Source organism: Blastopirellula sp. SH421 (assembly GCF_057808535.1).
The window spans coordinates 1-461373 of record NZ_CM173712.1 but is presented as its reverse complement, the minus strand read 5'-3'; the positions used below and the strand labels follow the sequence as shown (position 1 = coordinate 461373).

At 55.9% G+C, this 461373-nt stretch carries 368 protein-coding genes and 2 tRNA genes (1 of these 370 only partly in view); 182 read left to right on the top strand and 188 right to left on the bottom strand.

The features are described 5' to 3' along the window. On the top strand, positions 1-96 hold the 3' end of the coding sequence (locus tag SH421x_RS01850) for an outer membrane protein assembly factor BamB family protein (RefSeq protein ID WP_488853607.1). Its footprint begins 1188 nt before the window's first position; only the last 96 of its 1284 coding nucleotides appear in the window; its start codon lies beyond the left edge, outside the window; it ends in the stop codon at positions 94-96. A 15-nt stretch (positions 97-111) separates the two neighbouring features. Here SH421x_RS01850 and SH421x_RS01845 read toward each other — a convergent pair whose 3' ends face one another. Continuing rightward, positions 112-1023, bottom strand: a complete 912-nt coding sequence (locus SH421x_RS01845) for a DUF1559 family PulG-like putative transporter (RefSeq protein ID WP_488853606.1) — start codon at positions 1021-1023, stop codon at positions 112-114. 71 nt (positions 1024-1094) lie between these two features. Continuing rightward, positions 1095-1541 (bottom strand): hypothetical protein, encoded by a 447-nt coding sequence (locus tag SH421x_RS01840; protein WP_488853605.1) that lies wholly within the window; start codon positions 1539-1541, stop codon positions 1095-1097. Positions 1542-1878: 337 nt separating this feature from the next. On the opposite strand from SH421x_RS01840, the gene SH421x_RS01835 reads away from it, so the two are divergent. The 3 genes from SH421x_RS01835 (at position 1879) to SH421x_RS01825 (ending at position 6867) form a co-directional block, all read left to right on the top strand. Further along, positions 1879-2379: a DinB family protein gene (locus tag SH421x_RS01835; RefSeq protein ID WP_488853604.1), complete on the top strand. Its 501-nt coding sequence runs from the start codon at positions 1879-1881 to the stop codon at positions 2377-2379. Positions 2380-3198: 819 nt separating this feature from the next. Continuing rightward, entirely contained in the window at positions 3199-4029 is an 831-nt protein-coding gene (locus tag SH421x_RS01830) for a DUF2071 domain-containing protein (RefSeq protein ID WP_488853603.1), read from the top strand. Positions 4030-4338: 309 nt separating this feature from the next. Further along, on the top strand, positions 4339-6867 hold the full coding sequence (locus tag SH421x_RS01825) for an ATP-binding protein (protein WP_488853602.1): 2529 nt from the start codon (positions 4339-4341) through the stop codon (positions 6865-6867). Positions 6868-6887: 20 nt separating this feature from the next. Here SH421x_RS01825 and SH421x_RS01820 read toward each other — a convergent pair whose 3' ends face one another. The 3 genes from SH421x_RS01820 to SH421x_RS01810 all read right to left on the bottom strand — a co-directional run bounded on the left by SH421x_RS01820 (position 6888) and on the right by SH421x_RS01810 (position 10930). Then, the gene (locus SH421x_RS01820; RefSeq protein WP_488853601.1) at positions 6888-7463 is read right to left on the bottom strand and encodes a hypothetical protein; all 576 of its coding nucleotides are present in this window, start codon (positions 7461-7463) and stop codon (positions 6888-6890) included. Between the two features lie 79 nt (positions 7464-7542). After that, positions 7543-8715: a nickel pincer cofactor biosynthesis protein LarC gene (larC, locus tag SH421x_RS01815; protein WP_488853600.1), complete on the bottom strand. Its 1173-nt coding sequence runs from the start codon at positions 8713-8715 to the stop codon at positions 7543-7545. 97 nt (positions 8716-8812) lie between these two features. Continuing rightward, positions 8813-10930, bottom strand: coding sequence for a methyl-accepting chemotaxis protein (locus SH421x_RS01810; protein ID WP_488853599.1), 2118 nt, complete (start codon positions 10928-10930; stop codon positions 8813-8815). Positions 10931-11185: 255 nt separating this feature from the next. Here SH421x_RS01810 and SH421x_RS01805 point away from each other — a divergent pair, with 255 nt between their 5' ends. After that, positions 11186-12496, top strand: coding sequence for a carbohydrate porin (locus tag SH421x_RS01805; RefSeq protein ID WP_488853598.1), 1311 nt, complete (start codon positions 11186-11188; stop codon positions 12494-12496). 22 nt (positions 12497-12518) lie between these two features. Here the strand turns inward: SH421x_RS01805 and SH421x_RS01800 are convergent, their stop codons facing one another. Both SH421x_RS01800 and SH421x_RS01795 read right to left on the bottom strand, forming a co-directional pair. Further along, entirely contained in the window at positions 12519-12683 is a 165-nt protein-coding gene (locus SH421x_RS01800; protein ID WP_488853597.1) for a hypothetical protein, read from the bottom strand. A 122-nt stretch (positions 12684-12805) separates the two neighbouring features. After that, positions 12806-15079, bottom strand: coding sequence for an efflux RND transporter permease subunit (locus SH421x_RS01795; RefSeq protein ID WP_488853596.1), 2274 nt, complete (start codon positions 15077-15079; stop codon positions 12806-12808). An 86-nt stretch (positions 15080-15165) separates the two neighbouring features. Between SH421x_RS01795 and SH421x_RS01790 the strand changes: the two genes are divergently transcribed. From SH421x_RS01790 to SH421x_RS01780, 3 genes are all read left to right on the top strand, one after another. After that, on the top strand, positions 15166-16482 hold the full coding sequence (locus tag SH421x_RS01790) for a hypothetical protein (protein ID WP_488853595.1): 1317 nt from the start codon (positions 15166-15168) through the stop codon (positions 16480-16482). Positions 16483-16823: 341 nt separating this feature from the next. After that, the gene (locus SH421x_RS01785) at positions 16824-19739 is read left to right on the top strand and encodes an LPS-assembly protein LptD (RefSeq protein ID WP_488853594.1); all 2916 of its coding nucleotides are present in this window, start codon (positions 16824-16826) and stop codon (positions 19737-19739) included. Between the two features lie 39 nt (positions 19740-19778). Continuing rightward, positions 19779-20159, top strand: a complete 381-nt coding sequence (locus SH421x_RS01780) for a diacylglycerol kinase (RefSeq protein ID WP_488853593.1) — start codon at positions 19779-19781, stop codon at positions 20157-20159. Positions 20160-20183: 24 nt separating this feature from the next. Here SH421x_RS01780 and SH421x_RS01775 read toward each other — a convergent pair whose 3' ends face one another. The 5 genes from SH421x_RS01775 to SH421x_RS01755 all read right to left on the bottom strand — a co-directional run bounded on the left by SH421x_RS01775 (position 20184) and on the right by SH421x_RS01755 (position 25865). Further along, positions 20184-21149: a nitrilase family protein gene (locus SH421x_RS01775; protein WP_488853592.1), complete on the bottom strand. Its 966-nt coding sequence runs from the start codon at positions 21147-21149 to the stop codon at positions 20184-20186. A gap of 6 nt (positions 21150-21155) precedes the next feature. Beyond that, a complete protein-coding gene (locus SH421x_RS01770) occupies positions 21156-23030 on the bottom strand; it encodes a TrkH family potassium uptake protein (RefSeq protein ID WP_488853591.1) in 1875 nt (624 codons plus the stop codon). A gap of 33 nt (positions 23031-23063) precedes the next feature. Further along, positions 23064-24410 carry a Trk system potassium transporter TrkA gene (gene trkA / locus SH421x_RS01765; protein ID WP_488853590.1) on the bottom strand — a complete coding sequence of 449 codons (1347 nt, stop codon included), beginning with the start codon at positions 24408-24410 and terminating at the stop codon, positions 23064-23066. A gap of 3 nt (positions 24411-24413) precedes the next feature. Then, positions 24414-24809: a (2Fe-2S) ferredoxin domain-containing protein gene (locus SH421x_RS01760; RefSeq protein WP_488853589.1), complete on the bottom strand. Its 396-nt coding sequence runs from the start codon at positions 24807-24809 to the stop codon at positions 24414-24416. Between the two features lie 156 nt (positions 24810-24965). Next, positions 24966-25865 (bottom strand): alpha/beta hydrolase, encoded by a 900-nt coding sequence (locus SH421x_RS01755; protein WP_488853588.1) that lies wholly within the window; start codon positions 25863-25865, stop codon positions 24966-24968. A gap of 177 nt (positions 25866-26042) precedes the next feature. On the opposite strand from SH421x_RS01755, the gene SH421x_RS01750 reads away from it, so the two are divergent. Next, positions 26043-26459, top strand: a complete 417-nt coding sequence (locus SH421x_RS01750; RefSeq protein ID WP_488853587.1) for a hypothetical protein — start codon at positions 26043-26045, stop codon at positions 26457-26459. On the opposite strand, the gene SH421x_RS01745 is transcribed toward SH421x_RS01750, so the two are convergent. From SH421x_RS01745 to SH421x_RS01720, 6 genes are all read right to left on the bottom strand, one after another. After that, positions 26442-27761 carry a glycosyltransferase family 4 protein gene (locus tag SH421x_RS01745; protein ID WP_488853586.1) on the bottom strand — a complete coding sequence of 440 codons (1320 nt, stop codon included), beginning with the start codon at positions 27759-27761 and terminating at the stop codon, positions 26442-26444. The genes SH421x_RS01750 and SH421x_RS01745 overlap by 18 nt on opposite strands. A gap of 191 nt (positions 27762-27952) precedes the next feature. Then, on the bottom strand, positions 27953-29287 hold the full coding sequence (locus SH421x_RS01740) for an ABC transporter permease (RefSeq protein ID WP_488853585.1): 1335 nt from the start codon (positions 29285-29287) through the stop codon (positions 27953-27955). A 16-nt stretch (positions 29288-29303) separates the two neighbouring features. After that, positions 29304-30023, bottom strand: coding sequence for an ABC transporter ATP-binding protein (locus SH421x_RS01735; RefSeq protein ID WP_488853584.1), 720 nt, complete (start codon positions 30021-30023; stop codon positions 29304-29306). Further along, positions 30020-31711 carry an efflux RND transporter periplasmic adaptor subunit gene (locus SH421x_RS01730; RefSeq protein WP_488853583.1) on the bottom strand — a complete coding sequence of 564 codons (1692 nt, stop codon included), beginning with the start codon at positions 31709-31711 and terminating at the stop codon, positions 30020-30022. The genes SH421x_RS01735 and SH421x_RS01730 overlap by 4 nt, the downstream gene beginning before the upstream one ends. A 342-nt stretch (positions 31712-32053) precedes the next feature. Then, positions 32054-34846 carry a TolC family protein gene (locus tag SH421x_RS01725; protein ID WP_488853582.1) on the bottom strand — a complete coding sequence of 931 codons (2793 nt, stop codon included), beginning with the start codon at positions 34844-34846 and terminating at the stop codon, positions 32054-32056. A 16-nt stretch (positions 34847-34862) separates the two neighbouring features. Continuing rightward, complete coding sequence (locus tag SH421x_RS01720; RefSeq protein WP_488853581.1) at positions 34863-35393, bottom strand: MarR family winged helix-turn-helix transcriptional regulator; 531 nt, start codon at positions 35391-35393, stop codon at positions 34863-34865. Positions 35394-35857: 464 nt separating this feature from the next. Between SH421x_RS01720 and SH421x_RS01715 the strand changes: the two genes are divergently transcribed. Together SH421x_RS01715 and SH421x_RS01710 are read left to right on the top strand one after the other, a co-directional pair. Then, positions 35858-37309 carry a hypothetical protein gene (locus SH421x_RS01715; protein WP_488853580.1) on the top strand — a complete coding sequence of 484 codons (1452 nt, stop codon included), beginning with the start codon at positions 35858-35860 and terminating at the stop codon, positions 37307-37309. 263 nt (positions 37310-37572) lie between these two features. Beyond that, positions 37573-38652 (top strand): TIGR03009 domain-containing protein, encoded by a 1080-nt coding sequence (locus tag SH421x_RS01710; protein ID WP_488853579.1) that lies wholly within the window; start codon positions 37573-37575, stop codon positions 38650-38652. Between the two features lie 91 nt (positions 38653-38743). On the opposite strand, the gene SH421x_RS01705 is transcribed toward SH421x_RS01710, so the two are convergent. Both SH421x_RS01705 and SH421x_RS01700 read right to left on the bottom strand, forming a co-directional pair. Further along, complete coding sequence (locus SH421x_RS01705; RefSeq protein WP_488853578.1) at positions 38744-39049, bottom strand: hypothetical protein; 306 nt, start codon at positions 39047-39049, stop codon at positions 38744-38746. Positions 39050-39237: 188 nt separating this feature from the next. Continuing rightward, entirely contained in the window at positions 39238-40230 is a 993-nt protein-coding gene (locus tag SH421x_RS01700; RefSeq protein ID WP_488853577.1) for a DUF1559 domain-containing protein, read from the bottom strand. Between the two features lie 942 nt (positions 40231-41172). Here SH421x_RS01700 and SH421x_RS01695 point away from each other — a divergent pair. Then, on the top strand, positions 41173-41937 hold the full coding sequence (locus SH421x_RS01695; protein WP_488853576.1) for a cupredoxin domain-containing protein: 765 nt from the start codon (positions 41173-41175) through the stop codon (positions 41935-41937). Between the two features lie 6 nt (positions 41938-41943). Here the strand turns inward: SH421x_RS01695 and SH421x_RS01690 are convergent, their stop codons facing one another. Continuing rightward, positions 41944-42456, bottom strand: a complete 513-nt coding sequence (locus SH421x_RS01690) for a hypothetical protein (RefSeq protein ID WP_488853575.1) — start codon at positions 42454-42456, stop codon at positions 41944-41946. Between the two features lie 40 nt (positions 42457-42496). Further along, positions 42497-44050 carry a HEAT repeat domain-containing protein gene (locus tag SH421x_RS01685; protein WP_488853574.1) on the bottom strand — a complete coding sequence of 518 codons (1554 nt, stop codon included), beginning with the start codon at positions 44048-44050 and terminating at the stop codon, positions 42497-42499. A gap of 477 nt (positions 44051-44527) precedes the next feature. Here SH421x_RS01685 and SH421x_RS01680 point away from each other — a divergent pair, with 477 nt between their 5' ends. From SH421x_RS01680 to SH421x_RS01670, 3 genes are all read left to right on the top strand, one after another. Then, the gene (locus SH421x_RS01680; protein WP_488853573.1) at positions 44528-44779 is read left to right on the top strand and encodes a hypothetical protein; all 252 of its coding nucleotides are present in this window, start codon (positions 44528-44530) and stop codon (positions 44777-44779) included. A gap of 280 nt (positions 44780-45059) precedes the next feature. Then, complete coding sequence (locus SH421x_RS01675; protein WP_488856504.1) at positions 45060-46346, top strand: DEAD/DEAH box helicase; 1287 nt, start codon at positions 45060-45062, stop codon at positions 46344-46346. Positions 46347-46484: 138 nt separating this feature from the next. Continuing rightward, positions 46485-47708 (top strand): DUF1444 family protein, encoded by a 1224-nt coding sequence (locus SH421x_RS01670; protein WP_488853572.1) that lies wholly within the window; start codon positions 46485-46487, stop codon positions 47706-47708. Positions 47709-47795: 87 nt separating this feature from the next. Here the strand turns inward: SH421x_RS01670 and SH421x_RS01665 are convergent, their stop codons facing one another. From SH421x_RS01665 to SH421x_RS01630, 8 genes are all read right to left on the bottom strand, one after another. Continuing rightward, a complete protein-coding gene (locus tag SH421x_RS01665) occupies positions 47796-48254 on the bottom strand; it encodes a hypothetical protein (protein WP_488853571.1) in 459 nt (152 codons plus the stop codon). A gap of 111 nt (positions 48255-48365) precedes the next feature. Then, complete coding sequence (locus SH421x_RS01660; protein WP_488853570.1) at positions 48366-49412, bottom strand: DUF1559 family PulG-like putative transporter; 1047 nt, start codon at positions 49410-49412, stop codon at positions 48366-48368. Between the two features lie 524 nt (positions 49413-49936). Then, positions 49937-51445 carry an FAD-dependent oxidoreductase gene (locus tag SH421x_RS01655; RefSeq protein WP_488853569.1) on the bottom strand — a complete coding sequence of 503 codons (1509 nt, stop codon included), beginning with the start codon at positions 51443-51445 and terminating at the stop codon, positions 49937-49939. 77 nt (positions 51446-51522) lie between these two features. Beyond that, positions 51523-51945 (bottom strand): transthyretin-like family protein, encoded by a 423-nt coding sequence (locus SH421x_RS01650; protein WP_488853568.1) that lies wholly within the window; start codon positions 51943-51945, stop codon positions 51523-51525. Positions 51946-52123: 178 nt separating this feature from the next. Beyond that, a complete protein-coding gene (locus SH421x_RS01645; RefSeq protein WP_488853567.1) occupies positions 52124-53095 on the bottom strand; it encodes a DUF1559 family PulG-like putative transporter in 972 nt (323 codons plus the stop codon). Between the two features lie 47 nt (positions 53096-53142). Beyond that, complete coding sequence (locus tag SH421x_RS01640; protein WP_488853566.1) at positions 53143-54555, bottom strand: FecR family protein; 1413 nt, start codon at positions 54553-54555, stop codon at positions 53143-53145. Beyond that, positions 54552-55097: a sigma-70 family RNA polymerase sigma factor gene (locus SH421x_RS01635; protein WP_488853565.1), complete on the bottom strand. Its 546-nt coding sequence runs from the start codon at positions 55095-55097 to the stop codon at positions 54552-54554. Before SH421x_RS01635 ends, SH421x_RS01640 begins: the two co-directional genes overlap by 4 nt. A gap of 326 nt (positions 55098-55423) precedes the next feature. Continuing rightward, positions 55424-56839: a bifunctional folylpolyglutamate synthase/dihydrofolate synthase gene (locus tag SH421x_RS01630; RefSeq protein WP_488853564.1), complete on the bottom strand. Its 1416-nt coding sequence runs from the start codon at positions 56837-56839 to the stop codon at positions 55424-55426. A 702-nt stretch (positions 56840-57541) separates the two neighbouring features. Here SH421x_RS01630 and SH421x_RS01625 point away from each other — a divergent pair. From SH421x_RS01625 to SH421x_RS01610, 4 genes are all read left to right on the top strand, one after another. Further along, positions 57542-58486: an ABC transporter ATP-binding protein gene (locus SH421x_RS01625; RefSeq protein ID WP_488853563.1), complete on the top strand. Its 945-nt coding sequence runs from the start codon at positions 57542-57544 to the stop codon at positions 58484-58486. A gap of 104 nt (positions 58487-58590) precedes the next feature. After that, positions 58591-60396, top strand: coding sequence for a hypothetical protein (locus SH421x_RS01620; protein ID WP_488853562.1), 1806 nt, complete (start codon positions 58591-58593; stop codon positions 60394-60396). Next, positions 60393-62132 (top strand): hypothetical protein, encoded by a 1740-nt coding sequence (locus SH421x_RS01615; RefSeq protein ID WP_488853561.1) that lies wholly within the window; start codon positions 60393-60395, stop codon positions 62130-62132. Before SH421x_RS01620 ends, SH421x_RS01615 begins: the two co-directional genes overlap by 4 nt. A 113-nt stretch (positions 62133-62245) precedes the next feature. Then, positions 62246-64099: a serine/threonine-protein kinase gene (locus SH421x_RS01610; RefSeq protein WP_488853560.1), complete on the top strand. Its 1854-nt coding sequence runs from the start codon at positions 62246-62248 to the stop codon at positions 64097-64099. Positions 64100-64152: 53 nt separating this feature from the next. Here SH421x_RS01610 and SH421x_RS01605 read toward each other — a convergent pair whose 3' ends face one another. Beyond that, positions 64153-66921: a secretin N-terminal domain-containing protein gene (locus tag SH421x_RS01605; protein ID WP_488853559.1), complete on the bottom strand. Its 2769-nt coding sequence runs from the start codon at positions 66919-66921 to the stop codon at positions 64153-64155. A 536-nt stretch (positions 66922-67457) separates the two neighbouring features. On the opposite strand from SH421x_RS01605, the gene SH421x_RS01600 reads away from it, so the two are divergent. After that, complete coding sequence (locus SH421x_RS01600) at positions 67458-68945, top strand: zf-HC2 domain-containing protein (protein WP_488853558.1); 1488 nt, start codon at positions 67458-67460, stop codon at positions 68943-68945. 98 nt (positions 68946-69043) lie between these two features. After that, positions 69044-70594 carry an RNA polymerase sigma factor RpoD/SigA gene (locus SH421x_RS01595; protein ID WP_488853557.1) on the top strand — a complete coding sequence of 517 codons (1551 nt, stop codon included), beginning with the start codon at positions 69044-69046 and terminating at the stop codon, positions 70592-70594. Positions 70595-70681: 87 nt separating this feature from the next. On the opposite strand, the gene miaB is transcribed toward SH421x_RS01595, so the two are convergent. Together miaB and SH421x_RS01585 are read right to left on the bottom strand one after the other, a co-directional pair. Then, positions 70682-72109, bottom strand: a complete 1428-nt coding sequence (gene miaB / locus SH421x_RS01590; protein ID WP_488853556.1) for a tRNA (N6-isopentenyl adenosine(37)-C2)-methylthiotransferase MiaB — start codon at positions 72107-72109, stop codon at positions 70682-70684. Between the two features lie 75 nt (positions 72110-72184). Then, positions 72185-72418 carry a hypothetical protein gene (locus SH421x_RS01585; protein ID WP_488853555.1) on the bottom strand — a complete coding sequence of 78 codons (234 nt, stop codon included), beginning with the start codon at positions 72416-72418 and terminating at the stop codon, positions 72185-72187. Between the two features lie 273 nt (positions 72419-72691). Here SH421x_RS01585 and SH421x_RS01580 point away from each other — a divergent pair, with 273 nt between their 5' ends. Continuing rightward, a complete protein-coding gene (locus SH421x_RS01580) occupies positions 72692-73525 on the top strand; it encodes a hypothetical protein (protein ID WP_488853554.1) in 834 nt (277 codons plus the stop codon). Between the two features lie 333 nt (positions 73526-73858). On the opposite strand, the gene SH421x_RS01575 is transcribed toward SH421x_RS01580, so the two are convergent. After that, positions 73859-75019, bottom strand: a complete 1161-nt coding sequence (locus tag SH421x_RS01575) for a HEAT repeat domain-containing protein (protein WP_488853553.1) — start codon at positions 75017-75019, stop codon at positions 73859-73861. A gap of 177 nt (positions 75020-75196) precedes the next feature. On the opposite strand from SH421x_RS01575, the gene SH421x_RS01570 reads away from it, so the two are divergent. Further along, positions 75197-76459 (top strand): transporter, encoded by a 1263-nt coding sequence (locus tag SH421x_RS01570; protein ID WP_488853552.1) that lies wholly within the window; start codon positions 75197-75199, stop codon positions 76457-76459. A gap of 48 nt (positions 76460-76507) precedes the next feature. On the opposite strand, the gene SH421x_RS01565 is transcribed toward SH421x_RS01570, so the two are convergent. Next, positions 76508-77491 (bottom strand): DUF368 domain-containing protein, encoded by a 984-nt coding sequence (locus SH421x_RS01565; RefSeq protein ID WP_488853551.1) that lies wholly within the window; start codon positions 77489-77491, stop codon positions 76508-76510. 281 nt (positions 77492-77772) lie between these two features. Between SH421x_RS01565 and ispE the strand changes: the two genes are divergently transcribed. Together ispE and SH421x_RS01555 are read left to right on the top strand one after the other, a co-directional pair. Beyond that, complete coding sequence (ispE, locus tag SH421x_RS01560; RefSeq protein ID WP_488853550.1) at positions 77773-78723, top strand: 4-(cytidine 5'-diphospho)-2-C-methyl-D-erythritol kinase; 951 nt, start codon at positions 77773-77775, stop codon at positions 78721-78723. Between the two features lie 173 nt (positions 78724-78896). After that, positions 78897-79502, top strand: a complete 606-nt coding sequence (locus SH421x_RS01555; RefSeq protein ID WP_488853549.1) for a septation protein SpoVG family protein — start codon at positions 78897-78899, stop codon at positions 79500-79502. 18 nt (positions 79503-79520) lie between these two features. On the opposite strand, the gene SH421x_RS01550 is transcribed toward SH421x_RS01555, so the two are convergent. Further along, the gene (locus tag SH421x_RS01550) at positions 79521-80579 is read right to left on the bottom strand and encodes an HD domain-containing protein (RefSeq protein WP_488853548.1); all 1059 of its coding nucleotides are present in this window, start codon (positions 80577-80579) and stop codon (positions 79521-79523) included. A 657-nt stretch (positions 80580-81236) separates the two neighbouring features. On the opposite strand from SH421x_RS01550, the gene SH421x_RS01545 reads away from it, so the two are divergent. Both SH421x_RS01545 and SH421x_RS01540 read left to right on the top strand, forming a co-directional pair. Then, entirely contained in the window at positions 81237-82091 is an 855-nt protein-coding gene (locus tag SH421x_RS01545; RefSeq protein ID WP_488853547.1) for a fumarylacetoacetate hydrolase family protein, read from the top strand. 205 nt (positions 82092-82296) lie between these two features. Further along, positions 82297-83883, top strand: a complete 1587-nt coding sequence (locus tag SH421x_RS01540) for an aldehyde dehydrogenase (NADP(+)) (protein WP_488853545.1) — start codon at positions 82297-82299, stop codon at positions 83881-83883. A 99-nt stretch (positions 83884-83982) separates the two neighbouring features. Here SH421x_RS01540 and SH421x_RS01535 read toward each other — a convergent pair whose 3' ends face one another. Both SH421x_RS01535 and SH421x_RS01530 read right to left on the bottom strand, forming a co-directional pair. Beyond that, positions 83983-84402: a hypothetical protein gene (locus tag SH421x_RS01535; RefSeq protein ID WP_488853544.1), complete on the bottom strand. Its 420-nt coding sequence runs from the start codon at positions 84400-84402 to the stop codon at positions 83983-83985. A 45-nt stretch (positions 84403-84447) separates the two neighbouring features. Continuing rightward, complete coding sequence (locus tag SH421x_RS01530) at positions 84448-85353, bottom strand: DUF1559 family PulG-like putative transporter (RefSeq protein ID WP_488853543.1); 906 nt, start codon at positions 85351-85353, stop codon at positions 84448-84450. 371 nt (positions 85354-85724) lie between these two features. Here SH421x_RS01530 and SH421x_RS01525 point away from each other — a divergent pair, with 371 nt between their 5' ends. The 3 genes from SH421x_RS01525 to SH421x_RS01515 all read left to right on the top strand — a co-directional run bounded on the left by SH421x_RS01525 (position 85725) and on the right by SH421x_RS01515 (position 90438). Continuing rightward, the gene (locus SH421x_RS01525; RefSeq protein WP_488853542.1) at positions 85725-86159 is read left to right on the top strand and encodes a secondary thiamine-phosphate synthase enzyme YjbQ; all 435 of its coding nucleotides are present in this window, start codon (positions 85725-85727) and stop codon (positions 86157-86159) included. 283 nt (positions 86160-86442) lie between these two features. Beyond that, on the top strand, positions 86443-86898 hold the full coding sequence (locus SH421x_RS01520) for a hypothetical protein (protein ID WP_488853541.1): 456 nt from the start codon (positions 86443-86445) through the stop codon (positions 86896-86898). A 237-nt stretch (positions 86899-87135) separates the two neighbouring features. Then, a complete protein-coding gene (locus SH421x_RS01515) occupies positions 87136-90438 on the top strand; it encodes an aminotransferase class I/II-fold pyridoxal phosphate-dependent enzyme (RefSeq protein ID WP_488853540.1) in 3303 nt (1100 codons plus the stop codon). A gap of 60 nt (positions 90439-90498) precedes the next feature. On the opposite strand, the gene SH421x_RS01510 is transcribed toward SH421x_RS01515, so the two are convergent. The 5 genes from SH421x_RS01510 to SH421x_RS01490 all read right to left on the bottom strand — a co-directional run bounded on the left by SH421x_RS01510 (position 90499) and on the right by SH421x_RS01490 (position 100817). Beyond that, entirely contained in the window at positions 90499-90810 is a 312-nt protein-coding gene (locus tag SH421x_RS01510; RefSeq protein WP_488853539.1) for a hypothetical protein, read from the bottom strand. A 130-nt stretch (positions 90811-90940) separates the two neighbouring features. After that, complete coding sequence (locus SH421x_RS01505) at positions 90941-92392, bottom strand: sulfatase family protein (RefSeq protein WP_488853538.1); 1452 nt, start codon at positions 92390-92392, stop codon at positions 90941-90943. A gap of 187 nt (positions 92393-92579) precedes the next feature. Then, positions 92580-95918 (bottom strand): PVC-type heme-binding CxxCH protein, encoded by a 3339-nt coding sequence (locus SH421x_RS01500; RefSeq protein WP_488853537.1) that lies wholly within the window; start codon positions 95916-95918, stop codon positions 92580-92582. 148 nt (positions 95919-96066) lie between these two features. Further along, positions 96067-96492 (bottom strand): nucleotide pyrophosphohydrolase, encoded by a 426-nt coding sequence (locus SH421x_RS01495; protein ID WP_488853536.1) that lies wholly within the window; start codon positions 96490-96492, stop codon positions 96067-96069. Between the two features lie 80 nt (positions 96493-96572). Continuing rightward, positions 96573-100817 carry a DUF7133 domain-containing protein gene (locus SH421x_RS01490; RefSeq protein WP_488853534.1) on the bottom strand — a complete coding sequence of 1415 codons (4245 nt, stop codon included), beginning with the start codon at positions 100815-100817 and terminating at the stop codon, positions 96573-96575. A 318-nt stretch (positions 100818-101135) separates the two neighbouring features. Between SH421x_RS01490 and SH421x_RS01485 the strand changes: the two genes are divergently transcribed. Next, positions 101136-103406: a methyl-accepting chemotaxis protein gene (locus tag SH421x_RS01485; protein ID WP_488853533.1), complete on the top strand. Its 2271-nt coding sequence runs from the start codon at positions 101136-101138 to the stop codon at positions 103404-103406. 10 nt (positions 103407-103416) lie between these two features. Here SH421x_RS01485 and SH421x_RS01480 read toward each other — a convergent pair whose 3' ends face one another. The 4 genes from SH421x_RS01480 to SH421x_RS01465 all read right to left on the bottom strand — a co-directional run bounded on the left by SH421x_RS01480 (position 103417) and on the right by SH421x_RS01465 (position 106405). Further along, positions 103417-104703, bottom strand: a complete 1287-nt coding sequence (locus tag SH421x_RS01480) for a beta-ketoacyl-[acyl-carrier-protein] synthase family protein (protein ID WP_488853532.1) — start codon at positions 104701-104703, stop codon at positions 103417-103419. Positions 104704-104833: 130 nt separating this feature from the next. After that, positions 104834-105370, bottom strand: coding sequence for a hotdog family protein (locus SH421x_RS01475; RefSeq protein WP_488853531.1), 537 nt, complete (start codon positions 105368-105370; stop codon positions 104834-104836). A 71-nt stretch (positions 105371-105441) separates the two neighbouring features. After that, entirely contained in the window at positions 105442-105828 is a 387-nt protein-coding gene (locus tag SH421x_RS01470; RefSeq protein WP_488853530.1) for an acyl carrier protein, read from the bottom strand. 100 nt (positions 105829-105928) lie between these two features. Further along, positions 105929-106405: a 3-hydroxyacyl-ACP dehydratase FabZ family protein gene (locus tag SH421x_RS01465; RefSeq protein ID WP_488853529.1), complete on the bottom strand. Its 477-nt coding sequence runs from the start codon at positions 106403-106405 to the stop codon at positions 105929-105931. Between the two features lie 265 nt (positions 106406-106670). Between SH421x_RS01465 and ptsP the strand changes: the two genes are divergently transcribed. Continuing rightward, the gene (gene ptsP / locus SH421x_RS01460) at positions 106671-108449 is read left to right on the top strand and encodes a phosphoenolpyruvate--protein phosphotransferase (RefSeq protein ID WP_488853528.1); all 1779 of its coding nucleotides are present in this window, start codon (positions 106671-106673) and stop codon (positions 108447-108449) included. Between the two features lie 43 nt (positions 108450-108492). Here ptsP and SH421x_RS01455 read toward each other — a convergent pair whose 3' ends face one another. The 5 genes from SH421x_RS01455 to SH421x_RS01435 form a co-directional block, all read right to left on the bottom strand. Further along, positions 108493-109296 (bottom strand): alpha/beta fold hydrolase, encoded by an 804-nt coding sequence (locus tag SH421x_RS01455; RefSeq protein WP_488853527.1) that lies wholly within the window; start codon positions 109294-109296, stop codon positions 108493-108495. Positions 109297-109390: 94 nt separating this feature from the next. Then, complete coding sequence (locus SH421x_RS01450; RefSeq protein ID WP_488853526.1) at positions 109391-109987, bottom strand: hypothetical protein; 597 nt, start codon at positions 109985-109987, stop codon at positions 109391-109393. Further along, complete coding sequence (locus tag SH421x_RS01445; protein WP_488853525.1) at positions 109984-110529, bottom strand: hypothetical protein; 546 nt, start codon at positions 110527-110529, stop codon at positions 109984-109986. Before SH421x_RS01445 ends, SH421x_RS01450 begins: the two co-directional genes overlap by 4 nt. Beyond that, positions 110526-111080 (bottom strand): hypothetical protein, encoded by a 555-nt coding sequence (locus SH421x_RS01440; RefSeq protein ID WP_488853524.1) that lies wholly within the window; start codon positions 111078-111080, stop codon positions 110526-110528. Before SH421x_RS01440 ends, SH421x_RS01445 begins: the two co-directional genes overlap by 4 nt. 265 nt (positions 111081-111345) lie before the next feature. Then, positions 111346-112344: a 3-keto-disaccharide hydrolase gene (locus SH421x_RS01435; protein ID WP_488853523.1), complete on the bottom strand. Its 999-nt coding sequence runs from the start codon at positions 112342-112344 to the stop codon at positions 111346-111348. Positions 112345-112526: 182 nt separating this feature from the next. On the opposite strand from SH421x_RS01435, the gene SH421x_RS01430 reads away from it, so the two are divergent. The 4 genes from SH421x_RS01430 to SH421x_RS01415 all read left to right on the top strand — a co-directional run bounded on the left by SH421x_RS01430 (position 112527) and on the right by SH421x_RS01415 (position 118648). Further along, the gene (locus SH421x_RS01430; RefSeq protein ID WP_488853522.1) at positions 112527-114149 is read left to right on the top strand and encodes a vWA domain-containing protein; all 1623 of its coding nucleotides are present in this window, start codon (positions 112527-112529) and stop codon (positions 114147-114149) included. A gap of 51 nt (positions 114150-114200) precedes the next feature. Further along, positions 114201-115472 (top strand): glycosyltransferase, encoded by a 1272-nt coding sequence (locus SH421x_RS01425; protein WP_488853521.1) that lies wholly within the window; start codon positions 114201-114203, stop codon positions 115470-115472. Between the two features lie 163 nt (positions 115473-115635). Then, entirely contained in the window at positions 115636-117624 is a 1989-nt protein-coding gene (locus tag SH421x_RS01420; protein WP_488853520.1) for a DUF2207 domain-containing protein, read from the top strand. A gap of 58 nt (positions 117625-117682) precedes the next feature. Beyond that, a complete protein-coding gene (locus tag SH421x_RS01415; RefSeq protein WP_488853519.1) occupies positions 117683-118648 on the top strand; it encodes an isoaspartyl peptidase/L-asparaginase in 966 nt (321 codons plus the stop codon). A 10-nt stretch (positions 118649-118658) separates the two neighbouring features. Here SH421x_RS01415 and SH421x_RS01410 read toward each other — a convergent pair whose 3' ends face one another. Further along, positions 118659-120518 carry a hypothetical protein gene (locus tag SH421x_RS01410; RefSeq protein ID WP_488853518.1) on the bottom strand — a complete coding sequence of 620 codons (1860 nt, stop codon included), beginning with the start codon at positions 120516-120518 and terminating at the stop codon, positions 118659-118661. A gap of 158 nt (positions 120519-120676) precedes the next feature. Beyond that, positions 120677-121531: a fumarylacetoacetate hydrolase family protein gene (locus tag SH421x_RS01405; RefSeq protein ID WP_488853517.1), complete on the bottom strand. Its 855-nt coding sequence runs from the start codon at positions 121529-121531 to the stop codon at positions 120677-120679. A gap of 216 nt (positions 121532-121747) precedes the next feature. Between SH421x_RS01405 and SH421x_RS01400 the strand changes: the two genes are divergently transcribed. Together SH421x_RS01400 and SH421x_RS01395 are read left to right on the top strand one after the other, a co-directional pair. Beyond that, entirely contained in the window at positions 121748-123988 is a 2241-nt protein-coding gene (locus SH421x_RS01400) for a bifunctional diguanylate cyclase/phosphohydrolase (protein WP_488853516.1), read from the top strand. Between the two features lie 24 nt (positions 123989-124012). After that, complete coding sequence (locus SH421x_RS01395; RefSeq protein ID WP_488853515.1) at positions 124013-125431, top strand: hypothetical protein; 1419 nt, start codon at positions 124013-124015, stop codon at positions 125429-125431. A gap of 89 nt (positions 125432-125520) precedes the next feature. Here SH421x_RS01395 and SH421x_RS01390 read toward each other — a convergent pair whose 3' ends face one another. Next, a complete protein-coding gene (locus tag SH421x_RS01390; protein ID WP_488853514.1) occupies positions 125521-125694 on the bottom strand; it encodes a hypothetical protein in 174 nt (57 codons plus the stop codon). 58 nt (positions 125695-125752) lie between these two features. Beyond that, positions 125753-127555 (bottom strand): ABC-F family ATP-binding cassette domain-containing protein, encoded by a 1803-nt coding sequence (locus tag SH421x_RS01385; RefSeq protein ID WP_488853513.1) that lies wholly within the window; start codon positions 127553-127555, stop codon positions 125753-125755. A gap of 572 nt (positions 127556-128127) precedes the next feature. On the opposite strand from SH421x_RS01385, the gene SH421x_RS01380 reads away from it, so the two are divergent. The 10 genes from SH421x_RS01380 to SH421x_RS01335 all read left to right on the top strand — a co-directional run bounded on the left by SH421x_RS01380 (position 128128) and on the right by SH421x_RS01335 (position 138613). After that, positions 128128-128760 (top strand): 2'-5' RNA ligase family protein, encoded by a 633-nt coding sequence (locus tag SH421x_RS01380; protein WP_488853511.1) that lies wholly within the window; start codon positions 128128-128130, stop codon positions 128758-128760. A gap of 162 nt (positions 128761-128922) precedes the next feature. Next, positions 128923-129981, top strand: coding sequence for a cytochrome c oxidase subunit II (coxB, locus tag SH421x_RS01375; protein ID WP_488853510.1), 1059 nt, complete (start codon positions 128923-128925; stop codon positions 129979-129981). A gap of 2 nt (positions 129982-129983) precedes the next feature. After that, complete coding sequence (ctaD, locus tag SH421x_RS01370) at positions 129984-131648, top strand: cytochrome c oxidase subunit I (protein ID WP_488853509.1); 1665 nt, start codon at positions 129984-129986, stop codon at positions 131646-131648. Beyond that, on the top strand, positions 131641-132252 hold the full coding sequence (locus SH421x_RS01365; RefSeq protein ID WP_488853508.1) for a cytochrome c oxidase subunit 3: 612 nt from the start codon (positions 131641-131643) through the stop codon (positions 132250-132252). The genes ctaD and SH421x_RS01365 overlap by 8 nt, the downstream gene beginning before the upstream one ends. A 9-nt stretch (positions 132253-132261) precedes the next feature. Further along, a complete protein-coding gene (locus SH421x_RS01360; RefSeq protein WP_488853507.1) occupies positions 132262-133089 on the top strand; it encodes a hypothetical protein in 828 nt (275 codons plus the stop codon). Continuing rightward, entirely contained in the window at positions 133076-133810 is a 735-nt protein-coding gene (locus SH421x_RS01355) for a c-type cytochrome (RefSeq protein ID WP_488853506.1), read from the top strand. Before SH421x_RS01360 ends, SH421x_RS01355 begins: the two co-directional genes overlap by 14 nt. Before the next feature lie 18 nt (positions 133811-133828). Then, a complete protein-coding gene (locus SH421x_RS01350) occupies positions 133829-134347 on the top strand; it encodes a QcrA and Rieske domain-containing protein (protein WP_488853505.1) in 519 nt (172 codons plus the stop codon). A 12-nt stretch (positions 134348-134359) separates the two neighbouring features. Beyond that, entirely contained in the window at positions 134360-135844 is a 1485-nt protein-coding gene (locus SH421x_RS01345) for a cytochrome b N-terminal domain-containing protein (RefSeq protein ID WP_488853504.1), read from the top strand. Continuing rightward, positions 135841-138126 carry a cytochrome c oxidase assembly protein gene (locus tag SH421x_RS01340; RefSeq protein ID WP_488853503.1) on the top strand — a complete coding sequence of 762 codons (2286 nt, stop codon included), beginning with the start codon at positions 135841-135843 and terminating at the stop codon, positions 138124-138126. The genes SH421x_RS01345 and SH421x_RS01340 overlap by 4 nt, the downstream gene beginning before the upstream one ends. Beyond that, positions 138110-138613, top strand: coding sequence for a hypothetical protein (locus tag SH421x_RS01335; RefSeq protein WP_488853502.1), 504 nt, complete (start codon positions 138110-138112; stop codon positions 138611-138613). The genes SH421x_RS01340 and SH421x_RS01335 overlap by 17 nt, the downstream gene beginning before the upstream one ends. 52 nt (positions 138614-138665) lie before the next feature. Here SH421x_RS01335 and SH421x_RS01330 read toward each other — a convergent pair whose 3' ends face one another. Beyond that, positions 138666-138821, bottom strand: coding sequence for a hypothetical protein (locus SH421x_RS01330; RefSeq protein WP_488853501.1), 156 nt, complete (start codon positions 138819-138821; stop codon positions 138666-138668). Positions 138822-138931: 110 nt separating this feature from the next. On the opposite strand from SH421x_RS01330, the gene SH421x_RS01325 reads away from it, so the two are divergent. Beyond that, on the top strand, positions 138932-139282 hold the full coding sequence (locus SH421x_RS01325) for a VOC family protein (protein ID WP_488853500.1): 351 nt from the start codon (positions 138932-138934) through the stop codon (positions 139280-139282). Between the two features lie 88 nt (positions 139283-139370). On the opposite strand, the gene SH421x_RS01320 is transcribed toward SH421x_RS01325, so the two are convergent. The 5 genes from SH421x_RS01320 to SH421x_RS01300 all read right to left on the bottom strand — a co-directional run bounded on the left by SH421x_RS01320 (position 139371) and on the right by SH421x_RS01300 (position 143061). Further along, on the bottom strand, positions 139371-140090 hold the full coding sequence (locus SH421x_RS01320) for a hypothetical protein (protein ID WP_488853499.1): 720 nt from the start codon (positions 140088-140090) through the stop codon (positions 139371-139373). A 240-nt stretch (positions 140091-140330) separates the two neighbouring features. Beyond that, positions 140331-140624 carry a DUF5076 domain-containing protein gene (locus SH421x_RS01315; protein WP_488853498.1) on the bottom strand — a complete coding sequence of 98 codons (294 nt, stop codon included), beginning with the start codon at positions 140622-140624 and terminating at the stop codon, positions 140331-140333. 46 nt (positions 140625-140670) lie between these two features. Then, positions 140671-140988 (bottom strand): hypothetical protein, encoded by a 318-nt coding sequence (locus SH421x_RS01310; protein ID WP_488853497.1) that lies wholly within the window; start codon positions 140986-140988, stop codon positions 140671-140673. Positions 140989-141065: 77 nt separating this feature from the next. Further along, positions 141066-141359: an ankyrin repeat domain-containing protein gene (locus tag SH421x_RS01305; protein WP_488853496.1), complete on the bottom strand. Its 294-nt coding sequence runs from the start codon at positions 141357-141359 to the stop codon at positions 141066-141068. Between the two features lie 1628 nt (positions 141360-142987). After that, positions 142988-143061: transfer RNA gene (locus SH421x_RS01300), tRNA-Val, on the bottom strand. A 343-nt stretch (positions 143062-143404) separates the two neighbouring features. Between SH421x_RS01300 and SH421x_RS01295 the strand changes: the two genes are divergently transcribed. Next, complete coding sequence (locus SH421x_RS01295) at positions 143405-143764, top strand: co-chaperone GroES (RefSeq protein ID WP_488853495.1); 360 nt, start codon at positions 143405-143407, stop codon at positions 143762-143764. A gap of 72 nt (positions 143765-143836) precedes the next feature. On the opposite strand, the gene SH421x_RS01290 is transcribed toward SH421x_RS01295, so the two are convergent. Then, on the bottom strand, positions 143837-144238 hold the full coding sequence (locus tag SH421x_RS01290; protein ID WP_488853494.1) for a DUF2721 domain-containing protein: 402 nt from the start codon (positions 144236-144238) through the stop codon (positions 143837-143839). Positions 144239-144289: 51 nt separating this feature from the next. Then, on the bottom strand, positions 144290-145603 hold the full coding sequence (locus tag SH421x_RS01285) for a DNA ligase (RefSeq protein WP_488853493.1): 1314 nt from the start codon (positions 145601-145603) through the stop codon (positions 144290-144292). Positions 145604-145799: 196 nt separating this feature from the next. Between SH421x_RS01285 and SH421x_RS01280 the strand changes: the two genes are divergently transcribed. Together SH421x_RS01280 and SH421x_RS01275 are read left to right on the top strand one after the other, a co-directional pair. Beyond that, on the top strand, positions 145800-146849 hold the full coding sequence (locus SH421x_RS01280) for a glycoside hydrolase family 99-like domain-containing protein (protein ID WP_488853492.1): 1050 nt from the start codon (positions 145800-145802) through the stop codon (positions 146847-146849). A 116-nt stretch (positions 146850-146965) separates the two neighbouring features. After that, on the top strand, positions 146966-147919 hold the full coding sequence (locus SH421x_RS01275) for a hypothetical protein (RefSeq protein WP_488853491.1): 954 nt from the start codon (positions 146966-146968) through the stop codon (positions 147917-147919). Between the two features lie 101 nt (positions 147920-148020). Here the strand turns inward: SH421x_RS01275 and SH421x_RS01270 are convergent, their stop codons facing one another. Continuing rightward, positions 148021-150036, bottom strand: coding sequence for a methyl-accepting chemotaxis protein (locus SH421x_RS01270; RefSeq protein ID WP_488853490.1), 2016 nt, complete (start codon positions 150034-150036; stop codon positions 148021-148023). A gap of 276 nt (positions 150037-150312) precedes the next feature. Beyond that, positions 150313-151722 (bottom strand): type I glutamate--ammonia ligase, encoded by a 1410-nt coding sequence (gene glnA, locus SH421x_RS01265; RefSeq protein ID WP_488853489.1) that lies wholly within the window; start codon positions 151720-151722, stop codon positions 150313-150315. Between the two features lie 611 nt (positions 151723-152333). On the opposite strand from glnA, the gene SH421x_RS01260 reads away from it, so the two are divergent. Beyond that, the gene (locus SH421x_RS01260) at positions 152334-152942 is read left to right on the top strand and encodes a hypothetical protein (protein ID WP_488853488.1); all 609 of its coding nucleotides are present in this window, start codon (positions 152334-152336) and stop codon (positions 152940-152942) included. A 133-nt stretch (positions 152943-153075) separates the two neighbouring features. After that, positions 153076-154089 carry a YHYH protein gene (locus SH421x_RS01255; RefSeq protein ID WP_488853487.1) on the top strand — a complete coding sequence of 338 codons (1014 nt, stop codon included), beginning with the start codon at positions 153076-153078 and terminating at the stop codon, positions 154087-154089. 7 nt (positions 154090-154096) lie between these two features. Here the strand turns inward: SH421x_RS01255 and SH421x_RS01250 are convergent, their stop codons facing one another. Then, complete coding sequence (locus SH421x_RS01250) at positions 154097-156667, bottom strand: MMPL family transporter (protein ID WP_488853486.1); 2571 nt, start codon at positions 156665-156667, stop codon at positions 154097-154099. A 518-nt stretch (positions 156668-157185) separates the two neighbouring features. Here SH421x_RS01250 and SH421x_RS01245 point away from each other — a divergent pair. Together SH421x_RS01245 and SH421x_RS01240 are read left to right on the top strand one after the other, a co-directional pair. Continuing rightward, entirely contained in the window at positions 157186-158208 is a 1023-nt protein-coding gene (locus tag SH421x_RS01245) for a DUF1559 family PulG-like putative transporter (RefSeq protein ID WP_488853485.1), read from the top strand. Between the two features lie 142 nt (positions 158209-158350). After that, a complete protein-coding gene (locus tag SH421x_RS01240; RefSeq protein ID WP_488853484.1) occupies positions 158351-158794 on the top strand; it encodes a carboxypeptidase-like regulatory domain-containing protein in 444 nt (147 codons plus the stop codon). A gap of 130 nt (positions 158795-158924) precedes the next feature. Here SH421x_RS01240 and SH421x_RS01235 read toward each other — a convergent pair whose 3' ends face one another. Next, a complete protein-coding gene (locus tag SH421x_RS01235) occupies positions 158925-160610 on the bottom strand; it encodes a S41 family peptidase (protein WP_488853483.1) in 1686 nt (561 codons plus the stop codon). Between the two features lie 495 nt (positions 160611-161105). Between SH421x_RS01235 and SH421x_RS01230 the strand changes: the two genes are divergently transcribed. The 8 genes from SH421x_RS01230 to SH421x_RS01195 all read left to right on the top strand — a co-directional run bounded on the left by SH421x_RS01230 (position 161106) and on the right by SH421x_RS01195 (position 169892). After that, complete coding sequence (locus SH421x_RS01230) at positions 161106-161819, top strand: carboxypeptidase-like regulatory domain-containing protein (protein ID WP_488853482.1); 714 nt, start codon at positions 161106-161108, stop codon at positions 161817-161819. Positions 161820-161925: 106 nt separating this feature from the next. After that, positions 161926-163728, top strand: a complete 1803-nt coding sequence (locus tag SH421x_RS01225) for an MJ0042-type zinc finger domain-containing protein (protein WP_488853481.1) — start codon at positions 161926-161928, stop codon at positions 163726-163728. 143 nt (positions 163729-163871) lie between these two features. Then, positions 163872-164264, top strand: coding sequence for a zinc ribbon domain-containing protein (locus SH421x_RS01220; RefSeq protein WP_488853480.1), 393 nt, complete (start codon positions 163872-163874; stop codon positions 164262-164264). Between the two features lie 122 nt (positions 164265-164386). Next, on the top strand, positions 164387-165091 hold the full coding sequence (locus SH421x_RS01215) for a metallophosphoesterase (protein WP_488853479.1): 705 nt from the start codon (positions 164387-164389) through the stop codon (positions 165089-165091). 253 nt (positions 165092-165344) lie between these two features. Next, positions 165345-167489: a hypothetical protein gene (locus tag SH421x_RS01210; protein ID WP_488853478.1), complete on the top strand. Its 2145-nt coding sequence runs from the start codon at positions 165345-165347 to the stop codon at positions 167487-167489. A gap of 40 nt (positions 167490-167529) precedes the next feature. Continuing rightward, positions 167530-168120: an NfeD family protein gene (locus SH421x_RS01205; protein WP_488853477.1), complete on the top strand. Its 591-nt coding sequence runs from the start codon at positions 167530-167532 to the stop codon at positions 168118-168120. Between the two features lie 74 nt (positions 168121-168194). After that, positions 168195-169226, top strand: coding sequence for a flotillin-like protein FloA (gene floA / locus SH421x_RS01200; RefSeq protein ID WP_488853476.1), 1032 nt, complete (start codon positions 168195-168197; stop codon positions 169224-169226). Between the two features lie 21 nt (positions 169227-169247). After that, positions 169248-169892 (top strand): hypothetical protein, encoded by a 645-nt coding sequence (locus tag SH421x_RS01195; RefSeq protein WP_488853475.1) that lies wholly within the window; start codon positions 169248-169250, stop codon positions 169890-169892. Here the strand turns inward: SH421x_RS01195 and SH421x_RS01190 are convergent. From SH421x_RS01190 to SH421x_RS01155, 8 genes are all read right to left on the bottom strand, one after another. Continuing rightward, positions 169867-170574 carry a hypothetical protein gene (locus SH421x_RS01190; protein WP_488853474.1) on the bottom strand — a complete coding sequence of 236 codons (708 nt, stop codon included), beginning with the start codon at positions 170572-170574 and terminating at the stop codon, positions 169867-169869. The two genes, SH421x_RS01195 and SH421x_RS01190, sit on opposite strands and share 26 nt — an antisense overlap. A gap of 54 nt (positions 170575-170628) precedes the next feature. Further along, positions 170629-171696: a DUF1559 family PulG-like putative transporter gene (locus tag SH421x_RS01185; RefSeq protein ID WP_488853473.1), complete on the bottom strand. Its 1068-nt coding sequence runs from the start codon at positions 171694-171696 to the stop codon at positions 170629-170631. Beyond that, the gene (locus tag SH421x_RS01180) at positions 171683-172792 is read right to left on the bottom strand and encodes a DUF1559 family PulG-like putative transporter (RefSeq protein ID WP_488853472.1); all 1110 of its coding nucleotides are present in this window, start codon (positions 172790-172792) and stop codon (positions 171683-171685) included. Before SH421x_RS01180 ends, SH421x_RS01185 begins: the two co-directional genes overlap by 14 nt. A 12-nt stretch (positions 172793-172804) precedes the next feature. Further along, positions 172805-173548 (bottom strand): DUF1559 family PulG-like putative transporter, encoded by a 744-nt coding sequence (locus SH421x_RS01175; protein WP_488853471.1) that lies wholly within the window; start codon positions 173546-173548, stop codon positions 172805-172807. A 39-nt stretch (positions 173549-173587) separates the two neighbouring features. Then, on the bottom strand, positions 173588-173905 hold the full coding sequence (locus tag SH421x_RS01170; RefSeq protein ID WP_488853470.1) for a hypothetical protein: 318 nt from the start codon (positions 173903-173905) through the stop codon (positions 173588-173590). 66 nt (positions 173906-173971) lie between these two features. Next, on the bottom strand, positions 173972-174610 hold the full coding sequence (locus SH421x_RS01165) for a hypothetical protein (protein WP_488853469.1): 639 nt from the start codon (positions 174608-174610) through the stop codon (positions 173972-173974). 156 nt (positions 174611-174766) lie between these two features. Continuing rightward, positions 174767-176830: an FAD-dependent oxidoreductase gene (locus SH421x_RS01160; RefSeq protein WP_488853468.1), complete on the bottom strand. Its 2064-nt coding sequence runs from the start codon at positions 176828-176830 to the stop codon at positions 174767-174769. Positions 176831-176982: 152 nt separating this feature from the next. Next, on the bottom strand, positions 176983-177615 hold the full coding sequence (locus tag SH421x_RS01155; protein WP_488853467.1) for a 3-keto-disaccharide hydrolase: 633 nt from the start codon (positions 177613-177615) through the stop codon (positions 176983-176985). A gap of 228 nt (positions 177616-177843) precedes the next feature. Here SH421x_RS01155 and SH421x_RS01150 point away from each other — a divergent pair, with 228 nt between their 5' ends. Continuing rightward, positions 177844-178641 (top strand): hypothetical protein, encoded by a 798-nt coding sequence (locus SH421x_RS01150; protein ID WP_488853466.1) that lies wholly within the window; start codon positions 177844-177846, stop codon positions 178639-178641. A gap of 36 nt (positions 178642-178677) precedes the next feature. On the opposite strand, the gene SH421x_RS01145 is transcribed toward SH421x_RS01150, so the two are convergent. The 9 genes from SH421x_RS01145 to SH421x_RS01105 form a co-directional block, all read right to left on the bottom strand. Next, positions 178678-179325 carry a chemotaxis protein CheD gene (locus SH421x_RS01145; protein ID WP_488853465.1) on the bottom strand — a complete coding sequence of 216 codons (648 nt, stop codon included), beginning with the start codon at positions 179323-179325 and terminating at the stop codon, positions 178678-178680. Between the two features lie 654 nt (positions 179326-179979). Beyond that, positions 179980-180126 carry an H-X9-DG-CTERM domain-containing protein gene (locus SH421x_RS01140; RefSeq protein ID WP_488853464.1) on the bottom strand — a complete coding sequence of 49 codons (147 nt, stop codon included), beginning with the start codon at positions 180124-180126 and terminating at the stop codon, positions 179980-179982. Positions 180127-180285: 159 nt separating this feature from the next. Further along, entirely contained in the window at positions 180286-180705 is a 420-nt protein-coding gene (locus SH421x_RS01135) for a carboxypeptidase regulatory-like domain-containing protein (protein ID WP_488853463.1), read from the bottom strand. A 139-nt stretch (positions 180706-180844) separates the two neighbouring features. Beyond that, on the bottom strand, positions 180845-181807 hold the full coding sequence (locus SH421x_RS01130) for a DUF1559 family PulG-like putative transporter (protein ID WP_488853462.1): 963 nt from the start codon (positions 181805-181807) through the stop codon (positions 180845-180847). 119 nt (positions 181808-181926) lie between these two features. Further along, positions 181927-182064, bottom strand: a complete 138-nt coding sequence (locus SH421x_RS01125) for a hypothetical protein (protein ID WP_488853461.1) — start codon at positions 182062-182064, stop codon at positions 181927-181929. A gap of 107 nt (positions 182065-182171) precedes the next feature. Next, positions 182172-183134 (bottom strand): DUF1559 family PulG-like putative transporter, encoded by a 963-nt coding sequence (locus SH421x_RS01120; RefSeq protein ID WP_488853460.1) that lies wholly within the window; start codon positions 183132-183134, stop codon positions 182172-182174. Positions 183135-183867: 733 nt separating this feature from the next. Further along, positions 183868-184275 carry a hypothetical protein gene (locus SH421x_RS01115; RefSeq protein ID WP_488853459.1) on the bottom strand — a complete coding sequence of 136 codons (408 nt, stop codon included), beginning with the start codon at positions 184273-184275 and terminating at the stop codon, positions 183868-183870. Between the two features lie 125 nt (positions 184276-184400). After that, on the bottom strand, positions 184401-185363 hold the full coding sequence (locus SH421x_RS01110; protein ID WP_488853458.1) for a DUF1559 family PulG-like putative transporter: 963 nt from the start codon (positions 185361-185363) through the stop codon (positions 184401-184403). Between the two features lie 477 nt (positions 185364-185840). Beyond that, on the bottom strand, positions 185841-186356 hold the full coding sequence (locus SH421x_RS01105; RefSeq protein ID WP_488853457.1) for a hypothetical protein: 516 nt from the start codon (positions 186354-186356) through the stop codon (positions 185841-185843). A 186-nt stretch (positions 186357-186542) separates the two neighbouring features. Here SH421x_RS01105 and SH421x_RS01100 point away from each other — a divergent pair, with 186 nt between their 5' ends. Continuing rightward, on the top strand, positions 186543-187433 hold the full coding sequence (locus SH421x_RS01100) for a carbon-nitrogen hydrolase (RefSeq protein ID WP_488853456.1): 891 nt from the start codon (positions 186543-186545) through the stop codon (positions 187431-187433). Then, positions 187433-188467, top strand: a complete 1035-nt coding sequence (locus SH421x_RS01095; protein WP_488853455.1) for an agmatine deiminase family protein — start codon at positions 187433-187435, stop codon at positions 188465-188467. Before SH421x_RS01100 ends, SH421x_RS01095 begins: the two co-directional genes overlap by 1 nt. A 55-nt stretch (positions 188468-188522) precedes the next feature. On the opposite strand, the gene SH421x_RS01090 is transcribed toward SH421x_RS01095, so the two are convergent. From SH421x_RS01090 to sucC, 5 genes are all read right to left on the bottom strand, one after another. Beyond that, positions 188523-190016 carry a sulfatase family protein gene (locus SH421x_RS01090; RefSeq protein ID WP_488853454.1) on the bottom strand — a complete coding sequence of 498 codons (1494 nt, stop codon included), beginning with the start codon at positions 190014-190016 and terminating at the stop codon, positions 188523-188525. Positions 190017-190175: 159 nt separating this feature from the next. Further along, a complete protein-coding gene (locus SH421x_RS01085; RefSeq protein ID WP_488853453.1) occupies positions 190176-190589 on the bottom strand; it encodes a hypothetical protein in 414 nt (137 codons plus the stop codon). A gap of 49 nt (positions 190590-190638) precedes the next feature. Continuing rightward, a complete protein-coding gene (locus SH421x_RS01080; protein ID WP_488853452.1) occupies positions 190639-191577 on the bottom strand; it encodes a DUF1559 family PulG-like putative transporter in 939 nt (312 codons plus the stop codon). A 316-nt stretch (positions 191578-191893) separates the two neighbouring features. After that, a complete protein-coding gene (sucD, locus tag SH421x_RS01075) occupies positions 191894-192769 on the bottom strand; it encodes a succinate--CoA ligase subunit alpha (protein ID WP_488853451.1) in 876 nt (291 codons plus the stop codon). A 170-nt stretch (positions 192770-192939) separates the two neighbouring features. Then, positions 192940-194124: an ADP-forming succinate--CoA ligase subunit beta gene (gene sucC, locus SH421x_RS01070; protein WP_488853450.1), complete on the bottom strand. Its 1185-nt coding sequence runs from the start codon at positions 194122-194124 to the stop codon at positions 192940-192942. A 594-nt stretch (positions 194125-194718) separates the two neighbouring features. Between sucC and SH421x_RS01065 the strand changes: the two genes are divergently transcribed. The 3 genes from SH421x_RS01065 (at position 194719) to SH421x_RS01055 (ending at position 197814) form a co-directional block, all read left to right on the top strand. Continuing rightward, complete coding sequence (locus SH421x_RS01065; protein WP_488853449.1) at positions 194719-195549, top strand: hypothetical protein; 831 nt, start codon at positions 194719-194721, stop codon at positions 195547-195549. Positions 195550-195622: 73 nt separating this feature from the next. After that, a complete protein-coding gene (locus SH421x_RS01060; protein ID WP_488853448.1) occupies positions 195623-196225 on the top strand; it encodes an ankyrin repeat domain-containing protein in 603 nt (200 codons plus the stop codon). A 92-nt stretch (positions 196226-196317) separates the two neighbouring features. Further along, the gene (locus SH421x_RS01055; RefSeq protein WP_488853447.1) at positions 196318-197814 is read left to right on the top strand and encodes an ankyrin repeat domain-containing protein; all 1497 of its coding nucleotides are present in this window, start codon (positions 196318-196320) and stop codon (positions 197812-197814) included. A 176-nt stretch (positions 197815-197990) separates the two neighbouring features. Here the strand turns inward: SH421x_RS01055 and SH421x_RS01050 are convergent, their stop codons facing one another. The 6 genes from SH421x_RS01050 to SH421x_RS01025 form a co-directional block, all read right to left on the bottom strand. Continuing rightward, positions 197991-199199 carry a hypothetical protein gene (locus SH421x_RS01050; RefSeq protein WP_488853446.1) on the bottom strand — a complete coding sequence of 403 codons (1209 nt, stop codon included), beginning with the start codon at positions 199197-199199 and terminating at the stop codon, positions 197991-197993. A 27-nt stretch (positions 199200-199226) separates the two neighbouring features. Next, positions 199227-200405: a hypothetical protein gene (locus tag SH421x_RS01045; RefSeq protein ID WP_488853445.1), complete on the bottom strand. Its 1179-nt coding sequence runs from the start codon at positions 200403-200405 to the stop codon at positions 199227-199229. Between the two features lie 184 nt (positions 200406-200589). Continuing rightward, entirely contained in the window at positions 200590-201474 is an 885-nt protein-coding gene (locus tag SH421x_RS01040) for a methyltransferase domain-containing protein (protein ID WP_488853444.1), read from the bottom strand. Positions 201475-201495: 21 nt separating this feature from the next. Beyond that, positions 201496-201909, bottom strand: coding sequence for an arsenate reductase ArsC (locus SH421x_RS01035; RefSeq protein ID WP_488853443.1), 414 nt, complete (start codon positions 201907-201909; stop codon positions 201496-201498). A gap of 135 nt (positions 201910-202044) precedes the next feature. After that, complete coding sequence (locus SH421x_RS01030; RefSeq protein ID WP_488853442.1) at positions 202045-202401, bottom strand: ArsR/SmtB family transcription factor; 357 nt, start codon at positions 202399-202401, stop codon at positions 202045-202047. Between the two features lie 72 nt (positions 202402-202473). After that, the gene (locus SH421x_RS01025; RefSeq protein ID WP_488853440.1) at positions 202474-203631 is read right to left on the bottom strand and encodes a XylR family transcriptional regulator; all 1158 of its coding nucleotides are present in this window, start codon (positions 203629-203631) and stop codon (positions 202474-202476) included. A 220-nt stretch (positions 203632-203851) separates the two neighbouring features. Here SH421x_RS01025 and SH421x_RS01020 point away from each other — a divergent pair, with 220 nt between their 5' ends. Together SH421x_RS01020 and SH421x_RS01015 are read left to right on the top strand one after the other, a co-directional pair. Next, complete coding sequence (locus SH421x_RS01020) at positions 203852-204967, top strand: Gfo/Idh/MocA family protein (RefSeq protein WP_488853439.1); 1116 nt, start codon at positions 203852-203854, stop codon at positions 204965-204967. Positions 204968-205063: 96 nt separating this feature from the next. Beyond that, positions 205064-209479, top strand: a complete 4416-nt coding sequence (locus tag SH421x_RS01015) for a PVC-type heme-binding CxxCH protein (RefSeq protein WP_488853438.1) — start codon at positions 205064-205066, stop codon at positions 209477-209479. Positions 209480-209522: 43 nt separating this feature from the next. On the opposite strand, the gene SH421x_RS01010 is transcribed toward SH421x_RS01015, so the two are convergent. The 5 genes from SH421x_RS01010 to SH421x_RS00990 form a co-directional block, all read right to left on the bottom strand. Continuing rightward, a complete protein-coding gene (locus SH421x_RS01010) occupies positions 209523-210902 on the bottom strand; it encodes a hypothetical protein (RefSeq protein WP_488853437.1) in 1380 nt (459 codons plus the stop codon). A 45-nt stretch (positions 210903-210947) separates the two neighbouring features. Further along, positions 210948-211412 carry a hypothetical protein gene (locus tag SH421x_RS01005; RefSeq protein WP_488853436.1) on the bottom strand — a complete coding sequence of 155 codons (465 nt, stop codon included), beginning with the start codon at positions 211410-211412 and terminating at the stop codon, positions 210948-210950. Next, on the bottom strand, positions 211391-211879 hold the full coding sequence (locus SH421x_RS01000) for an RNA polymerase sigma factor (protein ID WP_488853435.1): 489 nt from the start codon (positions 211877-211879) through the stop codon (positions 211391-211393). Before SH421x_RS01000 ends, SH421x_RS01005 begins: the two co-directional genes overlap by 22 nt. Before the next feature lie 134 nt (positions 211880-212013). Then, entirely contained in the window at positions 212014-213681 is a 1668-nt protein-coding gene (locus tag SH421x_RS00995) for a serine/threonine-protein kinase (protein WP_488853434.1), read from the bottom strand. Between the two features lie 6 nt (positions 213682-213687). Further along, positions 213688-214314 carry a sigma-70 family RNA polymerase sigma factor gene (locus SH421x_RS00990; protein ID WP_488853433.1) on the bottom strand — a complete coding sequence of 209 codons (627 nt, stop codon included), beginning with the start codon at positions 214312-214314 and terminating at the stop codon, positions 213688-213690. Between the two features lie 184 nt (positions 214315-214498). On the opposite strand from SH421x_RS00990, the gene SH421x_RS00985 reads away from it, so the two are divergent. Together SH421x_RS00985 and SH421x_RS00980 are read left to right on the top strand one after the other, a co-directional pair. Beyond that, complete coding sequence (locus SH421x_RS00985; RefSeq protein ID WP_488853431.1) at positions 214499-215059, top strand: RNA polymerase sigma factor; 561 nt, start codon at positions 214499-214501, stop codon at positions 215057-215059. Between the two features lie 73 nt (positions 215060-215132). Further along, entirely contained in the window at positions 215133-219017 is a 3885-nt protein-coding gene (locus SH421x_RS00980) for a hypothetical protein (protein WP_488853430.1), read from the top strand. Between the two features lie 20 nt (positions 219018-219037). On the opposite strand, the gene SH421x_RS00975 is transcribed toward SH421x_RS00980, so the two are convergent. Both SH421x_RS00975 and SH421x_RS00970 read right to left on the bottom strand, forming a co-directional pair. Then, positions 219038-220069: an NAD-dependent epimerase/dehydratase family protein gene (locus SH421x_RS00975; RefSeq protein WP_488853429.1), complete on the bottom strand. Its 1032-nt coding sequence runs from the start codon at positions 220067-220069 to the stop codon at positions 219038-219040. An 89-nt stretch (positions 220070-220158) separates the two neighbouring features. Then, a complete protein-coding gene (locus SH421x_RS00970) occupies positions 220159-221067 on the bottom strand; it encodes a hypothetical protein (RefSeq protein ID WP_488853428.1) in 909 nt (302 codons plus the stop codon). A gap of 155 nt (positions 221068-221222) precedes the next feature. Between SH421x_RS00970 and SH421x_RS00965 the strand changes: the two genes are divergently transcribed. From SH421x_RS00965 to SH421x_RS00930, 8 genes are all read left to right on the top strand, one after another. Next, positions 221223-222980 carry a hypothetical protein gene (locus SH421x_RS00965; protein WP_488853427.1) on the top strand — a complete coding sequence of 586 codons (1758 nt, stop codon included), beginning with the start codon at positions 221223-221225 and terminating at the stop codon, positions 222978-222980. Positions 222981-223083: 103 nt separating this feature from the next. Further along, the gene (locus tag SH421x_RS00960) at positions 223084-224070 is read left to right on the top strand and encodes an aldo/keto reductase (RefSeq protein WP_488853426.1); all 987 of its coding nucleotides are present in this window, start codon (positions 223084-223086) and stop codon (positions 224068-224070) included. A gap of 263 nt (positions 224071-224333) precedes the next feature. Beyond that, positions 224334-225290, top strand: a complete 957-nt coding sequence (locus SH421x_RS00955) for a DUF1559 family PulG-like putative transporter (protein ID WP_488853425.1) — start codon at positions 224334-224336, stop codon at positions 225288-225290. Positions 225291-225487: 197 nt separating this feature from the next. Then, on the top strand, positions 225488-225769 hold the full coding sequence (locus SH421x_RS00950) for a hypothetical protein (RefSeq protein ID WP_488853424.1): 282 nt from the start codon (positions 225488-225490) through the stop codon (positions 225767-225769). Positions 225770-225785: 16 nt separating this feature from the next. Beyond that, positions 225786-227984: a G8 domain-containing protein gene (locus SH421x_RS00945; RefSeq protein ID WP_488853423.1), complete on the top strand. Its 2199-nt coding sequence runs from the start codon at positions 225786-225788 to the stop codon at positions 227982-227984. Positions 227985-228058: 74 nt separating this feature from the next. Then, entirely contained in the window at positions 228059-228922 is an 864-nt protein-coding gene (locus SH421x_RS00940; protein ID WP_488853422.1) for a 3'-5' exonuclease, read from the top strand. A 2-nt stretch (positions 228923-228924) separates the two neighbouring features. Continuing rightward, positions 228925-229461: a DUF1697 domain-containing protein gene (locus tag SH421x_RS00935; RefSeq protein ID WP_488853421.1), complete on the top strand. Its 537-nt coding sequence runs from the start codon at positions 228925-228927 to the stop codon at positions 229459-229461. A 44-nt stretch (positions 229462-229505) separates the two neighbouring features. Beyond that, complete coding sequence (locus tag SH421x_RS00930) at positions 229506-230015, top strand: hypothetical protein (RefSeq protein WP_488853420.1); 510 nt, start codon at positions 229506-229508, stop codon at positions 230013-230015. A gap of 3 nt (positions 230016-230018) precedes the next feature. Here the strand turns inward: SH421x_RS00930 and SH421x_RS00925 are convergent, their stop codons facing one another. The 3 genes from SH421x_RS00925 to SH421x_RS00915 form a co-directional block, all read right to left on the bottom strand. Then, complete coding sequence (locus SH421x_RS00925; protein WP_488853419.1) at positions 230019-230267, bottom strand: hypothetical protein; 249 nt, start codon at positions 230265-230267, stop codon at positions 230019-230021. A gap of 132 nt (positions 230268-230399) precedes the next feature. After that, the gene (locus SH421x_RS00920; RefSeq protein WP_488853418.1) at positions 230400-231437 is read right to left on the bottom strand and encodes a DUF1559 family PulG-like putative transporter; all 1038 of its coding nucleotides are present in this window, start codon (positions 231435-231437) and stop codon (positions 230400-230402) included. Then, the gene (locus tag SH421x_RS00915) at positions 231427-232080 is read right to left on the bottom strand and encodes an RNA polymerase sigma factor (protein ID WP_488853417.1); all 654 of its coding nucleotides are present in this window, start codon (positions 232078-232080) and stop codon (positions 231427-231429) included. Before SH421x_RS00915 ends, SH421x_RS00920 begins: the two co-directional genes overlap by 11 nt. A 249-nt stretch (positions 232081-232329) precedes the next feature. On the opposite strand from SH421x_RS00915, the gene SH421x_RS00910 reads away from it, so the two are divergent. After that, positions 232330-234063, top strand: coding sequence for a permease (locus SH421x_RS00910; protein ID WP_488853416.1), 1734 nt, complete (start codon positions 232330-232332; stop codon positions 234061-234063). Further along, entirely contained in the window at positions 234060-234740 is a 681-nt protein-coding gene (locus SH421x_RS00905; protein WP_488853415.1) for a class I SAM-dependent methyltransferase, read from the top strand. Before SH421x_RS00910 ends, SH421x_RS00905 begins: the two co-directional genes overlap by 4 nt. Before the next feature lie 39 nt (positions 234741-234779). Here SH421x_RS00905 and SH421x_RS00900 read toward each other — a convergent pair whose 3' ends face one another. Then, on the bottom strand, positions 234780-235238 hold the full coding sequence (locus SH421x_RS00900) for a transposase (RefSeq protein ID WP_488853414.1): 459 nt from the start codon (positions 235236-235238) through the stop codon (positions 234780-234782). 355 nt (positions 235239-235593) lie between these two features. Here SH421x_RS00900 and SH421x_RS00895 point away from each other — a divergent pair, with 355 nt between their 5' ends. Continuing rightward, positions 235594-235932, top strand: a complete 339-nt coding sequence (locus tag SH421x_RS00895; RefSeq protein WP_488853413.1) for a four-helix bundle copper-binding protein — start codon at positions 235594-235596, stop codon at positions 235930-235932. 68 nt (positions 235933-236000) lie between these two features. Here SH421x_RS00895 and SH421x_RS00890 read toward each other — a convergent pair whose 3' ends face one another. Continuing rightward, positions 236001-236882, bottom strand: a complete 882-nt coding sequence (locus tag SH421x_RS00890; RefSeq protein ID WP_488853412.1) for a sialate O-acetylesterase — start codon at positions 236880-236882, stop codon at positions 236001-236003. A gap of 235 nt (positions 236883-237117) precedes the next feature. Beyond that, on the bottom strand, positions 237118-237681 hold the full coding sequence (locus SH421x_RS00885; protein WP_488853411.1) for an SMI1/KNR4 family protein: 564 nt from the start codon (positions 237679-237681) through the stop codon (positions 237118-237120). Between SH421x_RS00885 and SH421x_RS00880 the strand changes: the two genes are divergently transcribed. From SH421x_RS00880 to SH421x_RS00870, 3 genes are all read left to right on the top strand, one after another. Further along, on the top strand, positions 237680-237850 hold the full coding sequence (locus tag SH421x_RS00880; protein ID WP_488853410.1) for a hypothetical protein: 171 nt from the start codon (positions 237680-237682) through the stop codon (positions 237848-237850). The genes SH421x_RS00885 and SH421x_RS00880 overlap by 2 nt on opposite strands. A gap of 65 nt (positions 237851-237915) precedes the next feature. Continuing rightward, positions 237916-238974 (top strand): sialate O-acetylesterase, encoded by a 1059-nt coding sequence (locus SH421x_RS00875; protein WP_488853409.1) that lies wholly within the window; start codon positions 237916-237918, stop codon positions 238972-238974. Positions 238975-239098: 124 nt separating this feature from the next. Further along, positions 239099-240067, top strand: coding sequence for an acyltransferase family protein (locus SH421x_RS00870; protein ID WP_488853408.1), 969 nt, complete (start codon positions 239099-239101; stop codon positions 240065-240067). A 67-nt stretch (positions 240068-240134) separates the two neighbouring features. Here SH421x_RS00870 and SH421x_RS00865 read toward each other — a convergent pair whose 3' ends face one another. After that, complete coding sequence (locus SH421x_RS00865) at positions 240135-240461, bottom strand: hypothetical protein (RefSeq protein ID WP_488853407.1); 327 nt, start codon at positions 240459-240461, stop codon at positions 240135-240137. Positions 240462-240658: 197 nt separating this feature from the next. Here SH421x_RS00865 and SH421x_RS00860 point away from each other — a divergent pair, with 197 nt between their 5' ends. The 3 genes from SH421x_RS00860 (at position 240659) to SH421x_RS00850 (ending at position 243093) form a co-directional block, all read left to right on the top strand. Continuing rightward, positions 240659-241033, top strand: a complete 375-nt coding sequence (locus SH421x_RS00860) for a zinc ribbon domain-containing protein (protein WP_488853406.1) — start codon at positions 240659-240661, stop codon at positions 241031-241033. Further along, positions 241030-242292 carry an SMI1/KNR4 family protein gene (locus tag SH421x_RS00855; protein WP_488853405.1) on the top strand — a complete coding sequence of 421 codons (1263 nt, stop codon included), beginning with the start codon at positions 241030-241032 and terminating at the stop codon, positions 242290-242292. Before SH421x_RS00860 ends, SH421x_RS00855 begins: the two co-directional genes overlap by 4 nt. Positions 242293-242370: 78 nt before the next feature. Further along, complete coding sequence (locus tag SH421x_RS00850; RefSeq protein ID WP_488853404.1) at positions 242371-243093, top strand: hypothetical protein; 723 nt, start codon at positions 242371-242373, stop codon at positions 243091-243093. A gap of 105 nt (positions 243094-243198) precedes the next feature. Here SH421x_RS00850 and rbp read toward each other — a convergent pair whose 3' ends face one another. After that, complete coding sequence (gene rbp, locus SH421x_RS00845; protein ID WP_488853403.1) at positions 243199-243681, bottom strand: RNA-binding regulator; 483 nt, start codon at positions 243679-243681, stop codon at positions 243199-243201. 588 nt (positions 243682-244269) lie between these two features. Between rbp and SH421x_RS00840 the strand changes: the two genes are divergently transcribed. The 3 genes from SH421x_RS00840 to SH421x_RS00830 all read left to right on the top strand — a co-directional run bounded on the left by SH421x_RS00840 (position 244270) and on the right by SH421x_RS00830 (position 246873). Beyond that, a complete protein-coding gene (locus SH421x_RS00840; RefSeq protein ID WP_488853402.1) occupies positions 244270-244575 on the top strand; it encodes a hypothetical protein in 306 nt (101 codons plus the stop codon). A gap of 227 nt (positions 244576-244802) precedes the next feature. Further along, positions 244803-245777, top strand: coding sequence for a DUF1559 family PulG-like putative transporter (locus SH421x_RS00835; RefSeq protein ID WP_488853401.1), 975 nt, complete (start codon positions 244803-244805; stop codon positions 245775-245777). A 1-nt stretch (position 245778) separates the two neighbouring features. Beyond that, positions 245779-246873 (top strand): PepSY-associated TM helix domain-containing protein, encoded by a 1095-nt coding sequence (locus tag SH421x_RS00830; RefSeq protein ID WP_488853400.1) that lies wholly within the window; start codon positions 245779-245781, stop codon positions 246871-246873. A 209-nt stretch (positions 246874-247082) separates the two neighbouring features. Here the strand turns inward: SH421x_RS00830 and SH421x_RS00825 are convergent, their stop codons facing one another. Next, on the bottom strand, positions 247083-247496 hold the full coding sequence (locus tag SH421x_RS00825) for a hypothetical protein (protein ID WP_488853399.1): 414 nt from the start codon (positions 247494-247496) through the stop codon (positions 247083-247085). A 954-nt stretch (positions 247497-248450) separates the two neighbouring features. Here SH421x_RS00825 and argH point away from each other — a divergent pair. The 4 genes from argH to SH421x_RS00805 all read left to right on the top strand — a co-directional run bounded on the left by argH (position 248451) and on the right by SH421x_RS00805 (position 254206). After that, positions 248451-249839: an argininosuccinate lyase gene (argH, locus tag SH421x_RS00820; RefSeq protein ID WP_488853398.1), complete on the top strand. Its 1389-nt coding sequence runs from the start codon at positions 248451-248453 to the stop codon at positions 249837-249839. Positions 249840-249923: 84 nt separating this feature from the next. Continuing rightward, positions 249924-252149, top strand: a complete 2226-nt coding sequence (locus SH421x_RS00815; RefSeq protein WP_488853397.1) for a HEAT repeat domain-containing protein — start codon at positions 249924-249926, stop codon at positions 252147-252149. 93 nt (positions 252150-252242) lie between these two features. After that, positions 252243-253229 (top strand): sigma-54 interaction domain-containing protein, encoded by a 987-nt coding sequence (locus tag SH421x_RS00810; RefSeq protein ID WP_488856503.1) that lies wholly within the window; start codon positions 252243-252245, stop codon positions 253227-253229. 86 nt (positions 253230-253315) lie between these two features. After that, on the top strand, positions 253316-254206 hold the full coding sequence (locus tag SH421x_RS00805; RefSeq protein ID WP_488853396.1) for a GGDEF domain-containing protein: 891 nt from the start codon (positions 253316-253318) through the stop codon (positions 254204-254206). A gap of 8 nt (positions 254207-254214) precedes the next feature. Here SH421x_RS00805 and SH421x_RS00800 read toward each other — a convergent pair whose 3' ends face one another. The 5 genes from SH421x_RS00800 to SH421x_RS00780 form a co-directional block, all read right to left on the bottom strand. Further along, entirely contained in the window at positions 254215-254631 is a 417-nt protein-coding gene (locus SH421x_RS00800; protein WP_488853395.1) for a hypothetical protein, read from the bottom strand. Between the two features lie 53 nt (positions 254632-254684). Beyond that, positions 254685-255710: a DUF1559 family PulG-like putative transporter gene (locus SH421x_RS00795; RefSeq protein ID WP_488853394.1), complete on the bottom strand. Its 1026-nt coding sequence runs from the start codon at positions 255708-255710 to the stop codon at positions 254685-254687. A gap of 121 nt (positions 255711-255831) precedes the next feature. Next, positions 255832-258915, bottom strand: a complete 3084-nt coding sequence (locus SH421x_RS00790) for a PVC-type heme-binding CxxCH protein (RefSeq protein ID WP_488853393.1) — start codon at positions 258913-258915, stop codon at positions 255832-255834. A gap of 139 nt (positions 258916-259054) precedes the next feature. Next, positions 259055-259459: a hypothetical protein gene (locus tag SH421x_RS00785; RefSeq protein WP_488853392.1), complete on the bottom strand. Its 405-nt coding sequence runs from the start codon at positions 259457-259459 to the stop codon at positions 259055-259057. 118 nt (positions 259460-259577) lie between these two features. Further along, positions 259578-260501 carry a hypothetical protein gene (locus SH421x_RS00780; protein WP_488853391.1) on the bottom strand — a complete coding sequence of 308 codons (924 nt, stop codon included), beginning with the start codon at positions 260499-260501 and terminating at the stop codon, positions 259578-259580. Between the two features lie 148 nt (positions 260502-260649). Between SH421x_RS00780 and SH421x_RS00775 the strand changes: the two genes are divergently transcribed. The 5 genes from SH421x_RS00775 (at position 260650) to SH421x_RS00755 (ending at position 265565) form a co-directional block, all read left to right on the top strand. Next, positions 260650-260982: a hypothetical protein gene (locus SH421x_RS00775; protein ID WP_488853390.1), complete on the top strand. Its 333-nt coding sequence runs from the start codon at positions 260650-260652 to the stop codon at positions 260980-260982. Further along, positions 260979-261296, top strand: a complete 318-nt coding sequence (locus tag SH421x_RS00770; RefSeq protein WP_488853389.1) for a hypothetical protein — start codon at positions 260979-260981, stop codon at positions 261294-261296. Before SH421x_RS00775 ends, SH421x_RS00770 begins: the two co-directional genes overlap by 4 nt. A gap of 9 nt (positions 261297-261305) precedes the next feature. Continuing rightward, a complete protein-coding gene (locus tag SH421x_RS00765) occupies positions 261306-261671 on the top strand; it encodes a hypothetical protein (protein WP_488853388.1) in 366 nt (121 codons plus the stop codon). Between the two features lie 186 nt (positions 261672-261857). After that, positions 261858-264557, top strand: coding sequence for a site-2 protease family protein (locus tag SH421x_RS00760; protein ID WP_488853387.1), 2700 nt, complete (start codon positions 261858-261860; stop codon positions 264555-264557). Positions 264558-264986: 429 nt separating this feature from the next. Further along, a complete protein-coding gene (locus SH421x_RS00755; protein ID WP_488853386.1) occupies positions 264987-265565 on the top strand; it encodes a pyridoxamine 5'-phosphate oxidase family protein in 579 nt (192 codons plus the stop codon). A 69-nt stretch (positions 265566-265634) separates the two neighbouring features. Here the strand turns inward: SH421x_RS00755 and SH421x_RS00750 are convergent, their stop codons facing one another. From SH421x_RS00750 to SH421x_RS00740, 3 genes are read right to left on the bottom strand one after another with little or no spacing between them, the layout of a single operon-like run. After that, positions 265635-267023, bottom strand: coding sequence for a DUF2254 domain-containing protein (locus SH421x_RS00750; RefSeq protein ID WP_488853385.1), 1389 nt, complete (start codon positions 267021-267023; stop codon positions 265635-265637). 18 nt (positions 267024-267041) lie between these two features. Next, positions 267042-268142 carry an extracellular solute-binding protein gene (locus tag SH421x_RS00745; RefSeq protein WP_488853384.1) on the bottom strand — a complete coding sequence of 367 codons (1101 nt, stop codon included), beginning with the start codon at positions 268140-268142 and terminating at the stop codon, positions 267042-267044. Further along, positions 268139-268621, bottom strand: coding sequence for a hypothetical protein (locus SH421x_RS00740; protein ID WP_488853383.1), 483 nt, complete (start codon positions 268619-268621; stop codon positions 268139-268141). Before SH421x_RS00740 ends, SH421x_RS00745 begins: the two co-directional genes overlap by 4 nt. Before the next feature lie 95 nt (positions 268622-268716). Between SH421x_RS00740 and SH421x_RS00735 the strand changes: the two genes are divergently transcribed. Beyond that, positions 268717-270219 carry a hypothetical protein gene (locus tag SH421x_RS00735; RefSeq protein ID WP_488853382.1) on the top strand — a complete coding sequence of 501 codons (1503 nt, stop codon included), beginning with the start codon at positions 268717-268719 and terminating at the stop codon, positions 270217-270219. A 54-nt stretch (positions 270220-270273) separates the two neighbouring features. Next, on the top strand, positions 270274-270747 hold the full coding sequence (locus tag SH421x_RS00730; RefSeq protein WP_488853381.1) for a hypothetical protein: 474 nt from the start codon (positions 270274-270276) through the stop codon (positions 270745-270747). A 73-nt stretch (positions 270748-270820) separates the two neighbouring features. Here the strand turns inward: SH421x_RS00730 and SH421x_RS00725 are convergent, their stop codons facing one another. Next, entirely contained in the window at positions 270821-272155 is a 1335-nt protein-coding gene (locus SH421x_RS00725; RefSeq protein ID WP_488853380.1) for a dihydroorotase, read from the bottom strand. A gap of 452 nt (positions 272156-272607) precedes the next feature. On the opposite strand from SH421x_RS00725, the gene SH421x_RS00720 reads away from it, so the two are divergent. The 3 genes from SH421x_RS00720 to SH421x_RS00710 all read left to right on the top strand — a co-directional run bounded on the left by SH421x_RS00720 (position 272608) and on the right by SH421x_RS00710 (position 288877). Next, positions 272608-276747 (top strand): dockerin type I domain-containing protein, encoded by a 4140-nt coding sequence (locus SH421x_RS00720; protein ID WP_488853379.1) that lies wholly within the window; start codon positions 272608-272610, stop codon positions 276745-276747. Between the two features lie 291 nt (positions 276748-277038). Further along, positions 277039-281481: a hypothetical protein gene (locus SH421x_RS00715; RefSeq protein WP_488853378.1), complete on the top strand. Its 4443-nt coding sequence runs from the start codon at positions 277039-277041 to the stop codon at positions 281479-281481. A gap of 274 nt (positions 281482-281755) precedes the next feature. Beyond that, positions 281756-288877 (top strand): Ig-like domain-containing protein, encoded by a 7122-nt coding sequence (locus SH421x_RS00710; RefSeq protein ID WP_488853377.1) that lies wholly within the window; start codon positions 281756-281758, stop codon positions 288875-288877. On the opposite strand, the gene SH421x_RS00705 is transcribed toward SH421x_RS00710, so the two are convergent. The 4 genes from SH421x_RS00705 to SH421x_RS00690 form a co-directional block, all read right to left on the bottom strand. Continuing rightward, the gene (locus tag SH421x_RS00705; RefSeq protein ID WP_488853376.1) at positions 288851-290035 is read right to left on the bottom strand and encodes an iron-containing alcohol dehydrogenase; all 1185 of its coding nucleotides are present in this window, start codon (positions 290033-290035) and stop codon (positions 288851-288853) included. The two genes, SH421x_RS00710 and SH421x_RS00705, sit on opposite strands and share 27 nt — an antisense overlap. An 8-nt stretch (positions 290036-290043) precedes the next feature. Continuing rightward, entirely contained in the window at positions 290044-290310 is a 267-nt protein-coding gene (locus tag SH421x_RS00700) for a hypothetical protein (RefSeq protein WP_488853375.1), read from the bottom strand. A gap of 93 nt (positions 290311-290403) precedes the next feature. Then, complete coding sequence (locus SH421x_RS00695; protein WP_488853374.1) at positions 290404-291294, bottom strand: hypothetical protein; 891 nt, start codon at positions 291292-291294, stop codon at positions 290404-290406. Positions 291295-291347: 53 nt separating this feature from the next. Beyond that, on the bottom strand, positions 291348-292247 hold the full coding sequence (locus tag SH421x_RS00690) for a hypothetical protein (protein ID WP_488853373.1): 900 nt from the start codon (positions 292245-292247) through the stop codon (positions 291348-291350). 127 nt (positions 292248-292374) lie between these two features. On the opposite strand from SH421x_RS00690, the gene SH421x_RS00685 reads away from it, so the two are divergent. The 3 genes from SH421x_RS00685 (at position 292375) to SH421x_RS00675 (ending at position 294530) form a co-directional block, all read left to right on the top strand. Next, positions 292375-293139 carry a hypothetical protein gene (locus SH421x_RS00685; protein ID WP_488853372.1) on the top strand — a complete coding sequence of 255 codons (765 nt, stop codon included), beginning with the start codon at positions 292375-292377 and terminating at the stop codon, positions 293137-293139. 103 nt (positions 293140-293242) lie between these two features. Further along, positions 293243-293842 (top strand): hypothetical protein, encoded by a 600-nt coding sequence (locus SH421x_RS00680; RefSeq protein ID WP_488853371.1) that lies wholly within the window; start codon positions 293243-293245, stop codon positions 293840-293842. 268 nt (positions 293843-294110) lie between these two features. Further along, positions 294111-294530, top strand: coding sequence for a response regulator (locus tag SH421x_RS00675; RefSeq protein ID WP_488853370.1), 420 nt, complete (start codon positions 294111-294113; stop codon positions 294528-294530). Between the two features lie 82 nt (positions 294531-294612). Here the strand turns inward: SH421x_RS00675 and SH421x_RS00670 are convergent, their stop codons facing one another. The 4 genes from SH421x_RS00670 to tkt form a co-directional block, all read right to left on the bottom strand. Then, positions 294613-296181, bottom strand: coding sequence for a S26 family signal peptidase (locus SH421x_RS00670; RefSeq protein ID WP_488853369.1), 1569 nt, complete (start codon positions 296179-296181; stop codon positions 294613-294615). 114 nt (positions 296182-296295) lie between these two features. Beyond that, a complete protein-coding gene (locus SH421x_RS00665; protein ID WP_488853368.1) occupies positions 296296-298665 on the bottom strand; it encodes a coiled-coil domain-containing protein in 2370 nt (789 codons plus the stop codon). 239 nt (positions 298666-298904) lie between these two features. Beyond that, the gene (locus SH421x_RS00660; RefSeq protein ID WP_488853367.1) at positions 298905-299486 is read right to left on the bottom strand and encodes an HdeD family acid-resistance protein; all 582 of its coding nucleotides are present in this window, start codon (positions 299484-299486) and stop codon (positions 298905-298907) included. A gap of 179 nt (positions 299487-299665) precedes the next feature. Further along, the gene (tkt, locus tag SH421x_RS00655) at positions 299666-301708 is read right to left on the bottom strand and encodes a transketolase (RefSeq protein WP_488853366.1); all 2043 of its coding nucleotides are present in this window, start codon (positions 301706-301708) and stop codon (positions 299666-299668) included. 306 nt (positions 301709-302014) lie between these two features. Between tkt and SH421x_RS00650 the strand changes: the two genes are divergently transcribed. After that, the gene (locus SH421x_RS00650) at positions 302015-302221 is read left to right on the top strand and encodes a SlyX family protein (RefSeq protein ID WP_488853365.1); all 207 of its coding nucleotides are present in this window, start codon (positions 302015-302017) and stop codon (positions 302219-302221) included. 26 nt (positions 302222-302247) lie between these two features. Here the strand turns inward: SH421x_RS00650 and SH421x_RS00645 are convergent, their stop codons facing one another. The 4 genes from SH421x_RS00645 to SH421x_RS00630 form a co-directional block, all read right to left on the bottom strand. Then, the gene (locus SH421x_RS00645) at positions 302248-303891 is read right to left on the bottom strand and encodes a GAF domain-containing sensor histidine kinase (protein WP_488853364.1); all 1644 of its coding nucleotides are present in this window, start codon (positions 303889-303891) and stop codon (positions 302248-302250) included. 180 nt (positions 303892-304071) lie between these two features. Beyond that, positions 304072-305469, bottom strand: coding sequence for a dockerin type I domain-containing protein (locus SH421x_RS00640; RefSeq protein WP_488853363.1), 1398 nt, complete (start codon positions 305467-305469; stop codon positions 304072-304074). 330 nt (positions 305470-305799) lie between these two features. Continuing rightward, on the bottom strand, positions 305800-306357 hold the full coding sequence (locus SH421x_RS00635) for a cysteine hydrolase family protein (protein WP_488853362.1): 558 nt from the start codon (positions 306355-306357) through the stop codon (positions 305800-305802). A 152-nt stretch (positions 306358-306509) separates the two neighbouring features. Next, a complete protein-coding gene (locus tag SH421x_RS00630; RefSeq protein WP_488853361.1) occupies positions 306510-307067 on the bottom strand; it encodes a DNA-3-methyladenine glycosylase I in 558 nt (185 codons plus the stop codon). Positions 307068-307389: 322 nt separating this feature from the next. On the opposite strand from SH421x_RS00630, the gene carB reads away from it, so the two are divergent. The 4 genes from carB to SH421x_RS00610 all read left to right on the top strand — a co-directional run bounded on the left by carB (position 307390) and on the right by SH421x_RS00610 (position 316887). Next, positions 307390-310656, top strand: a complete 3267-nt coding sequence (gene carB / locus SH421x_RS00625) for a carbamoyl-phosphate synthase large subunit (RefSeq protein WP_488853360.1) — start codon at positions 307390-307392, stop codon at positions 310654-310656. Positions 310657-311308: 652 nt separating this feature from the next. Next, on the top strand, positions 311309-312886 hold the full coding sequence (locus tag SH421x_RS00620) for an ABC-F family ATP-binding cassette domain-containing protein (RefSeq protein WP_488853359.1): 1578 nt from the start codon (positions 311309-311311) through the stop codon (positions 312884-312886). A gap of 349 nt (positions 312887-313235) precedes the next feature. Further along, complete coding sequence (locus SH421x_RS00615; RefSeq protein ID WP_488853358.1) at positions 313236-314966, top strand: hypothetical protein; 1731 nt, start codon at positions 313236-313238, stop codon at positions 314964-314966. Positions 314967-315105: 139 nt separating this feature from the next. Next, entirely contained in the window at positions 315106-316887 is a 1782-nt protein-coding gene (locus SH421x_RS00610; protein ID WP_488853357.1) for a type IV pilin protein, read from the top strand. 79 nt (positions 316888-316966) lie between these two features. On the opposite strand, the gene SH421x_RS00605 is transcribed toward SH421x_RS00610, so the two are convergent. The 3 genes from SH421x_RS00605 to SH421x_RS00595 form a co-directional block, all read right to left on the bottom strand. Continuing rightward, positions 316967-317839, bottom strand: a complete 873-nt coding sequence (locus tag SH421x_RS00605; protein WP_488853356.1) for a prolipoprotein diacylglyceryl transferase — start codon at positions 317837-317839, stop codon at positions 316967-316969. A gap of 289 nt (positions 317840-318128) precedes the next feature. Further along, a complete protein-coding gene (locus SH421x_RS00600; protein WP_488853355.1) occupies positions 318129-318494 on the bottom strand; it encodes a hypothetical protein in 366 nt (121 codons plus the stop codon). 217 nt (positions 318495-318711) lie between these two features. Continuing rightward, positions 318712-320310, bottom strand: a complete 1599-nt coding sequence (locus tag SH421x_RS00595) for an outer membrane protein assembly factor BamB family protein (RefSeq protein ID WP_488853354.1) — start codon at positions 320308-320310, stop codon at positions 318712-318714. A 379-nt stretch (positions 320311-320689) separates the two neighbouring features. Here SH421x_RS00595 and SH421x_RS00590 point away from each other — a divergent pair, with 379 nt between their 5' ends. Beyond that, positions 320690-324706 carry a hypothetical protein gene (locus SH421x_RS00590; protein WP_488853353.1) on the top strand — a complete coding sequence of 1339 codons (4017 nt, stop codon included), beginning with the start codon at positions 320690-320692 and terminating at the stop codon, positions 324704-324706. A 108-nt stretch (positions 324707-324814) separates the two neighbouring features. On the opposite strand, the gene SH421x_RS00585 is transcribed toward SH421x_RS00590, so the two are convergent. After that, complete coding sequence (locus tag SH421x_RS00585) at positions 324815-325957, bottom strand: hypothetical protein (protein WP_488853352.1); 1143 nt, start codon at positions 325955-325957, stop codon at positions 324815-324817. A 169-nt stretch (positions 325958-326126) separates the two neighbouring features. Here SH421x_RS00585 and SH421x_RS00580 point away from each other — a divergent pair, with 169 nt between their 5' ends. Then, positions 326127-326255: a hypothetical protein gene (locus SH421x_RS00580; RefSeq protein WP_488853351.1), complete on the top strand. Its 129-nt coding sequence runs from the start codon at positions 326127-326129 to the stop codon at positions 326253-326255. A 92-nt stretch (positions 326256-326347) separates the two neighbouring features. Here SH421x_RS00580 and SH421x_RS00575 read toward each other — a convergent pair whose 3' ends face one another. Both SH421x_RS00575 and SH421x_RS00570 read right to left on the bottom strand, forming a co-directional pair. Further along, a complete protein-coding gene (locus tag SH421x_RS00575; RefSeq protein WP_488853350.1) occupies positions 326348-328144 on the bottom strand; it encodes a M56 family metallopeptidase in 1797 nt (598 codons plus the stop codon). Beyond that, positions 328141-328548 carry a BlaI/MecI/CopY family transcriptional regulator gene (locus tag SH421x_RS00570; RefSeq protein WP_488853349.1) on the bottom strand — a complete coding sequence of 136 codons (408 nt, stop codon included), beginning with the start codon at positions 328546-328548 and terminating at the stop codon, positions 328141-328143. The genes SH421x_RS00575 and SH421x_RS00570 overlap by 4 nt, the downstream gene beginning before the upstream one ends. A gap of 194 nt (positions 328549-328742) precedes the next feature. Here SH421x_RS00570 and SH421x_RS00565 point away from each other — a divergent pair, with 194 nt between their 5' ends. Continuing rightward, entirely contained in the window at positions 328743-330035 is a 1293-nt protein-coding gene (locus SH421x_RS00565) for a lamin tail domain-containing protein (RefSeq protein WP_488853348.1), read from the top strand. A 26-nt stretch (positions 330036-330061) separates the two neighbouring features. Here the strand turns inward: SH421x_RS00565 and SH421x_RS00560 are convergent, their stop codons facing one another. Continuing rightward, the gene (locus tag SH421x_RS00560) at positions 330062-332071 is read right to left on the bottom strand and encodes an ATP-dependent DNA helicase (protein ID WP_488853347.1); all 2010 of its coding nucleotides are present in this window, start codon (positions 332069-332071) and stop codon (positions 330062-330064) included. 485 nt (positions 332072-332556) lie between these two features. Here SH421x_RS00560 and SH421x_RS00555 point away from each other — a divergent pair, with 485 nt between their 5' ends. The 3 genes from SH421x_RS00555 (at position 332557) to SH421x_RS00545 (ending at position 334878) form a co-directional block, all read left to right on the top strand. Then, positions 332557-333207, top strand: a complete 651-nt coding sequence (locus tag SH421x_RS00555) for a zinc ribbon domain-containing protein (RefSeq protein WP_488853346.1) — start codon at positions 332557-332559, stop codon at positions 333205-333207. A 113-nt stretch (positions 333208-333320) separates the two neighbouring features. After that, positions 333321-334088, top strand: a complete 768-nt coding sequence (locus tag SH421x_RS00550; protein WP_488853345.1) for a hypothetical protein — start codon at positions 333321-333323, stop codon at positions 334086-334088. A 121-nt stretch (positions 334089-334209) separates the two neighbouring features. Further along, entirely contained in the window at positions 334210-334878 is a 669-nt protein-coding gene (locus SH421x_RS00545) for a hypothetical protein (RefSeq protein WP_488853344.1), read from the top strand. 99 nt (positions 334879-334977) lie between these two features. Here the strand turns inward: SH421x_RS00545 and SH421x_RS00540 are convergent, their stop codons facing one another. After that, on the bottom strand, positions 334978-335103 hold the full coding sequence (locus SH421x_RS00540; RefSeq protein WP_488853343.1) for a hypothetical protein: 126 nt from the start codon (positions 335101-335103) through the stop codon (positions 334978-334980). Here SH421x_RS00540 and SH421x_RS00535 point away from each other — a divergent pair. The 14 genes from SH421x_RS00535 (at position 335102) to SH421x_RS00470 (ending at position 350471) form a co-directional block, all read left to right on the top strand. Next, positions 335102-335347: a hypothetical protein gene (locus SH421x_RS00535; RefSeq protein WP_488853342.1), complete on the top strand. Its 246-nt coding sequence runs from the start codon at positions 335102-335104 to the stop codon at positions 335345-335347. The genes SH421x_RS00540 and SH421x_RS00535 overlap by 2 nt on opposite strands. A gap of 111 nt (positions 335348-335458) precedes the next feature. Beyond that, a complete protein-coding gene (locus SH421x_RS00530) occupies positions 335459-335779 on the top strand; it encodes a hypothetical protein (protein ID WP_488853341.1) in 321 nt (106 codons plus the stop codon). 725 nt (positions 335780-336504) lie between these two features. Continuing rightward, on the top strand, positions 336505-336870 hold the full coding sequence (locus tag SH421x_RS00525; RefSeq protein ID WP_488853340.1) for a cupin domain-containing protein: 366 nt from the start codon (positions 336505-336507) through the stop codon (positions 336868-336870). A 256-nt stretch (positions 336871-337126) separates the two neighbouring features. Further along, the gene (locus tag SH421x_RS00520; RefSeq protein WP_488853339.1) at positions 337127-339742 is read left to right on the top strand and encodes an outer membrane protein assembly factor BamB family protein; all 2616 of its coding nucleotides are present in this window, start codon (positions 337127-337129) and stop codon (positions 339740-339742) included. 69 nt (positions 339743-339811) lie between these two features. Beyond that, a complete protein-coding gene (locus SH421x_RS00515; RefSeq protein WP_488853338.1) occupies positions 339812-341542 on the top strand; it encodes an outer membrane protein assembly factor BamB family protein in 1731 nt (576 codons plus the stop codon). Positions 341543-341661: 119 nt separating this feature from the next. Continuing rightward, positions 341662-342033 carry a response regulator gene (locus SH421x_RS00510; protein ID WP_488853337.1) on the top strand — a complete coding sequence of 124 codons (372 nt, stop codon included), beginning with the start codon at positions 341662-341664 and terminating at the stop codon, positions 342031-342033. A gap of 188 nt (positions 342034-342221) precedes the next feature. Further along, a complete protein-coding gene (locus tag SH421x_RS00505; RefSeq protein ID WP_488853336.1) occupies positions 342222-343052 on the top strand; it encodes a YceI family protein in 831 nt (276 codons plus the stop codon). A 19-nt stretch (positions 343053-343071) separates the two neighbouring features. Next, positions 343072-343932, top strand: coding sequence for a hypothetical protein (locus tag SH421x_RS00500; RefSeq protein ID WP_488853335.1), 861 nt, complete (start codon positions 343072-343074; stop codon positions 343930-343932). Positions 343933-344021: 89 nt separating this feature from the next. Further along, the gene (locus SH421x_RS00495; RefSeq protein ID WP_488853334.1) at positions 344022-345059 is read left to right on the top strand and encodes a hypothetical protein; all 1038 of its coding nucleotides are present in this window, start codon (positions 344022-344024) and stop codon (positions 345057-345059) included. 65 nt (positions 345060-345124) lie between these two features. After that, entirely contained in the window at positions 345125-345937 is an 813-nt protein-coding gene (locus SH421x_RS00490; RefSeq protein WP_488853333.1) for a Nif3-like dinuclear metal center hexameric protein, read from the top strand. A gap of 62 nt (positions 345938-345999) precedes the next feature. After that, positions 346000-346242, top strand: a complete 243-nt coding sequence (locus tag SH421x_RS00485) for a hypothetical protein (RefSeq protein ID WP_488853332.1) — start codon at positions 346000-346002, stop codon at positions 346240-346242. A gap of 446 nt (positions 346243-346688) precedes the next feature. Further along, positions 346689-347426 (top strand): glycosyltransferase family 2 protein, encoded by a 738-nt coding sequence (locus SH421x_RS00480; protein ID WP_488853331.1) that lies wholly within the window; start codon positions 346689-346691, stop codon positions 347424-347426. 33 nt (positions 347427-347459) lie between these two features. After that, a complete protein-coding gene (locus tag SH421x_RS00475; RefSeq protein WP_488853330.1) occupies positions 347460-349052 on the top strand; it encodes a hypothetical protein in 1593 nt (530 codons plus the stop codon). Positions 349053-349112: 60 nt separating this feature from the next. After that, positions 349113-350471 carry a GNAT family N-acetyltransferase gene (locus SH421x_RS00470; protein ID WP_488853329.1) on the top strand — a complete coding sequence of 453 codons (1359 nt, stop codon included), beginning with the start codon at positions 349113-349115 and terminating at the stop codon, positions 350469-350471. A gap of 58 nt (positions 350472-350529) precedes the next feature. On the opposite strand, the gene SH421x_RS00465 is transcribed toward SH421x_RS00470, so the two are convergent. After that, on the bottom strand, positions 350530-351099 hold the full coding sequence (locus tag SH421x_RS00465; protein ID WP_488853328.1) for an SRPBCC family protein: 570 nt from the start codon (positions 351097-351099) through the stop codon (positions 350530-350532). Between the two features lie 188 nt (positions 351100-351287). Here SH421x_RS00465 and SH421x_RS00460 point away from each other — a divergent pair, with 188 nt between their 5' ends. Together SH421x_RS00460 and SH421x_RS00455 are read left to right on the top strand one after the other, a co-directional pair. Beyond that, positions 351288-351785 carry a DinB family protein gene (locus SH421x_RS00460; RefSeq protein WP_488853327.1) on the top strand — a complete coding sequence of 166 codons (498 nt, stop codon included), beginning with the start codon at positions 351288-351290 and terminating at the stop codon, positions 351783-351785. A 260-nt stretch (positions 351786-352045) separates the two neighbouring features. Further along, complete coding sequence (locus SH421x_RS00455; protein ID WP_488853326.1) at positions 352046-352375, top strand: TfoX/Sxy family protein; 330 nt, start codon at positions 352046-352048, stop codon at positions 352373-352375. Positions 352376-352378: 3 nt separating this feature from the next. On the opposite strand, the gene SH421x_RS00450 is transcribed toward SH421x_RS00455, so the two are convergent. From SH421x_RS00450 to SH421x_RS00440, 3 genes are all read right to left on the bottom strand, one after another. Next, entirely contained in the window at positions 352379-353626 is a 1248-nt protein-coding gene (locus tag SH421x_RS00450) for an aminotransferase class V-fold PLP-dependent enzyme (protein ID WP_488853325.1), read from the bottom strand. Between the two features lie 327 nt (positions 353627-353953). After that, positions 353954-354307 carry an STAS domain-containing protein gene (locus SH421x_RS00445; protein WP_488853324.1) on the bottom strand — a complete coding sequence of 118 codons (354 nt, stop codon included), beginning with the start codon at positions 354305-354307 and terminating at the stop codon, positions 353954-353956. A 29-nt stretch (positions 354308-354336) separates the two neighbouring features. After that, positions 354337-355644 carry an outer membrane protein assembly factor BamB family protein gene (locus SH421x_RS00440; RefSeq protein WP_488853323.1) on the bottom strand — a complete coding sequence of 436 codons (1308 nt, stop codon included), beginning with the start codon at positions 355642-355644 and terminating at the stop codon, positions 354337-354339. Positions 355645-355871: 227 nt separating this feature from the next. On the opposite strand from SH421x_RS00440, the gene SH421x_RS00435 reads away from it, so the two are divergent. Together SH421x_RS00435 and SH421x_RS00430 are read left to right on the top strand one after the other, a co-directional pair. Continuing rightward, positions 355872-356069, top strand: coding sequence for a hypothetical protein (locus SH421x_RS00435; RefSeq protein WP_488853322.1), 198 nt, complete (start codon positions 355872-355874; stop codon positions 356067-356069). A 275-nt stretch (positions 356070-356344) separates the two neighbouring features. Continuing rightward, positions 356345-357655: a sulfatase family protein gene (locus SH421x_RS00430; protein ID WP_488853321.1), complete on the top strand. Its 1311-nt coding sequence runs from the start codon at positions 356345-356347 to the stop codon at positions 357653-357655. A 50-nt stretch (positions 357656-357705) separates the two neighbouring features. Here the strand turns inward: SH421x_RS00430 and SH421x_RS00425 are convergent, their stop codons facing one another. The 6 genes from SH421x_RS00425 to SH421x_RS00400 form a co-directional block, all read right to left on the bottom strand. Continuing rightward, a complete protein-coding gene (locus SH421x_RS00425) occupies positions 357706-359199 on the bottom strand; it encodes an AAA family ATPase (protein WP_488853320.1) in 1494 nt (497 codons plus the stop codon). Positions 359200-359747: 548 nt separating this feature from the next. Further along, positions 359748-362174 carry a serine/threonine protein kinase gene (locus SH421x_RS00420; protein WP_488853319.1) on the bottom strand — a complete coding sequence of 809 codons (2427 nt, stop codon included), beginning with the start codon at positions 362172-362174 and terminating at the stop codon, positions 359748-359750. Positions 362175-362496: 322 nt separating this feature from the next. Next, positions 362497-362847, bottom strand: a complete 351-nt coding sequence (locus SH421x_RS00415) for a P-II family nitrogen regulator (RefSeq protein ID WP_488853318.1) — start codon at positions 362845-362847, stop codon at positions 362497-362499. Positions 362848-362864: 17 nt separating this feature from the next. Beyond that, positions 362865-363272 (bottom strand): ferredoxin, encoded by a 408-nt coding sequence (locus tag SH421x_RS00410; protein ID WP_488853317.1) that lies wholly within the window; start codon positions 363270-363272, stop codon positions 362865-362867. Between the two features lie 227 nt (positions 363273-363499). Next, complete coding sequence (locus SH421x_RS00405; RefSeq protein WP_488853316.1) at positions 363500-364282, bottom strand: MerR family transcriptional regulator; 783 nt, start codon at positions 364280-364282, stop codon at positions 363500-363502. 55 nt (positions 364283-364337) lie between these two features. Then, positions 364338-366737: a hypothetical protein gene (locus SH421x_RS00400; RefSeq protein WP_488853315.1), complete on the bottom strand. Its 2400-nt coding sequence runs from the start codon at positions 366735-366737 to the stop codon at positions 364338-364340. A 321-nt stretch (positions 366738-367058) separates the two neighbouring features. Here SH421x_RS00400 and SH421x_RS00395 point away from each other — a divergent pair, with 321 nt between their 5' ends. Next, positions 367059-367697, top strand: a complete 639-nt coding sequence (locus tag SH421x_RS00395) for a hypothetical protein (RefSeq protein ID WP_488853314.1) — start codon at positions 367059-367061, stop codon at positions 367695-367697. A 22-nt stretch (positions 367698-367719) separates the two neighbouring features. On the opposite strand, the gene SH421x_RS00390 is transcribed toward SH421x_RS00395, so the two are convergent. Both SH421x_RS00390 and SH421x_RS00385 read right to left on the bottom strand, forming a co-directional pair. Then, positions 367720-368811: a PIN/TRAM domain-containing protein gene (locus SH421x_RS00390; RefSeq protein WP_488853313.1), complete on the bottom strand. Its 1092-nt coding sequence runs from the start codon at positions 368809-368811 to the stop codon at positions 367720-367722. A gap of 132 nt (positions 368812-368943) precedes the next feature. Further along, positions 368944-370122 carry an HD domain-containing protein gene (locus tag SH421x_RS00385; RefSeq protein WP_488853312.1) on the bottom strand — a complete coding sequence of 393 codons (1179 nt, stop codon included), beginning with the start codon at positions 370120-370122 and terminating at the stop codon, positions 368944-368946. A 332-nt stretch (positions 370123-370454) separates the two neighbouring features. Between SH421x_RS00385 and SH421x_RS00380 the strand changes: the two genes are divergently transcribed. From SH421x_RS00380 to SH421x_RS00370, 3 genes are all read left to right on the top strand, one after another. Continuing rightward, positions 370455-371411: a DUF1559 family PulG-like putative transporter gene (locus SH421x_RS00380; RefSeq protein ID WP_488853311.1), complete on the top strand. Its 957-nt coding sequence runs from the start codon at positions 370455-370457 to the stop codon at positions 371409-371411. Positions 371412-371651: 240 nt separating this feature from the next. Continuing rightward, positions 371652-372605 carry a DUF1559 family PulG-like putative transporter gene (locus SH421x_RS00375; protein ID WP_488853310.1) on the top strand — a complete coding sequence of 318 codons (954 nt, stop codon included), beginning with the start codon at positions 371652-371654 and terminating at the stop codon, positions 372603-372605. A 42-nt stretch (positions 372606-372647) separates the two neighbouring features. Continuing rightward, on the top strand, positions 372648-373043 hold the full coding sequence (locus tag SH421x_RS00370) for a hypothetical protein (protein ID WP_488853309.1): 396 nt from the start codon (positions 372648-372650) through the stop codon (positions 373041-373043). A gap of 197 nt (positions 373044-373240) precedes the next feature. Here SH421x_RS00370 and SH421x_RS00365 read toward each other — a convergent pair whose 3' ends face one another. Beyond that, positions 373241-373747: a hypothetical protein gene (locus SH421x_RS00365; RefSeq protein ID WP_488853308.1), complete on the bottom strand. Its 507-nt coding sequence runs from the start codon at positions 373745-373747 to the stop codon at positions 373241-373243. Between the two features lie 1294 nt (positions 373748-375041). Between SH421x_RS00365 and SH421x_RS00360 the strand changes: the two genes are divergently transcribed. Continuing rightward, positions 375042-375245 (top strand): hypothetical protein, encoded by a 204-nt coding sequence (locus tag SH421x_RS00360; RefSeq protein WP_488853307.1) that lies wholly within the window; start codon positions 375042-375044, stop codon positions 375243-375245. Between the two features lie 7 nt (positions 375246-375252). Here SH421x_RS00360 and SH421x_RS00355 read toward each other — a convergent pair whose 3' ends face one another. The 4 genes from SH421x_RS00355 to SH421x_RS00340 form a co-directional block, all read right to left on the bottom strand. After that, positions 375253-375468, bottom strand: a complete 216-nt coding sequence (locus SH421x_RS00355; protein ID WP_488853306.1) for a hypothetical protein — start codon at positions 375466-375468, stop codon at positions 375253-375255. A 105-nt stretch (positions 375469-375573) separates the two neighbouring features. Beyond that, entirely contained in the window at positions 375574-376335 is a 762-nt protein-coding gene (locus SH421x_RS00350) for a trypsin-like peptidase domain-containing protein (protein ID WP_488853305.1), read from the bottom strand. A 608-nt stretch (positions 376336-376943) separates the two neighbouring features. Beyond that, a complete protein-coding gene (locus SH421x_RS00345) occupies positions 376944-377291 on the bottom strand; it encodes a hypothetical protein (protein WP_488853304.1) in 348 nt (115 codons plus the stop codon). Positions 377292-377561: 270 nt separating this feature from the next. Next, positions 377562-379499, bottom strand: a complete 1938-nt coding sequence (locus tag SH421x_RS00340; protein WP_488853302.1) for a hypothetical protein — start codon at positions 379497-379499, stop codon at positions 377562-377564. A 243-nt stretch (positions 379500-379742) separates the two neighbouring features. Here SH421x_RS00340 and SH421x_RS00335 point away from each other — a divergent pair. From SH421x_RS00335 to SH421x_RS00320, 4 genes are all read left to right on the top strand, one after another. Continuing rightward, positions 379743-379816 (top strand) — tRNA-His (locus SH421x_RS00335). Between the two features lie 160 nt (positions 379817-379976). Then, complete coding sequence (locus SH421x_RS00330; RefSeq protein WP_488853301.1) at positions 379977-380498, top strand: DUF1572 family protein; 522 nt, start codon at positions 379977-379979, stop codon at positions 380496-380498. A gap of 124 nt (positions 380499-380622) precedes the next feature. Continuing rightward, positions 380623-381822, top strand: coding sequence for a hypothetical protein (locus SH421x_RS00325; RefSeq protein ID WP_488853300.1), 1200 nt, complete (start codon positions 380623-380625; stop codon positions 381820-381822). Positions 381823-381847: 25 nt separating this feature from the next. After that, the gene (locus SH421x_RS00320) at positions 381848-382966 is read left to right on the top strand and encodes a DUF6268 family outer membrane beta-barrel protein (RefSeq protein ID WP_488853299.1); all 1119 of its coding nucleotides are present in this window, start codon (positions 381848-381850) and stop codon (positions 382964-382966) included. Between the two features lie 115 nt (positions 382967-383081). On the opposite strand, the gene SH421x_RS00315 is transcribed toward SH421x_RS00320, so the two are convergent. Then, positions 383082-384206 carry a hypothetical protein gene (locus SH421x_RS00315; protein ID WP_488853298.1) on the bottom strand — a complete coding sequence of 375 codons (1125 nt, stop codon included), beginning with the start codon at positions 384204-384206 and terminating at the stop codon, positions 383082-383084. A gap of 414 nt (positions 384207-384620) precedes the next feature. Here SH421x_RS00315 and SH421x_RS00310 point away from each other — a divergent pair, with 414 nt between their 5' ends. Both SH421x_RS00310 and SH421x_RS00305 read left to right on the top strand, forming a co-directional pair. Continuing rightward, positions 384621-385196 carry an NADPH-dependent FMN reductase gene (locus tag SH421x_RS00310; protein ID WP_488853297.1) on the top strand — a complete coding sequence of 192 codons (576 nt, stop codon included), beginning with the start codon at positions 384621-384623 and terminating at the stop codon, positions 385194-385196. A gap of 68 nt (positions 385197-385264) precedes the next feature. Then, positions 385265-386782, top strand: coding sequence for a carboxypeptidase M32 (locus SH421x_RS00305; RefSeq protein ID WP_488853296.1), 1518 nt, complete (start codon positions 385265-385267; stop codon positions 386780-386782). A 276-nt stretch (positions 386783-387058) separates the two neighbouring features. Here the strand turns inward: SH421x_RS00305 and mtnA are convergent, their stop codons facing one another. Genes mtnA through ald form a run of 3 tightly spaced genes read right to left on the bottom strand, consistent with a single transcriptional unit; the run spans position 387059 to position 389801 of the window. Next, the gene (mtnA, locus tag SH421x_RS00300; protein WP_488853295.1) at positions 387059-388135 is read right to left on the bottom strand and encodes an S-methyl-5-thioribose-1-phosphate isomerase; all 1077 of its coding nucleotides are present in this window, start codon (positions 388133-388135) and stop codon (positions 387059-387061) included. A gap of 15 nt (positions 388136-388150) precedes the next feature. Next, positions 388151-388663 (bottom strand): 5-(carboxyamino)imidazole ribonucleotide mutase, encoded by a 513-nt coding sequence (purE, locus tag SH421x_RS00295; protein WP_488853294.1) that lies wholly within the window; start codon positions 388661-388663, stop codon positions 388151-388153. Positions 388664-388682: 19 nt separating this feature from the next. After that, positions 388683-389801: an alanine dehydrogenase gene (gene ald / locus SH421x_RS00290; RefSeq protein WP_488853293.1), complete on the bottom strand. Its 1119-nt coding sequence runs from the start codon at positions 389799-389801 to the stop codon at positions 388683-388685. A gap of 608 nt (positions 389802-390409) precedes the next feature. Here ald and SH421x_RS00285 point away from each other — a divergent pair. The 4 genes from SH421x_RS00285 (at position 390410) to SH421x_RS00270 (ending at position 393241) form a co-directional block, all read left to right on the top strand. Then, the gene (locus SH421x_RS00285) at positions 390410-391309 is read left to right on the top strand and encodes a DUF1559 family PulG-like putative transporter (protein WP_488853292.1); all 900 of its coding nucleotides are present in this window, start codon (positions 390410-390412) and stop codon (positions 391307-391309) included. A gap of 31 nt (positions 391310-391340) precedes the next feature. Further along, positions 391341-391541, top strand: a complete 201-nt coding sequence (locus tag SH421x_RS00280) for a hypothetical protein (protein WP_488853291.1) — start codon at positions 391341-391343, stop codon at positions 391539-391541. A gap of 90 nt (positions 391542-391631) precedes the next feature. Further along, complete coding sequence (locus tag SH421x_RS00275) at positions 391632-392375, top strand: formylglycine-generating enzyme family protein (protein ID WP_488853290.1); 744 nt, start codon at positions 391632-391634, stop codon at positions 392373-392375. Positions 392376-392416: 41 nt separating this feature from the next. Further along, a complete protein-coding gene (locus SH421x_RS00270) occupies positions 392417-393241 on the top strand; it encodes a hypothetical protein (protein WP_488853289.1) in 825 nt (274 codons plus the stop codon). 15 nt (positions 393242-393256) lie between these two features. Here SH421x_RS00270 and SH421x_RS00265 read toward each other — a convergent pair whose 3' ends face one another. The 3 genes from SH421x_RS00265 to SH421x_RS00255 all read right to left on the bottom strand — a co-directional run bounded on the left by SH421x_RS00265 (position 393257) and on the right by SH421x_RS00255 (position 395056). Further along, positions 393257-393787 carry a hypothetical protein gene (locus SH421x_RS00265; protein ID WP_488853288.1) on the bottom strand — a complete coding sequence of 177 codons (531 nt, stop codon included), beginning with the start codon at positions 393785-393787 and terminating at the stop codon, positions 393257-393259. Between the two features lie 224 nt (positions 393788-394011). Beyond that, on the bottom strand, positions 394012-394539 hold the full coding sequence (locus tag SH421x_RS00260) for a hypothetical protein (protein ID WP_488853287.1): 528 nt from the start codon (positions 394537-394539) through the stop codon (positions 394012-394014). 43 nt (positions 394540-394582) lie between these two features. Then, a complete protein-coding gene (locus SH421x_RS00255) occupies positions 394583-395056 on the bottom strand; it encodes a hypothetical protein (protein ID WP_488853286.1) in 474 nt (157 codons plus the stop codon). A gap of 315 nt (positions 395057-395371) precedes the next feature. Here SH421x_RS00255 and gyrA point away from each other — a divergent pair, with 315 nt between their 5' ends. The 4 genes from gyrA to SH421x_RS00235 all read left to right on the top strand — a co-directional run bounded on the left by gyrA (position 395372) and on the right by SH421x_RS00235 (position 401614). After that, positions 395372-398131 carry a DNA gyrase subunit A gene (gene gyrA / locus SH421x_RS00250; protein WP_488856501.1) on the top strand — a complete coding sequence of 920 codons (2760 nt, stop codon included), beginning with the start codon at positions 395372-395374 and terminating at the stop codon, positions 398129-398131. Then, the gene (gene gmd / locus SH421x_RS00245) at positions 398132-399121 is read left to right on the top strand and encodes a GDP-mannose 4,6-dehydratase (RefSeq protein ID WP_488853285.1); all 990 of its coding nucleotides are present in this window, start codon (positions 398132-398134) and stop codon (positions 399119-399121) included. Next, positions 399118-400017, top strand: a complete 900-nt coding sequence (locus SH421x_RS00240; protein ID WP_488853284.1) for an NAD-dependent epimerase/dehydratase family protein — start codon at positions 399118-399120, stop codon at positions 400015-400017. Before gmd ends, SH421x_RS00240 begins: the two co-directional genes overlap by 4 nt. Before the next feature lie 283 nt (positions 400018-400300). After that, the gene (locus SH421x_RS00235; RefSeq protein ID WP_488853283.1) at positions 400301-401614 is read left to right on the top strand and encodes a UDP-glucose dehydrogenase family protein; all 1314 of its coding nucleotides are present in this window, start codon (positions 400301-400303) and stop codon (positions 401612-401614) included. Here the strand turns inward: SH421x_RS00235 and SH421x_RS00230 are convergent. After that, positions 401574-402245, bottom strand: coding sequence for a TVP38/TMEM64 family protein (locus SH421x_RS00230; RefSeq protein WP_488853282.1), 672 nt, complete (start codon positions 402243-402245; stop codon positions 401574-401576). The two genes, SH421x_RS00235 and SH421x_RS00230, sit on opposite strands and share 41 nt — an antisense overlap. Positions 402246-402325: 80 nt before the next feature. After that, positions 402326-403153 carry a ParA family protein gene (locus SH421x_RS00225; protein ID WP_488853281.1) on the bottom strand — a complete coding sequence of 276 codons (828 nt, stop codon included), beginning with the start codon at positions 403151-403153 and terminating at the stop codon, positions 402326-402328. Positions 403154-403396: 243 nt separating this feature from the next. Between SH421x_RS00225 and nagB the strand changes: the two genes are divergently transcribed. Further along, entirely contained in the window at positions 403397-404203 is an 807-nt protein-coding gene (nagB, locus tag SH421x_RS00220) for a glucosamine-6-phosphate deaminase (protein WP_488853280.1), read from the top strand. Between the two features lie 3 nt (positions 404204-404206). Here the strand turns inward: nagB and SH421x_RS00215 are convergent, their stop codons facing one another. Next, the gene (locus tag SH421x_RS00215) at positions 404207-406015 is read right to left on the bottom strand and encodes a cytochrome c3 family protein (protein WP_488853279.1); all 1809 of its coding nucleotides are present in this window, start codon (positions 406013-406015) and stop codon (positions 404207-404209) included. Between the two features lie 166 nt (positions 406016-406181). Between SH421x_RS00215 and SH421x_RS00210 the strand changes: the two genes are divergently transcribed. The 5 genes from SH421x_RS00210 (at position 406182) to SH421x_RS00190 (ending at position 412143) form a co-directional block, all read left to right on the top strand. Then, positions 406182-407630 carry a hypothetical protein gene (locus SH421x_RS00210; RefSeq protein ID WP_488853278.1) on the top strand — a complete coding sequence of 483 codons (1449 nt, stop codon included), beginning with the start codon at positions 406182-406184 and terminating at the stop codon, positions 407628-407630. 143 nt (positions 407631-407773) lie between these two features. Further along, on the top strand, positions 407774-408097 hold the full coding sequence (cutA, locus tag SH421x_RS00205; RefSeq protein WP_488853277.1) for a divalent-cation tolerance protein CutA: 324 nt from the start codon (positions 407774-407776) through the stop codon (positions 408095-408097). Next, the gene (locus SH421x_RS00200; protein WP_488853276.1) at positions 408094-408441 is read left to right on the top strand and encodes a hypothetical protein; all 348 of its coding nucleotides are present in this window, start codon (positions 408094-408096) and stop codon (positions 408439-408441) included. The genes cutA and SH421x_RS00200 overlap by 4 nt, the downstream gene beginning before the upstream one ends. 113 nt (positions 408442-408554) lie before the next feature. After that, positions 408555-409421, top strand: a complete 867-nt coding sequence (locus tag SH421x_RS00195; protein WP_488853275.1) for a flagellin — start codon at positions 408555-408557, stop codon at positions 409419-409421. Between the two features lie 205 nt (positions 409422-409626). Continuing rightward, a complete protein-coding gene (locus SH421x_RS00190; protein ID WP_488853273.1) occupies positions 409627-412143 on the top strand; it encodes a hypothetical protein in 2517 nt (838 codons plus the stop codon). Positions 412144-412211: 68 nt separating this feature from the next. On the opposite strand, the gene SH421x_RS00185 is transcribed toward SH421x_RS00190, so the two are convergent. Then, positions 412212-414266 carry a C-type lectin-like domain-containing protein gene (locus tag SH421x_RS00185; RefSeq protein WP_488853272.1) on the bottom strand — a complete coding sequence of 685 codons (2055 nt, stop codon included), beginning with the start codon at positions 414264-414266 and terminating at the stop codon, positions 412212-412214. Between the two features lie 43 nt (positions 414267-414309). Continuing rightward, positions 414310-416385: a C-type lectin-like domain-containing protein gene (locus SH421x_RS00180; RefSeq protein ID WP_488853271.1), complete on the bottom strand. Its 2076-nt coding sequence runs from the start codon at positions 416383-416385 to the stop codon at positions 414310-414312. Between the two features lie 752 nt (positions 416386-417137). On the opposite strand from SH421x_RS00180, the gene SH421x_RS00175 reads away from it, so the two are divergent. After that, complete coding sequence (locus SH421x_RS00175; protein WP_488853270.1) at positions 417138-417587, top strand: GNAT family N-acetyltransferase; 450 nt, start codon at positions 417138-417140, stop codon at positions 417585-417587. Between the two features lie 59 nt (positions 417588-417646). On the opposite strand, the gene SH421x_RS00170 is transcribed toward SH421x_RS00175, so the two are convergent. The 5 genes from SH421x_RS00170 to SH421x_RS00150 all read right to left on the bottom strand — a co-directional run bounded on the left by SH421x_RS00170 (position 417647) and on the right by SH421x_RS00150 (position 426164). After that, positions 417647-419014: a Gfo/Idh/MocA family protein gene (locus tag SH421x_RS00170; protein ID WP_488853269.1), complete on the bottom strand. Its 1368-nt coding sequence runs from the start codon at positions 419012-419014 to the stop codon at positions 417647-417649. A 174-nt stretch (positions 419015-419188) separates the two neighbouring features. Then, complete coding sequence (locus SH421x_RS00165) at positions 419189-422521, bottom strand: beta strand repeat-containing protein (RefSeq protein WP_488853267.1); 3333 nt, start codon at positions 422519-422521, stop codon at positions 419189-419191. A 218-nt stretch (positions 422522-422739) separates the two neighbouring features. Continuing rightward, positions 422740-423609, bottom strand: coding sequence for a hypothetical protein (locus SH421x_RS00160; RefSeq protein ID WP_488853266.1), 870 nt, complete (start codon positions 423607-423609; stop codon positions 422740-422742). Between the two features lie 27 nt (positions 423610-423636). Next, a complete protein-coding gene (gene gad, locus SH421x_RS00155) occupies positions 423637-425064 on the bottom strand; it encodes a glutamate decarboxylase (protein ID WP_488853265.1) in 1428 nt (475 codons plus the stop codon). A 215-nt stretch (positions 425065-425279) separates the two neighbouring features. Further along, complete coding sequence (locus SH421x_RS00150; RefSeq protein WP_488853264.1) at positions 425280-426164, bottom strand: alpha/beta hydrolase; 885 nt, start codon at positions 426162-426164, stop codon at positions 425280-425282. Between the two features lie 681 nt (positions 426165-426845). Here SH421x_RS00150 and SH421x_RS00145 point away from each other — a divergent pair. Next, a complete protein-coding gene (locus SH421x_RS00145) occupies positions 426846-427466 on the top strand; it encodes a hypothetical protein (RefSeq protein ID WP_488853263.1) in 621 nt (206 codons plus the stop codon). Positions 427467-427536: 70 nt separating this feature from the next. Here the strand turns inward: SH421x_RS00145 and rlmN are convergent, their stop codons facing one another. After that, positions 427537-428592 (bottom strand): dual-specificity RNA methyltransferase RlmN, encoded by a 1056-nt coding sequence (gene rlmN / locus SH421x_RS00140; protein ID WP_488853262.1) that lies wholly within the window; start codon positions 428590-428592, stop codon positions 427537-427539. Positions 428593-428781: 189 nt separating this feature from the next. Here rlmN and SH421x_RS00135 point away from each other — a divergent pair, with 189 nt between their 5' ends. The 3 genes from SH421x_RS00135 to SH421x_RS00125 all read left to right on the top strand — a co-directional run bounded on the left by SH421x_RS00135 (position 428782) and on the right by SH421x_RS00125 (position 431032). After that, positions 428782-429087, top strand: a complete 306-nt coding sequence (locus tag SH421x_RS00135) for a hypothetical protein (protein ID WP_488853261.1) — start codon at positions 428782-428784, stop codon at positions 429085-429087. 64 nt (positions 429088-429151) lie between these two features. After that, a complete protein-coding gene (locus SH421x_RS00130; RefSeq protein WP_488853260.1) occupies positions 429152-429844 on the top strand; it encodes a hypothetical protein in 693 nt (230 codons plus the stop codon). Positions 429845-429886: 42 nt separating this feature from the next. Continuing rightward, a complete protein-coding gene (locus SH421x_RS00125) occupies positions 429887-431032 on the top strand; it encodes a hypothetical protein (protein WP_488853259.1) in 1146 nt (381 codons plus the stop codon). Between the two features lie 105 nt (positions 431033-431137). Here SH421x_RS00125 and SH421x_RS00120 read toward each other — a convergent pair whose 3' ends face one another. After that, entirely contained in the window at positions 431138-432604 is a 1467-nt protein-coding gene (locus SH421x_RS00120; RefSeq protein ID WP_488853258.1) for a DUF1501 domain-containing protein, read from the bottom strand. Positions 432605-432987: 383 nt separating this feature from the next. Between SH421x_RS00120 and SH421x_RS00115 the strand changes: the two genes are divergently transcribed. The 4 genes from SH421x_RS00115 to SH421x_RS00100 all read left to right on the top strand — a co-directional run bounded on the left by SH421x_RS00115 (position 432988) and on the right by SH421x_RS00100 (position 435152). Next, complete coding sequence (locus tag SH421x_RS00115; RefSeq protein WP_488853257.1) at positions 432988-433302, top strand: hypothetical protein; 315 nt, start codon at positions 432988-432990, stop codon at positions 433300-433302. Between the two features lie 194 nt (positions 433303-433496). Next, the gene (locus tag SH421x_RS00110) at positions 433497-433631 is read left to right on the top strand and encodes a hypothetical protein (protein ID WP_488853256.1); all 135 of its coding nucleotides are present in this window, start codon (positions 433497-433499) and stop codon (positions 433629-433631) included. A 274-nt stretch (positions 433632-433905) separates the two neighbouring features. Beyond that, complete coding sequence (locus tag SH421x_RS00105; RefSeq protein WP_488853255.1) at positions 433906-434385, top strand: hypothetical protein; 480 nt, start codon at positions 433906-433908, stop codon at positions 434383-434385. Continuing rightward, the gene (locus SH421x_RS00100; RefSeq protein WP_488853254.1) at positions 434382-435152 is read left to right on the top strand and encodes a DUF1828 domain-containing protein; all 771 of its coding nucleotides are present in this window, start codon (positions 434382-434384) and stop codon (positions 435150-435152) included. Before SH421x_RS00105 ends, SH421x_RS00100 begins: the two co-directional genes overlap by 4 nt. Before the next feature lie 144 nt (positions 435153-435296). Here the strand turns inward: SH421x_RS00100 and SH421x_RS00095 are convergent, their stop codons facing one another. From SH421x_RS00095 to SH421x_RS00085, 3 genes are all read right to left on the bottom strand, one after another. Then, on the bottom strand, positions 435297-438716 hold the full coding sequence (locus SH421x_RS00095; RefSeq protein ID WP_488853253.1) for an efflux RND transporter permease subunit: 3420 nt from the start codon (positions 438714-438716) through the stop codon (positions 435297-435299). A 64-nt stretch (positions 438717-438780) separates the two neighbouring features. Then, entirely contained in the window at positions 438781-440010 is a 1230-nt protein-coding gene (locus SH421x_RS00090; RefSeq protein WP_488853252.1) for an efflux RND transporter periplasmic adaptor subunit, read from the bottom strand. 322 nt (positions 440011-440332) lie between these two features. Continuing rightward, positions 440333-440932, bottom strand: coding sequence for a YfbM family protein (locus SH421x_RS00085; protein WP_488853251.1), 600 nt, complete (start codon positions 440930-440932; stop codon positions 440333-440335). Between the two features lie 282 nt (positions 440933-441214). Here SH421x_RS00085 and SH421x_RS00080 point away from each other — a divergent pair, with 282 nt between their 5' ends. The 3 genes from SH421x_RS00080 to SH421x_RS00070 all read left to right on the top strand — a co-directional run bounded on the left by SH421x_RS00080 (position 441215) and on the right by SH421x_RS00070 (position 443973). Continuing rightward, complete coding sequence (locus tag SH421x_RS00080) at positions 441215-442039, top strand: endonuclease/exonuclease/phosphatase family protein (RefSeq protein WP_488853249.1); 825 nt, start codon at positions 441215-441217, stop codon at positions 442037-442039. A 319-nt stretch (positions 442040-442358) separates the two neighbouring features. Continuing rightward, positions 442359-443438 (top strand): DUF1559 family PulG-like putative transporter, encoded by a 1080-nt coding sequence (locus SH421x_RS00075; protein ID WP_488853248.1) that lies wholly within the window; start codon positions 442359-442361, stop codon positions 443436-443438. After that, positions 443416-443973, top strand: a complete 558-nt coding sequence (locus SH421x_RS00070; protein WP_488856514.1) for a hypothetical protein — start codon at positions 443416-443418, stop codon at positions 443971-443973. The genes SH421x_RS00075 and SH421x_RS00070 overlap by 23 nt, the downstream gene beginning before the upstream one ends. Before the next feature lie 60 nt (positions 443974-444033). On the opposite strand, the gene SH421x_RS00065 is transcribed toward SH421x_RS00070, so the two are convergent. From SH421x_RS00065 to SH421x_RS00055, 3 genes are all read right to left on the bottom strand, one after another. Beyond that, positions 444034-444735: a thioredoxin family protein gene (locus tag SH421x_RS00065; RefSeq protein WP_488853247.1), complete on the bottom strand. Its 702-nt coding sequence runs from the start codon at positions 444733-444735 to the stop codon at positions 444034-444036. 150 nt (positions 444736-444885) lie between these two features. Continuing rightward, entirely contained in the window at positions 444886-446148 is a 1263-nt protein-coding gene (locus SH421x_RS00060; RefSeq protein WP_488853246.1) for a hypothetical protein, read from the bottom strand. Then, the gene (locus SH421x_RS00055; RefSeq protein ID WP_488853245.1) at positions 446145-446486 is read right to left on the bottom strand and encodes a hypothetical protein; all 342 of its coding nucleotides are present in this window, start codon (positions 446484-446486) and stop codon (positions 446145-446147) included. The genes SH421x_RS00060 and SH421x_RS00055 overlap by 4 nt, the downstream gene beginning before the upstream one ends. Here SH421x_RS00055 and SH421x_RS00050 point away from each other — a divergent pair. The 5 genes from SH421x_RS00050 (at position 446472) to rph (ending at position 451952) form a co-directional block, all read left to right on the top strand. Further along, positions 446472-447194, top strand: a complete 723-nt coding sequence (locus SH421x_RS00050; RefSeq protein WP_488856500.1) for an RluA family pseudouridine synthase — start codon at positions 446472-446474, stop codon at positions 447192-447194. The genes SH421x_RS00055 and SH421x_RS00050 overlap by 15 nt on opposite strands. A gap of 638 nt (positions 447195-447832) precedes the next feature. Further along, positions 447833-448711, top strand: coding sequence for an acetylglutamate kinase (argB, locus tag SH421x_RS00045; RefSeq protein ID WP_488853244.1), 879 nt, complete (start codon positions 447833-447835; stop codon positions 448709-448711). 80 nt (positions 448712-448791) lie between these two features. Continuing rightward, positions 448792-450006 (top strand): aspartate aminotransferase family protein, encoded by a 1215-nt coding sequence (locus SH421x_RS00040; protein ID WP_488853243.1) that lies wholly within the window; start codon positions 448792-448794, stop codon positions 450004-450006. A gap of 115 nt (positions 450007-450121) precedes the next feature. Next, positions 450122-451039 (top strand): ornithine carbamoyltransferase, encoded by a 918-nt coding sequence (gene argF / locus SH421x_RS00035; RefSeq protein WP_488853241.1) that lies wholly within the window; start codon positions 450122-450124, stop codon positions 451037-451039. 199 nt (positions 451040-451238) lie between these two features. Beyond that, the gene (gene rph, locus SH421x_RS00030) at positions 451239-451952 is read left to right on the top strand and encodes a ribonuclease PH (protein ID WP_488853239.1); all 714 of its coding nucleotides are present in this window, start codon (positions 451239-451241) and stop codon (positions 451950-451952) included. Between the two features lie 231 nt (positions 451953-452183). Here rph and SH421x_RS00025 read toward each other — a convergent pair whose 3' ends face one another. The 5 genes from SH421x_RS00025 to SH421x_RS00005 form a co-directional block, all read right to left on the bottom strand. Then, positions 452184-455408 carry an HD domain-containing protein gene (locus SH421x_RS00025; RefSeq protein WP_488853237.1) on the bottom strand — a complete coding sequence of 1075 codons (3225 nt, stop codon included), beginning with the start codon at positions 455406-455408 and terminating at the stop codon, positions 452184-452186. A gap of 412 nt (positions 455409-455820) precedes the next feature. Continuing rightward, on the bottom strand, positions 455821-458388 hold the full coding sequence (locus SH421x_RS00020; RefSeq protein WP_488853235.1) for a DNA gyrase subunit B: 2568 nt from the start codon (positions 458386-458388) through the stop codon (positions 455821-455823). Between the two features lie 96 nt (positions 458389-458484). Beyond that, the gene (locus SH421x_RS00015) at positions 458485-458814 is read right to left on the bottom strand and encodes a DciA family protein (RefSeq protein ID WP_488853233.1); all 330 of its coding nucleotides are present in this window, start codon (positions 458812-458814) and stop codon (positions 458485-458487) included. Between the two features lie 42 nt (positions 458815-458856). Next, the gene (gene dnaN, locus SH421x_RS00010; protein WP_488853232.1) at positions 458857-459975 is read right to left on the bottom strand and encodes a DNA polymerase III subunit beta; all 1119 of its coding nucleotides are present in this window, start codon (positions 459973-459975) and stop codon (positions 458857-458859) included. Positions 459976-460275: 300 nt separating this feature from the next. After that, the gene (locus SH421x_RS00005) at positions 460276-461373 is read right to left on the bottom strand and encodes a helix-turn-helix domain-containing protein (protein ID WP_488853231.1); all 1098 of its coding nucleotides are present in this window, start codon (positions 461371-461373) and stop codon (positions 460276-460278) included.

The following is a 461373-nucleotide window of genomic DNA, read 5'->3' as shown; positions in this document are numbered from 1 at the left end:
AAACTTTCCGGTGCAGGATTCGCCAGTCCGGTAATTGTCGGCGGCCGGATCTATTGGCGCACCTCGACCCATATTTACTGTCTTGCCAGGCAATAGGCTCGTGCAAGCGATCTAAAATTCATTTAACACTTCGCCGCCTTGGGTGGTGGAAAGTCCTCGCCAAGTGGCGAGATCTACCGTGTCAGCGACGAAACGGACCGAGCCATCACACAAGACCCCTTGGACTCCGCCGGGATGGCGACTACGCGAAGCGAGTCGATAAGGATTGGATGAAGTCGCACCGGTACAAGGGAGATTTAGCGACGGAGAGTTCTTGCAAACGCTCGCGCTTTCCATGACATCTGGGTCGTTAGCATTCGGCGGCAGATATCCGCTGAAGCCAGATCCGGCTCCCCACCAAGTAAAACCACGCAAGTCGCCGTCGATGCCTTGCAGAACTTCGGCGACGAGCAAAGTGTTCGAGGTCCCATCAGCGACATCCTTCATTCCAAAAGCGCGTTCGAATGCAAACGGGGCTCCCCCAAACTTGACTCCATTGAAATCTGGCGGCATTTGACCGGGAGCTGATCGATAATGGCCGACATTCCCATAATTGGCGGCGTAATTATGTGCGGTATATTCGATGCCGCCGCTGATGTAGGGAGAGTTGGGAATATCGCTAGGACAGGTCAATGTCGCGATTCGCATTGTCGTGACATCCTGGTTGGTTGCATGTGAATAGCGCTCTAGCATGTCATAATTCTGCGCCATCGCGCCCTGTTCAATTTGGGCCAATATGGCGACCTGCCAAGTCCCGTTGCAGCACGAATAAGTGCCGCGGGGAAACTTCTGGAAAGTGTCGTGATAGTTGTGCAGCGCCAATCCAACCTGCTTCAGGTTATTGGAACATTGCATTCGGCGAGCCGCTTCACGAGCTTGCTGAACGGCTGGCAACAACAGGGCAATCAAGACGCCGATGATCGCGATGACGACCAGAAGTTCGACGAGCGTAAATCCACGGAATACATTTCGAGGGGAGCGCATGATCAGGAATTCTCTGTAAATATTTGGATAGGAAAACAAACGGAAGCAAGAGATCCCCGCCACGTGAAGTGCTAAGGGATTACCAATTCAAACTTGTTGTCTCCATCCTCCGCTACCGTGATGGTTTCTTTGCTGTTGGAGTTCCACTTGGGCGGGATTCTCTCCGGCGGGTAAAGCACCCCATCCTGTTCGGCAACATTCACTGCAACCGGGGCCACAGCCAAGTCAGCACTGTAAATACGCACAATGTATTGGCCAGGGGGCAAGCCGCGCGAGGCCGGCATGACAAAACTCCCCTCCTTGATCTCGGCGCCGCCGCTGGTTCCCGTCGAGAGATCGCGGGGTTCAAAGTTGATCGAACCAGAATCGAGCGGCTTGTTTCGCAGAGTCACCGTACCGGAAATGGCTTGACGATTCCAACCATCATCAACGCCGCCGCAACCTGACATGCCCAGCAATCCGCACATGAGTGCAATGACAGGCCATAATCGGGAATCACTGATCAATCGCTTTAGCATGAATCTCACCTTGCGGCACTTGAGGGGAAGCGACATTTTTGCCTGTTTAGCTCGCAATCGGCCTGCTCGCTTCTTGAGCAATGTGCACTGCCTGAGACCTTTTGGGACGCGACAGATACCACGTGGAATCAGATTGCAAGTATTATGCCAAACCCAACCTGCTATCCTGGGCCAGCGTGCGGCTCCGCCTGGGGGGCGGCTCATCAAAATCGATTCTTTGCCATCCTATGCAACTCGAGTTGAGGGGGTTCGCGGGTCGATTCACTTGGCGAACCTAGCGTCCTCTATACTGTCTACCGAAATCTATCGTTAAATCCTCTACAGAAACGAACGTCTCATGTCGCGCATCTTGATCGATCAAGCGATTCGCTGGCTCCAGTACGAACAAGACGCTCATGCCAAAACTCTGGAGTCGCTGGCTGCGATTCCAGCCGAAAAGCACGACGAGCCAGAATTTAAAAAAGCGATCCGCATCATGGCTCACCTGGCGGTGGCCCGTCACAAGTGGATGGTCCGCTTCGGCCGTGCGTTGGAGCTGCACACCACCTTCTTTCCCGACGACTGGACGCTAGAAACTTTGGCCGGCGAACTGGCCGCTTCGCATCAGCTGTGGGAAGGCTATCTCGGTAGTCTCGCGGATGACGCTGAACTCGGCGAATATTTTGAATATGAAAGCAGCGACGCCGGCCCCTGCCGCAGCCGGATTGACGACGTTATCACCCAACTCTTCAGCCATTCTTGCTATCACCGCGGTCAAGTCGCCATGTTGATCAAAATCTTGGGGGGCGAACCGGCAGCGACCGACTTTATCTATTGGAACCGAGAGATCATTGCGTAGCCCTCAGAGCGCTACGCGACGATCGGCCGCTCTGGGCCTTGGTCAGGCAGAGTGCGTTGGCGAAGATTGCACCTTGACGAAGTCTCAGTCTTTTGTTATTATCTATTCACACATTTCAGCGTGACCTGCTGGCTTCAGTATTGTGGTGCTTTATCGTTGTAGGTTGGCAACTTCGGCAGAGGTTGCAGTGGTTGACTGCTGCGCTGGCTGGATTTTGAGCTGGATGGACGGCAAATTGGCCTGGCGCTTAAGGTGCGCGCATGGGGAGTTAACGTCATTGGACCGGGAAAATAAAATTTCGACCCCTGTCCTGTCCCAGCGGGGAGGCCAATGTCGGATGCCAACGCCTAACCCAAAGAGAATCACCAGCGACGATATTTGGTATTCGTGCTTGGTCATTCCTTCGACTTTCGGATTTCGACAATTGTCATTTACTTGCCAACGCATCTCTCTCGCTCCCAAGTTTTGAAGTTGCGATATTTGGCAGGACCGTAAGAAATCGAACACGGGGGACACGGATAAATCAAGGCAAGAAAGCAGATCCACTAGGCGTTAAGCTTCCCATGCTGAATTGCTTCGGCAGTTGACCGAATGGAAGTCATTTTTCAATCTCAGCGCTGCTTTCTTACCGTGTTTTCTCTCTCTGCTTTCCATGGCATCCGCGTTCCATTCTTCACGAATGCCAAATTGGGCATTTTCAAAACTCGCGACTTCGGGCTACGAAGAATCCATCCACGCAAAAAACGCCGCAGTCCAGTCCGCAGTCTAAAGTTATGTCCACGCTCAACTCAGCGGTTATCAGAGAAAGGAATGCGACTCATGTCTATTACCGAAAATCATTCGCCCCACTCCCCAATGACGCAGCAACCGCAACTGGCGATGGTCGACTTTTTGCATGCTCGCCCTCGACCGCATGGGATCGATGCACTTTGTACGCTTGAACATTTTTCGATCATTACCTACGCCGTCCCACTCGATCGTTTCACGGGGCTGATTCATCCGCGATTTGCATTGGATGCGATCGAGGTCAATGGTCAGCCGTGCGGGCTACTCTCGGTCGTTCCATTTGCGGACAAAGTATTTACCTCGGCCGTTTATCCTTTTCCTCGCTTCACCATGGGGCAAACCAACTATCGTATCTATGTGATTGATACCGAGAGCGGCGAAAAGTGCGTCTGGTTTTTGGGAACTAGCCTCGATTCGTGGTCGATCTTTGTGCCGCGTATCTTATGGAATATGCCGTGGCAACGCGGCAAAATTCGCTTTGATTGCGACTATCAAGCAGCGACGCAGCGATATGCGCGCTATCAAATGACAACTCAATCAGATTGGGCGCCGGCCAGCGTCGAACTAATCAGTGACAACAGCGCGGTGCTGGAACTGCCGGGGTTTCCTGACCTTGAAACGGCTCTGGTTACACTGACTCACCCGTTGATTGGATTTTATTATCGCCGGGATGGCCGGCTAGGACGCTACCAGGTTTGGCACAAGCAGTTGGAAGTCCATCCCGGCCGCGTGGTCCATGCATCGTTTGGTCTGTTGTCGCGTATGAAGTTGGTTAGCGACTTGGAGCAGCAGTCTCCCCATAGCGTGCTGCTCCAGCGGCTGAACGAATTTACGGTTTACTTACCGCCGCGAACGATCGCGTGAATCCGCCATTTAAGGACAACACGCCGCTAATTTCTCCGGCGGTTTGCCGTACCTGCTGACAGACCAACAGCGCCGGGCCGTTTCTCTCCCCACTCTGCAGAGAGGAGAGTCATCACGATTGCATGGATTATTCAGCCGCGGCAATCGCTCTCTCAGCACAACGCTTTGCTCTCGAAACCCGCTCTCCCATCGCCGCTTCGTTTTCCCATGAAATTGGTCGCCTGCCTTGCGAACAGCGACGTAGATTTATGAGTTTCGTAGTCGTATCCGAAGTTCCGCCAGCCGCTACATGCACTTGGTATGCTATTTTTGACCCGTGCCATCTTACTGACGATTCTCGCGATCCTCGGATCGACGACTGTCGGGACTTCACTATCGGCAGAGCCGAAGTCGCCAACATGTTGCATCGGGCAAGACTGCGAAACGCACGGCGGAGAAACCGCCGCAGAGGTGCGTGAATTTAAGGCCGATTCGTTCACCGGCTTCTTTAGCAAGCTGTTTGACACCCATGACTATCCAGCCCGTTGGTATTGCGGCGGTTGGACGCTCGAGACCGGTTGGCTGCACGTAATTTCCGATGTCGCTATCTTCGGCGCCTATTTCGCCATTCCGCTGGTGCTGCTGTTCTGCTTGCGCAGCCGTCCAGATCTTCCCTTCCCTAAAATCATCTGGCTGTTCGCCGCGTTTATTCTCGCGTGCGGTTTTGGGCACCTGATTGAAGCGGGCATATTTTGGTGGCCGGTCTATCGGTTTTCGGGCTTGATCAAAGCGGTGACAGCGACCATTTCGTGCGTGACGGTGCTAGTGCTGATTCGCTTGCTGCCTGAGTTGTTGAAGCTGCCGTCGATGGCGCTATTAGGACAGAAATTGAAAACGGCCAACGATCGTCTCGACTGCGCGCTGGCAGCTGGCAATATCGGCGTGTGGGAATGGCAGATCGAAGACGATCTGTTTGAAGCGGATGAACGGGCCAAGCAGATGCACGAAATTCAGACGGTCCCTGACGTCGTCACGCTCGACTCGTTTCTCAATTTATTACACGAAGATGATCGAGACCAGTTGCGAGCGGCGATCACTGACTGCGCGCTTCGAAACTCAAACTACTCCGTCAACTATCGAATTCTGTTGGCGAATGGAACGATTCGCTCCATCCAGTCGCACGGCAAAGTGCTGTCTAGTGATGATGGCAAATCGAGAAAGCTGGTCGGCGTTTGCATAGACCAAACCGAACTGACCGAATACCATGCCGCCGTTAAAAAGCTCTCGCTGGTCGCCAGCAGTACGCGTCACTCAGTTGTGATCACCAATCCAGCCGGAGAGACCGAATGGGTCAACAATGCGTTCACCCAACTTACCGGCTACAGCGCTGCGGAAGCGATCGGGCGTAAACCGGGAGATCTACTGCAGGGTCCAAAGACCAATCAGGAGGTGGTCGAAAAAGTTCGTCGTGCGCTGCAGAAACAAGAGCAAGTTTCAGCCGATCTGTTGAACTACAAAAAATCGGGGGAGCCCTATTGGATCGCCCTGGAGATCGAACCGGTCTTCGATCAGGAAGCGCGTCTCAGCAACTTTATCGCAACCCAAATCGACATTACCGAACAAGTTCGTCGCACCGAAGACTTGATCGCCGCGATGGAGTCCGCCGAGTCGGCCAATCACGCGAAGAGTCAGTTTTTGGCGAATATGAGCCACGAGATCCGGACTCCCCTGAACGGTATCATCGGCTTTACCGAACTGCTGATATGCGACGAACTGTCGACCAAACAGGAACGCCAGGAATACCTAGAAACCGTTCGTAGCAGCGGCCAGCACTTGCTCCGACTGGTCAACGAAATCCTCGATCTGTCAAAGATCGAATCAGGACAGATGTCGGTCGAGCGGTTCCCTTGCTCTCCCGCGAAAATCTTGGACGAAGTTGTCGCCCTCTTACTGCCGAAAGCACAGGAGAATAACCTTCGACTAACTGCTCGCTGGGATTCTCAGGTTCCCTCGCAACTGTTGACCAATGGTCCGCAGTTGAAGCAATTGCTGTTTAACATCGTCGGCAACGCGATCAAATTCACCAAAGTCGGCCAGATCCAGGTCGTCGCTCGGCTGGAGGAAAATGCAGGCGGCGCTCAGCTGATTTTTGAAGTTTCCGACACGGGGATCGGGATTCCTCCTGACAAACTAGAAATTATCTTCCAGCCGTTTTCGCAAGCGGATTCCTCCGTAACGCGTCACTTTGGAGGCACCGGCTTGGGCTTAACGATCAGCAAGAACCTCGCGGAATTGCTCGGCGGCTCACTGAAAGTCGAAAGCACGCAGGGACAAGGGAGCACGTTTACCATTGCGGTCGACGCTGGCGGTTCGCTCGACAAGACGACCCCAGCGACCAGCCTGGTGGAAGAGTCGCCGGCATGCTTGGTGAAAGAACTCAAGCTCCCCTCCTTGCAGGGAGTGCGAGTGTTGGTTGTCGATGACGCGGAGGCGAACCGACGCTTCATCTCGGTTGTGCTGGATCGCGCTGGCTCTGAGATCTGCTCTGCCGAGGATGGCAAAGCGGCGGTGCGATTTGCCGCCACGGAAAGGCCCGATGTGATCTTGCTAGATATGCAGATGCCGATCATGGACGGATATACCGCCGCCAATCTCATGCGGCTCCAGGGCTTTACCGGTCCGATCATTGCAGTGACGGCCAATGCGATGGAAGGAGACCGAGAAAAGTGCTTGGAAGCGGGTTGTTCTGAGTTTCTCACGAAACCGCTCAACCGCGAAGAACTGTTGCACACCGTCGCGTATGCATTGCATGAGCAACGTCTCCGCGAAACGGAGTTGCCGCACGACGCTGCGTGGTAGCAGAATCAAGAAAGCGATCGCTAACCGCGCAAGCTTAACACCATTTCGACCGCGAGTGGATCCATCTCCATCGCGGCGGCGATCTCTGCGACCGACTTGCCATTGTCAGAGAGCTGATACAACTCGTGCTTTTTGCTGGCGTCGCACAAGGTTTCGGTCACCACGCCAAAGTTAGGCGCCGCATCCGCGTTAAACCTTGCGGCGTCCCCCAACGCTTGCAGCAACGGATCGAGCGCCGGACTGCTGACCGCGGTTCCTTGTCGTCGGCCAGCGTCAAGCAACGCTTGCAAGCGCTCGGCATCTTGCTGAGCCAGCGCCATGGCTTGCTGCAGGTAGTGGATCTTTGTATTGAGTTCAGCTTGAAACTGTCGCGTGATGGTCAACATTTCGGCTTGCCATCGTTGCAAGTCATTGGGGCCACCGCTCATCGAGAAAGGGCGATCATTCGTAAAAGGGACACGCACCAACGGCTCGTTGGACGTATCTTTCTTGCTCTTGCGCTGTCGCATCCAGACGCGACGGAGCATCACCCAGGTCAATAAAGTCAGACCGCCAAAGAACGCAAGATACGGCAGTTGATCGCGAATCCAATCCATTGGAAGGTCGCCTATGCGCAAAAGAAACGGCGAGTCGGGGAAAAGTCTCGCTGTATCTTACGTTGATTCGCCGTTTGGCTCAAAGTGAATTTGGGTCGAATGCAGCTTGGGCGGCGTCATAAATCTCCCGCAGCGGCTTGTCGTGCTGTTTCGCCAGCACGCGACAGGCCTCAAATTCAGGCGAAAAGCTGGCGGGCCCCCCTTCAATCCAAGCCAATTTGCCGGCCACCAATCCAAACGGAGTCTCGACCGCATGTTCGCGACGCACCAGCTTGTGACGGCTGACCGGAAACCGCCGCACCCCCAAAGTGCCCGTCTCGCGAAAGAGAATCCGCTCCATCTTTGTCAGGTCGGACGCGTCGCAAAGCACCGTCAATTGCACTCCGGGGCGATTCTTCTTCATCTGGATCGACGTGCTATAAACGTCGAGCGCCCCTTTCTCTAACAGCAGATTCGACGCGTGGCCAATGACTTCACCTGAGACATCATCCAGATTCGTTTCAACCACCCACACCTGATCACTATCAAGCGGATCGGCCGTTTCCCCTAAGATCAAACGGACAATATTGGCCTGCGACTTCAGCTCGCGGGTACCGGCGCCATAGCCGATCCGATCGATCTGCATCGCCGGCAACGGACCAAACTGATCGACTACGGTTGCGACAATCGCGGCGCCGGTTGGCGTGGTCAGCTCAAAGGGAACATCCGAGTGGGCTAGTGGAATCCCTTTCAAGATCTCGGCTGTCGCCGGCGCCGGCACGCTGCAGCGCCCATGAGCGATTTCGATGTAGCCGGTTCCGGTCGGCACTGGGGAACAAACAATTCGATCGACTCCCAAATAATCCCAACCGATCGCGGCGCCCACGATATCGGCGATCGAGTCAATCGCGCCAACTTCATGAAAGTGGACCTTTTGCAAGGTCGAACCGTGAACCTTCGCTTCGGCCTCACCCACCTTCAAAAAGATCCGCTTGGCCAATTCCTTTTGGGCGGCCGACAACTGGCCTGCTTCGATCATCGCATCGATATGGTGCAAGTGCCGATGCGCATGCTCTGGCTCATGCTCGACCGTCAGATGCAACGCCCGAAATCCATGACGCTTGACTTCTTCCACCGCCAGGCGAACCCCTGGCAAACCCATCGAGGCGATCCCCTCTTGCAGCAGTTGCAGGGGAACGCCGGCATCGATCATAGCGGCCAAGGTCATGTCGCCAGCAATACCGCTGGGACAGTCGAGATAGGCGATTTTCATAGGAGAGTGCAAAGCTTCTAGCGGAGAGAATCAGGTATCCCTCCAGAATAGAAGCAGCGCCGGGCGACGGCAACGGGATGATCGCCCGCCGAACGGTTTACACCCGGAATTGTCTGACCAGCGACTGCAATTCTTTGGACAACTGAGCCATGGCGGTTCCGGTAGCGCGGTTTTGCTCTGCCCCGGCGACGGTGCTTTGTGCGATCGAATCGACCTCGTGGATACCGCTGGTGATCTTCTCACTTTGGAGGCACGAGCTTTCGATCGTTCTCGCGACAGAATCGGTCGTGTTGGACGCCGTGGTGACGTTCTCGGCGATACTTCGTGTCGCGATGTTCTGCTCTTCGACCGCCGAGGCGATTGTCGAGGTGACGCTGTTCGCTTCGCCAATCATGGTGTTCATCTCCGAAATCGCCTCGAGCGCTTCGCTGGACGATTCCTGAATGTTCACTATGCGACCGCGAATACTTTCGATAGCTCCAGTAGTCTGGCGAGCAAGTTCTTTGACTTCGGTCGCGACGACGGCGAAGCCTTTCCCGGCGTCTCCGGCCCGAGCGGCTTCGATGGTCGCGTTCAAGGCCAGCAAGTTGGTTTGTTCGGCGATCTCTTCAATCTCTTGAATGACTCCGCCAATATCGTTAGCCGCAGCGCCCAAAGCGTTAATCTTCTCGTTGCTGGACGATGCGAGTTTGGAGGTGCGATTCATGTTCGCGGCGGCTCGTTCCGAGTTGCGAGCAATCTCGTTGATCGTCGCGGTCATCTCTTGAATCGATGAGGCGATGGTTCGCATATTACTTGAAACTTGCGAAGTCGAGTCTGACACGTTTCGCATGTTCGTCAACATTTCTGTAGAAGAACTGCTTACCGAATTTGATTCGATCTTCGTCTTTTCGGCGCCCTGTATCAGCGAGTTCGACGCGGCGTCAAGCTCTCCTGCGGCGTTGCCAATCGACACCGCGTTATTGGCGATCCGCTGAATCATCTGTTGCAATTTGTCGACAAACTGATTGAACCAATAGGCCAACTGGGCAATCTCGTCTGACCCCGATACGGTCAGACGTTTCGTGAGATCACCTTCTCCCTGGGCGATATCTTGAATCATCTCGACCGTGCGGCGCAGCGGCCGGGCGATTGCTCGGGTACAAACAACACCAAAGAAGATGGCGATCGCGAGCGAGACCAAAGTGACGCCTAGGATCAAGGACGAAGCGAAATTCCGATCGGCTGCAACGCGCACAATGGTTTGCTCGACTGCAGAATCCGCTTCCGTTTCAAGCAAGTCGATTTCGGCAAGCAGTTTTCCGGCACAACTCTGGTAAACTTCGCCAGCAGCCAAGTACTGAATAAATTGATCCAGGTAGATGTCTGTAATACGTACTTGTTCGGCGTATAACGCACGATAGACCTGGGCGTAGGACTTGCCGTCAAACTGTGGGTATTCCTGGGAAGTAAACGGAGCGTCAAACCGTCCGGTCGCCAACATGCCGTTCATCGCCTCTTCATGGAAAAGGCGTGCATCGGCCAATTCGCCGCGCGTCTGGAGAATATCGCGTCCTGCGGCCATCTGTTCGAGATAGTACAGTTGCGTCAAAAAGCCAATGGATGACTCCATACCGCCGTCGGCCGCTTCCCATTTCTGACGGATCTCGCCGTTCCAAGTAAACGCTTTATCGGGATTTGCTTCCATTTCTTCAACCGAAGCGTCACCCAGCGCTTCCACCAGTTCGCTCACGTTGACGAACAATTCTGAGTGACCGCGATATGCGGCGCGAGCCTTATCCATCTCGTCATAGACAGAGATCAACTTTTTCAGCGACTGATCGTACTCACCCAGTCGATCTCGCAACATCACAAACTGATCCGCGGGAATCAACTTGGTGTCAAAGACTTCCTCAAAGGATGCGTCGGCCATTTGACGTGCCGATTCTAGGTTCGCCAGGTTCTCTTCAACCTGCACCCCTTGGCGAATATTCTCGACCGCCAACATCTGGGATCGCACGCCGATCACTCCCTCCATTGCACCATCGGCGGCGCGCCATGCACGCTGAGTAAGAAAATCAATCGACTGGTCGAATCGATAGATGATGTATCCAGTCGAGGCCGCAGAGACGACCACCATAAAACCCATGACGAAGAAGCCTGCACCAAGTTTGGCGGCGACTCGAGAATTGAACCAGCTCAGCAGACCAACTCGGTCTCGAGTATTGAACGTCATGTCGTTTGCCCCGAACACTTCAAAGTGAAATCGTTATTCTGCTCAGTAGTAAATTTGCTGGGAAACACTACCACCGAATCAGCGGGAAAGGACGATCTTCAACCCTCTTAATCGTTGCTATTTACCGCAGAAAATTTAACTTTCTGCTCTACAATCGGTTTAATCGCGCTTGCGGGATCCCGTTTATCCAAATCAAAAAGTGACTGCCGATGTAACGGAACAGATTGGTAGGAAACCTGGGGGCAGGACGAACGGATGAATTGCTTAGGTAAACGAAATTTTTGTGCGCTAATCTTAATCTGGTTCCTACATGCCGAGTTAGAAGCGGCGCGCTTTCAAGGCTATCCTGACCCCAATTCCGATCCTGCACCTTCATCGCCTGCTGTCCATCCTCCTCCGCATCAAGAGTATGTCGGACGTGAAGAAGAATCTTGGGGCGCAACAATCTTTGACGAATCATGGCACGTCTACGGCCCCCAAGGCGGAATCAGCGCAGAGTATGTCTACACCGGCGAAGTCTTTAACAACGCACGCGGCGGCATCTCAACGCGAGGCGCGACCAAATACCGTGGCAACATGGACATGGTCTTCAGTTTTGATATGGATACCATCGCCGGTATTGAAGGAGGAACCTTCTTCTTATATGGCCAGACCAACCATGGCAAAAGCCTGACAAACGACTACATCGGCGATTTTCAGGTGCTCAGTAATATCGACCCGACCCCCTATGAGCAGTTTACGCAGGTCAGCGAATACTGGTGGCTGCAAGAGTTTGGCGATGATGGCCAGCTTTGGATGAAGATCGGCAAGCAAGACGCGAACGCCGACTTTTGCTGTCTGGATTTGGCAGGCGACTTTATTGGTTCATCATTCGGCTTTATCCCTACAATCCCACTCCCCTCATTTCCAGCGCCCGGCATGGGGATCTCGGTTTTCTACAACTGGGAAGACGATGTTGTGCTTAAAGCAGGCGTCTTTGATGGAGCGCCGCGGGTCGGGACATGGGGATTCAACGAACTCGGAACCTATGGCCTCTTCTCAATTTTTGAAGCCGCCATCCAACCCCGTTTTGGCGCAGACGAACAATTGACCGGCGTCTATCGCTTTGGCGTCTGGCATCATTCCGGAGATTTTGAAGTGTTTAACGGCAGCGGCGAAACGCATGCCGGCAACCACGGCTTCTACATGGCGTTTGACCAGTTGATCTACCGCGAAGGAGATGATCCAGACAATGACCAAGGGTTGGGCGCTTTCTTCCAGTTTGGCTGGGCGCCAGAACAGCACACCGAAGTCAATCGCTACTACGGCTGCGGCTTGAACTACAAAGGACTGCTCCCCGGTCGAGACGACGACTACATCGCACTCGGCTACGCTCGAGCACAGTGGGGTGAAACTCTGCACGTTACCGAAGGATACACGCAAGAGACCGTCATCGAACTTTACTATCTCTATCAGATGACAGACGCGATTTTGCTGCAGCCCGATCTCCAGTACATCGCCAATCCAGGCGGTCTCGACGGCCGCGACTCCTTGGCGATTGGGTTGCGATTTGAAGTGGCCCTATAAACAATAGCAGCCAGGGCATCGCCTAGCGGCGAAAGATGCTGCCGCGGCGAGCGCGATAATAATAGCGAGCGGCGACTTGGGTCGAAGCGTCGTTTACCTGCGGGTCATGCTGCGATGCGACCGAGGCCGGTACGAAACTCAGCATCGTCAACAAGCAAGCGGCGGATAGAAGTACGAGAGTACGCATCAGGGGAGCTCTTTCTAGCGGAAGTGAAACAGCGAGCGATCGTTCGCTCGCCAACTTTCACGCTAATCACACGACCAAATGTGTCAAGCGATGCGGTTAACCACTTCGCCAGGTTACAGCGGTTATCCTGGCTGCACCGGCTGATCCCAAGTCGTCCACCGCAACAACAACGGCAACAAGATCAAATTTCCAAACAGTCCCCCCAGCATTGTCAGACTGACCAGCACGCCAAAGTAGACGGTGGGGATGAAGTTGCTAAAGCAAAGGACGCTAAAGCCCAGGATCAGGGCGATGGTGGCGAAAATCAGCGCGCGGCCGACGCTTTGCTGCACTTCTTTTAGCGCTGCCGAAACGCTCTCCCCTTTGGCCAGCGCCCGCTGAAAGCCGATGATGTAGTGCAGCGACGAGTCAACCGACAAGCCCAGCGAGACGGCGGCGATCATTGCGGCGCCCATGTTGATCTTTACGCCAAACAATCCAATGCAGCCGGTCACGACCAACACCGGCAAGACGTTGGGAACCAAGGCCAACAGCGCGTAACGCAAGTCGCGCAGCGCTACCAGCATCATGATCGTGATGCCGCCGATCGCCAGCAGGAAGGCGCGCCATTGATCGGCGATCAAGCTATCAATCAAAAAGGTAAGCAATACAAAGAAGCCGGTCACTTGCGACGTTTGCGCTGGCGACTCGACGATGATTTCTGCATCTGAATCGTTCACGGCCGCTTCTGGATATTGAAACTCGCTGGCGATCTGATGCACTTTGGCGATCAGTTCTTTTTTGTCACTCGCGTCGCGACGTTCATGCGATAGCAGCATGATGCGAAACCAGTATTGTCCCGGATGATCGGGATCTTCTGCATGCAGCGCCGCCAAAATCCCAGGCATTTCTTCTTGAAACATCCCCATTCCCATCTTGATCGCGCGGTTGCGGAGAAAGTCAAATCGCATCGATTGCAGATCCAATGGTGAGCCAGCCATGATCGCATCAGCCAGACTCAGCGTCTGGGTCAACTCCGGCGCCTCTTCGCGCAACTTAGTTTCAAGCTCATGCACTTTGCTGACATACGTCCAGTCGAGCGTCTCCGGGGCCGGCAGCATGATGTCCCACACGCCTGCACCTCCTAGATTGTCTTCGACATAGTCATAGGCGACGACGATCGGCGCTCCTTCACGAAAATTCTTGGTGAAGTCGCTCTCGACTTTCAGTCGAAGCGAACCAACGATCGCCGCAGCTAACATCAGGACTGAAAACAGAGTGATCAACGTCGGATGCCGTTCAACCCAGTGCATTGTCAGGTCGAGACCCCAGTCCAGTTTTCCTTCCCCCCAGATCCGGCCAGCATCGCCCCCAAAGTTGCCGATCAAAATAATGCCCGGCACCAGCAGGCAAACGCTAACAATCACCATCATTGCGCCGACCGCCATCATGACGCCAAAGTCATGCACCGGGCCAACCTGAGTGATCATCAAGGCGCTAAAGCCGACAGCGTCAGTCGCGCAAGCCCAAAAGATCGGAGCAGCCAGCAGCTTGCCGGTTTCGATCAGCGATGGCTCGGCTTCAAGTCCGGCCGCGCGGAACTCGCGAAATCGAATCAGTACATGCGTCACCGTCGCGACACCGATCACCGTGACAATCGCCGTCAGCATCGAACTGACCATACTCAGCTGAAAACCAGAGATCGCCAGCGCCGACTGCGTCAGCCAAAGCGTCAGTTGCACGACCGCGATCGCCGCGATCACCCAGCGAATACTGCGGAATGCAATCAGGATCACTAGCCCCAGTAACAACGACGTCGCCCAACCAAGCCGCGCCCCATCTTCTTCGACATAGCGAAATCCATCGACCACCATCACTGGTTCGCCTGTAATCATGCCGCCGGGCTGCGTAGCGACAATCTCACGAATTTGATCAATCACGTCGGTGCGTGCGGCGTCGGTTTCTGATTCTGGAATCAAAATACAGACCAGCGCCGCAATGTCACCTGCTGCATTGTGCGTCAGCCCCGCAAAGGTGTCGCGGAGCTTCAGCGCGCGATTGTTGTCAGGATTGACGATCTCGCGGCCGATCGGTCGGTCGATCGAGAGGACGTCGCGGACTCCTTCCAGCGCTGTGATCTTTGTGCGCATCGTAATCAGTCGATCGATGCCAACTCCATCTTCGTCAAACAGTTGCGAATCAGGATAGACAGCCAGAATCACTTCGTTGCCGCCAAAAATTTCTTTTAGCTTTAGATAGGGGGCCAGCAGCGGATCGCCGGGGGCGAACATATTATCAATCGAGCGGTCAAAATGGAGCGATTGCCCAATGACCAGCGAAACCCCCAGGAGGCAAACGCCCAGGATCAACGTGGAAACACGAAACCGAACCAGCAATTCAATCAATCGAGCGAGCACAGGCATTTCCTGGGGGTAGAAGGAACCTGCTGATATTGTAAGCGTCTAGCCGCGTCTGGTGCGAGCCTCGATGCTACAATGGCCGAATGGAACCAAACTCCCCCCCAGATTATCGCCTGTTCGCCGACCGACGCTTTCTTTGGGTCTTGCTGGCCGCATTGCTTGTGCGCGGAGCGGTCGGCTATGTCTCTCTGGGGCGTTTGGCTGACGATCCCGACAGTTATCGCCTGTTGGCGATTCATCTGATCGAAAAGCACTCGTTTACGCTAGAAGATCCGGCCGAACCGACCGCATATCGACCGGCGCTTTACCCGCTGCTGCTGGCGATTAGCTCGCCTTCAGGTCAGATCACCCCAGCCGAGGTCGCGGCTCTTCACCTATTAATGGGACTTCTGACCGTGGCCTTGGTCTACGCCTGGGCGGTCGAAATGGGATATCGCCGCTGGGCCTGGCTCGCGGCGATGCTGACTGCGATCGATCCCGTGTTGCTGAATCAAGCGATGGTCGTGATGACCGAAACGCTGGGAACCCTGTTGGCGGCGGCGGCTCTGTTGGCGCTGACGCTACTGAGCAAGACGCTGCTGGCCGACGCAGAGCAGTACAAGCGGAACATGAGCGTCCAAGCCATCAACGTCGCCGGAGCGATCATGCTGGCGGTCTACTCGCGGCCAACCTTTTTGGTCTGGCTAGCGATGTGCACCGTGACGCTGCCGATCGCCTATTACCGCCAATATCGGGGAATCGCAGCCGCCGTGACCGTCGCCATGATCAGCGCCTTTTTGCTGGCGCCGTGGGTCGCGCGCAACTATTTGGTCTTTGATCACAACATCGTGCTAGGAACGACGCACGGCGGATATACGCTGCTATGGGGGAACAACCGCGAATTCTATGATTTTCTCCGCGGGAGCGATCAGCCGGTCTGGGATAGCGAACAGTTGCATGTCCGTTTCAATCAAGCACATCCCAAACGGCCTACTTCAATCAATGAGCTAGAACGCGACCAAGCTGCGTATGCCGAAGCCAAGCAGACCATCCGTGAGCAGCCTGGAATGTTTGCCTGGTCAACGCTGGTCCGAATCGGTCGTTTTTGGCGGTTGGCGCCGCATGCCTTGTCTGCCAACGAATCGACATCGCGGCAATTGGCCCGGTATGCCGTCGGCGCGTTTTACTTGGTGGAATTTACACTGGCGATCGTCGGCATGGCGGTGATCGGCCGAAAATTGTGGACTCCACCCTGGGTTTGGGGAGTCATGCTAGCAATCAGTTTTACGCTGGTGCATGCTTTCTTTTGGAGCAATATTCGGATGCGAGCGCCGGTTGTACCGGTGATCTGCTTGCTGGCGACAGTGGGGCTGCAACGGCTGGTTTCTCGGCAAAAAGCAGCCGAAACAGACCCCAGCTAGCTGGGCTTTTAGCGACTCGTCGCAAATCTCTATCGCATCGCGGCTTAGCCAAAATAGTTCGCCGCGAAACTGCCTTGCTCCCAATCCGATCGCTTCCTATAATCCGCCCCGCAAAACCCTCGGCCTGACCGCGCGCAACGTGCGGTTAGCGTCACTCCCTGTAAGGCAAGGAAGCCGGAACGCTGTCCCCCCCGACGCGTCACTATCTGGTCAATCCGCTGGTACGTTATGTACTAACGGCTATCGTCGTTTGGTGTTTCAGCATCAGCGTCGCTGACGTTGCGCGCATCGCACGCGCCGAAATTGCGTTTCCCGAACCGAGTCAGGCCTATCCGATCATCGTGTCGTCTGACTCGGCCCAGGTGACGCAACAAGGGAATCTGGAAGTCTGGATCCTCTCGGGCAATTGTCAGATCCAACAAGGTGAGTCGATCACCCGCTCGCAAGACGCGGTGCTGTGGATCGACTACTCCCAGCCCTTCCGCATGGCGCCTCACAAGATGAAGGTCTATCTCGAAGGCAAGGTGACCGTTACGTACGGCAATCGCCTGACCGGTAGCGAGTTTAACGGCCCAACTTGGCTCGGCGAATTAGCCACCAATCAAGGGATCACGCTGCCGCAGCCCCAATCCGCAGCGCAAGGAGCCGTGACCCCGGCTGTTTATCAGCGCGGCATGGCGATCCAGCGTGAAGGAGGCGATATGACCAAGATCGGTCAGCCGCAGCCGATCATGCAGATTCAATATCAAGCGCCCGGCGTCGCGGCGATGCCGGCCAATGCGGTCCCAACTCCCCGAGCCAAACGGATCACCATCAACAATCGTTACGCGACCGGATTTCAATCGCGGGGGCAAGAGACCGACCCGATCACCGGCGAATCGATTTTGATGTTCGACTCCGGCGTCAATGTTTTGATTGATGGAATCGATCAAGTCGGTTCGGTCAGCATTCTCGCCGACCGTGTGGTCGTCTGGTCGAAGAAAGGGATTGGCGGACTGGCCTCGACCGGCGAATCCAAAGAAAATCCCGACGTCGAACTTTATGTCGAAGGAAACATCGTCTTCCGTCAGGGGGAACAAGTCGTCTTCGCCGATCGGATGTACTACAACGCAGGCCTCGAAAGCGGCGTCGTCCTCAGCGCCGAACTGCTGACCCCAGCGCCAGGCTATGAGGGTCTCGTGCGACTCAAAGCCGACGTTCTGCAGCGCATCGACAAAAGTCGTTATCAAGCGTACGGCGCATCCATCACAACCAGTCGGCTGGGCGTCCCTAGCTATTGGTTGCAGTCAAACGAAATCGAATTTGTCGATGAGCAGCGCGAAGTGATCAACCCGATTACCGGTGAGATGCAGTTTGATCCAATTACCGCAGAGCCGCTAATCAGCCATGAGAAGCGAGTCACCGCGCGAAATAACTTTGTCTACATGGGAGGCTACCCCGTCTTCTACTGGCCGACCCTAGCAGCCAATGGAGAAAGCCCCACCACCTATTTGAACAATATCAGGGTGCGCAACGACAGCGTCTTTGGTACGCAGATTTTCACGGAGTGGGACAACTACGAAATCTTCGGGATCAAAGACCCCTGGGAAGGTACCGATTGGAATACTTCGCTCGACTATCTCAGCGAGCGCGGGTTTGGCGTCGGCACCCGGTTTGATTTCAACGGCACCTACTTTCCCTTTATGCAAACGCCGGCGACCGGTTACTTGGACGCATGGGGAATTCGAGACGGAGGGACCGACAACTTAGGCGCCGATCGCCGTGTGGTTCCGCTTGAAACCGATAACCGCGGTAAGATCATCGGCCGTCACCGCCAAACCTTCCGCGGCGACTTCCGCTTTTTTGGCGAACTGGGCTACATCAGCGATCGCAACTTCCTGGAGTCGTACTACGAACGCGAGTGGGACACCGACAAGGACGCTTCGACCGGTTTCCGCATTGAAAAGCTGTACGAGAATCAAAGCTTTACGTTGTCGGGCGCTTCGCGCGTCAATGACTTCTTCATGCAGACCGAGTCGATTCCGCAATTGGATCATACGATCATCGGCGAGTCGTTGTTGTTTGACAAATTGACTTGGAACGCGCATTCGTCGATCGGCTATTTGCATCTGCTGCCGGCCGCCGCGCCGACCAATCCTGTCGACTTGGCGAAGTTCTCGCTGTTCCCCTATGAAACCGATTCGGAAGGTATTCGCGCCTTCACAACGCAATCGCTCGAACTGCCGCTCGATGTGGGGCCGACCAAGATCACCCCGTATGTGCTGGGACAAGTCGGCTATTGGCATCAAGACATCAACGATCAAGACGTCCTGCGCGGCTATGGCCAATTGGGCGTTCGCGGCTCATTGATGATGTGGTCGGCCGATCGCGCCGTGCAAAGTCAGTTGTGGAACCTTAATGGGCTGGCGCACAAAGTTACGTTATATGGAGACGCATTCTATGCCGACTCAAGCCAAAACATTGAGCGTTTCCCCCTTTATGACAATCTTGATGATGACGCTCAGGAGCAATTCGCTCGCCGCTTCAAAGTCAACACCTTTGGCTTGCCAAACAATGTACCGCTGCCTGTGACGGTGGACGAGCGTTACTATGCGATTCGTTACGGCTTACAAAACTCGGTGACGTCCCCCTCGGCCGAAGTCGCCGAAGACCTGCAAGTGGCGCGGGTAGAACTGCGTCAAACCTGGCAAACCAAACGCGGCGCCCCTGGCGGCGAACGCATCATCGACTGGATCCGATTTGATGTTGGCGCGTCAGTCTTTCCGGACGCTAGCCGTGATAACTTTGGCCAGTCGGTCGGGCTGGTCAACTACGACTTCAATTGGCAAATCGGAGATCGGTTCTCCATCGTTTCCGATGGCGACTGGGACTTCTTTGACAACGGGTTACAGATGGCCAGCGTGGGCGCTCAAATGAGCCGCCCCCAGGTCGGCAGTTTATACATCGGCTACACAATGATGCGTTCGCCGGTACTGGCCAACATTTTGAATGCGTCCTTCCAATATCGGATGACAGACAAGTGGATCGCCGCAGTCGGCACGTCGTACGACTTTGAAAGCGCCGGCAACCTGGGACAAAATGTCTCGCTGACGCGGATCGGCGAATCGAGTCTCTTCACGTTCAACGTCAACGTCGATCCGAGTCGCGCCGTTACCGGTATCGGCATCAGCTTCGAGCCGCGATTCTTTGCGAGGGGACGCTTTAGCAAGATCGCCGGAGAGCCCATCCCGCCGGTCGGCGCGTTCGGACTAGAATAGCGTAGTTAGCCTAAAACCTACGCTTGGAGAACGCCGCCGATGACCCCTCCCCCGTTTCAGCCGGCGCCACGCAGTTGGATCGCCAAGTTTCGTGATGCGTTTCGCGGCATTTATATCGGCGTGCAGGCCCAGTCCAGCTTTGTTGTGCACTTGATCGTCGCGGGACTGGTGATCGCACTGGCCGCCTACCTAGCGGTCGACATCCTGCGCTGGTCGCTGCTGCTGCTTTGCATCGCGCTAGTACTATCGGCCGAACTGTTTAACACGGCGATTGAGTGGCTCGCCAAAGCGATCGACCACCGCGAAAACGAGAATCTCCGTAACGCGTTGGACATCGCCAGCGGCGCAGTGCTGGTCACTTCGATCGGCGCGGCGGTAGTGGGCGGTTTGATCTTTGCAGAACGGTTGGTGGCGCTGTAGCGGTTTTCGTTGCAGCGGTTTTGGCTACTCGCGCGTTGAGCGCGTCGAGAATCTTGCGGCTCGCGGATCAAGCTCTTTGCCTGATGCGGCAGTCAGCGGCTGATACAATGCTGGCCTTCTGCCCCGAATCCAGCGTCGTCCCGTACAGTTCTCTAGGAGGTCAAGATCGACGTCGGCCATCACCATCGCGTCGATGGGGTCAAATTGCTCAGCCAAGATTCGTCCATAACAATCCAGGATCATTGCGTTGCCGGTGCGGACTTCGTCATCGTCCAGACCAACGCCGTTGCTAAACAAGATGAACATGCCGTTATCATGGGCGCGTGACGGTAGCCAACGCAACAACCATTCACGACCTTTGGGACCGTTGGTCTCGGCTTGGAGGGCCGCTGGATTTTGCTGACGGTCATGCCAAAGCTGCGGATCAATCTTTCCCATCGCATGCGGACTACGCGAGGCCGTGCCGCCGGTTTGATGTGGCGCCAACAAGATGTCGGCGCCTTGCAGCGCCGTGATTCTGGCGTTCTCGGTCAGGTTGTTATCCCAACAAATCAAGATCCCCAGCTTGACGCCAAGTTGCGTCTCAAACACGGTGAACTGATCTCCGCTGCTCATGTGCGGACTGATAAAACAGTGCAACTTGCGATGGCGCTGCACCGCTCCATCCGGCTGAGCAACGACATACGTGTTGTAAAGCTGGCGATCGTCGGCCTGCTCTATCAGACCGCCGCCGACGATCAACTGATAGCGACTCGCCAGCGCTACCAGCGTTTGCGTGGATGGTCCCGCCGGAACAGGTTCGGCAAGCGCTGCAATCGCATCTCGATCGAGATGGCGGACGTGCCAATACCCTGTAATGCACATCTCTGGAAAGACGATCAATTGCACGCCGGCTTCGGCCGCGCGGCGACACCAATGCTCAAGCTGGGCCAGATTCGCCGCTTTGTCACCGGCGAGATGCTGAAACTGAACCGCAGCGCAGCGAATCATCGTGACCTACCGAGAGCGCCAGAAGCTAGGAATGAACAGAACCACCACCGCAAAGATCTCCAGACGACCCAACATCATCAGCCAGACGAACAGCAGCTTTGTCCACCAGGTGAAGTTCGAGTAATTCTGCGTTGCGCCGATCACACCTAAGCCGGGACCAATGTTGTTTAGCGTCGCGGCCACGCTGGTCGCGCTGTCGATCAGCTTATGTTCGATATGAACCTGCGACGTTCCCCAGGTCGAGTCAGGCTCCAACGTGATGATCGCCATCCAGCTAAAGACAAACAGCACCAAGATCAGCCCGAAATAGACCAAAATGTTTTGTTGCAGATCATTGTCGTCGACTGGCTTGCCGCCGAGTCGTAGCGGCCGGATGACGCTTGGATGATACGCTTTTTCAATTTGCAGATACAAAATCTTGTGAAACAAAATGTGACGAATCACTTTCAATCCGCCGCCGGTGCTGCCGGCGCAACCGCCAACAAACATCAGCAAAAAGAGAACGCCGCGGCCAAAGCTGTTCCAACCGTCAAAGTCATGCGTGGCGAACCCAGTCGTCGTCATGATCGAAACGACCTGAAACGAACCGCAACGCAGGGCATCGGACGCTTCGCCCCAAACCGATTGGTCAGGCTGACTTTTAAAATCGCCGTAGCTCATCCCAAAGGCGATCACCAACACCGTAGCGATCGCCAGAACCGCCATATAGGTGCGCCACTCCACATCCCTCCACAAAGCGATTACCTTCCGTCGCACGACCAGAAAGTAAAGCAGCATAAAGTTCATGCCGGCCAATATCATGAACACCAACACGACGTATTCGATCCAAAATCCGGTGGTCGGATCGGCCTTGTAGAAATGTCCCAAGCTGTCATTGAACGTACTAAATCCGCCGGTCGCCATCGTCCCAAACGCATGACATAACGCGTCGAAAAAAGTCATCCCCAGCAACCACAAGATGGCGGTCAGCACGGCATTTAGCGCAAGATAAATCGCCGTAAAATACCAGGCCGTCTGCTGCATGCGCGAGTGGGCGCCTTCTTTGGATGGGCCTGGCATTTCGTTGTGCATTAGCGCCTTGCCGGCCGACCCTTGCCCCAGCACCACCACAAACAACACAATGATTCCCAGCCCGCCTAGTAAGTGCGTGCTGCTGCGCCAAAACAAGATGCAATGCGGCACGAGCACAGGATCTTCCAAGTTGGCGATCACCGTTGCGCCGGTCGTGCTAAATCCAGATTGCGATTCAAACAAGGCGTCGGCCACGTTCATCTTGATCGGGCGGATTCGGTAGTGATCAAACCGATCGCGCGGCGCCGGCTCTGCTTCGGGCGCGATCAACGCGTCGGTCCACGCAGGCAGCGCCTTCAGTTGGTCAAACGCGGTGATTAACTCTTCCCCCTCGTCGGCCAAGATTAATTCTTCTCGCGAGACTCCCACTGCATGCGCATCGATCAAGATCGTCGCTAGTCGATATTGCAGCGGGGTAATGCGAGCGACATTTTCGTTGAAAACCTGCGGCGGATGCGCTGGATCATCAAACAAGCGAACTGACAAACCGCGTGCAGCGCCGCTCAAGACAAACGGCAAACCTCCCAAGGCGGTCGCAAGGATCCAACTAAGACCGACGATAGCCATCGCTTCTTTACGAAAAAGCTCTCCCTTGGCGGTTCGACCATAGTACGAGAGACTCGCCCACGAAACGAAGCATGCGCCAATCGAGACGACCAACGCTTGAAAACCGGCCGTTTCAAAACCGGTCGCCGCTTCGGACGTACGATGTCCTAGCGCAGGAAAAGCCCACGGCAGGCTAAATACCATCGTGATGCCGATCAGCAACGCGACGATCGACAAAAATTTACAAACCAGGCGAAAGTTCATCGGCGCTTATCGTCTTGCGGCGCTCTGTGGAGGCTAGCGACCATGGGTGTGAAACAATTCGAGCATCGTATCGACCGCGCCGTCTTCCACCAGCGCGATAACCGTGTCGCCTGGGCTCAACCGATCGTCGGCGGTCGGCACGCGGACATAATCCGAGGACATCACCGCGGCGATCAAACATTGCGGCGGCAACTTCAGATTCGCCAATACATGCTCAGTCGCTTTGGCTCCGGCCAGCACTTCAATTTCGACAATTGCAATGCTACCGCCGGGGATCTGCTTGCGAGTCACGATCGGCCCGCTGTTTAAGAATCCCAGCACCTGCCGCGCCATCACGTTACGCGGACTGACGGCCAAATTGATTCCAAGCTTGTTGACAACGTTGGCGTAGTCGGGACGCTGGACGATCGCCATCAACTGGGGAGCGCCAAGCTCGCCCGCTTCGACGCAGGCCATGATGTTGTTTTCGTCATCGCCGGTGCAGGCGACAAAAACGTCGCACGCATTGATTCGCTCTTCTTCCAGCACCACGCGTCGCGTCGCATCGGCCAAAATCACCGTCGTATGCTCCAGCAACCGCGAGAGATACTCGCAGCGTTCTTTGTTCGTCTCCATCAGCGAAACGTTGAAGCGATGCCCTTCCAGCATGCGAGCCAAGTGCAAGCCGGTTTCGCCGCCGCCGGCAATCACGACTGAACGCCGCACGTCTGGCTTCGCCTGAAACTTCCCTTTCGCTTCGTCGATGTTATCTCGACTGCCGATCACCGTGATACGGTCTCCAGCGGCGATTGCATCGTTGGCCCCCGCGATCCACATCTTGCCGTCACGCTGGATCGTGCCGATCCGCGAACCGCGCGGCAGTTCTAATGTCTTCAGCGGTTGCCCCATGGCGCGCGTCGCTTCGCCGCACACGATCTCCTGGACTTCCAATTCGCCGCGCGCGAAGTTTTCCATTACCGCACTGCCAGGCGTACGAATGCCGCGGATGAACTCAATCGCCGATAGATGCTCGAGACTGAGCAGGCGATCAATTTTGAAATGTTCCTGATAGTCAAATGTGCTCAAGTCACGAAAGACCCGACCGTACACCCGCGCGACGGTGCGGCGTGCTCCCATCGCTTTGGCCATACTCGCCGCGACGATGTTCACCTCGTCGTCGCCGGTGACCGAAAGACAAAGATCGCAACCCAAGATGTCCGCCTGAAATAAGATGGCCGACTCCGAAGCCGAACCACACAAGGCGCGCACGTCCAACTCATTATTTAAACGGCGGACCTTGTCTGGATCACGATCGACCACCGTCACGCTGTGGCGATTGCGGCACATCAAGTCGGCGATCCATGATCCGATCGTTCCGGCGCCCAATACTACGATTCTCATCGATTACTCACTTGTTCCTGCGGCGCCGTCGCAACCTTGGCAGTTAGAACGCTGGAAAGAAACTTTTCCTTTCGTATTCAGCGCGGCTGCCGGTATTTGCAAATCCTCAAGCACGCGACCTTTCACGATCGTCTCGGCGACGATCCGCGGCACATCCTGAAGCGTCACCGCTCCGTACCAGATCGCTTGCGGGTAAATCACCAACACCGGCCCACATTCGCATTGATCCAGGCAACCCGCACTGTTGGCGCGGACTTCCCCCTTCAAGCCGTGACGCTTCAGCTCTTTTTTCAAAGCGTCTTTGAGGTCGCCATGACCTTGGGGATCACACGAGCCGCGGGGATGGTCCGCATCGCGACGATTTTCGCAAATGAAAATGTGGTGCGTAAATGCTGGCACGCAGAATCTCGCGCTAAAGGTAAATCGTCAAGCCGTAATCGTTCAATCGTAAGCGGTTTGCGGATCGATTCTAGCCGGCAACCACCCAGCCGCGGCAAATAGTAGCCTCGCGGAGGCTCAATCGGCGACATCTCCCAGCTTCGATGGGGGGCATGACTACAGAAACCCGTTCTCCCGCAAAAACTGCGTCATTTGCTTGGTTGTTTCCCGATAGGCGGTTTTGTCCCCTCGCCCGTAATTAAAGTAGCCGTGCCCCGCTTTTTCATAGCCGCTCAATTTGCACATACAGCCCAGGCTGTGCATTTTTTCAGAGTATTTTTCGACGGTCACATACGGAACGGTTTCGTCCGCTTTCCCATGAAAAATAATCGTCGGCGGCATCTTCGCGTGAAGATGGTGATACGGGGAAAGATTTTCCGGCTCGGTCCCCATTCGCTTGGAAAGGCCCGTGAGGCGCTTTTGCACGCTCGGCGGCAACGATTTCTCCGGCGCCAAAATCACCGCCGGGTTAAACAGCACCAGCGCATTGGGGCGACTGCTTACGTGTGTTGCTTCGCTTGGCTCGTCAAAGTTGCTGATCGCCGCCGTACAGGCCGCCAAATGACCGCCAGCCGATCCGCCGCCGGCGACGATCCGCTCGGGATCCACTCCCAGACGTAGGCAGTTTGCACGGACCCAACGAATGGCGCTCTTTGCGTCGGCGACACAAGCGTCGGCAGTCACCTGATGACGCGATGCGACTCGATAGTCGGCCGCCATAGCGACCATCCCTTGCTTCGCCAAATGCTCGCACTGTGGGAAAAACTGAGTTGGCGAGCCGCTGTTCCAGCCCCCTCCAAAAAAGAAGACAATCGCCGGGCGTTTGGCATCGGCAGCATGCCCGGTCGGCTCAAAGATGTGCATCGTCAGTTCGACCTTGTCGACCGTCTTGTAAATCTCGGTCCGCGGCTTCGCCTCGCCGCTGATTGCTTCAGCGGCATGCGCCGCCGTCCCCAGCATGAGCAATAAACCACCTACCAGCGCCGGCAACCAATAGCTTGCATTCCAACTTCGCATAACGTTTCCTGAGCTGAACCAAGGATGGGGAATGGGGACCGACGTTATTCTAGCTGAGGCCAGCCAACCATTTCCACTTTTGACCACAGCAGTTGCTCACCGAACTGCCGCAACGCTTGATTTTCGCGTAAAATAGTCGGTTTCGCCTCGCTCTGTTGCTCGCAGGTAATCATTCACGTGTTTCATTGGGGAATGTGGATCGTCTTTGGCATCCCAGCGGTCGCCGCGGGATTGCTTCTGCTGCGCGGGGTCTATCTCGCTAGTTTTCCGCCGGATCGTCGCCTAATCGCCGCCGCGATTGAGTTCGCCAAACGCACGACGGGGCGCCCGGTCAAAGACATGCATAGCGGCGAAATCCGCGGGTTTGATGGCCGACGCACTTTTGTGCGCGTCCATTTTAACGACAACGCTCAGTTTGGCTCGCCGTCAGGAGCGCCACGTAAATACTATGCGGTCGATCTCGAAAGCGGCGAAGTGACTAACTCTTCGGTGCAAGAGTCGCGACCGTTTCGCTGGGGACCGCCGGAAGAAAATTCGGCGGCTGTTTCTGCAGAACAGAATCTCGCCAACTCTGAACTACCGACGCAAGAGTAGCCGATACTCGTTGATCGTCGCCTGCGCCGCCGCGTCTGCATGAAAGCGCTGATGGACTGCCAAACAGCCTTCCATACCTAGTTGACGTCCTGCTTCGCGATTCGCCAACACTTCGGTCAGCTTAGCGGCCAGCGCCGCTGCATCGTTGGGCGGAACGAGATGCCCCCCGCCGGTCGCGAGCAATAGTTCAGGAAAGGCGCCATGCGATGGCTGCACGACCGGAACTCCGGCGGCAAGAGCTTCGAGCACAAACAGACCTTTGGGTTCGTGATAGATCGTCGGGGTCGACAGGACGTCGATCGAATGCAAAAACTCCACTTTGCCATGCCGATCGACTTCTCCTACATACCGATAGGCGTCCCCCAGCCCGGCAGCCTCCAGCTTGGTGAATTGCTGGTCGGCATACTTTTTGTGCTGTGCCCCCAAGTAGCCGGCGATCTTGAGCTGGGCGTTCTCCATGCCGGGCGCTTGACGCAATTGCACAAACGCGTCGACCAACAAGTGCAACCCTTTTTCTGGCGCCAGCCGAGCCAAGTATCCGAGGGTGGGCGGACGATCCAAAATCAGCGGACGATTTTGCGCAAGCTCAAGCGGAAAGTCCGCCACGTCGATCCCCAGCGGCACAATCCGAAACTTCTCGGGCGGAACCTGGAAATACTTCCCCATATAGTCCGCATAATAGCGACTAAAGACGACGAACGCGTCAACCTGCGCGGCCAGCTTGCGGATCTCGGTCAGCGACTGCGACTTAAACGGCTCCGGCAGATCATCCAGAAAGATGTCATCGCCTTGCAGGGTGACAACAAGCGGCGCATCGACTTTGCGACGAATCGCGCCAATGCACCCGCCGATCAGGATGTTGGACAAGTTGATCACTTGCGGCTTGACCGAATCGGCCAGCCAATCGGCTAATCGCTCCGCTTCTTTGCGTTGATTACCATGCTCGCCGCGCAACATCGACAGCGTGAGCGCTCCTAGATTTTTGGCGCTGGTCTCAATTCCACGGGAAGTCGCCCAGTTAATAATCGCCGGGCGATCCAGCCAGCGAGTCACAAAACTGGGCAAAAAGCGATAGCCGGGAATCGCCTGTTCGAGATAGACATTGATACCGCCGTAAAAGAGATTCGGATCGCTGAAATTCTCTTCGTCGGTGCGGATCGGCGTATAAGTCGGAATCAAATGCACGTCATGACCAGCTCGATGCATCGCCCTGGCGATCGTATTGTCGCGCATGCAACTGCCGCAAAACATTCCGGCGCTGCCGGCGGTTATCGAGGCGATCGTCAGCGGAGCTTCAGGCATAATGGGGGTCGTCGAAATAACGCGATCCAAGGTGGGTAGAAATGACGAATGCCTAAAGCCTAATGTCTAATGAAGAACCAAGCGATTACTTTCTGTATTAGACATTAGGCTTTAGACATTCGTCATTCGAAGTCAATTCGCTCTATTGTAGACGCACCGGGAGCAACGAACAGTTGCGCCACCGGCTGACTCTACTGACGCAGCGCTTCGATCGGATCGAGATTGGCGGCGCGGTGAGCCGGGTAAATGCCGAAGACAATGCCGACAATGACCGAAATCACAAACGCGATCGGAATCGAGATCAGCACGATCTGCGGACGAACGTCACGGATGGAATCGGGCAATCTCGCAATCATCTCGGGGTCATAGTTTTGCACGCCCCAGCGGATCAGATCGACCGCCGGCACGCAAAACAGTCCTCCCAAAATCCCGGTTAAGCCCCCGACCACCGACAAGACGATGGTCTCGACCAGAAACTGGCGAACAATATCGCGCCGCTTGGCGCCGATGGCGCGTCGAATGCCGATCTCACGGGTACGCTCGGTCACGGTAGCAAGCATGATATTCATAATCCCGATACCGCCGACCAACAGCGAGATCGCCGCAATCAGCCCCATAAAGACCATAAACATCAACCGCGTTTGACGCGACTGTTCGAGCAACTCCAATGGAACGACGACCGAAATGTCCTTCGCCCGTTCATGATGGGCCAGGCTGCTGCGGATCACGTCGGCAGTCGCTAAGACGGCCGGAACGTCCAACAGGCCGCTCTCTTTTTTGATCCGTAGCGTGATCTGATTTAGCTCGATAATCTCTCCCTCAAAGCTACCGCTGCGGCGGGTCATCACCTGATCGCCGATGCGCTGCCAAAGGGTCGAGATCGGTATATAGACATCCTTGCTAAATTCTTGCCCCGACATGCTGCCGCCGATCGCCGCCGTCGCCGCACGTGATTTGAGTACGCCGACAACCGTGTAGTAGTCCGCATCGATGTGGATCTTCTTCCCCAGCGGATTGGCGAAACCAAACAGTCGTTCCGCAACTTCCGCCGCCAAGACGCAGACGTTGTCGAGTCCGCTGACCTCGGCATCCGAGATAAAATGTCCTGACTGAATCTTCAGACGAGTCACATCCGCGTATTCCGGCGTACAACCGACCAACCGCCCAAACATACTTGTCGGGCCATAGCTGAACTCACGGCGAATTTCGCGAATCGGAATCGCAATGTCCACCGTCGGAATCGTCTCTTCCAACAGTTGCAGGTCATCACGCGTCAGACCATAAGGGGTGATCCCCCGCGCACTGGTGTTTGCTTCGGCCGGCGGTTTCACGCTGCGAATCAAGACATTCTCGGCGCCGAGCCCTTCGATCTGCTCTTGCGCTTTGAGACTGATTCCTTCACCAATCGCGACCAGCCAAATCACGCTGGCGACCCCGATAAAGATTCCCAAGATCGTCAACAGCGACCGCATTGGATGCAGCAGCAAACTTTTGACGCCAAGTTTCCAGACTCGCAGGCTGAGCATATTGTCCCGCTCCGCGTTAAGAGGCTGAAGGCGCCATCGCCGAACGACGATTTTCGATCAAACGATCTTCGGCAAGTTCGCCGTCCGAGAGCCGCATCACGCGGCGCGCATGTTCAGAAACGTCATCTTCGTGCGTCACCAAGATGATCGTGCGTCCTTCGTTATTCAAACGCTCAAACAACGCCAGAATCTCTTCGGTCGTGCGCGAGTCCAAGTTGCCGGTCGGTTCGTCAGCCAAGATATATTCTGGATTGTTGATCAGGCTACGCGCGACGGCGACGCGTTGCTGCTGACCGCCAGAAAGTTGCATCGGACGATGATCGAGACGCCCTTGCAGCCCGACCATCAAAGCCAGCTCTTTGCAGCGACGACGATCCGCCTGCGAAACCTTGCCGCGATAGTACAGCGGCACTTCGATATTCTCCAGCACCGTCAACTGCTGGATCAGATTGTAAGCCTGAAAGATGATCCCAACGCGGGACGCTCGCAAAAAGGAAAGCTCATCATCGCTCAACTTGCTGGTGTCGCTCCCTCCCAGCTGAATACTGCCGTGCGAAGGACGATCAAGACAGCCCAGCAGATTAAGGAGCGTACTTTTACCGGACCCAGACGTTCCCATGATCGCGACGTAGTCCCCTTCCGGGACATCAAACGAAACGCCGCGCAGCGCGTGAACCGTCTCCCCCTTCAGATGATAGATCTTCCGAAGGTCGTCGACCTGAACGGCAAATTTCACTGGCCGCCTCCAGCGGCGCGTTGGCGTTCTCGCGGAACCGATTGCTCTTCGGCGACGGTCGCGGTTGTCGTCGCCGCATCGGCGACTTGAGCGTCGGTCGGCTTCTGGGCTTGTTCGCTGGTCGAAGCTTGCGTCGTTTCTACGTCGGCGCTAGTCTCTACAGCCGCCGCAGCCGTGGTTGCGATCGCGGCGGTCGACTTTTCACGCCGATTGACTTCATCAAACCGTGCCGCAATTTTTTCGGCAGGGGTCGCGACCGCCGGCAGTTCGATACTATCCAAAAATCCACGCGGGTTCATTGCGACCTGATCGCCTGGCTGCAATCCCTTGGTCACGACGACAAACCGGCTATTGTTCGAGCCAATTTCAACACGTCGAGCTTTCACCATCCCCGAGGCGTCTCGCAAAAAGCAAAAGTGCGAACCGTCATGCTCGTATACCGACTGTACCGGCGCTTGCAGCTCGTCGGCTGACGATTCGACATGAATCGAAACCTGTGAGGTCATCCCCGGCTTAATCTGCATCGTCGGGTTCAATACTTTGACGGTGACCGCGTACTTCTTGACCGAAGAGCTCATCCAGTGACCCGGCGTCGGATATTCGTTGACGTGGATGACTTCGCCCATCAGTTCCATATTGTCGTAGGCGTCCAGCTTGATTGAAGCCGGCATCCCTTTGTCGATCAGTGCGATGCGTGATTCGTTGACGTCGCAGACAATCTGCATCGCTTCGTAGTCGGGCAGACGAATCAACGTCTGGCGTTCACGAACCTTGGAGCCTGGCTCCAACACAAAGTCGCTCGAATCACGCCCACTCGAAACATTGGCGTAGACCACCTGACCGTTTTGCGGAGCTCGGATTTCACAAGCGGCGATCTGCTCATCAAAGAATTGGAGCATCTTGTTTTCTAAGACCAGCTTTTCTTTGGCCGCTTCTAGATCGGCTTCGGCAACTTTGATAGCGCTGTCCAGCTCTTTGATCTTTTTTTCTTTGGAGTATTCCTGCAGCACCTTCTTTTTGGTCTGCGACTTTTTGAGCTCGATATTCGCCTTTTTCAGCGCGAATTGATCTCCCTGCAATTGCAGCGAAGTCACATATCCCTTGGCGGCCAAGCGACCGCTATACAGCAGGTATTCTTCAGCGCGGCGGACGTTTTCTTCGGCCAGCGTGATTTCGCTTTCGATCTCGTTCAGTTCTTCGACAAACGTTCCGAGCACGTATTCGTTCATGCCGATTTCTGCGGCGGCCAATTCGTTCTCGGCCTTAGCCAGCGATGCGATCGACTGCGTCACATCCAACCGTTGCAGCGTGTGCTCTTCTTCCAAAGCAGAAGAATCAAGCCGAACCAGCAGGTCTCCCTTTTTGACGGCGGCGCCCTCTTCAATCGCCCACAAGATCTCGAAAGCGTTCATCGTGCGATAGCTACGCACTTCAGACTTCACTTCGACATTGACCGCGCTTTCGACCTCGCCACGTTCGACGACATCATGCAGATAAGCGCTGCGTTCAATCGTATGAAACAACTCGTTCGAAGCGACGACGCCTTTGTCAGAAGGTCGATTCCAATAGAACGCCGCGCCGACAACGACGCTAACGATAGCCAGTGAAACAACCACCAAACGCGTCGTCAATCCTCGACGGCTGTTGGCCGAGACCACTAGCGAATGAACAGTGTTTGATGCTGTCATCGTGTGCTCGTAGGGAGGGTCGCACGCGTGCTTGCATGCGAGTGGGTGGGATGGAGGCAGGGCGTGATGCCCTCGCATTGTAGCCGAGATGTGATAGTAAGTCACCCGCAAAAATCGGCCATCAATCCCTCCGATGCGCAGTACGCTGATTCGCGACAACCGTGCCGCAAACTACTTTAACCCCTTGATAGGCCAAGGGTTTCGTTAGAAATCATTTTTCTTCAGTGAGCTATCCTACCAAACACGCCGGCTCGGTCCCTTCTAAAGAAGTACCACAAAGATCCTGCGAAAAATGGCATTATTGGCCCAATAATCACGCGATATCGCCGCAAACCAAGTCGACTACCGCGCTTCGGGCGGAGGGATCACGTCCTCTAAGATGCCATCTTCGGCAGCGGGCAGCGGCGGTCGCAACTCTGGCGGCAACACTTCCAACCCACCGTCATGCGCACGATTTTCTTGCGGATTAATCGGCATCACCGCATCGGCAGGATTGGGGGTTTCGATCAATTCGCCTCCGCTTCCATTTCCGCTAAGTCGTTGCGAGCGTTGATTCCAAGACTTTGCATCCAGCGGACCGGGATCAATCCAGATGCCGCGATCATCCAGTTGCATCGTCCCCATATCGAGATCCAAACTGCGCCGCAAAACTTCGTAGTTGACCGCTACCCCCAAAAAGTCATTCTGGGCGCTCAGCAAGCTATCAAGCGCGTTGATCAAGTCGCGCGCGGTCGACGAGTCAAACCGTTGTTGATCTTGATTCGGCTTCGATGGTTCTTGCAGACGCAATTGCGTACGCTCCACCTGCGAAATCGCCACTTGCACCGCAGCACGACGCAGCTCAAAGTTGATTTTATTGACGTCAATCGTACGAATCGTGTCGCGCAACCCGCGTGAGACAAGATCCCGAAACTCATAGTACTGCCGGCGCGTCCGCTCATAGGCGATCTGCGCTTCGCGATAGTTGTTCCGCTCCTGCAGTCGCGTGACCGGCGCGTCCCATTGCAGACCAACTCGCAGTCGTCCATTGTCTGAGTTAAATTTGACCGGGTTATTCCCCAGATTGCCGATATCGCCTGAGAAGACGACATCGAGATCGGCTTCTAGATCATTGGCGAAAAAGCCGATCTGGCGCCACGAATCGACCAGCGCCGCTTGCGCATTCATCCAGTCGCGGCGATTTTGCCGAGCAATGTCCAGCGCGTCTTCTGAGCTGATCTCGACGTTGGTCAATGTGATGGATTCGGTCCGAGCGCGTGCCTGCACCAGCGACAAGCCCAGTACATCGCTGATCAATGACGAAATCTCGCTGGGCGCCTGCCCAAAGACTTCCTCTTGCGCCCGCTTAAACAAGGCCTCTGGCGTCAGATTGGGCGCATCTGCCTGCAGCTTTCGGATGTCTTCAATCAGATTGTCAAGCGTTTCCTCATGCAACTCAAAGTCGGCTCCCAAGTCGTTCTGAATTGCGTCCAACTGATCCGGCAAGCGGGTCAGCCGCCCCGTGCTCAGCACGCCGTTGGTAACTGTCTCTTGTGTGGTCGGCTGGCCATTTTGCGATCCATACTCGGCCAATTGCCGTTGAATATCGGTCAGTTCGTTCACTCGCTGCGGCAGCATCTCACGCAGCGCATCAACATCGTTGGCGACCAGCGGCGCAAACTCGGTCGTGACTTGGCCGCGCAGCTCTTGAATCATCTCCAGCTTCGTTACGATCCCGGCGAAGGTTGCTTGATTTTGTTCGTTCCAAATCAGCTCTGGCGTCAATTGTTGGTTGGGATCAAGCTCAAGTCCTCTCGGATCAGGCAACATCCCGATCACCGATTCGCCCAGCTCGACCTGCAAATCAGTCAACTGGTTTTGCACCCGCGTAAACGCAGGCTCAATCAAATTGAACTGATTGAAAAACGGATCCACCTCTAAAGTAACCGGCAGATCAGGCGGCAAGCCGAGATTGATCTTGTATAGGTCCAAGCGATTGGCGAACGAAGCCCGATTTGACAACAGCGAGCTTTGCTCTCGAAACAGCGCCTGACGCGTTAGCTCGACCTGAAACGAGTCAATCCGTCCTGATTCAAAGTACGATTCCAACTGCGTCAAACTACTGCGCAGTCCGGCGATGTTTGACTCTTGGTTGCGAATGTTCTGCTCCGTTTGCAGCAGTCCCATATAGCCGCCGGCCGAGAACGCACCGCTCGAGCCGATGCTAGGCAAGCCGACTCCCCCAGGGCCGGGTCCCGGTCCCGCCGAACGTCCAGCGACAATTTCTAGATAAAAACCGCGCTGATAGCGTTCCATCTGGCGAACGTTGGCCAACAGATCGCGTTCGGACTGCGTTAATTGCTCTAAAACCACTCGGCGTCCGCCGCCGCGCAACAGCGGTTGAACCAACGAAAAGTCAAACAGCGAATTGGTCGTGTTGGTATTGGGTCCCGAAAATTCCCAGACCAACTGATTCGCAAAACCAACGACTAGCTCACCCCCGGTGGCGAACAACTTTTCCATCTGGATGTTACGCGTGTTGGCTTGCAACTGACTATGCGAACCTCCTCCGCTCCGCTGCGGTCCGTCGGCCGTAAAAATCGTTTCGTAGCCGCCAAAGAACTGCGCATCAAATCGAAACCGCTGGAAACTGACATCCAGCGCCGAGAGATACAGATCTTCGACTTCGGTCTGATAGTCGCGTGAGTTAAGCCGTGCCAATTCGACGACCCGATCATCATTCAGCGACAACGATCCATCGCTGCTCATCGGCAGATAAGCCAACCAAGCCGGATTCTCGACCGAAGCAATCACCCCATTTTTGGTCCACTTTTGATAGTTCTTTTTCCCATCGACATAGTACATCAGCTCGTTCGCTGTTGGATCGTCCAGCGGTTGCGGCGGAAAATCTTCCGAATAAGCGTCGTACATCCGCGACTCGGGATTGGGATACACCGAGTAGCCCGGCAGTTCCCACCGTGGATCGCTCGCTTTTTGATCAATCAGGTAATAGGCGTCGGCATCGGCTTGTTCATGATAAAAACCGCGTGTTCGAAAACAGCCGGCGACCAAAATGAACGACGCCAATAATGCAGCAGCCAGCGCCACAGCGCCGCCGCGCGATCCAGGTCGTATCAGGTCGTATTGTCGTTTCATGAACTCGTTTCCGATCTTAAGCCGCGCGCTCGGCTGCTGAGGAAGATGGCGTGACAGGAGCAGACTGGAAGGAGCCGGAAGAGGCGGCGGGAGCAATCGTCGCGCGATTTAACAACGCAGCATAGTGAACCGCTTCGGCCGCCAACGGAGAGCATTGGTGAACTTCGTCCAGTTCGGTCCAGCGCGCAGCGATCGCTTCACCGGCGGTATGCACGATCTGCATGCCGGCCTCCGTCAATCTCCACTGCTGGCGGCGACGGTCGTGCGGATCGCGCTGCGAGTCGATCCATTCGCGCTGCCGCAACCGTTCGACAATCGCGCTGATTTGTGCCGGCGAAACCGCCAAGCGATCGGCTAGTTCACGCTGCGAAGGCGGATTCGCCTGCGCTTCGTAAGCGGCCAACACCAAAAATTCGTTCTCACTTAACTGAGCCTGAGAAAGTGCATCGGCCAAAGCGCGTCGCACCAATTGGTCGAGCCGGCCTGTTGATTCGGCCAAACGAGCGAAGATTCGCCAGCGACTCGCGGTCGATTGATCGGCCTGCATGCCGTTTCCTTTGCGCTTTCGGTGATCATCAGGCAAGCAGCCCAACGAAGTCGGATCGTATGAATCATTTCGGATAAAACGATTCCCCGAGGGGATGATTCGTCTCGCCAAGCGTTCACACTTGAATCATTCAGGCAGATTCGCCGCCGTCCGTAGAAAGCCGATCGCCGGCCCAGCGCACATCCGCAAATAGCCGCCGGAGGGGGGTCCTGCCCTGAATCTTGGACGAAATCTGCGTCGTTCAGCGACGGAAGTGCTAAGCTAGAAATAGGTTAGGGATTTAACCCGGACCAGACAAACTTGACTGCCCATTTTTCCCAGTCTATTATCGTCGCATCCTATGCGCCCTCGATTTCGGCAGAATTTCCGCTTGAGAGCCGACATAGGAATTACACTAGAAGGACCCGTTATCTTTGACGGCGTCACTTCCGGCTACTTATCCGTTCCGAGCCAATAGATCTGACATGACAATTTTCTACATCGTGATCGCGGTGCTGGTGCTGGTCTTTGGGATCTTGTCGTATCTCAATTTCCAGACTTGGCATATCGTCACTGTGCTAGCAACGTTCTGCTGTTTCTTTGCAGCGTTCGCGTTTCTCGTGCTCAGTTCCTTGGTCTTAAAAACCCAAGCCGCGTGGCGCACCGACTTTGAAAACAAAGCCGAGATCCATGCGCGTCTTGCCGCTGAAGTCGAAGTGCTGCAAACCGGCGCCGCGATTAACCAATTGACCGGCAAGTTGGTCTCGACCGACGATCCGCTCGGTTCGATATTGACTGCTAATGCCGAACTCAAACGAGTCATGCATGCGCGTGGGCGCGTCTGGCGCGGATGTCGGGCAGGTCAATTGGCGCAAAACCGAGTCGAAGTTGTCATGCCCACGTTGCAGCCTGATCCGACCAATCCGATGGCTCCGGCGCCAACGCAAGATCGTTCGCTGGCCATCGATACCGTGCTGTATGCGTTTGGCGAAGTCCCCGGCCCCAACGGGATTGTGCTCCCCGGCGTTTACCTGGGCGAGTTCATCGTGACGATGACCAACTTCCCCAACGTCACGCTCGAGCCGGCGCTGCCGCTCAGCCCGCAGCAGGCCCAATTGATCAACGTGGGCGGCCGCTGGTCGTTGTATGACCAGATGCCGACCGACAATCGCGAGATCTTCGCCGAATTAACGCAGCCTGAGGTTGATCAAATCATCACTCAGACCTTCGAGATTGTGAACGCCGACCCCGCAGTTGCCGACGCGCTGAAGCAACAGTTCGCCCGCAGCGGCAAAACGGCCGATCCTAACGATCCGCCGGCGACCGTTTGGAAACGAGTCACCTTTCTAAAAGATCACTCGGTCGAAGTCGACTCGGACTCCGATGTCGCCGGACCGCGTGAAAACTTTGAGTCGGCTACAGGTTTGGCCGTTGCTCCCGATTTGAAACAGGGAGCTCCGACCGAATTCAAACAAGGGGACACGACCTTGCTCGATACGACCACCGCCGCCGAGTTGGCCGCCGATGGCACCGTGAAAATCGAAGAAGACATTTATCTTCGTCCGCTGCACGACTTCAGCAGCGAGTTCCGCTTCGCATACTCAATGCTCAACAGCATTCGTGATCAGACCGCCGCCTATCAGGCCGAAATCGCCCTGACAGACGCCCAGATCACCCGCACGCAAGATGTGTCACAGCGTCGCGAGATGCTCGGCACTTCGCTCGACAATGACCTGAATCATGTCACGAAAGAACTAGAAGAGATCTCCGCTTTCAACGATCGCCTACAAACGCATCTCAAGACCGTCTTGGCCGAAGTGAGCCGCACCTATCGCTCTGTCCAAACGTTGCGAGAAAAGTTCGTTGAGACGCAAGAGCAGCAAAAAGCCGAGATCGACCAGCGTCTGACCGTCGGCGAGCAGCAAACGGCCCTCTAACGGCGATCCGCCTAGCTAGCGTTTTTCCACTCTCCTGTGGCCTTGCTAGCGGATTGTGGGGCTTCGCTCCGCTGCACCCAACCTACGAAATCTACAGGCATTTCATCCCAGCTGCTCGCGCGTGATACCCTGCTCCTCCAGCTCCCTCGCGGGAGGGCGAAATCTGCTCTAGGTCGTCGCTCGGCTGCCTGTTAAACTTGCCGGCTGCGGTAGGCCTCTCCCCCGATGCGCCCTGCCGCGTCACAGCGACAGGGATGTTCGCCGTGACCGCTAGAAATCACCTGCACGTTGGTACGCCTCGAATGAAGAACGGAATCTTCGCCGCCGCGACCTTGGTCTTGGTCACCTTTTCGGTTGCCGCTCAGGCCCAAGCTCCCGTCATCCCTGCTGGACAAGCTCAGCCTGGCCAAGCTCCTCAGCGGCGCCCTGCTCCGCCGCAGATGCCGCAGCCGCAATGGGTCGCCGAATTGACGCCGCAGCACCTGCAGTACTTGGACCAGATCCTTTCGTTCTGGGAATTTCGCAGCGGCAAAGTGCAGCAGTACGAATGCCAGTTCAATCGCTGGGAGTACGACTCGGTCTTCGGCCCCGCTCAAGATCACAAGACATTCGCCACCGGCGCGCTAAAATACGAGAACCCCGACAAGGGAAGCTTCCAACTAACCAAGCTCGACGAATTTCGAGCCGCTCCGCAGCCAGGCGCACCCCCAACCTACGAACCGGTCCCCGGCGACTTTCTGGAACATTGGGTTTGCGACGGCAAATCGATCTTTGAGTACAACGCGCCAAAAAAACAACTGATCGAGCGTCAGTTGCCTCCTGAGCAGCAAGGCCAAGCGATCAAACATGGTCCGCTGCCGTTTATGTTTGGCGCCAACAAAGCCGAGATCAACGCGCGGTATTGGCTGCGCGTCACCACGCCGCCTGGCAACGAAACCGAATACTGGCTCGAAGCCTGGCCCAAGTATCTGGAAGACTCCCAAAACTTTCATCACGTCGAAATCGTGATCGATCAGGCCGAGTTTTTACCGGTCGCGATCCAGGTCTTCGACCGCAACTGGAACCCCTACGCCCAGCCGCCGGTGCAAACTCGCACCGCCTACGAATTCCAGAACCGCAAAACCTTCGCCCAAGGCGACATCGCGCTGAACGTGCAGCAATTGAACCTTTTCCGTCGCGCGTTCTACGAACCTACCCTGCCCTCAGGCTGGCAGAAGGTGGTCGAAAAACCAGAAGTCGCCGCCGCACCCGGCCAACAACAGTTCGGCCAACGCCAAGGGGTTCAAAACGTCCCACTCGGCTTGGCCCCTCGCAACAAACAGTCCAACACGATCCCGCGTTAAGCGAGAAATAAGCGATCTGCGAATCGAACAAACGCCGCTTAATCCCAGCGGCGTTTTTTTATTGCGCTGGGTAGTCACCGCCCAACGAACACTACTTATTTGCGTTCTCTTCCCCCGACGTAACGCCCTGGACGCCTGGCAGAACCACCTTGTTGTAAAACGCCTTCCAGGCTTTTGCATCACGTAGCGTCGGCTCTTCTCGGCGTAGTCGCATCAGCAGCGGTGGATCAAATTTCTCGGGGCCTTCCTCGAGCGTATTCCACACTTCCAGCGTCAGCGGAACTTGCGACAAATCCGGTTGCTCTGTCGAAGAGACAGGTGCCCCCTCTCCACCACAGCCTGACCAGGCAAACAAAGCAACCATCGCGAGCGCGATTCGCAGCGAATTAGTCATCATATTAACTCTCCCTTCCCAATCTCCAGAGCGCCCAGGCTGCGATGGAAACCACCGCCTGGGCGATCATGTCGTCGATAGAAGCGGGTTTCCATCAGTCCAGGCAGGACGCCCCACGACTTGATGCAAATCCCGGTTGAATGCCGATAGTAAATGACAAAGCAAAGTGACTCGCCGAGAACCGCTTTCGGCTATTGCAGCGTCACCACTTCGCCGCCATCACGAGTCGAGAGATCCTGATAGAGGTCAAAATCGATCGTCTCACTCAGGAAATGCACCGAACCATCGGTCATCAGAAATTGACCGCCCCCGACATGCTCGCTCCGAAAAGCGCCATAGCTGGGAGAGCTTCCGTCTTGCTTGTTGGCATTCAGTTTTGAGAAGGTGCTGCCGTTGGTGTAGATGTAACCGTAAGACCAAGTGGCTCCCAACGTCATCGAGGGAGTTCCATTCGGAGCGAAGTCGGTTTCTCCCAGAGCAAAAGTATTGCTGGTTCCATCCGTGATATCCCGCATTCGTGAGTACGACTGATTCAGGCTATCATTCTGGGTTCCCTGTTTGACAAGCCGGACCGGCGGTATTGCTCCATCAAAGCGCGACTCAGTATAGGGAGGGAAATAGCTATAATAGGTAAAGTACATCGAATCGACGGTCCCCGAGCTGAAGATATAGCTGCAAGGCGCTCGATTCTCTGCACCGTACAACGGCCCCGAAGGCAACTGCATTGTCGGACACAGTAGCGTTGGCACAATGATCTGCTGGAGCGAGGCATTCGAGAAGCCATCTCCATCATCGTCGTCGGCGTTATTGCGGGTCTTGGTCGGATCCCATCTCTGAGCCACCGCATCTTGCTCCATGAAAGGGAACAGCGAGATAAAACCGGTGGGATAAGTCGGCGTCGGATCACGACCTTCGTCGGCGGCCAGACGAATCTCGATCTCTTCATAGTTTTTGACTGCCGCCGGAAAGTGCTTGTAAGTGTCATGGAACATATGCAAGGACAGTCCAACCTGGCGAATGTTGTTCGTACAGCTCGAACGCCGAGCCGCCTCGCGAGCTTGCTGCACCGCCGGCAGCAACAACGCGATCAAAACGGCGATAATCCCAATGACCACCAGCAACTCGACCAGCGTAAAGCCGGAGTGCTGAAATCGGCGTGACGAAAACTGGCTTGAGCGATACATGCGTTAACTCCTTGTTGGTTCTTCGCGAAACAGAAAAACGGCAGCAACATCGAAACGGATGAAGTCAGCGGACACCCACAGCTCACGACGTAAGAGCAATCCATTGCTCGAAACCTCGCCGCTGGGGATGTCATGTTTCACCGATGGACCACCATTAGCTTTCGCGACCAAACTCTCCACGGAGAATCGCAACGCCCTTGAATAAACTCACCCGCGGAAAAAGCGGACAAGCCTGACTCCCCCTGCCTAGGGCACGCCTAGCCCAGAAGAAGCTTGCTGCTTGAGCATGCTCTCCGCAGAAAAGTCGCGTAAAACGTAAGGTGGTTCGAGTACGAACAGAATGTTCGCGGTTAGCTGGCTGCTCGATCCACAAGGCGGGCTGGCTATGATACTGAGTCTCAGTTGCATTGATTGTACCGCTAGAAATCTACCGCACAACCCTCTCTCGCTGTTTTTTAAGGGGTGAAATCGCCTGCCTGCTCTATTCGCCCGAGCTTGCCAGCCCCCATTTTCCGTCGGCTGGCAAAGCTGAACCATTGACAAAGATTTAGCATTTTGTTATTCTTGACTAACACTTTTAACGCGACATGCAGTCCGTTCGCCTCTTTTGGCAGGCGATATGTCGTAAAGATCGGCAACTTCGAGAGAAGTTGGCGGGTTAGTTTGCTGCGCGTGACGAGTCCTTAGCCATTAATCGCTGCAACGAGAAAAACGACACCTTCCCGTCCACGGTCCTGCCGCTCAGAAAAAAAATACGTGGAGTCCAGTCCGGTCCGGTGGATCACCTATTCACGCTTTATTAGACATTAGGATTTCGACATTAGTCATTCCCTTGCAACCACATTTCCCTCGCTCGCGCGTTCGGGCTACAAAGAAAACTCGCAACGCAAAAAAAACGCCGCAGTCCGGTCCGATTTCCGCTTTCTGGAGCAATCAATCCTCATGCGTACAAAACTACTCGCACTATTGCTTGTCGCGCTGGCGATCCAATCAGCTCAGGCTCAGACTTCCCAGTGGGGAACGCTGACCGGCAAATTCGTGGTGGAAGGCAAAGCGCCTCCACAGGCAGTGCTGCTTCGTCCTGCCGTTTGCGGCGGTGCGATTCGGGACGAAACGTTGATCGTAGGGGCCAACGGGGAGTTGAAAAACGTCGCCGTGTGGATCGCACCCAATCGCGACGAGACGGCGCCCGACCCGCATCCCGACTATCTTGAACTGGCCGAGAAGCCGATCAACCTGGACAACCTGGCCTGTGTCTATACGCCGCATGTACAAGTAATTTGGACCCAGCGCCCGGTTCATTTGCGCAACCGCGATCCAATCGCGCACAACGTCAAAATCGACGGTTTTCATAAGTCATTCAACAGGCTGGTCTCGGCCGGCGAGACCCAAATCCAAAGGTTTGAACAGCAAGAGCCAATCCCGGCTCCTGTGTCGTGTTCGATCCATCCCTGGATGCGATCTTGGCTGTTGATCCGTGACTCTCCCTATGCCGCGGCAACCGCCCAAGATGGCACGTTCACCATCGAAAAGCTGCCAGCGGGGACTTGGACCTTCGCCTTCTGGCACGAATCGAAAGGCTACCTGCCGGGATTGAAAATTAACGGAGAAACGACCGACCGCCGCGGCCATTGCCAGATCAAGATCGAACCGGGCCAAGTGACCGATTTGGGTGAAATTGTGATCCCGGTGAATGACCTGAAGTAGCGTGCCCTACGCTTCGGCTGGCGTTGGGTGTGGCCCATCGGGATCGTCGGACGAATTGGCTGGCTCGGATTGGCCGCAGTTGCAATTCCCGGACTCGGCCTCTGATTCGCTATACGGCGCCAGATTGAACGCGCGCTCGATATCGTCGCCGCTGCCGTGGTCGTCGATGCCGTTGGCGCCGCGGCTGCGAAGGACCCATTTGGATTCACTCTGCTTTTCCAAGATCAGCGGTTTGCCCCAACCGTCAACGCCTTTGTGCAGCAGGTCGACCTGCTCCGCTTCAAACTTGGCGCCAAAGGTCTCCAAGTTGGCGACGATCTCTTCGATCGTCTCGCCGGGGACACGATCCTCGCCGTCACGATAGCTATAGACGTTCCGCTCTACCTCCATCAGTGCTCGAGAGGTCGAAAAATGGGCATCGAGATCAGGCGGAACTTCACTCCTGGTTCCAGACGTGCCGTACAGCAGGATGGCTACAGCAACGACCAAAACCAGACCAAGTCGCAAAACGATCGCCATGAGTCATGTTTCCGATTGAAGACTTGGAATTCGCCGCCGCTTACATCCCAAACGTATTGGGGTTAAACGAGGCCAGCAGTTCGCGTCCCTTGTGCATCATGTAGGCTTCGTGGGGGCCGATAGGGCGATCGGTCCCTGCGCTGGTATAGAACGTCGTGGTTCGCAGATCAGCGACGGCAACGCCCGGCAGACCCCCTTGCTGACGCACTACGGCGATCAGCCGGACGTCGCTGAAGAAGTAGCCGAGTTTGATGATCTGGATCACCTCGTAACCTTCGGACAGCAACCGCGCAGCCAGGGAATCGGCCAGTTGCTGTTGCGCAGCTTGCCATTCGCCGGGCTCCGACTCAAAGATATCTTGATGCTCGGCCTGCCAACCAGCGAAGGCCGCATAGGCATCTTCCGGCTTCCAGGGAGTCAGATCGGCGGCAAAACTGTGCGTCAGCGGGCCGACCATCCCTAGCGAATGGAAGCTGCCAGCCGGCATGTGAAACGCATAACTGAACAGATAGCAGGTCTGTGGATCGTCAAAACCGGGCCAAGCCAACTCGCGCTCGTCCACCAACTCAAGCTCGTGCGGGGGGAGACCAAATTGAGTTTCTTGCGACAACCAGAGAGCCAATTCACCTTCGGCGCGAGCGAGCGGCGACTTCCACTCTTGTTCAATCAATCCAAGTTGGTCGATCTCTTCGGCAAATTTCAAAGCTCGCAGCCGAACGACGGGGTGCTTGGCCATCTCGGCCAGATGCTTGCTCCCGTCTTCGACTCCCATGCGCGCCAGCGCAGCGGCCGCTTCGCACTGCAACTGGCGATGACTCAGATCCAGCACCTGATTGAGCTTGCCGATCGCGTTTTTGTCACCGATCAGGGCCAACGCATCACACAAAGCGACCGCCATTGCGACCCCTTCCGAGACTTGGGCCCGCATCACTTGCAGCTTTTCGGGGGTCAGCTCACTGGTTTCTTCCAGGCGACCCAGTCGTGTAGTGATGCCGCCCAGCAGATCAATCAACTGACTGCTGACGCCGGCGGCGGGATGCGAGGTCAAGCGACCGGTGCGAAACAAAAAGTTGGAGAGATCCAAAACGAGAGCAGCGACACTAAGGTGTTGCAGCGCATCGAGCAGGCGCGGATAGAGGGCCTCGGCGTTGAAATCGGCGTGGCGCATCAGCGGCGCAAAGCCAACCGCGGCGGCGGCGGTGCGATTGGGCGGATCAACGGCGATCAGATCGGCAAATTCGCTGAGCGCTTCAATCGTTCCATTGGCGGTAAGCCAGGGGAGGAGCAAATGCCGTAGCGGGTGTTCGGCGCCCCAACGACGATACAGCGCGGCGATCCGCGGAATCAGTTGCAGCGGCAAATCCGGGTCATCGCGCAGCCGCATTGCGACCAAGTTAAGCGCGGTGTCGAGCGAGGTGCGACTCTGTTTTGGCAGGTCAGCGGGAAGATGCTCGATCGCCATCAGGATGGCGCTGATTTCGAGTTCGTCAGCAACGGCGATCCAATGAAAGCGATGTGGATCCCCGCTGTTTGAACCGTTGTCAGGCAGCGCGCCAGAAAGTTGTAAGAGGAATTCGTTGAGCCGGTCCGACATGAATGCTGCGAGGGAAAAACAACGCGAGTGGAAAGAAACGATTTATTTAGTGTAGTTCGATCTCGACTGGGCTACGACCACCGCAAGCGCGTCCTGCAAAGCATGTTCTTTGTTGAAAGTTGGCTGTTCGGAGTCGCTTGCGGAGAATTTTCTGAACAATTCGTAAGCCAAGTACGATAATTCACCTTGACGAAAAAGAGTTGAAATTGCTTCAATGCGCGGACACGCTAACGTGACACATTTTTAACGCTCGCAAACTGCATCCGCGATCGACCAAAAAAGAGTCGCCAAAAACGTCCGCGTGTAAGTCGTCCTCAAGACTATTGATCGAATCGCAGCGCCGTAGAACGGACGGCCAAATCCAACTGCCGGTCGCTTCGATTCGTTACTTTGATCCTTCGAATTGCTCCCCCTACCTAGCGCCCAAGGAGCAGTTCACTACAGAAGATGGGCGCTACCACTTGAGGAGCCACGGAGATGGCAACCAAGAAGAAAGCTGCACCGAAGAAGGCCGCCCCTAAAAAGGTCGCCAAGAAGTCACCGAAGAAGGCCGCCACCAAAAAGGTCGCCAAGAAAGCGGTAAAGAAATCGCCGAAGAAGGCGCCTGCCAAAAAGGTCGCCAAGAAATCGCCGAAAAAGGCCGCCACTAAAAAGGTAGCCAAGAAGTCGCCGAAGAAGACCACCAAGAAGGCGAAAGCCGCGGCCGCTCCGGCGACTCCGACCACCTAAGGGTCTAGCGAACGCTACAACGTTTAGCTAACGCTGCGGCCTCAAACCGCATGGCATAAAGCTGATTCCCTCCCGGGAATGCCCGTTACGACGAGACAGGCCGGGCCGCTATCCCGCAATGTGCGAGATAGCGGCTCGGCCTATTTTTTTGCAATTCAACCACAGAAGCCCCCATTGGGCCGAATTTTGCCGATTGTCGCTAGCGGCTGACTCGATTATCCTAGAAGGCTTATATTTCTAGAACGCAGCCCTTGACTGAATAGAGCTTCCCTTGTCCCAGATGGCTGATATCAACTACGCCGACATGGCTCTGTCGGTGGAAATGAAGGCCGCACTCGCCGCCGCTCGTTACATTCAACCCTCGCCGATTCAGGCCGCAATCATTCCCTTGGCTCTCGAGGGAAAAGATGTGCTCGGCCAGGCTCGCACCGGCACCGGAAAAACGGCCGCCTTCGGCATTCCGATCATCGAACGTCTTGAGCATGGCCCCAATTCGCGCAATCCTCAGGCATTGATCCTGACGCCAACCCGCGAGTTGGCCGTGCAAGTACGCGACGAAATCGCCAAGCTAACCCACGGGCAACGGATCAACGTGGTCGCCGTCTACGGCGGCAAACCGCTGCGATCGCAAATGGAAAAGCTGAAACGGGCGCCCCACATTGTGGTCGGCACGCCGGGTCGCGTCATCGACCTGATGACCCGCAAGGCGCTTCAACTAGAAATGCTGCGAACTGTCGTCCTGGACGAAGCGGACCGCATGCTCGACATCGGTTTCCGTCCAGACATCGAAAAAATCTTGCGACGGTGCCCTGAAGATCGTCAAACCATGCTGCTGAGCGCCACCGTGCCGCCGCCGATCGAAAAACTGGCCCAGCGGTACATGCGCGATCCCGAGAAAGTCGACTTCTCGCCAACCAACATCTCGGCCGAGACGATCGAGCAGCGCTACTTTACCGTCGACCACTCGAAGAAGTTCGATCTACTGGTCGAGCTACTCAAACGCGAACAGCCGCAAAAGGCGATCGTCTTTTGCCGGACCAAGCGCGGGACCGAACGGATTACCCAGCGGCTCGCCAAAAAGACCAAGTTGGTCCATTGCATCCACGGCGATATGCAGCAGGGAGCGCGTAACCGAGCGCTGTCGGATTTCAAAGCGAGTCGATTTCGCGTGTTGGTCGCAACGGATGTCGTTGGCCGCGGCATCGATATTTCGGACGTGTCGCACATCATTAACTACGACATTCCCGAATTCTCGGACGATTACGTCCACCGCGTCGGCCGCACCGGACGCATGGGCAAAGAAGGGATCGCCTACACCTTTGTCACGCCGGAAGAGGGGAACGAGCTGACCCGAATCGAAGTCCGAATTGACAAGCTGTTAATCCGGGACGAGATGGCTGGCTTCGCTCCTTATGAACGGACCGACGTCGACACAGGACCTGGCCCGGCGGCGATGGCGATTGGCCCCGATGGCGAAAAAGAAGTCGGCATGGTGGTCGAAGAGCCGAAAGCAGAGCCTCCCAAGAGCCTCAAGAGCCGCGCCAAACGCTACCGTCGCGCCTTGTAGCGGTCAGGTTTCTTGCCAACAACCCCGCAAGAGCCCACACTACGATGACATAGGGATCGGCGACATTGGGGGCAGCGACATCAAGACCCGCGGTCCAGCGCACGATCGCGACTTGACCTGAGTGCAGGAGCTTTTGGCATGGGTATGTTTGACTTTTTGTTTGGCCCCTCCAAGCAGGAACGCTTCGCCCAATTGCTGATCAACCGGATTCGCGCGGCCGGCGAAACCAAGGAAATCGTCTTTCACAAAGCAGAATTCCAACTCCGTTTTTATGAAAACGGTGAAGAATCGGGCGTCGCCAACCTCAACAACTTGTACGCCGAATTCTGCTCCGTCGCCAAAGCGGATCGAGACGAGTTCCTATCGCAAGCAACTCGGGCCCTGCTCTCCTACCGCAAAGAAGTCCCTGAAGACTTTGAAGACGCGCGGCCTGACATCCGCCCGGTGGTCCGCAGCCGAGCCTATTTCGAGATGCTCCGGCTCGAACAGCACTTTCGCGGCGGTCCCCCGCTGCGACTTCCCTACGTCGATGTAGGCTGGCACCTGCTTGCGGCCCCGGTCTTTGATCTGCCGGAGTCGATCCGGGCAATTGACCAGGAACTGCTCGACAGTTGGGGGGTCTCGCTCTACGAGGTGATGGAGATCGCCAAGCACAACCTAGAAGACGCCGAGTTTGTCGTCGGCGTGGTCGGCGAAAAGCTGTACGCATTGACCAGCGGCGACAGTTACGACGCCGCCAGAATGCTGCTGATCGACCACATCCGCGAGTTCAAGCTGACTGGCGACCCGGTCGCGGTCGCGCCCAATCGCGATTCTCTGCTCGTCGTCGGCAGCGACGATGACGAAGGACTAGCGATGATGCTCGATCTAATCGAACAATCCATCAGCGATCCGCGCCCCATCAGCGCGATTCCCGTTCGATTGGTCGACGGCGAGTGGGAAACATGGCTCCCCGCTCGCACGCACGCTCTCTATCCACGCTTCCGCGAGTACGAGGTCCAATCGCTGCTGGGTGAGTACGAAGAGCAGAAATCGATGCTGGAAGCAGTCTTGGAGGAGGAAAGAATCGACCTCTTCGTCGCTTCATACACGGCGATCAAACCCAACGAGTCGAACGACATCCTCACCTACAGCGTCTGGACACGCGATGTCGCATCGCTACTCCCCAAGACCGACTACGTACTGTTCGGCGATCCAGGACGCCTAGGAACAGTCGCGTCGGCCTCCTGGAGCAAGATGGAGTCAATCGTCGGCGACCTGTTAGAAGATCTAGAAACCTATCCGCCGCGATACCGCGTGACCGAGTTTCCGACGGATGAGCAGTTAGAACAGCTGGGGCATGATCAGCGGATTAGTGCGTGAGGGGAGAAACGCAAACGGCCGGAAGCCGAAACTAACGACCGTAGCAACTTCCATCTCAGCATGATGCTTTCTGCCGACTCATACGCATTATTTGCTATCCAGATCCAACACCACTTCATTGACCTGATCGGCCACCACAACGGTCGATAGCCGTGATGTCTTGTGATCGATGTACTTCTTCGGCACCAAGTACAGCTGGGGCGCTGATGCGTAGCGACCGCGAGCAGCATCTTCATCCGTTGCGGCGGGTTTCGCCTTGGGATCGTCGATCGACTTGAAGACGGTGATCTTGTAGCTGCCGGGGAAAACGCCATCGCCCGGCATGATGGTTCCCATCTCGGTCCTTCCAGCGGCATCGGTCAATCCAGTCGCTGAACGGCCTTCGTGGTCAGGAGAAAAAACGACCGCCGCGCCATCGACCGCAGCGCCGTCGACGGTGACGGTGACAATCGTTTGGGCGGCGCCCTCTAAATAGGGACTGCGTGAACAACCGGCTAGTGAAGCGACCAGCAATGCCACGGCCCAATAAGATCGATAACTTTTCATAGTACAAAGACCGTTGTATGACCGTCGAAGGAAGAAACTAGTTCGCCGCATGTTCCAGTCGGGAATGACCCAGCCTGGCCCAAACCGCTCTTCTGCACCCAGTAATCGCTGTTAAGGACGGGTCGCAGTTTCTTGGCCCGACTTCGAGCCTAATGCGCCCCAGACGCCGTACGGAGAAGACCCTCCGTTGACAGCGACTGACTTGGAGAGGTCGCCGCAATCGACCGTGTCAGAGATAAATGATACCGATCCATCGGCGAAAACCGCTTCCACGCCGCCGGGATGATAGCTCGAAACGGAAATGATGCTTTCTTTCCAGTCTTGGCCACTACGCGAACAGCTCGGGCCGTTCGGTGGAAGAATCGTCGCAAACCCCAGGAAGTTGACGCACCCATCGGTCCAACGCCGACCACCCACCGTGTAGAGACTGCTGACCGAACTAGCGTAGTCTCCGTTGCCTCCGCGAAGTGCGTAACAAACGCTGGGATTAATATCGTCCCAGGTACTGCCGATCCAAGGGGTGCCGGTGACCGCAACCGACGACTTCAACATTCGCGAGCCGCTGACGCCTAACCCTCGCTCACTCAGCAAAACGGTATTTGACAACCCATCTGTGATCGACTTAAAGCCGCAGTAATTGTACTGCGAGAAGATCCCACGCGACGGAGATGGCGGAACCGTATCGGTCGCTCCTCGCATGTGTCGCGAGCAATCACCGATCGAAAATGCGTAGTTCGAACCGGCGATACCACCAGCAACCGGATCGGCCGATTCGGAAGGGCACAGCAACGCAGAAAGCGGTGCAGTCCGAAAGGGGGCGAAGTTATCCCAGGGATTCGGACCAAACGGCGTATGGGTTCCGTTACCGCTGGCGATTTGATCGTATAAAGCCGACTGTTCGATAAACGGCAACAAACCTACCCAGCCGCTCAGACGAGCACTGTTCGAGATCGTGCCGCCAGACATCGCAGGCAACTTACCGTGGGTATCGTGGTAGTTGTGCATCGCCAATCCAAGTTGCTTCAGATTGTTGCTGCAATGCATCCGGCGGGCTGCTTCGCGGGCTTGTTGCACTGCCGGCAGCAATAAGGCGATCAAAACGCCGATGATGGCAATAACAACCAGTAATTCGACCAACGTGAATCCGCTACGTTTCATCTGTAGAGCTCTCAGTTTAAGATCGTCGGCGCAGGAGACGATGTCTTGGAGATATAAAAACTCACGGGCATGCCCGAGACTCCTCCTTAGTCTTCCCAGGAAATTTTTCGCCGAAAACCCCCTCCATTAGTCTGGAAACGTTGCCAAACTGGAACCGGAATCACAAAGGGTGATTATTAGAAAAGTGCTATATCTTTTTCTAGCATTCTTCGTCCTTAACTGCTCCTTTATCTCGATTCTTAACGCACATAATGGCACACAGCCAATGGTAAAGAGATGATCGGTCGATCTCAGCTGTCGCGTAGTGTTAAGATGCTTTCTGTAATGCTCAAAAAGCCAGCACCCTTTATTCGCAAAAACTTAACTCTTTTTGACTCGCGAAAGAACTGCCGAAATGCGCCCGCAGGGAAGAACGCCCCCGGCACGCACCGTGGATCGTTCTCATCCGATGCAGAAATTTTCGCCGCGTTGGCCGACCTGCATCCCTAACCCGAGCAAAGCAGCAAGCCGCTCGCAAACGAACCTCAGCTTTTACTCGCGGCGGCTTCGGTTTTGGCGAACTGTTGAACCTCTTTCCAGGCCAGTTCGTGGGGCATGACTCCTTTTTGAAGTGAGACGGCCGAGGTCAATCCTGCCGCTTCACCCATCGGCACCGCATTCCCGGTCACGCGATAGCTGGAATGAGCGAAGAAGTCGCCGCTGATGCAGCGTCCGGCCATCATCAATCCATCGACATCTGCGGCGACCAACGCTGGCAAGGGAATGTCATACTCTTTGACGCCAGCCGCTTGATACCGCTTCACCTCAGGCGGATTCGATCCATCGTCAAAGACATTGTGCACGTCGAATCCAAACCGAGTGCTGCAAACCGCTTGCTCATGCCGCATTCCCGAAATTAGATCGTCCGCAGTGATATAGTAGCGCCCTCGAATTCGACGGCCCTCGCGCACGCCAATCTGCTCGGCCGTAGCGACCACAGCAAGATCTTGCCACGGCTTGCCAAGTTTCCGCAAACCTTGCACGATCGCATGCACTTCAGCTCTCGCCCGGATCGTCGCAGCGGTGATCGCTCCGGCGTCGGTCGCTGGTACGCCATACTCGTGATTGGTCATCAGCGAGTAAATTCCGCTATGCAAGTGGCGTAAGGTCGGCGCACGATAGGAAGGATCGATGCCAGACTCTTTCATTAATTTGTAAAATCGCCATTTCGCATCGGAGCCATTCTCGCGAATAAATGCGGCCACCTCCGCAGTGTTCAATCCTGTCAGCAAGGCCATCATCGACATCGGCTGACATTCGCAATTGCGGTCGTATCCGACATCAAATTGACAGCCGGCTTGAGCTGCGAGATCACCATCGCCGCTGCAATCCACATAACGCTTAGCGACCCACGCTTGCCGTCCTGACTTTGACTCGGTAATGATCGCGACAATTCGCTTTTGCTCGTCAGTGACCGTACCAACTAAGTTCGTATGCAGCTGAATGCGAATGCCGGCATCGACGCACATTTCTTCTAACACCAGCTTCATTAACTCTGGATCGTAGACCTCGCCGTTGGTCGATTTGGCGACGTCGCCGCCGCGCTGCTGCATGGCGATCAATACTTCTTGCATGATGCCTTGCTTGTTGCCGCCGCCGATGATCTTGGTCAGCAAACCAGCGGTCCAAACGCCCCCCAAGCAGCCGGCGAGTTCAATCAATTGAACGCTGGCGCCGGCCCGCGCGGCGGCCAGCGCGGCGCCAATCCCGGCGGGCCCGCCGCCGCAAACCAACACGTCACTTTGACCGGCGATCGGGATGGCTCGTTCGCGTTCGACCACGGCGGCTCGACTTTCGACCAGTTCGCCCTGGGTGCGCAGCACTTCTCCTTGCCGCAAGTCAGGCTTTTTCAGAACACCGTCGAGCCCGGTTTGACTTTCGGCCCCTAGCGTTTCGCCGAGCAACAACGTCTGCGCTCCGAACATCGCTCCGACGGCCGATGTTTGAAAAAACGCACGTCGTCCTTGGTTGATCGAATATTTTTTCTGATTCATCGGTTTCTCTTAGATACTTGTTTGGTGAGAGTTCGCCGCAGCAGAACCTCGCGATTAATTCCACTGCGGTCGTTTTGTTATTTCGATTCAAGCTCGAAATCGATGACGTTCGCCTTGTCTTCGACGACGGACTTCAGCGTCGACTGATCGTGATATTTCCGGGGGAGCAGTTCTTTACGGACTACTTGGCCATGGTCGTCTTCCATTCGCGTGCGAATACGAATAACGTGCGGACCTAACGTCACCCCGCTGCGCTCAAGGCTATACCCCATCGAATACTCTCCCTGCGCATTTGTGATCCCATACGAAGGGCGCCCTGATTCTGGCTGAAAATGCACCGTCGCACCTTCCAACGGCTTCGCGTCCAGCGTGACCGTTCCGGAGACTGTCGCGAGAGCCGGGGCTGACTGCTGCTGGCAGCCGAGACATAGCAAGCTCAACAGCAACGCAGAAAACGCCTTATCGAACCTGCCAAGCTTGGTGATAAAATTATTCGCCATTCGATATCCTTCGATTTCATCGCTGAACGTTCGTAAACTGGAGACCATGAAGCGCAAGATCTGTTCTCCGCCTGAGAGCGGAGAAGTGACCCAACTTGCAGATCATGCGTCTCTCTCTACCTGGTGGTGGACACCGACTGCCGTGGTGAATCGCAGCAGAAGATTCCCGCCGCGCCGGTTAATAGCTGTCGATGACCTGGCCGTCATTGCGAGCTAGCAATCTTTCATAGGTGCTATCCACGCCGCTTGTATTGCTGGAGCCGTTGGTGACGTATTCAATGTTTTCAGAAAGAAATCGGACCGATCCATCCATAAAAACAAACTGAGCGCCGCCTGGATGCATGCTACTGAAGCTCTCGCAGAGCTCATTGGAGACAGGATTGGCATGATTAATTGCGGCCCTACCACCGGCGTAGAGATCTTCCGCAGCGTTGCCTCCTTTGCCTTTGGTCGCCCCAGCCCACGCAGCCGCTTCGTAGAATAGGTTGCCCCGCTTCCAAGCGGCTTCCCCGATGCCGATCGTATTGGATGTTCCATCGGTGATGTCGCGTAGTCGAAGCGAACCGATCGAACCGCTTCCTGGTCCGCCTAGCGCCTGAAAGACGCCGGTTTGCGTCACGGGATTTGCCGCAGCAATCGACAATGCGCCAGCGCAATGTCCATAACTTGCTTTGTAGTTGGACACCGCCCACTTCGAGTACTTTCGCCCTTCACCGATAACCGGCGCCGTGTCCGAAGGACAACGGTAAGCGGTCAGCGGCGTCATGGCGACCGTGTCGATGACGTCTTCCAAGCGTACCCCTTGAGCGATACCAGCCTGATCATACAGTGCGCCCTGCTCGATGTAGGGGAGTAGAAAAGCGCTCCAGCCCCAACACTCGACGTTCGTGTCAGCAGAAGCGCTGCCCCAATCGGGATCATTTTCTTGTACGACATGCCCCGGCGGCAGCGCGAGAAGCACATCATGATAGTTGTGCGTCGCCAAGCCGATCTGTTTGAGATTGTTCGAACAATGCATCCGCCGCGCCGCCTCGCGCGCTTGTTGCACCGCTGGCAACAGCAATGCAATCAGCACGCCGATGATTGCGATGACAACCAATAGCTCGACAAGAGTGAAGCCTGTGCGGTTCTGATAACTGGTCGTGGTCATTGGGCAAGTTCCTTGGACAGGAATGGAGGATGAAAGGCAAGCGATTGTCAGTCGCCAGGATGAGACTGAGGGACGACGAGGATGCCGTACATGGAACCGGCGCCATCGTTCGCGCCGATGAATTGATCTGATTTTGCCCCGTTGGGGCCCAACCGGATGATCTGATCGGTGTTGCTCCTTCGTTTCCATACGTTCACCGGCACGTCCACAGAGCGACCAGGTCCTTTGCCAAGCCAACGTTTGTCGTCGGTTCCCAAGGGAGGCGCGACCTGCTCTCCATGCCGATACTCGATTCCCAGGTCGATCCCGACTTGCCAACCAGTATCGATAAAGTCACTAGCGAGCCATTCCGGAACCAAATATCGATCATCGACCAAGACATAGACGTCAGCGGGGCGCAACAAGGACAGAGTGATCTCTAAATCATCACGATGCTTGTCGTCGTTAAACGTGCGGACATAGTCGGCGCCGATCAGCGCCGCAGGGATCCCGGCTTGATCGAGACCGTTCCATTCGTAGTTGCGATCGGCGTAGACTTTCGCCTCTTCTCCAAATCCTCCAGAGACGACCAGATAAAACTTCGCGTCAAAATCACTGGAAACGTTGTCTGTAACCGACGCAATCGCCGAGTTGCCGCCGCGAGAGACAGTTGACCACTCAGGAGCCGCCGCCGAGCTCCAGATCGTCGAGATTCGCTCATCTCCGCCAGAGGAATGGTAACGCTGCGCTTGCCCAGAGACGAGAAATTCTCGCGAAATCTGGGGACGCTTGTTGTTTGCGATATCGACGACGCCGTCAAACACCAAAACGTCCGTTTCACCGGTTGAATTGGCGCCGACACCAAAGACGGTCCCCAAATCAATCACGTCGACCGCTTCGGTCAAAACGGTGAAGCCTTTTCCCGACTCGCCGACATCGACATAAGCCTGACCGGCATGTAGTCGAACCAGTTTTTCGGTAAGCAGTTCTAACTCGGCTCCTTTCGATAAAGAGATCCGTACGCCGTTACAGAAGAGGACGGCATGTTCGTCAGAACTTGCAACCAAGCGTTCACCTGGCCGCAGCTCGCGTCCAGCATCGGCATTGCCCCCAGTCCACGCAATCGGCTTCGCATTCGACACCGGATAGTTTAGCCAGCAAATCATGACAATGCATATCGTGCAGCAAACGATCACCAGCGTTGTCGCAGACCAGCGTTGGGAGACTAGAAATGGTTGAGATACTCGCTCTGCCGGTCGCACAGCGCCGGCTAACTCCTCATGCAACGTGACATGTAATTCAACCAGCTGCATATAGGCATTGCGTGACGCTTCGTTCTGCTGGAGATGCGATTGCAGAAGTACGAAATCTTGCTCTGATATTTCGTCATCGAGCAATTGACCGACCAAGCGCTGAAATTCGCGATCGGATATACCTCCCTCCCCAGCGTCGTCGTAGCTGATGTTTCGACTACGGATCATCGTTTCGCTCCCGACTTTATACACTGCAATAAAGCAGCTCTAGCGCGACTCAAAAGCATTCCGACGGCAGACGGCTTGCAGGCAGATTTTTCTGCAATTCCTTCGATCGAGCAGGCCTGCTGATAACGAAGCTCAATCGCTTCTCGTTGTCGCGGCGTTAGACGTTGCAAACAGAATTGAAGCCGACTCGACATCTCTTCGGTCAGAATCGTTTCTGGAGAGCCGGCCTGCTCCGAAAATTGATCGACTAACTCTTGGCTAAATACAAGTCGACTGCCGCGTGACGCTTTGAGCGCGGCCAGTGACTGGTAATAAGCAATGCGCAGCGCCCACGAGCGAAAATTGGTCCCCATCAGAAATTCGTCCTGCTTCTTCCAAATCACCAAATTGGTTTCTTGCACCACATCTCGCACCAAATGGGGATCTCTTACCAAAGAAGCGACGAAGCTAAACAGGACTCGCTGGACCGAATCTAATTCCCCGCGAAACCATTCGTCGCTCTCGACGATTGGATCGGTCTTGCCGGGGGGGCGAATTGTCATTCTCACCTCTGCGGTCCTACCATCCGTTTTTCGATTCATTGTGCACTTGGGATATTTGATTTTTACGCGGAAACGTAGCCGATCTTCCCAACCTGATTTTGCCAATTCCAGGAGCGCGCCATTCAGCAATTGACCGAACAGCAAACAGCTAACGCGAAAAAATGAAAATCACTCAATTTTTCCCAAGCTACTGCCCTAGCAACGCCGCCTTACAGCTCTATTAGGGGGCACTGTATCGGGTTTCGCAATTCGGTTATCTCGAAAAACGAGCTAGCATCGCGCAACTAGCGAAAGCTGCATCGACGTCGTTTCGATGATGACAAGAGCTACTTATCCAACTCTCGAAAGAACCGCCGAAACTCCCCCGCAATAAAGAAGGACCCTGTCACGCACAGCAGGTCGTTTTCATCCGACGCGGCAATCGCGGCGGCGAAGGCTTGTTGGGGGTCTTCAACCACGTGCCGCATCACGCTGCGGCGGCCGGTTGGCAGCTTGACCGCCATCGCTTCCAGCTCCTGCGGTTCAATTGCGCGCGGGTTGGTCGCGTAGCGGGTAAACCAGATTTCGTCGAAGTGCGGGAGCAGAAGTTTCAGAATCGCGTGATGCTCTTTGTCGCTGGATAAGGCCAGCACCAGACGGCGATGGTTGACCGGCAGCTCGTTCAGCACATCCAGCAATGCGGTGATCGAAGCGTCATTGTGGGCCGCATCAACATAAATAACCGGCGAATCAGCCAGGCGTTCAATCCGTCCTGGCAGTTCGGCGTTTGAGATACCGCGGCGAATCGCCGCTTCGCTGATTGAAAAGCCGCGGGTTTCCAGCATCTTCGCAGCCATCACCGCCAGCGCGGCGTTGCGCATCTGATGCTTGCCAGCCATGCGGCACATCAAACCGGCCAGCGATTTGCTTTTCGCTCCCTCTCTCCAGATCAGGTCAAATGTTCGCTCCCCAACAGGCTCCACCACAAAGTCACGCCCTACTTGGACCAGTTGGGCCGCCTGTTGAGCGGCGATCTGCTCGATCACGGCAGATGGTTCGGGTTGATCGACTCCAGAGATGATCGGAGTTTCGGTCTTGATGATGCCGGCCTTCTCGGCGGCAATTTCAGCTAGCGTATCCCCCAGCAGCGCCATATGATCTCGACTGATCGTCGTGATGACCGAGACCAAGGGTCGACAGATATTGGTCGAATCAAGTCGTCCGCCCAAACCTACTTCCAGGATCGCCGCATCCACGCCGCTGCGCACGAAGTGCAGCAGCGCCATCGCCGTGGTGATCTCGAAGTAGGTGGGGCCATCTCCAGCGCGTTCGGCGTCGATCTGCAGCACGAGCGGAGCGATGTCGCGAATGAGTTGCGTCACTTGCTCGGGCGAGCAGGCCGTTCGATTTATCGCGAACCGCTCTTCCAATCGCTCTAAATGGGGAGAGCTAAAGAGCCCGACTTGATACCCTTCGGCCTCGAGAATAGCGCTCAGCGTCGTCGCGGTCGAGCCTTTGCCTTTGGTTCCGGCGATATGGACAATCTTTAACTGGTCGACCAGATTCCCCAACAGTTCGTCCAGCCGTCGCATCCGAGCCAGATGAAACTGAGGAGAACGATACGGAATGACGGCCGACCGTTCGTAATTGATCCGGCCCAGCAAAAAGTCGATCGCCTCGTCGTAGGAGCGAATCTCGGGCGAGCGGATTTCGGGAGTCGCCAGGTCGACGCTTGGCGGCGATGCTTCAGGTTTTCCGTCCATTTGCTTGAGTTTACTTCCCCGGCCGCTCGATGTCGTTGGGATAAGACCGCAGAAGCAAGGGGCAAGAAATAAAAAAGCCGGTTCGGCTGCGGGAGGCCTAAACCGGCGAGGATCTCAACACGGAGTTCTGTCGGAGAGTGCGGAGAGACGCTACTTCGGGAAGGGTTCGCGTCTGGGATTCTGAAAGATTGGTAATGCACAACCTGTGCCAAATCGCCAAAAAAATCAGCCCACATCACCCTATCCTATTAATAAATAACGAGTTAGGCCGATTTCATATCCAGTTTGACCACTAGTCGGTTTGTAATAGTTGCAGATCTACAGGGGCCCCCTTTGTAATCGTTGCACCTGGTGTAAACGGCAAATGCAGTCATTTGACGAGAAATGCCAGCCTGCAAAGCCCCCGGTAGTTCGGGACATGCGGGTCAACGGGACAATTCAAAGAAGATCGGGCGAAACATCGCCGCTACCGAAGCTCGTTTCCTTGCGATAGGAGTCGCTGGCATCTATAGTCAACTTTCTACGCCTTCGTCCTTTATCGCCTCCTGACAGGGGGCAAAAAAAGGGTACAACTCCGCGAACGATCCCCCAAGGACGTGCGTAGAGGATGGTTAGAGCTAGCTCTTCTATCGCTTGCACTCGGCTTTATTCATTTCCTTACCTATTCCTTATCGCTTCTAACTTGGCAGGTTTAGCTCCTCTATGGCGACGACCGAGACCATGGATTCTGCGGCAAATTCGCCGTCTGCATCCAGTGAAATCGTTATCGAAACTCGTAATCTCACCAAGGTTTACCGCGATTTCTGGGGACGCCAAAAGGTCCGCGCTTTGAAGGCGCTGGACTTAGAGGTGCGCCGTGGAGAAATCTTTGGCCTGTTGGGACCCAACGGTTCGGGCAAATCGACCACGATGAAGCTGTTGTTGGGACTTCTCTTCCCGACCAGTGGTCAGGCCCTTGTCTTTGGCGAAGATCCCTCGAAGGTCAGCATCAAAGAGCGAATCGGCTACTTGCCGGAGGAATCGTATCTGTATCGCTTCCTCAGCGCTCGTGAAACGCTGGAGTTTTACGGCCGCCTGTTTGACATGCCGGCTTCGGTTCGCCGTGAGCGGATTGATAAGCTGATCGAGATGGTCGGTCTGAAATGGGCCGAGAATCGCCAGCTGAAAGAATACTCGAAGGGGATGACGCGCCGCATTGGCCTAGCCCAGGCACTGATTAACGACCCTGAATTGATCTTTCTGGACGAACCAACCACGGGTCTCGATCCACTCGGTATCCGCGAGATGAAAGACTTGATCTTGCGTCTGCGGGCCGAAGGCAAAACGGTGCTGGTCACCAGTCACCAACTGGCTGACCTGCAAGACGTCGCTGACCGCATCGCGATCTTGCACCAAGGCGAACTGAAAGAAATGGGGCGCGTCGACGCGCTCTTGAAAGTGCGCGACGAAACGCAAATTCGCGCTCGTGGACTGTCGGACGCCGCCAAAGAAGAGATTCGCCAGGTGATTTCACGTCACGAAGGCGAATTGATCGATATTGAGAATCCGACGACCACGCTGGAAGAATTGTTCCTTAGCATCGTGCGCGATAGCGAGGCCCGCCCGGGTCGTCGTGCTCGTGTTGATCGAGACGATTCGGCCAACTAGTTCTGGATTTGCCTCGGACGCCGCGACTCGCAGGCGCCGCTTTCTTCCTCTTCTGATTTCGTAGGTAAAGCGATTCAATGGGAATCGAAAACAATATTTTTACGATGAACGACTGGCTGCTGCCCGGCCCCGATCACCTGGGCGGTCTGGTAGTGTTCTTCTCGGCGCTCGCCATCATGGCGGTGGTCGGAGCACTGGCTGGATTTGTCGTCTCGTCCATTCGCAATGGTCCGTTTGAAGCGTTCTACGCGGTCGGTCGGACCGCCGTCGAAGCGGTTCCAGAACTGCTGGCGATCTCGCCGCGTCGCGTTGGAGCGATGACTTGGCTCGCGTTTCAAGAAGCGATTCGCAAGCGGGCGCTGGTGGCCTTTGCGTTGTTTATGGTGGTGCTCCTCTTCTCGGGTTGGTACATCACTCCTAATTCAGAATCGCCGGTGCGGCTCTACCTGAGCTTCGTCCTGACGTTCCAAAATTGGCTACTGCTGTTGATGTGCATTTTGCTCAGCGTCTTTAGCCTGCCGGCTGATATCCAAAACAAGACGATCTACACGATCTACACCAAACCGGTGCTGCACTGGGAAATCTTCCTAGGGCGGTTGTTCGGCTATATTGGCGTCGGCACGATGATGCTGGTCGCGATGGGCATTTGCTCGTACGTCTTCCTGTTTCGCGGCCTGGATCACACGCATCAGGTCGACCCACAATCAGTGACCGAACTAACAGCGACCGACGAAGCGACGGGCGAGACCAAAGTGATCGGTTGGCAAGGAGAAACGACTGTCAACGTGGGTCATCGTCATGCTTTTACACTGGATACCGATGGAGATGGCCTAGCTGTTCGTGAGCGGCAGCACACGCACCAAATTACGCGCAACGAGGATGGCACGTTTAACGTCTCTGGCCCCAAAGAGATGTTGCAAGCCCGCGTCCGCCATCTCGGCAAGATGCGTTTCCTAGATCGCGGGGGTGAGCAGACTGACAAAGGTATCAACGTCGGGAACGAATGGGATTATTACGGGCATATCGAAGGGGGCACCCTGTCGGCCGCCGTCTTTACGTTTGACATGTCTGAAGCATTGCTGAACGAAGAAAATCAGCTTCCGGTTGAGTTTAACCTGCGTGTCTTCCGTACCTACAAAGGGGACATTGTCAGCGGCATTCGCGGTTCGTATTACTTCAAGCACCCAGACCTGGATGTCCGCTCGCGTTCGATTCCTTTCACAGCCAAAGAAGAAGCGGACAACCTGCTGATCTCGCGTTCACAAGAGAACTCTGACATTGATCCGACCGCGCCAAATCTTGACCTGGTCAAAGACCTGACCAACGCCGACGGCAAGATTGAGCTCTGGATCCAATGCTCGGAACGAGGTCAATACTACGGGGTCGCCCAAAACTCGGTCTTCATCCTGAAGAGCAACGGTTCGTTCTTCTGGAACTTCATCAAATGCTACATCAGCATGTGGTTCCAAGTGGTGATGGTCGTGACGTTTGGTCTCGTCTTCAGCACCTTCCTCAATGGCCCTGTCGCCGCTTTGGCGTCGCTGATCGCACTTGGCTACGGCTTTTTTGCCGAAAGCGTGCGTGAACTGGCCAATGGCAAGTGGTACGGCGGCGGTCCGATCGAGGCCTCGATTCGCTTGTTCAATCAGACCAACGTGATGGTCGACTTGGACGAAGGCGCCTACGTGCCGGTGGTCCAGTTTATTGACAATCGTTTCTTCGACGGGCTGCGCGTGTTTGTGAACATGCTGCCTGACTACAACCAGCTTGATACCCACAGTTTTGTCGTGGACGGCTATAACATTCCGAGCGTGGTGATGCTTCAACAATTGTTGGTCGTCGGCGCGTTCTTCGTCTGCCTGGTCACGACCGGTTACTTCTTCCTGAAAACGCGGGAGATCGCGGGATGAACAGCGGATCTTTTCGACGCAAAATCATCTATGGCGCTTGCATTGTCGTTCTCTTGATCTTGAACTCGCTTTTGAGTCAACCGAGAACGTCCGACAGCGCCGGCGGACTACTTGCGCAAAAACGGACCGAATACCACATCGCCAAAGCCGAATTGGGCGAAATCGATCCCACCAGCGAAGCGATGCGGCTTAGCATGTTGGGTATGGATGGGATCGCGACACTGATCCTCTGGAATCAGCTGAACGAATACCAGAAGACCGAGCAGTGGGATCACGTCAACGCAATCTGCGAACAGATCACCCATCTAAATCCTCACTTCCTCAGCGTGTGGGAATATCAGGCCTGGAATCTGTCGTACAACATCTCCCGCGAGTTCGACAACTATCGCCATCGCTATCTGTGGGTCAAAAAGGGCCTGGAATATCAGATGGCCGGTACCCGTTACAACTATGACGAACCGAAGTTGATGAATTCGGTCGCTCACTTCTTCGGCATTAAATTTGGGTATGCCGACGAAAAGGCGCAGTACCGTCAGATCTTCCCCGATGACACCGAATTTCATGCCGAAATTGACGACTACCTCAGCAAATCAGGCTCGAATGTCGAGCAAGACGCCGCTGGGGTTGGCAACAAGCCTGACAACTGGCTGGTCGCTCGTCTCTGGAATCAATGGGCCGACCGCGTGGTCGACACCGGCGCTGGGAAGATTGGCAACGCCTCGCCAGCGATCTTCTTTTCCAACTCGACCAAGCGGAAGATGAGCTTCGCCGAGTTCATTGAAAAAGAAGGCGCTATCGGTGAAGTCGCTCGACGCGCTTGGGAAGACAGCAACAAAGAATGGACCGACGATTACGGAAATCGCGACTTGCCGACCAGTTGGGGCATCCCTGTCAAATTGAGCGACTACAAGCGTTACACAGAAGAACTCAAAACGCTTTCTGCACAAGCGGAAGAGCTAGTCGGACCGCTCGAAGCGGAGATTCGCGCTGAGAAAAAAGCGAAGCTGCCGGAAGATCAACTTGCGGCGCTCGCAGTGCCCGAAGCCGAACGAACCGGCGAACAAATGCTGGCGGCTCGCAAGGCCGAAGAAGCGATGACGCCTGACGCATCCGATATCGTCAAGCGGATCAACGATCCGAAAAAAGCGATTGAAATTCGGCGGTTGTATCGTGATATCGCCGATATCGAGTTCCTGCAGGGAATCATCGACAAACAGAAGAGCGTCGTGCACTACGACTACTGGGATACGCGTTCGGCCAACGAAATGACCCCCAAAGCGATCGAAGCTCGCAGCCTTGTCTATCAAGCGAATCAAGCGTTCGAGAACGCCAACTTGGTCGAATCGCGTGATCTCTACAATCAAGCTTGGAAATTGTGGGCGGAGATCTTCACCCAATACCCTGAACTGAAAGATGACGCAGCCAGCGGCGACTTGTCGGATGAACTAAAAACGTACATGCAGTTGCTTGAACAACTGGGCGAAACGTTGCCAGCCGACTTTGCGCTGATGGACCTTATGGAAACCCATGTCGAAGGCTTCCAGCGACCGGCGCCTGCGGCGAGCACCCCGCAGGCAGATGAAGGCGCAGACGAAGAAGCGCTCGGAGAGCCGAAAGCAGAAACTCCGGCCGCTGAGCCCGAAATGAAAAAGCCAGAACCGGCGATCGAGGAACCAACGGCGGAGAAACCGGCCGCAGCCGAAAAGCCAGCATCGGAGACTCCGGCAGCGGAATAGCCCACGGCTGCCAAAACGCGTATCCTAAAGAGCGGCGGAAGATTTAAATCCGCCGCTTTTCTTTGCGCAGCCAGCAACTGCTCGTCTCGTTTCTCTCGATTGCGTACGCGCTTATGACCAACGATAAATTCGGCCCCTACGTCATTCATGAAACGCTCGGCCGCGGCGGCATGGGAACCGTCTACGTGGGCGTCGACGAGCGTACCGGCGATCGTGCGGCGATCAAGGTTTTGCACGGCGGAGCAGGTCGCGGAGGTGCACGCGAGCGATTTGAACGTGAGATCGAAACGCTCAAAACGTTGAAGCACCCGCACATCGTTCGCTTGTACGGCTATGGCGAAGAACCAGCCGGAATGTTCTATGCGATGGAATTGGTGGATGGAAACAGTCTGTCCGAATTGATCCAACGCAAGCGTGACTATACGTGGCGCGAAGCGTTTGAAATCGGCTTGGCGATCGCCCAGGGGCTGAAACATGCACATGACTTTGGCGTGATTCATCGCGATGTAAAGCCGGCCAACATTCTGATTGACAAAGAGGGTAACGTCAAAATCTCGGACTTCGGGATCGCTCGCCTGTTTGGTGCTACCGGGGTCACGGCCGACGGCGGAATCATCGGCACCGCCGACTTCATGGCGCCCGAACAAGCCTTCGGAGAGCCAGTCAGTCCGCGCAGCGATCTCTACAGTCTAGGCGCCGTCATCTATGCAATGCTGGCCAAGCAGCCGCCGTTTCGTGCGCGGACAGTGACCGAGGCGCTTGACAAACTACGACATTCAGAACCGCCGCCGATTGATCGCCTGTGCGACGGAGTTCCAGATGAAGCGGCTGAAATCATTCATCGTCTCTTAGAGAAGCAACCCCGTGATCGCTTTCCGACCGCGACCACGGTGATCCGCCGGATCGAAGCGCTGCTGGAATCGGAGATCCCTGACGAAGCGGCCTTTCGTATCGAATCGGCCTCGATCGAGACGCAGACTCCTGACTTGATCGAAGACTACCGGCTGAAAGGAGATGCCAGCGAATCGGCGCAAATCATCGCCGATGACGAGACTCGCATCGCCCCAGAATCTTCGCAGCCGGCGACTCCCCCGCCGGTCAACTTGACCAAGCATTTCACCACGGTCGCCCAAGATCAAAAGTCAGGCCGATACTTCACGCATCACACCGAGCCGACGCCTTCGTGGCGAAATCATATTCAAACCGCATTGATCGGGCTGGCGCTAATTGTGATTGTGGTCCTGATCTTCTGGCTGCCGCGAGCGCCTTCTGCGGACGCACTGTACCAGCAGATCGCCGCTTCGGTCGATAATGACCAGTTGGACGAAGCTGGTGACAAGCTCGATTTATTTTTGGCGACCTACCCCGAAGATCCGCGAGCCGAGGAAGTCGCCTCGTGGAAAGAAGAGCTGAGCCTGGATCGACGCGAACGCCGCTATCGACTGACGACGCAACTGCGTCAAAAGACCGACACGTTTAATGCGATTGAGATCGCCTATATCGACGCGCTGCGTCTCATCGATTCGGCCCCGGAAGTAGCGGCCGCCAAGATGCGGGCGCTATTGGCCGTCTATGGTCCGCCCGACCGCGTTACCGGCGATGCAAGTCGTTGCCTGACGCTGGCCGAGCGTCGGCTCGTACAGCTTGATAAGCAATTGGCCGAGACCAGCAGCAAGCAACTGGCCGAGATCGGCGCTCGCATGGCTGCCGCCGACAAACTGTCTGCCGACAAACCCGACGAAGCGCGACAAATCTATCAAGGCTTGATCGATCTTTACGGAGACAAGCCGTGGGCGTGGGAACAAATCGAAAAGGCGCGACAAGCCCTAGTAGAAACGCCGATCCCTCCGCCGGTCGAAGCGCCGCCGCTGCCCGAAGCCGCCAAGGAGGAGCCGCCGGCAGAATCAACTGCTCCTGGAAGCGACTCCGCAAAAGCGTCGGCAATCGAGTCTCCAGCGCCACAGTAGCGTCCGTCAAAAAACGGTTGCGCTGCGGGCTACGAAGAAAGGGAGGCGACGACTTATTGCACTACTTCGACGCCAGCATTCATCCCTGGTTGCCCTGGCTGCTGACCATTTTGTGGTCCACGAGGATTCGGCTGTTTGTTGTTTTCTTTTTGCTCGCGTAGCAATTTGTCGAGTGCGTCGCGAATCTTTTGGGGGTTGCCGCTGCCGTTGAGCGTGATCACTCGCATGGTCGATACCGGCTTGGCCAGTTCGTCGACTTGCTTGATCATGTCGGTTACCAGCGTCATCAAGCTCTCTCCTTCGGTCGAAATTAACAGCGTGTTTGAGACGTTGTCGATACCGATCGAGAGTTTGCCTTGAAAGGTGATACGGGTAGGCGCGGCCGAGTTGCTGTCGTCGCCGAATATCGAGGAGCGTCCGCGACTCGATCCTTGTCGCTGTTCGCCCCCCTGTTGGTTCTGCTGCAGCGCTTTATCGTTCGAGGAAAGCAAGTCGCGAAAGACCTCTTTGACCGCCTCGGCTACCGCATCTGCTTTGGAATAACGGACCTGGTAGATCGCATTGATTCGCGCTGTCTGCGACGTGACCGGCTCTTGCTTGTCGTATAGATCGATTAGGTCGGCGATCGTTTTCAGTTGATCGTTATCAGCGCCTTGTACGACAATCGTGTTGGTGTCGACATCATAGATAAACTTCAGCGGGCGACGATTGGAGAGCCTGAGCGGATCCTCCTCTTTCGATTCTTCTGGCATCCCGTACCAAAACCGCCGAAACGAATCCCCAGAGTCTTCCTCCTCTTTCTCTTCGAAGAATTCTTCGAGATTCAATGAGACCCACGATGCAGAAGCGTATTTCAGGGTAAATACATGCCAATCTTTGGGAGGAGGAGCCAACTCGCGAATCAGATCTTCCAGGCGATTTAACGCTTCAGGATCCTCCGAACTAATCATCAACTTCCCTTGCGAGTCGAGCCCAATCTGAATCGGCGGCGCAGTCGTTGGTTTTGTCTCGGCAACCGTGACAGGCTCGTCGGTCGAGACGATTGTGCGCTCTTGAGCAAATTGAAACTTACCAGGCGGCAAGCTAGTCGCTTTGTCGTCAGTCTTGGTTGGCGCGGGGCTCTCTGAGCGGTTGTCTGTCGGCGCCTCGGAGGCGGGCAAATCAATTTGCAGCGGATTGGTTCCGGCGCCGGGCCACAACTTTTTCACACGTTCCATCAACTGGCGCGCTGACTCGGCGTCTCCCACATCCACACGACGAACCAAGTCGCCAGGCGTTCCTTCCAAAGGAATCTCACCCAGTTGCACCAACAGCTTGTTGATCTCTTGCAACTCGATTTCGTTGGCCCACAACAGCAACCGATTGCTGATCACGTCCGCATCGACGCGAAATTCATCCTCGTCCTTCTCTTCTTCCTCGTTGCGGCCGCCGCCATAGCCGTAGTATGAATAGCTGTTGCGGCGCGGCTCTTCTTTCTTTTCTTCGGCGCCCATCATAAAGCGAATTGTTCCGGCGACGTAATCCGCTTTCAAACGCCGCAACGGGACAACCTTGAACTGGCGCCCTGATCCATCCAGCTTTTCGATCAACTTTTTGATTTGGTGATGATCTTGAGCGCCGGCGATGGCGACGACTGCTTTGTTTTTATCGTCCGAGTACAACACGGTCGCCGGATCAAGTCCGCCGGTCTCTTCCAAGACTTTGATCACCGTCTTGGGATCGAGCTGATCCAAGCGATAGATCTGCATATCCTCAAAACCATCCGACGTCGCAAACTGCCCCGCTTTGGGGACGTCCAGCATGCGCACTGCCTGAGACACCAGCGCGATGCGATTGGGAGGACCATACGCGACCAGACTGTTGTTGCGCGGATTGACGATCAACTGCAATTCTTCGTCGTCCCCACTGCGTGCAGGCTTGCCCCCTTTTTGTCCTTGCTGCATTTGTTGCATCTGCTGCTGCATTTGTTGCTGCATCTGCTGCATTTGCTGCATCTGGTTTCGATCCATCGGCATCGACGGACCGGCAGGCTTGGACATTCCCAGCAACACTTCGATCTGGGCTTTCAGATCCGCTGCTCGCGTGTAACGCAGCGGGAATTGCAGCATGTTGGTCGATTGGGCAGTGCCAGACTGCTCTTCCTCCAGCATGTGATAGATATCAATCAAGTTTGCGACGGCGTCCAGTGTCTCAAGTCGGTTAGAAGTCGATAGCGCCGTCATCTTGCCGTGCGGGCTCAGCATCGGCTTTAATTCTTCGACCGCCGTTTCGGCCATTAGCCAACTGAGCGGAAATGAAACTTTGACAAACTCGTGCGGATCACGAAAACGCAGATCCTCGGGATGAACCCGCGGCACCGAAGCGGGATCCAACTTCTCCAGCTTGGTCACGACCAACCCATCTTGCTGACGCAGGATCGTGTAGCCGCGCATCATCAACCGCTCGTTCAACAGATCGCGCACTTCGTCAATTTTGTAGGGACGCTGCGTCGTCAGATTCAGATAGTCGCCGGGCAACTCTTGCCAATCGAGGCTCGTTCCAGATACTTCGGCCAGCCAATCTAGCACCGCTTTCCAAGATTGCCCACGAAAGCTGAATTCCACTTTTCCTTGCAGATCAGGGCGAACTTCTAGCTCTTTGGGGTTGGCGGCATCCGGCGGAGTATCCGGCCGTTTGACTGGTTCGCCCGGTTTCGGCCCGCTATCCGCCGGCTTCTCTCCCATTGGCGACTTGCCGTCCCCCGGCTTGGATTCGCCGGGCTTGGATTCTCCAGGTTTCGCTTCGCCCGGCTTGGCGGCGTCGGCTGGCTGTGCGGCTCCCATTGGCGCAGCAGAGCCAGGAGCCGATCGAGACGAACGTATTTCGACTGCCCCACCACTGGGAACAGCTTGAACCGCTTCGACTTTTGCTTCCTGAGCAAACGCGGATGCAGCGCAAAGTGTTACCCAAAAGGGAGTTAGATACCTAGACATAAAGCGATGCACAAGCTGTTGCATGATAAGTAAAGATGAGCAAGGGTCCAACGAAGCTCAAGGAATTACCCCACTTTACCACGATGGAGGGCCCTAATCACCTACTTTGTTGGATTTAGAGGCAGACTATTTCACTTATCTTGACGATTGGCGCCAGCACTTGGTTTCAGAAAAAAGAGGAAACCAGCCGAATGACTTAAACCACTACACAAACTAAACTTAGGCTTCGTCGATCCTTAATACGGAATGTTCAGTGCGCCGGCAAGGAACTTTTCCGTAATAGGCTCCGTCTTAAGTTCTGAACCGCCGGGCCTGATCCGCCTGGGGCCGGCGGGTTGTGCGCGGTAACATGCTTGGCGGAAAGACTTTGTACTCGAATTAGTATCATGAACGCCGGGTTTCCAGAAGAACTGCTATCCGCTTATCTCGACGGCCAGCTTGGTCCGGACGAGCTACAGCGCGTTGAAGCTGCCCTGGCCGATACTCCGGCGATTCGCAAACAGCTTCAAAGCCTGACCAATGCTCGAAACGCCGTTCAAAGCTTGCCAACCGCAACTGTGGGGCGTGATCTGACCGGCGATATCTTTGCCGAGATCACCCGTCGCAGTGTGACGCCAGCCGTTGCTACGAAGGCTGCTCCAGAGATTGCCGTCGAGCTTCGTCCGACTCCTGCCGCTCGCTTGGGCGAGCGACAGCGCCGCAGCTCGAATCGTTCGTGGCAATGGATCGGCGCCGGCGCAGCAGCCGCAGCCCTCGTCGCCGGACTGCTAGCAGTACCTGCCTGGCTGGGTAACAAAGGTGACGCCGAGAACAACGTCGCCCAAAATAAGAACGTGGCCCCGGTTGATTCCAACAACGATGCCGCTGGCCCCGTTGCTGTCTCTCCGAGCCCGCTGGAAAACAAGCCGAGCGTTAATCAACCAGAAGCGACCGTTCCGCCGCCAGAAGAGACAAAGCCCAGCTTTACCGAGTTGATGGGAACCGGCGCAAAAAACGGAATCGACGAAAACTCTTCCAATTCACAAACTTTGCCTGACCGCAAATCGCCTGGGATGCGTATCAAGATTACGTCGAACCCGCCTGCTGACTCTCCATCGCTAGATGCGATGGAGAAAAAGCCGATGGGTACCGGCGCGATTGCTCGCACCACGATCAATCTAGCGGGGAAGAGCAATGCGTCCTTTGATCGTTTTGTAAAACCGAAAGAATTATCGCAAGAAAATCGCAGACAACTGCTCTCTCTTCTCGCTAATGAGAATGCCGGAACGTTGGATAACCTTTCGGATGGAGAGTTGCTGGCGGGTTTACGCAAGTTGCCCGAGGTTTTACAGTCGACTGACGAAGCACTGGTTGAACTGATTTCCAAGCTTGATTTGGATGACAACCATCAGATCGACAACAATGAACTGGCCAGCTGTTTGGCCGATGCTCGCTTTCGAGAAACGGAAACAGGGCGTCAGGTTGGTCGCTTGTTTTTCCGAATCGATGACAATCATGATGGCGTATGGACCACCGAAGAGGTAACGAAGAACGTTCGCCTTGCCGGGGGTTTGGACCAAGAATTCACGCGAAAGATTCGCTTATGGGATCAGAACCACGACGGCGTGGTGAATTTCGTGGAGGCGGAGTTTGGCGCTTCGGCGCTTGAGCGTGAGTTCCAATTGATTGAAGGCAAGCTTTACGATTCGCAAATTTTGGCCCAGGCCCAACGCCTGTTCGCTTCGTTTGATCGAAGCGGCGACGGCGCCCTCTCTGGTCGAGAACTGACCCGAGCCCTGGAGACGCCTGAAATTGCCGCCGCAGCCGCTGGTCGCAAGACCTTGTCGCTGCCCGAGCTTTACCTCCATCTGGAATCTGTCGCGCTCGGACTCTAAGCCGCGATTTCATCGAGCCGCCCCCTCAAAATTAATCGCAGCGCAAGTCCGCCAGCCAGTTCGGACGGCGCTGCGACGCATGAAGGAGCGAACGCGAAATGTTGCAGGCAGCCAAAGACGTTGTAACGCATGATTCGAGCGACCTGGGATGGCTTGCTGGTCACGCAATGGATAGCTCGACAGAAACCGCAGCACGTCCCGCGACCGCTTGGACGGAAGAACCCGAGCAGGAAGAGTCTGAATCTGCTCCTCGCGTTTCGACCAACAATGATACGTGGGACGAAGACGCACTGCGCCGCTATCTCAACGAGATGTCACGTTCGCCGCTGCTTTCGGCCGAAGCAGAGCGCCTGATCGCCGATCGCGTCGTCGCTTCGCGCAAGCGATTCCAACGTCGCTTGTTTGGCTGCGGGGTCGCCGTCAAGCAAGTCGAAAAACTGCTGGTTGAAACGCTCGACGGGTCGCGCCGCTTGGACCGCACGTTTGAGATCACCGTCACCTCCGCTGCTCGCAAACAAGCAGAGCTGATGAAGCTAGAGCAGGCCCTCGCGAATCTCCGCGACGCCAATCAGCGGAATGCGCAAGACTTAAAAATCCTACTATCAACCGCAACAATCGTGCGCCGCAAGCAAGCGGTTGAGCGACTGCTTCGCCGACGTTACCAGACCGCCATTTTGATCGAAGGACTCAACCTGCGAATCAAGTTCATTCCTGAAATCTTGTCGCGTCTCGGCAAGTTGGTGAATGAGTTATGTAACCAGCGCAGCGAACTCCGGGATCTAACCAACTTTCAACTCCCCCGCCGCGGTGCAGGCGCCGAAGTCTGGGTCGAAAAATACCAAGAGTTTCCTGAAACCCTCGTCTGGCAATATCCGCGAATCATGCAAGCGCATGCAGGACTTTGCCGCGTCCAGCGCGAGATCACCTCCGCCAATTTGCGTCTGGTCGTTTCGATCGCCAAGTCGTTTCGCGGTCGTGGGCTCAGCTACCTGGACCTGATCCAGGAAGGCAATCTAGGACTGATGCGAGCGGTCGAGAAGTTTGATCCTTCGCTTGGATTTAAGTTTGCGACCTATGCGACCTGGTGGATTCGCCAAGCCGTTATGAAAGGAATTGCCGATCAGGGAAGAACTATTCGTCTGCCGGCTCGGATGCAAGATCGCATTCAAAAAATCAACGTCGCCAAAGCAAGCTTATCGCAAGAACAGCGGAGCGAACCGCCGGTTGAAATGACCGCCCAGCGTGCGAAGTTGACCGAACGAGAAGTGATCGCCGCTGATCGCTTGGGCCGCACGATCATGTCACTGGACGTATCCAACGGCGATGATGATTCGTTTGGAGAAATTCTCGCCTCAAATGACGCTGAACAATCAGCCGCCGACGAACAACTTTTGCCGCAAGCGATTCGTCTACTGCTGGAACAATTGACCGAGCGCGAACAAGATATCGTCCGCCGCCGCTTTGGCATGTACGACGGACGCGTCCAAACGCTCGAAGAGGTCAGCCAGGCATTTTCGGTTACGCGAGAACGGATTCGCCAGATCGAAGCCGCCGCTCTCCGCAAACTGCGGCAACCACACATGATCTGCATGCTGGATGATTTTTTAGAAACTTGCGTTCAACGCCCTCAGACGACAAAGCCGCGTTAACACTTTTTGGGCGGCGCGCTTCAGAGCGTACCACCCAAACGAGAGCGTTTGGCGTTTCCAATGGCCCTCACCGCGGCCACGACGGCTTTAACCCAGCATGAAGATTTCTGATCCGCACTCTTCGGTGATCACTTCGCCGAAGAGCGTGTGGGCCGCAGAATCATAGATCGCGACCGGCAGGATCTGGCCGATTTGTCGTCGATTGCCGTCAAACACGACGATCCGATCGCATGGCGTCCGTCCGGTCAATTGCACCACCGGCGAATCGTCTGCGTCCTCTTGCTTGGCGGCCGTTTTGCTGATCCCTTCGACCAGTACTTTGAGCGTATTACCAATCTGCTGCTGGTTATCTTCGAGACTGATTCGATTTTGGATTTCTAGCAGCGTATTGTTTCGCTCTTGCTTGACCGTGAACGGCACGTCGTCCAGAAACAGCTCGGCGCCGCGCGTCCCTTCTCGCTCGCTGTACTTGAAGATAAAGCTATTCTTGAAACGGAACTCTTCGACCATGTCGACTGTCAATTGAAATTCGGCTTCGGTCTCACCGCAGAACCCTACGATAAAGTCGCTGCTGACCGCAGAACCGGGGACCCCTGCGCGAATGCGGTGCATCATGTCGCGATACTGCTCGACGGTGTAACCCCGTTTCATCCGCTTCAACACGTCGTTCGAACCGCTTTGCGCCGGCACATGCAAGTAAGGCGAGACCTTGTCCAATTCACGCACTGCGGTCAACAATTCGTCAGTCATATCCTTGGGATAGTTGGTGACAAACTTGATGCGGCGTATGCCGTCGATCTCATGAATCGCAGCCAACAAATCGGCCAGGTTCCAAGTCTTGCCAGCGGCGTCAACTCCGCGATAGCTGTTGACCGTTTGACCGACCAATGTGATTTCGACGGTACCTTGATCGGCCAGATGGCGCGTCTCGGCCAAGATCGCCTCAGGCGGACGTCCTTGCTCGGGACCGCGGACGCTAGGGACGATGCAATAGGTGCAAAATTTGTCGCAACCAATCTGAATCCGGACGTAAGCCTGAAACGGCGTCGGCCTCATCTCGGGATCTCGCAACGGATCAAAGCTCTCGTGACTACGCGCGATCTCTACCCTTGAACCATCTTTACGACCAAGACTGACTTCGATTTGACGCCCCTCACCGGCGGCGATCTTTTCGATCAGCGCGGGGATTTGATGCAACTGTCCGGGACCAACCACCAGATCGACGTACGGAGCTCGCTGAAAGATCTTCTTTTGATGGTTTTGCGCCATGCAGCCCATCACGCCGATGATCTTCTCAGGATGGTTCGCTTTTAAGTCGCGTAAGACGCCCAAATGGCTATAGGTTTTGTTTTCAGCCTGTTCGCGCACGCTGCAGGTATTAAACAACAGCGTGTCGGCTTCTTCCGGCTTGGTTGTCAGCTCATAACCTTGCTGACGCAAGCTGGCGACCACCAACTCACTGTCGAGCATGTTCATTTGACAGCCGACGGTATCGATATAAAGACGTTTGGGCATGGATCAAGTCGTAAGGAGGCGGATCGCACGTCCGTTGGAAGCGGCGACCCCGGCGAAATTTGGATCGGTAAATCGTTAAGCGGCGTCGCGCGATTTTTCGAGCATCTGCTCAAATACCGTCTGACGCTTCTCTTCTTCATCGCGGCGTTTCTGCTTTTTCATCGCTTCCATCGCGCGCTCATGTTCTTCGTCAAAGGCTTTACGCAACTGGGTGGTCAATACATTGCGACGCTGCCGCATAAAACGGACAAGCGTCATCACGGCCAAGTAGGCCGCTACCGCGTACAAAATCCAATCCAACTTTGACATACCGGGCTCCCATCCTTGGTCCCAAACCTAACTATAGTAACGGAAAACGGGGGGGCTTAGCGAGAGGGAAACCCGTTTCTAGCCACGGGAAGCCGACGCTATCACCCGGCTCTAGCTGCTGGCGACGCTAGCCAGACATTCAACAAAGTGCCCCTGTTGCTTAAAAACCGCACAATCATTCAACTCACCCCATCCCCTGCCCCGATCAAGAAGTAGAGTCTGATTCGCTGCGCGGCTCAGTAAAGCCGCACATCTGTTAGGGGGGTATCTGCCATGATAAAGACGCAAGCGAGCCACCAATCGCGGCGATATATTGCTTCGGTTTGCGCCTACGGATTTTCGCTCATCCTACCGTTGGCTCTGCCGCTTAACTGCGCCAATGCTTCGCGCTGGTCCGATGCAGCTTCGCAAGAGACTGCCGCCGCGGCGACTACCGCTGAGCCTGCGATGACTACTCCGGCGGTCACTGCGACCATCACCGATACTGCGAGCGACTTGCCGCCCACGCCTGGGCTGCGCCGACTTCCCCCGGTGACCGCTGAAGCTGCACCGCGAAGCGTCGCTCAAGCGAACATGCCGGTTCGCACACCGCCTGCCGCACCGATCGATTGGCGTCGTCCGTCAATGGTGATGGGCCCGCTTCCAGAAGAACCAGCCCCGCATCACTCACAAGTTCGACTCATCAGCGATATTACTGCGACCACACCGGCTCCTGCTGCGCAACCCACCAGAACTCCGCCGCTGACATCGTCCAGCGAACTTGCCGCCGAAATCATGCCGGCGCACACGACCCCCGAAAATGGCGCAATGACGTCTGATCCGAGCTCAGAAGATTCCAGCGTTCCCGAGCCATCCACGACTGTCCCCCAGTCGCGTTACGCCCAGGCGACAAAGCCGATCGTAGAAACAACGCCGACGACGATAACTCCGCGTTACGCTGCCACCACCGCGTTGGCGAATCCCGCCGAAACAACGTTGGATTCACCGATCGAGAAACCCCACTTTGCCCGCGTGACGGACGAATCGATGTCATCACCGGCACCCAAAGACGGACTCTCACCGATCTACGTCTGCCGTTTACTAGGCTTACGAGCCGCCCCAAAATAGGTCAGGAATTGGCCCAATGATCTGCGGCCGATCTCTGGCATCCGTGAACGAAGAAGTGAGTTCGTAGGTTGGGCGAAGCGAAACCTAACACTGCGCTCGCAAGTCCTATGCTGGTGTGCGTAGCGAATGACGCCTAAACAACTGAGCGCCATCGCTAGGCCTTCGGAGTAATCGAGGTGTGAGGATTCACGGCATCTAACAAGAATCTCGCACATCCGCCGCAAGCGGCGAACAAGCCCACGATATCTTTCTCTGTACTGCCTCCGAGTCCGATGCTTGGCTGCTACGAAACTCGAAGGTCGTCAGGCTGAAGCCTGATCTACCGTTGTTGACTTAACGTTGCAGGACAGATTGTCCCGGTGGGGCGTAGCGGACCGGATTGGCAGTGGCCGGTTCGAGCAGCCATTCATTCGACGCCGGCTCCATTTGCGGTGGCTGGAACTGCGGAGCTTGCATTTGCGGCGGCTGCTCGGCAACGTAGGTCGGTGGGTCGAACGGCGGCGCAGTCACCATCGCATCGGCTGGGGTCGGGACAGGCGGTTGACCAGCCGCAATCGGTTCGACAGCCGATTGTTTCCAGAGATCAAAGATCGTGCGCGGCTTACTTTCGGCCAAGGTCGGAGTCGGCTGCTGAGCCACCGCTCGGAACGAAGCTACTGTTCTGCGAGCCGCTGCCAGTAGTTCGTCCGACGAACGTTGAGTCGCTTGCTGATAGTAGGCAGTCAGGGCCACTTTGTTGACCGGCAATGTGCCCTCAGGAAATTCTGGGCGATCGTAGTTTTGCTCAGGACGTTCAAACAGCTGGCCACAGTCAATACAGTGGGTCAGCGCTTCGATCGCCATGATGCGAACGCGGGGGGAATTTTCAGAAGGGTTTCCATCTTTATTGCTTCCTTCGGCGCAGATCCGCAGCGCTTCACAGGCAGCCTTCGTCATGGTTCGCGCATCGGCGAATGCGATCGCCGCTTGAAAGCGGACGCATTCGCTGCGATCCGAGCGAAGGCTTGAGATCAGCGCTGCTTCCGCTTCGGGATACCAATGCCAGTCGACGCACGCCAAAGCTTTGACCGCTGCGACGCGGGCCGGCACTTGCGCCTGATCGGCGGCGATTTTGGCGGCAGCGGCTTGCGCGGGAGAGACCGGCTGACCATTGGGGCCGACCCCATTGGCGATTGCATTTTGCACCTGGTTGTAGACGCTGTTGCACGGCGGAGAGATAATTCCGCCGGTCATCATACTGACCGGAGCGAAAGAGTCATGCAGGAAGTGTCCAAAGGTCGAGTTACAACAATTGGCATGCGTTGCGTGTAAGCAGCTGCAGACCTCGCTAAAGAATCCACCGGATGCAGCCGAGGGAATCGGCGCGAGCGGCGCGGCAGGGTATGCGGCAGCTGCGCTAGCAGCGGAGGTTCCTATTCCAGGAATGTCTTGTGCATAACAAACGCTGGCCGCAAGCAATGCAGCCGGCGATACGGCAGCTAGCAACAATCGCATAATTTCCTACCTTCAAACGAGCCATAATGCGATACAGCATGTACTCGCCGCCGCGCGTGCAAGTCAAGATCAAGTCACGGTAAGAGTTTTGAGATCTGCCTTGTCGCTGCTCTCATAATTCCCTACAAACCCCACCGCGGCATCACCCGATTCACTTCAAACAAAAATTCGCAACGCGTGGGCAAGCCTTCTCGCAATTCGATTTTGACCAGTGCTGCGATCCTCATCTGGATCGCGGTCGTTGCTTGCGCAGAACTTCAAGCCCAAGATCTCCGTCGCTTACCGCCGGTTGATTCGAAAACACCTGACCAGCAGGCGATCTACAACTCACCCGATGATGGCGCGTTTCATTTCAATACGGCGCCGATCAGTTTCAACGACCAACCGACGCTCCCAGCTCCAACCCCGCCCGAATCTCCCGAAGTTGTTCCGCTTGGTCCTCAGGTTGAGGTCGCTCCGCTGCAAGCTCAACAGCAATGGGAGGATTGGGGCGAATATCAAATACCCTTAAATGGATGTAGCACTTGCGGCGAATGTCGCTGCGAACCTTGCACGGCGACGACACGCACCGGACGCTTTCTATGGCTGATCCAAAACGCCGTCTGTTGCACCGATCCCTGCTACGAACCAAGTTGGAAGCCGCTAGAAGATTCTGCGTTCTTCGTCTCTTCGGCTCGCCCGCAAGGAACCATGCGTTTTCGCTGGGACGCCGGCTGGGGAGTCTCGACGCCGGATCGCGCCGCATACTTTTGGGCCCAACCCGGCACAGGGCCCACTCCGACCGGGACTTACGTTCCCGATGTGGACTACATGACTCTTTATCAATACACCGAGACCGGCGGCAAAAAATTTGCCGCGACTTTTGAGTATCGATATATGGAAATGGATCCGGAGGGAGCGCCGCATGGCGCCGGCTTCGGCGACCTCACCATCGGAACCAAGACTTTGCTGTTTGATAACGGACTCTTCCAAGTCTCGTTTCTCATGAAAACGCACACTCCAACGGGTAGAGCCAGTCGCGGTTTAGGCACGGGGCACCTTTCTCTAGAACCGTCCGTGGTTGTCGGCGTCCACTTGGCGCCAGAGACCTACCTGCAAATGGAAGTCGGCGAGTGGATCCCAATTGCGGCGAACTCAACCTACGGCGGCTCGCTGCTGCACATGGCGAGCAGCATCAATCACACGCTCGCCTATCCGGCGCCCAGTTCACCACTAATCGGTACGCTTGAGATGGAAGCTTGGGCATTTCAAGCCGGCGCCTATACCAACTCGTTAGGAGTCGCCACCAGCGCAAGCGGTGCGATCTACGTCCAAAGCGCAGTCGGCGTGCGGTGGTTCATCTGCAAGGACTACGATATTGGCGCTTCGTGTGCGACCGGCATCACCGAACAACATTGGGCCGACTATCTCTTCCGCACCGACTTTCGCCTGCGGTTCTAAAATACGCAGAAGCGCTGCTCAACGCAGCACTGGTCCGCTTGTCTGCGACTACTCTACCGGCTCATGCACGACTTTGTCGATCTTGCGATTCGCGCCGGTGAAATAATCGGCGCCGCAGACAACCAAAGCGGCGCTGATCGACAGCACCACGCAGCCAAGCAACTGGCCCGTTGACGAAGGTCCAATGAACGCGTCTCCATCGCGCCAAGGCCACAAAGCGCGGATCGCGCCGATCATAAAGCCGCACATCAGCGCCATCGTCTGGGGTTCGTAGCGGTGCAGCAGCCAACGCAAGAACTTGCTAAACGCGATGAGCCCGACGGCGCAACCGATCGCAAACACCACAAACTGCAGCAGATCGCTACCGACCGCGGTGCCTTTGAGCAGCGATTTGGGAATTCCACTCAGATAGTGATACATCCCGAAAATCAACAGCAAGTACGAGCCGCTAATCCCCGGCAAGATCATGGCGCTAATCGCCACCATGCCGCAGCAAAAGGTGAATAACAGGTTGGGAGCCTGCTCGACATCCGGAAAGACCTGCGGCCCGGTTAATAAAAATGCGATTACCGCGCCGCTGATTCCTAATACCCAGCAGATCGCTAGCTTGGACTTGGATGGCTGGATCAATTTCAGCACCAACCAGCTGGACGCCACGATAGCGCCCAAGAAGACGGCGTAAGTGTAAGGTCGCGCCAGGCTATCAGGATCAATCAACTCGTGAATCAGCAGGATAAACGTCCCCAATCCCAGCGCAATGCCGCCACCAAGCGCAACCAGAAAGAACAGATCAATCCGCTGCGCCAACGCGCGCCACTCACGTTTCAACAACAGATTGATCGAAACCACGTCAAAATGACTGATCGCGGCGACCAACCGACGATAGATGCCCAGCACCAGCGCGACTGTTCCGCCGGAGACGCCGGGGATCGCATCGGCGGCGCCCATCAGCAGTCCGCAGCCAACATGTCGAGCCGCCGCGCGCAGCGATCCAGGGGAAGTCTTCGTCGAATCGGGCGCCTGGTCGTTCATGTCCGAACTTATGATCGCTAGAAAGTGCGTGCTTCGCAGAAACAAGGTAAGTAAGCGAGGATTGTAGAAAACAAACCGAATCCCCCATAGGCGACTCCGTGTCACAACCCAGCGAATTCGCTTGACCGGCGCATTTTAGAGCCTTACATTGCTGGAGTCTGATCCCAAGCCAACGGCTTACGGCTGAAAATATAGCTTCGATTTATTTCTCTTGTCTTCAACCCAAGATCTATTCACCAGATAAAGGCCTTGCCGGTGATTCGCTGGCAAGAACAACAGGGATGTTTCTCGAGCGAACAGCAGACTCGGTTACCGTCCACGCGCCAGCCAAATTGAACTTGTTTCTCGAATTGCTGGCCAAACGAAGCGATGGTTTTCATGAATTGGAAACTGTCATGACTGCGATCAACGTCTTTGATACGCTTCGCTTTACGGCAACTGAGGATGCACAACTGACGCTGCGCTGTCGATTCGCCGACGGAACCGTCGCCGCGACCGCCCCGCAAGACGCCGACGCGCTCTTGGGAGATTTGCCCTCTGGTCCTAGCAATTTGGTCTATCGCGCGGTAGATCTGGTGCGTCAAACCGCCGGAATCGAGCGGGGCGCCAAGATCGAACTGGTAAAACGGATTCCCGCCGCGTCGGGTCTAGGAGGCGCATCGAGCGACGCCGCGGCGGCGCTGATTGCGGCCGATATAGTCTGGAAACTCGGTTGGTCACGCGACAAGCTTTCTGCTTTGGCTGCTCAACTCGGAAGCGATATTCCCTTCTTTTTGCACACCGGACTATTTGGCAGCGGGCTGGCCGTTTGCCGCGGTCGAGGAGAAATCATCACTCCGCTGGCCATTGCGCGGCGGATGCACTTTGTCGTCGTGCGCCCCCCTGGCGGGTTATCGACGGCCGCGGTGTTTCGTCACTGCACCATTCCGGATCAGCCGCACTTGGCCGGTGAGTTATGCGATTCGTTGCAATCCCGGTCGACCAGCGAAATTGGTCGCCGTATGCACAACCGGCTCACCGAACCTTCGCGCCAACTATCAACCGAGATTGATCGGTTGACCCGGTGCATGATCCGTGCTGGAGCGATTTCTAGCCAAATGTCGGGAAGCGGCAGCGCTTGTTTCGCCCTCTGCAAAGATGCGCGACATGCCCGGACTCTGGCGGCAAAACTGAAGAACCAGCGGCTTGGCGTTGTATTTACCGCCAGCAACTGCGGCGTACATTGGAACTAGACGTACAACTTGAAAAATACAGACAACCCCCATCACGCAAGGCAGCATTACGAAGAGACACAACCGGAACTAACGGCATTTAGAGGCAACGCGACTTTCGTATCGAAGAATCCGTAATCTCCTTCGGGTGCGAATCAGCGACCAGCGAAACTGCCAACAGGGAGAGATACGCTGTGAACATCACCGAAGTTCGTATCAAACTCATGGAAGACGCCAGCGACCGTCTACGTGGATTTTGTTCGATTACGTTTGACGACGCGTTTGTGGTTCGCGATCTGAAGATCATCGAAGGCGCCAGTGGTCCGTTTGTCGCCATGCCTAGCCGCAAGTTGACCGGCCATTGTCCGCAATGCGGCGGCAAAAACCATCTCCGCGCCGGCTATTGCAATAACTGCGGCTTTCGCCTGCGCATGCCCCCGACCGAGCGAACGCCGGATGGTCGAGCCAAACTGTATGCCGACATCGCTCATCCGATCAACTCGGAATGTCGCGAGATGATTCAGACCCGCGTGATTGAAGAGTACGAAAAAGAAGTCGAACACGCTAAGCAGCCCGACTATCGCTCGCGTTATGATGACTTCTACGGTGACGCCGGCGAAGAGTTCTTTGAAGAAGATTCGTTCGACGACGACAAGCGTTCGCAGGCCAAACCGGCCGACGAACCGTCAGGCCAAACGCATCCCGCGCAGCCCAATCCCGCCGGTCCGCATCAATCTCACACCTCGGCATCGCAGCCGCAGCGTAAACGCAAGTTTGGCCAAGGGGTCTTCGAAGATTAACCGAGCACGCTGGTCGGCTCACCAGTCGCCGCATTCGCGGTCGAGTGCACGCAAGTAGTCGATCGCCTCGTTTACTTCGGCGACCTGCATGCCGATCTGCCGACCACCCTGGTCGCATTGGCCCAGCAGCAGCAAGTCTTCAAAGTTCTCGGACTGCTGCAATCGCCGCTTGGCGCGAGCGCCTATCGATCCATCCAGCAGCGCATGCGCTTCCATGTGATGCTCGATCAACCATTGCGTTCGCTCGGTGATTGTTTCGCCCAGCGATTCAAGACCTGCCGCCACATGATCCCGCGGGTCGATCCCCTTCCCCACGTCGTGCAGCAGCGCCGCCAACAACAACTCTTCGTCATAGGGAGACGCGCGGCGCGCTAGTTCAAACACCTGCAAGCTGTGATACAGCACGTCCCCTTCGGGATGGTAGTACGGATTTTGCTTCACATATTCCAGTGGCAACAACAGCATTTCGTAGTGCAAAAATCGATCGACGCGATTCTCGGCGGCGGCTAACTCCTCATCCAGGTCGCTGTCTGGATACTCCGCTTCCAAGTATTGCTCCAACTCGCGGATGCTCATCCGCTCGATCGCTTTGCCGGTGATCGAACTTTTGAAAACGTAATGCGCCTTATCACTTGGATAGACAGTTAGCTCAATCGGATAGACGTCCTGAATATGGACGTGAATGTAGACCTGGTTCTCACCCTGTTTGCGCACCTCTTTACGCTCAATGTCAAAGAACATTCCTTCTCTCTCCAACGTCGCCGCGATCGGCTCGACGCTGTCAGAAAAGAGGTGAATATCAATATCCGAGCCATGCCGGACGTGACCAGTCAGGACGCTGCCGATCAAGCGAGGGCGAAAGTTAGCCAACAGCTGCATCGCGTGAAGTGCGGCGAAACGCATCTCGCGCAGATTGTCGAGGCGAGCCTCTCCTTCAAACATCCGTGCGAGCGATTGGACTTCGTCCCGGATCTCGGCATTACTAGGCAGATCGGCCGGTTTGACCCAGCCTCGGCAAAGACGTCGAGCCGCTTTCATCTTGGCTCGGTAGTATTCCGATTCTTGACGTTCATACATCAACCGCGCAGCTTGACTCGCGATCTGACGCCGCAGCTTCGAAGCATCCGTCACAGCAGGGCCGACGAATTTTTAGCCTAAGCGTCGGCAGCGAGGCATTCGTAGAAAACAACCAGGAAGCGACGGTTTGAAAACCGCACTTACTCTCTATCTAAATCGTAGGCAGTCGGATCACTCCCGAAAAGCCCTGGCCTTAATTCGGGATCGATCCTATCGAACGTTCCACTGTTTAAAAAACGGGCGGCGGCGCACCGCGCCGTACCGGCAATCCAGCGCCCTCTCCCGACAACCGAACTACCGGACGGCAACGGTGCGCACGTCAGCCACGATTGGTTGCCACACCTTTGAATTTGTCATTAAGAGACCATAAGCGGTCCAAAACCTAATAGCAGCAAAACTTATGCCTAGACCCCGGCGCAAAGGTGGTCATTTTATGACCGCTCGCCTAACCTGCGCAACAGGCGGGGGTTACCGCCGATTCGTTTGAGTAAGGTTGGACGTTACGCGATTGTCGATGGTCGCCTATGCCTGCAATGCGACACGGTTTGCACAAATCGCTCGCAAAGCGCTGTAGAAGGTTTTTGCAAGCATCGCGGTACGTTAAGATGTGGATTCCCCCTCATCAACACACTCCCCTTAGCGTGATCTCATTCTTTTATGAAAATCGTCAAATATCTCGACGCCGGACAATCGCCCCGAACCGGCTGGTGGGATGGAGAACTGATCCGTCCCCTCACGATCTCCTTATTTCCCTTGCTGGAAATGATGGACCCCGCCGAAGTCGCCAGGTCCCATGTCTCACCCCACTGTGAGCCAATCCCCTTCGAGACGGCCTCGCTTCTGCCCCCCATCGAGCACCACGAAGTCTGGGCCGCAGGCGTGACTTATACCCGCAGCAAAGCGGCCCGCATGGAAGAGTCCGAAGCTGCCGCCGACTGCTACGATCGGGTTTATGCGTCTCCCCGGCCCGAACTATTTATGAAAGCGACCCCACATCGCGTCAGCGGCCCCGGTCAACCGCTGCGGATCCGTCACGATTCTAAGTGGAACGTCCCCGAACCAGAGCTCGGTCTGGTGCTGAACTCACGGATGCAGTTGGTCGGCTATGTTATCGGTAACGACATGAGCAGTCGCGACATCGAAGGAGAGAACCCGCTCTACTTACCGCAAGCCAAGGTCTACGATCAATGCTGCGGGCTCGGCCCCTGCATCGCATTGCGTGAAGATTTTGACGCCGAACTGCCGCAGCGGACCGACATCAAGATTGATCTTACCGTTCATCGCGGCGGTCAGGCGGCGTTCAGCGGATCGACCGACATCGGCGAGATGGCCCGTTCGTTTGATGACCTGATTGGGTACCTGCGTCGCGACAATAGCTTTCCGGCGGGAGCCATCCTGCTGACTGGTACCGGCGTGATACCAGACAATGATTTTACGTTACTTCCCGGTGACGTCGTCGAAATCAGCATTGCCGGCATCGGTACGCTCCGCAATCCGATCGTGCAGAGGTGATCCTCGGAAGTCAACTGTTCAGCGATAAAGCAGCGACCTATTCATAGAACGTCGATTTTTCGTCGGTTTATACTTTCGCCGAAATCAATGCCGTTTTCCCCAAGCGCCGCAGTCGTGTTGGCTTCAAAGGATTAAGCTGAAAGCTTTCGCCTGCACGCGTTCTCCCTTTTGCTTACGTTCCGTCCAACCTGTCGAGCTTCTATTTATGTCTGATACCCAGCCTGTTTTGATCGCCGGCCAATGGCGAGCCGCCGATGCTTCTGGCACGTTCCAAGCGGATAATCCTGCGACCAAACAACCGCTCCCGGCGCAATACCCCATTAGCACCTGGCAAGATTGCGAAGCCGCGCTGGGCGCTGCCGACGACGCGTTTCGTACACTTTCAAAATTGCCGCCAGAACGAATCGCTGCGTTTCTGACCCGCTTCGCCGAATTGATTGAAGCAAGCGCCGATGAGCTGTGCACCATCGCCAACGCCGAAAGCGGGCTCCCCGTTTCGCCCCGGCTGAAAGATGTCGAGCTGCCGCGCACTTCCAACCAATTGCGTACCGCTGCCGCCGCGGCCATCGAGCGCAGTTGGAAGCAAGCGACCATCGACACCAAGGCCAACATCCGCGCCTATCTGGCGCCGCTTGGACCGGTCTGCGTATTTGGCCCCAACAACTTTCCGTTTGCGTTTGGCGGCGCCTCAGGCGGTGACTTTGCCGCTGCGATCGCGGCCGGCAATCCGGTAATCGCCAAAGCTAATCCTTCTTGCCCTGGCACAACCTTGGCGCTGGCCAAGCTCGCGTTCCAAGCGGTGCAAGATACCGACCTGCCGCCGGCAACGCTGCAACTCTTTTATCACTGCAACTACGACGATGGAGCGAAGTTGGTATCGGACCCTCGCATCGGAGCCACCGCCTACACCGGCAGCCGCCGCGCCGGCTTGGTGCTAAAGGAAGCTGCCGACAAGCATGGCAAGCCGATCTATCTCGAACTGTCGAGCGTTAATCCCGTCGTTATCCTGCCGGGCGCACTGCAAGAACGCGGCGACAAACTGGTCGACGAGTTCACCGGCAGTTGCCTGATGGGCGCCGGCCAGTTCTGCACCAATCCCGGCCTGGTGCTGTTGATCGACAGTGCTGAAACTCAGCAGTTCGTCTCTGGCGCCGCCGCCAAGTTTGCCGCAGCACCCGTCGGAACACTGCTGACCAAGAATGTCGAAACCGGCCTGACCGTCGCGCTTCAAACTTTGATAGAAGCTGGAGCCGAAGAACTCGCAGGCGGCGCAGCCGGCGCAGGGACCGGTTATAGCCACGCGAATACTCTGTTAAAGGTTGACGCGGCGAAGTTTTTGACCGATCCCGAAGTCTTCCAAACCGAAGCTTTCGGCAACGGCTCGCTGCTGGTTGTCGCTAAAGATTTGACCGAAGCAATCGCCGTCATCGATACGCTAGAAGGGAATCTGACAGGCTGCGTTTACAGTGACACGCAAGGTTCCGACGACGACGCCTATACTCAGCTCGAACCCCATCTCCGTGTTAAGGTGGGTCGACTACTGAACGACAAAATGCCAACCGGCGTTGCGGTCAGCCCGGCGATGAACCACGGCGGCCCCTTCCCAGCGACAGGGCATCCGCTCTTCACCGCAGTCGGAATCCCGGCGTCGCTAATTCGGTTTGGCACGCTGCAATGTTATGACAATGTTCGCCCTGCACGATTGCCAGTCGAGTTGCAAGACAAGAACCCGACCGGGAAGACATGGCGATTGATCGATGGGACCTGGACAACTGGGGATGTCACGGCGTAAGCCTTGACTAGCTGCATCAAGAAACTAAGGAAGGGACCACAATCGCTGCGGTCCCTTTTTTTTGCGTACTGCGTTTTTTGTCTTCTGCTGGTTACGGGGCTATTTCTTTTCCAACTGCACCACAATCTCATTGGGTCCCGGCTGAACGGTAAACTTCAGTTCGGAGGATCCGTAATCACGATAGCGATCAGGGTACTCGGCCCGCATTATCGGACCGCCGTCGGTGGTGGCCGGGTTGAGGACGATCGCCTGATGTTCGCCTGGTACGGCTCCGTCATGTTCTTCAAAGGTGGTTAGGCGAAACGACCCGTCTGGTTCGATCTTGCCGTGCGCGTTCACCACGGCGCCCTCTGCGGTCGTTGTGCGAAACTCGATTAGCCCCCGCTTGGCAGGCGAACCGTCAGGCAAGATCACCTTGCCAAGCACTGGATGCGTTTTCGCCTCGGGAGCACAGCCGACCGCAATTACGCTTGCCGACAGCAAACAGAGGCAACCACTGAACTTCGAAATCCATTGCATGATCGACGTTTCACTCCTCAGTTAAACGCAGTCGAAAACGATCCCTTAGAAGTCGACGCTGATAACCTGACTATCTTTGCGGTTGGCAAGGTAACCCAGATTGGTCGTGTCGATCGTAACGGCAATTGAACGCACGCTGGCGTCACCCAGCACAAAATTTACGACGCCTGGGTGATAACTGCCGAAGACCAGTTTTTCGACTCCGGAGACCGTATCGTTCGGACCTTTGGCCAATGGATAGCCTGGGCCCGCGGCCCGCATCGTGGTGTAAGCCCAACCGCTGAGGACTGGTCCATCGCTGCCGGCCGTTTCACTCAACAGATTAGGCAAACGAATATGCTTCTCTCCAATTGCGATCGTATTGGTCAAGCCGTCGGTGACTGACGCCATGCGGGTTATCGTCTTGTATGCGTTGTGATTTCCGTCGGCGATGATCAACATCCCCGTCGAATTCTTATTCCGCAGTTTCGAGTCATCCCCCGAATCGCCGTCGCACGATGCATAGTCCCAAACAGGACCTTTGTCGTTGGCGATCGTTCCGTTGATCGCTTCTAGCGTCGTCGCAAAATCTCCCACGCCGTGTCGGCTGGGACAGACATACCCCGAGATCGGCGCCTGCTGCGCGGCGGCCGTTTGATCGGCGTATTTCGCTTTCATATCCAGCGAATCGTACAACGCGTTCTGCTCCATGAACGGCAGCAAGAATGCCGCCCAGCCCATGTACCCATACTCAATCCGGCTCGGCGGGAACTCGTTGTAGGTGTCATGAAAGTTGTGTAGCGACAAGCCGACTTGCTTCAAATTGTTCAAGCATTGCGTCCGCCGCGCCGCTTCGCGGGCCTGTTGCACCGCCGGCAACAACAACGCGATCAATACGCCGATGATTGCAATCACTACCAATAATTCGACCAGCGTGAACCCAACCGGTGCACGACGAGAGATTTTGGACATGGTCGTTTACCAAAAAATGGAATAGATGAGGAAACCTTCTAACCCCTGAAGATGACGGGGCGGAATCTCTAATTTATCGACCCATTGTCAGATCGCAAGAGAATTTAGTTTTTTTGCACTACTTTTCACTCACCATTTACCCCTAAAGAACCGGCCGATATCCCATTCAAGGCGAAAGTATCCTCTCCAATTATCAATTTAGTGGTCATCAAGATCAAAAAGACAACCGCTACCAATGCGCATTTAGCGCAAACCCTGACCCGTCCCGCAAAACTGGCCACAAACTGCACCTCTGTAACGAATGACCAACCTCAGCAGGTCGTTTAAACTGGCGTCTCCTGCGAACCCCATAACTCCAGGACGAACCACCCATGAAATCACTGACCAAAGAACTGTGGGTCGACGTGCCGCAGCGGCGCAAGATAGTCTCGATCCACCGTGACGTCGAACAGACTGTCAGCGACAGCGGTGTGCAAGAAGGCTTGGTCCTGGTGAACGCGATGCACATCACCGCGTCGGTCTTTATCAACGACGACGAGTCAGGCCTCCACGCTGACTACGATCGCTGGTTGGAAGAACTAGTTCCGTTCAATCCAGGCAGCGATCCAAGCAAGGGTGGATACCTGCACAATCGCACCGGCGAAGATAACGCGGATGCTCACCACAAACGGCAGATCATGGGACGGGAAGTAGTGGTCGCGATCACCCAAGGAAAATTGCACCTGGGGCCGTGGGAACATATTTTTTATTACGAGTTTGATGGGAAGCGACGGAAGCGGATTTTGATCAAGGTGATTGGGGAGTAAGCAAGCATAGAACTTCACGAGCTGCTTAAAAAAGTCGATATCACAGAGTCGTTCCTTGAGTTCGTTTGAAAGCTGTACTATGGCAGGCTCGGGCGGAGTCGGCAAGCGAACGGACGCTTGCGGGCGCGGAGTAAACGGCTGGGAGAATCGCATGATTGAAGACTTCTTGGAAGCAGGCATCGCGTGGGGTGAAGCCAGCGACATGAGGGCAAAATATTGCGAGTGCGTTGGCCGATAAATCGGAATTTGTTTTTGAGTAAGTTGCGGGAAAAGAAAAGATTCGATGGGCGTTTCATACCTTGTATTCACGTTGAACGACGACTCCGCAGCTTGGATACAAGAGACCGGTTCGGGAGTGAAAAACTTGCAAACTTCGAGTCGTTCTCCACGACTAAAGGATTTAAGGGACGAACTGAGTCGACTGGATGGCTATGCCGTCGATGAACACATCGGCGGCTACTCTGTCGACTTTGAAGTGGTTGACGTACGTGGATACGCCGCAGGTTGGTCAACATCGATTTGGACAAGGCGTGAAGACCTTGATGATATCGTCCCTACCGATGAAGACGTCGTGCGGATCACTTTTCATAAAGGGACGCCGGAACTTGCCGTCTTGATTTGCCAAAAGCTAACGCACTACTGTGGACCGCTTGTTCTGATTCGCGGAGATGATGCACTTCCCCTATTAATTCAGGAGGAGATTGACGCTGCGATTGTCCAAAAATGGCTCTGTGGCTAGTCCTCGTCCTCTCGGACTATATAGCTCGTCACTGGAACCTTGCTTCGCGAACCGCAACATTCGCCCACCACTCAACTCAACACCTGATTCAGACCAAGCTCAACGTCCGCAAGGATTGCATTTACAATTACATTGGGTATTGTGGACACATTAGGAAATTTGGTCCGCTTTTTGCTCGGCCGAAGTCCCATGAACGTACTAGTAATGTTCAAGCGTTGATACCAGTGAGGGTAAGCGATGACAGCAGACGAGACCCTCCTAGATACATTGCGCCGCCATCGGGAAACGCTCGGCGACAAAACCGCGTTTACCTTTCTTAAATCCGCGAACGAGCGGCTCTCGATCAGCTACCGGGATCTCGACGCTCGCGCGCAGGAAATCGCCCACGGCTTGCTGCAGGTCGCCGAGCCTGGCGATCGGGCGTTGATGATGTATCCCGCCGGTCTTGATTTTATTGAAGCATTTCTCGGTTGTTTGTACGCCGGGATAGTAGCTGTTCCTGCTTATGCGCCCAAAAAGAACCGCAACGCCGAGCGGATCTTGATGATCGCCGAGGACTGCCATCCGCGACTGCTGATGTGCACCTCCGAGACGCAATCGACCGTCGAAGCTGCTATCGCCCGCGCTGTACCAGGATCGTCGGTCGTGGGCACTGATCGGTTGAGCGCTGCTTGCGGCGGATCGCTGCCGACCGTGCGTGCTGATGAGCTGGCGTTTTTGCAATATACCTCTGGTTCGACGGCGGTCCCCAAAGGCGTCATGGTCTCGCATGGCAACATCATCGCGAACGAGCAGTTGATCCAAAAGAACTTTCAGTTCACCCAACAAATGGTCGGCGTCTCGTGGTTGCCGATGTTTCATGACATGGGCCTGATCGGCGGTATCTTGGCGCCGCTGTTTGTAGGAGCTCCCTCGGTCTTGATGGCGCCCAGCATGTTCCTGCGCGATCCGATCCAGTGGCTCAAGACCATGATGGCGTACCAAGGCGCCGTTTCTGGCGCTCCGAATTTCGCCTACGACCTGTGTGCGAAAAAGATCACCGCCGAGCAAATTAAGCAACTCGATCTCTCGCATTGGAAGGTCGCATTTAACGGTTCCGAGCCGGTGCGTGCCGAGACGCTGGAGCGGTTCAGCCACGCTTTCGCTGCTTGTGGATTTCGCCCTGAAGCCTGCTTCCCGTGCTACGGCATGGCCGAAACAACGCTGCTTGTCTCGGGCGGACCGCCGCTGCTGCCAACCAATGTTGTCACGGTCGATGCTGCTCAACTCGAACAGCATCAAGTCATCGAAACCCCCACAGGCCGCTCGCTGGTCAGCTGCGGTCAGATTGGCCCCGATCTGGAAGTTCGCATTGTCGATCCCGAGACGTTCGTCGAAAGTGCAGCCGGCTCCGTCGGCGAAATCTGGTTGTACGGGGCCAGCGTCACGCAAGGTTATTGGCAGCGCGAAGCGGCGACCGCTGAAGCGTTTCATGCCAAGCTGCCCGGCGACGATCGCAACTGGCTTCGCACCGGCGACTTTGGGTTTCTCCGCGACGGCGAACTTTTCGTGACAGGCAGGCTGAAAGACCTGATCATCATCCGTGGACGAAACATCTATCCGCAAGACATCGAAGAGCTGGTCGAGCAACACTTTGACGTGATCGAACCGAACTGCTGCGCCGCTTTCTCGGTCGAGTATCGGGGCGAAGAGAAACTGCTGGTGATCGCCGCCGGTAGCCGCGAGATGGTTCGCTGGTCGCAAAGCGGCGATGACAACGGCGAACTGGTCGAGCTGCATGACAAGATCGACGCGCTCCGCTCTGACATTTTGAATCGATTTGAAGTCGCGCTGACCGATCTGATCTTCGTTCGCCCGACCGCCTTTCCGACCACTTCTAGCGGCAAAGTGCAGCGGCAACTTGCGAAACAGCGGTTTGAAAACGGCGATCTGGAGATCCTTTTTGAATCGGCAGTCCGTACGCCGGAAACGGTCGACACATCTCTCTCTGGGTCCGAGGAACTGACCGCGTTGATTTGCGACATCTTGCAGCAATGGGCGCACGACGAAGAGCAACAACTACCGCCGCTGGATGGGCACACCACTTTTACTTCACTCGGCGTCGATTCGCTGGCCGCTGCCGACATTGGCGCTCGCCTGGAGAAAGAGCTGGGAGTCAGCGTCGAAGCCGACACGCTCTACCAACAGCATACCATCGATGAGTTGAGCCAATACCTTCGTCGTAGAGCACCGAACCAGTCGCTGGCAAACGGCCGCGCACCGCTCACGCAAGACGACTACCTGGGCTTCTACAAAGAAGGGCTGCAGCGCTTTCATCAATTTCGAGCCGCCGGTCACGACTATTTCGGCACCGAGATCCAGCGTCAACACGGCAGCTACGTCTGGGTGGGCGATCGCAAAATGCTGATGCTGTCCTCTTATAGTTATTTGGGGCTGATCAATCGATCGGAGGTTAATGAGGCCGCTGCCGCTGCGATCGCCGACTACGGAACCGGCGCCCATGGCGTTCGCTTGCTGGCCGGCACCTTTGATGCGCATCGACAATTAGAACGCGAGATCGCCGAGTTCTTTCATGCGGAAGACGCGATCGTCTACAGCAGCGGCTTTATGACCAATCTGGCGACGGTCGCCGCTTTGGTCGGCAAAGGAGATGTCGTCATCGGCGACGAGCTCAACCATGCGAGCATCGTCGACGGCTGCCAATTTTCGGCGGCGACCTTTCTGATGTTCTCCCACAACAACCTGGAACAGCTAGAAACGCTGCTTCAAGAGCATACAGGTCGACGCATTCTAGTGATTGTTGACGCCGTCTATTCGATGGAAGGCGACATCGCTCCGCTCCCTGCGATCATCCAGCTTTGTCGCAAATACGGCGCGATGTTGATGGTCGACGAAGCGCACAGCTTGGGCGTGATCGGCAAAACGGGACGCGGGATTCAAGAGCATTTTGACCTTCCCAGTGACGCAATCGATATCAAGATGGGGACGCTCTCCAAATCCATCGCCAGTTGCGGCGGCTTCATCGCCGCTCGGCAAGAGATTGTTGACTATCTCAAATACAATGCTCGCGGGTTCATCTTCTCGGCTTCGCTGCCGGCAGCCCAAGTTGGCGCCGCGCGCAAATGCTTCGAGATCATCCGCCGCGAGCCGCACCTGGCCGACCATTTGCGCAAGCTGCGAGATCAATTTGTAACCGGGCTCCGTGAACTTGGTTTTGAAGTCCCGCCCACCGAATCAGCGGTCGTTCCCATCATCTTCTCGTCCGAGAAAGAAACGCTGGAAGCGGTCGGTTTCTGTCGCGATCACGGTCTGTTCGTCGTGCCGGTCTTCTACCCGGCCGTGCCGATGGACAAGCCTAGAATCCGCGCCACGGTGACCGCTTCGTTGACCACCGAAGAGATCGAAAGCGCCCTCAGCATCTTCCAAGCTCTCTCTCGCTGGCAAGCACAAAGTCCCTTGGAGCGTATCCTAGAGGCCAAAGGCGCTGAAAAACGTACGATCACCTTCGCACGCCCCGCATCCTCGATCTCTTCGCCGTGATTCCAACTTTTGGTGCTTGCCATCCAACGAATCGATCGACGAGAAATTTCAAGGGTTCTTCTAAATACTGGTCGGTGACCAATTGGGCGGATCGCTGGCCGGGAACGACTCGACGCCTGACTCTTCGACCCGATCCTTCGGCACATCGGCCGACTTTTCGTCTCGGACCCAGGAAGCGGTCAGATCATTCGCGGCCAAAATTCGGTCAAGCAATTCTTCGGTTTCGGCCGGCGCAGCTTGGCTGCAAAAGTGTGCTGTCTGCCGCCGAACTGCGTCTTCCATATCGGGATAAGAGGCGATGTGCCGATCAGCGGCTGCTTCAATCCGCTCACAAACATGGCGCCACTCTTGATTCATTTGCACGTCGCTCATCGAACTTCTCCTTGAATGGTGGCGACGCGGCTGGTCGCCGCGTCGCAATCAGTTCGCCCACTAAACCAATTGTAGGCGCATCAAGGATCACTTCGCCAAAAAGCAGCATCTGGCCGCAGTCTGGGCCAAATTACGGCTGGACAGTTGGCTCGATCGGTGATGAATAGTCAGCCCCGTTCAAGCTGTTAACCACTGATAGCTGCCAAGCTTGCTGCAAATCTTTCAGCTGCTTGACGACATCCGGGTGCTGCTTCAACACGTTCTCTTTTTCATAAGGATCGGCGGCCAGATCATACAACTCAAAGCGAACCGCTCCCTGTTTGTTCTCGATACGATGCAGTTTCCAATCGCCATTGGTCAGCGACGCATGCCCGGCTAAGGATTCAATCGAAGCCGGCGGTTGCGGCAAGTCGGCCGCGTGCATACTCACTTTGTCTGCCGGCAAATCGCCGCCAGACTTTTGCTTGTTCAACAGGTCGGTCATCCAGGCATCCGATGGTGTCGAGACGCCGCCGTTGGTCGTCTGCCAAAACCCAATCGGTTGTGGGCGCAGCGGGGTCTTCTCTGTCAGCAGCGGCAACAGATTCATCCCATCCAGCGGACGTTTTTCATTCGGCGACAGGCCTGCTGCGGCCAGTACCGTCGGAAAGATATCACAGGTGGTTGCGCGTAACATCGTGGCCTGCGACGTCGGAAAACGTGTCGGCCAATTCAAAATGCCCGGCACCAGCAAACCCCCTTCGTAGATCGAACCTTTCTTCTCGCGGAACGGACCGGCCGAGCCTTTTGCTTTGTCGGCCCCGTTGTCGCTGCAATACCACAGGAGAGTATTGTCCGCGACGCCCAATTCATTCAGCGTGCTGCGAAGCTTACCGTAAGCACGATCGATTCCTGTCACTTCGCCATAGTAATCGCGAAACTTGGCTGGCTCATCTTTGTAAAGTTCGCGATCGGCGTCCGCCGCAACGTGCGGGACATGCGGCGAACCAAACCAGACCACGGCAAAAAACGGCTCTTTTGCTTTTGCTGTCCGCTTGATCCAATCAATCGCCAGGTCAGCGGTCACATCCGAGCTTTCACCGTGATACTGCACCGCACGCCCGTTGTCGCATAAGATCGGATCGTTATCGTAAAAGTTGGGCGCGCTGATCCAATGGTCGAACCCACACTTGCCAGGATTGACCGGACTATCATTGCGGACCGAACCCAGATGCCATTTGCCAAAGTGGGCCGTTGCATAACCGGCAGCTTGCAACTGCTCGGCCAAGGTGATCTCTTGCGGGCGAATCGGCCAGCCCCAAGCATACACGGCTGAACGATTCGGATTACGACCGGTTAACACACTACAACGCGTCGGCGAACAAACCGGCGCCGCGGCGTAAAACCGATCGAAGCGAATTCCTTCGGCGGCCGCTTTGTCCAGGTTTGGTGTTTGGATTGGCGCTGCGTGGTTATAGCCAACATCCCCCCAGCCTTGATCGTCGGCCATTACCAGCACCACATTCGGACGATCCGCCGCCATCAGAGAAGCGGCACAGCACGAAACAACGGCCAGACAGGCCAACAGCAGACGAGGCGGCATAACGGCAGGCTTTCGATCGGCGGAAAGAGAGGAAGGTTGCTCTATCCAGACTACACCAATCCAACGCGCCCTTCCACACTTCCTGGCCAAATGCTGAGTCCGCTATGTGGAACTAGAGAAGCAGGTTTTTCGTGTGCCGCTGTCTGGCTTGTCCAGCAATGGCACACAGATTTTGCCGGTCACCAAATTATTCGTGCCCGGCTTCGCTGGCTCCACTCTTGAGGCTCGACAAAAATGCGACGAGATCACGGACTTCCTGGCGTGAAAGTTGTTTGTAGATATCTTCGGGCATCGGAGAGTTAGCCGCTTTGCGGACGTCGATGTCGTCTTGCGGGATCGTCAGCAGATTGCCTTCGGCGCTGACCAGGCTGAGCGTATCGTCGGTTTCTTCCTTAAGTACGCCGGAGAGGGTTTGTCCGTCGACAGTCAGGACCATGACTGACTCAAAGCCTTTCGCGATTTTGGCGTTGGGGCGGACGATCGCTTCCAACAGATACTCTGAGTCCTTTTCGCTGCCGATCTTGTCTAGCTCGGGACCGACGCGGCCGCCGATTCCTTGAGCACGGTGACAGCGGACGCAGGAGACCTCGGTCTTCTCAAAGAAGATCTTGCGTCCTTTTTCTAGATCACCGCCGGCCAGAGCGGTGCGATAGACCGACAGCGGGTCGGCCGGATCGAGCGTCGCTTCGTACTTGGCCAGCAGTTCACCTACCGCTTTGTCGTCTCGGTTCGCTTCAGCCGCTTGCAACACATCCAGTTGCGAGTCCTGGGGGACTTCACCTGCCAACAGTGCGGTGACTTGAGCGGCAATCGCGTCGGTTGAGCCCTCCAATTTGGTCTCGGCCAATGCAGCGAGAGCCTGTTGGCGTTCGACCATCGTATCGGCTTTGGCGCCTTGCGATAGCTGAGCGATCGCTGCGCTCGGATCGACCTTCATTAGCAGCGACCGGGCAGCGGCGCGAACTTCGGGAACGTCGGACGAAAGTGCATCAGTGACAACTTTCTTGTTTTCCGAATCGAGGGCGACGACGGCAGTTAACGCATCGGCCCGCGTTTGCGGCGACTGTTCTTGATCGTTCATTAGCGTGATCAAGACGGGGGCAACTTCTTGGATACCCAACTTGGCCGCGAGTTGTGCGGCGGCGTTGCGGACTTTCTCGGGACCAGCCAACAAACCTGGCAACTGCGTTACTAGCGCGATTTTTGCGACTTTGGCGTCTCGCTTTTCTAACGGGCGATGAAAGTTGAGGACGCGATCTAGCGGCGACGGTTCGGCCCAGTCTTGCAACATAGCCAGCGCCTCGAGTCGCATTGCCTCGGGAGAGTTGGATTGGGCGGCGTAGTTGGCCAGCGCCGCGGCTGTCTCGGCGTCGCCGATGCGGAAGTTCGCGTTCAGCACACGACGCAGCAACGCGTCATCTTGAAAGCCTCGATTAATCGCGGCGGCCAATTGCGGCAGTGCAGTTTCGATCGGCAAGTCATGAATCGCGCGAGCCGCTTCCAGTACGACTGACTCGTTGCCATCTCCTACAAATCGAACAATCGTAGGGCTTTGCAACCGGCGCAACGCCACGACCGCAGCGCGACGCACAGCGACCGAGGGATGCTTGGCAAGATCACCGATCTGCTGCACATTGCGGGTTGCGGCTAAGGCCATCACGGCCCCATGTCGCAAGACCGGATCTTGATCGTTATTTTCGGCCAGAATCTCGACGATTCGTGCAAACATGGGTCGCGTGTCGCCAAAATGATTTCCTTTGGAAACGCCGAGCAACGCGAAAAATTTGACACGCGGGTTCTCGTCGTTAAGCAGTGCGACCAGCGACTCTGGCTGTTCGAGATCGCCCAGCACCTTGGCTGCTTGAGCGCGGACTTCGGGATCGGCGTCTTTGATCAGCGTTTCGCTAAGCACTTTGGCAGGCTCAGCCCGCTCGCGCACGTCGCGCAGTTTGTCGGCGATTTGGCCGATGCCCCAGATCGCGTGCAGGCGAGCAAGTTGGTTGTCGCTGCTGGTCGCGACTTGATTGAAGATATCAAGCGCGTCACGGTTGGCCAGCTCGAACTGGGCGCCTTGGCGAACGCGACGATCGGGATGGGCCAGCAGTTTGGCGAGTTCTTCCAGCGACTTCTCGGCAAATCCCTCGGCCAACAACTTTTGCATCTCTTTGACGATCGGCTGATCGATTTCTTGGGGATCAAAGAAGCGATAGAGTCGCCCTTTGTTCAGCCCGTTCCAACCATCGACCCAGTCGCTGACATAGATCGCGCCATCCGGACCAAAATCAACGTCGGTCGCCAGGATCCGCCATAGCGGTTGTTGATCATCGATCATCTCATAGGTCGCGCCATTGGGCTTTAGCTTAAACGAGCGAACGCCGCTATTAGCCGGACCGCCGCGGAAATCGCAGAGGAAGAACGTGCCGCGATATTTTTCACCCAGCCCAACGCCGGGATAATAGGCCAAACCGCTGGGACCATCGGCAAAGTTGCGAATCGGCGGGTTCAAATAGGCGGCCTGACCTTCGTGAAAGGGATGCCACAGTTTTTCACGATTCCAGGGTCCGCGATCACTGAGATATTGGTAGGCCATGTTCCAGCCGCTGTTGCCCCCTTCGACCAGATAAATCCAACGCGCCTGATCGCCGCTGTCAGAGTTGTTGTCGCCGGTAAACAAGTTGCCATAGTCGTCAAAGGCCAGCTCTTGCGGATTGCGCAGGCCGGTATAAAAGACTTCGAGCTCGGTTCCATCAGGGTTACAGCGAAATACGGCGCCGCTACCAGGATCTTTGAGCACGCCGGCATTGGTTTGCACGTTGTAGCCGCGATCGCCGATGCTGAAGTAGATCTTGCCATCGTTGCCGATCACCAGACCGTGCATGTCGTGACCACGAAACGCGAAACGCACGCCGAAGCCGGTGAACATTGATTTACGCACGTCGGCAATGCCATCGTTATCGGTGTCGCGCAGCTTCCACAGATTGGGAATGTTGGTGTAGAAGAGATCGCCATTGAGCCAGAGGACGCCGGCGCCGGTACCTTCGACGATATCGTTGAAGTGATCGGCGAAGACCGAATCGTGATCGGCCTTGTGGTCGCCATCGCGATCTTCGAGCAGCCGAATACGATCATCGTACTTGGTGTAATCGACCTTCGCTTCGGGATGGTGTTTGAGAATGTAGGCGCGACGATCTTCGACCGACTGCGCCGCTAGATCGTCATTCAGCCAATAGTTGTGTCCGCGATTGTCTTCGACCCCTTTGCCTTGGCGGAAGGTCTCGGCGACGAAGACACGGCCCGTCGGATCAAAGCAAAACGCGACCGGATTGGCAAGCTGCGGTTCGGCGGCGAACAGCTCGACCTGGAAGCCTTCAGGAATTTGGAAGCCCGACATCGCGTTCTTCCCTTCGTCCGAAGCTGGCGCTACTTGCGGCGTCTCGGGTTCAGGGACGTCGTTTTCGGCATGGACGAACGAGACGAGCGTCAGCGCGGAGAACGCCAGCGCGACAATCGGGGCAAATAACTTCACGACGATCGACCTTGGTAATGTATGAATCGAGAACGGCCTGGGGAGATCGACGACGCCGCAGCGGGTGGGGGGTAGGAAATGGCGTCGAATCTTTTAGCCTAATCGGCCTCAAAACATCGAGCAACTCCCTGGCTGGGCGGCAAGTCGCTTACGTTGGGGCGCGTTGACCAGGATCCTCTTTGCCATACCGCCCTTGATACTCGTCTTTGGGGTATTTGCGGATGTTTTTCCGCATTTTATCGCTCATCGCGGCGGCGACATCGATGTTTAGCTCGTTGGCCAACGCCAGCCCGTAGCACAAGATATCGGCCAATTCTTCGCCGATGGCGGTCATTTTGGCGGGGTCGGACTCAACCGCGCGAGAGGCCTCGACCGTCAGCCATTGGAAGTGCTCCATCAGCTCGGCTGCTTCGACGGCGAGCGCCATGCTGATGTTTTTGGGCGCATGAAACTGCCGCCAATCTCGCTCGGCGACAAACTGCGAAATCATCGCTTTGATTGCGGCGACCGAGGTTTGGTCGTCGGTCGTCAGCTGATCAATCAGCGTATTTAAGGAAGGCGCAGGGTCAGTCATCAGGCGGTTCTCGCAAACAAAGGAAGCGAAAACCGCCAGCTTAAACCGCTGACCACGCAGTGAACAGGACTAGGCCCCAGCTACTTAACATCCGGCGCTTTGGCCGCCAGCGATTGCAGATAGTCGATCAGAGACGTGAACTCGTCGAGCGTGATCTCGTCGGTCAACCCTTTGGGCATTACCGAGACCTCGCTCTTCTTGCGGGCGTCAATCGAATCAGGGTCGAGCTTGTGCTCGTTGCCTTGCTCGTCACGAATAATAATTTCGTCGGCCGCTTCGCTGGTGATAAACGCCGTCATGACGCGTCCATCTTCCAACAAAAAGATGTTGGTGACAAAGCCTTGGGCGAACGTCTTGCTGGGCAGCAGCACCGACTCGGCCAATTGCTCACGTTTGTAAGTCTTGGCGACCTGCGGCAAATAGGGGCCGATCGGCTTTTCGTTGGCGTCCACTGTATGGCAACGATTGCAGGTGAGCTTGGCGAAGAGTTGCTCGCCCCGCTTCCGATCTCCTTTGTGCTTCAGCACGTAGGCGAGGATTTCTGCGGGCTGCATCGTCTTCAATTTTGGTCCGCTTGGCGTTTCGGTTTTGATTTGCCAGGCATTGGCGATTCGCTGGGCGGCGGCGCTGACCTGCGGATCTTGAGAAGCGAGCAGCCCCAGGATCTTTTCTTCGGCCTGACGATCATTCGCCAGATAGACTGCTTCAAGTCGCAGCCGCGGGCGATCACTCCAGCCAGAGTCGATCGACTGGGTGACAATTGCCTGTACTTCGGGCGACAGTTTTTTCTGCTGCGACAGCAAAACCAGACCAGCATCGGCCCACGCGGCCGCAGGTCTATCGCCCGAGTCGGCCAGATCCACTAGCTGATGCACGCACCCGCCCAAGCGGGCTGCATCTTTGAACGCGTCAAAGGCGGACGAGTATTCGGCTTTCGATTTGCCGTCCGCATGCAGCGAGTTCAAGCCGGCATGCGCCAACGCCAACACGGCTTTGTCTTGAGAACGTAACAACGCGATGACTGCGTCCGACTTGACCGACGCCGCCGCATTTTTATCGGCAACGACTTTTTCGAGCAGCGGAATCGCTTCGCTGGGCAGCGAATCGCTGGCTGCGACCTTGGTCACGGCGGCTGGGACAAAACTAGCGTCTTCGGCGGCGCGAGCCAACACCAACTGCAAACTACCGTCGAGATCGACGCGATGGCGAGCGAGCTGCTTCAGCAGAAACTCGGCCTCGGTCGGCGAGAGGGTCTCTAACTGGCTCTTGAGCGCGGCGCCGATGCGGGGCGATTCGGTCCAAGGCTCTGGCTGGTAGTACGGTCCCCGCGTATCTGGACGCGTTCCCCAACTTTGCCCTGCCCAGGTCCCTTCGTGATTATAAAGTCGGCACAAAGCGATCATCAGATCACGGTGACGCTCGACGTTCTGCTCCTGCTTTAAACGCTGGATGAGTGCGGTGACCACCTGCGCGTTGTGCAGCGATTGCACCACTCGCAGGGCTCCGGTGCGTTCGGCAGGCGAAGCAGCGGTATTGTCGAGAACCGCGAGCGCGGCGTCAGCAGCTTTTAGCTGAATCAGCGATTGCACCGCGGTATGAGCGATAATCGGATCGCTGGAGCCCAAGGAAGCGGTGATCGCCGCTGCATTTTTGACGTCGCCTAATCGAGTCAACGCGACGATCGCTTCAAGCTGAGTCCGAGCATCGCTCGACTTTAGGCTGGTCAGCAACAGATCCGCAGGAATTTCGGACTGTTGGTCCCAACGATCGGCCAAGGCGCGAACAGCGAAGGCCTGGATGCTGGCGTCGGCGGCCGCGCTGGCCAAGATCGCATGGCTCTTTTCGCCGAGCCATTGCTTGAGCGCAAAGATCGCCGCGACGCGGTTATCGAGCGGCGCCGATTTGTTTTCGACCAACTGCGTCAATGCGGCGACTGACGCGTCATCGACGTTGCGCGCGAGCAGTTCTCGCTGCGCCGCCAAGCGAATGCGATGGCTTTGCGAATCGGCGAGCAATTTCACCAGTTCTGCGGAGGTCGCCGTCGGAAAGTCAGGAACCGGTTGCGGTTGATAACCCTTCGGAGTGACGCGGATCAGCGAACCGACATGCTCACCGTTGTAGGTAAACGTCGCGCCATCCCAACTGGTCGCGTAGATGTTGCCTTGAGCGTCAACATCAAGATCGGTGACGCGCGGCAGCTTGATAAATTCTTCTTGATCCGCGGTAAACGTGGCGCCGCTTGGTTTCGGCAGATGACGATAGATCATGCTGCGTCCCCAATCAGCCGTGTAGATCGCGTCTCCATATTCGCCGGGGAAACCTGGTTCGCTAAGGTACAACACGCCGCAGCCAGAGCCGCCGCCGTAATCGGCCAACGGCTGGACGATCTCGTCGCCAAAGTTCATGTACAGTCGCGGATAACCGTGGGTCTCGAGCCCGCTGAAGTGATGCAGGCGAATATCCCAACCGCCGCCATCGTTGGTGTTGTCGCGGGTAAAGCCGCTCAGCTGCGGATCAAGCGCCACTTCCAAAATGTTACGCGTGCCGCGCGCGTAAACCTGCAAGCCGCTGCCGTCGGGTCGGACGCGAATCACGCCACCGTAGCGAAACTGCAGCTTGGTTCCATCGGCGCCTTCGGCTTCCATAAAACCAAAGTCGCCGATCGCTAGATAAAGCCAACCATCGACCCCTAAGGTTACGCCGTTTGACGTATGATCGGCCGGGCGATCTTTGAAATCAAACGCGATGTTTTTGACCAGCACTTTTTGCTCGTCCGAAACGCCGTCGCCGTCATGATCAATAAAAGCGCTCAAGTGCGGGGGATGCATCACGTACAAACGATCACGATCCCATACCAGTCCGCGTGGCGAGTCGACATCGGACACAAAGAGCTTCGATTCGTCTGCGCGGCCATCGCCATCGATATCACGAAGACGATAGATGGCGCCACGGTTCAGCTTGCGATCCAGTGAGCCGTTTTTATCAACCGAAACGTAGACGACGCCATCTGGAGCAGCAGCGACATAGACCGGATAAGTGACTGCCGGCGGAGCGGCGAACAGTGTGACGTCAAACTCTTCGGGCACCTTCACTTTTGCCAATAACTCAGCATCGGCGCGCTGGGCGTCTGCGACCGGATCAACTTTAACCATTTGATCGCCAATCACCGACAGCTCGCGAATACTTCCCCAGCCGCCGGTGTTGCTGCCGAGATATTGGACGCGCACGTAGCGCACGTCGGAGGCCGACAAATCAAATTTGTGGTTGCGATCACCTTCGTTCTGGGATCGATCGACGATTGTCTTCCAGTTCTCTTGATCGGGCGAAACGTCGACCGTGTATCTATAGATCGTCTGGTCGGACTCCCAATCAATTTTGCAACCGTGGATGGTTTGTGGTTCTGCGAGATCGACAATCAACCACTGCGGCGCGCCGCCGTTGCCCGCACACCAGCGAGTCGCCGGGTCTCCGTCGACGGCGAGTTGCTTGAAGTTGTTTTTGCCAGTTTCTTCACTGGAAGCGGTGACCGGCTTTCCTTTGGCCAGGTTGACCGGAACCAATTTAGATTCTTTCGGCTTCAAGTAGTCTGCGTTCAATTTGTCACAGGCCCAAAGCGTACCGCGGGTCAACAGATCCAAAAACTTGTCGGCGCTGACCGTTTCGTTGTGATGCCCTAGCGTGGTGCCAAAGACACGCGTATCGCCGTATTGATTGACCCACACGCAGGTTTCGGCTTGGCCGTTCTCTTGATTTTTGGCGACGCCCAGCGAATGCGCGTCGGGCCATAGCTTGGCGATGTGATAGAGCTCGCCTTGTGGATTGGCCCAGGCGGCGCCAAAACCGTCCATGATCGGATGCTCGGCGTCTACGTTCAAAACCTCGTGCGGATAATGCGCCCCATGTCCGTGCGAAGTGACGCCGCAAAACTTGAACCACTGATCGGTCTTGTCGCGATAGCAGTGCATCGCGCAGTGAATCACCACGCCTGGCACACCCTCTTGATGCGGCTTCAGCACCCGGGCTGTCCATGCCGGATCGGTCACACCGGCAAAGCACTCGTCGTGCAGAATGATGTCGTAGCCTTTGGCCCAATCTGGATTTTGATAGAGCGGGATCTTGGTATCGGTGGTCGAGCCCCCTTCATGCACGACGGTGACCTCGATTAACGCGCGCTCTTCGAGACCGTGCTTGATCAGATTCTTCTGACTGTCGTAGTCATGACAGCAACCGCCGGTGACCAAAAGAGCCTTGATCGGTTTGGGAGCCGCTACGGCGGAGGAAGCGAACAAGCAGAGGATCGCAAAAGCGAGAGCAGTGCGTTTCATGGGTGATATCGAGAGCTAGATGAGGGGCAGACTGGAGGGTTTGTGCCGGGCTGTTTTCGTTTTAGTATAACTTGCCGCCCCCCAGATCTCTCGCTTTCTGCCCAAAACCGACGACCGAAAAGGCCGGAAAATCCGATTCTTGCGATTAGGCAAACCATCCCGCCGTTGATCTACGGAGGACCGCACGTTGATTTTTCGCCACATCGATCAATCGCGGTCTATTTTTGATTGCCAATCTTATTCCCTCCGAAGGGGAGACCGCGTTGGCCGGCTCTCTCTGTGATTTCCAGCCAGCACTCTTTGCCCGGGGCATGTACCGTGACCAGCAGCGATCTCAACCAGCCAGCAGCATTGCGTCTGAACCCATTCGGTCGCGTCAGTATTCGTTACCAATTAGGGGGAGCATTCGCGATCGTCTTGCTTGTCATGGGGATCGGGATGTCGATCTATCACCTGGCGATTGTTCGAAGCGTGAACAATTACGCTGCTTTGCTGAGCGGTCAAATCATGCTGCAAACGTTGGCCGAAAAAGCAAACGTTACGATGCTCCAGTGTCGTCGCAATGAGAAAGACTTCCTCCTGCGTCGCGATCCGAAATATATCGAGAGTCATGCCGCTTGTTGTCAAAGTTTGCTAGCCGATACGGCCAATATCGAAGCGCTCGCTCACTCATTGTCTGATGAAGTCGCCGCCTCCAACGCCAAAGCGATCTCAGCTGCCGCAGTGAACTACCAAAACGCGTTCGTCGCGCTAACCGAAAGCTGGACTCGTCGCGGCCTGGACCACAATTCTGGATTGCAAGGCAACTTTCGTAACGTCGTCCATGACCTGGAAGACCTAGTCAAAACTTACGAAATCGATGAGCTGTATCTGCAAGTAGCGACGTTGCAACGATTAGCCAACGATGATCCCAACCAACAAACTGCGAACCGCAAGTCGCTCGTCAAAGCGATCGAAGGCATTCAAACCTCGTTGCAAAGCAACCAGTACAGTGACGATTTGAAAAAAACGGAAATGGCGCTGCTGAACAGCGTCGTTACGGCACTTGAGCAAAATGTCGCCGGCCAAGACAGCACCCCAAGCTTGAAAGCGGCGAGCTCGCAGATGGAAGCCGAGTTGCGGAAATATTATGTTGCAGGCGCTGCGGCGAAACTCCTGATGATTCGTCGTCATGAAAAAGATTATCTGCAGCGAAATGACCCCAAGTACGTCACGCAAACTCATGCTGCGGCCGGCGACTTTGTTGCGGCGTTTACCAACTCGCAAGTCGATCCCCCAGCGGTCGCCAAAATTCAAGATTCAATCGGCGTCTACCTCACTGCGTTTGATGCGCTCGTGAAGGAAGACGTCCAACTCGCTGATCTAGAAGAACAACTTCGCGCCGCGGTGCATAAGATCGAACCGTTGGTCGATCAGATTGCCCACAATGCCGAAACTTCGGCTGCCCAAATCGCCGCGGCAACGGCCCAACAAGCGGCGACTTCGACGCAACGTGCGACGCTTGCCGGTGGAATCGCAATTTTGCTTGGCGGTTTGATCGCTTGGATGCTAACCCGCTCGATTACCAAACCGCTATCGCAGATGACGGCGCTGGCCGCTCGCGTGGCCCAGGGTAACCTGAGAGAAACGCTCGACATTCGTCGCGAAGACGAAATCGGTCAACTCGCAACCGCCTTCAATCAACTAATTTTTAGCCTCCGCGAAATCATCTCGGGGCTTACGCGCGAGGCGGAAAGCTTAAGCGGCGCCTCCGGCAACATGGCCACGACCGCCCACTTTTTGTCAGAGCAAGCCGGCAATACGCGAGCCCGTTCGGCCAGCGCGACTTCGGCGACCGAAGAAATTTCGGCGCAGATCGATTCGATGAATCACCTGACCGAAGGGATCTCGGGGAATTTCTCGCTGATCTCCACCAACATGAGTGAGATGTCGTCTTGCATCACCGAGATTGCCAGAAATGCCGAGCGAACCTCGGGCTCGGCTCGAACTGCGAGTCAATTGACCGGCGAAAGTCGTACGACGATTGATGAACTGGGGCACGCTGCAAACGAGATCGGCACGTTTATCAATACGATTCAAGACATCGCCGAGCAAACCAACTTGCTGGCCTTGAATGCGACGATCGAAGCGGCCCGCGCCGGCGATTCAGGCAAAGGCTTCGCCGTCGTCGCGAGCGAAGTGAAAGTGCTATCGAAGCAAACGGCCTCTGCGACGGAAGATATCAGTCGCCGCATTGCCGGCATCCAAAAGTCGAGCAACGCCGCCATCGAATCGATTGCACGTGTCGCCGATGTCATCGCCGAACTCGACGCGATGTCGCAATCCATCGCTTCTGCAGTCGAACAGCAGAACGTGACGACGCGGCATGTCGTCACCAGCGTCAACTCGGCGACTTCCTCGCTGCAAACGGTCGCCGACGGCATTTCGGAAACAAACATCGCAGGCGAACAAATTGTTAGTGAGATTGTCGCCGTCAGCAATGCGGCTGAAATGACTGCATCGCACGCAACCGCGGCCAACAACACCAGCGTCGAACTGTCGACTATTGCCGATAAACTTCGCGCCGCAGTGGCGAGATTTGAAGTTTAGCGACTCGCGACTACGCTTTAAATCTTCCTAGGCAGAGCGTGATGTTCTGCCCGCCGAAACCGAAACTGTTGTTTAGTGCGATGTCGACTTTCGCGTCGCGGGCAAAGTTTGGTACGTAGTCCAGATCGCAGTTCGGATCAGGGTTATCGTAGTTGATTGTGGGCGGCAGCACATTGTCGCGAATCGCCAACAAGCAGACGATCGCCTCGGTGACGCCGGCCGCGGCGATCAAGTGGCCCATCATGCTCTTGGTGCTGGAAACCGGAATCTTATCGGCCATATCGCCAAATACCTTGCGGCACGCGAGCGACTCGACCTTGTCGTTGACTTCGGTGCTCGTGCCGTGGGCGTTGACGTAGCCAATGTCTTCTGCGTTCGCCTTGGCGTCAGCCATCGCCATCTTCATGCAGCTAATCGCTCCGCGGCCTTCGGGATGCGTATCGGTAATTCGGAACGCATCCGCCGTCGTGCCGTAGCCGAGCACTTCGCCATAGATATGGGCGCCGCGCGCCTTGGCGTGCTCTAATTCTTCCAGCACCACCATCGACGAACCTTCGCCCAGAACAAACCCATCCCGCAAGCGATCAAACGGACGAGATGCTTTGGTCGGTTCGTCATTGCTGGTCGACAGCGCCGTCAACAGATTGAAACCGGTGACTCCAAAGGGATGAATCATGCTGTGCGCTCCACCAGACAGCATGACGTCTACCGTCCCGCGGCGGATCAGTTCGGTCGCTTCGCCGATTGCTTGGCTGCTAGCAGCGCACGCGGTCAAGCAGTTAGCGTTCGGACCTTGGGCGTTAAACAACGCCGCTAGATGCGCGCTGGGCATGCTTGGCTCTTGCTCTAGTTCGCGACGAGGATCGAGCGTTTCTAAGCCTTTGTGAATGAACGCAGCCTTATCGAAATCGCCGGCGCCTGACATCGCGGCAGTCACCATGGTGGTGAACGCGAAAAAATCTTGATCCCCTTCTCCGCAGCCGAGATAGACGCCCATTCGGGTTGGATCGAGTGAACCATCCAGCACGCCAGAGTTGGAAACTGCTTGCTTGGCTGCGCCGATCGCAAATTGCGTATGTCGTCCGATGTTTTGCCAACGGCTGAGATCTTCACCGCACTTCTCAATGCTCCAGCCGCGCACTTCGGCCGAGATTTTGGTCGGAAAGTTGGAAGCGTCAAAGACGGTGGTCCGCGCTACGCCCGACTTGGATTCTTTCAGACCAGACCAGACGGTCTCGACGTCGTGTCCCATCGGATTGATCATGCCGATTCCAGTGATGACGACTCGTCGACTCATGACGACCGGAGCTCCAAACAAGAGAAATTAAGCAAAGTCTGCCGGTTATCAGGCGCCGACAAGCGGTCCCACGTTACACGCAAGTTTGCTCCGCTTAGATATTATCGGCCCGATTCAATACCGAGAACCGTTAATTTAAACCCAAAGTCGCCGCTTCCGCGTCCAACATGTACTGCGGCGGCTGGATGGGGGTACCGTCCGGCATTTTGCCGATATCAAAGATCTTATAAATACGCAGCAACTGCAGAAAATCGGCGGTATCAAATAACTGTCGGTCATTGTCTTGCTCGTCCAGATGAGCAAAAAACAGTTCAACCTCAGCGTGCAATCGATCCCCACAATGACTGGTCGCCGAGATATAGGCGCCATCTTCACGGATATCGTGCGCTTCGACAGAGTAAATCAGTTGCGTGCCGGGGACCGCAGCAAAGTGGAAGGTGGCCTTCGAAACTTTGGCCAGAATCACGCGTTCCCGAAAATCATAATACTGGGCTACCAGCAGCCCGCCGGTTTGAGCAATTCCCTCAATCACCAGCGAGTGGGGCATAATCGGAATGCCCTTAAAATGGTCGTGCAGATGACTTTCGGCAAGCGAAATCGATTTGATCGACTTGGCCGATTTTCCACTCTCGAATTCGATGAATTGATCAACCCAATACCAACGCATTCCGCTGATCCCTTCCAGCTAGACCTTTGTGCTGATCGCCGCTTGCAATCAGCACAAAGCCCAGCAATTCATTAAGCGGCCAGTTTGCTTTCGACATATTTGCACATGTCTTTGACAGTCAACAAGTTGCCGAACTCCGAAACTTTCGGATTTTGTTCAAACTTCGACAGGTCGGCGAACGCCATCCGCTTTTTCAACTCGGACAGTCCTTCAGGAGTGACCTTTCCGTCGCTGACGTATTCGGCGTTCGTCAAGATATCTTCGGGAAACAGTTCCGCCCGAGGAATCTCGATGTTGAAGGCCTTCTCGAGTCGGAAGACGATATCGAGGAAGTCGATGGATTCCGCGCCGAGGTCACCGACCATCGTCGCTTGCGGAGTTACTTCGTCTTCGTCAACTCCTAGAGCGTCGACTAAGGCCTCGCGAACCTTCTCGAAGACTTCTTGTTCCGTCGGCATCTGAATGCGTTCTCCAAAGCTGAACCAGGAAATGTATGCATCTCACCCAAGGTGGGTAAAATCATCGCTTGCCGCACTGCGGCTTACTTGGAGCCGCCGATTAGGCTCGGCGGCTTTCAGGATACAGTAAGTTGAAATCTTCTTTTAACTTGGCGATCGCATAGTGATCTGTGGGGCTCATTTCATCCCCACCCAGGTTGTAACGATCTAGCACCAATCGGGCGCTAACCGCCATATTACCGGCGACGGTTCCTTTTACTTTCAGCGAGGTTAAGCGTCCTTCTTGCTTCACCCAGTCGGCGGTAACCGTCAACACTTCCCCCGGTTCGACAAAGTCGGCGTATTTGACATTCTTGGCTTCCTGCAGAATCACCACGCTATGTGCGAAATTCTCGGTTGCACGAATTAGCCACGCGCTGGTTTGCGTCATCGCCTCCAGCATCATCACGCCCGGCATAACCGGAAACTTCGGAAAGTGATCTTCTAAATATTCTTCGGCGAGCGATAGGCATTTGGTCGCTATAATTTGCTCGCCCGGAACCAGATCGGTAACTCGATCAATCAGGGTGAATCGCATGCCGGCGTCCCAAAATCCTATCGAATCCCTAGCGATAGCCAGGGGCGGAAGTCAAAGTTTACTAGTATAGCCACGCTGAAAAAACGTCACAAGCTGGTTAAATAACGCCATTTAGCAGTCGCGGCAATGCCAACTTTACCCCAATTCGATGCGAATCAACAGACGGGAATTTGTGGACCGAGGGTATGTCTCGGTCGAATCCCCACTATAATCGCGAGCGGATGTATCACTTGCAAACCCAATGCTAAGGGCGGGTTTTTCGACCGTGTCAGACCTACATAAGGGGATCGCAGTCTCCCCCGGAGTCGCCGTCGGCACCGCCTACTGCATTCTCGAAATTTTCGTGAATCCTGAAAAGACGGAATTAGAGCCTCACGAGATTACTCAAGAGCTGGCCCGCTATGAGACTGCGCGCGACCAAACCTCGTCCGATCTCAGTGCGCTGCAGCAGAAAGTAGAGACCCAGGTCGGCAAAGACGAAGCGGCGATCTTCTCGGCCCATCGCACTATTTTGCGTGATCCGGCCTTCACCAATAAGATCCGCCACTGGATTGTTGACGAGCGGATGACAGCCCAAGGTGCGCTGCATCGACTGCTGGATGAGTACACCCAGCTCTTTTCTCGGATGCGCGATCCTTATTTGCAGGAGCGTCTAAACGACATCCGCGATGTGATCGTCCGGCTCAGCGCCTACCTGACCGATGTCCTCAATGATCCCGATGGCGGCGATGGCTGCTTGAAAGGGCCGCTGATCGTCGTCGCCGAAGAATTGCTCCCGTCGCAAGCGGTCGCGTTGGGAGACGCCGACGTCCACGGAATCGTCACCCAACGCGGCAGTCAAACCAGCCACGCCGCGATCATTGCCCGCAGTCGCGGCATCCCGGCAGTCTCCGGAGTCCCCGGGATTGCGGCCCGCGTGAAAACCGGCGACACGGTAGTGGTCAACGGCGGCGAGGGGATTGTCGTCATCAATCCCGAAGCAGAAGAGCTGTCGGCCTATCGAAAGCTCGAGCGCGAATTCTTCGACCTGAAGGATCAACTGGCCTCGAATCGCGATCTGCCAGCGCGCACCGCTTGCGGTCTAGATATTGACTTGATGGCCAACATCAACAACGTCCAAGATGCCGAAGCCGCGTCAGCGATGGGCGCCGGCGGAGTGGGACTCTATCGCACCGAATACCTTTATCTAACGCACGAAAACGTGCCGGACGAGGCCGAGCAGATCGGCATCTATCGCCAGGTGATCAACGCCAGTCCAAACCGTAGCGTCACGATTCGCACACTCGACATCGGCGGCGACAAGACAGTCGCTTATCTGGGGCACAACCACAACGAAGCGAACCCGTTCATGGGTTGGCGCAGCATTCGACTATCGTTTGAGCATCCAGAGTTCTTCATGTCTCAGATTCGCGCGATCCTGCAGGCAGGCGTCGGCATCGAGGGAAACGAAGTGCGCATGATGTTTCCGATGATCACAACGGTCGAAGAACTTCGCAAAGTTCGCAGCTTCGTGCGTCGCGCTCAGCGTCGCCTAACCGAAGAGCAAAAGCCGTTCACTGCTGTTAAAGTTGGCATGATGCTAGAAGTTCCTGCGGCGGCGGTCGTGATCCGTTCGATGCTCGACCTGGTCGACTTTGTTTCGATCGGCTCTAACGATTTAGTCCAATACCTGATGGCGGCCGATCGCGATAATCCCAAGGTCAGCAGTCTGTGCCAACCGCTTGCGCCGGCAGTAGTGCACACGCTGAACGACGTCATCCGCGCCTGCAACATGGCCCGCGTGCCGGTCACCCTGTGCGGTGAAATGGCAGGCCAACCTCGCGCGTTTATCTTGCTATTGGGAATGGGACTGCGCAGCTTCAGCATGAGCCCTGCATTTGTGCCGACAATCAAACAACTCGCGTCGCAGATCACCATCGAACGAGCCGAATCGCTATTGGCTCGCGCGCTGCAAATGAAGACGACCAATCAAGTGAAGCGATTCTTGCGGATGGAGTTGGAAGAGATCTCGCCCGACATCGCGAAACTCGATACCGACGGGTAATCAAACACGCAATTGCCTGGCACGCTCAGAGCACTGCGGACTCTTACTTTTGCTTTAAAAAGTCTAAGATCGCAGTCGTCACTTCTACCGCACGTTCCATCGGCGCCATGTGACCGGCGCCGGCGATTTCAGAATATTTCGCTTCGGGGATTGCGGCGGCGATCGCTTGCATCACCTCTGGCGGCGTGATCGAGTCCGCTTCTCCACAGATCACCAGCGTTGGTACGTCGATCGTCGGCAGGATATCGACTACATTTTCACGCTCAGCCATGCCCCGTTGTGCGGCGGCGACGCTGGGCGAGACTTGCCGCAAGATCATCGCGCGCAACGACTCGACGACGGCAGTATTCTTCTCTAGCGAGATCGGCGAAATCAGTTTGGGGATCATCGTGTCTGGCACTTTGTCCATCCCAAAGCGCTCTACTTCGGCCGCCATCACCAATCGACCTCGCGCCACTTTTTCGTCATCGTCGTTGGCCCGCGTGTCGCACAAGATCAAGCGCGCCAACCGCGTCCGATGTCGCTGAAAGAATTGCCACGCGATATAGCCACCCATCGAGAGTCCGCAGAAGGTGACCGGGCGAGTCACATTCAACTTGGCCAACAGACGCGAGAGATCGTCGGCAAACTGGGTCATCGTCGTTTTGTCGGTCGCAGGATCGCTGTCGCCAAACCCGCGCAGGTCGGGCGCGATCACCTGATACCCTTCGGCCGCCAACACGTTGATCTGCGCTTCCCACATCGAGTGATCAAGCGGAAACCCGTGCGCTAGCAAGATCGGCTCGCCCTCGCCGCGGATGACGACGTTCAGGGTAACTTCGCCGATTGGGATTCGTTCGCCTTGCATAATTGCTTGCTCTTTGTCGTTGCGCCGCCCACTTATTCCTGCTCTGCCTTAATTGTAACGCGCAATGCGTCGATTGCGCATCGGCACCCGATACTCAGCGAAAACGCTGGATGAATTTCCAACCGGCGCCCGAGAGGGTCATCGTGTTGCTGGCAAAGTTTTTCAGCACAAGTCGCTTGGGTAACTTTGATTCGCAATAGGCGACGCGGAAGAATCCGCCAACGCCAGCGATGGCGCAAAGAGAGAAGAGATTCAACATCATCCCATCCGAAACTCCATTGGATGCAGTGGCGATGAGCATCCCCGCAAATAAAAGAGCTCCGCCCAATGCAGAGGCCATAATGAAATAGAGAGCGCTGCTACGTCGGTCACGCCAAGATTTTGCCACTTCAATACAGGTCGAACAAACCGAGTAGGCAACCTTCAAGCAAACGGGTTTCTCTGCTTCCAAGAGTCGGAGTCGATGAAATTGATCACATTCTCGTACCCCCAGATCGTCGCTAATATCGGCTGCACAGTGCAAGCAGACCGCCGGCAAAGCCAGGGGAGAATCACCCACAATCATCCCGAAATGCATCACAAACTTGTCGTTCCAGACTTCTTCTGCGGTGGGGATGGCCTCCTTGGTCTGGCGAACGAAGGTCTCTTCCACCCCAGGCGAAGCAAACGGATTTTCCGGCGGCTCGTTCATTCTGCCTCCGCCGATTGCTGGAAGAAATTTGCGGCGAAGTTTCGGTCGAGTGCGATCAGTCGATAAATACCGTGGCGCAGCTTGATCGGGTACCAGTGAAAGACGGCGAATATTCGCAGGGTAACATTCGAGAAAACTAGCAGCGCCGCGAAGAATAGACAGCCAAACACGCTGAGTCCCAGCACAATCGATATCACCAGGGTGGGCTTTACCTTGAAAAGGGAAAAAACGAATGCCGTCACGCTCAATCCTAGTAACACTACCCCCATCAACACGATGGCTGGCAACAAAGCGGCATTCACGATCAAAGACCAGCGTTGCCAGCGCCGGCGCCAGAAACAATTTTGGCACAACGAGTAATCGACTAGCAGCCGCCCTGCATAGAAGTCTTGTTGAAAATCTTTTTCTCCCTTCGCGCCACAACTATAGCAATACCCACGCACGTCGATCGGCGACGTCGCTTCGATTTCGGTAGGCAAATCACGACGCGGCGCCTGAGCGGAATGCGGCGAGGCAAACGGGTTTTCTTCGGCCGCAGTCATGCCGAGGCCTCACGATATTCGTGCAAACTTTGCTCGAAGGTGGAGGAGCGAGGATGCACGCGGTACTTCCCTTGCGATACCTTCTCTGGCGAACGGGGGAAAACGCTTGGGATTCGCAGTAACAAGGAGACCGCAATGACGACCAACCACGCTGCGAGATGCGAAATGGGGATCGACGTGATCCAAGCTTCCTCTGGTGGAGTCAAAGGCCAGCGAGCGGGAGTGAAACTTTTGATCAACGAGATAGCGATCGTGACCGGAATCCAAATCAGCAACAAGCCGATTCCATAGATCAGCCATTTCTCCACCCAGCAGTGCCGGAGCTGCCACTTCTGTCGCCAGTCGCAATCGTCGCACAACGAAAAATGGACGATCAATTTTGAGAACGGATATTGCTGGTCATAATCGTGCACCGCAGGGCGCTCGCAGATAGCACAAATACCAGAGATATCGATTGGCGAACTGCCGACCGTCAACAAGGGAAGCGTTGAACCTTCGCGAGTTTCGGCCAACGGCGAAGCGAACGGGTTTTCTTCGGCATTGGTATCCATCCTTCGATTCTAACCCAAGCGACGCCGTCGATTAGAAGTTATGAATTCCGAACCGATAGTACACGGATTAGATGGGAAGAAAAAAGTTGGACACACCAAGTGAATTCGAATCGGTGATTCGTCGACGGCAATTTGAAATAGAGGGAGTGTGATGCTTACGGGTCTTCTGTCTTACCGTGTAAATCCGTGATTTATCCGTGGCATCCGTGTTCTATCTCGTTCGACTCTGGTGCAATATGCCCACCCCCAGCTCGCCGCTGGCCTGTTATTTGGTCTTCACCCAAATATTGCGATAGCGGACCGGGTTGCCGTGGTTTTGTAGATAGACCGGGCCTGGCTCAGCGCCGGGTTGAACCGGAGCGGCGCGGGTGTTTTTGTCGGCCGGCAGTTCGACATTTTGATGAATGAGCACGTCGTTATGTTTAACCGTGATCTTCGGAACGCTGGTTACTTTACCGTCGGCGTCATACTTGGCCGCGGTAAAATCAATGTCATAGGTTTGCCACCGGAGCGGCGGGAAGCACATGTTAATGTCAGGCTTCTTTAGCGTGTAAAGGCCGCCACACTCGTTGTCTTCGCCGCCTAGGCCAAACGAATCGAGCATTTGCACTTCGTAACGGCCTTGCAGATAGAGTCCGCTGTTGCCGCGGGCCTGACCGCTCTCTTCTGGCATAAACGGCAACAGAAACTCGATATGGATCGAATGATCGTCAAACAATTGCTTGCTGGTCGCGCCTTGCTCCAGCAGACCATCTTCGGTCATCTTGGCGTTCATCCAGGCATCAAGATTTGCACCGTCAAACAACACGACTGCGCCTTTCGGCGGCTTGGCGCCCATCGTGGCGCTTTCGCGAAATACCTTTGACAGCTCCATCACCTTTTGATTGTCGCCGCCGTAGACGACCATCATGCCATCTTTTACTTCTGCGCGAACCTCTGCACCCTCGGCTGTCGTGTGGCGGAAGACGACCATCTCGCCTTCCCGCTCGCCATCGGCTTCTAGCTTGTCCGCTTCTGGCTTTAATCCATCTCCCGGCAAGCCGCCGACCATTCCAACGGCGTGAAATTTACCCTTCCCCTTGGCGATCACCTGGGCAGCGATCTTCACTTTGTCGGGGCCAAGAACACCTTGATATTCGCCTTGGACGTTGTAATCTTCGCCGGCGTCGTCGGGATCCGTGAACGTGGGCCCGGCCAGTAAGAGAGAGCCGCAACCGAGAAGAATCAGGGGTAATACGAGCCGAAACGAGAAAAAACGAGACATGGCGCCGAGGCTCCGAGCGGTGGGGATGATGGCGATGAGCTCTCTTATTCTCGTATACCAACGAGGGGGATGCAAGCTTCCTGCGCCGTTGGCTCGACCTCACCGCAAGGAAAGGTAGAATACGTGAAGGTCCAAGGGGCGCCGATGCTCCGTTGTCTGCCGATTTATCGAGGATGCGATTCATGCCGATTGTTCGTTGCTACTGTTCTCTCTGGCTGCTCGGTCTGGCTCTGCTGACCGGCTGTGACAACGTCGGAATTCGTAATCCATTCGCCAAGCCGGCGCCGGTCGCCAAAAAGACAGCCGCTCCCCCGGCGCCGCAGAAGGCGACTCCGCAGCAATCGCCCAGCGTGACGGCTCGGCAGTCGCGAGAGGCCGAAGCACGCGGCACGATGATCCGCAGCGCATCGATGCGCGGCGGCAAAACCTCCGGCGGAGGCGCGATGGAAGAACGCCTCGACGTGCGTGACGCCGTCTCCCGTATCGGTGATGACCTAAAGAACACCATCGAATTTTCGCCGGCGCTAGTTGTCTGGATGGTTGATACGACCAATTCGGCGGCGTCGCTCAAACGAGGCTTCCAAGACGCGGCCTCCAAACTGTATGACGATCTGGGAGGCGCCTTAGCGGGCAAACCGGCTGATCAGCTGACCTCGGCTGTGGTCGCGATCGGCGGACCGAATCCGCAATTTCTGATCGACCAGCCAACCAGCGATACCGCGGCGGTCCGCGATCAAATCAGCAAGCTGCCGAGCGATGACAGCGGCGCCGAGCCGATCTTCGCAGCGGTTGAACAGGCGTTGGATAAATATGGCAAGTTTCAGATGCAAAATCGCGCTGTTGCGCTGGTAATTGTCACCGACGAGGCAGGCGACGATCAAGAGTTGGTCGATGCCGTGATCGCTAAGGCGCGACCGCTGGGGGTCAAGATTCATGCGATCGGCGTTCCGGCGCCATTTGGACGCTTGGCCGGACTACAGCAGACGGCCGAAAGTCGCAATGATGGCAAGCCGGCGATCGTGCAAGGCCCAGAGACGCGACGTCTGCAACGGATCAATCTCGATTTCACTTCGTCTGGCTTTGGTTCGCAGGAAATCGATAGCGGGTTCGGACCATTTGCGTTGAACTATCTGTGTCGCTCGACCGGCGGCGCTTACTTAGTCGTCCGCTCCAGTGCGCTCGGTTCGTGGCCTGGCAACGCCAATGTTTACGGCGGCGAGTATCGGCGCAAGTATCCGCCGCAATTCATCTCGGCCGACGAGTACCAGCAACTGCTCGCGGGCAACAAGGCGTTGGCTGCTCTGGATGCGGTCTCTTACTTGCCGCAAGGAGGCGCGATCACCGCGCCGTCGACCAACTTTCGCACCGGCGACGAAGCGGCGCTGAAGCGAAGTTTGGATTCAGCGCAGCGACTGCCGGCTCGACTGGCTCCTCCGCTCGAAGCGATCTATAACCGCTTGAACGACGCCGCAGGGGATCGCGACAAAATCTCCGATCCGCGCTGGCAAGCCAGCTATGACTTGGCGCTGGGCCGCGCCGCCGCCGCGATCGCACGCACCGATGGCTACAATCAAATGTTGGCGCTGCTGAAATCGGGTCGAAAGTTTGAGGTGGAGACGCATGACACCTGGATTTTGCAACCCGGTGATTCGCTGAGCGAAGCCGGCAGCAAGCTGGAGAAGATTCGGAAGCAAGCGGTCGAATCGTTGCAACGCGTGATCAACGAACATCCAGACACCCCCTGGGCCGAGCTGGCGAAACGCGAACTCGAAACGCCGATCGGTTGGCAATGGACCGAAGCGTAGGATCGCTGGATTTACGACTCGCCCTCTTCCTCTTCATAAAATGACATCACCGTGCGCGTGCTCCTCTTTCCAGTCGGCAGCTACGGTGATGTGCATCCGTTTATTGGACTTGCCTGCGAACTCCTACGTCGCGGACACCAAGTTCAACTGCATACCAGCGAACACTTCCGGCAGCTAACCGAAAAAGCTGGCGTGCCGTTCACGCCGGTCGATACCACCGAAGAATTTGAACGGACGATCCAAGATCCCAATCTCTTTCATCCGCTGCGTGGCTTCAGTACGATTGCGCGCAGCATCATCTTGCCTTGGCAGCGCCGCCATTACGATCTGGTCGCCAGCGCCGTCAGCACCGGAAACCAAGAAGTGGTGCTGGTTGGCTCAGCGCTGTCGCAGGGCTTGCAGATGGCCCGCGAAAAACTGGGCGTGCCGCTGGTCACGATTCATTTGCAACCAGCGGTTTTTTGGAGCAACATTCGGCCCCCGCGATTAACACGCTATATGCCAGCCGGTGCAGCCATGCCGCGTTGGTGGAACGCCGGTCTCTATCGCTTGGCCCAACAAGTCATGGTTGACCCGGTTCTGAAAGGTCCGACCAATCAGTTCCGACGTGAGCTCGGCCTGCCGCCGGTCACGCGCTCAACTCAGCTCTGGCACTCTCCCCAAAAAGTGATCGGACTCTTTCCCTCGTGGTACGCGCCGCCGCAGTCAGACTGGCCCGTGAATAGCGTGTTGACCAATTTTCCGCTCTGGGACGAGTCAACGCTGGGCGAGCCAGATGCCGAGGTATTGTCTTTTTTAAACGCCGGTGATCGTCCGATCGTGTTTACGCCAGGCTCAGCGATGCTCAACGGGCAATCGTTCTTTGCTGCGGCGACCGCCGCTTGTCAGCTGCTGGGACGACGGGGGATCTTGCTAACACGCTTTCCCGAGCAACTTCCGCCGCAATTGCCCAGCAGCGTGCGTCACATTGCGTACGCTCCCCTTTCGCAGCTTCTACCCCACTGTGCGGCGCTGGTCTATCACGGCGGAATTGGAACCCTCTCGCAAGCTTGCGCCGCAGGCATCCCGCATTTGATCATGCCGATGAGCCATGATCAGCCTGACAATGCCCAGCGAATTGAGCGGCTGGGAGTGGGGGCGACCCTCTATCCGAATCAATTTCGGCCTGGCAAAATTGCCCAAAAACTGCAACATCTGTTGCAATCCGAAAAAATTGCCGACGCTTGCCGCGAGATTTCGGCTCGTATTGCGAAACACCAGGGGCTAGTCCAGGCTGCCGACGAAATCGAAAGCATGCGAACCAGCTACGCAATGACCGACTAATAATTACAACCGAAAGCGAGCAGCAGCGGCTTGTCGTGGATTCGAAACAGAACAGTACGCTATCCGCTTAGCCTTCATGAGAGGCTTCCTTGATTGAGATCCAACAGATTGTTAGGGGGCAACCAACCCCATAGATTGATTCAACTTCGGGAAACGAATGTTCATGCAGATCTGGAAATTCATCTCGGCACTGCTGCTGACAGCTATGGTCGGGTTGCCGCTGCACGCCGCCGATGCAGAGGATACGGACGACAAGAATTTACCGCTCGCCGAAATCATTCATCGTTACGATGTCGATATACACATCCAACCCGATTCTACGCTGCGCATTGTTGAAACGATCGAAGTCACCGCGTTGGGTGACGATATCAAACGCGGCATCTATCGCGATTTCCCCGTCCTTTCGCATCCTGTTTTGGGTCTACGACTGCGACACAAGCTAGAGGTTGTTCGTGCGACGCGCGACGGAGAACCAGAAAAGTTCCGCGTGGAAGAACCTGACGAAAATCGTCCCAATGCGGCCCGCATCTATCTTGGCAACGCCAACCAGTCGCTGACTAAAGGGAAGTATCTCTACACGATTGAATATGTTACCCACGATTGGCTGCACCACGGCGAAACAGAAGATGAACTTTACTGGAATGTCACCGGCAACTTCTGGAATTTTCCGATTGAGAAGTCGAGCGTCACTGTCCATCTACCAGGCCAATTTCAACCTGATCAGATCACGGTCGATGCCTGGACCGGCGCCGCCGGCGAAAAGAAAAAAGAGTGGCGCCAAGTGGACGCGCCAGCCGGTCAGATAAAGCTAGAGACAACCGCGGTGCTGAGCGCCGAAGAAGGCTGGACGGTGTCGATGAAATTTCCGAGCGGCGCCGTCATGTTTCCGGCGAGCAGCGAGCGATATCAGCAGCTGATAGCAGACAACCCAGACCTGTTATTGACGCTTTTGACCCTTTGCTGTGCGCTGGGCGCCTATACCATCGGCTGGATCATGGTTGGCAAAGATCCGGCGCCGGGAGCGATCTTGGTGCAAGATGATCCTCCGGCAAATATCTCGCCTGCGGCCGCACGTTACGTTTCGCGAATGGGATTCGACAACAAATGCTTGGCCGCGGCGATGGTTTACGCCGCATCCCAAGGAGCCGTCTCCCTCTCTAGTGACAAATCAGGCAACTACACGATTCACAAAGTCAATGAAGCGCGATTCTCGGAGTTGCCGCCTGATGTCGAGGCGCTGTTGCGAGGTCTGCTAGAAGATCGCAAACAGCTGACGTTCACCAAATCGGTCCATCAGATTGTGAACGCCGCGATCCATGATTTCCAATCCGTGCTGAAAAAAAACTACAAAGGGACTTACTTTTTGGCCAACGGGTGGTGGACATTCTGGGGAATTTCAATTTCGCTGGCCGGGATGATCATGGCAATTTTGTCATCTCCCAACTATCCGCTGGGACTATTTTTCACCGCCTGGTTGTCGATCTGGACGGTCGGCGTCTTCGCATTAGTCGGGATGGTGCTCACAACCTGGAATCTGGTTTTGTTTGGCCCAGGCGGCCCAGTACAACGCGGTTTGGCGTTTGGAGGTGCGATCTTCATCACGGCGTTTGCCACCCCCTTTATTATCGCCGAGTTTGTCGTGCTTGGTCTCTTCGCCTACAAGGTGAGCTTTTTCATCCCCTTTGGCGTGATCTTGCTTGTCTTGATGGCTTGGCGATTCTATCACTGGATGAAGCGTCCCACGCATGAAGGGCGTCAACTGCTGGATCAATTGGCCGGTTATCGCCTCTGGCTGGAAGGAGAATTTCTGCGGAAGATCGAATATGCCGAGTCACCCGAATTAGGAGCGATGATGTATGACGATCGGCTTCCGTGGGCGATCGCACTTGACATGCAGGAAGGTTGGTACGAACAGCTTGGCTCCAAGGTATTGGAATCGAGCCAGTTTAACTCGAGCTTGAATCGTCATTCGCACCACTCCACCAGGTCGCTTGGCAATCCTATTGCAGGCTCTATGCTGACCGGCGCCGCTTTGGCCGGCGCACTCGGCAGCGCGGTCTCCACTGCGTCGATCAGTCCCAGCAGCCGAGGAAGCGGTGGCGGTGGATCTTCTGGCGGCGGCGGGGGTGGCGGAGGAGGCGGCGGCTGGTAATTTTGGTACGCTAAACGCCGCTAAGCTTTTCGTCTTCTCTGCTTCGGGAACCCGCTCTGTGTCCGCGACCTTGCAAAAAACAATCGCTTCGGCCAACGGCTTAGAAGCGACTCGCCTGGCTTACGAACAACTGACATCGGGCAAGTCGCCGCTCGACGCCGCCGTCGCCGGCGTCACGCTGCTCGAAGATGATCCCGATGAATTGACGGTCGGCTACGGCGGATTGCCGGACAGCAACGGCGAAGTCACGTTGGATGCGGCGGTCATGGATGGCCCCAGCCATCGCGGCGGGTCAGTGGTGGGGTTAAAAAAAGTGCGCCACGCCGCTCAGGTCGCGCGCTTACTGATGCAGCAAACGCGTCGTGCCATGCTGTGCGGTGATGGAGCGTTAGAGTTTGCCAAAGCCAACGGCTTTGTCGAAGAAAATCTGCTGACCGAGAAAGCTCGTCAGATCTGGCTCTATTGGAAACGACTCGAGTGCCGAGGCAAAGATTGGCTTCCGCCGCAGCCGGGCGAATTTGACGCCGACACCATCGCCGAGTTCGAGCGTTATTATTCCATCACCGGCGATAAGACCTCTGGCGGCACCGTGCATTTAGCGGCTCGCGATGCCCGCGCTGATCTGGCCTGTGCGACTACGACCAGCGGACATTGCTTTAAGATGCCTGGCCGTGTCGGGGACTCTCCTGTGTTTGGCGCCGGACTGTATGTCGACAACGAAATGGGAACCTGCGGCAGCGTTGGTCATGGTGAAGCAAACCTCCTGAATTGCTCAAGCTTTCAAGCAGTCTACCAGATGGGACGCGGAGCCAGCCCGGTGGATGCCGGCCTCGAAACGTTGGCGATGGTCGCCAAGCATGCAGCCACCTTTGAACGGGACGACGCTGGCCAGATCGCATTCAATCTGCAACTGTTTTTGCTGCACAAAGATGGTCGTCATGCAGGCGTCGCGATCCGCGGAGCCAAACAAATTGCTGTGACTGACGGTGACGGCACGCGTTTGGAAGCGTGCGTTAATCTCTGAGCGGTGCGTTTTACGCCGCTTCACCTCGTCGCTTTAACTTCTTCAAGCGACGTCGCTCGGCTTTCGAGAGCAAGTGATCGGGCTTCGCTTCCAGCATCGCGATCTCGTCATCGCTCTCGTTGTCACTGTGATCATCGCCGCCCAGCGTTAAGGGGTTCATCTTCAAGGTTTCGGGCGGAGCAGCCGTTTCGGCCTGCTGCTGTTTAACCATTGCGCGACGTGCACTCGACGCTAACGGAGAAGCGGCAGGTTTCGCATCTGCGGCTGGCTCAGCTTCCGACTTCGCTTTCCCGCCAAAGCCAAACCAACCACTCTTCTTCTCTTCGACCGCTTGCTCTTTCACGGCGGGTTTCTCAACCGGCTTGGCTACGGGCTTGGCCGCCGGTTTAGCGGGTTTATGCTGTTCGACAGCGTCGTCGGTCTCGGCTCCTTTTTTTGCTCCAAAGCCAAACCAACCTCGCTTGGGAGTTGCGTCTACGTCCAGATCGGTTTCTTTCTTGACGACAGCTGGTTTAGCCGGCGCGGACTTTGCGGCAGGCTTCGCGACTTCTTTGTCTGCATCTGCCGATGCCTCGGCGTCTGCTTGTTGCTTACCGCCAAAGCCAAACCACCCTCGCTTGGGAGTTGCGTCTACGTCTGGATCAGTTTCTTTCTTGACGACAGCCGGTTTAGCCGGCGCGGACTTCGCGGCAGGCTTCGCGACTTCTTTGACTGCATCTACCGATTCCTCACCGTCTGCTTGCTGCTTTCCTCCAAAGCCAAACCAACCACGTTTCTTTTCGACCGGCGCTGCTTCGTCACTCGGCTTCACGACAGTCTGAGAGTCTGATTTCGATTTCTGCTTGGGCGCAGCTGGTTTCTCTGCTTCGTCGGCCGGGACTGACTTGGCCTTCTTTCCGCCCCACGAGAACCAACCAGCATTGGAATCTTCTGCGGTTTCCTGCTCGGCTGTTGCTTCGGCTTCCTGCTTCACGATCGTCGGTCGACGGCGGGCCGGTTTGGCCGGCGTCTTCTCGGCAGTTTCGTCGGCTTGTTCTACCGCAGGCCGAGCCGCGATCAGGCCGATCGCATCCATCCAGACGAAGCGAGCGTACTGCATCAGCATCATCGATAACAGCCACATGCCGCTGAGATAGAGGACGCAAGTCGAGAGCGTCGCATCGAGTTGCAGGGGCCACAATATCAAATTGGCTTTGGCCGCGACAAAAGTACCCAGCGTTCCGATCGCCAACAGCGCGACCACCAAGGTGCCGCGACTAGCGCGTACTTCCCACCCGATTCGGAGAAAAGCGATTCCATAAAAAATTGTCGCGATCAGTAAGCCCCACCCATGTTCGAGTTCGGCAAATTGACGCCCGCTCGCTTGTTCGATCATCGCACCGAGCGGAGTTCGAAAGTCGACCAGCAGATCGATTCCGGCAAATCCCAGCAGAGCGACGGCCCAAAGCCAAACGTGATAGCGTCCCCGATAGTCGTCCAAACGGTGACGGCGAATCCGATAGATCACCAGCGCCGTTTGCGCAGCGGTCCAAAACGCGATCACGGCCAACCAACCGCCCAAACTATTGACGGTGGCTAGATTGGCGAAAGCGAACTTTTCACTCGCATAATAATGCAAAGTCGCCAACAAGCTGATCAACACAACGCCCAAAAGATAGTAGGCGCTGACGGAAGTCCAAGGGAGTGGAATCAGATCGACAACGCGCACACGACGTTCTAGCAAAGCTTGCGACGAGTAACGTCGAGCCCGCTTGCCGTTGGTTGCATCATCACCGCTGGCGGCATCGGTATCGCGGCCAGCCGCGTTACGATCATCAAGAATAGCGCGTCGACGTCGATCGTCGCGCGTTGCGTTCCGCCTGAATTCCATCTTCCCTGACGCAGTTGCTAGCAATTGTGAAACGACGAATCCTTTCGCCGCTGCGACATTTCTGTCCTTAATAGGAGTTCGGCAGTCAGACCGAGCCTACTAAAGTCAGGCTCGGCTTGAATTATTTCTTGCGCAACCGCGCAACTCTTCCAGGCACGCTAGCGGAGCGCGACGCGGTTCGACAACATGCCGAGCCCCTCGATCTCTACTTCCAACTGATCGCCTGGCTGTAGATAGACTTGCGGATCGCGCGCATCGCCGACTCCGCTGGGCGTCCCCGTAAAGATCAGGTCGCCAGGCTGCAGCATCACGACGTTGGAGAGGTACGAAATCAAAAAGTCGATCTTGAAAATCAACTGGCTCGTCGACGAATCTTGCATCGTCTTGCCGTTTAACCGACAGCGAATCGCCAAATTGTGCGGATCGCCGATTTCGTCCGGCGTGTATAACACCGGCCCGAGCGGACCGAAGGTATCAAACGTCTTGCCCAACAGCCATTGCTTGCCGGGCTTCCCTTTTTGCCAATCGCGAGCCGAGATGTCGTTGCCGCAGCAATAACCGCCGACATGGCTCATCGCTTCGCTTTGCGGGATATGCTTGCCAGCGGTCCCGATCACCACGACTAGTTCCGCTTCGTAATCAACTCGACTACTTTCGGGGGGGAGCTGAATTTCGTCATGATCGGCGATCAGGGTCGAGGGAAATTTGTTGAAAATAACCGGCTCATCCCCCACGGTTGCGCCCGTCTCTTTGGCGTGGTCAGCATAGTTCAGACCAACGCAGATCACTTTTTGTGGGTTGATAATCGGGGTCAAAATCCGTGATCCCACCGGGATCGGCTGTCCATGTTCTATCACGGCCAGAACCTTATCACGCGCCACGTTACCCAGCGCTAGCAGCGACTTCATGTCGGTCGGCAACGTGTGATCGGTATGGTGAAGATCGATGAAATCGTCGCCGCGGGCAACCGCAGCACGGGGACCAGCTTCGCTTTGATAAGTGACCAAACGCATGATTATCGCCTCCCGGGGAATCCAGATGATCGTTACAGCCGGCGCCGCTTACGTTATCGCATCGAACTGCCGCTGGCAACGAGTCGCCTAGTTTCTATTTACTGGTTTGACCTTAGGCAATCCACGACCTAGATTTTCTGCAAAGTCCCAATAATCCGCCGAGAGCCGCCTGCTGCGGGTCGGCATCCTGTTTCGCCAGCTAGACGCTTGTGCCATATGGACATCGATTCATCCGCCGATTTTGGCGTCGACCCTGGAGAGTCGGCCGATCATCGCTTCGGAGCGCTGCAACAACTGATGCTGCGTACCGAGGAGATTGATGATGAAGCGCTGATCGCTGCTGCGCTGGAACAACAAAATCAATTGGTTCAGGTACGTCTGGGCGTGGCCAGCAGTCTGTTTACAGCACTCAAAGCCAAACACCCGCCGACCGCCGCACATTCGCTCCGCGTCGCAACCAGCATTTCGACCTGGGCGGCAGTCCGCGGAAACTCTCACTCTGAACGTGACGAATTAGAAGTCGCCGCGCTGCTGCACGATGTCGGCAAGTTAGCTGTGCCTGACTATCTGCTGGCCAAACCGGGGAAACTGAACGAAGAAGAACTGGCCCTGATGGATGAGCATCATGCCGCTGGCGTCGAGATCATCGAACATTGCTGCTCAGACGCCGGGATCATGGCCGTGATTCGGCATGCAGGCGCCTGGTTTGACGGCAGCAAACGCGTCTTCCCCCTGTGCGGCGATGATATTCCCCGCGGCGCGCGGATGCTGGCGATCGTCGATGCGTATGACTCGATGATTAGCGATCAGGTTTATCGCCGCGCACGCAGCAAGGATCGCGCCCTTGCCGAGTTGTTCGCCTACGCCGGATCGCAATTTGATCCAGAACTGGTGAGCGATTTCTGCACGTTCCAGATGCGATTCTCGAACAAGCTGCAGCATGACGTCGCACAACAATGGCTACGCGATTTGTCCCCCCGTCAAACTAATTCGCATTGGGATCACATGATTCCCCAACGCGGCGATCGTCCCAATCAATTGCTGGGGCTATTTCACGAGAATCTGTTTCGCAACGTCCATGACGGACTGATCTACGTCGGCGCCGATCTGAAAATCTTGCGTTGGAACCACGCCGCCGAGACGCTGACGGGGCTTTCGGCAGAATCTGTCGCGAATCGCAACTGGTCCCCCAAGTTGGTCGGCATGGGAGACGCGTCGGGACGCTTCTTGCCTGAACGCGAAGATCCGCTGGCGGCGGCGATTCAAAGCGGTCTGCAATCCGTGTTGCGTTTGACCATTCGTGACGCTCAAGGAGAGTACTCGGCGATTACAGCCCACATTTCGCCGGTCATCACCGAAGACGGCGTGGGCCGCGGCGCCACGCTGCAACTTTGCGATGCGACCGGTATTCAACGCCTGGAAGAACAATTGCGTTCGTTGCACGTCAAAGCGACACGCGATCCACTGACCAGTCTGGCGAATCGCGCTGAACTAGACCGGGCCCTCAATGAGATGGTCCGAAAGCACAGCGGCGGGAACCGTGCATGCAGTCTGATTATCTGCGATCTCGATTTCTTCAAGCGAATCAACGACAACTACGGGCACCAGGCCGGCGACGACGCACTGGTTAGCTTTGCGGCCCATATGAAACGACATGCGTTGCCCGGCGATGTGGCGGCTCGTTATGGCGGCGAAGAATTTGTGATGGTCTGCGGACATTGCGATATGAAAACGGCGGCGCAACGCGCCGAAGCCATTCGCCAAGAGGTTGCAGCGACCGCGCAACCTTCGTTGGGTGGCAAAAATTTGACCGCCAGCTTTGGTGTTACCGAACTGCAAGCTGGCGATACGCCTGAATCCATGCTAAATCGCGCCGATCGGGCATTGATGCAAGCCAAAGAATTGGGTCGCAACATGGTGATCCAGCTTGGCTCGGGACGCGACGATCCTGAAAAAAGAGAGCGACGCAATTGGTGGACCGCCCTGTTCGCCCATCGTTCGCCGGGCGCACTGATCGAGCGCACCATGACCACACGCGCTCCGCTGAAAATGGTCTGGGAAAAGCTGCGCGGCTTTTTAACCGACCATGTCGCCGAAGTAATCGACACCAGCGAACAGCAGTTGATCCTCGCTTTTGATGGCGACACTTTTGGCATCACTCGCCGAAATTCGGATCGCGGGGCTGCGCTCGTTATGACAATTCGTCCTCGCGAACAGCAGGACGAACGCGGAATGACCAGCACGGTGATCGAAGTCTCCGTAGCCCCGCGCCGCAGTCGAGATCGCCGCCGCAGTGACGCACTGCAACGTGGTCGTCAATTGATGGCCAGTTTGCAATCCTACCTCATGGTGCATGACTTCAGCGAAGGAGTCGTCGGCGAAGAGAAGGAAGCGCCGAACCTGTGGGATCGCCTAACCGCTAAGTTCAATAAACCGCCAGCCGACGACCGACGCTAAATTGCGGAAGGGATAGGATAGACGATGATCCGAATCGGAACACAATTAAGCGGATTCGAGCTTACTCTCGGCAACCAAATCCAACTTGCAGATGCTAGGGTGGCGCAAGCCGAGCTTCGCCACGAGATAGATTCTTCTCTCCCGGATTCTTGCGGTGACACCAGCGATGCCGTCGCCCAAGCCGATTTCCAAGAGCGCGTACGCGTGATCACCGGCGCGATATCGCAAGTCGATTTCGCGACTTCCGTAATCGCCCAAGCCCAATTAACGATCGATCTGATTCGGACGCAAGTCAACAAAATTTGGGACGCATTCCACACGAACCGCCAAGTCAACATCGACCAGACGTTGTGCGAGATCGATCGACTAGCACGCGAAGAATTTCAGGGGCAAGCTTTACTCGATGGATCGTGCGATTTTGGAGTGAGCGGCCAAAACAAATCGCAGGTACGCGAGGTATCGGTCGACCGGATCGCTGGGCCAACTCGACTCTCCGCCGCCAAACCGGCGACCTTAATCCACCAAGGACGCAACGGTCTGCTAACGACCGACGCCGACTTTACCTTGAGCGGCCCTTTTGGCGAAGCGATTATTTCTGTGGAACGCAATCAATCGTTCACAACGGTCGCTGAACAAATCAACGCAGTGACTGCGTTGACCGGCGTTCAATGCTTTGTCGCAGGAGAGCAACTCTCGCTGGTCAGCATCTTCGCTGGCGCTGAAGCGACGATCTCGGTCGATGTTCATTTTGGCCAATTTGATGTAGAGAGCAGCACCGGAGAGCCGGTCTCGCGCGGCGACGATGGCCTGTTTGCGGCGCGACCTTCGATCGTTGGTCGCGTGCTAAAGGGCGCCTCGAGCGCAGACTCCAATGTTACCGCCGAAATCAACGGCCAAATCTTCACTGGGCAGCGGATTGTCGTCAGTGAAGAAGGGACGCAGTTTTCGCTGGAATTCGCAACCGGGTTCACCGGTGACTTGGATTCGATCACGCTCAGCGACGAAGGTGTCTGGAAGTTTCAGTTGTCGACGGTCATCGGCGATCTAACCACCCTGGCCTTGCCCAATCTGACAACGCCAGCGCTGGGAGACGAAAGCGGACGACTGTCACAGTTGCATTCAACTGGCAAGTTCTCAACGGGACCGGACGCCCACACAATCCAGATTGTGGATGCAGCGCTGGGGCAACTCGATCGCGCAGAACAGCGACTGGATGCCTTTGCCGACGACACCCTTGCGACGAGTGCAGCTTTGCTGGCCGGTTTGCAAGCTTCGCTCGAAGACTCATACGAAACGCCGCTGATGGAAACAGCGCCGCTCAACCCAGAGACGCTGCCGATTCAACGGCAACTCTCGACAAAGATTCTCAACTCGCTCACAACCCTGGGGCAGCAGCGCACCCGCGTCTGGCGATTTCTGCAGACGGTGGACGACGTCGAGTAGATGACTCACCCCAGAACTCCGCCGCGCTGTTCCCAGCGCTGACGTGTTTGACGTTTGAATTCTTCCCTATCTAGCTCTTGGTATTCACCCTAAACAAGTCGGCCCAAGCAAGGCTGAATTTCTTCGCGAAAGCGCACCACTTCCACTTGCAACTTGTGGAACTCCGCGATCGCATCTGGGACGCTCATTTTCGAGCCGCTCGCCAGTTGCTGACCGATGAAATCGTGGAATTGTTGCCGTTCGCAGGTGACGTCAGTCGCCATTCGATTCTCGGCAATGTGATCCCTTGATTCTATTCTATCCGAAGGGACGAAACCTTTTCTATTGATCGTCCGCTTCCATCAGTTGTTCGTTCAGCGCCAACCACTCTTCTTCAAGCTGCTCTAAATCTTTGGTCACAACCAGTAGCTGTTCGTGGGTCTTCTGTGCTTCTTTGGCGTCGGTCAACTTCATTAACTGGGCGTTGAGCGCTTTCTTCTCGTCGTCCATCTTCGCGATCTTGACCTCGATCTTTTGCAGGTCTTTTCGCATCGTGCGCAACTGCTTGTTGCGGTCGCGGCGATCATTGCGATCTCCGCCCACAGAATGATGATCGCTGCTGGCCGGCAATTTGCCTCCTTTCGACGAATCTCCCTCGGCGTCGATCTCTTGATTCAAGCGATAGACGTAGTGGTCATAGTCGTCGGGGAAGTGAATCACCTGGCCATCGCGGACCTCCACAATGTTGGTCGCGACGCTTTTCATGAAGTAGCGATCATGGCTCGTAAAAATGATCGTGCCGTTGTAGGTCTCCAGCGCTCGGACCAGCGACTCAACCGTTTCCACATCCAAATGGTTTCCCGGTTCGTCAAGGATCAGCACATTGTGCTTGCCCAGCAACAAGCCTGCGAGACAGAGCCGAGCACGCTCTCCACCACTGAGGACTTTGACCTTCTTTTTGACATCATCGCCGCGAAACAAAAAGCTGCCGGCGACGTTCAGCACTTGCTGCGTGCTGACATCGGGGTCGGCGGCAGTGCGCAGATAATCTTCGACCGTATCATTGGGCGGAAGCGTCGTATAAACGTGTTGTGCGTAGACGCCGACATCGGCGTGATGCCCCCATTTCACATCCCCTTTCAGCGGCTCGATCGAGCCGACCAACGTTCGCAGCAGGGTTGTTTTGCCTTGGCCGTTGTCGCCGACGACGCCGATCCGTGAGCCATGCTCGATATCCAGAGTCACTTCATCGGCGATCTTTTTGTTTGGGTAACCAATCACCACATTGTCACAGCGGACGACGGTCCCTTTGCGGCGATCAACCACCGGCACTCGGACATAGGCCAACGCATCCGATTCTTCAATTTCGACCAGTTGCAGCCGATCCAATTGCTTGGCCTTGCTGCGAGCCTGGCTGGCGGTGCTGGCGGCGGCGCGGTTTTTGTCAATAAATTTTTGCAGCTGCTTTTGCTTCGCTTTGACCCCTGCGTTTACCTTCTGGTCATGCTCTTTGCGTTCTTCCTGCACAACCAGATAGGCGTCGACGTCGCCAGGGAACATCTGCAGTTTGCCGCGAGCCAGTTCCAGCGTGTGGGTACAGGTCTGCTTCAAAAAGGCCCGATCGTGTGAAACAACCATCACGCCGCCGCGAAAATCGAGCAAAAACCGCTCGAGCAACATTTGCGTCCGCAAGTCCAAAAAGTTGGTCGGTTCGTCCAGCAGCAGATAGTTGGGATCGTGCAGCAGCAGCGCCGTTAGCTTGACGCGAGTCTGCCAACCCCCTGAGAGTTGCCGGACCGGCGACTCCAGCATCGCCCCCTTGATCTCGAACTGCCCCGCGACTTCGCCGCATTTCCAGTCCGGCTGACCGCTGTCGCGCATCAGAAAGCCGACGACGGTTTCCCCTTCTTCAAACGGATCGTGCTGGCGCAAATAGCCCAGCCTAAGCTTCGGGTGGAGAATCACTTCTCCTTTTTCCAGTTCTTCGTCCCCCAAGATCGCGCGGCACAAGGTCGACTTGCCGGCGCCGTTGCGACCGATCATGCCAACCTTTTGTCCTTCGATCAGCGAAACGCTCGCCCCATCAAGCAAAACTTTATGACCAAATCGTTTGACGACGTTTTGTATCTGGATCAGGGGAGTCACGGAGCTTCGATCTCAAAAGAAAAAAATGAAAGAAGACGAACCAATGCTTCATCGAGTTGAACCTGCCCCTTGGTGCAGCATCGCCAGTCTCCCAGCTTTGCCACCGCTTTGGCGGCGACAACCTCTAGAGAGAATCTAGGGCGAGGGGCAATCGGCTCACTCGTCGGGCGGCACGCAGCAAAGCGAACATGAATCCATAGGCCCGGAGGCGCTATTTTCACCGAAACTCGCCGATCGTCCAGAGCACCCTGCATTGAACCGGTGCTGGAGCCAGCGAGTTTGGCCAAATTGCTCCGTCGACCACCTACTTTTTCGGCAAGTCGCCCCTCTCCTGCGGTTCGAAGCCGGCTTCGCAGGCTTTGTTTTTCCGGTAGTTCGTCGCCAGCAGACCAAACTTTCAGGGGGGACAGTTTGGCTTAGTCGGGCTTGAAAAGGGGCTCCCGTCTGCTTTTCAGGGTGAAAATCCGATCTCGGTCTCTTTTCGCACCCCAATCGCGGTTGTCACTGATAGCTGGATTTGTTCCACTCTGTTTCCTACCTTGATACCGCTCGGCCTGCGTGATTCGCCTGCTATGGCTCGCACTTTTGTTACTGACTTTGTCTCGATTGACCCCAGTCCCGAATGGGCGGTAAAGCTGCGCGCCTACAAAGATGATGTGCGGCAACTGGTCGGCGATCAGGCCTATCTTGACGATCCGCCGCATATGACCGCATTTTTGGCGCGATTTGCAGAGGGGACTGAGTTTGACGAAACGATTGCTGAAGTCGCGGCAGAATTCGCTCCGCTCAAGACTGAGCTAGCCGGCTGGCACGTGCTCGACGCCGATCCTTGGACCGGGCAGCGAACTTTGACGATCCGCGTCAATGCCGAATCACAACCGGCGCTGCGAAACCTCCAAGCCAAAATTGTCGAGGCGATCTGCGAGCATCGTGATCGAGAAGCAACTCAGCAGCATTACAACACCGCGCTGGCGAATTTCACTCCTTTGCAGCGCCAGTCGATTGAGCAAATCGGCTTTCCTTTTGCCGGCCTCGATTGGCAGCCACAGTTCACGATCGCATCGATTCGCCATTCGGACTGGAAACAGGTAGCCGCGACGATACTGCAAAAACCTCCCGCAGGACAATCGGTCTGCAGCAGCGTCACGCACTATCGCATCATCGACGGCGAGACCTATCCGCTGCAACGATACGAACTTCGTTAACTTTTCTTGACGCCGCTGCGTCACATTAGGCAGACCTGGCAAGCTTAGATGACGTGCTCTGCAAGCATTTTGCGGAGAACAGTTGACAGCACCCCGTCTGACAAGCGAATGTATTGCGAACGATGCTCACCATGGACGAGTGCACCCAATTGGAAAACGCGAATGCGAAGCTTGCGCAAAGGAAGATTTCGCCAAGCCTGCTGCGGCCCTCAGCCCTGGCCGCTGGCCCTGGTGCTGGTCGTGTTGTTCCCTCTTGTCTCTTCGGCCCAAACCCCCGAAGTTTTTGATCCCGCCAGTCCAGATGCTTTTGCGATCCGAGAGCTCTTCTATCTAGTGCTAGCGATCACCGCGATCATTTTTTTGTTGGTCGGCGGAGCGCTCGCCTATTTTGTCTACCGCTTTCGCGATCCCCCCAACGCGCCGCGCGACGATAGCGAACCGCCGCAGATCTACGGCAGCGAACCGATCGAAATCGCTTGGACCTTGGCTCCGACATTGATCGTGCTGGTCCTTAGCTTGGTGGTGATTCGCTCGGTCATTGCGATGCGATCTGACCCGCCGACCGAGGGAACTTTGCGAGTTCGCGCGGTAGGGCATCAATGGTGGTGGGAGTTTGAATATCCCGAGTTCGGCTTTACAACCGCCAACGAATTGGTGATTCCGACTTCCGATCCAGAGGTCTCAACGCCGGTTTATCTCCAGTTAGAATCGGCCGACGTCATCCATAGCTTTTGGGTTCCCCGCTTGGCCGGCAAAACGGACCTGGTGCCGGCCCAGTCCAACTTCATGCGGCTGGCGGCAAATACCGCCGGCGTTTATGAAGGTCGCTGCGCCGAATACTGCGGCACCCAACATGCCAAGATGCTGATTCGCGTGACCGCCGTTTCGCCGGCCGACTTTGAAAAATGGGTCACCCAGCAACAGCGCAGCGCCGCCGTCGCTCAATCGGTCGAAGCGGGCCGAAAGATCTTTATGGATCAGGCCTGCGCCAACTGCCATACGATCCGCGGCGAGCCGGCGGTCGGCAAGTTTGGCCCTGACCTGACGCACCTGATGAGCCGCCAGACGATCGCCGCAGGCATTTTAGAAAACAATCGAGAAAGCCTGACGGACTGGCTCGCCGATCCCGATCGGGTGAAGCCCGGCAGCCGCATGCCCAACATGCAACTTAGCCCGACAGAAGTGAAACAGTTGGTCGATTACTTGATGACGTTGGAATAACTATGGCGATCGCCGAAACAGGACAATCAAGCGCGGCGACGCCGCTGGTGACGCAACTACATGGTTGGGTGACGACGGTCGATCACAAGCGGATCGGCCTGCTGTACATCTTGATGAGCCTCTTCTTTTTGGTGGTCGGCGGCGTCGAAGCCCTCCTGATTCGCTTGCAACTGTGGGTTCCCAACAATACGCTGCTTGGCCCCGATACTTTCAACCAACTCTTCACGATGCACGGGACGACGATGATCTTTTTCGTCGTCATGCCGATGCTCTCCGGCTTCGCCAACTATCTGGTGCCGCTGATGATCGGCTGCCGCGACGTTGCGTTTCCCCGCTTGAACGCGCTCGGCTTTTGGTTGGCTCTCTTCGGCGGGTGCATCCTTTACACCAGCTACTTTACCGGCGACGCATTGTATGGACTGGGTTCGGCGCCGGACGTCGGCTGGTTCGCTTATGCTCCGCTTACTTCACCGGCTTACGCGCGCGGCGGCAGCGTTGACTATTGGATCTTGGGAACCTTTGTCAGCGGCGTCGGCACGTTAACCTTCGCCGTCAATTTGATCGCAACGATCCTCACAATGCGGGCTCCGGGGATGAAGCTGAATCAGGTTCCGCTCTTCGTCTGGATGATGCTGATCGACGCCGGGCTGATCATTGTCGCTTTTCCGCCGCTGACCGCCGCTCAGATCATGTTGCTCTTGGATCGTTACGCAGGCGCCCACTTTTTTGACACGCAGGCCGGCGGATCGGCACTGTTATGGCAGCACTTGTTTTGGTTCTTCGGGCACCCCGAGGTCTACATCATGGCGCTGCCGGCGTTTGGAATCATCTCTGAAATTGTGCCGGTCTTTTCGCGAAAAGTGATCTTTGGCTACGCATCGATGGCGGCAGCCACCGCCGCGATCGGCTTTATCAGTCTGGGCGTTTGGGCGCATCACATGTTTACGGTCGGGCTCGACGATCGCTTGGATGCGTTCTTTTCGGCCGCCAGCTTTTTGATCGCGGTTCCAACCGGCATTAAGATCTTCAACTGGGTCGCGACCCTCTACGGCGGTCGACTGCAACTACGCACGCCGATGCTGTTTGCGCTCGGTTTTCTCGGCATGTTTTTGATCGGCGGGCTGACCGGCATCATGCTGGCGACGGTTCCGGTCGATTGGCAAGTCTCGGACAGCTACTTTCTGGTCGCCCACTTTCACTATGTGCTGTTTGGCGGCAGTTTGTTTGCCCTGATGGGCGGCTGCTATTACTGGTTTCCGAAAGCGACCGGCAAGCTGCTGAGCGAAAAGCTGGGCGCCTGGCATTTTTGGTTACTGTTTGTCGGCTTCAATCTACTGTTTGGCCCAATGCATATCGCTGGGATCATGGGGATGCCGCGCCGTGTTTATACCTACGAAGCGGGTCAAGGTTGGGATTTTTGGAATCAACTTTCGACGATCGGCGCCTTCATCATGGGGATCGGTTTTTTGATCTTCTTTATCAACGTGGTGCTTTCGCTGCGTGCAGGAAAAGAAGCAGGCGATGATCCGTGGGATGCGTGGACCCTAGAATGGGCGACCAGCAGCCCGCCGGCGTCCTACAACTTTGAACAAATCCCCACGGTGCGCAGCCGGCGACCGCTGTGGGATCTGAAACATCCGGAAGACCCGGACTGGAAATATGAATAAGCCCTCCGCCGAAGAAGCGATCCCGATTCCACCGCCGGTCAACACCGAATTCCCGCTGACGCCAGCTCAGGTCGGCATGGCGGCGTTTCTCTGTTCCGAAGCGGCGTTCTTTAGCACGCTGGTCGTCGCCTATTTGATTTACTTGGGCGCCGATCAGTCTGGCCCCACGCCAGCCGAATCGCTCAGTCTGACGCGCGCCGTCATCAACAGCGCCTTCTTGCTGGGAAGCAGCGGAACGATCCTCTTGGCGATGAACGCCCGCAAAGCGTCCAGCCTGGGCGGTTTTACTGCTTGGATGATTGTGACAATCACGCTGGGCGTGCTGTTTTTGGTCGGCACCGCCTACGAGTGGGAAGAGTTAATTTATCAAGATGGTTTGACGATCGGCCGCAACCTGTTTGGTACGACGTTCTATACGCTGATCGGATTTCACGCGTTTCACGTCACCTTGGGGCTGTCGCTACTAACCATCATCACTTGGCTGGAGCGTTCAGGGCGACTCAGCGCCCACAGCGAAGCGCCCGAGTTGGTTTCGTGGTATTGGCATTTCGTCGACGCCGTCTGGATTGTCATTTTTGGCGTCGTTTATTGGATGGGAACCTAACGAGCAACCATGTCTGACTTGCCTGCCAATCCTGAATCACCGCCGCCGATCGAAGCGATTGCGATGCCGCGCCCGACTGCCTGGCCGATGGTGCTGGCGGCCGGAGTTGGTCTGATGGCGCTGGGGATTCCAACCAACTTCATCTTCTCGCTCGTAGGGCTGGGAATCGTCTTCACCGCGTTGTTCGGCTGGTTCGGACAGCTGCTGACCGAAGAAGCCGAAGTCGAAGAACCGTTGGTCGCGCCCCAGTTGCGAGCCAAACCAATTCTGCCGTCGCACAAACGAGTCCTCTCACCGACACCCGGACAGCGTCTTGAGCTGCCCGAAAAAGTTCACCCCTACTCGGCCGGCGTCAAAGGGGGCTTGGCCGGCGGCGCAGTCATGGCGATTGTCGCATCGATCTACGGCTTGGTCAGCGGACGCGGCTTGTGGTATCCAATCAACTTGCTGGCGGCGATGATCTTGCCCCACTTTGCTGATGACACGGCATTGGAGCTCAGCCAGTTTAATCTGACCGCGTTGTTGGTGGGCGTGGTGCTGCACTTGATTACCTCACTAATGGTCGGGCTCTTCTTTGGCGTCCTGTTGCCGACGATGCCTAGCTCCCCGGTCTTCTGGGGCGGAATTGTCGGTCCGCTGCTATGGTCCGCCGGTATTTACAGCTTCATGGGCGTCCTCAACCCGGTCATGAGCGAGTACGTCAGCTGGCCTTGGTTTATCGCATCGCAGTTTGCGTTTGGAATCGTGATGGGAATGGTCGTGGTGCGGTCCGAAAAGATCGCGGTCCAAAAGCTAACGCCGACCGGCGAACAGGAGTCGCACGATGCCCACGACTAACGCCCTCTCGCTGATCGCCGTGCTGCTTGCAGCATTATCGATCGGCTGTGGCAAGCCCGACCCGGCCGATCGCTTTGTGCGACCAGCGGACATCACCGACTTCAGCGTGCTGTTTCAGCAAAACTGCTCAGGCTGTCACGGCGCTACCGGTAGTCTGGGCCCTGCTCCGCCGCTGGCCGATCCCTTATTTCAAGCGATCGTCAGCGATGATCAGTTGCACCAAACAATCGCTGACGGTCGCCCTGGGACGCTGATGCCGGCGTTCGGCAAACAGCAAGGAGGCGCGCTCACCGCAGATCAGGTGCAGATCATGGTCACCGGCATTCGCAAAGCCTGGGGCGACCATTCGACGCCGACCGGCGCGCTGCCGCCGTATCAAGTATCAGCCGACGATCCGGCCGGCCTTGCTGAAGCCAATGTCGACAGCGGTAAAGAATTATTTGAAACCTCCTGCGCCAAATGCCATGGAGACGCCGGCGTAGGAGATGGCGCTGGCCCTCTGAACGAACCGGCGCTGGCCCGCCTGATGAGCGACATCGTCTTGCGGCGTTTAATCATCACCGGGCGCCCAGACCTAAAAATGCCTGATTTCGCAACGCTCGGCAAACAGTCGCACACCGGCGCGCCGTTCACTTCGCAACAGATCTCAGACATCGCCGCCTACGTCCGCTCGCTGCAACAACCGACCAAGCTCGCCGCTCAACCGGCCAACCAACCATAAACAACCGCTCGATTGATTATGACGCATTCATCATCCCACACCGATTCGCCCGACGCAGAACGCCGTGGTCTGCTGCAATGGAGCGCCATCGCTTTGGGCGCTTTGGCGACCGCCGCCGCAGGCGTACCCATCGTTGGTTTTTTGCTGGGCCCGCTGCGCAAGCGCGAAGACCAATGGACGACCGCCGGGCAAGTTGATGAGTTTCCGATTGGTCAAACTCGTCTGGTTGATCTAGAGAATCCGCTGCATAGTCTGGGAGATGGCGACGCCGGCAAAATTGCTATCTATGTGCGCCGCGCAGATGAAGAGAAGTTTCAGATCTTCGCGGTCAACTGCACCCATCTTGGCTGTCCCGTCAATTGGCTGGCCGACGCCGGGCTGTTTATGTGCCCCTGTCACGGCGGGGTTTATTACGAAGATGGAGCGCACGCGTCGGGTCCGCCGCCGCGGGGACTGTTTCAGTATGAACATCGCCTAGAAAAAGGCGCCCTGCTGGTCAAGCTGGGCCACTTGCCGACGCTTCAACAACCGGGTTAACGCAGCATCCGTATGAACACAATCAAGCAAGTCTGGGACTGGCTCGAACATCGGCTTGAGCTGCGCGATACGCTCTGGGTCGTGATGCGTCACCCTGTGCCGGCCGCGCTGGCCAAACCGGTCGGCTGGTGGTACGTCTTTGGCAGCATGACGCTTACGTTGCTGATGCTGCAGATCGTCACCGGCGTCTGCTTGGCGATGGTCTACCAACCGACGGCGGCCGACGCTTACGCTAGTCTCGAATATCTGAACTATGAAGCGCCGTTCGGCTGGTTGCTGCGCGCGATCCACTACTGGTCGGCTTCTGGCATGGTCGTGATGCTGATGGTCCACATGGCGCAAGTCTTTTTGATGGGCGCCTTCAAGTATCCGCGTGAACTGACTTGGCTGGTCGGCGTTGGCCTGTTGGCGATGACCCTCGGCTTGGCGTTTACTGGTCAAGTGCTGCGTTACGACGGCGACTCGTACTGGGGCGTCAGCGTAGCAGTCTCCGCGGCGGGGCGCGTTCCGATCGCCGGCCCGTCGATCGTCCATTTGATCCTCGGCGGCGAATATATCGGCAGCGAAACCCTCAGCCGCTTCTTTACGCTGCACGTTTTCATCTTGCCGGGCATCTTGATCGGCTTGCTGGTCGTCCACTTGTACCTGGTGGTGAAGCGCGGCATCTCTGAACCCCCAGTCGCCGGTGAACCGGTCAACAAAGCAACCTATCCGGCTCAATACGAAAAGCTGCTCGAGAAAGGGATTCCCTTCTTCCCGCACGCACTTTACCGTGACGGCATCGCCTGCGCGATGGCGGTCCTGGTGGTGGTAGCGCTCTCGATAACATTTGGTCCCAAAGGGCCCGGCGAGATCCCTGATCCCACGTTAATTCATGCCGAGCCCCGCCCTGACTGGCCCTTCTTGCCGGTCTTTGCGTTGGCCGCGCTATCGCCGCCGGCGATGGAAACCTTTCTGATGCTCGGGCTTCCCGTGATCGGCTTTTTAGCGCTAGCGGCGGTGCCGTTTGTCGCCGGCAGCGGCGAGCGCAGCGCGCGTCGTCGGCCCGTCGCGGTGCTGGTAGTGCTGGTCAGTTTTGTGACATTCATGATTTTGGGTTGGTATGGAGCGACCTCTCCCTGGTCGCCCGATATGGAAGCTTGGAGCAACACGCCGGTTCCAGACAGAATCGTCCAGCAGCTATCGCCGCTCGAGCTGCAAGGCGCAATCGTCTTTCAAAACAAATGCTGTCGCAACTGTCACGCACTGGATGGCGCCGGCGGTCATCGCGGTCCCGATCTCACCAACGTCGGCATCCAAATGAATCCCGATGCGATGGTTCGCCAGGTCGTACAAGGGGGCGGCAACATGCCGGCCTACGCTCAACAGATGAACAGCGCCGAGGTCACCGCACTGGTCGCATTTCTGGTTAGGTTGCGTCCCGAAGGAATGCCGCCTGCCGCGGTTCCCTCCAACGCGGCCCAACCGCTGGCCGCCGCTCCCCCTGCAGCGCCGTGAACGCCGATTTCTACAGGGCGATCAGCAGCTCATGGCAATTTTCGCCTAGCATTCTGCTCGCACTATTGGTCAGCGGCTGGATCTACTTTCGCGGTTGGCGCAACTTGCGGCGGCGCGGATCAAGCCGCTTCCCTAGTTGGCGTTTGACCTCGTTCTTTGCGGCGCTGCTGACCATCTTTGTCGCGCTGCAATCACCGCTTGACGCACTGGCCCCCTTCTCGCTGCAAATCCACATGGTGCAACATCTGCTACTGATGATTGTTGCGCCGCCGTTGGTTTGGCTCTCGGCGCCAGAGCTCCCGCTGTTGATCGGTTTGCCCAAGTGGTTGCGTGACGAATGGATTCGCCCTTTCGCGCGCTGGCGGCCGCTGCGAACGGCGCTCGCCTGGCTCTTTCGGCCGCAAGTCACTTGGCTCGTATTTACGGCGACGCTTTGGATTTGGCATGCCCCCGGCTGCTATCAACTGGCGCTGGAAAGCAATTTTTGGCACCGCATCGAGCATGCAATGTTCCTCGCCGCTTCGCTGTTGTTTTGGCATCCCGTGATGCAACCCTATCCGCTGCGTACTACCTATTCGCGCTGGCTGTTGGTTCCTTATCTGTTTCTCGCAGGCGTGCAAGGAACCATTCTCTCCGGCATCCTGACCTTCTCGCCGCGCGTGTTGTATCCGCACTACGCCGCCGCGCCCAACTTGTGGAACATGACGCCACTCGACGATCAGTCCTTGGCCGGCGCCGTGATGTGGATCCCTACTTCGCTCGCCTACGTGATCGCGCTCTTTTGGATCGTGGCCGAGCAAATGTCGAGCGGCAAAGCAGCCGTGCGACGTCGCAAAACACACTCGCCCACTGCGGCTCCTCCTCGTTCGCCGCGACCGCTGGGCCCGCGTCCGTCGCTGTGGGCGCCGCTGCTGCAGCGCCGCGATGTTCGCATGACGCTACGCTGGGTGATGTTCGCACTCGCGGGCCTCATCATCCTAGACGGACTCACCGGTCCGCAAATCTCGGCCCTAAATCTAGCCGGCGTCGCTCCCTGGATTCATTGGCGTGCGATCCTGGTCATCTCGCTGGTCGTCGGCGGCAATTTCTTTTGCGCCATCTGTCCGTTCACGGCGATGCGCGGACTAGCGAAGCGATTCAACCTGCGGTACAGCTTTCCGAAATCGCTGCAAAACAAATGGCCTGCTGTCGCGGTCTTGGCAATCTTCTTTTGGGCGTACGAAGCCTTCTTGCTGTGGGACCGCCCGGCTTGGACGGCGCTGATTGTGATCGGCTTTTTTGCGATAGCGTTGTTGTTTGATCTGCTCTTCGCCCAGGCGCCGTTTTGCAAGTATGTTTGCCCGATCGGACAGTTCAATTTTGTGCAGTCGTTGGTTTCTCCCAGCGAAGTCGCCGCGCGGTCGACCGACATTTGCGCTAGCTGCCGCACCCGCGATTGCTTGGCCGGCAATCAACAAACGCCAGGCTGCCAACTCTCGCTGTTCGTCCCCAAAAAACAGGGGAACATGGACTGCACGTTTTGTCTCGACTGCGCCGATGCTTGCCCCCATCAAAACATCACGCTGGTGCAGCTGCGTCCCGGAGTCGATCTGGTCAGTGACGCAACGCGCTCTGGGGTCGGAAAGTATTCGCAGCGTGCCGATCTAGCGGCGCTGATTGTGGTGCTGCTGTTTGCGGCGTTATTGAACGCGGCCTGGATGACGGCGCCGCTGGTGAGTTTAGAAGAAACGGTGACGGCGGCGATTGGCTGGGGACGGTTGCCGATCGTGACCGGCGGAATGTTGATCGGTTTGTTCGCGGCGCCTTTCTTGATCATGCAGCTGCTAGGGAAAGCAAGTTTGGCGCCCACCGAGACGACAAAAGATTGGCGTGCCCCGGTGCTGCGTTTCGCACCGGCGCTGATTCCGCTCGGCTTGGGAATGTGGCTGGCCCACTACTCGTTTCACTTTTTCACCAGCGCCGATGCGTTGATTTGGGCCGCGCAGCGCATGGCCAACGATCATCTGGCGACCAACTTTCTCATCGGCGGCGGAGTCTGTAGTTGTTGCACCGCCAGCTCAATCGCTTGGCTGTTGCCGTTGGAGCTGTTGTTTCTCGACGTCGGCCTTTGCATGTCGCTGTGGGCCGCGTATCGGATCGCCCAACGTGAAACCCCCAACCAGCAAGCCGACATTCGCACGCTGACGCCATGGGCGATCTTTCTGGTGATCTTCTTTGTCGCCTGCATTTGGGTGCTGCTGCAACCGATGGAAATGCGAGGCGCCTATGTCGCCGGTCTCTAAAACCTGGTTATCGCTCACGCTTTGCCTTGCCACGAGCACCTGTGCATTGGCTGACGGCGGCAAAGTTCAACTTCGTCGCACCGTGGGTCCGTATCAGGTCACGATCTTCACCGCTCCCACACCGCTAACAGCAGGCCCGGTCGATCTGAGTGTGATGCTGCAAAACGCGGACGGAAAAATCATCCACAACGTCCCGATTTCCTTCCAGCTCACCAGCGAGTCCGGCACAATCGTTGGGCAAGACGCAACCCAGTCCGCCGCCACCAACAAACTGCTGCAATCGGCCAAGCTGGTCCTGCCCGAGAGCGGCGTGTGGCAAGTTCGCACCACGCTGCTCGGCCAAGATTCAGCCGCGCTCGATTTTGAAATCACCGCGTTAGATGCCAGCAGTGATTGGACAACCGCAGGCTGGATGCTGCTGTTGCCGGTTGCTTTTGTGGCGCTGTTCTTGCTGCGGGAGAGATTGATTCGATCGAGCAAGAACTGATCCAGACGAGTTCATTCAGGCCGGCCAATGCTGCTCCACCAGCGGGTGGAACCTAGCGACGGATCAAACTCTCCGCTTCCTCGGCCGGAACGGTCATGACTTGACCTGAAGTGATGTCCACTAGCCTATTGAAAATTTCCTCATTCCACACTGCTAGTGACTTAACACAGGCGATAATCTCATCGGCCGATTGTAGGTGGTTAGACATGATGTTCCTCTCTCTGAGAGAATATCTCCCCTTTATCACGGATATCGGCGAAAAGTAAAAACGATTGGCCGTGTAATATTTATTCGCCACAAAACAGAGAGCCACTATTCATGCAAGTCCAACGCATCGTCGCCAACATCCAAACCGCCAATCCCGCGTTGGCGAAAATGTTCTATCAAGACATTCTCGGTCTCGACCTACTGATGGACTTTGGCTGGATCGCAACCTATGGATCACAACAATCGATGTCGGTGCAGATCAGTTTTGCAGCGCAAGGTGGCAACAATACGGCGGCGCCTGACCTGTCGATCGAAGTAGATGATGTCGACGCAGCGGCGGCCGCGATGCAAGCGGCCGGATTCGCACTCGAGTATGGACCGGTCGATGAACCCTGGGGCGTGCGGCGTTTTTATGTCCGCGATCCGTTTGGAAAACTGGTGAACATCTTGGCCCATGCGTAGTGATTCAAAGGAATCGTAGACACCCGTCTGCCGAAACGAATATATCCATCCGCTCGCGAACCCGGCACTCCCGCAGTGGAACCGCTGTTCACGCCAGACAAAGCATGTGAAAGCCGAGCGATCCAACTGCCGAAACGTGAAGGACGAGCAGCAAGTAGGCGATCGTACGCTTGGGACCAAGTCGAATTATCAAAATCCCAAGCACGAGCTCTAGTGCGGTTAAAAGAAACGCCAGCCAGGTTGCATCTCGCATATTTTGGCTGAACAACTGGCCAATCAATGCCGCCGGAACGAAGGCCGGCATGCCGGCAACCATCATGGCGAAAGTTGGCAGGATCCGATCCAGTTCGTGGTAGCCGACGACCCAGGCGTACGGAAAAATCATGCAGGCCAATAGTGCCGCCGACGCCAGACGATGCTGCGGGCTCCGCACGCTAAACGCAATCAAGGAGACATAAGCGCCGGCACAAAGGATCCCGCTGATGACCAGCGGAAACTTGGTAAGCAGCGCCGTCGCAATCGCAATGGCGGCCGTGATCGCCAGCAACATGCGCAGCGAGAAACGCAGCTTGGGCGGCGAGGCGTCGATCGACGATTGAGTCGTGATCGGCAGCCACGGCAGAACCAGGCAAAAACCCGCCGAGGCAATCGCTGACCACATCGGCGCCTGCCAAAGCAGCGGCGAAGGGCGACTTTGGTCAGAGTCTGTCCACGTATAGAAGCTCGGTATGAACCAGCCCACGAGCAAACTCACCGCGATGAACAGCGGGAAGATCGGGATTCGCGGCGCTAGTTTAGAAATGTCCATACTTATCCAACAGCCAGCTTCGGCTGATCAACCACCACGCTTATTTTTACAGGTCGTTTTCGGGACGCAGCCGCCATCACCACGGCTTTGCGTGGCCATGATGGAGGCGGGCAATTCAACCAGCGTCCTCAATTCTCGAAATCGTCATCATTTCTGCATCCCAACTCTTTACAGTGGTCGTGATCAAACTTGGTCTGCATTCCCATTCATCGCCAGCCAAGGCCGTGGCGCCCGTTGCACTTACTTCCCCTCTGCTGAAGCCTGAATATTTTTAGTCACTGCATCTGCAATCATGAATGCCGCTTGGTGCTTAGAAATTCCTTGGGCAACGGATGTTGTATCCGCAATATTACAGATAAGTCCAGCAACGATCTCGGCCCAAATATCAGCGCGAAAATCGAGTGGTGTCTGATCACGAGTGAGAATCTTGACTTTGTTGTCTAAGGACCAAACTGAAATCAACTCGAGTGAAATTGGCGATTCCACAACGTCCGCAGGAAGCTGGAGACGTCGATCGTTTACGGTATTACTCATTCGGATACCTTTTAATTTGCCTCTGGTCCGAGCCGTCCTCTGCCAGTTATTCTAACTCATTCAACTGCGATGGACGGACGAAGAATCGCGTCTCGCCCGTAGTCGCTTCCACTCCCCAAGGCTGTTCCGTGTCGATGAGAACTACTTCGCGCTGCTCAGCACCGATCCGCCGCTCTACGATTTGACAAGCAATCAGGCCAGGCCGGGGGTAGTCAGTTTCGGCGGAGAGCAGCTCGGACGAAACAACGGGGACTTTCTCTACGAAGGACCACTCCAGTCCATTCGCGTCGGTCAACCAGCACTCGACCCAACCAGGCTGGTCTGTGCCCACAAACCGCCGCACCTCTACGCTGACGCCGATCATGCTGCTTGGTTCTCCATAAATCCTGAAATGCCGGGGGCCATTCGCCGCCGCCCCCTCTTCTCCAAGTGCACAAGCGGTTAGTTGCGGCAACCATGCTCTCGCAAAACTCGCACCACCTCCAATCTGCCTGCGGTAATCGCATATTGCAACGGAGTTGTTCCTGTCTCCAGATCGGGGCGCTCTGGGTCAGCACCAAATGCGATCAATAAGCGTATTAAATCGCAGTCATTTTTTTCCGCGGCCGTCTGGACTAAAGAAGCTCCGCCAAAAATGTCTCCAGCACCATTCGGGTCAACGCCAAGTTCAAGCAGGCGGCGAACATCCTCGACAGTCCCTTCTCGAATGGCGTCATAGATGTCATCAAATCTCATGTCGATACGATTGACCTGCCCAAATGCCTAAAAGCTCTTTCGAAACCGAGGTAAACCAATCAGCCCGCACGCAACGTGCATGAAGTCCCGATAAATCTACGAATGATGCTGATGTCTGACGACTCGCCGACGGAAGTTGCCAGAGGAAATCAATCAAAGAGGACGCGGGACATAGTTTTCATGCTTGATGCTTTCGAAGACGGCAGCAGGGCGAGCCCCATCCTCCAAGTCTGTTCGCTTCCAGCCGTGAATGGGGCTGCTCCACTACTTTATCTTCTTGCTGAGCGGCGTGCATGAAAGCTGGACAACGGCGATTTCAATGTCGCACGAATAGGCATGATTTTGGAGAGTTTTGCGCGATTGCTTGATTGCCGGCCGCATTCATTGCCACGCAAGGCCGTGGCCATGGCGCCTAGTTCCCTAACTTTCCCAGGATCGCTACATCCTCTCGCGTTTCCTCCGTGCCTCCATGGTGAATCCTCTAATTTTGAATCTCACCACGCAGCCGCGGCTGTTTGCAGCATCGTCCGTGCCGCATCGTCGCTTTGGTTGGGGTCCGCTGGCGAAGGCCGCACCTTGACAAAGTCTCAGTGTTTTGTTATTATGTATTCACATGTTTTAGTGCGCCGAGCGACCTGCTGATTTCAGTTTGGCGGTACCTTGTCGTTGAAGACCGGCAACTTCGAGAGAGGTTGGCGGGTTTGTTTGCTGCGCGGGATGGGGAATTGGTGGCTTGGCAATTCAGCGCGAAAAAAAAACGCGCCAGTCCGGTCCACTCTGGCCGCGCAAAAAAAACAGGCGATCCAGTCCGGTCGGTCAGAGCGATCTCGAATGCAGAGTGATCCACTAGCGGTGACGGCACCATTGGAAGTGGAGACCATATTCCCCCGCTTGCGCATTTTGAAGTTGCGATATTGGAGGACAAACAATGAATGGAACACGGATACCACGGATAAATCACGGCGTTTCACGGTCAGAAATCGTCGTTTGTGCAGCAAGCTGGCATTTTCAAATTGACTTGGTTTCTAATCAAATTTGATGTGATGGGAAATTCCTCTTGCCGTGTAATTCCGTGATTCATCCGTGTCCTCCGCGTTCTATTTCTTACGAACCTGCTGAAGAGCGCAACTTCAAAACGGGTGCATTCGGGCAACGAAGATTGGAGCTTAGAAAAAAACGCGCCAGTCCGGTCCACTCTGGGGGCTCAAAAAAAACACGCGGTCCAGTCCGGTCGATCAGAGCGATGCAGAAGACTGAAACATCAAGCCCCGCAAGAAGTTAAGAGATTCGACATTCGGATTTCGGCTTTCCGACGAAGAGCGTGACCTTATAACTGGCGCTTCGGGTTATGAGGAGCAATTGTCCGTTCCGAAAAAAAAAGAAGCGGTTCAGTCCGGTCTGGTAGTTCGGAAAAAAAATGACGCAGTCCGGTCCGGAAGCTACCCACTCTTCCTGGATAGGCCGGATTTCCTCGAAAGCACGCCTCAGGCGACCATTTTTCCGCTGTCCGCTTTCTTTATTTATTTTTATGTCGAGCGACGAAGAGCCAGAGCCTTGAACTGGCGCTGGCAAGAAACGAAAAAAGTCTTGTGTCGTAATGATTTACGACACAAGACTTTCAACCAAAGTGGGCGGTACAGGGCTCGAACCTGTGACCTCTACGATGTCAACGTAACGCTCTAGCCAACTGAGCTAACCGCCCGATTCCCAAAGGAGAGTAGATACCTAACGGGACCAGGCTCTGCTTTGGAAGTTTCCAAGTTTAGGACTTTGCTTGTGGCCTCGTCAAGGGCCCGGCAAGCGTGATTTTTTGCTTTTTGGTTCGCAACCCAATGGGATAAGTCGTTTTATCGTCAATAGATGCGATATCGGCCCGCCTGCCCGCATGATCGCAGATTGGGAGCTGATTTTCTCCTTTTTCAGACGCCTTGCCGCGGGCGAAGGTTCGAATTTGCGGCAACTTACGCGAGGCCGTTGTCTTGTTGCAAAATCGGAAAAGAATTACCGTAGATCGTTTGGCGACTTTGATCCTCTGAAATGTGACTATGGCCGCAAAAACCCGCAGCAAAGTAATCGAATACGTCGAACCGATCGGCGCCCGAGTCCTCGTGCGCAAAGATGAGCCGAAACGAGAGACAAAGGGGGGGATCGCTCTGCCGGATCAGGCCGAAATCCCGACGATTACCGGCCGCATCGTCGCGATCTCGACTCAGATTGAGAACAACTCCGATTTCCCGCTGCGACAGTACGACAAGATCCTGTTCCATCCCAAGGATGCGATTCCGGTCGATTTTGAAGCCGACAATCAGCTCTTTGTGATCCCGATCGAAGATGTGGTCGCCGTCTTTCGCCGCGATTCGGTCGACAAGAAGAAGAGCAAAGCCGCCGAAGACGACGAAGATTAAGCGGCCCGCTGCAGTTGCGCCGGTTGGCAATTTATGAAGCATCGAACAGGGATGCCGTGTTCTATCTTCTCTCTATGGATTGCTCGGATCGCGATTTTCCAAGTTGCGCAGTTGCAAGTTGAGCGCGTCGACCGAGATTTGGATCTCATAGATCGAGATCGCCAGCGAGAGGACCATCAGCAATAGGCTCACCCCAAACATTAGCTTGGCGATCAGCAACTGATCAAAGAACAAGACCAGCATGCAGATCGTGCAAAGCAGCAAACTAAGCGTGCCGCAGGCCTGCATGTTGCGAATCAAGATTACCCGCAGCCGCAGGTTGCTGATCTGAGCGACGATCAACTGATCGGGGTTGGCCTGATAGCGATCGTGCAAATTACGAATCAACGAGGCCAACGCCAAAAAGCGATTGGTATAGGCCAATAGCAACAACGAGATCGCGGGGAACAAAACGGCCGGCGCGGTGAGATCCATCGAGACTGACTTTGCAATGAGTGAACAGCGGCAGCAGGGCGCAACGTGCGACTACTGCTCTTCATACCCTTTCGCTGTCTTATCCGCGACCAGTTTAGCAGCATGCTTGTGTGCGGCGGACGCGTCGGCGAACTCTTTGACGTTGGTCGTGCCGGCGGCGCCGATGCGACCATAGCGGACAGTCACTTTCACGCCGGCGCCTGTCAACGCGGCGGTTTCAATTTCCCAAAACTTACTCGATTTGCCGTCGACCAATTCAAAGTATCGTTTTTCATGGGTAGCGGAGCTAGGCGCCGGAGGAGCAGCCGACTTGGTTGCGGCAGCGGCCTTTTTGGGCGGGTCAATTTTCACAGCGCCAGATTGATTCTCGCTAAAGCGTACGAAAGAGGGAAACCGCGGAACGCCGCCATCCGAAAGCTCTTGATAGCGATAAGTAATGACGCTGCCGAGCTCTGGCGGAGCGCCGCGCTGCGCGTCAGAGAACCCGGTGCCGACCGAGAACTCGGTCCCATCCGGCATTTGCACGGTGAGCGCGCCGAGTCGACCTTTGTGCTTCCCTTTGCCCGGCTGATGCGCGATGACGACGGCTTCGGCGTCGTGAAAGGTTTTGACTTTGAGCAATGAACAGGAGCGACCGATTTCGTACTTGGAGCCTGGCTCGCGGAGCATGAGCCCTTCGCCGCCCAGCGCATTGATGCGGACCAGTTCGGCCTGCAGATGCGCGGCGCCGGTACAGCGCTGGTGCGCATGCACGCTAGCGAACTCAAACTTCTCGGGGCGAAGCATTTTATGCAAAAACTGTAACCGCTGTTCAAACGGAGCATCGATCGCCGGCGCGTCGAACGCCAAAAATCGGACCTCGCGCCAATGCTCGCTTTTGTCTTGTCGACGGACGACGCTGATGGTTCGTTGAAACTTGCCGCGGTCGATCCAAAGCTCACCATCCAGCGGCGCGTCTGGAAAACCCGCGACAAACCAATCGGGTGCATGATACTCATTGCCCTGCCGGGAGAGAAACTTTTGGCCATCCCAATAAGCGCGAACGCCATCCAGCTTTTCGCTCATCCACCAATCCGACAGATCGGCCGAGTTGTCCCAAGACTGCGCCAACAGCAGCGGTGGGCCCTCTTTGGCGCTCGGCGATTTGATCGGCTTGGCCGGCAATGCGCCGCCGATCCGCGCCAGCTCGGCAGCGTCGCCGCGCAGCTTGCGCAGATGCTTGCAAGTGCGCGTTTCGATCGCGACCGACTGGTTTCGCCACGCGGGACATGTACATGAGTAGACTCCGCCCACGTTCTTCAAAACGTACGGTTTGGCGCCGGAGCCTTTCATTTCTACCGACTGGCCATCTTCCAGATCCGACATGCAGACTTCCCCTGGTTGGCAACTTATTGGACAGGATAGAAGGAATGAGTTGCTTGCTATTGTAGCGCACGCGGCAGCTGCTCGCCATCATTTGCGAGCGACGTTAGTCTCGATATTTCTCGTAACTTTTCACCTTGATCGGCTATTACCTTAGCAGCACGCCCTCTGCTCTACTCGCCCCCTTTTGGTTCGCCTTATGAAACGTTTCACCACCTCTCTGCTGTTGCTCTTGATCTGCTGGGGAAGCTTTCCCGTAACGCTGTCGGCCGCCGAACCTGCAAGAGATCTGGTGCTGGCCTACTACTATCCGTGGTACCAACAGGGAGATTGGACGCGGCATGGTTACTTTGGAGAGCCGACGCTCGGCAACTATGGAACCGACGATGCAAAAATCGCGGCCCAACATATCGACTGGGCGAAAGCGGCGGGGCTCGACGGATTCGTTGTCTCTTGGGGTGGTCCGCAGGATATGACCGACCAGCATTTTCGCTCCGGTTATCTTCAGGCCGAGAATGCCAACCAGCTGAAGCATGCGTTCATCTACGAGTCGCTAGGACGACTGGATGCGGCGGATGGTAATACCGATGAACGCATCGACTTCTCGCAGCGGCGCGTCGTGCAGAAATTTCAAGAGGATTTGGCTTATTTGAACAAGCAGTTCTGCGGCGACGATCGCTATTTGAAAATCGATGGGCGCCCCGTCATCGTCTTGTATGTAACCCGCACGTTTCGCAACTTCAATGCAAAGCTACTAGCGCAAATTCAAACCGCCGTCGGACAGCAGTTTTATTTCATCGCCGATGAGGCGTTTATCTTGGGCGCTCAAAAAGATCCGGCGACTGCCGAGAATGGACTGCGCGATGGTCAGCCGCTGTTCGATGCTTACACCGCTTACAACATGTTTGAAAGCGACCTGGTGAAAGATAGAGAGCCAGCGATTGACTACATGCGCCGCGAAGCACTGCCGGTCTTCGCGACTTGGGCGCAGGAGACCATCTTTTGCCCCACGTTGATGCCCAAGTATCACGACTTCCGCGGCAAACGCACATTGACAGGCACACCGCAAGATTACCAAGCGATGATCCAGCTGATGCGTGACCTGCCGAAGAAACCGGTGGGAAACGGCATCGGCTCGATCTACCTAATCACAAGCTGGAACGAATGGTGGGAAGGAACAACGATCGAACCCGATACAACCGACGGCAAGGCGTTTTTGCAAGCGAATCGGGAAGCGTTTGGCCGGTAGCTCCGATCTATCATTAAAATTTGCATCGCAGCAGACAAAGCTCTAGGATAAAGGGGCGCCGCTCACCCCAAGCAGCGTTTCTCTTCCTTGCTCCTTTCGCATCAGGAGACCCCGACATGCTCGTCTCATTTGCGCTGCTATGTAGTTGCATTTCTGCGGCGCCTGACGTTCAACAGATTTCCAGCGCCAACCAAAGCCAAATTGCATCGTATCGCAATCTTCGCTTTGACCTAGAAGTTGACGCCACGTTTTACCCAGGTCCAATTGCCGAGTTCGACAATCAGGGCAACGTCAACGGCCAACACCCTGCGACCGATCCACCACAGGTGATCGACAGTCGCGAGGTCTTCGAGATCCTAGAGCCCAAGCAGGCCGGCGAGATCCCTTGGCGCCGCTGGCGACGCTATGTTCAGCAGCCAGAACTGTTGGTCAAATTTCACGCAGCCAAAGGGGCCCAGAGCGCCAACTATGCGTATGCGCCGCCTATCAATGGGCGCCAGCAATATGGGACAGGAAGTCTCTTGCCGCATGCAGACTGGACGCAACTCAGCGAGAACATCTTTGACCGTTTTGTCAGTACAAACCTGATCGGAGTCGCAGAGTACCAAGATCCCGACTGGAAACTAAGTCCGCAGATTCCTTGGAAATGGAGCGATCCTCTCCCGACTCAATATTTAGGCCGAGACGCCTATTTGCTGGTCGCGACCAATCAAAATCAAGTCAGTATTGTCACGATAGAGATCACGGTTCTAGCCCCGCCGCAAGCATTGGTCGTCAAACGGGTCGCGCGCCAGGCCGGGATGAAAGAACCGGTCGAAACCTGGGAAGTAACCGAGATCGGCGAACATGGCGATTTGATCTATCCGGCACAAGGAGAAATGCATCAGGCAAAGCTAAATTTTCAACCCCGCATCGACTATCAGTTTGTCGTAACAAAGGTTGAAAATCTAAAGCCGGCGGATGCTCGCAAGGATTGGTTCCTGTTCTGGCCTGCCGGCACCCATGTCTCGGACCGGATCAACAATGTCAACACAACCATTCCGCTGCCTGTCGCGGCGAATCGTCTTTAAGGAAATGCTTCCCAACTAGCTTTCCAAGATACGACTCCATAAAAAAAGGGGCGTCGACTTGCATCGACGCCCTCTTTGCCGCTTGTCTGATTTGCGTTGCGTTAGGTGGTGAACTCGACGACGAGCGATTCCAATCCGGTCGCCAGGTTCTTCAGCGAAGAGCTTGAACTGTCAGTTTGCTGGGCGGCTGCCGATGTTTCTGCAATCACCGAATCAACGCTGGTCAATCCACGCGAGATTTCGCCGCTCGCTGCTGCCGACTCAGTGATGCCAATCGTCAGCGCCGTCACCGCACTAACTGTCTCTTGCACCGAGGAAGAGATCTGCCGTGTCGCGGTACTTTGCTCCTCGACAGCGGCCGCGATCGTACGAGCTGCGGAACTGACCGAGCCGATGGCGCCGGTGATTTCGGTAATCGAAGTGACCGATTCCGCAGCCGCCGCTTGGATCGCTTCGACCTGACGGCGGATCTCTTCGGTCGCGGTGGCCGTTTGCTGGGCGAGCAATTTCACTTCGGTCGCGACCACGGCAAAACCTTTGCCCGACTCGCCGGCTCGAGCTGCTTCGATTGTTGCGTTTAACGCGAGCAGATTTGTTTGCTCGGCGATGTCACGGATGACGACCACCACCTTGCCGATGCCGTCCGCTTCGCGGCTAAGTTGGGCGATCTTCTCGTTACTACGACCCACGATGCGCGATACTCCATCGGTCGTCGCGGCGGTTTGCTCGGCGTTGGATGCGATCTCACGCACCGAGTCAGCCATGTCGCCGATGTTGCCGGCGACCCCGTTGATGTTGGTGCTGATGCTTTTGCAAGTCGCGTCTAATTGTGCCAAGCTGGCGCTCATTTCCTCAGCAGCGGCTGCCATGGTGGATGTAGAGGTCCTAGCATTTCGCACTCCGCTCGACAGCATGTTAGCAGTCGCGGTCAACTCGCTCGCCGAGTGGTTGAGCGTTGTCGAATTTGTACGGACGTTGCCGACCAACGCTTGTAAGCGCGTAGCGAACACATTAAACCAGTTTGCGACTTCGCCAAACTCATCACTGGACCCAGGCAAACGCTTGCGGAGATCAGAATCCCCTTCTGCGATGTCTCGCATCCCGCCTACCAGCCTGGCGAAGCGACTGCGTAGCGTACGCAAAATCCAGACCGATCCGCCGCAGCAAATGCCAATCGTTAGCAGCGCGGCCGTTAAGGTTCGCCACGCGACAAAGCTGGAGCTTGCTCGTAATTGCTCGGACGCTTGCAGGATGTCGGCGGAGGTCGCCTCTTCAATCGATTTATAGAGATCAATCTGAGCGGTCTTCGCAGCAAACCATTGCGGTGCGGCCACGGCAAATTGGCCTGCTTCGGCGTTCTTTAGCGCAATCTCACGGAAACTATTGACTGCTTGCGAAACGTCTGCATCTTGTGCATTGGCCAAAGAGGTAACCAGCGCAGTCGAAGCGCTCACTCTAAAGTCATTGAGGTAAGCCGCTTGGATCGTAATCAGTTCGACCAGACGGACAAATTCGTCACGATTCATCGCATCACTGCCAAATGCTTTCGCCAGCACGGCACGCTCGATGCCTGCCTGCTCTTTCGCCATCAGCAAGTGAAGATAGGAATTCAATCGGCGCTGCAGCGGACCGTTAGCGACCCCAAAGACGTTGGAGGCAACGGCATCCATCAGCAATTTGTTGGCCTCGGTGTAGTAGGCGATTGCTTGGGGCGCTGGAATGTTTTGCGAGGTGATCTTCTGTCGATAATCCCGCAGTTGATTCAATTTCGTGATCGCAGCTTTGCTACGTTCGACAACCTGGGGATCAAGATCCGCGCTCACAGCGTGGAGCGTCTCTTGCAATTCGATCAAACTTCGATCGGTCTCTTTCTGCTGAATCGGCAACTCGTCTGCGAATTGAGCGCCGGCGCTGCCGAGATAGCCTGCCGACATGCCGCGTTCGCGTTGCGTCTGGTGCAACAGGTTACCGATTGCAATCGATACCTCGGCCATGCGTCGTACATCGGCGGCATCGGCAGATATTACCACGCTGCTGCGATACGCTTGCCAGGCGAATGCGACAACGCCGAGCATTAACAGCGAAAGGATCGCTAACAACTTCGTTTGAATCTTCATCGGGGCTAGGTCCTGAAATCACGGAAGTGGGAGAGTGTGACAACAAAGAGATATACCTCCGGAAACAATGAGCAAGAAAAATCCAGGCAGAATCGAAATAACTCAAAGCTGGCTAATCGGTGATCACCTCTCGTAACTTTGATCCGACTTAGCGCCGATCATAACGCCTATGCCGATTGCGACAGGACAATTTGCCGCAATCGGATTACGGAAGAGCGCAAAAAAAACGCCGACCCAATTGGCCGGCGTTTTCGTTACATTCTTCCGCATTCCGTATTAAATGTCGTAGTACATGCAAAACTCATACGGATGCGGACGTAACCGGATCGCGTCTGATTCGTACTTCAGTTTGTAGTGAATCCACGTGTCGATCACATCTTGCGTGAACACGTCTCCCTTCAGCAGGAAGTCGTGATCCTCTTGCAGCGCGACTAGTGCGTCTTCGAGACTGCCCGGCGTCTTGGGGACGGCGGCCATTTCCTCAGGCGGCAAATCGTAGATATCTTTGTCGAGCGGTTCGCCGGGATCGATCTTGTTTTGAATCCCGTCGATCGCGGCCATCGTCAACGCGGCGAACGCCAGATACGGATTGCAACTTGGATCGGGACAGCGGAACTCGATTCGTTTGGCCTTGGGACTGGGGCTGTACATCGGAATTCGGCACGATGCCGAGCGATTCCGCTGCGAGTAAGCCAGGTTGACCGGCGCTTCGTAGCCCGGCACCAATCGCTTGTAGCTGTTGGTTGTGGGGTTGGTGAACGCCAACAAAGCGGGAGCATGCTTCAAGATGCCGCCGATCATGTAGAGAGCTGTTTCGCTGAGCCCGGCGTAACCGCTGCCGGCCATCAACGTGTCTTCTTTCCAGAAGGATAAGTGCGTATGCATGCCGCTGCCGTTATCGCCAAACATCGGTTTGGGCATGAAGGTCGCCGTTTTGCCATACTTCTTGGCGACGTTCTTAACGATGTACTTGTAGATCAACATCTGGTCCGCCATTTTGACCATCTCTTGAAACTTCAAGTCAATCTCGCACTGGCCGCCGGTGGCGACTTCGTGATGCTGACACTCAACGTCGAGCCCGCACTCGATCATTGTCTGCATCATCTCGTTGCGAATGTCCATCATCTGATCGGACGGCGGCACCGGAAAGTAACCTTCCTTGTGACGCAGCTTGTAGCCCAGGTTCGGACCTTCGTCGCGGCCGCGGTTCCACTCTCCTTCGCAACTGTCAAGGAAGTAAAAACCTTGGTGTGCGTTCTGGTCAAACCGCACGTCGTCAAAGACAAAGAACTCGGCCTCGGGACCAAAATAAGCTTTATCGGCGATGCCGGTCGAGCGGAGATAGTTAACCGCTTTCCGGGCAACATTGCGCGGGTCGCGCGAGTAATCTTCGCGAGTGATCGGATCTTGGATGTTACAGATCAAAACCAAAGTCGGCAGCGTGCAGAACGGATCGAGGAACGCGGTATCGGCCTGGGGAACGATCAGCATGTCGCTTTCGTTGATCGCTTGCCAACCGCGAATGCTAGAGCCGTCAAAGCCAAGCCCATCTTCAAAAATATCTTCGACCAGCTTGCCGACCGGAATGGTGGTGTGCTGCCAAAGGCCGGGGAAATCCATAAAGCGGAAGTCGACCGCTTTGACATCTTTTTCACGACACAGTGCTAGTACTTCTTTGGGTGTCACTCAAATTCCCCTTTGCCTGAAAAAGAAACACGTTCCGCGCGACGCAGGCCTGGGGCTGCATGACAGGCTCGCAAGTGCGGCAACTCTTAGAATCAACGTACTTTGTACCACTTGGCGAAGCGGCGGTCAGCTAGCCGAGTCGCCAAATTGTGGCTCCTTGGAACAGAAATCCCTATAGTGGCGACTGCGGCCCGCTCGGCAGCGAACTGTTATTCCCCCAATCGGAAATTAACCGATGCCTATGCGACGTCGGCCACTTTTCATCACTGCGGCGATTCTCCTTCTGTTCGTGCTGCCGGTTCTTTGGTTTTCGGCGGTCGACTGGTGCTGGTACATTGATCGCTGCGAAGATTGTCACAAAACGATGTCAGTCACTCAAATGCGTGTGTTTGGTCACCCAATATCTGAGCAATCAGATGAGCCTGGAAAACGGTTCGATCGCCGTGACGACATCGCTGCAAATGACTGCGTCCATTCTCGCAAGAGTCGCTGGCTGAAAGTACGCCTAATCGGCTTATTGTTTTGTGCACCGTGTCACAATGGAATTGTTAACTTGGGCACGACTGAGACTCCACCGGACGAATGCCTCGCGTTTATGGTGGATTAGTTTGATGGACAATAGCGTCGCTCTGTTTCGCGTCCGGTGGGCGATTAGGATCGTTGTCTTCATCTCGCTACTGGGCGTACTGCTGGCATTATTCTTCGGGTTGCAAAACGCTCGGCGGCAGGCGATCATCTCCACCAACATCGGCCGACTTAATCAGCTTCAACTGACAATTGAGATCACGAACGATTCCAGCGGCTGCCCCTTTACCACGACGACGGCAGGAGAAACCTGGAAGATGATTGTTACCCGGGAAGGATTCGCCGACTCGCAGCCGATCTCGTCCGTTTTCATGTCGCTACCGACGGAAAGAGAACCCAGGTCCGATATCATCGCGATTCGATTGCCAGGCGTGTCGCAGCAAGATTGCCTGGCGGAATTCGAAATCATCTGTGTCGAGCGGTCCGAAATGTTCGTCACGGAATCAGCGTCAGCGCTGCTAACAGCCGACCAGTTTTGCCTTCAAGCCGAGGCGCTTCTTCGTCAGCATCCGGACGCCGCCCGGTCGTACGTCATCGTGTTGCAGCTGGAACATCCGCCCGAAGTTCAAACGCTTCACGACTATATCGCCCGGCTGCGATCGACGCAGACGACCGAATCGAAAGAAGCCTCCTAGCCTCTCCCGCAATCACTAGCGATGAGAAAAAATCGCCCTCCTTCAGGTAGCTTTTCTGTCGACTCCACCCAACTTGAACGCTATACTGCAAAAACAGTAGCAATTCCCTCCCCTACCTCTGCCAGAGAATCCGATGTCACGGAAACGCCTCCTGTTTGCCCTGTCGTTGGTTTGCCTGACTCTGATCACCGGGCTGGCGATTGCCCAGTTTGGCCCGCCGCTGCGTCATCATTTGGCGAAGCAGATGCGTCCGCTGCAGTTGGTTCCGGCAACCGAAGCGCCGATTGGGCCCACTCGTGTGCAGATCGAGATGGTTGGCCCCGATCGCGTGATCTCGGCCAATGGGATCCCGGATCACAAGACAGGTCAATTTCCTAACCGAGGCAATCCGCACCAAATCGAAGTCCAACGATACATCTATCGCGTCCCTGCTCAGCCAAAAGCGGCTGACCAGATCACGCCGCTGATCCGACAAAGCTTTGGCATTTGCATCAACGGCGTTCCCTTGGATCCCGGCGCCGCCGAATGGTATCAGGGCAACCCCGACGGCGGTTGGCAATACGAAGCGCTCTCTGGCGCCGTACCGCTGGGGATCGACGCGAATCACGCGCACGTACAGCCCAACGGCGCCTATCATTATCACGGACTGCCGAGCGACTTTCTGAAAGAGCTGAAAGTCAGTCGCAAAGCTCATTCGCCGATCATTGGCTGGGCCGCGGATGGTTTTCCGATTTATGCGTTGTATGGCTACCAAGACCCGCAAGACGCTGGCAGCGCGATCATCGAGCTTGATTCCAGCTACCAAACCAAAAAGGGATCACGTCCCGGCGGCGATCGCGGCCCCGGAGGAAAGTACGACGGCACATTCCTTGCCGACTACGAGTATGTCGCCGGCAAAGGTGGGTTGGATGAGTGCAATGGCCGCTTTGGCATCACGCCCGAGTACCCCGCAGGTACCTACGCTTACTTTTTGACGCAGCATTGGCCCGTCATCCCGCGTGCCTATCGCGGAACGCCGTCCGAGGACTTTCAGCGGGGACCAGGCCGCAGAGTCAACGGCCCTAACGGTAACAATCGCCGTCCAGAATCAAGAGGCCCCGCAGAGCGTGCTCCCGGCGGATCTGGATCTCCCCCTCCGCGCAGGTAACAGCAGACTAGGATGTCGGTTCATCTCGCCGCGTCCACAGCGTCAAGAAGCATGGCATCATCACCGTCCGCACGATAAACGTGTCGACCAAAATGCCGACGGTCAGTGAGAACCCAATTTCGCCGATCGCCAGCAGTTCGCCAAAGCACATCGCGACAAAGGTGCCGGCCATAATCACGCCGCAGCTAGAGATGATGCCGCCGGTATGCCGGATCGCCGATCGCAAGCCGGCGGCGGGACCCAGCCGGCGCTGCTCTTCAAAGACGCGCGTCGCCAAGTAGATGTTGTAGTCTTGGCCGACGGCGATCAGGATGACAAACAAAAACAACGGCGCCTTCCAGTCCAACCCCTGAAAGGTGTTCGGAAACATCGCGGCGAAGAACCACTCGGTCAGCCCTAGTGTCGCATAATAGCTAAGCAACACGGATGCGATCATGTACGCGCAGACGACCGGACGCCGCAGGATCAGCAGCAACACGGCGGCGACTCCCAGCACGACCAGCACTTCGATCCGCTGTGAATCGCTTTTGGTGACGCTGCGCAGGTCACGCACGCCGGCAGTTGTGCCGGAGATAAAAAACTGCGTCTCCTGCCAACCGCTGGATGCGTTAATGCGAAACTGGGCGAGCGTTTTTTCTACTTTTTCGACCGACGAAATCGCAGCGAGCGAAAACGGGTTTTCATCGACTACCACGCGAAACAAAGCTGCTTTGCCACGGAACTGCGGCGTTTGCGGCAGAAACTGTTCGCGGGTGCGGATATGGTTTTTCAGAAACAATTCTGAAGTCAGCACCGAGATGCGGCCTGGCTTGTTTCCCAGCGGATTTTCGCTGCTGTAGACTTTGACCACGCGCGGATCGGCGGCGAATAGTTGCGCGGTCAATTGCTCGATCACTTGGCCCCCGGCCTTCGACTCAAAGTCGCCGGAGTTGGTTTTCGCCATCACGACGATGGGGTTCGCCTGACCGATCGGAAAGAACCGCGCCAATTGCTTGGCGCCTTGTTTGGCGAGTCGATCATCAGGCAAGTCATTTAGCAGATCGTAGGAGACTTCGACCGCTTGTCCCGTAGTAATCCGCATCCAGATCGGCTTCCAAGCCGGGATCAGTAGTACGCTGACAGTCAGGATTAACAGCAAGCCGGGTCGCTGGCTGACGGCGGCGGCGACGAACTCCCAAAAGTTGGTGCGAGCGTCGTGCTGTCGAGCCTGAAGCGCATCGACCGACATCGGCCAGAACGTTTTGCGTCCCAGCGCTTTTAACAGCGCTGGGGCAAAGGTCAAACAAACGCCCAGCGTCACCAGCAAGCAGAGCGCGATCGCTGGGCCGCTATTCCGAAACTTGCCGAAGTCGGCGAAGAACATCATCCCTAGCCCCACGATCGTCGTCAGCGCGCTGCCGCAAATCGCATCGGCCGTACCGTGCAGCGCTTTGACGACCGCTTCACCAGGATCGCCGCAGGCGGTTAATTCTTCCTTGTAACGCGAAATCAAAAATAGACAAAAGTCGGTGCCCGCGCCAAACAAGATCACCACGATAAAAATCTTGGAAGTTTTAAAGACCTCAAAATCCCACCAGCCGAAGCCCGGCAATTGATCGACCAGCGTCAACGCCGCAACCAACCAGGTGGCGACGCAAAGCGAGATGGCGATCGACAGCAGCGGCGCCATCGCCAATAGAGGCGCGCGATAGACGATCAGCAGAATGAGGATCACCAGGGCAATCGTGTAAAACTCGGTGCTGGCGATACTCTCTTTGGCGGCCAGCAGCATATCCCCGCCGATCGCAGCGCTGCCGGTGACGCCGATTTCAAGTTGCGTATCGCCGGCAGCGCGAATCTCGGCGCGCAGGCGATTGATTAGCTTTTCTATCTGCTCGACGATCCGGATGTTGTCGGTGGCCGCCAACTCGTTGGTCAGTTGCAACACGATCAGCCCCGCTTTTTGCTCAGGGTCGACCAGCATGTTGCCCACCACTTCGGTATGCCGCGTCCAAACGTCGAACAATTTCCAATCCGGTGCATCCACCGGCAACATCGCCGCCGTTTCGGTTTGCAATTGGGGATCGAGCGCGATCGCCTGCGCTTTCTGCTGTTGGTCGTCCGCGTCATTGCCTTGCAGCTTGGCGAGCGTCGCCAGATTCCACAGCGGCGCCGCCGCGTTGTAATCGAGCAGTTCAGCTTCGGTCAGCGCGGCCTCGGCTCGAGCCAGCAACTTGGTTCGCTGGTCGCCGGTCGCCGCTTCGGCCTGGGTAAGCCACTCGATTCCTTGGGCGTTTTGAAACGGAGAAGCGAGTCGATCGATCGCTCGCCATTGGTCGTCGCTGAGTGGTTGCTCGTCACGCCGCGAAGCGATTATCACAATCTGGCTCTTCGCTTTCCGGTCAGGAAACGCGGCAGCCAGTTGAGATTCGGCGATTACCGAGGGCGAAGAAGCAGGCAAGTAGGCGAAATCGCCGTCCAGCGTCACATCGTCCCAGTGAGGAGGTGCGATCACTGCGCACACCGCCAGCGCGATCCAAACCGCGATGATCAGGATCCAGCGGCGGGCAATTAGCTGGCCAAGTCGCTCGAATATCAAAGCAAAGCTGGGGAAAAAGGGGGAGCTGGCGTAGTTTGCGATTTTAACTCTTGCGCAATTTAGCCTGAATAGCGAGGAAATGCCAACCCGTACCCGACCGACGCATTGACTGACAACACGAACGACGGGCGCGGGATTGCTAGGAGATAGCTCCCAGCGCTGCTATCGGCTTCCGCCATCAATCGCAAATCAGTTGCGCGTAAAACCTGCGAAAACCAGGAGCTTGCTGCATCGATAGATCGCGATCATGAAGAAGCCGAGAAGAAATCACCAATCTTTCTATCGCGCCGGCAGGCTTTGTTGACGCTCGATTCTGTACACGATATACCGACATTACTGGCACGAAGAGCGGCCACGCCCCTGCCTTTCGAAGGGGTGCAACAAATGCGTATTTGCTGCTTTTACAGCAACCCTTGCTCCCAGAACTGGCGTTTGCAGAGCGGGTGGTATTTTCACAACCAAGGCGTTTTCTTGGTGGCGTTTTCTTGGTCCGATTCACTTGATCGAAGAGACTTTTCATGCACGCTTGCAGCAAGATACGTTCGCGCCAAAAGCAAGACGGTTTTACGCTGGTCGAATTGTTGGTCGTCATCGCCATTATCGGCGTGTTGATCGCTTTGCTGCTGCCGGCAGTCCAGCAAGCGCGTGAAGCGGCGCGACGCATGACCTGTCAAAACAATCTGAAGCAGTTGGGGCTGTCGCTGCATAACTATCACGACACCCTCAAGACGCTACCGACCAACGGTTACAACGATACCCACGCCAAAGGCCGCAACATCACGGTATTGACCGGACTGCTCCCGTATATTGAACAAAACGCGCTCTTCGATCAGCTGGATATGACAACCTCGAATCTGACGACCTATGTCGTCGATGATGGTTTAGAATTAGGGAAGCATCTCATTCCGGCGTACCTGTGTCCCAGCGATCCGGATGTCATAGTCCCCGATCCCACTCATGGATATGCCCGGACGAGTTACGCGCCCAGCATTGGCGCCCATCAGTTGGGTTCAGGCGCAGGTTGCAACCTGTTAACGACGACCGGCGCGTATCCGACAGGGATGGGACTCGATACCAACAACGATGGCGAAGATCCTTTTAATCGTGGGAACCTTCGGTCAGATTATGGAAATTTGTCGGTTTCTGGACCGTTTGGCCGCGGCAAGAGATCGATGTATACGTCCCGCTTGCGTGACCAGACCGACGGAACTTCGAATACGATCATGATGGGCGAAATTCGGCTGTCTTGTAACAAGTTCACCCCTTGGGGATGGGCGTGGCCCGAATCGCTTTGGTACGCGACGACGGCGCCGATCAATCTGCCGACTTGTCCGGGCCATCCTAAGTATGGCACCAATTCGTGCTACTCAAACGCCTCAAATAATTACAACGCGATCTTCGGCTTCAAATCGCTGCATCCCGGCGGTTGCCAATTTGTCTTTGGAGATGGGTCGGTTCATTTTATCACGGAAACGCTCGATCGGCTCACGTACGCCCAACTTGGCGACAAATCGGACGGCTATGTGACTCAAGGCTACTGACCGGCTAATCATTTCGCTGGTCCGTGGAACTCCTCAAACTGCGTCAATCGCAACGCAGCGATTCGCACTGACTTTGCAATCCTAACGGGCTTCCCTCTTGAAGTACTGGAGCTGTTTCGCAATGCGTAGGATAAGCGTTCTCGTGGTTCAGATGATCCTCTGCACTACGCTCACCGGCTGCGGAAATGACAACTTGCCAGTGACCTTCGCCGTCACTGGCGCTGTTCAATATAAAGGTCGACCGGTCGAAGGTGCTGCGGTCACTCTCGTACCTCACGAAGCGAGTGGTCGCTCCGCCAGCGGCACGACCGACTTGGAAGGCAAATTCCAAGTTTCCACCTATCTCTCGTCTAACCAGCAGCCCCCAGGAGCACTGCCAGGCGAGTATGTAGTGATCGTTAGCAAGCAGGAAGTTCATCAGCTTCCAGCAGGGCTTTCGCCCCATGAAGAGCAAGCAGCATTCGACAAGTTGGGGCCCCCGACGAACCTGCTGCCCAAGAAGTACGCCAGTCCAAGCACTTCGCCGTTCAAAGTCGAGATTACCGATTCGGCGCCGGAACCGCTCGAACTGAAGCTCGAGGGTTAGTTTCGCGATCGCATCGATCAAATCCTGAATCGGCGCTATTGTTCGCAGCGATTCCATGAAAAACGCCAGGATAGTATTCACTATCCTGGCGTTGAGTATTCGCAGTCAGGGGGAGAAACGTCGGCAGCAACTATCGTTGCCCAATCGCTCGGTTCGAGATCTGGGCCGGTTGCAGTTGAACCAGGGCTGCTTCGAGCCCAGCGTCTAGTGCCGCATCGGTCTTTGATTCTAGGATGGTCGTGCCGCCGATCGGCTTGGCGACTTTGCGAACAATTACGTCCGGCGTCACGCCGCGATCAGCAATTGCTTGGCCGCTGGGGGAGAAAAACTTGGCCGTGGTCAGACGCAAGCCAGCGTTAGCGACCCCCAGCGGAAAGATCCCCTGGACCGAGCCTTTGCCGTAGCTGCGTTGGCCGACGATGGTTCCACGCTGATTGTCATGGATCGCTCCGGCCAGAATCTCGCTGGCGCTGGCCGAGTTAGCGTCGATCAGCACGACCAGCGGCATCCGCCAGGTGCCGGCTTGATGCGCGGTATAGTCAAAATCTTCGCCGGCGCTGCGACCGCGCGTCGACACGATCGTGCCGTGATCGAGAAATAGATCGGCGATTTCGACCGACGAGGTGAGCAAGCCGCCGGGATTGCCTCGCAAATCAATCACCAACGCCTGCATCCCCTGGCGATGCAAATTCCATAATGCGGCAGTCAGATCACGCGTGGTCGTTTTCTGGAAACTGGCGATTCGTAGGTAGGCGACGCCAGCTGCGGGTTCGATCATTTTTACGATGTCGACACTCGGAACTTCAATCCGATCGCGCGTCACCACCACGTCGCGCGTTTGGTTGTTCGCATCGGCAATCGTCATGATGATTGAACTGCCGATCAAACCTTTTAGCATGTCGGCCGCTTTTTCGCTTCCCAAATCGCCGATCGTGCTTCCTTCGACCGCAACGATCCGCTCACCATCCAATATGCCGGCTTTGGCGGCGGGGCTACCCGGAATCGAACGGACGATTAACAGCGCGTCATCTTGCGTTTTCAGTTCGATCCCAACGCCGACAAAGTTGCCTTCGATCTGCGAATATACTTCGTTCAGTTGATCCGGCGTCAAAAAGCAAGAGTAGGTGTCAAGCGAACCAGCAGCGCCGCAAATAAATTCCAACACGACGGCAGTCGCCGGCATACCGCTGGCGTTCTGTGCGGCTTGTCCCGCTTGCAGCGCCAACGCACGCAGATCGAAGCGATTTTGGACACGATCGATTTGCGCCGTCTGCCACAGTTGACGACGAAGTTCCGCAATCTGCTCTTCGCTCAACCCTTGCAGGTTGACCTGACGAAACGTGCGATCAAACAGCGCGGCGTCCAACTGCAACATACCGCGGTAGGCCAAATCTGACCAACGCGGCGAATCGACATAGTTAGACTGAATCTTGGTCAGCAGGTCGTCATACAATGACAATGCTTGATCGGCCGGCAGATTTCGCATCCCGCCGACAAAGCTGCGATCGGCGTAACGACGCGAGACGTCATACCGACGACGAACGGTGTCGACCTTCTCTTTGAGTGGAGCCACTCCAGGGAAGGCTCGTACCGCATCTTCAAAATGCGTGAGCGCCTCGGCCCAACGACCATCTTTTTCTAGCAGTTCGCCAGCGGCGATTAGTTGCGCAATTTCGCTCTGATCCAAGACGGCTTCGTCTGGGATCTTGACTTGAGCCAAAGCAACGTGGGGCGCAGCGAGCGAAACAAGTATTAGCGTCAGCAAGAAGGCGCCGGGTAAGCGGAAGGCCGATCTTGGCGTAGTCCATCGCAACATTCGAGAATCCATCGTGTTTTGGGGCCAATCGCCCGGCGAGGCGATCTGGGGAAATCGCCGCTTGCGCGACGTTAACCGACCTAAGATTTGGGCCCTGAGTCTCGACCCGCGAAAGCTTAGGTCACGATTTCGCCCTGGTCAAAAAAACCGACAAGAATCCGAGCGGATTTATTCGGCATAATCAGCACCAGCTGAACTCAGCGTTCAGGTGGTGACGCTTGCCGCCGTTCTCGGCGATAGTCACGAATGGTCGGTTGCGCATCCTGGCGCAGCGGTACGTCTTGAACCGATCCTAGAAAGGGCTTTGCTCCCAGCTTTGTCATCATACGCGAAACATGAGGAAATCGTTCGGATCTTCGCGAAAAATCGGCGAATAGCACCGCTGACAGCAGCGCCAGCAGGATACGCGGCAGATTGCCCCCGGCAGACCGGTGCGCTACTGTTAATATCAGGTAAGTCCGCTGTTTCCCCCGCCAACGCACTCTCACCACCAATATGGCCTTTCAAGTCCTCCTTATTTTGCTGCTCGGAGCAGCGGCCGGCGCCGCGACGCTCTATCTCCCCCGGCTTAGCCTCAGCCCGCGGATCTCGCTGCGCGCATTGCTGCTGTTGATTGCAGTCCTCAGCTTGCCGCTGGCCTACCTCACGCATTGGCGCTACTACGACCGCGCCCAACTCGGCTGGCTCCAGGTCGATTCGACCCAAGCTCAACGATTGCTGGGAGATGTCGAGATCGCCGCCGACGCCGAGACTCCAACCGCCGCCTATACCGCGAACTATGTCGATGTCCGGCGTCTTTATCAGCAAGCCGAATCCGAGGTTGCTCCCAATGCCCCGCTTCAAGTCGATTTTGACAACGACCGGGTAATGATCCAGTGCGAAGATCCCCTTCAATTGCAAGCGCTCGTCTCTGCAATGAAACAGGCCGATCGTCGCAGTCCTGACCAATTTGTGATTCGCGGAATCGTTGTCGATCGTGACGGATCACCGATCGCGGGGGCCGCCATCGACTTAATCGGCCCTTGGTCGGTTGAAAATTTCTTTCGGACTCGCGCGGACGGCAGCTTCTCGATGCCCGTCAATGCACCCGAAGGAGACGGTTATGCGCTGCAAATCCGCGCAGACCAGAATCATCCGATTTTATCGACTCCGTTTTCACTGGACGAAATGGAGCGCGAACGGATTGCACGCGTGCTTCTTCCGCGGTAGAGAGGATTAGTGCTTGCAGGGGAGGCTCTGTCGAACGAAAATCGAGGTATCCATCCATGTCGATGATTCCTCGTCACATCCGACTCCCTGCCAGCATGAGCCGTCTGTGAGTTTTATTGCCGCTTGTCCGCACTGCCAGGCGAAGTTCGCCGCGCAAGATCATCTTGTCGGCAAAAACGTGCGCTGTCCGAAATGTAAAGTCCCGTTTCGCATCGGCGATGTCGTCGTCCAGGCAAAAAAGAAAGCGCAAGCCGAGCGGGATAAAACTCGGAAAATTAAACAAGAGCTGGACGAAGATTTGCCGGTCGCACGACCTGCCAAACCAGCTGCGCAATCCCCGGCAAAACCCGCCGCGCAGCCCCCCGCAAAACAGGCCGCCAAGCCCGACTCTTTAAAGTCGAGCTCTTCTCCCCCCGCGTCTACTCCTCTTTCCCCAACGCCGGCGCGCTCGTGGAAGGAGATTGCCGCCCCCGAGAAACCACTCGATTCGCCACCAGCCGCCGCTGCCTCCCCTTCAACTTCAGCTGCGCCCGCTTCACCACCCAAGCCAGAGTCTAAACCTCCCGCGCCTGCTTTGCCGGCCGCCCAAGCGGCTCCAGTATCTACGTCCCAACCGGTACCGGCCCAACCAACTCAACCTTCGCCCCCTGCACCAACCGCGCCGCCGCACTCGACTCCTCCACCGGAGCAGCCGATCGTCTTGCATCCAACGATCACCGCAGCCTGGGAAATTTTACCGCCGATCATTTTGACCACGGCCAAACATCAAGCCGCAGCACTCCCCCCCAGGACTGTGACTGCGGCTGCGGCTGCTCCGACGCCATCGCCGCAAGTGGCCGGCAATGTGGTAATGCCGGTTTGGGACGATGACTTGGATGACTCGCTGCTGGATCAACCACCCAGCGATGCAGACCTGTCGGCGCGCGTTTATACGCCGCCAACCCGCGAGAGCGCAGCGCCGTCACCGCTTCAGCCGCCGACCAAACCGGTCGAAGAGGTGATCGAACTCGGCTTCGAAGATTTGGTGATCGAGCGGATGGACGAGGAAGTCGTCGAACTCTCGGATGATGATTTTATTGACGAAGCGCCGGTGCTAGCGCCGGTTAAGTCGTCCGCTTCCTCGAAATCGCTCGCCGATGATCTTCCACCTGAGATCATTTCAGATGTTGAAGTCATTGAGGAAGCGCCGCGTGGTTCGTCCTCTGGTCGGTCGCTCAACCTGGGGCCGACCGCTTCAGCCCAACCGGCGGCAGCGCCGGTCCGACCGCTGGGCGGCATCTCTGCTTTTGACTCGAATCCGCAATGGAAGCTGCTCGTGTTCGGCGGCGGCGGAGGCTTGGCGCTCGTCTTACTGTTTGTCGCAGTCTTCATCGCACTCAGCGGCTCTCGCGAATTTGAACCAAGCAATTCGTTTACTCCTACGTCGGGCCCGATTCGTAAATTCGTCGATCCCAGCGGTCGCATCAGCGCTCGCTTTCCACTCCCTTATGCCGATGTACCGGCTACCAATCGCGCTGGCGTCGTCGTCCGTGGCGCACAGTTGGTCGGCAAATCCGAAATTTTCAGTCTCTACTACTCGGATTCGATTCCGGTCGCCAAACCTCCGGCAGGCGCCAAACCGCTTGCGGAACATTGGCAAGCTTTTGAACAGCCGGAACTAGCCGATCCGAGCCCCGCGATTACGTCGATTCGTCGGCATATGCTGGGAAACCATTATGCCGTCGAATACCATCTGGCGACCGATATCCAGCGCGATCAGCCAGGCGAAACCCGCGTACTGCTCCTCTTCATTCAACAACGGATGTTTTTGCTGATCTGGTCAGGAGAAGTTTATCGCGACGGGGTAGACGACTTTTTTGATTCTTTTACTGTCGACGATTTGAAATTTGGCGAACCCCGCAAACCATAAACGACGGCATCCCTCTGCAAGCCGATATTGCGGTCGATCCAACTCGACGGAAGAATAAGAGAGTTGACCTAGCGGGCCCTTAAATTTGTCATCCCGCGTTTTCCGCTTCTCCCCCTTATTCCTCTTTCGAAAGGATCGCTGCGATGCCGCTCGTTGCGACCTGTTCGAACTGCCACACCTCTTTTGAGACCAAGGATCGCTTGGTCGACAAAATGGTGCGATGTCCGAAATGTGGTGAAGTCACGCAGATCTCGTCTGGCGCAGCGACGCCGGGCGCAAAAACGTTTCGCGGCGCTCCTCCCCTGTCACGCAATCTGGGGGACGATGTAGAAATTCCGGTCAAAGACCCCTTGGCCGATCGCGCCGCACAAGGCATTGCGCGACGTAAAACTCGGCGACGAGCGATCTTCTGGTCGTCTCTGGCAGTGTTCCTGGTGATGATCTGTATCGGAATTGCGATTGCCTACAAAGAATTGCGGACGATCGAATTGCCGACTCCACGCACCGGGGACAAAGCCATTCCCGCGGCAGAGTAAAATTTTTTCGCCCTCTGCCGGCTACCAGCGTATAAAAGAAACAGGGCGAGATCCGCCTATTGAAATTCGGCTAACCTCCCACCCTTCGGCCCCCGTCGAGCTTCGCCAGGAACTACGCAGCCGTGCATTATTTCGTTTCTGACCTGCATCTCTTTTCCGCACGCTCCAATGCGTCGCAATACGAGGAGGCGTTCAACAAGCGTGCCTCCACCGGCTCGACGTTCGTCTTGGGGGGAGACATCTTCGACTTCGACTGGTCGACGCTCCCCTCGGTCGAAGCGACGGTTGACGCGGCGATCGGCTGGCTGCACCGTTTTGTCACGGCGCATCCCGATTGCCAATTTCACTATCTGCTAGGAAATCATGATTGTCTCCCGTTGTTCGTCAATCGACTCGACGAGCTCTCCGCTTCTCTCTCGAACCTGGCGTGGGAACCCTTTTATTTGCGAATCGGCGACGTGCTAATGCTGCACGGCGATGTCGCCAATCGTCACATGGACGCCGCCGGCCTGATTGCCGCTCGGGCAACCAAAAAAGAGCCGCGCTGCCGGCCCGCCTATCATCACCAGCTTTACAGCCTGGCGGTCAAAGCTCGTTTGCACAAAGCGATTAGCGTCGCGATCAATCCCAAACGTCTCGTGGCGCGGCGGATCCTCTCGTATCTAGAATCAGTCGGTCACGGCGTCGAAAGTGGACTGACTGACGTCTATTTTGGCCACACCCATGTCCTGATGCAGCGTTACGTCTATCAAGGGGTCCAGTTCCACAATGGGGGTGCGACGATGCCTGGCCTTAAATTTCAGATTCTGGATGTGAATCTGGTCTGAGCGGAGCTGGCTGGCCCCGATCTTTCGCAGCCAAAATCCCCGGGATCTGCTTGAACTTCGCCGCCGCCCCGGTTCTCCTATTTTCGCAGCTTGCAACGATTGCGACAGGTTTGTTGGCCAGCGAATTGCAACGTTCTATAATTCGGTAGCTGAATTATCGGCAAGCTGAAGAGTCTGGCGACGAACTCTTTTTGGCGAGTTCAATTTTTGAGCTCGGCAACTGCGGAGCGAAACCACCTTCCGGAAACTCTCGATGCACCTACGAGCCCCCAGTCAGCGACCTCTGCTTTCGATCTTGCTTGTCTTGGTCGCTGGCCTGTGGTGCAGTCCGGTGCGTGCTCAGGAAGAGACGCCGCGGCAAGCGGCGCGCGTTCGCGTTTCGTTGCCGATCGCCGGTTCGTCCGACGTCGCGATTCAACAAAGCATCGAGCGCGCCTTGCAAGCGCTGCCGATGGTCGAGCCGCGCCCGGTGCTGATCTTAGAAATTCGACCTGGCCGCGGCGGTTCGGCCGACGCGAGCCAATTTGAGCGCTGTCTCGCACTGGCCCGTTTTTTGACTTCGACTGAAATGAGTCGCGTGCGCACTGTCGCCTACCTTCCTGAGTCGGTCACCGGACATGCGGTCCTGCTGCCGCTGGCCTGCGAACAAATCATCATGGCTCCAGAGGCGCAGCTCGGTGACGCCGGCATCCAAGAGAAGTCGATCTCGGAGACGATGAAAAAAGCTTACGAAGAGATCGCCGGCTTTCGGAACTCGCTTCCCCCAGCGATGGCGCTTAGCATGCTTGATCGTGCGACGCAGCTCTTTCGCGTCAACGATCGGCAGTTTGTCACGGGTGAGAAATATGAGGCGATGAAAAAAGCGGGTGAAGTCGCCAAGAGCGAAAAGATTGTCTCCGCCGGCGAACTAGCCATCTTCACCGGACGCGATCTCCGTCTGAAGTACCAACTGATCAGCCATCTGGCCGATTCGCGACAGCAATTGGCGCAGCAGTTGGAAGTGCCTGACGTCGATCTGCAGCTTGACTATTCGCTAGAACGTGATTGGAAAGCGACGCAAGTCAAACTAAGCGGCGGGGTCACCAACAATCAAGTTCAACAGCTGATGCGGATGATTCAAAGTGAAGTCAGCGACAAGGTGAATCTGGTGCTGGTCGAGATCGATTCGCCCGGCGGCGATCCGGTGGCGATCGAATCGCTGATGAACTTTTTGCTGAAGCAACCAGCCGCAGTCCGGACGGTGGCGTTGATCAAGCAACGCGCCGCCGGCAATGCGGCGATTGTCGCGTTTGCATGTGATGAAATTGTGGTTGCAACCGACGCGATTATCGGCGGCGCCGGCGCCTATCAATACAGCGAACAAGGAACAATCGACGTTCGCAACTTTCTGATTCAAGTTGGCGAAAAGAAGCAACGGCGCTGGTCGGCCTGGGCCGCGATGTGCGATCCGCAGTTGGAAGTCGCCAACTATCGTCACAAGCAATCAGGGCTCACCGCTCTCTTCTGCGCTGAAGAATTGCAACAGCAAATTGCTCCTGATCAATGGGAGCAGACCGATGTGCTGACGATTCCGGGACAACCGCTCGAGCTGACCGGCGGTCAGGCTTTTGACTTGCGCCTGGCCGACGCGATCGCCGCTGATGCGACTGACGTCGCGCGACGCTATGGCGTGACCGGCGAGATCTCGACTCCGATCCGGACCTGGGCGCATCAATTGATTGACGCGCTGGCCCATCCTGGCTTGGCTTGGTTCTTTATGTTCATCGGCATCTCGGCACTAATCATGGAGATGCAGGCGCCCGGCATCGGTATCTTCGGCTTTATGTCGGCGATCTGTTTTGGGTTTTACTTTTGGAGCCAGTTTCTGAGCGGAACGGCCGGGTGGTTGGAAGTGCTGCTGTTTGTCGGCGGTCTCGGCTTTGTCGCGATCGAGATTTTTGTGCTGCCAGGCTTTGGCATTTTTGGCCTCGGTGGTGGCGCGATGATCTTGGGGTCGATCGTCTTGGCCAGTCAAACCTTTATTTGGCCCCAGACCGACTATCAACTTGCTCAGGTTCCTTACTCGCTAGCCAACATCTTTATCGTGATTGCAGGGATGGTCGCGGCATTAATGTTCGCTAAACATATTGTGCCGCATATCCCCTACTTACGTGATACGATGTTGCAACCGCCGGACGAAGAATCAGCGGAAGAACAAAATCGTCGTGAAATGATCGTCGACCTGTCCCACTTGGTGGGACAAACCGGCGTGGCGCAATCGCAACTGGTTCCCGGCGGCAAGGCGAAATTTGGCCGTGAACTGGTCAATGTCACCTGCGAATCTGGTTTTGCACCGCGCGGCGCCGAATTGGTCGCACTGTCGGCACGCGGAAACTATCTCCTGGTACGGCTGAAATAACCGCAAAGCGGATCGCGCTAAAATTTGCAGGAAAACAACGATGCCGCCGATTTATTTTGCGCTGATCCTGATGGCGATCGCTTTGGCGCTGATTTTTTTTGAGTTCCTGCTTCCCTCGGCAGGCATTTTGGGGATTCTTGCCTTTTTAACCATGCTCGGCTCGATCGGTTGGGCCTATTACTACTGCGGCCTGGCGACCGGAACCCTGTTCCTGGGAGCCGCGGTGATCGCGATGCCGGTGATCTTTGGATTAGCAGTCAAGTTTTGGCCGCATACCCCGATTGGTAAGCTCGTGCTGCTGAATACGCCTGCCAATACAGAAGAAGAAGAGGCCGAAAAACAGCATTTCGCCCAACTGATCGGCAAACTGGGGATTGCAACTTGCCCGCTACTGCCAGGCGGATACGCCGATATTGAGGGAGAAAGCTGGAACGTGGTCAGCGAATCGGGCGCCATCGAGTCCGGCGAACAGGTCGAAGTGGTCGAAGTCGACGGGACCCGGATTGTGGTGGTGCGAGCCGAAGATCAATCGGTTAGCCCCCCCGCGACCGCCGACGATTCGGCCGAAAATGCCTTCACACAGTCGCTCGAGTCGCTCGGAATTGACTCGCTAGAGGACCCATTCGCTTGACTTGCGCTATCCCACCAGATTAAACAAGAGATCGGATAGATGCCCCGACGTTCGCGCCTGAGAAGGAAAACCCAATGCTATTCGCCGATTTAATGACCAATCTACTCATCTTTGGGATGCTTGTCGGCGTCGTTCTGTTTCTGATCTTTTTCGGCGTGGTGGCCTTTTATTTTCGGCTTTGGATTCAGTCGATCTGGACCGGCGCCGGCGTCGGAATGTGGGACTTGATCGGCATGTCGTTTCGCAAAGTCAATTGCAAAACGATCGTTCGCAGCAAAATCATGGCCGTGCAAGCCGGCCTGGGTGAAAACACCGGCATCACCAGCAAAGCGCTGGAAGCTCACTTCTTAGCAGGCGGCAACGTGCCGCTGGTGATTCGCGCGTTGATCGCCGCTAACAAAGCTAAAACGATTCAACTCACCTTCCGCGAAGCAACCGCGATTGACCTCGCCGGACGCGACGTTCTGGAAGCGGTGCAAACCAGCGTTTATCCTAAAGTGATCGACTGTCCGCCGCGCGGCTCGGCTCGGCCGTCGCTAGACGCCGTCGCCAAAGACGGTATTCAGCTGAAGGTAAAAGCCCGCGTCACCGTTCGCGCCAACCTGCAAAAACTGATCGGCGGCGCCACCGAAGAAACGATCATCGGCCGCGTCGGCGAAGGCATCGTCAGCGCGATCGGTTCGGCCGAAACCCACTCGATCGTGCTCGAAAATCCCGACATGATTTCTAAGACCGTGCTCGCACGGCGCTTGGACCATAACACGGCGTTCGAGATTGTCTCGATCGATATCGCCGATATCGACGTCGGTGAAAACATCGGAGCCCGGCTAAGCGCCGACCAGGCCGAAGCCGACACCCGCGTCGCACGTGCTCGCGCCGAAGGCAAACGCGCCATGGCGGTCGCCGCCGAACGCGAGAACATGGCCGAAATCGAAAACGCCAAAGCAGTGCTGGTCGAAGCCGAAGCCGAAGTGCCGCTGGCGATGGCCGAAGCGTTTCAGTCAGGCCGACTGGGCATCATGGATTATTACTCACTACGCAACGTCCAAGCAGATACCGACATGCGTAAATCGATTGCGATCTCCGGTTCCAATCCAACCAAGTAATATCGGACAAGGTGGATGGACATGTTTCAGCTTCCGCTGCTGTTGGGCGTCGATCTCGACGTGATCGTAAAGATTGCAGTCGTGCTGTTGTTTCTGGTGGGGCCTGCCATCCTCAAGATGTTTGGCGGCAACACCACGCAACGCGATAGCGGTCAGACTCCAGAGGCTCCTCCTCCGCCGAAGCCGCCGCGCAAACCCCGCACACAACAAGGGGGCAACGATCTCGAATCGGAAATCGCCGACTTCTTGCAGCGCGCCAATCGAGACAAACAGGGCGAAGCGGCGCCGCGTGATTATTCACAGCGCGAAACACAGCCGGCTTACGCTTCCGAGCGAGAGATGGTCCAGGCCGAAATCGTCCGACCGCTTCCCCCGATCTCGGCACATGACCAACTTCCCAGTCATCAGGTCGAGACCCCCAAAGAGGCTCTCCCTTCGCACGGCGACGCCTATACCGACGAAGTCGAAACCTATCTGCAAGCGGCCCGCGAACCAGCCCGCGAGCCCGAGGCGTTCAACTACGATCTCGGCGACATGGAAGAAGAGGAAGGCAAACGCCAATCGGCCACCGCCGCCGCCGAACTGGCCGCGATGTTCCGCAACCCCAGCGACATGCGCAAGGTGATCATCTTAAACGAGATTATGAATCGTCCGGTTCGCTGGTAGACGGCCGCTCTGGCGTAGCAGTTTTATCACTCTCCGCAGAGAACGAATCGTCGAGCGCGACGACGCTTCCGTCGGCGGTCACGCCCCATGATGTTTGATTGTTGGGAGCAATCTGTCGTAGGCGAATCGGCGACGTTTTGTTTTCCGTCGGATCGTACCAATAGTTCTCATCGAGACCGGCGGCCAGGTCAGCCATTCCTAGATCAGCGGCTGCCGTCGCGAGTCCTGCTCGGCTAGCCGGTGGCTTTCCGTTGTGCTGCGATTGGTAGTACTTCAGCACGATGCTCCACAACTTGATCTCTTCTTCGCGCCGGAGGGCGAGCACCTCGGGACTCTCGACTTTGGCGGCTGCCTCGTCGCTCAATTGATAGGTTAGGCCATCGGGCTTCCAAGCCCCCGGCGTCATTAACTCGCGAGCGCCGCTGATCATCGTCAGCACGATCACAAACAACAGCCCCCACAGCATCGTGATTCCGGCAGCGCCGCGAAACGAGAGCTTGGGCAGAAAAGTAAAGTCACGCCGCAGCCAATTCCAAGCGCCCCAAATCACCAGCGACGAGAGGACGATCAACAGCAGAAAAAACGAGATCGCCTGAAACCGCAGCGACGTCGGATCTGACAACACTACCATCGGCATGCCGCCGAACAACGCGAACGCCAAGTCGAGAGAAAGGCTGTGCATGAGATTGATCGAATATTGGAGTGATAAGAAGAATTGAAATACGCACTCGTTCATTCACCAGGCGTCAGACGGAACTTGCTCGCCGCCGGCTGGCGTCGCTAATTGCCGCAGGACTTTGGGATCGACGCTGGTTGAGATTTTTCGCACTGAACCATCCAACAAACCAAACATAACATCGTCTCTCCACTGCGATCCAAATCCGCCAGGTACGTTCAAACCCAGCCCCGGATCACGATCACGCAGCGGCTGCCCCCAAGCAGGAAACTGGTCGTTGATCTCGCCGAAGAATATCGTATTGGACGCGCCGTCTTTGATATCTTTAAACTGTGTTGTGCGCTGCGATCCGATTAGATGCTGATTGGCGGCGTAGTGCGTCACAGGTTTTCCGTGAGCGTCTTCTTCGATGGCGACCCCGGGACGCATCAAGACCATCAAGTTCTCGTGGAAGACTTGACCTTGGGCGGAATCATCCCATGGCTTACTGAAATCAATTTGATCGTAAAGACTCATCTGCTCCAGCTGCGGCAACATGATCGTAATCCAATTGTGCAGCGGGCGACCGACGGGCGAGAACGTACTTTGTGGCAGTTTTTGCTTTGTCAACTCAAAGCTGATCGCCGCCAAGCCGATTTGCTTTATATTGTTTTGAGATTGCGATCGCAGCGCCTCGGCGTGACCGAATTGAGGCATCGCAAGCGAAATCCCCGGCTTATGCGCCAGCCAAGTCACCTGATGCGTTACGCCGATCAGGCCAATCCCGGCGGTCACCAGCGCCAACAAGCCGAACATGATTTTTAATGTCGCTGGAAACGGCCAAGTCACCGGCGCCGCAACTTCCTCAGTCTCTGGGCGATTTAGGTGCTGCGCCAGCCAGACGCATAACATGTGAAGTCCGATCATCAAGATGAAGACTCCCAGCACCCAAAAAGAGACCGTCTCTCGATCAAGCGACACCCGCAAGACGTGGTTCCATATGTACGGCGCCCAACCGAAGGCGAGCAGCACCATAAACTGCCAACTGCCGGTGCAGGTCAACAGCAGAAAAAGGGCGATACAACCGAGGTTGATCAACCAGCGCTGGGCCTCTCTTCGCTTCATGCTCTGCGCACTAATATCGCTCATGATCGGGCTCCCTACCGGCCGGGGTGCTGAGTGCTTTTAGCACGGCGGGATCGATGTCATTACGAAGAAATTGGACTGAACCATCGGCAAAGGTGAACTGGGCGCCTCCTTCAAACGGAGAGCCAAACCCATCCGAAGTTTGATTGATGCCGTCGGCCGGATCGCGCCAATTAGTTGGTTCGCCCCACGCGGGGATCTGGGTCACTACTTCTCCGTAGAGAATCGTATTTGAGGTTCCGTCCGTCATATCGACAAACTTGGTCGTTAACTGCGGACCGATCAGATGCTGGTTCGCCGCATAGTGGGCCGGCGCTGGCTGATCTGCTGGCGGCTGTTGACGAATGCCGCGATTCTCGACGACGCCCAATCGCGTCTCAAACGCCTGACCTTGCGCGGGATGATCCCAGGGCTTATCGAGATCGATCGAGTCATAGAGTTTCTCTAGCTCCATATACGGCAACAGCATCGTGATCCAGCTATGCAAAGGCCGACCATGGGTCGAGAACGTGCTTTGGGGGAATTGAGCAAACGTATCGTGATAGTTGTGGCTCGCAAAACCGAGTTGCTTCAGGTTGTAGCTGGAAGAAGAGCGAAGATGCGCCGTCCAATTGCTTTTCAGCAGCGGCTCTGGCGATGTCGCCACCCAGTAGGTCTGTTGCAAGACGCCGGTCAGCGCGAGCCCGCTGATAAACATCGCGTGAACCACCAGCACCAATAGCACAGTCCAGCCAAATCGCCACTTCGCAATGGCGCCACCGGCTTCCCCTGCTTGTTCCGACGACTGACGCTGGCGAGCTTGCACTAGCCGCGTACCAACCCACTGACCGCCGATCAGCAGCAACACGACGCCGACCAACCAGATCGCAAATTGCTCTCCGCCGGGCCGCATCTGCGGGACGTTGTGAACCAAAAACATGATCCAGCCCAACGCCAGCGTGAACGGCCCTTCGATCAGCCAAGCCAAACCGCCAGTTGCTGGAAACAGACAAAAGCCCAGCATGCCGAGGATGGCGGCAAAGATCCAGCAGCCCCATGAGCGCTTCTCCGTGAACTCAGGCGCCGGCTGATAGTTTGACTTAGGTGCGTCGCTGGTCATGCTGTGCCTTTGTTACCAGTCTGCGCTATTAAGCTCTTCACCGCCTGCCGGCGTACTGAGCGCTTTTAACACTGTGGGGTCAATGTCGTTGGTGAGAAACCGGACCGAACCATCGACAAATGTAAATTGAGCGCCGCCGCGAAACGGCGAGCCAAATCCGTCCGGCCGCCGATTGATGCCGACGCCTAGATCGCGCCAATTGACCGGATCGCCCCACGCCGGAATCTGCTGGTTCACTTCACCAAAAAACAGCGTATTGGAAGTGCCGTCCGTGATGCTAGAAAACTTCGTCTCTAACTGCGGAGCAATCACATGCTGATTCGCGGCGTAATGCGCCGGCGCCGGTTGATCGTCAGGCGGCTCATCCCGAATGCCAGGATTCTCTAGCTCTCGGATTCGCGTAGCGAACGTCGCTTGCTGGGATGGATCGTTCCAGGGCTTTTGTAGGTCGATCTGATCATACAAATAGCTCTGCTCCAATTGCGGTAGCAAATGCGTGATCCAGCTTTGCTGGGGTTGGCCCAGTGACGAGAAGGTGCTTTGCGAAAATTGTCGATTGATATCCAAATAATTGTGGGCGGCTAGGCCCAGGTTCCTTAAATTATTGCTGGACTGCACACGACGCGACGCTTCCGCATGGCCGTACATACTGGGAATCGTCCATGGCTCCTGAGTGATACAGTACGCCTGATTGAAAGCGCCAGCCATTCCCATGGGACCCCCAATCATGGCGTGCAGCGTGAGCACCGCGGCCATGGTCCAGCGAAACCGCCAGACGCGAAAATTCCCTTCTACCTAAAGTCTTCCCGTTTGGTCGCCGGAATACCATCGACTCATTCCGATCTGCAAGCCGACCAGCAACATCACAACGCATGCCAGCCAAAGCAGCAGCGGCGCGGTGCTGGTCTCCATCTGCAGCATGTTCTGCGACAGAAAAGGAATCCAGCCCAATAGCAGCATCATTGGTAAGTAGAACGCATCCACTGAGGGACAGATCAAGATAATTGAAACAACGATCGCGATGCCTAGCAGCAACCAACCGCGCAGCGTCATGCCGGTGTCAGACGGTTGCGGCTCAGGGCCGGGATTATAGTCGCGAATCCAGATCGACAATGTAGGGCTCTCCTCCGCAGTTGGCTGCCGCTGTTGTGGTATGCGGCGCCCCTGCTTCGTAGCGTACTACGACTTGAACAAACTGGGAAGCGATTGGCGCAGGTTGGGATCCTCGAGATAGACTTGAATCTGCTTGGCAACCTTCGCAGGACTCGAAGAGAAGTGAATCGGCGAGATCGACAACATTTGGCTAACCGGGGCGGCGTCGGTCGGTAAACCGTTTTTCGAGATGCGCCAGACGGTTCCCTTTAGCACCAAACCGCCCCACAAGCCATGTTGGTAGTCGTATTCCGTAATTCTATCGATTGCCTCAACGCTACGCATTTGATCCCACGGAATGAGCCCGAATCGAAATCGACTTAGCGGCATCAGCCTGAACAACCATCGTGATCGTACATTCGCGGCCCGCAAATCCACTTTCATTCCTTCCTGCCCTAGAAAGATCGCGGGCGTTTGCCGCAGAAAACAAATCCGCCAACTGATCGCTGTTAAACCAAAAACAAACAGTAGCAATGGCCAGACGCCGGGCAGTTGCAACAACTGCTCCGCTACCAACGCTTCAGTCTGCAATTCCACCACTAGTAGCACCATACCAGCAACCACTAGCAGCATCGTAAGCATGCATGCCGGCAACGCGAATAGCGACGCGTCCGAGCCAAATGAGACCAGTCGTAATTTAGTCGTAGATTCAGACTGATTTGACATCGCGACGCTTCCTCTGTCCTCTGAACAACTCAGTTCACGATAAGGTTCTTCGTCGCCCAAGTTTGATCATTGGTGCAAAACGAGATCACAAAACTAAAGCCGCGCGAGATCACTCGACGCGGCTTTGTTGATTGTTTGCTTTTGAAGTTTCAGCGTTTACTTTACCGGCACAAACGAGACTGCATCCGCGATCACATAGCCATCGGCGCCGTCGTTGGTGATCGTCACCGTCGTTTCGCCGTCGAGATCAAACTGGCCGATCGACGTGAAGGCCTTGTCAAGTTTCGGCTCTTTACGTTGGTTCAGCTTGGCTGGGTGCGACTTGTCGCCTGACTCGATCAACACCGCGACGTTGCTGGCCCGATTGGGATTGGGCGAATAGGCGACGCGGACGTCATAGCGGCCCGGCTTCAACTTGGTGGTAAACGCGATCGACGCTTTGGATTTTGCGGCGACATCGTTAAAGCGATAACCGCTGCCAACGTACGGCTGCACCACGCTGCTTTCGCCCCACGTGCCGATGGTCTGCGCGTCGACGTCGTCGACCACGGTGCCGGGCAAGTCTTTGGCTTGTAGCACTACGGTCGAACGTTTCGGTTGGCGAGCCATCTCCAGCACCTGACCGTCCGCCAAGAGTCGCTCGCTCAACTCGTCATACTTCACGTCTTGCACAGCCATGTCGCCTTCGATCGCTTGCACGGCGGCCGTTGCGGCCGATTGCCCCAGGATCATGAAAACCGGCTCCATGCGGATCGAACCGTAGGCGATATGCGAAGACGAAACGCAAACCGGCACCAGCAAATTTTCGCACTCGTCCCGCTTGGGTACGATCGAGAGATAGCTGATTGGGTAGGCGCCGCCGGGGCTGACTTGAATATCCCCTTCGTTGCGGACGTTCCCTTTGTCGTCGACGTAACGCTGCGTGTTGTGTGAGTCCATATTGTAGGAGCCAAGCCCGATCGACTCAGGAGTCGGTTTCTGCGCTGTCAGATACTGTTCGGACATGACAAAGTCCCCAACCATCCGGCGTGCTTCACGAATGTAAAGCTGATGCGGCCAGTTGTGGTTGTCCACAAACTCGTCTTTCGACAGGCCCCACTTCTGCATCTTGGTTTGAATGTCGGCCGGTACGCTCGGGTCGTTCGACAGAAAGTAGAGCAGACCAATCTGATAGTCTTCGTGCTCTTGAATGATTTCTTTGCGGCGCTCGTACGATGCTTCGGGATAGTCGTAGTTCATCCCGATGTTATCGAACGAAAAACCACCGTGATTGTTGACGTCGGTTTTCCAGTTGGGCGCCGGGTCAAACTTGTTGAAGACCCCTTTCCAACCGCCGGCCAAATAGCGGGCCAGCAGCGCGTAGTCGTGCGGGTCGTAGCCTTCTGGCTTCGGAAAGGGAACCATGTTCTCCTTGGCGGTGGTCAAGCAAGTGCGAAAGCAATAGGCTTGCAACTTCTTGTCTCCCTCACCGTCGACGCCAGGCGGATCGGCCGAGATCTTGGGCAACAAACCGCTGCTGGGATCTCCCTTCACCACATACGGATCGACCGGGTATTCAAACTGATGCGATCTAGCACGAGCCGTTTGCACTCCGTCCATGGTTTCGTCATAGACCGAATTCGCTTCACGGCCGACGAAGTACGAGACGCCTGCGGCCGCCATCAAGTCGCCTTCGTAGGTCGTGTCCATAAAGACCTTGCCGCTGTAGGTCTTGCCATCCAGAGTTTTGATCGAGACGATCTTACCATCTTTCATGACGACGCCGTTTTCACGATCGAGCCACGCGTCGCGGACGACCGGGATCTTGTACTCGGCGACCAGGTCTTCAAAGATTTGTTCGGCGACATGCGGTTCAAAGACCCACATCGCGTCTTCATTTTTGTTGTAGCGGCTGTATTGTTCTGGCTTCTGCTGACGCCAAGCAGACGGATCGTCGTAATGCTTCCGAACGCGTTGATAGAACTCACGCGAGATCCCGCCGATCGCCGCTTTGTTGCCGCTGTCGGTCCAACCTAGCCCACCGCTGGTCAGTCCGCCCAGGTGCTTGTCTGGCGAAACGACAACTACCGACTTGCCCATTCGCTTAACTTGCACAGCTGCAGCAATCGCCGCTGAAGTGCCGCCGTAGATGACAACGTCATAACTGGCTTCGGCTGCCGATAGCCGAGCCGAATAGCAGGTCGCCAACAGCATGGCGAAAACCGAAAACGAACGAATCACGCGAAAGACTCCAGAAAGACCGGCTTGGGGGCGGATTATTTAGACTTCTACCATTGTAAGTCGAACGCAACCGCAAAGAAACCGCTTAGTTTTGACAAAAAAAGCCGCCAGCATGGTGCTGACGGCTTCTAGAAAGTGGGGATCGCCGCACCTTAGGGCAGGCGTTTTACACGAATGTCTTTGTAATAGACCGTGCTACCGGGGTCATGCGCTTGCAGCGCAAAGGTACCTTCGCCAAAGACGCGGGTAAAATCGTCGCCCGCTTTGGCGTCGGCCGGTTCGGCGTACTCATTGACCAGCTTGCCATCGATGTACAACTTGACCGTCTTGTCTTTGACTTCGATCGTGTAGTCAAAGTACTTGTCATCTCCAGCGGGAGCTTCCAGCACGTCTTTGACGGCGTACAGACTCGCGGTTTTTCGCGGGTCCGAGTTGTAGCTGTTGTTCACTTGGCATTCAAAACCATGCTTGGGCCAGTTTTCGTCCTGGTACTTGGTATGAATGTAAACGCCGCCGTTGCTGTTGTTCTTGGTCATCACTTTGAGATTCAAAACGAAGTTCTTGAACGGCTTTTCTTTGCCGACATAGAACAAATGGCTACGGCTGCCGTTGGCGACAAACGCGCCATCTTTGACGCTCCAAGCTTTCTCGTTCTCATTGATCTTCCAACCATCAATGCTCTTGCCGTCGGTCAGCGAGATCCAGCCCTTGTCGTCATCTGCAGCGTGGGCCGAAACAGCCGTCAGGGCCAAAAACAAAAAGCTAAATAGAGTCAATCGCTTCATTCGCTACTCCAATATCCAGTGAAGGTCCCGGGGGGGATATCTGGTAAAAAGGGTCAGAGATGCCTGTCGAGAGAGCCAACAAGCGGACAATTTGAGGATAACAGCTGCAAAGTTGGCTGTCTATTCGCTAGATTCACTCCATCGCAACGCCTGAAGTGACTAAGATTCAACCATCCGCAGCGAAACTCCATTGAGCCGCGAATTTTTATCACCTGCGCGAGCCCGCTGATGAACACCAAGTCAATTTTGCCCGCCATTTGGGACATTCCCGGGGTTTTTCGCCTCCGTTTGGGGGATCAAGTAGGCCGTCAGCGCGTGATGGCGTCGGATGGGCATTTACTGATTGTTTTGCATCAACCTCCTAAACCGGGCGAAAAAAATCGAACCGGCCGCTACTTTTGGCGAGACGCCAACGGAGAATGGAACTCCAGCGATGTCGGTTCAGGCGAAGGCGCCCTGGAGCGGCATCTAGCGCAATACGCGGCGGCGATCAATCACCTGGAAAAAAAAGAAGAAGAGGCCGAAGGATCAGCCGCTTACTTTCAGGTGATTTCTGATCTTAGCCCGCTGCTGCGAGCGACGCGCAACCTACACGCGGTGATGCAAGAGGCTCGGGAACTGGGCGACAATCACAAAGTGCTGATCAACGCCCGCGATCGCGCGTATGAACTCGAGCGGAAAGCAGAGCTGTTGTACAACGAAGCGAAGAACGAACTTGACTTCGCGATCGCCCAACAGACCGAGCGTCAGGCCGACGCCAGCCATCGCATGGCGATCTCGGCGCATCGGCTGAACGTGCTGGCCGCCTTCTTTTTTCCGATCGTCACGCTGGCGACCATCTTTGGCGCCGGGCTTCATCACGGCTTTGAAAACTGGAACGCACCGTTGCCCTTCTTCAGCATGACCGGCATCGGACTACTGCTCGGTAGTATCCTGTGGGCGTTCGTCAGTGCGCCTCCAGAGTTGGCGAAACGCGTCAAACGAAGTGACAGCGAAGCTCGACCTTCGCGCCATCCGCAGCGTTAATAACCGGCGCCAGATGCTGCTGGGGGCGACCTCCGTTCAAGTGAACAGGGTGACTTGCCCTGGCGATTGAAACTGCTTGGACCTCGACTCATGGACGTATTGAACTTCTCGCTGCAACGTATTTTTCAGCACACGATTTTCTAGCGGCTTTACGGCGGCTTTGCCTAGCGCGGTATGAAAATATACCTTTACGCCGTGACTACCACCGACTCGTTCCGCTGCGAGCTCAATCTGTTCATCGCGCAAAAATCGATGAATGAATTCAATGTTCCTGTCTCCGACCTGCAGACCGTCCGCCTGTAGATTCAAGACATTCGCACCGCCAAAGATTTTTGCCCGTAGGCGGTTTCGTTTTCCGCCGCGTCGCATGATTCCGTTGATCAACAGTTCCATAGCGTGCACGCCAAACGAAGCATTGGTAGTCTGATTGTGCGACTGGGGAAGCATAAAGTGATTCATCCCCCCGATCCGCGAAAACGGATCATACAGACAAGCGGCGATGCAAGATCCCAATAACGTGGTGATGATCGCCGGCTCCTTGCTGACGAAAACTTCGCCGACGATGATCGTTCTCTCAATCTGGCGATTTGGCGCCGAGAAAGCCTCTGGCGGGACATGAGAAGCAACTACGGACCGCTGCGACAGGAACGCCTGCCTACGACCATTCGTGGATACATTGCTCAAGACTCGCCCCTTTCAAACATGGAAAATCGCCGGCCAGCAAAGATGCCATTGTCTGGTGAAAAGCACGAATGGCGATAAACGATCGAGCGCTGCCTGCTAATAAACGGCTCGAATGGAGCGGAATGCTGTTAGAAACATATCTCGCGATTGATTCGCAAGTGAATCAAAAGCAGTTTAATTTTCGGCCCGCTACCTCTAAGAAATTTCGACGTTGCCACAGTGCATCCTTGCTGCGCGTTTGACGAAGCGGAAAGAATACCTCTCGACAGACCCAGCATGATCATCCCGCAAAGTCTGCACATTCCACCTCCCATTCGAGAGGAATCTGAAGCCAGCTTCACGTAACTCGTCGAGATCGCCACAAGCCACCGCATGTCGAGCTCAGCCCATCGCCTGAACCTGCGCTGAACGTGCTTTGCAGCAAGGTTAACCCAGCGCGGCACGAAACAAATCAGGCTCTCCGACCAAGGTGGAGAGCCTGATGAACAGTCGCAGGGCGATGCTTAGCAGCCTGTTGATTTGCTCAATAGGCTGCTGCGTCTGATGGAGGAGACGCCAACGTAGCGGCGTAAGTGGTTATTAAGTGAGCCGTGAAAGCTGCGATCTGAACCTGGCGAGATTGAAAAAATCCACCCTGGCCTTTTCAACCGACTGTTAGTAGTCCCCCAAGACCTTGCCGTCGGACATGCCCGACAGACTACGCCAGGTAAGGATATCGATCGTGTCGGCGATAAACGGAACCGAACCATCGCCAAGCGTCGCTTGCACGCCTCCTGGATGTCGGCTTCGAGGTCCAAGCAACTTCGACCTCGTTAAAAACCTCTGCTACTTTTGGCGGTGAGAGTTAACCGCCTGTTACTGCGCTGCAGAATTGTTTCTGGGGGCCTGCTTGCCGACGGATCCGAGCGGTGACGCCATCCAAGGTGGCGTCAATCAATTACCAGTGCAGACAGGGCAAAATTATTTCGAGTCCAAATCAAAGTCGACCACATTCGGCCCCGGCTTCACTTCGGCCGTTAGCTTCGTTTTTGAGTTGTACTTTGCCGGTATCTTTTCAGGCTTCGATTCGACTTCTCGTTCAACGCCGTCTTGCGAGACGGGCGCTTGTTCAGGCTCGGTTGTAATGCTTACTTTGTGCTCTCCTTGTTCGGCGCCTTCGGTATCACGGATGTAGTACAGCTTGTAAGTCCCGTCGGCGGCGGTGACTCCCTGGGAAGGTCGCCCCTTGGCCGGCATAAAACTGACCCGAGCGTTCGCCAACGGCTGGTCATCCATGGTTACTTTTCCAGAAACCTGATTGACGTCGGAGTTACTTTTGCTGCAGCCTGCCGCAGCGAACGCAATGCTCAACAGCAGGCAAAAGAGAGTCGTACGAGGCATTTTTACACATCAGGAAGAAAGGAGAATGAACGCGTCAATCGATGGATTCAAGAGAGCAGGCGAGCAGTCATCGCTGCATCGCCTGCTTTGGCTTCATTTTGGTCTTTACGTCGCCGTTGATCGCCGGCGCGAACGGCGATTAGTACTCGCCCACCACCGCTCCGTCTTGGCGATCACATAACGCCGTTAACGTGGCGAAGTTAATCGTTTCTGGAATAAAGTGAACGGAACCATCCACAAACCCCGCCATCACGCCGCCTGGATGCGCAGAGATGAACGGGATGTTCACGTTGTAGTTGGCGGCGTTTCCGGTTCCGCCGTACGTCCCAATCGGGAAACGCAGTGTGGTGACATTTTGGGTCCAGTCCGCAGCGCCGGAGCCGCAGGACCAAGTCGATCCTGCATGCCCGCTCGAGTAACGGTCTACTTTGTCCGTTCCGTTGTACTGATAATCCCCTTGCTCGCTGACGTACATCGTATTGCTGGTCCCGTCGATCATGTTCCGCATTCCCAACACGGGGCTTTTGCTGAACATCGGAACGATCGAACCGTTATAGACGGCGTCCCCATAGACGGAATCTTGGGCGAAGGTGGAAACGGTCGCCGTGGTTCCCCCTTTATAATAGGACCCGGTTATTCCAACGTAATTTGCGCGCTGCAGCGTGACCGTGCCGTTGCTGTTTGTCGCTTGCGTTTTCGTTAAATCGAGTGGGCTAGAGGGACAGTACAAGCCTTTGACAATCAAGCCATCCAAGACCGTCGAATTAGGACTAGGACCATCCTGCATCGACCAATCGCCGGTAAATGTCATTTGATTGTAGGCGGAGGTCTGCTCCATAAACGGCAAGAGGCGGACAAACCAGGAAGGTCCGCGTTGACGAGCTCCGGTCGTCGATTGCGGCACCCCGTTATACGCAAAGGCTTGATAAGTATCGTGATAGTTGTGCATCGCGATGCCCAACTGCTTCAAATTGTTCGAGCAGCTCATCCGCCGCGCCGCTTCGCGTGCTTGTTGCACCGCCGGCAGCAGCAACGCGATCAGCACTCCAATGATCGCGATCACGACCAACAGTTCGACGAGCGTAAACGCTCGTAAACGCATCCCATGTTTCTTCATTAGACAAACCCTTGTTGAAATTAATAAATCTATAAATGCAATCAGAGGCAATAAGAACTTGAAGTTGATATAAAAGCGTAGACATGCTCGATTTATCTGCAATCTTATTTATTGCTTCGTTCTCGTTTTTGCATATCAACGTGCTGCGCACGAACTTCTTCCTGCGCCTGTGGACTAAGCGTTTCTTTTTGAGGTTTGCCGCATCCTACGCTCACAAGAAGCAACGCCAGCGGAATCAACATTCCGTTTAACGTTGCGATACGCTGTATCTTGCGCCGGTATAGTTGGGAAAGAATCACGGTAGGACCTATGGAGCTAGTCTCAGAAATTGAGGCCGATTCGGGAAAGCTTATTGAGTGATCAGATCTTTCGCATCGCGCGATCCGTACGCCATCCAAACTTCGCCATCCATGGTCTCGGGATAGAATTGCACGCTGCCGTCGCACAGCACCGCGTTGGCGCCGCCAGGATGGTAGCTGCCTGCAGGTGCAACGATCTTCCACCAATCATCGGGACGCCAGCAGGTGCTGTTGGGCGGCAGCAGATGGTTGTACCAATTTCGCCAAACTGAACCTTCAGAAAATGGATAGCCGCGATAACGCCAATCGCCTTCCCACGGAATGGTCTCCGTCATCCAGTTTTTCGCTTTAAACGCGGCGGCCGCCGCGTTTAAGTCTCCCGTTGGAGGAGCGCCAAACTCGTAACAATCGAAGCGAGATGGTTCTGATCCAGACTCGCCTGCTCCCAATGGGCACTCGGCAAAAGCGGACGTATTGCTAAGCCCGTCCGTCACCGATGCGAACCGCAAATCGCGTTGACGCTTTCCACCGCCTACATCTCCCCAAGGCCCAAAAACACCGTCCCATCCTTTGATATGAACCCATCGTCCAGCGTTGGCGAAATAGCTGGTCCAACCCATGGGATCTCCCGAGCCTGGAAACGGATCGGAAGGGCAAATGAAGGTCTTGGGTTGCGTTTGGGCGGCACTAAAGTTGGGTTCGACGAATGGCCCCACGTTGATGTCAATCAAGTCGCGTTGATTGTCCATCTCCAGGTAGTTCATCAACTGCATGTGGGCCGAGAGTTGATGCTCGGTTTCACCCTGCGGCAGCTTGTCATAGGTGCTGTGAAAATTGTGCAGCGCCAATCCCATCTGCTTGAGATTGTTGGTGCAAGAGGATCGCCGGGCTGACTCTCGCGCTTGCTGCACAGCAGGCAACAACAGCGCGATTAAGACGCCGATAATCGCAATGACAACCAGTAGCTCGACCAGCGTAAATGCTGATCGCCAAGAACGCGAAAGAAATCTCATTTGCGCACCCTCCGATAAAGATATGGAAGAAAATGACTTCACTCGGGATTTTGCCTCTTCCGAGTTGCGCAGCGTCAGCGACACGACGAAGCAACGTCGTTCTACCAACGGGATTTACATGCAATCCTCGATTACGTCGGTTTACAATCGAGAAAGCGAAACTTGCACCGCATCGAGCTAATGAAGCGACAATGCGATGACCAGGATAAGTGAGTGGACGAGTTCCGAATTATGAAATGATTCACTGGACTAATCGTTCCGAATCGACACTACTCATACTAGGTCTTTCAGCAACAACATACTCCCGATGTAATTGCAATCATTAAGCTTTTGTGTGCAAAAACAAACTGAAGACCAACTACCCACTCTAGAGCAAAGAAAAGCCTCTCAATCGAACTGCAATCCATGCATGAATCAGACGACAACGCCTAAATTAGCAACGATGATCACGCTAAACACGAATCAGATAGCAGTGCGAGAACGAAACGGTCACGAACCGATAATTAAGAATTGCATCGTTTCAGCAACGCGATAGTTGCCGTTGCTACTCGCAGATCTGCCGCAGGGCCGTCTGATTGCAGCTGCCCTGCCTGCAAGAGATCCAAGAGGTTGCCTCTGATGAATGTCGCAACCCCGGTGATGCTTCTGGATTCTTGCCGAATCAAAACCTGACGCAGCAGACAAACGACAACGGGTCAACTGTCGTCGTTTGGGTCAAGAGAGAGGAGATCGCTCACTTCATATCGAACTGAAAATCGTTTTCCCCTTCCTGCACGCTAGCCTGCAGGTCACTGTCCGAGTCGTTCGAGTATTTTTTGGGGATCTCCGAGTTGACGCGAACCGGTTTGGGCGGCGCCGACATGTCCAAGTTCAGATCGACGGCCGGTTGCACATAGGCGACGTACTCGCCAACGCGTACCGGCTCTTCTACATGGAAGGTTCCATCTGTGACGACTGCTTTGTAGGCGGCGCCGGTCTGCTGGCTCAGGAAAAAGATTTCTAGGTCGGATGGCGCTGGTTTCCCGCGCAACGTCAATTTTCCGCTCACCTCGCCAACGGGATAGGGATGAGAATTTCCGCAGCCCACGCCAGCCGCAAGGATAGCTGTACTACAGAACAGGAGAAGGATTGAACGATGCATGATGGCTCATTTCATTGAATAAATACTTGAACAAGAAACAATCGCATTGCAGCGGCAATGGCTATTCTCGTCACGCACCAACAACAGCGTGACAAGTTTCGATGGACAAACGCGGCTCGCTGCGGTTAGAGATTGACGGTCAATCCATCTGCACGAACGGCCAGCCGTTTCAGCATGTCGAAATCGATCGTTTCTGGAATGAAATGAACGCTGCCATCGGCAAACAACATATTGACCCCGCCGGGGTGAAACGAATTCAAGATGGTATTATTGCGATAGGTCGTATCGGTCGCTCCCACTTGAATGATGTCGGAATTGATCGCGAAGCGAACGCAGGACGTTCCTGATTGCCAGAGATCGGAACAGGCCGGAGTGGTCGAATTGACGTGGCTATAATTTCGCGCGCCATGCCAACCGCCGTAGTAGTTGGCGGTCCGATTCAGATTGTTGGTCAGCCCTGACTGCTCCGACAACAAGACGGTGTTGGAAGTCCCGTCTATGCAGTTGCGAAAGCCGCGGTACTCGTTGGGCGACATCATCCCGTTGTTGCATGAATAACCATGCCCGCAATCCGCAGTGCCCCCGACGTTGCCGGGAACTGTCGGCGCAGCCCCCTGCAAGCCGACATAGTGATGGCACATCCCTTCCAAGTCATTGTTTCCGACGGCGGTGTCAAAAACCGGCAAGGCGCTAGAAGGACAAAGATAAGCGTCGACTTTCAGCTTGATCAAGACTTCGTTGCCAGCATAGCTGTTGCCGGCAAAGCTGCCGCTGAAATCCAATTGGTCAAAAATCACGCTTTGTTCTAGCCCCGGCAAGATCGAAGTGCGCCAGTTGCTGCCGTTCTTCAGCGCCCAATCATCCATGCCGCGTGCACCACACGGAAACGTCTGGTAAGTGTCGTGGTAGTTGTGTAGCCCCAGCCCCATTTGCTTTAGATTATTCGTACATTGCATCCGTCGCGCCGCCTCGCGCGCTTGCTGCACCGCCGGTAACAAAAGTGCGATTAGCACGCCGATAATGGCGATCACCACCAATAATTCGACCAGCGTAAACGCCGATCGCTGATTTGGATTCGAATAAGACATCGCGTAAGCACTCCAATGAAAAGATGATAAGAAAGATCAGACTCGGGTTTCAGGGCTCTGCCGAGTTACGCAGCACAACAGCGATTAACAAGAATGTCGCCAAGCATTTTGAATCAATGGAATGAATGGAAACGCAACATTCCTACGTCGATCGTTTCGGCTGCAGAATCGCAATCAAGTTGCGGCGGAAATAGGCGAACTTGAGAACGGTCCAATTTCACTACCTATGATGTTAAAGCCCCAAACCGCTGAATGCTCCCGATCTTGTTGCTCACACTTATCCTTTGTGTGCAAGCGCAAAATGCGCATTTTTGCTCATTTTGAGGAAAACCTACCCGCCCGCATGAGGCATATTCTGCACACAATGGCACACTGCGGATAACTAGATGTAATCGCTGTATTGATTGAGTAGCTATCGAGTCCCCCACAGGGATCACGCCTCATTGCAGCGCGTCTTGCACTCAGAAACAGCGACACCTACTTTTTGCAGTCGGTCGTTCGGCAAATGCGCCTAGTCAGCGCAGCGACAATCACCACGGTTCCTACAATCCCGGCCGCGCGTAACCAACCGGTCTTAAAGACAACTGTGCCGTTGAACGCAATAAACAGAAAGAAACCCACCACCGCCGCTTCGATTCCTGGGGCACGCCGGCGATAACTTTGCGGTGCAGCTACCAGCCACACCGCATCCAGCGTCCAAACCGCCGCCATCAGATAATTAATGTACAGCCCTGCCCCCACTGCGGCGCCCAGCGTCGCTTTGGTTTGCCGAGCGATGTCGTCGTACGCTTCGACCTGGCTGCCGTGGTGAAAGAAATAGATCGCCGCCGCGATGTGCGTCAGAAACAAGCCGCACGCCAACGGCCACAGCACGCGATCCATCGACTGCCAACGGCGGCTATCAGCGGCCAACTGTCGACCTACGCAGCAAACCACCAGCAGCGTCAAAGCGCCGCGGATCGTCCACCGGGTCAGTGCGTCTCCTAGATCCATCGTCGTGTTTAAAGTCCTCGGTTGATCGTGTCGATCGCAGCCAGCGCCGCAATCCGCGCCAAGCCGTAGTTTTCTCGCTGGCGCCGCTGTTGTAATATCACACAAGATGCGCGTGTTTGCGCGGCCCGCTCTCTGTGCAAAATCATAACCGCCGACACTTCCTCTTCTGGCCCCCTTAGAGCCGCTATGCCTGAAAAAACTCCAGAAAAAGTCAACGTCGCCGTCGTGCAAATGACCTGCTCGACCGTCAAGCAAGATAACGTCGACAAAGCGGTCGCGCAGATCGCCGCAGCGGCCAAACTGGGCGCCAATATCGTCTGCCTGCAAGAGTTGTTCGCCGGGCAATATCCTTGCCAGGAAGAAGACCACTTGAAGTTCCAAGAGGCCGAGCCGATCCCCGGCCCCACCAGCCAAGCGATTCAAGCCGCCGCCGCTCAGCACGGCGTCGTAGTGATCGCGTCCCTGTTCGAGAAGCGGGCCGAAGGCCTCTACCACAACACCGCCGCTGTCTTTGATGCGGATGGAACGCAGTTGGGCATCTATCGCAAGATGCACATCCCAGACGATCCCCATTACTACGAAAAATTTTACTTCACGCCGGGCGATCTAGGCTTCCGCTCGTTCCAGACCAAGTTTGGCCGTGTCGGCGTCTGCATCTGTTGGGATCAATGGTTCCCCGAAGCGGCTCGTCTGACTGCGCTCAGCGGAGCCCAGATCCTCTTCTATCCCACCGCGATCGGCTGGCTGGTTGACGAGAAGGACGAGTATGGTCCGGCCCAAGTCTCGGCTTGGGAAACAATGATGCGCAGCCATTCGATCGCCAACGGCGTCTTCGTCTGTGCCCCCAATCGGGTCGGTCTGGAAGGAACGATCGAATTTTGGGGACACTCGTTCGTCAGCGATCCCAACGGCAATCTGCTGAAGGTTGGTTCGCATGACCGGGAAGAAATCTTGATCGTCGAATGCAATCTGGCGCAGATCGACTTTGCCCGCACGCACTGGCCCTTCCTGCGCGATCGCCGGATCGACGCTTACAGCGGCATCACCAAACGCTATCTCGACGAAGGCGCCCTCTAATGGCGAAGCTCTCAGGCACACCGCGACAGCTCGGTTATCGCTGGCCCGCCGAGTGGGAACCGCATGCCGGCACCCTTCTCTCGTGGGCCCACAATCGCGAAAGTTGGCCCGACAAGTTTGAACCAATCCCGTTTGTCTACCAGCGACTAGTCGAGACCCTCTCGCAGTTCGAACCTGTCCACATCCAAGCTGCTGGCGCAGCGCTGGCCGAAGCACAGCGGATGGTTGGCCATCTCCCCAATGTCACGCTGCACGAGATCGGCACCAATGACGCGTGGGCTCGCGATCATGGCCCCATCTTCTTGCAATCAACTAGCAGCGCTCAACCGCGCGCGGCGATAGATTGGCGATACAACGCGTGGGGCGGCAAGTACCCGCCGTGGGACGCCGATGACGCGTCGGCCCAACTATTACTCGCCGATCTTGGCGTTCCCTATTTTGAGCCCGGCATCATCCTGGAAGGAGGCGCTGTTGAAGGGAACGGCGCCGGCGTCATCCTGACCACTGAAGAGTGCTTGCTCAATCCCAACCGCAACCCGACCCTCTCGCGCGATGACATGGAGCGTTATTTACGCGACTATCTTTGCGCCGAGAAAGTCCTGTGGCTTGGCCGTGGCATTGTTGGCGATGACACCGACGGGCACATTGACGAACTAGCTCGCTTTGTCGCTCCCAACCGCATCGTCGCCGCCTACGAAGCCAACACCGGCGACGAAAACCATCAGCCGCTCGCCGAGAACTTCGTGCGTCTACAAGAGATGACCGACCAACACGGCCAGCCCTTTGAAGTGATCAAACTGCCGATGCCGCAACCCAAGTTTGTCGGCGAGCAGCGGATCCCTGCTTGCTACTGCAACTTCTATATCGGCAACGGCGTGGTGATCGTTCCCCAGTTTGAAGATCCCGCCGACGCCGCCGCGGTCGAAGTCTTGCGCCGCTGTTTCCCTGAACGCGAAATCGTTCCCCTTCCGGCGCTCGACCTGGTTTGGGGACTCGGCGCCTATCACTGCATCACGCAACAAATTATGCCGTGATAGCCGCAATCCACCTAGTGTGACATCACATGGCAATTTTCGGCGCCGAAGGTGTCTACTGCTTTGGTGCACCAGACCCAAGAACTAGCGGCTGCGGATTTTTCACTTTGCCGGCAGCGCGTTGCCTGGTTCCTGCTTGCTTAACGCCCCCGATCTCTCGGCGGATTTGCTCGGCCATTTTGGTGAGCTGCGCGACGACGTCGGGATGCTGGGCCGAGACTTCTTGATCTTCGTGAACGTCGTTGCGAACGTCATACAGCGCTGCACTCCCCTCTTTACTCGCGGCCGGAGGCAAACGAAGTCCGGTCTTGGGATCGAGCGGAAGATAGAGTTTCCACCGACCTGCGCGAATCGCCTGCAGCTGATCCATGTAGTAAAAGGCGAATCCATCCTCGTCCCAAGGAGAAGTCGTATCTGCGTGTCCAGTTAAAATGCGTCTAATTTCATGTCCATCGATATCCGCTTTTGGCATGGTTGCGCCAGCTAGTATGGCAATCGTCGGCAACAGGTCCATGGTCGAGCAAACCGCATCACTGCTCTGTCCGGCAGCGATCTGGCTGGGCCAGCGCAGTACGCACGGCATTCGCATCGCTCCTTCACTGGTGTTGTAACCATCCCCTTGATATGGCAGATTGCTCCCTTGCGGCGGATTACGTCGTGGGGCGCCGTTGTCGCTGGTCCAGATGACTAGCGTGTTCTCATCCAGTTGCAGTCGGCGGAGGGTCGCCATGATCTGACCGGTGCTCCAATCGAGCTCTTCGACACTGTCTCCGTAAGGACCATTGTTGGATCTCCCCTGAAAATCGGGGCTAGAAAATGGACGATTCGTCGAGCCCGGCATCGCATGGGGAATATACGCAAAGAACGAGCGGTCCTTGTTGAGCTCGATGAACTTGATCGCTTCTTCGGTGCAGCGTTTCACCAACAAATCGCGATCAACCGGCGCTTCGATCACGGTTTCATCGCGCATCAATGGTAGCTCGGGCCAAGACTCTGGCCGCAGATCCTTGACCATGTCGTCGCTATACGGAATACCAAAGAAGGTGTCAAAGCCTTGCCGAGTTGGCAGAAACCGTGGCTGGTCCCCTAAATGCCATTTGCCAAAGATGCCGGTCGCATAGCCCGCCGTCTGTAAAACTTCGGCGATGGTGATTTCATGCGGATTCAAGCCCTTGGTATCAAGCGGCCGCAATACCGCGGCGCCTTCGCCGCCGACGTGCATGTTGACACGTAGCGGATAACAACCAGTCATCAGCGCCGCCCGACTCGGCGTGCAAACGCCGCTGGCGACATAAAAGCTGGTCAGCTTCATCCCTCCTGCCGCCAGGCGATCAATGTGCGGCGTACGGTGCAGCTGAGAACCATAGCAACCGATGTCGCCGGTCCCTAGGTTGTCGACAAAGAAGAGGACAACATTCGGCGGCTTAGGCTCGGCGCTCTCAGCCCTAGCTGCGCCCGTGACTGCAAAACCGGCCAAGAGAGCGACGACCAGAAGCGCCGGGCAGAGGATGCCACCGGGAAAAGCACGGAGTAAAGAAAGCTGGTTCATGGATCAGCGCCAGGCAAGAGGTACGCAGATTGGCGGAGCGAGTGATGTCTCATGATATCACTGCGGGATCCGCCAATGCAAAGCATTTCCTCAAAGACTGGGATCGAGCCGTAAGCCCCTTACTGCTCGCTATGTTTTGACGTTAGTTTCATTCAGCCGCTATGGAAGCTCCCAGACAATTCCTTCATTGGGTCCTGACTGCACAACAAATTCATACTTGCTTTGTACATTGCAGGATGGCGGTAAAGTATCTTCGTCCGGGCGCTGCGAGCCATCTTCGAGCGTGATCATTTTGCCATTCGGCCAGCTCGCGTAAAATTCGATTCGCTTCGGACCAGGCGTCGCCAGATCCTGAAACGCTCCCTGATGAATCATTACCACTTGGGTTGCTCCTGCGTTGGTCTCCCCTGAGGCCGGCATCAAGATCAGCTTTCCTTGCTCGAGAGGCGCGCCTTGAAAGGTGACCGTTCCGGAGATCGGAAACCGCTCGCGCCCATCTCCTATTTTTCCGCATCCGACCAGCATCAGAGCGGCGATGGACAGGCAAGCCGCAGTTGTCATATTGAACTTCATGATTGGTTTCCACGCAATTCGCTGAGAGATTAAAAGCCCGCCAACACGCTTACCACTGAGGAGTGACTTCGCCGCCGCTGCGCGTTGCAGCTCCCTTCCAAATGTTGGTATCGACAGTCTCGCCGACAAAGCGTACTGACGCATCGACCAGTACAACCTGCACGCCGCCCGGGTGATGGCTACGCGAGTAGGTTGCATAGACACCGCCTGACCCGGCGCTGACCGCGGGGGAGAATTTCTCAACATTTACAAAGCGTCCCGCTTCTTGCACGTCCGGCGTTAGCGAGTTGGGAGTGACGTTGGCCGAGATTGTCGCATTGCCGGTATAGCACATGTTGTACATGCCGCGACGATCGGTCACCGAAGCATCGACGCCTCCTTCAGGCACAAGATTAATCTCGCCCATCATCATCGTATTGCTGGTTCCGTCGCTGACGTCGGCCATGCGCACCTTAGAGCGAGCAAAGAACATTCCAGCCATTCGTTCGTCGGCACTGCCGCCGCTATCGTAATAACGCGACTCGCCATGAAAGCCGAGATAATTACCGCCAAACCCTTCTTTACTAACCTTGGGGCCGGCGCCATCGGATGGACACATATATCCAGTCACAACTTGAGTGATGCCTGGAATCTGCCAGGAGGGGACGTTCTGTTTTTGCCCGGCGTCCAATAGGTCCCACAGAGCTTGCTGTTCGATAAACGGCAAAATGCAGCGGGCATAGCAGTAACGCTGCTGATGGCCGGAAGTGCCTGCCGGCTTGTCGTCATAGCCCAGCGTTTGAAAATAGCCCGGGGGAAACTTGCCATAGGTATCGTGATAGTTGTGCATCGCGATTCCGAGCTGTTTCAGATTGTTGCCGCACGACATCCGGCGCGCCGCTTCGCGCGCTTGCTGGACTGCAGGCAAAAGAAGAGCAATCAGGACGCCGATGATCGCGATGACCACCAGCAACTCGACCAGCGTAAAGGCCGTTCGCGACTTCGTCATTGTTTTTCAATCCGAAAGATGAGAATGATTTATTGTGGACAAAGACCGATCGTAGGTAGCTGCCGATTACATCGGAAGGAGATATTTGCCAGCGACTTACGCTTTTTGACACAGATGATTACGGCGCCGCATTTAAGACCACAAAGTCGTTTATTCTCAATTTCTGGGTGTATTATTGCACTCAAGTTTTTTTCCGGCAGAGAATTACTTATTAGGTATTTCCCGCACCTCGAATCGATACCCCTCATGCGCACTAAAAAAACGCGTCCCGAATGGAACGCGTTCTTACCTTGGATCGTAAATGCTGGTGCGAGCTTTACTTCTTTTCGATCGCCCGCTTCAGGGCGGTCCCCATGTCGGCTGGGCTTTCGGCAATTTCGACGCCGGCGGCTCGCAGTGCGGCAAATTTCTCGTCCGCTGTTCCTTTGCCGCCCGAGATAATCGCGCCGGCATGGCCCATCCGCTTTCCAGGAGGAGCCGTGCGTCCGGCGATGAACGCGGCGACCGGCTTGTCGACGTTGGCTTTGATGTATTCGGCCGCTTCCTCTTCGGCGGTACCGCCGATTTCGCCCATCATCATGATCGCTTCGGTCGCGCCGTCGGCCTGGAACATCTTCAGCAGGTCGATAAACGAGGAGCCAACGATCGGATCGCCGCCGAGACCGACACAGGTTGACTGGCCCAACCCCAAGCTGGTCAGCTGCCAAACTGCTTCATAGGTGAGCGTACCGCTGCGGCTCATCACGCCGACCGGGCCCTTCTTGTGAATGTAGCCCGGCATAATGCCGATCTTGCATTCTTCAGGGGTGATCACGCCGGGGCAGTTGGGTCCGATCAAGACCGAGTCGGAGGCTCGCACCTTTTCGTAAACCGGAACCATGTCGAGAACCGGCACACCTTCGGTGATCGCAATGATCACTTTGATTTTGGCGTCGAGCGCTTCGAGGATCGCGTCGGCCGTGCCAGCCGGCGGTACAAAGATCATGGTCGCTTCGCAACCGGTCGCGGCTACCGCTTCTTCGACGGTATCCCAAACCGGCAAACCTTCGACCTCTTGGCCACCTTTGCCTGGCGTGACGCCGCCGACCATCTTGGTGCCGTACTCAAGGCAACCCTTGGTATGGAAGCCGCCGACGCGGCCGGTGATCCCTTGGCAAATGACCTTCGTATCTTTGTTGATCAGGATGCTCATTGGAACAGCTTCTTCTGGTGGTGATTAGCCTAAGGGATTTTTTTAAACTTCGTAGGGTGCGTCTAGACGCACCTTGTCATGTTTTGAATGTTATCAGGAGAAGAAAACTGCTCCCAACCGCATTCCCTCGCTTGCGCTGCGGGCTAGTGTCCGAGTCGCTCGCAGGACAACTACGCGACAGACGCGACAACCTTTTTCGCGGCGTCGGTCAAACCGTCGCCGATGATGATCGGGATTCCCGACTCAGACAAGATCTTGCGACCTTGCTCGACTTCGGTCCCTTCCAAACGGACGACCAACGGCACGTTAAAGCCGACGCTCTTGTATGCTTCGACCACCGCCGTGGCGATCGTCGTGCAACGCATGATCCCGCCAAAGATGTTGACCAAGACCGCTTTCACATTCTTGTCGGCCAGCAAAATGCGGAATGCTTCGGTCACTTGATCGACATTGGCTCCGCCGCCGACATCCAGAAAGTTCGACGGCTCGCCGCCGTGCAGTTTGATGATGTCCATGGTCGCCATCGCAAGGCCGGCGCCGTTGACCAGACAACCAATGTTGCCTTCGAGCTTGACGTAGCTCAGCCCGGTGTCGGCCGCTTTGACTTCGGCCGGTTCTTCTTCGGACAGGTCACGTAGCGCGACGATTTCGGGATGCCGGAACAAGCCGTTCGAGTCGAAGCTCATCTTGCAGTCGAGCGCGATCATGTCGCCCGAACCGGTGATGACCAATGGGTTAATCTCGAGCAAGCTGCAGTCGGTCTCCACATAAGCCTTGCAAAGGTTTTGGATAAACTTGTATGCGCTTTTGGCCGCAGCGCCTTCAATACCCAGTTTTTTGCAAAGCTTGCGAACCTGAAATGCATCCGGCCCACGGGAAGGATCAAAATGTTCCTTCAAAATCTTTTCGGGGCTGTGGGCGGCGACCTCTTCGATTTCGGTCCCACCTTCGCTCGACATCATCAACACCGGCTTGGCGGCGGCGCGATCTAGCACGATCCCCATATAGAGTTCGCGGGCAATATCGCAGCCTTCTTCGACCAAAACCTGATTGACCTGTTTCCCCTCGGGGCCGGTCTGGATGGTAACGAGCTCTTTGCCCAGCAATGCGGCGGCAACGGCTTTCGCTTCGGCAGCCGATTTAACGAGCACGACGCCGCGTTGGTCGGCATTGTCTTTTACCGTCCCTTTGCCGCGTCCACCCGCGTGGATTTGAGCTTTGACGACGGCGATTTTGCCACCGAGCTCGTCGTAGGCCTTGGCCGCCTCTTCTGGCGTTTTGGCGACGATGTTACGCGGGACGGCGACGCCTGCGTCGCGGAGAAGCTGCTTCGCCTGGTATTCGTGAATTTTCATCGACTAAATCCGACTGAGTCGAGGCGTCATGGTGCAGTAAAAGCCGGATTATCGATGCATAACCAAACAGGGTCAACCATAGCGCTTTTATGGCGGATGAGCCTGTCACTATTTTCATCTGTCCGAAAGTAAGCCGATGGGAGGTTGCCGTGCGCAGGAGATTCGCTCGGCATACGTAAGGTTTAGCAGCCAAACGGAGTGGTGCGTTTGACCGGACGCAGAGCAGCGGCCAAAGCAATCATCGAAAAAGCAAAACCGGCGAAAATCAGGAAGGATTGGATGGCGAGCATTGGAAAGTCTCCGAACTTGGGGGGAAGTTGAGAGACTTATTAGGCGATATCCGTGCCAAATCGTTCGGATACGAAAAAAACCGGAATCTCGCCCCTAAATTTTACCCAAACCTCCATCTGGGGCCGATAATTAACCAGTCGCGTCAGCTAGCAGATATCGATTTGACTACGAACTTCGCGTTGTGAGACAAAACTGCGACACGTCTGACGATAAATGCCTAGACCAAACAGAGCTGCAGACGAATAATGACCTTACTAGCTTTGACGCCATGCCGAACCGCGTACCTCTCGCTGAACGGAGCTCATGATGCGTAACCTGCTAATGCTGCTAGCCCTCGCGGCCGCCCAAGCCGGGCTCTACTTCTGGCGACTGCGGCCTGATCAGTTCCGGTGGGACAGCCTGACCGGCATCGCTTTGATGACATTGACCGTCGTCTTTTGGTCCGCGATGCTGCAAATCGCTTGGCGGGACCAGGGCGACCAGCCGGACTTACCTGCTGACGAACCTGAGTTGCCGGGGGTTCCCTTTCCCCAGAAGCGGGCGGCAATCGCTTGCTTCTTTGTTGTGTTGGCGATTCCAGCAACATTATCGACTTGGATTTGGGCCCAGACAAAGGCTGGCCAGGAAATCGCCCAATTTTACCGGGGGGCTAAGCTTCCTGCTCCGACATTCGATCCTTACTCCTATGGCAGCGCGAATTCCGCAACTTACGCGTCTCTTGCCCCCTACTTATTCGAAGCAAATCTGCCAGCGCCCAATCCTCAACCGGCGACTTTGTTATCCGGCCCTAAGTTCCAATTCACGCCGCCGGTACTTCACCTGAAGCATTCGTCGCAAATTTTCCCTCCTCATCCGCTGATTGCGAAACGCCAAGCAAAAAACCAAGGCTACGACTACATTGAGGAGACCTATTACACGGCGTCTGTCGGGAAACTGAATGATCTTCAACATCCACGGGCACTGACTTTGGCGATCCAACGCGGAGACGTAGAACGCGTCCAAGCATTGATCGACGCAGGCGCCAACGTCAATGCCGTGAACCCCGACGCGATCCGAACGCCGCTAGAAGAAGCGGAGATGTGCGGGAAGCAAAAGATCCTCGACCTGCTGAAGAAAGCCGGGGCGAAATCGTAGCCGGACGTATAGCGTCGTTCTTTGGCCCCCTTTAAACTAGAGAGCAATCTCTATCAATTTCCCCGGCGCAACAATGCCGATCGCGCTCCACCTAACGCTCCCAATACTCGCCATCTTGATCTGGTCAGCACTGCTGCAGATCGGTGTGGGACGGATTGCAGGTAGGTTTCGCGGCCAGTTCCGCCAACGTTCGGTCGTGGTCATTATCTTGATGGCCGCAACTCTGGCAAGCGTCGTACTGATCGGCATTTTCTTGTCGCGCATTGATGAGTATCGCACCCGTTTCAATCGAAATATCATGTTTACATTCATGCGCGGCGACAAAATGGACGTTGTTGGTCTGGTTGCCCATGGTTGTGACGTCGACAATGTCGGCTGGTGCGGTAGTTCCGCTTTGTGCAATAGCCAGCCAGATGTGATGAACTATCTCGCGCTGCGGCGATTGCATCTCGATCCTGACGATCCCGAAGTCGCCGAGTTGCTGTTTGTATTCGCTCAAGTCGGCTCGAGTAACTATGTGGAAGCACTGATCGACGCCGGCGCCAACGTTAATTGCCAGAACCAGGCGACCGGCCAGACGCCGCTCGACATTGCTATTCAGGCGAAGCGCCCTTATGTCGCTCTCCTCCTAAAGCGAGCAGGCGCCGTCTCGGCCGCTGATCTCGCGAAACCGTAGCATTCCTGCTTCCCACGGATTACATTGACACCAACAGAGCCGAGCAGCGATGCCCGCTGCCTCCCTTCCCTCTTTGCTGAGTCACCCGACCGATGATGCGCGGATGCGTGTTGGCCTTGCTGCTGCTGGCAGGCCTGGTGTGCGGTTATTTCTATTGGCTCGACCAAATCTTTGAGTGGCCCGGCAACTTGATCGGCGCCGGGGTGATCGGGCTGGTCGTCTTCTTTTGTCTGGGAGCTTTGCAAGGCGCTTGGACTGCTTGGCGCGATGCGGCGCGACTGGGCGACATCGATCGACACGAGCCGCTGGAGGATGGCAAAGTGGTCGCTGTCAGCGGGACCATTCATCCGCTCGACCAGCCGCTGCTTGCGCCGTTTAGCGGTGAACAATGCGTTGTCTGTGAGTATGACTTGATCCGACGCTCTCCTCCCGACGTTCCCGAACAAGAAAACCCCGGATCTGAATTCGCCGGCTTTTTGATGGTTCCCTGTGTCATCCGCGGCTCGCGGGGTGACATCCGAATGTTTGGTTTTCCACAGGTGGAAGGCTTTGATGAGCAACTGGTGCATGGCTATGACGCCGCTCAGAACGCCGCCAACTATCTGCGCAGCACCGAGTTTGAAGATCGCTCTGGCGTCAAAATGATGAGCCTGCTCAGCGTATTTGGTGAAGTCTGGTCCGACGAAGATGGCCTAGTCGAAAAGAACATGCGCATCGGCAAGCTGTCGGCCGACGATCTCTTTCCCCGCGACAAAGACGCGAGTCTGCAAAAGCTGGCCCAATGGGATGCCGAGCACCGGTTAGCAGGCGATGACGAGGATGACGACGACGAGGAAGAGGAAGAAGATTTGCCGGAAGATTTCGACATGGAACTTCTCGTGCCGCAGATGAAAGAAAAACGCGTGCCGGTCGGCGCCGAGGTCTGCGTGATCGGCATCTATGACGAGATGCGTCGCGGCCTGTTGCCGCCACCGGGGACTTTGACCCCAAATCGCTTGATTCGCGGCAGCGCCGCCGAGATCGCAGCTGGCTCACTTTTGAAAATCGTCACCAATCTGCTAGGCGCCTTCTTAACGATCACGATCGCGCATGCGATTCTCTTCGGCGTCATTTGGGCCCACCAGAACAACACCGATGAGCGCGAGTCGCGGGAGCGCCGCGCTGTCAACGCGGTCTCAACCGACAAACTGCCAGAGCTCGAAGCATTGGTCTATCGCGGCTTTGACGTTAACTACACCGACAAAGAGGGGCATTCGCTGTTGATGATGGCCAGCACGCCGGAGATCGCCGCCTATCTGATTGAGCATGGCGCCAATGTCGACAAGATCGATCCATCTGGGCAAACCGCAATTTGGTTCGCCGCGCGTCAAGGTCGTGGTGAAATAGTCAAACTGCTCCTAGCCGCTGGCGTCAAAAACCCCAACCCGCGCAGCCGAATCACCGAACGCACCGCGATCGAAGAAGCAACGATTCGCGGCGATCAAGTGATCGTCGAAATGATTGAAGCCGCGTTACTTCGGGATGGCCAAGCGGCGGTTCATCAACAAGAACCAGATCGCCATCCCGCCGAAGGTGAGCCCGGCAGTTAGCATGACGCTCCAGTCCATGTAACAGCCAAACCCAATCAAGGCGCAAAAGAGAATGAGATACGACATAATTCATCCGTGTGCTGAAAAGTGACAGTTGTCCAATGGGAAGCCTGTCATACGGATGGAGCAAGTCAAATCGCTACAAGCGGAATTTTCAGAAAAACAGAAACAGCTGACTATCGCCGTGCGGCCTTAGCCCAAGCTTTCATCCGCGCACTCGCCTCTTCGCTTGGCTCAAAGTCTTTCAGTTCAACCATTTGAAGGTCGCGATCGAAGACAAGAGTCTGCTTGTCAATCTCGTCCTTGTAGATATCCCCTTCCAAAACGCCAAGCGCTGACAGACTGAAATCGCTGTCGGTCAGCGGCGGATTGATCTTGCATCTTGTCAAGCAAAACGTCTCTTGCCGGCCAATTCCAACGGAGATCAGACCTTTATCTTCCCAGACTTTCGGCAGCCAAATCCCATCGTACTGCTGGTAAGCAATTGTGCTCACTCTGCAAAACTCCGTTGCCGGCTGAGCGGATGTTCCGGTCTGCTGAGTGAGCTCCTCAAAAACCTCCTCCACCATTTGGTATCCAACTGCTTTTGCAAACGTTAACTTGATTTGGAGGTCCGGTTGCAAGCTTGCGACAGGATCGATCTCACCCTGGGGATAGAAACGTTGATGGAGGATAAAGAGCTCGGCATCGCCAGCGCCTTCAACAAAGCATTCGATTGTGTGATTTTGGTAGCGAAGATAATCAGCGATCGCAGCCAAGTTTTGTCCGTAAATGCTGGCCCCGAACTCACGCGGATCAGGATAGAAGTACGAGTTGCTATCTCGCGCTGCCGAGCGCACGACCTCTCTGCTGCGAAAATTCTGTTCGAAGGGATGATCCCATTTCGCCCGATGCATCGGAAACGTCTGTAGCGGATGGAAAGTCACGAATTCGCAGGGCAGTTGCAGCACGTGCATCTTATCTTTGGCGCGACCTTCGTCACTTTGTCTCGAACGAAAACTCGTTTGCTTGATCAGCTCCTGCGGCAAAGTCTCTCCCGCCAATGTTTCAAAATAGATCGGATCAAACGTCATCTCGGTCCGGACGCGATCGTGCTGCAAGTCGATCGCAAAATCGAACGACTGATTGTGAAATCGAACCCAATAATCTGGTGAGCCCAGTTCTCGCTCGGTATTGGGCGATCGGTAGGGAACCTTATCTCTTTGCTGGCGCGTAACCGTGTAAGTCCCGCTCCATGATTTCAGCGGCTCTAGATTCGCGTGCTGGGCCGCCGCGATCCGCCCTAGGTACTCAAGAGTTTCCGCCTGACTCAACTTTCGCGGCTCATCGGCGCGCACAACTGCGACGATCAGAAGTAACAACACGATCGCAGTCAAAGCTTTCATCGGTTTTGCTTTCTCAGGCTCAACTCTTCAACGGGGTTTGGCCCCTGCTTCAAGGCGCTGCTTCGCCGCTTCCGTTGGTTCAAAGGCATCTGGCTTGACCAACTGAAGATTGCGATCGATCACGAAGCTTTTCTTCTGTTCATGATCTTGGTACAGGTCTCCCTCCATGGCTCCGATCGCCGCCATTGTGTAATCGCTTTCCATTACAGGCTGATTGACCTGACTTTCTATCAGCTTGCGCGTCGAATGAAGGACAATGCCCATGCGATCAACGGTACGTTCGTCATACAGTTTTGGCAGCCAGATCCCATCGCGCTGCACGTATTGCACCTGAATGACATTTCGCTGGTCGACCCGCGCGGGATCAGCGTTATTCTTATTCCCAGCCAGGTCGATCACCTCGGTTTCCACCAATTGATAGTCGTTCGCTTTGTCAAATTTGAGCGTGTTGATGGTTTGGGGATTTTGTCGGATCTGCTCCTCCGTATCGCCTGTACCGGAAGTGAATTTCAGCGTAAATATGCCTGCGTCTTCTGTCCCTTCGATCACCACGGGCAACTCCATTTCCTCTTTTCGAGTCCATTCCGCAAAACCCTCCAGGAACTGATGTAACCGCGCCCCATAGTGAGCGCCGCTAAACTCGCGGGGATCAGGCGATACAAACGAATCGGAATGGTCAGGACCAAATCGCTCAATACGTCGGCCGCGGACGAACATCGCCGGCAACGTCGATTGTTGGGTACGCAAGCCCAGGATCGCATTCGGCTGAAATGTCAAGAAATCGGTCGGCGTCCGTAAGCAACAATAAAAATTCTCTCGCAACTGCGCTGGTTCCAGCCGACTCCTGGCCGTTAGAAATTCGCCACCCAGCGATTCGTACTGATCCAGCTCAGGCTGTAGTTTCGTTCGCTGCCGATTCTTCGTCAGATCGGTCACAAAACTCAGGCGAAATTTTTGCGTGACGTACCAATACTTGTCTGTTAACTGCAATTTCTTCAGTATGCGAATCGGCGTTTCCTCGCGCATCCGCAGCGTTATTTCATAGACGCCGGTCCAAGCTTTCAGTTTCTCTCGATTCGCCCGCTGCGCAGCGCTGATTCGCTGTAGATATTCCAAGATTTCCGGCTGATTCAACTTCCGCGGCTCGTCGGCACGCAAAGCGGCGACAATGAGAAATGAGAGCAGGATCGAAGACAACGTTTTCATCGGTTTTGCTTTCCAGCCGCAAGACGCCGCGCATCAGGCGATAGAACCGCCGATCATTACCTTACTTATAGCGGGCCGCCCACGGCCGCCGCAATCTTCTTTTCATGAGGATCCTAAACGAAAACAGGCGCCAAGGTTTTCCCCGGCGCCTGACTCTCTTTCACCAAAATGGACGAGTTTTCGCTTACGGCTTCACTGCGTAAACTTTCACACTCGCAGCGTACTCATTCACGTCATACTTTTTAAGCAGTTCCGTCAATCGTTCATGGATGCCTGGCTCCAGCGGTGCTTCACCGCCGCCGCAACAACCGGCGTCAATGACGGCGAAGGGGTCATTGCTCATCGTCGGCGAGCAACAGCCCGACTGATTTTCGACCTTGGCGTAGGCGTTCAGATCAGCCCCGTCGTCGATTACGTCGACTGCGGCGAATCCGGCGTCGAGCAAACCTTGGCGGTAGTCGGCGATCGGAATGGCTCCGGCAATACAACCGACCAGCGCCGAGATATCGTTGGCCAACTCTTCCGGCAACGACTTCTTCAGCGCGATGTCGCTGACCGCGACGCGTCCGCCGGGTTTCAGCACGCGGGCAATCTCCTGGAAGACTGCCGCTTTGTCATCGGCAAGATTGATCACGCAATTGCTAATCACGCAATCGACGCTGCTGTCGGCCAGCGGCATCGCGTCGATCGTCGCCAAGTGGAATTCGACATTAGTCGGCGGCGGATCAATGCTGGCGGCGTTCTTTTTCGCCAGGTCGATCATCGGCTGCGTCATGTCGATGCCGATCGATTTGCCGGTCGACCCTACCTTGGCAGCCGCTAGAAATACATCGAGTCCTCCGCCGCAGCCAAGATCGACAACAACTTCCCCTTCGCGCAGATTCGCGGTCGCCGTCGGATTGCCGCACGATAGCCCCATGTTGGCGCCGGCTGGAATCGAGCTGAGCTCGGCGGCGGAATAGCCAAACGCCTCGGCGACTGCTTTGACGCCTGCATGGTCGCTGGATAGACCGCTATTGGCGACGGCGCCGTAATTGGATTTGATAGCGGCACTGGTTTCGTTAGTCATCTTAGTCTTCCTTGGCTTGAATTAGACGGACAACAAGTAGTCCAGGATCTGGGCTTTGATCTCGTCGCGCACGCGGCGGAACATCAACATCTTTTCTTCGTCGTCGCCGGTCGCGTCGGCCGGGTCATCAAAAGGCCAGTGCAACGTTTGCTCGGCGCCAGGAAAAACCGGACATGCCTCTTTGGCGTTGTCGCAAACCGTCACGACAAGATCAAACGGCTGGTCGGTGAACTGATCGACGTGCTTGCTTTCGTGGTCCGAGATATCAATGCCCAGCTCGCTCATCGCGCGAATCGCCAATGGATGAACATAGCCAGAAGGCTTCGACCCGGCCGATTCCGCTTGCCATGCATCCTCACTCAATACCTCAAACAAAGCTTCGGCCATCTGCGAACGGCACGAGTTGCCGGTGCACAGTACTAAAACGCGTTTCATCGATTCTCCCTCGGTAAGTCAGCCCTTACTGCATCCGCTTAAGCGAATATATGAATTAAAAAAAGATCGCAGGTTGTAGGGCCCGCTGTGCGGACCAATACCCTGCGATGATTGCCATAGTCCGCACAGCAGACCCTACCCGCAACAGTCGCTTTCGCCGCACGACTTCAAATAATCGCGATCGGTCGTCAGTTGCGGCAACAACTCGGCACTATCGGTAACGCACTTCAACAGCGATTGATGAAACTTGCTGACGGCCGGAATTAAACGATAATACTGCCACAGTCCTTCCTTGCGAGCCGTGACTAGGCCTGATTTTTTCAAATAGGCCAAATGTCGCGAAGCGGTCGGCTGCGGCACGTCCAGCACGTTGACCAAATCGCACACGCATAGCTCTCCCTTACGGAGCAAATATAAAATCCGCAACCTAGTCGGATCAGACAAGGCGCGAAATGCTAGCTCGGGATTTAAGGTGGAGGTGATCGTTTTCATGCTTGAACCATTACATTCGCCTAAGCAAATATAGAATTAACCGGACGCCAAGTCAAGAGCCAGGATCATCTGCTACTTCGGCTGCACCTGTCGCCGATATTCGGACGGCGACATCCCGGTCTTCTTCCGAAACGCCGAGCTCATGTACTCGACATGCTCAAACCCGGTTCGATCGGCGATGTCGGCCATCGAGAGTTGGGTGTCGCGCAGCAGTTGGCGGACGCGATCGAGCCGCACCTGAACCAGCGCTTCGTGCGGGGTTTTGCCGGCCGCTTCTTTAAAGCGATATTCAAGCACGCGCCGCGACAGCGGTACGACCGCGAGGACGTCTTGCACGTTGACGCCGTCACATGCATGTTCGCGAATGAACTGCATCGCTTTGGCGATGATTGGATCTTCGGTCGCCATCACGTCCGTTGATTGCCGCGTGTTGATTCCTAGCGGCGGTACAAACATTCCCTCGTCCCCGACCGCCTCGCCGTTCATCTGACGGTCGAGCAGCCGCGCCGCTTCGTAACCGGTGGTGCGAGTGTCGGGGATCACGCTCGACAGCGGCGGCGAGCAAAGATCACACAGCAAGCGATCATTATCAACGCCGATCACCGCGACTTGCTCAGGCACGGCAATCTCCAACTCTCGACAAATGTCCAACACCTGCTGCCCTTTGATGTCGTAGCAGGCCATCAACCCGACCGGCTTGGGAAGTTTGTGCAACCAGGCGGCCATCCGACTTTTTTCCCGCGTCCACGAATACGAGTCGCTATCACGCGGCGTCGACTCAAAGATGTGACAACGTCGCTTCGCTTGCTTAAGACGCTCGACAAAATTTTCTTCACGCCATTTCGACCAGTTGAAATGAGGCTCGCCGCAGAAGGCGAATTCGCGAAACCCTCGCTCCAACAGATGATCCGCCGCGGTCCTCGCAATTTCGGCGTCATCCGTTTCGACCCACGGCACGCCAGGCACTAATTGGGCGGCGCTGACATCCACGACCGGCATTTTGAGCTTTTTTACGACGTCCGCGATTTGGGGAGTCTCGATTCGGACGATCGCCCCGTCTCCTTTCCAGCTTTTCAACCATGCCGGCGGCGACGCGCCGCGCTCTTGTTCCGGCACATAAATCGACCAGGGCTGATGCTCGTGGACGTAGGCAATAATCCCTTCCAAGATCCCTCGCGCGTACGCGTTGGACGTTTCGACCAGCAGCGCGACTGTCTTACGGCGTTTCATATGCAGGCGTCTAAATTTGAAGGGAGCGGCGTGGTTGCCCTCATTGTAGACCAAAATTGCCGCTGCTCTCCTCCTTATGTGAAATACCTCCGATCGAATTCGCGTTTTCTCATGGCTTTCGCGGCTGGGACCGATCAGGTTATAAGCACGTACTGGATGCCGTCGCTATTTCGCCAGTACGCTGCGCCCTGCATGCATTTTCTCGCCCGAAGGATTATTGATGAATACGAAGCAGTTCAACGTGGTGATTGTGGGGCTCGGTTTCGGGGCCGAGTTTATCCAGATCTATAAAGCTCACCCGCAAATCAATATGTATGGGGTCTGCCGGCGGAACGAGGCCGAAATGCACAAGATGGCCGACATGCTGGAGATCGAGAAGCGCTATACCAGCTATGACGATGTCCTGGCCGATCCCACAGTCGACTTTGTCCATATCAACTCACCGATTCCGGATCACGGCTGGATGTCGCTCAAGGCGCTTGACGCCGGCAAGCATGTGATGTGCACCGTGCCGATGGCGACCACCATCGAAGAGTGCCGTCAAATCGTCGAAAAGGTCGCCGAGACCGGCTTGAAGTACATGATGGCCGAAACAGTCGTCTATAGCCGCGAGTTCCTCTACATCAAAGAACTGTACGACAAGGGAGAGCTTGGCGACATCCAATACATGGCCGCATCCCACCCGCAAGACATGCAGGGATGGCCTGAATATTGGGAACGGATGATCCCGATGCACTACGCGACGCATGTCGTTAGTCCGGTGCTGGGGCTGATGAACAGCCGCGCTGAATACGTCAGTTGCTTCGGCTCGGGAGTCATCTCACCGGAACTGGCCGAGAAGTCGGGCAATCGCTATGCGGTAGAAACGTGTCACATCAAGCTCAAAGATAGCCCGGTCGCCGCTCATATTTGGCGGTTCTTGTTTGACACCGCGCGTCAGTATCGCGAAAGCTTTGATGTCTACGGCACCAAGAAAAGCTTTGAGTGGGCGCTGATCGAAGGGGAAGAGCATGTGCTGCACACGGCGAAGAAGCCCGAGCACGAAATCGCCTCACGAATCACGGTGCCCGACTTCGCCCATCGCTTGCCGGCCGAGATTCAAAAGTTCACCCGCGCGATTCAAGATGTCGAACATTTGTCGTTTATCCAAGGTGCAGGACACGGCGGATCGCATCCGCACTTGGCGAATGAGTTCGCCTGCGCCTTGGCCGAAGATCGCGATCCTTGGCCCAACGCCGTAATCAGCGCCAATTGGACCTGCGTCGGGTTGTGCGCCCATCAATCGACGAACAAGGGGGGCGAAATCGTTCGCTTGCCCGAGTTCACGCTCGCCTAAACTTTTTGCTTGCCCAACTGAGATCGTAGCTTCTATTCGCTTTTCCAAACGCTCGTCGCCTCGGTTGGCGTCAAGCGTGATGGCCGGAGTATCGCCGTGATTCGTTTGCTTATCGCAGCTCTGCTGCTTGTTGCTTGTTGCTGCTCGCTTGCTCAAGCAAGTGACGACGCACCGATTCGGATTCTCTTTTTGGGTGACCAAGGGCATCATCGCCCTGCCGATCTCGCCACCCAGATGATTCCGGTGATGAAAGAGCGCGGCATCGACATCGAGTACACCGAAGATCTCACCGCACTCAATAAAGAGCGGCTTAAACAATACGACGGCTTGCTGATCTACGCGAACGCCGAGAACATCTCGCCCGAGCAGGAAGGGGCATTGCTGGACTACGTCGCCAAAGGCGGAGCGCTGATTCCGCTACACTGCGCCTCTTACTGCTTTCTCAACTCACCGGCCTATGTCGACTTGGTGGGGGGGCAGTTCTCCAAGCATGGCGGCGAAGTCTTCAGCACCGTCATTGCCGAGCCAGACCATCCCATTATGAAAGGCTTTCACGGCTTTCAAAGCTGGGACGAAACCTACATTCACCATCGCCACAATGATCGTGATCGTATCGTGTTGGAATATCGAGTCCAGGGTGGACAAGCCAACGGCCAAACGCAGGAACCTTGGACATGGATACGCAACCAGGGCGCCGGCCGCGTCTTTTATACGGCCTGGGGACATGACGCACGCACCTGGAAGAACCCTGGCTTCATGAATCTGGTCGAACGCGGGGTTCGCTGGGCGACTAAGCATGACCCGAGCGTTGTGCCTGACTTTAATGACAACACGCGCTTCAATCCGCCGGCGATGTCCAGTATTCCTGCCGATGCCGCCAAGTTTGACTACATCGATGTTGGCGCCAAAATCCCCAACTATATGCCCAGCGACAAGTGGGGCGTGCAAGCCGATCCATTGACGGTGATGCAATTGCCGCTGCCGCCCCAACAGTCGCTCACCCATATGGTGCATCCGGTCGATTTCTCGATTGACGTCTTCGCTGCTGATCCAGAGCTAGGCGGCAAGCCAATCGCAATGAATTGGGACGAACAAGGAAGACTCTGGATTTGCGAGACGCTCGACTACCCCAACGAACTGCAACCCAACAATCGTGGCCGCGATCGAATTCGGATTTGTGAAGACACTACCGGCGATGGCAAGGCCGACAAGTTCACTATCTTTGCTGAAGAGCTCAGTATTCCGACCACCATTCTTCCGTATCGCGGCGGCGCGATCGTGCAGAACGGCACCGAGACCCTCTTCCTGAAAGATACCAACGGAGACGGCAAAGCCGATGTGCGTAAACCGCTGATCACCAACTGGACGCTGGGGGACACGCATGGCGGCGTCAGCAATTTCCATTATGGTCTGGATAACTGGATCTGGGGGATGCAGGGCTACAACGACTCAGCCCCACTGATCAACGGCAAGCAGCAGCCGAATTTTCGGATGGGCTTTTTCCGCTTTCGCCTAGACGATCAAGACCCGCCGAATGTGACCGATCTAGAGTTCGTCCGTTCGACCGACAACAATACGTGGGGCCTCGGCATCAGCGAAGAAGGAATCATCTTCGGGTCGACCGCTAATCGCAATCCCAGCGTCTACATGCCGATCGCCAATCGGTACTACGAGCAAGTTCGTGGCTGGGGCCCCAGTCGCTTGGGAACCATCGCTGACACCTACCTATTCAAACCAATCTCCGACAAGGTTCGCCAGGTCGATCAGCACGGCGGCTACACTGCAGCCGCTGGACATGATCTTTACACCGCGCGCGTCTATCCGCAGCAGTGGTGGAACAAGACGGCCTTCGTCTGCGGGCCCACCGGCAAGCTGATCGGCACGTTTGTCTTGACACCGGATGGCTCTGATTACCATTCGACTAGCCCGATCAATCTGGTCGCTAGCGATGACGAATGGACGGCGCCTATCGCCGCGCAGGTCGGGCCGGATGGCAACGTCTGGTTCCTCGATTGGTACAACTATGTGGTGCAGCACAACCCCACGCCGCACGGCTTCAAAACCGGCAAAGGCGCCGCGTATGAGTCGGACCTCCGCGACAAAAAACATGGCCGCATCTATCGAGTCGCCTACAACAAAGCGGATAAAGACGGAAACCCGGCGATCAACTTGAAAACTGCCGACGCGGCCACGTTGATTGCTGCTCTAAAGCACCCCAACATGCAATGGCGTCTGCATGCCCAGAGGCTGCTGATCGACCGCGGGGAGCGAGATATCGTGCCGCAGTTAATTCAAATGACGCTTGATCCGGCGACCGATGCGATTGGCCTGAACGTGGGAGCGATTCATGCTCTCTGGACATTGCAAGGTCTCGGCGTCTTGGCCGACCCGCAACAAACGGCCGCTCACAATGCCGCCGCGAAAGCACTGGAGCATCGTTCGGCGGGAGTACGCCGCAATGCGTTGACAGTCTTACCTTCGACCGACGCTTCGACGGCGGCAATTCTCGCGAGCAACACGCTGCATGACTCGGACGCGCAAGTTCGTCTAGCGGCGCTGTTGGCCTTGGCAGACATGCCGACCAACTCGGCGGCTGGCGCCGCAATCGCCCAGTTGGCGACCGACGCCAAGTTGCTGAACGATCGCTGGTTGCCCGATGCTTTGACCGCAGCAGCGGCTAAACATGCGGATAACTTTTTGCCGCAGATCGCCAAGGTTGCAAAATCGCCTGATCAGCGTTTGGTCGCAATCACGGCGATCGTCGCCGAGCATCTCTCACGCGGCAAGCTAAACGCCGCTCAGATTGACGCACTGCTAACCGGAATCCAAACCGCCGATCCGGCGATCCTGAGCGCGGTGATCGACGGGCTAAACCAAGGCTGGCCCCGTGACTACAAAATCAATGCGAGCCCCAGCACAACCACGGTTGCCGGCGCCGTAGTCGAACAGGCCCCGATCGCCACCAAAGCGGCGCTGATTCAACTGGCCAGCAATTGGAGCGGAGTCAATTTGCAAGCATACGCCGACAAAGTCGCCGACCAACTGCTGAACGTGGTCGAAGATGAGAGCGCCGACGAAGATGCCCGAATCTTGGCCGCACGTCAGGCTGTCGAGTTTCTCGCCGATAGCATGCAGCCGGTCGATCTGATCTTGGAAATCGTCGGGCCGCAGGCAACCCCCAAACTAAACGAAGGGCTGCTTTTGGCACTCTCGGCCAGCACCGCCGATGCAACCGGCGAAACGCTCGCCGATCGTGCTGGCGAAATGACACCCGCGACGCGTGACGCGGCGATTCGTGTCCTTCTGTCGCGAGCCAAGACCACCGGCGACCTGGTCAACGCGTTAGAAGCTGGCTCGCTGGCCTTCAACGACTTAAAACTGGATCAACGTCAGGCCCTTGCCGATCATCCCGACACCAAGATCCGCGAGCGCGCTCGCAAATTACTGGCCATGGGCGGAGGTCTTCCTAACGCAGACCGCGATGCCGTGCTGCATGAACTGCTGGCGATCGCCGACATCAAGGGGAACCCAAAGAACGGCCTAGAGCTTTACAAAAAGCATTGCGCCAAATGCCACAAGCATAGCGGCGAAGGTGGAGATGTCGGTCCCGATCTGACCGGTATGGCCGTTCATCCCAAAGCCGAACTGCTGACCAATATCATCGATCCAAGCCGGAGCGTCGAAGGCAACTTCCGCACTTACAAAGTGATGACGCTCGACGGCAAACTGTTGACCGGCATGTTGGCCGGTGAATCGCGAACCGCGATCGAAATCATCGACGCCGAAGCGAAAAAGCATCAACTCTCGCGGGAAGACATCGACGAGTTGGTCGCATCGCGCAAATCGCTGATGCCCGACGGGTTCGAGAAACAGATGACCCGTGAAGAACTGACCGACCTGCTGGAGTTTTTAACCAACAAAGGCAAGTTCGTCCCGCTGCCGTTGGATCGCGTTGCAACCATCACCAGTAACAAGGGAATGTTTTACAACACCGCTAACGACGGCGAGACGCTTCGTCTGGCTGACTGGTCACCGAAGACGATCGAAGGCATCCCGTTCGTACTGGTCGATCCCACCGGCGACAAACCTAACGTCGTCATGCTGAAGAGTAAAAACAGTCCTATCGCGGCCGCGATGCCGCAGTCCGTCACGTTGCCTCTGCACGCACCGGCGAAAGCGATCCACCTGCTCAGCGGAATCAGCGGCTGGGGCGCTCCGTACGACAATAACCAAACGACGGCAATGATTATCCGCCTGCACTACGCCGATGGTCAAAAAGAAGAGATCCCGCTGAAAAACGGGCTCCACTTCGCCGACTATATCCGCCGCGTTGACGTGCCAGAGTCAAAGTTCGCCTTCTCCTTCACCGGCGGACAACAAATGCGCTATCTCAAAATCGAACCGAAGCGGACCGAGGAGATTGCCGAGGTAGAGTTGGTGAAAGGACTGCATCCTAGTGCGCCGATTGTGATGGCGATCACTGCGGAGCAGCCGGATGGGAAGATGGAGTAGACAAGCCTCACTTCCCCACGGCGCTCCGCAACCGCTACTGATCCTAGCGCACTACTAATTCCAGTTCGACAAGCCCATCGCGCCGGTCAATTTTGTCGTTCAACGGGGCCATCCGCAGCAAGGCTTTTCCTTCCTTACTCTCATACTCAAATGGCCTTTCAGTCAGCGGATCGTTTGGCGCCGGAAGTCGCAGTTCGGCCAGTGTCGCTGGCAACTGGCCTTGATGATCGCCAGCATAGTCACGAATCGCTTCCACGGTCTGTAGCATGCGCCGACGACGATCGAACTGCCGCAATTTGTAGAACATTAGTACAGGGGAAGTTAATATTGATGCTTCCTGCTCTCCATCCTTTCCAATGCCCCGACTTGGCCCCATATTCTTTTCGAGCTCTTCCAGTTGCGCCAATGCTTGGGTCGCTGAAAGACCAAACGCAGCCTCGACCTGGGCGTTGAGCGACTCATGTTCCCAAATCAGTCGGCGTGTCACTAATTCCTCCTCTCGCATGCTGGCGATCTCTGGCACGGTATAACCTTGCTCATGCAGATCGTTTTTTATCCGTTCCCGCATCTCTGGATTGACTTCGGTAAAGTAATCACGACGCATTTTATTTTCCGTCAATATCATCTTCATCATTGGAGCCTCCTTCGCTGCGTCTCGCCAACGGCGATCGCCGATCGGCGGCAAAGGTCGGCCAAGGGATGGAATGGAGCCGATGAGCATTTCGGATTCCCATTGCCAGCAGATCGCGTCATCCCCGATTGTGCTCGGCAGTAGCGCCAGCGGCCAGTAAAGATTGGGCGCGTCCTCTTGTTGCATCAACAATTCGATACGATTGAGTGACTCCTGCGCTATCGCTTCCGCAACCAAACGATTGATCAAAAATGGCGCTTTAGCGATATGTCGCGCACACGCTAGTTGAACTGCGATCCCTTCGCGGGCCTCATCCAACTCACCAGTCGCAATCTTGGTATTGATCCATAACGACATTCCGTAGCCGACAAATTGCCGCAACCCCTGCATATCTGGCAGCAGCACCTCAGCCAACGCTCCCTCTTGCGTGTTGTAGTCCCAATTGGCGTCACGCGTGTAAGCAGCGCGGCGCAAACGTTCGGCAAAGCCATCAAACTGAATGTCAGCGGCGAGGTTCGGATCATCAAAGGGACGCTGCGCCAGCATTTCGCCCAGTTTGGGCTCCGTTTTCAACATATAATTTTGTTGCTCCCACGGCAGACGGAGCAGTTCGATCACTGCATTTCCGTCACGCAGCTGCGGCGCTGTGGGAAGCAATCGATTCGCCGAGGCGGCTTTCGTCATCGACTGAGAGTAGATCGTCAGCGTTGTCCGTTTCACTGGATCGGCGGCCACCGCATACAGCCCAAGACAGGGCAAGATCACCAACGCGTAAGCAATAGTTCGGATCATGACGGGCCTCATTTTAAGAAATATGCTTGTTCATTGCGTAGTACATCAATCGAGAAACGTCGCGATATCGCCGGCGCGAGTCTGCCGATCGCGCGGTAAATCCAAGCCGTCCGCCACAAGTATCGGACGATCAGCCGTAATACCGTTCAATCGCAGCGCCGCATAAGTGTTGCGATTGTCACGCAGTTTTAATCTGCGATGATCGATTGACGTGACTGCCGGAATTTTAGGCGTGGCGCCGGCTAGCTGCGGCGCTGGGGTTTGCTGGGGCGGAGCCGATATTCGGCCTAGCAGCCCTCCCGCCAACAACATCACCAAAGCGGCCGCCAATAGAGGCACGCGCGGCAAAGGAGTACGCACACTCGATGCTTGCCCAGCGGCATAGCCGCAGTCATACAGCAGACGGCGATGATCGGCCGGCGAGTTCGCTAACGATTTCTGTATCAGGTGATCGGCGAATTGCTGGTCGAACGCGTCAAGTTTTGGCTCTACTTCTCGTTGCTCGGACATGGCACATCGTAATGTTGGCGTAGTTGATATAGAGCTGCACGGTAAAGTCGCCAAACGGTTGTCCGCGATTTCCCCGTCAGCTGAGTGATTTCCTGCCAGCTCAATTGTCCCCAAATTCTGGCGACCAGCACCTGACGAACATCCTCTTCTAGATGCTGCAGTTGATCGAGCAGCTCTCGCGATTCGGCCTGCTGCGCCGCTACATCGTGGGCTTGCTCCGATTGAGCGGCAGCTTGATCCCGCAGTTGCCGGCGTTTTCCTTGCTTCCACTGATTGATCGATTCGCGTCGAGCCACACGGTAAAGCCATGCAACCGGATTTTCAGGCGGCGGTTCCTCAGTCGCCAGCCGAACAAACGCTTGCTGAACGACATCCTCGGCCCAGGCTCGATCGCGCCCCACCATCGCCAACAGCGGCCCCCAATGACAATCGATCAAGGCAATCAGATTGTCTGGGGAAATCGGCATGCACTCGTACCAGCGTTGCGGCGGCCCTCAAAAGAGCGTTGGAAATCCATTCTCATAGTAGCCGACAACGCCGGGACCAACTTTGTTTCAAATCAGGGCGAAATTATTTTCTGCTGCCGATTTCGCCACCGCTCTCACTTCCCCATCGCCCCCCGCAACCGCTGCCGATAATACTGCACACCCGGCACAAAAAAGCAGAGCGATGCGACTACGCCGTAGATCAGATGGGCGTAAAGCGGGAAGATCGCCATCGGCAGTGCGGTCAAAAATAGCACGCCGGCTTGGATGTAGAACCAGCCGGTTAAGATTCCGCCTTTGATCAAAAATAGCATCCCCAAGATCACCGCCAGGATCGGCGAGAGTTCAACCGGTTGCATTCCCATCAGCGCTTCGATGGGGAAGAGGGAGACGACGCCGATCATCCCCGCGCCCCAGACGTGCGCGATCTGTCGTTCGACAAACGTCACCGGGCCCATACGTCGGCGCAGTCCCCAAAAGATAATCGCCCATGCGCCGGCGATCACCGTCCAAATGAAGATGTAATGCCAGCGTGTTTCGTCGCCGATCAATTGCAAGCCAAACGTCGCCAGCGACATCGCCAACAGCACCAAACTATGCCAAATCCAAAGCAGACCCCAGTTCTCTAGCACTTGCGCATGATGCGTTTCGCGAAACAGCCGCGACACGATTTGGCCAAAGCGTCCACTGCGAGCCGAGATCGACTCGTCATGCAGATAGGCGTTCAAGTCGCGCGAGAGCGCATCGGCGCTGCCATACCGCAGATCGATTGGCTTTTGCAAACAACGCAGCGCGATCATCTCCAAGTCGCGATCCACCTTGGGATAGATCTCACGTGGTAGCGGCGGGTCTTGCTCCAGCACTTTCAAGACGACATCTACCGGCGAATCCCCTTGAAACGGCGGGCGCCCCGTCAGCATTGCGTATAGGATCGATCCCAAGCTATAAACATCGCTTACTGGTCCGATGCGTCCTCGATTGCCGGCCGCTTGCTCTGGAGCCATGTAGGTCGGCGTACCCAGAATCGCGCCAGTACGAGTCAAATCGATGCCGTCGGTTGTCCGCTTGGCCAAGCCAAAGTCAGTCACCAAAGGGCGGCCAGTTTCGTCCAGTAAAATGTTTGACGGTTTTAAGTCGCGATGCAGCACTCCTTGCTGATGGGCGCAGTGGACCGCATCGGCGACTTGCTTCAGCAATTGGGCCACTTCTCGCGGCGGCATCGGCCCTCGAGCGATCCGATCCGAAAGCGTCTCTCCCTGGACGTACTTCATGGTGAAGTAGCAGCGACGATCGAACTCTCCGACTTCGTAGATCGGCACAATGGACGAATGCTCGATCCGCGCAGCCGCTTCCGCTTCGCTGCGAAACCGGGCCTGATCTTCGAGCGACGCCAAGCGATCTCGCAGCACCATCTTCACGGCAACAATACGATCGAGACTTTTTTGACGAGCTCGATAGACAATGCCCATGCCACCGCGACCGATTTCTTCGATCAGGTGATAATCGCCAAAATCGGCAGGCAGACTAAGCGGCGACAAATTGCCGCTAGCCGAACCGCTAGAGCCAGAAATGGTATGAGCCAGCGAATGGTCGCTGCGAACTTGCGTCGCAACCGCATCGGCCAACATCACGGCGCCCCACAGTTCTCGCAGATCGCTGGCTAAATCAGGATGAGACACGACGACGCGTTCGAGATCGACATGTTGCCCGGCCTGCACTTGGCTGGTGAGCTGATCGATCAAAGCAGCGAGTCGCTCGTCCCGCTGGTCATGGTCTTCCGTCATGGGCGGTTACTCGTCGGTCGGTTCGCCCAACAGGACACGTAGTCGGCGTAAGGCGCGCAAGTAACGCATGCTGGCGGCGGCGGCCGACAGTTCTAGAGCCGCGGCAACCTCTTGATTCGAGAGTTGTTCAAAGTGACGCATCACCACCACTTCCCGATCTTGATCGTCCAGTTGGGCGATCGCTTGTTCAAAGCGAGCCTGCAGCTCGTGCATGGTCGCTGCGGCGGCCGGAGTTAGCTCGCTGTCGCAGATCTGGGCAATGATATTGAGCGACGACTGGTCGACATTTAGCGGAGCCGCAATGTTTTGTTCAAGATCGACGCTTCGCTTTTGCGACCCCCGATGGCGACGATGTGCGTCAATGATGCGATCGTGAGCCAAATGCCGCAGCCACAGATGGAACGGCATCTTGGGATTGGCCATGTAGTCGGCCAAGCGGCGATTCGCTTCGACCAGGACGTCCTGAACCACATCGCTGGCGTCGACGCGGCGGCGGATCTTCCGGTCCAGTCGCATTTCGACCATCCGGCGCAGGGAGTCGCGATGCCGCTCGAGCAGCTTGTCTCGGGCATCACTATCGCCCCTTTGGGCGTCTAGTATCAGTTGTTCGGTCTTTTCGGCTTCAGGCCACATAGCTTTGATTATCGTCTGATTTGGGGGTAAACCGCAAGAATGGCGGCGTTTCTGGTGAAACAAGGGGGAATTCTCGGCCAAAATCGCTCACTGGCTGGCGATTTCGGTCAAAATCGTTGAAAATCGTCTCCGCGGCGAAATCTTGCCGCACGCAGTAGTCGTCTAACAGGGTGAAGGGCGAAACGTGGCGAAGCTCGGTCAAGGCAACAAAACTCGGACCTGCTCAAAACAGCAGGAATCGTTGGAGGACGTCTTCGCGCGCCTTCACGGCGAGTTATTGGGCGCCTTGTACCATCTGCTAGGCAATATGGAGGATGCTCGCGACGCGCTGCAAGACTGCTTCATCAAATGCTGGCGAAACCAAGACAAACTACCCGAAATTGAAAATGTGCGAGCCTGGATTTTCCGAATTGCGATCAATACCGGTCGTGATCATCGTGAAAGCGCCTGGCGTCGCAAACGCCAGCACCTAGTGTCCGAAGAAGAAACAATCATCAGCCCGCATGCTTCTCCCGAGAAGAAAGCGGAACACGCCGAGCAAATCGACCGAATGCGGCTTGCCGTGCTAGAGCTGCGTGACGAAGAACGCGAAGTGTTCCTGCTTCGTCAGAATGGTGACATGACATATGACGAAATCGCCGTGGCGTTGGAAATCCCTTCCGGCACGGTAAAAACACGGATGCGAATGGCGCTCGAAAAACTGCGTACGATCCTCGCTCCCAGCAAAGCGGACGCTTCCCCGTAGCCCATAACTCCGCTCCCCCCTGGAAACCTGCTCAAGGAAACTCGCCCACCCGCGTTTACCACCTAAAAGTTCGATGACCGATCACGACGAAATCCGACAACAAATGCTCGAGCTGATTTACGGCTTGCTCCCCGCTGACGAAGCGTCGCGGATAGCTGGTCGGATCGGCAGCGATCCGGAACTTGCCCGAACCTACGCCGAGGTGAAAGAGCAGACCGATTTGTTGGCGTCCGCGATTCGCGTGACCGAAGTGCCGATACCAGACTTCGCCGCTTGGAAAAAAGAGGCGCAAGCTCAAGATCAGGTCGAGCGATCTCGCGCGATGCAGGGTTTTGTCCGCAGCTTACAAGTTTTGACCGCGCTGGCGGCGTCGGTTTTGATCTTGGCCAGCGGAGCAGCGGTCTTTTTCACCCCAATGACCGAACTAGCACAGGCTACCGTTTCTCCCTCTGCGTCTCTCGAAGTGCAAACTGGCGTCGCCGATTCTGCGCTCGCGAAACCGACGATCGAACTGGAGGTCTCGGGCCCCCGTGTTCTGAGCAGCGAAGTCGCCAATCGCTATGCGGTCTCGGTACGCAATGCAGCGGCATCGCGAGCAGAGACCGAGATTTCGTACAACTTTAAATCGTCGCAAGGCGAAACCATCGCCGCCGGCAAGCAACAAGCGGTCAATGGCTTGGCCAAGATTGCGTTGCCGGCCGACAAGGCGCGCGCCGATCTGACGCTGCAAGTATTCGCACATCAAGGACGTGAGTTGGTCGAAGTCGAGTCGCCCCAATTGGCGAACGCCCCACCACAAACGGTCACTTCTCTATCACTTGATCGGTCGTTGGTTCGCGCCGGCGAAACGATTCGTTGGCGCAGTAACACGCTGACCAGCCAAACGCAACACTCGGTTGATGGAGAGGTTGCGTTTGAGATTCTCGATCCTCAGCAGCAACCGATTGCTGGATACGTCGACCAGGGCGCGACGCAGCAAGGAGTCGCCGCCAGCGCGTGGTCGTTACCTGGCGACAGCGTTGCCGGCAATTATTCGCTAATCACGAGAAATGCCGATGGCATCGCCGACGTGACTCGGTTCCAGGTTGATCCTCTAGCGCCGCCAATCTGGAACGCGCAGCTTAATTTTTCGCGAGACTGGTTCCGTCTCGGCGAAGAAGTTTCGGCGTCGCTGCAATTGACAACCCAATCGGGTCAACCACTAGCCAATCAAAAGCTGCAGATGCGGCAGATTGTCCAAGGAAGCTTCGTCGCTGAACCGCAAGAGATTGAAACGTCGGCTGCGGGTCAAGCCAACGTCACGTTGCAACTTGCGGCCGCCGATCCACGCGTTTCTCAGCATCTATATTTCTCCAATGCGGATCAAAGCTGGGCCTACGCTTCGCCGATTCCGCTGCAGCCGCAAGCGGTTGACGTTCTGTTTTGTCCCGAAGGAGGAACGCTGGTCGCTGGACTCAGCAATCGGGTCTACTTTCATGCAACGGACACCAACGGCAAGCCAGTTGAGCTGCAAGGCTCGATCGTCAACAGCCGCGATGAAGTCGTCGCAACCGCCAAGACCGAGTATCGAGGTCGCGGCCGGTTTGATTTCATCCCCCTGCCGCAACAAAACTATCGCTTGACCGCCGCCCTGGGCGAAAGCCAGATTGACGCCGACTTGCCGCCGGTCAGTGAGACCGCCCTGGCCACGCTCAAAGTGCCCGATCCGATTGTCGACGCCGATCAACCGCTCGAAATCGAAGTTGTCAGTCGTGACGACGATCAGCGTTATGGCCTGGCCTATTACAACAACGGCGTCCTGGTCACGCAGCAATTCTTCGCGGTACCGCAAACATTGAAATCGACGCGTGTTCGCTTGGATGTGCCGCCAGAAATTGCCGGCGCCGGCGAAGTGACGCTTTACGCCGCCCACGAGTCAGGCCAAGTCACGCCGCTGGCCGAGCGGATGGTCTTCCGCCGCCCGGCGCAGCGGCTAGCGATAGAAACGCCCGATTTACAGGCCGACTATGCGGCGAATGATCAGGTGAACCTTCAAATCATCACCAAAACGGAAGCCGGCCAGCCAACCTCAGCGGCGCTGGGCGTCGCCGTCGTTCACGAATCTGCTTTCGCGCATACCATCCAAGAGTCTCCCACTTTGGTCGCGTCGCAGCTGCTAACCAAGCGTCTACAACGTCCTGAAGAGCTGAAGGATCCGCAAGCTCTCTTGAGCGACGACGACGAGTCCGAAAGCCAACTTGATTTCATCCTAGCGACCGACGGTTGGCGCCAATTTATCGAAGCCGACACCAACCGCGGATTTGGCCGTGAGCTTGCCGCCGAACTCGCCTATAATCACCACCAGGCAGTGCCGACTGCCGAGTTGGAGCGAATCACGGAACTATCCTCCAGCAATTACAGCGGCATACCTGCCGAGTCCGAAATCGACGCGCAGCCGCCGATCTTGATCCTCAAAAATCATCTTTACAATCCGGTCGCAAAGTCGCCGGTCGCAAAATCGTTAGTCGCCGCCGGTCCAGCCAGCTTCAATTCGCGCGCGGCAAGTTCAAGCTTTGACCTGACGCCGTGGTTATTAGGCGTTGCGATCGCGACCATGCTGGGTTTGTTGGTGTTGGTGCTGCTGCATGCGGCTGGCTCACCCTGGTTCTGGGGACCGGCCATGGTAGTTTCGACTCTTGCTGCAGTAGCTCTCGGAATCATGCTGCTGCCAGCTTCCTTGGATTCCAATCCCGTCAGCAGTCAAGTCGCGCGGACCGAAATGTCTCCGGCCTCGTCTTCGTCGGCGATGTCCAGCCCAGCGATAGGGGACAACATGATAGGCGGCAGCATCGAGTCAGACGATCTTGCCAGCGAAGAATCGATCGGCGAAATGAACCTGCTAAATATGGATCTCCCGGAAGGCCAGTTGGCAGGAAAAGGAGAATCTGCTGCGCCCCCCAACGCCAAAATATCACCCATGTCCGAGTCGATCGGACCACCGCTGGCGGCTGACACGAGACCGCCCGAGCAGCGTAAGCTAACCACCGAAAAAGCATCCGGACGCGCCGACATCGCGCGGCCGATGGCAGCGCCCGCTGAACCGACACCCGCCCCCGGGCCGATGCTAAAAGGAATGTCAACAGAAATCGCCAACGACGCGGCGGTAGCCAAAAAAGAAGCGAGCCATGCCCCCGCCGCCAGCAGCACGCCGCTTTCGTCCCTGCCAAGAGCAATGCCAGAAACGCCTGCGGCGAATCGCGTTGGATCGAACTCGGTAAGCTCTGGGCCGCAAGCCCGATACTCCCTCTCAGACGTGAAACAAAAATCGTCACTCGGCGCGTTGCCAGCGCGCCCTGATAGTCTGTCTCCGCCGCAACGCGACGAAGTGCTGTTGCAGCGCAATCAATCGTTGGGAATCACCGAATATGGTTTACGCCAAGCCGAGTCGCAGCAAGCGTCCCAACAGTCCGACATGGCCCAACAAGCTCAGACGCTGCAAGCTGCCGGCGCCGGACTTGGAGGAGCTCCTGGATTCGCTCCTCGGCAGCCAGCCGTAGAAGCCTCACCCGGTCAGCAACCAGCGCAGCGGATGATGGCCCGCGGTGCTGGGCAACGAGATCGAGCTGCGCAAAATGCCGCTAAACCAGATGCCGATGACCGCAACAAAGGGGGCTACGCGGCGTCGCAAGGTTTCTACTATCGCGCCTACGCCTATGGTGAGCAGGAGTCGAAAGCGGCCAACGGTCTCTCCACCAATCAGCCGCCGCCGGAAACAATTTACTGGGCCCCACTCGTCCAGACCGACACCAACGGTCAGGCGAAGCTCCGCTTTCAATTGCCCCCCAATCCCGGCAAGTATCGCATCACGATCGATGCTTTCGCGGCAGGCCGGCTCGGATCGGTTCGCCAGAGCTTCGTAGCCCTGCCACCGGTCTCTAGCAGCGCCGCGCCACCGGCGACCAAAAAGGCCAATAACTAGTTGCTATATTGGGCGAAGAGTTAGATCTTCGACATGACGGTCGGCGCATTCATCCTTTCGGATGTCGTGGGAGGTTTCTTGGTATAGCCGTGCGCTTGAAACCACTGCCAGGCGTCGACCACCGATTCTCTCGCCGGTCGGCATTGATAACCGAGTTCGGTTTCGGCGCGACGACTTGAATAGTAGTGGTAGACCCCAGAGATCTTCAGCGCCGCCGAATTCACCGATCCTTCGACGCCGGTGACTTTGGCCCAGATATCTCCGACCAAACCGGCGCCAACCGCAATCAGCGGTCCCATCCGGCAAATTGGCTTGGGGATTCTCGCGACTTCGGAGAACAGCTTCCACAGTTCCAAGTAGGTCAAGTTCTCGCCGCCCAAAATGTAATTGGCGCCGCGACGTCCCTTTTGACTGGCCAGTAAGATTCCGTCAGCAACGTCACGCACGTCGCTGACCGTACTGCCGCCGCGCGGCGCCATCGGGGGCTTGCCCTGGGCTACTTCTAACAGCATCCGCCCGCTTGATGGCTTCCAATCCCAAGGCCCTAGCATAAAGCCGGGATTGACGATCGTCGCGTCGAGCCCCAGTTCCACTTGCTTGCGAACTTCAACTTCTCCGGCGATCTTCGTCACGACATAGGGAATAGGAGGATTGAACACCGGCGTTGATTCTTCATCGGCAAGTTTATTTCGCAGCCCGGCGCCCAACGTGTCGGCTGTCGAAACGTGCACCAGTTTGGCGCCCACCTCGCGCGCGGCGACCGCGATGTTTCGCGATCCCCCCACGTTGATCGCTTCGGCCAGGTGCTTGCCGGTCCAGCCGATATGAACATGCCCGGCGCAGTGGATGACCAAGTCGATATCGCGGACGGCGGCTCGCAAACTTTCGAGATCGCAAATATCGCCGGCGACAATCTCTACCCCAAGATCTTCAATCGGCGCCGTCTCCCGACCCGGACGAACAACGACGCGAACCTTCCGCCCTGCTCCCAACAAGCGGCGCACCACATTATTGCCAACTAATCCGGTCGAACCGGTTACGAGAACGGACAAGGGAATATCTCCATCAAAGTCAATCGAGCCAACGAACAGTAAAACTCCGCAACTCGCTGCTAGATAATAATTGCCGCGTCCCCAAAAGGCTACCTTTTCTCCGCCTGTTGCGCGATTGCGCCAGTCGTGACAGGCGGCGAAATCGCCGCGGCCGCGGCTCCAATCTGGGCGGCTGCCAGAGGATCAGCGCCGGCGATCCCTGCCGCTGCAATCGTCGCTACGATTGCGTACGGATCATAATCAACCGCCAACCGCGCCGGCACCAACTGCGCCGCTTGGTCCACCACAGCGACGATCAGTCCTGCCGGGGTGCGCAAAAAGTAACTCTCTCGATGTTCGGCGGCCGCCGCAGCGATTTTTTCTAAATCCTGCTCGGCAAACGCAGCCGAAGTATCTTCTGGCTCGAGGTAGCGCCAACAACCGGCAAACTCTCCCAGCGCAGCATTACTCCAGACGATCACTCGTTTGCGTGACTCTTGCTGGGCGATATGTCGCGTCACGCGGCGGATCTCGTCATCGATGATGCTCGCTTCGCCGGGTAACCCTCGATCCACGATCACCAGACCATCATGCTGTCGACACGCCGCTCGCAGTTGCATTTGTAACGGCAACGAGAGAGCCTCATCGAGCACTCCAACATGCCGCAGACGACGCTGATGCAGAACGGCACCTTCGGTGACTTGATAATCGACAGGCGTCGACCAGCGGCAATCGCTCTGCAGATAGTCGGTCGAAAAGGTCAGCTCGTCAAAGCGTCCCTTTAGCTCATACCAAACGCCGTCATCACCCACCACGGTCACGGCGGCGCGAATTTGAACCGTCAGCTCTCGCAGCGCCGCCAACACCAGGCCGATCCCACCGACCGTCTCCCCGCTTTTGGTGATCAGCCCTTGCTCAGACACGTCCAGCGTCTGGCACAGTGTCAAATCGCCTGCAACGGCGATACGGAGCCGCCAAAATTGGCTAAGTATTTCTCGGCCTGCCACGATGTCGCTCAACGCTGAATCTCTTAAAAATAGGGAAGATGTCACGATATTGCCGCTTTGCCGCCAGTCGCAGGGCTCAATGCCCCCAATAACTTCTCTTGTGACCGGCAGCAGCGTGTGAGAAACTGAGGGCTCCTGCCTTCACTCCTTCCGGAAGTATATGCCGAATGTCTGGCCTTGCCATGATTTCGTTGCTGATCGTCTCCGCTGTTATCGGCGCCGAACCGCTCGATCTTCAGCGAGCCGACCTTCGCCAGCCGATGCGTCTAGCCCTCTCGCAGTCGCAAGATCGACTCCTGACAGCCAACCAAAAGAGCGGCAGCGTCTCGCTGATCGACCTGACCACCGATCAGCCCATCGGCGAATTCCGCGTTGGGCAAAGCGTTACCTCACTAACCGCTTTGCCGGGCGATCACTATTTGCTAACCGATCCCATCGCTCATGAAGTGATCGAGATCGCCTTGGTCGATGACCTGATCTCGGTGGTCGAGCGCGTCTCGGTCGCCCCTTATCCGCAGCGCATTGCCGCAATGACCGAAGTGGGAGTAACGGAAGGGAGTGAAATTAAGGGCGCTGTGATCTATGTCAGTTCGCTCTGGTCCAAGCAAATCACCCGGCTCGAGAAACAACAGTCCCACTGGCGCGAGACCAAGCGGATCACGCTTCCGTTTGCGCCACGAGAGTTGCTGCTATTGCCGCAGCACGATTTGCTGATCGTCGCAGATGCTTTCGGCGGTAATCTGGCCGCGATCCAAACAGCCGATCTCAACGTCCAAGCAATCAATCAATTTCCGGCTCATAACATTCAGCGATTGCATCTGGCCGACGATGGATCGAGCGTGGCGCTTGCCCATCAAATGCTAAGCGAGTTGGCTTACACCAACGATAATGACATCCATTGGGGCATGGTGATTTCCAACGATATTCGTTGGCTAAAGGTCGACGCCCTATCGAGACAAGACTCGAACCTCTACCAAGGAAACCGAATGTTCTCGATCGGTGAGCCTGGGGTAGGCAGCGGGGATCCAACCGGCGTCGCAATCGCATCCAATGGCGACTACGCCGTCTCGATGGGCGCAACCAATCAAATTGCCATCGGCAAGGATCAAGCCTACGGCCTGTGGCGCGTGAAAGTTGGCCAGCGACCAACCGACGTTCTCTTCTCGCAGAACCAACAACTGATTTATGTCGCAGACTCGCTTGACGACACAATCTCGATTGTCAACGTCAAACAGCGTAAGCGGATCGGTGTGATTGAGTTGGGCCCCGTGCGTGAGCGAACATCGGCCGAAAAAGGCGAGCGGCTCTTCTATCACGGGCTCTCGCTGGAGGGTTGGATGTCTTGTCATAGCTGCCACACCGACGGCCACACCATCGGCTTGGCCAATGACAACCTCAGCGACAATTCGTACGGAGCCCCGAAAAGAATCCTCTCGCTGCTCAGCTCGCATGATACGGCCCCCTATGGCTGGCTTGGCAAAAGCGACACCTTACAAGCTCAGATTCATAAGTCGGTCACGCTGACCATGCGCGGCGAAGATATCAGCGCAGAAGAAGCGGATCACCTTGCCGCGTTTCTCGCCACGCTCACGCTTCCGCAGCCGATCGATCAGTTACAACAAACGCGGGACAAAGCTCAAGTCGCCGCTGGCCAAGCCCTATTCACAGAACTCAATTGCATTCAATGTCATGCACCACCCAGCTACACGACGCCTGACGTGTATGACGTGGGACTGCATGACAAAAAGGGAAACGAAAGGTTCAATCCCCCTTCCCTCCGCGGCGTCGGCCATCGCGGGCCCTACTTTCATGATCGTAGCTGCGAGAGCTTAGAAGCATTGATCACTCAGCAAAAACATCAACAACCTCGCGAGCTGAGCACCGCAGAACAAACCGCTCTGCTTGCTTTTCTCCGTAGCTTGTAATGGGTTGGTCAGGCCTTGCGCTGACGGCTTCGTAACTTTCTCCCGGTCGTCGCATCTAACGGTTACGCCTAGACTGCATTGCGATTACGTTTGGAGCCACCCAATGAACTACATCAATCTCGGCAATACCGGTCTGCAGGTTTCCCCGCTCTGTTTGGGTTGCATGACCTACGGGATTCCCGACCAAGGCGCCCATCCCTGGTCGCTTGACGAGCAACAAAGTCGCCCTTTTCTGCAAGCCGCTTGGGATGCCGGCATCAACTTTTTTGATACGGCCAATTCTTATTCGGCCGGAACCAGTGAAGAGATCATTGGCCAAGCGCTCAAGGATTTTGCACCTCGCGACGAGGTGGTGATCGCCACCAAGGTTTTCTTTGCTTGGAAAAAACGTCCCAACGCCGGGGGCCTCTCTCGCAAAGCGATCTTCACCGCGGTAGACGATAGTTTGCGGCGGTTAGGGACTGACTATATCGATCTCTATCAGATCCATCGCTGGGACTACCACACGCCGATCGAAGAGACGCTCGAAGCGTTGCATGACGTGGTGAAGTCGGGCAAGGTTCGTTATCTCGGTGCATCGTCGATGTTCGCTTGGCAATTCGCCAAGTCGCTTTATATGGCCGACGCCGGCGGCTGGACGCGCTTTACTACGATGCAGCCGCAGTACAGCTTGCTTTATCGCGAAGAAGAACGCGAGATGTTGCCGCTGTGCGCAGAAGAAGGAATCGGCGTGATCCCCTGGAGCCCACTTGCGCGCGGCAAGTTGGCTCGCCCTTGGAGCGACCAACAAGCGACCACACGGTCGAATAATGACGAATATGGCAATAAGTTGTTCGGCAAAACCGCCGACATCGATCAACCAATCATCGATACGGTCGAAACGATCGCCGCCAGCCGCGAAGTTTCGATGGCGCAAATCGCGCTGGCCTGGGTGCTAAGCAACCCCGTCGTCACCGCGCCAATTATTGGCGCATCAAAGCCGCATCATCTCGAAGACGCACTGGCCGCGCTCGAAATTGAGCTCACCGACGAAGAGATTGAGACGCTAGAAAGCTGTTATACGCCGCGAGAAGTGATGCCGATGCGGTGAGAAACTTTGCACCGCATGCAGCTTACATGGCGCTCGCCTGTCGATTTCGCCAACATGCGTGTCGCTTCAATCAACATGCCTACGGCTGTAAACAATCCTCAGCGGCGCATGACGTCCCTCTAACGGCCCCATGCCGGCCGTTTTTCATCTATTTTAAGACATTGGCCCTTTCGGGAATTTCATTTGCTATTCAGACTGAGTTCTTTTGTGAGGATCTGCCGGCGTCTTCCGGCGCCAGAAACTACTAGAAATCGGTGGAGGCAATGAAACGAGTCAGACTAGATCGCGACCTACGTCATGGATTTACGTTGGTCGAATTGTTGGTGGTAATCGCGATCATCGGCGTCTTGATTGCGCTGCTATTGCCGGCAGTTCAACAGGCTCGCGAGGCGGCGCGCCGAATGTCATGTACGAACCATCTCAAACAAATCGGCTTGGCGATTCATAATTACCACGACACACATCGTGGCTTGCCGCCGGCGCGTTCCGTCTTTACTACCGCTGGAGGCGTTTCAGCGATGAATGGACAAATCCCTTTGCTCTTGCCGTTTGTAGAACAGTCCAACGTGGAAGATCTTTACGACTACGACGTCGGTTGGGATCATTCGAGCAATCAGGCCGCCATCAATACGACACTCGATTTTCTTCAGTGTCCTTCTTCGCCCAATAGCGGTGCGAAAGTGAATATGTCCGATGTGAGCTCGACGACGCAATCGCCAGGCGGAACAGCAGCGATCACTTGCTACTTGCCGGTGCGTAATGTTCGCGATTCAGCAAACGCATCGCTGGAGGGCGCCTTTACTGAGATCAGAAACGGCAGTCCCAATGGAGTCGCCGGCGGCGGCACGTTATGCACCGCGTTGAAGTCCTATTTGGATGGACTGTCAAATACGTTTTGGTATGTCGAGATCGGGGGGCGACCTGACTACTATGTAAAAGGAAAAACCGTAACTCCACCAACAGCAGGCGTTTATATCTTTTCAGCCTGGGGCGGGAATACCGCGATGGCCCTTAATTCGTATTCCGTCGACGGCCTTACGCGCCCTGGCCCATGCATGATGAACTGTAGCAATGAGTTTCAACCCTATAGCTTCCACTCCGGTGGTTGCCAATTTGGCTTTGCTGATGGATCGGTTCGTTTTATTGCAGAAACAATTGACGGAGATACATTCCGCTCACTCGGCTCTCCCAACGGAAGTGAGGTAGCGTCTGCACCATGAGTTTTTTAAACCTACCCTCCGATCCAAAAAAATTCGGTTCGCTCATGACCATATCCGGGTTCTTGATACTGTTGGTCGGTTGTCAGCAAACTACCGCGGATCGAATATTAACACACCCCGTCACGGGTCGCGTTCTCCTTGGAGAAAAGCCGGCCGCTGGCGTACAAGTGTTGCTGCATCCAAGCGAAAGTTCTGCCGTGAAGTCCGCCGCGATTTATCCTAACGGAACGACAGACTCCTCAGGCGTGTTTCATTTGACAACCTATGTCGCAGGCGATGGAGCGCCAAATGGCACATGGGACGTCACGCTAAACTGGCCTGACGATCGATTGCCGGAAGCGACCAAAACCCAGTTGCTTACCAATGGCGACTCGCTCCCGGATCGCCTAAAAGGAAAGTATGCGAATCCTGGAAATTCAAAATGGCAAGTGACGATTGAGGATGAAACGAGTGAACTTGAACCCTTCCATTTGAAGTAACCGAAAGATGCGTCTTATGCGCGGACTCTTGTACATCGCTTCTATTTTCAGCGCCGTCACTTGCATCCTATTGGCTGCTCAAGCAGCAAACGCAGCCCAGCCACCGATCATTACATCGGTTGGAAACGGACTATGGTCCCTAGCGGCGACCTGGGACGCCAACCGAATTCCGCGCCAGGGTGACATCGTGCTAATCCACTCAGGACACGATGTCACTTATGACGTCGAATCGCCTGAAGTGATTCGTTCGGTCCATGTCTCAGGACGACTTACATTTGCGACAGAACTCGATACGCGATTGGAAGTAGGTCTGCTGCGCGTACAAGCGGGAGACGATGTCGTCGAAGATGGGTTTGACTGCGATTTGGAGCATGTTGAAACGCATTCGATGGGTCCTCGTGCCGAATTATTGATCGGCACACCGAATAAGCCAATTTCTGCGGAAAATCGCTGCATCATTCGATTGCACGCGATCCAGGGGACCGATCTGAAATCATGGCCGGCGATCGTCTGCTGCGGCGGGAGAATGGAAATCCATGGAGCTCCGCTTAGTCGGACCTGGGTAAAACTTACGCGAACCGCTGATGCTGGCGCAACGCGATTATTTCTTGCCGAGGAAGTACAAGGCTGGAACGCCGGCGATCAATTGCTAATCACTGGAACGTTTCGGCAAGAGCCGATCGCCGGCACCCAGACCGAACATGTTAGCGATCAACCTGCTTCTGAAATTCGACGCTTGGGGGGTCTGCTGCAACAACGCGGCGGCAATAGCATGGCGGCCGGATCGCTACAAACATTGACGCTGGACGAACCTCTGAAATTATCGCATCGTGGCGGAGAATACAGTGCCGAAGTGGCCAATCTTTCGCGAAATGTAATTATCGAGTCCGCCGATCCATCTGGCGCTCGCGGGCACACGATGTATCACCATGGCTCTTTGGGATCGATTGGATATGCCGAATTTCGACATCTAGGTAAAGAAGGCGTTCTGGGCCGTTATCCAATCCACTTTCACTTGGCGGCGGATTCAATGCGCGGGAGCTCGGTCATCGGCGCTTCCATCTGGGACAGCGGTAATCGCTGGATCACTGTCCATGGGACGCAGTACTTGGTTATCCGCGACAACGTCGGCTATCAAAGCATTGGCCATGGCTACTTTCTGGAAGATGGCAGCGAAACTTACAACATCTTTGATCATAATCTGGCGGTGCAGGCGCTTGTCGGAAAACCGCTGCCCGAGCAAGTCTTGCCCTTTGATTTAAATGATGGCGCCGGATTTTGGTGGGCCAACAGCCTTAATGCGTTTACACGGAATGTCGCTGTAGAATGCGACCAACATGGCTTTCGTTTTGAAGCAGAAAAAACCAAGGATTTTGATCCGCGCCTTGCCGTAATGCAACCGGACGGCACGATGAAATCGGTCGATGTCCGGACATTGCCGTTCATTTGTTTTGACGATAACGAAGTCCACTGTCATCGCAGGTTTGGCTTCAACCTGGGAGGTATTCGCGGTTTGACTTATCAGCAGTTCGGCGACGATCGAACCAGCGCCGACTTCGCTAGTTCGATCGGCGGAACGACCCAAGGAGTCGGGCCTGACGCTGCCCATCCATTTGTCATTCGCAACTTTCGAGCCTGGGACACTCACTGGGCGTTTCATACCTTTTGTCCTGTCGTAAAAATTGACGGACTCGATGTTTTCGATTGCAATTACGGCATTTGGCGCTCCATCATTGACCTGCATCAGTACGACAATATCTCCTTCAAGCAAATGCATGCCCATTCGATCTTCTTTCCGATGGGTGGCCATGGCCCGGCGATTGAAATGGGGGATACGCAGCCGAGCTTTCCTAACTATCGCGAAAAAGACGACCTACCACCTGTTACTGTGATCACGAATATTCGAGAACAATCCAACGGCGGATGGATCGTGCAAGGAGTAGCGATCGACAACAATCTGGTCACGAGAGTAGACGTTTCCGGTACATCAGCACGTTCACTCCGCGATGATTTCGCTCAGTGGGAAGTCGAGCTGCCGGCCGATTCTGTAGCCCCAATCGTCGCCTACGCCGTTGACAATGCCGGCAATGTAGAACCTGTCTCTCATCACTGGAACAATGAGTTATCGATGAAATCAGAGCCCCATATTGGTCATGGTGCTCATGAACATTCTCGCGACGAAGCTTCCACCAGGCCAAGAATGCACTCTCACTAGCCCCGGACAAGTCGTCTTCAGCATGCGAATCTGGTAATCTGCACATCGGATACTTTGCAGGAAGGACTCGCACGATGAACGCCAAACCGATTCGCTATTTCGTTTTCGATATCGAGAGCGTCGCCGATGGGGCGCTAGTCTCGAAGATCAAGTATCCCGGCGAAGGACTTTCGGCTGCCGAAGCGATCGCTCGGTTTCGCGGCGAGCTGATGGCCGAGAAGGGTTCGGACTTCATCCCGTACACTTTCCAGATGCCGGTGTCGGTCGCGATCGCCAAGGTCGACGCCGAGTTCAACCTGGTTGACCAGGTCCTGCTCGACGAGCCCCATTATCGCCCACCGGTCATTGCCGAGAATTTTTGGCGCGGCTGGAAAGCATATCGCAAACCGACCTTCGTCACCTTCAACGGTCGCTCGTTCGATGTCCCGCTGCTAGAGCTGGCCGCGTTCCGCTTTGGGATTAGCGTGCCAGAGTGGTTTCAGATGCACGGGAAAAGCTTTGAGTTGCCGCGGAATCGCTATAACGTCGACGCACATTTCGACCTGCATGACGTGCTAACCAATTATGGCGCCACCCGCTTTACCGGCGGCTTGAATCTGGCGGCCAACTTGCTCGGTAAGCCCGGCAAGATGGGAATCGAAGGAAACATGGTCCAAGATCTCTACGACGAAGGCCGCCTGACCGAGATCAACGACTACTGCCGCTGCGACGTGCTAGACACCTATTTTGTGTTCCTGCGAACGGCGGTCTTACTGGGGATGATCACCCTAGAACGCGAACAAGGGTTGATCGAGCAAACAAAATCTTGGCTTGAACAACGAGCCGGCGAAATCGCGGTCTTCCAAGAGTATCTGGCTGGTTGGGGACGTTGGGAGAATCCATGGGAAGAACATCCGTCAGAGCAAGCCGCTGAAGCGACTGGCGAAGCGGAAGCGTAATCATGCCCAGCTACCTGGCCTTCTTTCGCGGAATCAACGTCGGCGGCAAGCACAAGCTGCCGATGAAAGAGTTAGTCGCCATTCTCGAATCGCTCGACTGCTCCCAGGTCATAACCTACATCCAAAGCGGAAACGCAGCGTTCAAAGCGAAGCAGCGGAGTCGCGTTAAACTGGCGACCGAGATCACCGCCGCGATTGAAGCCGCCAAAGGATTCGCCCCGCTGGTCGTTTTGCTAGAGCAACATCAGTTGGAAGCGATCGTCGCCGCGAATCCATTTCCTGCTGCAGAAGACGATCACAAGTCGCTTCACTTCTTCATTCTTACTGCGCCGGCGAAGAAGCCCGATCTTGCGGCGCTCGAAGCGCTGAAAGCGCCGGACGAATCATTTCTGCTCGCCGGAGAGGTTTTCTATCTGCATGCACCCAGCGGAATTGGTCGCTCGAAATTGGCGGCGAAGGTGGATCGCTATCTGGGCGTGGCCACGACCGCACGAAACTGGAGGACGGTTAGCAAGATGCTGGAATTGGCGGGAGAGTAGATTAGATAAAGCAATCTCACTAAGCTCTAACAAGATCAATGACGATGGCGATGGCGACCATATTCAGGCGTTTATGCCAATTCCTGCTGTGCGTCACGTGTGCTCTTGCCGCGCTCGCGTTTCTCTTTTTCTTTATGGCGCGGCAGTGGGCGTCAGTCGATCAATCCGGTCCGCTGGTCGAGCCAGCGACCTGGCCGGTGCCGATCCAAGAGCTGTCTGCGGCGATGGAGCGTGAAGGGCTAGATGTCTCGAAGTGGGAAGTCTATCGCATCGAAGTGCACCCCGACGAAACGGCGATCGTGCGGATGCCTGACTCCGCCGAGACGCTCGAGTTATTGACCCGTCGCTTGGATCTTATGCCGCTAGAATCGCTACGAAATGACGTTCGCGACGATTTGGCTCGGCTGCCGGACGATTGGTGGACCGACAAAGATCGCGAAGTCCCGCTATGGGGCAGCCTGCGCTATCGAATCGGCGAGGAAGCCGATCAATACATCGTGGTTCGAGATGAGGTAAGCAAGCAGATCATTGTCTACTACTACTTCAACTTCTAGCGATTACCCGACCGAAACTTGTTGAGCAGCCAAGCGAGCTCGACGCAGGCCGTTTCTCCAGCCGTAGAGCGCACCCAAGCTTCCGCCCACACCCAAGCCGATCGCCTGGCAGAGCAGATTTTCATGCAGATAAACGCCGACTGCTGCGCCGGCCAAAATGCCGAGCCCAGCGCCGATAAAGAAACCAAGTTGCAATGAATCTTGGATCAACGTACGCGTATATATCGTGGTCGAATCGCCGGTGCGGCGCATAATAATCAGTCGAAAAATCGAAGGTGTTCCGGGGGAGAAAAGCGGCTTCGCTGGGCGAAGCTCCCCTAATCTATCGAGAATCTACGTTTATGTAACGCTCTATCCCGCTATTTTTCACAAATCGTTGAGAAGTTAGTGGCTGGAAAGCGCCTTGGTGAAGCCGCTGCCTAGGACAGGATCGTTCTCGTTGATACCGGCTTCGACCTTACCCAGGTCGTTAAAGTAGTAGGGCCGGGCCATCTCGGGCAACTCCTCTAACTGTTTGAAATCGACGTGCCCGTCATCGTAAAGAACATTGACCCCGGTTACACCATGCCCATTGGGGGCCAATTCCCCCTTGTCAACAACTCGCACAATATCCGACGCGACAGGATAGTCGGCGCGCCCCTGCATTTGCGGCGGGCTGACCTGGCCGTTTTGCTGCGATCCAAGGTTGTAGTTGTAGACCAGTTCAAAATTCTTATGGAGTCCCGGAATTTTGGCAGGCGCGGCCTGGGCGACTTCGTGCAGCGTGGGCAAATGGAACTTACAGTCCTGAGGGCGGTTAGCCGCACAGCTTAAATACTCGGGCGACTTCAAAAAGCCTTGCTCGACCAGCGGCAGACCAAAGGATCCCGCAAAGTCAGCGGGGCCATCGGTTTCGATCGCGGGATAGGCATGCTGTTTGTTTTGATAGGCGAACTCGTGCAGGGCCATGCCAACTTGGTGCAAATTGTTTTCGCACTGCAAGCGAGCAGCCAACATTCGGCTGCTGGCCAAAGCGGGGAAGAAGATCACAGCGGCAGCCAAACAAGCGCCAGCCGCGACCAACATGTCGGCCATAGTGAACCGAGAAGAATCAGAGGCCAAGGCGCTGAATGCGCGGCTCCCTTTGGCGATGGGACGATCTTCGAGCGGCAAGTCATGGGTATCGTGGTCTGGCGCGCCAGCCAGCGCAGCGGCTGATGCGGCCCGAACCACAGGAGCATCAAGAAACGCACAAGCCCGCGCGGCTAATCCGGCGGGCGGAGCAACATCGACCCAGCTGTTTTCGAGCAGGTCAAGGTGCGATTGAAGACTTTGCAGCTCTTGTTGGGTTTCTGGTGAGCGCTCGGCCAGAAGTTCGACGTCGCGCGTTTCGTCCTCTTCGAGGGCGTTTAGCAGATAACCTAATAGATTGTCACGCATCATAGTCGTCGTTGGCGTAAGTGCGGTTCCAAGCTTCGGTCAGCTTCAGAACGGCGGAGTGCAGTCGGCTTTTAACAGTTCCGACCGGAATGCCCAGGATGTCGGCCGCTTCGCGGTATTTCAGACCTTGGTAATAAACCAAGATCACGACTTCCTGCAACGTTTCCGGCAGTTGCTTGACTGCCTCTTGCATGTACGTCTGGCGCTCGGCATCGTCAATCTGCGTGGCAGGAGCCGGTTCACCGCTGACCAACAAGTCGATCAGACCTCCGATTTCGTCAGAGTCTTCTCGACCGGTTCGGTTCAGGCTGACCATGCGATGCCGTTTTGAACGACGTTGGGCGTCGATCGCTTGGTTGGTAGCGATCGTGTAGAGCCAAGGACGGAATCTTCGTCCTTCCTCAAAAGATTCGCATTTCAGGTGCACTTGTAAAAAAGTGGCCTGAAAAGCGTCTTCCGCCATTTCTGCGTCATTCAGATAGCGTCGCAGGTAGTTGAACAACTCCCGCTCGTAGCGATTGACGAGGCTTTCAAATAGCTCACGATCTCCCGTTTCCCGGTATCCGAGAATTAACTCTTCGTCGGACATCGGTTCGAGATAGGTAAACTCCGAAGCGCTCTGCGTCATTTCAAGTGTGGCTGTCATGATTACTTACGCGGCAAGTGGGCGACGGTTCGACATCCATTCCAAAAAGGCCCAGATTTCTCCCGGGCTGCCGGGAGTCCTCTTGGATCGTCGCTCGCTTGTCGTCGGATCAGTTTGCCGACCATCCTACCATGAATGATCGCAACAAACGCTCTGGGGGGAGCAAAATCCGCCGATTTGACAGCGTGCAACTAGCCTCCTAAACTCACGATCGAACTAATTGCAAACACCGTGCCAGGACAGCCAGAAATGACCAAGAAGCATCCTCAATGGGCGGCTGCTGGCGACGTTAACGCCTTCTTTGGCTTGATGTTAGATAACATCGCCGATCTGCTTTTAACGATTGGTCTGCTAGCAACGGTTTTTGACTTTCCTACAAACTTCGCGATCTCGCACATGGCTCCGGGAACCGCGATTGGAGTGTTTGTAGGCGACCTGGCCTTCTTCTTTATGGCCCTGGCCCTAGCTCGCCGAACAGGACGTAACGACGTTACTGCTATGCCGTTAGGGCTTGATACCCCCAGCACGTTTGGCATGGTCTTCTTTGTTTTGGGGCCGGCCTTTAACCACGCTCAGTACAATTTACAACTCAGTGAAACAGAGGCCGCTGTTTATACGTGGCACATCGGGATTTGCTCGATTGTCATCAGCGGCTTGTTTAAAGTTGTGTGCGCCTTCGGGTCAGGCTGGATACGCAGGTTCCTCCCGCGGGCAGGTTTGCTCGGCTCGCTAGCGGCAGTAGCTCTGGTGCTGATCAGCTTTCTGCCGTTTGTCGAAGCGATGCATTACCCGGTCGTCGGCATGACCGCATTTGCGATCATCTTGACCACGCTGGTTGCCCGGATTGGGTTGCCCAAGCAGATCCCTGGCGCGTTTGCAGCACTGCTGATCGCTGGGTCCATCTATTACCTGATGTCGGCTATGGGAATCTTGGGAGCGTCGCAAGAGGAGCTGCCGTTTAACCCTCGAGAAGGACTGTTGCCTACCGATTGGCTGGCGGTCTTCCGGTTTGGTTGGATCGACCAGTTGGGAGATGCGCTCCATTACTTGCCGGTGGTGATTCCGTTTGCACTGGGAACGGTCATCGGCGGCATTGATTGCGTGGAAAGCGCCGCCGCGGTGGGTGACGAATACGACACCAACCGGATCATCCTGGTCGAAGCGATCGCTACCTTGATCGCGGGACTCTGCGGCGGCGTGATTCAAACCACGCCGTACATCGGTCACCCCGCCTACAAAGCAATGGGAGGACGGTCGGCATATGTATTAGCGACAGCGATCTTTGTCGGCGGCGCCGGCACGCTGGGCTACTTTGGCTATCTCTATTGGCTTGTCCCTAAGTCGACGGTCTTTCCGATCTTGGTCTTCATCGGGCTAGAGATCACCGCGCAAAGCTTTCTTGCGACTTCCAAAAGGCATTATGCCGCGGTATCGCTGGCCTGCATTCCGGCGCTCGCGGCTTTAGTGCTGGTCTTTGTTGACGATGCTCAGGGACAATACATGGAGCGATCGGCGCAGTTGATGTCGGCTATTGATCAGTTGCCGCCCGACACGGCGGGACTCGACAAAGTGAAAACTACAGCCGAAACCATGCAGTCGTTCTCGCAGGGGAACTTCTTTGGTCCCCTAGGAGTTAAACTGCAAACGCTGCGGATGCTATCGGGCGGGTTCATTCTCACAAGCTTGATGTGGGCGTCGGCGCTGGCGATGATTATTGACCGCCGCTTGCTGACGGCGGCCGGCTTCTTTGGGATGTGTGGCCTGTTTGCGCTGTTCGGCGTGATCCATTCCCCGTTGCCTGGCAGTCCAGTAGTATGGCCTTGGGCGGTCGAACAATTTCCGGCGACCGCAGCAGGCCAAACGCCGGTCTATCTGCTGGCCGCCTATTTATCGGCGGCGGCGGTGCTGGTCGCGATCCACTATTGCCGCCCGGCAGAATCGCCTGATTCAGAATCAACCGACGATTGGAAGGAGACGACATGATCATTCGCATCTTAGAAGAAGAGGTGATGGACGATCCGCAAGCAGCGGCCGCCTATGACGCGATGGATCACTCGGCGGTCAACGCCCAGTTTGTCGCAGACCTAGATGATGCATTCTCGCTCGATCCCGCGACCAACTATGACACGTTTCTTGATGTGCTGGATGTCGGCACCGGCACCGCATTGATTCCAATCGCGCTTTGCAAAAAATTGCCGATGGCGCGCGTCATGGCGATCGATATGTCGACCGCAATGCTCAATCTTGCCAAGGCGAACGTCGACATGGACGGCATGCTCGAGCGGATTCAACTGGCGCAGGTCGACGCCGCAGACACCGGCTATGAAAGCGAAATGTTTGACTTGGTAATCTCCAACAGCATTGTGCATCACCTAGAAGATCCGCTGCCAACGCTGCAAGAGATTGTTCGTGTAACGCGTGCAGGCGGGATGATCTTCGTCCGCGATTTGCTACGCCCCAACACTGAAGAGAAACTAACGCGGCTGGTCACAACCTACGGCGGATCGAACGAGATTGAGCGCCGACTCTTTGGCGATTCACTGCGTGCGGCGCTGACAATTGACGAGATCCGCGAGCTCGCTACTCCGCTAGGCTTCGCCCCCGAAACAATTCAAACCACCAGCGATCGACACTGGACCTGGACAGCGCGCAAATCGTAGGGCATCCCGTGTCTGCCGCCCTGCCAAACGACGTTTTCATTACATCCGTGACAATATCACACGGATATAAAAGATCGCCGCATCCAGGCCATTCGGATTCGTCAACGCGCGGGCGTTGCCGCCTACTTCCCACCAAGCTTCGCGTTGCGGTCCAGTAAGATTCAACTGCTGCGAAGAAGCCGCTTGCAACTGTTGCAAGATCTCCTCAGGCTCGGCCACGGCGTTGATCAGCGCATGCGCGTGATTGGACCGGCAAGTCGCGGCGACCAGATTCCAACCTTGGCTTTCGCAGCAGTCGCGAATCGCATCTTCGACCACTTCTCGCTGCGCGACCGAAAACGAAACAGGTCGCCCCGCTCTCCCATTACGCTTTGCAGCAGTGGCTGTTCCCCCACTAGGCGCCGCTTTCCCTTGCATTCTCGTTCCTTGCGATGTCCAAGTCAGCAAGTAGGCCAACGTGGGCGGCGATGTCGTGGAAATAATTGGATCCGTCGTCATGCGATGAACTGCAAAAAGGGCCAAGCCGGGGGAGAGCTGTTGCTTCCACTATAATTGGCCGCCGCAAGGAAGGAACCGGTTCAACAAAACACAAGCGTCGTGTCGATACTTCGTTCAAGTGGAACCGGAGGCGACCGCTCGGCGTTCAGCGCGATCGCTGAATGCCCAGCATTAGGCGAACGATAGCGACAGCGTTTACTCGGCTTTCCACTCCTATCTTTTTAATTGGCGGCGACTTCCGCTTATCTTACTGTCGCCCCGCAGAATGGCGCGATGTTTGCGGGCTCAATCTTTTATGCGCTCCATGCGCTCGTAGAGGCGCCCTACCTCCATCGATTACCAAAGGAGTAGAAAAATGTCGACTGATAAGATTCGCGAATGTATTGAAGCCTGTATCCGCTGTGCCCATGCGTGCGAGCACTGCGCTCAATCTTGCTTAAGTGAGCAAGACGTCACGCCGATGGCGGCCTGCATCCGTACAGATCGTGACTGCGCGGAAATGTGCTGGATGGCGGCTGCTTTTATGAGCCGTGGTTCGCTCTATCTTGAGGACGTATGTGATCTCTGCGCCAAAATCTGCGACGCGTGTGCGGCGGAGTGCGGGAAGCATGACATGGAGCATTGTCAGAAGTGCGCCGAAGCTTGTCAGCACTGCGCTCACGAATGTCGCTTGATGGCCGGCGTGCACGCGTAGTTAGCCGCATGCCAGACGCCCATGCTCTTTCCGCGACGTTGCAGGAAGAGCGGCAGGCAAGGCTTGTCCTAATTGGGGGCTACCAGCTTTTGCATTGCGGTGGCCATTGCAGCGCCTAGTTGTAGTTGTCCTGTTGCGCTATAGTGGACCGTATCTGGTAGGACTTCGAACCCGTCAGTCGAAACCATTTTGGCGGCGGGGATTGCTGCTGGCTTGCCGGAGTCCGCGTCGGCGTCGGCCATTTGCTGGCGCGTCTCGATGCGATGGGTAAACCGCGGCGAGGCAGGTTCATGCGGTAGTACCTGACCATACACCATCAGCAAGTCTCCGTTCTGATTGAGGTCGGCGGCCAGCCGATCTCGCAATCGTTTTAGATTGGCGGCATAGGTGACGGCTGACTCTCCTCCTTTGGCGTCCATCTCTCCCTGCATCCACAGGAAACCTTTCACCTGCGGCTGGTCTTCTTGCCTAGCGAGTTGCGTTAACGCTTTGCGATACATGGCGAGCATCTGTTGATAGAGCGTGCCGACATTCGGGTCAGCGGCGGTTGTGCCGGGATAAAAATTTCGGCGTTTTGGGCCCGGTTCGGTACCCTCCCATTTCCCCCCGTTCCAACCATGATAGAGCGGCATCCCGCTGGCGTGATACTTGATCAGATAGACCGGGTGCTCGGCGCTAGCCATCTGCAGCGCGAAGCCAACCTCCGGACCAAATTCGCCTGCTCGCGTCGAGAGCTTGGTTTCTCCCAGCACCAGCGGTTCAAACGTTTTGCCGTTCCAGAAGAACGCGTGCGGAACCTTAGCGGGTACGCTCTGCGGCAAATCAACGAGCTTGCCGATTCCCTGCATGTTCGACTGGCCCGAGAGCAGATAAACGTGCGGCTGGGCGGCTAAGGAGATCGCTGCGCTGCTCAGCAGCAAACCGGCGACGAACAAACGAAGAGCGTACATAGAAAGAGCTCCGGTGGGAAGTTTTAACGGAAGTGTCGTCGGCAGGCCCAAGCCTGCCCTTCTCTATCGCACTTGTCCTTTGGATTGAATTTGCTTCATCAGCGCGGTGTTCTCTTAGACCTCCTCTGGCTGGTCGTCAGCTCGATTCTGCTGCTGGGCTTCACGATGAGAATTCATATTTTGTTCCGATGACCAAACTCTGACGTCTGCTTGGGCAATTTGTCTGGTTAACTGCTCATGCCGTTTCGTCGACATAGGAGACCTGCCAAGGGGTCTCCGTTTCGTATTTGTAGCGTCCATTGGTCAAGTCGGAAGAGAATTGCGACAGCCATTGTCGGAATCCGCAGGCAACAACCCGGACCGGCCCGATCTCGTGGTGAAACCAAATAATCTGTCCCATCGTCCCCTCTGCATCAGGATCGAAATCAGCACAATAGTGATTACCGCCGCCATCTTCGGTTAACGGGAGCCAGCGAGAGTTCCAATGCACCGGTTTGATGGGGCCAACCGGATTCGAAGGCGTGTCGGACAGAACACCATCATGAAGCAACTCGTTCCACCGAGACCATTCTTCTTCGATGGCTTGAATAGTCATCAACGGTCCTTCTGGGAACAGAGACAACGCCCAAGTTCCATCATGGATTTTATACGACTCTTCGATATCGGCTGGCAGCGAGATGCCAGTCAAGTCTTCCATGTGATTGATGTGCCGATTGGATGCCGGGCCTGGCAATTGGTCGTATGCTTCCTTATTAGCCTCCTGAAGCCATAGCTCGATTTGATTCCAGATCATCAACATGAAGAAAACCTTTCTGGTCAACAACCCCGCAGGGTATCGAACGAAATTTACCATGGGTGAAGGCAAAATGCCTGCAAAGATAACAGTATTTAGTTTACCTGCTGCGCCGCATTGCAGCGAGCAAACGAACCGCCACTTTTCTCGTGCTTACCGCCAGCAGATCCGCTAGGATGATCCTACTTGTCCCATCCAATTGGCCGTTCGGCCTCTCGCCGTCTCTCTACGAGTTTAAGCATGTCACGATTAATCACAATCTTATTTGCACCTGTGTTCACTGCCGTCTGTTGCGTGTCTCTGCTTGCCGCCGACACCTATCCCGTCTTCATCCTGGCCGGCCAATCCAACATGGAAGGCAAAGCTGCCAACACGCTGCTGGAACATCAAGCGACCGATCCGCAGACCGCGCCGCTGTTCGCGAAATTTCGGCGCGATGGCCAATGGATCGAACGGGATGACGTCTTCATCAAGTTCCTCAATCGCCAAGGTCCGCTGACGATTGGCTATGGCTCGCCCAACAAAACCGGCCTGGAGCTTGAGTTCGGTTCGGTCATCGGCGATCACTATGATCAGCCGGTCTTGCTGATCAAAACGGCCTGGGGCGGGCACTCGCTCTATCAAAAATTTCGTCCCCCCAGCGCCGGCCTGCCAAACGAAGAGACGCTGCAAAAGGAACTCGCGAAAGCCCAACAGCAAGTTCTTAACAACAACGAAAAACGAAACCGCAACGATCCGTTGCCGACCATGGATCAAATTCAAGCCGAGTACGGAGTTTCGTATCGCGCGATGCTGCAAGAGGTCGAGTCGACGCTCCAAAACGCAGACACCTTGTTTCCAGCGTTAAAAGGCAAGACGCCGCAGATTGCTGGCTTCGTCTGGTTCCAAGGGTTCAACGACATGTTCGGCGATGATGCGCCCGGCGAGTACAAGCAGAACCTGCAACTGCTGATTCAAGATGTTCGTCAAGCTTGGAATTCGCCTAACCTGCCAGTGGTGATCGGCGCGCTGGGTCAAAATGGCTCCGGCCCGGCCAGCGAGCGGATGCAGCAAATCCAAACTGCGCAGCTTGCAATGAACGCCGTGCCAGAGTTTGCTGGCAACGTCGTCACCATTCGCACTGACCTGCTGGTAGACAAGAATGCAGAAGCACTGATCAAGGATTGGAAAGAGCATGAGGAAGCCTGGAAGAAAGTGGGCTCAGATCAGGCATATCACTACTTCGGCAGCCCCATCTGGTATGGCCGCATCGGCAATGCGCTGGCCTTAGAAATGCTGAAACTGCAGCAGGAGAAGTAGCCCCGAGCGGCAAGCAGCACAATCGCTACATTCAGCAAGACAAGCCGGTGAGAGCGCTCCGTTTTTGGAACCTATGTTTTCAATAACGTGGCGCTCTCTTTTTTTCTCTTGCCTTGCTTGCCTTATGAACGTCGCTCCCACTTTAACCAGGGCCGATAAGCCGCCGGCCAAGCCGATCGACCGCTTGGTTTGGCTCGATGCTGCGCGCCTGGGAGCGATGGGCTTGGTGGCGCTGCAGCATATCCTCACCATCTGTAACCGTGAACCGCCGCAACTGCTGCTGGGGCTCGATCCTGGCCAGATCGGCGTCGCGATCTTTTTCGCGATCAGCGGGCTACTTGCGGCGCAAGGAAAACAAGGCCATCCCGTCAGCTGGCTGACAAAACGACTCTCGCGGATTTACTTGCCCTACTGGATTGCCGTGACCGGCGTCCTGTCGGCCAACTATATCGTGCAGTACAAGCCAGCGCCGTTGTCGCTGGTGATCGCCGAACTGGCCGGCGTGGTCGGCTGGACGCACAGGGGCGATATCGTCGGCATTTACTTTTGGTTTGTTTCGCTGCTGTTGTTCTGCTATCTGCTAGCCGCCCTCGTCAAATGGGATCGCCGCGTGTTGCCGCTGCTGGTGATCGCGTCGATCGTCTGGCTCTGGTGGGACGCAGGCTTCGCCGCCAATACGTTGGCGTTTTTGACAGGGCTCTCGCTAGGGCAACTGGGCAAGCGTCCTTCGCCGCGGCTGACGTTGGCGGTGGTGATTGGCGCAGCAATGCTGACCTTCCTGGTGCACCCCGGCTTTGCCTGTGTGTCGATCGCCGGACTAGCGATTCTGACAACCGCGATTCCCTTCACGCTGCATCCCCAAGCCGAGGCGCAGATCGCCAAGCTCTCTGAACTTTCGTACCACTTTTACCTGGTGCATGTGCCATTCTATCTAGCGGCCGACAAGCTATTTCCCAACAAGCTGCTGCCGGTCTTTTTGCTCGGCACGGTGGGCGCCGTGACCGGCGCGATCGTGTTGTATGTGATAGAAGCGTATCTGCGCAAAGGGATCGCATCCCTCTGCCCCAGTCGCCGGCCGGTTGAGTCGGTCTAGAGCTTGGCCCACTAAAATTCAGAGTTCAAGGATGGATCGCGTTCGTCGGCAGGCACGGCCAGCCCGACTACCATTCTTCGAACGTCAGCCCTTCGATCTGCGTCGGATCGGCGCCAGCGTAGAAGTCGGTGATGATCTGTTTGCACTGGGCGACATCACCGCTTTTGGTCCAAGAACCACTGCGTTCGGGAACCGGAATATCGATCACCATCGATTCGTCCTCTTCCCACATGAACTGGACGGTCATTTCGGCGTCGTTGGAGACGCCCAGAAAAGAGAGCGCCTGGCCCGACATCGCGTCCCACGCTTCCAGAACTTCAGACAACGTCGCCGTCTTGGAAGACCCGCCGTCGATCCCTTTTTGTTTCGCTTCGTCAAAATAGAAGTACTTCATGAGCGCCGTTGAGACTGGGGGTGCATGGGGGTAAATAGGCCGCTGCGTGGCAACCTGAATTGAGGATACTCCGAGATCGCACACGGGGCGAGACCCCAGTATCCGCGGGAGTCGTTCTCCTACCCCAAGAGCTGGTTTGAGCGCCATCTGGCCGTTAGAATGCGACTTGAAGCCACGCCTATCACCGGCCTTTTCTCATGACTGAAAAACCAAGTTCCGCAATTCCAACGGCTTCTCAAATCGCTAGATACATCGTCGCAAAACTCTTCTCAACACTCGTCATGATCTGCGCGATCCTGGTCGGCTTGAAGATTGCAATCGAACTTGGCGGCCCGTGGGGGCTTGGAGTATTCGTGCTGCTCGTTCTGACCTGGCTGGGCTATAGAATTTACTGGAGCACCGAAACCGTTCTTCAACGATCCCGTGTCGACGAGGTGATCCGAGCACGCGGCACAACAGAGGGTCATACGTGCTCAAAATGTGGCGCGGCGCTGCCGGGTGAGTTTCGTTTTTGTCCGCATTGCGGATCATCGCTCGTTGATTCCTCTCTGAATTATGAGTCAAAAAAATGACCTTGGCTGCCCTGAAAAAGCTGGTTCCTCCACCGGAGCAAGTTACCGAAAATGGTTCAGAAGCAGAGTTCAAAGAAGTTGAAACCAAGTTGGGAATCCGCTTGCCGCGCGACTACCGCGACTTTGTGCTTACTTACGGGGGCGGTCTCTTCGCAGGCTTCTATCTTGTCTACAGCCCGTTCGCACAATCCGAGTGGACGGAGTTGAGTCGGCAGCAAAAGTTTCACTCCGACGACCTGATCAACTATCGCAACCATGATCCCGAGCGCTGCCCCTACCCCATTTTCTCCCTAGCTAGAATAAAGAACCGTCTTACGCCGCCCCGGTTCCATGCCTTCGAAAGCAGCTTCATGATCTCTCGAATACTCGCTGCCTCCCTTTCGTTGGTTTTTATTGCAGCCGCTTTATCCGCCGAGGAGATTCGCCACGCCTACTTTATCGCCGGCCCTAACTTCACCGGCGTGCTGGACGAAGCGGGGCAGCCCAGTTGGGACTCTGGCCAACCGGGCGCACGCGATGGCTTTGTCCTGCCCAACGGCAATTATCTAATCGCATGGGCCGGGGAAGCAAAAGAGCTGACGCCTGGCAAAGAGGTTGTGTTTCACTATGTCAAATCGAGCGCGAACCAAGAGCTTGGCACGGTCGAGCGGCTGGAGAACGGTAACACGTTGATCTCGGAGCTAGGCGCCAAGCCGCGACTATTAGAAGTTGATCCGAGCGGCAAGATCGTGGTCGAAGTTCCTCTGAAGCCAGAAACCGACAACGCCCATATGCAGACGCGGATGGCGCGCAAGCTGCCTAGCGGTAATTACTTGGCGCCGCACCTGCTGGCGTTCAAGGTCAAGGAATATACGCCAGAAGGAAAAGTGGTGCGCGAACTAGCGACCGACTTGCCGGAACTCGGTGGCCGTGCGGCCGAGAACTGGCCCTTCACGGCGATTCGTCTGGAGAACGGCAACACGCTGGTCAGCTTGACGCACGGCAACAAAGTGGTCGAGCTGGACGCCGCCGGCAAAATGGTCTGGCAAGTTTCCAATGAGGATCTCGACGGCCAGCCGCTGGTCGATCCATGCGGTTGTCAGCGACTGCCCAACGGCAACACGGTCATCGCCAGCTATGGCGCGACCCAGGGGATCAAGATCTTGGAAGTTACCCCCGACAAGCAGATCGTCTGGAGCAACAGCGGTCCCTACCGCGTGCATGACTTTCAGATCTTGACTACCAATGGCAAGCCGCTTAATGGTAAGCCGCTGAAGTAGACAGACAAAAACGTTGTCTTGACGCACACCGAGGGAGTAAATTGCAGGCAGACTTCAACGTCATGCAACGAGCGATCCATGGCCTGGCTTCTGTACATCGCGACGATCGCCGCTACGCTGCACTGGTTTATCACCGATCCCTGGGCGATGCAATTCGCTTGGTATGTGCGCCACCTGCTTCGTCCCAGCACTTGGCAAGATCGAGATCACATCCGGGGAACGCTGCGATGGGATGTGTACGGTGGACGCATCGCCAAGCTGTTGACGCTGCTTATCGTGCATGGCGCCGCGATCCTTTGGCTATCGCTCACTTACAACTGGGCATTTACCGTCGCCGCGTTGTGCGGATCCATTGGTGTGATCGCGACGTTGCCCCGGTCGCATGCCAGAACAGCTCCTTGCCGTGCGGGCAGCGATCGCAAGCACTTTCAAGCAGTGCTGCTGGCGGTGCGTGACCTGCCGCGATTGCAGAAGTCGCAGGTGTTGATCGACGATCGTACGTATCTATTTCAGCATGACGCAGGCTCCCCCCAGGCATTTCTCCTGTGGCGAGAGAATGACGAGTCAGGCGATGAGTCGCTGAGCGGCGCTGGCTTCTTCCTAGAAGCCAATCGTATTGCAATGATGTTACGCCACGAAGAAGGCCTGATCGAAGTGCTCGACCCCGGCCAGCGCCCCAGCTCCTTTGTCGTCCAGTTCGAGGTCTGGGAGGAGAAGCGATACGACCTGCTGTGGACCGCTGAGTACGAACCAGGTCTGTTTTACAGCCTGTATGACGATCACTACTTGGATGGCGCCTAAGCCGGCGCAATCGGGCGGTCAAGAAACAAACAACGGCTGCATGGTGACAGCCGTTATTCGAGGTTGATTTAGTTTCGGCAAACAATTGCCGAGGGGAAGCGTCGCTTACCAGCGATCGCCGCCGCGGTCTCCACCACGGTCGCCGCCGCGTCCGCCGCGATCGCCGCCACGGCCACCGCCGCCGCCGCCACCACCGCCGTATCCGCCGCGACCACCACCACCGCCACCGCCGCCGCCGTAGCCGCCGCCGCCACCATAGCCGCCACCACCGCCGCCGCTGCGACCACCGCCGCCGCCGCCACCGTAGCCGCCGCCACCACCACCGCCGCCGCCAGAACGTTCGCGTTCGCGAGCTTCGTTCACAACTAGCTTACGGCCATCGACGTCAAAACCATTCAAGGCTTCCGTCGCAGCGACTGCGTCGCCATCGGAGGCCATTTCCACAAAACCGAAACCGCGCGAACGGCCAGTTTCGCGATCATTGATCACGCTCGCCGAGGCGACCTGACCATATTGACCAAACAGGTTCTCCAGCTCACTGGAACCATAACCGTAGGGGAGATTCCCTACATACAACTTCTTACCCACGGGCGCAGACCTACTCAAACATTCTGACTAGAAACGATCGATCACGGATGGATCGAAGAAACACGAAAAAAGCAGCGTAACCACCGGCGTGTGATTCGCGAGCGGCTACCTTAGCCGGCTCTACAGTCAGAAGGGGAGAAGAAGATTCGGTCGTGCGCCGTTCGAAAATTCGGACCGGAAACCTGATCGTCGCTCGCGTCTTCGGGACTTTCGTCAGCCGACAAGTAATTCTTGCAGTCTGATCCTATCGCCGCGAATTGACCTTCGTCAATAGAATTCGGCTGCTTTTGCCAGTTCATTACCCAAAATTGACGTAATCGTCGCTCGCCTGCTCGCCGCTCCTCCCCGGACGGTGGCCGATCGCAACCGTTTGTTGATTCCTTTCATAATTCTCCCCGGCTAGACTCGGCTCGGCAGACCATTGAAAAGCTCATCTCTCACTACCGATCGCCGCTGGTTTTCGGGGCAAGTAGGCGAAGTTCTCTCTCCAACCTTCCCCGGCCTTTGCTGGGAATCGCGTCAAAACGGCCTGGCAACTACAATTGGCCCGTATCGACACAACTCGCCGTCCAACGCAAAGCGTCCTGAATGCAATCCAAAGTAAAGATCATTGACCTTTTTGATTGCGGCTCAATCCCGGCCGCCGAAGCGGCGCATCGCCTGTTGCTGCTGGTCAGCGAAGAGAACGTCGCCGAGCTGTTGGCCGATTTGCCCCCGGCGGTTCGTGAAAAAATCATGACGATGCCAGCCGAGTACCGCCGCGTGCTGCTGGGCGCTCATACCACAATCATCGGCCCCGAAGAGTTCGACCTGCTCGGACATCTCCCCTCTGAAAAAACACCGACAGCCGAGCAGATTGCCCTCGCCAAACTACGGCTCGCCGACGAAAGCTAAGCAAGCCGCACTGTGCAGCCCCCCTCTCCGCCGGGTTGCGATCCTAAAAAATCTGTTCGCTACTGCTTCCCACTTGATACCCACCGTAATCCAACTACAATCGATGACACAAGTGAGACTGAGTCTCTAACTCAGCAGCATTCTGTCGCCAGCCGCCGCCAGCGAAATCCGTGTTCCGATAGCTCGGGCCAATCCCCCAAGTCTCTACGGCGAGAGAAACAATTCACATGAGATTCCGCTCATTTCGGAAACCCTACTCCCAAGATGGTTTTACCCTGGTCGAACTATTGGTGGTGATCGGCATCATCGGCGTCCTGATTGCCCTGCTGCTCCCCGCCGTTCAGGCAGCCCGTGAAGCCGCGCGACGCATGCAATGCAGCAACAATTTCAAACAACTCGCACTCTCGACCCATCTCTTCCATGACACCAATCGCAACTTTCCGCCGGCCGCCTACGGCACCAAGGGGCTGACCGAAGGGCAGCAATCCGCTGACCCCAACTTCTATATCAATTACAGTCCATTTTTGGCGGTCTTGCCGTACATCGAACAAGGCAATATTAGCGATCGCTACCAAAAGAATCTTCCTCCGGATGACACGACCGATCCCGACGGTGATGGAGTCACCAATGCCTCGCTGACGTCGCAGCCGTTGGACCTGTTTTCTTGCCCGACGATGCCGATCCCCGAGCTTCCCCCGCGGCCGGCATGGTCTAGCTATGGCTTCTCACGCGGCAACTACACCTATGTTTCTGGATCTGGCTATAACGCCATCTGGACTCCAGACGATGGCCCCATCGCGTCTCGCTACTTTGGCAAAGTGCGTTTTGCAGACATTACCGACGGAACCACCAATACCCTTTTGGCCGGCGAGATGCACTACACGCTAACCAACTTCACCTTTACCAACGGCGCAAACTCGGGCAGCCCTCGCAAAGGGAATACCTCTTGGAGCTTTGGTCATCCTTATGGATATGTCACGGCCAGCACCAACGTCCCGTTTAATACGCACGAAGTGGTCGATCGCACCGTCACTGATTATTGGAAGACGAGCGGCCTCTACGCATTCCGCAGCACCCATCCTGGCGGCGGACAGTTTGCGCTCTGCGATGGCAGCGTTCGATTTATTAGTGAAACGATCCAGCACGACACATACCAGGCTTTAGGTTCGCGCAGCGGCGGCGAGGTCATTGGAGAATATTAAAATGAGCATTGCTTCACCTCTCAAGAGCATCCAAGAATCAGACTCCGCTCAACCCACAGCGGCCAAGCCAAAGCTACGGAAACGCTCGCTGCTTAAGCAGACCACGCAGCTAATCCGCCGCTCGCATCTTTATCTGGGGCTATTTCTTTTGCCCTGGGCGATCATGTATGGCTTCACCGGCTTCTTGTTCAATCACCCCTACTCTTTCCGCGATACGCCCAACAAGACGTTTGGCGCTGCTGCATTGGTCGGCACGCCGCTAGAAATTTTGCCGTCGCCAACTGACCAAGCCCAACTTGTGATCGCCCAACTCAACCAACAGCAAACGCCGGAGAAGGCTTACCAACTTGTTGGAGAAGCCGAATACGCCGCACGCCAAACCGCTTTCGCCACCGTCAAATACAACAACCTTAAAGACAAGGTCATAAGCGTCGCGTTTAATCTAACCCACTCCGCAGGCGGAGTTCACTACGAAGGAAATCGCGAGCGCAAACCGCTCCCCCAAGCCCCTTTTACGGCCGGCCCGCCGGTCGTGACCCGATCTTTTGGAGGCGGCGGAAATGAAAGCGCTCGAGCATCCGGCGATCGACGCGGCCGCGAAGCCCCTGCTGAGGATGGCCCTCAAGCGGCGATTCAACTAGAAGATCGGCTCGAAGATCGCGTGCTCGCGACGGTCCCCACGATCCTTGAACGTACTGGTTTTCCCCCGGCGGATGAAATCATTGTGACCACGATTCCGACGATCGCGTTTACGGTCGACTGCGGCGGGGAGCAATGGAATGCGCTCTACGATCCTCGCTCTGGCGGCATCAGCGGCACGCCGGTTGGCTCCGAACCGAAAACCCAAATGGGCTGGCGTCGGTTTCTGACACAGTTGCACATTGCCCATGTCTATCCCTACGAAAAAGGCCCCAAGTGGTACTGGGCGATCATCGTCGACGCGATGGCGTTTGTCATGGTTTTCTGGGGGATCTCGGGACTAATCATGTGGTGGCAAATTAAATCAACCCGCAAATGGGGATTGATTACATTGGCGTTCAGCGCCGTCGTCACGGTCGTACTGGGCTACGCTATGCATGGAGCTCTAACTATCTAACGATGGTTTTGGCCCAAAGAGGCCGTCTTAAAAAAAGCCAGGGGATCGTCGTACAGCGACGGCGCCCTGGCTTTTTTAGGTCGGCCCGTGGGGCTTCAGCCACGAGGCGACTCTCATGATTTTCCGACCCTATTCCGCCGCGATTTATCCGTGGCCCGGCAGTGGGCTATACCTTCGGGAATTGCTCACCAACCGCCGTAGGCCTACCACTACCAATCGCAGAGCGTGAAGTAGCTGTTGGGCAGCGCGAGGAGCCACTCGCGGGCAGCCGCTTCTTCCAACCAAATCTGACCGCGCAGCCCTCGGTTTTGGGCTACGGCGGCGACAAAATCCAGCTGTTGTTGTAATTGTGGACTGATAGGAAACAGCGGTACATAAGCGACCGCTAATCCGCGCAACGCCTCGGCTGCCGCTTCGCCAGCCACATGCGACTCTAGCACCGAAAGCGGTCGTCCTGCGGTATGGTCCAACCACAATACTCGCTCTCTTTGATGCCGATTCGCTACCTTGCCGATCGAATCCCCCATTGCGATGCTCTCCTGAGGAGATCGCCAGGGTCCGGTAGTCGTCGCCACCAAGAGCCGCAGTTCCAGTTCAAATTGATAGTGAATATCCATTTTCATGCCTGATCCAACACCCATGGCGAGTCGAGCACGATAACGCGCAGAGAGACTTCCAGCCTAGCCTCACGCTGCTCGCCAATGAAACCATATCATGCGTTCTTCGGTCTGGTTGGATTTTGCGGTGAAGCCGCAGAGCCTGAGAAATCCAAAACAAGACCAGACGAGTTCTCCACCCTGACACACTTACTGCAGCGGCGAGTGCCTGGCGGAAAAGCGATCGACAAAGCGCCGAAAGGATGGATGGAGCCTTCCTGGGACTCCAAGGAGCGCCCCAACTGCCCAGGCTGGATTCGCTGTGCGACACAGTCCTTGGCAGGCAGCCGGCAAAAAAACCTCGACAAATAGCTAGTGTTTTGCTATTATTTATTCACACATCTATCGCAACATGCGACTGCGGGTTTCACTTTGGCGGTGTGTTTTCGTTGAAGATCGGCAACTTCAAGCGAGATCGACGTGGTGGTTTACTGCGCTGGATGCGCTGCCTTTTAAATACATGACCCGAGGTAGTGTGCGCCGAGATGCAAACCACCTAAATCGGGGATGCCGTCCCTGTCACTGAGAATGTCTAACTCAAAGGGAATTGCCATCGACGATATTCGGGTTTCGACCTTCGTCATCGACTTGCGAGCGAAATTCTCTCGCTCTCACAGCGGATATTAAAAGATACGCCAGTCCGGTTCGCTTCCCCTTGATATCACCTGCCTCTGAATTAGGCGAGAATGGAGATTAAATACGCAGCAATCCCGATCTAGGGCCCTGATGCGGGGGCAAACGGGGGTGAATCCTGGGCTAATTTTAAGGAAGAGGCAGGCCCCTCCGAGAATGGGGGCCGCTTCTGCCCAAATAATATGCAACCAGGGCGCCCGACTCGTTGACACCTCCTCCTAAGCTGTTTAATATTCGAATGTTGTCGATTTTTCTAGCTTTTCTTTGCTGCGCATTTCCGAGGCACATTTGGCACGCGTCAGTCCTTCACAGAGCGGGGTCTTTCAAACCGAGGCGGACCAGCGCGTTGAGCGTTTCACCGAGAGCGTCAGCTTCGACCGCCGGCTCTACGCCGTCGACATTGCTGGCTCGATCGCCCATGCTCAAATGCTAGCAGACGTCGGCGTTCTTACCTTGGACGAAGCAAATCAGATCGAGCAGACATTGCTAGCAATTCGTGCCGAAATCGACGCCGGCACGTTTGAGTTCCAGCAGGCGCTCGAAGATGTCCACATGAACATCGAGAAGGAGCTGGTCGAGCGCCTCGGTGATGTGGGACGAAAATTACACACCGGCCGAAGCCGAAATGACCAGATCGCGACCGATACGCGGTTGTGGGTTCGCGAAGCGATTGACGCGATCGACGCTCGCCTGAAAAACTTGCAGACCGCTTTTGTCGGCCGCTGCGATGCCGATGCCGAGATCGTCTTGCCTGCGTATACGCATTTGCAACGCGCCCAACCGGTCCTCGCGCCCCATTACTGGTTGGCCTATGCCGAGAAGCTGGCGCGTGATCGGGCACGCTTGGCCGACTGTCGCCGCCGGGTCAACATCTGCAGCCTGGGAACCGCCGCTTTGGCCGGGACAACGCTGCCGATTGATCGACACAACGTGGCCGAACGACTTGGTTTTGAGGATGTGGCGCGAAACAGTCTCGACGTTTCAAGCGATCGCGACTATCTGCTGGAATTTGCGTTTTGCTTGACGTTGATTGCCGAGCATCTCAGCACATGGGCCGACGAATGGGTCTTGTGGTCGACGGTCGAATTTAACTTTATCAAGCTGCCGCAGCAGTTCTGCACTGGCTCTTCGATTATGCCGCAGAAGATTAATCCCGACGTCTGCGAACTGGTTCGCGGCAAGACTGCCCGCGTGATCGGCAATCTGCAGACGCTGCTGGTGCTGATGAAGGGTTTGCCGCTGGCTTACAACCGTGACTTGCAAGAAGACAAAGAGCCGCTGTTTGACTCGTTTGACACTGTCTCGGCCTGCTTAGAACTAGCGGCGCCGATTGTGGCTGGGGCCGAGCTAAAGGTCGAATCAATCCGTTCGCGTCTTGATCGCGGCTTTCTGGACGCCACGACGCTGATGGAGCACCTGATCAAGCTGGGAACTCCCCAGCGAACCGCGCATCATCAGATCGGCGCTTTGGTCAAACAGGCGATGGAGCAAGATTGCCGCTTGGCCGACCTGCCGCTAGAAACGTTTCAAGCATTAAATTCGTCACTCGATCAGAGCGTATATGACGTGCTGGGTGTCGATAAAGCGGTCGCCGCTTTTCAAAGTTATGGCTCAACTGCTCCGAGTGAAGTAAAGAAACAGGTCCATTATTGGAAAGAGCAATTAAACTTGGACTAGTTCTCCCCCGCTGCACGGAAGCGCGACGTCGGTACTCCAAATGCTGGAAAGCGGTTCTCCCTTTAGCCCCGCCGCGTACTCACCATGCGATCAACACTTGTAACTTGCTGGATCTTGCTGACTGCCGTCGGCAGCGTCGCCGCTCAAGCACCCGACGAAGCTGCGGCTCCTGCGGTGGTCGATTCTCCGGCCGTCGCCGCGATTCGCGAATCGCTGCCGACAACGCCTTTGCAACTCGCCGAAGCCGCCGGTTTAATGGTCGACCTGGGCCGTGACGATCTGGCGCTAGATTATCTGAAGCAGCTGCTGAGCGATAAACCGAGTGATGAGGACCTGGTCAAGATGCAGGCCAAGCTGGGTAGCGGACCGCTGATCCGTTTCCAAACGCTCCCGCAGCTGCAACCGACCGGAACCGAAGTTTCGCAGTTGGTCTTCGCTGCGGTTGAAAAGCTAACCCGCAATCCGGATTTCCTGAAGGAGCAAGTAGACGCGCTCTCTTCGACAGACGAGACGGCGATTCGCCGCGCCAACATCGCCCTGCGCGGCGCTGGAGCCGCAGCGATCGAGCCGCTGCTGTTGGCCTACGCCAAAAGCGACCAACTGGCGACACGCAACGCGGCTCTCACGATCATCCTGCAACTGGGGCAAGATGCCGAACCGCCGCTGTGGGGCGCGCTGGACAGCAACGATCCGCAAATCAAAGCCGCCGCATTAAAAGCGCTGGGTGCGTTGCGATCAACGCGTTCGCTTGAAGTCCTGGTTGGTCCGGCGTTCGCCGCCGCTGCGCCGTCCGAAGTTCAGCAAGCCGCCAGCCAAGCGGTGATCGATATCGTGGGCGAGCCTGCGACGGCCGACGATGTCGAGCAGTTATTGACCCAACGGATCGAAGGCTATTTGGCAGGCGAACCGGTCTTTGCCGGCGGTCCCACTGCCGAGATCGACGTCTGGACCTGGAACGACGCCGCGCCCCATCTGACCAAAAAGACGTTGAGCATGGCCGACGCATCGACCGTTTGGACAGCTCGATTGGCGCGTGACTTGGCGGCCCTGAATCCGCAAAACTCGTTAAACGCCCGCCTGCGCATGCTGACGGCGTTGCAAAGCGTGATCGCATTGGATGGCCCCAACGCCGAAATCAAGGGAACGCCGGCAGACGCCGCCGCCCAAAAACTAGGAAGCGCCGCCGTCGAAGATGCGCTCGATTACGCGTTAACCCATCCTAACATGACCATGGCCGCGATCGCCGCCGCTCGCTGGTTGGGAGAACAAGGAGACTTGGCCGCGCTGGCTCCGCGCAAAGGGCGCCCTAGCCCGCTAGCCGCCGCTTTGTCGCATGGCAACTTTCGCGTCAAAGCCGCCGCCGTCGATGCGGTGCTGGCCCTGAATCCCACCGCGCCTTACGCGGGCTCCAGCGCCTTGATCGAAGCGCTGCTCTCCTTTGCAAAAACTTCTGGCGAGCGAATCGCGGTGATCGCCGATCCCGATCCGATTCGCGCTCAGGAACTAGCAAGCCGCCTGACGGAACTGGGCTATAGCGCCGTCACACGTCGCGGCCGCCGAGAGTTTTTTGACGCCGCCTATGCGACTCCTGATGTTGAATTAATCTTTATCAGCGATGCCGTCGATCGGCCAGGCGCGTATGAAATGGTGCAAATCTTGCATCATGATCGACGCACGGCCAACACGCCGATCGGGGTCTTACCGTGGCTCGAAGATTATAGCCGTTGGCAAGTTCGCCTGGCCGACGATCCCTATTCGCTGGCGCTGATCCGGGCCCACGATGCTCAAGGTCTGACCGGACAGATTCAGCAGATGTACGCCTGCCAAGGGCGATTGCTGGTCGCCGCTGACGAACGAGAAGCCCGCGGCGACAAAGCCCTCGCTTCGCTCGCCGCCCTAGCGGCGGATCCGACGTACAAGTTTTATGATCTCATTTTGTACGATGCGGCGATCTCGGCCTTGGTTCGCGATCCGACCTCCATGGAAGACGCGTCGGCGCTGTTGGGCAACTTGGCGACGCCGCTGGCGCAGCATGCCTTGGTCGAGACGGCCAGTGAGATTGTCCGTCCGCTAGGCGAGCGTCAGCTTTGTGCGCAAGCGTTTGCTGACGCGGTCAAGCGTGCGGGACTACGACTAACACGCGAGCAAATCTTGCTGCAATACGAACGTTACAACGACAGCGAAAAACAGGATCGCGAGTCGCAAGATGTTTTGGCGAGCTTGCTCGATACCATCGAAGCTTCCGCCAAGGGGGTTCGCCTGGATCAACCCGGCCTCGTGCAGCCTGAAATGGAAGAGGTCGAAAAGTAGGATATGTACAGCGATTGGTCAGACGCACCGCGCTCGCTGGCGACGATCGGCTACGAGTCACCGATCCCCGGTTTGATTGGCTCTAGCCAAGCGATGATGGAGGTTTACAAACTCACTCGTCGCGTCGCAGGCAGTAACGCATCGGTGCTATTGCTGGGCGAAACCGGCGTTGGCAAAGAGATGATCGCTTCGGCGGTTCATCGGCTGAGCCAACGCGCGGCAGGCCCGTTTGTGAAGGTCAACTGCGGCGCTTTGAGCGAAAGCCTGCTCGAGAGCGAACTATTTGGACACATGCGCGGAGCATTTACCGGCGCGGTCACCAACCGCACCGGACGCTTTGAAGCGGCTCACTGCGGCTCGATCTTCCTCGACGAAATCAACTCGACGTCGCTGCATTTGCAGGTCAAATTGCTGCGTGTGCTGCAAGAACGCGAGTTTGAACGGGTCGGCGACACGCAAACCATCCGCGTCGACACGCGCGTGGTCGCCGCGTCCAACCGCGACTTGATGGACGAGGTCGAAGCCGAACGTTTTCGCGAAGACTTGTACTGGCGGCTCAACGTGGTGCCGATTCGTATTCCCCCGCTGCGCGAACGGCGCGAAGATATCCCTGAATTGGTCGCCCACTTTTTGAATGTCTATAGTGACGCCAACGAGCGGCATGTGGTGCATATCCAGCGCGATGCGATGGACGCGATGCAAGACCATGATTGGCCCGGCAATGTCCGCGAACTGCAAAACTATGTCGAGCGCGCCGTCGTGCTGGCCGAATCCGATGAGTTGACCATCGATCTGCTGCCGCAAGAGATGCGTAGCGGCTCAAAACGGCCGAGTCTTGGCATGTCAGCGCAGTCGTTTGACCTAGAAACATTGACCCAAGAAGTCGTGCAGCAAGGTCTAAGCGAAGCCGACCCCGACGCCGAGGATTTGCATAGCCGCGTGGTCAATCGAGTCGAGAAAGAACTGATCGCCCAGGTAATGCAATCCTGCAGCGGGGTACAGACCAAAGCGGCGACCCGCTTGGGGATTAATCGGAATACCCTGCACAAAAAGCTGAAAGAATACGATCTCGACTCGTAATCCATCACTCGGACTCAACCGCACCTATAACGAGTGACCTATGTTCCCTTGTTATTTGTACTCCCCGGTTCTGCTTGTAGTGACCAATGTCCCCGTTTCACCCTGACCACGATTCGCTACAACCGTCACAAATGGAACGCTGGCTTGATGCGTGTACAGCCCATCGCCAGTTGACGCTGCTTGTCGCCTGCATCTTCTGCTTGGTGATTGGCGGCATGGATTTCTATCTGGGCAACTCCGTTCCCATCATCGGCCTTTGTTTGCCGTTTGTTGTGGCCGTATGCTGGGTTGCAAGCTTGCAAACGGCGATTGTGTTGTCGTTGTTTTGCGCGGTCGCTTGGCTTCTCGACGACACGTTATTTATCCATAGCAATTCGCCGGGGTTGTCGCTCTCCGAAATCTGGCTGACGGCGGTGCATGCCTCCTTTTTTCTGGTGGTCGTTTCCGTAGTTTGGCGCCTGCGCTGCGCCTACGAGCGCGAGCGACTTTTTGCGCGTGTTGATTTGCTGACCGGCCTGCTAAACATTACCGCGTTTAATGACACCGCGGAGCGCGAAGCGGCGCACTGCCGTCGGATCGGTTCACCGCTGACGGTCGCATTTATCGATTGCGATAATTTCAAGCAGATCAACGACACCCTGGGGCATCGCACCGGAGATCGCTTGCTCAAAGAAATTGCCAAGACGCTGTGTGGAAGCGTCCGCGAGATGGACGCCGTCGCGCGACTAGGCGGGGACGAGTTCGCGTTACTCTTGCCCGACGCAAGCAAAGAGCAAGCAGAGATCGTCATCCAGCGCGTGCGCACAAGACTGAACCAAGCAATGGCGGCGGAGAATTGGCCGGTCACTTTCAGCATCGGAGTTGCGATCTATCACCATCCCACAGTCGACGCCGATGCGCTGCTGCATGGCGCCGACCAGTTGATGTACGACGTCAAACACAAATCCAAAGATGGCGTTGCGTTTCAAGAGAACTAGTCACCGAATCAGAGCGCAATGTCGTACCGGGTCTCTCCTCGCTTTTCGACCATAACGCGCAACCCGCTGGTCGTCCGTTCCGTATATTTGGCCGGGATCTGCACCGTCATCCTTGCTGGCGGATTGGTGGCCAACGCGTGGGCGTCGGTTTCTTCGATGATGGTTTTGCCGATCGAGACTTGATACGCCTGACCAAGGTCGGCAGAGGGAAACTTGACCGAGTACTTGCCACCCAGCTCGAGATTCGCATAGGCCGACTCTCCTGTCTGGGGAGAAGTGAAGTGAACGCTCCCCTGCTCTAATGGTTTGCCTTCGAGAGTCACGATTCCCTGGATGGTGGCGCTAGGACGTTCGTCTCCAGTACCGCACCCCACTAGCATGCTGACAAAAACGACGACAATCCAAATTTCGAAAAGACGGTTCATTGACTTGGACCTCAATAGAAGTTCTTGATGCGTGGAACAACGAACATCAGGGACTAATATTCGCTGATTACTTGACCATCATCACGAACGCTCAATTGCTGGATCGTCATCAAGCTAATCGTGTTCGGCACAAATCGGACCGATCCGTCGACCAGAACCACTTGGATGCCGCCGGGATGAAAGGAAGTCAGCGGCGTATTGAAGTCCCATTCAGCGTTCGCTTCGGCGCCGACCGAGGTGGGATTGGGAGAATGGTAGACAGCCGTTAACCCACTCCCATATTTGTGCAATCCCGCTGAGCCGGCGCGCCAATCGGCGACCGACCCAGTTTGAGCGCAACCGCCCCAGCCGGTGTGATAGTTGGCGATCCTTCGCGTAGCCGCGCTGGCGTTCGCGTTGCCCGACTGTTCGGAAATGAGAATCGTGTTCGACGTGCCATCAATGACATCCTTCAAGCCGCCGCACTTGCCGATCAACAATGCCCCATTGTCGGTCGCATAGGCGTCGTACTGAGTCTTGTAATAGGTAGTCGTTCGCCCTGCCGGATCAGGATAGGCGCCCATGATGCCGACGTAGTGATGCCCTTGCGTTACCGAGCCAATCGCTTTTAGGTTCGCACTGTAAGCATAGTTCGGATCGAGTGCGCTGGAAGGACAGACATAACCATCGACAATCAGACCAAACAACTGCCGCGTATAGCTGCTGTAGGCGTTGATGTCCGTTTGCGAGTTGCCCCCGACATAGGTATCCAGGTTATAGCCGGAAGTTCGGTCGAGATCATAAATCGAGGTCTGTTCCATAAACGGTAACAGCGCCCAGCGCCAGCTCGTACCTGCTTTGGTGATGTAGTAGCGTGCGCCGAATGGCAGTGCCCGATGCGTGTCGTGATAGTTGTGCGTCGCCAAACCGAGTTGCTTCATGTTATTACTGCAACTCATCCGCCGCGCCGCTTCGCGGGCTTGTTGCACGGCGGGCAACAACAGAGCAATCAAAACGCCGATAATCGCTATGACAACCAACAGTTCAACCAGCGTAAAGCCGCGACGACAGTCGCAGCCTGAGGGGACATTCGCTCGCATTGGAATCAACCTTAAAGAAAGATAGAAATGACTGTATCGATATCTTCTGTCTGGAGGTTCCGCCTATAGCTGCTTTCAATCGATCGTTTGCCTGATCTCGAACAGAAGAAATACTCGCCGTCTACGGCGCCGCGTCGCTTTGCAAATAGGCGAACAAATCTCGAATCTGCGTCGCCGTCATGTCGCCCAACAAGCGATCCGGCATCAGCGACTTGTCGACCGCCAACGGGCCGGCTTCGATCTCGTCGCGCGGGATCACCAACTGCGGATTCTCGGCGTTTTGCAGGGTGATCGTTTTATCATCCTGCTCACGCACAAACCCAGACAACACGCGGCCATCGATCAGCAGCACCCGAAAATTGGTGAACTCTTCCCGAATCGCCGCGCTCGGATCGACCACCGATAGCAACATGTAATCCATGTTCTTCCGTTCGTAGCCGGTCAGGTCAGGCCCAATCGACGCCCCCTCGCCATGCAGCTTGTGACAGGTGCCGCACTGTTTTTTGAAGATCGCGGCGCCGTGTGCGGCGTCTCCTTTACCGGTCCGCAAGATGGTCGCAGTTTGCTCCATCAACTGCGCCAACTCGTCAGGCGTCGACCGCGTCGCTCCCCACTGCTTGGCGATTCGCGCATTCAACGACTCATCGCCGTGCAGCTTTAGGTTCTCGACCAAATCCACTGCGACGGCCGAGCGAGGGATTGTCTCCTGCTCGATCGCATCGATCAATCGATGGGCCGATGCGGCCCTACCAGCGGCCAAGTCGATAATGGCCGACTGCACAGGCTCTTTCTCTTGCGGGTAGCGGGCAACCAGTGCGGCCGCGATCTCGGGTGAATCAAACTGTCGCAAACCACCGATCGCCGCCAAGCGAACCTGGGCCGATGCCGCCGACATCGACAGTCGCAATAGCGCATCGCGGGCCGTCGTCGATCCGACTTGTCCTAACAGTTGGGCCAGCTTAATCCGTTGATCGAGTTTGGCTTTTTCATCCTCGATCAATGCAATCGCGGCCGTCTCGGCTTCTTTCTGGCCAGCTCGCACCAACAGCGCCATTTGCTCGACCGAATCGCCGCTGGCAGCCGCGACAATGGCATCGCGCAGTTGCGACGGCATCCCCTCGATCTTGCGACCAGCGAAAGCGGTGTCGATTCCGGTTAGCATCTGGGCCCGAAGTTCGGGGGCTTCCGTTGCATTCAGCAATTCGGCAAGTTCCAACAGATGCTCTTCAGTCGGTTCGGCCGCCAAACGCTGCGCTAAACGAGGCAGCACAATCCCGCCGCCGATCTTCGTCGCCTGCAACTGTTTGACAATCTTGCCGGCGGCCAACGAAGAATCGTTGGCGTGCGATTCGATCGCCCACCAGGTTAGCAGCGGAATGTGCGGGTCATCGGCCAAGTCATCGCGAGCAGCCAGTCGCACCGCCGTTTCATAGCCGATCACTCCGGGAATTCGTTTCGCCGTACACGCCAACTGGCTGCAAACTTCGACATTGGTTTCTTGCTCGGCCAAGCGGTAGAGATCATCCACCCGACTCTCGGCTAACTCCGGCGTTAACAGACGGATCCCCCAGATGCGGACATAGGGATCCTCGTGCCGCAGCGCAATCGTCGCCGCTTGCTGGTCATACTGCTTCAAACCATGGATCGCCCACAGATACTCCAGTGCTAATTGTCCTGTGGTTTGCGGCAGTTGCTTGATCAGGCTGGCCGCGGCGCTGGCGTCGCCATGTTCATAGAGCATTCGCTGCGTCAGTTGACGGCGCAGTTTGTTGGGGCTATTGAGTGTCTCAATCAATTCGGCAGTCGAAAGCTTGCTCAGATCAAACGGCTCTTGATGCGGATACTTGTTGGGCTGCAAACGCCAGATTCTTCCCCGGGCTCGATCCCACGTATCGCGAGGATCAACATGCGTCAGCCGTGTGTCACACCAATCGACAATGTAGACGCAGCCATCGGTACCGACTTTGATATCGACCGGGCGAAACCAAACGTCGTCGGTCTCGATCACTTTCAGCTCGTCCTCGGTCTTCCAAGTCGATCCGTCCGGCGACATTTTGGAAACAGCCACATAATTATGCAGCGGCACCGGCGCGATCAAACGGCCGAAGTAGCGAGAGGGCAACGCGTCGCTTTCGTACTTCACCAAGGTATGGCTAAAACGCTCGGCGGCGGCGTGTCCCATTTGATTGAAATATCCAAACGCGTAGGGATTGGTCAAAGCGCCATGCTTGCCCCAGCTCTTCGAGTAGTAGCCACCTTGAACGTAATGAAACCCGCGAGTGTTGCCGCCGTTATGGCCCGAGTAAACGCGTCCCTGGGCGTCAAATTCGACGGCGAACGTATTGCCACCCCCTTCAGCGAAAACCTCAAACCGTTCCTGCTCGGGATGGTAACGCCAGATCGCTTGCCCCTTGAAATGAATCGGCGGCTGCGGGTCAAGTCGCGGTAACGTGACGCTGGCCCAACAGGTGCTTCCTTGGGCGCCATACAACCAGCCATCGGGCCCCCAGGTCAAGCTGTTGGCGACCGCGTGCGTATCGGCCATGCCAAATCCGGCCAAGTGCACTTCGGGATCGCCATCCGGCACGTCGTCTTGATCTTTGTCGGGATAGAACAGGAGATACGGCGGGTTCATCACCCACACGCCGCCGCGGCCCGGCAAGGCGCTGGTAACGATGTTCAAACCGTCGACAAACGTCTTTTGCTTGTCGTACGTACCATCGCCGTTGGTATCTTCGTGAATCGTGATCTTGTCGGCGCCGCGATCATGATTCGGCGGCGCTGGAGGCACCTTGTCAAAGACGGCGCGAAGATGCTCGTCATACTTGACTACCTTCAGACCGGCCGGAAAGGGATACTGCAAATACTGCACAACCCACATTCGTCCCCGCTCATCAAAGTTGATGCAGACCGGTTGGCGAACTTCAGGCTCCGACAGTGCGATTTGGATCGTCACATCGTCCGGAGTGACAAACTTCTGCTGAGCCTGGGCCGGCTCGAGCGCCGGAATCGAGAAATCGCCGGTCGCGCCGCGGCCAGCAAAGTTGCGGATATGTTCACGGACCGACTCGTTCTCGGCCGCCTCCAGCGAGCGCTGTTTCTTGGCCAGATCCGGTGGCGATTCTTGGGCGACAGCTCTAGAGATCAGGCCGCCAAAAAGGGCGATTAGCAGTACAAACAAGCGGCAGGCAGGAGATTTTGGCATGGCGGTCACTGGGCGGGATGGACTAAGCGTGACAGTTTTCGCTGCTCCTCAGTATAAAGAAGCAAAACTAGATGTCACGAGAAATCTTCCCCTGCGGCGACCACTCGATTACGGCGCAGGATCCCAGCAAAATCATTGCTTACGGCGCAAGTTCCAGGCGAAACTGCACCCCCTGGGCGACTGCGGCTTCTAGGCAGTCCTTCATCGCGGTCAATTCTTCGACCACTTCGTCGCTGTCGTCCAGCTGTTCGGCCAGGTCGGGTTCTTCGGCGATTGCGTCGATTAGCGCCAGCATGGTCTTCAGCCCATCGGCCGGCGAATACCATTCGTCCCACACGCCGAGCGCTTCTTCCAGATCGTCTTCGTCGCCGTCAAAGTCCTCTGGAATCGGACGATCATCCCCAAACGAACTAAAGCGAGCGACGTCGATTGCTTCTGCAATCGCATCCAACGCTTCAAACTGATCAAACAGCACGGTTCCTTTGGCTTTGAACTTAACGCCGGTCAATTTTGGATTGAAGACGGGAAAAACCGACATGCTCATCGCACGATCCTTATCGCTAACGTGCCGACCATTACATCGCCTGGGCCGCGCCAGGCATTTCCTGCAGAGAAACTCGGGGTCGCACGTCCCTTAATATAGTTGGAAATCGGCTATTTGGTTAGGGAACCTGAGAAACTATGTCCTCACCCCGGCGCAACCCTAAAAACCAGACGAAAGTAAACGCCGTGGAGAGGAGCAAACCGTGGTAGAAGTAACCGACGACGGCGAGAGATAGAGCGAGGGCTTGGGCATTCGCCGAAAAGAGTTCGTCTGTGCCGAGAAACATGTAACGGCACAATGGATACTGCACCGTTGCGACAAGCAATATAATCGCCAGGTAGAGAAGCCAATTTCCCTCTCCTGATCGAATCGGTCGTTTGCCGAGTTCGAATGACTTATGCCGCGGCAGAAAAGCAACTGCCGCCGCACACGCAATCGCGGTGATCGTGATCGTCGGTACGACACGATAGGTTAGCGTGCCTAGGAGGCTCCCCTGAGCTGGCGCGACAGCAGACAAACTAATCGCAAACAACGTCATACCCAGCAGCAAATGCCATAAAGAGATCTGGGCGGCCGAGGTTTTCTGCGAATGCAACTGGATCCGAAAGATGCCGCAAATCACTTTGGCAGTTCCCAGCGAGATCAATAGCAGCAGCAATAGCATTCGCCAACCATGGATCACTCCGAACTCAAGAAAACTTTTTCTGCTCCACGGATTGATGAAAAAAAGAGCGGTGCTCAACGTCAGCAAAATCACAGCAATGCAACGCATCCTGCGTCCACCGCTCACGAACAATACGGAGCAGAACGCGAGATTACAGACCGGTTGCAAATAGGCTGCCGATTGCACGAATCCAAAAAACAGCAATGAAATGCGGCTTATCGGCCGACTAGAAACGAGATCGCCATAGAGGTCGTATTCGACAAATTCTCGATGGAACAGCATCATCATTGCTGCATCGAACAGCAACCACAGCCACACGCCGATCACCGTACCGATCGTTTCTCGCCGTAGCCACCAGGTTGTTTGCGATCGCTGCATAAAGTCCCCCGCCTATCTATTCGCGTAGCGGAGGAGGCTATTGCCAGAAATCGGCCGCGAAACAATTCGCACCTTTCACGAGAAAGATTTAGACTAACACAAGACGACGCCCACTTTGGCGCAGCGGTCCCTAACGGATGATTTTGTGATGACCGAAAAGTCTGCTCCCCAAATATCTACTACCGGTGCTGGAGTTCTGCTGCTGTCATTATTTTTGGCTGGCTATGTTGGCTCTTTCATCTATCTTTCGCGGACTGGAATGGAGCGTGCAGAAGAAAATATCTGGGATGACCGCTACGACTTTCTGGATGATGAATGGTCCGTCGACAGCCTCGCACGCGAGCAACTCCTCCAGAGCTTTTACTATCCGCTGGTCGAACTCGATGCGAGAATCGTCTCTGGCAAACGACCGACCAATAGTCTGACGGTCCCCACCATTTATCTGGATATGCCCCTTCGCTGGCCTCCCACCCAACCATGAATGACAGACCAGAAAAGTCGCCGTATCTCCGTGAAGGGGCTATCGTCTGTCTCTTTGGCTTGCTCGCTGTCTACTTCAGCTCGTTCTACTACTTCTCTCGGCATGGTTATCCAGATGGCGCCAAGTACGATTTCGAGGGCTATTACTTTGCCAACCCGCACTCCCAATCAGGTGAAGAACGCCATTTATTGCTTTGCCGCTTCTATTGGCCGGTGATCAAGCTCGACGCCTGCTTGACCGGAGAATCCCCCGGCGCGGCGCTGCTGCAAAAACTATCGTGCGTCGACATCCATGCAGACGATTCTCGACAATAGGATTGCGACATGTCCCATACCCGTTCCCTTCGATCGAACATTCGTGACGGACTGATCGTTATCGTGTTGGGCGGTCTGGCGATCTACTTGGGCTCGTTCCTCTACCTTTCGCGCGTCGCAATGGGGAAAGCGGAAGAGTTTGGCATGGACGACTATTATTTCACCGAACCCGCGTGGTCCGCCGAGCGAGAGCAGAAGGGCCAAGTCCTCTGCAATCTCTATTGGCCATTGATCGAGATCGATGCACGACTCGTCTCTGGCATGCGTGCACGGGTCGTCAAGCGCGTTCGCCTGATCGATGACATCCAAATGGCGCCGGCAACGCAGCGCAACGGCAGGCCGCAAGAACTTTCGCCCCCCAGTCCGCAAGACTGACGATCTTTTGGGCAAAAAATCCAATTCGCCTAACTTCCTACGCTTGTACGATCGATCCGAACAGGAAATCTACACAATCAACTTCCTCCACCAATTGCTCCGAAAGAGTTGACGCGCCCTATTCGCTATGAAATACTTCGGACCTTCTCTATTTCCGTTTGCAGGCGATTTGTCGGGGTATTTTCGATGGCGAACGTCTACCAAATCAACGCTTCTCGCGCCACGCTCCGAGAATTCTTGTTCGAGGGCTACCTGCTCGGGATTCCATTTGGTTTAGTGATCAAAGGTCTGGGTCTTCGGACTCCTGCTTCGACCGATGATCCGGCGGTCGATCGGCTGGGCGAATTTGTCACCGATCACCCTTGGCCCGCAAAGATTGATGACAGGTTTGCGCCTGAATTGGCCAAGTTAGAGTCGCTCGGTTTTCGCCAGCTCGTTCGCCACGAGATCGTATTGCCGCAGCACAACACGACGATCTATCGTGTGACGATGCTGCACGAATCGGGCAAGCATGTCGCCCGGATGCAATATCGCGTCTGGCGCTCGCAAGCGCAGACGCTCGAATGGCTGAAATGCCAGATCGAAACGCTGCTCACAGACGGCTCGTACCTGATCACGTTTGGCGGCCAGCCCGACTTGCTGGCGCCTGACAATTTTCGGATCGAGCGCTGCGGCAAGAACAAAACGGTGGAGCAACTCTGGCGGCGGCATCAAGAGCGACTGGTCGAAACGCTGAGTCCACCGCAAGAGCTCTATTCGCGTGACGACTTGCTCCACTACATCGATAGGCAACACGCAGAGTTGATCAACTTTCATGTGGCGCGCGGCTTTTTTGATCGTCCCGAACCGCTCGATCCCCCCTTAATGTCATCGGACGCTTCCTCGACAGAGGAAGCGGCGGATCCCGATGGTGAACCGATCGTCTCTGCGATCACCAACGACGATCACAAATATCAGGACGTTTTCGCCGAGCTCGACAAACTCGAGAAAAACCAATCGAGTTGGGGCGCAATGATCACAATGCTGGTGATCTCGTTTTTCCTCTTCGCCGCGGCCATTGGCTGGCAGCAAGACTTTACGGCGATCTTGTTGCTAGCGCCGATCTTGCTGTTTCATGAAGCAGGGCACTTTATCGCGATGAAACTGTTTGGCTATCGCGATACCAAGATGTTCTTCATTCCCTTCTTTGGCGCCGCCGTAAGTGGGCGTCACTTGAATGTCGCCGGCTGGAAAAAAGGGCTCGTCTCGATGGCCGGCCCCCTGCCGGGGATCTTTGTCGGCGGCGCGATCGGGATCTGGGCCTTGTTTCAACCGGCCGATTGGAAATTTCAATTGGCGCTCGCGTCATTGCTGATCAATGGACTGAACATGCTGCCGATCTTGCCGCTAGACGGCGGCGCCTTTTGGCAGGCGATCTTATTTTGTCGGCATCGGTTTCTGGACGTCGCATTTCGCAGCGTCGCCATCGCGGGCTTGGCGCTGATTACGTTGGCCACCGGCTCTTATGTCTTTGGCTTTATCGCGTTTGCAATGACCATGGCGCTGCCAGTCGCCTATCGCATCGCGTCGGCGGTCGAGCGACTGCGGGCACAAGGATTCGCCGCGATCTCCAATGACGGTAAGTCGATCCCGCGAGACGAAGCGATCATCTTGATCGACGACGTTCGCGCCCACTTCCCCGAGCCGCTTCATCCAAAACTTATTGCACAAAATGTCTACGCCATCTTTGAATCGTTGAACGCCAAGGCGCCCGGCTTGTTGGCGACGCTGGCGCTGGGGTTGCTTTACTGCGGTTCGTTTTTGACCTGCTTGATCTTGCTTGCGGTAATCTATGTCGGACGAGATGCAGACCTGAGAGATTTGCTGGCGATGGGCCAGTCTCAGCCAGAAATTCATTACGATGCTGACTCTCAGCGCTCGATCGATGTTGGTCTGCTGGCCGGCGAGACGGTCACCTACACCGCACAATTCGCCAACACTGCTGCCGCTACGACGGAGTACGATCGCTTAGCCCAAACAGCCGGGCCGCTGCGGCTGCTGCAGATCGGGCCAACCCTGTTTGTCACCGCGTCTGCTGACGGAGCGCAGCACGGCATGTTGCATGATCAATTGCAGGCGGCTGCCGACGATGCATTCTCAACGACGACGGAAGGCGCCGTGGTGCGTACGATGACCATTGCGCTGACCGGCGACTCGGCCCAAGAGATGCTGGGCGATGCGGAGAACTTTCGCGCGATCCCCTTCTTTGTGCAAGCGATTCCTCCTTGGGATCCGCTTTGGGACGATGCGCCGGCGGAGCAGCGCGATCAATGGCGGAAAGTGCGACAAACGTTCGCTAAGTTGCAAGAGATCGATTTATTTCTGGATGATCCTGAATTAGAACAAGCCTATGAAGAAATGGAAGCGTCGCTAGATCGCGGCGGTGATGGGAATCAGTGGAACGAATTGCAGAAGAAATACAAGGAAATTTTCCAGCGAAAGAAACAGGAGTTGATCCGTGCGAAACTCGCCCAGATCGACGATCCAGTGATGAAAGAATTGATTGACGCCTATTTCGACTATCAGCGTGCTTATGAAGAGCAAGTCGAGGCCAATATGCGTCAAGATCCGCAAGTCCAGGAGCCCCGCCAAACGGAGCCGCAAGAGCAGCGACTGATCGCCGCCGCAGAGATCTTAGGAGTGATGCCTGACAAAGAGCCGATCGATGGGAACGCGTCGCAAAGATGCCATCCATTCGGATACACAGTTGGTCCCATCCTGATGCTCAGCGTTGAATCGCATCAGCCTGAATTGATCCTGCCGGCGTTGGCAAAATGGTACCTGCGGCACAAATGCGTCGAGATAAAATATGACGTGACGTCCGGCCAGCAATGGCAGGATATGTAACCACCGCCGTCATGAACCATTTACCATTCGCCGCCATCCGACCGAATACCTGGTACGTCGTCACACATCTCCCACGGCAGTCCCGGTCGGCTCGAAGATTGTCGCTTGACAGCGTGCACGGATTTGGGGTCGATTACGGATTGAGAATGTACGCACGCTCATCACGAGCGATCGCGCGGCCGAAATGCTGCGCGCAGTAGGCCGTTGCCTGGCTAGCTCAGCGGAACTGCGGCTCGCTGGATCTGCAAGCTTTGGAATTGATCGACCCCGCGGTCGGGTGATAACTAAGGAAAAATAACGCAGTCCGGTCCACACGACTTCACTTCGCCGTGGGGATCGATTTTTGAACCTACTCTTCGTGAACCTTTTCGCCTCCTACCTCATCCAACCGATTACACCCCATTTCGCCCAACCAATGCAGGACTGTCGATGGGTAAAATCTACGAGAAGATCGATGATCGCATCGCGAAATTCATCCGCCACCAAAAGCTCTTTTTTGTCGCAACCGCGCCCTTAGCTGAGGACGGGCTGATTAATCTTTCGCCGAAGGGACTCGATTCGTTTCGGATCTTGGATCAGCAGACGGTCGCTTATCTGGATTTGACCGGCAGCGGCGTCGAGACAATCGCTCACGCCAAAGAGAATGGCCGGATCACCGTGATGTTTTGCGCGTTCGACGGTCCGCCGAATATCTTGCGACTGTATGGTCAGGCCGAAGTACTGGAGCCGGATCATGCCGACTTTGCCGCACTGCGTGAGCTCTTCCCGCCGATGCCCGGTACGCGTTCCATCATCCGCGTTCATGTGCAGCGGATCGCCGATACCTGCGGATACGCTGTTCCCAAATACCAGTTTGTCGAGGATCGCTCACAGTTGATTGACTACAGCGTCGCCAAGGGAGTGGATGGGCTGAAAGACTACCGCCGCGAAAAGAACATGACCAGCTTAGACGGGCTGAAGGGGCTTGATAACTTTGAGGGGGATTGGAGTGAGGAAAGCACCGATTGAAGTCGGTGACGAATGTCGAAGCAAGCACGAATGACCCAATGGCATTGTTACACGCTAAGCGATGCACCATTACCCGTTTGCGCCGCCGGTTGGTACGTCACCCTCTTTTTCTTCTTCGGACTCTTGATCGTTTTGAGCATCTTCGCTGCGGACAATCATCCGTTCGCGCGTTCGATCGACCAGCTTTAAGATGGTGGCCAGCGCTGTTTCGTCGCCAAAGTTTGAGCGTGAAGCTCGATCAATCATTTGCAACTGTTCTTCGATCGCTGCTTTGTCTTCTTCGCGACGAACCCGAGCAGAGACCGTCAGAATCGCTTCCATCAGACGCAATGTCGCCGCTTCGCTGTCGGCGCCGCTTTGACGAATTTGATTGAAAGCGGCGCCCAGAACTTCAGGAAACCCACAGGGCCACGCGATGACTCGCAATGTCTCATCGTCGTCGTAACGATAGGCGGAAGGAACCTCTCGCTGCGCCAAACGACAGAGCGCTGCGCCCAACCGATCAATGCTGTTCATCGCGGTAAAGGAGTCATTAATCCCCGGAGACAATGCCCTAATAGCGACCTGCACTAACTCATGCACAGCGCAGTTGACGTCTTGCCGAGGCGTGCGATTGGTTCCTATGATCAGCGTTTCGCGAATCGCACTTAGCAAATCATCGTTCACTCTGTCTGGCGGCCCTACCTCGGCGATCGCATCGCCAGTGGTGATAAAATCACCAGGTCTTTTTCGGAGTTCAATCATCACGTCTTGCGACTTGGCGGTTCCTAGCAGCGTAGAAATATCAATCCCCTGCAGGTAGCCTTCGGAGGTCGTGTCGACAGTCACGCAGTCGCGATGAAAACTTTCAAGCTCGGCGTCGCTTGGCTTTCCATTACCCGGCAAGGCTTTGCCGATTTCTTCAGGATAGAGACGTTCGATCGACGCGTTCAGATCATAACCAAGCGCCTCGACGATACGCGGCGCCTGGATCTCGCTGGCGACTTCATGCACGAAGTAAATCAAGATCATCAAGCAGGCGACCGCCGCGATGATCGCCGCGTTGACGGACAGCACCGGGACATAGTCATCTCGATCCTGCAATGTGCGCAGGACAAGAAAGCAATAGACGCTGGTCGCTAACAACGAACCCATCGCAACCTGTGCGGTGTTGTCTTCCATCCGACTGCGAAGCACACGTGATCCGTATTGCCCTGACGCGATCGAGAGAGTCACCATGTTTAAGGAGAAAACGACGCCGGCGACCGTGACCATCGAGCCGGCGATGGTGGATAAGACTGAGCGCGATCCAGCAGTCGTCGTCTGCAACCAGATCGATTCATACTTGGAGAAATCGACGGTCAGGTCCATCATCGGCAAGGTAAAGCCGAACATGATCCCCACGCACAGAAACAGGCTCGGTACGAACCAAAAGCTGGCCCGCGATCGATCCCAAAGCATCGTTAGGCGCGCTTCCATGACCTCAACTTCCGATTGTTATTGGCTCAAAAAAAGCGGGGTCAAAAAATTGGCCGCATCGTCCCACTGGTCGGCCGCCGCGCGAAAATCAACCTGCATCGCTCTCTTGGTCTTCGGCGTTTCGACCCGCGCCGGCACATCGACTTTCGTATTAAGCGGAATTTGCCCGCTGGGACCGGTTGCGAGCGTCGTTTCGACTGCAGGTTGTAACAAATAATCCACCAACTGCCGGGCTTTCTCGGGATGCGGGCAGTCGTTCAATATCGCTAAAGTGTTGGGAATGTAGAGGGTCCCTAACTCCCCTTCCCTTTGATCGGGGTAAACAACCGCCACCGGCGAGCCGCTTCGCAGTTCGCCCAACGCATCGTCCGTATCGGTTAGGCCAAATGCGATCTGTCCATTACCGACAGCGACGGCGACTTGTTTGTTGCCGGGAAACATCCGCGCGTTGGTTTTTAACTGGGTGAAAAAGGACTTCGCTTCCTGGGGTCCCCAAACCGCAAATAGCACCGCGGCATGCGTCGCGGTCGTCCCGAACAGCGGCTTGGCGAAACCGCATCGGCCTTTCCACCGTGGATCAATCAAATCACGAATCGAATCGGGACGCTCATCTGCTTTCACCAGGTCGGTATTTACCAGCAACACGCGAGCGCGGCTGGCGAATCCATGCCACGTTCCATCAGGCGAACGAAACTCGGCCGGAAAATCGGCGGCATTGGGAGGAATGTATGCGGTGAGCAGCCCCGCTTGCTCAAGCCGCAACGTGTTGAGCACTTCGTTGTTCCAAAAGACGTCACAGCGCGGCCGATCTTTCTCAGCCAATAGGGCGGCGGTCAGACCGACCGTCTTGTTCGCTTCGGTGTCATACTTGGCGGCGATATGAACGCCGGTTGCTTGTTCGAAGCCCAGAAAATGAGGCTCGGAAAATTCACGATCCAGCGCGACGTAGACCACCGCTTCGTTGTCGGATTCGAAACGACAGCCGTTGAGGAGGAACAGGAAAATAATAGCAGTCGTCAAAGTGGCGCCAGGCTGGATGATTGAAGTCCCTCGGCTCGCGACTCGGACTCCGATTCTTCGCCGTTTACCACTTTCCGCTTTCCGCTTTTCCTGGCTCATGTCGTTCCTTTCCCTCCGGCCGCAAACAACCTCCGCCGCATTCCCCAGACCCATAGCGACACAACGCTGCTGGCCGATAGGGCCGACAAGATCTCGGTCTGGTTGGCCATCAGCAAGATTGAATTGCTGCCCAACAAAACCAAGCTGCCGATCCCGATCAGTGCGATCGCTTGGACTGCAACCCACAGACTTGCGTTTCGCCGCTCATACGATGGCGGCGCCTGGAGACCTTGCCAGTCTAGAATCGCAATCCGTAAGTGCCCGGCCGACACGACAAGCTGAAAAATCACAGCCACCCCCCAAGCAAAGACCCCTGCGGTGGATAAATGCTGCAGATTTTGGGGAAATTCGGGCCAATCGAGTCCGCAAATCACCGCACCAACCAGCGAAATCCCCCCTGCAACCACATGGGACCAGGGATGGCGAACAACAGAATTGGTAGCGTCGAGCTTCGTCTCAGGCATTATTTCAACAGGCAAAGGAGTTTCAGTTTAGAATAACAAGTATGAACTATCCTTTCTGCCGGTAGAGCTGCGCAAGCTCTCGATTATTCCGATCGCCCAAGGATCACGCGATGCGATGGTTGCTGATTAGCATGATGCTGTTGTTTCTGGGGTGCGGAGCCAGCGACCAACCAGTGGCTGTACCGCCTACCGCGCCAGCATCCGGGAAGCCAGCGCCTAGCACCAAGCCTGTCAAACAACAGGTCAAACCGACCGAGCCAGTCAAACGAGCGACGATGGCTCCGATGAAAAAAGATGACGATGGCTCAATCGCGGTTCTCGATCAGTTCATGAACAACGACGACGCTGCCGATCGTTTTCGCGCGGCGCCAACCGAGCCGTATGTCGAATTCACAATCGATCCCCACAAACTAGCCGCCAACCAGCTGCGACAAGTGCAAGGGAAGCACTTGACCCTGGTGACCGACTTGCCGCCGTCACCCGAAGTAGACGAGTTGCCGGTCGTGTTAGACGCCGCGTTTCCACTGTGGTGCGAGTACTTTCAGATCGATCCGCTGAAGTACGCCGATTGGCATGTCAAAGCCTGCTTGATGTCGCGCGAAGAGCCCTTCGCGTCGGCCGAGCTCTTTCCGGCTGATTTACCGAATTTTTTGCATGGTTACTCGCGCGGCGACGCATTCTGGCTGCGTGATCAGCCGAGCGCCCAGTATCGCCGACATTTGCTGCTGCATGAGGGAACGCACTCGTTCATGCAAAAAATGTTTGGCGGCGGCGGACCTCCCTGGTACTCCGAAGGGATCGCCGAGTATTTCGGCACCCATTACTGGCGCGACGGCAAGCTGACCGTCGGCGTGATTCCGGCCTCCAAAGAAGAAATGCCAATGTGGGGACGCATCAAGATCATCCGTGACGACTTCGCCAACAGTCAGGGCAAGACGCTCGACGATGTGATGAACTATACGGCTGACGCCCATTTGCAAAACAGCCCCTACGGCTGGTGCTGGGGCGCGGTGACTTATTTAGAAAACAACCCTCGCACGCAGGTCCAATTTCGAAAGCTGCAAGAATATGTCCGGCTCGATTACGACATGAATCGTCGTTTCAAAGAATCGCTGGGAGACCAATGGCCATTGATCGATGAAGGCTGGCAAATGTTTGTCGCCAACGCCGACTATGGCTATGACTTTCCACGCAATCAAATTGTCTATGCCGCTGGCAAGCCGCTCACCGGCGGCATGGCCACCGCGATCATTCAGTCAAATCGCGGCTGGCAATCGACCGGCATTTTGTTGGAAGCAGGCAAAACCTACGAGATCGTCGCCAAAGGCCGTTACCTGCTGCAACAAAACCCTGAATGGCCCTGCGAACCCAATGGAATCACCCTCTCCTACTTCAACGGGCGTCCGCTTGGTGAGCTGTTATGCGGCCTTCGACCAGATGATTGGAACGGCCCCGCCGCTTCGCCGTTGACCATGTACGAAACGGTCGGCAATCAGCGGACGCTGACCCCGCCGCTTACGGCGACTCTGTACATGAAAGTGAATGACCACCCAGGCCAACTGGCCGATAACATCGGCGAAGTCGAAATCGCTGTTCGTGAGCAACCCCAATAGCGTTAGATTTGCTTTCACCGTAAGTTTCTCTATGCTTCCCCTAGGGAGAGCATTATGAAACATGCAATTTCACTGATTGGTCTGCTGCTTTTTGCAGCGCCGGCAATCGCGCAAGATCTGCCTCCGAATACAGCGCCATCGCCTTCGGCATTGCGACGATTGTCAGCGCGTGAGCAGTATCTGTATGGATCGCTTTATAGCGGCGTTTCGCGCCATGCCTCGGTCGATCAATACTTGCTGGATCAAGGTCTCGACTCGGCTGGCAAGCTCCCCATTCTGCCGTATCGTCGTCGCGCGGACGCGACTTTTCCCAATGGCTTTCCGCTTCCAGCCCAAACCCTACGTGGATACACGCAGCCGAAGATCGGGCTTGAGCGCTACTATCGGTCGACACGCCCCCTGCCCCGTCTAACTGCGACCGAACGAGCCGAAGCGCCGCTTTACCGCGGACCTTCGCGTCCCGGCATGATCGCCCCAAGAGCCGAAGCAAATCGCTCGGTCCCCAGTTGGCAGCGCGACGGGAAGTAGATGTGAAGCTGACAAGACATAAAAAACGCCGACCTAATGGCCGGCGTTCTATATTTCGGGTTACCGCGACTAATTAGCCATCGATACCGGCCCAATAACCCCCGCGTGAGTGATCGAACATCACTTCGATGCCGGGGCGTGAGACGTCGAACTTCCCTTCACGATAGACTTCTTTGCCGCAAACCCAGGTGCGAACCGGCCAGCCGGTGACTTCGCGACCTTCAAAGGGAGTCCAGCGACACTTTGTCTGCATGTGGGGACCACGAATCGCCATCGTTTTGTTCATGTCGACTAGGACCAAGTCGGCGTCGTAGCCAACTTCGATCCGACCTTTTTCCAGGATGTCCCAGACCAATGCTGGGCCTTCGCACATCCAATGGACCACGTCTTCTAGTGTGCACTTCTCTTTGGCCACAAGGTCCAACATCAACGGCAGCGAGGTCTCGACGCCGGGGACGCCGGACGGGCTGTCGGGGTAACGCTGGCATTTGTCCTCGTAACGATGCGGCGCGTGATCGGTCGCAATAATCTGAATCTGATCGTCCAACAGCGCTTGCAGCAAAGCCGCGTTGTCGGCCGCCGACTTGAGGGCTGGATTCATCTGGGCCAGCGTCCCAAGATGCATATAGTCCGACTCATTCATCAGCAGGTGATGCGGCGTTACTTCGGCGGTGATGAGGTCTGCATGATCTTCAAACTCCGCCAAAGCCAATGCCGACGACATATGACATAGATGGAGTCGGTGCTTGTATTCTTTGGCCAATGCAACCGCTTTGCGAACGGCGGAAGCTTCGGCTTCTGGAGTACGAATCCGCGAGTGATCGACCACGTTGCGCGTTAGCCCGAACTCTTCAAAGTTCTTCGTGATGATATTTTCGTCTTCGGCATGGACGGCGATCGGCAATTTTGTCTCGGCGAAGATCGCCTCTAACATCGCCGGATCTTTCAAAAACAGGTCGCCGGTGGTGCTTCCCATGTAGATCTTGATGCCGGGCGTCCGCTTCGCTTTTTTCAGCTCGCCGATGTTGTCGAGCGTAGCGCCGATGAAAAAGCCATAGTTAACGATGCTTTTGACTGAAGCGAGCGTCAGCTTTTCTTCCAGCAACTTCTGTGAGATTGTCCCAGGACTGGTGTTAGGCATGTCCAGGATGGTGGTCACGCCCCCTTTGGCGGCCGCCATGCTGCCGGTGCGGAGGTCTTCTTTGTCAGTGCCGCCGGGATCACGCATGTGGACATGCGCGTCAATCACGCCGGGCAACAGATGCATACCGTAGGCGTACACGGTTTCATCCGCTTCGACCGTTTCGGCCGGATCGATCTCGACAATAGTCGCGCCATCCAGCAGGACCGACGTTTTCGACGGACCGTCGGGAAGCATCACAATGGCATTCTTAATCAGCGTTTTCATGCTATTTCCTCAGGCCGCAAGGGGCCGCAGGCGTTCCAATCACTTCGGCGACGACAAGACAGTCGTGGCGCCAGAGACGGAGAAATTTGAGATAACGGGCCGCTGTTGGGCGGGTGAACGAGCCCACAGGCAGCTCGCATTAGCCTATCGGACATTGCCCGAAGGCCGGGATCGCCGCCGAGATACGGGCGACGTCGGTCTAGCGTAAGTCGTTAATGTACCGCGAATTCGGACGGGATAAAAGCCGGCAAGCGTAGGGTGAAAATAGTCGTTCTGGGCAAACTATTCGTGTACTATCGATGTCAACCCTGCAAGAGCGCTGCCGCACCACCCATAACTACGGCATTTAGGGAATTCTTGTCCATCTTCGATGGTGACTCTCGCTGTTTAATTAGGGACGGAAACGTCTCGTTTTATCTCCCGGCCATCTCCCCCTCGGATTCCTTTGGATTATGGCGATCAATAAACGCCCATCCATGCGTCATGGAATGGACCAACAGCTTCGCACTTCTGCTCTATTTTGCGAACAACTAGAAGTACGAGCAATGCTGGCCGGCGATATGGAACCGCCGCTCACAGTCGCGCCAGCAATGCTGAAAGATATTAATGCCGGATCCTCTAGTTCAAACCCTACTTATCTAACTGAGTCTGGTGGGTTCATCTTTTTCACCGCCGCAAATTCGGATGGAAACGGCTTGTGGCGCACCGACGGAACCGAAGAAAACACTACCCTTGTGAAGCTGTTTCCCAATGCCAATCTGACGTTTCCAGACAACATCGTCGCCGACAACGGCAGCGTCTACTTCTACGTGCGTGACAATTTCAATGTCGTCTCACTCTGGAAGTCGAACGGGACAGAAGCGGGGACGACGCTGCTTGTCGAAGACTTCTCCGGGGCGAACCTGACCCTCGCTGGCGGAAAACTATTCTTCTATCATGCAGACAGCATCCATGGGAGCGAGCTTTGGACTTCGGACGGCACAGCCGCCGGCACCAAGCTGGTGAAGGACATCTATGTCGGCTCGACCGGGAGCGTCCAAACGAATATTGAGTCGCCGGTCGCTGTGGGTGACACAGTTTATTTCACCGCAATTGACGACGGACCGAGCGGCTATCAGTTGTGGAAATCGGACGGCACCGAAGAGGGAACCGTCAGGGTGTTTGATTCTGGGGCTTATAATTTTGGGCCCAATCGCATGCTGGAATTTGACGATGCGCTTTACTTTTTTGCGTTTGACTCCACTGCGGGATATACCCTATGGCGATCCGACGGCACTGCTGCCGGGACCCAGAAAGTTTCTGAGGTCTCCGTGCGCACTACTTTTTCACGGCTTGTCGAATTTAAGAACGAACTCTATTTCACAGGCGGCGGTCCGCTCAACGGCGGTTGGGAACTGTGGAAGTCGGACGGAACGATCGGCAACGCTGTCCAGGTTACGGACATTAATCCGGGATACCTAAGCTCCTATGCCACCAAGATGGTCGCGACAGGAGATACTCTCTTTTTTACCGCCGACGATGGAATCCATGGCGAAGAGTTATGGAGGACTGATGGAACGCCAGGCGAAGAGACGATGGTTGCTGATCTGCTGGCGAACAGCCCCTTCTTTACGCCTCCTTGGTCCAGTGAATTGATCGCGGCCAAGAACGAAGACGCGGTCTATTTTAGATTCTTCCAAGACGCCACCGGACAAGAACTCTGGCGCACCGACGGTACGTCCGAAGGGACCTACATGGTTGTCGACATCTATCCCGGCAGCCTAAGTTCTAGCCCCAGCGAAATCACAGCGATTAATAATAAAGTCGTATTCGTCGCCTCGGATCCAATCTATGGCAAAGAACTACGCGTCGCGACAATTGGGTCGCCGCTCAATCAAGCGCCCAACATTCATACCGGCGGCCCTTACTTTGCACCAGAAGGGAGCAGCATTCAGCTAGACGCCAGCGGTACGACAGACGATCGCAATGCGACGGAAGAACTGTCGTTCCAATGGGACCTGGATGGCGATAGCGAGTACGACGACGCGGTCGGGCCTATGCCGATTATGTCATTGGCCGATCTGGGCGGGCTTTCGGTGCTCAATATCAGCGTGAAGGTGACCGACTTGGACGGCGCGGTTACGATCCGCGACACGACGCTTGCAATCGAAAATCTAGCGCCACAATTATCGGTGCTGACGCCCAGCGTCGTCATCAATCAAGAAGAATCAGCTTTCAACAGCGGCGCCTACGCTGACGTGGCGGCTGATACGATCACGCTTTCCGCTTCGCTCGGCACGATCGTCGACAATCACGACGGCACATGGAGTTGGAGCTGGGACTCAACCGATAGTCCGCCGGGGTTTAAAATCGTGACGATCACCGCCGCTGACGGTGATACCCTGACGCAAGTGATATTCGATGTGACGATCAACAACCTTGCGCCGACTGTGGGCGTCAACGCGAACAGTGTAACTGTGGACGAAGGATCGCAGGCGACTAACAGCGGAACATTCGGCGATCCGGATGGCGACCTAGTGACGATCGACGCCAGCCTCGGCAACATCACTCAAGATGATCAGAATGGCGAGTGGAGCTGGTCGCTGGATGAGCTTGACGGGCCAAGCGATTCGCAAACAATCAAGATCACCGCGACCGATTCAGATGGCGGGACGTCATTTGTTACGTTTGCTCTAACTGTCAATAACGTCGTTCCAACGGTTGCCGCTGACACAGCAAGCGTGACCGTACTGGAAGGATCCGTCGCAACAAATAGCGGCGAATTCACCGATCTCGGCGGCGATACCGTCACTATCACCGCCAGTGTCGGCGCAATCACGCGAGATGATCAGAATGGCGTCTGGAGCTGGTCCTACTTTGCGATCAACGGGCCGGAAGAATCCCAAACGGTCACTATTACCGCAACCGACTCCGATGGCGATGCCTCCTTTATTACGTTTGAGCTGAATGTCGAGAATGCCTCACCCACGATCGGCATCGATGAAGACGACATTACGACGAACGAGGGCTCGAAGGCGACCAACAGCGGTACGTTCGGAGATCTTGGCGCGGATAGCATTACCATTTCCGCCAGCATCGGCATGATCACACAGGATAATCAGACCGGAACCTGGAGTTGGTCCTACGAAACGCTCAACGGGCCTAGCGACACGCAAAAGATCACGATCACTGCGACCGACTCGGATGGCGCCGCCTCATTTTCAACCTTCAACTTACACGTCGACAACGCCGCTCCGACAATTGCCGCCGAGACATCTTCTCCAGTCTTCACGATTGGCATGACCGCCGAAGTAAAAGGTACATTCAGCGACCCCGGCAATGACGCTGTCCTGCTCTCATCTTCGGTCGGCGACGTCGTGAACAACATGGACGGCACATGGACATGGTCTCTGGTCGACGTTCAGCTCAGCGATAGCCAGACAGTAACGATCACCGCCGATGACAACGAAGGAGGCGTCACCCAGACAACCTTCTCGCTGACCGTGCTGCCGCAGGCGGAAGTGCACCTCACCATCGGCAGTTCCGCTGCCGTGACCGATGATGCGGGCGAAGCCGCACTGCTGCCAGACGACCTATTGTCGATCCACGAGTGGAACACGTTCACCGTCGATGTTTGGGTCTTGCGCGATCCGCAAGATGTTGACAACTTGATCAGCGTCTCCCTGAGCTTGAACTACAACAGCGACTGGTTCCAACTCGACAGTTCGACCGCCAGCAGCGGCGTCGGCCAGTTGAACGTCAACAATACCGGCGACGCGCTGGAAATTGACGCCAGCCAAATCATTGCCGGCGATGTCGGGCAAGGCGTCTACTTCCTGGTCGGCAGTTTTCACTTCAAGCCAATTTCCCATGGCGGCCTCCCCAACGACTCTAGCGGCGCCTATCCCGATCCGATTACCGATCTGCAGTTCATGGTGACGGACGTCCAACTGACGCTCGACAATTATGGCGACGTTCCGGGCCATCAGACCGGCAATCCGGCGACGCAAATGGAAGTTGTCCCCTACGACGTCAACGACGATGGCGCGATTTCTTTGGTCGACCTCTCCTACCTGGTTCGCAACATCGGTAATCCGGTCGCTAGTTTCCCGGCTGCGTATAAGTTCGATTTCGATCGAAACGGCGTTGTGTCGCTGATTGATCTGACCTACTTGATTCGTAACCTGGGCGCCAATGCGAACGGTGGCGACCAAATCCAGTTGCCAAGCAGCTATGCGGTGCAACCGACAGCCGCGCCGCTTGAGAGCGAATCCAACCTTCCTGCGCCGATTAGCATGCTGCTGGAAGCGGAAGCGATCACGACGAGTAGCGAAGCCGCCAACGTTGACGCCGCATTCGGCAATCTTGGTACTTGGCCGGATGGTTGGGAATTTCCGACCGTGGAGGGAGAGGAGGAAACCTTCGACCCGTCTCTTCTACTTGACCACAGTCAGTGGCAATTGCACGAATCGCCTGACTGGTTGCTGCAAGAATCGGCAGTCATTCATCGCGTTACCGACAACGACGCCGAGCCATTGGACGATCTGGAAGAGGAGTTTCCGCAGCTCTATCGGTTCGTGACGCGTCCCAAAAGTCGCTTTCCGATCCTGTAACGGACGTCTTGTTTTTTCGTCGGCCTAATTCTTATCGATCGCGGCTCGCGACTCTTTTGGTGTCGTGCGAACTTTTTGAGTAATCCACGAAATAAACCTAGGCGGATGACGTAAATTTTTCGCCAAAAAGCCTAAGGCCGCCCAAATCTGAATCGCCAGCGGCGCCTTAAAGAGGCTACAATCGGCCCAGCCTATCATGCCCTTTCGGGGGATCTGTCGTCCCAACTGCGGCGTCTTGAACGGGCAACCAGTTTGACTCTCCCCCATCTGCAGCAGAATTGCCGATTCGATATGCGTAAAAAACCTTCTCGGCTGGACGGCTCCCGTTTATCGTCCCGATCGCGTCGCACCCTGAATCTGGGCTCAGAGCAGTTAGAAGTGCGCGCCATGTTGGCCGGTGATACCGATCCGCCTGCCGACTTCATCACCGCGGCTGGTAGTGAGTTTCTGATCAACACGACCACTATTTATAGTCAAGCGTCGCCGGTGTCGGCGTCCGATGCAGACGGCAATTATGTCGTTGCCTGGATCAGCGGTTTGCAAGACGGCAGCGACCGCGGCATTATCGCCCAGCGATACTCGGCTGCTGGGACGCAGCTCGGCGGCGAGATTCTGGTCAATACCTATACCGCGAACACGCAAACGAATCCGGCGATTGGAATGGATGATGACGGCAACTTTGTCATCACCTGGGAGAGCTTTAAAACCGAAGGCTACCGCAACGGAATCTACGCTCAGCGGTACGCCGCCGATGGAACTGCTCTTGGCGAAGAATTTCAGGTCAATACTTATGACCAAAAACACCAGTTCAATCCCGCAATCGCTATGGAGGATGACGGCGCCTTTGTCATCGCCTGGCAGGGCTCCCATGATGACGACAACGTGAGCATCTACGCCCAGCGGTATTTAGCCGATGGGACCGCCGCAGGCGAAGAATTTCGGGTGAGCACGAATCTCGCAACCCTGCAATTAAACCCAGCAATCGCGATGAAGGACAACGGCGACTTTCTCATCGCTTGGCAAGGCACTCAAGGAGTTGCCTCCACCAACGACATTCATGCTCGATGGTACACGGCCGATGGTATGACCAGCGGAGATGAGTTCCTGGTCAATACCTATAAATCAAACGCCCAAACAAATCCAGCGATCGCGATAGAGGATAACGGCGCTTTAGTCATCGCCTGGCAAAGCCTAGGGCAAGATTCGAATGGAGAAGGGATCTATGCCCAGCGTTTTGATGTCGATGGCATAGCAAGCGGCGGCGAGTTTCGGGTCAACACCTATGTTAAAAGCGAGCAAAGCAACCCTACGATCGCGATGGATGACGATGGCGACTTTATCATCGCATGGCAAAGCTTCGATCAAGACGGCAGCGATTTTGGCGTCTATGCCCAGCGGTATCAAGCCGATGGAACGGCGATTGGCGTAGAATTTCGGGCCAACACGCACCTGACGAGCGAGCAATCGAATCCAGCGATTGCAATGATCGGGGACGACAGCGTCTTTGTCATCGCATGGCAAAGCGATGGTCAAGACAGCGACGACGAAGGTGTCTTGGCACAGCGATTTGCTGAAGCTCCGCCGAGTGTTGCAGTTGTACACTTTGGCGGTTTGGCGGCTACCGAAAATGCTATCCTGCAACAACGTTCTGATCGCCTCACGGTCCGCTTTAACGAGGTATTGGCGACCTCTGGGGTTTCTGATCTGACCAGTCCAGCCAACTGGAAACTAGAGCTGAATGGTCAAGACATCCGTTCGCAAATCTTGCAAATCACTCCAAGCGTTAGTAATCAACAAACCGAGGTGGAAATACTGCTCGATGCGCCGATCTACGATGGCGAATTGACCTTGACCATTGATGACAGCATTACTGACCTGGCCGGCCGCGATTTGGATGGGGACGCGGATGGAATCGCAGGGGGAGACTACGTGCTGAACTTTTTGGTCGATGCCCAAGGCCCACTGGAAGCCGCTTTTCGCGTCAACACGACACTTGTTGGCGGCCAATCGAGCCCAGCGATGGCCAGCGCCGCCGATGGCTCGTTCGTGATCACCTGGGACGGATATGCTCCCGGCGACAATCGCTTCGGCATCTACGCTCAACGATATGCCGCTGACGGCGCCAAGATCGGCGGTGAGTTTCGGGTGAATACCTATATCACAAAGGATCAAATCAATCCCTCGATCGCGATGACGGATGCCGGCGACTTTGTCATCACCTGGCAAAGTGCAGCACAAGATGGCAGTAACTACAGTGTGTACGCCCAACGCTACCAAGCCGATGGAACGGCGGTTGGCGACGAATTTCGTGTCAACACGTTCTATGCTTTTGAACAGTCAATTCCGACGATCGCAATGAACAATGACCGATCTTTTGTCATCGCTTGGCAAAGCGCCGGACAAGACGGTAGTCTCGAAGGAATCTACGCCCAGCGTTTCACTGCCGAGGGAATCAAAGACGGTGTCGAATTTCGCGTTAACACCCAAGTGACGGACCGTCAAATTGCTCCTTCGATCGCCATGAATGCCAACGGCGACTATGTCATCACTTGGCAAAGCTATCAACAAGACGGCAGTGGTTACGGAGTCTATGCTCAGCGTTACTCGGCCAATGGGACGGCGGTTGGCTCCGAATTTCAGGTCAACACCTCCGTTGGCTCTAACCAACTTGGATCAAAGGTAGTGCTAGGAGAGGATGGCGACTTTATTATCACTTGGAGCAGCATCGATGGCGATAATTGGGGAATCTTCGCCCAACGTTTTACGGCCGAAGCCACGGCAATCGGCGGCGAATTTCGGGTTAATACCTACGTCACCAATATCCAATACGGTCCCGCGATCGCAATGGATCAGAATGGCAATTTCGTCATCACTTGGCATAGCCATGAGCAAGATGGCAGCGGCCACGGCGTCTATGCCCAACGTTACACCGCAGATGGAACCGCTTTTGGGGGAGAATTTCGGGCGAATACCAATGTCATGCATGACCAGTCTCGACCTGCGATCGTGATGTTGAATGAAGGCGATTTCCTGATTGCTTGGGAAGGATATGTTTCTACCGATAACAACTACGACGTCACGGCCCAACGCTTCCAATTTCTCTTAGAAGCTGGTGGGCCGTATATCGTTGACGAGGGCGAGGACTTGCTCCTGGACGCCTCCGCAGTTGGTGACAACATCGTCAGCTACCTTTGGGACTGGGACGGCGATGGCCTGTTCGATGACGCGACCGGCGTCGCGCCGACAATCTCGGCCGCAACGCTGGCGACGCTCGTACCAGGTGGGAACGGCGTCTTCGAGATCGTCCTCGGCCTGATCGACAATGAGGGCAGGATGGGGACCAACGCCACCCCGATCACAATCAATAATGTTGCGCCAACGATTGCGGCCGATCTGTCGGCGCCTGTCTTTACCGCCGGTACGACGGCCGTTGTTACAGGCACTTACAGCGATCCCGGCGATGACGCGATCTCGTTTTCGTCATCGATTGGCTCGATAGTCAACAACTTGGACGGCACTTGGAGCTGGTCTCTTGGTGATGTCCAGATCAGCGACACTCAAACCGTTACGATTACTGCCGATGACGGCGATGGGGGGATCACCCAAACGACGTTTATTCTGACCGTACTACCGCAGGCCGAAGCCTACCTCACTATCGGCAGTTCCGCCGCCGTTACCGATGCATCCGGTGAAGTTCCGATGTTGCCTGACGATCTGGCGCGGTTGCATGAGTGGAGTCGGTTCACGGTCAATGTTTGGATCAGACTTGATGAGCAGTATGTCGACGACCTAAGTGCGATTGATCTCACACTTCATTACAACTACGCCTGGTTCCAGCTGGAAAATTGGACCGCCAGCAGCGGTGTTGAACAGTTGAATGCCAACAATACCGGCGACTCTTTGGAAATCACCGCAAGCCAATTGATTGCCGGCGATGCGGGACAAAACGGCTACTTCCTGATCGGTAGTCTTCACTTTCAACCGAGTTCAACAGGCGGCGCTCCTAACGACACGATCGGCTCCTATCCCGCACCGATCGACGATCTGCAATTTACGCTGACCGACATTGACCTGACGATCGACAATTATGGCGATGCGCCTGGCCACCAGGTCGGCGTCCCTACGACGCAATTAGAAGTCGTTCCCTATGACTCCAATGATGATGGATCGATCACGCTGGTCGACCTCTCTGACCTGGTCCGTAACATCGGAAATCCGGTCGCCAGCTTCCCGTCAGCGTTCAAGCACGATTTCGATCGAAACGGCGTCGTCTCGCTGATCGACCTCTCTTACTTGATTCGAAACATCGGGCTCAACACGAATGACAGCAGCCAAGTCCGGCTGCCGAGCAGCTACGCGGTGCAACCACAGGCAGCGCCGCTCGAGAGCGAATCAATCATCGCGCAGCCTGTCAGCAATTTGCTGGAAGCAGAAGCGATCACGCTGAATCGCGAAGCTACCAACATCGATGCGGCGTTTGGCAATCTCAACTCGCTGATCGAAGGTGAAGCGTTTCCGACAAAAGAGGAAGAAGCAGAAACGCTTGACTTCTCCTTTGCCTTGGACCATGCCTCCTGGCGGCCAGCCTTCTCGCCTGATTGGGCGCTGCAGGAATCGACGGTTGGTGATTACGTTGTTGATCACACTGTCGAGTTGCTTGACGAATTGGAAGAAGAGTTTCCTAAGCTCGACAGATTCATCGATCGGCTAAAGAGCCGAATCGAGGATCGCTAACGGTCACGACCTCCGACACAAGCAGCGCGGCCTAGCAGGTTCGGAAATCGCACAGCCACCTACGAAATCTGCTTGCCGCCCCTTGGCATTTTTTTCGTCGAAAGGGGCTAAATCTCGATATGTAACTCGCTAAATAGGACGCCAACCAGTTACAATCGAGGATGTAAAGCAGCCCTGCCGGGGGACGTTGCCCCCCAGCTGCGGCGGTTAAAACAAGCATCCGTTCGCTCCTCTCCCCATTCTCGGCTGACAGTTACAGGAACGCCGTTTCGCTATGAGCAAAACGACCCCGCGCAATGATCGCGCCCCTTCAACTTCACGATCACGTCGCCCTCTCCAACTTCAAGCCGAACAGCTCGAAGTTCGCGCTATGCTGGCAGGCGACACACTACCGCTAGTGGAACTGTTAGAAGGGGAAGCTGCCGCTCCCACCATCATCGTCGCTGAGCCTCCGGTCTCGGCGCAAACAGGGTCGTTGGCCATTAATTCGGGTTCGTCGTCCGGCGCCGCTACGATTACGGCCAGCGTCGGAACCGTGAATCTCAATCTAAACGGTTCGTGGCTCTGGACCTTCGATACCAAACAGACCAACGTCGGAATTCAGCAAGTAGTGCTGACGGCAGTCAATCAAGCTGGTTTAGAAACCACCTCCTCGTTCGACTTGATCGTGCATGACTATGCGGCGCGATCGATCATGAGCAAAGCGACCGCCAGTCAGATAGCCAATCCGTATGTGTATGGACAGCTTGACGATCAAATTTTTTTTAGCGCAGTGCTCAGCGGAGTTGGCTGGGAACTCTGGAAGAGCGACGGCACTCCAGAAGGCACCCAACTTTTAAAGGACATCTATCCAGGCCCTCCAGGTTCTAGTCCACGCGCCTACATGACGGTTGGGGACAAGGTCTACTTTCAGGCACGGAACAGTTCTAGCAGCTATGGGCTGTGGAGCACCGACGGCGATGTCACCGAACTGGCAGTCGCCAAGTCGAACTTTGGCTTGACGAATCCCGTGTACGTCAACGGATATTTTTACTACGGATTTCGCGAAAATTCGACGACGACAGGCTTTGAATTGTGGAAGTCCGATGGTTCCGAAGAGGGCACGGCGATCCTCAAAGACATTCGCCCTGGTACAGGAGATTCGTTGCCCAATGACTTTGTCGTCGCTGGAGATCTGGTTTATTTTACCGCCTACGCCGCGTCCAGCAAAAAATCGTTGTGGCGTACCGACGGAACGGCAGAGGGGACCATTCAAGTCGCAGACATTCCAGCGGAGACAAGCAGCACGGCATCGCTGCTGACGAGTCTCGACGGCAATGTCTATTACCGGCTGACAAAAACCAGCCCCGCCGATCCCATCTGGAAAGTGGACACGAACGGCGACGTTACCTCGTTGTTTTCGCAAGATACGGTCTACCCGTTTCAAATGTCCAATATGCAAGCCGTCGATGGCGACTTGTATTACGACTCGACCGGCACATGGTCATCTTTCTCGGGCTACACGCGCATCTGGCGGCTGAATGAAGCGGCCGACGCAATGGACGTGATGATTGATTTTCCTGCGCTCGGCTTTCAACAGGTCAATTGGTACTCCGTTTCCCAAGGTGAAATCTATTTTGTCGCGCAGGACAGCGTTCATGGTCTGGAACTCTGGAAGACAGACGGCACTCCCGAAGGTCTCGTGAGACTGACCAACATTCATAACGCTAATTTTTCGGTAAGCGGACTTTGGGCCACCGAAAAAGGATTGTTCTTCACGGCGAATGACGGGGTCGCAGGAAATGAGCTTTGGACAACCGATGGGACGCTCGCGGGAACCTATCGGGTAACCGATATCGTTCCGTACAGCTCCTCCTCTAATCCAACCAGCGTGACTGCCGTGGGCGATCGGCTCGTTTTCTCGGCATCCGATACGACGTTCGGACTGGGTCTGCAATCCTTGCAACGCACTCCGACGATCAACTCAGGCGGGCCATATGCCGGCGCCAAAGGAGAAACAATTCAACTAGATGCCAGCGGCACCACAGATGACATTGACGACATCAGTGATCTGACTTTTGAGTGGGATCTCGACGGCGACGGAGCCTATGACGATGCGACTGGCGCGATGCCGATGATCACACTTGGCGCCACCGGCGAGCTTACCATTGGCTTGAAAGTCACGGACCTGGATGGAGCTGCGGCCTACGCCGTAACGACGGTTAATATCGTAAACACCGCACCTGCGGTAACTGCCGATAGCACTAGCATCACAGTGGACGAGGGCTCCACCGCCAGTAACAGCGGATCTTTCATTGATCCAGCTGGCGATCCAGTCACGCTCACCGTCAACATCGGCGACATTGCGCAAAACGATAAGACAGGCAAATGGACTTGGTCCTTCCATACGCTCGACGGGCCTGATGATTCGCAAACGGTCAAGATCACTGCGACTGACTCCGAAGGCGCCGAGTCATTCACTACCTTTGTATTGAACGTCAACAACGTGGCGCCGATGTTGAAATTCGCGCCGATTGACGATGCCTACCCACTGGGCAAACCGATAGACATTTCGGCCAGCGCCATCGATCCCGCTGAAGCCAACGACACGTTGACCTACAGTTACGCCGTATACAAGGATGGTTCACCCACCGCCTCTTTCAGCGGCTCCGGCATTGACCTAACCACCTTCCGCTTTACGCCCACAGAAGTCGGCAGCTATGAGATCGTCTTGACGGCCAGCGATGAAGACGGCGGCAGCGATCAGGTGAGTCAATCGTTCTTTGTCGACAACATCACGGCCGCAGGCAGCGAGTTTGTTGTCAATACGACGACGGCGAGTGAGCAGTACGCTTCCGCAGTCGCGACAGATGCCGCCGGCAACTATGTCGTCACCTGGCAAAGCTACGGTCAGGTAGGAGCTGGTTACAAAATCTATGCCCAGCGTTATGCTGCCGATGGGACAAAGATCGGCAATGAGTTTCGGGTAGACTCGTTCACTGACTCCACAACGCAAAAGTATGCTCCTGCGGTCGCGATGGATGACAACGGCAACTTTATCATCGCGTGGCGAAGCAGCTCCCAAGACGGGAATCATTGGGGCGTTTACGCACAGCGATACGGGGTCAATGGCAATCGGATCGGCGGCGAGTTTATCGTCAGCACCTCTAATCCCAATATCGAGACCAGACCCTCGGTAGCGATAAGCGACAATGGAAATTTTGTCATCGCCTGGGCGGTCGATAGTCAGGTAAAAGGGATTTTTGCCCAACGATTCGCTGCCGATGGAACAAAACTGGGAAGCGAAATTCAGGTTGAACCAACTTCGCTAAGCAAAAGCAATAATCCTACGGCGGCAATGGATGACGAGGGCAACTTTGTCATCGTCTGGGAAAGTGAGAATCGAAACAGCAGTGATAGCGCTGACGTTTACGCTCAACGCTTTGCAGCCAATGGCGATAAGCTTGGCGACGAAATTAATGTGGTCGCCAATCTGATAAATCTCCGATTCGATCCATCATTGGCCATGGACAACGAAGGTAGCTTTGTCATCAGCTGGACCAATAACTTGCCAGACGGCGACGGCGAAGACATCTACGCGCAACGCTTTGGCATTGATGGTGCGGCGCTCGGCAATGCGTTTCGTGTCAACACATTCGTGACTGGGAATCAGCAAACTTCTTCGGTTTCGATGAACGGGGATGGTGAGTTTGTCATCAGCTGGAAGAGTAGAGATCAAGACGGCGACGACTATGGAGTCTACGCACAGCGATACACGGCCGATGGAATAACGAGCGGCAATGAGTTTAGCGTGAATACGAGCGTACTAAATACTCAGGAAGCTCCCTCCGTCGCGTTGAGCGATAATTTAAACTTTGTCATCGCTTGGACCAACTACGATCCGATTAATAACAATCGCGATATCTACGCACAACGTTACTCAGTCACGCCTCCCGACGTCGTCTCGGTCTATTCAGGCGAAAAGCTCATCGCCAATCATGGCGCCCTCAGCGATCGTCTGGATCGCTTGACGATCGTCTTCCGCGAAGAACTAACCACCTCAGACGATGCCGATCCGTCCAGCCGCACTCATTGGCGACTAGAGCTAGACGGACGGGACATTAGTTCGCAGATTACGGAAATCACTCCAACGTTCGATGGCCAACGGACCGTGGTAGAGCTGCGACTGGACGGTCTGATCCGCTATGGCGAACTGACGTTGACCGCATTTGACAGCTTGACCGACCTAGCTGGGCGGAGCCTAGACGGCAACGCGGATGGTGTGGACGGCGGAGATTTTGTTTTCCATTTCTCGATCGATATTCCGCGATTCCTCGGAGAGGAAACGCAGGTAAACACGACTACCGCCTACGACCAAATCACACCGGCTGTCGCAAGCAATGACGTCGGCGATTATGTAGTCGTTTGGGCTAGCGATAATCAGGACGGCAGCGAATATGGGATCTACGCTCAGCGCTATGCCTCAGACGGCACAAAAACCGGTGTTGAGATTCAGGTAAACTCTTACAACGTGAGATATCAAATCACGCCTGCCGTCGCGATAGACGACGTAGGAAACTTCGTCGTCACTTGGCATGGCTACAGCCTGAATGGAATCGGCACTAGCAACATATACGCGCGACTATTCACGGCGGAAGGAATTGCGATCGGCAGCGAGTTTCAGGTTAATAGTTACGCAGACTTTAACCAGCGAAATCCCACCATTGCGATGGACGGAGCAGGAAACTTTGTGATCGCGTGGGACAGTCTTCATCAGGATGGTAATGGTGAAGGGATTTATGCCCAGCAATTCGCCGCCGACGGAGCGAAGATCGGCGAAGAATTTCACGTCAGCACCACTACTTACGGCAGCCAGACCAACCCTTCAGCAACGATGAACAACCATGGCGACTTTGTCATCGCCTGGACAGGACGCGACGCGGGCGTCAACTTGGATGGGATTTACGCCCAAAAGTTCGCCGCGGACGGCACAATGCTCGGCGGCGAATTTCAGGTCCATAGCTATGTACTCAAAGACCAAAGAGCGCCTTCGGTCGTGATGGCGGACGATGGCTCTTTTATCGTCGCGTGGCATAGCAACCTTCAGGATGGCAACGGCGACGGAATCTACGCTCAGCGATTCGCGGCCGACGGAACAAAACTCGGCGCCGAGTTTCGTGTCAGTATGCATATCTTGGGCAATCAAAATTTCGCCTCTGCGGCAATCGACTCAGCCGGCAACTTCATCATTGTCTGGACAAGCCAAGATCAAGATGGCGACGCCTACGGCATCTATGCTCAGCGATATGCCGCCGATGGCACAAGAATCGGCGACGAGTTTCAGGTGAATACTTATGTGCCAAATTCGCAGAACGATCCCACGGTTGCTTTCGATGAATATGGCAATGTGGTCGTCGCCTGGACGAGTCAGGACCAAGACGGCGACGGTAAGGGCATCTACTCCCAACAATTTCGCTTCTTCTCGGACGCAGGCGGACCTTACATCATTGATGAGGGCAGCGATTTGAGCTTGGCAGCGGCAGAGCCTGCTGTCGGAGAAAACATTGTCAGCTATGACTGGGATCTGGATGGCGACGGCGAGTATGACGATGCGACCGGAATATCACCGATCATTTCTGCAGCAACGCTGGCTACATTGGGATATGGGGATGATAGTTCTTTCGAGATCTTCATTCGCTTGACGGACGATACCGGAAGATTTCGTGATGCGAAAACGACCGTTAACGTCATCAACGTTGCTCCTTTGGCATCGATCGATAGCATCAGCACTCCACGGCAGAGCGGCACGCAGATCAATGTGACGGCCAGTGCGACCGATCCAGCCGGAGTGAATGATCCGTTAACCTACAGCTACGCCGTCTTCAAACAGGGCGCCTCCACGCCGCTGGCCACCGCCGCAGGGATTGATCTCACCACCTTCAGCTTTACTCCAGACGCCGAGGGGAGATACCAAATCATCCTGACCGTCAGCGATGATGATGGCGGCAGCAGCCAATTCAGCCGGACAGTCACCGTTGATAACGTGGCGCCGACCGTTAGCGTCAACACCGATAGCGTGACCCTTTTCGAGGGTTCTACTGCAACCAACGACGGCACGTTCAGCGATTCCAACGGTGACCCGGTCACGATCACCGCCAACATCGGCACGATTGAACAAGATGATCAAAACGGCATCTGGAGCTGGTCGTACGATACGCTCGACATGCCGAGCGGCTTGCAAACGATCACGATTACGGCCGACGACGAACAAGGGGGAGTCACCCATACGACATTCACTTTGTCCATCCTGCCGCGAGCGGAAGCGTACCTCACCATCGGCAGCTCCTCGGCGGTGACCGATGCGTCTGGCGAAGCGGAGCTTTTGCCAGAAGACCTGACGTCGATCCACGAATGGAACTCCTTTACGGTCGATGTTTGGATCTTGCGTGACGAGCAATATACTGGCAACCTGACCAACGTTTCCCTGAGTCTCAACTACAACAGCGCCTGGTTCCGTCTCGATAGTGCAACACCCAGCAGCGGTGTCGGAGAGTTGAATGTCAACAATATCGGCGATGCATTGGAAATCGACGCCAGCCAAATCGTTGCCGGCGACATCGGACAAGACGCCTACTTCCTGGTCGGCAGTTTCCACTTTAAGCCGGCTACCAATGGCGGAATTCCCAATGATGCCAACGGCGCCTACCCAGAGCCGATCAGCGATCTGCAGTTCACGCTCACCGACATCGAACTGACCCTGGACAACTTTGGCGACGTCCCTGGTCATCAGATCGGCGTTGCAGCGACGCAATTGGAAGTCGTCCCGTATGACGTCAACGACGATGGCGCGATCACGTTGGTTGACCTCTCCTATTTGGTCCGCAACATCGGCAATCCGATCGCCAGCTTTCCCGATGCGTACAAGTACGATTTCGATCGAAACGGCGTCGTCTCGCTGGTTGATCTGACTTACTTGATTCGTAACCTTGGCGCCAACTCGAACAATGGCGGCCAAGTCCGGCTGCCGAGCAGCTACGCGGTGCAACCACAGGCAGCGCCGCTCGAAAGCGAATCAATCATCGCGCAGCCTGTCAGCAATTTGCTGGAAGCGGAAGCGATAACGCCGAGTAGCGAAGCAGCCAACATCGACGCGGCGTTTGGTAATCTCAACTCGCTGACCGAAGAGGAGCAGTTTCCGACCAACGAAGAAGATGTAGAAACGCTTGACTTCTCTTTTGCCTTGGACCATGCCTCCTGGCGGCCAGCCTTCTCGCCTGATTGGGCGCTGCAGGAATCGACGGTTGGTGATTACGATGTTGATCACACTGTCGATTTGCTCAAAGAACAGGAAGAAGAATTTCCGCAGCTCGACAGATTCATCGATCGGCTATTAAAGAGCCGACTCGAGGATCGCTAACAGCTCCTTTTCGCTCGGCCGTCGCGGGTTGGTTCGCATCAGTCGTGTGATCTGGATCGACTTGGCGGCGAAGCCTGGGAGCATCTCTGGCGTGACGCCATACTCGCGCAGGCGCGCCGGGATGCCGATCGCTTGTTTGAGTTGTTCGACTTGCGTGATCGCCGCTGCAGGGGTTGGTTCTCCACCCAGCAGCTGAGCAATCCGGGCAAACTTGTCGATTCGAGTTTCCAGATTGAACTGCATCACATAGGGCAACAGCAAACCGTTGCCGCCGCCGTGGCTGCAATGGACGGCGCCGCCGATAGGATATTCTAGCGCATGCACCACGGCGACGCCGGCGTTAGAAAAAGCCAGGCCGGCTAAGGTCGCCGCCAAGGCCATGCCGGTGCGGGCCTCCATGTTGTCGCCGTGCTCGACCGCTTGCACCAGATGCTGCCCCACCAGTGCGATCGCCTTTTCCGCCAAAGCGTCGACCAGTACATGCGATCCGCTGTAAGGCGCCGGCGCGTCGCTGTCTTGCTCTAGCAGATCGAACGTGGTCGAAGTATAGGCTTCGATCGCGTGCGTTAGCGCATCAATCCCGCTATCGGCGGTTACCTGCGGCGGACAAGTCGCCGAGAGCAGCGGGTCGACGATCGCCAGGCTTGGTCGCAAAAACTGACTCAGCGTGCTGACCTTCATCGCGTTTTCGGTATCGGTCAATACGGCCGATTGCGAAACCTCGCTGCCGGTTCCGGCGGTCGTGGGGATCGCGATCAGCGGCGTCACCAGGCCAGGGACTTGATCCCAACCGAAATAGTTGGACGCAACGCCGCCGTGGGCATGCAAGATGGCGACGATCTTTGCTAGATCCATGTTACTGCCGCCGCCAAGTCCGCAGATCGCATCAGGGCGAAACTTTTCAGCGGCCGTATGCGCGGTGGCGGCGACACTCAGGTCTGGCTCAGCGCAGCTGCCATCAAAAACTTCGACCGTGATGCCGGCGTCCAGCAAGGGTTGGCGCACCTTGTCGACCAACCCAAGTTGCACCAACGTCACATCGGTGACCAGCAACACACGCGACCAGTTGCGGCGAGCGGCCAACAATCCAACGCGCTGACTGGCGCCAGCGCCAAAGGTTAGCTCGCCGGCCGAGTAAAAGCTCCAGTGGTTGGCCATCGCGGCGATTACTCCTGCTTGGCGAGCAGCGTTTCCAAATATTTGGCGATCAGCGTCACGTCATCCTTCGCGACAAAGTGATCAATCTGGGCTTTGGGGACTTTCAGCTTTTCGAGATGGCCGATGACCCGCTTCCAGACGGTCGCCCGCTTTTTCCCTTCAGCGAGATACAGCTCGGTAATGTTCTCTTGCAACTTCTGAATCGCGATCGACTCTCGATTGTCATAGTAGTTGCGGATGATGTTTTGTTGATGTTTCGAGAAGTTTTGAGACATGGTCGGTCTCTCCCGGGAAACAATGCGTCTGGAAAACGAACTAAGCAATCGTGGCAAAGCGAATAGCGGCTGTAAAGGGTGACTAGCAATGCTTTATGCTAGCGGATCCGGCTCGGCGATGGGGGCTTTCTCAGCAAATGCGGAAAAGTCAAGCTTCCAGCGGTATCCATCGCCGCGCAGCGAGAGCAACAGCCCCACCCATAAACTGATCGGCGTCGCGGCAAACAAAAATAGCGAGATCTCCATATTTCGCCCCAAGAAGTAGACGACGGCGCCAAACACATAAAGGAATATGAGTCCGGCTCCCAGCACTATGCCGGGTGAAAATCCCCGGTGAGCGTCGCGCATCGCGAACCAGACGAATCCCTGCATGATGACGATCACCGGCATACTGATCGGCACGGTCAACATCCATTGGCCGGATCCCCGCTGCATCACCCAAATCAACAAAACGCCGGCCACAATTAAGCCGAAGTCCAGCGCAACCAGGGGAGCGATTCGCCTTCGCTGCAGCTTCGACTCACTGGCCGCTTCACTAGACTCTGGAGCGATTCGCCAATGACGGCGACGAACCCCCACGGCGAACATTGCCGACAACACCCCAGTCACGAGCGCGAAATAACAGTACTCCCCTCGAAAGAGGATCTCTGTCAGATAGGGAAATTTTTGTCGGGTCGTCTCGTAAGCAATCAAGCCGAGTATTCCGTGCGAAGCAAACAATAGCAATATAGCAGGCAAGCAGCGAATGGAGGCCAACAACACTAAACAGGGTCCGATCGCTGCAGTTGCGATGCATGACAAGATAAAAATCGGCACTAAAAATTCAGTTAGTTCCCTCGAGTAGGCGGTATCGAAGATCGCTACCACTAACAACAGAGTGCCTACCAGCGCGTAGGCGATGACAAACCCCAACAATCGCAACGGCGATCGCGGGGCGCTGCGCTCAGAAACGCTGGGCAAGTCCTCCTGGGTCATTTGACTCATGGGGCGATCCTGATTGACTGGTCACTTCTCCTAGCGAGATTCTGCAAGCCACGTCATGCAAAGGGGTCTGATTCTGCCAGCGGTTCTGGCTCATGAATCGCAGAAAAGTCGCGCACCAATCGATATCCATCCCCCCGCACTGACAAAAAAACGCCGCTCCACAAAACCACCGGAAGCCCAATCATCGCGAACAGGACGACGCTTTGAGCGGGGTAAAAATACCCAACGAACAACAGCCCCACCAACAGGCAAGTCAGCCCGGTGACCATCACCGCGATGGGTGAGAACCCACGGGCGCCAGGGGAGAGCGCCACGCGCGCGACGCCAGCCAGAATGCCGACGACTAGGACGCCCAACGGCAGCGATTCCGCCAACGGCCCTTTGGCCAATTTTTGAAACAGGACCATCGCGATCAGTACCGACGTTAGATAAACGCAATCGAACGTGGTGATCGGAGGCGGAACGCGCTTTTGGCTCGTGGGCTCTTCGCGGTTGTCGCGCTGGAGACGCCAACATCGGCGACGATTCCAATAGGCAATCGCTGCGGACAGTCCTGCGACTGCCAACCAAAACACAATTCCATGCTGTAAAAACCAATTTTTGGTCATGCCTGGAGCGTCGCTTGAGAGGCTCCGATAGACAAGCATGCCGGCCGTCCCATGAGCGATCACCAATAGCAACAATGCCGCGACAAATCGGCGGGGCGCAATCACCAGCAGATAAAAAACGATCGCCACACAAGAGGCCAAAATCGGCAGGCTCGCTGGCGATAAAAAGGCAACCAAGCCCGCTCCTAACAGAGAGTTGCTGGAATTGGAGAAGACCACCGGTAGGAGGAATAGTCCAACAATCGCGACGCTATAGAACAACGCGAACGTCGTGGTCCGCCAAGCGGTTGCCTTCGACTGGTCCCCGCCAGGCGATATCGCTGCATCTTGAACAAGCTGACTCATCTGGCGATCCTGTTGAATTGGTTCCTTTCAATATACGAGACAAGGACAGAAATCGCTCGCATTGTCCGCGCTGACCTCAAAAAATTGTGATACAACCAAAGGGGAACTGGTTGAGGAAATGGTGGAAATGAACGACGAACCGCAATTCGCTCTGTTGCGCGATCCGATCGCTCCTTTCTCGGTCAGTGAAGCCGCATCGATCTTGGCGCAGTATAGTGGTGAGATTCCGGCCGAGTTTCTACAAACCCTGCATCGTCGCCCCGGGGTTTTGCTGCGTCAACTTTCAGAGCAGGACGCGCTCGAAGCGGCCGCGGCGCTTCGCAGAGCCGACATCGTCGTTCGGGTTGTCGCTGAAAAGGATCTAGTTGAAGTCCCTGCTCCTCCGCGCTATCCCCTGAAGAGTGCAATCATCGAAGCAGACGCGTTTGTCGTCGATGTCCCCCGCTGGACCGGACGCATTCCGTGGGACAAGTTTTTCTTGCTCGATATCGTGCCCGAGTTTGTCCGCAAAACGGGGGCATTAGATCTCGATCCGCACGACGCGCAGCTTTACGCTGAGACCAACGCCCGAACCGCGTCGATCTCATCCACTCCCCGAGCTAAGATCGCGATCTATCTCGAAATCCTGTGTCGCGATCCTTTGCTGCGGATGCGGATTGATCGCAACGCGTTCGCCTATCGCAAAGCGGCCATCCCCGTCGTGCCAAGCCGCGAGACCAATTTTCGCTCTTTGGCGAACGCGATTCAAACCCACTGCGTCAATGCTGTCATGGGACCGGGTTTTTCGAAATTGAATCAAGGGTTCAATTCGACCAAAGAATCGAACTATGACCGAGCCCGCTTCGAAAATCTCGCTACCTGGTTGCTGACGATCAACAAGGTCGCCGGCTAGCCGCAAGCAACATTCGTGAACCGCGGCAGTTGAAACTCGCGTTCCGTTCCTTGTATTCTTAAGCATGTCAGCCGACAAAACCTCAATCGCTCAGAGAACGACGATGGCCAGCGACGAAACAATCATCGTGCCCGAGATTAATCCGTTTGCTTCTCCACTGGCAGACTCGATCGATCCGGCAGACGATGCAGGCTACCGCGTACGGGGTAAGAAGCTGGCAGCTCGCACGCCGATTCAGCTTCCCCATGTCTGCATCCATTGCGGAGAAGACGCAAACGCAGGGCGTCGTTTTGCCCGCAAGATCTATTGGACGCCGCCGTGGATCTATTTGCTGCTGTTGATCGGTCCTATTTTTGTTGTGATTGGATCGATGCTGGTTCGTAAACCGCTCCAGATTGACTATGCACTTTGTCTGGACTGTAATGGTCGCCGCAAAACCAAGATTACTATCGTCTCCCTCCTCTGGCTAGCCTTTGTGGGCTGCACGTTTATCGCGATCGCGTGGGAAAGCATCCTGATGGGGGGAGCCTGCGTCTGTCTGCTTCTCGCCGGAAGTGTCGGGCTGATTCTCTGTGGCGAGCATTTCAGAGCAACGAGCCACAACAAGGGCGTTTTCGAGATCTCCGGTGCAAAAGCTCCCTTTTTGGAGCATCCGGTGGTTCAGCAGCAATCGCTGGATGAAGCGGACTGGGATCAGCAGTAGATTGGCCAAAACGCACGCAGCTTGCTGAATAGCTCAAAAGAAGCGGCCATTGCGCGAAACCAGCTCTCATACAAACTGGGGGAAACTAAATGGGCGTTGCGGAATACCCGCAGCCCCCCACTCTTAGCACGGTTCTCCGCAAATCCCTCCATTTGCCGGCTTGCGCCAAGCAAAAGATTCTAGGATTGCTGTACACACGCACGATACATCGTGTATCGCAACGAATCAACCCGCTGCGTTGCCCTTCCACCCCGAGAGCGAAAAGCCATTGAATCATCGTGTTTTACTCATCGAAGACAACCCGCTGGATCAGCTACTTGCAGCTACCATTCTGCGAAAGAGCGGCTATGTCGTCGAATGCGAAAGCGATGGTCTGGATGCAATTAGTCGGATCACCCACGGTGAGCCGTTTGATATCATCCTAGTCGACTACGAACTACCAACGCTTAACGGCATCGAAGTTACGGTCAAGCTGCGAGCGATCGGTTTTCGCAAGCCGATCGTTGCCGTCAGTGCTGGCCCCGAATCCGAATTAATCGACGACTGGACCAAAGCCGGTTGTTGCGACTTTTTAGCAAAACCCTATTCACCTAAACAGCTGCGTGAGTTTGTCGATCACGCAATGATCCGACGCTTGGCGAAACGGCCTCTGGCCAATCGTCTTGACTTGACGGGGCATCGAGCATAATCGCCACAGGGGCAGACTGGGCGATTACGAAGACGTAGACGGCAGGGGCGCCGTCTACGTCTTTCATTTTTTGGTGGCTCGCTTAGCGAAACAGACGCCAGCGATTGATCGGCCAGTAGCGGCAGATGACTTGACCAACAACGTCGCTGGTCTTGGTTCGCAGTTGCTGATAACGTGAGTCGGCAGCCTGACTGCTATTGTCTCCCAGCAAAACCAGCTCGTCCGCTCCCAGATCCCAAGCATCTTGACGCAGGCCGCCGTAATCACGACCGGCATCCATTTCGGCGGCATCGCGGTAGTAGACATCGCGAAAGAGCTGAAGATCGGCGATCCGCCACCCTGCTCCCGCTTTCCAGTTCAATTGCGTCTCTAGGTTGGTCTGGCCGGACTCGGCAGATGGCTCGCCAACTTGCAGGCATTCGAGAACCAGTTCATCATTTTGCAGCGCGTATAGCGAACCGTCTCGCATCACCAGACTAACGCGATCTCCTGGTTGTAGCGGGGAGCCTGCAACTTGCTCACCGACTGAGAGACGTATTGGACTCTGACGAGCGAGAGTCCAGACAATCGGTTGTCCGCAGTAATCGCTGGAAATCTCCAGGGGCTGGTCTCCGAGCTGATCGACCTGAAAATCGATGCGTACATCGGCGACTTTGCAAGGACTGATCAACGTGACGTTTTGCTTTATGGATTGATTGTAGGACCAAGCGTCGAAGATTGGGCCGCGCATCTCCAAACTCCCGTCTGCTCCTTCGACCGTCCAATTGCGATTACCCCAGACGCTTCCTTCGCCCGCCGTGACCTTCAACCAACTATTGGCGTTTTCCCACGGTAGATCGCGATCGACCAGATAGACCGGAAACCAAAGATCGTCATGCAACGCGGCAGGCTTGGTGAGCAACGCATCGGCGAGCCAGATTTCTCCGGCTCGAATCGAGATCTTTTCGCCCGGCATGCCGATCAGCCGTGAAACGTAGTTGATGCCAGGCGAATCGGGATGCTCAAAGACGGTAATTCCCCAGCGCTGAAGCGGCAAGCCAAACTTTGCGACCAAAAACCGATCGGCCGTTTGAACCGGCAGATTGTTGAGGTCTGGCACAAATTCCACTTTTTCGCAGGGACAGCGCAACGAGACGTTCGTACTTCCATATTTCCACATCTCTTGGACATCGCGCGCGGGAACGTTCAAACTGCCGCCGTTTGCGCATTCAAACTCGTAGTGCTGCGGATACAAGCTAGGCGCCATCGCGCTTGAAGGAACGATAAACGCTTCGGCCCAGAAGGCCTTGATCAACCACGCAGTAGAGACGCCAGGCAAGATGCCGATGACTGATGCAATCAGCATCGACGCAAACGCTCGGCGGAAGTTCGTCGCCAAACGGCGACGGATGTAGACCAGCGTAATCATCCAGCCTGTGAACATACTGACCAGCATGGCCACCTCAGGGATCAAGACCCCGAATTCTTCGCCAAGCAGAATCAGCAGGGCGAAGCCTTGTATGACGACTGCCGCCAACAGACTAACTTCGCACGCTGTCAGCCACGATCCTTTTTCCAGCTTAAGCAGCGCAAAGGAAGCCCGATAAGAAAAGACTTGCAGCACCACGATGCCCAACAGAAGCGGCGCAAACAAGAGCCAGAGGTAATACATGCAGAAAACCCAGCGGCGGATAAGACAACGACATTCAGAACAAACCGACAGCAGTCGTATGCTATCAGGTTATTACGTCATCGCCAGCTTATTTTGCGCTGGGTACAATTGCCGCTAACTATCGCCGTCTTTCAGCCCCAATCGCGAGAGCCAGTTGCCGCGCGTCGGCTTGTCGTCATTCTTATTTCCGGTTGACGGTTTCATTTTGTTGAGCTTGTCTCGCTCGTTTTCGAGACGCTGCAATTTCTCTTCCAATTCAGCCCGTTCGCGCGCGATCTTGGCCCGCTCAACCGAGATATCGACTTCGGCTTTTCGCAGCTTGTCTTTCCATTGGGCTTGCAGATTTTTCAGGTTCTCACGTTCCTGTTTCACCAATTCGTCTTGGTCAAGCATCTCGGCGATCGCGTTGGCCCCCATCGCCAAGCCGTTGGCGGCGGCGGCGTTGCCTTGTTGCGATTCGTCCAACTTCTTGCGCAGTTCCGCCAGTTCTTCTTCCTTGGCTTCGATCGCGCGATCGGTGCTGGCGATCGCCTCTTGGATTTTCATCTTTTCACGACGTTCATCTTCATCCAAGTTTTCGTCGTAATCGGCCTCCAGTTGCGCTAACATACGGCGCTTGGTCGCTTCCCAATCCATCCCGTCGTCGTTGGCGGCGGTCAGCGGGCCTGCTGGAACAGCCTTCTTCAGTTTCTTCTCGAGTTCGGCGTTGGCCGCTTTGACTTCTTTCAAGTCATCCAACGACATTTGCAGACGACGCTGTAAATTCTCGATTTCTGCGGCATCAGCTTCCGCTTCGCCGCTTCCACCTTCTTTCAATTGCTTCTGGAGATCGCTGATTTTTTCAAGCAAGTCATCGCGCTCGCGGCGCAGTTCGGCCGCATATTCATCGCTGGGTTCGCTAGCGTCCGTTACGGCCGCCAGACGCTCGTTTTCTTGCGTCAACGCCGCCGATCTCTCTTGTTCTGCTTCCAACTGCCGGCGAAGCGAACTGACTTGTTCGCGGATTTGCTCGGAGTCGCCGCGAGCCTGAAACAGCGCTACCTGCGATGCGTCAAGCTGGCTCTTCAATTCTCCTTCGACCTCTTCTAGCTGCCGGCGCAGATCTTCGCTTTCGATCCGTAGTTTGTCTGACTCGTCATTCAAGTCGGACCGTTCGCTGTCGCGATCCTGCAATTGCTGGAACAGTTCGTCCCGCTCCGCTTCAGCGCTCGCAAGTTTTGCGGCCAGTTCTGCTTGGCCCGCAGTATCGGCTTGGGCATGCGTCAGTTGTTCATGGAGCGAACTTAACTCTTGCGTCTTCGCGGCTAGGGACTCTTCAGCTTGCTGCTGCGCGGCGGCGGCAGTCGCTTGTTGCTGCTGGAGCGTGAGGACTTGATCCGACAATTGGGCCGCTTGCGATTGCTGATCGCTTAAGGACTTTTGAACGCCCAGCAATGTCGCCGAAAGTTCGCTGGCTTGCTGCGCGGCTGATGTCGCTTGCTGGCGTAGCGTTTCCAGCTCTGTACGCAGTTGATCGCGCTCAGCTGTAAGTTGCGCCACATCCCCGGAGCGTTCCGTTTGCGCCTTGCGCGAGCTTTCTAGTTGATCGCGTAACGATTGAGCATCAAGTTCAGATTGAGCGACACGACTTTGCAAGTCTTCGTATTGTCGGCGGAAGTCGTCGCGCTGTGACTGTGTAGTCGCTAATTCGTTGCTGAGCGACTCTTGCTCTGACTGCAACTGATCGCGTCGACTTGCCAGCTCGCTCTGTTTTTTCTCCGCTTGAGCGACTTCGTGACGCGCGACGCCCAGTTCGGTTCGCAGCGAGTCGCAATCGGCTGTCAGACGTTCACGCTGCGCAATGTGCGCGTCTCGATCGTTGCGCAGGCCATCCGCCTCGCTATTGATGCGGGTGACTTCTTGCTCGGTTTGCTGCAGTTTGGCTTGCAGACTCTCGGCGCGACTCTCGGCGTCCAGGCGAATACGGGCAATTTCATGCTCGGCCTGATGCAGCTTCGCTTGCAGATCGTCGGCGCGGGCCTCGGCTTCAGCTAACGTCTTTTGTAGTTCGCCCGACTCGCCGCACTGTTGCGAAAATTGCTGCTGACGCTGCTGGAGGGACTGCTCTCTTTCAACTAATTGAGCGGCCAGCTCGTTCAGCTCTTCCTGGCGAGTCTGTTGCTCTTGTTCCCTCTGGTCGCGTTCTGCCTGCCATTGGGCTTGCTGTTGCTGGAACGCGGCGACTGACGCTTTTAGCTCGAACGAATCGCTGTGAAGCTTTTCAGACGTAACCGATATTTCGCCTTCTTGGCCGGCAAGGGATTGTTCTTTGCTCTGCAACCCGTCGGTGACCGTCTTTAACTGTTGCAGAATTCGAAGTTCGATCTGCTCAAGCGATTGGCGTCGCTCTGTCAGTACAGTCCGCGCACGGTCGCGCTGATGTCCGATGGCAGTCGCCAGGTCATCGAGGGGAGAGTTTCTTACTTGGGGATTTACGTCTTCCATGATTCCACGACAGGATTCGGTTGACTCGGCGCTTCGGCCCAGGAAGCGACCGCCTCGAGTCTCTCTGCGTAATTTCGTCTACGCTTCTATAGATTAGGTCGTCATTCGCAGGAGTGCGGATTCTCGACCGATGTTTTCCCGCAACAACGGTGATCCGCGAGCGCAGCAAAACGGCGTCGCAAGCATGCGACGCCGTCAAATTCGGCACAACCGGCATCTAATCAGCCGATACCAATGGATTAAGTTACGGACGAATCGGGCAAATTGCGAACGGCGATCGAGAGCATCACCCAGTACCAACCGGCGAAGATCAATTCGATGCCGAGAAACATACCGATGATAAAGACCGAATTATCGGGCCAACCTTTGTTGATCATCAAGCCCAGCAAGACGCTGATCGCACCTGAAAGCAGTTGCCAACCCCAAGCCGGGAAGCGAACCGTAAGCGCGGCGACGGCGCGAAAAAGACCGCCGACGATCAAAAACGCGGCGATCAACAAAGTAACCGCTTCGAGCGCTGCAATCGGAAGGTCAATCATTAAAACTCCGACAACCGCGTAAAAAATACCCATCAACAGATTGATCAGCATGCCGCTCCAACGACCAGCCCAAAAGGCGCTGGCGATTTGCGCTGCTCCGCCGACGACCATTAGCAAGCCAAAGAAGACGATGACCGCCAACGAGGTAATGAACGCAGACCCCAAAGCGATCAGGCCGAGTAGGACCAAGCCGATGCCGAGAAACAGGAACCAGCACCATTCCTTCCGCAAGTCGTGCAGTTCATGACGGATTTCTACAGGTAAGTTGGTTTCGTTGGACATGGCTCGAAAGCTCCGGGTAACAAAATAAGGGAGGGACGTGGTTTGCCTAATTGGCAATACCGCTACTAGGACTGTAGCCGCTGATTCGGCGCCAGGCGAAAATCGTTGCCCGATGTACGAAAAAAAATCCTCGGCCAGTGCCGAGGATTTTAGTGATTACAGCGATTGCAGCAGCGGAATTAGCCGGCGATCGAGGCTTTCGCCGCTTTCACGACTTCATCGGCCGTAATGCCAAAGTAAGGAAATAGCTCTTCGGCCGGAGCACTGGCGCCAAACCCCTTCATCCCGACAAAGCGTCCGCGGAAACCAAGGTAACGATCCCACGATTGGCGAATCCCGGCTTCGACCGCAACGCGAGCGACAACTTTGCTGGGGAGCACGCTTTCTTGATAAGCGGCGTCTTGGTCCTCAAACAACTCAGCACACGGTACGCTGACCAGGCGAGCTTTCACGCCTTCGGCTTTCAACGTTTCGTATGCTTCCAGCGCCAGCGACAGTTCGCTGCCGGTCGCCATCAAAATCACTTCCGGCGTGCCGCCGCAATCGGCCAAGACATAAGCGCCGCGAGCAGTCCCGCTGGCACACGCGTATTTTTCGCGATCGAGCGTCGGCAGGTTTTGACGCGTCAGCACAATCACCGAGGGTCGATCGGTAAGTTCCATCACCGCCTTGTAGCTCTGCGACACTTCATTGGCGTCACCAGGACGGAAGACGGCGATGTTAGGAATCGCGCGAATCGCCGCCAGATGCTCGACCGGCTGGTGGGTCGGTCCATCTTCGCCAACTCCGATCGAGTCATGCGTAAAGATATAGAGCACCGGCAAGCTCATGATCGCCGACAATCGCATTGACGGACGCAAATAGTCGCTAAAGACAAAGAAGGTCGAGACAAACGGACGATAGCCGGACAAGCACAAGCCGTTGGCGATCGCGGCCATCGCATGCTCGCGAATGCCAAAGTGCATGTTGCGACCGCTGTGATCGTCGGCCAAAAAGCTGCCGGCTCCAGGGAACTTCAAACCAGTTTTGGTTGAAGGCTCCAAGTCTGCGGATCCGCCCAACAAGCTGGGAACGCTCTTGGCGATCGCATTGAGCACCTGACCGCCGGAAGCACGCGATGCGACCCCCTTGGGGCTGGCTTCAAACTTCGGCAATTCGGCGTCCCAGGCGGTCGGCAGCTTGCCTGACATGATTTGCTTCCACTCCTTCGCTTCGGCTGGGAACGCTTTTTCGTAGGCAGCCAGCTTCGCTTCCCAATCGGTGCGAGCCGCTTCTCCTCGGGCTCCCATCGTGGCGGCGAAGTGCTCGGTCGTTTCGCTTGGCACCGCAAATTTGTCGTACTTCCAGCCGTACGCTTCTTTGGTCGCCGTAATTTCAGCTTCGCCCAACGGAGCGCCATGAGCGCCATGCGTATTGGCCATCGTCGGCGCACCCCAGGCAATGATGCTGCGCACAATGATCAATGTCGGCTTGTCTTCGGTCGCTTTAAACGAATCGTACGCGGCGTTCAACAAACCTAGATTATTGGCGTCCGAAACTTTCACCACGTGCCAACCGAGACCTTCAAACCGCGTCGCGACATCTTCGCTGAACGCCAGGTTGGTGTCCCCTTCGATCGTGATATGGTTGTCGTCGTAGATCCAGCAGAGGTTCGACAGTTTCAAGTGACCGGCAATCGAGGCCGCTTCGTTCGCGACACCTTCCATCAAGTCGCCGTCGCTGCACAAAGCGTAGACGTCATAGCCAAATACTTCATGCCCAGGGCGGTTGTAGCGCGTACGTTCGTACTCGGCGGCCATCGCCATCCCGACGCTGTTCGCGACTCCCTGCCCTAGCGGGCCGGTCGTCACTTCGATTCCGGTGACTTCGTAGCTTTCAGGGTGCCCAGCGCACGGGCTGTGCAATTGCCGAAACCGTTTGATATCCTCAATCTTGACCGACAGTTCGTCGCCGCCATCTTTGCTCTTCACGCCGGCCAGATGCAGCAGCGAGTAGATCAACATCGACGCGTGACCGCACGACAACACAAAGCGATCTCGTCCCGCCCAACGTGGGTAGTTGGGGTCATAGTTCAAATGGTTCGACCACAGCGTATAGGCGACCGGAGCAAGCGCCATCGGCGTGCCGGGGTGACCACTGTTGGCTGCTTGCACGGCGTCCATCGACAAAGTGCGGATGGCATTGATCGTAAGCTGTTCGATGCTGGTCGTGGAAACGGACATTCGGCTTCAATTCTCGCGTGACAGTAGAATAAGAGGGGGATCGCAGCGGAAGCTTGCGGCAATCGGTCGGCCAGGGCGCACAACTGCGCACCCCTTTCGCAAAGCGGCTATTGTACCGATTCTGAAAGCAAAGCGTCAACGACGTCGAACCCGCCAAAAGAAGGCGTACTTTGGGCCTTCATGGTTTAGGTAAGCAGAGTTTAACTTCCCCCGCTTTGAAATCACCGCATGGGACCACTATTTTTGGGGTCTTCCCCTTTAGAGTCTTAGTTCTTTTTTTATCCGATTATCCCACGAGCCCCACCCATGGAACAACGAATCGAACGCCTGGAAGAGTTGGTGACTTATCTGGAAGAGACGCTCCGCGTCCTCAACGAGGTGGTCATTCAGCAAGCGAACCAACTCGACAAAGTATCCAAACATTGCCAGCTCTTCTCCAATGAGCTACGTGATGTCCGCGAACAGATCACCGAAAAACGCAGCCCCGAGGAAGAACGCCCGCCCCATTATTAATCGGAGGGAACGGACAGCGGAGCAGATCAATGCGATTCCGCTTCGACCAGCTCGCCTTGCAGCGCAGGTAGCTCAATATAAAACGTGCATCCTTTGCCTTCGCCGGGCGAATCCAACCAGATGCGTCCTCCCTGCAACTGGACAATCCGTTGGACCAGAGCCAAGCCGACGCCGGTCCCTTCGGTGCGCGGATCGAGCTTTTCAAACAAGCCAAAGACGCGCTGATGAAACTTCGGGTCAATGCCGATGCCGTTATCTTTGATGAAAAACGTCGGCGGGCGATTTTTGCCGGTAATCGTCCCAATTTCAATGCAAGGGTTTTCCGCGCTGCGATATTTGACCGCATTCTCAAGCAAATTTTGAATCACTTGCTGCCAACGCACTCGATCTCCGTCAATCGTTGGCAGCGCATCGTCGATTTTAATCTCGATGCCGGCGCTCACAATCCGCGCGTCCAGCAGTACGATCGACTCTTGAACCAAATCGTACAGCGGAACGAATTCATGGGGATGCAAGGCGCGGCCGACACGCGACAATTCCGACAGGTTGTCAAGCAGCGTTCTCATTTTGAGAACTCCCTGCATGATTTCGTGGCAATCTTGCTTGACCAAGTCGGCGTCTTGTCGCTGGATATCTTCTTCCAAAACGCCGACAAAGCCAGCGAGCGTTACAAGCGGACTGCGTAGCTCATGCGAAACCGTGTAGGTGAAACGCTCTAATTCAGCGTTCTTGTACTCAAGCTCTGAGATCAGCCGCTCCCGCTCTTCTTCCGCCGATTTGGCTTCTGAAACGTCCGTGATCACACCGATCATACGAATCGGAGCACCAGCCTCATTGCGAAAAATCGTTCCCGAGGAGCGAAACCAATGGTAGCGCCCGTTATGGGCCAGCATTCGCCACTCGTGCGAATAGCTCCCATGGCCGCTCGCTAAATATTCCTGTATCCAAACGCTATGGCGCTCGCGATCCGCCGGATGCATCAAAGCTTGAACCGCTTTGCGAGTCGATTCAAAATCATCCGTCGAATACCCTAGGATCTCATAAATCCGGTCAGATAGATCGAGCTTGTCCTGCGAGATATCCCAGTCCCAAACGACGTCGCTCGAGAGCTCAACCAGCATTTGCAAACGGCGTTCGTTCTCCTGCAACTTGGACTGCGCCGTTTGTCGCTCTAGCTCTTTGCCCGCCCCCGAGGCAAACAACTTCAACATCGAAGTGATCATTTCAATGTCGTCAAACGGTTCGTCGTTCAACAGTGATAACAATCCAATCACAGCCCCCTGCGAATTGGTCAGCGGCGCGCCGGCATAGCTGACATACCCAAAGTCGCGAAGCATTTGATCGCTGGGAAATCGCTCTTGCACATCGTCTGGATAGATCGAAAAACAATTGCGGGAAATCTGCTCACAAGGAGTATCGGCGAGATCGTAGGTCAGGTTATCAGGCAAGACATGTTCGCCCCGTTCCCATTGAGCCAAAACCTGGACCGTTGTTGGTTCAAGCGGCGATATCCGACCCACCATCGCCAGCTTACAAGCAAAACTCGCTCCCAGCGAATTGACGAGCGTCTGCAAATAAGGGAGCCCCGACTGGTCGCCGATTTGCTGAATGGTGGTTCGCAAAATCTCGTCTGATCGACGTAATCGCTTCAGTTCTTCGGTTATTTCCATAAGACAAAGTCACGGCGCCCTGGGAATTGGTTTGCCGAAGTCTAGTCTCTACAAGGAAAATTACGTAGCGAAGTTTTCTGAAATACGGGATACCCGCAATTTTCGGCAGAGTCACTATAGAAATCGGGGAGTTGCTGGCAAGCTCTCGCCGGTCTCAAACAAGTCGCAGAAGAAACTCGCTTAGTCGTCGTCGTTGAGAAAGAGATCCTTTAGTCCGGCGATCACTTCGCCGAAATGGGCGTCAATTGCGCCAGCCCACGCCGCCCATAGTTCGTCACTGTCAACCAATTCCGTCATGACCTCGATTTCGATCTCGGTCTCAAACAATTGGTCGTCGACCTCGATCTCGAGCATGGTCTCTTTGTCGCCGTCGCCGTCGCCGTCGGAATAAGAGGCCCGCCCTTGCAAGAGCGTAAAATCAAATCCGACCGGGAAGGCAAACTGAATCTGCAGCAGTGCTTGCAACGCGATCAACATCGCCGGATCAGGCGCCAGCAATCCGCCTGCATCGATGGGAACAAAACGCAACGGCGGATCATTTTGATCCCCGTTGTTTTCACCACCATCGCCAGATCCACCATCGCCGCCACCGGGTCCACCTTCGTCACCGGGATCTACCACCGTCTCAGCAATCCAAGCCTCGGGATAGTTCGCCGGAAACTGAATCTCTTGCGAGGTCCAATCTTTGCCCAGGTTACGAATCAGGTACGAAATATCGACCAGTGAGACCGCGTAATCCTTGTTAACGTCGGCATACCAAGTAGGCTGACCGTTTGGCGCATCGGCGTCACTGCCCAAAGAGCGAATCATCGTCGTCAAGTCGACCAGATTGATCGATTGATCGTCATTCAAATCATAGATCACCGGAACCAGCCCAAAGTCAGGCGATTCTGCGGCATCCACATCCAGAGAACTTCCCTCGGCGGTCGTCGCTTCGCTCCGAACCATCGCCAACTGCAGAGAAGTCGGTCCGACCTCCCCAGTGTGGAAGTCTAGTTTGACGTTGTCATGGATTGAGTCTGCGCCAAATTCAATTCGAGCAAACAGCACTAACCCAACAGCCGGCGGAGCACCTTCCAGAGGCGGCTCGGCATGGGCAGCGAGATTGTGCAACTGACCAAGGTCGTCGTCTAGCGAAAACTCGTGGCCGGCGAAAGCCGGGCCAAAGGTTACGTTTCGCGGGGTAGCAATCTCGGTTTGGTAGTTTAGATCGACCGATAGCTCGCTGACCGATTCACCTGATTCGACCCAAATCTCGACATAGTATCGATCCCACTCGTGCGTGCGGAGCATGCTCTCAGGCAATTGCTCAACGCTGCCGTGCTGGGCATCGGTAAACGCAGTCGGGTCGGTAACAACACTAAAATGCAACAGAACCGGCGGCGGAGTGACCAGTTCTCCTTCGAGAGTAAACGAATGCGGACCGAATTCTTCGGCGTCAGCTGACGCAGCAAAGTCGGTCTCCACCAATAGATCGGCGGCGAGCATCACTCGAACTTCGAGCGACTCGATCGATGCGCCGCGACGTACATGAAGACGTCTGACCCGCAGACTATTTCCGCGTTGAGGTCGCCACATGGCGATAATGCTTGCCCAGATAGGAATAAGTTGCCTGGAGCGCCGGTGTTCCGTCCGGACGCTAAGGGGGGGCGGTTTAAGGAAGATGTTGGGCCCGCGCTTGCCTCTTCCTGCTACCGTGTACTCCTTTATACGGACAATGGGGGAGGATTGAAACGGTTCAGCCGCATTTTCTTGAAAATCTTACACATCAACCCCAGTCATGCCCCCACAAAGAGGCAATCCGCTTAATAATGGGAAGAATGCAGTAAATGGGGTGACCTTGCCAGAGGCTGCGTCCGCCTGAAATTGGCTCTCACGGTTGTCGAATTTTTGCCAAATCTGCGATGTTTACCCACTTTGACTCGCCAGAAACTCATCCGTCGAGATCACCGTCGCATAGCCAAACTGCAGCGCGGCCATGAATGCCGCGTGTGCCTGGGCCGCCGGGACATGCACTCCATTGAAGTCGAGGTCGCGCGAAGCACACGCGTCATGCACTACCGTGCATTGGTAGCCAAAATCGGCGGAAGCCCGAGTCGCTGCGTCGACGCACATATGACTCATCGCCCCGCAAATCACCACCTGCTCGATACTGGCCTGATCCAAGATCGATTTCAGTTCGGTTTCACGATACGAATTGATGAAATGCTTCAACACGACCGGCTCACCTTCTAGGTTTTGCACCTTGGAATGGATCTGGGCGCCGATCGAACCCGGCACAAAAAACGGCGCGTCAGCAGTCGGAAACTCGTGCCGGATATGAACGACCAAATTGCCTGTCTCACGGGCCGCGCTCAATAGTCGCGCTGCGTTATCGGCCGCTTGATCCATCCCGCTCAACGTCCACCGCCCTCCGGGAAAATAGTCGTTTTGGATATCGATCAAGATTAACGCGTACTTCGCCATCTTCGCTTCTGCCTTTCGCGACCAACTTGCCGCAAGAATGTTCCGCTCTGCCGACAACTTGCCGCCGCCCTGCCGTCACCATATCGCAGGCGATGAAAGCGGTCAAAACTATTTCCCACCGCTTCTTCACCCTGCTGTAACCTGCGACTCTATCACTTCTTAATCGCTTTCCGACGAAAGCAATCGGTCGCGTGATCGTTGACGATTCCGGTTGCCTGCATCCAGGCATACACGATCACCGGGCCAACAAATTTGAACCCGCGTCGCTTTAGTTCTTTCGAGATCTGTTCGGAGAGCGGCGTCTTTGTCGGTGCGACTCCAGTGGTGTTACGGATCGGCTTTCCCCCAGCCAGATTCCAGACCAGCGTCGAAAAATCTTCACCGGACTCCTGCATCGCTAGATAAACGCGAGCCCCCTGAATTGTTGCTTCGATCTTGGCACGCGAGCGAACGATTCCGGCATTTCCCAGCAGCCGGTCGATGTCTCGTTTGCCAAACCGTGCGACCCGCTCTGGCTCAAACTGGGCGAACGCTTCCCGAAAAGCATCGCGTTTGCGCAAAATCGTCAGCCACGAAAGCCCCGCCTGAAACCCGTCGAGCATCAACTTTTCCCACAGGGCCCGGCTATCAAGCTCCGGCACTCCCCACTCTTCGTCATGATAGGCGGCCAGCAATTCGTTACTGTCGGCCCAACGACAGCGTTTTGGCATCTGGATCTATCCGCAAAAAGGTGTATTTCGACGAACCACGCGAGCCGCAACCTCTCGCTGCGCTCCGTCCGATGAGGCGCTAAATTAGAGCGTGAAATGGTCGAGAGATCTGCTTTTTGCCGCAAAAAAGAGGCCTCTCGACTTTATTCAGGCGCGATTCCCCTGCGGTTCGCCGGAATTCTCGCCCCCTTCTCCTGCTCCTCCCGCTTGTACGCGGCTCTTTCCTGGGTTTAAATTGGAGGGATTTTACGCCGAGACCTCTGCCCCTAGAGGGTGGAACGATCTTTCCCACTTTGTCTCTTTCAACAGAACTGGGACCACGGTGCCGCGACGCGACGACATCAAGAAAATCCTGCTCATTGGCTCTGGCCCGATCGTGATCGGCCAAGCCTGCGAATTCGACTACTCCGGCACTCAGGCCTGCAAGGCCCTGCGGGAGGAAGGTTATGAGGTGGTGTTGGTCAATTCCAACCCGGCCACCATCATGACCGATCCCGACATGGCCGATAGCACGTATATCGAGCCGCTGTCGTGGGAGATTGTCGAAAAGATCATCGCCAAAGAGCGCCCCGATGCGCTGCTGCCAACACTCGGCGGACAGACCGCGCTGAATCTGGCGATGGAACTGGACAAACACGGCGTACTGGTCAAGTACGGCGTCGAGATGATCGGCGCCAACGCCGCTGTCATCGCCAAAGCCGAAGAGCGCGAGCAGTTTAAAGCGGCGATGGAAAAGATCGGGCTCGAAGTCTGTCGCGGCGGGACCGTCCATACGATCAAAGAAGCGCGGGCAGTGCTCGACGAGATCGGCTTGCCGGCGGTTGTACGCCCCAGCTTCACGATGGGGGGATCTGGCTCGGCGATCGCCTACAACCGGGAAGAGTTCGACGCGCTGGTCCGCAATGGACTCGATCAATCGCCGGTCAACGAAGTGTTGATCGAAGAGTCGGTGATCGGCTGGAAAGAGTACGAGATGGAGGTGATGCGCGACGTCGCCGACAACGTCGTGATCATCTGCACCATCGAAAACTTTGACCCTGTCGGCGTCCATACCGGCGACTCAATCACCGTCGCTCCGGCGCAAACGCTAAGCGACAAAGAGTACCAGCGGATGCGCGACGCTTCGCTCGCGGTGATTCGCGAAATCGGCGTCGAGACCGGCGGCTCGAACATTCAGTTCGCCAACGATCCGCACTCGGATCGGATGATCGTCATCGAGATGAATCCCCGCGTCAGTCGCAGTTCGGCGCTCGCGTCGAAAGCGACCGGTTTCCCGATCGCCAAGATCGCGGCCAAGCTGGCGGTGGGTTACTTGCTGCACGAACTGCCGAACGACATCACTCGTGAAACGCTCGCCTGCTTTGAGCCGACGATCGACTATGTCGTCACCAAGATTCCACGGTTTGCGTTTGAAAAGTTTCCTGAAGCGGACGCGACGCTGACGACGCAAATGAAGAGCGTCGGCGAAACGATGGCGATTGGTCGTACCTTCAAAGAATCGTTTCAAAAAGCGCTGCGTGGGCTCGAAGTCGGCCGCTTTGGTTTCGGCAGCGATGGCAAAGATCTCTGGGGCACCCCCGAGCAACCGTCTGACGACGAAATTCGGGCCAAGCTCAGCACTCCCAATGCCGATCGTCCCTGGTATCTGCGCTATGCGATCAAGTCGGGCATGACGCTAGAGAAGATCCACCAACTAACCTTCATCGATCCTTGGTTCATCGATCAGCTGCAACAGTTGGTCGAAAAAGAAGAGGAACTGGCCGCGATCGGTTCGCTGAGCGCCATCACCGCGACTCAGATGAAACAAGCGAAACAGTTCGGTTATTCGGATCGCCAACTGGCGACCCTGCTGGGGAGCAGCGAGCTAGAAGTTCGCAAGCAGCGTAAGAAGCTGGGCGTGATCACTACCTTCAAATCGGTCGATACTTGCGCCGCTGAATTTGAAGCGTATACGCCTTACTTCTATTCGACCTACGAGGATGAAGACGAAACGCCGGCCAAGGATCCAGATAAGAAACGGATCATGATTCTCGGCGGCGGTCCCAACCGGATCGGCCAAGGGATCGAGTTCGACTATTGCTGCTGCCATGCGAGTTTCGCGCTTCGCGAACTGGGGATCGAATCGATCATGGTCAACAGCAACCCCGAAACGGTAAGCACCGACTACGACACCAGCGACATCCTCTTCTTCGAGCCGCTGACGACCGAAGACGTGCTGAACATCTGCGACAAAGTGCAGCCCGATGGCGTGATTGTGCAGTTTGGCGGACAAACTCCGTTGAACCTGGCCCGCGCTTTAGCAACTGCAGGCGTACCGATCATCGGCACCAGCGTCGACACGATCGAAGCAGCCGAAGATCGCGAGAAGTTCCAGCAGTTGCTCAACCAACTTGGTTTGAAACAGCCGGCCAACGCGATTGCTCGGACGATGACGCAAGCGCGGACCGAATCGGCCAAGGTCGGCTACCCGTCGTTGGTTCGCCCCAGCTTTGTGCTCGGCGGCCGCGCCATGGAAATTTGCTACGACGACAAGCAATTTGAGCGCTACGTCGCCGAAGCGTTTCTGGTCGCGCAAGGTCAGCCGGTGTTGATCGACCGATTTCTGGAAGACGCGACCGAAGTGGACGTCGACTGCATCAGTGACGGCGAAAATGTGGTTGTCGCCGGCATCATGGAGCATATCGAAGAAGCTGGCGTCCACTCCGGCGACTCGGCTTGCTCGATTCCTCCCTACAGCTTGCCTGGTCCGGTCGTCAATGAAATTCGCGAAGCGACCGTCGCGATGGCCCGCAAGCTAAAAGTCATCGGCTTGATGAACGTGCAGTTCGCCGTCAAGCAAGAAGATGGCAAGATGAACGTCTACGTGCTGGAAGTGAATCCTCGCGCCAGCCGCACCGTGCCGTTTGTCGCCAAAGCGACCGGCATGCAAGTCGCCAAGATCGCCGCCAAGGTGATGACCGGCATGACCTTGCCCGAACTGGGCGTCACCGCCGAACCGATTCCGGCGCACGTTTCGATCAAAGAGTCGGTCTTTCCGTTCCGTAAGTTCAGCGGCGTCGACATCGTGCTTGGTCCCGAGATGCGTTCGACCGGCGAAGTGATGGGGATCAGCGAACGCTTTTCGATCGCGTTCGCCAAAAGCCAACTTGCAGCCGGCGTGCTGTTGCCGCAGCCCGAAGATGGCAAGATTTTCCTCAGCGTTTCGCCGCGGCACAAAGATCAAATCGTCGCCATCGCCAAGCAACTCGATGCGCTCGGCTTCCAACTGGTCTGCACCGAAGGAACCGCCAAGCGGTTGCGTGAAGAAGGTCTGCAGGTCGAGCAAGTGAAGAAGTTGGCCGAGGGTCATCCGAACCTGCTTGATCTGCTGATTGATGGCGCCGTCTCGCTGGTGATGAACACCCCCAGCGGCAAAGGCGCCCGCACCGACGAAGGCCGCATTCGCGCCGCCGCCGTGCAACACGGCGTCCCCTGCATCACCACCATCCAGGCCGCCGAAGCCGCCGCCAAAGCGATGGAAGCACTGCGCCACGGCGAGATGAACGTGCTGTCACTGCAAGATCGCTTCCGCAAAATGCGCGGAGAGTAAATTGGAAAAGAGTAGCCCGAGGCGCGCGTTTTGAACTTGCGCCTTTTGAGAGCTCCAAAGAAATGGAACACGGACACCAGGGATAAATCACGGAATTATACGGTAAGAAAGGAGCGAGGTAGACGCACATCTCCCCTATTCCAGATTGCCGTCCATGAGGAATCGGTTTGCATTTTATCCTAGCTGCAAACTCAATTTTCTGGCCGTGCATATCCGTGCTCTTACCGCGGTATCCGTGTTCGATGTTTTCGTATTTCTTCAAATCCCGGGTGGCCCGACCAGGCTGTTCAAGCCTGGTTGGGTTGCGTAAGCAACAAGATGCCAGCGCCGTCCGCTTGGACTCTATCGAACAACGCAGCTATCCCGAATCGATCGGTGATGGATCGGTCTACTTGCACTTCACAACTGCATGGTGAAGCATCTTGTTGCTTACGCAACCCAACCAGTTCTGAACGAACTGGTCGGGCCACCCCAAGTGGACTCGACTCACAGCTTTTTTCCGGCTTCATTCTTCTCCTACGTGAACCTCTTACCGCTGCTGCGTGTCCTCACTCCACCAACGCCCTAAACAAACCGGAGACGCCGATGAACCTGCAATGGGAACTGCTCGCAAAGTTATCTACTTTCGCATCTTCCGCCGCAGGATCCGCGCATGTCTGCCTCCATCACTTTGACCAACTTGGCTTGGTCCACGCCGGATAGTCGCCCCCTCTTTCACGATCTCCAACTAAACTTCCAGCCCGAGCGAACCGGGCTGGTCGGCCGCAACGGCGTCGGCAAGACGACGCTGCTAAAGCTGATCGCTGGCGAACTAACGCCGACCATCGGCAAGGTCGTAGTGCAAGGCAAGTTGGGAATCTTGCGCCAAACGGTTCAGCCGCAACCTGGTCAAACAGTCGCCGATCTGCTTTGCGTGACCGCACCGCTGGCGACGCTCGATCGAATCGAACGGGGCGAAGGTTCTGCTGACGATCTGGCCGCTGCCGACTGGATGCTCGATTCGCGGATCGCCGCCGCGTTAGAACGCGTCGGGCTCAACGCTCGACCTGACACTTTACTTGCATCCATGTCAGGCGGGCAGCAAACACGCGTCGGAATCGCCGCGCTCCTGTTCGCCGAGCCAGACTTTCTGTTGCTAGACGAACCTACGAACAATCTGGATCGCGAGGGACGCGCCGCGATCCTGCAACTGTTGGCCAGCTGGCGCGGCGGCGCGATCGTGATCAGTCATGATCGCGAACTGCTGGAGACAATGGACGCGATTGTCGAACTAACATCGTTGGGGGCCGCACGCTACGGCGGCAACTGGAGCAGCTATCGGCAGCTGAAAGCTCAGGAGCTCGCCGCGGCGCACCAAGACTTGGCCGACGCTGAAAAGCGAGCCGCCGAGCTTGCTCGCCGGGCGCAAGCCACCACCGAGCGCCAAGCGCGACGCAGCAGCGCCGGCAAACGCGCTGGCGCCCAAGGAGGAATCCCCCGCATCTTGCTCGGCGGCCGACAAGATCGCAGTGAAAAGACAAGCGGCGAAAATACGCGCCGCAATCAAGAGCGGCAGCAACAAGCGGCCGAGGCCGCAGCCGCCGCGAGTAAGCGGATCGAAATCCTACAACCGCTGACAATCCAGCTTGCATCAACGCAACTGCCAGCCAGCAAATTGGTGCTGAGGCTCGATGATGTGACGACCGGGTACCACGACGAGCAACCGATCCTCCGCGACTTCTCCCTCCAAATCACCGGGCCGCAGCGGATTGCCGTCACCGGCCCCAACGGTTCTGGCAAGTCAACCCTGTTGGCGCTGATCGCAGGGCAACTGCCTGCATGGCGCGGCGAAGTGCAAGTCCTGACGAAATTCGCCATGCTGGACCAGCAGATGCGTTTGCTCGATCCAGCGCTTTCGATTCGAGATAACTTTCTGCGGCTCAACCCTCAGACGACCGAAAACGAGTGCCGCAGCGCCTTGGCCAAGTTTTTGTTTCGCGCCGACGCCGCGCTGCAGATCGTCGGAACCTTGAGCGGCGGCCAAATGCTACGCGCCGGCTTGGCCTGTGCCGCCGGCGGACCAAGTCCGTGTCCTTTGTTACTGCTGGATGAACCGACTAACCATCTCGATATCGAATCGATCGAAGCGGTCGAAGCGGGACTGCGGGCATTTGACGGTGCGCTGGTCGTCATCAGCCATGATGAATCTTTTTTGACTGCGATTGGGATTGATCGGCGTGTCGAACTGTGATGGTGATTGACTAGCTGCAGAATGAAGATACTTCGCGGCGCTGGACCGGTTGTCTCGCGACTGTTAGACTCGCGAGAGTTCTCTGCTTTACGCCCCGTTTACCCGTTTTGAAGTTGCGCTATTCGCCCCAAAAAGAATGGAACGCGGCAAAGCCACGGAGGAAGAACGGAAAAACGCGGTAGGAACCAAGTCGAAAACGTTCACACTAGCCCGCAGCGCCAGCGAGGGAACACGCTGGGCAATGCCAACTCGGCCTGAAGTAGCCACCGGATTCCCTCGCTGGCGCTGGCGGGCTAGTGTCCTAGCGGTTCGAAATAGCGCAACCTCAAAATTTACCCGCTCGGCAGCTATGAAAAAATCGACCCTCTACTTTCTGTTGATTTGCGGCGTCATGTTGTTGTGTCTGGGGATCTTCGGCTGGATTGTCGCCGGACCGTCGGGACCGATCCTGCTTTCGAAACAGACGACTTATATCACCGAACCGCTGCGGCCCAATGGCCTGGTCGACTATGAAAAAGCGATCGTCGCAATGCAAGTGGACGGCGTCACCCCGGAGGAAAACGCGGCGATCCCGTTTTTGCAGGCGATGTGGCCTGGTAAGTTGACCCTAGAAGAACAACTCCTGGTCTGCGATGCATTAGCAATGCCGCAGCCAAAACAGCCCGGCATGGTTCCCTCTACGGATAGTGCAATGCTAGAGCCGATCGTCGGATGGCTCAATCAGCAGCAAGTAGCGAAGTTGGGCGCCGATAATTTTACGCCGCTGACCAGAAGCGAAGCGGTAGACGCGGTTAACGATTCGTATAGCACTCCTTGGACGCGTGACCAATTGCCGCCGCTGGCCGCTTGGGTTGATCAACAAGCGGTTCCTTTCGCAAAGCTGCGGGAGATGAATGAGCGACCTAAGTTCTTTCTCCCTCCGCCTGCTTTGATCAATCATCAATACGACTCTTATCTAATGTGTGATCTACCGGCCATTGAAATGCTTCGTGAAGCGTCAAGGAGTCTATCCGCTCGAGCGATGCTGCATCTCGGCGAAAATCGTCCGGCCGAATCATGGGAGGATATTAAAACCAATTTCACCGTCAGTCGTTGTCATTCTCATCCAGCGCATATCATCGACCTCTTGGTTTGCATTGCGTGTCGCACCATGGCGTGCGACACATTGTCCCAATTGCTCAACAGCGGTCAGTGTGACGCAGTTTTGCTGGACGAGATTCAGCAGTACCTCGGTCAACTGCAATCGTTCAACGAAATGCCGGGAGTGATGAATATCTCAGAACGATTCGGCACGCTCGAAGCGGCGACTAATCTTAGCGATGGAAATCTAGACAGCGAGCTCATTTTGGGCGAAGGAAACGAAGCGTTTGATTCTCTCGCCCAGGCTCCCTACAACCGCAATGTCATGCTACAGACGATCAACAAGTGGTATGACAAGGTGGTCGCGGCGCTGGAAATTGACAATCTCGCGGAGCGGAGGACCGCACTCGATCAGTTTGAAGTCGACTTGCAAATCGAAATCGCCAGCATTAAAGATCCCGGTAATGTCGCCGCCGCCATCTTCAATCAAACCGCCCGCGGTGAAACGATGGGCAACATTTTCATCGCGTTCCTCATGCCGGGGTCGGTCCAGGCAGCCGCCGCCGAAGAACGAATCAACGTTCAGTTGCAAATGCTCCGCGTCGCCGTCGCACTCGAAAAGTTCAAGCTTGAAACCGGCGCCTATCCTGACTCGCTCGCTGCGTTGACCGATCGAATTGATCCGGCGCTGCTCAACGATCCCTACTCTACCGGCCAATTCCGATACGAGCGCCGCGAACCCGGCTACCTGCTCTACAGTTTGTTCACGGATCGCATCGATGACGACGGTTCTTCGACCTACGGCGAGATCGTTGCCGGCGCGTGGGTCAGCGGCGAAACGATTCCCCTCTACCCGCAAGGCGACTGGGTGGTCCGCTTTCCGCTGCCCCAGAAAAAATTTCTCGATCCGCCGCCGTGGGAAGTTGGTGCGGAGGAGGAGAATCTCGTCGGAGATCTCGAAACCGTTGAGCCTAACGAAGAACCGGCCGGCAAAAAGTAGTTCGTCTTGATTCCGGCAAGCCCAAGATTACGACTCTGCGACCGAAACCCTTTTGGGCAGCGCCGATTGTTGGAGTCATGAGTCGCTACGATGTTAGAATCACGATTGCTTTCTCTTTCTTCTCCTCTGGCTGCATCTCATGAAAAAATTTCACTATCTTTGGATCATCGGCGGCGTGCTGTTGCTGTCGATCTGTCTGCTGGTTTGGGTCATCGCCGGGCCTTCGGGGCCGATCATCATCTCGAAGCAGACGACATATCTGACCGAGCCTGTTGGGCCAAATGGACTGATCGATTACGAGCAAGCGATTCTGAATATGCAGTCCGAGAATGTTACGCCGGAGAATAACGCGGCGATTCCGTTCTTACAGGCAATGTGGCCTGCTGAAATTGAGCCCGAGCATCAGGCGTTGATCTGTGACGCATTGCAGATGCCGCTGCCGGATGGACCGGCGATGTTGTCTTATGAGGACAAAGCGGTAAAAGGCAAGATAGAGGACTGGCTCAACCAACAAAACCAAGTGAAAGCCGGCGACACACCAATAGAGCCGATTGGTAAAGAGGAGGTCTATGACATTCTGTACAGCCCGCTCAGCCTCCCTTGGACGCGCGATCAGTTGCCGCCGCTGGCCGATTGGGTCGATTCGCAAGCACCGCACTTCGCCAAGCTGCACGAGATGAACGATCGTCCTGATTTCTTTTTGCCTTCGGTCTCGTTTCTTGACGATCAGCATCAAGTCTTGTTCACCGCCATGTTGACTACGGTCCAGCATCAACGTCAGGCGGCTCGCATGCTTTCGATCCGCGCGATGTTGGCGATCGGTGAAAATCGACCCGAGGATGCTTGGGGCGATATCAAAACCATTCTGACCATCAGTCGTTGCCACTCAAAGCCCGCATTTTTGATAGAGCTATTGGTTTCTATCGCAATTCGGGGAGTAGCGCTAAACAACATGACGACTTTGCTGGATAGCGGTCAATGCGATGCGGAGCTGCTCTCTGAGATCGACGCGTTTCTCGCTCAGCTTAAACCGTTTGACGACATGGCCCCATCAATCCATGTGATGGAACGCTTAGGGGGACTCGATGCGGCAATTGGATTGAGCACGCATGATATCGACGCCGATGAGCTAATTGGCGATGGAGGACTTTCGCAGCTCGCCTATGCTCCCTACGACCGCAACGCCATGCTGGCCAAGTTGAACGAGTGGTACGATCGACTGGCGGCGACCGCCGAGATCAACAATCTGGATGATCGTCAAGCCGCGATGGAGCAGTTAGAACTAGACATCGAAGCCGAAACGCAAAACATCATCAATGCCGGCAGCGTCACCGGCGCTATCTTCAATCAAACGGTCCGCGGAGAGCTGATCGCAAAGCTTTTGGTGGGCCTCTTGATGCCGTCGGTCACGCAAGCTGTCTTGGCCGAAGAACGAAGCAACGGACAACTGCAATTGATGCGAGTCGCTGTCGCGCTGGAACAGTACAAGGTACAGACCGGCGACTATCCCGACACGCTGACGCCGTTGGCCCAGCGGATTGATCCTGCGCTGCTCAAAGATCCCTATGCTGTCGGGCAGCTCGGCTATGAGAAGCGTCCGCCAGGCTATCTGCTGTATAGCGTGTTTCAGAACCGGACCGATGACGGAGGCTCCTCGGCCTATGGAGAGATTGTCCAGGGAGAATGGATCACCACCGATCCGGTCAATATCTATCCCGAAGGGGATCAGGTAATTCGACTTCCCATGCCAAAGAAATCGCTATCCGACGTGATGCCGTGGAATCTGCCGCAGGTAGATGAGGGAGAGGATTTCTCGATAGAAATAGAACCTACGGATGCTACGCCGGAAGAAAACACGCCGCTTACTGAAGCCCCTACGACCGCACCGGTCGCCGATAAGCCAGGACCGGAAGTCGAGTAAGCAAGAACGAAAAACGACCGCCGATCTTCGTTACAAAGATCGACGGCCGAAAGCGGAGTCTATTCGCTACTCGCGAGCGTTAATTTTGCTGGGCGACCTGGCGATCGCTGTCATTTTGCAGACGTTGTAATTTTGCCAGCGACTCTTCGATTTCCTGGCGCAGTTGATCGTCCGGCTCGGCGCTGGTCGGGTCAAGCTGATCAATTTTCGATTGGATTTCGTTGGTCAACGTCGAGATCTGTTCTAGGCGTTGTTGTTTCTGCTGTAGCTGGGCCTGAAGTTGCGAGATCTCTTCCTTCAGCGGCTTGCGGCTGGCTTGGTTCTCATCCAACTGCTTTTGCGTGCTGTTGCGGAAATCTTTCTTCTCCTGTTGATTGGAATATTTCTGCAACGTTTTCTTCGCCTCGTTCAGTTCGGCTTCCACCTCCTGCAATGAGACTTCTAGGGCTGATTGCGGCGGATCGACATGCTCCGAGGTTTCCGGCATCGCGGCTTCTTTGCTGGCTTTCTCGGCGCCTTTCTCGGTGGCCGCTACCTGATCTGCGGCCGAGTCTGCAGGCTGCTTCTCTTTTGACTCTGCTGCGGTTTCCTGTTTAGCGTCCTCTTTCGTTTTCTCCGCAGATTCCTGCTGCGAGTTCTCTTTCGGTTCTTCGGCAGACGCATCGGTCGAGACCGGCGTTGTTTCGGTTTCGGCAGACGCATCCTTAGCCGCTGCATTTTGCGCCGTCATATCATCGGTGGTCGCCGCTGGATCATAGGACTCGCGGTGAACTTCCGCGACATCCAGTTGCGGCTTATTTTCAGCGGCATCATTGGACGCTTCGTTGCCGGTTGATTCGTAGTAGTCAGAATACTCTTTCGACTGGTCGCTGACCTGCCCAGCAGGTTGATTACAACCCAGCGGCGCGAAAGCAAACGGAAGCATAGCAAGGGAGAATAGGGAAAGTCTCATCGTTCGAACTCCTTAGGGGTCTATGTGCGAAATGTTTTTTTTGATTTGCAGCGGCACGTCTCTGATGCGAGGAGAGTCGCAACAGCCGTGCCGAACAGGATCGTTTTTCGCAGAGTTCGAAAAGCTTTCCGCCCAGGATGGATTGCTAGCGTGGTCGCGGTGCGTTCTTTAGAACTACTTAAACACCAGACTCGAAGCGCAAGCCAATGGACGTGGGTATCGATACCGAAACAGTCAAACCCGCTTTGCAGGCCGCTACCAGAGCGTTACCTGTTCGACAGCGATACGGTTATCCTAAGCTTGCGTCGCTGGATGGTAGTGCATCGGCTGGTCGGGCCGGAAGGATGTGGAACTGATCATGCGACTTCAGCGGAAACTTCCGCTGCGCGATTCGATAACGCTCGAATGAAATCGCTGCCTTCAAAAATTCTCGCTTCGCTTTGATCGTCCACTGCGGAGTACCCGGCTTGCCAACGCGTTCCATAGATCGCGATGGAGCGACCAGCACGATTGTTGTGACGGCGTGCTGATTGGGGGAAGTGGCTCTGCGGGCGATAGTTGGCTTGGCAAGCGGAGTCATAGCTTTGACCGCAGCGGTAGTGACGCTGGAGGTCACAATGACAAGGCTAGCGAGACAGATCGTTGGCATCCGCATGATTAGGCTCCTGAGCGAGTCCAGGCAGCAGTGAACTACTGCCGCGTACGCGACTGGCTACCGAGTGATTCGCGGCCGAGATGCGAAGATTGGCGAAAATCGCCGGAGGTCGGCGTCGCAAGAAACCAAAAACGCCGGCAGGTGATGCCGGCGTCGTTGTCCGATCGGGGCAGCTCTACACCGCACAAAGGCCGTGGGAGCCGCCCCTAGTTGTGAGCTAGTTTCCGAAGGGATTGCTTTCCATCGCTCCCCCATCTCCTGCAGCATTATCACCGCCGAACGGGTTGCTGCCGCCGCCAAATGGATTGGCGCCGCCGCCAAAGGGATCGCTGCCGGCGTCGGCGTCATCCTTGCTTCCCCCGCCAAACGGATCGCTGCCGCCGAAGGGATTGTCGCCGCCGCCAAATGGATCGGCGCCGGCCGGCTTGGCCTCTTCCATCGGCTTCTCGGTTTTCTTTTCTTCTTCTTCCGTCGGCTTGGCTGCTTCTTCTTCCCCCGTTTTGAGCGGGATATGAATCGTCGGAAATTCTTTGCCTTGCTCCTGCAAGACGTACAGCATGCCCGACTTGGTGCCGAGGATAATCCGGTCTGATTCGTAATTGGAGTAGAAGAAGTCGAAATCGCGAACGCTCAGTTGCGCCTCAATCGCGCCAGAGACTTGCTCTATCTTTAACAATCGCTGCCGATCATCCAGTGCATAAACATGCTCGGCGGAAACGGACAGAAACTGACGAACGCCGGGAACGAACCATTTTTCTTCGCCGTTGAAAGCGTCGACCGCATGCATGCCGCCGCGCTGCAAAACCACATAGGCGGTGTCTTCGATAGCAGGGACCGAATCGACAATCGGTTCGCCAAACGAACGGCGCCATTCGATACGGCCGTCACGTTGATAAATGCCGTAAACATAGCCGCTGGTCGTCGCGAAAAAGTTGAGACTCGGCGCCAGGTGCGTCGTCGGAGCAATTACTTCTCCCGTCGCTTCGATGCGATAGCGGAACTTATCGTCATACGAGTTTCCAGCGTAGACGAAACCTTGATCGGTCGGCCACATCACGGTCGCTTCAGTAATAGTCGGGTTGGCGAAAATCTGGCCGAACGATTGGAAGCGACTAACCGGCTTGGTGCTGTCTTGAAGATCGAAGATCTCGATTACGCCCTTCATCAGCGGTGCGTAGATGTGCCCTTCACCGATCACGGCGCCGGCAGAAGGGGCGCTGCTGAGATTTCGCTTCCACAGCAGCTCGCCATTCTCGCGATGCAAAACGTACAGCGTCAGCCCGTTGACCGTTGCAATATACTTGGCGTCAGCCGATGGTTTTTGGGAGGGGAAAAAAGGTTGTCCATGCAATTGCGACCAGAGCTTGCGGCCGGTTTGACCATCCAAAGCGGTGAGCACGCCGGAGGTGCTTTGCGCGAGAAACAAGATTTGAGGAACCTTGTGTTCGGTCAGGACCGGCTTTTCTTTGGTTTGATCCAAGCGTGCGACAAACTGATCGGCCTTCGCTTTGGCGCCCTCAGCACCTAGCGGTTTGCCAAAGGGGTTCAAATCGCGTGACGAGAACATCGTCGAGCGCCCCTGATGGCTGACCTCAAAAATGGTCTGCATCTCGTTCGGGGTGATGGCCTGGGTCAACGAACTAAGCTTGGCGCCGCTGACGCCAATCGGAAGTTGAGTTGACCACTTCTTTTCGAGCCCTACGCGCTGCAGGCTGATGTCGTCCAAGATGCCGCGCCCCGATTGGGCCAGCGCCAAAGAAGAAATCGACAGCGACAGAACAAGGATGGTGAAACAGCGAGAATGACAGAGCGTCATCGAAATCCTCAGAAGTGAGTCGAGAACGTCGGCAAATAAGTTAGGAATAGCAATCCCTATCATAGTCAACCTCTGCGTGCGAAGCGCGGATAAAGTAAGAAATCTAGGTAGTTAAGACACGACGGCGGGGGCAAGTTTTCGCCTCGTTCCTGTGGGCCGGAAGAGACCCGAATGATGACAAACCCTTATCTGAAAAGCACTTACATCACGACCACTGGTCTCCCCCTGGCGTCTGTCGCCTAGACCATCTGGCTGGGTCTTCCTAGGATGAAGGGTTTACGGCCGTTTAGGCCGCAATGGGCGCTTAGGCGCACACAGCTTAAACCTTGCCCTCGCATCACTTTGACTTGCGCGCCGGTCCAGGCCAGAACGGAACCTCATGCCCTCGTTGAGCCAATACTCGACTCAAATCGAAAAAACGCTGGGCTATCTGAATTTTTCTTCCGGCGCCTACGACCCGAAGTTCGCCTCGGCGTTGAACGAGTTGTACGCCGCAGTTGCACCGGGCGAACCGCGTGCTCGCCCGACTTGGGCCCGCTTGGGAGACGTTCTGCGGCAAGAACTAACCCGACTGGCGGGGAGCTCGCCTGCTTTCGCCGATACCGATCAGGTGAACGGAGTATTAAGCTGCCTATTCGAACATGTGCTGCCTGGCTATCTCGAATTTCACCGCGACCTGCTGTTTCATCAGGTCGACGAAGCAATTTTTCTCCCCTATTTTTTGGTTCGCGCCGCCGAAGCAACCCTCCAACAAGGGGGGCCATGGAATGAGGTCGAGCGAATTCGAGCAGGGGCGATTGGCCAGCTGAACGACTACATCGGGCATCGTCCGATTGCAGCGTTGCAGTCGCGCCGGATGCGTCCTTACGGCCATGAGTATTGCCGTCCGGTGCCGATCTTTTTGGCTGGCTCCGGCGTCTCGATCGGTCGTTACTACAATGTGGTTACTAAAGCGCTGGAACTAATCCAAGCGACCAGCCCCGACATCCTGCATGACGCCTGCTTTGAACCAGACATCTTGGAGGAGCTGGCGTTTGATCCCCGCGCTTATGACTTCGATCACCCGGTCAACAAGCGCCCAAACTATCAGTTTGGTCAGTGGGACCCCGATCACATCGACACCACCGGTCGCTATCGCCGGTTTGTGATCCAACAAGTGACGCTCGATGCGTTAATGCGGCGCGTCGAAGAGGGACAAGAAGCGACGATCGAAGAGTTAGAAGTCGAAGCGGCCGCCGTCTTGGCCGGCGTCATCCTGATGGGCGCCGGGATCTCGGGACGTGGGCCTGACACCTACTCTTCAGACGTAACCTTGGCGACGCTGTTGCCGCAGATCGCCAGTTACCGTGATCGCTTTTATGCCGAGCTGGTTCACAAGATCCCGGGAGAACATGGCCAACGACTGCAACAGGAAGCGGTGATCCGGCGGCAGCCGTTTGGCGCCGCTCGTCAACATTTGAACGGCGTCCTTAGTCAGCGTCGTGCACGCCAGCTGGCGCACGTCCACTTGGCCCAGTTGTTTGCCCGCATGGGCTATCCCGACGAAGCAGGCCAGCAGGTCGATGTGGTGCCGACAGCTTCGGCCCGTATGAGTTGCCGGATCGTCTGCTTTGTCACGCTCGCCAACCAAGCAGTCGATCGTCGTGAGCTAATTGCTGCGGTTAACTATGTTGACAACATCATCGATCGTCTACAGCGCGGGATAGCCTGCGGCGCGCTGGTCGATCCCTGGAATATCCTTGGATTTGAGGCGCAGTTCAGTCTCTTTCCATCGATGGAAAATAGCGTCCGCGATCACCGCGTCGACGACTTGCTGCAGATGATTGAGATCATCATGAACTTGATGTCGCGCATCTGGAGCGAAGCGGCCGCGATCAATGACGCCGAAGCGGCCGCCCAGATCGAAAAACGCTTCTCCTCCTTTTCAGAATGGTGGGGCAAGTTCGCCGCGCACGAAGTTTCAAGCGTCGAAGCGATCAACGCGGCCGAAGCGTTTGACGCCGCTCAGCATGTCGCGTCCGCGCTGCGACTATGGCATCAAGGCGGCGCCGCGACCGGGGACGTCGGATTTTGGGCGCCGCACGCCGAGATGTTCGACTCGCCGAAAGCGTACGCACTGGTGATCGAAGCGCTGCTAGAACGCAATGACTTTGTCGCCGCGCTCTCGCTGCTGATTCATTGGCTTGAGCGGGCCGACCATGTGCCGCTGCAACTGGGAGAAGCGTCGTTTTTTCCGATGGCCCGCGAGTGGATGCGGCGCATGCGACGCACCGAGATGTCCCCCGAAAAACGCTGGGCGCTCGCCTGCCGCATGCTTGATTTTATGGAAGCCAACGCCGGCGAGTATTGGAATCCTCCCTCGTGGCTCTCCGGCGGCAAACAAAATGGAAGCGGCGCTGATCTCGCCGCGCTGTTCGCAGAACCGCCCAGTGACGACGAGGATCTCTACGGCGCCGCCTACGAAGAAGTCACCTACATTGACAGCACCGATGACGGCGTTGAAGGAGACGTGCAAGGGGGCGAATCGACCGCGGAAGAAAGCAAAGAAGAATTGCACGCCGAATCGCGACGCGTCAATCTACGGCTGTTGTTTCTCGAATGCATTGCGCGACTCTGGCGCATGACGGCAATGGAAGCGGCGACGCAACCAGCCAACGACCAGGCGGCCGATCGGCTGATCGAAATGCGTGAGCGGGCAGTCGGCAACCTGGGAGGATTGTTACAATTGCTGGCGTCGGTACATCGCTATCAGTTGCCGCGCCCGGCCGGCGATCATCAGTCGATGGTCGAATTTGACCGCCAGCGTGCGATCAAAGAATTTGTGTTGGAAAGAACGATCATCACGGCCGCCGCAGCAGCTTCCTCGGCTCGCCTGCTGGAAGCAGCCGCGGTTCGCTCGAAAAATGAAACGTCTCCCAGCTCTAGCTCGCTCACGTTCCAACAACAACTTCCACCAGAATTGGCCGACGAACATCGCCAAGGAGTCCTGGTGCTGACCTCCCTGCTGGCCAATCGTGTCGGCGAAGCAGGCGATCCCTGGAACGAATTTATTGAGGCGCTAACGTCAAAGCCGCTGCTTTACATCCCGATTGGCAAAGGGGGCGCACCGGGACAAATCGTCGCTGCCCGAGTACGCCAAGGGGCGATTCGCGAACTCCTCTCTTGGCTGCCGCGGCTCGGCATGTTCGAGCGCACCCGGCAACTGCTAGAGACCGCCCGAGCGATGGAACGCGACAATCCGGTCGGACCAAGCGCCGTCACCGAGTTCGATTCGCTATTTGAATCAGCCTACACGTCGCTGGTCAGCGCCCTTTCTGATTCATCCAAACAGTGGAAAGCCGGCTCCAAAAGCAAAAAAAAGACGCGGACGGTCGAAACCGAATTGGTAGAGTGCCTAGAACAGATCACCCAGCACATGCTGATCGTCTGGCTGCACCACAGCCGAACCTTGCGGTTGTCGGCGGTCGAGAAGTTTCAGGATGAACCGCGCTGGACGCAAATTAAAACGTTCATCGAAAGTTACGGCGGCGACCTGTTCACGCAGTACTTCTTCAACCGAGGCAACATCCGCTCGATTTTACACCAAGGAGTCCACGTCTGGATCGATCGCATTCGCAACGAAATGGCCGAAGAAGATTGGCCAGCGTTTGTCACCGCGATTCAGGACGAACGTGACCAACGCCGCGCGGTCGAGTGCATTACCATGACGCTGGAAGCGGTGCTCGAAAACTACCCCGAATACCGCGATTACAACAGCACCACCACGCAAAGCGATCGCGGCGAACTGTTGTATATGTTCCTCGATTTTCTGCGACTACAGACGATGTACGAACGGATTGAGTGGAACCTAAAACCGGTAGTGTTGGCTCATGAAATTTTGGTCCGGCGCGGCCATGCCGAAGCGGCTCAATTATGGCGGCGAGCGCTCGCCGAGCGGATCGGCGACGAAGCGAACCGGTTTGTCGCGCAACTTGGCGAGTTGCAACAGAAGTACTCGATGCGCATGCCTACCATCGCCGATCGAATCCACCAACGATTTTTACAGCCGCTGGCCGTCGATCGGGTTTGCTCACTGGTCGAGCAAGCGATGGAAGAAGCGAGCGGCGATTCGCATACCGCGTTTGAGCTGTTACGAAAAGAAGCCGACGTCCTGGTCGAAGAGCCCAGCGGCGTCGGGCTCGACGTGCCGGCCTGGCTGGTAGCGCTCGAAGCGGAAGTGATGAAGATCGAACGAAGACTCCACTTTGGCGGCGATGACGAAGAACAGGAAGCGCTGTTTGTGCCGCAAAAGACGCTCGCCATCGAAGAACTGCACGATGAGATTGACCCGTGGCAAACTTCGTTGACGCCTGCCGAAGAAGATGACGAAGAGTACGAAGACGAAGAGCCTGCTTAACAAGAAACGAGCGAAGCCGAACGAGTGTCGTTCGGCTTCGTCTTGATCGCTGCCTAAGTCGGCCTGGCTTCCTTGCCCAGCCGTCAGTCAAACTTGTCGCCCGGCAAACTACTCGGCGTCCGTCACTGCGACGTCAATCGTCACAACTTCGGCAACTTCTGCCGGCGAATCGTTGAACCCGTCGCCGTTGGTATCGATCGCAAAGCCTTCGCGATTCTCCGAGCGATTCTCGCTGCGACGATCGTTTTCTTGCTTATCGCCAGCTTTCTTTTCGTCATCCCGTGATCCACGTTCACGACGTTCCCCATCGCGCGGACCAGCTTGCGGGCGTTCGCCGTCACGCGGCCCCATCTGCGGGCGCTGACCGTCACGCGGACCACGAGCAATCGGACCGCGTGGGCCACCTTCGCCCCGCATTCCCTCGAAACCGCGCCCTGGGAAACCGCCAAAGCCGCTCCGCATCATCGGTCCCCGCGGACCAGGGCCGTCAGGACGACGAGCCGTCTCTTCCTGTTTGGGCTCGTCTTTATTCGCTGCCGGCTGATCCGACTTCAGTGCGTTTTCGAGGCGCGCCACCTTCTGCTTTAGTTGGGCGTTTTCAGCCATCAAACGATGAATCGCCACCGCCGGGTTGCCAATGCCTGGCATGCCGTGCATTGCGGCGCTAGGATGACCGGTCGGCTTGCCCTCTTCTTTCGCATCGCTGGAAGGCTTGCCGCCGTGGATCGCGTGAGCCAAACGCTCGACCTTTTGCTCTAGCGCTTTGATCTGCATTTGCTGACGCATCATCGCCATGTGCGGCGAGTGCATGCCGTGGGAACCGGCTCTGTGCTGCGGATTGCCCGGTCGTGGACCAAAACTACCGTGCATCGCACCAAAGCTACGGTGCATCGACATGCCGTGCATCGGATGACCACCCATTCCGTGACCGCCACCGAAGCCAGGACCATGCTCGCCACGAGCATGATGCATGCCGGGTTTGCCGGGCCCATGCCCGCGATGAGCACGATGCTTGCCGTGCTCTCCCCGTTCGCCATGCTCGCCGCGCTGGGCATGTTCGCCCCGCTTGCCATGCCCACGGCGTTCGGCTTCTTTCTTATCTCCCTTTGCTTTGTCTTTGTCTTTGTCGCGCTGCTTTTCTTTGTCGTCGTCGGCCGATGGTTTGTAGTCGACTTGGTACAACTCGACAGCACGTTCTTGTTCGGTCAGCGGAGCGATGGGAGCCTCAGCGGCCAGCGCAAATGTAGACATGCCCAGCGCACCGACCAAGCACGCGCTAGCCGACAAACCGTGATGGGACCAAGGGGCAATTGTTCGTAACCAATCCATAATTCACTCTTCTCCAGTGATGAGTCTCGAACCGCGCAACAGGTTCAAAAACAATCGACGAGGAACGGTAGGCGTTGATGCGGTGATCAGCATGATTCGCTCTGCTGCGTCTTCCCCCGTAGAAATCCGCGTCGTGCTAGATCTAACCATGGCGCTGGACGAAAGTTTCGCCTGGGAAGTTTCGCATTGGTTAATAATTCTCCCTAGCACCGCTAGCTAACGAGCAATCCCCCTCATTGATTCGCGCATGAAAAAGCCGAATGCAGATTGCATTCGGCTAAGGCGCCTTCGTTATTTTTGGAAATGCGTAAGCTACTCTGCGTCTTGTCTAGGTCCAGGAGCAGCGTCTCCATCACGCGGACCTTCAGGGCGCGGGCGATCTCCATCACGCGGGCCTTCCGGTCGCGGGCGATCTCCATCACGCGGACCTTCCGGTCGTGGACGATCTCCATCACGCGGGCCTTCCGGACGCGGGCGATCTCCATCACGCGGACCTTCCGGACGAGGGCGATCTCCATCACGCGGGCCTTCCGGTCGTGGACGATCTCCATCACGCGGGCCTTCCGGTCGTGGGCGATCTCCATCACGCGGGCCTTCCGAACGCGGGCGATCTCCATCACGCGGACCTTCCGGTCGCGGACGATCTCCAGCATGCGGTCCTTCGTGTCGCGGCGGTCCTTGCAGTTCATCCAAACGACGTTGGATGCGATCCATGTGGACGCGTAGCAGATGCATTTCTTCGCGCAGCAGATGAATAATCTCTTCTCGCGGCGGACCGAAGTCTCCTTCGCGGCGCGGCGGCCGGGGACCGAAGTCTCCTTCGCGGTGCGGTGGCCGTGGTCCGAAGTCCCCGTCGCGATGCGGTGGAGGTCCAAAGTCTCCTTCACGGCGTGGTGGTGGTCCAAAATCTCCTTCGCGATGCGGCGGGGGTGCAAAGTCTCCTTGACGTCGAGCATCCCTTTCACGGCGCGGAGCTGCCTCTTCCTCGGCCATCAACCGGGGTGAAGCAAGCATCGCCGATGCGATCCACAAGCCGACCGGCACAACGATCAGCGCTAACCCAACCGGCAACAACCGGCCCGATTCGCGTCCGAGCGGAATGCCCAGCGCATGTCGAACTCGTTTTAACAGCGTCATCGTGCGATCTCCTAAGAAGGGGGCAGCAAACGCAGCGGCTGATTGATTCATCTGCCGTCGTGCGACAAGTTCTAAAGATTGAGCGTATTGAACTCGGCGACCCGTGGCGAGAATCGCCAGTTCGTCACAGCAAAATTCGCGCTCGACGCGAACCTGACGTGAGATGAACCAGACGGCCGGATGATAGAAAAACAGGGTTTCCACCACGCGCTGCGCCGCGTTAATCCAAAGATCTCCGCGACGGACATGGGCCAACTCATGCGCGATGACCGCTTCTAGCACCTCAGGTGTCAAATCGGTCAGCCAAGCAGTCGGAAGCAGCACCATCGGTTGCAGTACGCCCAAGGTGAGCGCCTCGCCGATTTTTGAGCTGACGCCGATCGGCGGCGTGATCAAAAATCCAAGCCGACGGCTAATTTGATCGGCGATCGTTTGCAACGAAATCTCAAGTCGCGCCCCATCGCTCCGCAGCCAGACGGTTGCGGCATAGGCGACCACCAATCGTCCCCCCAAGAGCCCCACGCCCAACAACCATCCCAGCAACAGCGCCGGTTGAAATCGCTGAACCCAAGCAGCGCCAAGCGACGGGGCCGCTGTGGTCGAAGCGATGGATTCGCTGGTCGCTTGGCCTGGGGTTGCAAGGGTTGCAGCGCCGGCTAGCAGCGGAGTGGCTTCAATGATTTCGGCGCCGTTCTGCTCGACACTCAGCATCTCGGCGCTTCGTAGATCGCTCGGGTTTGGATTCTCGGCGACCATTTGCAACTGCTGCGGCGTGATGCAGGCAGTCACGATCGGACAGACCAGCATCACACCCAATGCAATAACGCCTGCGAGATAGCGCGTTTCGGGCCGAGACGAATAGCGTATGACAGCGACCCAAATCAACCAGATCAGAGCCCCTTGCCAAATAAAATGGACAAGCGCCATGGTTAGTTGAAACAGGATGGGGTTAGAGAGCGGCTCCCAAATCATCCGCCGTCTCCCGGAGCCTGGTCGGTTTCTTCGTACTGCTCGAGCGTGCGTCGAATCGCGTCGAGTTCCTCACCAGTAGGTTTTGACTCTTCCAGCAGATGAGCGACCAAGTTACTGGCCGAGCCGCCGAAGGCTCGTCCGAGTACGTCGTGCAAAATTCCTCCCAAGGTTTTATCCCGCGGCCGCTTCGCCTCGTAGATAAAAGCGCGTCCTTCCGATTGACGCAGCAACAAGCCCTTCTCGGCCATGACATTCATCAAGCTCATGACGGACGTATAGGCCCGTGGTCGAACTTGGTTTAGTTCGTTCATGACGTCTCTCACCGTGGAGGGTCCGCGAGCCCAAAGTACTTTGAGGACTTCTAGCTCTCCAGCAGTCGGTGTCAATTGTTTTGGTCTTGGCATCTTGTGATTGCCCTCTCTCAGCAACTTGCCTCATCCTACTGCTTAATCAGTAGAACGCAACTAGAAAACCCGTAGAAAAATCAATACTTGGGGATCTAACCCACGCATTTGGTTTGAGTTTCGTACAAACTAGTAGTTCGTGCGACCTCCAATACGCTAAGTTGCGGCTTTCGAGCACCACCCCAGGAAACGGCATGCGAACCATTTCTCTATTTATTGCCCTAAGTCTTTTTCTGACAATAGGTTGCGACCCCGCATCCGCCGATAGCATCCGGATTGGATCTTGGAATATCGAATGGCTCGGTAAGCCTGAAATGCGCAACAGCCCCCCCCAAAAGGCTGCGGACTTGGCCGCCGAGATCTCCGCCTCCGGCGTTGATGTCCTGGCGCTCCAAGAAATATCGGATGATTTTCCGGCGCATGACCGCGTGGCGAATAAGACCTTGGAGGAGGTTTGTGCGCAGCTCAATCGCCGCGCCGGCAACCAATGGAAGTACGAGCTCTTTCCTAAGCGTGACCCATATGCCGATGACCAATTGACCGGCGTTGCTTGGAATCAGGCGCGCGTGCAGCGCGTCGGCGGCGCAATGCGAATCACGCCGGTTGACTTGCTGGGCGACAATTACATCACGTGGGATCGGCAACCGTACGCGGCGAAGTTTTCGGCCGGCGAGGGGAAAACCGACTTTGTGGTGATCCCGATTCATATGAAATCGAACTATGGTGGCGACGTCAGCGGGATGCGTAAACACCGCGCCGCCGAAGCAAGTGCGCTAGTCGCCGAGCTTCCCGCCGTGAAAAAAATGTTCGGCGACGACGACATCATTATCCTCGGAGACAGCAACGCTTTGTCGGCCCAGGAAGAAGGCTTAGCGCAGTTTGCGAAAGCCGGCTTTCGTGATTTAAATTCGGCCGATCATTCAACCCATGTCAAAGACGCGCCGTTTGATCGAGCGCTGGTTCCGCTGAATCAACCCGAGTTCGCCAACGCACGCCAGGTGATTCACAACGGCAAAGATAGTCGCGACTATCGCGACAAGCTCTCGGATCACTATTTAATCTCCTTTCAGATTCTGATCGGCAAAGATGACGACCAAGGAGGCGCACCACCGGTCGCTTCTACCGCGCCGCAAATGCCGCGGCCCAGTCCCCAACAACCGACCGATGTGCAGATCTTGGCGGTGTTGCCAGATCCGTTCTCCCTAGACGATGGCAAAGAAGCGGTGGTGATCGCTAACTCTTCAACGCGACCGTTGCAACTTGACGGCTGGAAACTAACCGACGACGACGGGGCCGAAATCAAACTTACCGGCGAGATCCCCCCCTGCTCGGCCATCACCATCCACAACCCGAACCAAGCTTGGCTCAGCAACAGCGGCGATGAACTGCGTCTGATCAGCCCCCAAGGCGCCGTGATCGACGACGTCAGCTACACTCGCGATGATGTGCAGCCTGGGAAGTTTATTACAAATCTGCAACGCCGGTAGGGTCCGCACAGTGTACGCCTACGCCCTTACGACTCGGCGAATGAACTGTCTCGGTAGCTTTCGGTGACAATGGGACAATCGGGCAACGATTTCAAGAAGACTTTGCCGTAGTGCTTAGTTTTGACGCGGGGATCGAGGATCACCACGATGCCGGTATCGTCTTGCGTTCGGATCAACCGGCCAAAACCTTGTCGCAATTTGATCACCGCTTCAGGCAGTTGGTACTGGCCAAACGGCTGTCCCCCCTCCTCTTTGATCCGCTCAAGTCGCGCTTGCAGCAGCGGTTGATCGGGCACACTAAACGGCAGCTTGGTGATGATCACGTTTTGCAGCGCATCGCCGGGAACGTCGACTCCCTGCCAAAAGCTGTCGGTTCCGAACAGGACCGCTTTTTGGGCCTGTTTAAATTTGTCGAGCATCACATTGCGCGGCATGCCGTCGGACTGGCTAAATAGTTCGATCTGCTGTTGAGTAAACCACCGCGTTAACGCTGATGCCGCAGAGCGCATCATTTCGTAACTGGTGAACAGCACAAACGCGCGACCTTGCGTCCGTCCGACATAGCGACGAATCATATCGACCACCGCTCGATCGTAGTTCTTCCGATCGCTGGGATCAGGCATCTCGCTCACCAGGATCAGCTTGGCTTGCTCGGCATAGTCAAACGGGCTGCCTAGCGCCAAGGTATCGCAGCGGGTCAAGCCAACGCGGGATTTGAAAAAATCAAACGACGACGCCCCTCCCACCGCCAAAGTAGCGCTGGTCAAGATGACGCTGTCGACCGACTGAAACAACTCGCTGCGCAGCACCGGTCCCACATCAACTGGCGCGGCCGAGAGTTTCACGCGGCGATACGGTCCGCGTTGCTGCGAACTTTCGACCCAATAGACGGCGTCTTCGATCTGTTGCGTGCGCCAACTTTCGATACTATCGGCCAGCAGATAAATCCGATCGCTCATCGACGTCAAGTCTTGCCGCTGGCTATCGTCGTTGAGATCTTCGCCAGCGTTTTTCACTTGAGAGGCCAACTTGGCCAGTGCGGGGGTTAATACATTCGGTACGAGCTCGGGCTGGCGAACACGACCGCTAGACTGCGGATTCTCAGCCAGCCAAATGTCGATCTCCGTAAAGAACTGCTGCGCCCGGTATTGGCAATGGACGACCTGCTGCATCGCTTCGGTCAGTCCGTGATGCATGAGGAGCCCCTTGTTGGTGCGTTCGTTAAACAGCTTGTTCAACGTGTAGTCGATCTGCGTCGACGTCACCGAGAGCCCCAAGTGATCGCCGGCGACCGCCTCGATCGTGTGGGCTTCGTCAAAGATCACCGCGTCATACTTGGGCAGCAGATTTACGCCGCTGCGCCGCAGCGCAAGATCGCTAAAGAAGAGGGCATGATTGACGACGATCAGCTGCGCATTTTGGACGCGTCGCCGTGCTTTGTAGTAAAAGCAACTATCGTAAGTGGGACAATTGCGTCCCAGACAATTGCCGCTGTCGCTATGAACTTCGTCCCAGACCGAACCGAGCGGGCGAAAGTCAAGATCGCTGAGCGAACCGTCGGTGGACTCTTTTGCCCAAGCTTTGATCTGGTCGAGCTGATTTTCTTCTTCGTCTTTGGCGAATAATGTCTTGGCGCGGCTCAATGCAGCGCCCAGCCGGCGACGGCTGAGATAGTTGCCGCGGCCTTTGGCCAAGACGGCGGTAAACTCTAGCGGAATCACGCTGTTCAGCAGCGGCAGATCTTTTTGAATTAGCTGCTCTTGCAGACTGATCGTATGAGTCGAGACGACGATCCGCCGAGGACGCTCCTCGTCGTCGGGACGTTCTTCGGCGACGGCCAAGATCGCCGGGACCAAATAAGCGAAGCTTTTCCCGACTCCGGTGCCTGCTTCCACCATCAGGTGCCGCTTGTTCTGGATCGCAGCAGCGACCGCCGAAGCCATATCCAACTGTTGCTGGCGATGTTCGTAGCGGGGTAAACGCCGAGCGATTCGGCCGTCTGGCCCAAGAATGTCGTCTACCGAAAAACTGCCCATCCCTGCCTGCTAGTTATGATTCCATTGCGGCGCAATCCCGCTTTATCTTAACAGTGGTTACGGTTCGGTGAAATTAGCGGACAACCGATGGACGTCCCGCGACCTGTTAAATAGACTAGAACCGTAGCATTCCCCCCTGCAGAATGAGACCTGCGGCGTCCCCTTCTCTGGCTCGGTCGCCTAAAGAGTCCCGAGACGCCGAGGGAGAGCCCATTTCGCGATAAATTGCCTGTTCTTCCGGTGATTTTACGCTAAGGAAGGAAATGGGGGAGCGATTACCAAGTTGGCGACTCAAACGCCGAACCGAAACCGAATCGCGATCGTCTCCCCTAGCAGCGGGCGATTGCGTTTTTTTATCAAACGCCTGGCGAGCGTCGCTGCCGGACAGTCGCTACCGGACAATCGTGTGATTTCATTTTCCAATTGGGGAACTCGTGCTGATCTTTGCGACCAGTATTTCCTCGAGTTTCCGTAGTTAGCCGACGATGCCCATCGAATTCAGCTGCACGAAATGTCCCGCGAAGTTTCGTGTACCCGACGTATTGGCGGGCAAAAAGGTCCGTTGTCCAAAATGCCAATCGGTAGAACGCGTTCCCGGCGGCGACAGTTCGTCCAGCAAGGATGACAATTTTTGGAAGGAAAAGAAGCCGGGCAGTTCGTCGATTAATTCGCTGGATGGATTGCTTTCTGGCGGAGGTTACAGGCTGAAAGAAGCGAGCAGTCCCGCGACCGGTCCACACTCGGCTGCAGGCGGCATCTCGATTTACGAGGCGCGCGACGCCGTCTCGCGCCCAGGCACCGTGCTGCTGATTCTTTCGATGCTTGTGACGGCGATGAACGCAATCGGGGCTATCCTGTTTATCTTGATGATCTGTTTCGCGCCGCCGGTCTGGCTAGATGGCCCTTCGGCATTGTTTTGGATGGTGATGCTCGGCGTCATGATCTGCCTGACCTGCGCAACCTTGAAAGGGATCAACAGCTTTCGCAATGTCGACGAGTCTGGCTGGGCTTGGACCGGTCTGATCTTGGCGATGACGCCGTTTGGCGCCTCCTTTTGCTGCGTGCTGGCGCTGCCGTTTGCGGTTTGGGGGATCATCTTGCTGTGCGACCGGCGAATTGGGGAACACTACAATTAATCGCATGGGTGCGTCAGCCGCGAAAGTTGGCCGAAATAACGTAGAACTTGAGTCCGCGGTGAAATAGACTTGGCTTACTCCGCTTCGCCATTCTCCTCAGGGACATCTACGGGATGCCGATCGAATTTCTCTGCTCTGCCTGTCCAAAAAAGTTGCGAGTTCCTGACAACTCGTTCGGCAAAAAAGTGCAGTGCCCCAGTTGTGGCCACCTTCAAATCATCCCGGGGACGCCTGCTGCGGCGCCTACTTCACCCCCCGTTCCGCCGTCTGCGGCATCGACCGCTCCCCCTTCAGCACAGCACCGCGATTCGCCCCCGGGCCCGCGATCCGAGCCGCCAGAACCGCTGCCGTTTCCGATGAAAACCGACGACGCGAATCTATTCGCCGACTTGTCGCACAATCCCTTTGAATCACCCAGCCCCGCCGCTTCGGCTCCCTCCCCTTACCTGGCCCCGCCGCTCAAGTCTGGCGGTGGAATGCGGCCTGAAACGGCCAAGCTGTTACTAACCATCCCGGCGGCCATTTTGCTGGCGATTCAGGCAGTGAATCTTTGTTTTGCGGTGCTGATGGTCCTCGGGACGGTCTATGTCTCGTTCAATCCGCCGCCAGGGGGTGATGATCAGCAACGGATGGTATTTATGGCGTTGGCCGGCGGCAGCAGCCTGATCTGCCTGATGAGCATCGTAGCGATCACCGGGCTGGTTTACGCAATCCTCCGCAAGTCGTACGCGATGAGCTGGGTCGGCATGCTATTGGGGATGATCCCCTGCACTTTGCTGTTGAGTTGCCTGACAATGCTGATCGGCATCATCGCGATGATGGTGGGCGTGTGGGGGATTGTGATGCTCTGTTTGCCTGAGGGGAAAGCCCAGTTTCGCTAACCGGCGGCGACAATTTCTTGGGTCGATGACGCTAGCATCGTCGTAGCCGGCGGCTTACATTGGTCGAACAGCGGTTCCTTAAAACCGCGTGGATCGTTCACCCACTGCTGAAGTCGCACCGATGCCGATCGAATTCATTTGCCAAGTCTGCAAACAGCAGATTCGGGTCCCTGACGGGAACGAAGGAAAACGAACCAAGTGCCCTCATTGCTCGGCGATTCAACCGATCCCAGGTGGCAATGATCTGGGCGGTTCCTCCTTGGGAGGCTCGTCGGCCGGCGGCAGTCTCTTCTCGGATTCGAATTCTGGTGGTCAGCAGCCGCTGAACCCGTTTGGCGAGAGCGCTGCACAAGCTCCGATCGACGAGTCGAATCCGTATGCATCCCCTTATTCGGCAAGTCTCAATCCTGGCGGCAAGCTGGGATTTGAAGAAGCGAAAGGGAAGCTGGCCATCCCCGCGATCGTTTGCATGGTCTCGCTTGGGCTAGGAATGATTTATCTGGCTTTGACGCTGGTGATGATCGTCGTCCAGCACGTCAACGGCATCAATGACATGACGGCAGCCGTGGGTTCGTCGATCGTGATTGGCGCGATGATTTTGGCCAGCCTGGCAGGCTTGATCGCATTGTTCAGCATCCTGAGCATGAAGAGCAAGTTCTACGCTTGGACCGGTTTCATCTTGGCTTTATTGCCGTGCACCAATTGCTGCTTTCTCATCGGGATTCCTTTCGCGATCTGGGGAATGGTCGTGTTAGCCGACGCCGAAGTACAGCGGCAGTTTCGGAGTTGAGCCGCAGCGGTTTTGGTTAGCCAGCGCGCACGAAAAAACCTGGTTGGATTTCTCCAACCAGGTCTTTCGATCATTCAGTTCCGATCACTGAGCCGAAGCTTAGCGAACGTTGCTGGCCAGACGACGGCGAGCCGGGACAAACGTCATGTTGTCAGCCGGTACCGGGGCCGGAGGCATCGGAGCAGCCGAATCGTCAGCCGGGATCGGCGACATCGGAGCACTCATGCTACCGCCACAGCTATCGCATCCACCGCAGCTGGTGTCACAACCGCAGCTCGAACCACAGTGGCTCTTCTTGCAGCAGAACAAACGCTTGATGGCGTCACGAATCGGGGTGCACGAGCAGCACTTCGGAGCACACGAGGTTTCGCAACCGCAACCCGAATCACAAGCTTCAGGAGCACAGCACGAAGCTTCCGGAGCACAGCAGGTCGCTTCGACTTCGCAACCGCAGCTCGAACCACAGTGACGCTTCTTGTGGCTGAACAGGCCGGACAACAGTCCATGCTTGTGGCCGCAACCGTTCGAGCAACCGCCGCAGCTGCTTTCGCAACCGCATGAAGCTTCGGGAGCACAGCAGGTGGCTTCCGGAGCACAGCAGGTCGCTTCAACTTCACAACCGCAATCCGAACCGCAGCTCGAACCACAGTGGCTCTTCTTGCAGCAGAACAGGTTGCTCAGAGCGTCACGCAACGGGGTGCAGCACTTTTTGCTGCAGCACGAGGTTTCGCAACCGCAAGAAGCTTCCGGAGCACAGCAAGTCGGCTCTGGGGCACAGCAAGTAGCCGGCGCCGGAGCACAGCAAGTTGGTTTTGGTGCACAGCAGCGCGGGGCCGGAGTGCAACATTTGGGCGTTTGGCAGCACGAGGTTGAGCAACCGCAACCACCGCCAAGCATCTGATTCAGCAGGCCAGCGGCAAACGATTGGCTACACATCAGCGCGACCAGCATCGTTCCCACAACAAGATTCAATTTCATCGAGCAACGTCTCCTAATGCGTTAGTACTGTCAGGCCCGCTTGCTATCCGTCACTTGGCCGGCGCTCGCGTGAACAGTCACGGTGTGCGACTCCCACGCCGCGAATGTTCGCTTACCTACATCACATCCAACAGGCGGAACCGTCGAAAAAATGTGGTAAGTGTGGGAGCGTCAGTCGGACCTTGTTCAGGTAGCTTGCAAAGCATCACAGTCCACAAAACATTGACCATCAACTTCGGTCGAGTCTTCCCGTGACTCGAACTCTCCATGCCGAAAGTTAATGCGCCCTCACTTCTCCGCGAGAGGGACTTCAGCAGCGACCGAGTTCCGTTCGCTAGACCAGGGTATCGTCCTGCGAATCGATGCCGCTTTACCGATCGAAGTCAATTTTCGCAACTTGGTTTACCTATCCTGTAGCGCAAGATGTAACGCCTCCAGCGACCAGGCAAACCTTGCCGATTGTTCCGGCAGCCGCATGGCCGCAAACCAACCGCAGGCCGCAAACCTTTCGCAGCTTGACAAAATCGCATCCCGCAACTGGGGAGATCTCGCGAACTAGAAGCGGAGACGCCGGTTAGCTAAGATGAAACGTAGAAATCTTTGGCGATTTGCTCATGAGCGTCGCCTATCGGTCATTAGGAGTAGTTCATGGCTGCTAGTTCTCTCTCAGGCTACGAGATCGTGCATCTCGCCGCACTTCCCGGCGTTCCCTGTCCTTGCGGAACGGCACGCCGCGGACTGGCCGAAGTCGCCGATTATCCCGGCACGATTCATCTGACCGAGATCTCCAGCGATGCGAAGCTCCACTACCACAAACAATTGACCGAGACGTATTACATCCTGGAATGTGACGCTGACGCCCAAATGCAACTAGATGACGCCTTTATTCCTCTGAAACCAGGGATGTTGGTGATGATCCGCCCCGGTACGCGTCATCGTGCGCTCGGCCAGATGAAAATCTTGAACATCGTCTATCCCAAGTTTGACCCCAGCGATGAATGGTTTGACGAGTAACAGTCAGAATCTTGCTCTTTTTTATCTCCCTGAGATTTTCTCCCCCCTTTTTTGTTGTGTGAGCCAGGTCACGCAATCACCGTTTCCCCCCTCCGCTGATCCCGCCAGGCACGCGTAAGTCGCTTGAAAACTTGAATTTGCTGATGGAGGCTCGCTCCGCCATCAGTTGCCTGCTGCCGGACGAGGGCGTATCCTAAACAGAGCGACCCCTACCGCTTGCCCAGCCCGTAAAGCAGCAATACGCAGGTATTCACTTATGACGAAGACTTCCAGCCTCTCCCTCCTCCTCATGTTTGCAGCCGTCGCAATGATCGGCTGCACACCTCCTTCTGGGCCTCCTACCGCTCCGACCAATACGTCAGGAGATCATGCCGATCACGACCACGATCATGCAGAGGACCATGACGCGGACCACGATCATCCGCATGCAGATTCGGCCAAAGAGCCAGCCGCCACAGAAATGAAGCCGGCAGAGTCGGCGCCAGCAGAACCTGCCGCTGAGCAGCCAGCCGCTGCTAGCGAGCAGCCGGCCGCAGACGCCGCCGCGATGAAACCTGACTCAACCCCGACGCCAGAAACCGCACCAGCCGAGCCTGCCGCGAAAGCAGAAGATGCCGCCCAACAATTACCTGCGGCGGACGAAGCCACCAAAACGCAAGTCGCGACCGATGCCCCCCCAGCCGGCAAAGCAGATCCGCAAGACTGGACCTACCTGCGCGGACCAGAATACAACGGCTACTCGCGCGCTACCGGCCTGCTGGATGATTTTGATCCCGCCGGTGGTGAAGGGAGCAACGTGAAATGGCTAGCAGAAGAGTTTGGCACGCGCAGCACGCCGATCGTGATGAACGGCAAGCTCTATACGCTGTGCGCCGCAGAGCAAGGAACCAAACGCGAAGGAGAGCGGGTCGTCTGTCTGGATGCTCAGACAGGTGAGTTCCTCTGGGAAAATCGGTTCAACGTTTATCTGTCGGACGTCCCGGTCGAACGCGTCGGCTGGTCGGCTGTGGTCGGCGATCCGACCAACGGCAAAATCTATGCTTTGGGGGTCTCTGGACATTTCCAATGCATCGACGCCGAAACCGGCAAGACCGACTGGGTGCACAAGCTGCACGAAGAATTTGGTCTGCTCTCCACCTACGGCGGCCGCACCAACTTTCCGATCGTGTTTGAAGACCTCGTCATCGTCAGCGCCGTCGTGATCGGTTGGGGCGATATGGCCAAGCCGTGTCACCGCTTCATGGCGTTTGATAAGAACACCGGCGAAATGGTCTGGTTCAACGGCACCCGACTGCTGCCAGACGATACCACCTACAGCGCTCCGGTCATCGCAACCCTCAACGGTCAAAAAGCGTTGGTCTTTGGTTCTGGGGATGGTCAGTTCTGGGCATTCCAGCCGCGCACCGGCAAACCGATCTGGAACTACGCAATCTCGATGCGGGGGATCAACACTTCTCCCCTGGTCGATGGCGACACCGTTTACGTTGGTCATAGCGAAGAAAACATCGGCGAGATTGCCTCGGTGATGGGCAATGTCGCCGCGATCAACGGCGCTTTGACCGGTGACATCACCGAAAAAGGCCTGATCTGGCAGCAGCCCGAAGTGATGATGGGCAAAAGTACGCTGCTGAAAGTCAACGATTACATCTACGCGTTCAACGACTCTGGCAAAATCTTTGGTTTTGACGCCAAAACTGGCGAACCGGTCGGCAAACGCGTCGCCGTGGGTCGCGCCATGCGAGGCAATCCACTCTACGCCGATGGCAAGATCTACGCTTTTGAATCCAATGGCTATTGGTCGATTCTAGAGTCGCAAGAAGATGGTTCGCTTGAAGTGATTAACAAAGGGAAGTTTGATGACGCCGAAGTGAACGGCTCACCAATCTGTGCCCAAGGTTTGATCTATGTGCCGACTTCAGCGGGTATTTACTGCCTGGAAGATCCGAGCTTGAAAAAAGGATTTGCGGGGCTTCCGCCGGTCGCACCAGAAACTCCGGTCAGTGAAAACCCAGAAATCGACCAACTGCAAGTGACTCCGTTCGAGGTGCTGCTCAAGCCGGGTCAGTCGCAGCAGTATGAAGTTACTGCGTTCAACAAGCTGGGCGAAAAGCTAGATGTCGATCTAAGCGGCGTCACGTTTGAACTGTCTGGTCCCGGCAAGATTGACGCCAAGGGACTTTACACTTCAGAAGATAGCAAAGCCCACACGGCGACCATCCTTACCGCCAAGTTGGGTGAAGTCGCAAGCACGGCTCGCCTGCGGACAATCCCGGACCTTCCTTGGAGCTTTGACTTCGACGAGATCACGCTCGACCCGGCTACCGGCGCCGGTCAACCGCCGGTCACTTGGGTTGGTGCTCGTTATCGCCATGTGGTTCGCGAGATCGACGGCAGCAAAGCCATGGTCAAGATTTCGACCATTCCGAAAGGAACGCGTAGTCAATCGTGGATGTCGAGTCCAGAACTGCACGACTACACGATTCAGGCTGACGTCAAAGCGAAAAAGATGGACGATGGCCAGCTGCCTGATGCTGGTCTGATCGCGCAAGGCTATCAGTTTGTGTTGAACGGCAACGACAAAACAACGCAAGTTCGCAGTTGGGTGACCCAGCAGCGGATGGCGAAGTCGAAACCGTTTGAGCTGGAAGCGGACGTCTGGTATCGCATGAAGCTGCAAGTCTCCAACGAAGGGGACATCGCGATGGTCCGCGGCAAAGTCTGGAAGAAGGCGGATGAAGAGCCTACCGAATGGACCGTTGTCGCCGAAGACACCTACCCCAATCGCGATGGCAGCCCCGGCTTCTTTGGCAATGCGACCAATGCCGAGTTGTATATCGACAACGTCTCAGTCACGCCGAACGACAAGTCGTAGCACTTGCCCAGCCTGACCTTGTAACTCTCCCCCAATCAAAACGCCTACCTTGTAGTTTTCGGAGCTGATATGCAAAACAAGCCTTTCTTGTCAACGATCGCCATGTTGATCGCGGCGCTGGCCGGCGCGATCATCGCGACGCTGTTGCCAGAAAACCGCGCTGACGCTGAGCCTGTCACCGTGAACGCGCAGCCGAAGTCGTCAGAAAAGATGGAACCCACCAAAGATTGGCCGATGTGGGGCGGCAACTCACTGCGCAACAATGTGCCGGTCGCCAACAACATTCCCACCGAATGGGACATCGGCCGCTTTGATCGTAAAACCGGCGAATGGGACGCCTCCAAAGCCGAAAATATCAAATGGGTCGCCAAACTCGGCAGCCAGTCGTACGGTAACCCGGTCGTCGCTTCCGGCAAAGTGTTTGTCGGCACCAACAACAGCAGCGGTTTGCTGCCGCGGTATCCTTCGGATGTCGATCTCGGCGTGCTGGTTTGCTACGACGAAAAGACCGGCGAATTCCTCTGGCAACATTCGAGCGAAAAGCTGTCGACCGGTCGCGTCCATGACTGGCCGCTACAGGGGATTTGCTGTGCTCCGTATGTCGAAGGAAACCGTCTGTGGTTTGTGACCAGCCGCGGCGAAGTTCGCTGCTTGGACGTCGAAGGTTTTTACGACGACGAAAACGACGGCCCCTACAAAGAAGAAGAATTCACCGAGAAAAACGAAGCGGACGTTCTCTGGGTCACCAACATGATGACCGAGCTGGGCGTTTCGCAGCATAACATGTGCTCTTGCTCGATCGCCGCTTTGGGAGACATCCTGTTCGTCAACACGTCGAACGGCGTCGACGAGTCGCACATCGTGCTTCCTTCGCCGCAAGCTCCCAGCTTTATCGCGATGGACAAAAACACCGGCGAAGTCCTTTGGACCGATCGTTCGCCGGCCGATAACATCCTGCACGGCCAATGGTCGAGCCCGACAATCGCCGAACTCGGCGGAGTGCCGCAAGTGCTGTTCGCTGGCGGCAACGGTTGGGTTTACTCCTTCAAAGCCGACAAAGGCAAAGACGGCAAGCCGGAACTGCTGTGGAAGTTTGACGGGAACCCCAAAGAATCGAAGTGGGTGATCGGCGGACGCGGAACCCGCAACAACATCATCGCCACTCCGGTGGTGTATGACGGCAAGGTCTATGTCGCCGTCGGCCAAGACCCGGAACACGGCGAAGGCGAAGGCCACCTCTGGTGCATCGATCCGACCAAGCGGGGCGACGTCAGCCCCCAGTTGGCGATGAAGGTTGAAGGAAGCTCGCGCGTGCCGCTAGCGCATCGCCGCATTCAAGCAGTGATTCCGGAAGATGGCGAAGTTGCGGTCGACAATCCCAACAGCGCCGTGATCTGGCACTACGGCGGCGGCGACGAAGATGGCGATGGTCGCATTAGCTTTGAAGAAACGATGCACCGCAGCATCGGCACCGTCGCGATCAAAGACGACATCCTGTACATCTCGGACTTCAGCGGATTGCTGCACTGTCTGGATGCTCAAACCGGCAAGCGTCACTGGACGTATGACATGTTGGCCGCTGCGTGGGGATCGCCGTTGATTGTCGATGGCCACGTCTACATCGGTGACGAAGATGGGGACGTTTGCATCTTTAAGCTGTCGGCCGATCCTGAAGATGCTGAGCCGATCAACGAGATCAACATGGGCAACTCGGTCTATTCGACCCCGATTGTCGCCAACGGCGTGTTGTACATCGCCAACAAGACGCACTTGTTTGCGATCTCTGCTGAAAAAGAATAGCTTGCTGCGGCGGTAACCAATTACTGCTCGGCTTCATCCAAGAGAGCGAGAAGGCAATGTTCCTTCTCGCTTTTTTTGTTTCCCTGATTCTCTCGCCAGCCGATTGCGGCTTGAATGCTATGTCCAAAAAAGTGCTTGACGTCGGCAACTGCGGCCCAGATTTCCACGCGATCCAATCCCTGCTCCAACGGCAATTTGGTGCGACTGTGCTGCAGGCGGATGCCGCCAAAGACGCGCTCGAAATCCTGCATCGCGAAGAGATCGCCCTGGTGCTGGTCAATCGAAAGCTCGACTGCGACTACAGCGACGGACTGGAAGTCATCAAGCAAATCAAAGCCGATCCAGCCGTTTCTAGCACGCCGACAATGCTGATCACCAACTACGAAGATCATCAGCAAACGGCGATCTCCGCCGGCGCCGTGCATGGTTTCGGCAAGCTTTCGCTCGGCAAAAGCGAAACGCTTGACCGGTTAAAAGCTTACTTGGATTAACCGATAACGCCAGAGTTGCGTAGAATCGGCGACAAAACTGGCGTAAGATGAACGCTCGGTCGGCCCTTCGAGGCGCACTGCGCGGTCGTCGCGCTGGGTCGGCCGTTCCCTCTTTCACTGATTGCGGGCTTAACGAGTAATGAAATGACTCGCCCGATTTGATACTTTCCTCCCAGGAAACCCACACGATGCCACGCTTGCACTCAATTCTGATGTTATCCGCCGCCGGCCTCATCGGCTGCCAACCTGCGACGCCGATTGCCGAAACGCCGGTTGAAGAAACGGAAGTTGTCGAAACCATTGTCGTCGAAAAGCCGGCCGTAACCCCAGTTGCTGAAACACCAGTCGCTGAAACACCGATGGTGGAAACAGCCAAACCAGAAATGCCGCTGGATGCTCCCGCAGAAACGCCGGCTGTGGAAGAAACCCCGGTCGTAGCGCCAACCGAAGCAGAAGCCCCCAAAGCCGCGATGCCGGCTGAAAAGCCAGCTGCGGAAGCGCCGGCTGAGACGCCTGCGGCCGACACCGAAAAAGCGGCGACCCTGGACGGCGACGTGAAACTGAACGCCAAAAACACGCTGATTCAATTTGTCGGCACGCACAGCGGCGACAAGCCTGATCCGCGTACCGGCAAGTTTGGCGAACTGACCGGTACAGCGACGTTTGCCGAAGGGATGCCCCGCGATCTGAGCGTCGAGATTAAAACCGGATCGCTTTCCACCGAGATCGAGAAACTGACCGATCACTTGAAGAGCCCTGACTTCTTCAATGTGCGTGAGTTTCCGGTCGCGACCTTCAAGTCAACCAACATCGAAGGTACCGACCCAGGCAAATTCACGATCACCGGCGACCTAACGCTGTTGGGCCAAACCAAGTCGATCACCTTCCCGGCGACGGTGGCCGATGGCAAGCTGAAAGCCGAGTTCAAGATCGATCGCACCAACTTTGGCATGACCTATGGTGCGGATGGTAAGGTCGAAAAAGAAGTTGCGATGACGATCGAAGTCACTGCCAAGTAAATCAGAGCGAAAGTAGTCCATGCCGATTACTCCTCAAGAAGCTCTCTCTGGATTCGCGGTTCCGGCCCTAGTCGCAGCCGCGATTTTTTGGATTGCTCAGCGATTTCTCTCTGTCGAGTCGCGCGAGCGCTGGCCTGCGTCGCTAGCGATTGCCGGCGGCTTCGCCGTCGGTTATGCGCTATTGAAACTAGCGCCTTGGCAAGCGACTTCGCATTGGCACTGGACGCCGCACGCGATCTTTCTGGCTGCGCTATTGGGTCCTGTGGCGACGACGAAAGATATTTCGCTGGTCGAACGGATTTTGATTTACGCCGCGGCGATTTGGATCGCGGCGTGGTTTGTGGTGCCAACGTATGCTGACCTCGAACCATCTCGCACCATCCATCTGATCGTCTGGCCGCTCTATTTGTTGGCGATCGTCGTGCCGCTTGATTTACTCTCGCGCAGGATGAATGGTCCCCTGTTGCCGGCGATTGTGACGATCAGCTTGGCGACCAGCATGGTCGTCATATTTCTCTCTGGCAACGCCAAATTCATGCAGATCACGGGGATCGGCTTTGCCGCGATGTTAGGCGTCACGCTCAGCTCTTTTTTCTCCAAAGAGAAACCAGCGCTGCTGGGCGCCGCGCTGCCGGTCAGCATGCTCTCGGCCGGGTATTTGCTGGTCGCCAAAGTGCAATCGTTTAGCGATGTCCCGCTGATCTGCTACGCGCTTCCCCCGCTTGCGCCGGTCTTACTGTGGGTCGGCCAATCCAAATCGCTCGCCGAGCGGCCAGGTTTTAGCGGCGTGGTGCTGCGACTTCTCTTACCGGCGCTAGCTTGTCTGGTCGCGGTGGGAATCGCGATCTGGGTAGAACGCGATTCACTCAGCGAGCACTAAGCTCCATTAGCTTGGCGCCTCGCGCCAGGCAGCTGACTCGCCGCACAAAATCATCGGACCTAGGCTCCCCGCGTGCTACAATTCGGCAGATGGCTTCGCACTTTCTGCTGGATATGCCGATGATTCGCATTTTACTGACAACCTTGGTTTTGCTTGGCTCCTCGTCGCTGGCGATCGCCGGTCGCGTTACGCTTGAAGTCGCCGCCGAAAAAGGAGTCTCTGGCACTTCGATGCATCAATGGACCCAATCGCTGCAATCGGCCGGTTTTGATGATGTGCGAATTCGCTCGGGAGACAGCGGCGACGCGACCGACCTGATCGACAAGGGCTCTGGCAATTATCACATCAAGGCGCTGCTGACGCCGGGCGATGTCTTGATCACCCCCGGCGGGCGATTCGGGATGAGAGACATTGCCGGAATGCGCAACTGGATTGCGAAAGTTCGGGCCGGCGGCAAACAAGAGCTTGAGCGGCAAGAGAGCGTGTTCGGGCTCACGTCGAAAGAGTTTGTCGCACTCTATGAGAAACTCGCGCCGCCGGTCGGCGCGACAACCCAAGGCGTCACTGCGTTTGACGCGCTGCAAAAGGTCAATCAACGTTTGAGCGTCGAGTTTCGCGCCACGCCGGATGTCGTGGCCCGCATGAAACAAGGCAAAGTCCTGGACGAGTTAACAGACGTTAGCTGCGGCACGGCGGTCGCCGCGATGCTTCGCCCGCTTGGGCTGGCGATGGTTCCGCGCCGCGAATTGGGGGGCGAAGTCGAGTTGCATCTAATCGACGCAGCAGCCGCCAAAAAACCGTGGCCTGTCGGTTGGGCGCCTGATGGCAATCCCGGTCAGGTTGCCCCCGGCATGTTTCAATATCTAGAAGTTGAAATCGCCGATATCCCGGTCCAACAAGCGACCGAAGCGATCGCCGCACGGGTCAAATTGCCGCTGCTGTGGGATTACAACGGCGCAGCTGCCAAACGGATTGATTTGGCCACCACCAAAGTAAAGCACCCAGCTCGCCGCACGTTCTATAAAAAGCTGCTTGATACGATCTTGTTTCAAGCGAAGTTAACGCTAGAGATCAAAGTCGACGAAGCGGGACACGCATTTTTGTGGGTCACGCCGCTTGGGAAGTAGCGTTGCTCGATTCGTGTTACCATACGGCGAAACAATTCTTTCGCCTGCTCTCACTTGATTGCCGTATGAACCAGTCCACTCCTCACACCATCGATCATCTGTGTCGCTTCCTGGATCAGTTCGCTCCGCTTGCGCTGGCCGAATCGTGGGACAACGTTGGTCTGTTAGTCGGGAATCGCATGGAGCCGGTCGACAAGTTGTTGACCTGCTTGACGATTACGCCGGAAGTGGTCGAAGAGGCGATTGCTGGCGGCGTTCAGTTGATCGTGGCGCATCACCCGCTGCCGTTTCGCCCTTTGAAACGGATCACCGCCGATGACACCGTCGGACGCATGTTGTTGCAGCTGATCGCAGCCGGCATCGCGGTCTATAGCCCGCACACGGGGTTTGATTCGGCAGCCGGCGGCATCAACCAACAACTGGCGGTAGGACTGGGACTGACCGATCTTGCGCCGCTCAAACCGGCCGACAATCCAGCCCTTGCGCCGCAAGGGAGCGGTCGCTTCGGCAAATTGGCCGCTCCGCAGACGCTGGCTCAATTCACCGCCGTCGTCCGCGAGTTTTTGCAGATTGATTACGTGCAAGTGGTTGGCAGCGCGGATCAACCGATCACGCAAGCCGCGGTCGCTTGTGGCGCGGCCGGCGAGTTTCTGGGGACCGCGATCGCCCAAGGCTGTGACTGTCTGCTGCTGGGTGAAACCAATTTTCACACGTCGCTGGAAGCCAAAGCGCAAGGAGTCGCGCTGGTCTTGGTCGGGCACTACGCCAGCGAAAGATTCGCCGTCGAGACGCTAGCCGCCCAACTGACCACGCAGTTCCCGGGTTTGAAATGTTGGGCGAGTGAGCAGGAGTCGGATCCAATTACTTGGTTGATATGAATTTTCGCATTTGACCCTCGATGTGCTAAAATCGAGGAGACTCACCACGGGGTTTATCGACCATGACGACACTTGAGCAACTCGAAAGTTTTTACGCGTTTGCGTATCAAAACCTGCATTCCAAGCCTGACTCGAACTCACTCGATGAGTTGCTGCTACGTTGGTATGACTCGCAGCGTCAAGCTGAAATCCATACGGCGCTCCGACAGGGATTAAGCGAAGCAGACGCGGGGCTGGGTCGCCCAATTTCTGAGTTCTTTGACGAGTTTCGGCAGAAGAATGATCTCCCGGAAACTCCGGAATGAGCCTGCAGGTCATTATTCAGCCCAGTTGCGAAAGCGACATTCAATCACAGTTTGATTACCTTTCGCAGCGATCTTGCCTTGGCGCTCAGAACTGGGCGAAATCACTGGAAAAAGCCTTGAAATCTCTCGAACTTCGCGCGTCTTCAGGACCAGATGAGTTCCTCGGAACTCCGTCTCCCTGAATGAACCGTTCTTTCGCATTTTGTGTGGGATCCAAACATCCCTGCACCCCAACTTCTTCGGGGTTTTCCACATTCTTGCCACCCGGTTTGCAACCCCCAGCCGCTTGCGGCATCGAACTGTTTAGTGGGCGCCGGCGTGCGGTATCTCACGGATAGGTAAGATGTTACGGCCAGCCGCTATGGCGCGAAGCGTTGCTTCTGACCAGGCGGCAGCGTAGCATGGGTTGTTTGATTCTCGGTCTTTGGCTGCTGATGGAACCAACTATGAAGTCACCTCGTGCATTGATCGCGTTGCCGGTGTTTAACGAACGCGGAACCGTCCACTCGGTCTTGGACGAAGTGAAGCGTTATAGCCGCGACGTGCTGGTCGTGGACGATGGCTCCTCGGACGGTACAGCCAAACTGCTGGCCGAGCGTAACGACATTCAAGTGGTGACTCATCCCAAAAATCGGGGCTACGGCGCCGCGCTCAAGTCGGCGTTTGAGTATGCCGCCGCCGAGGATTATGAGATCGTCGTCACCATTGACTGCGATGGCCAGCACGAGCCGCAGCGGATTCCCCGGTTTGTCGCCGCTTGTCACAATGTCGATATCGTCTCCGGCAGCCGCTATCTGAAGCAATACCCAGGCGACAGCGAACCGCCAGCCCAGCGCCGCTGGATCAATCAGTTGATCACCGCCGAAATCAATCAGCGGCTGGGTTATCAGCTGACCGACGCGTTTTGCGGTTTTAAAGCGTATCGCGTCGCAGCCATGAGCCAATTGCCAATCACGGAGTTCGGCTACGCGATGCCGCTCGAACTGTGGGTCGAAGCGGCTCGCGCAGGGCTCAGCGTGATCGAACTTCCTGTTCCTTTGGTCTACCTGGACGAGAAACGTTCGTTCGGCGGCGCACTGGACGATGGCACAACTCGGCTCAACTACTATCACTTGGTGCTCGACCGGACGATGGCCCGCGGCGAGATGGAAGTGGATGGCGCCGCGATCTCTCTGGGCGGCTAACGCGCCTTGGCTACAACCCAGGGGGCCTACCGGATGACGTCCGTGGAACTTGAGTATCGTCCGCTTCGTGCTCCGCGAAGTCATGGTTCGGCATTGATCGAACCGCCCGCCAACGCAGCGGTCAGCTTGCTCCAGCAGCGCGCTAGATTGCCTCTTCCAGCGATCGAAATCGGCGGCGTTGCGCTGGCCCAACTTTCGCAACTCGCGCGCCGCGAACTCATCCAATTGGCGACCCAATACACCTTCGCCTATCGACCGCCGTTCGACTTGCCAGGCGACGATGCGCCGATCATCATGGCCGGCCATCAACCGGGGCTGTTTCATCCCGGCGTGTGGTTTAAAAACTTTTTGCTTGATTCAGTTGGCCGCGCTGCCGGCGCGACGCCGATTAACCTGATCGTTGACAATGATACGATCACCAGTCCCGCGATTGCCGTCCCGCAAGTCGACGACAGCGGAACGTGGAACCACCACCGCGTCCCCTTTGATGACTCATCTCCGCCGATCGCTTGGGAAGAGCGAACGATCCTTGACCCGGCGCTATTTCGTCCATTTGGCGATCAGGCGGCCCAGGCGATTCGGCCGCTGATCCCTGACCCGCTGATCGAAACGTTTTGGCCGCGCGTGCTGGCGGCGGCCCAGTCGACCGACAACCTCGGCCGCTGTTTCGCCCAGGCGCGGCACCAATTGGAAGCAGATTGGGGGCTGCAAACCTTGGAAGTTCCGCTAAGTCAGGTTTATCGCACCGAGACTTTTTTGCGATTTGCCCTCCATTGGTGGAGTGACGCGCCCTCCTTCCGCGCGGTCTACAACAGCGCAATCGACCAGTACCGCCAACTCCACAAGATTCGCAGCGCCAATCATCCGGCGCCTCACCTGAAGCAAGAGGGAGCTTGGACCGAGACGCCGCTCTGGATTTGGACGAAAGCCGAGCCGCGGCGGCGCGGTTTGTTCGTCGCTAAGTCAGAAGCTGGATTGCGGCTATCCGATCGCACCGGCTTTGATTTGGAAATTCCTCGTGACATCGACAAAGCAATTTCGGCAGTGCGAGCGCTGCCGCTGGAAGTCTGTTTGCGGCCGCGCGCCTTGTTGACGACGATGTATGCCCGGCTGGTGCTGGCTGATCTGTTTATCCATGGAATCGGAGGCGCTAAATACGATCAAGTGACCGATCTGATCATCGCGCGCGGCTTGGGGATTACGCCGCCGCCGATCGTCGCCGCGACGGCGACCGTTCACTTGCCGATTGCTCGCAGGCGAACCGCCGCAGCGCAGTCGGCGCAGATCGCGCGCTTAATGCGTGACTTGCGGTTCAATCCGGACCGTCATCTCCTATCTGACAACCTACCAGCCGACGTCGCCCAGCTGGTTCAGCAAAAGCAGCAGTGGTTGGCCAACGATCAACCCAGCCAACAGGCGGAGCGTCATCGCGCCCTGGATCGCATCAACTTGGCGCTTCAACCGGCGGTCGCCTCGCAACGCAAACAGCTTCAACAACAGCTGACACACAGCAAGCACGAAGCGCGCAATGATGCGATCGCTTTGTCGCGTGAGTACCCGTTTTGTCTCTTCCCCGAAAAAAGTTTGCGAACTTTGCTACTGGACCTAAGCGCCGTCGCCCCTTAAGTTAAGAGAAAGCTCAGCTGAACAAAGGGAATTGTCCGTTGCTAGAAGGGAGTCCAGCCCATGTGCGCGGTCCAAACCTCGCCTCTCAGTAAGTCGATTCAATCGTCTAGTGGTCGCACCTCCAAAGCGTCCCAACTTGTCGTCGGCCGAGCGACCCAGGGAGATTCGTTTCCTATCTTCGAGATGATGCAGCGAGCGCTGCTTCGTCCCAGCGAGAACGAATTCCACATCGAGCAAGAACGCCCCGGCTATGATCCTGGCCAACGGATCGTCTGTCGCGCCGATTCTCATTCTCAGGCAGCCGCGCAGATCGTCGGTCATGTGCGGGTCATCCGTCGCAAGACGCGGCTGGCCGATCGAATCGCAACCACCTTGCACGTGGACGAACTGGCGACCGCGCCGGAGTTTCGCGGAAACGGCATCGCCGCACAACTGTTGGCCGAAGTCGACTTTGAGCTGCAGCGCTGCGGCGCCGAATGCGCGGTTTACCGCACGGATGCGCCTGAATATTTGGCGCGCCGCGGCTGGACGGCCCTCTCGTCGCAGACTCGCAGTCATGGGGATCCCGCGCAAATCTTGGCCAACTTGCAAGCTCCTCGCCCGGTGCGCAACTGGGATCACGAAGCGAGCGAACCGTCGCAGTTATCGATCCGACTTTATCGCCAAGTCGAGTTCGCGGGGCTCACCTCGCTGTACCAGCGGCGGTTTGAAGACTTGCTCGGCGCCGCGGTTCGCACCCAAGAGCAATGGCGCTGGTTGCTGGATCGTCGCGGCTTTCAACAGTTGTATGTCGCGATTGACGGCGGCAACAAACTGGCCTTGGATGATGACACACGAATCGTCGGTTATGCGATGACCGGCAACAGCCAAGTGCTGGAGATCATCACCGCCCCTGGCCGCGAGGATGTTGCGACCGAACTGCTGCGTCGGATTTGCGGCGATGCGCTGGAACGCGATCAACGCGTGATCTACTACCATGCTCCGGCCGCCGATCCGCTGCATCGTGCGGTTCGCAGCGCCGCACCACCGCAACGTCCCGTTTCTAACTCTACCCTGATGGTTCGCTGGCGTCATCCGCTGCAATCCTTGGCCGAACATGCCGAACGCTTTCGCGCTAACCTGGTCAAAGCAGGGCATCCCTTGCCGTGCGATCTGGGCTTGCACATCGAAGGAGAAAAGCACTCGCTGCACTTTAACCAGCGGAGCGGTTCGCTCAGCGACGGCAAGCTGGGACGCAGCTTTATCCGCTTGTCGCAAAATGATCTGGTTCGTCTGTTATGTGGCGACTTGAACGTCCCCCAAGCACTCGACCGCGGCGACATTTTCGCATCCACCAAAATGGCGACCGACGCCGCCGCAGCTGCTCTAAAAATGCCGCCCCTTTGGTTCCCACCGCTAGAAGACGTAACGGCCATTTAGTAGGTCTGGCCGCGATTGCCGATCTGCGTCCGCAAGTTCAGTCCTGACAAACGCAGTCTCAAAGAGCGGCAGGCTCCGCAGGGCCTTCTTGGGCCGGCGTCTCTTGAATGCGTTTCAGGTTGTCGAGACTGATCTGCATTTGATCGCCGATCATCTCTTGCACAAAGCTGCAAAAGAGGTTGCTGGGATAGTTCATCGTGCCCAGGTAAATCGATGTCACCTGGGTCTCGTTTTCGTTCACAAAGTCGGTTTGCATCGTGGCCGCATCGCTCGACTCAAACGGCTTGGTAAAGCGAATCAAATAGTCAATCCGTTCGCCTGGTTTGATCCCGGTGATTTCCTGCTCTCCCACGCCGATGTTGGGATCGTCGCTCTTCCAAGCAATCACCGCGCCCACGGTTCCATCTTCGCCACGAAACGTCACCTCGCGCTCGCCTGGCAGTTGTGCCCAAACGCTAAACTTCTCCTGGTTCTTCAGCAGCTTGATGTAGTCAAACACTTCGGCTTGGGGACGCTGAATCAGGACCTGGCGCGTGACCGTAAAGTCACGCGGCATGAACAGCGCGATGAAAAACGGAATCGCGATCAAAACCGCCAATGCGATCAAACTGCGCAGGACAAGTTTCATAAAGGCTAATGTTGGTGAACTTAACTTGAACAAGGAGAGACGCCGCCAAGGCGATTGTCGCTCGCTGAGCGCCAAAATCCAAGCGGCGGACCAACTTTTTTCAAGTCGCCGCTTATGCGAAGATACGGTAACTGCCAACCGTTGCCGTTGGCGTCGATTTTGATAGATCCTCTGCTGAAACGATTGTCATGCGCGCTGTCGAGCTGCTTCGCCAAAACCTGGAGCTGACTGAATCTTGGACCATGCCGATTTTTGCTGATCTGTGCGAAACTCCGCTGGCTGCGGCGATGCCCGGCGGCAATCATGCGCTCTGGATCTATGGGCATCTCACCTTTTGCGAAGGGCTGCTCGTGCGGCAATTTGTGCTGGGTGAAGCCAACGAGTTCGCCGACTGGATGCCGGTTCTGGGGCCCGGTAGCCAACCTGAAGAAGACGCCGACCTGTATCCGACGTGGGATGAGATCGCCGTAAAGTTTCGCGCTGCCCGCGATCAGACGCTCACCTGGCTGGCGACGCAAAGTGATGACGATCTCGATCTGCCGTGCGCCGCGCCGCCAGAGGGGCTAGAAGCGACCTTCTCCAGCCGTGGCGCAGGCATCTCGGTCGTGATCTGCCATTGGTGGAATCATCGCGGGCAACTTTGCGACATCCGCAAGGCGCTTGGTCGTAAACCGGTCTTTCGCTAACCTCGATCCTTGGTTTTGCTGGTGTGCTATTTGTCAGGGCGGGAAGAATAGGAACACGGATGCCGCGGCAGGTGAGACAGAATACGCCGTAAGAAAGAAGCAGGGGGATAGATAAGCACTCAGATCACGCAAAATTTTTGATCCTATTTAAAATAGTATCGATCAACGCGCATCGATCTTTTCTTTCTTACCGTGTTCTATTTCGTTCACGCCTGTCAAATAATAGCGCAACTTCAAAAACCCTTGGTTGAATACCTTCGATGCCGTACGACGAACAACTTGCTGCCCGCGTTCGCGGCTTGCTGCAGCGCAGACGGGGTGTGACCGAAAAGAAGATGTTCGGCGGGCTCGCATTTTTGCTACGCGGCAACATGTGCGTGGGCGTATCGCGTGATTCGCTGATCGTCCGCATTGGTCCCGACGCCTATGAAGCAGCGCTCGCCATCGAGCATGTCCGCGAGTTTGACTTTACCGGCCGCCCGATGCGCGGCTGGATTGTGGTCGAAGAAGCAGGCCTGGTGCAGTTCGCCGCGGTCAAAACGTGGACCGATCAGGCGTTCGACTTTGTGAAAACGCTCCCCGCGAAATAGCATCTACGACAAGATCGCCAGCGCTTTACGCACCGCCGCCACAAAGACCTCGACCTCTTCGCGCGTGTTGTACAGGTAAAAGCTGGCCCGAGCGCTCGACGCAATCCCATACCGAGCATGCAGCGGCATGGCGCAGTGGTGACCAGATCGAATCGCGACGCCTGCGGTGTCGATCATCATGCCGATGTCGTTGGGACTAATGCCGTCCACCGTAAAGCTGACAATCCCCGCTTTGTGCTGCGGCGCTGGGCCCAAGATTCGCAAGCTCGGCACGTCGGCCAGCAGCTGATGCGCGTACTCGGCCAGCATTTGCTCGTGCGCGAGGACCTTGTCGAGTCCGATGTTCTCGAGATATTCGATCGCCGCTTTCAAGGCGATCGCCGCAGTGATCGGCGGCGTACCAGCTTCAAACTTGGCCGGCAACATCGCCGGCGTAAAACCGTCAATCGTCACGGTATCGATCATGCTGCCGCCACCCAAAAAGGGAGGCATCGCTTCCAGCAGCTGTTGCTTGCCGTACAAGATCCCTAGCCCCGAAGGCCCCACCATTTTGTGCGCGCTCAGCGCCACAAAATCGGCATCCCACGCAACTACGTCAATCGGTTTGTGAGGCGCCGCCTGGGCGGCGTCAACCAACACCACGGCGCCAACGGCATGCGCTTGGCGCACAATCTCGGTCACCGGATTGATGGTTCCCAATACGTTGGATGCGGCCGAGACGGCGACGATTTTGGTCCGCTCGCTCAGCATGTTCGGCAGTTGGTCCATCGCCAACAAACCATCATCAGTGATCGGCAACGCTTTGATTTTGGCGCCGGTCCGCTGAGCGACTTGCTGCCAAGGGACAAGATTGGAGTGATGCTCCATCTCGGTCACAAGGATCTCATCGCCGGGATTCAGATTGGCGCCCCCCCACGCGTGAGCGACCGTGTTGATCGCCGAAGTCGTCCCGTAGGTGAAGATCACCTCTTTGCTAGAGCTTGCCCCCAGAAATCGCTGGGCTGCGGCCCGCGATTCTTCGTACATCGATGTCGACTCGTTGCTCAGTTGGTGGCCGCCGCGATGGACGTTGGCGTAATACCGCTCGTCGACTTCGCGCAGCGCATCAATCACCTGACGCGGCTTCTGAGACGAAGCGGCGTTATCCAGATAAACCAGCGGCTTGCCGTGCACGGTTTGGTGAAGGATCGGAAAATCGGCCCGAATCGCGTCGAGATCTAGTTTGTCGGTCTGCTGGGTGGCAACCGTCATGATGTTTTCTAACCTTTGGGAATTCGCCTCACTTTGGCGATCGGCCCTCTTTGAGAAGTGGACCGCGGACTTTTCGCATTACTTTATGATTTTAATACCCAAGGCGCGAAAGGACAACTCCGGCACAGGTCACAGCGCACTTCAAATGGCGATTCCATGGTCGCCTTTCGCTCCTGCGAAAGTAGCGTCTTGCGCGCGGAGGAATGACATCCATGAGGGAAGCATATTTTGGAAAAGTTGCGATGCCGCTTAGTCTGCAAAACCGCCGTGTGCTACTGGCTCCTTTTCAGCTGCGATGGTCCCACAGCGGACCCTACAACTGGGCGACTAACCAGCTTTGGCGACCGCAGCTGCTTCGTCCGCGGCCGTTTCAAAGGGCGCCTTCGCGTGGGGCGCGTCCGAAATCAACCGGCACAGCGACAGCATCGCGTTCAAATTGTCGGACAGATTGTAAAAGATGATTCGGACATCACGCTCGGCCACGGCGCGGCGCAGCCCCAAAAACGACAGCAGACCAACGCTGCTCATAAAGGTGACGTTTTCAAAGTTGATCAGCACCGCGTGACAACCGTCTGAGGCGGCGATCATTTCGTTGCGCAGGTCGTAGCAGTCTTCCGGAGTTCGCAGCTCTTCCGGCAGCAGCGTTACCTTTACCAAGTCCCCGATGCGAGAGGACAACATCAAAGTGCTTTCGTTCACGCGGATGTCCCTTATGGCGATTTGCCGATGCAATACAAATGTTTGCGGCCGCGGATGTAGATGCAGCCGTCCGAAATCGCCGGCGATGCAATCGTCTCGTCGTCGAGCTTGTTTTCAGCCAACTTCTGGAATTCGCGACTGACCGCCACCACGCTGCAAAGTCCATCGGTATTCAAAAAGTAGACTCGATTTTCGGCCGTCACGGGAGAGGCCTTAAATTTGCCCCCTAACCGTTCTTTCCAGACTAATTCGCCGGTCGCCGCATCGCGACAAACGGCGATCCCGTCATCGGTCACCGTAAACAACAAGTCGCTTACAACAACCGGACTCGGCGAATCGGGAGTCGATTGCGACTCTTCCCAGACAATCGCCGTATCGGGCACTTGGCCCGTGGTGACCTCGCTCAAATCGATTGCCAACGTTGGTCCCCGCATCCCCCGGGTACAGTAGATCCGCTGATCATCCATCGTCGGACCGGTCACGGTCCGGCCCCCTTCCAGCCCGGGCAGAAACCAGATTTGCTTGCCGGTCTCGGCGTCGTAGGCGTCCAGCTGATTTCCGCCCATGACAATCAGTTCGGTCCGACCATTCCGCTTGCGAACCAGCGGCGTGGTGTAGGCGTCGGCTTGTTCGGCCGGAGCGCCTGTCATGCGCTCAGTTTTCCAAACCAAGTCGCCGGTCTGCAGATCGTGCGCGACCAGATAGCTTTCGACCGGTTTTTGATCAAGATCGGCCAGCGAATCTTGCATGCAGACCGAAATCACTTTGCCGTCGACGATTACCGGACTATTGGCGTGCCCCCACCAAATGGTGTAGGCGCCGTATTCTGCCTGCAAATCACGACGCCATTTTTCGTTTCCGGCAAAGTCATAAACGACCAACAGCCCGTTGCCAAAGTGGGCCGCGATCGTTTTTTGCTGAACCGCAGGCGATGGCGAAGCGAGATTGTGCAGCGTGTGAAACTTTTGTTTCAAACGCTTTGGCGCTTCGCGCGGAACATCGCCGGAGCCAACTTCTAACTTTTGCAGCGGACTTCCGTAGTTTTTGTCAAACAGCTGTAAAAAAAGTCGGCCGTCTTCGTCTTGTGAAGTAATAATTAAACCAGCGTCCTGAATGACCGGAGTCGAACCGCCCCAGCCGGGCAGCTCCACTTTCCAGCGGATGTTTTCGGTACTGCTCCAAGTGAACGGCACGCCGGTCTCCAGGCTCACTCCATCCCCTTGGGGACCGCGCCAATTGGGCCAATCGTCGCCAACGGCAAAATCGGTCATCGCTGCAAAAATCAGCAGGCAGGCCAACCCGTATGGTCGATAGTTCATCTTGGGGCATCTCCAACAAACGGCAGGTAACGTTATGGCAGGGCTCTCGTTATTAACTTATCACCTGCAGGCGGCAAAATCGAGTAAATCCGATTCGTCCCAGGTAGAATCGGGCGATCCCGATTGTTCGACCCGCAGTAAATGTCCTATGCTTGTGCGAGGTCCGACCGATCGCGCAGCGGTGGGATCGGAAATTGTCCCCACACCGCAAACCAGCGATACGCACGATGAGCGAACTGGATAATTATCCGGAACTGACCGAATTTCTTCGCAACCGTGGCCATAGCGATGAAGAGATCCTACTAATTTTGGCCGAACTCCACCGCAAAGACGAAGGAGTTATGATCGATTCGATCATGGACTCCATCGACCTGGGTGATTTCGACATCGAAGAAATCATCAAAGCGGCGCTCGGCGAAAAATAAGCTCTGCCCGATCGCAACGTCTCCCAGACAGATTGCGTCCGTAACAAGCTTGAGCGCCCACACGGAGCCCCGGCTTCCTATATCTTGGCTGCCTGGCGTCCAGAATTTTGCTTGAATACTGGCAAGTTTTCTTGGGATTCCCTGGTCCGCACCGTGTACGCACCGCGGACCCTACGCCGAGCAAAGGCGTCACCCCTTTGCGCACATCTAGCGTCAATCGATTACCATGACATCTAACCCTCTCCCCTGCACGTTAGATTTCGCTGGAGTCTGCCATGCCGCATCGAGCTTCGTTCGGCGCCGTCACCCTTGTCTTCTCTTGCTTGTTCTCCGTTGTCGCAGTTGCGGCTGAGCGCCCAAATATTGTGCTCTTTCTGGCCGATGATCTGGGGATAGAGTGCGTCAGCTCCTATGGCGGACAATCGTACCAGACGCCCAATATTGATCGCCTGGCCGACAGCGGGATGCGATTCACGCATTGCTTTGCGGATCCCTATTGCTCTCCATCGCGAGCCCAACTGTTGACCGGACGCTACCCGCTGCACAACGGAATTCCTCGCGTTATCTACCTGCCCGACAAGCATCAAGAGTTTCTCGATCCAGCCCGTGAAACAAGTGTTGCGCGTCTGCTGAAAGACGCAGGCTACGCCACGGCGATGGCCGGCAAATGGCAACTGTCGTTTCTGGAACAGCGCGACACGATTCGAGCTCATGGCTTTGATGAGTACCAAGCCTGGCAGATTTTTCACAACGGCGAAAAGACTTCGCGCTACGCCGGCCCCACGATGCGTCAGAACGGCGAAGTCATCGCAAAACCAGGGAAGTACGGTCCCGATGAAAATCTGGCCTTCGTAACTGACTTTATCGAACGTCACCAGCAAGAGCCCTTCTTCATTTATTATGCATGTTTGTTGCCGCATTGGCCGTGGGAGCCAACGCCTGACAGCGAAGCGCCACTGCACGCCGCCAGCGACAACGGCAATCCCAAGTACATGGCCGACATGGTCAGCTATCTCGACAAACAAGTCGGACAAGTCTCCGCGACGCTCGATCGGCTGGGGCTTGCCGACAACACAATCATGATCTTCGTCGCCGACAACGGCACCGATCAGCGGCTGGTGACCTCTTGGTCGGATGGCATGGTCGAGCGGCGGATTCCCGGCGGAAAGAGTCACATGACCGACACCGGAACGCGCGTCCCCATGATCGTCCGCTGGCCCGGCGTCGTGAAGGCTGGCGCCGTCAACGAAAACCTAGTCGATCTCTCCGACCTGCTGCCGACGCTGGTCGAACTGGCCGGCGCAAAATCGTCACCGCAACCGATCAACGGCGTCAGTTTCGCGCCGCAATTGCGCGGCGTCGCAGGTCAGCCACGCAGTTGGATTCACGTCCAAAAAGAAAACCAGCGCCACGTCCGCAACGAGCACTACATCATGACGAATCAAGGCAAGCTGCGGCCGGTTGTCTCCTACGGTCTGAAGCCAGCCAAACCGATCTCGCCAAAGTCGAGCCCCGCAGCCAGCGCAGCGCATGACCAGTTGAAAGCGGCGCTGAAAACAGCGGAGACGTTTGGGAAGACGCCCTAGTCAATAACAGCGCCAATCAATCTCCCTCAACAAACCAAACGTGTTTGATCTCACTCAAGACTATCTATTTTTTTGTTCAAGTCTTTAGAAAAGAGAACGGGGACACGGGGCTTTGTAAGATTCACCTCATGGGACGGCACAGGACATTTTTTTGCGATCGGCGGTGCTGGCTCTATGAGGTGATAACAAAGCTCTAGCCGGTTCTGCCCTGTCGTATCACTATTGGTCGGCGCGATTTCTCCGACGTCGATCATCTGTTCCCATGCGAGTCCAAATTTGGCGTTGCTGATTCCGCTGAGTTGGCGGATCTTTGACTTGATTGCTTGTTGGGGATCGACGCTTCGCAGCGCGACGCGAATTTTGGCGCGGCAGCGCTGTTGCAGCGCTTGGGCTTCTAACGCTGGCGCCTCTTCTTGTAATGACTCGGGGTCGTGCAGCGTGACTTTCCACTGTCGACCGTCTGTGTTTGTATTTGTGTCTGTTACGCGACCTTCGTCGATATCTACGCCCCATGTTCCGCCGTGGCCGGCGTTGCCGCCGATGGTCAGCCATAGGCGATGCTGCCCGCTGCCTGACTCGTACGCTTGACGACGGTTTACTAGCAGCCATTGTTGGGCGAAATCATGCTCGGCGGCGTTGGTGATGTCGGCGATGTTGAGGGCACGCTGCAAGTTCGATTTGCGCGTGGCGCAGCAAACGATTGGCGTTGCCCCAGCTTCCAGGCAACAGCGGACCAGCGCGCGCAACTGCTTCGCTTGCGCCGCCCCGCGCGGCGCGGTTAGTTTTAGCGGATCGATCAAAACCACTTCTAAATGCTGACGCTCAATCCAATCACGCAACTCGGCCAAGCCGGCCGCATCGCTGGCGTGGGACATGGTTAACGCCCAGTTCAGATTGGAAAGCTGGTCGGGATCTACGCCGGCGGCTTTGCTCCAGCACCGTGCCCGATCATGCAGCAAGTACTGTTCGGTTTCGCCGCCAATGAACCCCACGCGAAACGGACGATCCGCGGCGAACTGCCCCAAGAACTTCCCCCCGCTGGCCAAAGCGGCGCACAAATCGACCGCCAACGATGACTTCATACTTTTGCTAGGCCCCAAAATCACCGCCGCTTCGCCCCGCACCAGCAGTCCAGGGAGTAACCACTCACGCGGTGGTTGCTCACGCAATAGCTGAGCCGTGCTCAACTCGCGAAACGAGCGGGAGGCAACCTGCTTGGATTGGCCCGTTTCTGGTAAGTCGGTTTCGGTCAGCGGAGTCGATTCCTCCTCTGGGTCGATGATTTGGTGAAGCAATTCAGTCGTCTGCTCCGCCGGATAACCAAGCAGAGCAGTCAGCGGCGGATCTGGAAAATCTAGTGAATCAGGCGAATCCGGTAAAAAGAAAGGTGGCGCCATCCAATCAGCGCCCAATTCGGGGTGATTGGCCGCTTTTGCCTGAGCTGGATTGCATGCCATCGAATTATCGCTGGCCGCCGCACGAGCACGGGCCGCTTTGGCCCTTCTGCCCCGCGTCTTCCGCTGCTGACGCTGCTTGGTTGTCATGAGATTTGCCCCTAAAAAAAGAGAAGAGAAGTCCATGCAAGCAGCCCCCAGGCGGCACGGACCAACTGGCGAAACAACAGGAAAGAATACTTCTTTACTGCCTTAGATATGAATAGATTATTACTAATTCCTAAGACTTTGTCAATAGTAAAAATCGGCGAGGAGAGGCTCCACCGAGCAAAGACTTGCGCGCTAAGCAAATGGCTCGGGTGCCATGCTCTTACAGTGTCTTCACTGAAAGAGCATGTCTTCAATGCGGCTGATCCACTCGATCACCGTCGCAACGCACTCAAGACATGCTCTTCTCGCGAAGACGCGATAAGAACATGGCACCGGCCAGACTGTGGCACACCTTTTGGGCTCGGTGCCTTTCGGTTTCTTGAGCGGTCCAGCGGCATTGGTGGGTTGCGCAAGCGGGGATGCTGTTTGGTATTGGATGCCGCTAATCGCTTGCTCCATCCACCCTACAATTTTGAATTCGACATTCGGTTTTCGACATTCGCACGGGCGCCACCGAGAAAGAGGACGAGGTCGCGGGCTGGGATCGTCTATTTGACGAGATCGTCCTCAAGCACCATCAGCTGGATCTCTTTGTAGCTTCCTCCGCTAATTCTCGCCGTCCCTAAGCCAACCCTCAGCTGATCGGTAGGTTCGTCGATTCGATCCACGGAGAACAGCTCGTGACCATCGACATAAAAAATCAACTTACGGCCAATCCCGGCGATGGCACATTCCGAAAAAGGAGCGGGCTTTTGGCTAGTACGCCCTCTCCCGAGATTATTCCATCCACCCTCGACCGGAAAATATCCAATCCCAAAATCTTGGCCGCCGTAATTCCACCATGCGGCATAGGTGGGACTGGACTGGCGAACATCCAGACAAAAGTTTTCTCCCCCCTCATATTTCATCCTCGCCCGAAAGATAAAATTTTTGGCGCGGACCGGAGGGAATAAGATCGACGACACATTACGAACCGTTACAACGCCGTGTCTGTACGAAACTTTTGCGGTTCGCGGCAGCGGCTTGCTTTGTCCGGCGATCCAAGCATCAAACGCTTCTTGGTTTGCTAACAGCGTCACCCATTTTCCGGTCGCAAACGAATCATAGTCACGCGGCGGCCCCGTCGGCGGAGCGCTGCTGGGGACAACAGCGCCTGCTGTCGCTGCTACAGGCGCAGCGGCAACAGGGGCGGCGGGTGCGGCGGTTGTTTCCTTTTCCCACGTAACGTGAACCTTTGATTCGCTTCCGCTGCGGATGGTTAGTTCGTGGACGTCGGTTTTTAGACCGCTGCTGGTTTCGACGGCAAACTTGTAGTGTCCCGGCGAGAGGGGTTGGGTTTCGTGCGTGCGTTGCAGTTGGATCGTGGTGGTCTCTTGCGTCTGCTGGTTGATCAGCTTTAGTTCATGATCACGCAGGTGCGCCACAAACGCATCCCCTTCGACTTCGACTACCAGCACTCCGTCTGGCGTCGAAACCTTGAACAGCATCCCGGCGCCGTAGTAAAGGAGCCCCGACAACAGCAGCGCGACGCCGATCGCGCCTCCATAAAATCGAGGGACGCGCTGCCAGCCGGCAGGCTTTTTCAGAACCGGGTTTTTCACGACAGGATTATTTACAGCACGGATTTGCACAGCCGGGATTCGCTCGCGACTAATCTGCAATTGCGTCGCCAAGAACCCGGTGGGGGCGGTGTCGGCGTTGGCCTGAGGTTCGCCGTGCGGAATCGGCGAGTCGGCGTCGGTCAGCAGCGGGCGAATTTTTTCTAGGTCGGCGATCAGCTCGTCTGCATCGGCATATCGATCCGACAATTGCTTGGCCAGACATTTTTGATAAATCGCTTCTAGTTCGGGCGGCACGTCGCTACGTTTATCTCGCAAACTAGGCGGCGTTTGCTCGCGATGGCCCAGCAGTTTGGCCAGCAACGTTTCTCCGGTAAACGGCGGCCGACCGGTCAGCAGATAATAGAGCGTACAACCCAGACTGTAGAGATCGGCAGGCGGGGTCACCGTTTTGGCGTCGATCGCTTGCTCTGGCGCCATAAAATCAATCGTACCCATTACCGCTCCGTTTTGCGTTAACCCTGACTGGTTGGCGTCGGCATGCATCCGCGCGATTCCCATGTCGAGAATTTTCACCACTCCGTGCGGGTCAAGCAGCAAGTTGGCCGGCTTGATGTCGCGATGCACCACTCCCATGCCGTGCGCGTAACGAAGCCCTTGCGCCGCTTGCAGCAGATAGTCGACCGCCTGGGCGACCGGCAGCGGCCCGTTGCGGCGGACAACGGAACTAAGATCGGGGCCGTCGACAAATTCCATCACAAAAAAGTGCAGTCCTTCCGCTTCGTCCGCATCAAACGCCGTCACAATGTTGACGTGCCTTAATTGTGCGGCGACCTGTACTTCCTGATCAAAACGCTGCAGGGCGCTCGCTTTGGCCATTACGTCGCGAGGCAAAACTTTGAGCGCGACTTCACGGTCCATCTTGCTGTGGCGCGCCTTGAAGACCTGGCCCATTCCTCCTTCCCCGATTTTGTCGAGGATCACGTATCGTCCTAGCTTTAAGCCGCGCGTTCGGCTGCTGGCGATTGCCCGCAGTTGGAAGGGGGTCAACAGTTGCGACTCAAGCAACTGACCGGCGAGCTGATACGCATGCTTAACGCGCGGCAGCGATTGCAATTTGTCAGGATCAATCAGATCCGCTTTGGTCAGATTGGCTTGCAGCGTCGCTAGCTCTAAATTCTCTGGCAGCGACAGCGCACTGCGCAGCGCGTAGGGAGAAGGCAGGTGCAGTTGTTCGCCGGCTGGTGATGCACAATCAAGCCAATCCAATCGGTGAAGCACGGCGATATGCCGTTGCAGTTGAACGGCTAGATCGGGGTCGCCAGCGGCCAGCACGGTGACGTCGATCGGTGCGCCTTCTTGGACAGTCTCTTCCCACTTGGCCAACAGGTCTAAGACGTGGTCCTCAAGTATCATCCGAATCGTTCCGATCGCGGATCGAGCGTCCGATCAGCCCTGTCACATGCCAGGGCCGCCGCAAGCTGTCACTGCAAAAAGGGGTTATCGAGATAGGAGCTAAGAGCGATCCTAACCGCTCTGCCGGTGGGAAGCACGCATTGCCCACAGTAAGAGTGCGAGCGCAAACGCCGCGGCTGGACAGGAATTTTGCGAAATCGGACGCAAAGGGGGATGAGAATTGGGCGGTAGCCCTAGGGAGCAAGCAGGCGGTCGCACGCATTTTGCATGCCCCCAAGTCGCGGCGCAAAGGTGCGCCCAACGTCGACCGGCACGGCCTGGGCTATTTGCGTTTCTTGGTTGGCGCCGGGGCGGTGGCGATGTCGATTGCTTGTTCGGCGCTCATCGCTGGCAGGACAAAGATCTTGCCGTCTCCCATGCGTCCGCTGCGAGCCACTTGGACGATGCGGCGGATAGTTTCTTCGGCACGGTAGTCGTCTAGCCAGATGGTGATCTCGACTTTGGGCAAGAAGGTCTGGGCGTATTCGCTGTCGCTGTACTCGTCGAGGTAGCTCTTCTGCCGGCCGAAGCCTTTGACCTCGCGGACGTTGAGCGCTTCGATCGGCGCGCGGCTCAACTCTTCCAAGACCTTTTCGGCCAGATAGGGCTTCACAATCGCGATGACTTGTTTCACGCTCAGACTCGGCGAAGTTAACTGAAGAAATTTTCGCCGAAGAGGTTTAACTCGGGTCCCGTTTGGACTTCCATATCACCCAGCACTTTGGTGTGACACGAAAGCCGCATCGTATCTTCGTTGCCGACATAGGCAAGACAGGCGATTGGATCGGGAATCGGTAAATACGGTCCGACGGGTACCGTAAATTTCACTTTCTCCATCATGCGCATGGGACTGGCGTTTTCAATCCCCTTGGTGATCAAAACGCGACAAGTGCCGCATTGCCCCAGACCGTAGCAGTTCAAAACCTTGTTGACCCCGGCGCCGATGCCGTTTACCCCTTGATGGACGTTGACGCCTGCCTGGATCGCCACCTGACGGAGGTAGGAGCCTGCGGGGACTTCGACCTCTTTTCTCTCTTTGACGAACTTGACGATGGGCATAGCTACTTGTACGGCTTGGAGGTAAGAAGACTGCCGCGTTGGGTATCCTCTCAAGATAACATCGACGGGGGCACGCGTTAAGTAGAAGTTTTGATTGATTTTTTGAGCGCTGCCCCTATTTGAGGTTGCGCCATCGAAAGCGCAGGCGATCATTTTTCTTCGTAGCCCGCAGCGCGACTTTAAAACGTCAAAACGGGATCTCCAGGCCCTTTGTCTGGGGGCATTGTCTACGCTACCAGGATCTGCAGCTCGGTCAGGTACTTTTCGGGATCTCCACGAAAGAGCCAGCCGGGCCCCTTGTTGTAGATTTCTCGCGTCGGCAGCAGATAGCCGGGATGGCGTGCTCGGACGTAGCGGAGCAGACGAGCATACGACCCGGTCAGCGTCTCGTAAGGGCCGTGATGCAGCAGCGAAACCAAGCGACCTCCCTGCAGTTCGTGGACCTCGATCCCCTTCTTTGAGTCTCCCTTGCGAATCGGAAAGCAGGCCTCGAAATCCGCGTCGGTCTCTTTGTACTGTTTGTCGTAATGCAGCATCATCGCCGGACCGTTTAGCAACCGCCCATATTGCCAGCCGATCTTGCCGTAGGCTTTGCCGCAGTCAACGTACTTGCCGCGCATTCGGATGCCGGCGATCAGCAGACGGTCAGTTTTGCGTTCTTCGATATCGTCATCATTTTGCAAGACCATCGCTTCAATCGCCGCTTCGTGAGCAACGATCGTCTTGATTTTTTTTGCCGGCAAGGGAGCTCGCTCTTGCTGGGTCAACAGCATTGCGATGTCGATCTTGCCGGGGTTTTGCGCCAGCAGCGACTTCATCCGTTCGAGCGGGACTTGGATCTTGCCCAAATGATAAATCGCGCGGGCGATCGGCAGCTGCGACTGGTCGTAGACGGCCAGCTCTTCGTCGTCGTTCGGCTGGGCAGGAACAAGGACCTCCTGCTTCGCGAGCATTCGCAACATCTCCATCGATAGCCCGCTGACGCGGGAGAATTCGCTGGTGGTGAACATGTCGCCGGGTCTCCGTGATACGCAATCGGGACCGCCGCCCTCGCCCTCCGATCGTTTACTCCGGAATTGGCAAACTGTTCGGAGCGACGCGGATTGCGGTGCCGCCGAAGTCGGTTAAGACAAACGCACTGCCGCCGATGGTGTTCTGGTCTTTTACATTGATTCCAGACAACGCGAAGGGAACCGTTTGGCCGTTGAAGACCTCAAAGTTGATTTCAGAATTCAGCGTGCTGTAGAAGATTACGTCGTCAGTGAACGTATTGTTGAGCATACGCATATTGAAGGTTGAATTGCCGTCTGCGAGCAACAGCATGCTCTCGGACAAGAAGGAGGTGGACGATGTATTGTTTTGGATATTTGCATTGAGTGTCCCCAGCGCGCTAACTTCGACGGTGTATCCGTAGCTCGCAGCATTGCCGACGGACAGATCGACCGTGTTTCCGGTTAGCACCAAGTTGTCTGTCCCGCCGCCTCGCGAGTCGAAACTGATACCGGTATTAAAGACGCCGGCAGTGAGGAAGTCGCTCACCGTATTGTTGGTGATGTAGGTCGTAGTGCCGCCGGCCGTAGCAATATCAACGTAAATACCCGAGTCCAACGCCTGCGCACCAGCGAAGGTGCCGATCTGATTGTTGTTGATCGTCAGCGTCGCCGTTCCGGCGTTAATATCAGCAAAAATGCCGTGGTCCAGTACGGCAGCGCTGAGCCCTTGCAGTAGCTGGTTGTTCGAGATGCTTGCGGTGACGTTGCCGGCTGAGCTCAGGTAAATTCCGTAGCCGGAAGCCGCCATTAGTTGAGACAATTCGTTGTCGTTGATATTTACCGTTGCATTCACGCCTGACAAAACGTCAACGGAGATCCCAGAATTGCCGCCGGCGCTTAATGTACGCGTCAGCGAATTGCCTGAAATCGTCAGGTCAGCAGTATTGGCCAGTTCGACGTAGATGCCTGAATCGCCAGCCGTGGCAAGATTGCTGACCGTATTGTCACGAATGACGCCGGTTCCGCTGGCATTCTGAATGAAAATGCTCGCTTCGCCGAACGCGCCAAAGTGATTGAACGTATTGTTGTTGATATTGAAGCCGGCGATGCCGTTGCCGACGATCGAATCGGAACCGGTATCGTCAAAGCGGAAACCAGAGACTTCGTTGCCGTTGGCCAGCGTGATCCCTACGCCTGGCGAATCAAGCTGCGGCCGATTGCCGGCTTCGTAGCCCGGCAGATCAAAAGTCCCTTGTGTCGCGGTGAACATGTGCTGCGTGGTCGACGCGAGCAGCCGCTGATTCTCTTGCATCGTGAACGATTGAGTTAGATTGGTCGAAGTATTGTCTGCCCGCGGATGGACAAAGATAATATCGTTGGGCTGAGAACCGGCCTGAGCCAATTGCAACGCGTTGTAAGGATTTTCGACCGTACCGTCACCCGCCGCCACCGCGTTTGGATCAACGTGGATCACATGCTGATCAGCGCCGCTCACCGTATTGGTCGCATTGACGATCGAGGCCTGGCTGATATTGTTAACGACGACCGCTTCATTCCGGATCAGCGGTTCGTCCATTTTGTTGACGTAGCTGTCATACTGCGGAACGCGACGGGCTGAGCTTCCTGGGAAGAAGAACGCGGCGCCAAAGACCACGTTGGTGTCAAACACCTGATCGTTGCTGACCGTCAGATAAAACCGCATCCGATCGGTGACATGACTTTCGAAGCGCGCCTTGACGCCCCAGGCCTGCGGCGAGCCGGTCCCTTGGAAATTATAAGTCCCTAGGTAAGCACGCAGATAATCGCCGACTTGCGGCAGGGCGCCGCCAAACTCGGCGTCGAACCCTTTCATCGCAATTTCGGTTTGCGTGAGCTGTGACAGTTGAATGTTGTAGCCGACGTAAGTTGGGTCAAAGAAGCCGCTTTGTCCTGTGATAGTGGGATCCGTATCCGTCGGCAAATAGCCGTTGACGCGAAAGTCAATGCGGCCGAGCGACTCGAAACCGGTCACCACTTGCCCCACGGTTTGATTGCCGGTGTCGCGGTTGTCGTAGCCGACATATCCACCGAAGGTGCGGCCAAAGTTGTCCGAATAGAACCGCTGCCCCACGACAGCGTTCATGCCGACGTTGCTATCATTCGCCAGCAGAAAGGCGCCGTCAAAGAACGTCAGCGACTTCGCGTCGACCGATTCGTACAACGGCACCCAGGTTCGAAAGTCGGTGAACGAATAATCGTAGCCAGCGCCTTCGGTTCGATGCTGAACGGAGACGCGAGGAATGTATTCGCCCCAGAGTCCGCTATCGAAAGGACTGGCGAAAGTTGACGTCCCCGAAATCATGCCAGGCGTGATCTCGTCGTTTTGTTGTTGGGCGATAGCAGTCGCTGACAGTGATAGCACGCTGCTGCAAGCAATCATTGCGGCGCAAAACAAACAAGCGACTGAACCGACGTTGCCTAGCTTAGATCTCAAAGGGAGCTCAATCTGAGGTGGATATGACTAGGATGAAAAAACTTCGCTTCCCAATCGTTTATCGCGTTCTTAGAAGCGAAGATCGATCTAATTCATTCTCTGCTTCTAGTACGACCCAGTCGCTATAAATTAACGTTTCGCACTGCTAGCCAGCGATTGCTAGTATGACAGCATGATCCCGCCCGACACCACACTTGATTCGCATCAAATTCAAATCGCGGCGCTACGCGGTTTGACCCGCGCCGAGCAATAAATTCCTCGCATCCAGCGTCGCAATCGACAACAATCAATCGGCTGTGATCGCTTGAAGAGGAATCCAACATGCCGCAATTTTCGCTCCGCACGCTAGCAATCTTCACCGCCCTCCTCTGCGTTAGTCTAACAACGCTGCGTTATCCGACGCCGGTGTTCGTCACATCACTCCAGTTGCTATGGCCTGCGCTGCTGATCATCGCCGCCTGCTTGGTGGTGGGCTGTCGCGGCGCTTGGCGATCGATGTTTATTGGTTTCTTGATCGCGACCATCGGCGCGTATTACTGGGACGATGCGCAGCGTGCAGCCACGAGCACGATTCCGCCGTTCTCTCGCTCATTGGCTGAGAACCTGCAGCCTTACTTGCTCAACGGCTACGTCGTTGAGTACGACGGGCTAACCACGTTCTCGCTCGATCCTCAGAACGACAATCGCGTCTTCTATGTGAAAAAAGATCAGGACGGCAAAGTGATCGAGCGCGGCCAAATGATGCTGCAGCGCGTCCAAAATTTTGGGATTAGCAAATCCGTGTTGCCGGTGCAGCCTGATCGGTCAAGCTACACCGCCACCATGAAAATGCTGTTGATCTTGTGGATCGGCGCCGCCGGCGCCGTGCTCGCGTTCTACGCTGATCAATTCAGCAAGCGAAATCGCAACCACCACCGGCGCAAGAAAAAAGACCCGCCAGAAGCAGCGGGTCTTGAGTGAGTCAGGATCAAGTCGTAACGAGTTACGCTTTCGACTCAGCCGTTCGCGGACGATTGGGGGTCTCTGGCGCGTTGCCGCCGCCGACGACTGTTTCGTAGCGACCAAAGATCATGCGGCCAGCGCTGGTTTGCAGCACGCTGGTCACCAGAATCTGCACGCTTTGGCCGATGTGGTCGCGACCACCTTCGATCACGATCATCGTGCCGTCATCCAAGTAGCCAACCCCTTGGGTCTCTTCTTCGCCGCGCTTGACGACTCGCACGACCAACTGCTCGCCTGGCAAAAAGACAGGCTTCAGTGCGTTGGCGACATCATTAAGATTGATCACTTCGACGTTATGCAGCCGAGCGACTTTGTTCAGGTTGTAATCGCCGGTGACGATTTTGCCTTCCATCCCTTTGGCCAGCAGCACCAATTTCATATCGACCGGTTGACCTTCCATCTCTGGAGTCTCACGATCGTGAATCTTCAGATCGACTCCGTCGTGATTGCGCAGGCGATTTAGGATGTCGAGCCCGCGACGTCCGCGGCTGCGCTTCATCTTATCGCTGCTGTCGGCGATCGCTTGCAGTTCGGCCAACACAAACCGCGGCATAATCAATTGATTGTCGAAGAGTTGGGTTTCGACGACATCGGCGATGCGCCCGTCAATCACCACGCTAGTATCCAAGATATACGGCTTTAACCCTTTAACGTCTTTCGAGAACTCGACGTAAGGAATGATGAAGCGAAAGTCGTCTTTGGTCTGCAACACCAGACTGATGCACGAGTAGCAAAGCACCATTCCGATTACCAACTGAGCTGCACGATGTGGACCGCTGGGTAAGCCAGCTTCGGTTGGTGGAAAGAACGGCTGAATTGCCAGACCTAGGATGTAGGTCAAAAACAGACCGACTAGCAACCCAAAGTAGACGCCGCTGATCGTGTCATACCGCTTGCGCTTAAACGCTACATCCAATCCCACGATGGCGATCGCAAGCACCATAATGCCGGCGAAGGTTGACTCAGGATGCTCAATTGCAGTAGTTGCGAATTGCTGCTTGTTGAAAATTAGGGTCAGACCGACGCCGGCCGCGACCAACAGAAAAATACAACGCAATATCAGAAGAGCCATAGTGCCCGGTGCCTAGAGCCGCGCAGCAGAAATGCCTGAGCCGTGCGGCGTCAAAATGTAAGAGGTGTCTCTGTTCCGTTCCAACTTGACATTCTAGCGAATGCCCTGTCTGCAAATCACCCCCCAAGGGCGTCAGACGCTGAATCGTCGTTTAAACTCGTTTGTGCAATAAGTATCTGTCATGGTCGCTAGATAGTATCCAGCGGCTCGCTCGCGACCCCATTGGTCGAGCCGGCCAGCAATCTTGGCAGGCAACCACTCTGGATGTTGCAAATAGCCGCGATACATCGTTGTAAGTTGGTGTTGGACCTGCTCTCGAAATTGGACGATCGCCGGATGCCGGTAGACTTCGTGATAGAGAAATTTCTCTAGTTCACGCTTCTCCGCCAACAATTCGACGTTCATCGTCACTAGCGGAGGTCGCGACTGGACTTCGGCCGCGGTATGCGGTGGGTTTTCGGTCAGCGCGGCGCCGATGTTCTCAATGACGTTACGCACCTGAAGATCGATCAGTTCGTGCACGATCATCTTTCTGAGGACGCCTCCTTCGACGCGGCCGTATCGCTGGCAGGCTTGCTCGTGGCAACGTCGGACCAGCGGCAGTTCCAGCACTTGCTCGATCCGGACCAGGCCAACTTTGACCGCGTCATCCACATCATGCGCATCATAGGTCACGCTGTCGGCCGCTTCCACGATTTGGGCTTCTAACAGCGGAGATTGCGGCGCATCGCCCCGCTTGTCGATCCGCGTCCGCTGGCTGTCGAGCACTTCTTGCGTCAGGTTTAGCCCCTCGTAAGCGGGAGAACGAGTCTCCAGCTGATCGACCAACACCAGCCCAAATTGATTGTGCGAGAATCCACCGACTGACGACATGCACTCGGCCAGCACATCTTCTCCCGAATGACCATACGGCGGATGGCCGATGTCGTGCAGATGGGCGAGCGCCTCGATCAGGTCTTCATTCAACCGAAAGACACGTCCCATCGTGCGGGCGACCGACGCAACTTCGATCGTGTGGGTAAGTCGAGTGCGGTGATAGTCGCTAACCCCCGAAAATACCTGCGTCTTATCGCTCAAACGGCGATAGGCGCTGCTATGGACCACCCGATCGCGATCCCGCTGAAAAGGGCTGCGGTAAGGCTGATCCACTTCACTAACGCTGCGTCCGCGCGTCTGGGCGCTGAACATCGCATAGGGAGCGAGCAGGATCTCTTCGCGCTGTTGATAGTTCGGTCCACCGGGAATCGACAAAGGGGCATCCTCCATCGAAGTGGCCGCCGTCACAGCCGGGTTCAAGGTTTTTTGGATCACGTTGGTGATTGTAACTGCTATCAGGATCAATAGTTAGCCAATTGCGGGCAAGTCTACGCCGCTGGTTATGCCGAGGCAAGTCGAACTACAAATCAGCTCGGGGAGTGATGTCATCCATATTTCGGTTAAAAAATCGATTTTACAACATTTCCTTTGGACGTGGATTAAATGATGCAGCAGGGGAAAGTGAGATCGCTAACTATTATCCCCTAATTAGGCTGCCTCTTGCCCCATTACGATGATTCTTTTGCGTTTTGTTGTTGCTTTATTCTTGTTTTTGCTGGAAAATTCCATCTTATCCCTTACACATTTCATCTCTGGTCGGTGCTTTTATGATCATTCGAAATCTCCGAGCGGCGTTTACGCTGGTGGAATTATTGGTAGTCATCGCAATCATCGGCGTGTTGATCGCGTTGCTGCTGCCCGCCGTGCAACAGGCGCGCGAAGCGGCTCGACGGATGGACTGCACCAACCATCTGAAGCAGCTCGGTTTGGCGCTGCACAATCACCATGACACCTACGGACAATTTCCGGCTGGCGTCAGAAACACCAACAATCCTAACTACAGCAGTTCGACTTGGTGCAGTTCGACGGGCTCGGCGGCTGACGCCCGCGAATCATGGACCGTCGCGATCTTGCCGTTCCTGGAACAAAGCAACCGCTATGAGCTATTCGATCTGGATGGTGCGTTTACCTCTTCGTCCAATGTCCCCGGCGTGACGGCCAACAACAATCAATTCAAACTGTCGAACTCGGCCTATCAGTGCCCGTCGGACCCTGGCAGTCGCGCCGATTGGGCGACGACCAGCTATTACGGCGTCCAGGGTGGCGGACCAGTCGCCGAAGAAAGTTGTTCGACGCAATCCGGCAATCGCGTTTTCTATCGCAATGGAATTTTGTACTTCAACTCGAAAACCAAATTCCGTGACATGCTCGACGGCACCAGTAACACGTTGATGGTCGGCGAAACCAAATACTGCCTGACCCCGCAGGGTAGAGCAGACGGCATCTATACCAGTTGGGCTTCCGGCGCGAAGACCGATGCGTTTGGCTGTCCGCTGGTCTTGGCAGCTGCCCGCGATCAAATCAATTCCAATCCTAACGTCGGGCTGAAATTCGACACGCTGAACATCATGACCAAACTGTTCGGCAGTTATCACCCCGGCGGATGTCACTTCCTGTTAGGAGATGGCTCGGTCCACTTTATGCCCGAGACGATCGATCTAAATATCTATCGCCAACTTGGCAAGATTGACGATGGCTTGCCGACCGGCGGTTTTAACCTGTAGTCGATTAATGCAAAGCCAAGACGTGTTAAACACAAGATTTTTTCCTGCTTAGTGAATTCCTCACGACGCTAAATTTAGCGCAATCTCGCACGCAGATTGACTGCGAGAAAATCCTCATCCTCCCCTGTAGATCACTCACGACAAAGCGAGCGCGTAACATTTATCAATAGCAATTAGCGACGTTTCTCGCTTTGCAAAACCTTGCTCTCTAATCCTTTTTCTTTTTCCTCGAGTATAGCCATGTTACGTCGAACACCCGCGGGATTTACGCTGGTTGAACTGTTAGTTGTCATTGCGATTATCGGCGTGTTGATCGCGTTGCTGCTGCCCGCCGTGCAACAGGCGCGTGAAGCGGCTCGGCGGATGGACTGCACCAATCATCTGAAGCAGATCGGGTTGGCGCTGCACAATCACCATGACACGTACGGACAATTTCCGGCAGGCGTCAAAAACACGAACAATCCCAACTACAGCAGCACCACTTGGTGCAGCGCGACCGGCGCTAACAGCAATGCCCGAGAGCCGTGGACTGTTGCGATTTTGCCGTTTTTAGAACAAACGAACCGCTATGAGTTGTTTGATCTCACCGGAGCGTTCACTTCTTCGTCTAACGTGCCCGGCGTGACCGCTAACAACAATCAATTCAAACTGGCGAACTCAGCCTATCAATGTCCGTCCGATCCCGGCAGCCGCGATGACTGGGCGACGACCAGCTATTTTGGCGTGCAAGGAGGGGGCCCCGTCGCTGAGCAAAGCTGCGCCGCCGCATCCGGCAATCGGGTCTTTTATCGCAACGGCATTTTGTACTTCAACTCGCAAACAAAGTTCCGCGACATGCTGGACGGGACCAGCAATACGTTCATGATCGGCGAAACGAAGTACTGCCTGACTCCAACCGGGCGTAGCGACGGCATTTACACCGGCTGGGCATCGGGATCCAAGACCGACTCGAACGGTTCTCCCTACGTTCTGGCGGCGGCGCGTGATCAGATTAATTCTAATCCGAATGTTGGTCTGAAGTTCGATACGTTGAACGTAATGACCAAGCTGTTTGGCAGCTATCATCCCGGAGGCTGCCATTTTTTATTGGGAGACGCTTCGGTTCATTTTGTTCCGGAAACGATCGATCTGCTCATCTATCAGCAAACCGGCAAGATCGACGATGGCTTCCCGACCGGAGGATTTTCGTTGTAAGTCGCTCCCTACTTTGTCTCCCGCTTTTTACGAGTTATCCCAGTGAATATTATCCAAACGCAACTAGGCTTTCTCGCGGCGATAACCGTCGCCGCTTCATTGCTCGGCTGCGGTCCCAGCACGTCGACGATCCATATCCACGGCAAAGTCACGTATGACGGCCAGCCGGTCCCCAAGGGGACGATCTACTTTGAGCCGGATACCAAGGCCGGCAATCGTGGCCCCGGCAGCGTTGCGATTATTCGCAACGGCAGCTTTGACACCAGCGAGGCGCTGGGCGTTGTCGGCGGCCCGCACGTCGTACGGATCGAAGGGTACAACGGCATCGCCCACGGCGACAATTCGGATGGGCAGCCGCTGTTCTCGACTTATGAGACCACCGCGGAACTGCCAACTAGCTCGACCAGCATTGACTTCAACGTCCCCAAGAAAAAGTAGGGATGGCCGTCCCTGCCGCGCTTTGATGGTCGATTGTGATCTAGAAATCCGATCAAGTTACAGGTCGCGGATGCAGTGACCTGTGAAGCGTTTTGCTCTAAATTTGGCCAGGTTGAAAACGCCGATCCCTTGTCGGGCGTTTTCCATGTTTGGTTCGCAATGCACGCGCATTCGTCAGGCATGCCCTGCCCTCCTCTTTACAGACCTTGCTCCGCCGTTAATGCGGCTAGCAATTGCGTCAGCCTTTTGGGCATCGGCTGGGGAAACTGAGCCCTTCGATTAGGAACGCCAATTTCGCCGACTGGCTCGTGTGCAGGCACCAGCAAGCAAATGTCACGGTTAGATACGTCGCAGTAGACGGTGCATTCTTGGCCATTCTCTAGACCAAAAGTGATGTAGTACGGAACGTATCCGCTGTGGCAGCGAATCTCTTCTTCTGTCTCCGGCAGGAAGTTTCCGTCGTGAGTCGAAGCAGCCAAGCATTTCTCGAGATACTGAATCACCTGAGGGTCATGACATTCGAGATGCCGATTCTGACCAAAGGCCTCAATGCGAGAGAGATCTACGCTTTCATCCCCTTCCAGCAAAAGAGCCAACTGATTGGAAGATAGTTCGTCGCGATCAAACAGATAACAAACGGTCAGCAGAATAGAGATGATTGCAATAACGCGATAAAGATGACTACAGGTGAAGCGAAAATTCATGGGGTACCTCCGTTATGGGGAAGCTTACACGATTACGCCTCTTTCTAGTCTGTTCCTGGGCAAGCGTTATCATCGTCGAAAGGAAGTCGCAGACGCAAGCTTAATTAGGCCGCAATATGCTAAATTTGGCGAATGCCTGTGGCGCAAAACCGCAAGCGGCGCAACTGCCTCTCTGACTTGTTGCGCGATAGTAAATCAAGCATTTGCGCGGCAATGCTAAACATGCAAATCAATGATCCCGTAAGTAAATACCTAGGACGAAGTCTGCTATCGTTCGAACACGTGGCTGTCCATTTCCTAGCCACGCACGAGCGAACCACAACGTCGCTTGTTGCAATTCCAATAGTAGCGGAACGGCGCAAGCCGTCCGGTTCTTCGGCCCTGCGATGATTCGGAACTTTGGTGATTCAGACCGGAGGGCTCGCGCCCTTCCGCTACTATTCTCCGGCACCAGACGCCCGCAAATCGCCGTTTGACGCAATACTAGCCCGTGGCGCCAAGGGAAAACGGTTCTCAGCGTCGAAACAGCCAACACCGGTTCGCGGCTCGCAAATTAAAATTCGGCTCTTTTCGGCAAAGCCTCGCGTGTTGCAATTCCAATGGTAGCGGAACGGCGCAAGCCGTCCGGTTCTTCGGCCCTGCGATAATTCGGAACTTCGATGATTCAGACCGGAGGGCTTGCGCCCTTCCGCTACTATTCTTGTTTTATGGCGCCCAAATGAACACTTCTGCAATCACGCTGGTTAGCTCAAAGTGTTGGTGAGGAAGCTTGAGCATTTTCAGTAAAATGGACAGCTACTTCGACCAGTCGTGACTTTATTGCGTGGATGCGAAGTCGAAATTGCAGGAATGCGGCAAGTTTCATTTGGTGCGCTGTTGGTAAATCCGACCGCCGATTCGCGATTCTGATGCGCACTAATCCTGGGGTCTGTCGCGTGATGGTTTGGGCTTGTCTTCCAGACGAATTCCCCAGCTCAGAATTGCACAGACGGTCGCGGCGTACAGACCGCCCCGAATCCCACCCATCAACACCTCTGGCCACCTTTTTTCCCACGGAATTGGAATGTCGTACTCCCTAGCCAAAGGGTTAATAGCGGCGAGCGCCGCACCGGAAAGACCCGCAATGAGGAACGAAACACCAGCTCGCCACCAAGCATTTGAGACTACCACAGGCGCAATATAACTAGCGCAATAAGCGAAGACCAACAGAGGGACGATCCCAACCTGTTTACCAATCGCCAAGACAATCGCAATACACGCGACAACTATCCCCAGCGTTCTAAGTCGATATTGCATGAAAACCGAAATCTATGCCGCGATTGTGCTTTCCAGCATCCTGTTTGTTACCTTCGCGTTTCGGTTGTTTGTCACGACTTGGGGTCGCGGCTTACTGCCCGATTTGCGCGCCTACGGCGGTTACGGACCTTGGGTATTGCTGCTGGGGTTCTTGATCGGCAGCACCCTCTATTATGTGCTGCAGCAGCGCGACGTGATTTAGCACGCAGTTATGAAGGCTCTACCGGAAACATCGCCGCGATCGGCATTGCGACGAGCGAACCAATCAGGCCTCCAACCGCGCCAAACGCCGCACCAGGCAATGCGCCACTGAAGCCCATCCCAAACATCACGCCGAGCGCTATCACCACGCCCAGGATTCCGCCGAGATTTTGGATCAATTTCCCGGTGAAACTTAATTCTTTTTTGTTCGACGAATTGCTCATCGCTGTGCAGCCCGATCAGGGTGGAGGGATCAGAAACAAATCACGCTTCAAGTTTACCCTGGTCGAATCCGGCAAGCGAGCAAATAGAACCGGGAAGTCCAACGCCTAGTTTGACTTTGTCGCCGCGGCGTCAATCTGGATCAAGTCAATCATCGCAGAGGCCGGCGCGATTTTTGAGAGCTTGCCGCCGGAGGTGTCGGCAAGATTGCCAGTAAAGATACCGACCACGCACCATTTGCCCTGGTCGACCATCGCAAAAACAGGCGAGCCGCTCGCGCCATCCGCACAAGCGGGGATGCAAACCGCGATCCGCTCTCCATCGTGTTTGAACGGATCCAGAATCTCGCCGCTTGCTAATTTCAGCTCCATCACGATCGGGGCGAGATCAGCGCCTTGAACCCCCATCGCCAAGGGAAAGCCGACGACCTCGACGACCGATTTCAAAGCAGGCAACTCAGCCCGGCAATCTTCGCAATCGATGCAGACCACGCTTGCTAGTAGTCGGTGAGCCACCGGCAAGATGGCGAGGTCGTAGTTTGGTTTCGACAGCCAGCCGTTTTCGGTCGAGAGTCCCAGTTCGGCTAGATTGACGTTCACACTACTGTCGCCAAGCGAGAACGCGACTACCGAACTTGACGAACTTTCTTTAGCCGCATGCTGTGCAGTCACCAAATAGATCTGCGCGCCGCGGCGGACAAAAAATCCACTCGCCGCACGGCTGAGCTGCTTCTCTTCTTTCTCGACGACCGATTTGATGAAGCAGACGCTTTCCCAGCGCGGCGGCCGCTGCTCGGCTGCTAGTGGATCGCCGCCCCAGGCCATTGCGGTGGATACCAACAACCAAGCTGCGATCGAACGAACGAACATGAAGATACCTTTGTTGGAAAAGCGCTACCTGGCTAAGTCGCACCTGCCAAAGATACCGTGCCACGATCTCGGGAAAAAGAGTAAACCTCAACTCGCGTCTTTACTCTTCTTGATCTTCCGCAGCGAACCATCGAAGGCTCGAAGAACCGGGCGGCTTGCGCCGTTCCACTACCAATGGAACACGGATACCACCGATCAAGCTCGGATTTACACGGATAAGAATGAAATCGTGGGTCGTGCTCTCACTGTTCCCCATTGCTGCCAAACAAGAATTGTAGCGGAAGGGCGCGAGCCCTCCGGTTGCGAATCATGGATGGTCCCAAGCATCAAAAGGCCATAAGAACCGGACGGCTTGCGCCGTTCCGCTACTAATGGAACACGGATACCACCGATCAAGCTCGGATTTACACGGATAAGAATGAAATCGTGGGTCATGCTCTCACAGTTCCCCATTGCTACCAAACAAGAATTGTAGCGGAAGGGCGCGAGCCCTCCGGTTGCGAATCATGGATGGTCCGAAGCATCGAAAGACCAGAAGAACCGGACGGCTTGCGCCGATCCGCTACCATGGGAATTGCAACGAGCTACGTTGTGGTTCGCTCGCGCGTTTACTCTTCTTCATCTTCCGCGACAGGAGAATCGCCTTGCGTTTCTTCTTTGAAATTTTGATCGACTACGGCTTGAGCAAAGGCTTCGGCCGAGAGGATTTGATTGTTCTGGGCGGCGATCGCTTGATTGTGCGACCACATGCCGCGCAGCTCTTCGTCGACCGTATCGGGAAAGTTCATCACCTGGGCCACCACATCGCGCCAGCCTCCCTCGAGGTTGTAGGTCTCTTTCAAAGCCGGCCCCATTTCTTCCAGCTTTTGCGTGTAAATCTCGGGCAGCTCGTCAATCGCCGACAAAATATAACACTCGAGCAATCGTACGAACGGTTTCCCCTCGTAGCGCGACATGGCTATCTCTTTCTTGCAGAAGTCTAGTAGTTATCGGCCGCAAGTCGCGCTTGCAGCATGCGTCGTCGCGCGATTCATCCTAACGCGCAAGTCGCTTTTGAATCACCACCGATTGAGCGGAAAAATAGCCAATTTGTTGCGAAAATCAGAAACAGTGATGCGATTGGCCAGCTGCTCGATTGCCTGATTTTGCAATTTCCTCGCAATCACGTTCGACGCATCGGTGATGTTTGGAGATTCTCGTTGGCTTTGCAAGGACGTACTGAACGATCATTTTGACAGCAGAAACAGCGGCGATTCGCTGAGTTCGATTTGTAAGTCCGCGGCAGCCCCCGAGCTGACCACTTTTCCGACTTGTGAATCACCTGCCAACTGAATCACTTCGATCTCGCCGGTCAGATCCTCTACTTTGAAATTGGCGATTTGCTGATCGCGGGAAGAGGCGAGCCAGATCACATCGACGGTTCGACCATCCCTGGCCGAAAAGCGATAGCGTCGTAAATCACTGAGACTGTCGTGCGGAATCGCTTGCTCAAACCGCAGTCCCGTCAGCACGTGTTTTAACGTCGCGATGTAATACCAAGACCGGCGCGGCTTGTGGCCTGTCTCTTTGCTGCTGGTAACGCCGCTGCTAGAAAACTTGGTCGGATCGGCGGCGTTCACATCGCGCAGCATGTACATCTGGGCGCGATCGACGCCGGCGGCGGCAAGTTCTAGATACGAGCGGACCAGCCAACGAGCTTGCGTTTCTTCGGCGGTCGTGTTGCCGATCGCTGGCGCACATTGCACCGACTGGGGATGGATGTCGTAGCCAAACTCCGAAACCCACAGTTCGCATTGCGGCAGATGTTGATTGCGAAACTCGACAATCGCCGCAAAGCGCTCTTTCATCCGATCCGCTTCTGGTGAAATTCCGGTGGTTGGCTGACCTGATTGTCCGCCCGCGTCGTTGCTGTAGTGATGCAGATTGATCACATCGGCCGGAAAGTCGCCGTCCCGATGCAGACGCGCCCAAAACTGCATCGCGCGCAGATAATTGACATCGGTGGTCGCGAGACCTGCCATGACGAAGCGAATGTTGGGATCGGCCGTTTTGGCGCCCACGCCTGGACCTAGCGCGCCTTGATGACCGTCGTAGTCGGCGCTGCACATCGCCGCGAGTTCCAGCGGATTGAAATAAGCGGCGCGACCCTGCCACCACTTGTCTGGCTCGTTCCAATTTTCGATCGAGTCAATCAATTGCAAACCGCTCTTCGGCTGCTGCCCACTTTCTAACGTTAGCAAATCGGCGTCGACCGACGCCGAGCCATAGCGCGCGACCGTTTGAAATAGATGAGCCGCGTGCGCCGCATACGACGCCGGAGCGGTTGCATCAGCGTCAGCAGCGATCGGTTTATGCTCTGGGTGGAACGATTGACCGGCGGCCTGGTATTTGTCAGCGCCTTGCAAGCAAGGGAAGACTTCCACGTTTGCCGCTTTCAGCTTTGCGTAGTAGTCATCAAAGTCCCATCCCCAGCCAACTCCGCGTACGGCGCTGGGACTGTAGGCGAACGCATGCTGGGGAAAACGGCCTGCTGGTTTCGCCGCTTTGCCATCATCCCACTGCGCGTTGTGATATTCGCGAAGCGTACCAAACGCGGCTAGCCGTTCGATCGGATCATCAATAAAGCCGTTGACGCCGATCAACTTGTCCATCGTCGGGCGAGTCGGTCTCGGTGACGGCGCAAGTTCGCCTGCGGGCTGTGCTGCAGCGAGCGGTTTTCCCGTCAGCGCGATTTCTGCGATCGCAGCCGCCGGCGTGGTGAAGGTTAGCCGCAGATACTGACAGCGGACATCCAACGGCTGGGACGACCAGGCTTGGTACTTTTTCAGCGGATCACGACAAACCTCTTGCCAACGATCGCCAACCCAAGCGTCTACCACCAATAATCCATCGCCTTCCACATCCCACCAGCGAATCGTCGCTAGTTGATGCTCAATGCCCAAGTCAATCACCACTGGCAATGGGTAGTAGAGATCGGCGCCTTGCCAGCCGCGATTCGGTTTTGTAACCGGAGGCGCTGTGTCGTCGTCCAGCTGATCTTGTTCGTCCACGAGTTGATCCAAACCTCCCCGGCCTGAGAGATCAATCAGCATCTCAGGTCGCAGCAGAATTCGAGGCGCGGCCGCGGCGATCGAGGAGAAACCTACCAGTACTAAAAGCGTCATCAGGCGAAATCGTGCAGGAAATGACATTGCAGGTTAGCCCGTGGATGAGAGAAGAGGAGGAAGCGTGCGAACCTGTCCCCGGTGACACGGCTCTAAGTGAATAAGTCTGCTTTCCTAGCTATGTCACGATCAGGACAATCGTTTCAGGCGATTCTCGTGATCCTATGAATTTGCACTCAGCGGCATCCTGGCCGTTGACGCCTGGGCGGCATCGTTTTAGACTGAGGCGCTTTGACGACTATGGTGGGTATAGCTCAGCTGGTTAGAGCACTGGATTGTGATTCCAGGGGTCGTGGGTTCAAATCCCTCTATCCACCCTTAGTTCGTCGAATTTAATTCTCTAAAAGGTTGCCTGCTAATGACTTAGGCAACTTTATCACTGGCCATTCTGGCTTCTGCGAACCGATTTCTCTCTGGCGACGTCCACTTCAAAAACCATGCTGTTTTTGTCGTCTATCGCTTTGCGAGGAAAACCCGATGCCCACCGCCGCCGAAGTTACATCTGCTGTTTCTGCTGAATTCATTCGCTGTTTGAACGGCTGCTTTGACCGGATCGAACATTGCGTCAACCAGCTTTCCGACGCCCAAGTCTGGCGTCGCCCTGGCCCAGGGATGAACTCGATCGGGACGATTTTGATTCATTTGGGGGGGAATGTGCGGCAACATCTGATCTCCGGCGTGGGGGGAGCGCTAGATGTCCGTGATCGACCTGCCGAATTCGCCGAGCGTGATCCGATTGCCGCTGAGCAGCTATTGCGCGATTTGCGCAAAACTTTGGATGAAGCGATCGCCGCACTGCAGCAAGTAGACCCTGCCGAAATGTTGGAATCGCGCCGTGTCCAAGGGAATGACGTCAGCGGTTGGCAGGCGTCGGTCCATAGCGTGAGCCACTTTTTTGGACATACGCAGGAGGTTATCTGCCTGACGCGGCAAATGCAGGGAGAGGCCTATCGCTTCTATTGGACGCCCCCGGCGACGGAAGAAGGGGAATCCAACTAGCGACAATTCGCCCAGGGCGCGGCGAAGTTCGCCTTGACCCGGTTGGTGGACGCTGTTAATTACACCCCACGACTTTCCCAACTTTTATTAATCGTCATCGGGCGACCGTTTGCTTGAGAGAATCGTGGGCGAAATTTTCAAAAACACGATCTTGGTTGGCGCGCTCCTCCTAGCCGCGCCGACCGCACTGCTAGCACAGCGCATCCAGGCTCCAACGCCGATCAATACCGTTGCGCCATCCCCTTACGGCGTGCAACCACCGGCGACCTTGACCGGTGGAATCCAGCCGTTTGATCCCTACGCAACCGGCACGCAGTTCAGCTCCTATCCGTCGGCCCCTTATGGAGCAGCGCCCAGCTATGCGCCTCCTTCGTATCCGCCGCCGATGAGTTATCCACCGCCGCCGACGTCTCCGCCGGCAGGATTTGCGACCGGCCCGCCTGCGTATTTTCCGAATCAAACAGCGCCGGCCTATGGCGCTGCGCAGCCAATCTATCAGCCGACGACCCAGTTTCCTTCGATCCCGTATGAACGTTTTTTAGAGAACGTGGGCTTCCGCTATACCTGGCTCCCCAAGCTGACCGAAGCGGACGCCGCGCTGCAGATTCAAGACTTTGATATTTCGGCGACGGCTCAGTTCCCAAATTTTCTGGGAAGCACTCAGCCGTTGCTGGTGACGCCTGCGTTTGTGCTGCACTTGTGGGACGGTCCTCAGAATCTGGTGCAAAACCTGCCAGGCAACGCTTACAGCACCTATCTCGACTTTGCGTGGAATCCAGAAATCACTCCTCGTTTATTTGCCGAGCTTGGCTTTCGGGCAGGGGTTTATTCTGACTTCAAGACATTCAACACTAACAGCTTGCGGTATCAAGGGTTGGGAGTCGGCGCTGTGCGTCTAACACCAACTTTGACCGTCAAAGCTGGCGTCGTCTACATTGATCGCTTAGACATTAAACTGCTGCCGGTGGCCGGCGTCACCTGGCAACCAGATAGCCGATCGAAGTACGACTTGGTCTTCCCTTATCCTCGGATCTCCAAGTATTGGACGACGTTTGGCGACAAAGAGGTCTGGTGGTACTTGGGCGCCGAATATGGTGGCGGCAGTTGGACCATCCAGCGCGATACCGGCATGGGATCGGTCGACGATCAGGTTGACATCAACGACTATCGTGTCTTCTTTGGCGCCGAAGCGACCCACCCCAATCGCTTGAAGGCGTTTGCCGAGATCGGCTATGTCTGGGGTCGGCAACTGGTCTATCGCAGCGCCATTCCAACCTTAGATGTCGATAGCACGCTGATGTTCCGAACTGGTTTCAACTTCTAAGCCGATCTTCCTCAGAAAAAACGTCGTGCAATTGATTTCGCTCCGATTCTGGCTGGCGCTGCTTCCGCTCTGTCTGATGACAGAAACGGTCTGCGCTCAGTACGTGCCTTGGAGCTCCAATAGCCAAACCTCTTCCAATCTTGGCGCCTCGGATCGCCAACTGCCGTACCAAGCGGTCCAGCCGTTGCCGCCGACCGACGTCTTTCCGGCGGATAGCCCGGTTTATATTCCGGCAGATCCGACGCAGCCGATCGCTCAGATGACCGCGGTCATTCCTCCCGAAATGGACGAAATGCCGTACGACATCCAGATGGGCGAGGGAATTCGGCTCGACGAGGACGAGATTTTCAAATCGCGCCCAGTGCTCGCGTCTAGCAAGCCAGGTATTTTACAGTCGCTGACGACTGATAGCACCTGGATCGCCGGCAGCGGAGACAACATCGGCATCACTGACGTGTTGGCGACGATCACGCTAGGATTTCCGGCGCCTACGATCGACTCGCCGTTGATCGTAACACCGGGCTACGGCATGCATTTTTTGGTGGGGCCTGAATCGATCGACGCTCCAGCGACCTTGTACGACGTCTATTTGACAACTCGCTGGATTCGTCCGATCAACGAGCGCTGGGGACTGATCCTCTCTGGAACCGCCGGCTATTACAGCGACTTCAAACTGCAACAGAGCGACGCTTTTCGCCCCAGCGCCATGGGGATCGCAACCTACCAGTGGAATGACAATTGGCAACTGCTCGGCGGCGTCATCTGGCTGAACCGCGACGACTACAATGTCTTGCCGATCGCAGGCGCCGTCTGGAGCGGTGAGAATCGAAAACTAGAACTCACCTTTCCGCGCCCCCGCTATAGCCAATTATGGGATTATGGCCCCGGCTTTGAAGATTGGTGGTATATCACGGGCGAACTGGGAGGGGGCACTTGGAGTGTCGAGCGCGCCAGCGGCGCCGGCGACTTGCTGACGATTTCCGATTACCGCGTGATCTTTGGAATGGAACGCCGACGCGATGGTGGCGGCAAATCATTTATTGAATTTGGTTATGTCTTCGGCCGCCGGCTTGAATACCAAGTCGATCCCTACACGCTCGACATGAACGACACTGTCATGATCCGCAGCGGCTGGTGGTTCTAGAGAAAGACAAATGACGAATGCCGAAACCAGAATGTCGAACGAACAACCTAAACCAATCGTTCCTTCGAGCATTCTCGCTTCGACATTCGCTCTTAGTTTGCAACCGCGTTTTGACTTAGTAGCGGAAGATGCAATCGACCGTGAGGCGATTCTGCAACACGTCGCGACGATTGGTCAGCGGGGTTTCCCACGCAAACCCAAGCTCCATGCCGGAGTGCGGTTTGTATTTGACGCCCAATGCTCCGGTGACGATGTCGTTGCCGGCGACGCCGACCGTGCCAAAGTTGAAGAGATCTCCCCCTTCAATTGGCGCCGCGTTGAACGCTTTGCCCGAGCTCATGTAGTGATACCAGTTAGTTTCGCCCAACAGATAGAAGTTGGTGCCGGCGATCCGATGATCGACGTGATTGGACCAGAACCAAAGCGAGCTTTCGGCCGCTTTGTCGGCCGGCAGTAAAAAGCCGGTGGCCGAAACCCAATGATTGTTACGACCAAACTGCGTTCCACCGGTCAAAAACAGATCAAACAATCCGTCCCCATTCCCTTGCAATGATCGCGTGCTGCCAACCGGCATTTCATACGTAAAGCCGGCGCTCAACAACCGCTGTTGCGATGGATCTTTGTAGAGATTGTATTTCAAACCGGCAGAAACGTCGGCCCAACCATCCTCGATCAGCGGGTTGCTGGAGGTGATGAAACCATCTTTGGTTGCGATGATCGACAAGTTCTCGGTCAACGCGGCTCGCAATTGCAGCGCGATCACATTGACATTGCCGCCCAGCGCCCCGTTGGGAACCTGGTGATGCAGATAGATAAAACGGGCTTCGGTCAGCGTCCGCGGATCTTCAAAGAAAACCGGATTCGTCATCGGACTGATGAAGTCCGTAAAGCACTGATCGCCTGGCACGAGAAGTCGACCAAGCCAGCCCCCATGATCGCAGCACGAGCCGCAGCCAGAAACGCAGTCAGTTTCGCAGCCGCAGTCGAACGAATTGTCGTAGTCGGGACCACCGACCAAACTATCGCCGTAGCTATCTAGTGCGACGGCCGAATCGCATTCGCAGCCAACTAACTGGGTATCTTGGTCGTCTTCGGCCAGCGGAACATATTGATACGAGACTCGCGAGATGTCCGCGACTGGAGGAGCATTCTCGGCCAACAAATATTCTGCGGCACGGAGCTCGCCGGGCATCATCCAGGCCGCTCCCAATAGACCGGCGGCGCATATCAATTGTCTCATGGAGCGGTTCCCTAAAGGCAAACGTTAAAATGAAGAGCGGTTCGCACTAAAAGCGGGGCAGCGCAATTCGAGTTACTGATCTCAGAAAGGGTCCGAAATGGACTCTTTTTCCTCATCGACATCACATCAACGTTCACTGAGGTTTCTACGTCCGTCGCGTTACTGCTTGCCGCATCGTGACGTCCAGAATGACCCCACCGTGAACAAGACCGGTTCTTCAGCACCTTTGTTACAGCTTGTCAAAGCAAGGGCGATGCAGCGTTTTGGCCGCCCGGTAGTACCAAAAAAAGCCTGCGAATACTGCTGTTTTTTGGGTCAACCTGGGGACGCATCGCCCCTCTGATGCTTACACGTTACAATTCAGTCCATGTCATTTGAGCCGATTTTGACGACCATCCAGACGAGGCCTCCGCTATGTCGAAAGTCAAAGTCCTCGCGTTCGCCGGCAGCACGCGACGCGATTCGTTTAACAAACAAATCATTTCCATCGCCGCAGCCGGCGCCGAAGCGGCAGGCGGCGATGTGACGTTGATTGATCTGGCCGATTATCCCTTGCCGATCTTTGATCAAGATCTGGAATCCGAAGGCCGTCCCGAAAACGTGTCAAAGCTGAAGCAACTCTTTTTGCAAAACGATGCGCTGTTACTGGCTTGCCCAGAATACAACAGCTCGATCACGCCGCTACTGAAGAACACCATCGATTGGGTCTCGCGTCCCGATCCCGGCGAACCCCGCTTGGCCGCCTATCGCGGCAAGGTCGCGGCACTGATGAGCGCCTCACCGGGCGCGCTCGGCGGACTTCGAGGGCTGGTCCATGTTCGCTCAATCCTTAGCAACATCGGCGTTGTCGTCCTGCCCGACCAAGTTGCGGTCCCCAACGCGGCGGACGCTTTCAGTGCGGATGGATCGCTCAAAGACCTTGAGCGACACGCGGCGATTCATGCACTCGGTGAAACGCTGGTCCATTTAGCGGGTCGTCTTAAAAGTTAGCCTGCGTCGAAATTCAAAGCGGCTCTCGACAATTCCCTCTCTCTCTCCCACCGGTTAAATCGATCGCTATGCCTGACTACCAACAGCAATTCGATGAACTCTGTCACGAAATCGGCGAAGCGGCCAAGCTCGACAGCATTCAGCAGTTGTTAGAGTGGGACGAGCGCACCATCATGCCGCCCAAAGCAGGCGCCTATCGAGCCGAGCAAGTCTCGCTGCTCGCAGGCTTGATCCACGAGCGCCGCACTTCTGCTCGGGTGGGCGAGCTGTTGAATTCGCTCGCTGACAGCCCGCTAGCCGCCGATCCGCACAGTGATCAAGGGGCGACGATTCGCGTTCTAACGCGCGACTATCGGCGCGATTCCAAACTGCCGCAAGACCTAGTGGTTGAATTGAGCAAAGCGAAGGTGCTCGCCCAACAGAACTGGGTGCAAGCTCGCGCTGCGAACAACTTTCCGCTCTTTCGTCCCCATCTCGACAACATTCTTCGCTTGATGCGCGAAACGGCCGATGCGATCGGCTATGCCGAGTCGCGTTATGATGCACTGCTCGACTATTTTGAACCTGAAGCAAAAACGACCGAAGTCGCCGCCGCCCTGGCAGCATTAAAAACCGATCTAGCGCCACTGGTCGCCGAGATCGCCGCGGCCGGCCGTCATCCGAATATGGACATCCTGCGGCGCGAATATCCGATCGCGATGCAAGAAGAGTTCGGCAAGCGAGTCGCCAAAGATATCGGCTTCGACTTTGAAGCAGGCCGACTCGACGTGACCCATCATCCTTTTTGCTGCGGCATGGGTCCACAGGATTGCCGCATCACCACGCGATACGACAAGAATTTTTTTCCCTCTGCATTCTATAGCACGCTGCATGAAGCGGGTCATGGACTCTATGACCAAGGACTTCGATCCGATCAATATGGGCTGCCGCCGGGCTCGTACGTTTCGCTCGGCGTGCATGAGTCGCAATCGCGTCTGTGGGAAAACATGGTTGGCCGCAGCTATCCATTTTGGCGACACTACTATCCTGAACTGAAAAAGGCGTTTCCGGCGCTCAATGAAACGCCGATGAGCGATTTCCACTACGCCGTCAACGACGTGCAGCCTTCGCTGATCCGCGTCGAAGCGGACGAAGCGACTTACAATTTGCACATCATCATTCGCTTTGAACTAGAGCAAGCGCTCCTCTCCGGCGATCTGCCGGTCGCAGACTTGCCTGGGGCGTGGAACGAGAAGTACCAACAACTGTTAGGGGTCGTGCCGGATGATGATTCCGATGGTTGCTTGCAGGACGTCCACTGGAGCGCCGGCCTGATCGGCTACTTCCCTACCTATTCGCTCGGCAACATGTACGCCGCCCAGCTGTTTGACCAAGCGACGATTGAGCTGGGCGACTTGGCCGAAATGTTCGGCCGCGGCGAGTTCCTCCCGCTGCTCGATTGGCTCCGCGACAAAGTCCATCACCCCGGTAGTTGCTACACCGCGCCCGAGCTAATGTACAACATCTGCGGCGAATCGATCGACCATTGCCCGTTGTTGAAATACCTGCGAACCAAGTACGCCCCGCTGTATGGGATTGGGCACTAACAGAAAGCCGGAAAGCGGAACCAGGATTGGGAGGGGAGATCGCTTGACCCGGAAATCGCCGAGAAATGCGCTTCTCAACCGGCGGCGAGCAATTACTCTGGAAGGAAACTCCCCCTTCTCTTCCCCGAGTCACCGCGGTGTTTGAGCCCAACTTAGAATGGCGGCGCTGGGTCCAGGCGGCGGCTTTTGCGACTACCTGGATGATATTGATTGCGCCGCGTGACCCGATGACTCAGGCACGCACCGTGGTCCCGTCCATTTCGCTTGAGTCCGCTGCTACTTCGCAGTCAACATTTGTGCGACCATTTCTCGCGTCACCGGCGAGATCACTCCTCGCTCGGTAATGATGCCTGCAATCAACTCGGCCGGCGTCACGTCAAACGCCGGGTTGTAAACGTTGATTCCGGTCGGTGCGGTCTGACGTCCAAAGCCGTGCGTGATTTCTTCCGATGCGCGTTCTTCAATCGGAATCTCGGCGCCGGTGTCGATCGCCAGATCAAAGGTGCTGATCGGCGCCGCGATATAGAACGGAATGCCGTGCGCTTTGGCTAGGACTGCTAATGAGTAGGTGCCGATTTTGTTGGCCGAGTCGCCGTTGGCCGCGATCCGATCCGCGCCGGTGATAATCGCTTCGACCCGGCCTTCACGCATCACCTGGGCCGCCATCGAATCGCAGATCAACGTCGCACGGATTTTGCGTTGCGACAGTTCCCACGCCGTTAGCCGGGCGCCTTGCAGCAGCGGACGGGTCTCATCCACAAACACATGTAGATCTTTACCATCATCCTGCAACGTAAAGAAGACGGCCAGCGCCGTCCCATAGTCGGCAGTCGCCAAACCGCCGGCGTTGCAATGCGTCAAAAAGTTGGAAGCACCGGCCAGCGCTGCTGCGCCATGTCGGCCGATCGCACGACAGGTTTCGCGATCTTCGGCATGGATGGCTTTCGCTTCGGCCAACAGGGCCACACGAATGTCGACGATCGATGCGCCCGAGTCGCGCAATTCGTGCGCGACTCGTTTCATGCGATCGAGGGCCCAAAACAAATTGACCGCCGTCGGTCGACTGCCGGCTAGATAGTCGGTCACTTCGTCCAAGCGTTTCCAGAACGCGTCGGCGTCCTCATCTCCCACCGTTTGCAGACCGATCACCACGCCATAAGCGGCCGCAATGCCGATCGCCGGCGCGCCGCGTACCCGTAGTAACTTGATCGCTTCCCAGACGGTTTCGACGTCGCGGCAAGTGATCAGCGTCAGCTCGACAGGCAACAACGTTTGATCGATCAAATCAAGCGTTCCGTCGGCTTGGCCGTTGAAGCGTATGGGTTCGACAACGGCCGTTTGTTCGGTCTGCATCTGACTTCTCGTGGGTTACTTCGCGAGCGACTCTTGCAACTTCGCGTCTTTGGCGGCGATCTTCTCGCCCAAACCTGTTTTGAAAGCGGCGAACTTCGCCGCCAGGTCGGCGTCCGAGAGGGACAAAATCTGTACGGCGAACAAACCGGCGTTCCGTGGACCGCCCATCCCGACCGCCATGCTGGCGACCGGCACATCGCCCGGCATCTGCACCGTCGAGAGCAGCGAGTCGAGCCCCCCCAGTTCGGCAGTCGGCACCGGCAAACCGATCACCGGCAACGTGGTGTGCGCAGCGACCACGCCGGCCAAGTGTGCCGCTCCGCCGGCCGCAGCGATCACAATTTTCAAACCGCGGTCCACCGCCGTCATCGCGTATTCGCCGACAACATGCGGAGTTCGATGCGCGCTCATCACGCGAACTTCGTAACCGACTCCAAATTCGTCCAGCGCTGCGGCTGCTCCTTTGATTTTGGGCCAATCGCTATCGCTTCCCATGAGGATGCCGACTTTTATAGATTTCTCGCTCATCGTTTGCTCTCTAGGCGCGTCAGTTGAAGTTACGATCAAACTTTGGACTGTAAGTCATGCCGAACGTTTTCGCAACCGGCTCGTGGGTTACTTCACCGCGGCAGATGTTGACTGCGGTAGCCAGAGGAGGCGATAGCGAGGCCGCTTTTTCAGCGCCCAAATTGGCGATCTCCAGCGCCCACCGCAATGTCACATTGCACAGTGCAAAGGTGCTGGTTCGCCCGACTGCCCCCGGCATGTTGGCCACACAGTAATGAACGACATCATTAATAATAAAGGTGGGATCGCTGTGGGTCGTCGGACGCGTCGTTTCGACGCAGCCTCCCTGATCGACCGCCACGTCGATAATCACGCTCCCCGGCTTCATGATTTTTAGATCTTCGCGCGTGACTAGGTTCGGCGCTTTGGCGCCGGGAATCAACACCGCGCCGATCACCAGATCGGCCAGCCGCAGTTGCTCGCGAATCACATGGCGATCGCTGTAGAGGACATTCACGTTAGCCGGCATGACGTCATCCAAATAGCGAAGCCGATCCATATTGATGTCGAGAATATTCACATCGGCCTGGAAACCTGCCGCGATCTTGGCCGCATTGGCGCCGACGATGCCGCCTCCCATGATGGTAATATGAGCCGGTTTCACTCCGGGGACACCTCCCAGCAATATCCCGCGTCCCATTTGGGGACGTTCTAGATATTTGGCTCCTTCCTGCACGCTCATCCGGCCTGCGACTTCGCTCATCGGGGTCAGCAGCGGCAGTCGACCGGCGCTGTCTCGGAGGGTCTCGTAGGCAATGCAGATCGCACCGCTCTGGAGCATCGCTTCGGTCAGCTCTAAACTGGCGGCGAAATGGAAGTAAGTGAAGATCGTCTGACCAGCACGAATCAGCGGAAACTCTTCCGGCTGCGGCTCTTTAACCTTCATGATCATGTCGGCTTCGCCAAAGATTGTCGCGGCGTCGTCGACCATCACGGCGCCGTTGGCGACATAGTCTTCGTCCGGAATTCCTGATCCGTCGCCAGCGCCGGCTTGCACCAGCACGCGATGCCCTGCCCGGGTCAGTTCTTCGACGCCGACCGGCAAAATAGCGACACGATACTCATCTCGTTTGACTTCGCGGGGAATTCCTACAATCACCGACTCTCTCCTCTGGCTTATTTTGGTTTTTCAAAGAACCGGGGCTGGCGTTCATTTTGGCGACCTGCGTCGCTTCTCGATAGCAGGCCCCATCCTAAGAAGCGGGACGAGTTGCCGCGGTTTCTTGTTATTGTTGCGGCGGGAAATTAACCCGTATTCTTTTCTTCTTTACTATTACAACAACGTACGAACTCGAAATCGGCGTGATTCAATAAAAAATTTTCGTCCAAATCGCTTATTGTTGCAGGTCCCATTCCCCCACGGGACGGCAGATCTCGCCTGTTGCGCAGAATCATCGCGTCAACAATCCCCAAGATCCACCCAATCTACGGGCACCAACTTGGTAAACCTGACACTTTGCTGCGCAATTGCGAGATTTATGGATGTCGCTCGGTCGCTCTGATCACACGTTGGATTTTTCTTGACAATTCGATCGTCGCTGTTGGCTTCTATTTGAAGAGATGGCGAATTTCTTTGTATCTCGGCTATCGTCAATTGCCGGTTTCTAGCTCACTTCGCCAGACTGCTCTCTCACGCAACGTCGTGTCTTGTTGGGACATTGTTCCAAGCGACCAGAGTCAGTTTTTCGTGCGAAGGTGAGAGCTCCTATGTCCATTACAAAAAATGAATCGCGCGGGCGGCGCGGATTTACGTTGGTAGAACTGCTTGTCGTAATTGCGATCATCGGCGTTTTGATCGCTTTGCTGTTACCGGCTGTACAACAGGCTCGCGAAGCGGCTCGTCGCATGCAATGCAGCAACAATCTGAAGCAAATCGGCTTGGCGATGCATAATCACCATGACACCTACGGCAAGTTGCCGGGGGCAGGGTCAGACGGGCCAAATAACACTTGCTGCAGCGGCACGATTCGCGAGACGTGGAGCTGGCTTTTTCACATCACTCCGTTTATCGAACAACAAAACATCTACGACCTGAGCAATGACACAACGGTCGGAACCTCAGTGATCGCGCCCTACTTCTGTCCGACGCGCCGCGCTCCGCAACTGTACAACAACCTCATGCACGCCGACTACGCCGGCAACGGCGGAGACACGTCAGCCAACTTAGGCAAAGATGGCGCTGTGGTTCGTCAATATGCCGCGACGCCGGCGCTACCGCTGGCGGCCGGAGTAAAGCCGAACAACTTCCGCGGTTTGCGCGACTTCCGCGACGGCACGTCGAACACGCTGTTAGTTGCCGAAAAGCAATTGCATGACACCACCTGGGGAACGGCAGGCGGCGACAACGAACGTTGGAACAACGCCGGCTGGGACCAAGACATCGTTCGCTTCGGCAGCGAATTGCCGCAACCTGATTCACTTCACCCTGACAGCACCCAAGGGTCGTTTTGGTCCAATCGCTTCGGCAGTTCGCACACCTCTGGAGTTCAGGGTGTTCGCGCCGATGGCTCGATCGTGATGATTCCTTACACGATCGATGCGACGACCTTCTTGAACTTTTGCCTGATCCGTGACGGCCAAGTGATCACCTCCGACGCGTTCAACTAACGCCCAGCTAACTTTCCATTTAGGCTTATCGATGTCGAAACAATTTGCAGTACAGATGCTGCTGTCGATCGCGCTGACTGGCGCGATCGGCTGTGGAGAGCATGTCAACAAGGCTCCCACCCAATCGGAAGAAGCAGCGATTCAGGCCCACGACCAGGCGGTCCAAGACTCAGAAATGGCCCATATGCTCGAAGAGCAACAGGCCGCGAAAGCAGCGAAGCAGAAAAAGTAGGATCGCCCGGGGCAGGGCGAATTTTGCAAACGGCCAGAGTTGGGTTAAAACCTGTTCTGGTCGTTTGTTCCGTTTTCCACCGAGTTCGCTATGTCCGCCTCGCTTTGCCTGCTGTTTGCCCTGGTTGCTGCCCCCGCTGATCAGGCGACCACCCAATTGCTAACACAGTTCCGCAGTGAATTTGTCACTATCTCACCCGGCACTCCTCCGTTTCCGCAGACCATGGCAATGGGACCGCCGCAGGTGACCCGTCTCGCCGCGCGAGAGTTTGCAATCAGCAAGTACGAGACGACCCAGGAACTTTACGAAGCGGTCATCGGCGCGAATCCGTCGCGTTGGAAAGGCCCGCGTAACTCGGTCGAGTTGACCTCGCTACTCGATGCGGAGACCTTCTGCGAGAAAGTGACCACACAGCTACGCGAAGCAAAGCTGATCGACGCCGATCAAATTGTTCGGCTTCCAAGCGATCTTGAGTGGGAATATTGCTGTCGAGCCGGGACGTCGACCAAATACCATTTTGGAGACGACGAAGCGGAGCTAGATGACTACGCCTGGCACAGCGGCAACGCGGCGGGCAACGACCCGCCGGTTGGCGTCAAAAAGCCCAACGCTTGGGGGCTGTACGATATGCATGGCTATCTCGCCGAATGGACGCAAGCCAACAAGACGCATGACATCAAGCCGCTCACTGCCTATGTCCGAGGAGGAAGCTGGAAATCGCCGGCGGCGGAATGCCAGTCTAGTTCCGCCCAAAAAATTTCAATCACCAGCGCCGATGACGCGGTTGGCTTTCGCTGCGTCCTCGCCAAGATTGACGCCAAGCGACAAGACTAGAACGAACCTAAAGCCAATCACGCCCAGCTTTGAGAAACAGCATGATCTCTCCTCACCCCCTAACTCGGCGTACCTTTCTGCACAGTGCGGCGATTGTTGTCGGAACCAGCTACGCTGCGTTTCCATCCTGGGCCGCAGCACCGTTTGCTAAAATCCCATTTCAGAAAACGACTTGCGCAGGCCACTATCCCGGCCACTTGCAAGGAATCTGCGTCGATGACCAAGGCCATATCTACTGGCCCTTCACCGATCAACTGGTCAAGACGGACGCCCAGGGACGGATCGTGAAGAAGATCCCGGTCGCCAGTCACCACGGCGATCTCTGTTTCGCCGCAGGCAAACTCTATGTCGCGGTGAACCTGGGCAAATTCAATCAGCCTGCTGGAGCGGCCGATTCGTGGGTTTACGTTTATGACGCCGAGAAACTCCAGCAGGTGGATCGCGTCGCAGTTCCTGAAGTGGTCCATGGCGCTGGCGGAATGTGCACACGAGACGGCCACTTCTACGTTATCGGAGGACTGCCGCCGGGGATCGAAGAGAATTATGTCTACGAGTACGACGCCGATCTAAGCTTCGTGCAGCGACATGTGATTGAAAGCAAGTATTCGTTAATGGGAATTCAAACGGCCAATTTTCATGACGGCCATTGGTGGTTCGGCTGCTATGGCAAACCGGCCGAGTTGATCAAGACCGACGCCAACTTCAAAATGCTCGGCCGTTGGAACTACGATTGCTCGCTCGGTATCGTCGGCATCGAGCCCGGCAAATTTCTGATCGGTCGCAACAAACGCGATAAAGAAGGACACGAAGGCTACGTTATACCAGCGGCTGCCGATGAGAAGCTGGGGCTGCGCGATGTGGTCTAATTTGCTCGCAGCGTCCTAAAACTCAGCCGCCGGCTTGACCGTCGTGAAGTGGTCCAAAATTTGGCCCAGCTTAAGGATCATTCCGATCGCGATCGCCAGCAGACCGGCTGCCGGCATGCTGCCGGTCAGAAAGAGGATGATCCCACCGATAATCGCAAGATTGGACATGTAGCTTGCTCTGGAGAGCAGCCCCAGAAAGAGCGTCAACAATTGCAGCCCGACGTAGGCGGCGGTCATCAACAAGCTCCAGCGAATAGCCAAGCCGAGCGCCCCATGCTCGGAATCGCTCATCAAAGCGAAGCGGCTCGCTGCGATCTCATCCCAGTGGTCCACGGTTTCGCCGCGTAGTTGCAGGGCGAACTCACGCGTTCCCATGATCAGTGAGCGAGCTTCGGCGGCTGCAATTGCCGCTGCAGATGCCGGAGCAACCTGATAGGCGGAGGTCGCTTCGCTCCACGAGGCGGCTCGCAGTTGGTGGGCAATTGGCACGGCAAAGCCTAAAGTGGTCAGCCCTACGACAACGACCAAGTGTTTGACTAATAACATCGCCTCGGTTTCCTATCCGGAAAGTTGGAGGCTTCTTGCCAACGCTGGTGCAGTGAAAATCGTTTCCACGCGGGGTTGTTCGCGATCCAACTCAAGGCAATTGCCGCGCCAGAGGTCGCACATTAGAGAGATTGCCGGCTATTTAACGAAGCGGACAGATCGGCCAAAGAAGTTGTTGTCAGATCGGTAACAGCGGTTCTCAGAATGAGATATCGCTAGAGGGGTTAGTACCGCGGAACGGACATGATCCATCGAATCGTCGCCAGCACGATGGAAATTCCTACAAATCCCATCAGCATGTCCCACAGCGAAAACCCCTTACGCGGCGGGACATCATGCTGGATCAATTCGCGTTGCCACTGCAAATCGAGATAAACCAGACGCAGCACAGCCGCAAAGAATAGCAAGGCGATGAGGATGGCAGCCATCGTCTCCGGCAGCCCCAAACTTAGTAAGAACAGAATTAGGCCAAACAAAGTCGGCAGCACCCACATTCGCTCGGTGGTGATTGTCGTGCGAGTGCGACAGAAAACGCTGCCATAAAGGACGACTGCAAGGCCGATAAAGGGAGCGGTGAAGAGCCCGATCAGCACCAACGATGGATCCAGCTCATGGTATTGCCGCGCGATCGAGCCGATCAGCAGACCAGCCAACACTAAAGTCGCGATCTGAAAGAGGATGGCCCAACCGACTAACTCACGTGGGGGCCGAATATCAGGCGGTTCTTCTACCATCTCCAGGCCCAAGTCCAAGACGCCACGCCGCCGACAATCGCCAGCGAAAACAGGGAGAACCCTAGGTCCAGTGGCCGCAACTGCGTCTGCGGGGGATCTTCTCTTGCTCTAACACGCTGTACCAGCACGAGTTAAGATGCCCCACTCGCAGCACAATTCCCAGCAGAAGCAGCAAGACCGCCGTTGCTACGTCTGAATAGAAGGTCGCGACCAGCATCCCAAAGAAGGCCCCGATGCCGACAATGCCTAGAGCTGCAGACATTACCAACGCGGCCAGACGACTGCGACAAAAAACACTCCCATAGAAAACCATTGCCGGAGCCAAGACCGGCAATGACAAGAACAGGGTCGCAAACGCAATCTCGCCCCAGGACTCGGCGTTTTCGGGTTCAGCCCGAAATTCGTGGATCACGACCCCCAGGATCAGGCCAATTAGCCCCATCGCGGTCATGATTGCCAAGCAGGCCCAGAAGGCTAATTCGGGGGGCGGCTGACGATCGTTTCGATCCCGGCTGGCGTGGTCAAAAGAGGTCATAAATTCCACAGAATCAAGGCCTGTCCGCCGTACGAAAAAGTCGCGTCGCAAATCATTGTATCATAGTAAGTTGCGACAGAGCAAAACCGGCGTTCCCTGCTAGTTGACGGTCAGAAATTCTGATAAAATCGGCCGTAGAAATTCCATCTTGGCGGCCTAATTCGGTCGCCGTACTTCGCGCCGCCTGCCAAAGCGCTTCTCGCTTTGGCGCCGCCTAGAAGTTTCCACGGAAAGGATCGTCGCTTGTCTACTGACGGAACCACGCCAGAGAACCCGGAAGAAGGAAGACCAGCTGACCTCACCACCTTCATCGAGATGTCGATCGAAGATGAGTTGAAGGAAAGCTATCTAACCTACGCGATGAGCGTCATCGTCAGCCGTGCGCTGCCCGATGTGCGCGACGGGCTAAAGCCTTCGCAGCGCCGTATCTTGGTCGCTATGAACGACTTAAACCTAACGCCAGGCGCCGGGCGAGTGAAATGCGCCAAGATCTCTGGCGATACCAGCGGTAACTACCATCCGCACGGCGAAAGCGTGATTTATCCCACGCTCGTTCGGATGGCCCAAGAGTGGAACACGCGCTACCTGCTGGTCGACAAGCAAGGAAACTTCGGCTCGATCGCCGGTCTCCCTCCGGCTGCGATGCGGTATACCGAAGCTCGGATGTCGCCGTACGCTCAGATGCTGCTTGAGGATCTGCGGCTCGATACGGTCGACTACATCCCGACCTATGACGAGCGAAACACCGAGCCGACCGTCTTGCCGAGCAAGTATCCGAACTTGCTGGTCAACGGCTCGCAAGGGATCGCGGTCGGTATGGCGACGTCAATTCCGCCCCACAACTTGGGCGAAGTTTGCCGCGCCGTGGTCCGCGTGATCGAAGAACCAACCGTTCCGATTGAAGAGCTGCTGCAGATCATTCCCGGTCCCGACTTTCCGACCGGCGGCATCATTTGCGGCCGGTCTGGGGTTCGTCGCGGCTATCTGACCGGACGCAGCACCATCCTGGTCCGTTCGCACACGACGATCGACAACGTCAAAGGTCGTAATCGGATCATTATTCATGACATTCCGTATCAGCAGACGCGTGACCGTGTTGAAGAGCGGATCGCCGCCGCCGCCAACGAAGGTCGCATCGTCGGCATCAGCGGAGTCCGGAACGAAAGCGATCTGAAAGAGCCAGTCCGTTTGGTGCTGGAGCTCAAACGCGACGCCGATCCCGACATCGTGCTGAATCAGCTCTTCCAGTTTACGCCGATTCAAGACACGTTCTCGATCATCATGCTGGCGCTGGTCGACGGCAAGCCGCGCACGCTGACGATTCGTGACCTGATCGATGAGTTCATTCGACATCGCGTGATCGTGATCCGCCGCCGGACGCAGTTCCTCCTCTCGCGAGCCCGGCAGCGCAAGCATACCGTCGAAGGTTTGCTACTGGCGCTGGCTGATATCGACGAGATCATCCGCATTATTCGCTCCTCAGGCACGCAAGCCGAAGCGAAAACGCGTTTGATGGGGATCGAATCACCGGCGTCGATGCTGGCTCGCGCCCTGGGTGAAGAAGGCTTCGAGCTATTCCAACAAGAACGGGGAGTCGCCGACGTCTACACGCTGACCGGCGTTCAAGCCGATGCGATCTTGCGGATGACGCTGGGTCAGTTGGTCAATCTTGAGCAAGAACGTCTCTCTGGCGAGCATGCGCAGCTATTGGCCGAGATTCGCGAATATCTCCGCATTTTGTCGGACGAGAACAATATTCGCGAAATCATTCGCGATCAAATGCTTGAGATCGAAGCAAAGTATGGCGACAAGCGGCGGACCGAAATCTCGCACGAAGAGCTGGGTTACATCGACCTTGAAGACCTGATCGAAGAAGAGACAATGGTCGTCTCGATCAGTCACAGCGGCTATATCAAGCGAACGCCGGCGACAACTTACAAAGCCCAGCGCCGCGGCGGCAAGGGAATCAAAGGCGCCAAGAGCGAAGATTCTGACCCGATTCAGCATCTGTTTGTCGCTAGTACGCACGCCTATCTCCTCTTCTTCACCACCAAGGGGAAAGTCTACTGGCAAAAGGTGTACGATCTGCCGCAACTATCACGTGAAAGTCGCGGCCGCGCGATCGTCAACTTGCTGCAGTTGGAAGAAGGGGAACGGATCGCCGATTGCCGTGCGGTGCGTGACTTCAACGTCGAAGATCACTACCTGGTAATGGCCACTCGCAAAGGCCTCGTCAAAAAGACCAAGCTCGAAGCGTACAGCCGCCCCATGAAAAAGGGGATCATCGCGATCAAACTGCGCGAAGACGACGAGCTGGTCGATGTGGTCGTCACCCAGCCCGGCGACGAGCTCGTCCTTTCGACCTCGAAGGGAATGGCGATTCGCTTCTGCGAGAGTGACGCTCGACCGATGGGACGCAACTCTAGCGGCGTGAAAGGGATCAAACTGGACGCCGATGACGAGCTGGTCGGTATGGTCGTTGCCGACCCCGACGCTCAGTTGCTAACCGTCTGCGAACATGGTCACGGCAAACGAACCTACTTTGGTCCCAACCAGGCGCCATCCGAAAGCCAGCCGGTCAGCGAAGACAGCGCCGAGGATGACAGCCCTGATAGCGAAGCGATGGTCGAAGAGGATGTCGCCGCTGACGAAGACGAATTGTCGTCAGGCGCCAAGTACCGCACGCAACGTCGCGGCGGCAAAGGTCTGCGTGACATCAAAACGACAGCCCGCAACGGCCGCGTGGTCTCGATCGTTCGCGTGGACGACGACGACGAAGTGTTGATGATGACCGCGCGCGGCAAGATCCAGCGCGTCTCGGCCGCCGAAATCAGCATCGTCGGCCGCAACACGCAAGGGGTTCGCATCATGTCGCTCGACAAGGATGACTCCCTGGCCGCAGTTGTCCGGGTGCCGAAGGATGACAGCGTTGACGAAGAATTGGAAACCGAAGGATCACCGAAATCTCCGCCGAACATTGGTGCACCCGTAGCCGAATCTACCGTGCCAGAACCGGCGGATGTTGACAGCGATACCGACGAGGACGACGACACGCCGGAGCCAGGTGACGAATAAATGACGCGAGCCAAACGCGCACTGATCACCGGCGTGACCGGCCAGGACGGCGCTTATCTTGCTGAGCTGCTGCTCGACAAGGGATACGAAGTCCACGGCATGGTCCGGCGCAGCAGCGGTGAACGATTCGAAAGACTCGAGCCGCTGTTGGATCGGATTCACCTGCACGAAGGGGATCTGATTGATCAGTTGTCGTTGGTTCGCTTGCTGGAAACTACCGAGCCGACCGAGGTCTACAACCTGGCGGCGCAAAGCTTCGTACCCACCAGTTTTTCGCAACCGCTGCTGACCGGCGAAGTGACTGCGCTGGGAGCAACTCGAATGCTAGAAGCGATTCGCATCGCCAATCCGCAGATTCGGTTTTATCAAGCATCGAGCAGCGAGATGTTCGGCAAAGTGCCGACCGAACCCCAGAACGAAGCGACTCCTTTCTGGCCGCGTAGCCCTTATGGCGTCGCCAAAGTCTACGCCCACTGGATCACGGTCAACTACCGCGAGAGCTACAATCTGTTTGCCGTCAGCGGGATCTTATTCAATCATGAGTCGCCGCTGCGTGGAACCGCGTTTGTGACGCGCAAGATCACCGACTCCGTAGCGCGAATCAAGCATGGTCTGCTGACAAAACTGCGACTGGGCAATCTCGACGCCGAGCGCGATTGGGGCTTTGCTGGCGACTATGTCGAAGCGATGTACCTGATGTTGCAGCAAGATTCGCCGCGCGATTATGTGATCGCGACCGGCAAAAAACATACGGTTCGCCAATTTGTCGAATTGGCGTTTGACCGCGCTGGCCTAGATTGGGAAGATTACGTAGAGCTGGACCCTAACTTCCTGCGTCCCGCTGAAGTCAGCACATTATGTGGCGATGCTTCCAAAGCTAGAGACGAGCTGGGCTGGACGCCGAAGGTTAACTTCCAACAACTTGTAAACATGATGGTCGACGCCGATTTACATCGGATCGAACGCATGAAGGATGGATTATTGCCGTGAGAGTGCTCATCACAGGTGCGGCCGGATTTGGTGGTAAACATCTGGTCGAACATTCGCTCGCCTCCGGCGACGAGGTGATGGGAATCGTGCGGGGATCAACCTCTTCTCTGATGGGCAGCGCGACCCTCACCCACTGGGACATCAGCACGTCGATCAGCGGCGAAGCCGAAGAGATCGTGCAACAATTTCGGCCGGAGGTGGTCTATCATCTCGCCGCGATCAGTCGCCCTGATTTATGCGGCCCTGATTTCCCCAATGACGAAGCGGTTCAGACCAATGTCGAAGGAACGCGTCGCATTTTTGACCTGGCTGCTTCGCTCGAAACCAAGCCCAAAGTCATCTTTGTCAGCAGCTCGCACGTCTACGGAATCGTCGATCAAAAATACCCGGTGGTAAGTGAGGCTTCGATCCCCCTGCCCAGTCGCGGTTATGGCCGCTCTAAACTTGCCGCCGAGCAAGTCGCACTCACGCAGACCGACGTCCCGGTTGTCATTGCGCGCGCGTTCAACCATACCGGACCAGGTCAGACACCCAACTATATCGTACCTGAATGGTGCAAACGTCTCGCTTCCGCTTTCAAAAAGATCGAAGTCGAGTCGCTTCAAGTCAGCTTTGACCTAAGCGACGTTCGCGACATCGTCCGCGGCTATCGCCTGCTGGCCGAAAAAGGGATCGATCGCAAGATCTACAACATCGGCAGCGGTCAATCGACGCAGAGCGGCGATCTGATGGAGCTGCTTTGTCAATTGTCCGGCACGCGTCCCGAGATCCACGAGCGCGATCCCAAAACGCGCTCTGAACCGATCGCCGACAACTCCGAGATTCGCCGACTCGGCTATCTCCCCCAGTATTCGCTTCAGCAATCGGTCGCTGACGTCTGGGAAGAATGGGCGTAATAGCGCTAGCAGGCCTGGATTTGACCTTCAAACGCCGGTCGAATGACGAATGCCTAAATCCTAATGTCGAATGAAGCACCGAAATGGTTAGGTCTTTCGGTCTTTATTAGAGATTCGAAATTAATTGCGGCAGTATTCCCGCTCTTCTTCCGTGGCCTTGCCGCGTTCCATTCTGCACTGCCATCGGTCCGCTCAACCGAGGTTACCCAGCCAATCACCCTGCGGTATCATGGCGGTTTCTCTCGCTTCTTTCCCCCCTTTCGATTGTACGATTCGGCACGTTATGAAAATCGCCATGGTAGGGACCGGCTACGTCGGTCTGGTCACTGGAACCTGTTTTGCAGATAGCGGCAATCAGGTCACCTGTGTCGATATCAACGCCGCAAAGATCGCCGATCTGAACGCCGGCAAAATCCCGATCTATGAGCCAGGGCTAGAAGAATTGGTCGTCCGCAACACCGAAGCGGGCAGGCTGAAATTTACAACGGATCTGGCCGCGGCCGTCCAAGACGCTCAGCTGGTTTATCTGGGCGTCGGGACTCCGCAGGGCGATGACGGCGCCGCTGATCTCTCGGCCCTGTGGGCAGTGATCGATGGCCTGGCGCCGCATCTGAAATCTGACGCCGCGGTGGTGATCAAAAGCACCGTGCCGGTCGGAACCAATGCCGAGACGTTTGCGCGGCTACGCGAGAAAACCGGCCGCGATTGTCATGTCGCCAGCAATCCGGAATTCCTTAAGGAAGGCGCCGCGATCGATGACTTTATGAAACCCGATCGCGTCGTGGTCGGAGTGCGTGATCCTCAGGTCGGCGAACAACTGCGTTTGCTGTACGCTCCATTTCTGCGGACTGAAAAACCGTTTTTGGTGATGTCGCCTGAGAGCGCCGAGCTGACCAAGTATGTCGCCAACGCGATGCTTGCAACCAAGATCAGCTTTATCAACACAATGGCCAACCTGACCGAGAAGCTCGGGGGCGACATCAACGACGTCCGCCGCGGCATTGGTCACGACAGCCGGATCGGCTTCTCGTTTCTCTTCCCCGGTGTTGGCTACGGAGGGAGTTGCTTTCCGAAAGATGTGCGCGCCCTGGAAGCGATGTTCGAGCGTGCTGGTATTGATCCGGTGATGCTAAAAGCGGTCGATGTGATCAACGAAGCGCAAAAGCAGTCGCTGCTCGGCAAGATGGTTGAATTTTATGACGGTCAGTTGGCTGACAAAACCTTCGCCATCTGGGGCTTAGCGTTCAAGCCGCGGACCGACGATATTCGTGAAGCCCCTGCATTGGTGCTGATCGACAAGCTGTTAGCCGCCGGCGCCAAGCTACGCGTTCACGACCCCGAAGCGACCGACAATGTCCGCGAGATCTACGGTGACAAGCTGACCTACTGCGATCAGCCGCTCACGACGCTCGATGGGGCCGACGCGCTGGCGATCAATACCGAGTGGGCCGAGTTCCGTCAGCCTGACATGCAAGAAGTAAAGCGCCGACTCAATGCCGCCGTCATCTTCGATGGGCGCAATCTGTACGATCGCGAAGTGATGCGACAACTTGGCTTCACATATTACTCGATCGGTCGTCAGACTGTTCGCGCCTAGCTTGCTGCAACTGACGTCGGAAGCACCAGGTCAAAAGTAATGGCGCGGCGGCGCTAAAGCCGGCGGCGATTAAGATCCATTCATGCTGCGCCGCAACTTCTCCTAGCGCAGCGTACGCCAGCGCGATCCCTAAATTGGCGAGCAACATCGGCGGCAAAAACCGGCGCCATGACAACCGGCTGGCTCCCAACAACAACACCATCGCTTCCGCCAAAATCGGCAACGCGCGCGTCAACGCGATTCCCCATGGTCCGATCCGTTCGGCGACGGTTTGCATCGCCAACAGGTCAGATTCTTGCGTGTAACGGCTGACAAGCGCGTCCCCATATCGCCGCGCTACGGCAAACGCGATCACCGCGCCAGCCGTCATTCCGGCCCAACAAATGAGGGTAGCCAAGCCTGTTCCCAACTGCGATCCGGCAACCGTGCTGATCACGCTGGATGGTACCGGCAAAAAGATATCGGCCGCCAACAACCCGAAAACGATCAGCGCCGTTAGCGGTGCGCTGGGCGGATGCTCGCTCCAGTCGGCGATCACCGCTGAGATCTCAGCTTCCCAAAACAACAGGGGAATAATCGGCGCCAGTAGCACCACGCCGATCAAAAACAACCATTTGAGAAATGTACGCACGTCGTCGATCGCCTGCATGAGTCGATGAAGAAGCAATCTATTCTAACTTCATCGACTGAGAAGACGACCGTCGAGTTTTCTTACGCCGCTCCGGCCATTTTCGGCTGTTCGGCTTTTGCCAGCGGAATCCCCAAAACTTCGCGCGATAGATTGGTGTAGTCTTCGGCCCCATTTGACGAGCCGTCGTATTCGAAGATCGATTGACCAAAGCTCGGCGCTTCGGCCAGGCGAATATTGCGGCGAATGCGGGTTTTGAAAACCTTCGCATCAGCCCAAGCCGTATTCGCTCCGGCGCCGTTGCCAAAAAATTGATCCACATCCCCGGCCACTTCACCCGCCAACCGCGTGCTTGACTCAAACAAACAGAGGATTACGCCGGTTAAGCGGAGATTATTGTTGATCCGGCGAGCGACAATGTCGACGGTCCGCAGCAGCTTACTGAGCCCGTGCAGCGCCAAAAAGTGGGGCTGCAACGGCAAAAAGACTTCGGTTACCGCCGCCAGCGCATTAAGCGTCAACACGCCTAGGCTCGGCGGGCAGTCGATGATCAGGTAATCGAATGTTTGATTATCAGCGGCCAATTTGTCGTACAGGATCACCTCACGACCTACTTCGCCGGCTAGTTCCATTTCGGCGGCGGCCAGATCCAAATGAGCCGGGACAACCCACAGGTTTTCGGCGACTTGCTTGCGAACGTCCGCCAGCGAAGCGTCCCCCACTAGCACTTCATAGATCGAATCGTGCCCATTGGCGACGCCGATTCCCAGATGAAGCGATGCATGGGCCTGAGGATCGAGATCGATCACGCAGACGCGCATTCCGGCGCGAGCCAAACCAGCGGCAAGATTGACAGCGGTCGTCGTTTTACCGACTCCACCCTTTTGATTGAGTATCGCGATTGATCGCATGGTCGAAACCTCCTTGTTCTGGCCGGTGCGCAACTTAGGCGGCGAAGTATAGCTGGCAAACGGGATCGATCGCCAGATGAATTCTGCGCCGAATTTTGTCGGGTTTGTGCAGACTCTTTTGCTTACCCCGTCGAGCGCTTATTATCAAAGTTCGCATTTTGGTCCAAATTCGGACGAATCTGAGATCCGCCGCTTGCCTACCGTGCGAGCAGTTGTTCGCCTTACACGCTTGGAGTATTCGCCGTGCGCGTCATTATCGAATCGACCCCCGAAGCTGCTAGCCAACGCGCCGCCCAGATGGTCGCTCGCCTAGTCCGGCAGAAACCGGTCTGCACCCTGGGGCTAGCAACCGGCGGAACCCCATTAAGGATGTACGGCGACTTGATCCGAATGCACCAAGAGGAGGGTCTCGACTTCTCGCGGGTCAAAACCTTTAACCTGGACGAGTACGTCGGCTTGCCCCCTTCGCATGAGCAAAGCTATCGCTACTTCATGCAGAAGAATCTGTTCGACCATATCAATATCGACGTTCGCAACACGCATGTGCCGGATGGCCGGGCGCTCGATTTCGAGAAATATGGGGAGCGCTATGAGCAAATGATCGCCGACGCCGGCGGGATCGAACTGCAAGTGCTGGGGATCGGCACCGACGGGCACATCGCATTCAACGAGCCTGGCTCGTCGCTGGGAAGTCGTACGCGACTAAAGACGCTGGCTCCGGAGACGGTTCGCGACAACGCGCGCTTCTTTGGCAGCGAGATTGCGGTCCCTAAACTGGCGATCACGATGGGTGTCGGCACGATTCTCGAATCGCGCCGCTGTCTGCTGCTCGCCTTTGGCGACAGCAAAGCCGAGGCGATCGCCGCGACGGTCGAAGGTCCGGTCACCGCCCAAGTCACCGCCAGCGCGTTGCAACTGCATCGCGAAGTCGTGATCGTGCTAGACGAAGCGGCCGCCGCCAAGCTGGCTCGCCGTGAATATTACGAAGAAGTCGAAAACGCGCATCGCATGTTAGAAACAGGCAAGCTCCCTTGGATCGACGAAGCGTAGCCCTTACTCGGCCAAATTAATCGGGCGCTCATCGCGTAGCAAACGCAATAACTCGATCCGATCTTGATCAAGCTTCCCCTCGGCGTCGATCAATAACTCACTGCGACGATCTTCACGCGGCGGCGGCGTGGCGCTCCACTGCTGCAACATCGCCGCGGCGCGCTGTTGCAGCACCGCTTTGTCGGCCAGCGAGTCATACGTAAAGTCGGTGTAGCCAGAGAGCCGATCCTTCGTTTGTCCGGCGACAAAGCGAACCGCCGCATACGGATCATCCAGCAACTGCGCCAAGTATGGCGCCATCCAAGCGGTTCCGCTTACCTCTTGCGCCGCTGGCCAACCGAAATGCCAAGCCAATAGCGCACGCTGTCCTGCGTCACCGCGCACCAGCCACAAGATTGACGCCGCGACTTCTTGCTCTTCTACCGGCAAGTCCGGCATTTTCTGGCCAAACCAGTTGTGCAAATGCTGGGCCGACCATCCCAGGCTTTGATCCAAATGACACAAGTTGCAAGCATTGGGACGCGCTGAATTCCAGTCGATCGACTGACTCATCGGCGTCACCCGCGGACTGTCGATCCAATGACTGCGTGACGCTTTCAACAGGCCAAACGCCGTATGCGGCATATGACAATTGATACACTGACTACCGCTCGAGCCGACGGCGTGATGCGTGTGCGCTGCAACATCGGCGGCGACCGTCGCATGACAATTCGTACAGGCTTGATTGGTCAACGCCTCGGGTTTTAGCTGATCATTGGCCCACTCGCTGGCCGGTCGTAGATCCCCCTTGGCCTGGTGCATCTGATGACACGTGACGCACGAGATCTCCCCTTGTTGAAAACATTGGGAAGCTTGCAGCCCGGTGTACTCGCGGCCCGAGACGCGCACCATGCCGTCCGACCAAAACTTATCGACCGAGCCCTCTGCGAGCAGCTTTTTCGCATTCGCCAACTCTTCGCCGGGGCGATAACTGCAACCCTCGTCATCCATCCGATGCGCCTGGGCGTCGTCAAACGTCGTATGGACGCTGTGACACTGTCCGCAGACCTCCGACGAACGCTGGTGCGTCAGCTTGACCGGATTGACGATGGCCCCTTTCCCTTGCGCAGCGACATGCGCCGCTCCGGGCCCATGACATGCTTCGCACGAGATCGCTAGTTCTGCGACTTCCGCTGGGCGCTGTAGATCAAATTCATGCGCACGGGGATGAGTCGTATGACACTGGACGCAGCGATGGCTCCAAGTCGGCCGCAGTGCGACGCTATCGCGCGGAGGCGTGATAAAGATCGCGTCAACCGGCATCCATTTTTCGGCCAAAATTTGATACGCCCACGGAAACATCCGCAGCGCACCGTCCTCATTGGGGAACCAATAGATCTGCTCGTTGTGCGATCCAGTCGTCATCACAATCGGACGCTCGATCCGCGGATTGGCCTCTGCATCGCCGTACAGATTAGGTAACTCGACCCAGTACTGACCATCCCGCTGCGACACGCGATAGGGTTGGTCATATAGGTTCATCGTGCGCCCATCAAACGGCGCCAAGATCGTCTCTGGCTCGGCCAATTGCGTCATCCGACGATGATGCGACTCACCCCACGATCGGCATTGATCGGCGTGACATTCTAAACAGGACTGTGATCCGATATAGCCATCGGCCACAACTTGCTGCGGTAAGTCGACCGCTGGCGCGATCCGCGTTACGCGTGGTCCGTCGGCGGCAGTCCAAGCGCACGCTAGCAAAATCGCTCCTACAAACAGGAGGATTGGCGCCAAGGTCGTTCCGAGCTGGAGACGTGATGAAGCGCGCATCGCAGGCTTTGCTAGCAAAAATGGGTGGTTTCTTTATTGTAAGTCGCTCCCCAGCGGTTTGTCGGCCGATTTCTCGGAATATGCTTCACGTTTGATACGACCGGTTTCCGAAAAAGGACGACGGGCGATACGCGAGCAGCGCGTAAAACCAGAAAGGGGGGTAACGATGCTCGTCATTATCAGTGATCTACATTTGACCGACGGAACCACCGCGCGAACGCTTGATGCGGATGCGTTTCGGATGTTTGTCGAACGGATTCAAGATATGGCTGTCCGCGCCTCTTGGCGTGCCGATGATCGGTATCGTCCCCTGGATGGCATCGACATCGTCCTGCTGGGCGATGTATTAGACTTGGTGAACAGCGCCGCTTGGCTCTCAGGCGTAGTCCGTCCCTGGTCAAGCGATGCCGCAACCGCCGAACAAACCGCTAGCATTGTCGCAGACGTTTTGCAGCACAATCAAGACGCGATCGCAACGCTGGAGTCGCTGGCCAACCGTGGCGCGATTCGCATTCCGATGGCGACCAATGACGGCAAGCCGGCGTTTGACGTCCAGCTGCAACCGGTTCCGGTACGACTGTACTACATGGTCGGCGACGCCGACTGGATGTTGTATCGCAGCGGCCACGAGATGAACGCGATCCGCCGGAAAGTTTGTTCTGCGATGGGTCTGGCCAATTCGCCGGAGGAGCCGTTTCCGCACGATCCCAGCGAATGTCCTCAGCTGGCTCGCACCTTGTCCAAACATCGCGTCTATGCTCGACACGGCGACGTGTTTGATTCGCTCAGTTTTCGCGGACGCCGCGACGAGAGCAGTTTGGCCGACGCGATCATCATCGAAGGCGCCATGCGGTTTGTCCAAGCTGCCGCCGAGCGATTTGGCGAAGAACTGCCGCTCGAATTGGTTTTGGCCCTGGAAGAACTGACCGACGTCCGTCCTCTGAGCGTTCTGTCGATGATGCTCTCAAACGCGATCCAGCGCAGTTGTGCGGCCAAGCGAACGTTGCAGTACGAGCTGCGCATGCTATGGGATCAACAGATCGAACAGATCCTCGAAGCCTCCTGGTTCCGCTCGCAGCGCTGGAGCGACTCCAGCGAGATCGATCAGCTCGCGTCGCAATTTCTGCTGCACCGCAACGGATCGGACCGAGCGCAAGAATCGCTGCAACCTTCTCTATTGAAGCATGCGTTGACCGAAGCGGAATTTCGCAATCGTCGCGCCAAGTATGTCGTCTATGGGCACACGCATCGCGCGATCGCGACGCCGATGGAAGCAAGTTACGCCGACGGTTTTGTGCTAAATCAAATCTATTTCAATAGCGGATCTTGGCGACGCGTTTACGATACGACGTCGCTCGCCCAGCCTGGGGGACAACTCGTTACCTGTGATTCGCTGAACTTGCTCGCCTTCTACCAAGGGGGCGAACGGCATGGGCGCCCTTACGAAACGTGGTCTAGCATGCTCGGCTCGGCATCGTCGACGGTCCGCCAAGTTCGGGTCGATGCGGCCGAAACGGCTTCACCCGTAGGATCGGTGATTACCACGAAATCGACAAAACTTGATCGCCCCCACTTCTTCCAGTCGGGCGCCGCCGCTTCGCGATTTACCCACTAGGTCGCGACTACTGCTTAAACAACTCCGCTCTCTCTTCGGCAATCCGCAGTTCCGAAACGCTGGGGATTCAACTAGTGGAGGAGTAGATTATTGGTTGTCCGTTAGTCCATTTCGCGTTTGTATCCTTGGGCGAATCTCCACTTATGGAAGCCATCATCATTTACACGACCGCCTCTAGTATGGAGGAGGCCCAGCACATTGCCGACGCGCTGGTTGGCCAACAGCTGGCCGCTTGCGTCCAAATCTTGCCCGGCGTACGCAGCGTCTATAACTGGAGAGGGAAGATCGCGCAGTCCGAAGAAACCCTCTGCATCATCAAGACCGAAGCGAAACGTTTCAAAGCGGTCGCCCAAGTGATTGAACAGATCCACTCGTACGAAGTCCCTGAGTTAGTCGCCGTACCGATCGTGCATGGTTCTATCGACTATCTCAGTTGGCTCAACGATCAAGTCGAAAGCGAAACTTGAACGCCAGCTTTCCGATCTCGCTGCATCCAGACGCAGCCGCTGGACTGTTTCCCGTTAGCTTTGAGCAAGTCGCGGAAATCTGGTCGCAGTGGCCGCGCATGTTTTTTGAACCAGACGGATCGTTCGTCTGGGTCGCCGACGACCACAGCTGGCAATTGGACGGCGTCGTCTATGATCGCGACGACCATGTCTTGCGCGTCGATCTGACCGGCGCCTATGTCGCAGCCCCCTTCGAGCAGCTAGTGCGCACGTTGGGCTGGCCTGCTGCAAAGCTCCGCGTCGAGACGGTCCGCGACGGACAATTTGTCGACGTCGCGCAGTTCCTCCGCAATCTTTCCGCTTAAGCCAACCGGCACAATCGCGACGATCGGCAAAGCCCTGCCGCCAAGAATGCTACGTTTCCTGGTGAAGCGTCTCCTGCTTTTCTCTTGGCGCGTGCACGATAGGCGGCTTGCGGATGAATCCTGTCTCCAGCTACTCCAGCGCAAATCTGATCGTCAATCATGCGGTCGCGCGAAATCTCCACTCGATGTTGGGAGCGCTAACGCAACTCGCTACCGGCAGTCAGATCCACCGCGGCAGCGATGACCCCGCTGGGCTGATCGCCGCGACCACAATCCATTCGCAGCTTGCCACGCACGAAGCGCTGCAGCGGTCCAATCTGTACAAGCAAGCGCTGCTTGACGCCGCCGACAGTGGCTTGGCCGAAGTCGCTCGGCTGACCAGTGACATCCGCGGCAATCTGGTCACCGCCGCTAGCACCACCACCACCGAAGCCGAGCGAGCCGCGCTGCAAATCGAAATCGACAGTGCGATCGACGCGATAGATTTGGTAGGGCAGTCGACTTACAACGGCCGGCCTGTCTTTAGCGGCAAGTCGATCAACGTAAGCTACGGTCCCGACTACTACAGTTGGGATCGGTTGCATCTGCCACAGATCGACTCGGCCACGCTGGGCGATGACCAAGGAGTGCTCGCCGATCTCCGCTCGGGTGGACAATCGGATCTAGCAAGCGGTGATCTGGCTTCGGCCTTCGAAACGTTGAACGCCGTCCAGTCGCGGCTGATCTATGCTCGGGCCGAATATCGCGCCTTTGACCGCTACTCGCACCATTCGATCTACGAATCCCTCTCGAACCAGGGGCTTCAACTCACCTCGATCTATAGCGAACTGCGAGACGCCGATTATCTGAACGCCGCTTCCGAGCTAGCTCGCACCACGCTTTTGGCCCACAGCTCACTCGTCGCCTATCGATCGCTGGCCGCCGTCGTCGATACGCAATACGACTTGTTCGATACGCTCTTCTACTTAAATCGACGCTAGCAGCGCACGATATGAAAGTTTTGATCGATCGCAGTTCCGCCCCTCAAACGCTTCTCTGCCCTGTTTTTCTATAGTCCGCGGCGTGTCGGCAGTTCGCGATCCATTCTTGAATTGATCTTGGCCTGAATTCTGAAATTTGATAGGTAAGCAGCTCCCGCAATTGGAGCGGCACCCAAATCGAGACTATCCTGCCGGCACGGACGCCATGAAGAATCTCTATCTCCGCTTTACCGCTATAGGCAGCGTCGCCTCTTTAGGAGTCGCTGCAATCGTACAATCGGTGCTCTCAACGGCGCAAACCGCCGGGCAACCGGTCGTTGACGCCGCGCAAGAACAAGTTGCGGCGCTCGTCGACGCTTCGACTTCGGCAGCGGCAGACGCTGCGCGCTACGTTCCGCCGATTGTCCGCGGTAATAATGAGAATGATGATCCCGACCAAGCGGCGGCGACCTCGCCTCCGCCGCCTGCTTCGCACCGATTTTCACTGGGCGCCGGCGCAGCCGCCGCGCCAGCTACAACAGCACCACAAGCCGCCGCTCCCCCAACCGGTTTAAGCCGGTTTCTGGGTGGCGATTCGGCCTCTGAGACTTCGGCAGCGCCAGCGCAACCGGCTGCAACCAGCGTCGGCGATACGCCGCAACCGCCGGTTAGCCGCTTTAGCCTTGGCGGCGGCGCATCAACTCCGCCCGTCGCAACTCCGACGACCAATTCACCCACACCGGCCGCGCCAGCCGCTGCGGCGGGTTCACGCTTTCAAATCAGCGATGCCGCTCCTGTCGCGGCCGCCGCAGCAGGGGCTGCTGTTGGCGCCGCAGTTGGCGCTGCTGCTGAAGCTGCCGCCGAAACGGCTCCGACCCCACGCTATGGCTCTGGTTTTAGCAGCGCCGCTGCGAGCGAAGCTCCCACTCCCGCCGCCGCGCTCGGCTCGCCCACCAGCATGGCCGACAATAAATCGCCGGCCGCAGATCAATCGCCAGACGAACAAACGCCCAGCCAACCAGAACCGAGCATGGCGGCGGCGACTCCCCGCTACTCGGCCCCGGCTGCGAGTTCCTATCCCCAGACAACAACCGCAGAGCAGTCTCCCCGCTTCCAATTCAGCAGTTCCGGCGCCGGCTCGGCACCGGTCAGTTCTACTCCGGCGCGCGGCGCCGACATGTCGGATGAAACGCCTGCGGCGACCGAGCGCTATCCGGCGCCTGCATCGATCGGCGGCGTAGCGCCGGTCACGCCTGATAACTATCCAGCGCCTCGTTCGACGCCGACTCCTAACTACAGCACCAACAACAATCGTCTCGGTAGCAGCGGGCCCGCCGTCAGCGGCATCGGCAAGCCTGGCGACGCCAAGCTCGAAGGGCTGCAGCAACCGTCGATCTCGCTCGAAAAACGAGCGCCGGTCGAAATCCAAGTTGGCAAAGCGGCCACCTTTTCGCTGGTAGTCAAAAACATCGGCCAAACCACCGCGCATGATGTCGTGATTCGCGACTCGGTCCCGGCCGGCACCGCGCTGGTCAGCACCACGCCGACGGCCGAAAATGGCGCCGATGGCCAACTGTTGTGGAAGATCGGCCAGATCGCCCCCGGCGAAGAAAAACGTCTCAACATGGAACTGATGCCGCAGACCGAAGGGGATGTCGGCAGCGTCGCGACCGTCTCGTTCGCCGCGCATGCGACCGTTCGCTCGCGCGTCACCAAGCCGGAACTGACCATCGAACAAACGGCCGCTCCGACCGTTTTGATCGGCGATAACCTGTTGTTGGCGATCACCGTCAGCAATCCCGGCACCGGTCCGGCAACCGGCGTAGTGCTCGAAGAAATCGTCCCGGCCAACTTCGTTCACCCGGCAGGCGGCGAACTTGAATTTGAGATCGGCACCCTCAAGCCGGGCGAAACCCGCAGTCTCGAACTCACCCTCAAAGCTGACAAAGCAGGCCGCACGCAAAACGTGCTCGGCATCCGCGGCGACGGCAACCTGCAAACGCAAACCGAACTCAATATCGAAGTCATCGCTCCACAACTACAGATCGCGATGGTCGGACCGAAACTCCGTTATCTCGATCGCCCGGCCAAGTACCAGGTCTCGGTCAGCAACCCCGGCACCGCGCCGGCCCAAGGGATCGACCTGATCACCTACTTGCCCAAGGGGATGAAATTTGTCGACGCCAACAACGCCGGCCAATATGACAGCAACCAACATGCGATCTTCTGGAATCTAGAAGAACTGCCGCCGTCGCAAAGCGGAACGGTCGAGCTGACCGCGATGCCGTTTGAAGCTGGCGACCAAAAGATTCGCGTCGAAGGGACCGCCCGCATGGGACTGACCGCTCAAGACGAAACGCTGGTCCAAGTCGAAGGGATCGTCGCGCTCTTCTTTGAAGTGGTCGACCAGGCCGACCCGATCGAACTGGGCAAAGAGACAACCTACAACGTCCGCGTGGTCAATCAAGGCTCAAAGCCTGCGACCAACGTCCGCGTCGCCGCCATGTTGCCGCCAGGCATGCAAGGCGTTGACGCAACCGGCGCCAGCAAGGGAACCGTCAGCGGCGGAGACGTCGTCTTCGAACCGCTGGCCCGCCTACAACCGAAAGCAGAAGAAACGTTCCAAATCAAAGTGAAAGGCATCGCCGCCGGCGACCAACGGATCAAAGTCCAAATCTCCAGCGACGAGATCCCGCAACCAATCACCAAAGAAGAAAGCACTCGGGTTTATTCGGACCGGTAAGCTTTCGCCGCCAACATAACACCGACCATCACCACGCCGTGAGCAGCAATTGCTGCTTGCGGCTTTTTTTATTGGTCGGGGTACTCTTCGCCCCATTCGATGATGGCGAGATGCATACCATATTTTGCACCAACGTAGGGATAGTCAGCCCAACCTCCCGATGTAACGCACATCCCGTATTCAATGCCGCCTTGATTGTTCGGCTCTTTTGGCGCCCATCCAAAATATTTGAGCGGTCGATTGCGCTCGTCGCGCCATACCCCGTTCCGCTTGAAACCAGCCATCCAATACTTACCACTACCAATTTGCTGCGATATAAACTCCGCTTCCTCCGGAGAAGAGATCGTCAGCATCCGCCCGTGAAGTTGTCTCGCCAACACCCGAGCAAGTGCCAGACTTATCGGTTTCGCGATGAAGCAATATTTTTTTTCATTCCAAGTGATGCATTGCGATAGGATTTGAGGCGGAGGGGAATCGTCAACGTCATTAAAAGGATCTCCCCAATCGTCACCCAAGCGAACTCCGCTTCCACCTTTTCCCAGTTTCAGTTCCAGCTTGTGAAATTCCGTTAGCGAATCAATTAAGAACAGACCTGGTGTTCGCAGATTGACGACGAAAAAGCTGCTGTCAGGGGTTAAGGAAGAGACTCTCCCTTTCCAGTTCAAAATCGGCTCCTCGTTTAGTTTCACATCAATCGTTACGGAATCAAAACGCCCCGGCTTCACTTCAGCGACAAGACGATAACGTTGCCCATTCTTTATAGGTACATTCTTTGCACGCTCGGCATTATTTGGTTTTTGATCCCGTTGTATCTTTCCGTCCACCAATTGCAGTCCAGAAGCTTTTCCGTCTAACCCGGAAACGATGAATTCACACGCCGTTTCTCCCACCGGTAGCGCAATCCCAATACCAGAGTTACCGTTGATTCGAGTAAACTCAAAGGCGATTGAATACTCGCCATCAATCGCATAAGGCGCCATGACCCGTCGTCGATCTCTGGACAAACCGATAATAGAATTCCCTCTTCGTTCCCAAGTCCCGTCAATTACATGCTCGGGAATCTGAATCATTGACAACAAATCAATCCATTGTCCAGTCGGCCGATCGATCACGCCCACTTGCGAGCTGCCGGCGCTCGCACCTGATGTTCCCAGTGATTCACGCAACTGCGCAATCCGTTTCGTCACAAACGCCTTCTCCAGCGGGCTCAACTCATCCAGATGAATAATGGCGTACCACGCTTGCGATTGTTCCTCAATTTTCTTCTTCGTCGCGCCGCTTTCTAACTCAGACACAGTCCACCAAGCGCCGGCAACCTTCGCCGCGCGCGCTGCGCTGGCGTCACGCTCCGCAACGATCGCTAGTTCTTCCTCCGCAGCTGTCTTCCAAGCAGCGTCACTGCCCTTCGCAAGCAGCGGCAGCGCTCCTTCCCAATCATCGCCATAAACTGCTTTCCATTTCCCCAACAGAAGATTCGCTTTTGGATCATCCGGATTGTCGGCCAACACCGCTGTTGCCGTTTTTTGCGCGACATCGGCGTTGTAGCGATCTTTCAATACATTGCGCAAATCCGCCAGTTTGGTAAATGCCTCCGTCGCCGAAACGCGTCGCGCCTCGACAGCCCCTTTGGTCAACCAGCGCCCCGCTTCTTCGTACCGGCCGCTCTTGGCGACTTCATGCACTTGCGGCAACAGCGCATCAATCGCTTGTTCAAAGTCAGGCGCTGATTTGGTCTTTGAGATAAACGCGAGCCAGTGTTCAACACGGTCATCCGGCGTCACGGCGAACTTCGCGTCGTAGGCGTCAATCGCCTTTTGCAGTGTCGCGGCGTCTCCCGCTTCATAGATCAGCGGAAAGGTCTGCTGCAAAATCACAAACAACTCATCCGGCGATTCGGCCGACTTGCCGGCCATCTGCATCAGCCGCGCGATCAACGCCTGCTTTTGCGCCGGCGTGTTCGCCTTTGACACGCCGATCGCCTCGTCTAACAGTTCCAGCACCGCCGCTTGTCGGGCAGCATCAGGCGGCGCCACGTCGTCGGCCAAGAGACGTTGCACCGGCGACAACGCTGTCACGCTGAAGACGAGAGCGGCGGAGATCACGAGGTGGTATTGGATGAGCATGGCAATGCGTTGAGGATGGAGGAGTTGTTTCGATGGCTGGCCACTATTTGTCCGGGTATTCTTCGCCCCATTCGATGACGGGGAAGACCTTTGTATTTCGACCAACATTACCTTCAAAGTCGTGCCAGCCTGCATCGCTAGTCGAATTACGTTGTGCGAGAAAGAATTCGACTCCTCCACCGTTATCCGGTTGTCGGCTTCCCCAGGACCCGATATATCGCAGCGGTCGATTTCTTTCATCACGCCAAACATCGTTACCTTGTCGACGCCAAGCGGCCATCCAAATAGTTTTGTTGGCGGCGATTCTTTGAAAGAACTCTTCTTCTTCCTTCGATGAGATGGTCAACAGACGCCCTTGCAGTGCTCTCGCCAATTGCTGGGCATCAGGTCGTCTCATCGATTGGTTGCTGATAAAGTATTTTCGCCCGTTCCAAGTGACACATTGTGCGAGAACATGGCGGGGCGGAGAGTCTTCAACCCATCCGAAGGGATTTCCCCAATCATCCCCCAGTCGAACGCCGCGGCCATCTCGACCTAATTTCACTTCAAATTTGTGAATTTCCATCACCGAAAAATAAGTGATGATTCCAGGCAATTCGAGAATCGGAAAGTACGTGTTCGTGTGAATCGATAATCTGGTGGAGCTTCCTGACCAATTCAGTAATGGTTTGTTATCCAGTGTCGCCACAATTGAGACTTGATCACCACGCTTGATCTCTACTTCGACTTCAAGGCGATAGCGAGTTCCATTGGAAATGAGACGTCCCTTTGTACTAGCACCTAATTGAGCAGGGATCCTATCGAGCTGCATCCCATCGACAAGTTGAAGTCCATTTTCCGTTCCTCCGTAGCTCGCCACCGAGAAGTCGCAGTTTCGATGTCCGATTGGAAGTCGCAATGAGATGGCGTCTTGCCCTTTCGTTCTGACAAACTCAACGGCCAACGTGTAGCTTCCGTCTAATTTATAAGGAGCAAAAACTCTTGGGCAAAGAGTAGTGTCGCCGCTGAGGATTCCCTCCCTAAGTTGCCATTTTCCGAACATCACATTGTCCGGCACTTGAATCATCGACAATAAATCAATCCACTCCCCATTCGCCCGATCGATCACCCCAATTTGCGGACCGCTCGAAGTCGTTTCCGTCGTTCCTAGCGACTCCGTCAACAACGCCAACCGCTTCGTCACAAACGCCTTCTCCAGCGGGCTCAACTCGTCGAGATGAATAATGGCGTACCACGCTTGCGATTGTTCCTCAATTTTCTTCTTTGTCGCGCCGCTTTCTAACTCGGCAACTGTCCACCAAGCGCCGGCAACCTTCGCCGCTCGCGCTGCGCTGGCGTCACGCTCCGCAACGATCGCTAGTTCTTCCTCCGCAGCTGTCTTCCAAGCAGCGTCACTGCCCTTCGCAAGCAGCGGCAGCGCTCCTTCCCAATCATCGCCATAAACTGCTTTCCATTTCCCCAACAGAAGATTCGCTTTTGGATCATCCGGATTGTCGGCCAACACCGCTGTTGCCGTTTTTTGCGCGACGTCGGCGTTGTAGCGATCTTTCAATACATTGCGCAGGTCGGCCAGTTTGGTAAATGCAACCGTCGCCGAAACTCGTCGCGCCTCGACAGCCCCTTTGGTCAACCATCGCCCCGCTTCTTCGTACCGGCCGCTCTTGGCGACTTCATGCACTTGTGGCAACAGCGCATCAATCGCTTGTTCAAAGTCAGGCGCCGATTTGGTCTTCGAGATAAACGCGATCCAGTGTTCAACACGATCATCCGGCGTCACGGCGAACTTCGCATCGTAGGCTTCAATCGCCTTTTGCAACGTCGCGGCGTCTCCCGCTTCATAGATCAGCGGAAAGGTCTGCTGTAAAATTACATATAACTCATCCGGCGATTCGGCCGACTTGCCGGCCATTTGCATCAGCCGAGCGATCAACGCCTGCTTTTGCGCCGGAGTAGTCGCCTTTGACACGCCGATCGCCTCTTCTAACAGTTCCAGCACCGCCGCTTGTCGGGCGGCATCAGGCGGCGCGACGTCGTCGGCTGAGAGTTGTGGAGAGCTGCCCGCGAACATCGCAAAGATCAAGACAATTTGCAGCAGCGTTCCGGACTGGCTCAATTTCATGACAAGGTCGCTCTGGCTTCAGCGATAAGATAATACAGCGGCGGCAATCGACATCCCCCGCGAAGGAGGGTTCATTCTAGTTGCCGGCCGATAAACGAGTCAACTTGCGGCGCAAGCCAGTAGCTAGACTGGCCGACGTTGAATTTTGCAAAACAAGTATTGACAATGTCTTAGTCTTTCGTTATGATGTACTCATACATTTAAGTTAACGACGCAGCCGGACTGTACAGAAAAAAGGGGAAACTAAATAGAAACAGATCACCTATTCCACTCATCTTTCCGAGAATTCCTAAACTCACCAGCTACTCGGATCTCGATCCAGCAACCCAAGAGGTCGACTTTTTGATGCAGAGCCAACGCACTCAAGCAGGACTACACTGCTAAACCAGCCAGCAGCTTCAACCAATAGGGGGAGGTATGGCGAAACCAGAATATTGAAACGTGTATTGTCCTACTGTCCTGTCCTACTTGAGGTTGCGCTATCGGAGAACAAAGCAAGAATGGAACGCGGATACCACGGATGAGGAACGGAAAACGCGATAAGAACAAACTCTAAAACGTTCACACTAGCCCGCAGCGCCAGCGAGGAAATCGGTCTGGCTACTTCGACCCGGGTTAGAGTCGCCAAGCGGATTTCCTCGCTGGCGCTGCGGGCTAGTGTTCAATCGGTTCGAAATGCGTAACTTCGCTATTCGAGCTTCGTCATTCCTTCGACATTAGGATTTCGACATTCGTCATTTACAACTAAACCTATGCCCAACGAAACTTCCCCATTAATTACCCGCGTCGCCGGGCGGCGCGATCATCCTGCCTGCGCCAAGATCTTTTACGCGGCTCGCAAGCAGGCGTTCCATTGGTTTCCGCCGGCCAAGATTCGGTTTGATGACTTTGAACAAGCGACGGCTGACGAACCGATCTGGGTCGCTGAGCGCAATCGTCAGATTGTGGGCTTCGTCTCGTGGTGGCCGCCAGAAAACTTCATTCACAATCTATTTGTTGCGCCCGACCAACAGCGCCGCGGCGTGGGCGAAAAATTGTTGGCTGCCTGTTTGGCGCAAGTGGGCCGGCCGGCTCGATTGAAATGCAATATCGCCAATGAACAGGCGCTAGCGTTTTATGAAAAACAGGGCTGGCGGCGTGACTCGCAATCGACCAGCCCTGAAGGGCCTTATTGGTTGATGATGCTGGATGCTGAAACCTGAGCAGCCACGCATGTCGCTATCCATTTCGACCTACGTGACTGTTCAAGGCAGAATCTTGCTTAGGCTTGTCCGGGATGGCTCCACATATCGCGATACGGCTTGGTCAACAGCTGGGTCGCTTGTTCATCGCCGGTGACAATTCGTTTCTCGGGATCGTAACGCAGCGGACGACCGTTGAGTCCCATGCTGACGTTCGCCAATAGACAACTTGCGGTAGAGATATGACCTTCTTCAATATCAGCGACCGGGCGCCCTCGGTTTTCGATCGCCACCAAAAAGTCTTGCATATGCAGCCGAGTCGCCGGAGCGGCGTTCAGCTCGATATCTTTTTCGGTCAGGTCTTCAGGGTATTTTTCGCGTTCAAAGAAGCAGTCAAAGTGCAGTGGTTTGCCTCCTCCTTGAGGAATGAAGTCAGCCCGCATCGTGCTGGCTTTCAGCGTTCCTTTTTCGCCGTAGATAAACAGCGCCCATGGATAGTCAGGATCCGTCGGAGTCCCCCAGCTGCGATGCGTCCAAACCGCGTCGAAATCGTCATAGGCGAAGGTCGCCGTTTGCGTGTCGCTGATATTCGATTTGCCATCTTTCTGCACGTAAATGCCGCCGTTCGACGTGACTTGATTGGGCCAGCCCAGTCCCAGCATCCAGCGCACCGTGTCGAGCATGTGAATGCACATGTCTCCCATGATGCCGTTGCCGTACTCAGTAAAGGTGCGCCACCAACGGCGATGCGGCAGACCATCGTAAGGTCGCAACGGCGCCGGACCGGTCCACATTTCGTAGTCCAAAAAATCAGGAACCGATTCTAGCGGCGGATTGCCGTTGGCCCGCATGTGGTAGTAGCAGCACATTTCGACGTGGCCAATTTTTCCCAACAACCCTGCTTCGATCACTTGCTTTTTCACGTCGATCAGATGCGGCGTGCTCTTGCGCTGGGTGCCAACCTGGACGACGCGGCCATGCTTGCGCGCGGCGTCTACCATCGCTTCGCCTTCGCGGACATCGCGACTGATCGGCTTTTGACAATAGACGTCGGCGCCGGACTCCATTGCGGCGATCGCATGCAGCGCGTGCCAATGATCGGGCGAACCAACCAACACGATGTCGAGATCTTGCTCCTTTAGCATTTCACGATAGTCGCCGTAAGTGCGCGGCTTTTTCTTCGACGCTTGACGCTGACTGGCGATCTCCACCGCGCCGGCCAGCATGTTTTGATCGACGTCGCAGATCGAGACGACATCAACCGGCGCAACCTGGATCAACCGCCACAGATCGCTTTTGCCATACCACCCGGCGCCGATCAAACCGACTCGCTTGGGAGCATCGGCGGCTACGGCATACGCGCGCGAATGAAGTGAAGCCAGCGTCAACGCGGCGGCGCTGGAAGTGAGAAACTGACGACGCGGGAGCGAAGAGGAAGAGTTTGCCACGGCGTTCTCCAAAAGTTGGGGCAGACAAGGTGAACGACTCTTATCGTATTCGACCCAACTGCGATTGTCGCGTGCTTCAATCTGGATTTGCCGAAACGGCGATGCTATCCAAAAAAGCAGCCCGGGCGAACGCGAAGTCGACCGGGCTGCGGTAGATCGAGAGAGCAGAACTGATTATTCGTCGTAGATCGACCCCAGGATCAACGAGTCGATCACTTCCAGATTGGCGTCCACAGTGTTGTAGACGGCGTTACCTTCACCCGATCTCCAGCCGCGCCCTGCTTTGTTCAACAAGACCAACGACTGTTCAAGCGTGAAGTCGCCATCATTGAAGATCGCGCCTCCCTGCTCTTCGGCCGAGTTCATCGCAAACAAGGTATCGGTCGCGACAACCGTCCCTTGGCTGGCGATTGCGCCTCCCCGAGCACCCGACCGATTGAGCAAAAAGTTGCTGTCAGAAATCGAAAGCGACGCGGCCGCGCCGTTGCTATCGATAGCGCCACCTTGTTGCGCCGCGTAATTGCCCACAAAGGATACGCCTTGAATGGTCAACGAGTCGGTTTCGTCCTTGCCGACATTCTCGATCGCGCCGCCGCGGCCAATCAAATTGGTCGACGTCTGTTGATTCAAACCGAGCGCTTGATTGTTACTGAACTCGCCGCCGGTGATCGTCATCGCGCCCAGATAGTTTCTCACGCCGCCGGCGTTCTTATCAGCCGTATTGCGGAGGAAGTCAGTATCAAGGATCGTGACATTGCCTTGATTGTTCACCAAACCGCCGCCGTATTGGGCCGCGTTACGTTTGACCTGGCTATCGGTCAGGCTGACGCTGCTTTGATCGACAAAGACGCCGCCTCCCTCGTTTGCTTGGTTGCCGCTGATATTGGCGTCGCTGATCGCGACCTCCCCATTACTGCGGTAGATGTAGATCCCGCCGCCGTTGAGTTCGGCGGTATTGTCTTTGAATGTCGAGCCCGCAATCGAGCCAACGCCATACTGAACGGCCATGCCGCCGCCGTTCAACTGCGAGCTGTTATCACGGAACTTGCTCTCTTGCACCGTAAATTGGCCGCCGGAAATGAAAAGTCCGCCGCCCCAGTTTTGTGCTGCGTTCTGACGGAAAGTGCTGCCCATGATCGACAGCGTGGCGCCGTTGGCGGCAACTCCGCCGCCAAAGTTCCCCGTGTTGCCCGCAACAATTACATTGTCGAGCGAGAGCGTGCTGGAGTTCGCGTTGATGCCGCCGCCGTTTCTGCCGGCGTTGTCCGCAACGCGCGAATCACGGATCGTCAGCGTACTGTTACTGTAAACGTTGACGCCGCCGCCATCGAAGGTCGCCTGATTCGATTCCAGCGTAGCGCCAGTGACCGTACCGGTACTGCTTTGCACTTCGAGCCCTCCGCCGGTATTGGCGGTGTTGTCGCGGATATTGGTACCGTCGATCTCGAACTGACTTTGAAACGCGAACAACGCTCCGCCGCCCGACTTGGCGTTGTTGTCTCGGATCGTGCCGCCGATGATCGTAAGTTCGGCGGCGTGCGCCATCAGCCCCCCGCCGTAAATCGCATCGCCGCCAGCGATTTCGGTATTTTCGACCGTCATCTTGCCGCCGTTGATGTAAAGTCCCGAGCCGTAGTTCGCGAGATTATCAATCACGCTGGAATCGCTGACCGTCACCGTCGCGCCGCTAAGCCCGCGGACCGCGCCGCCGTTGCTGGCCGAGTTCGCTTCCAAGTGCGACTGCTGAATGGTCAGCGTGCTGTTGCTAAAGACGTTGATTCCCCCGCCGTTGCTGTTTGCATGATTCGAGGCGAAGGTCGCGTTGGTTACTGCGCCGGTGCTCGACTGCACTTCGAGCCCGCCGCCGTTGGCAGCGGAGTTATCACGGATTTCAGCGCCGTCGATCTCGAACTGACTTTGAAACGCGAACAACGCTCCGCCGCCCGACTTGGCGTTGTTGTCTCGGATCGTACCGCCGATGATCGTGAGCTCGGCGGCGTGCGCCATCAGCCCCCCGCCAAAGATCGCATTGCCGCCGGCGATCTCGGTATTTTCGACCGTCATCTTGCCGCCGTTGATGTAAAGTCCCGACCCATAGTTCGAGAGGTTATCGATCACGCTGGAATCGCTGATCGTCACCTCGGCGCCGTTGGATCCACGGATTCCGCCGCCAGCGGCGAGCCCTTGGTTACCCTGCACTTGCACGCCGCTGATGTTGGCGACACCGCCAACCAGATCGATCGCTCCGCCGCGTTGCCCCTGGTTGTTAGACAGTTCGCCTCCGTTGATCGTCAAATTGGCGTAGTAGGTGCTGATTCCGCCTCCTTCGGCAGTCGACGCATTGTCGGTCACGTCGACGTCGGTCAAGGTCAAAGCGGCGCTGATGACCGCGACGCCGCCGCCCACATTGGCCGTATTATTTTGCAGCGATCCTGCATTCATATCGACGTTGGCGTTGTTGGTCATGTAGAGACCGCCGCCGCTATTGATCGCATGATTGCCCGTGAATCCCGTATTGGCGATCGCAGCACTGCCGCCACCGATCGAGAGGCCGCCCCCAATGTTGGCGTTGTTGCCGCTGATTTCTGCCTGGTCAACCGAGAACGTGCTTTGGAAGCTAAAGACGGCGCCGCCGCCTGCGTTCGCGGTGTTGGTGGTCAGCTGGCCGCCCTGGATGGTGAGCTGCGCGGCATGGCTCATCACGCCGCCGCCATAGATTGCTTGATTCCCAGCAACTGTAACGTTATCCAGCAACATTTCGCTGCCGTTCACATACAAGCCGCCGCCGTAGCCGGCGCTGTTTTGTGTTACGAGGGTATCGATCAAAGTGACCACTGCGCCAGAGCTGCCGTTGACTCCGCCGCCGCTGCCCGAAGTGTGATTTTCGGTCACGATCGAATTGCTGATCGTAAGCTGCGATCCGCTGACATAGACGCCGGCGCCTTGATTATCGTTGCCCGACGATCCGTTGGCGTTGCCGTCGCGTATGGTGACTCCATCCAGCGAAGCGACGCCGCCGCCGTTCATGGTGATGACGTTGTAGCTGTTATCGCTGCTATCGCCGATTGTGCCCAGATCGCCGCTGAGAATGGTGCGATAAAGATCAATGTCGCGCAGTTCCGGAGCATTCGGCGTACCGGCATAGCCGCCGACCAACGAAACGCCATCGGGCAGATAGAACGAACCGTCCCGACCCGATTGTCCATGCAGCTCAGGCGTATAGGTTCCTGCGGCAATCCGGATCTCGTCGGTCCCCGGCGTATCGTGAGTCCTCGAGAGCGCCTGCTCCAAGCTGGTATAAGCATTCAACCAGTTCGAGCCGTTCCCTTGACCAGAAGCATCAAAGTCAACGTAGAAGATGTTCGAAGCGTCCAGCACCCGGCGCTCTTCCAACGTCTCGATGGCCTGCAAGCGGCTGAACAAGTTTTTGGATTGTTGTTTACGTCGTTTCTTCACCTTGTTTTTGAACGAAGGAAAAGAGAGCGCGAAGCCTTTGCGACTCGACATGCGTATTCTCCGAGAGAGGCATGGGGGTGAAAATCACGATTAATCAAGCCGCTTCTCCTGATCCGACGAATAGCCTATCGAGTGGTCAGGCCACAATCAACCAGAGGGGTGTTATTTTTATGCGAAGAAAACTTAATTCCTGGAGAGCGCCGTCGAGATCTACTTTTAGACGCTATCGAAACGAAGGATCGACAAACAGAAATGCCAGCGAATCCAGCTCAATCGGCTTGCTCACCGGCTTCCGCCGTCTCCGGCAACATTAGCACCGCACCCACAAAAAAGCAGATCGCTCCTTGCAAAGTAAACGCTGTCGCCGCCGTCCTCGCAACGGCGTTTGGCTCGCCCGGCAGCACGATTGCGAACATTGCAGAGAGCATGAAACCTACGCACCCCAGTAGATTGATTGTGACAATCCACCACGACAGGTTCTTGGGCTGCGTCGCCCAGTAGGCGTGACAGACTTCGATAAACGCCAGATAGCCGGAGGCGAGAAACAGCATCGAGCCAATCAAGTTGGGCAGCCAAACCCACAGGTCTTGCTGCAACCAACTCAGACTCCGCCACATCCCGTCAAACGTGTTGAAGTTAAACAAGATCGTGCCGACAAACTGCAACATGCAACTCAGCCAGCCCGCATCATGCGGGCGCCAGGCGAAGAGTGTGGTGCGAAGCGGTTTTGCTACTCCAAACTCGCCGGCGTTGGCGGCTTGAAATAGTTGTAAGTAAGCAGCGATGGTAAATGGAATCGAACCGGCGAAATAGATCGCGCCGATCCTCGGTTCGCTCCATCGCAAGGAGTTCGCCCATTCAGGCCAGAGACTCAAAGTACTGGCCAACGCGAACAAACCAGCGCCAATCGCGAAGATGACCCCGATCCACCAGTTCAACTTGTGAGGAAGCCAGAGCCCGCGGATTAGAAGCTGCGGCATTCGCCTGACCAGCAGCGTCTCAGGCGGCGCTAACTGTTTGCGATGACGCCGCGCATGCCATTGCTGACAGATTTCGCCCATACGACGCCCGATGCGCAGCGTGACAAACGGCCAGGCGCCATGCTCTTCGATCTGTTCCACCGGTTCGGTTTCGTTCATCACAAGGTGATAATTTCGAACCTAGGATTAGTGATGAAACCCGCCCGCTTCCTCTTCGGTTAGCGGCTCTGCGATGGGGTGATTCTTGAAATAGTCGATGCCGCGCTGGATATCTTCCAAGAGGAGCGCGCCAAGATCGCGGCTGACGCCGTGACGAACCAAAATTCGCTGGATCACTTGATCGCTTTGATTGTCCGGCAACGAGTAAGCCGGCACTTGCCAACCACGCGTGCACAGGCGATCGGCCAGGTCATACAGCGAGAAGCCAGCCTTGACGCCGGGCTTCAATTTCCAACAGAGCGCCGGGATACCACTGCGGCGATCACCGTCATAGATAACGTCGAACAAGCCGATCTTTTCAAGCTCTTCGGCCAGGTAAGATGCGGTGTCATAGCAGGCCGAATGAATCTTGCGATAGCCGTCACGACCAAGCCGCAAAAAGTTGTAGTACTGACAAACGACCTGCCCGCCGGGACGCGAAAAGTTAAGCGCCAAGTCACGCATATTGCCGCCGAGATAGTTGACCCAAAAGATCAAATCGTCGGGCAGATCTTTTTCTTCCCGCCAAATAACCCAGCCAACGCCCAGCGGCGCCAGACCAAACTTGTGACCCGAAGTGTTGATCGATTTCACGCGCGGCAGACGAAAATCCCAGACCAGTTCTGGTGCACAGAAAGGCGCCAGAAAACCGCCGCTGGCCGCGTCGACATGGATGGGAATATCGAGCCCTGTTTCTTTTTCGAGCTTGTCGAGGGCCGCCGCGATTTCAAAGACCGGCTCATACTGACAAGTGAAGGTTACGCCGAGCGTTGGGACCACGCCGATTGTGTTTTCGTCGCATCGCTTGATCACCTCCTCAGGCGTCAGCAGCAAGCGACCTTCTTCCATCGGCACTTCGCGCAGTTCGATATCCCAGTAGCGAGCAAACTTGTGCCAACAAACTTGGACGGGGCCGGTGATCAGATTCGGCTTGTCGACCGGTTTGCCGGCGGCGACACGTTTGGCTTTCCAGCGATTCTTCATCGCCATCCCGCCCAGCATCGCCGCTTCGCTCGAACCAGTGGTCGAACAGCCGATGGTGTTGGCTTCGGACGGCGAGTTCCACAAATCAGCCAGCATGTGGACGCAGCGCGCTTCGATCTCGGCGGTCTGCGGGTATTCGTCCTTGTCGACCATGTTTTTGTCGAGACATTCGTCCATCAACTTGTGGACTTCCGGCTCGACCCATGTCTGACAGAAGGTCGCCAGATTTTGCCGCGAGTTGCCATCGAGCATCAGCTCGTCATGCACCACCGAATAAGCATGTCGCGGGTTCTGCTCGATGTGCGGAAATTTGTATTTGGGCATTGCGACCGAAAGATCGGTCGATGCGTAAACGTCATCATCCAACTCTTCGCGGCGATCATCTTTCTCGTGCAGAACCATCGGCGAGGTCTCCAGGTGGTCGTAGGACATGCGCGACGCAGCGCCGCTGTAGATACCGGCTTCCGAGCAATACCGGGCCGATAGGCGCCTAGGCTACCAGAATCGTGCATGGGATGCAGCGCGGATTGAAGACAAGAAAGCGACATTGCAGGGATCGTGGGTCATTGCAGGAATTTGTTAAACGTACGCCAGATATCTTCATTCCGGCGCTATCTAATCAGTCTGCTGACGAAACCTGCTGGTCGCTATTGTTGTCCTTGATCCCAACCGCGCCACAACCAGCGCAGCGAATCGGGCAAGATCGCGCCGCCGTGCACGCCGCTATGGCCGCCGGTTCCGCCGACAAACTTGTAGTCGTACTTTTTAAACTCCAGTGCTTTCGCCATCTGTTGGTTCGAGAGCCACCAGTTGCCGTGTTCGTTGTCGACGTCGTTCTCGCCATCTTGCAGGAAGATGCGGAGCGGCTTCGGATCCGTCTTGCGAATCAAAGCGGGATAGACATGGCCGCCGCGGATGTTGGTGAAGCTGCCGACATGGCTCAACACTTTGCGAAACTGATCGGGCCGCTCCCAAGCGACGGTGAACGCGCAGATGCCGCCGGACGAGATGCCGCAGATGGCTCGTAGATCGGGGTCGTCGGTCAGCTTGTAGTCTTTGGCGACCGTAGGCAGGATTTCGTCAATGATGAAGTTGGAGTAGTCGGCGCTGAGCGTATCGTACTCAAAGCTGCGGTTATTGGATCGCCACGGTGAGTCAATCTTGCTCTCCCCTTTATGCCCTGGGTTGAGGAAGATGCCGATCGTGACCGGCATCTCTTCGGCCGCGATCAAATTGTCCATCACCGCAGGCGCCCGAAACTGACCCGTCTCGTTGACATACGTATGACCATCTTGAAAGACCATCACCGCGGTCGGCGTCTGACCGTCGTACTGGGCGGGAACATAAAGGTAATACTCGCGCGACGTATCCGGGAAAACCTTGCTGGCGGCGAAAACGTGCTTGGTGACTGCTCCTTGGGGGACCTCGGCTTTGCGCGTCGAATCGGGGCTAAGCTGGTAGTCGGTATCGGCCGCCGTCGCGAGCGAGGCAAAACCGATCAGCAACAAAGCGAACGGGGCGAATCGTTTCATCAGGCAAAAAACTCGGCGGATGGCCAATCGGGTGGGAACCAGCGATGCTCCCATCCTACCATCACCGCTCTCCGACAAAATTCACCCGGGTCCGAAATAAACCATGCAGCGGCAAAACTAGGATCAACCAGCGACAACGGCCAGGGATTTGTTCACCCAATCGCAAAATTCTCTATTTCGAGAGTTTGTGCGTGTTTTAGACAGATCTATCGATCCCGATGGGAGACACCGACAATTGGAAAATTAAATGCCCTTAAACCATCCACAATTGACACTAACGTTAATTTAATCCAAAAACGCGCGGATTTTCCATTTCACATCCTACGTTTTTTCGCAAAATCTTAGGAGCAGACGAAACGCGCTTGATTTCATGGGGTTATTGGTATCATTAGTAGGTGAAGTACATCGGAGACGGCGACCCTCCCATCACAAAGTTGGGAACTTGAGATCGGCGATTTCCGCGACTTATTTGCAGATAGTCACTTCACCCTATTCTCTGAGTGTCGCGGTTCCTGGCGGGCGAACACGGCAGAAACCCTCCCTTTTCAGCTCCTGATTCCAGAATAGATGACCCCATCGAAACGAAGACTCTTCGCGCCGGGATCGTTGACGATTTCGGTAAGCGATCTCATAGTCGCTACGTCCCTGATCTGTGTCGGACTTAGTTTTTCCACCGCGTTCTTGAAATACGCTGGGTTTGACTTTGCTGGCAGCATGGACGCCAACGTCGCCTACGCCACGTTCGCGTCGGTCAACATTTCGGTCGGTGTGATCAGCGCCATGATTGCATGGCGGTGGTTCACGCGGCGGCGGCGCTTGGATTTGAGCACCCGCTGGTCGCCGGGCAACTTTCTGATGTTGCTGGTGATGCTGTACGTACCCTTCTATTTCTTCCGCGAATTCATCTGGCTGTCGTGGGCGAGTCCCGCTTGGTTGAAGCCGATGCTGGGTCCCGCCGCCGCCGTATTGAGCTTGATGATCTGGTCGATCGGGATGATCACCACCACGATGATTCCCAAGATGCGGTGGAAATTGGTCACCTTCACCTTTGCATTGCCGCAGTTAGCGATCGCGTCGATGGATATCTTCTCTCCGACCGACATGATGACCGGCTCTGACTTTTGGGCGAGCCGGTGCGTGATCGTGCTGGCCGCTGCGGCCGCCGCACAGACCTTGATGGCGGCAACGGTTGATCTGGCGCTGCGAGAAGAACGAGACCTGGGGCATTACTTGGGAATTGGTCTGTTCATAGCGCTATGTATGAACCTGACCGTTGAATGGGGATTCTACTGGCTCTACTAGATCTACTAGGTAGCTCTACGCAGCGCCGCCGCATCATGCTGCTCGAAAAATGCAGCGCCGGTCGGAAGCGTTAAACGCTGATTTGAACCAGGTTTTCTGGGGTATTTCGACGTAATTGACCGCATGCCGCGTTGATTTTATCTCCCTTTTTCTGCCGGAATTTGACCGTCAAACCGGCCCCTTCAAGAATGGCGCGAAATGCATGTTGCGCTTCTTTGCTGGGCGTGCGATAGGGTAAGCCGGCGACTGGATTGTAGGGGATAATATTCAGCAGCGCCGGTCGACCGCGAAGCAACTTCGCCAAGCGATGCGCATGCTCTGGCTGATCATTCAGCTCGGCCAACAGCACGTATTCAAACGTCAGTCGACGACCCGAGACTTCAAAGTAATGATCGGCAGCTTCTAGGATCGCATGGACGCCGATGTTTTTGTTGGTCGGCACGATTTGATTGCGCAGTTGATCGTCAGGCGCGTGCAGCGAAACAGCCAAATGGTATCGGCTATCGCGATCGGCCAACCGTCGAATCGCCGGGGGCAAGCCGACCGTCGAGATCGTAATGCGGCGATGACTGATCCCCAACCCTGTTTCGGACGAGGCAAAATCGAGCGCCGGCAGCAATCGGTCGATATTCGCCAGCGGTTCGCCCATTCCCATCACCACGATGTGGCTCAATCGCTCGCCAGTTGGTAACAAGCGTTGCAGACGTAGCATCTGCTCGATGATTTCGCCGACGGTTAGATTCCGCTCGACCCCATCCAGTCCGCTTGCACAGAAGACGCACCCCATAGCGCAGCCAACTTGCGTGCTGATGCAGATCGTGCGGCGATCGCCGTCACGCAGCAAGACGCACTCGATCCGGCCGCCGTCATGCAATTGCAGCAGCAGCTTCTCGGTCCCGTCGGCGGCGGTCGTGTGACGCGCGATCTGGGTCGACCACAACTGGGCCTTCTCGGCCAGTTGAGCTCGGAGCGGTTTGGGCAGATTGGCCATGTCGTCAAACGACTCGGCGCGATTCTCGACAATCCAGCTACGAATTTGCTGCGCACGAAACTTGGGCAGACCCCACTCGACGACCATCGCCGTGAGAGCAGGTAAATCAAGAGTTTGCAGCAAATGGGGCGTCATGCGCGTCCCTCAGGTGGCGGATCGAGCCGAATAGCTAACGGTGGCGGAGCGTAACGCCGTGCTGTATAATGGTCCGATTACGCACTGGGGGGAACCTCCCAGCGGAGATTCGCCGCGGGACCTTTTCTTACCAATCAATTCTCCCTCGCTGTCGATCGCAGTCAACAACGGACAAAAAAGACCAGGCCTATGGCTCGCAAAGTTGTCAACCGCAAAGAGTTACGTGCACAATCTGACGCTGCGGAAAGCGCCGCTGAGGGGGCCGAAGTCGCCCCAAAGAAAAAGGCCAAGCGTAAATCGCGGGCGAAAAAAGTCACCGAAGTTCGCATGAAACTCTTCTGGGGCGTCTTCAATCAATCGATGAAGCGGATCGCTCTGTATGAGTATGATCAAAAGGATGAAGCCGAGAAAAAGGCGCAAGACCTTAGCAAGTCGGGCAAACCCCCGCACTTCGTCCAGAAGGTCAAAGAGACGATCGAGGAAGTGATTGAATAAGTCGCGCCCGTGATTCGATTCTGGGGCGACAGACATTTGGATGCTCTCCCGGAGGATTCTCGGTATGTTCGCACGTATCCAACTACTTACGTTATTAACCATCGCTCTGGCGGGTTGTTCGGCCGATCAGCCGGCGCCGCCTGCTGGCGGCGCATCGGCTACTGCGCCCGCCACTCAACCAGCGTCGACCGAACCGGAGCTGACGTTAAGTCTGGCCCCGGTCGGCGTTCCGGTTCCGCCGCTGGACGGCGGACGCTTGAAAACGACGATTCCGCAAGGCTGGAAATTGCTTCCCCGCCGCAGCGAATATCTACTGGGCGCCTATGAAGCCGAACCCTCCGGCATCCCGCGCATCCTGATGCATGTCAGCGACAGTCCGCTTGAAGACGTCAAGGACGAAGCTTCGGCCAAGGTCTTGTACGATACACTCGCAGGCGAAATCGGCGAATTGACCTTTGCCGATCCGCAACCCAAGGTGATTGAAATTGGATCGACCTACTGGGTTCAGTATGTCCGGCCAGCCAAATTTAATAGCGAAGTCGCTCGCCAATTGGTGCTCGAAACGGTGCGTGACGGTCGGCGCTACAAGCTGGAGCTGTTTGTTGTCAAAGATGATCTAGGCAGCAAAGCCAGCGCCATCTATCGGGTCGCCAACGATACGCAGTTCCTTGCGGAGAAATCAGATCCGCCAGCAGAGGCGGAGCCAGAATCGGAACCAGCTGAGGAGCCGGCGGAAAAGCCTGCGACCGAAGACTAATCTTGAGCGAACTCTCGCCGATTCACCGCTGGATTGTCTGCTATGAGCGAATATCAGTTTGTCGCGTTCCGTGCGATCGATGCGCCTGTTACCCAGGAGAACCTGGAGTTTATGCAGCAGCAATCGTCGCGCGCAGAGATTACTCCTTGGTCGTTTGACAACGAGTACAACTACAGCGATTTCAGCGGCGACGCCGAAGAGATGCTCTGTCGCGGCTATGACATGCATCTGCACTACGCCAACTTTGGTACGCGTCGCTTGATGATTCGGTTGCCGCATGGATTGCCAGATCGCCGCGTCGTCAAACCATATCTGGATGGCGAAGCATTGCAGTTTATCAAAGATAAAAAGGGCTCCGGCGGGATCCTGCAGATCGATCCCTATTACGAGGATGCAGAGCTGGATGACCTCTGGGATTTGGGCATGCTGCTTGATCGGCTGTTGCCGCTGCGCGACGAAATCTTGTCCGGGGATTTACGTCCGCTCTACTTGGCCTCGATGGCGGTCCGATCGGACAGTAATCATGACCCCGACCAAGCGATGGAGCCGCCTGTCCCGGCTGGATTGGATCAGTTAACGGACGCGCAGTGCGCTTTGCTGGAGTTTTATAATCTAAATCAAAGCTTGGCCAACGCGGCCGCGCAACAAGGCTCGCCGTTACCTACGGCGAATGATCCCACCGCCAATTACAACCTTTGGCTCTCGGCACAAACCACAGCCCAAAAGGAAAAATGGCTCTTCCAAATCATGTCTGGTTCGGCGGTCCTCATTCGCAAAGAGCTACTCAAAGCCTATCAGAAGTCAGGCACGCATCCCGCCTGGCCGACCAACCCCGGTACGCGCACCATTGCCGAGCTTTGGAAGGAAGCTGACAAGCTTTCGATAGCGGAAGCGCAGCGCGCCGAAGAAGAGGAAAGCAACTTTCGCTTGCAACGTCGCGTCGAGATGGCCAACGATCCCAAACCTACGCTCAAAGTAGTTGAAGAGCTTGTCGCAAAGCGTAGCCGCGACAGTTATCGCCAAGCCGCCGAGCTGTTGTCCGAATTACAGATCGCACTTCGCACTGCCCATCAGCCCGATTTGGCCGCCCAGCGAGCGGTTGAGTTGGTGCAGCAATATCCGACTTTAAGTGCGCTGAAAGCCGAATTGAAACACCAAGGATTCTTGGGAAAAACGCCTAAAACTTAAGGGGGTTTCTCACCTACGCAAACGGGCTGAGACTTGATTCGATCACCGGTTGCGCGGCGCGTGGTTCGCCGCGCAACCAGCAATTTTTAAGGGCAATCACCCGGCTTAACCAAACAACCCGGTGACCGCTTCTGCTTTCACCATCTCGCGCGGTTGATTCAAGTGGTTATAAACAATCGTCGCTGGGTCGATTCCCATGGCATGGTAGATCGTCGCTAGCAACTCGGTCGGATGAACCGGATCGTTCAGCGGCGACGAGGCGGTTTGATCCGATTCGCCGTAGACCGATCCACGTTTGATTCCGGCGCCGGCCAAACATGCGGTATAGCAATAGGGCCAGTGATCGCGACCATCGGCGCTGTTGCCATTGCCCGAAGTGCTAACTCCTCGCTGCGGACTGCGGCCGAACTCGCCGACCGCGACGACCAGCGTTTCTTCGAGCATGCCGCGCTCATCCATGTCGGCGATCAATGCAGACAAGCCGCTATCGAGCATCGGCCCCGATTGGTTTTTCATCCGGTTGGTCAAACCGACGTGATGGTCCCAACTATGATTGTCTGAGTTCGCGACCTTCGGCCAAATCACTTCGACTACGCGCGTGCCGGCATCGATCAAACGTCGCGCCAGCAGCAAGCTTTGGCCAAAGGTATTGCGGCCGTAGAGCTCGCGCGTTTTTTCGTTCTCTTTGCTCAGATCGAACGCATCCCGAGCGCGTCCCGAAGCGATCAAGTTCATCGCCGTTTCGTAATACTTGTCCATGTCGTACTTGTCGACCGCTTGATCCAGCGCCGGCATTCCGGCGTTGATCAAATCGCGCAGTCGAGCACGACGCCCCAACCGATTGGATGAGATTTCGGGACGCAAACTCAAGTCGGTGATGTTGATCTTCTCCATCTTGTTCATGTCCATATCGTCTCCCGGCGGGAAGAGATAATACGGATCATAAGCGCGACCCAAGAAGCCGGCGGTCCCTGACTTGTTCACCACGTTGCTCTCTTGCAGCGGTCGCGGCATCATCACAAACGGCAGCATCGGCACGTCGGGCGGCAACATTTTGATGATGTTGCTGCCAAAGTTGGGGTAATCCTTCGGAGACGGCGGCTCTAACTGACCACTGGGACTAACTTTGTCGGCCGTGTAGCCGGTATGCATTTGATAGATCGCCGCCGTATGGTTGAACAAACCATTGGGCGTGTAGCTCATCGAGCGAATCAGTGATAGCTTGTCGGTCACCTGGGCGAGCTTCGGCAGGATCTCGGTCAGGTCCATGCCGGGAACTTTGCTATGGATCGTGCCGAAAGCGCTTTTCACCTTGTCCGGCACATTCTCTTTTGGATCCCACAGATCGAGATGACTCGGTCCCCCCTGCAGGTAAACCATAATCACCGACTTGGCGCGTCCCCAGCCTGACCCGCGAGACTCGCTGGCGGCGGCCGCTTGTTGCAGTTGCAACGCTTGCCCTAAGGTCACGCCTAGAAATGCAGAACCGCCGATACGCAACAGATCGCGTCGCGTTGGCCCCAATTGAGGATCACAAACGTCCTTGGCTTTTTGCCCAGGGATAACAAGCATGGCGAGAACTCCAATTCGCGATTTCCGACTTAACAACCCAATGGATGTCGTCGGAGGTAGAACGGCTTTCAGCAGATGCGGCAGGCAGGTGTGGGTTTTGCCGCGAAAGTCCATCCGGCGCAAGGGGTATTGCGCGGTCCTCCTCGCTACTAGCGCAATCAACAACCCCATGCTGATCGGCGTACCGCGCAGTATAGACCTGGATAGAAGTAAGAGTCAAACGAAATTTAGCTCTAGAACTACCTTAGGGTGGTCAAGCTTCCACTAGACGTCGCTTCAAGCTGGTTTGTGCTGCTAGCTGGGAAAAATCGTTTCGCATTGACCCCAGCTGGGCGATTTGATACTTACCTACTCCCCCAAGTCTCGTATCGGGAGAGTAACACATGCTACGTCGTCAGTTTCTGCGGTTGTTTTCGGTTAGTGTCGCCGCGTTTGTCAGCTTGTTTGTCGTCCAGGCACGCGGCGAGTCTGGCACGCCGACGCTGAGAGCCACGCTCGAGAAAGGGTTACGCGCTCGCCGACCAGTCGAGTTTGAGTTTATCCAAGAAGTAGTTTTCCTGGTCGAAACCGACGTACTGCCCAAGCAACTGGTCATGGCGTGCTTTGAATACGCTCGTCGCCGCGACCGCAATCAACCGTATCGCTACTTCGCGCCGGCGCTGCGAATCCAAGCCAAGAAGATCGGGGTCGATCTGTAAGCGCACGACGTTATCCCCCGCAAAACCTTCTTAGCACTTCTCCGGCATGCCTTCTAGTTGGAGGCTTAAAAGGAGGCGGAGGACTTTTAAATGTCTGGTGAAGACTTGGCGACGGCGCCTGTGCATTTTTCTGGTCCCTTCGGCGGTCTCCGTTTATGTTAACAGCATAGACGGTCATGGCTGAAGGAGAATCGATGAACGCATCCGTATTGCTGGCTACGTTGTTGTTAATGAAGTTCGCGTTACACAAGCGAACTAAGAGCCTACCCACATTGCCGGTTAAACGCCATCAAAATCTAAAGCTGAATGCCCGGTACAACCAAGGTTAAGAACACGCCGAACAGCCTCACCATAGTGTGGCGATTGCAACCGGACCAGGAATCAGGCGTAGATAAACGCTTGGGCTGCCAAAAGTGACAAGATTGGCAGGAGCCTCCAATCCCCAAACTATGGGACTGGATAACCGCCCAGAAAGTGGAAAACAAGTTCTGGCATTGATGGGTTTGAGATGGGAAGATTGGGGCTGAGCGGCCTGAATTCTGAATTCCCCGTACTCCGTCTTAGTTCCCCCTGCTTAATCATGGATAGAATGCAGTTAGCTTCATGAACTATTCTCAAGCAGAAATCGATGATTTGATCCACTGTACCAAGAAAATAACAGAACCACCGAAAAGAACGTTCGGCAGTTTGATGGGCTGCAAACGAAATGAATTTCGAGCGAGCTGCGAATCGAGCCGCCAATTTGCAGTCTTTATGAGGATAAATGAGAAGTTCGAGGAGAATTTCTCTATTGGGCTTAAGCACATCGCCGACGATGGAAGCGACATTGTCTTGTTGCGCTGCAATGGTCCGCATGGACCATTTAAGAAGCACGATGATAGTTGTGATTGGCATGCTAGCTTTCATGTTCATAGAGCAACAGAAGAGAATGTGAAAGCAGGTAACAAAGCAGAAAAAGGGGGGATTCTGACTACGGAGTTTCAATCGTTCAAGCAAGCGCTAAGATATTTTCTGAAGACAACTAGGATTGAATGGGACCACTCTCATTTCCCAAGTCTAACACAGCAGGAGCTGTTTGATTGATCGGAAAACGCTGCATTACAGAAGAGCTTGTCAATAGATTTGGCGAACACTTTTCGCTCCACGAAAAACGGCCTGGAATCTTCCAGGTACGTGCGCCATTGTTTCATGAAGACGGGGACATGGTTGACATCTTTATATATGCGTCAGACGAAGCGAAGTTGAGGGTATGCGATTATGGTATGACCCTGATGAGGCTTTCGTACGCGTTTGAAATTGACACTCCCAACAAACGCCGGATATTTAACGACATCTTGGCAAAGAACGGCATGTCGTTCAATGAATCAGAGGGGAATATCTTCATTGAGTGCGGACTTGATTCGCTCACTCCGGCGATTTTGCAATTTGCTCAAACTATAGCCAAGATTTCAACTCTTGAGGTCTTGAAGAGAGAGGTTGTAAGCGGCCTCTTTTTTGAGATGGTCAACGAGTTTATCGTTTCGAACTTGCAAGACTTTTCCCCTAAACTTGGAGCAATACCCATAGCCGGGCGTGACGATTTAGAGCTCACTTGCGCTTTTAACATCAACCCGCACCCAGTCTACTTGTGCGCAGTACGAAATAGTTCCCAGGCAAGGCTGGCTGCAGTTATTTTTCTTGAGTGCCAGCGGGCGCAACAAAAATTTAAGGGCTATATCGTCCACGATGATTTTGACACTCTTTCAATGAATGATCGTCGCCGAATTACGAGCGCTGCGGATAAGCAGTTTGTGAGTTTTGAAGATTTTCGCGAGAATTCACATCACGTTTTGAGTCGTGAAGCAGCTTGACTGTCGAGTAGCACAGGTGGAATGCTTTTACGGTAACTTCACCGAGAGTGGATTTCGTCAATGCATTCGAACTAATAGATCACCGGCGCCACGCTTCCAAGACGAAGATGCGATAAGAGTATGGCTCTAGGTTGCAGACCGAAGCTACTTCTCTTCAACCACTTTCTCTACCTTCGGCTCTTTGGTCGTTCTGCTTTCCATGCCGACCAAGCGCATCACAACGTAGTAAAACACCGGCGTGAAAATCAAACCAAAGAAGGTGACGCCCAGCATGCCGCTGAAGACGGCGACGCCTAGCGCGTAACGCATTTCGGCGCCGGCCCCATGTCCAAACAACAGCGGCGCTACACCCAACACAAACGCAAAGCTGGTCATCACAATCGGGCGCAAGCGGGTCGTACAGGCCTCGACCGTCGCTTCCATCAGCGGCAATCCGTCGCGTTCCATCCGATCTTTGGCAAATTCGACCACGAGAATCGCATTTTTACATGCGAGCCCCACTAATACCACAAATCCGATTTGCACAAAGATGTTCAGGTCCATCGGAGTGCCGCTCATCGTTGAGATCACCAGACCGGCGAGCGCGGCCAGCACGCACATCGGTACGACCAGGATAATGGTGAACGGCAGTTCCCAACTTTCGTACTGGGCGGCCAAGATCAGATAAACCAAGATCACAGCGCCCAGCAAAGCCGAAATCGGGTTTTGCAACACTTGTTTGAAGGAGTTGAATTGGCTCGCTTGTTCTTGCAGGAACGAGATCTCGGTCCACTCTGCTTCCATCGTCGTCGGCAGCTCTTGCTCGGCTAGTTCGTTCATCGTGCTCAAGACTTGTCCGGTACTGATGATCGGCAGGTTAATGCCGTTGATCACCGCCGCGGGGAAGCCGTTATAACGATTGATCAACACCGGCCCGGTGCTATCTTCAATGGTCGCAATGGTGCCGATCGGCACCATCTGGCCGTCGCGACCACGCACCTTCAATTGGCGAACTGATTCGGAATTGATGCGAAAGGCTGATTCTGCCTGGACGTTCACCTGCCAGGTGCGTCCGAAACGATTAAAGTCGTTGACATAAACGCCCCCCATGTAACCTTGCAGAGCACTAAAGACTTGCTCTAGCTCGACTCCCATCGTTTTGCATTTCACCCGATCGATGTCGATGTAAAGCTGCGGCGTATTCGCCCGAAAACTATTGAACGCCATCACGATGCCCGGCGTATCCAGCGCTGCGCTGGCCAGACGATCGGCCTGGGCTTGTAACACCGGCAAGCCGTTGTCACCGCGATCCTCGACCATCAATTTAAAACCGCCAGCATTGCCCAAGCCGTCGACGGCCGGTGCATTGAAGACCGAGACGCGCGCCTCTTGAATCTGACTAAATTTTTTCCGCAATTCGCCGGCAATATGCATCGCTCCGGTCGCTTCGGTACCGCGTTCGTCAAACGGTTTTAGCACCACAAATCCGCCGGCAAAGTTCGAGCTAATCGCGTTTTGAATGAACGACTGCCCTGAAACGGCCAGGATATGCCCTACCCCTTCGGTCTCCATGACGATCTTTTCTACTTCTTGGATCACCGCGTTGGTTCGTTCCAAAGAGGCGGCGTCCGGCAATTGCACGTCAAACAGCAAGTAACCTTTGTCTTGGGTCGGGATAAAACCGCCGGGGATTTTAGTAAAGCCATAGCCGGTCAACGTGATCAAGCCGACATAGACGACCAGTGCAACCACGCTGATACGAAGCAGCGACGCGATCCCCTTGCCATAGGCGGCGGTCGCCCAATCAAAGCCTTTGTTAAAGACGCCAAAGATCGCCTTCAACGTCCCATTCACCACCGGCGTCGCAAAGTACCCGAGAACTGCGCCCGGCACAAACAGCGCCGCCGTCAGCCACCATGACATGGGAGTCACTTCTCCCTCAGGCCCTTCGGGATGTCCGCCAAAGAAGAAGCTGCCGATCCAGATAGTGAGCAAGCCGCCCAAGATGACGATTCCCCACCAAGGGAGCGCTTCGCGATGGTCGGTGTGGTCTTCGCCCGGTTTGGGATCCCGGAAAATCGAGGTCGCACGCGCTGGGGTCATCGTCATCGCATTCAAGGCCGAAATCAACATCGCCGCCGCAATCGTCAAGGCAAACTGACGAAAGAACTGGCCGGTGATTCCGCCGAGAAACGCACTTGGTAAAAATACGCTGCTCAGCACCAACGTGATCGCGATGATCGGACCGGTAATTTCTTCCATCGCGTGGATCGTCGCATCGCGCACTTTGTATCCCATCGCGATCCAGCGCTCGATATTTTCGAGCACCACAATCGCATCATCCACCACAATCCCGATTGCTAACACCAGACCAAACAGCGTCAAATTGTTGAGCGTAAAACCCATCAACGCCAAAATCGCAAACGTGCCGACCAGCGACACGGCGACGTCGATCATCGGCAACATGACCGCTTTCCAGTCTTGCAGAAACAGCAACACCACAATCGCGACCAAGATGACTGCATCGCGCAGCGTCTTGAACACTTCGTTAATAGACTCTGAGATAAATGGAGTCGTGTCGTAAGCAATTTCATAAGTCAAACCCGGCGGAAAGACCGCTTTCAACTCTTTCATCCGAGCTTTGACCCGATCACCCACATCCAACGCATTGGAGCCAGGCAACTGGAACACGCCGCAACTGACCGAAGCGCGGCCGTCAATGCGGCTTTGCGTATTTTGATTTTTTGCGCCAAGCTCGACTTTGGCCACATCACGAACGCGCGTGATTTGGCCGTCCGAACCGGTCTTCACCACGATGTCGGCAAACTGCTCTGGTTCCTGCAATCGCCCCAAGGTTGTCATCGTCAGCTGCAGCTCTTGTCCCTTGGGAACCGGAGGCTGGCCGATCTGACCGGCGGCGACTTGGACGTTTTGTTCTTTCAGCGCGTTGATCACATCGCCGGCCGTCATACTGCGGGTCGCCAGCGCATCCGGGTTTAGCCAGATGCGCATGCTGTAATCTTGCTGTCCCAAAATGGTGACGTCGCCAACACCATCCAGCGCCGCCAATTGATCGCGGACTTGGATCGTCGCATAGTTGCTGATGAAAAGCTGGTCGTAGTCTGGCTTGCCGGTCTCAGGATTGTCCTCGGCGTACAAAGTCACCGCCATCAAGATGTTGGGAGACTTCTTCTTGGTCGTGACGCCGGTTGATTTGACCACGTCCGGCAACAGCGCAACGGCTTGAGACACGCGGTTTTGCACCAACACTTGGGCCATGTCGAGATTGGTCCCCAGCGCAAAAGTGACCGTCAAGGTGTAGCTGCCGTCGCTGGCCGATTGCGAAGACATATAGATCGCGTTCTCGACGCCGACCACTTGTTGTTCAATCGGCGCGGCGACCGTATCGGCCACCACTTGAGCACTTGCGCCGGGATACGAGCAAGTGACCTGAACGGTGGGTGGCGCGATTTCGGGGTACTGCGCGATCGGCAAAATCCAGACGCAGATCGTCCCCGCCATGATGATGACGATGGAGATTACCCAAGCGAAAATCGGTCGATCTATAAAGAAGCGAGCCAGCACGAGATGCTATCCTTCGTCGATGGTCAAATCAGTCGGTACAGAAGTGGTTCGTAGCCGCAATTGGTTACGACTTCGCCGGCTCTACGTTCTCTTTTTTCGGTTCGTCCGCTTTCGGTTCGTCCGCTTTCGATTCATCTGTTTTTGATGCTTCGGCGTTTGACTCTTCGGCCTCTTGGGCCACCACATCTTCTTGGGGTTGCAGCATACGCGGGTCAATCGCAGGCGGCTCTTCCATCTTGCCGTCTTGCGCTGCGACCGGTTTGCCGGGACGGACCAGCAAGAGCCCGTTGATGATGACTTTTTCGCCTGCTTCTAGGCCGCTGGTGATGACGCGGTCATTTCCATGCTTGGTGCCGAGCGTCACTTGACGGCGCTGCGCATTTCCATCCTTGTCAACGATGTAAACGTAGCGATCGCTTTGGTCGGCGCCGATCGAAGAATCAGGCACCAGCACCGCCTCGTAAGGACGCCCTGAGGCAACTTTTACGCGGACAAACATCCCCGGAGCCAGCGCATCGTCTTTGTTGTTAATTACCGCACGAATCGTAATCGTACCGGTGCCAGCGTCTAACTGATTCGAGCCAAAGTCCACCATGCCCAGCTCAGGATAGATCGAGCCGTCAGCCAATGTGATCTGAACCGGAATTTTTCGATCACGCAGCGGAATGTGTTGCCAATCATGATTGGCGACGCGACGTTCTGTAAACCGCAACAAAGCAAGTTCATCGACGTCAAAATAGATGTAGGTTGGATCGACCGAGACGATCGTCGTCAGCAAGGTCGGCAACCCGGCGCCGCCTTGCACCAAGTTGCCTGGCGTCACAAACGTCCGGTCAATTCGCCCGTCGATCGCCGCCGTGATCGTGCAATAGTCCAGGTCCACCTTGCGGGCGGCGGTTTGAGCTTCGGCCGCTGCGACGGCGGCGTCGGATTCATTCACCGCGGCGACGCTCTCGTCATACAGCTCTTGGCTGATTGCTCCGCTACCGACCAATTTATCGTTGCGGGCCAGCGTTGTTTTCGCCAGCTCATATTTTGCTTTATACAGATTGGCGTTCGCCACCGCTTGGTCGTACTGCGCTTTATAAGTGCTGGTATCAATCAAAAACAGCAGATCGCCCGCTTTGACCATGTCGCCATCTTTGAATTTGACCGACTGCATATAGCCAGAGATCTTGGCGTAGATGTCGACCGTTTGCTCGGCTTCGATGTGACCGGTGTATTCTTCAAAGTCGATCACTTGCCGCTTGATCGATTCGGCCACCGTCACCGGCGGAGGCTCTGGCTTCGGCATTTCGAAACTAGGTCCGCAGCCAACGGCCAGCAGAATTATCAGAGACGACCAGATTAGGGTGGTTGATGCCGCGGGTCTCATCTTCGTCCTTCAGGTGGTGTAACTCTTTGCTCTCTTCGACCGCCCGAGCCCCGAGCGAACATCTACGCATTATTGCCGACAGCCCCTGCTTACTAACAGCAGCACCCGGCTGAAAATTAGGGAACGAATCTGCATGGTATCATCTTCGGACCCAATAGCCGTCAATCTTTGCGCAAGCGGAATCTCTTCACGAAAATCACTCGCTGCCGTAGCGAATATAACGACAAACAGCGTTACAAGCCTAATTTATATAAGTGATTACCACTTCATCGGTCGCCAGAGCATCGGCGAATAGCTGTTGCAGCTTCGGAAAGACCTCCAACAGCCCGGCGACTTCGTCCAAGGTCCAGCCTCCGGGATGCGGCTCGGGATAGATACCTGCCTCGTTGAACGCTGCGTCCGAAAATCGTTCGCGTAGATCCTCGCTTGTCAGCGGCTGCAGCGCGGCGGAAATCTGCACGATCTCCGCACGATTAAATCGGCGTGCTGGTCCATACGAGGCGGTTAACTGTGTCGGCTCGCCACCCATCACCACCAGAAAGAGCGGATCGTCCGGATCTCCCCCAGGCTCCAGAGACGCATCCCCCGTCAGCAAAAAGTGAAGCGCGTGCCAATCTTTCTCTAAATCGACGCGCGTGGGATCTTCTTGCGCGCGAGCAAACGCGGCTAGGATTTCTGGTCCATGCAGCGCGATTGCCTCGGGATCGCTCATCATTTGGGTCATCGCCTCCATGTCGATCCCCGGCATGCTGCAGAGATAGGCGATCCCCTGCTCTGGATCTTGCTCCAACTCGGCCAGCTGCTCGGCCGATAGTCGACGGTAGGTGCAGGACATTCCCATGCGTGCAATCCTATTGGAAAAGAAGTGTTCGCCCCCCGCTACGCTGGCCAAAACAGTAGTAGCGTCGTCCGACGAATCTAAGGGATCAGGCGGCGAATGTCACGCAGATTCTCGAAAGCGTGCTTGCGCCATGCGTTCGAGATGTCGATCCACCTGATTACAATTCGAAGAGCGGCTCGTGGGACTTCCGTCTGCTTCCCTGCCGCTGGTCAAGCTTTATGTAGCGTTCACCGCCGCAGGCAATATCCAGATTGTCGTGGCCTTTCGCCCAGGTAGCCTCCTTTGAATCATTGCTCGCTGGGGGGCTTCGTCCCCGTGTTGTTGTTTCTGATTGCCGCCAACTTCGCTGCGGCGACTCGCGCCCAAGATGCGATCGCCCCTGTGCGGCCGACCTTGCGCGTCATGACTTATAACATCCACCATGGCCGCGGCGGTGATGACAAAGTCGATCTAGCGCGGATCGCAGCGGTCATCAACGCCGTGCAGCCAGATCTGGTTGCGCTGCAAGAGGTCGACAGCAACGTCCGCCGCAGCGGCGAAGTTGATCAAACGGCTCAACTGGCCAAACTGACCGGCATGCAGGGGCACTTCTTCAAGCAGATCGACTACGACGGAGGCGAGTATGGTCAGGCAATCCTGGCGAAAACTCCCCTCCTCTCCCCCGAGATCCATTGGTTGCCAGGCAATCCCCCGCGAGAACAACGCATCGTCGGTCGCGCGAAAGTAAAGATTGACGGCATGACCCTCTGGATTGCGACCACCCATTTGCACCATGCCGACGCAGCGATTCGCGAGAGCCAAGTGCGGGCGTTAAATCGACTGGCGGTGGCCAGCGAAATGCCGATGCTGCTGGCCGGCGACTTCAACGCCACGCCTGATTCGGCGGCAATCCAACTGCTGCAAAAGCGTTGGTCTCTAGCGACAAGCGACCAGCAACTGCTCACCTTTCCGGCCGCGAAGCCCGAGCGACAAATTGATTATGTCGTCTCTCATCCGCATGGCGCATTTCGCTGTTCTGCGGTTTCGGTAGCAGCCGAAGCGGTTGCGTCGGACCATGCTCCGCTGCTGGCAACATTCTCAATTGAGTTGGAATTGTCCGAAAAATAATTCCAACTGCGCAATAGGGAGAATCTAAACTGCGCGTAATGGATAAACATGCGGCAATTACCCAATTTTAAAGCAGCGGAAATAGCATCACTAAAAGCATCTATAGGCAATATTCAGGGACTTATTCGCACCTAAACCCCCGGCCGGGGAGATAATCTGAGTAGGCTCACAAAAAATCTCCTAAAAAATCCTGGTCTCGATTTTTCCGGAGATAGAATCGCATTCATCCCGTTTGCCAGCGATGACGAAAGTCCGCCGGCAGCATCCATGCGAAATTTTTCGAGCCCTCTTTCTCATCTATTCTCTACGAGGCCAAACCATGAAATGCTCTATCCGTCGCACCGGATTTACGCTCGTCGAGCTGCTGGTGGTGATCGCCATCATCGGCGTGTTGATCGCGTTGTTGCTCCCGGCTGTGCAACAAGCTCGTGAAGCGGCTCGCCGTATGCAGTGCACCAACAATCTGAAGCAATTTGGCTTAGCCGCGCACAATTTTGAAAGCACGTTCAAAGCCTTCCCGCCGCTGCGACATTCCAAAGCTTTCAAAACAAGCACGGCTGTTCAAATTCGTTCGTCGGAGGCCCCGGTTCAGGTTTTTCTGATGCCGTTCTTCGAGCAGGGCAATTCCTACGACCTGTTTAATTTAGATTACAACATCCATAGTGACGTAGCGATTCATGCCAACGTTACATCTGGCATCTCCAGCGCCAACGCCAGGGCGCGTGTCGCTCAAGTCCCGTTTATGCTCTGCCCCTCAGATCCCTCGGACAATAATTACTACGGAGCCGGACGTCTAAGTTACCACGCTTGTGTCGGCGGCACCAACATGTATGGCGGAACCTCGATTGACGGCATTTTCGCGAAACCACAAGCGACGACCGAAGCTCAAGTGATGAAGGGCCCGCGGATGGCCGAGATCACGGACGGGCTCAGCAATACGGCCCTCTTCTCCGAAGTAATGCGCGGCACCAAACAACATAATGGTTACGGTCAATACGACAATACAACCGTGATGCTTTCTTCCTCCGCATACTCAGGCGCTCAACAAACCGATGGACGAAACTTGCCAGAATGCCTGCCCGGTGGATACGACTCGGTTGGTACCGTGATTCGCTATGTAGGACATCAGTACTACCGATGTCTGCCGCAGATGGTTACCTACTCTCACACATTGCCGGTCAACTGGAACAATAAAGTCTCGGATCCCTCGCGTCAGCGCTACAATTGCGGCAATACCGGCTTTGTCGCGACCCACATGGCCGCGTCGAGTCTACATCCCGGCGGCGCCAATTTTTGTCGAGCGGACGGTTCCGTCGGCTTCGCTACTGATACGACCGATTTCCTGATTTGGCAAGCGATCGGCAGCCGAGCTGCCGGTGAAGTTGCAGTTGCTAACTAATCAAACTCTCAAACAATCATCGGTTCGTATCCTTGCTGCTGCGAACCCAAGGTTGCAAATCACGTACTCTAATTCAGATCTCAGGTTGAATCTCATGCGCGTTTTAAAACGGTTTTCTTCGTACGTTTGCCTTCTCTTGCTTGTAGTCTCGCTGCTCGGGTGCGGCGCAACTGATTCGGCAACACAAGACGAAGCAACCGAGCCTGGGATGCCTGGAGTTCGGGCCGGATTGAATGGCCTCGCAGAAATGCTGCGGGCATTTAAGATTGACGGGAAAACTCCTCCTCGCGCGATGTCGGATTTCGCTCCCTATGCGCCTGCTTTTCCCGATGCCGAGGTCCTGCTGCAAAACGGCACCGTCGTCTACATGTACGGCGCCCAAGTAGACCCTACTTCAACTGAGGAAAAGCTGGTTGCAATGCAGGCCGGCGCCGAAGAAAACGGCGGCCTCGTGTTGATCACTACCGGTGAGGTCAAATACCTCGAAGCGGCGGAAGTCGCAGCGATGCCGCCTGCCGGAAAGAAAAGCAAATAGTAAAAACTGTCGTGCTTCGTTGCACTTAAGGGGACGCACTTGCGTCCCCTTTTTTATGCGCTAAGCCCTCCCGTGCTCTGGCTCCTCCTTGCGGCTGAGTCCTTCCAGGATTGCATCGATCACCTCCTGCGAATGCAGGCCCGGCAGTAATTCTTGCAACTTGCCGTTCAGATAAATAGCCAAGCTGGGGACCGTCGTGATCCCTACGCTTTGGCAAAATTCGTGATGGCCAGCATTATCGACATCGCACGACATAAAACTGACTGTCGGCTCCCACTTCGCGCGGACAACTTGAAGCACTTGATCCATCGGCTTGTCGACTCCATTCCCCGCCGCCCAAAAGTGAACCACCACCAACTTGCGTTCCGCTAAAAAAACTTCCCGGCCTTCGATCGGTAGCGGAGGCATCGTCGGAAATTGACTTTCTGGCGACACCTTTTTGTGGCGTCCCGCCATGCGGTGGAGCGTTTTTAACTTGTCTTTTGCTTGGTGATCGTCCGAGATCTCCAGCGGATCCGATTGGGGTTGATTCCACTTTTCTCGAATCGCCTGCTTCCGCTTGCGACGTGCATCACGATCGCCGATGACAAAGGCGACAATGCTCATGACCATCATCGAGAGAACGCCGGTCGCCAAATCAAGCCACAAGTTTTGCAGCAAGAAGTGCACGAAAAAGCAGGTCATGTAGCCAGCGGCGAACATCCCGAGAAAATTCGGCCAAAGTTCTCGGTACGATGACGGCGTCGGGGAAGCATCGGACATCGGCGCCGCTCCTTGGTTCATTTTGAGTAAATCGCTCTTTGCCGCCGCTTTCCAGCGCAGCGAACAAGCCAGCGGTACAGGGAACAAAACTAGCGACCAGAGCGCCACGCATTGAAGCAGCTTCACCATAGATTCTACAAACGCCGCAAATCAAGTTTCCGCTTCCCCTCCTAAGCGATCATTGGGTTTCGCGTTCAGCCAATAGCGATCGGCCGCTGCTTCCATTTGTTGCGGGCCTCGATAGCGGGTTTCGGTCCGCTGGCCGCTCCAGCGATTAGCCGGATCTTGGACTCCCAGTTCACAAAACCAGGCGATTCCATACTTTTGCGCCACCGCGATCGCGACCCCTGTTTGATAGCGAGCGTCGGGATAGATCGGCACGTTCAGCTCATGAAGCGACCATTGGGCGGCGTCCAACCGATAAGCTCCCCAATCGGTTTTAACCAAAAACGGCTGTAACTGTTCAGGCAGCGCTTCGGCGGCGGCGGCGTCAATGTAGAGATCGGCCCGCGAAACGTGCGATGCGTACAAAGCCCAACCTGGCCACGCATCACAATAACCCAGCGGCTCAAGCAGCGGAAACAGCAGGACAAACACAGATGCAACCATCCCAACTAGGCGCCACTTAGCCGGCGGAACTGCGACCGGCTCTCCAGCATCTGCTGTGGCAGCCAAAGGCCAAAACAAGAGCGGGGCTTGAAGCAAAAAACAAAGGTTCCACAGCAGCACACCGGGCCAATGATTTAGCCCCAGCGGACCAACCACCAACAACAGCGCCGTATGCATTGTGATCGCGACGATCACGCCGGCCTTCCGCGTGGGGGGAATCACCAACAACAGGCCAGCAATTAACTCACCCAGCGGAAAGAGTAACGTCACCGCTTGCCGCGCTGATTCGCCCAGCGCTTGCTTCGCGCCAAACCACCCTAGCAGCACATCCAAGAATGTTTGCCCCAGCTCGGTCGTAAACGGAACGTTGAACTTAGAAACAGCCGAGTAGAGATAGATACTGATCACGATCATTCGCAACAGCCGCAGCGCCAGTTTCGCTTCGCAAGTCGCTAACACGATCGCCGTAAAGATCAACTGATACGCCCAAGGTTGAAAGCGATGTTGATCCAGCAAACAACTGGCCGCAATACAAGCGGCGACCGACCAGCCAGGCAGCGCCGCGCCCGTTTGTGGCCACAACAGCCAAGCCAACAGCGAACCAGCAATACCGATCGCCGATGCGTAGTCGATCATTGCCGGAGCCTGCGTGAGCGCCGCCAGCGCAGGAACCTGCGGAAAATCGGCCTGCGGCAACCATAACTTGTACGAGGAGCCAACCAGCAACAAACCGACTAGCGCCAACAGTCGCCGGTAGAGATTCAGCCGTAGTTCCGCCTGCTGATCGGTTGGCGACTCGCTCACGTTGACGGTTCTCCGAAAAAGAGAATCCGGCAGCCGATCATCCGTTTGCGGAGCGACTTGACCGTATCTGCGGTAACTTGCGTTCCACTAAGGGTCAGCAACTTCAGTGATTTGTGAACGACCAGGCGTTCGACGCCTGCGTCGGTGACCGCCGTTCCACTGAGATCCAGTTCTTCCAGCTTGTGCGCATTGTCCAGCATCGGCAGCTGTTCGTCGGCAATCGCTGGGCCACATGCAGAGCAATCGATTGTATGCAACCGGCCACTTTTCCGCAGGCGCAGCTTGGCGCCCCGTTGGCGGAGCGCGTCAATTAGTTCTGGAGGATCAGCTTCAGGCATGGGCGTTGTAACTATCTTAAAAGTAGGTCTGGTTGTATCGTAGTTCGTTTCACCGCCGCTGAACATGGAACCGCCATGGCTGATCGAGACTGGAAAGTGCTGCACCTGGACGAGCACCTGATCGTGCTCAACAAGCCAAGCGGTTTGCTCTCGGTACCGGGACGCGGGGCTGACAAATACGATTCGCTGGCGGTCCAAGTCGCCGCTGATTTTCCCGGCGCGCTAAATGTTCATCGACTTGATCGTGACACCAGCGGCGTCATCGTCATGGCCCGCGATCGTGACACCCACCGCGAGCTCAGTCGGCAGTTTGAACAGCGGGAAACTGGGAAACGCTACAGTGCGATCGTCGCCGGCGTCCTCTCACAGGATGCGGGCCAGATCGAACTGCCGTTGCGGAAGGACTTCGATCATCCCCCGCGACACATGGTCGACCTGCTGCAAGGGAAACCAGCGCAAACTGACTGGAAAGTGGAATCGCGGTACGAAGCTACAACGCGGCTCTGGTTGATCCCTCAAACCGGCCGCAGTCATCAACTGCGAGTTCACCTGCAAGCGATCGGCCATCCCATCTTGGGCGACCCGCTGTATGCGACCAAGGAGGCACAAGCTGCGGCCAATCGGCTAATGCTGCACGCTTTGGAGCTGGAGATTACGCATCCGAGCACCCGAGAACGGATGCTATTTTTGGCCCCCTCCCCGTTCTAGCCTCCCCTTCGATCAGGATTTGGGTGAATCTCGAAATCGGTCGGGGGATAACTTGTTGATCCCTTGTCGGCAGGCGGTCGATGGTCTGTTGATAATGTCGCCAACGAGAAACTCGGCTGTTTGCAGAGATCGTGAGGAACATCGCTTTTCGATATTGGTTCAACGGTACTTCCGATCGCTAAGGGGCGAATCTCAAGATCCGCTTGGGGATAATTGGTTGATACTGGGTCGATTGGATGTTGACGGCGCTTGAAGAGAAAGCGTGAAGCTTGGCCATAGGAATTGGTTCAAAAACCGGCCCGGTCTTTGAAAGTTGAGCATTTTGGCGGAGTGATTCGCCTGGGATCATTAATTTTCGAGGAACTCGATTCGATGCTTGGAGATCTGTGCTGGCCCCCCCTCTACTTCCCGACGCCGATGTAAGGGGCCATTTTGGTGGTAATTGCGGTCGAATCGTGTCGTTTGCGATGCAGGCCGCAAAAAAGTTGCTTTTTATCCCTAAATTCCCTATCTTCGCGCCAATTGACACGCCGATTCGGCAGCACGTAAAATGGTGCGTTTCTCCCTGGGCGCGAAAGATCGACAGGGAGAATCACTCTATTTCTTGTTCGCGGCTCGCGCCGCAGTAGGAGACCTCGTTGGAAGAAGCGATCCAAAAAGCAGATGTCCTGATCGAAGCGCTCGGCTGGATTCGTCGGTTTCGTGACAAGATCACGGTCATCAAACTCGGCGGTAGCGTCATGGAAAATCCTGACGCCCTGCGGCACGTACTGATCGACATCGTCTTTATGGAAACCGTCGGCATGTGGCCGGTTGTTGTGCACGGCGGGGGCGCAGCGATTAGCCGCGCGATGGCCGAAGCGATGATCGAACCGCGGTTCATCTTGGGTCGCCGCTATACCGACGACGCGACGCTAAAGATCGTCGAAGAAGTTCTCTCAGGTGAAATCAACGAAGACATCGCTCGCAAGGTCGAAGAGATCGGCGGCCGCGCGATGAATCTCAACTTCAAGACAACCAACGTGCTGTTTGGCGAGAAGATGACCCTAGAGGGTCCTGATGGCGAGGCGCTTGATCTAGGGCACGTCGGCACGGTGACCCGAGTTGATCGGACCACGATCGAAAACCTGTGCTACGCCGGCCAAGTGCCGATCATTCCCTCGATGGCGATTGATGAAGCGACCGGGCAAAAGCTAAACGTCAACGCTGACACCGCCGCCAACGCCGTCGCCGAAGCGCTGGGCGCCGAGAAGCTGGTCTTCCTCAGCGATGTCAACGGCGTCCGCACCGACAAAGATGACTCCTCGACTTTGGTCAATTCGCTCAATGCGGAGAAGGCCCGCGCCATGATGGCCGATGGCCGCATCGCCAGCGGCATGATCCCCAAGGTCGAAGCTTGCTTAGAAACCCTCAACCGGGGCGTGAAGAAGATTCACATTATTGACGGCCGATTGCGTCATTCGCTGCTGCTGGAAATTTACACCAATATGGGCGTCGGGACCGAAATCGTCCACTAAAGCCTGCTACGCGCGAACTTCCTGGTTTGCGGTCTGTCCCTCTGCTTTCCCATTTTTATCCGTGCCTGGAGGCCAGATTGATGTCGACCACGCAAGTCGGTCAGCTTAGCTCTGCCGAGACCGCCGAGCTATTCAAGCAATACGTCGTACCCAACTACGGGCGATACCCGGTCAGTCTGGTCCGCGGTGAAAGTTCCCGCGTTTGGGACGCAGAAGGGAAAGAATATCTCGACTTCTTCCCCGGTTGGGGCTGCAATCTATTGGGACATTGTCCTGATACGATCGTCGCCGCCGTGCAAGAACAGATTGCGACGCTGATCCACGTTCCCAACAGTTGGCTGATCGAGGCCCAAGGCCAATGGGCCAAGCTGTTATCCGAGCGCAGCTTTGGCGGTCAGGCCTTTTTCTGTAACAGCGGAACCGAAGCGAACGAAGCGGCCATTAAGCTGGCGCGACTGCACACGCCGCCGCAGCGCTACAAGATCATTACCTTTCAAGGTGGTTTTCATGGTCGCACGTTTGGCGCGACTTCGGCGACTGCCCAGCCCAAGTATCATGAAGGAATCGGTCCTCTACTGGCCGGTTTCTCCTACGCTCCGTTTGGCGATCTCGAAGCGGTCAAACAGCTGATCGACGATCAAACGGCGGCGATCATGGTCGAGCCGATCCAAGGCGAAGGCGGCGTTCGCATTCCGCCGGAAGGTTTCCTCGCTGGACTCCGCAAGCTGGCCGACGAGCACGAGCTGTTGTTGATCTTTGACGAAGTCCAAACCGGCTGCGGACGCACCGGACATTGGTTTGGCTATCAGCACTTTGGGGTGACGCCTGACATTTTGACGTTAGCGAAAAGCTTGTGCGGCGGTGTCGCTGGTGGCGCCCTGCTGACCACCAAAGAGATCGCACCTAGCCTGCGACCCGGCATGCACGCAGCAACCTTCGGCGGCAATCCGATTGCGGCGCGGGCAGGAATCGCTGCGATCGAAATGATCGAGCGCGACAACCTGCTAGAAAACGTCGCCGTGCTAAGCGAGATCTTCCGCCAGCGGATGTTGGCCCTTAAAGCCGAGTGCGATCTGGTGCAGGATGTCCGCGTGATCGGCATGATGATCGGCGTCGAACTGGCGATCGAAGGCGCCGCAGCGGTCAAAGGCTGCTTAGAAAAAGGCCTGCTGATTAACTGCACGCAAGGCAACGTCATACGATTGCTGCCGGCGATGAATCTAACTCCTGAAGAAGTTCATCAGGGGTGCGATATTTTGGTCGACGTCATCAAAAACATGGCGCCTGCCAGCTAACTGAATTTCCCTTCCAGGTCGCCGCGGTTCCCTTCTCCACCGCGGCGATTTGCTTTTCTTATCTCCGAGATTGGCCAACAAATTTTGGCTGTTCCGATTCGAAGCGAGTACTGCTATGCGAAACCTGGTATCCCTATTTGATCTCTCGACTGCCGAAATGGAGTCGATCTTTTCGATCGCCGCCGACCTCAAAGCGAAGCACGCCCAAGGTGTCCGCGAGCCGCTGTTGCAAGGCAAGGTCATGGGCTTGCTGTTCGAGAAGCAGTCGTTGCGAACGCGCGTTAGCTTTGAGACCGGCATGGCGCAGCTAGGCGGATCGAGCCTATTTTTGGGCGAAGATGTCGGCTGGGGAAAACGGGAAACGCCGCGTGATTTTGGCCGCGTGATCAGTCAGTATCTGGACGTAATCGTCTGTCGCGCCAAGTCGCACGAAAAAGTGCTGGAGCTGGCCGAGCATTGCACCTGCTCAATCATCAACGGGCTGACCGACTTGTTTCATCCTTGTCAGGCGTTGGCCGACTTGATGACGGTCCAAGAAAGCTTCGGCAAGCTAAAAGGTTTGAAAATCGCTTACGTCGGCGACGGCAACAACGTTAGCCGCAGCCTGGCTTTGGCCTGTGCCAAGATGGGCGCCGAGTTCGCAATCGCTTCGCCGAAAGGTTACGAGCTGGATCAGCCGTTTCTGGTTCGCGTGGATCAAGCATGTCCTGACGCCGTGATCCAACAGACCAACGATCCGTTTGAAGCGGTTGAAGGCGCTGTCGCCGTCTATACCGACGTCTGGGCCAGCATGGGTCAGGAAGCGGAACAAGCGAAACGCGAAGTTGATTTCGCCGATTTCCAGGTCAACAAAAAGCTGATGGACGCCGCCGCGAAGGGTGCGATCTTCCTTCACTGTTTGCCTGCCAAGCGAGGGCAAGAGGTGACCGACGAAGTGATGGACTGTGCGACATCCAAGATCGTCGAACAAGCCGGCAACCGCATGCACGCCCAAAAAGGGGTGCTGGTGTGGCTGAACAATCAAAACAACTAGCGGGTGCCATTGCCACGGCCTTGCGTGGCAATGATTGTGCGTGAAATGAACGTTTGGCGTTCTATTACTAACAAGACCCTGCCTACGTAAATTCCGGAAGCGACCGTAACAGGTTGGATGCCGCATTCATGGCCACGCAAGGCCGTGGCCATGGCGCCCTGCTGCAAAATAACTCGATTTACTTCACTTGAAAGCGACTATGGCCCGCCACGACGGACGAAAAGCGAACGAGCTGCGCGAACTGAAAATCAAACGCCGCTTTACCAAGAATGCGGCCGGCAGCGTGTTGATTCAAACTGGCGCGACGACCGTCTTGTGCACCGCCAGCGTCGAATCGAGCGTTCCGCCGTGGCTGAAAGGAAGCGGCAAAGGCTGGATTACCGCCGAGTACAACATGCTGCCCGGCAGCACGCCAACCCGCAAAGCGCGCAAGGTCGACGGCCGCACCACCGAGATCCAGCGCTTGATCGGCCGCAGCCTACGTGCTGTTGCTGACCTGGAAGCGCTCGGCGAACAGATGATCACCGTCGACTGCGACGTATTGGATGCCGACGGAGGCACACGCACCGCCAGCATCACCGGCGCGTTTATCGCGTTGGTCGACGCGCTGCAAACGATCCAATTGCCGATCCCCGGCAAGTTCCCGCTGACCGATAGCGTCGCCGCCGTCAGTGTCGGCTTGGTCAAAGGCGCCGGAGCGCTCGACCTCGACTACATTGAAGATGTCGACGCCGACGTCGACATGAACGTGGTCATGACCGGCAGCGGCAAGTTTGTCGAAGTCCAAGGAGCCGGCGAAGAAGCGACCTTCACCGAAGAAGAGCTGATGAAGCTGATCCAGCTGGGTAAGCATGGGGTGAAAGTGCTGACTGAGGCCCAGGCGAAGGCGCTGGGGAAGAAGTGGATTTGGTAGAAACCAATTAGAAGTTGAATCCAAAGCGGAACAAGAATAAGAAAAGCCGACTTGATCTTAGATGACCAAGCCGGGTGGTTGTATCGCCAAGTCGTGGGATTCTTCTTGTCCTACATGTCCAAGTTCCGCACATAAATCGCACGCTTCTCAATAAACTCATACCGCGATTCAACGATGTCTCCCAATAGCACGCGGAACATGTCGTCGTCTGGGATAGAGCAAGCTAACACTTCAACCCTCCTCCCATCTCTCCGATCTTCTCCAAGCAGAAGGGCTAAAAACGCGGGTATTCTTGCGATTTAAGATTGCGCCGAATTCGGCAGCGTCGAAATCAGACGGCGGATTTCCAAGTCCCCGCGCCTCACAATGTCGCAAGACTTCTTCGGCGGTAAGGCCATCGTCATGCCGGCTTGTTGAAAATCGATCATCCTGGCGAAACTGCCTATCGTACATTTGACCGTACCTTCCGCCGAGACGACTACCAATTGCATTATTCGCAAGGTCAAAAAGAACTAGACTGAGCAAAATAGTGTTCTGATGTCGTGTTTCAACTAATGTACCTAACAATTCCCGAAGGTACTTTCCGAGTATACTTTGGGGCAGCAAATAAAACAAACCGCCGATCTCTACGGCGGCTTCGTCTGTAGCGCCTTCCACTGCGACTTCTTCACCCGCAATAATGATTCCGCTTCGAAGCGCGAGCGCTGTGTTCTTCGTCGCGACTGAACCAAATAGTCCTTCCTGCTGCTCTGGGTCACGAATTGAGTAGTCTGAAAGCGCTTCTCTTATGTCTTCGTGGATCAGACAGTGCCAACGACTAATGCCGTCCCGTTTCTTGCTCCAACGTAGGTCGGCACGGCGATGTTTCCGATCAATCCTGATCGTATCTACTTCCCAATCCAGGAGTGCATGATTGTCTAGGCTATTACCTCGTACGACAGTACACAGCACAAGGTCTGTTGGTAGTGCAAGACTCTCAACTCTTAGAGCTTCTATAACTCCGGAAAGTGATGCGCCACTCTCAACTTCACGAATCAAATCTTCAGCTGATTCGAAGAATGCTCCATCCACAGTCCAAAACCGATCTTGCTTCGATAGCTCTGCGGCAGACATGGCAGTACGTTTACGATCTTTCTCGACAATGAACACCGGCAAATTCCGGGCGCTATTAAGCAGAATCTCCTCCTCGACTAATGTTCTGCGCGAATATCCGACCAGCGTCGCAAGAAGAATTCGCGCCTCACGTACTGCCCATGTCAATGAAAACGAACGTTCGTGTGTTAATTTCGTCAGTTCGTCCTTCACATGCTCGCAATAAATTGAATAGACGGATTCAAGCATCCGTTCCAATTGCGGCGTGTTTTCTAGTCCAGATCTTGCGACATTCGTTTTTGGTGCGTCTTTTCCTGTCGCATTTGCAATACTGAGAATTCCTCGCTCACGGTAACCAGGTGGCGCAAAATCAACACGAATTCCTTCAATGCAAGTACCTATTAAGGGTTCAGATCGATCTACTCGCCTAGCACGACGCCAAGCGTATGAATCTGAAATAAGAAAAGACCAATCTTGAAAAAATTCAGACCATTCAACGGCAAACGCCATCGTCACGTTGCCGATCGTGTTCTCAATTACCCGTACACTACGCGTACTTGGAGTGCCGTCAGATGTGTCATCGACTAACACCTCAAAATCGCGAAGTACATCCACCAGAGCATTCTTCGGAGAATCGTAGCCGACTTTTACACTTTCGCGATCGTCAATTTGGACGGTAACGTTGCAGCCTGGGATGACTATCCACTTGCGTGCTTGAGCCAATATGTCGGACTTCGGGGTGCTCGGTCGAAGAGTGATACGAATGATAGTTCCATGAGGAGCGACTTCGGCTGCCAATGGGTGGGACTCTTTGTTGAGAAGCTGAATCAAATACTTCCCGTGTACTGAACGTAGTGTCAACTTCCGGACGTCCGGTTCATCAGGATGGCATGTGATCACCTCAACTTCATCGGCGATCATGAATGCTGAGAGGATGCCGATACCAAATCGACTGATTGACGAGAAGTCCGGAAACTCGCGGTTGAATTCCTGACTCTTGTAGCGTGACGCTCCAACTTTAAGAAAATTGTCTTCAATGATTCGTTGCGTCATGCCTGTGCCATTGTCGCGCACTTCCAGTCGTCGGAGAGTAGAATCCCAATGAATTGCAACCTTCCCCTTACTTGGCGCGTCTGTGTTCTTCGCATCAATTACTGACCGGACTCTAACCGCGTCAAGAGAATTCTGCACTAACTCGCGAAGAACGACGCTTGTGTCGTTGTAAAGCGTGTGGCCTGTTAGTAGGTCAAGGATGCGAGCGTTGTCGAGCGTAAACTCAAAAGATTGTTTAAGAAACCCTTCCGTTTTTACATGGCTATCGTCAATTCGTCGCCACGGAATGAGGTGCATAGAGCCCGCGACCCTTGCAGCCTTTTGAAGCCAGTCGAAGTTCTGCTTCAACTGATCTCCGACGTATGATAGGTAGGATGTCAATCCAAAAAAGCCGTTCGGTTTTTCGAAGAACGCGTGAATTTCAATTGTGTCACGCGACGCGTCGGGCGCTAGATTCCCATCTTCATCAATCGCGACTTTTGATCGGACTGATTTGACAGCCATTTGCTTAGCCCATTCGTCTTGGCTAAGCGGATCGCTCGGATTAATTAGTCGAAAGGCAATGGCGGGCGTGCGATCACGAGTAATGTGCAAAAGGTCTGACGTTCGAAGAAGGACAGCAGCGAATTGAAGATTCGCCGTTTCCTCCTTGCTGTTGCCGTATGGCCGGGATGTGGAGTATTTCTCCAAATCATCCAAATCGTCGAGATGGTGGCTTTCGCATACAAATCCGAGGTCCTGGCGAAACTGCGCATCCAACGAAACCAATAAAGTGTTAATTTCGTTGACTACCGGTCCAGCGACACCCAGAGAATCGTGCGCCTTTCCCGATATCCATTGGCGAATTCGTTCACCATGCTTTGCGCGTACAAAGTCTTGATATAGAAATCTCTCCGCTTTATCGTGTTCAAGTTCATTCACTTTCGCCTTATAGTCAGTTCCTGCGGCGTCTGCGAATAGTATTCGGTCACGGTATTCTGCAAACCCAGAGCGGTTGCGGTTCTCGAATTCATCGCGAGTCACTAACATTCCCATGTCATGGAAATAGATTGCCAAGACAAGTAGCAACCAATCTGCCGGACTCATTACAGCTTTCGTTTCTGACGGTATCAGCCAGTCGAGAGCCTTGAGCATCTCGTTAATATGCGAAATATCGTGACGGGTATAGGCATCAAAGATCCCTTCGCCCCCAATCTGCTTTAATATCTCCGCTACATTTCGCTTGATGTGAAGTAGTTTTAGCCCACTAAACGCAGGGAGCTCCTCGGCTTTGATTGCTTCCTTTTCTGCGTATGTGTCAAGTGACTCCATAGCGTCGAATCCTTACAATAAATGGAAAATTCTGCATTCCTGTCCCTTATCAACTGCCTCAATTATCACGGCAGTCTGTTCCTTGTTCAACTCCCGACTGCGTTCGTAGCTCTTGCCGATCTGCGTGAAGTGATTCTTGATCACCTCCTCGGTCGTGGTCACATGAAGGCATGTTGGGCGGTTCCCCCATTTCAGTATGATTCACGGTTCCTTATCTCTATACGTGAGTCGTATAGAGGAAAATAGGATTCTTGTAAAACCGAGTCTGGGTGATGGGATTTGAGCCTGTCCATAATCAATTCAATTTTCGGATTGTGCGTCCCGTTATGCTCGACCACCAAACAAATGAGGCGGAACAAACAGTTCCGCCTCATTGAATATCTTCATTAGTTGTTAGTTTTCAGACTTGAATCTACACGTCCAAATTCCGCACATCCAGCGCGTGTTTCTCAATAAACTCGCGCCGCGGTTCGACCTTGTCGCCCATCAAGATGCGGAACATGTCGTCGGCCGCGCTCAGGTCTTCCATCGTTACCTTGAGCAGCGTGCGGTTGGCCGGGTCGAGGGTTGTTTCGCGGAGTTCCTCCGCGTTCATTTCGCCCAGACCTTTAAACCGGGTGATCTGCTGGCCCTTTTCGCCGAACCCGCGAACCGCGCTGACCAGACCGCGGAGGTCTTCGATACCGGTTTCTGAGTCTCCGCGACGCAGCTTGTAGCGCGAATCTTGCAGACCCGTTCGCTCTTGCGGGATCAGTGATTGGATGTTGAAGCCCATGCCGTTCAGTTCGTCCAACTGAATGTTGATCGTGCGGACTTCATGTAGTTCGGTGATGTGCGGAACTTCGGCCGGGATCGCTTCTTCTTTTGCGGTCGACTCCTCTGACGCTTCATCCCCTTCAGCGGCAGAACCATCCACGGGCGCTTCGGCCGGCACGTCGGATTGGCTTTCGGTGACCAACCCTTTGGCGATCAGGTATTCATCTAACTCTTTACGAGTGACGAACCATTCTTCGGTGATGCCGAAGACCAGGTGAAACACCGGTAGCTTGGCGGTGACCGGATCTTGGCGAACGGCGTGAATCTTGAGCGAGATGCCGCGGCGTTCGAGGGCGATGATCGCTTCTTCCAGTGCGGCCAAGGAACGGCAAAGACGTTCCATCTCGTCGCCGATGATTTCACGCCCTGTTTCATCGACGAAGGATGCGTCTTGCAAACCGTTCTCTAACAGCTGCGTCTTCATCTCTTCTTCGGTTTGGATGTAGGTGATCTTCTTCTTGCGGGTCACGCGGAAGAGCGGCGGCTGCGCGACATAAACGTGACCGCCGGAGACCAGCGAGTACATCTGGCGATAGAAGAAGGCCAGCAGCAGCGTCCGAATGTGCGATCCGTCGACGTCGGCATCGGTCATGATGATGACCTTATTATACCGACGTTTGTGGATGTCTTGTTCTTCGCCGATCCCAGCGCCGATCGCTTGAATCATGCTTTGCACTTCTTCGTTGGCCAGCACTTTGTCTTCGCGCGACTTGTAGGCGTTGATGATCTTACCTCGCAGCGGCAAGATCGCCTGAAACTCACGCAAGCGTCCTCCTTCGGCCGAACCACCGGCCGAATCCCCTTCGACCAGGTAAAGTTCGCAGATTTCCATGTCGCGGCTGATGCAATCGCGAAGCTTGCCGGGAAGCCCGCCGCCGCCGAGCGCATTCTTGCGGCTCCGCATCATTTCGCGGGCTTTGCGCGCCGCTTCACGCGCCTGGCTGGCCAAGATCGCTTTGCGAATGATCAGCTTGCCAATTTTTGGATGTTCTTCGAGATACTTGCCGAGAAAGTCGCCGACCGCCGAGTTGACAATTCCTTCGACTTCGCTGTTGCCAAGCTTGGTTTTGGTTTGCCCTTCAAACTGCGGATTGGGAACGCGAAGCGAAATCACGCAGGTTAAACCTTCGCGAAAGTCGTCGCCGGCCAGGGCTAGGTCTTTCAGCAGGTTCTCTTTTTTGGCGTAGTTATTCAGCGTGCGGGTCATCGCGGTTTTGAAACCGCTGACGTGCGTTCCTCCTTCGTGCGTGTTGATATTGTTCACGAACGAATGGAGGTTTTCGGTGTACTCTTCTGAGTATTGCAGCGCGATGTCGAAGCCGACCCCTTCCGAAATCCCTTCAAGCGAAATCACCTCGGTATGCAGTGCCGTCGAAGCGCGATTAAGAAACTCGACATACTCGACGATGCCGCGTTCGTATTGAAATTCGCCCCCCTCATTGCTGCGTTCATCTTTGAAGATGATCTTTACGCCGCGATTTAAAAACGCAAGTTCTTGTAGGCGTTTGTAGAGCGTGTCGTAGTTGAATTTGCTGACGTTAAAGATCTGGCTGTCTGGCTTGAAGCTGGTTTTGGTGCCCCGCTTTTTGGTCGCGCCACCTTTACGGATCGGACCTTGAGGAACGCCGCGCTGGTACTCTTGCTGCCAGATCGAGCCGTCGCGATGGACTTCGACTTCGCACCATTCCGACAAAAAGTTAACCACCGTCACGCCGACGCCGTGCAGACCGCCAGAGGTTTGGTAGGCCCCTTTGGAGAACTTGCCGCCGAACTTTAGGACCGTCATCACCCCTTCGAGGGTCGAGACGTCGCGGCCCACTTGCTCGGTCAGTTGCGGGTGAATTTCAACCGGAATTCCACGGCCGTCATCTTCCACCGTGACCGAGTTGTCGTTGTGGATCGTGACGGTGATCGCGGTGGCGAACTCGGCCATCGCTTCGTCGATCGAGTTGTCGACAACTTCGTAAACCAGGTGATGAAACCCGCGAGAGCCGCGATCACCGATGTACATACTCGGGCGTTCGCGCACATGCTCAAGATCGGACAAGTGCTCGAGGTCGCCGGCGCCATATTCCGAATTGGCTTTGGCCATTTCGGTTTGCTTGGCGGCTTCTTTGTTTTCGGGTTCAGAGTCAGGTAGCGGTTGAGTCGATTCGTCAGTCATGGAAAGTCTAATCGTTTCTACTAGAGAACGTCCTTGTTCAGTAAGGAAGTATGTCCGCAGCGCCGAATGCGTCACAAACTGCGACGCGTGCGCTGATTAATCGATGCGGCCGACCTTGATACGAATCTCCTCGATTCGACGGTCCGGCAGCGCGAGTTGCAGTTGTTTTAGGATGTCACGTTTTTGAAAGCTGATCGCTTGCGAGATCGCTGAGTTCTCGACCCAGACCTCCAGCTTACCGCGATTGATATTGCCGGCACGACTATGCGCGGCGAACTCTTCACCGGCCGCTTTGCTCCACGCTTCTTGCAAAGCATCGGCCGATTGCACCTGAGCGTAACCGCTACGAGCCATTAGCCCGGCGACTAGATCACCCATCCCTTGCGGTCCGCGTGCGCCGGTTCGATTATCATGTCGTGGTTTCATGTGTCTCTTTCAGATCGGTCATCAGACCAACCAGGTTGCGTCCTAGCGATCACGAGCCAACGGCATGACAACGTAGTCATAGTTGTCGTCGGTCGAGAAGAGAGCGGCACTGTCGGCGTCCTGCAGGTTCAGCGTGAACTGCCGTTCGCCATCCAGCACTTTGTAAAAGTCGGCGACGTAGCGATGATCCATGGTGATTTCGACCGGTTCGCCGTCATAGGCGATCGGAAATTCGACCTGCGATTGCCCGACTTCAGCGGTTGTACTCGAAAGATTGGCGATGCCGCCCCCAAAGGTAAAGTCGATGCCGCGACTTTCGTCTGACGCGACAATCGCCGCTTGCCGCAGCGCGGCGAAGGCTGGACCGACCGTCAGTTCGATCGCTTTGGCGTCGCGTTTCTCGGGCAACACGTCGCGCCATTTCGGGAAACGACCTTCAACCAGGCGAGCGTAAATTGTCGCCGGGCCGATCTTGACTAGCACGTCGTTAGAGCGAGCTGCAATCTGCACGGTCGCTTCTAAGTTGGTCAGCGCCCGCTCGATCAATTGCATCGCTCGAGCCGGCACAATCGTCATCGCGTCACTCGAGCCGCCGTGCCCTTCGATCGCGACGGCAGGTCCGCTCATCTTCGAGAGTCGACGTCCATCGGTTGCGACGGCGGTCAGTTGATCGGCTTCCATTTCCAGCAAGATCCCCCCCAACGCATAGCGGCCGCTTTCGCTATCGGCGGCAAACAACGTGCGGCGAATCAGTTCTTTCAGCGTGCGGGCCGAGAGTTCGTGGTACTTGGTTTCGGTGAAGGAATGAACGGCCGGAAACTCTTCGGGGTTTTCGGTCGACAGGGTGAACTTGCTCCGCTCGCCCTGGACGATGGTTCCCCCTTCTTCGCGGGTGATTCGCAGCTTCCCATCACTCACTTCCCGCAAGATCGACCCAAACCGTTGCACAGGCAAGACAATGCTGCCGGGCGATTCGACTTCGACTCCAGAAACCTCAATTCGAACGCCGACTTCCATATCGGTGGCCATCATGATGGCGCCGCTTTCGGTTGCGTCGAGTTTGATGTTTTGCAGAATTGGCTTCGGACTACGCGAAGGCGCAACGGCGGCTGCGGTTTGAAAAGCTTGCTGGAACTGTTCACGGTCAAATGTGATTTTCATTGGCTCGCCGTCTCTCTTCTGTAATATCTTTTTAAATGTAAGCAGTAGTAGTAAGGCGAAGCCCGCGGCCGTCGATACTCTTGGTCCGACCGCACTTTCGACTCGTAAATCTCCGAGTCCGATCGCTTTACTACCCAGTGGATAAGTAGGCGCAAAAACGTTTTTTTCGCGGCGCTAGCGTGTCTGTAAACGTCGTGATTGCAACGATGATCTTTCGCATGTCGCTAGCGACCCAATCTATCGACATGATGCGCCGCGTGCGCGCCAGGTTTTCCCCATCGCAATTTCGAGGTTCGTGATTCATGAAGTCTGCCGTTGGATGAGTCGTTCAAGTTCGTCCAAGGCTGTCTGGGTCGCCGCTTCACGTTTGCGTCGTTTTTCTAACTTTTGAATTGAATGCATGATCGTTGTGTGATCGCGTCCGCCAAAATGTTTGCCGATCGCTGCAAAGCTGGACTTAGTCAGCTTACGCGCGAGATAGATCCCTGCATCGCGAGCCGCAACAATCGATTGCCGCCGCGAGGGACCGCGCAGATCGGTGATTTTTACTTGATAATAGCGTGCCGCTGCGGACGAGATCGACTGCAAAGTCGGCGTTCGCCCGGTTAGCTTGGCTGAGATAAACCGGCGCGCCGCCAACGAATCAATCCGACGCATTTTGCCCAACTGCGGCGTCGAGCCGAATTCGCGAGCAAACAGCTCTAGCAGCATCCCCTGCAACTCTGGCAAATTGCTGGTGAAGGCTTCGGCCAGTAGCTTCGCAGCGGCGGCAGTCATATCCACTTGATGCTGCAGCGCAAAATGGAGGGCCAACGCTTGGCGTGTCGCGACACTCGGAGGTTCGACCGGAACCAGCAAACCCGATGTCAGCCGGCTGACCAAACGGCGTGAGAGCGAGAAATTTTCGAGCGGGTTTCCGACGCAGGTCGCCAACACCAAACGATGGCTGGCGATCAGCTCATCCAGCCGCAACACAAGCTGTTCTTGCGCCGAGGGAAAATTTGCTAATTCATGAATATTGTCAATTAGCAGCGCATCGACCGCTTGCCACATCGACATGTAATCGACAGTTTCTCCACGACGTGCGGCCGAACTGATCACGCGGGAAAAGTCTGCGCCCGTTGTAGTTACGACCTGAGAATCGGGGTGCGACTGTTTCCAGCGCGCCAGCAAACCGGTCGCTAAATGGCTTTTGCCGGTTGCCGTCGGACCGTAGAAAACGACCGGATTCCAAGGGGGGTGGGGACGATCGAGCGCTTCGACGGCGGTTTGGACCAGACGATTTTCGGGGCCACCCAGAAAACGACGCACCGCTCCCGCAGGCGTCGTCTCTGCGGACGAGCCATCTTGCGCACTAGGCGCCCAGGGTAAACCGATGGCGAAAACGTCCGTATTCAC

Coding starts and splice junctions, on each gene's coding strand:
- SH421x_RS01845 (WP_488853606.1), bottom strand. CDS start 1,023: ATGCGCTCCCCTCGAAATGTATTCCGTGGATTTACGCTCGTCGAACTT.
- SH421x_RS01840 (WP_488853605.1), bottom strand. CDS start 1,541: ATGCTAAAGCGATTGATCAGTGATTCCCGATTATGGCCTGTCATTGCA.
- SH421x_RS01835 (WP_488853604.1), top strand. CDS start 1,879: ATGTCGCGCATCTTGATCGATCAAGCGATTCGCTGGCTCCAGTACGAA.
- SH421x_RS01830 (WP_488853603.1), top strand. CDS start 3,199: ATGTCTATTACCGAAAATCATTCGCCCCACTCCCCAATGACGCAGCAA.
- SH421x_RS01820 (WP_488853601.1), bottom strand. CDS start 7,463: ATGGATTGGATTCGCGATCAACTGCCGTATCTTGCGTTCTTTGGCGGT.
- larC (WP_488853600.1), bottom strand. CDS start 8,715: ATGAAAATCGCCTATCTCGACTGTCCCAGCGGTATTGCTGGCGACATG.
- SH421x_RS01810 (WP_488853599.1), bottom strand. CDS start 10,930: ATGACGTTCAATACTCGAGACCGAGTTGGTCTGCTGAGCTGGTTCAAT.
- SH421x_RS01805 (WP_488853598.1), top strand. CDS start 11,186: ATGAATTGCTTAGGTAAACGAAATTTTTGTGCGCTAATCTTAATCTGG.
- SH421x_RS01800 (WP_488853597.1), bottom strand. CDS start 12,683: ATGCGTACTCTCGTACTTCTATCCGCCGCTTGCTTGTTGACGATGCTG.
- SH421x_RS01790 (WP_488853595.1), top strand. CDS start 15,166: ATGGAACCAAACTCCCCCCCAGATTATCGCCTGTTCGCCGACCGACGC.
- SH421x_RS01780 (WP_488853593.1), top strand. CDS start 19,779: ATGACCCCTCCCCCGTTTCAGCCGGCGCCACGCAGTTGGATCGCCAAG.
- SH421x_RS01775 (WP_488853592.1), bottom strand. CDS start 21,149: ATGATTCGCTGCGCTGCGGTTCAGTTTCAGCATCTCGCCGGTGACAAA.
- SH421x_RS01770 (WP_488853591.1), bottom strand. CDS start 23,030: ATGAACTTTCGCCTGGTTTGTAAATTTTTGTCGATCGTCGCGTTGCTG.
- trkA (WP_488853590.1), bottom strand. CDS start 24,410: ATGAGAATCGTAGTATTGGGCGCCGGAACGATCGGATCATGGATCGCC.
- SH421x_RS01755 (WP_488853588.1), bottom strand. CDS start 25,865: ATGCGAAGTTGGAATGCAAGCTATTGGTTGCCGGCGCTGGTAGGTGGT.
- SH421x_RS01745 (WP_488853586.1), bottom strand. CDS start 27,761: ATGCCTGAAGCTCCGCTGACGATCGCCTCGATAACCGCCGGCAGCGCC.
- SH421x_RS01740 (WP_488853585.1), bottom strand. CDS start 29,287: ATGCTCAGCCTGCGAGTCTGGAAACTTGGCGTCAAAAGTTTGCTGCTG.
- SH421x_RS01730 (WP_488853583.1), bottom strand. CDS start 31,711: ATGACAGCATCAAACACTGTTCATTCGCTAGTGGTCTCGGCCAACAGC.
- SH421x_RS01725 (WP_488853582.1), bottom strand. CDS start 34,846: ATGAAACGACAATACGACCTGATACGACCTGGATCGCGCGGCGGCGCT.
- SH421x_RS01720 (WP_488853581.1), bottom strand. CDS start 35,393: ATGCAGGCCGATCAATCGACCGCGAGTCGCTGGCGAATCTTCGCTCGT.
- SH421x_RS01715 (WP_488853580.1), top strand. CDS start 35,858: ATGACAATTTTCTACATCGTGATCGCGGTGCTGGTGCTGGTCTTTGGG.
- SH421x_RS01705 (WP_488853578.1), bottom strand. CDS start 39,049: ATGATGACTAATTCGCTGCGAATCGCGCTCGCGATGGTTGCTTTGTTT.
- SH421x_RS01700 (WP_488853577.1), bottom strand. CDS start 40,230: ATGTATCGCTCAAGCCAGTTTTCGTCACGCCGATTTCAGCACTCCGGC.
- SH421x_RS01695 (WP_488853576.1), top strand. CDS start 41,173: ATGCGTACAAAACTACTCGCACTATTGCTTGTCGCGCTGGCGATCCAA.
- SH421x_RS01690 (WP_488853575.1), bottom strand. CDS start 42,456: ATGGCGATCGTTTTGCGACTTGGTCTGGTTTTGGTCGTTGCTGTAGCC.
- SH421x_RS01685 (WP_488853574.1), bottom strand. CDS start 44,050: ATGTCGGACCGGCTCAACGAATTCCTCTTACAACTTTCTGGCGCGCTG.
- SH421x_RS01680 (WP_488853573.1), top strand. CDS start 44,528: ATGGCAACCAAGAAGAAAGCTGCACCGAAGAAGGCCGCCCCTAAAAAG.
- SH421x_RS01675 (WP_488856504.1), top strand. CDS start 45,060: ATGGCTGATATCAACTACGCCGACATGGCTCTGTCGGTGGAAATGAAG.
- SH421x_RS01670 (WP_488853572.1), top strand. CDS start 46,485: ATGGGTATGTTTGACTTTTTGTTTGGCCCCTCCAAGCAGGAACGCTTC.
- SH421x_RS01665 (WP_488853571.1), bottom strand. CDS start 48,254: ATGAAAAGTTATCGATCTTATTGGGCCGTGGCATTGCTGGTCGCTTCA.
- SH421x_RS01660 (WP_488853570.1), bottom strand. CDS start 49,412: ATGAAACGTAGCGGATTCACGTTGGTCGAATTACTGGTTGTTATTGCC.
- SH421x_RS01655 (WP_488853569.1), bottom strand. CDS start 51,445: ATGAATCAGAAAAAATATTCGATCAACCAAGGACGACGTGCGTTTTTT.
- SH421x_RS01650 (WP_488853568.1), bottom strand. CDS start 51,945: ATGGCGAATAATTTTATCACCAAGCTTGGCAGGTTCGATAAGGCGTTT.
- SH421x_RS01645 (WP_488853567.1), bottom strand. CDS start 53,095: ATGACCACGACCAGTTATCAGAACCGCACAGGCTTCACTCTTGTCGAG.
- SH421x_RS01640 (WP_488853566.1), bottom strand. CDS start 54,555: ATGATCCGTAGTCGAAACATCAGCTACGACGACGCTGGGGAGGGAGGT.
- SH421x_RS01635 (WP_488853565.1), bottom strand. CDS start 55,097: ATGACAATTCGCCCCCCCGGCAAGACCGATCCAATCGTCGAGAGCGAC.
- SH421x_RS01630 (WP_488853564.1), bottom strand. CDS start 56,839: ATGGACGGAAAACCTGAAGCATCGCCGCCAAGCGTCGACCTGGCGACT.
- SH421x_RS01625 (WP_488853563.1), top strand. CDS start 57,542: ATGGCGACGACCGAGACCATGGATTCTGCGGCAAATTCGCCGTCTGCA.
- SH421x_RS01620 (WP_488853562.1), top strand. CDS start 58,591: ATGAACGACTGGCTGCTGCCCGGCCCCGATCACCTGGGCGGTCTGGTA.
- SH421x_RS01615 (WP_488853561.1), top strand. CDS start 60,393: ATGAACAGCGGATCTTTTCGACGCAAAATCATCTATGGCGCTTGCATT.
- SH421x_RS01610 (WP_488853560.1), top strand. CDS start 62,246: ATGACCAACGATAAATTCGGCCCCTACGTCATTCATGAAACGCTCGGC.
- SH421x_RS01605 (WP_488853559.1), bottom strand. CDS start 66,921: ATGGGAGCCGCACAGCCAGCCGACGCCGCCAAGCCGGGCGAAGCGAAA.
- SH421x_RS01600 (WP_488853558.1), top strand. CDS start 67,458: ATGAACGCCGGGTTTCCAGAAGAACTGCTATCCGCTTATCTCGACGGC.
- SH421x_RS01595 (WP_488853557.1), top strand. CDS start 69,044: ATGTTGCAGGCAGCCAAAGACGTTGTAACGCATGATTCGAGCGACCTG.
- miaB (WP_488853556.1), bottom strand. CDS start 72,109: ATGCCCAAACGTCTTTATATCGATACCGTCGGCTGTCAAATGAACATG.
- SH421x_RS01585 (WP_488853555.1), bottom strand. CDS start 72,418: ATGTCAAAGTTGGATTGGATTTTGTACGCGGTAGCGGCCTACTTGGCC.
- SH421x_RS01580 (WP_488853554.1), top strand. CDS start 72,692: ATGATAAAGACGCAAGCGAGCCACCAATCGCGGCGATATATTGCTTCG.
- SH421x_RS01575 (WP_488853553.1), bottom strand. CDS start 75,019: ATGCGATTGTTGCTAGCTGCCGTATCGCCGGCTGCATTGCTTGCGGCC.
- SH421x_RS01565 (WP_488853551.1), bottom strand. CDS start 77,491: ATGAACGACCAGGCGCCCGATTCGACGAAGACTTCCCCTGGATCGCTG.
- ispE (WP_488853550.1), top strand. CDS start 77,773: ATGTTTCTCGAGCGAACAGCAGACTCGGTTACCGTCCACGCGCCAGCC.
- SH421x_RS01550 (WP_488853548.1), bottom strand. CDS start 80,579: ATGTATGAACGTCAAGAATCGGAATACTACCGAGCCAAGATGAAAGCG.
- SH421x_RS01545 (WP_488853547.1), top strand. CDS start 81,237: ATGAAAATCGTCAAATATCTCGACGCCGGACAATCGCCCCGAACCGGC.
- SH421x_RS01540 (WP_488853545.1), top strand. CDS start 82,297: ATGTCTGATACCCAGCCTGTTTTGATCGCCGGCCAATGGCGAGCCGCC.
- SH421x_RS01535 (WP_488853544.1), bottom strand. CDS start 84,402: ATGCAATGGATTTCGAAGTTCAGTGGTTGCCTCTGTTTGCTGTCGGCA.
- SH421x_RS01530 (WP_488853543.1), bottom strand. CDS start 85,353: ATGTCCAAAATCTCTCGTCGTGCACCGGTTGGGTTCACGCTGGTCGAA.
- SH421x_RS01525 (WP_488853542.1), top strand. CDS start 85,725: ATGAAATCACTGACCAAAGAACTGTGGGTCGACGTGCCGCAGCGGCGC.
- SH421x_RS01520 (WP_488853541.1), top strand. CDS start 86,443: ATGGGCGTTTCATACCTTGTATTCACGTTGAACGACGACTCCGCAGCT.
- SH421x_RS01515 (WP_488853540.1), top strand. CDS start 87,136: ATGACAGCAGACGAGACCCTCCTAGATACATTGCGCCGCCATCGGGAA.
- SH421x_RS01510 (WP_488853539.1), bottom strand. CDS start 90,810: ATGAGCGACGTGCAAATGAATCAAGAGTGGCGCCATGTTTGTGAGCGG.
- SH421x_RS01505 (WP_488853538.1), bottom strand. CDS start 92,392: ATGCCGCCTCGTCTGCTGTTGGCCTGTCTGGCCGTTGTTTCGTGCTGT.
- SH421x_RS01495 (WP_488853536.1), bottom strand. CDS start 96,492: ATGACTGACCCTGCGCCTTCCTTAAATACGCTGATTGATCAGCTGACG.
- SH421x_RS01490 (WP_488853534.1), bottom strand. CDS start 100,817: ATGAAACGCACTGCTCTCGCTTTTGCGATCCTCTGCTTGTTCGCTTCC.
- SH421x_RS01480 (WP_488853532.1), bottom strand. CDS start 104,703: ATGAGTCGACGAGTCGTCATCACTGGAATCGGCATGATCAATCCGATG.
- SH421x_RS01475 (WP_488853531.1), bottom strand. CDS start 105,370: ATGCGTTGGTATTGGGTTGATCAATTCATCGAATTCGAGAGTGGAAAA.
- SH421x_RS01470 (WP_488853530.1), bottom strand. CDS start 105,828: ATGCCGACGGAACAAGAAGTCTTCGAGAAGGTTCGCGAGGCCTTAGTC.
- SH421x_RS01465 (WP_488853529.1), bottom strand. CDS start 106,405: ATGCGATTCACCCTGATTGATCGAGTTACCGATCTGGTTCCGGGCGAG.
- SH421x_RS01455 (WP_488853527.1), bottom strand. CDS start 109,296: ATGCAAGGCGAACGAATCCCAATCGGCGAAGTTACCCTGAACGTCGTC.
- SH421x_RS01450 (WP_488853526.1), bottom strand. CDS start 109,987: ATGAACGAGCCGCCGGAAAATCCGTTTGCTTCGCCTGGGGTGGAAGAG.
- SH421x_RS01445 (WP_488853525.1), bottom strand. CDS start 110,529: ATGACTGCGGCCGAAGAAAACCCGTTTGCCTCGCCGCATTCCGCTCAG.
- SH421x_RS01440 (WP_488853524.1), bottom strand. CDS start 111,080: ATGGATACCAATGCCGAAGAAAACCCGTTCGCTTCGCCGTTGGCCGAA.
- SH421x_RS01435 (WP_488853523.1), bottom strand. CDS start 112,344: ATGTCTCGTTTTTTCTCGTTTCGGCTCGTATTACCCCTGATTCTTCTC.
- SH421x_RS01430 (WP_488853522.1), top strand. CDS start 112,527: ATGCCGATTGTTCGTTGCTACTGTTCTCTCTGGCTGCTCGGTCTGGCT.
- SH421x_RS01420 (WP_488853520.1), top strand. CDS start 115,636: ATGCAGATCTGGAAATTCATCTCGGCACTGCTGCTGACAGCTATGGTC.
- SH421x_RS01410 (WP_488853518.1), bottom strand. CDS start 120,518: ATGGAATTCAGGCGGAACGCAACGCGCGACGATCGACGTCGACGCGCT.
- SH421x_RS01405 (WP_488853517.1), bottom strand. CDS start 121,531: ATGCGTTTGGTCACTTATCAAAGCGAAGCTGGTCCCCGTGCTGCGGTT.
- SH421x_RS01400 (WP_488853516.1), top strand. CDS start 121,748: ATGGACATCGATTCATCCGCCGATTTTGGCGTCGACCCTGGAGAGTCG.
- SH421x_RS01395 (WP_488853515.1), top strand. CDS start 124,013: ATGATCCGAATCGGAACACAATTAAGCGGATTCGAGCTTACTCTCGGC.
- SH421x_RS01390 (WP_488853514.1), bottom strand. CDS start 125,694: ATGGCGACTGACGTCACCTGCGAACGGCAACAATTCCACGATTTCATC.
- SH421x_RS01380 (WP_488853511.1), top strand. CDS start 128,128: ATGGCTCGCACTTTTGTTACTGACTTTGTCTCGATTGACCCCAGTCCC.
- coxB (WP_488853510.1), top strand. CDS start 128,923: ATGCGAAGCTTGCGCAAAGGAAGATTTCGCCAAGCCTGCTGCGGCCCT.
- ctaD (WP_488853509.1), top strand. CDS start 129,984: ATGGCGATCGCCGAAACAGGACAATCAAGCGCGGCGACGCCGCTGGTG.
- SH421x_RS01365 (WP_488853508.1), top strand. CDS start 131,641: ATGAATAAGCCCTCCGCCGAAGAAGCGATCCCGATTCCACCGCCGGTC.
- SH421x_RS01360 (WP_488853507.1), top strand. CDS start 132,262: ATGTCTGACTTGCCTGCCAATCCTGAATCACCGCCGCCGATCGAAGCG.
- SH421x_RS01355 (WP_488853506.1), top strand. CDS start 133,076: ATGCCCACGACTAACGCCCTCTCGCTGATCGCCGTGCTGCTTGCAGCA.
- SH421x_RS01350 (WP_488853505.1), top strand. CDS start 133,829: ATGACGCATTCATCATCCCACACCGATTCGCCCGACGCAGAACGCCGT.
- SH421x_RS01345 (WP_488853504.1), top strand. CDS start 134,360: ATGAACACAATCAAGCAAGTCTGGGACTGGCTCGAACATCGGCTTGAG.
- SH421x_RS01335 (WP_488853502.1), top strand. CDS start 138,110: ATGTCGCCGGTCTCTAAAACCTGGTTATCGCTCACGCTTTGCCTTGCC.
- SH421x_RS01330 (WP_488853501.1), bottom strand. CDS start 138,821: ATGTCTAACCACCTACAATCGGCCGATGAGATTATCGCCTGTGTTAAG.
- SH421x_RS01325 (WP_488853500.1), top strand. CDS start 138,932: ATGCAAGTCCAACGCATCGTCGCCAACATCCAAACCGCCAATCCCGCG.
- SH421x_RS01320 (WP_488853499.1), bottom strand. CDS start 140,090: ATGGACATTTCTAAACTAGCGCCGCGAATCCCGATCTTCCCGCTGTTC.
- SH421x_RS01315 (WP_488853498.1), bottom strand. CDS start 140,624: ATGAGTAATACCGTAAACGATCGACGTCTCCAGCTTCCTGCGGACGTT.
- SH421x_RS01310 (WP_488853497.1), bottom strand. CDS start 140,988: ATGATCGGCGTCAGCGTAGAGGTGCGGCGGTTTGTGGGCACAGACCAG.
- SH421x_RS01305 (WP_488853496.1), bottom strand. CDS start 141,359: ATGAGATTTGATGACATCTATGACGCCATTCGAGAAGGGACTGTCGAG.
- SH421x_RS01295 (WP_488853495.1), top strand. CDS start 143,405: ATGGCCGCAAAAACCCGCAGCAAAGTAATCGAATACGTCGAACCGATC.
- SH421x_RS01290 (WP_488853494.1), bottom strand. CDS start 144,238: ATGGATCTCACCGCGCCGGCCGTTTTGTTCCCCGCGATCTCGTTGTTG.
- SH421x_RS01285 (WP_488853493.1), bottom strand. CDS start 145,603: ATGTCGGATCTGGAAGATGGCCAGTCGGTAGAAATGAAAGGCTCCGGC.
- SH421x_RS01280 (WP_488853492.1), top strand. CDS start 145,800: ATGAAACGTTTCACCACCTCTCTGCTGTTGCTCTTGATCTGCTGGGGA.
- SH421x_RS01275 (WP_488853491.1), top strand. CDS start 146,966: ATGCTCGTCTCATTTGCGCTGCTATGTAGTTGCATTTCTGCGGCGCCT.
- SH421x_RS01270 (WP_488853490.1), bottom strand. CDS start 150,036: ATGAAGATTCAAACGAAGTTGTTAGCGATCCTTTCGCTGTTAATGCTC.
- SH421x_RS01260 (WP_488853488.1), top strand. CDS start 152,334: ATGGACAATAGCGTCGCTCTGTTTCGCGTCCGGTGGGCGATTAGGATC.
- SH421x_RS01255 (WP_488853487.1), top strand. CDS start 153,076: ATGTCACGGAAACGCCTCCTGTTTGCCCTGTCGTTGGTTTGCCTGACT.
- SH421x_RS01245 (WP_488853485.1), top strand. CDS start 157,186: ATGCACGCTTGCAGCAAGATACGTTCGCGCCAAAAGCAAGACGGTTTT.
- SH421x_RS01235 (WP_488853483.1), bottom strand. CDS start 160,610: ATGTTGCGATGGACTACGCCAAGATCGGCCTTCCGCTTACCCGGCGCC.
- SH421x_RS01230 (WP_488853482.1), top strand. CDS start 161,106: ATGGCCTTTCAAGTCCTCCTTATTTTGCTGCTCGGAGCAGCGGCCGGC.
- SH421x_RS01220 (WP_488853480.1), top strand. CDS start 163,872: ATGCCGCTCGTTGCGACCTGTTCGAACTGCCACACCTCTTTTGAGACC.
- SH421x_RS01210 (WP_488853478.1), top strand. CDS start 165,345: ATGCACCTACGAGCCCCCAGTCAGCGACCTCTGCTTTCGATCTTGCTT.
- SH421x_RS01205 (WP_488853477.1), top strand. CDS start 167,530: ATGCCGCCGATTTATTTTGCGCTGATCCTGATGGCGATCGCTTTGGCG.
- floA (WP_488853476.1), top strand. CDS start 168,195: ATGCTATTCGCCGATTTAATGACCAATCTACTCATCTTTGGGATGCTT.
- SH421x_RS01195 (WP_488853475.1), top strand. CDS start 169,248: ATGTTTCAGCTTCCGCTGCTGTTGGGCGTCGATCTCGACGTGATCGTA.
- SH421x_RS01190 (WP_488853474.1), bottom strand. CDS start 170,574: ATGCACAGCCTTTCTCTCGACTTGGCGTTCGCGTTGTTCGGCGGCATG.
- SH421x_RS01185 (WP_488853473.1), bottom strand. CDS start 171,696: ATGAGCGATATTAGTGCGCAGAGCATGAAGCGAAGAGAGGCCCAGCGC.
- SH421x_RS01180 (WP_488853472.1), bottom strand. CDS start 172,792: ATGACCAGCGACGCACCTAAGTCAAACTATCAGCCGGCGCCTGAGTTC.
- SH421x_RS01175 (WP_488853471.1), bottom strand. CDS start 173,548: ATGGCCGCGGTGCTCACGCTGCACGCCATGATTGGGGGTCCCATGGGA.
- SH421x_RS01165 (WP_488853469.1), bottom strand. CDS start 174,610: ATGTCAAATCAGTCTGAATCTACGACTAAATTACGACTGGTCTCATTT.
- SH421x_RS01155 (WP_488853467.1), bottom strand. CDS start 177,615: ATGAAGCGATTGACTCTATTTAGCTTTTTGTTTTTGGCCCTGACGGCT.
- SH421x_RS01150 (WP_488853466.1), top strand. CDS start 177,844: ATGAACACCAAGTCAATTTTGCCCGCCATTTGGGACATTCCCGGGGTT.
- SH421x_RS01135 (WP_488853463.1), bottom strand. CDS start 180,705: ATGCCTCGTACGACTCTCTTTTGCCTGCTGTTGAGCATTGCGTTCGCT.
- SH421x_RS01130 (WP_488853462.1), bottom strand. CDS start 181,807: ATGCGTTTACGAGCGTTTACGCTCGTCGAACTGTTGGTCGTGATCGCG.
- SH421x_RS01125 (WP_488853461.1), bottom strand. CDS start 182,064: ATGTTGATTCCGCTGGCGTTGCTTCTTGTGAGCGTAGGATGCGGCAAA.
- SH421x_RS01120 (WP_488853460.1), bottom strand. CDS start 183,134: ATGAGATTTCTTTCGCGTTCTTGGCGATCAGCATTTACGCTGGTCGAG.
- SH421x_RS01115 (WP_488853459.1), bottom strand. CDS start 184,275: ATGCATCGTTCAATCCTTCTCCTGTTCTGTAGTACAGCTATCCTTGCG.
- SH421x_RS01110 (WP_488853458.1), bottom strand. CDS start 185,363: ATGTCTTATTCGAATCCAAATCAGCGATCGGCGTTTACGCTGGTCGAA.
- SH421x_RS01105 (WP_488853457.1), bottom strand. CDS start 186,356: ATGGATCTAGGAGACGCACTGACCCGGTGGACGATCCGCGGCGCTTTG.
- SH421x_RS01100 (WP_488853456.1), top strand. CDS start 186,543: ATGCCTGAAAAAACTCCAGAAAAAGTCAACGTCGCCGTCGTGCAAATG.
- SH421x_RS01095 (WP_488853455.1), top strand. CDS start 187,433: ATGGCGAAGCTCTCAGGCACACCGCGACAGCTCGGTTATCGCTGGCCC.
- SH421x_RS01090 (WP_488853454.1), bottom strand. CDS start 190,016: ATGAACCAGCTTTCTTTACTCCGTGCTTTTCCCGGTGGCATCCTCTGC.
- SH421x_RS01085 (WP_488853453.1), bottom strand. CDS start 190,589: ATGAAGTTCAATATGACAACTGCGGCTTGCCTGTCCATCGCCGCTCTG.
- SH421x_RS01080 (WP_488853452.1), bottom strand. CDS start 191,577: ATGACGAAGTCGCGAACGGCCTTTACGCTGGTCGAGTTGCTGGTGGTC.
- sucD (WP_488853451.1), bottom strand. CDS start 192,769: ATGAGCATCCTGATCAACAAAGATACGAAGGTCATTTGCCAAGGGATC.
- sucC (WP_488853450.1), bottom strand. CDS start 194,124: ATGAAAATTCACGAATACCAGGCGAAGCAGCTTCTCCGCGACGCAGGC.
- SH421x_RS01065 (WP_488853449.1), top strand. CDS start 194,719: ATGATGCGTAACCTGCTAATGCTGCTAGCCCTCGCGGCCGCCCAAGCC.
- SH421x_RS01060 (WP_488853448.1), top strand. CDS start 195,623: ATGCCGATCGCGCTCCACCTAACGCTCCCAATACTCGCCATCTTGATC.
- SH421x_RS01055 (WP_488853447.1), top strand. CDS start 196,318: ATGATGCGCGGATGCGTGTTGGCCTTGCTGCTGCTGGCAGGCCTGGTG.
- SH421x_RS01050 (WP_488853446.1), bottom strand. CDS start 199,199: ATGAAAGCTTTGACTGCGATCGTGTTGTTACTTCTGATCGTCGCAGTT.
- SH421x_RS01045 (WP_488853445.1), bottom strand. CDS start 200,405: ATGAAAACGTTGTCTTCGATCCTGCTCTCATTTCTCATTGTCGCCGCT.
- SH421x_RS01040 (WP_488853444.1), bottom strand. CDS start 201,474: ATGACTAACGAAACCAGTGCCGCTATCAAATCCAATTACGGCGCCGTC.
- SH421x_RS01035 (WP_488853443.1), bottom strand. CDS start 201,909: ATGAAACGCGTTTTAGTACTGTGCACCGGCAACTCGTGCCGTTCGCAG.
- SH421x_RS01030 (WP_488853442.1), bottom strand. CDS start 202,401: ATGAAAACGATCACCTCCACCTTAAATCCCGAGCTAGCATTTCGCGCC.
- SH421x_RS01025 (WP_488853440.1), bottom strand. CDS start 203,631: ATGAAACGCCGTAAGACAGTCGCGCTGCTGGTCGAAACGTCCAACGCG.
- SH421x_RS01020 (WP_488853439.1), top strand. CDS start 203,852: ATGAATACGAAGCAGTTCAACGTGGTGATTGTGGGGCTCGGTTTCGGG.
- SH421x_RS01010 (WP_488853437.1), bottom strand. CDS start 210,902: ATGATCCGAACTATTGCTTACGCGTTGGTGATCTTGCCCTGTCTTGGG.
- SH421x_RS01005 (WP_488853436.1), bottom strand. CDS start 211,412: ATGTCCGAGCAACGAGAAGTAGAGCCAAAACTTGACGCGTTCGACCAG.
- SH421x_RS01000 (WP_488853435.1), bottom strand. CDS start 211,879: ATGCCGATTTCCCCAGACAATCTGATTGCCTTGATCGATTGTCATTGG.
- SH421x_RS00995 (WP_488853434.1), bottom strand. CDS start 213,681: ATGACGGAAGACCATGACCAGCGGGACGAGCGACTCGCTGCTTTGATC.
- SH421x_RS00990 (WP_488853433.1), bottom strand. CDS start 214,314: ATGTGGCCTGAAGCCGAAAAGACCGAACAACTGATACTAGACGCCCAA.
- SH421x_RS00980 (WP_488853430.1), top strand. CDS start 215,133: ATGACCGATCACGACGAAATCCGACAACAAATGCTCGAGCTGATTTAC.
- SH421x_RS00965 (WP_488853427.1), top strand. CDS start 221,223: ATGTCTGGCCTTGCCATGATTTCGTTGCTGATCGTCTCCGCTGTTATC.
- SH421x_RS00960 (WP_488853426.1), top strand. CDS start 223,084: ATGAACTACATCAATCTCGGCAATACCGGTCTGCAGGTTTCCCCGCTC.
- SH421x_RS00955 (WP_488853425.1), top strand. CDS start 224,334: ATGAAACGAGTCAGACTAGATCGCGACCTACGTCATGGATTTACGTTG.
- SH421x_RS00945 (WP_488853423.1), top strand. CDS start 225,786: ATGCGCGGACTCTTGTACATCGCTTCTATTTTCAGCGCCGTCACTTGC.
- SH421x_RS00940 (WP_488853422.1), top strand. CDS start 228,059: ATGAACGCCAAACCGATTCGCTATTTCGTTTTCGATATCGAGAGCGTC.
- SH421x_RS00935 (WP_488853421.1), top strand. CDS start 228,925: ATGCCCAGCTACCTGGCCTTCTTTCGCGGAATCAACGTCGGCGGCAAG.
- SH421x_RS00930 (WP_488853420.1), top strand. CDS start 229,506: ATGGCGATGGCGACCATATTCAGGCGTTTATGCCAATTCCTGCTGTGC.
- SH421x_RS00925 (WP_488853419.1), bottom strand. CDS start 230,267: ATGCGCCGCACCGGCGATTCGACCACGATATATACGCGTACGTTGATC.
- SH421x_RS00920 (WP_488853418.1), bottom strand. CDS start 231,437: ATGATGCGTGACAATCTATTAGGTTATCTGCTAAACGCCCTCGAAGAG.
- SH421x_RS00915 (WP_488853417.1), bottom strand. CDS start 232,080: ATGACAGCCACACTTGAAATGACGCAGAGCGCTTCGGAGTTTACCTAT.
- SH421x_RS00910 (WP_488853416.1), top strand. CDS start 232,330: ATGACCAAGAAGCATCCTCAATGGGCGGCTGCTGGCGACGTTAACGCC.
- SH421x_RS00905 (WP_488853415.1), top strand. CDS start 234,060: ATGATCATTCGCATCTTAGAAGAAGAGGTGATGGACGATCCGCAAGCA.
- SH421x_RS00900 (WP_488853414.1), bottom strand. CDS start 235,238: ATGACGACGGATCCAATTATTTCCACGACATCGCCGCCCACGTTGGCC.
- SH421x_RS00895 (WP_488853413.1), top strand. CDS start 235,594: ATGTCGACTGATAAGATTCGCGAATGTATTGAAGCCTGTATCCGCTGT.
- SH421x_RS00890 (WP_488853412.1), bottom strand. CDS start 236,882: ATGTACGCTCTTCGTTTGTTCGTCGCCGGTTTGCTGCTGAGCAGCGCA.
- SH421x_RS00880 (WP_488853410.1), top strand. CDS start 237,680: ATGAAGAAAACCTTTCTGGTCAACAACCCCGCAGGGTATCGAACGAAA.
- SH421x_RS00885 (WP_488853411.1), bottom strand. CDS start 237,681: ATGTTGATGATCTGGAATCAAATCGAGCTATGGCTTCAGGAGGCTAAT.
- SH421x_RS00875 (WP_488853409.1), top strand. CDS start 237,916: ATGTCACGATTAATCACAATCTTATTTGCACCTGTGTTCACTGCCGTC.
- SH421x_RS00870 (WP_488853408.1), top strand. CDS start 239,099: ATGAACGTCGCTCCCACTTTAACCAGGGCCGATAAGCCGCCGGCCAAG.
- SH421x_RS00865 (WP_488853407.1), bottom strand. CDS start 240,461: ATGAAGTACTTCTATTTTGACGAAGCGAAACAAAAAGGGATCGACGGC.
- SH421x_RS00860 (WP_488853406.1), top strand. CDS start 240,659: ATGACTGAAAAACCAAGTTCCGCAATTCCAACGGCTTCTCAAATCGCT.
- SH421x_RS00855 (WP_488853405.1), top strand. CDS start 241,030: ATGACCTTGGCTGCCCTGAAAAAGCTGGTTCCTCCACCGGAGCAAGTT.
- SH421x_RS00850 (WP_488853404.1), top strand. CDS start 242,371: ATGGCCTGGCTTCTGTACATCGCGACGATCGCCGCTACGCTGCACTGG.
- SH421x_RS00840 (WP_488853402.1), top strand. CDS start 244,270: ATGCAATCCAAAGTAAAGATCATTGACCTTTTTGATTGCGGCTCAATC.
- SH421x_RS00835 (WP_488853401.1), top strand. CDS start 244,803: ATGAGATTCCGCTCATTTCGGAAACCCTACTCCCAAGATGGTTTTACC.
- SH421x_RS00830 (WP_488853400.1), top strand. CDS start 245,779: ATGAGCATTGCTTCACCTCTCAAGAGCATCCAAGAATCAGACTCCGCT.
- SH421x_RS00825 (WP_488853399.1), bottom strand. CDS start 247,496: ATGAAAATGGATATTCACTATCAATTTGAACTGGAACTGCGGCTCTTG.
- SH421x_RS00815 (WP_488853397.1), top strand. CDS start 249,924: ATGCGATCAACACTTGTAACTTGCTGGATCTTGCTGACTGCCGTCGGC.
- SH421x_RS00810 (WP_488856503.1), top strand. CDS start 252,243: ATGATGGAGGTTTACAAACTCACTCGTCGCGTCGCAGGCAGTAACGCA.
- SH421x_RS00805 (WP_488853396.1), top strand. CDS start 253,316: ATGTCCCCGTTTCACCCTGACCACGATTCGCTACAACCGTCACAAATG.
- SH421x_RS00800 (WP_488853395.1), bottom strand. CDS start 254,631: ATGAACCGTCTTTTCGAAATTTGGATTGTCGTCGTTTTTGTCAGCATG.
- SH421x_RS00795 (WP_488853394.1), bottom strand. CDS start 255,710: ATGCGAGCGAATGTCCCCTCAGGCTGCGACTGTCGTCGCGGCTTTACG.
- SH421x_RS00790 (WP_488853393.1), bottom strand. CDS start 258,915: ATGCCAAAATCTCCTGCCTGCCGCTTGTTTGTACTGCTAATCGCCCTT.
- SH421x_RS00785 (WP_488853392.1), bottom strand. CDS start 259,459: ATGAGCATGTCGGTTTTTCCCGTCTTCAATCCAAAATTGACCGGCGTT.
- SH421x_RS00780 (WP_488853391.1), bottom strand. CDS start 260,501: ATGCAGCGATCGCAAACAACCTGGTGGCTACGGCGAGAAACGATCGGT.
- SH421x_RS00775 (WP_488853390.1), top strand. CDS start 260,650: ATGACCGAAAAGTCTGCTCCCCAAATATCTACTACCGGTGCTGGAGTT.
- SH421x_RS00770 (WP_488853389.1), top strand. CDS start 260,979: ATGAATGACAGACCAGAAAAGTCGCCGTATCTCCGTGAAGGGGCTATC.
- SH421x_RS00765 (WP_488853388.1), top strand. CDS start 261,306: ATGTCCCATACCCGTTCCCTTCGATCGAACATTCGTGACGGACTGATC.
- SH421x_RS00760 (WP_488853387.1), top strand. CDS start 261,858: ATGGCGAACGTCTACCAAATCAACGCTTCTCGCGCCACGCTCCGAGAA.
- SH421x_RS00755 (WP_488853386.1), top strand. CDS start 264,987: ATGGGTAAAATCTACGAGAAGATCGATGATCGCATCGCGAAATTCATC.
- SH421x_RS00750 (WP_488853385.1), bottom strand. CDS start 267,023: ATGGAAGCGCGCCTAACGATGCTTTGGGATCGATCGCGGGCCAGCTTT.
- SH421x_RS00745 (WP_488853384.1), bottom strand. CDS start 268,142: ATGAGCCAGGAAAAGCGGAAAGCGGAAAGTGGTAAACGGCGAAGAATC.
- SH421x_RS00735 (WP_488853382.1), top strand. CDS start 268,717: ATGCGATGGTTGCTGATTAGCATGATGCTGTTGTTTCTGGGGTGCGGA.
- SH421x_RS00730 (WP_488853381.1), top strand. CDS start 270,274: ATGAAACATGCAATTTCACTGATTGGTCTGCTGCTTTTTGCAGCGCCG.
- SH421x_RS00725 (WP_488853380.1), bottom strand. CDS start 272,155: ATGAAAACGCTGATTAAGAATGCCATTGTGATGCTTCCCGACGGTCCG.
- SH421x_RS00720 (WP_488853379.1), top strand. CDS start 272,608: ATGGCGATCAATAAACGCCCATCCATGCGTCATGGAATGGACCAACAG.
- SH421x_RS00715 (WP_488853378.1), top strand. CDS start 277,039: ATGCGTAAAAAACCTTCTCGGCTGGACGGCTCCCGTTTATCGTCCCGA.
- SH421x_RS00710 (WP_488853377.1), top strand. CDS start 281,756: ATGAGCAAAACGACCCCGCGCAATGATCGCGCCCCTTCAACTTCACGA.
- SH421x_RS00705 (WP_488853376.1), bottom strand. CDS start 290,035: ATGGCCAACCACTGGAGCTTTTACTCGGCCGGCGAGCTAACCTTTGGC.
- SH421x_RS00700 (WP_488853375.1), bottom strand. CDS start 290,310: ATGTCTCAAAACTTCTCGAAACATCAACAAAACATCATCCGCAACTAC.
- SH421x_RS00695 (WP_488853374.1), bottom strand. CDS start 291,294: ATGAGTCAAATGACCCAGGAGGACTTGCCCAGCGTTTCTGAGCGCAGC.
- SH421x_RS00690 (WP_488853373.1), bottom strand. CDS start 292,247: ATGAGTCAGCTTGTTCAAGATGCAGCGATATCGCCTGGCGGGGACCAG.
- SH421x_RS00685 (WP_488853372.1), top strand. CDS start 292,375: ATGAACGACGAACCGCAATTCGCTCTGTTGCGCGATCCGATCGCTCCT.
- SH421x_RS00680 (WP_488853371.1), top strand. CDS start 293,243: ATGGCCAGCGACGAAACAATCATCGTGCCCGAGATTAATCCGTTTGCT.
- SH421x_RS00670 (WP_488853369.1), bottom strand. CDS start 296,181: ATGTATTACCTCTGGCTCTTGTTTGCGCCGCTTCTGTTGGGCATCGTG.
- SH421x_RS00665 (WP_488853368.1), bottom strand. CDS start 298,665: ATGGAAGACGTAAATCCCCAAGTAAGAAACTCTCCCCTCGATGACCTG.
- SH421x_RS00660 (WP_488853367.1), bottom strand. CDS start 299,486: ATGTCCAACGAAACCAACTTACCTGTAGAAATCCGTCATGAACTGCAC.
- tkt (WP_488853366.1), bottom strand. CDS start 301,708: ATGTCCGTTTCCACGACCAGCATCGAACAGCTTACGATCAATGCCATC.
- SH421x_RS00650 (WP_488853365.1), top strand. CDS start 302,015: ATGGAACAACGAATCGAACGCCTGGAAGAGTTGGTGACTTATCTGGAA.
- SH421x_RS00645 (WP_488853364.1), bottom strand. CDS start 303,891: ATGGAAATAACCGAAGAACTGAAGCGATTACGTCGATCAGACGAGATT.
- SH421x_RS00640 (WP_488853363.1), bottom strand. CDS start 305,469: ATGTGGCGACCTCAACGCGGAAATAGTCTGCGGGTCAGACGTCTTCAT.
- SH421x_RS00635 (WP_488853362.1), bottom strand. CDS start 306,357: ATGGCGAAGTACGCGTTAATCTTGATCGATATCCAAAACGACTATTTT.
- SH421x_RS00630 (WP_488853361.1), bottom strand. CDS start 307,067: ATGCCAAAACGCTGTCGTTGGGCCGACAGTAACGAATTGCTGGCCGCC.
- SH421x_RS00620 (WP_488853359.1), top strand. CDS start 311,309: ATGTCTGCCTCCATCACTTTGACCAACTTGGCTTGGTCCACGCCGGAT.
- SH421x_RS00615 (WP_488853358.1), top strand. CDS start 313,236: ATGAAAAAATCGACCCTCTACTTTCTGTTGATTTGCGGCGTCATGTTG.
- SH421x_RS00610 (WP_488853357.1), top strand. CDS start 315,106: ATGAAAAAATTTCACTATCTTTGGATCATCGGCGGCGTGCTGTTGCTG.
- SH421x_RS00605 (WP_488853356.1), bottom strand. CDS start 317,839: ATGAGACTTTCCCTATTCTCCCTTGCTATGCTTCCGTTTGCTTTCGCG.
- SH421x_RS00600 (WP_488853355.1), bottom strand. CDS start 318,494: ATGCGGATGCCAACGATCTGTCTCGCTAGCCTTGTCATTGTGACCTCC.
- SH421x_RS00595 (WP_488853354.1), bottom strand. CDS start 320,310: ATGACGCTCTGTCATTCTCGCTGTTTCACCATCCTTGTTCTGTCGCTG.
- SH421x_RS00590 (WP_488853353.1), top strand. CDS start 320,690: ATGCCCTCGTTGAGCCAATACTCGACTCAAATCGAAAAAACGCTGGGC.
- SH421x_RS00585 (WP_488853352.1), bottom strand. CDS start 325,957: ATGTCTACATTTGCGCTGGCCGCTGAGGCTCCCATCGCTCCGCTGACC.
- SH421x_RS00580 (WP_488853351.1), top strand. CDS start 326,127: ATGATTCGCTCTGCTGCGTCTTCCCCCGTAGAAATCCGCGTCGTGCTA.
- SH421x_RS00575 (WP_488853350.1), bottom strand. CDS start 328,144: ATGATTTGGGAGCCGCTCTCTAACCCCATCCTGTTTCAACTAACCATG.
- SH421x_RS00570 (WP_488853349.1), bottom strand. CDS start 328,548: ATGCCAAGACCAAAACAATTGACACCGACTGCTGGAGAGCTAGAAGTC.
- SH421x_RS00565 (WP_488853348.1), top strand. CDS start 328,743: ATGCGAACCATTTCTCTATTTATTGCCCTAAGTCTTTTTCTGACAATA.
- SH421x_RS00560 (WP_488853347.1), bottom strand. CDS start 332,071: ATGGGCAGTTTTTCGGTAGACGACATTCTTGGGCCAGACGGCCGAATC.
- SH421x_RS00555 (WP_488853346.1), top strand. CDS start 332,557: ATGCCCATCGAATTCAGCTGCACGAAATGTCCCGCGAAGTTTCGTGTA.
- SH421x_RS00550 (WP_488853345.1), top strand. CDS start 333,321: ATGCCGATCGAATTTCTCTGCTCTGCCTGTCCAAAAAAGTTGCGAGTT.
- SH421x_RS00545 (WP_488853344.1), top strand. CDS start 334,210: ATGCCGATCGAATTCATTTGCCAAGTCTGCAAACAGCAGATTCGGGTC.
- SH421x_RS00535 (WP_488853342.1), top strand. CDS start 335,102: ATGCTACCGCCACAGCTATCGCATCCACCGCAGCTGGTGTCACAACCG.
- SH421x_RS00540 (WP_488853343.1), bottom strand. CDS start 335,103: ATGAGTGCTCCGATGTCGCCGATCCCGGCTGACGATTCGGCTGCTCCG.
- SH421x_RS00525 (WP_488853340.1), top strand. CDS start 336,505: ATGGCTGCTAGTTCTCTCTCAGGCTACGAGATCGTGCATCTCGCCGCA.
- SH421x_RS00520 (WP_488853339.1), top strand. CDS start 337,127: ATGACGAAGACTTCCAGCCTCTCCCTCCTCCTCATGTTTGCAGCCGTC.
- SH421x_RS00515 (WP_488853338.1), top strand. CDS start 339,812: ATGCAAAACAAGCCTTTCTTGTCAACGATCGCCATGTTGATCGCGGCG.
- SH421x_RS00510 (WP_488853337.1), top strand. CDS start 341,662: ATGTCCAAAAAAGTGCTTGACGTCGGCAACTGCGGCCCAGATTTCCAC.
- SH421x_RS00505 (WP_488853336.1), top strand. CDS start 342,222: ATGCCACGCTTGCACTCAATTCTGATGTTATCCGCCGCCGGCCTCATC.
- SH421x_RS00500 (WP_488853335.1), top strand. CDS start 343,072: ATGCCGATTACTCCTCAAGAAGCTCTCTCTGGATTCGCGGTTCCGGCC.
- SH421x_RS00495 (WP_488853334.1), top strand. CDS start 344,022: ATGGCTTCGCACTTTCTGCTGGATATGCCGATGATTCGCATTTTACTG.
- SH421x_RS00490 (WP_488853333.1), top strand. CDS start 345,125: ATGAACCAGTCCACTCCTCACACCATCGATCATCTGTGTCGCTTCCTG.
- SH421x_RS00485 (WP_488853332.1), top strand. CDS start 346,000: ATGACGACACTTGAGCAACTCGAAAGTTTTTACGCGTTTGCGTATCAA.
- SH421x_RS00480 (WP_488853331.1), top strand. CDS start 346,689: ATGAAGTCACCTCGTGCATTGATCGCGTTGCCGGTGTTTAACGAACGC.
- SH421x_RS00475 (WP_488853330.1), top strand. CDS start 347,460: ATGACGTCCGTGGAACTTGAGTATCGTCCGCTTCGTGCTCCGCGAAGT.
- SH421x_RS00470 (WP_488853329.1), top strand. CDS start 349,113: ATGTGCGCGGTCCAAACCTCGCCTCTCAGTAAGTCGATTCAATCGTCT.
- SH421x_RS00465 (WP_488853328.1), bottom strand. CDS start 351,099: ATGAAACTTGTCCTGCGCAGTTTGATCGCATTGGCGGTTTTGATCGCG.
- SH421x_RS00460 (WP_488853327.1), top strand. CDS start 351,288: ATGCGCGCTGTCGAGCTGCTTCGCCAAAACCTGGAGCTGACTGAATCT.
- SH421x_RS00455 (WP_488853326.1), top strand. CDS start 352,046: ATGCCGTACGACGAACAACTTGCTGCCCGCGTTCGCGGCTTGCTGCAG.
- SH421x_RS00450 (WP_488853325.1), bottom strand. CDS start 353,626: ATGACGGTTGCCACCCAGCAGACCGACAAACTAGATCTCGACGCGATT.
- SH421x_RS00445 (WP_488853324.1), bottom strand. CDS start 354,307: ATGTTGTCCTCTCGCATCGGGGACTTGGTAAAGGTAACGCTGCTGCCG.
- SH421x_RS00440 (WP_488853323.1), bottom strand. CDS start 355,644: ATGAACTATCGACCATACGGGTTGGCCTGCCTGCTGATTTTTGCAGCG.
- SH421x_RS00435 (WP_488853322.1), top strand. CDS start 355,872: ATGAGCGAACTGGATAATTATCCGGAACTGACCGAATTTCTTCGCAAC.
- SH421x_RS00430 (WP_488853321.1), top strand. CDS start 356,345: ATGCCGCATCGAGCTTCGTTCGGCGCCGTCACCCTTGTCTTCTCTTGC.
- SH421x_RS00425 (WP_488853320.1), bottom strand. CDS start 359,199: ATGACAACCAAGCAGCGTCAGCAGCGGAAGACGCGGGGCAGAAGGGCC.
- SH421x_RS00420 (WP_488853319.1), bottom strand. CDS start 362,174: ATGATACTTGAGGACCACGTCTTAGACCTGTTGGCCAAGTGGGAAGAG.
- SH421x_RS00410 (WP_488853317.1), bottom strand. CDS start 363,272: ATGCCCATCGTCAAGTTCGTCAAAGAGAGAAAAGAGGTCGAAGTCCCC.
- SH421x_RS00405 (WP_488853316.1), bottom strand. CDS start 364,282: ATGTTCACCACCAGCGAATTCTCCCGCGTCAGCGGGCTATCGATGGAG.
- SH421x_RS00395 (WP_488853314.1), top strand. CDS start 367,059: ATGCCGCAATTTTCGCTCCGCACGCTAGCAATCTTCACCGCCCTCCTC.
- SH421x_RS00390 (WP_488853313.1), bottom strand. CDS start 368,811: ATGGCTCTTCTGATATTGCGTTGTATTTTTCTGTTGGTCGCGGCCGGC.
- SH421x_RS00380 (WP_488853311.1), top strand. CDS start 370,455: ATGATCATTCGAAATCTCCGAGCGGCGTTTACGCTGGTGGAATTATTG.
- SH421x_RS00375 (WP_488853310.1), top strand. CDS start 371,652: ATGTTACGTCGAACACCCGCGGGATTTACGCTGGTTGAACTGTTAGTT.
- SH421x_RS00365 (WP_488853308.1), bottom strand. CDS start 373,747: ATGAATTTTCGCTTCACCTGTAGTCATCTTTATCGCGTTATTGCAATC.
- SH421x_RS00360 (WP_488853307.1), top strand. CDS start 375,042: ATGAAAACCGAAATCTATGCCGCGATTGTGCTTTCCAGCATCCTGTTT.
- SH421x_RS00355 (WP_488853306.1), bottom strand. CDS start 375,468: ATGAGCAATTCGTCGAACAAAAAAGAATTAAGTTTCACCGGGAAATTG.
- SH421x_RS00350 (WP_488853305.1), bottom strand. CDS start 376,335: ATGTTCGTTCGTTCGATCGCAGCTTGGTTGTTGGTATCCACCGCAATG.
- SH421x_RS00345 (WP_488853304.1), bottom strand. CDS start 377,291: ATGTCGCGCTACGAGGGGAAACCGTTCGTACGATTGCTCGAGTGTTAT.
- SH421x_RS00340 (WP_488853302.1), bottom strand. CDS start 379,499: ATGACGCTTTTAGTACTGGTAGGTTTCTCCTCGATCGCCGCGGCCGCG.
- SH421x_RS00330 (WP_488853301.1), top strand. CDS start 379,977: ATGCCCACCGCCGCCGAAGTTACATCTGCTGTTTCTGCTGAATTCATT.
- SH421x_RS00315 (WP_488853298.1), bottom strand. CDS start 384,206: ATGAGACAATTGATATGCGCCGCCGGTCTATTGGGAGCGGCCTGGATG.
- SH421x_RS00310 (WP_488853297.1), top strand. CDS start 384,621: ATGTCGAAAGTCAAAGTCCTCGCGTTCGCCGGCAGCACGCGACGCGAT.
- SH421x_RS00305 (WP_488853296.1), top strand. CDS start 385,265: ATGCCTGACTACCAACAGCAATTCGATGAACTCTGTCACGAAATCGGC.
- mtnA (WP_488853295.1), bottom strand. CDS start 388,135: ATGCAGACCGAACAAACGGCCGTTGTCGAACCCATACGCTTCAACGGC.
- purE (WP_488853294.1), bottom strand. CDS start 388,663: ATGAGCGAGAAATCTATAAAAGTCGGCATCCTCATGGGAAGCGATAGC.
- SH421x_RS00285 (WP_488853292.1), top strand. CDS start 390,410: ATGTCCATTACAAAAAATGAATCGCGCGGGCGGCGCGGATTTACGTTG.
- SH421x_RS00280 (WP_488853291.1), top strand. CDS start 391,341: ATGTCGAAACAATTTGCAGTACAGATGCTGCTGTCGATCGCGCTGACT.
- SH421x_RS00275 (WP_488853290.1), top strand. CDS start 391,632: ATGTCCGCCTCGCTTTGCCTGCTGTTTGCCCTGGTTGCTGCCCCCGCT.
- SH421x_RS00270 (WP_488853289.1), top strand. CDS start 392,417: ATGATCTCTCCTCACCCCCTAACTCGGCGTACCTTTCTGCACAGTGCG.
- SH421x_RS00265 (WP_488853288.1), bottom strand. CDS start 393,787: ATGTTATTAGTCAAACACTTGGTCGTTGTCGTAGGGCTGACCACTTTA.
- SH421x_RS00255 (WP_488853286.1), bottom strand. CDS start 395,056: ATGACCTCTTTTGACCACGCCAGCCGGGATCGAAACGATCGTCAGCCG.
- gyrA (WP_488856501.1), top strand. CDS start 395,372: ATGTCGATCGAAGATGAGTTGAAGGAAAGCTATCTAACCTACGCGATG.
- gmd (WP_488853285.1), top strand. CDS start 398,132: ATGACGCGAGCCAAACGCGCACTGATCACCGGCGTGACCGGCCAGGAC.
- SH421x_RS00235 (WP_488853283.1), top strand. CDS start 400,301: ATGAAAATCGCCATGGTAGGGACCGGCTACGTCGGTCTGGTCACTGGA.
- SH421x_RS00225 (WP_488853281.1), bottom strand. CDS start 403,153: ATGCGATCAATCGCGATACTCAATCAAAAGGGTGGAGTCGGTAAAACG.
- SH421x_RS00215 (WP_488853279.1), bottom strand. CDS start 406,015: ATGCGCGCTTCATCACGTCTCCAGCTCGGAACGACCTTGGCGCCAATC.
- SH421x_RS00210 (WP_488853278.1), top strand. CDS start 406,182: ATGCTCGTCATTATCAGTGATCTACATTTGACCGACGGAACCACCGCG.
- cutA (WP_488853277.1), top strand. CDS start 407,774: ATGGAAGCCATCATCATTTACACGACCGCCTCTAGTATGGAGGAGGCC.
- SH421x_RS00195 (WP_488853275.1), top strand. CDS start 408,555: ATGAATCCTGTCTCCAGCTACTCCAGCGCAAATCTGATCGTCAATCAT.
- SH421x_RS00190 (WP_488853273.1), top strand. CDS start 409,627: ATGAAGAATCTCTATCTCCGCTTTACCGCTATAGGCAGCGTCGCCTCT.
- SH421x_RS00185 (WP_488853272.1), bottom strand. CDS start 414,266: ATGCTCATCCAATACCACCTCGTGATCTCCGCCGCTCTCGTCTTCAGC.
- SH421x_RS00180 (WP_488853271.1), bottom strand. CDS start 416,385: ATGAAATTGAGCCAGTCCGGAACGCTGCTGCAAATTGTCTTGATCTTT.
- SH421x_RS00175 (WP_488853270.1), top strand. CDS start 417,138: ATGCCCAACGAAACTTCCCCATTAATTACCCGCGTCGCCGGGCGGCGC.
- SH421x_RS00165 (WP_488853267.1), bottom strand. CDS start 422,521: ATGTCGAGTCGCAAAGGCTTCGCGCTCTCTTTTCCTTCGTTCAAAAAC.
- SH421x_RS00160 (WP_488853266.1), bottom strand. CDS start 423,609: ATGAACGAAACCGAACCGGTGGAACAGATCGAAGAGCATGGCGCCTGG.
- gad (WP_488853265.1), bottom strand. CDS start 425,064: ATGTCCTACGACCACCTGGAGACCTCGCCGATGGTTCTGCACGAGAAA.
- SH421x_RS00150 (WP_488853264.1), bottom strand. CDS start 426,164: ATGAAACGATTCGCCCCGTTCGCTTTGTTGCTGATCGGTTTTGCCTCG.
- rlmN (WP_488853262.1), bottom strand. CDS start 428,592: ATGACGCCCCATTTGCTGCAAACTCTTGATTTACCTGCTCTCACGGCG.
- SH421x_RS00135 (WP_488853261.1), top strand. CDS start 428,782: ATGGCTCGCAAAGTTGTCAACCGCAAAGAGTTACGTGCACAATCTGAC.
- SH421x_RS00130 (WP_488853260.1), top strand. CDS start 429,152: ATGTTCGCACGTATCCAACTACTTACGTTATTAACCATCGCTCTGGCG.
- SH421x_RS00125 (WP_488853259.1), top strand. CDS start 429,887: ATGAGCGAATATCAGTTTGTCGCGTTCCGTGCGATCGATGCGCCTGTT.
- SH421x_RS00120 (WP_488853258.1), bottom strand. CDS start 432,604: ATGCTTGTTATCCCTGGGCAAAAAGCCAAGGACGTTTGTGATCCTCAA.
- SH421x_RS00115 (WP_488853257.1), top strand. CDS start 432,988: ATGCTACGTCGTCAGTTTCTGCGGTTGTTTTCGGTTAGTGTCGCCGCG.
- SH421x_RS00110 (WP_488853256.1), top strand. CDS start 433,497: ATGAACGCATCCGTATTGCTGGCTACGTTGTTGTTAATGAAGTTCGCG.
- SH421x_RS00105 (WP_488853255.1), top strand. CDS start 433,906: ATGAACTATTCTCAAGCAGAAATCGATGATTTGATCCACTGTACCAAG.
- SH421x_RS00090 (WP_488853252.1), bottom strand. CDS start 440,010: ATGCCGAAGCCAGAGCCTCCGCCGGTGACGGTGGCCGAATCGATCAAG.
- SH421x_RS00085 (WP_488853251.1), bottom strand. CDS start 440,932: ATGGGAATGTCCTGCACCTACCGTCGACTATCGGCCGAGCAGCTGGCC.
- SH421x_RS00075 (WP_488853248.1), top strand. CDS start 442,359: ATGAAATGCTCTATCCGTCGCACCGGATTTACGCTCGTCGAGCTGCTG.
- SH421x_RS00065 (WP_488853247.1), bottom strand. CDS start 444,735: ATGTCCGATGCTTCCCCGACGCCGTCATCGTACCGAGAACTTTGGCCG.
- SH421x_RS00055 (WP_488853245.1), bottom strand. CDS start 446,486: ATGCCTGAAGCTGATCCTCCAGAACTAATTGACGCGCTCCGCCAACGG.
- SH421x_RS00040 (WP_488853243.1), top strand. CDS start 448,792: ATGTCGACCACGCAAGTCGGTCAGCTTAGCTCTGCCGAGACCGCCGAG.
- argF (WP_488853241.1), top strand. CDS start 450,122: ATGCGAAACCTGGTATCCCTATTTGATCTCTCGACTGCCGAAATGGAG.
- rph (WP_488853239.1), top strand. CDS start 451,239: ATGGCCCGCCACGACGGACGAAAAGCGAACGAGCTGCGCGAACTGAAA.
- SH421x_RS00025 (WP_488853237.1), bottom strand. CDS start 455,408: ATGGAGTCACTTGACACATACGCAGAAAAGGAAGCAATCAAAGCCGAG.
- SH421x_RS00020 (WP_488853235.1), bottom strand. CDS start 458,388: ATGACTGACGAATCGACTCAACCGCTACCTGACTCTGAACCCGAAAAC.
- SH421x_RS00015 (WP_488853233.1), bottom strand. CDS start 458,814: ATGAAACCACGACATGATAATCGAACCGGCGCACGCGGACCGCAAGGG.
- dnaN (WP_488853232.1), bottom strand. CDS start 459,975: ATGAAAATCACATTTGACCGTGAACAGTTCCAGCAAGCTTTTCAAACC.